This is a genomic window from Kribbella jiaozuonensis (genome assembly GCF_005233875.1).
Classification (GTDB): Bacteria; Actinomycetota; Actinomycetes; order Propionibacteriales; family Kribbellaceae; genus Kribbella; species Kribbella jiaozuonensis.
In genome coordinates, this window is record NZ_SZPZ01000002.1 from 1,241,741 (window position 1) to 1,671,714 (window position 429,974).

409 protein-coding genes and 2 pseudogenes are annotated in these 429,974 nt (G+C 68.2%); 212 read left to right on the forward strand and 199 right to left on the reverse strand.

Annotation, left to right across the window (positions count from 1 at the left end):
- Positions 1–7 precede the first annotated feature (7 nt).
- Positions 8–469, forward strand: coding sequence for a YybH family protein (locus tag FDA38_RS17540; RefSeq protein WP_202877705.1), 462 nt, complete (start codon positions 8–10; stop codon positions 467–469).
- A gap of 43 nt (positions 470–512) precedes the next feature.
- Here the strand turns inward: FDA38_RS17540 and FDA38_RS17545 are convergent, their stop codons facing one another.
- Positions 513–1,325 (reverse strand): LLM class flavin-dependent oxidoreductase, encoded by an 813-nt coding sequence (locus tag FDA38_RS17545; protein ID WP_137255078.1) that lies wholly within the window; start codon positions 1,323–1,325, stop codon positions 513–515.
- Positions 1,326–1,565: 240 nt separating this feature from the next.
- Here FDA38_RS17545 and FDA38_RS17550 point away from each other — a divergent pair, with 240 nt between their 5' ends.
- The 4 genes from FDA38_RS17550 (at position 1,566) to FDA38_RS17565 (ending at position 5,526) form a co-directional block, all read left to right on the forward strand.
- On the forward strand, positions 1,566–2,531 hold the full coding sequence (locus FDA38_RS17550) for a ring-cleaving dioxygenase (protein WP_137255079.1): 966 nt from the start codon (positions 1,566–1,568) through the stop codon (positions 2,529–2,531).
- Positions 2,531–3,163 carry an alpha/beta hydrolase gene (locus FDA38_RS17555; protein ID WP_137255080.1) on the forward strand — a complete coding sequence of 211 codons (633 nt, stop codon included), beginning with the start codon at positions 2,531–2,533 and terminating at the stop codon, positions 3,161–3,163. The genes FDA38_RS17550 and FDA38_RS17555 overlap by 1 nt, the downstream gene beginning before the upstream one ends.
- Positions 3,164–3,239: 76 nt before the next feature.
- A complete protein-coding gene (locus FDA38_RS17560) occupies positions 3,240–4,139 on the forward strand; it encodes a LysR family transcriptional regulator (RefSeq protein ID WP_170989763.1) in 900 nt (299 codons plus the stop codon).
- A 130-nt stretch (positions 4,140–4,269) separates the two neighbouring features.
- On the forward strand, positions 4,270–5,526 hold the full coding sequence (locus tag FDA38_RS17565; protein WP_202877706.1) for an MFS transporter: 1,257 nt from the start codon (positions 4,270–4,272) through the stop codon (positions 5,524–5,526).
- A gap of 5 nt (positions 5,527–5,531) precedes the next feature.
- Here the strand turns inward: FDA38_RS17565 and FDA38_RS17570 are convergent, their stop codons facing one another.
- A complete protein-coding gene (locus tag FDA38_RS17570; protein ID WP_137255082.1) occupies positions 5,532–6,488 on the reverse strand; it encodes a GlxA family transcriptional regulator in 957 nt (318 codons plus the stop codon).
- 107 nt (positions 6,489–6,595) lie between these two features.
- On the opposite strand from FDA38_RS17570, the gene FDA38_RS17575 reads away from it, so the two are divergent.
- From FDA38_RS17575 to nicT, 7 genes are all read left to right on the forward strand, one after another.
- Positions 6,596–9,373, forward strand: a complete 2,778-nt coding sequence (locus FDA38_RS17575) for a helix-turn-helix transcriptional regulator (protein ID WP_137255083.1) — start codon at positions 6,596–6,598, stop codon at positions 9,371–9,373.
- A gap of 118 nt (positions 9,374–9,491) precedes the next feature.
- The gene (locus tag FDA38_RS17580; protein WP_137255084.1) at positions 9,492–10,538 is read left to right on the forward strand and encodes an alpha/beta fold hydrolase; all 1,047 of its coding nucleotides are present in this window, start codon (positions 9,492–9,494) and stop codon (positions 10,536–10,538) included.
- A gap of 39 nt (positions 10,539–10,577) precedes the next feature.
- Complete coding sequence (locus FDA38_RS17585) at positions 10,578–11,426, forward strand: alpha/beta fold hydrolase (RefSeq protein WP_137255085.1); 849 nt, start codon at positions 10,578–10,580, stop codon at positions 11,424–11,426.
- Positions 11,426–12,304, forward strand: coding sequence for an alpha/beta fold hydrolase (locus FDA38_RS17590; RefSeq protein WP_137255086.1), 879 nt, complete (start codon positions 11,426–11,428; stop codon positions 12,302–12,304). Before FDA38_RS17585 ends, FDA38_RS17590 begins: the two co-directional genes overlap by 1 nt.
- Positions 12,305–12,317: 13 nt before the next feature.
- On the forward strand, positions 12,318–12,866 hold the full coding sequence (locus FDA38_RS17595; RefSeq protein WP_137255087.1) for a hypothetical protein: 549 nt from the start codon (positions 12,318–12,320) through the stop codon (positions 12,864–12,866).
- Positions 12,867–12,873: 7 nt separating this feature from the next.
- Positions 12,874–13,956 (forward strand): DUF4331 family protein, encoded by a 1,083-nt coding sequence (locus tag FDA38_RS17600; RefSeq protein ID WP_137255088.1) that lies wholly within the window; start codon positions 12,874–12,876, stop codon positions 13,954–13,956.
- A 2-nt stretch (positions 13,957–13,958) separates the two neighbouring features.
- Positions 13,959–15,083: a Nickel transporter NicT gene (gene nicT, locus FDA38_RS17605; protein WP_233714770.1), complete on the forward strand. Its 1,125-nt coding sequence runs from the start codon at positions 13,959–13,961 to the stop codon at positions 15,081–15,083.
- Here the strand turns inward: nicT and FDA38_RS17610 are convergent.
- From FDA38_RS17610 to FDA38_RS17620, 3 genes are all read right to left on the reverse strand, one after another.
- Positions 15,070–15,669, reverse strand: coding sequence for a TetR/AcrR family transcriptional regulator C-terminal domain-containing protein (locus tag FDA38_RS17610; RefSeq protein WP_137255089.1), 600 nt, complete (start codon positions 15,667–15,669; stop codon positions 15,070–15,072). The genes nicT and FDA38_RS17610 overlap by 14 nt on opposite strands.
- Positions 15,670–15,691: 22 nt before the next feature.
- Positions 15,692–16,501, reverse strand: a complete 810-nt coding sequence (locus FDA38_RS17615; protein WP_137255090.1) for an SDR family NAD(P)-dependent oxidoreductase — start codon at positions 16,499–16,501, stop codon at positions 15,692–15,694.
- Between the two features lie 75 nt (positions 16,502–16,576).
- The gene (locus tag FDA38_RS17620) at positions 16,577–17,368 is read right to left on the reverse strand and encodes an alpha/beta fold hydrolase (RefSeq protein ID WP_170989764.1); all 792 of its coding nucleotides are present in this window, start codon (positions 17,366–17,368) and stop codon (positions 16,577–16,579) included.
- Between the two features lie 85 nt (positions 17,369–17,453).
- Between FDA38_RS17620 and FDA38_RS17625 the strand changes: the two genes are divergently transcribed.
- Positions 17,454–18,344 carry an alpha/beta fold hydrolase gene (locus FDA38_RS17625; protein ID WP_137255092.1) on the forward strand — a complete coding sequence of 297 codons (891 nt, stop codon included), beginning with the start codon at positions 17,454–17,456 and terminating at the stop codon, positions 18,342–18,344.
- Here the strand turns inward: FDA38_RS17625 and FDA38_RS17630 are convergent.
- The gene (locus FDA38_RS17630; protein WP_137255093.1) at positions 18,328–19,287 is read right to left on the reverse strand and encodes an ArsR/SmtB family transcription factor; all 960 of its coding nucleotides are present in this window, start codon (positions 19,285–19,287) and stop codon (positions 18,328–18,330) included. The two genes, FDA38_RS17625 and FDA38_RS17630, sit on opposite strands and share 17 nt — an antisense overlap.
- A gap of 56 nt (positions 19,288–19,343) precedes the next feature.
- Here FDA38_RS17630 and FDA38_RS17635 point away from each other — a divergent pair, with 56 nt between their 5' ends.
- On the forward strand, positions 19,344–20,567 hold the full coding sequence (locus FDA38_RS17635; RefSeq protein WP_202877707.1) for an MFS transporter: 1,224 nt from the start codon (positions 19,344–19,346) through the stop codon (positions 20,565–20,567).
- On the opposite strand, the gene FDA38_RS17640 is transcribed toward FDA38_RS17635, so the two are convergent.
- Genes FDA38_RS17640 through FDA38_RS17650 form a run of 3 tightly spaced genes read right to left on the reverse strand, consistent with a single transcriptional unit; the run spans position 20,550 to position 23,486 of the window.
- Positions 20,550–20,828, reverse strand: coding sequence for an STAS domain-containing protein (locus FDA38_RS17640; protein WP_233714771.1), 279 nt, complete (start codon positions 20,826–20,828; stop codon positions 20,550–20,552). The two genes, FDA38_RS17635 and FDA38_RS17640, sit on opposite strands and share 18 nt — an antisense overlap.
- Before the next feature lie 47 nt (positions 20,829–20,875).
- Complete coding sequence (locus FDA38_RS17645) at positions 20,876–23,032, reverse strand: SpoIIE family protein phosphatase (RefSeq protein WP_137255095.1); 2,157 nt, start codon at positions 23,030–23,032, stop codon at positions 20,876–20,878.
- Positions 23,033–23,063: 31 nt separating this feature from the next.
- Positions 23,064–23,486, reverse strand: a complete 423-nt coding sequence (locus FDA38_RS17650) for a winged helix-turn-helix transcriptional regulator (RefSeq protein WP_137255096.1) — start codon at positions 23,484–23,486, stop codon at positions 23,064–23,066.
- Between the two features lie 76 nt (positions 23,487–23,562).
- Between FDA38_RS17650 and FDA38_RS17655 the strand changes: the two genes are divergently transcribed.
- From FDA38_RS17655 to FDA38_RS17680, 6 genes are all read left to right on the forward strand, one after another.
- Positions 23,563–24,147, forward strand: a complete 585-nt coding sequence (locus FDA38_RS17655; protein ID WP_137255097.1) for a dihydrofolate reductase family protein — start codon at positions 23,563–23,565, stop codon at positions 24,145–24,147.
- Complete coding sequence (locus FDA38_RS17660; RefSeq protein ID WP_137255098.1) at positions 24,147–24,953, forward strand: MBL fold metallo-hydrolase; 807 nt, start codon at positions 24,147–24,149, stop codon at positions 24,951–24,953. Before FDA38_RS17655 ends, FDA38_RS17660 begins: the two co-directional genes overlap by 1 nt.
- A gap of 46 nt (positions 24,954–24,999) precedes the next feature.
- Positions 25,000–26,922 (forward strand): glycoside hydrolase family 15 protein, encoded by a 1,923-nt coding sequence (locus FDA38_RS17665; RefSeq protein ID WP_137255099.1) that lies wholly within the window; start codon positions 25,000–25,002, stop codon positions 26,920–26,922.
- An 87-nt stretch (positions 26,923–27,009) separates the two neighbouring features.
- Positions 27,010–27,783: an SDR family NAD(P)-dependent oxidoreductase gene (locus tag FDA38_RS17670; RefSeq protein WP_137255100.1), complete on the forward strand. Its 774-nt coding sequence runs from the start codon at positions 27,010–27,012 to the stop codon at positions 27,781–27,783.
- The gene (locus FDA38_RS17675; RefSeq protein ID WP_137255101.1) at positions 27,783–28,079 is read left to right on the forward strand and encodes a hypothetical protein; all 297 of its coding nucleotides are present in this window, start codon (positions 27,783–27,785) and stop codon (positions 28,077–28,079) included. Before FDA38_RS17670 ends, FDA38_RS17675 begins: the two co-directional genes overlap by 1 nt.
- 2 nt (positions 28,080–28,081) lie before the next feature.
- A complete protein-coding gene (locus FDA38_RS17680; RefSeq protein ID WP_202877708.1) occupies positions 28,082–28,393 on the forward strand; it encodes a hypothetical protein in 312 nt (103 codons plus the stop codon).
- Here the strand turns inward: FDA38_RS17680 and FDA38_RS17685 are convergent.
- A complete protein-coding gene (locus FDA38_RS17685; protein ID WP_170989766.1) occupies positions 28,390–31,092 on the reverse strand; it encodes a helix-turn-helix transcriptional regulator in 2,703 nt (900 codons plus the stop codon). The two genes, FDA38_RS17680 and FDA38_RS17685, sit on opposite strands and share 4 nt — an antisense overlap.
- A 194-nt stretch (positions 31,093–31,286) precedes the next feature.
- Here FDA38_RS17685 and FDA38_RS17690 point away from each other — a divergent pair, with 194 nt between their 5' ends.
- The 5 genes from FDA38_RS17690 to FDA38_RS17710 all read left to right on the forward strand — a co-directional run bounded on the left by FDA38_RS17690 (position 31,287) and on the right by FDA38_RS17710 (position 38,806).
- Entirely contained in the window at positions 31,287–34,016 is a 2,730-nt protein-coding gene (locus FDA38_RS17690) for an ATP-binding protein (RefSeq protein ID WP_202877709.1), read from the forward strand.
- An 81-nt stretch (positions 34,017–34,097) separates the two neighbouring features.
- Positions 34,098–35,537: a dihydrolipoyl dehydrogenase family protein gene (locus FDA38_RS17695; RefSeq protein WP_137255105.1), complete on the forward strand. Its 1,440-nt coding sequence runs from the start codon at positions 34,098–34,100 to the stop codon at positions 35,535–35,537.
- A gap of 21 nt (positions 35,538–35,558) precedes the next feature.
- Positions 35,559–36,326: a ferredoxin reductase gene (locus tag FDA38_RS17700; RefSeq protein WP_137255106.1), complete on the forward strand. Its 768-nt coding sequence runs from the start codon at positions 35,559–35,561 to the stop codon at positions 36,324–36,326.
- 65 nt (positions 36,327–36,391) lie between these two features.
- Entirely contained in the window at positions 36,392–38,257 is a 1,866-nt protein-coding gene (locus tag FDA38_RS17705) for a glycoside hydrolase family 15 protein (protein ID WP_137255107.1), read from the forward strand.
- 69 nt (positions 38,258–38,326) lie between these two features.
- Positions 38,327–38,806, forward strand: a complete 480-nt coding sequence (locus FDA38_RS17710) for a DUF7144 family membrane protein (RefSeq protein WP_137255108.1) — start codon at positions 38,327–38,329, stop codon at positions 38,804–38,806.
- Positions 38,807–38,851: 45 nt separating this feature from the next.
- Here the strand turns inward: FDA38_RS17710 and FDA38_RS17715 are convergent, their stop codons facing one another.
- On the reverse strand, positions 38,852–41,206 hold the full coding sequence (locus FDA38_RS17715) for an arylsulfatase (RefSeq protein ID WP_137255109.1): 2,355 nt from the start codon (positions 41,204–41,206) through the stop codon (positions 38,852–38,854).
- Between the two features lie 135 nt (positions 41,207–41,341).
- On the opposite strand from FDA38_RS17715, the gene FDA38_RS17720 reads away from it, so the two are divergent.
- The 5 genes from FDA38_RS17720 (at position 41,342) to FDA38_RS17740 (ending at position 44,315) form a co-directional block, all read left to right on the forward strand.
- Complete coding sequence (locus FDA38_RS17720; RefSeq protein ID WP_137255110.1) at positions 41,342–41,830, forward strand: hypothetical protein; 489 nt, start codon at positions 41,342–41,344, stop codon at positions 41,828–41,830.
- 104 nt (positions 41,831–41,934) lie between these two features.
- Positions 41,935–42,345 carry a DUF7144 family membrane protein gene (locus tag FDA38_RS17725; RefSeq protein WP_137255111.1) on the forward strand — a complete coding sequence of 137 codons (411 nt, stop codon included), beginning with the start codon at positions 41,935–41,937 and terminating at the stop codon, positions 42,343–42,345.
- A gap of 35 nt (positions 42,346–42,380) precedes the next feature.
- Entirely contained in the window at positions 42,381–43,250 is an 870-nt protein-coding gene (locus tag FDA38_RS17730) for a YhjD/YihY/BrkB family envelope integrity protein (RefSeq protein WP_137255112.1), read from the forward strand.
- A gap of 34 nt (positions 43,251–43,284) precedes the next feature.
- The gene (locus FDA38_RS17735) at positions 43,285–43,851 is read left to right on the forward strand and encodes a hypothetical protein (RefSeq protein ID WP_137255113.1); all 567 of its coding nucleotides are present in this window, start codon (positions 43,285–43,287) and stop codon (positions 43,849–43,851) included.
- A 14-nt stretch (positions 43,852–43,865) separates the two neighbouring features.
- Complete coding sequence (locus FDA38_RS17740; protein WP_202877710.1) at positions 43,866–44,315, forward strand: RDD family protein; 450 nt, start codon at positions 43,866–43,868, stop codon at positions 44,313–44,315.
- On the opposite strand, the gene FDA38_RS17745 is transcribed toward FDA38_RS17740, so the two are convergent.
- The gene (locus FDA38_RS17745) at positions 44,316–46,784 is read right to left on the reverse strand and encodes a helix-turn-helix transcriptional regulator (RefSeq protein WP_170989767.1); all 2,469 of its coding nucleotides are present in this window, start codon (positions 46,782–46,784) and stop codon (positions 44,316–44,318) included.
- 376 nt (positions 46,785–47,160) lie between these two features.
- Between FDA38_RS17745 and FDA38_RS17750 the strand changes: the two genes are divergently transcribed.
- Together FDA38_RS17750 and FDA38_RS17755 are read left to right on the forward strand one after the other, a co-directional pair.
- Positions 47,161–47,445: a hypothetical protein gene (locus FDA38_RS17750; RefSeq protein WP_137255115.1), complete on the forward strand. Its 285-nt coding sequence runs from the start codon at positions 47,161–47,163 to the stop codon at positions 47,443–47,445.
- Positions 47,432–47,683: a hypothetical protein gene (locus FDA38_RS17755; RefSeq protein ID WP_137255116.1), complete on the forward strand. Its 252-nt coding sequence runs from the start codon at positions 47,432–47,434 to the stop codon at positions 47,681–47,683. Before FDA38_RS17750 ends, FDA38_RS17755 begins: the two co-directional genes overlap by 14 nt.
- On the opposite strand, the gene FDA38_RS17760 is transcribed toward FDA38_RS17755, so the two are convergent.
- A complete protein-coding gene (locus FDA38_RS17760; RefSeq protein ID WP_137255117.1) occupies positions 47,680–49,011 on the reverse strand; it encodes a hypothetical protein in 1,332 nt (443 codons plus the stop codon). The genes FDA38_RS17755 and FDA38_RS17760 overlap by 4 nt on opposite strands.
- Positions 49,012–49,040: 29 nt before the next feature.
- Entirely contained in the window at positions 49,041–49,424 is a 384-nt protein-coding gene (locus FDA38_RS17765; protein WP_137255118.1) for an SHOCT domain-containing protein, read from the reverse strand.
- 199 nt (positions 49,425–49,623) lie between these two features.
- Between FDA38_RS17765 and FDA38_RS17770 the strand changes: the two genes are divergently transcribed.
- From FDA38_RS17770 to FDA38_RS17825, 12 genes are all read left to right on the forward strand, one after another.
- Positions 49,624–52,350 (forward strand): helix-turn-helix transcriptional regulator, encoded by a 2,727-nt coding sequence (locus tag FDA38_RS17770; protein WP_233714772.1) that lies wholly within the window; start codon positions 49,624–49,626, stop codon positions 52,348–52,350.
- A gap of 86 nt (positions 52,351–52,436) precedes the next feature.
- Complete coding sequence (locus FDA38_RS17775) at positions 52,437–53,480, forward strand: thioredoxin family protein (RefSeq protein ID WP_170989768.1); 1,044 nt, start codon at positions 52,437–52,439, stop codon at positions 53,478–53,480.
- A 48-nt stretch (positions 53,481–53,528) separates the two neighbouring features.
- Positions 53,529–55,259 carry a GMC oxidoreductase gene (locus FDA38_RS17780; RefSeq protein ID WP_137255120.1) on the forward strand — a complete coding sequence of 577 codons (1,731 nt, stop codon included), beginning with the start codon at positions 53,529–53,531 and terminating at the stop codon, positions 55,257–55,259.
- Positions 55,260–55,272: 13 nt separating this feature from the next.
- Positions 55,273–55,611 carry a Rieske (2Fe-2S) protein gene (locus FDA38_RS17785; RefSeq protein WP_137255121.1) on the forward strand — a complete coding sequence of 113 codons (339 nt, stop codon included), beginning with the start codon at positions 55,273–55,275 and terminating at the stop codon, positions 55,609–55,611.
- Positions 55,611–56,123, forward strand: coding sequence for a DUF1440 domain-containing protein (locus FDA38_RS17790; RefSeq protein WP_170989769.1), 513 nt, complete (start codon positions 55,611–55,613; stop codon positions 56,121–56,123). Before FDA38_RS17785 ends, FDA38_RS17790 begins: the two co-directional genes overlap by 1 nt.
- Positions 56,116–56,391 carry a hypothetical protein gene (locus FDA38_RS17795; RefSeq protein WP_137255123.1) on the forward strand — a complete coding sequence of 92 codons (276 nt, stop codon included), beginning with the start codon at positions 56,116–56,118 and terminating at the stop codon, positions 56,389–56,391. Before FDA38_RS17790 ends, FDA38_RS17795 begins: the two co-directional genes overlap by 8 nt.
- Positions 56,392–56,407: 16 nt before the next feature.
- A complete protein-coding gene (locus FDA38_RS17800) occupies positions 56,408–57,739 on the forward strand; it encodes an anaerobic C4-dicarboxylate transporter family protein (protein WP_137255124.1) in 1,332 nt (443 codons plus the stop codon).
- A gap of 12 nt (positions 57,740–57,751) precedes the next feature.
- Entirely contained in the window at positions 57,752–59,113 is a 1,362-nt protein-coding gene (locus tag FDA38_RS17805) for a M20/M25/M40 family metallo-hydrolase (RefSeq protein ID WP_137255125.1), read from the forward strand.
- Entirely contained in the window at positions 59,110–59,685 is a 576-nt protein-coding gene (locus tag FDA38_RS17810) for an HdeD family acid-resistance protein (protein WP_137255126.1), read from the forward strand. Before FDA38_RS17805 ends, FDA38_RS17810 begins: the two co-directional genes overlap by 4 nt.
- A 23-nt stretch (positions 59,686–59,708) precedes the next feature.
- Complete coding sequence (locus tag FDA38_RS17815) at positions 59,709–60,146, forward strand: hypothetical protein (protein WP_137255127.1); 438 nt, start codon at positions 59,709–59,711, stop codon at positions 60,144–60,146.
- A gap of 338 nt (positions 60,147–60,484) precedes the next feature.
- Positions 60,485–61,654: an HIRAN domain-containing protein gene (locus FDA38_RS17820; protein WP_137255128.1), complete on the forward strand. Its 1,170-nt coding sequence runs from the start codon at positions 60,485–60,487 to the stop codon at positions 61,652–61,654.
- A gap of 55 nt (positions 61,655–61,709) precedes the next feature.
- Positions 61,710–62,336 carry a DUF2461 family protein gene (locus FDA38_RS17825; protein WP_233714773.1) on the forward strand — a complete coding sequence of 209 codons (627 nt, stop codon included), beginning with the start codon at positions 61,710–61,712 and terminating at the stop codon, positions 62,334–62,336.
- A 51-nt stretch (positions 62,337–62,387) separates the two neighbouring features.
- On the opposite strand, the gene FDA38_RS17830 is transcribed toward FDA38_RS17825, so the two are convergent.
- Positions 62,388–62,972: an HdeD family acid-resistance protein gene (locus tag FDA38_RS17830; RefSeq protein ID WP_137255129.1), complete on the reverse strand. Its 585-nt coding sequence runs from the start codon at positions 62,970–62,972 to the stop codon at positions 62,388–62,390.
- Between the two features lie 148 nt (positions 62,973–63,120).
- Here FDA38_RS17830 and FDA38_RS17835 point away from each other — a divergent pair, with 148 nt between their 5' ends.
- The gene (locus tag FDA38_RS17835) at positions 63,121–63,597 is read left to right on the forward strand and encodes a ribonuclease H family protein (RefSeq protein ID WP_233714774.1); all 477 of its coding nucleotides are present in this window, start codon (positions 63,121–63,123) and stop codon (positions 63,595–63,597) included.
- On the opposite strand, the gene FDA38_RS17840 is transcribed toward FDA38_RS17835, so the two are convergent.
- From FDA38_RS17840 to FDA38_RS17855, 4 genes are all read right to left on the reverse strand, one after another.
- The gene (locus FDA38_RS17840; protein ID WP_137255130.1) at positions 63,582–66,920 is read right to left on the reverse strand and encodes a beta-N-acetylglucosaminidase domain-containing protein; all 3,339 of its coding nucleotides are present in this window, start codon (positions 66,918–66,920) and stop codon (positions 63,582–63,584) included. The genes FDA38_RS17835 and FDA38_RS17840 overlap by 16 nt on opposite strands.
- A gap of 92 nt (positions 66,921–67,012) precedes the next feature.
- A complete protein-coding gene (locus FDA38_RS17845) occupies positions 67,013–68,269 on the reverse strand; it encodes a nitric oxide synthase oxygenase (protein WP_137255131.1) in 1,257 nt (418 codons plus the stop codon).
- Positions 68,266–68,787 carry a DivIVA domain-containing protein gene (locus tag FDA38_RS17850; protein ID WP_137255132.1) on the reverse strand — a complete coding sequence of 174 codons (522 nt, stop codon included), beginning with the start codon at positions 68,785–68,787 and terminating at the stop codon, positions 68,266–68,268. Before FDA38_RS17850 ends, FDA38_RS17845 begins: the two co-directional genes overlap by 4 nt.
- Positions 68,735–70,039 (reverse strand): globin domain-containing protein, encoded by a 1,305-nt coding sequence (locus FDA38_RS17855; RefSeq protein WP_137255133.1) that lies wholly within the window; start codon positions 70,037–70,039, stop codon positions 68,735–68,737. Before FDA38_RS17855 ends, FDA38_RS17850 begins: the two co-directional genes overlap by 53 nt.
- A 438-nt stretch (positions 70,040–70,477) precedes the next feature.
- On the opposite strand from FDA38_RS17855, the gene FDA38_RS17860 reads away from it, so the two are divergent.
- From FDA38_RS17860 to FDA38_RS17870, 3 genes are read left to right on the forward strand one after another with little or no spacing between them, the layout of a single operon-like run.
- Positions 70,478–70,876 (forward strand): RNHCP domain-containing protein, encoded by a 399-nt coding sequence (locus FDA38_RS17860; protein WP_137255134.1) that lies wholly within the window; start codon positions 70,478–70,480, stop codon positions 70,874–70,876.
- 41 nt (positions 70,877–70,917) lie between these two features.
- Positions 70,918–71,724, forward strand: a complete 807-nt coding sequence (locus FDA38_RS17865; RefSeq protein ID WP_137255135.1) for a deoxyribonuclease IV — start codon at positions 70,918–70,920, stop codon at positions 71,722–71,724.
- Between the two features lie 3 nt (positions 71,725–71,727).
- Entirely contained in the window at positions 71,728–72,534 is an 807-nt protein-coding gene (locus FDA38_RS17870; protein ID WP_137255136.1) for a nuclear transport factor 2 family protein, read from the forward strand.
- On the opposite strand, the gene FDA38_RS17875 is transcribed toward FDA38_RS17870, so the two are convergent.
- On the reverse strand, positions 72,524–73,102 hold the full coding sequence (locus tag FDA38_RS17875) for a redoxin domain-containing protein (RefSeq protein WP_137255137.1): 579 nt from the start codon (positions 73,100–73,102) through the stop codon (positions 72,524–72,526). The two genes, FDA38_RS17870 and FDA38_RS17875, sit on opposite strands and share 11 nt — an antisense overlap.
- A gap of 5 nt (positions 73,103–73,107) precedes the next feature.
- Positions 73,108–74,175 carry a sensor histidine kinase gene (locus tag FDA38_RS17880; RefSeq protein ID WP_137255138.1) on the reverse strand — a complete coding sequence of 356 codons (1,068 nt, stop codon included), beginning with the start codon at positions 74,173–74,175 and terminating at the stop codon, positions 73,108–73,110.
- 281 nt (positions 74,176–74,456) lie between these two features.
- Here FDA38_RS17880 and FDA38_RS43110 point away from each other — a divergent pair.
- Positions 74,457–74,750: pseudogene (locus FDA38_RS43110) on the forward strand (VanZ family protein); the annotation flags it as partial.
- A 9-nt stretch (positions 74,751–74,759) separates the two neighbouring features.
- Here the strand turns inward: FDA38_RS43110 and FDA38_RS43115 are convergent.
- The 3 genes from FDA38_RS43115 to FDA38_RS17900 are packed head-to-tail and all read right to left on the reverse strand — an operon-like array spanning position 74,760 to position 77,181.
- A complete protein-coding gene (locus tag FDA38_RS43115) occupies positions 74,760–75,764 on the reverse strand; it encodes a Gfo/Idh/MocA family protein (RefSeq protein WP_137255139.1) in 1,005 nt (334 codons plus the stop codon).
- Positions 75,764–76,522: an SDR family NAD(P)-dependent oxidoreductase gene (locus FDA38_RS17895; RefSeq protein ID WP_233714775.1), complete on the reverse strand. Its 759-nt coding sequence runs from the start codon at positions 76,520–76,522 to the stop codon at positions 75,764–75,766. The genes FDA38_RS43115 and FDA38_RS17895 overlap by 1 nt, the downstream gene beginning before the upstream one ends.
- A 29-nt stretch (positions 76,523–76,551) precedes the next feature.
- Positions 76,552–77,181, reverse strand: coding sequence for a TetR/AcrR family transcriptional regulator (locus FDA38_RS17900; protein WP_137255141.1), 630 nt, complete (start codon positions 77,179–77,181; stop codon positions 76,552–76,554).
- 64 nt (positions 77,182–77,245) lie between these two features.
- Between FDA38_RS17900 and FDA38_RS17905 the strand changes: the two genes are divergently transcribed.
- A complete protein-coding gene (locus FDA38_RS17905; RefSeq protein WP_137255142.1) occupies positions 77,246–78,637 on the forward strand; it encodes an FAD-dependent monooxygenase in 1,392 nt (463 codons plus the stop codon).
- Here FDA38_RS17905 and FDA38_RS43120 read toward each other — a convergent pair.
- The 4 genes from FDA38_RS43120 to FDA38_RS17920 are packed head-to-tail and all read right to left on the reverse strand — an operon-like array spanning position 78,624 to position 81,556.
- A complete protein-coding gene (locus FDA38_RS43120) occupies positions 78,624–79,361 on the reverse strand; it encodes a VOC family protein (RefSeq protein WP_137255143.1) in 738 nt (245 codons plus the stop codon). The genes FDA38_RS17905 and FDA38_RS43120 overlap by 14 nt on opposite strands.
- 10 nt (positions 79,362–79,371) lie before the next feature.
- Positions 79,372–79,518 carry a hypothetical protein gene (locus FDA38_RS42275; RefSeq protein WP_170989771.1) on the reverse strand — a complete coding sequence of 49 codons (147 nt, stop codon included), beginning with the start codon at positions 79,516–79,518 and terminating at the stop codon, positions 79,372–79,374.
- Positions 79,515–80,546 carry a D-alanine--(R)-lactate ligase gene (vanA, locus tag FDA38_RS17915; RefSeq protein ID WP_137255144.1) on the reverse strand — a complete coding sequence of 344 codons (1,032 nt, stop codon included), beginning with the start codon at positions 80,544–80,546 and terminating at the stop codon, positions 79,515–79,517. Before vanA ends, FDA38_RS42275 begins: the two co-directional genes overlap by 4 nt.
- Entirely contained in the window at positions 80,543–81,556 is a 1,014-nt protein-coding gene (locus tag FDA38_RS17920; RefSeq protein WP_137255145.1) for a D-isomer specific 2-hydroxyacid dehydrogenase family protein, read from the reverse strand. The genes vanA and FDA38_RS17920 overlap by 4 nt, the downstream gene beginning before the upstream one ends.
- An 86-nt stretch (positions 81,557–81,642) precedes the next feature.
- Here FDA38_RS17920 and FDA38_RS17925 point away from each other — a divergent pair, with 86 nt between their 5' ends.
- Positions 81,643–82,989, forward strand: a complete 1,347-nt coding sequence (locus FDA38_RS17925; RefSeq protein WP_137255146.1) for a UDP-N-acetylmuramoyl-tripeptide--D-alanyl-D-alanine ligase — start codon at positions 81,643–81,645, stop codon at positions 82,987–82,989.
- On the opposite strand, the gene FDA38_RS17930 is transcribed toward FDA38_RS17925, so the two are convergent.
- The 3 genes from FDA38_RS17930 to FDA38_RS17940 are packed head-to-tail and all read right to left on the reverse strand — an operon-like array spanning position 82,978 to position 84,955.
- A complete protein-coding gene (locus FDA38_RS17930) occupies positions 82,978–83,418 on the reverse strand; it encodes a GNAT family N-acetyltransferase (protein ID WP_137255147.1) in 441 nt (146 codons plus the stop codon). The genes FDA38_RS17925 and FDA38_RS17930 overlap by 12 nt on opposite strands.
- Entirely contained in the window at positions 83,415–84,491 is a 1,077-nt protein-coding gene (locus FDA38_RS17935; protein ID WP_137255148.1) for a lipid II:glycine glycyltransferase FemX, read from the reverse strand. Before FDA38_RS17935 ends, FDA38_RS17930 begins: the two co-directional genes overlap by 4 nt.
- Positions 84,488–84,955, reverse strand: coding sequence for a M15 family metallopeptidase (locus tag FDA38_RS17940; protein WP_137255149.1), 468 nt, complete (start codon positions 84,953–84,955; stop codon positions 84,488–84,490). Before FDA38_RS17940 ends, FDA38_RS17935 begins: the two co-directional genes overlap by 4 nt.
- A gap of 88 nt (positions 84,956–85,043) precedes the next feature.
- Between FDA38_RS17940 and FDA38_RS17945 the strand changes: the two genes are divergently transcribed.
- From FDA38_RS17945 to FDA38_RS17965, 5 genes are all read left to right on the forward strand, one after another.
- On the forward strand, positions 85,044–85,724 hold the full coding sequence (locus FDA38_RS17945) for a response regulator transcription factor (RefSeq protein WP_137255150.1): 681 nt from the start codon (positions 85,044–85,046) through the stop codon (positions 85,722–85,724).
- A gap of 10 nt (positions 85,725–85,734) precedes the next feature.
- Complete coding sequence (locus FDA38_RS17950) at positions 85,735–86,811, forward strand: sensor histidine kinase (RefSeq protein ID WP_325053088.1); 1,077 nt, start codon at positions 85,735–85,737, stop codon at positions 86,809–86,811.
- A 93-nt stretch (positions 86,812–86,904) separates the two neighbouring features.
- On the forward strand, positions 86,905–87,822 hold the full coding sequence (locus tag FDA38_RS17955) for a metal ABC transporter solute-binding protein, Zn/Mn family (protein WP_202877712.1): 918 nt from the start codon (positions 86,905–86,907) through the stop codon (positions 87,820–87,822).
- The gene (locus tag FDA38_RS17960; RefSeq protein ID WP_137255153.1) at positions 87,822–88,613 is read left to right on the forward strand and encodes a metal ABC transporter ATP-binding protein; all 792 of its coding nucleotides are present in this window, start codon (positions 87,822–87,824) and stop codon (positions 88,611–88,613) included. The genes FDA38_RS17955 and FDA38_RS17960 overlap by 1 nt, the downstream gene beginning before the upstream one ends.
- 5 nt (positions 88,614–88,618) lie before the next feature.
- Entirely contained in the window at positions 88,619–89,470 is an 852-nt protein-coding gene (locus FDA38_RS17965; RefSeq protein WP_137255154.1) for a metal ABC transporter permease, read from the forward strand.
- On the opposite strand, the gene FDA38_RS17970 is transcribed toward FDA38_RS17965, so the two are convergent.
- From FDA38_RS17970 to FDA38_RS17990, 5 genes are all read right to left on the reverse strand, one after another.
- Positions 89,419–91,260: an APC family permease gene (locus FDA38_RS17970; protein WP_202877713.1), complete on the reverse strand. Its 1,842-nt coding sequence runs from the start codon at positions 91,258–91,260 to the stop codon at positions 89,419–89,421. The genes FDA38_RS17965 and FDA38_RS17970 overlap by 52 nt on opposite strands.
- Positions 91,261–91,332: 72 nt before the next feature.
- The gene (locus FDA38_RS17975; RefSeq protein ID WP_137255155.1) at positions 91,333–93,468 is read right to left on the reverse strand and encodes an MMPL family transporter; all 2,136 of its coding nucleotides are present in this window, start codon (positions 93,466–93,468) and stop codon (positions 91,333–91,335) included.
- Between the two features lie 101 nt (positions 93,469–93,569).
- Positions 93,570–94,331 carry an ABC transporter permease gene (locus FDA38_RS17980; protein WP_137255156.1) on the reverse strand — a complete coding sequence of 254 codons (762 nt, stop codon included), beginning with the start codon at positions 94,329–94,331 and terminating at the stop codon, positions 93,570–93,572.
- 10 nt (positions 94,332–94,341) lie between these two features.
- A complete protein-coding gene (locus tag FDA38_RS17985; RefSeq protein WP_137255157.1) occupies positions 94,342–95,088 on the reverse strand; it encodes an ABC transporter ATP-binding protein in 747 nt (248 codons plus the stop codon).
- Positions 95,085–95,417 carry a PadR family transcriptional regulator gene (locus FDA38_RS17990; protein WP_137255158.1) on the reverse strand — a complete coding sequence of 111 codons (333 nt, stop codon included), beginning with the start codon at positions 95,415–95,417 and terminating at the stop codon, positions 95,085–95,087. The genes FDA38_RS17985 and FDA38_RS17990 overlap by 4 nt, the downstream gene beginning before the upstream one ends.
- A gap of 100 nt (positions 95,418–95,517) precedes the next feature.
- Here FDA38_RS17990 and FDA38_RS17995 point away from each other — a divergent pair, with 100 nt between their 5' ends.
- Positions 95,518–97,185: a SulP family inorganic anion transporter gene (locus FDA38_RS17995; protein ID WP_202877714.1), complete on the forward strand. Its 1,668-nt coding sequence runs from the start codon at positions 95,518–95,520 to the stop codon at positions 97,183–97,185.
- 43 nt (positions 97,186–97,228) lie between these two features.
- Positions 97,229–97,408, forward strand: a complete 180-nt coding sequence (locus FDA38_RS18000; protein ID WP_137255160.1) for a hypothetical protein — start codon at positions 97,229–97,231, stop codon at positions 97,406–97,408.
- On the opposite strand, the gene FDA38_RS18005 is transcribed toward FDA38_RS18000, so the two are convergent.
- Positions 97,405–98,319, reverse strand: coding sequence for an alpha/beta fold hydrolase (locus tag FDA38_RS18005; protein WP_137255161.1), 915 nt, complete (start codon positions 98,317–98,319; stop codon positions 97,405–97,407). The genes FDA38_RS18000 and FDA38_RS18005 overlap by 4 nt on opposite strands.
- 103 nt (positions 98,320–98,422) lie before the next feature.
- Between FDA38_RS18005 and FDA38_RS18010 the strand changes: the two genes are divergently transcribed.
- The 5 genes from FDA38_RS18010 to dhaK all read left to right on the forward strand — a co-directional run bounded on the left by FDA38_RS18010 (position 98,423) and on the right by dhaK (position 102,325).
- Positions 98,423–98,983 (forward strand): DJ-1/PfpI family protein, encoded by a 561-nt coding sequence (locus FDA38_RS18010; RefSeq protein ID WP_137255162.1) that lies wholly within the window; start codon positions 98,423–98,425, stop codon positions 98,981–98,983.
- 66 nt (positions 98,984–99,049) lie between these two features.
- Entirely contained in the window at positions 99,050–99,907 is an 858-nt protein-coding gene (locus FDA38_RS18015) for a class II fructose-bisphosphate aldolase (RefSeq protein ID WP_137255163.1), read from the forward strand.
- The gene (locus FDA38_RS18020) at positions 99,904–100,692 is read left to right on the forward strand and encodes an HAD-IA family hydrolase (RefSeq protein ID WP_137255164.1); all 789 of its coding nucleotides are present in this window, start codon (positions 99,904–99,906) and stop codon (positions 100,690–100,692) included. Before FDA38_RS18015 ends, FDA38_RS18020 begins: the two co-directional genes overlap by 4 nt.
- Positions 100,689–101,333, forward strand: a complete 645-nt coding sequence (gene dhaL / locus FDA38_RS18025) for a dihydroxyacetone kinase subunit DhaL (RefSeq protein ID WP_137255165.1) — start codon at positions 100,689–100,691, stop codon at positions 101,331–101,333. The genes FDA38_RS18020 and dhaL overlap by 4 nt, the downstream gene beginning before the upstream one ends.
- Positions 101,330–102,325: a dihydroxyacetone kinase subunit DhaK gene (gene dhaK / locus FDA38_RS18030; RefSeq protein WP_137255166.1), complete on the forward strand. Its 996-nt coding sequence runs from the start codon at positions 101,330–101,332 to the stop codon at positions 102,323–102,325. The genes dhaL and dhaK overlap by 4 nt, the downstream gene beginning before the upstream one ends.
- On the opposite strand, the gene FDA38_RS18035 is transcribed toward dhaK, so the two are convergent.
- Positions 102,290–103,552: a helix-turn-helix domain-containing protein gene (locus FDA38_RS18035; protein WP_202877715.1), complete on the reverse strand. Its 1,263-nt coding sequence runs from the start codon at positions 103,550–103,552 to the stop codon at positions 102,290–102,292. The genes dhaK and FDA38_RS18035 overlap by 36 nt on opposite strands.
- 432 nt (positions 103,553–103,984) lie before the next feature.
- Between FDA38_RS18035 and FDA38_RS18040 the strand changes: the two genes are divergently transcribed.
- Positions 103,985–104,833 (forward strand): heavy-metal-associated domain-containing protein, encoded by an 849-nt coding sequence (locus FDA38_RS18040; RefSeq protein WP_202877716.1) that lies wholly within the window; start codon positions 103,985–103,987, stop codon positions 104,831–104,833.
- A gap of 4 nt (positions 104,834–104,837) precedes the next feature.
- Here the strand turns inward: FDA38_RS18040 and FDA38_RS18045 are convergent, their stop codons facing one another.
- Positions 104,838–106,973, reverse strand: coding sequence for a heavy metal translocating P-type ATPase (locus FDA38_RS18045; RefSeq protein ID WP_137255526.1), 2,136 nt, complete (start codon positions 106,971–106,973; stop codon positions 104,838–104,840).
- 47 nt (positions 106,974–107,020) lie between these two features.
- Positions 107,021–109,006, reverse strand: a complete 1,986-nt coding sequence (locus FDA38_RS18050) for a cytochrome c oxidase assembly protein (RefSeq protein WP_137255168.1) — start codon at positions 109,004–109,006, stop codon at positions 107,021–107,023.
- Between the two features lie 113 nt (positions 109,007–109,119).
- Here FDA38_RS18050 and FDA38_RS18055 point away from each other — a divergent pair, with 113 nt between their 5' ends.
- Positions 109,120–109,632, forward strand: coding sequence for a DUF5134 domain-containing protein (locus tag FDA38_RS18055; protein WP_137255169.1), 513 nt, complete (start codon positions 109,120–109,122; stop codon positions 109,630–109,632).
- Between the two features lie 6 nt (positions 109,633–109,638).
- Here FDA38_RS18055 and FDA38_RS18060 read toward each other — a convergent pair whose 3' ends face one another.
- Complete coding sequence (locus FDA38_RS18060; RefSeq protein ID WP_137255170.1) at positions 109,639–110,973, reverse strand: dihydrolipoyl dehydrogenase family protein; 1,335 nt, start codon at positions 110,971–110,973, stop codon at positions 109,639–109,641.
- Positions 110,974–111,132: 159 nt separating this feature from the next.
- Here FDA38_RS18060 and FDA38_RS18065 point away from each other — a divergent pair, with 159 nt between their 5' ends.
- A complete protein-coding gene (locus tag FDA38_RS18065; protein ID WP_137255171.1) occupies positions 111,133–112,602 on the forward strand; it encodes an MFS transporter in 1,470 nt (489 codons plus the stop codon).
- Between the two features lie 11 nt (positions 112,603–112,613).
- On the forward strand, positions 112,614–113,348 hold the full coding sequence (locus tag FDA38_RS18070; RefSeq protein ID WP_137255172.1) for an SDR family oxidoreductase: 735 nt from the start codon (positions 112,614–112,616) through the stop codon (positions 113,346–113,348).
- Here the strand turns inward: FDA38_RS18070 and FDA38_RS18075 are convergent.
- The 9 genes from FDA38_RS18075 to FDA38_RS18115 all read right to left on the reverse strand — a co-directional run bounded on the left by FDA38_RS18075 (position 113,345) and on the right by FDA38_RS18115 (position 122,874).
- On the reverse strand, positions 113,345–116,113 hold the full coding sequence (locus FDA38_RS18075; protein ID WP_137255173.1) for an ATP-binding protein: 2,769 nt from the start codon (positions 116,111–116,113) through the stop codon (positions 113,345–113,347). The two genes, FDA38_RS18070 and FDA38_RS18075, sit on opposite strands and share 4 nt — an antisense overlap.
- Before the next feature lie 99 nt (positions 116,114–116,212).
- Entirely contained in the window at positions 116,213–116,884 is a 672-nt protein-coding gene (locus FDA38_RS18080; protein WP_137255174.1) for an urease accessory protein UreD, read from the reverse strand.
- Entirely contained in the window at positions 116,868–117,584 is a 717-nt protein-coding gene (gene ureG / locus FDA38_RS18085) for an urease accessory protein UreG (RefSeq protein ID WP_137255175.1), read from the reverse strand. Before ureG ends, FDA38_RS18080 begins: the two co-directional genes overlap by 17 nt.
- Positions 117,577–118,329 (reverse strand): urease accessory protein UreF, encoded by a 753-nt coding sequence (locus FDA38_RS18090; RefSeq protein WP_137255176.1) that lies wholly within the window; start codon positions 118,327–118,329, stop codon positions 117,577–117,579. The genes ureG and FDA38_RS18090 overlap by 8 nt, the downstream gene beginning before the upstream one ends.
- A complete protein-coding gene (locus FDA38_RS18095) occupies positions 118,329–120,032 on the reverse strand; it encodes an urease subunit alpha (protein ID WP_137255177.1) in 1,704 nt (567 codons plus the stop codon). Before FDA38_RS18095 ends, FDA38_RS18090 begins: the two co-directional genes overlap by 1 nt.
- The gene (gene ureB / locus FDA38_RS18100; protein WP_137255178.1) at positions 120,025–120,429 is read right to left on the reverse strand and encodes an urease subunit beta; all 405 of its coding nucleotides are present in this window, start codon (positions 120,427–120,429) and stop codon (positions 120,025–120,027) included. The genes FDA38_RS18095 and ureB overlap by 8 nt, the downstream gene beginning before the upstream one ends.
- An 11-nt stretch (positions 120,430–120,440) precedes the next feature.
- Complete coding sequence (locus tag FDA38_RS18105; RefSeq protein ID WP_137255179.1) at positions 120,441–120,743, reverse strand: urease subunit gamma; 303 nt, start codon at positions 120,741–120,743, stop codon at positions 120,441–120,443.
- The gene (locus FDA38_RS18110; protein WP_137255180.1) at positions 120,740–122,377 is read right to left on the reverse strand and encodes a purine-cytosine permease family protein; all 1,638 of its coding nucleotides are present in this window, start codon (positions 122,375–122,377) and stop codon (positions 120,740–120,742) included. Before FDA38_RS18110 ends, FDA38_RS18105 begins: the two co-directional genes overlap by 4 nt.
- 101 nt (positions 122,378–122,478) lie before the next feature.
- Positions 122,479–122,874 (reverse strand): MarR family winged helix-turn-helix transcriptional regulator, encoded by a 396-nt coding sequence (locus tag FDA38_RS18115; RefSeq protein ID WP_137255181.1) that lies wholly within the window; start codon positions 122,872–122,874, stop codon positions 122,479–122,481.
- A 108-nt stretch (positions 122,875–122,982) separates the two neighbouring features.
- Here FDA38_RS18115 and FDA38_RS18120 point away from each other — a divergent pair, with 108 nt between their 5' ends.
- The 3 genes from FDA38_RS18120 to FDA38_RS18130 are packed head-to-tail and all read left to right on the forward strand — an operon-like array spanning position 122,983 to position 126,129.
- Positions 122,983–124,029, forward strand: coding sequence for a substrate-binding domain-containing protein (locus FDA38_RS18120; RefSeq protein WP_137255182.1), 1,047 nt, complete (start codon positions 122,983–122,985; stop codon positions 124,027–124,029).
- A gap of 36 nt (positions 124,030–124,065) precedes the next feature.
- Positions 124,066–125,262, forward strand: coding sequence for an L-2-hydroxyglutarate oxidase (lhgO, locus tag FDA38_RS18125; protein WP_233714776.1), 1,197 nt, complete (start codon positions 124,066–124,068; stop codon positions 125,260–125,262).
- A 51-nt stretch (positions 125,263–125,313) separates the two neighbouring features.
- Complete coding sequence (locus tag FDA38_RS18130; protein ID WP_137255184.1) at positions 125,314–126,129, forward strand: ACT domain-containing protein; 816 nt, start codon at positions 125,314–125,316, stop codon at positions 126,127–126,129.
- A gap of 3 nt (positions 126,130–126,132) precedes the next feature.
- Here FDA38_RS18130 and FDA38_RS18135 read toward each other — a convergent pair whose 3' ends face one another.
- Positions 126,133–128,298 (reverse strand): S8 family serine peptidase, encoded by a 2,166-nt coding sequence (locus FDA38_RS18135; RefSeq protein ID WP_137255185.1) that lies wholly within the window; start codon positions 128,296–128,298, stop codon positions 126,133–126,135.
- Complete coding sequence (locus FDA38_RS18140) at positions 128,295–129,971, reverse strand: copper resistance CopC/CopD family protein (RefSeq protein ID WP_170989773.1); 1,677 nt, start codon at positions 129,969–129,971, stop codon at positions 128,295–128,297. Before FDA38_RS18140 ends, FDA38_RS18135 begins: the two co-directional genes overlap by 4 nt.
- A 189-nt stretch (positions 129,972–130,160) precedes the next feature.
- On the opposite strand from FDA38_RS18140, the gene FDA38_RS18145 reads away from it, so the two are divergent.
- Genes FDA38_RS18145 through FDA38_RS18165 form a run of 5 tightly spaced genes read left to right on the forward strand, consistent with a single transcriptional unit; the run spans position 130,161 to position 140,097 of the window.
- Positions 130,161–135,335, forward strand: coding sequence for a hypothetical protein (locus FDA38_RS18145; protein ID WP_170989774.1), 5,175 nt, complete (start codon positions 130,161–130,163; stop codon positions 135,333–135,335).
- Positions 135,336–135,364: 29 nt separating this feature from the next.
- On the forward strand, positions 135,365–136,636 hold the full coding sequence (locus FDA38_RS18150) for a multicopper oxidase domain-containing protein (RefSeq protein WP_170989775.1): 1,272 nt from the start codon (positions 135,365–135,367) through the stop codon (positions 136,634–136,636).
- Between the two features lie 13 nt (positions 136,637–136,649).
- Positions 136,650–138,635: a multicopper oxidase domain-containing protein gene (locus tag FDA38_RS18155; protein ID WP_170989776.1), complete on the forward strand. Its 1,986-nt coding sequence runs from the start codon at positions 136,650–136,652 to the stop codon at positions 138,633–138,635.
- Positions 138,636–138,667: 32 nt separating this feature from the next.
- Positions 138,668–139,630: a multicopper oxidase domain-containing protein gene (locus FDA38_RS18160; RefSeq protein WP_170989777.1), complete on the forward strand. Its 963-nt coding sequence runs from the start codon at positions 138,668–138,670 to the stop codon at positions 139,628–139,630.
- The gene (locus FDA38_RS18165) at positions 139,627–140,097 is read left to right on the forward strand and encodes a hypothetical protein (protein WP_137255191.1); all 471 of its coding nucleotides are present in this window, start codon (positions 139,627–139,629) and stop codon (positions 140,095–140,097) included. Before FDA38_RS18160 ends, FDA38_RS18165 begins: the two co-directional genes overlap by 4 nt.
- Positions 140,098–140,100: 3 nt before the next feature.
- Here the strand turns inward: FDA38_RS18165 and FDA38_RS18170 are convergent, their stop codons facing one another.
- From FDA38_RS18170 to FDA38_RS18190, 5 genes are all read right to left on the reverse strand, one after another.
- Positions 140,101–141,195, reverse strand: coding sequence for a sensor histidine kinase (locus FDA38_RS18170; protein WP_137255192.1), 1,095 nt, complete (start codon positions 141,193–141,195; stop codon positions 140,101–140,103).
- Positions 141,167–141,841 carry a response regulator transcription factor gene (locus FDA38_RS18175; RefSeq protein WP_137255193.1) on the reverse strand — a complete coding sequence of 225 codons (675 nt, stop codon included), beginning with the start codon at positions 141,839–141,841 and terminating at the stop codon, positions 141,167–141,169. Before FDA38_RS18175 ends, FDA38_RS18170 begins: the two co-directional genes overlap by 29 nt.
- Before the next feature lie 223 nt (positions 141,842–142,064).
- Positions 142,065–143,249 carry an acetate/propionate family kinase gene (locus FDA38_RS18180; protein WP_137255194.1) on the reverse strand — a complete coding sequence of 395 codons (1,185 nt, stop codon included), beginning with the start codon at positions 143,247–143,249 and terminating at the stop codon, positions 142,065–142,067.
- Complete coding sequence (pta, locus tag FDA38_RS18185) at positions 143,246–145,321, reverse strand: phosphate acetyltransferase (protein WP_137255195.1); 2,076 nt, start codon at positions 145,319–145,321, stop codon at positions 143,246–143,248. The genes FDA38_RS18180 and pta overlap by 4 nt, the downstream gene beginning before the upstream one ends.
- A 13-nt stretch (positions 145,322–145,334) precedes the next feature.
- Positions 145,335–145,940, reverse strand: coding sequence for a TetR/AcrR family transcriptional regulator (locus tag FDA38_RS18190; protein ID WP_233714777.1), 606 nt, complete (start codon positions 145,938–145,940; stop codon positions 145,335–145,337).
- A 90-nt stretch (positions 145,941–146,030) separates the two neighbouring features.
- Here FDA38_RS18190 and FDA38_RS18195 point away from each other — a divergent pair, with 90 nt between their 5' ends.
- Positions 146,031–146,780 (forward strand): SDR family NAD(P)-dependent oxidoreductase, encoded by a 750-nt coding sequence (locus FDA38_RS18195; protein ID WP_137255196.1) that lies wholly within the window; start codon positions 146,031–146,033, stop codon positions 146,778–146,780.
- Between the two features lie 88 nt (positions 146,781–146,868).
- On the opposite strand, the gene FDA38_RS18200 is transcribed toward FDA38_RS18195, so the two are convergent.
- The 3 genes from FDA38_RS18200 to FDA38_RS18210 form a co-directional block, all read right to left on the reverse strand.
- A complete protein-coding gene (locus FDA38_RS18200; protein WP_137255197.1) occupies positions 146,869–147,261 on the reverse strand; it encodes a VOC family protein in 393 nt (130 codons plus the stop codon).
- Positions 147,262–147,322: 61 nt separating this feature from the next.
- Positions 147,323–148,057, reverse strand: a complete 735-nt coding sequence (locus tag FDA38_RS18205; protein ID WP_137255198.1) for a helix-turn-helix transcriptional regulator — start codon at positions 148,055–148,057, stop codon at positions 147,323–147,325.
- Between the two features lie 38 nt (positions 148,058–148,095).
- On the reverse strand, positions 148,096–148,719 hold the full coding sequence (locus FDA38_RS18210; RefSeq protein ID WP_137255199.1) for a VOC family protein: 624 nt from the start codon (positions 148,717–148,719) through the stop codon (positions 148,096–148,098).
- 123 nt (positions 148,720–148,842) lie between these two features.
- On the opposite strand from FDA38_RS18210, the gene FDA38_RS18215 reads away from it, so the two are divergent.
- Positions 148,843–150,558: a cation:proton antiporter gene (locus FDA38_RS18215; protein WP_137255200.1), complete on the forward strand. Its 1,716-nt coding sequence runs from the start codon at positions 148,843–148,845 to the stop codon at positions 150,556–150,558.
- A gap of 3 nt (positions 150,559–150,561) precedes the next feature.
- On the opposite strand, the gene FDA38_RS18220 is transcribed toward FDA38_RS18215, so the two are convergent.
- The 5 genes from FDA38_RS18220 to FDA38_RS18240 form a co-directional block, all read right to left on the reverse strand.
- Positions 150,562–151,131 carry a GNAT family N-acetyltransferase gene (locus FDA38_RS18220; RefSeq protein WP_137255201.1) on the reverse strand — a complete coding sequence of 190 codons (570 nt, stop codon included), beginning with the start codon at positions 151,129–151,131 and terminating at the stop codon, positions 150,562–150,564.
- Positions 151,128–152,726, reverse strand: a complete 1,599-nt coding sequence (locus FDA38_RS18225; RefSeq protein WP_202877717.1) for a RecQ family ATP-dependent DNA helicase — start codon at positions 152,724–152,726, stop codon at positions 151,128–151,130. Before FDA38_RS18225 ends, FDA38_RS18220 begins: the two co-directional genes overlap by 4 nt.
- A 7-nt stretch (positions 152,727–152,733) precedes the next feature.
- A complete protein-coding gene (locus FDA38_RS18230) occupies positions 152,734–153,381 on the reverse strand; it encodes a DNA-3-methyladenine glycosylase family protein (RefSeq protein WP_137255203.1) in 648 nt (215 codons plus the stop codon).
- 21 nt (positions 153,382–153,402) lie between these two features.
- On the reverse strand, positions 153,403–153,978 hold the full coding sequence (locus FDA38_RS18235; protein WP_137255204.1) for a dihydrofolate reductase family protein: 576 nt from the start codon (positions 153,976–153,978) through the stop codon (positions 153,403–153,405).
- A 66-nt stretch (positions 153,979–154,044) separates the two neighbouring features.
- A complete protein-coding gene (locus FDA38_RS18240) occupies positions 154,045–154,770 on the reverse strand; it encodes a class I SAM-dependent methyltransferase (protein WP_137255205.1) in 726 nt (241 codons plus the stop codon).
- Positions 154,771–154,820: 50 nt separating this feature from the next.
- On the opposite strand from FDA38_RS18240, the gene FDA38_RS18245 reads away from it, so the two are divergent.
- Positions 154,821–155,363, forward strand: coding sequence for an HD domain-containing protein (locus tag FDA38_RS18245; RefSeq protein ID WP_137255206.1), 543 nt, complete (start codon positions 154,821–154,823; stop codon positions 155,361–155,363).
- Here the strand turns inward: FDA38_RS18245 and FDA38_RS18250 are convergent.
- On the reverse strand, positions 155,360–156,007 hold the full coding sequence (locus FDA38_RS18250) for a VOC family protein (RefSeq protein WP_137255207.1): 648 nt from the start codon (positions 156,005–156,007) through the stop codon (positions 155,360–155,362). The two genes, FDA38_RS18245 and FDA38_RS18250, sit on opposite strands and share 4 nt — an antisense overlap.
- A gap of 83 nt (positions 156,008–156,090) precedes the next feature.
- Between FDA38_RS18250 and FDA38_RS18255 the strand changes: the two genes are divergently transcribed.
- Entirely contained in the window at positions 156,091–157,026 is a 936-nt protein-coding gene (locus tag FDA38_RS18255; protein ID WP_137255208.1) for a helix-turn-helix domain-containing protein, read from the forward strand.
- Here the strand turns inward: FDA38_RS18255 and FDA38_RS18260 are convergent.
- On the reverse strand, positions 157,023–157,724 hold the full coding sequence (locus tag FDA38_RS18260) for a GAF and ANTAR domain-containing protein (RefSeq protein ID WP_137255209.1): 702 nt from the start codon (positions 157,722–157,724) through the stop codon (positions 157,023–157,025). The genes FDA38_RS18255 and FDA38_RS18260 overlap by 4 nt on opposite strands.
- A gap of 179 nt (positions 157,725–157,903) precedes the next feature.
- On the opposite strand from FDA38_RS18260, the gene FDA38_RS18265 reads away from it, so the two are divergent.
- Both FDA38_RS18265 and FDA38_RS18270 read left to right on the forward strand, forming a co-directional pair.
- Positions 157,904–158,560: a transglycosylase SLT domain-containing protein gene (locus FDA38_RS18265; protein ID WP_202877718.1), complete on the forward strand. Its 657-nt coding sequence runs from the start codon at positions 157,904–157,906 to the stop codon at positions 158,558–158,560.
- 11 nt (positions 158,561–158,571) lie between these two features.
- Positions 158,572–159,186 carry a DUF1684 domain-containing protein gene (locus tag FDA38_RS18270; protein ID WP_202877719.1) on the forward strand — a complete coding sequence of 205 codons (615 nt, stop codon included), beginning with the start codon at positions 158,572–158,574 and terminating at the stop codon, positions 159,184–159,186.
- Position 159,187: 1 nt separating this feature from the next.
- Here FDA38_RS18270 and FDA38_RS18275 read toward each other — a convergent pair whose 3' ends face one another.
- The 3 genes from FDA38_RS18275 to FDA38_RS18285 form a co-directional block, all read right to left on the reverse strand.
- The gene (locus tag FDA38_RS18275; protein ID WP_233714778.1) at positions 159,188–161,356 is read right to left on the reverse strand and encodes a DEAD/DEAH box helicase; all 2,169 of its coding nucleotides are present in this window, start codon (positions 161,354–161,356) and stop codon (positions 159,188–159,190) included.
- A gap of 202 nt (positions 161,357–161,558) precedes the next feature.
- Positions 161,559–162,536 carry a TIGR03557 family F420-dependent LLM class oxidoreductase gene (locus FDA38_RS18280; protein ID WP_137255210.1) on the reverse strand — a complete coding sequence of 326 codons (978 nt, stop codon included), beginning with the start codon at positions 162,534–162,536 and terminating at the stop codon, positions 161,559–161,561.
- Positions 162,537–162,545: 9 nt separating this feature from the next.
- Positions 162,546–163,538, reverse strand: a complete 993-nt coding sequence (locus FDA38_RS18285; RefSeq protein WP_137255211.1) for an SDR family oxidoreductase — start codon at positions 163,536–163,538, stop codon at positions 162,546–162,548.
- Between the two features lie 481 nt (positions 163,539–164,019).
- On the opposite strand from FDA38_RS18285, the gene FDA38_RS18290 reads away from it, so the two are divergent.
- Both FDA38_RS18290 and FDA38_RS18295 read left to right on the forward strand, forming a co-directional pair.
- Positions 164,020–164,343: a plasmid stabilization protein gene (locus FDA38_RS18290; protein ID WP_137255212.1), complete on the forward strand. Its 324-nt coding sequence runs from the start codon at positions 164,020–164,022 to the stop codon at positions 164,341–164,343.
- Between the two features lie 15 nt (positions 164,344–164,358).
- Positions 164,359–166,728, forward strand: coding sequence for a phosphoketolase family protein (locus FDA38_RS18295; RefSeq protein WP_137255213.1), 2,370 nt, complete (start codon positions 164,359–164,361; stop codon positions 166,726–166,728).
- Here FDA38_RS18295 and FDA38_RS18300 read toward each other — a convergent pair.
- From FDA38_RS18300 to FDA38_RS18310, 3 genes are read right to left on the reverse strand one after another with little or no spacing between them, the layout of a single operon-like run.
- A complete protein-coding gene (locus FDA38_RS18300) occupies positions 166,725–167,342 on the reverse strand; it encodes a UdgX family uracil-DNA binding protein (protein ID WP_137255214.1) in 618 nt (205 codons plus the stop codon). The genes FDA38_RS18295 and FDA38_RS18300 overlap by 4 nt on opposite strands.
- 29 nt (positions 167,343–167,371) lie before the next feature.
- The gene (locus FDA38_RS18305; protein ID WP_233714779.1) at positions 167,372–167,842 is read right to left on the reverse strand and encodes a vitamin K epoxide reductase family protein; all 471 of its coding nucleotides are present in this window, start codon (positions 167,840–167,842) and stop codon (positions 167,372–167,374) included.
- Between the two features lie 2 nt (positions 167,843–167,844).
- Complete coding sequence (locus tag FDA38_RS18310; protein WP_137255215.1) at positions 167,845–168,753, reverse strand: DUF929 family protein; 909 nt, start codon at positions 168,751–168,753, stop codon at positions 167,845–167,847.
- A 135-nt stretch (positions 168,754–168,888) separates the two neighbouring features.
- Between FDA38_RS18310 and FDA38_RS18315 the strand changes: the two genes are divergently transcribed.
- From FDA38_RS18315 to FDA38_RS18325, 3 genes are all read left to right on the forward strand, one after another.
- Positions 168,889–169,503 carry a class I SAM-dependent methyltransferase gene (locus FDA38_RS18315; protein ID WP_137255216.1) on the forward strand — a complete coding sequence of 205 codons (615 nt, stop codon included), beginning with the start codon at positions 168,889–168,891 and terminating at the stop codon, positions 169,501–169,503.
- Positions 169,504–169,573: 70 nt separating this feature from the next.
- Positions 169,574–170,440 carry an AurF N-oxygenase family protein gene (locus FDA38_RS18320; RefSeq protein ID WP_137255217.1) on the forward strand — a complete coding sequence of 289 codons (867 nt, stop codon included), beginning with the start codon at positions 169,574–169,576 and terminating at the stop codon, positions 170,438–170,440.
- A gap of 47 nt (positions 170,441–170,487) precedes the next feature.
- Entirely contained in the window at positions 170,488–171,675 is a 1,188-nt protein-coding gene (locus FDA38_RS18325; RefSeq protein WP_325053092.1) for an FAD-dependent oxidoreductase, read from the forward strand.
- On the opposite strand, the gene sigJ is transcribed toward FDA38_RS18325, so the two are convergent.
- The gene (sigJ, locus tag FDA38_RS18330; RefSeq protein ID WP_137255218.1) at positions 171,638–172,537 is read right to left on the reverse strand and encodes an RNA polymerase sigma factor SigJ; all 900 of its coding nucleotides are present in this window, start codon (positions 172,535–172,537) and stop codon (positions 171,638–171,640) included. The genes FDA38_RS18325 and sigJ overlap by 38 nt on opposite strands.
- A gap of 92 nt (positions 172,538–172,629) precedes the next feature.
- Here sigJ and FDA38_RS18335 point away from each other — a divergent pair, with 92 nt between their 5' ends.
- Entirely contained in the window at positions 172,630–173,079 is a 450-nt protein-coding gene (locus FDA38_RS18335; RefSeq protein ID WP_137255219.1) for a YybH family protein, read from the forward strand.
- On the opposite strand, the gene FDA38_RS18340 is transcribed toward FDA38_RS18335, so the two are convergent.
- Both FDA38_RS18340 and FDA38_RS18345 read right to left on the reverse strand, forming a co-directional pair.
- The gene (locus tag FDA38_RS18340; protein WP_137255220.1) at positions 173,069–173,872 is read right to left on the reverse strand and encodes a protein kinase domain-containing protein; all 804 of its coding nucleotides are present in this window, start codon (positions 173,870–173,872) and stop codon (positions 173,069–173,071) included. The two genes, FDA38_RS18335 and FDA38_RS18340, sit on opposite strands and share 11 nt — an antisense overlap.
- 163 nt (positions 173,873–174,035) lie before the next feature.
- Complete coding sequence (locus FDA38_RS18345; RefSeq protein ID WP_170989779.1) at positions 174,036–175,745, reverse strand: ABC transporter ATP-binding protein; 1,710 nt, start codon at positions 175,743–175,745, stop codon at positions 174,036–174,038.
- A gap of 159 nt (positions 175,746–175,904) precedes the next feature.
- Between FDA38_RS18345 and FDA38_RS18350 the strand changes: the two genes are divergently transcribed.
- Genes FDA38_RS18350 through FDA38_RS18360 form a run of 3 tightly spaced genes read left to right on the forward strand, consistent with a single transcriptional unit; the run spans position 175,905 to position 178,391 of the window.
- Complete coding sequence (locus tag FDA38_RS18350; protein WP_170989780.1) at positions 175,905–177,170, forward strand: sensor histidine kinase; 1,266 nt, start codon at positions 175,905–175,907, stop codon at positions 177,168–177,170.
- A complete protein-coding gene (locus tag FDA38_RS18355) occupies positions 177,167–177,790 on the forward strand; it encodes a response regulator (RefSeq protein WP_134104046.1) in 624 nt (207 codons plus the stop codon). Before FDA38_RS18350 ends, FDA38_RS18355 begins: the two co-directional genes overlap by 4 nt.
- A gap of 55 nt (positions 177,791–177,845) precedes the next feature.
- Positions 177,846–178,391: a hypothetical protein gene (locus FDA38_RS18360; protein WP_137255223.1), complete on the forward strand. Its 546-nt coding sequence runs from the start codon at positions 177,846–177,848 to the stop codon at positions 178,389–178,391.
- Here FDA38_RS18360 and FDA38_RS18365 read toward each other — a convergent pair.
- Positions 178,365–179,006, reverse strand: coding sequence for a class I SAM-dependent methyltransferase (locus tag FDA38_RS18365; RefSeq protein WP_170989781.1), 642 nt, complete (start codon positions 179,004–179,006; stop codon positions 178,365–178,367). The genes FDA38_RS18360 and FDA38_RS18365 overlap by 27 nt on opposite strands.
- Before the next feature lie 79 nt (positions 179,007–179,085).
- On the opposite strand from FDA38_RS18365, the gene FDA38_RS18370 reads away from it, so the two are divergent.
- From FDA38_RS18370 to FDA38_RS18385, 4 genes are read left to right on the forward strand one after another with little or no spacing between them, the layout of a single operon-like run.
- Positions 179,086–179,433: a YciI family protein gene (locus FDA38_RS18370; RefSeq protein WP_137255225.1), complete on the forward strand. Its 348-nt coding sequence runs from the start codon at positions 179,086–179,088 to the stop codon at positions 179,431–179,433.
- An 8-nt stretch (positions 179,434–179,441) separates the two neighbouring features.
- Complete coding sequence (locus tag FDA38_RS18375; protein WP_202877720.1) at positions 179,442–180,632, forward strand: RNA polymerase sigma factor; 1,191 nt, start codon at positions 179,442–179,444, stop codon at positions 180,630–180,632.
- A 17-nt stretch (positions 180,633–180,649) separates the two neighbouring features.
- A complete protein-coding gene (locus FDA38_RS18380) occupies positions 180,650–181,813 on the forward strand; it encodes an acyltransferase family protein (protein WP_137255227.1) in 1,164 nt (387 codons plus the stop codon).
- A 16-nt stretch (positions 181,814–181,829) separates the two neighbouring features.
- Positions 181,830–182,267, forward strand: a complete 438-nt coding sequence (locus tag FDA38_RS18385; RefSeq protein WP_137255228.1) for an SRPBCC family protein — start codon at positions 181,830–181,832, stop codon at positions 182,265–182,267.
- Here FDA38_RS18385 and lexA read toward each other — a convergent pair.
- Positions 182,264–182,917: a transcriptional repressor LexA gene (lexA, locus tag FDA38_RS18390; RefSeq protein ID WP_137255229.1), complete on the reverse strand. Its 654-nt coding sequence runs from the start codon at positions 182,915–182,917 to the stop codon at positions 182,264–182,266. The genes FDA38_RS18385 and lexA overlap by 4 nt on opposite strands.
- A gap of 70 nt (positions 182,918–182,987) precedes the next feature.
- On the opposite strand from lexA, the gene FDA38_RS18395 reads away from it, so the two are divergent.
- Positions 182,988–183,785, forward strand: coding sequence for a TIGR02569 family protein (locus tag FDA38_RS18395; protein ID WP_137255230.1), 798 nt, complete (start codon positions 182,988–182,990; stop codon positions 183,783–183,785).
- Here FDA38_RS18395 and FDA38_RS18400 read toward each other — a convergent pair.
- Both FDA38_RS18400 and FDA38_RS18405 read right to left on the reverse strand, forming a co-directional pair.
- Positions 183,743–184,945 (reverse strand): Cmx/CmrA family chloramphenicol efflux MFS transporter, encoded by a 1,203-nt coding sequence (locus FDA38_RS18400; RefSeq protein ID WP_137255231.1) that lies wholly within the window; start codon positions 184,943–184,945, stop codon positions 183,743–183,745. The genes FDA38_RS18395 and FDA38_RS18400 overlap by 43 nt on opposite strands.
- Before the next feature lie 52 nt (positions 184,946–184,997).
- Entirely contained in the window at positions 184,998–185,573 is a 576-nt protein-coding gene (locus FDA38_RS18405; RefSeq protein ID WP_137255232.1) for a TetR/AcrR family transcriptional regulator, read from the reverse strand.
- A 174-nt stretch (positions 185,574–185,747) separates the two neighbouring features.
- On the opposite strand from FDA38_RS18405, the gene FDA38_RS18410 reads away from it, so the two are divergent.
- Entirely contained in the window at positions 185,748–187,763 is a 2,016-nt protein-coding gene (locus FDA38_RS18410) for a DUF1906 domain-containing protein (protein WP_233714780.1), read from the forward strand.
- Here the strand turns inward: FDA38_RS18410 and FDA38_RS18415 are convergent.
- Entirely contained in the window at positions 187,756–188,631 is an 876-nt protein-coding gene (locus FDA38_RS18415) for a LysR family transcriptional regulator (RefSeq protein ID WP_137255234.1), read from the reverse strand. The genes FDA38_RS18410 and FDA38_RS18415 overlap by 8 nt on opposite strands.
- Before the next feature lie 85 nt (positions 188,632–188,716).
- On the opposite strand from FDA38_RS18415, the gene FDA38_RS18420 reads away from it, so the two are divergent.
- The 3 genes from FDA38_RS18420 to ctaD all read left to right on the forward strand — a co-directional run bounded on the left by FDA38_RS18420 (position 188,717) and on the right by ctaD (position 192,114).
- On the forward strand, positions 188,717–189,517 hold the full coding sequence (locus FDA38_RS18420) for an alpha/beta fold hydrolase (protein ID WP_137255235.1): 801 nt from the start codon (positions 188,717–188,719) through the stop codon (positions 189,515–189,517).
- On the forward strand, positions 189,514–190,314 hold the full coding sequence (locus FDA38_RS18425; RefSeq protein ID WP_137255236.1) for an LLM class flavin-dependent oxidoreductase: 801 nt from the start codon (positions 189,514–189,516) through the stop codon (positions 190,312–190,314). The genes FDA38_RS18420 and FDA38_RS18425 overlap by 4 nt, the downstream gene beginning before the upstream one ends.
- A 123-nt stretch (positions 190,315–190,437) precedes the next feature.
- The gene (gene ctaD, locus FDA38_RS18430) at positions 190,438–192,114 is read left to right on the forward strand and encodes an aa3-type cytochrome oxidase subunit I (RefSeq protein WP_233714809.1); all 1,677 of its coding nucleotides are present in this window, start codon (positions 190,438–190,440) and stop codon (positions 192,112–192,114) included.
- Here ctaD and FDA38_RS18435 read toward each other — a convergent pair.
- From FDA38_RS18435 to FDA38_RS18445, 3 genes are all read right to left on the reverse strand, one after another.
- Positions 192,111–192,980: a helix-turn-helix domain-containing protein gene (locus tag FDA38_RS18435; protein WP_233714781.1), complete on the reverse strand. Its 870-nt coding sequence runs from the start codon at positions 192,978–192,980 to the stop codon at positions 192,111–192,113. The two genes, ctaD and FDA38_RS18435, sit on opposite strands and share 4 nt — an antisense overlap.
- A gap of 168 nt (positions 192,981–193,148) precedes the next feature.
- A complete protein-coding gene (locus FDA38_RS18440) occupies positions 193,149–193,823 on the reverse strand; it encodes a class I SAM-dependent methyltransferase (RefSeq protein WP_137255238.1) in 675 nt (224 codons plus the stop codon).
- A complete protein-coding gene (locus tag FDA38_RS18445; RefSeq protein ID WP_137255239.1) occupies positions 193,816–195,366 on the reverse strand; it encodes an ATP-dependent DNA ligase in 1,551 nt (516 codons plus the stop codon). Before FDA38_RS18445 ends, FDA38_RS18440 begins: the two co-directional genes overlap by 8 nt.
- Positions 195,367–195,472: 106 nt before the next feature.
- Between FDA38_RS18445 and FDA38_RS18450 the strand changes: the two genes are divergently transcribed.
- Entirely contained in the window at positions 195,473–196,384 is a 912-nt protein-coding gene (locus FDA38_RS18450; protein ID WP_233714782.1) for a hypothetical protein, read from the forward strand.
- Between the two features lie 3 nt (positions 196,385–196,387).
- On the opposite strand, the gene FDA38_RS18455 is transcribed toward FDA38_RS18450, so the two are convergent.
- Complete coding sequence (locus FDA38_RS18455; RefSeq protein WP_137255240.1) at positions 196,388–197,350, reverse strand: Dyp-type peroxidase; 963 nt, start codon at positions 197,348–197,350, stop codon at positions 196,388–196,390.
- A gap of 47 nt (positions 197,351–197,397) precedes the next feature.
- Between FDA38_RS18455 and FDA38_RS18460 the strand changes: the two genes are divergently transcribed.
- Positions 197,398–198,546: a CPBP family intramembrane glutamic endopeptidase gene (locus FDA38_RS18460; protein ID WP_137255241.1), complete on the forward strand. Its 1,149-nt coding sequence runs from the start codon at positions 197,398–197,400 to the stop codon at positions 198,544–198,546.
- Positions 198,547–198,590: 44 nt separating this feature from the next.
- Positions 198,591–199,295 (forward strand): HAD family hydrolase, encoded by a 705-nt coding sequence (locus tag FDA38_RS18465; protein WP_137255242.1) that lies wholly within the window; start codon positions 198,591–198,593, stop codon positions 199,293–199,295.
- Positions 199,296–199,365: 70 nt separating this feature from the next.
- Here the strand turns inward: FDA38_RS18465 and FDA38_RS18470 are convergent, their stop codons facing one another.
- The 5 genes and pseudogenes from FDA38_RS18470 to FDA38_RS18490 all read right to left on the reverse strand — a co-directional run bounded on the left by FDA38_RS18470 (position 199,366) and on the right by FDA38_RS18490 (position 204,554).
- Complete coding sequence (locus FDA38_RS18470) at positions 199,366–200,325, reverse strand: sigma-70 family RNA polymerase sigma factor (RefSeq protein ID WP_137255243.1); 960 nt, start codon at positions 200,323–200,325, stop codon at positions 199,366–199,368.
- Positions 200,326–200,583: 258 nt separating this feature from the next.
- Positions 200,584–202,665, reverse strand: coding sequence for a S9 family peptidase (locus tag FDA38_RS18475; protein ID WP_137255244.1), 2,082 nt, complete (start codon positions 202,663–202,665; stop codon positions 200,584–200,586).
- Positions 202,666–202,688: 23 nt separating this feature from the next.
- A complete protein-coding gene (locus FDA38_RS18480; protein WP_137255245.1) occupies positions 202,689–203,492 on the reverse strand; it encodes an exodeoxyribonuclease III in 804 nt (267 codons plus the stop codon).
- Positions 203,493–203,598: 106 nt separating this feature from the next.
- Positions 203,599–203,964: pseudogene (locus FDA38_RS43695) on the reverse strand (DUF2269 family protein); the annotation flags it as partial.
- Between the two features lie 5 nt (positions 203,965–203,969).
- The gene (locus tag FDA38_RS18490; protein WP_137255246.1) at positions 203,970–204,554 is read right to left on the reverse strand and encodes a TetR/AcrR family transcriptional regulator; all 585 of its coding nucleotides are present in this window, start codon (positions 204,552–204,554) and stop codon (positions 203,970–203,972) included.
- Positions 204,555–204,627: 73 nt separating this feature from the next.
- Between FDA38_RS18490 and FDA38_RS18495 the strand changes: the two genes are divergently transcribed.
- From FDA38_RS18495 to FDA38_RS18515, 5 genes are read left to right on the forward strand one after another with little or no spacing between them, the layout of a single operon-like run.
- Positions 204,628–205,521 carry an SDR family oxidoreductase gene (locus tag FDA38_RS18495; RefSeq protein ID WP_137255247.1) on the forward strand — a complete coding sequence of 298 codons (894 nt, stop codon included), beginning with the start codon at positions 204,628–204,630 and terminating at the stop codon, positions 205,519–205,521.
- Complete coding sequence (locus FDA38_RS18500; RefSeq protein WP_137255248.1) at positions 205,518–206,654, forward strand: saccharopine dehydrogenase family protein; 1,137 nt, start codon at positions 205,518–205,520, stop codon at positions 206,652–206,654. Before FDA38_RS18495 ends, FDA38_RS18500 begins: the two co-directional genes overlap by 4 nt.
- Complete coding sequence (locus FDA38_RS18505; protein WP_137255249.1) at positions 206,626–207,480, forward strand: alpha/beta fold hydrolase; 855 nt, start codon at positions 206,626–206,628, stop codon at positions 207,478–207,480. Before FDA38_RS18500 ends, FDA38_RS18505 begins: the two co-directional genes overlap by 29 nt.
- Entirely contained in the window at positions 207,477–207,869 is a 393-nt protein-coding gene (locus FDA38_RS18510; RefSeq protein ID WP_137255250.1) for a YccF domain-containing protein, read from the forward strand. Before FDA38_RS18505 ends, FDA38_RS18510 begins: the two co-directional genes overlap by 4 nt.
- A complete protein-coding gene (locus FDA38_RS18515) occupies positions 207,866–208,588 on the forward strand; it encodes an MBL fold metallo-hydrolase (protein WP_137255251.1) in 723 nt (240 codons plus the stop codon). Before FDA38_RS18510 ends, FDA38_RS18515 begins: the two co-directional genes overlap by 4 nt.
- Before the next feature lie 6 nt (positions 208,589–208,594).
- Here the strand turns inward: FDA38_RS18515 and FDA38_RS18520 are convergent, their stop codons facing one another.
- Entirely contained in the window at positions 208,595–209,110 is a 516-nt protein-coding gene (locus FDA38_RS18520; protein WP_137255252.1) for a hemerythrin domain-containing protein, read from the reverse strand.
- Between the two features lie 52 nt (positions 209,111–209,162).
- Between FDA38_RS18520 and ddaH the strand changes: the two genes are divergently transcribed.
- On the forward strand, positions 209,163–209,924 hold the full coding sequence (ddaH, locus tag FDA38_RS18525) for a dimethylargininase (protein WP_137255253.1): 762 nt from the start codon (positions 209,163–209,165) through the stop codon (positions 209,922–209,924).
- Here the strand turns inward: ddaH and FDA38_RS18530 are convergent.
- Positions 209,893–210,828: a tetratricopeptide repeat protein gene (locus FDA38_RS18530; protein WP_137255254.1), complete on the reverse strand. Its 936-nt coding sequence runs from the start codon at positions 210,826–210,828 to the stop codon at positions 209,893–209,895. The genes ddaH and FDA38_RS18530 overlap by 32 nt on opposite strands.
- Complete coding sequence (locus FDA38_RS18535) at positions 210,821–212,176, reverse strand: DNA polymerase IV (RefSeq protein WP_137255255.1); 1,356 nt, start codon at positions 212,174–212,176, stop codon at positions 210,821–210,823. Before FDA38_RS18535 ends, FDA38_RS18530 begins: the two co-directional genes overlap by 8 nt.
- A gap of 37 nt (positions 212,177–212,213) precedes the next feature.
- Between FDA38_RS18535 and FDA38_RS18540 the strand changes: the two genes are divergently transcribed.
- The 10 genes from FDA38_RS18540 to FDA38_RS18585 all read left to right on the forward strand — a co-directional run bounded on the left by FDA38_RS18540 (position 212,214) and on the right by FDA38_RS18585 (position 221,614).
- Entirely contained in the window at positions 212,214–212,975 is a 762-nt protein-coding gene (locus FDA38_RS18540) for an MBL fold metallo-hydrolase (RefSeq protein ID WP_137255256.1), read from the forward strand.
- A gap of 77 nt (positions 212,976–213,052) precedes the next feature.
- On the forward strand, positions 213,053–214,531 hold the full coding sequence (locus tag FDA38_RS18545; RefSeq protein WP_137255257.1) for a glutamate--cysteine ligase family protein: 1,479 nt from the start codon (positions 213,053–213,055) through the stop codon (positions 214,529–214,531).
- 345 nt (positions 214,532–214,876) lie between these two features.
- Positions 214,877–215,305 (forward strand): universal stress protein, encoded by a 429-nt coding sequence (locus tag FDA38_RS18550; protein ID WP_137255258.1) that lies wholly within the window; start codon positions 214,877–214,879, stop codon positions 215,303–215,305.
- A 1-nt stretch (position 215,306) separates the two neighbouring features.
- A complete protein-coding gene (locus tag FDA38_RS18555; RefSeq protein WP_137255259.1) occupies positions 215,307–215,927 on the forward strand; it encodes an HhH-GPD-type base excision DNA repair protein in 621 nt (206 codons plus the stop codon).
- A 285-nt stretch (positions 215,928–216,212) separates the two neighbouring features.
- On the forward strand, positions 216,213–217,529 hold the full coding sequence (locus FDA38_RS18560; protein ID WP_134116434.1) for an RNA polymerase sigma factor: 1,317 nt from the start codon (positions 216,213–216,215) through the stop codon (positions 217,527–217,529).
- Between the two features lie 4 nt (positions 217,530–217,533).
- Positions 217,534–217,788 (forward strand): DUF6412 domain-containing protein, encoded by a 255-nt coding sequence (locus FDA38_RS18565; protein WP_137255260.1) that lies wholly within the window; start codon positions 217,534–217,536, stop codon positions 217,786–217,788.
- Positions 217,789–217,833: 45 nt separating this feature from the next.
- Positions 217,834–218,511, forward strand: a complete 678-nt coding sequence (locus FDA38_RS18570; protein ID WP_137255261.1) for a YidC/Oxa1 family membrane protein insertase — start codon at positions 217,834–217,836, stop codon at positions 218,509–218,511.
- Positions 218,512–218,584: 73 nt separating this feature from the next.
- Positions 218,585–219,718, forward strand: a complete 1,134-nt coding sequence (locus FDA38_RS18575; RefSeq protein ID WP_137255262.1) for an ROK family transcriptional regulator — start codon at positions 218,585–218,587, stop codon at positions 219,716–219,718.
- Positions 219,715–220,557, forward strand: a complete 843-nt coding sequence (locus tag FDA38_RS18580; protein ID WP_137255263.1) for a sugar phosphate isomerase/epimerase family protein — start codon at positions 219,715–219,717, stop codon at positions 220,555–220,557. The genes FDA38_RS18575 and FDA38_RS18580 overlap by 4 nt, the downstream gene beginning before the upstream one ends.
- A gap of 1 nt (position 220,558) precedes the next feature.
- Positions 220,559–221,614, forward strand: coding sequence for a Gfo/Idh/MocA family protein (locus tag FDA38_RS18585; protein ID WP_137255264.1), 1,056 nt, complete (start codon positions 220,559–220,561; stop codon positions 221,612–221,614).
- Between the two features lie 67 nt (positions 221,615–221,681).
- On the opposite strand, the gene FDA38_RS18590 is transcribed toward FDA38_RS18585, so the two are convergent.
- Entirely contained in the window at positions 221,682–222,491 is an 810-nt protein-coding gene (locus tag FDA38_RS18590; protein WP_137255265.1) for a phosphotransferase, read from the reverse strand.
- A gap of 69 nt (positions 222,492–222,560) precedes the next feature.
- On the opposite strand from FDA38_RS18590, the gene FDA38_RS18595 reads away from it, so the two are divergent.
- Positions 222,561–223,187, forward strand: coding sequence for an SAM-dependent methyltransferase (locus FDA38_RS18595; RefSeq protein ID WP_137255266.1), 627 nt, complete (start codon positions 222,561–222,563; stop codon positions 223,185–223,187).
- A gap of 42 nt (positions 223,188–223,229) precedes the next feature.
- A complete protein-coding gene (gene ppk2, locus FDA38_RS18600; protein ID WP_137255267.1) occupies positions 223,230–224,138 on the forward strand; it encodes a polyphosphate kinase 2 in 909 nt (302 codons plus the stop codon).
- A 1-nt stretch (position 224,139) separates the two neighbouring features.
- Here the strand turns inward: ppk2 and FDA38_RS18605 are convergent, their stop codons facing one another.
- Both FDA38_RS18605 and FDA38_RS18615 read right to left on the reverse strand, forming a co-directional pair.
- Complete coding sequence (locus FDA38_RS18605; protein WP_137255268.1) at positions 224,140–225,564, reverse strand: FAD-dependent monooxygenase; 1,425 nt, start codon at positions 225,562–225,564, stop codon at positions 224,140–224,142.
- An 878-nt stretch (positions 225,565–226,442) separates the two neighbouring features.
- Positions 226,443–228,236, reverse strand: a complete 1,794-nt coding sequence (locus tag FDA38_RS18615) for an HNH endonuclease (protein WP_137255269.1) — start codon at positions 228,234–228,236, stop codon at positions 226,443–226,445.
- 114 nt (positions 228,237–228,350) lie between these two features.
- On the opposite strand from FDA38_RS18615, the gene FDA38_RS43425 reads away from it, so the two are divergent.
- A complete protein-coding gene (locus tag FDA38_RS43425; RefSeq protein ID WP_267901754.1) occupies positions 228,351–228,482 on the forward strand; it encodes a hypothetical protein in 132 nt (43 codons plus the stop codon).
- A 65-nt stretch (positions 228,483–228,547) separates the two neighbouring features.
- Here FDA38_RS43425 and FDA38_RS18620 read toward each other — a convergent pair whose 3' ends face one another.
- The 4 genes from FDA38_RS18620 to FDA38_RS18635 all read right to left on the reverse strand — a co-directional run bounded on the left by FDA38_RS18620 (position 228,548) and on the right by FDA38_RS18635 (position 231,966).
- Positions 228,548–230,044 (reverse strand): sensor histidine kinase, encoded by a 1,497-nt coding sequence (locus tag FDA38_RS18620; RefSeq protein ID WP_137255270.1) that lies wholly within the window; start codon positions 230,042–230,044, stop codon positions 228,548–228,550.
- Entirely contained in the window at positions 230,044–230,745 is a 702-nt protein-coding gene (locus tag FDA38_RS18625; RefSeq protein ID WP_130385800.1) for a response regulator transcription factor, read from the reverse strand. Before FDA38_RS18625 ends, FDA38_RS18620 begins: the two co-directional genes overlap by 1 nt.
- A 76-nt stretch (positions 230,746–230,821) precedes the next feature.
- On the reverse strand, positions 230,822–231,346 hold the full coding sequence (locus FDA38_RS18630) for a hypothetical protein (protein ID WP_137255271.1): 525 nt from the start codon (positions 231,344–231,346) through the stop codon (positions 230,822–230,824).
- 134 nt (positions 231,347–231,480) lie between these two features.
- Entirely contained in the window at positions 231,481–231,966 is a 486-nt protein-coding gene (locus FDA38_RS18635) for a DUF456 domain-containing protein (protein WP_137255272.1), read from the reverse strand.
- 41 nt (positions 231,967–232,007) lie between these two features.
- Between FDA38_RS18635 and FDA38_RS18640 the strand changes: the two genes are divergently transcribed.
- The gene (locus FDA38_RS18640) at positions 232,008–234,020 is read left to right on the forward strand and encodes an amylo-alpha-1,6-glucosidase (RefSeq protein WP_137255273.1); all 2,013 of its coding nucleotides are present in this window, start codon (positions 232,008–232,010) and stop codon (positions 234,018–234,020) included.
- Here the strand turns inward: FDA38_RS18640 and FDA38_RS18645 are convergent.
- Positions 233,978–234,601, reverse strand: coding sequence for a LysE family translocator (locus FDA38_RS18645; protein WP_137255274.1), 624 nt, complete (start codon positions 234,599–234,601; stop codon positions 233,978–233,980). The two genes, FDA38_RS18640 and FDA38_RS18645, sit on opposite strands and share 43 nt — an antisense overlap.
- Positions 234,602–234,676: 75 nt before the next feature.
- Between FDA38_RS18645 and FDA38_RS18650 the strand changes: the two genes are divergently transcribed.
- Positions 234,677–236,131, forward strand: a complete 1,455-nt coding sequence (locus FDA38_RS18650) for an aminotransferase-like domain-containing protein (protein WP_233714783.1) — start codon at positions 234,677–234,679, stop codon at positions 236,129–236,131.
- 94 nt (positions 236,132–236,225) lie between these two features.
- On the opposite strand, the gene FDA38_RS18655 is transcribed toward FDA38_RS18650, so the two are convergent.
- Positions 236,226–236,456 (reverse strand): DUF7455 domain-containing protein, encoded by a 231-nt coding sequence (locus FDA38_RS18655; protein WP_134100067.1) that lies wholly within the window; start codon positions 236,454–236,456, stop codon positions 236,226–236,228.
- A gap of 391 nt (positions 236,457–236,847) precedes the next feature.
- Here FDA38_RS18655 and FDA38_RS18660 point away from each other — a divergent pair, with 391 nt between their 5' ends.
- The 5 genes from FDA38_RS18660 to FDA38_RS18680 are packed head-to-tail and all read left to right on the forward strand — an operon-like array spanning position 236,848 to position 242,245.
- Complete coding sequence (locus tag FDA38_RS18660) at positions 236,848–238,932, forward strand: DNA gyrase/topoisomerase IV subunit B (protein WP_137255276.1); 2,085 nt, start codon at positions 236,848–236,850, stop codon at positions 238,930–238,932.
- 30 nt (positions 238,933–238,962) lie between these two features.
- Positions 238,963–239,889 (forward strand): RNA polymerase sigma factor, encoded by a 927-nt coding sequence (locus FDA38_RS18665; RefSeq protein WP_202877721.1) that lies wholly within the window; start codon positions 238,963–238,965, stop codon positions 239,887–239,889.
- A 55-nt stretch (positions 239,890–239,944) separates the two neighbouring features.
- Complete coding sequence (locus FDA38_RS18670; RefSeq protein WP_137255277.1) at positions 239,945–240,802, forward strand: alpha/beta fold hydrolase; 858 nt, start codon at positions 239,945–239,947, stop codon at positions 240,800–240,802.
- A complete protein-coding gene (locus FDA38_RS18675) occupies positions 240,799–241,605 on the forward strand; it encodes a GNAT family N-acetyltransferase (protein WP_137255278.1) in 807 nt (268 codons plus the stop codon). The genes FDA38_RS18670 and FDA38_RS18675 overlap by 4 nt, the downstream gene beginning before the upstream one ends.
- A gap of 10 nt (positions 241,606–241,615) precedes the next feature.
- Positions 241,616–242,245, forward strand: a complete 630-nt coding sequence (locus tag FDA38_RS18680; protein ID WP_137255279.1) for an HAD family hydrolase — start codon at positions 241,616–241,618, stop codon at positions 242,243–242,245.
- On the opposite strand, the gene FDA38_RS18685 is transcribed toward FDA38_RS18680, so the two are convergent.
- Together FDA38_RS18685 and FDA38_RS18690 are read right to left on the reverse strand one after the other, a co-directional pair.
- The gene (locus tag FDA38_RS18685; protein ID WP_137255280.1) at positions 242,238–244,343 is read right to left on the reverse strand and encodes a Xaa-Pro dipeptidyl-peptidase; all 2,106 of its coding nucleotides are present in this window, start codon (positions 244,341–244,343) and stop codon (positions 242,238–242,240) included. The genes FDA38_RS18680 and FDA38_RS18685 overlap by 8 nt on opposite strands.
- A gap of 45 nt (positions 244,344–244,388) precedes the next feature.
- Entirely contained in the window at positions 244,389–246,374 is a 1,986-nt protein-coding gene (locus FDA38_RS18690; protein WP_137255281.1) for an MGH1-like glycoside hydrolase domain-containing protein, read from the reverse strand.
- A 282-nt stretch (positions 246,375–246,656) separates the two neighbouring features.
- Here FDA38_RS18690 and FDA38_RS18695 point away from each other — a divergent pair, with 282 nt between their 5' ends.
- The 6 genes from FDA38_RS18695 (at position 246,657) to FDA38_RS18720 (ending at position 255,580) form a co-directional block, all read left to right on the forward strand.
- The gene (locus FDA38_RS18695; protein WP_137255282.1) at positions 246,657–247,775 is read left to right on the forward strand and encodes a LacI family DNA-binding transcriptional regulator; all 1,119 of its coding nucleotides are present in this window, start codon (positions 246,657–246,659) and stop codon (positions 247,773–247,775) included.
- Between the two features lie 114 nt (positions 247,776–247,889).
- Positions 247,890–250,976 carry an endo-1,4-beta-xylanase gene (locus FDA38_RS18700; RefSeq protein WP_233714784.1) on the forward strand — a complete coding sequence of 1,029 codons (3,087 nt, stop codon included), beginning with the start codon at positions 247,890–247,892 and terminating at the stop codon, positions 250,974–250,976.
- A gap of 24 nt (positions 250,977–251,000) precedes the next feature.
- A complete protein-coding gene (locus FDA38_RS18705; RefSeq protein ID WP_170989783.1) occupies positions 251,001–252,464 on the forward strand; it encodes an ABC transporter substrate-binding protein in 1,464 nt (487 codons plus the stop codon).
- Between the two features lie 5 nt (positions 252,465–252,469).
- Positions 252,470–253,447, forward strand: coding sequence for a carbohydrate ABC transporter permease (locus FDA38_RS18710; RefSeq protein ID WP_233714785.1), 978 nt, complete (start codon positions 252,470–252,472; stop codon positions 253,445–253,447).
- Positions 253,444–254,274 (forward strand): carbohydrate ABC transporter permease, encoded by an 831-nt coding sequence (locus tag FDA38_RS18715; protein ID WP_137255284.1) that lies wholly within the window; start codon positions 253,444–253,446, stop codon positions 254,272–254,274. The genes FDA38_RS18710 and FDA38_RS18715 overlap by 4 nt, the downstream gene beginning before the upstream one ends.
- Before the next feature lie 10 nt (positions 254,275–254,284).
- On the forward strand, positions 254,285–255,580 hold the full coding sequence (locus FDA38_RS18720) for a Gfo/Idh/MocA family oxidoreductase (RefSeq protein ID WP_137255285.1): 1,296 nt from the start codon (positions 254,285–254,287) through the stop codon (positions 255,578–255,580).
- A gap of 49 nt (positions 255,581–255,629) precedes the next feature.
- Here the strand turns inward: FDA38_RS18720 and FDA38_RS18725 are convergent, their stop codons facing one another.
- Complete coding sequence (locus FDA38_RS18725) at positions 255,630–256,952, reverse strand: C15 family peptidase (protein ID WP_137255286.1); 1,323 nt, start codon at positions 256,950–256,952, stop codon at positions 255,630–255,632.
- A 133-nt stretch (positions 256,953–257,085) separates the two neighbouring features.
- Between FDA38_RS18725 and FDA38_RS18730 the strand changes: the two genes are divergently transcribed.
- Positions 257,086–257,856 carry a carbonic anhydrase gene (locus FDA38_RS18730; protein WP_233714786.1) on the forward strand — a complete coding sequence of 257 codons (771 nt, stop codon included), beginning with the start codon at positions 257,086–257,088 and terminating at the stop codon, positions 257,854–257,856.
- Here the strand turns inward: FDA38_RS18730 and FDA38_RS18735 are convergent.
- Both FDA38_RS18735 and FDA38_RS18740 read right to left on the reverse strand, forming a co-directional pair.
- Entirely contained in the window at positions 257,850–258,698 is an 849-nt protein-coding gene (locus FDA38_RS18735) for an alpha/beta fold hydrolase (RefSeq protein WP_137255287.1), read from the reverse strand. The genes FDA38_RS18730 and FDA38_RS18735 overlap by 7 nt on opposite strands.
- Complete coding sequence (locus FDA38_RS18740; protein WP_137255288.1) at positions 258,695–259,267, reverse strand: GNAT family N-acetyltransferase; 573 nt, start codon at positions 259,265–259,267, stop codon at positions 258,695–258,697. Before FDA38_RS18740 ends, FDA38_RS18735 begins: the two co-directional genes overlap by 4 nt.
- A gap of 81 nt (positions 259,268–259,348) precedes the next feature.
- Here FDA38_RS18740 and FDA38_RS18745 point away from each other — a divergent pair, with 81 nt between their 5' ends.
- The gene (locus FDA38_RS18745) at positions 259,349–260,248 is read left to right on the forward strand and encodes a TetR/AcrR family transcriptional regulator C-terminal domain-containing protein (protein WP_137255289.1); all 900 of its coding nucleotides are present in this window, start codon (positions 259,349–259,351) and stop codon (positions 260,246–260,248) included.
- Here FDA38_RS18745 and FDA38_RS18750 read toward each other — a convergent pair.
- From FDA38_RS18750 to FDA38_RS18780, 7 genes are all read right to left on the reverse strand, one after another.
- Complete coding sequence (locus FDA38_RS18750; protein ID WP_137255290.1) at positions 260,232–260,729, reverse strand: beta-class carbonic anhydrase; 498 nt, start codon at positions 260,727–260,729, stop codon at positions 260,232–260,234. The two genes, FDA38_RS18745 and FDA38_RS18750, sit on opposite strands and share 17 nt — an antisense overlap.
- Positions 260,726–261,667 (reverse strand): sucrase ferredoxin, encoded by a 942-nt coding sequence (locus FDA38_RS18755; protein ID WP_137255291.1) that lies wholly within the window; start codon positions 261,665–261,667, stop codon positions 260,726–260,728. The genes FDA38_RS18750 and FDA38_RS18755 overlap by 4 nt, the downstream gene beginning before the upstream one ends.
- 46 nt (positions 261,668–261,713) lie before the next feature.
- Positions 261,714–263,381 (reverse strand): MFS transporter, encoded by a 1,668-nt coding sequence (locus tag FDA38_RS18760; RefSeq protein WP_137255292.1) that lies wholly within the window; start codon positions 263,379–263,381, stop codon positions 261,714–261,716.
- A complete protein-coding gene (locus FDA38_RS18765; RefSeq protein WP_137255293.1) occupies positions 263,378–264,085 on the reverse strand; it encodes an LppX_LprAFG lipoprotein in 708 nt (235 codons plus the stop codon). Before FDA38_RS18765 ends, FDA38_RS18760 begins: the two co-directional genes overlap by 4 nt.
- Before the next feature lie 4 nt (positions 264,086–264,089).
- Positions 264,090–266,537 (reverse strand): DNA gyrase/topoisomerase IV subunit A, encoded by a 2,448-nt coding sequence (locus tag FDA38_RS18770; RefSeq protein WP_137255294.1) that lies wholly within the window; start codon positions 266,535–266,537, stop codon positions 264,090–264,092.
- A gap of 132 nt (positions 266,538–266,669) precedes the next feature.
- On the reverse strand, positions 266,670–268,604 hold the full coding sequence (locus FDA38_RS18775) for an FtsX-like permease family protein (protein WP_137255295.1): 1,935 nt from the start codon (positions 268,602–268,604) through the stop codon (positions 266,670–266,672).
- Positions 268,604–269,371, reverse strand: coding sequence for an ABC transporter ATP-binding protein (locus FDA38_RS18780; protein ID WP_137255296.1), 768 nt, complete (start codon positions 269,369–269,371; stop codon positions 268,604–268,606). The genes FDA38_RS18775 and FDA38_RS18780 overlap by 1 nt, the downstream gene beginning before the upstream one ends.
- Positions 269,372–269,479: 108 nt before the next feature.
- On the opposite strand from FDA38_RS18780, the gene FDA38_RS18785 reads away from it, so the two are divergent.
- From FDA38_RS18785 to FDA38_RS18800, 4 genes are read left to right on the forward strand one after another with little or no spacing between them, the layout of a single operon-like run.
- Positions 269,480–270,751: a sensor histidine kinase gene (locus FDA38_RS18785; protein ID WP_137255297.1), complete on the forward strand. Its 1,272-nt coding sequence runs from the start codon at positions 269,480–269,482 to the stop codon at positions 270,749–270,751.
- Positions 270,733–271,386 carry a response regulator transcription factor gene (locus FDA38_RS18790; RefSeq protein ID WP_137255298.1) on the forward strand — a complete coding sequence of 218 codons (654 nt, stop codon included), beginning with the start codon at positions 270,733–270,735 and terminating at the stop codon, positions 271,384–271,386. Before FDA38_RS18785 ends, FDA38_RS18790 begins: the two co-directional genes overlap by 19 nt.
- A 2-nt stretch (positions 271,387–271,388) precedes the next feature.
- Positions 271,389–271,793: a CoA-binding protein gene (locus FDA38_RS18795; protein WP_170989784.1), complete on the forward strand. Its 405-nt coding sequence runs from the start codon at positions 271,389–271,391 to the stop codon at positions 271,791–271,793.
- Between the two features lie 9 nt (positions 271,794–271,802).
- Positions 271,803–272,225, forward strand: coding sequence for a TIGR03667 family PPOX class F420-dependent oxidoreductase (locus FDA38_RS18800; protein ID WP_137255300.1), 423 nt, complete (start codon positions 271,803–271,805; stop codon positions 272,223–272,225).
- On the opposite strand, the gene FDA38_RS18805 is transcribed toward FDA38_RS18800, so the two are convergent.
- The 3 genes from FDA38_RS18805 to FDA38_RS18815 are packed head-to-tail and all read right to left on the reverse strand — an operon-like array spanning position 272,222 to position 275,242.
- On the reverse strand, positions 272,222–272,470 hold the full coding sequence (locus FDA38_RS18805) for a DUF2630 family protein (protein WP_137255301.1): 249 nt from the start codon (positions 272,468–272,470) through the stop codon (positions 272,222–272,224). The two genes, FDA38_RS18800 and FDA38_RS18805, sit on opposite strands and share 4 nt — an antisense overlap.
- 17 nt (positions 272,471–272,487) lie before the next feature.
- Positions 272,488–274,185, reverse strand: a complete 1,698-nt coding sequence (locus FDA38_RS18810; protein WP_137255302.1) for an AMP-binding protein — start codon at positions 274,183–274,185, stop codon at positions 272,488–272,490.
- Positions 274,186–274,195: 10 nt separating this feature from the next.
- Positions 274,196–275,242: an ArsB/NhaD family transporter gene (locus FDA38_RS18815; RefSeq protein ID WP_233714787.1), complete on the reverse strand. Its 1,047-nt coding sequence runs from the start codon at positions 275,240–275,242 to the stop codon at positions 274,196–274,198.
- Positions 275,243–275,284: 42 nt separating this feature from the next.
- Between FDA38_RS18815 and FDA38_RS18820 the strand changes: the two genes are divergently transcribed.
- Entirely contained in the window at positions 275,285–277,981 is a 2,697-nt protein-coding gene (locus tag FDA38_RS18820; RefSeq protein ID WP_170989785.1) for a bifunctional acetate--CoA ligase family protein/GNAT family N-acetyltransferase, read from the forward strand.
- A gap of 9 nt (positions 277,982–277,990) precedes the next feature.
- Here FDA38_RS18820 and FDA38_RS18825 read toward each other — a convergent pair whose 3' ends face one another.
- The gene (locus FDA38_RS18825; protein WP_137255305.1) at positions 277,991–278,503 is read right to left on the reverse strand and encodes a DUF2087 domain-containing protein; all 513 of its coding nucleotides are present in this window, start codon (positions 278,501–278,503) and stop codon (positions 277,991–277,993) included.
- Between the two features lie 45 nt (positions 278,504–278,548).
- Between FDA38_RS18825 and FDA38_RS18830 the strand changes: the two genes are divergently transcribed.
- The 5 genes from FDA38_RS18830 (at position 278,549) to FDA38_RS18850 (ending at position 283,886) form a co-directional block, all read left to right on the forward strand.
- Positions 278,549–279,601: a P1 family peptidase gene (locus FDA38_RS18830; RefSeq protein WP_137255306.1), complete on the forward strand. Its 1,053-nt coding sequence runs from the start codon at positions 278,549–278,551 to the stop codon at positions 279,599–279,601.
- A 108-nt stretch (positions 279,602–279,709) separates the two neighbouring features.
- Positions 279,710–280,447 carry an ABC transporter ATP-binding protein gene (locus tag FDA38_RS18835; RefSeq protein WP_170989786.1) on the forward strand — a complete coding sequence of 246 codons (738 nt, stop codon included), beginning with the start codon at positions 279,710–279,712 and terminating at the stop codon, positions 280,445–280,447.
- Positions 280,444–282,093: an FtsX-like permease family protein gene (locus FDA38_RS18840; RefSeq protein ID WP_137255307.1), complete on the forward strand. Its 1,650-nt coding sequence runs from the start codon at positions 280,444–280,446 to the stop codon at positions 282,091–282,093. Before FDA38_RS18835 ends, FDA38_RS18840 begins: the two co-directional genes overlap by 4 nt.
- 58 nt (positions 282,094–282,151) lie before the next feature.
- Positions 282,152–282,763, forward strand: coding sequence for a DUF5998 family protein (locus FDA38_RS18845; protein ID WP_137255308.1), 612 nt, complete (start codon positions 282,152–282,154; stop codon positions 282,761–282,763).
- Positions 282,764–282,767: 4 nt separating this feature from the next.
- On the forward strand, positions 282,768–283,886 hold the full coding sequence (locus FDA38_RS18850; RefSeq protein WP_137255309.1) for an alkaline phosphatase family protein: 1,119 nt from the start codon (positions 282,768–282,770) through the stop codon (positions 283,884–283,886).
- Here the strand turns inward: FDA38_RS18850 and FDA38_RS18855 are convergent.
- Positions 283,883–285,544 carry a S8 family peptidase gene (locus FDA38_RS18855; RefSeq protein ID WP_137255310.1) on the reverse strand — a complete coding sequence of 554 codons (1,662 nt, stop codon included), beginning with the start codon at positions 285,542–285,544 and terminating at the stop codon, positions 283,883–283,885. The two genes, FDA38_RS18850 and FDA38_RS18855, sit on opposite strands and share 4 nt — an antisense overlap.
- An 80-nt stretch (positions 285,545–285,624) precedes the next feature.
- Here FDA38_RS18855 and FDA38_RS18860 point away from each other — a divergent pair, with 80 nt between their 5' ends.
- Together FDA38_RS18860 and FDA38_RS18865 are read left to right on the forward strand one after the other, a co-directional pair.
- Positions 285,625–286,278, forward strand: coding sequence for a thymidine kinase (locus FDA38_RS18860; protein WP_137255311.1), 654 nt, complete (start codon positions 285,625–285,627; stop codon positions 286,276–286,278).
- Positions 286,275–287,141, forward strand: a complete 867-nt coding sequence (locus FDA38_RS18865; RefSeq protein ID WP_137255312.1) for a sulfurtransferase — start codon at positions 286,275–286,277, stop codon at positions 287,139–287,141. The genes FDA38_RS18860 and FDA38_RS18865 overlap by 4 nt, the downstream gene beginning before the upstream one ends.
- On the opposite strand, the gene FDA38_RS18870 is transcribed toward FDA38_RS18865, so the two are convergent.
- Positions 287,130–288,050, reverse strand: a complete 921-nt coding sequence (locus FDA38_RS18870) for a quinone oxidoreductase family protein (RefSeq protein ID WP_137255313.1) — start codon at positions 288,048–288,050, stop codon at positions 287,130–287,132. The genes FDA38_RS18865 and FDA38_RS18870 overlap by 12 nt on opposite strands.
- An 85-nt stretch (positions 288,051–288,135) precedes the next feature.
- Between FDA38_RS18870 and FDA38_RS18875 the strand changes: the two genes are divergently transcribed.
- The 9 genes from FDA38_RS18875 (at position 288,136) to FDA38_RS18915 (ending at position 297,002) form a co-directional block, all read left to right on the forward strand.
- Positions 288,136–288,534 (forward strand): MarR family winged helix-turn-helix transcriptional regulator, encoded by a 399-nt coding sequence (locus FDA38_RS18875; protein ID WP_137255314.1) that lies wholly within the window; start codon positions 288,136–288,138, stop codon positions 288,532–288,534.
- 63 nt (positions 288,535–288,597) lie between these two features.
- Positions 288,598–289,653: a DUF4185 domain-containing protein gene (locus tag FDA38_RS18880; RefSeq protein ID WP_202877722.1), complete on the forward strand. Its 1,056-nt coding sequence runs from the start codon at positions 288,598–288,600 to the stop codon at positions 289,651–289,653.
- A gap of 156 nt (positions 289,654–289,809) precedes the next feature.
- A complete protein-coding gene (locus tag FDA38_RS18885; RefSeq protein ID WP_233714788.1) occupies positions 289,810–291,201 on the forward strand; it encodes an ABC transporter substrate-binding protein in 1,392 nt (463 codons plus the stop codon).
- A 4-nt stretch (positions 291,202–291,205) separates the two neighbouring features.
- On the forward strand, positions 291,206–292,120 hold the full coding sequence (locus tag FDA38_RS18890; protein ID WP_137255315.1) for a carbohydrate ABC transporter permease: 915 nt from the start codon (positions 291,206–291,208) through the stop codon (positions 292,118–292,120).
- Positions 292,117–293,001 carry a carbohydrate ABC transporter permease gene (locus FDA38_RS18895; protein WP_137255316.1) on the forward strand — a complete coding sequence of 295 codons (885 nt, stop codon included), beginning with the start codon at positions 292,117–292,119 and terminating at the stop codon, positions 292,999–293,001. The genes FDA38_RS18890 and FDA38_RS18895 overlap by 4 nt, the downstream gene beginning before the upstream one ends.
- Positions 293,002–293,008: 7 nt before the next feature.
- Entirely contained in the window at positions 293,009–293,884 is an 876-nt protein-coding gene (locus FDA38_RS18900) for an NAD-dependent epimerase/dehydratase family protein (RefSeq protein ID WP_170989787.1), read from the forward strand.
- Positions 293,885–295,138 (forward strand): enolase C-terminal domain-like protein, encoded by a 1,254-nt coding sequence (locus FDA38_RS18905; protein ID WP_137255317.1) that lies wholly within the window; start codon positions 293,885–293,887, stop codon positions 295,136–295,138.
- 56 nt (positions 295,139–295,194) lie between these two features.
- Positions 295,195–296,448 (forward strand): ROK family transcriptional regulator, encoded by a 1,254-nt coding sequence (locus FDA38_RS18910; RefSeq protein WP_137255318.1) that lies wholly within the window; start codon positions 295,195–295,197, stop codon positions 296,446–296,448.
- Positions 296,445–297,002 (forward strand): GNAT family N-acetyltransferase, encoded by a 558-nt coding sequence (locus FDA38_RS18915; RefSeq protein ID WP_137255319.1) that lies wholly within the window; start codon positions 296,445–296,447, stop codon positions 297,000–297,002. Before FDA38_RS18910 ends, FDA38_RS18915 begins: the two co-directional genes overlap by 4 nt.
- A 25-nt stretch (positions 297,003–297,027) precedes the next feature.
- Here FDA38_RS18915 and FDA38_RS18920 read toward each other — a convergent pair whose 3' ends face one another.
- The 3 genes from FDA38_RS18920 to FDA38_RS18930 form a co-directional block, all read right to left on the reverse strand.
- Positions 297,028–298,116 carry a Gfo/Idh/MocA family protein gene (locus FDA38_RS18920; RefSeq protein ID WP_137255320.1) on the reverse strand — a complete coding sequence of 363 codons (1,089 nt, stop codon included), beginning with the start codon at positions 298,114–298,116 and terminating at the stop codon, positions 297,028–297,030.
- 7 nt (positions 298,117–298,123) lie between these two features.
- Complete coding sequence (locus FDA38_RS18925; RefSeq protein ID WP_137255321.1) at positions 298,124–301,924, reverse strand: discoidin domain-containing protein; 3,801 nt, start codon at positions 301,922–301,924, stop codon at positions 298,124–298,126.
- Positions 301,925–302,000: 76 nt separating this feature from the next.
- Positions 302,001–303,371 carry an MDR family MFS transporter gene (locus FDA38_RS18930; protein ID WP_137255322.1) on the reverse strand — a complete coding sequence of 457 codons (1,371 nt, stop codon included), beginning with the start codon at positions 303,369–303,371 and terminating at the stop codon, positions 302,001–302,003.
- A 96-nt stretch (positions 303,372–303,467) separates the two neighbouring features.
- On the opposite strand from FDA38_RS18930, the gene FDA38_RS18935 reads away from it, so the two are divergent.
- On the forward strand, positions 303,468–304,034 hold the full coding sequence (locus tag FDA38_RS18935; RefSeq protein WP_137255323.1) for a TetR/AcrR family transcriptional regulator: 567 nt from the start codon (positions 303,468–303,470) through the stop codon (positions 304,032–304,034).
- On the opposite strand, the gene FDA38_RS18940 is transcribed toward FDA38_RS18935, so the two are convergent.
- The gene (locus FDA38_RS18940; protein WP_137255324.1) at positions 304,006–304,803 is read right to left on the reverse strand and encodes an NAD(P)H-binding protein; all 798 of its coding nucleotides are present in this window, start codon (positions 304,801–304,803) and stop codon (positions 304,006–304,008) included. The two genes, FDA38_RS18935 and FDA38_RS18940, sit on opposite strands and share 29 nt — an antisense overlap.
- Before the next feature lie 56 nt (positions 304,804–304,859).
- On the opposite strand from FDA38_RS18940, the gene FDA38_RS18945 reads away from it, so the two are divergent.
- Positions 304,860–305,243 carry a winged helix-turn-helix transcriptional regulator gene (locus FDA38_RS18945; protein ID WP_137255325.1) on the forward strand — a complete coding sequence of 128 codons (384 nt, stop codon included), beginning with the start codon at positions 304,860–304,862 and terminating at the stop codon, positions 305,241–305,243.
- A 3-nt stretch (positions 305,244–305,246) separates the two neighbouring features.
- On the opposite strand, the gene FDA38_RS18950 is transcribed toward FDA38_RS18945, so the two are convergent.
- The 3 genes from FDA38_RS18950 to pepN all read right to left on the reverse strand — a co-directional run bounded on the left by FDA38_RS18950 (position 305,247) and on the right by pepN (position 309,878).
- Complete coding sequence (locus FDA38_RS18950) at positions 305,247–305,654, reverse strand: hypothetical protein (RefSeq protein WP_137255326.1); 408 nt, start codon at positions 305,652–305,654, stop codon at positions 305,247–305,249.
- A gap of 194 nt (positions 305,655–305,848) precedes the next feature.
- A complete protein-coding gene (sepH, locus tag FDA38_RS18955; protein ID WP_137255327.1) occupies positions 305,849–307,234 on the reverse strand; it encodes a septation protein SepH in 1,386 nt (461 codons plus the stop codon).
- Positions 307,235–307,421: 187 nt separating this feature from the next.
- Positions 307,422–309,878 (reverse strand): aminopeptidase N, encoded by a 2,457-nt coding sequence (pepN, locus tag FDA38_RS18960; RefSeq protein ID WP_137255328.1) that lies wholly within the window; start codon positions 309,876–309,878, stop codon positions 307,422–307,424.
- Positions 309,879–309,912: 34 nt separating this feature from the next.
- On the opposite strand from pepN, the gene FDA38_RS18965 reads away from it, so the two are divergent.
- The 3 genes from FDA38_RS18965 (at position 309,913) to FDA38_RS18975 (ending at position 312,353) form a co-directional block, all read left to right on the forward strand.
- Positions 309,913–310,857 (forward strand): aldo/keto reductase, encoded by a 945-nt coding sequence (locus FDA38_RS18965; RefSeq protein WP_202877723.1) that lies wholly within the window; start codon positions 309,913–309,915, stop codon positions 310,855–310,857.
- A complete protein-coding gene (locus tag FDA38_RS18970) occupies positions 310,854–311,615 on the forward strand; it encodes a YaaA family protein (RefSeq protein WP_137255329.1) in 762 nt (253 codons plus the stop codon). The genes FDA38_RS18965 and FDA38_RS18970 overlap by 4 nt, the downstream gene beginning before the upstream one ends.
- A 108-nt stretch (positions 311,616–311,723) precedes the next feature.
- On the forward strand, positions 311,724–312,353 hold the full coding sequence (locus tag FDA38_RS18975) for an HNH endonuclease family protein (RefSeq protein WP_137255330.1): 630 nt from the start codon (positions 311,724–311,726) through the stop codon (positions 312,351–312,353).
- Here FDA38_RS18975 and FDA38_RS18980 read toward each other — a convergent pair.
- Positions 312,350–313,297 (reverse strand): LuxR C-terminal-related transcriptional regulator, encoded by a 948-nt coding sequence (locus FDA38_RS18980; protein WP_137255331.1) that lies wholly within the window; start codon positions 313,295–313,297, stop codon positions 312,350–312,352. The genes FDA38_RS18975 and FDA38_RS18980 overlap by 4 nt on opposite strands.
- Positions 313,298–313,541: 244 nt before the next feature.
- On the opposite strand from FDA38_RS18980, the gene FDA38_RS18985 reads away from it, so the two are divergent.
- Positions 313,542–314,957, forward strand: coding sequence for an APC family permease (locus tag FDA38_RS18985; RefSeq protein WP_137255332.1), 1,416 nt, complete (start codon positions 313,542–313,544; stop codon positions 314,955–314,957).
- Here the strand turns inward: FDA38_RS18985 and FDA38_RS18990 are convergent.
- Entirely contained in the window at positions 314,899–316,098 is a 1,200-nt protein-coding gene (locus FDA38_RS18990; protein WP_137255333.1) for a Cmx/CmrA family chloramphenicol efflux MFS transporter, read from the reverse strand. The genes FDA38_RS18985 and FDA38_RS18990 overlap by 59 nt on opposite strands.
- Before the next feature lie 109 nt (positions 316,099–316,207).
- Between FDA38_RS18990 and FDA38_RS18995 the strand changes: the two genes are divergently transcribed.
- Positions 316,208–316,813 carry a rhomboid family intramembrane serine protease gene (locus FDA38_RS18995; RefSeq protein WP_137255334.1) on the forward strand — a complete coding sequence of 202 codons (606 nt, stop codon included), beginning with the start codon at positions 316,208–316,210 and terminating at the stop codon, positions 316,811–316,813.
- On the opposite strand, the gene FDA38_RS19000 is transcribed toward FDA38_RS18995, so the two are convergent.
- Entirely contained in the window at positions 316,806–317,726 is a 921-nt protein-coding gene (locus FDA38_RS19000; protein WP_137255335.1) for a threonine/serine dehydratase, read from the reverse strand. The genes FDA38_RS18995 and FDA38_RS19000 overlap by 8 nt on opposite strands.
- Before the next feature lie 17 nt (positions 317,727–317,743).
- On the opposite strand from FDA38_RS19000, the gene FDA38_RS19005 reads away from it, so the two are divergent.
- Entirely contained in the window at positions 317,744–319,660 is a 1,917-nt protein-coding gene (locus FDA38_RS19005) for a propionyl-CoA synthetase (RefSeq protein WP_137255336.1), read from the forward strand.
- On the opposite strand, the gene FDA38_RS19010 is transcribed toward FDA38_RS19005, so the two are convergent.
- Positions 319,628–320,407, reverse strand: coding sequence for an alpha/beta fold hydrolase (locus FDA38_RS19010; RefSeq protein WP_137255337.1), 780 nt, complete (start codon positions 320,405–320,407; stop codon positions 319,628–319,630). The genes FDA38_RS19005 and FDA38_RS19010 overlap by 33 nt on opposite strands.
- 17 nt (positions 320,408–320,424) lie before the next feature.
- Here FDA38_RS19010 and FDA38_RS19015 point away from each other — a divergent pair, with 17 nt between their 5' ends.
- The 3 genes from FDA38_RS19015 to FDA38_RS19025 all read left to right on the forward strand — a co-directional run bounded on the left by FDA38_RS19015 (position 320,425) and on the right by FDA38_RS19025 (position 322,052).
- Positions 320,425–321,075 (forward strand): SDR family oxidoreductase, encoded by a 651-nt coding sequence (locus tag FDA38_RS19015; RefSeq protein WP_137255338.1) that lies wholly within the window; start codon positions 320,425–320,427, stop codon positions 321,073–321,075.
- Between the two features lie 30 nt (positions 321,076–321,105).
- Entirely contained in the window at positions 321,106–321,534 is a 429-nt protein-coding gene (locus FDA38_RS19020; protein WP_137255339.1) for an OsmC family protein, read from the forward strand.
- 68 nt (positions 321,535–321,602) lie between these two features.
- Positions 321,603–322,052: a MarR family transcriptional regulator gene (locus tag FDA38_RS19025; RefSeq protein ID WP_137255340.1), complete on the forward strand. Its 450-nt coding sequence runs from the start codon at positions 321,603–321,605 to the stop codon at positions 322,050–322,052.
- On the opposite strand, the gene FDA38_RS19030 is transcribed toward FDA38_RS19025, so the two are convergent.
- The 3 genes from FDA38_RS19030 to FDA38_RS19040 are packed head-to-tail and all read right to left on the reverse strand — an operon-like array spanning position 322,041 to position 324,133.
- Positions 322,041–322,817: an SDR family oxidoreductase gene (locus FDA38_RS19030; protein ID WP_137255341.1), complete on the reverse strand. Its 777-nt coding sequence runs from the start codon at positions 322,815–322,817 to the stop codon at positions 322,041–322,043. The genes FDA38_RS19025 and FDA38_RS19030 overlap by 12 nt on opposite strands.
- The gene (locus tag FDA38_RS19035) at positions 322,814–323,653 is read right to left on the reverse strand and encodes a hypothetical protein (RefSeq protein WP_233714789.1); all 840 of its coding nucleotides are present in this window, start codon (positions 323,651–323,653) and stop codon (positions 322,814–322,816) included. Before FDA38_RS19035 ends, FDA38_RS19030 begins: the two co-directional genes overlap by 4 nt.
- Before the next feature lie 12 nt (positions 323,654–323,665).
- Positions 323,666–324,133: an Lrp/AsnC family transcriptional regulator gene (locus FDA38_RS19040; protein ID WP_137255342.1), complete on the reverse strand. Its 468-nt coding sequence runs from the start codon at positions 324,131–324,133 to the stop codon at positions 323,666–323,668.
- A 93-nt stretch (positions 324,134–324,226) separates the two neighbouring features.
- On the opposite strand from FDA38_RS19040, the gene FDA38_RS19045 reads away from it, so the two are divergent.
- Both FDA38_RS19045 and FDA38_RS19050 read left to right on the forward strand, forming a co-directional pair.
- Positions 324,227–325,060, forward strand: a complete 834-nt coding sequence (locus FDA38_RS19045) for an LLM class flavin-dependent oxidoreductase (RefSeq protein ID WP_137255343.1) — start codon at positions 324,227–324,229, stop codon at positions 325,058–325,060.
- Positions 325,050–325,475 carry a nucleoside deaminase gene (locus FDA38_RS19050; protein WP_137255344.1) on the forward strand — a complete coding sequence of 142 codons (426 nt, stop codon included), beginning with the start codon at positions 325,050–325,052 and terminating at the stop codon, positions 325,473–325,475. The genes FDA38_RS19045 and FDA38_RS19050 overlap by 11 nt, the downstream gene beginning before the upstream one ends.
- A 4-nt stretch (positions 325,476–325,479) precedes the next feature.
- Here the strand turns inward: FDA38_RS19050 and FDA38_RS19055 are convergent, their stop codons facing one another.
- The gene (locus tag FDA38_RS19055) at positions 325,480–326,394 is read right to left on the reverse strand and encodes an LppU/SCO3897 family protein (protein ID WP_137255345.1); all 915 of its coding nucleotides are present in this window, start codon (positions 326,392–326,394) and stop codon (positions 325,480–325,482) included.
- Between the two features lie 95 nt (positions 326,395–326,489).
- On the opposite strand from FDA38_RS19055, the gene FDA38_RS19060 reads away from it, so the two are divergent.
- A complete protein-coding gene (locus FDA38_RS19060; RefSeq protein ID WP_137255346.1) occupies positions 326,490–326,924 on the forward strand; it encodes a GNAT family N-acetyltransferase in 435 nt (144 codons plus the stop codon).
- Here FDA38_RS19060 and FDA38_RS19065 read toward each other — a convergent pair.
- A complete protein-coding gene (locus tag FDA38_RS19065; protein WP_137255347.1) occupies positions 326,906–327,853 on the reverse strand; it encodes a helix-turn-helix transcriptional regulator in 948 nt (315 codons plus the stop codon). The two genes, FDA38_RS19060 and FDA38_RS19065, sit on opposite strands and share 19 nt — an antisense overlap.
- A 108-nt stretch (positions 327,854–327,961) precedes the next feature.
- Here FDA38_RS19065 and FDA38_RS19070 point away from each other — a divergent pair, with 108 nt between their 5' ends.
- Genes FDA38_RS19070 through FDA38_RS19080 form a run of 3 tightly spaced genes read left to right on the forward strand, consistent with a single transcriptional unit; the run spans position 327,962 to position 329,810 of the window.
- Positions 327,962–328,912: a helix-turn-helix transcriptional regulator gene (locus tag FDA38_RS19070; protein WP_137255348.1), complete on the forward strand. Its 951-nt coding sequence runs from the start codon at positions 327,962–327,964 to the stop codon at positions 328,910–328,912.
- Positions 328,912–329,202, forward strand: coding sequence for a DUF1905 domain-containing protein (locus FDA38_RS19075; protein ID WP_137255349.1), 291 nt, complete (start codon positions 328,912–328,914; stop codon positions 329,200–329,202). Before FDA38_RS19070 ends, FDA38_RS19075 begins: the two co-directional genes overlap by 1 nt.
- Before the next feature lie 59 nt (positions 329,203–329,261).
- Positions 329,262–329,810 carry an isochorismatase family protein gene (locus FDA38_RS19080; RefSeq protein ID WP_137255350.1) on the forward strand — a complete coding sequence of 183 codons (549 nt, stop codon included), beginning with the start codon at positions 329,262–329,264 and terminating at the stop codon, positions 329,808–329,810.
- Positions 329,811–329,816: 6 nt separating this feature from the next.
- Here FDA38_RS19080 and FDA38_RS19085 read toward each other — a convergent pair whose 3' ends face one another.
- Positions 329,817–330,749: an aldo/keto reductase gene (locus tag FDA38_RS19085; RefSeq protein WP_137255351.1), complete on the reverse strand. Its 933-nt coding sequence runs from the start codon at positions 330,747–330,749 to the stop codon at positions 329,817–329,819.
- Between the two features lie 70 nt (positions 330,750–330,819).
- Here FDA38_RS19085 and FDA38_RS19090 point away from each other — a divergent pair, with 70 nt between their 5' ends.
- Complete coding sequence (locus tag FDA38_RS19090; RefSeq protein WP_137255352.1) at positions 330,820–331,647, forward strand: phosphotransferase; 828 nt, start codon at positions 330,820–330,822, stop codon at positions 331,645–331,647.
- Here FDA38_RS19090 and FDA38_RS19095 read toward each other — a convergent pair.
- Genes FDA38_RS19095 through FDA38_RS19105 form a run of 3 tightly spaced genes read right to left on the reverse strand, consistent with a single transcriptional unit; the run spans position 331,644 to position 334,320 of the window.
- Positions 331,644–332,201, reverse strand: coding sequence for a cysteine hydrolase family protein (locus tag FDA38_RS19095; RefSeq protein ID WP_137255353.1), 558 nt, complete (start codon positions 332,199–332,201; stop codon positions 331,644–331,646). The genes FDA38_RS19090 and FDA38_RS19095 overlap by 4 nt on opposite strands.
- A 14-nt stretch (positions 332,202–332,215) precedes the next feature.
- Entirely contained in the window at positions 332,216–333,892 is a 1,677-nt protein-coding gene (locus tag FDA38_RS19100) for an MFS transporter (protein WP_233714790.1), read from the reverse strand.
- Entirely contained in the window at positions 333,889–334,320 is a 432-nt protein-coding gene (locus tag FDA38_RS19105) for a MarR family winged helix-turn-helix transcriptional regulator (RefSeq protein ID WP_137255354.1), read from the reverse strand. The genes FDA38_RS19100 and FDA38_RS19105 overlap by 4 nt, the downstream gene beginning before the upstream one ends.
- Positions 334,321–334,410: 90 nt before the next feature.
- Between FDA38_RS19105 and FDA38_RS19110 the strand changes: the two genes are divergently transcribed.
- A complete protein-coding gene (locus FDA38_RS19110) occupies positions 334,411–335,157 on the forward strand; it encodes an SAM-dependent methyltransferase (protein ID WP_137255355.1) in 747 nt (248 codons plus the stop codon).
- Here the strand turns inward: FDA38_RS19110 and FDA38_RS19115 are convergent.
- Positions 335,122–335,589: an NUDIX domain-containing protein gene (locus tag FDA38_RS19115; RefSeq protein ID WP_170989788.1), complete on the reverse strand. Its 468-nt coding sequence runs from the start codon at positions 335,587–335,589 to the stop codon at positions 335,122–335,124. The genes FDA38_RS19110 and FDA38_RS19115 overlap by 36 nt on opposite strands.
- A gap of 58 nt (positions 335,590–335,647) precedes the next feature.
- Here FDA38_RS19115 and FDA38_RS19120 point away from each other — a divergent pair, with 58 nt between their 5' ends.
- Positions 335,648–336,031, forward strand: a complete 384-nt coding sequence (locus FDA38_RS19120; RefSeq protein ID WP_202877726.1) for a tautomerase family protein — start codon at positions 335,648–335,650, stop codon at positions 336,029–336,031.
- A 215-nt stretch (positions 336,032–336,246) separates the two neighbouring features.
- On the opposite strand, the gene FDA38_RS19125 is transcribed toward FDA38_RS19120, so the two are convergent.
- The 3 genes from FDA38_RS19125 to FDA38_RS19135 are packed head-to-tail and all read right to left on the reverse strand — an operon-like array spanning position 336,247 to position 338,193.
- A complete protein-coding gene (locus tag FDA38_RS19125) occupies positions 336,247–337,491 on the reverse strand; it encodes an RNA polymerase sigma factor (RefSeq protein WP_137255358.1) in 1,245 nt (414 codons plus the stop codon).
- Positions 337,488–337,811 carry a YciI family protein gene (locus FDA38_RS19130; protein WP_137255359.1) on the reverse strand — a complete coding sequence of 108 codons (324 nt, stop codon included), beginning with the start codon at positions 337,809–337,811 and terminating at the stop codon, positions 337,488–337,490. Before FDA38_RS19130 ends, FDA38_RS19125 begins: the two co-directional genes overlap by 4 nt.
- 52 nt (positions 337,812–337,863) lie before the next feature.
- A complete protein-coding gene (locus FDA38_RS19135) occupies positions 337,864–338,193 on the reverse strand; it encodes a YciI family protein (RefSeq protein ID WP_137255360.1) in 330 nt (109 codons plus the stop codon).
- Between the two features lie 131 nt (positions 338,194–338,324).
- On the opposite strand from FDA38_RS19135, the gene FDA38_RS19140 reads away from it, so the two are divergent.
- Positions 338,325–338,825 carry a GNAT family N-acetyltransferase gene (locus FDA38_RS19140; RefSeq protein WP_137255361.1) on the forward strand — a complete coding sequence of 167 codons (501 nt, stop codon included), beginning with the start codon at positions 338,325–338,327 and terminating at the stop codon, positions 338,823–338,825.
- A gap of 50 nt (positions 338,826–338,875) precedes the next feature.
- Here the strand turns inward: FDA38_RS19140 and FDA38_RS19145 are convergent, their stop codons facing one another.
- The 3 genes from FDA38_RS19145 to FDA38_RS19155 all read right to left on the reverse strand — a co-directional run bounded on the left by FDA38_RS19145 (position 338,876) and on the right by FDA38_RS19155 (position 344,121).
- The gene (locus FDA38_RS19145; protein WP_137255362.1) at positions 338,876–339,247 is read right to left on the reverse strand and encodes a VOC family protein; all 372 of its coding nucleotides are present in this window, start codon (positions 339,245–339,247) and stop codon (positions 338,876–338,878) included.
- A 178-nt stretch (positions 339,248–339,425) separates the two neighbouring features.
- Positions 339,426–343,184 (reverse strand): S8 family serine peptidase, encoded by a 3,759-nt coding sequence (locus tag FDA38_RS19150; protein WP_137255363.1) that lies wholly within the window; start codon positions 343,182–343,184, stop codon positions 339,426–339,428.
- Between the two features lie 151 nt (positions 343,185–343,335).
- Positions 343,336–344,121 (reverse strand): helix-turn-helix domain-containing protein, encoded by a 786-nt coding sequence (locus FDA38_RS19155; protein ID WP_170989789.1) that lies wholly within the window; start codon positions 344,119–344,121, stop codon positions 343,336–343,338.
- Between the two features lie 90 nt (positions 344,122–344,211).
- Between FDA38_RS19155 and FDA38_RS19160 the strand changes: the two genes are divergently transcribed.
- Positions 344,212–344,622, forward strand: coding sequence for an Ohr family peroxiredoxin (locus FDA38_RS19160; RefSeq protein ID WP_137255365.1), 411 nt, complete (start codon positions 344,212–344,214; stop codon positions 344,620–344,622).
- Here the strand turns inward: FDA38_RS19160 and FDA38_RS19165 are convergent.
- The 12 genes from FDA38_RS19165 to FDA38_RS19215 form a co-directional block, all read right to left on the reverse strand.
- Positions 344,609–345,229 (reverse strand): HAD family hydrolase, encoded by a 621-nt coding sequence (locus tag FDA38_RS19165; protein WP_170989790.1) that lies wholly within the window; start codon positions 345,227–345,229, stop codon positions 344,609–344,611. The genes FDA38_RS19160 and FDA38_RS19165 overlap by 14 nt on opposite strands.
- The gene (locus FDA38_RS19170) at positions 345,222–345,617 is read right to left on the reverse strand and encodes a VOC family protein (protein WP_137255366.1); all 396 of its coding nucleotides are present in this window, start codon (positions 345,615–345,617) and stop codon (positions 345,222–345,224) included. The genes FDA38_RS19165 and FDA38_RS19170 overlap by 8 nt, the downstream gene beginning before the upstream one ends.
- A 10-nt stretch (positions 345,618–345,627) precedes the next feature.
- Positions 345,628–345,753 (reverse strand): hypothetical protein, encoded by a 126-nt coding sequence (locus tag FDA38_RS43430; protein WP_267901755.1) that lies wholly within the window; start codon positions 345,751–345,753, stop codon positions 345,628–345,630.
- 14 nt (positions 345,754–345,767) lie between these two features.
- The gene (locus FDA38_RS19175; RefSeq protein WP_137255367.1) at positions 345,768–346,112 is read right to left on the reverse strand and encodes a VOC family protein; all 345 of its coding nucleotides are present in this window, start codon (positions 346,110–346,112) and stop codon (positions 345,768–345,770) included.
- Between the two features lie 84 nt (positions 346,113–346,196).
- Positions 346,197–348,557, reverse strand: coding sequence for an ATP-binding cassette domain-containing protein (locus FDA38_RS19180; RefSeq protein WP_137255368.1), 2,361 nt, complete (start codon positions 348,555–348,557; stop codon positions 346,197–346,199).
- A gap of 22 nt (positions 348,558–348,579) precedes the next feature.
- On the reverse strand, positions 348,580–348,990 hold the full coding sequence (locus FDA38_RS19185) for a VOC family protein (protein WP_137255369.1): 411 nt from the start codon (positions 348,988–348,990) through the stop codon (positions 348,580–348,582).
- Between the two features lie 9 nt (positions 348,991–348,999).
- Positions 349,000–349,443 carry a helix-turn-helix transcriptional regulator gene (locus tag FDA38_RS19190; RefSeq protein WP_137255370.1) on the reverse strand — a complete coding sequence of 148 codons (444 nt, stop codon included), beginning with the start codon at positions 349,441–349,443 and terminating at the stop codon, positions 349,000–349,002.
- Positions 349,444–349,487: 44 nt separating this feature from the next.
- Positions 349,488–350,285, reverse strand: coding sequence for a hypothetical protein (locus FDA38_RS19195; protein ID WP_137255371.1), 798 nt, complete (start codon positions 350,283–350,285; stop codon positions 349,488–349,490).
- Between the two features lie 54 nt (positions 350,286–350,339).
- Positions 350,340–350,786, reverse strand: a complete 447-nt coding sequence (locus FDA38_RS19200; RefSeq protein WP_137255372.1) for a DinB family protein — start codon at positions 350,784–350,786, stop codon at positions 350,340–350,342.
- The gene (locus FDA38_RS19205) at positions 350,783–351,718 is read right to left on the reverse strand and encodes an endonuclease/exonuclease/phosphatase family protein (protein ID WP_137255373.1); all 936 of its coding nucleotides are present in this window, start codon (positions 351,716–351,718) and stop codon (positions 350,783–350,785) included. The genes FDA38_RS19200 and FDA38_RS19205 overlap by 4 nt, the downstream gene beginning before the upstream one ends.
- Before the next feature lie 72 nt (positions 351,719–351,790).
- Complete coding sequence (locus tag FDA38_RS19210; RefSeq protein ID WP_137255374.1) at positions 351,791–353,362, reverse strand: hypothetical protein; 1,572 nt, start codon at positions 353,360–353,362, stop codon at positions 351,791–351,793.
- A gap of 67 nt (positions 353,363–353,429) precedes the next feature.
- Positions 353,430–354,413 (reverse strand): saccharopine dehydrogenase family protein, encoded by a 984-nt coding sequence (locus tag FDA38_RS19215; RefSeq protein WP_137255375.1) that lies wholly within the window; start codon positions 354,411–354,413, stop codon positions 353,430–353,432.
- 71 nt (positions 354,414–354,484) lie between these two features.
- On the opposite strand from FDA38_RS19215, the gene FDA38_RS19220 reads away from it, so the two are divergent.
- The 3 genes from FDA38_RS19220 (at position 354,485) to FDA38_RS19230 (ending at position 357,147) form a co-directional block, all read left to right on the forward strand.
- Entirely contained in the window at positions 354,485–355,420 is a 936-nt protein-coding gene (locus FDA38_RS19220) for a helix-turn-helix domain-containing protein (RefSeq protein ID WP_137255376.1), read from the forward strand.
- A 10-nt stretch (positions 355,421–355,430) separates the two neighbouring features.
- Positions 355,431–356,315, forward strand: coding sequence for an AraC family transcriptional regulator (locus FDA38_RS19225; protein WP_137255377.1), 885 nt, complete (start codon positions 355,431–355,433; stop codon positions 356,313–356,315).
- A gap of 70 nt (positions 356,316–356,385) precedes the next feature.
- Entirely contained in the window at positions 356,386–357,147 is a 762-nt protein-coding gene (locus FDA38_RS19230; protein ID WP_137255378.1) for an SDR family NAD(P)-dependent oxidoreductase, read from the forward strand.
- On the opposite strand, the gene FDA38_RS19235 is transcribed toward FDA38_RS19230, so the two are convergent.
- The 3 genes from FDA38_RS19235 to FDA38_RS19245 form a co-directional block, all read right to left on the reverse strand.
- On the reverse strand, positions 357,135–358,067 hold the full coding sequence (locus FDA38_RS19235) for a small ribosomal subunit Rsm22 family protein (protein ID WP_202877727.1): 933 nt from the start codon (positions 358,065–358,067) through the stop codon (positions 357,135–357,137). The two genes, FDA38_RS19230 and FDA38_RS19235, sit on opposite strands and share 13 nt — an antisense overlap.
- A 228-nt stretch (positions 358,068–358,295) precedes the next feature.
- A complete protein-coding gene (locus tag FDA38_RS19240; protein WP_137255547.1) occupies positions 358,296–358,880 on the reverse strand; it encodes a VOC family protein in 585 nt (194 codons plus the stop codon).
- Positions 358,881–358,885: 5 nt separating this feature from the next.
- A complete protein-coding gene (locus FDA38_RS19245; RefSeq protein ID WP_233714791.1) occupies positions 358,886–359,623 on the reverse strand; it encodes a DinB family protein in 738 nt (245 codons plus the stop codon).
- Between the two features lie 106 nt (positions 359,624–359,729).
- On the opposite strand from FDA38_RS19245, the gene pyrH reads away from it, so the two are divergent.
- Together pyrH and FDA38_RS19255 are read left to right on the forward strand one after the other, a co-directional pair.
- Complete coding sequence (gene pyrH / locus FDA38_RS19250) at positions 359,730–360,437, forward strand: UMP kinase (protein WP_137255381.1); 708 nt, start codon at positions 359,730–359,732, stop codon at positions 360,435–360,437.
- 160 nt (positions 360,438–360,597) lie between these two features.
- On the forward strand, positions 360,598–362,550 hold the full coding sequence (locus tag FDA38_RS19255; protein WP_137255382.1) for an elongation factor G: 1,953 nt from the start codon (positions 360,598–360,600) through the stop codon (positions 362,548–362,550).
- Here FDA38_RS19255 and FDA38_RS19260 read toward each other — a convergent pair.
- From FDA38_RS19260 to FDA38_RS19270, 3 genes are read right to left on the reverse strand one after another with little or no spacing between them, the layout of a single operon-like run.
- Entirely contained in the window at positions 362,535–363,299 is a 765-nt protein-coding gene (locus tag FDA38_RS19260; protein ID WP_137255383.1) for a putative protein N(5)-glutamine methyltransferase, read from the reverse strand. The genes FDA38_RS19255 and FDA38_RS19260 overlap by 16 nt on opposite strands.
- A 9-nt stretch (positions 363,300–363,308) precedes the next feature.
- Complete coding sequence (locus FDA38_RS19265; RefSeq protein ID WP_137255384.1) at positions 363,309–364,259, reverse strand: SDR family NAD(P)-dependent oxidoreductase; 951 nt, start codon at positions 364,257–364,259, stop codon at positions 363,309–363,311.
- A 34-nt stretch (positions 364,260–364,293) separates the two neighbouring features.
- On the reverse strand, positions 364,294–365,184 hold the full coding sequence (locus FDA38_RS19270) for a LysR family transcriptional regulator (protein WP_137255385.1): 891 nt from the start codon (positions 365,182–365,184) through the stop codon (positions 364,294–364,296).
- Positions 365,185–365,254: 70 nt separating this feature from the next.
- On the opposite strand from FDA38_RS19270, the gene FDA38_RS43435 reads away from it, so the two are divergent.
- The 8 genes from FDA38_RS43435 to FDA38_RS19310 all read left to right on the forward strand — a co-directional run bounded on the left by FDA38_RS43435 (position 365,255) and on the right by FDA38_RS19310 (position 372,232).
- Entirely contained in the window at positions 365,255–366,280 is a 1,026-nt protein-coding gene (locus FDA38_RS43435) for a hydroxyacid dehydrogenase (protein ID WP_137255386.1), read from the forward strand.
- Between the two features lie 11 nt (positions 366,281–366,291).
- Positions 366,292–367,434 (forward strand): mandelate racemase/muconate lactonizing enzyme family protein, encoded by a 1,143-nt coding sequence (locus FDA38_RS19280; protein WP_137255387.1) that lies wholly within the window; start codon positions 366,292–366,294, stop codon positions 367,432–367,434.
- An 8-nt stretch (positions 367,435–367,442) separates the two neighbouring features.
- Positions 367,443–368,765, forward strand: a complete 1,323-nt coding sequence (locus tag FDA38_RS19285; RefSeq protein WP_137255388.1) for an ABC transporter substrate-binding protein — start codon at positions 367,443–367,445, stop codon at positions 368,763–368,765.
- 5 nt (positions 368,766–368,770) lie between these two features.
- Complete coding sequence (locus FDA38_RS19290) at positions 368,771–369,715, forward strand: carbohydrate ABC transporter permease (protein ID WP_137255389.1); 945 nt, start codon at positions 368,771–368,773, stop codon at positions 369,713–369,715.
- The gene (locus FDA38_RS19295) at positions 369,705–370,529 is read left to right on the forward strand and encodes a carbohydrate ABC transporter permease (protein WP_137255390.1); all 825 of its coding nucleotides are present in this window, start codon (positions 369,705–369,707) and stop codon (positions 370,527–370,529) included. The genes FDA38_RS19290 and FDA38_RS19295 overlap by 11 nt, the downstream gene beginning before the upstream one ends.
- Before the next feature lie 3 nt (positions 370,530–370,532).
- A complete protein-coding gene (locus tag FDA38_RS19300; protein WP_137255391.1) occupies positions 370,533–371,315 on the forward strand; it encodes a sugar phosphate isomerase/epimerase family protein in 783 nt (260 codons plus the stop codon).
- A gap of 38 nt (positions 371,316–371,353) precedes the next feature.
- Positions 371,354–371,809 (forward strand): carboxymuconolactone decarboxylase family protein, encoded by a 456-nt coding sequence (locus FDA38_RS19305; RefSeq protein WP_137255392.1) that lies wholly within the window; start codon positions 371,354–371,356, stop codon positions 371,807–371,809.
- 72 nt (positions 371,810–371,881) lie between these two features.
- Positions 371,882–372,232 (forward strand): YciI family protein, encoded by a 351-nt coding sequence (locus tag FDA38_RS19310; RefSeq protein ID WP_137255393.1) that lies wholly within the window; start codon positions 371,882–371,884, stop codon positions 372,230–372,232.
- 586 nt (positions 372,233–372,818) lie between these two features.
- On the opposite strand, the gene FDA38_RS19315 is transcribed toward FDA38_RS19310, so the two are convergent.
- The 5 genes from FDA38_RS19315 to FDA38_RS19335 all read right to left on the reverse strand — a co-directional run bounded on the left by FDA38_RS19315 (position 372,819) and on the right by FDA38_RS19335 (position 377,823).
- Positions 372,819–373,700 (reverse strand): carbohydrate ABC transporter permease, encoded by an 882-nt coding sequence (locus tag FDA38_RS19315; protein WP_137255394.1) that lies wholly within the window; start codon positions 373,698–373,700, stop codon positions 372,819–372,821.
- Entirely contained in the window at positions 373,697–374,635 is a 939-nt protein-coding gene (locus tag FDA38_RS19320) for a carbohydrate ABC transporter permease (RefSeq protein ID WP_137255395.1), read from the reverse strand. Before FDA38_RS19320 ends, FDA38_RS19315 begins: the two co-directional genes overlap by 4 nt.
- A gap of 14 nt (positions 374,636–374,649) precedes the next feature.
- On the reverse strand, positions 374,650–375,939 hold the full coding sequence (locus tag FDA38_RS19325; RefSeq protein WP_137255396.1) for an extracellular solute-binding protein: 1,290 nt from the start codon (positions 375,937–375,939) through the stop codon (positions 374,650–374,652).
- An 89-nt stretch (positions 375,940–376,028) separates the two neighbouring features.
- Positions 376,029–377,078 (reverse strand): LacI family DNA-binding transcriptional regulator, encoded by a 1,050-nt coding sequence (locus tag FDA38_RS19330; protein WP_137255397.1) that lies wholly within the window; start codon positions 377,076–377,078, stop codon positions 376,029–376,031.
- A gap of 37 nt (positions 377,079–377,115) precedes the next feature.
- A complete protein-coding gene (locus FDA38_RS19335) occupies positions 377,116–377,823 on the reverse strand; it encodes an SDR family NAD(P)-dependent oxidoreductase (protein WP_137255398.1) in 708 nt (235 codons plus the stop codon).
- A gap of 45 nt (positions 377,824–377,868) precedes the next feature.
- Between FDA38_RS19335 and FDA38_RS19340 the strand changes: the two genes are divergently transcribed.
- Positions 377,869–378,405, forward strand: a complete 537-nt coding sequence (locus tag FDA38_RS19340) for a MarR family winged helix-turn-helix transcriptional regulator (RefSeq protein WP_137255399.1) — start codon at positions 377,869–377,871, stop codon at positions 378,403–378,405.
- A gap of 30 nt (positions 378,406–378,435) precedes the next feature.
- Here the strand turns inward: FDA38_RS19340 and FDA38_RS19345 are convergent, their stop codons facing one another.
- From FDA38_RS19345 to FDA38_RS19395, 11 genes are all read right to left on the reverse strand, one after another.
- Positions 378,436–379,251, reverse strand: a complete 816-nt coding sequence (locus tag FDA38_RS19345; RefSeq protein ID WP_137255400.1) for an SRPBCC family protein — start codon at positions 379,249–379,251, stop codon at positions 378,436–378,438.
- 32 nt (positions 379,252–379,283) lie between these two features.
- Positions 379,284–380,273 (reverse strand): winged helix DNA-binding domain-containing protein, encoded by a 990-nt coding sequence (locus tag FDA38_RS19350; protein WP_137255401.1) that lies wholly within the window; start codon positions 380,271–380,273, stop codon positions 379,284–379,286.
- Positions 380,274–380,377: 104 nt separating this feature from the next.
- Positions 380,378–381,163, reverse strand: a complete 786-nt coding sequence (locus tag FDA38_RS19355; protein ID WP_137255402.1) for an SGNH/GDSL hydrolase family protein — start codon at positions 381,161–381,163, stop codon at positions 380,378–380,380.
- Between the two features lie 125 nt (positions 381,164–381,288).
- Complete coding sequence (locus FDA38_RS19360; protein ID WP_137255403.1) at positions 381,289–382,335, reverse strand: mandelate racemase/muconate lactonizing enzyme family protein; 1,047 nt, start codon at positions 382,333–382,335, stop codon at positions 381,289–381,291.
- 4 nt (positions 382,336–382,339) lie between these two features.
- Positions 382,340–383,659 (reverse strand): ABC transporter substrate-binding protein, encoded by a 1,320-nt coding sequence (locus FDA38_RS19365; protein WP_137255404.1) that lies wholly within the window; start codon positions 383,657–383,659, stop codon positions 382,340–382,342.
- A 21-nt stretch (positions 383,660–383,680) separates the two neighbouring features.
- Positions 383,681–384,763 (reverse strand): mandelate racemase/muconate lactonizing enzyme family protein, encoded by a 1,083-nt coding sequence (locus tag FDA38_RS19370; protein ID WP_137255405.1) that lies wholly within the window; start codon positions 384,761–384,763, stop codon positions 383,681–383,683.
- Positions 384,764–384,765: 2 nt separating this feature from the next.
- Positions 384,766–385,620: a carbohydrate ABC transporter permease gene (locus FDA38_RS19375; RefSeq protein ID WP_137255406.1), complete on the reverse strand. Its 855-nt coding sequence runs from the start codon at positions 385,618–385,620 to the stop codon at positions 384,766–384,768.
- Positions 385,610–386,557 (reverse strand): carbohydrate ABC transporter permease, encoded by a 948-nt coding sequence (locus FDA38_RS19380; protein ID WP_137255407.1) that lies wholly within the window; start codon positions 386,555–386,557, stop codon positions 385,610–385,612. Before FDA38_RS19380 ends, FDA38_RS19375 begins: the two co-directional genes overlap by 11 nt.
- A gap of 3 nt (positions 386,558–386,560) precedes the next feature.
- Positions 386,561–387,988 (reverse strand): NAD-dependent succinate-semialdehyde dehydrogenase, encoded by a 1,428-nt coding sequence (locus tag FDA38_RS19385; protein WP_202877729.1) that lies wholly within the window; start codon positions 387,986–387,988, stop codon positions 386,561–386,563.
- Positions 387,989–388,004: 16 nt separating this feature from the next.
- Positions 388,005–389,234, reverse strand: a complete 1,230-nt coding sequence (locus FDA38_RS19390; RefSeq protein ID WP_137255409.1) for an iron-containing alcohol dehydrogenase — start codon at positions 389,232–389,234, stop codon at positions 388,005–388,007.
- A 33-nt stretch (positions 389,235–389,267) separates the two neighbouring features.
- Positions 389,268–390,323 carry an Ldh family oxidoreductase gene (locus FDA38_RS19395; RefSeq protein WP_202877730.1) on the reverse strand — a complete coding sequence of 352 codons (1,056 nt, stop codon included), beginning with the start codon at positions 390,321–390,323 and terminating at the stop codon, positions 389,268–389,270.
- A gap of 152 nt (positions 390,324–390,475) precedes the next feature.
- On the opposite strand from FDA38_RS19395, the gene FDA38_RS19400 reads away from it, so the two are divergent.
- Positions 390,476–391,156: a GntR family transcriptional regulator gene (locus FDA38_RS19400; protein ID WP_170989791.1), complete on the forward strand. Its 681-nt coding sequence runs from the start codon at positions 390,476–390,478 to the stop codon at positions 391,154–391,156.
- Here the strand turns inward: FDA38_RS19400 and FDA38_RS19405 are convergent.
- Genes FDA38_RS19405 through FDA38_RS19420 form a run of 4 tightly spaced genes read right to left on the reverse strand, consistent with a single transcriptional unit; the run spans position 391,114 to position 395,059 of the window.
- Positions 391,114–391,884: an energy-coupling factor ABC transporter ATP-binding protein gene (locus FDA38_RS19405; RefSeq protein ID WP_137255411.1), complete on the reverse strand. Its 771-nt coding sequence runs from the start codon at positions 391,882–391,884 to the stop codon at positions 391,114–391,116. The genes FDA38_RS19400 and FDA38_RS19405 overlap by 43 nt on opposite strands.
- Positions 391,881–392,639: a cobalt ECF transporter T component CbiQ gene (gene cbiQ, locus FDA38_RS19410; RefSeq protein WP_233714792.1), complete on the reverse strand. Its 759-nt coding sequence runs from the start codon at positions 392,637–392,639 to the stop codon at positions 391,881–391,883. The genes FDA38_RS19405 and cbiQ overlap by 4 nt, the downstream gene beginning before the upstream one ends.
- Positions 392,636–393,655, reverse strand: coding sequence for an energy-coupling factor ABC transporter permease (locus tag FDA38_RS19415; protein ID WP_137255413.1), 1,020 nt, complete (start codon positions 393,653–393,655; stop codon positions 392,636–392,638). The genes cbiQ and FDA38_RS19415 overlap by 4 nt, the downstream gene beginning before the upstream one ends.
- A 45-nt stretch (positions 393,656–393,700) precedes the next feature.
- Positions 393,701–395,059 carry a dihydrolipoyl dehydrogenase family protein gene (locus FDA38_RS19420; protein ID WP_137255414.1) on the reverse strand — a complete coding sequence of 453 codons (1,359 nt, stop codon included), beginning with the start codon at positions 395,057–395,059 and terminating at the stop codon, positions 393,701–393,703.
- Positions 395,060–395,178: 119 nt separating this feature from the next.
- On the opposite strand from FDA38_RS19420, the gene FDA38_RS19425 reads away from it, so the two are divergent.
- Genes FDA38_RS19425 through tsaA form a run of 3 tightly spaced genes read left to right on the forward strand, consistent with a single transcriptional unit; the run spans position 395,179 to position 398,710 of the window.
- Positions 395,179–396,684 (forward strand): PstS family phosphate ABC transporter substrate-binding protein, encoded by a 1,506-nt coding sequence (locus tag FDA38_RS19425; RefSeq protein WP_137255415.1) that lies wholly within the window; start codon positions 395,179–395,181, stop codon positions 396,682–396,684.
- A 39-nt stretch (positions 396,685–396,723) separates the two neighbouring features.
- A complete protein-coding gene (locus FDA38_RS19430; RefSeq protein WP_137255416.1) occupies positions 396,724–397,482 on the forward strand; it encodes a metallophosphoesterase in 759 nt (252 codons plus the stop codon).
- 16 nt (positions 397,483–397,498) lie between these two features.
- Positions 397,499–398,710, forward strand: coding sequence for a tRNA (N6-threonylcarbamoyladenosine(37)-N6)-methyltransferase TrmO (gene tsaA / locus FDA38_RS42680; protein ID WP_202877731.1), 1,212 nt, complete (start codon positions 397,499–397,501; stop codon positions 398,708–398,710).
- 4 nt (positions 398,711–398,714) lie between these two features.
- Here the strand turns inward: tsaA and FDA38_RS19445 are convergent, their stop codons facing one another.
- Both FDA38_RS19445 and lpdA read right to left on the reverse strand, forming a co-directional pair.
- Complete coding sequence (locus tag FDA38_RS19445; protein WP_137255417.1) at positions 398,715–399,116, reverse strand: hypothetical protein; 402 nt, start codon at positions 399,114–399,116, stop codon at positions 398,715–398,717.
- An 84-nt stretch (positions 399,117–399,200) separates the two neighbouring features.
- On the reverse strand, positions 399,201–400,598 hold the full coding sequence (gene lpdA, locus FDA38_RS19450) for a dihydrolipoyl dehydrogenase (RefSeq protein ID WP_137255418.1): 1,398 nt from the start codon (positions 400,596–400,598) through the stop codon (positions 399,201–399,203).
- Between the two features lie 87 nt (positions 400,599–400,685).
- Between lpdA and FDA38_RS19455 the strand changes: the two genes are divergently transcribed.
- Positions 400,686–402,809, forward strand: a complete 2,124-nt coding sequence (locus tag FDA38_RS19455) for a peptidoglycan DD-metalloendopeptidase family protein (RefSeq protein WP_137255419.1) — start codon at positions 400,686–400,688, stop codon at positions 402,807–402,809.
- 20 nt (positions 402,810–402,829) lie between these two features.
- Positions 402,830–403,288, forward strand: a complete 459-nt coding sequence (locus FDA38_RS19460) for a PGPGW domain-containing protein (RefSeq protein WP_137255420.1) — start codon at positions 402,830–402,832, stop codon at positions 403,286–403,288.
- On the opposite strand, the gene FDA38_RS19465 is transcribed toward FDA38_RS19460, so the two are convergent.
- Positions 403,256–404,443: an FAD-dependent monooxygenase gene (locus FDA38_RS19465; protein WP_137255421.1), complete on the reverse strand. Its 1,188-nt coding sequence runs from the start codon at positions 404,441–404,443 to the stop codon at positions 403,256–403,258. The genes FDA38_RS19460 and FDA38_RS19465 overlap by 33 nt on opposite strands.
- Positions 404,444–404,538: 95 nt before the next feature.
- Between FDA38_RS19465 and FDA38_RS19470 the strand changes: the two genes are divergently transcribed.
- Positions 404,539–405,243, forward strand: a complete 705-nt coding sequence (locus tag FDA38_RS19470) for a TetR/AcrR family transcriptional regulator (protein ID WP_137255422.1) — start codon at positions 404,539–404,541, stop codon at positions 405,241–405,243.
- Here FDA38_RS19470 and FDA38_RS19475 read toward each other — a convergent pair.
- Positions 405,209–406,105, reverse strand: coding sequence for an AraC family transcriptional regulator (locus FDA38_RS19475; protein ID WP_137255423.1), 897 nt, complete (start codon positions 406,103–406,105; stop codon positions 405,209–405,211). The two genes, FDA38_RS19470 and FDA38_RS19475, sit on opposite strands and share 35 nt — an antisense overlap.
- A 192-nt stretch (positions 406,106–406,297) precedes the next feature.
- On the opposite strand from FDA38_RS19475, the gene FDA38_RS19480 reads away from it, so the two are divergent.
- From FDA38_RS19480 to FDA38_RS19495, 4 genes are all read left to right on the forward strand, one after another.
- Positions 406,298–409,072, forward strand: a complete 2,775-nt coding sequence (locus FDA38_RS19480; RefSeq protein WP_137255424.1) for an alpha-L-rhamnosidase — start codon at positions 406,298–406,300, stop codon at positions 409,070–409,072.
- Between the two features lie 80 nt (positions 409,073–409,152).
- Positions 409,153–410,481: an ABC transporter substrate-binding protein gene (locus FDA38_RS19485; RefSeq protein ID WP_137255425.1), complete on the forward strand. Its 1,329-nt coding sequence runs from the start codon at positions 409,153–409,155 to the stop codon at positions 410,479–410,481.
- Positions 410,482–410,486: 5 nt separating this feature from the next.
- A complete protein-coding gene (locus FDA38_RS19490) occupies positions 410,487–411,413 on the forward strand; it encodes a carbohydrate ABC transporter permease (protein ID WP_233714793.1) in 927 nt (308 codons plus the stop codon).
- On the forward strand, positions 411,410–412,261 hold the full coding sequence (locus FDA38_RS19495) for a carbohydrate ABC transporter permease (RefSeq protein ID WP_137255427.1): 852 nt from the start codon (positions 411,410–411,412) through the stop codon (positions 412,259–412,261). The genes FDA38_RS19490 and FDA38_RS19495 overlap by 4 nt, the downstream gene beginning before the upstream one ends.
- Here the strand turns inward: FDA38_RS19495 and FDA38_RS19500 are convergent.
- Both FDA38_RS19500 and FDA38_RS19505 read right to left on the reverse strand, forming a co-directional pair.
- Positions 412,251–412,880 carry a class I SAM-dependent methyltransferase gene (locus FDA38_RS19500; RefSeq protein ID WP_137255428.1) on the reverse strand — a complete coding sequence of 210 codons (630 nt, stop codon included), beginning with the start codon at positions 412,878–412,880 and terminating at the stop codon, positions 412,251–412,253. The two genes, FDA38_RS19495 and FDA38_RS19500, sit on opposite strands and share 11 nt — an antisense overlap.
- A complete protein-coding gene (locus FDA38_RS19505) occupies positions 412,877–414,010 on the reverse strand; it encodes an aminotransferase class V-fold PLP-dependent enzyme (protein WP_233714794.1) in 1,134 nt (377 codons plus the stop codon). Before FDA38_RS19505 ends, FDA38_RS19500 begins: the two co-directional genes overlap by 4 nt.
- Before the next feature lie 26 nt (positions 414,011–414,036).
- Here FDA38_RS19505 and FDA38_RS19510 point away from each other — a divergent pair, with 26 nt between their 5' ends.
- Positions 414,037–414,789 carry a glycerophosphodiester phosphodiesterase gene (locus tag FDA38_RS19510; protein ID WP_202877732.1) on the forward strand — a complete coding sequence of 251 codons (753 nt, stop codon included), beginning with the start codon at positions 414,037–414,039 and terminating at the stop codon, positions 414,787–414,789.
- Between the two features lie 54 nt (positions 414,790–414,843).
- Positions 414,844–416,217, forward strand: coding sequence for an MFS transporter (locus tag FDA38_RS19515; RefSeq protein WP_137255430.1), 1,374 nt, complete (start codon positions 414,844–414,846; stop codon positions 416,215–416,217).
- Here the strand turns inward: FDA38_RS19515 and FDA38_RS19520 are convergent.
- Entirely contained in the window at positions 416,214–416,786 is a 573-nt protein-coding gene (locus FDA38_RS19520; protein ID WP_137255431.1) for a TetR/AcrR family transcriptional regulator, read from the reverse strand. The two genes, FDA38_RS19515 and FDA38_RS19520, sit on opposite strands and share 4 nt — an antisense overlap.
- A 47-nt stretch (positions 416,787–416,833) precedes the next feature.
- Between FDA38_RS19520 and FDA38_RS19525 the strand changes: the two genes are divergently transcribed.
- Positions 416,834–417,718, forward strand: coding sequence for a class I SAM-dependent methyltransferase (locus tag FDA38_RS19525; RefSeq protein WP_202877733.1), 885 nt, complete (start codon positions 416,834–416,836; stop codon positions 417,716–417,718).
- A gap of 48 nt (positions 417,719–417,766) precedes the next feature.
- On the opposite strand, the gene FDA38_RS19530 is transcribed toward FDA38_RS19525, so the two are convergent.
- From FDA38_RS19530 to FDA38_RS19545, 4 genes are read right to left on the reverse strand one after another with little or no spacing between them, the layout of a single operon-like run.
- Positions 417,767–418,327: a hypothetical protein gene (locus FDA38_RS19530; RefSeq protein WP_137255432.1), complete on the reverse strand. Its 561-nt coding sequence runs from the start codon at positions 418,325–418,327 to the stop codon at positions 417,767–417,769.
- A gap of 12 nt (positions 418,328–418,339) precedes the next feature.
- On the reverse strand, positions 418,340–419,572 hold the full coding sequence (locus FDA38_RS19535) for an ABC transporter permease (RefSeq protein ID WP_137255433.1): 1,233 nt from the start codon (positions 419,570–419,572) through the stop codon (positions 418,340–418,342).
- Entirely contained in the window at positions 419,572–420,264 is a 693-nt protein-coding gene (locus FDA38_RS19540) for an ABC transporter ATP-binding protein (RefSeq protein ID WP_137255434.1), read from the reverse strand. Before FDA38_RS19540 ends, FDA38_RS19535 begins: the two co-directional genes overlap by 1 nt.
- A complete protein-coding gene (locus FDA38_RS19545; RefSeq protein WP_137255435.1) occupies positions 420,254–421,651 on the reverse strand; it encodes an efflux RND transporter periplasmic adaptor subunit in 1,398 nt (465 codons plus the stop codon). The genes FDA38_RS19540 and FDA38_RS19545 overlap by 11 nt, the downstream gene beginning before the upstream one ends.
- A gap of 256 nt (positions 421,652–421,907) precedes the next feature.
- Here FDA38_RS19545 and FDA38_RS19550 point away from each other — a divergent pair, with 256 nt between their 5' ends.
- From FDA38_RS19550 to FDA38_RS19560, 3 genes are all read left to right on the forward strand, one after another.
- Entirely contained in the window at positions 421,908–422,279 is a 372-nt protein-coding gene (locus FDA38_RS19550; protein WP_130448290.1) for an RNA polymerase-binding protein RbpA, read from the forward strand.
- A gap of 91 nt (positions 422,280–422,370) precedes the next feature.
- Positions 422,371–422,937, forward strand: coding sequence for a TetR/AcrR family transcriptional regulator (locus FDA38_RS19555; protein WP_137255436.1), 567 nt, complete (start codon positions 422,371–422,373; stop codon positions 422,935–422,937).
- A 1-nt stretch (position 422,938) separates the two neighbouring features.
- Positions 422,939–424,087, forward strand: a complete 1,149-nt coding sequence (locus tag FDA38_RS19560; protein ID WP_137255437.1) for a GDSL-type esterase/lipase family protein — start codon at positions 422,939–422,941, stop codon at positions 424,085–424,087.
- On the opposite strand, the gene FDA38_RS19565 is transcribed toward FDA38_RS19560, so the two are convergent.
- Complete coding sequence (locus FDA38_RS19565) at positions 424,077–424,892, reverse strand: class I SAM-dependent methyltransferase (protein WP_137255438.1); 816 nt, start codon at positions 424,890–424,892, stop codon at positions 424,077–424,079. The genes FDA38_RS19560 and FDA38_RS19565 overlap by 11 nt on opposite strands.
- A complete protein-coding gene (locus FDA38_RS19570) occupies positions 424,889–425,902 on the reverse strand; it encodes an alpha/beta fold hydrolase (RefSeq protein ID WP_137255439.1) in 1,014 nt (337 codons plus the stop codon). The genes FDA38_RS19565 and FDA38_RS19570 overlap by 4 nt, the downstream gene beginning before the upstream one ends.
- 79 nt (positions 425,903–425,981) lie before the next feature.
- Between FDA38_RS19570 and FDA38_RS19575 the strand changes: the two genes are divergently transcribed.
- Positions 425,982–426,626: a TetR/AcrR family transcriptional regulator gene (locus FDA38_RS19575; protein WP_137255440.1), complete on the forward strand. Its 645-nt coding sequence runs from the start codon at positions 425,982–425,984 to the stop codon at positions 426,624–426,626.
- Here FDA38_RS19575 and FDA38_RS19580 read toward each other — a convergent pair.
- Positions 426,616–428,736, reverse strand: a complete 2,121-nt coding sequence (locus FDA38_RS19580) for an FUSC family protein (protein WP_202877734.1) — start codon at positions 428,734–428,736, stop codon at positions 426,616–426,618. The genes FDA38_RS19575 and FDA38_RS19580 overlap by 11 nt on opposite strands.
- A gap of 243 nt (positions 428,737–428,979) precedes the next feature.
- On the opposite strand from FDA38_RS19580, the gene FDA38_RS19585 reads away from it, so the two are divergent.
- A complete protein-coding gene (locus tag FDA38_RS19585) occupies positions 428,980–429,546 on the forward strand; it encodes a Uma2 family endonuclease (RefSeq protein WP_137255442.1) in 567 nt (188 codons plus the stop codon).
- Positions 429,547–429,974: the final 428 nt, after the last annotated feature.

Here is a 429,974-nt window from a genome sequence, read left to right on the forward strand (position 1 = left end):
TCCGGACATGACGGACGACCAGGTCCACGCCGCTTTGGCCGAGCTCACCCGGATGGCGCAGGAGTCGGCTGAGGCGTACTTCGCTGGCGATCTTGACGCGTACGAAGGCGTGCTGCATCACGCGGATGACTTCACGCTGATGCCGCCGTTCGGTGGGCCGACCAGGTCGGGCTTCGTGTTGGACGATGAAGCGCGCCAGGCCACCAGGGCCACCTTCCGTGGTGGCGAGGTGGAGGTTGAGGTCGACGCGTCGTACGTGACTGACGAGCTGGCCGTGCTCGCGGTGGTGGAGCGACAGCGCGGCTTGGTGGGAGAACTGCCGGAGCAGGACTGGTCCCTGCGCGTCACGCTCGCGTTCCGACGCGACGGTGGACAATGGCGGCTCGTCCACCGGCATGCGGACGCACTGGTCCACACCATCGGCTGGAGCACGCTCTCACAGCTCGCCCGCGGCGAACTGACGGACTGAAAGCCGCGCCTGTCGAAGCGGCAGGGTTTGTTGGGTGGGGAGGTTATTGGCCGGTCAGGGTGGCAACGGTTGGGGCGAGGGTTGCGGCGGAGTTGGCGCCGATTACGAAGTAGGTGAAGCCGATTTCTTCGCGGCGGCGGTGGATTTCTTCGGTGGCTGCGGAGGGGTCGCTTGGGAGGATGACTAGTGAGTCGGCGGCGCGGAGTGCTGCGGTGTCGAGGTTGGGGGCTGCCATGAACGGGGCGACGGCGTCACCTACGGCGGCGACGTGTTGGGCCAGTTCGATGTCCCGGTGGCCGGTGAAGTCGCGTACCCGGTTTGTGGTTTCGGCTCGGTCGTCGTCCGTGGCGAGTACGAACGTGGCTGCGTCGGCGACCTCGAGTGCCAGTGCCTGCGACTTTGGTCCGCTTACCGCCATGACGACCGGTGTGTGCAGGTCGGGGCCGTCGAACTTGCGCAGGGCGGCCACGGTGTCGCGCATTCTGGTACGGCGCTCGGCTGGGGAGACGGCGGGCAGGCCCAGCTCGACTTCGATGCCGGGGCGGCCGGCGCCGATGCCCATTTCGAAGCGGCCGTCGGTGAGGACTGAGAGTGAATGAGCCTCCCATGCTGTGCTCCATGGTTCGCGCAGGGCGGCGGCGTACACCCACGAGCCGATCCGGAGATCGGTGAGCGCGGCCGCGGTTGCCAGCGTGGGGCCGAGCGCTGGCTGCCAGGTGGGGACGTCGGGCATCAGCAAGGTTGAGTACCCGCTGTCGGCGATGCGTCGCACGCTGTCCCGCCACGTCGGCAGGTCAGACGTGATCGGCGCAACGACGCCAAATCGGAAGGGCCTGGGCTTGGCCTGGTCGGGCATCGTGGTTCTCCTTGGGTGTGGGGCCTTGTTCTGTCCTGTTGTCCTCTCCACGAACCGGCCATGCAGGATTCGACATCGCTGCACCAGAACCTTCGCGTCCCGGGGCCGGCTGGGGTGGAGTACGTCGGCGTCGTACACCTGCCAGATTTTCGGCGTCGGTCCGTGGTGGGGAAGGGCGGGCGGTCGTAGTGTCGGGAGCGGCGGCGGGTGACGTCGTCGCGCGTTGGGAGGGGAAGAACGATGGTTGATTCGGTCGCGCCGCACGGGCTTCACCATGTGACTGCTATCGCGGAGGATCCGCAGCGTAACGTCGACTTCTACACCACGGTGCTGGGGCTGCGTCTGGTCAAGCGGACCGTCAACTTCGACGCTCCGGATACCTATCACTTGTACTACGGAGATGCCTCGGGCCGGCCGTCGACGCTGTTGACGTTCTTTCCGTGGCCCGGAGCGCCGAACGGCAAGCAGGGCACCGGTCTCACGACGGCCACCGCGTTCAGCGTCCCGCCGGAGTCCCTCGGGTGGTGGCAACAGAGACTGGACGACCTCGGGGTCGACGCGGACGCGCCGGTCGCCGGCTCCGACCAGGAGGTCCTGCGGCTGCGCGATCCCGACGGGCTGGTGATCGAGCTGGTCGCGTCCGACGGTGACAGCCGATCCGGTTGGGACGGCGTCGCCGCCATACCGTTCGACAACGCGATCCGGGGCCTCTTCTCGGTGACGATGACCGAGCAGCAGCTCGACCCGACGGCGGAGATGCTCGCGGGCATGCTGGGGATGCGGCACGGCCAGGACACCAGCGACGGGTCGCGGTTCGTGATGTCCGGGGGAGCGGAGGGTACGGCGGTGGACGTCCGACCGAGCCAGGCCGCTCGCGGTGTCCAGGCCGCCGGAACCGTCCACCACATCGCGTTCCGGGCACCTGACGGCGAGACCCAGGCGAAATGGCGGATGGAGCTGATCGAGGCCGGCGTACAGGTCACCGAGATCCTCGACCGGCAGTACTTCACGTCGATCTACTTCCGTGAACCGGGCGGAGTCCTGCTCGAGATCGCGACCGACCAGCCGGGCTTCACAGTGGACGAGCCGCTGCTGGAACTCGGCCAGCACCTGAAGCTTCCGCCCTGGCTCGAGCCGGACCGCGAGCAGATCCAGGCCTCGTTGCCCCAGCTGCGTGTACCACCGCAGCCGCACGAAGCCGGCTGATGAGCGAGGACCCGCTCCGGCGGCCGCACGTCTGGCTTCCGGGCTCGTCCGACCCACCGCTGCTGTTGCTGCATGGCACGGGTGGCGACGAGCACGATCTCCTCGTACTGCGGGAGCACCTCGCACCCGACGCGGCCGTGCTGTCGCCGCGGGGGACCGTGTCCGAGCAGGGAATGGCACGGTTCTTCCGCAGGCTCAGGGAGGGCGTGTTCGACGAGGACGACCTTCGGCTGCGCGCCGACGAACTCGCCGCCTTTCTGACCGCCGCCGAGCAGAAGTACGACGTGCCTGCTGGTTCGTGGATGGCGGTTGGCTTCTCCAACGGCGCCAACATCGCCTCCGCGCTGCTCCTACGCCATCCCGAGTCGCTCGCCGGCGCCGTACTGCTGGCGGCAATGGTGCCCTTCGCGGCGGATGGGCCGGAGGACCACGCACTCGCCGGCAAGCGAGTGCTGATCGTCAACGGTGACAGGGACCCGATGGCGACGCCGCAGCAGACCAGCAGGCTGGCCGAGCAACTCCGACGCCGAGACGCCGATGTTGGACTGCTGTCGTTCGCCGGCGGCCACACCATCGACGCCGGCGTACTGCCCGACATCAAGGCGTTCATCGAGGTGGGTCGCGCGAACTGAGAAACGCCCATACCTCGGACAGTCAATGGGTGATCGGCGGATACTCTCGGTCCGGTCGGCAGATGGAGGTCGGGGTATGGAGTTGCGCCAGCTGCGTCATTTCATTGCGCTTGCGGAGGAGCGGAGTGTGACCGGCGCGGCCCGTCGGGAGTTGATCGTGCAGTCGGGACTGTCGAACTCCCTGCAGTCGTTGGAGCGCGAGCTGGGCACCGAGCTGTACCTGCGCGGTACGCGGCCGGTGCGGCTCACCGCCACAGGGGAGGCCCTGGTGGCGCCGGCGCGCGAGGCGTTGCGTGCCGCGGAGACCGCTCGTCGCGCGGTGCAGGAGACCCGGGACGTGCTCGTCGGTCGGCTCCGACTCGGGATCGCCCTCTCCGCGCAGTACCTCGTTCCGTTCGCGGGCTACCTCGGCGCGTTCCTGCGTGACCACCCCGGCGTCGACGTGCGGATGCGTGGCACCGCCGCACTGGACATGCTGGACATGGTGGAGAACGGCGAACTCGACTGCGCGATCGGACCGGCGCTGGAGCAACGCGGCCGGTTGCGCCTGACCTCGCTGGCCAGCGAGCCGCTGGCGTTGACCTGCCGCACCGATCATGAGCTTGCAGGCCGAGACAGCGTGACGGTCGCCGACCTCGCCGGCGAGCGCTTCGTCGACGTACCGCCGGGCTGGACCGCGCGGCTGCTCTGCGATGCCCTGTTCGCCGGAGCCGGACTTACCCGGCGGATCGTCGCGGAGGCCGGCGACTGGGAGGTGCTGCTGGAGATGATTGCCGCCGGCGCCGGTATCGGGTTCACCCCGGTGGGCCTGCAGTACAAGGTCCTGACCGCTCCCGACAGCCCGCTGCGTCACGTTCGAGTGGAAGGCGCCCAGATGGATCGCCACCTCTACCTGATCCTGCCGCCGCGCGCCGAGACGAGCCCTGCGGCCGCAGCGTTCGCAGCGGGCATGTTGGCCCTGCACGGCGCCGACTGAGGGGGTCCGGCCTCGGCATCTCCAGGAGAGATGGAAGGCATCTCATCCAGGCCCACGAAGTCCGGCATCGGCCTTCGCAGGCAGGAGGTTCTCACGAGTGGAAGCACCATTCGCTCGCGAGAGGTTGGAAATGAGTACAGCTACACGTTCGTCCCGCGTCGCAGTCGCCAGCACCAGCAGGCATCTGGCCGGTTTCTGGTTCGTGGGCGCCGCGTTCCTGACGTTGATGGCCTTCGGCACCGTTCCCACTCCGCTGTGGCCGATCTACCAGGTCCGGGATCACTTCGGTCCGACGACGGTGACGATCGCCTTCGCCGTGCTGGTCATCGGCACCGGCGCCAGTTTCCGGCTGCTGGGCCACTTGTCCGATCGGCTGGGCCGCCGCCGGGTGATCGTGCCCGGGCTCCTGGTCGCGATCCTCGCCGACGCAGTGCTGGCCTTCTGGCCCGACCTGCCCGGCCTGATCGTCGGCCGGGTGTTGACCGGGGTGGCGATCGGCCTGATGGCATCGACCGCGACGGCCTATCTCAGCGATCTGTACCACCAGGCGCGGCCCGGGCGCGACGGATCGGCGGTCCCCGCACTGGTCGCCACCGCTGTCAATCTGGGTGGTCTCGCACTCGGCCCGCTGGCAGCGGGAATCCTGGCCCAATGGGCGCCGTCGCCCTTGCGTACGCCGTACATCATCTTCGGAGCGCTCATGGCCGGGCTGCTCGTACTCGTGCTGGCCAGTCCGGAGACCATCGACACCGCGGCCGCGGACCAGGACCGGCCGGTGCGGTTCGCTCTGCGTCCAGGACAGCGCGCGGCCTTCGGGGCGGCAGCAGCCGTCGGGTTCTTCGCGTTCGCCGTGATGGGGCTGTTCTCCTCGCTCGGCGCGATCATCGTGCGCGGCGAGCTCGGCATCACGTCGTACTTCGTTGCCGGCCTTGCACCGTTCGCCGCCTTCGCCGCATCAGCCGTCGCGCAGCTCGCGCTCGGCAAGCTCGCCCACTCGACGGTCCTCCTGATCGGCGGGCTGCTGTTCCCGATCGGCCTGGCGCTGACCGCCGTCTCGCTCTACCAGCCGACGCTCTGGCTGGCGCTCACGTCCGCGGCCCTGGCCGGCGCCGGCGCGGGTCTGCTCATCAAGAGCGGCGTGACCGAGGCCGCGATCGCCGCCGTACCCGCTTCACGCGCCGGCGTACTCGCCATGTTCTTCATCATCGCCTACGTCGGCATGGGCCTGCCCTCGATCGCGTTCAGCCTGGTCATCCAGCACGTCGCCCTCCGACCATCGATGATCGGATTCGCCACCGTACTGTCCGCCGGCGCCTTCATCTCCATCATCATCGCCCGACGATCGACCGCCGCCTCCACCCACCTGAGTCCGCAAGCCGCGAGGTAACGGTGTCAGACGCTGCGGAGGGATGTGGTGGTCTTGCCGGTCCGTTGGCGTAGCAGCGTGCGGAGGGTGTTGGGCTGTTCGTAGCCGACCCTGCGGGCGATCGTCTCCAGGGACTGGTCGGTGGTGCGTAGGAGATGGATGGCGCGTTCGATTCTCAGGTCCTGGATGAAGCGGACAGGGGAGGTGCCCATGGTCCGCTGGACGGTTCGCTGGAGGGTGCGCTCGCTGACTCCGAGGCGCCGCGCGGCTTCGGGGATGCTGATCGCCTCGCCGAGGTGGTCGCGGGCCCAGCGTTCGAACGCGGCGACGACGGGGTCGAACTGGGCCAGCGCGCTGGGCATGATGTACGGCGCCTGCGACGGGCGCTCGTCGACGACGAGATACTGAGCGACGAGGTCGGCGACGGTGGGGCTGCCGGCGCGGACGAGTGCGAGCGCCAGGTCGAGATGGCCGAACGCGGCTCCGGCGGTGGTGACCTGGTCCTCGTGGACCACCATGCTGTTCTGATCGAGATGGATCTGCGGGTAGCGAGCGCGGAAGGCCGGTGCCAGCCACCAGGTGGTCGTCGCCCGCAGTCCGTCCAGGACGCCGGCCTCGGCGAGCAGGAAGGTACCGGCGCAGGCGGAGGCGATCGCCGCGCCCCGTCCATGGGTCTTGGCGATCAGCTCCCGTGCGGGCAACGATTTCTCGCCACCGACGAGTTCGACCAGGGCATCAGGCTGCCGCTCGTTGATGGCCGGTACGACGAGGAGATCCGCCGGATCGGCCCGGGTGACGGGCTCGCAATCCACGCTCAGCCCGGCCGACGTACGCACCCGGGACTCGAACCCGATGGTCGTGACGTTCCAGCGGGGAGCTTCGGCCAGTTGTTCCGCCATGGCGTTCGCGGTGTCCAGTACGTCGAGGATCGCCGTCAGACCGGAGTCGAACACGTCCTCGTTGACCAGAACCGCAATCTCCACGTCGGAAACCCTATCAATCGTGTCGTTTCCGCCCCTGACGTGACGACGGACCACCGACGTACGTTGTGGCGAGCGCTGGAATGTCCCGGCGCTTTCCCGGAGGTCTGATGCGTCGCCAGCGTGAGGGCAGCGCTGCACTGCACGGCAGGCGCAGCGAGTGCGTGATCCTCGAAGATCTGGTCGCCGGCGCAAGGGCGGGCCGGAGTCAGGTGCTGGTGCTGCGCGGCGCGGCCGGGATCGGCAAGACCTCGTTGCTGGACTACCTGGAGACGTATGCCACCGGATTCCGGGTCGCACGGTCGGCCGGCGTCGAGGCCGAGATGGAGCTTCCGTACGCCGGACTCCATCAGCTCTGCGGTCCGTTCGCGAATCGACTCGACCGCCTACCCGATCCGCAACGCATCGCCCTCGGGACAGCCTTCGGCGTGACGGTCGGGGCGGCGCCGGACCGCTTCCTGGTCGGACTCGCGGCCCTGGATCTCCTGGCCGACCGGGCAGAGCAGCAACCGCTGCTCTGCCTCGTCGACGACGCGCAATGGCTCGATCACGTCTCCGCCCAGACGATCGCATTCGTCGCCCGTCGGCTCCTGGCCGAGCGCATCGTACTGGTCATCGCGATCCGGGAGCCGAGCGACGGGCTCGACTTCGCCGGCCTCCCCGAGCTCACCGTCGACGGTCTTGCCGAGACGGACGCCGGACGGTTGCTGGACTCGGTGATCAAGGGGCCGATCGACCCGCGTGTCCGGGACCGGATCATCGCCGAGACCAGGGGGAACCCGCTCGCGTTGCTCGAGTTGCCACGCGCGTGGACAGCGGCGGAGCTCGCCGACGGGTTCGAGGAATCGGACCTGGTCCCGCCGTCGAGCCGCATCGACCAGATCTTTCTTCGTCGCATCGCTACGCTCCCGGACGACACCCGGCAGTTGCTCGTCACCGCGGCAGCTGAACCGCTCGGCGACGCAGAACTCCTGTGGCGGGCGGCGGGTGTGCTGGGGCTGAGCGCCAACGCGGGCCAGGCGGCCGAGACCGCGGGATTGATCAAGTTCGGTTCCCGGGTCGGCTTCCGGCATCCGTTGGTGCGTGCGGCCGCGTACCGGTCCGCGGCCCCCGAACAGCGTCAGGAGATCCACCGTGCGTTGGCCGAGGCCACCGACGCCGAGGTTGATCCCGACCGACGGGCCTGGCACCGGGCGCAGGCAGCGCCGGCGCCGGACGAAGAGATCGCGGCCGAGCTGGAGCGCTCGGCCACCCGAGCGCAATCCCGTGGCGGCCTGCTTGCTGCCGCTGCTCTGCTGGAACGGGCGGCGCGCCTCACGCCGGACCCGGCCCGGCGTGCCCAACGCCAACTCGCGGCCGCCTGGCGCAAGCGCGATGGCGGCGCCCTCGACGCGGCTCTCACACTGCTGGCCGAGGTCGCCTCGGGCCCGGCCGATGCGTTCCGGGCCGCGGAGGTCACACACCTGCGCGGGCAGATCGCGTTCGACCAGAGACGCTCGACCGAAGCCGCCCGACTGCTACTCGATGCCGCCCCGCACCTCGAGCCGCTCGACTGCCAGTTGGCCCGCGAGACGTATCTGGATGCGCTGGCCGCCGCGATCTGGGCGAGTGGGACAGACGAGCCCGATACGACGTACGTCGTTGCGTCGGCCGCGCGTTGCTCGCCCGCGGCCGACGAGGTGCCACGTGTCATCGACCGTGTCCTCGACGCCTTGGCCCGCAGATTCACCGACGGCCACGACGCGGCGGTGGCTCCGCTCGCCCGAGCTCTGGCGGCCGTGCGGGGCATCGATGGCGGCGCCAAGGACGTCGGCCGGCTGCTGTGGTTGGGCGGCAACCGGGTCACGGCCATCCTCGCCACCGAACTGTGGGATTTCGGGGCCGGACGTGCGGTGGCCGAGCTCCAGGTCCGGCGAGCCCGGGACGCCGGTGCGCTGGTCCAGTTGCAGTTCGCCCTGAACGTGCTCGCGGCGAACGAGTTGCTCGCCGGGCAGTTGACCCATGCCGCCGAGTTGGTCGAGGAGGACCGGATGATCGCCGGCATCACCGGCAACCGTCCGGTTGGCTACGCGGCGACGCTTCTGGCTGCGCTGCGCGGTCCCGACGACGCGGCGCCGCGGTTGATCACGACGGTCCGGGACGAAGCAGCGGCACTGGGTCAGGGCAGGATCGTCACCTTCTCCGACTACGCCAGTTCCGTGCTGAACAACGGGCTCGGGCGCCACGACCTCGCGGCCCCGGCTGCGCGCAGCGTCTTCGACCGCGATGTCGTGGGCGGGTATCAGATCATGGCGGTCTCCGAGCTGGCCGAGGCGGCCTCACGCACGGGCGACACGAAGCTGATCGCGGTGGCCCTCGAGCGGATGTCCGAGCGGGCCCGAGTCACACCGACCGACTGGGCGCTGGGGATCGAAGCCCGGCTGCGTGCGCTGCAAGGCGGCGAGCAGGCGGACGCGTCGTACCGACTGTCCATCGAGCACCTGGATCGCGCGGGGCTTCGGCTGGAGCTGGCCCGCGGTCATCTCTTGTACGGCGAGTGGCTGCGACGCGAGGGTCTGCGGATCAAGGCCAAGGAGCATCTGCTCGCAGCGCACGGCATGCTGTCCGAGATGGGGGCCGCGGTGTTCGCCGAACGAGCCCGGGGAGAGCTCGTACCGCTCGGCGTCAAGGCGCCCAGGCGAAGTGTCGAGACCACCGAGGAGCTCACCACCCAGGAGTTCCACATCGCGCGGCTCGCCCGCGACGGCCTGTCGAACGCCGAGATCGGCACCCGGCTCTTCCTCAGCCCGCGCACCGTCGAATGGCATCTCGGCAAGGTCTTCAGCAAGCTCGGCGTCAACTCGCGCCGGGAACTGCGTACCGCCGTACCTGATTTCGCGCCTGAGTAGCGGTCCCCGTAGGTGACCCGGGCCGGACCGGGCTTCGCCCCGGGTGCGGGACGGCGTCCCGGCCCGCGACGGTGGGTGGAGAGGTCACCCGAGACCGTGAGCGAAGGAGATCCGTGCCATGGACCGCAACGAGCAGAGCGGCGGATTCACCCCCGATCGGCGTCAGTTCCTCGGCGTCGCCGGGGCCGCGACCCTGGCGGCCGTCGGCGCGTCACAGCTCGGAACCACGCCGAAGGCCGCGGCCACATCGCTCACCGGTACGTCGTTCGGCACGGTGCGGCAGATCGATGCCGGCGTACTGAACGTCGGGTACGTCGAGGCCGGTCCGGCCGACGGTACGCCGGTGATCCTGATGCACGGATTCCCGTACGACATCCACAGCTATGTCGAGGTGGCGCCGTTACTGGCCGCGGCCGGCTATCGGGTGATCGTGCCGTACTTCCGCGGCTACGGGACGACGACGTTCCGGTCGCGAACCACGCGGCGGGATGTCGATCAGGCCGCGTTCGCGCTGGACATCCTCGCGCTGATGGATGTGCTAAAGATCGACAAGCCCATCCTGGCCGGCTACGACTGGGGTTCGCGGACCGGCGACATCATTGCCGCTCTCTGGCCGCACCGCTGTCGCGCCCTGGTCTCCACCAGCGGCTACCTGATCACGAACCTGGCGGCGAACAAACTGCCGCTGCCGGCGAAGTCCGAGTGGGCCTGGTGGTACCAGTACTACTTCTCCACCGAGCGCGGTGAACTCGGCCTGACCCAGTACCGCCACGACCTCGGCGAGTTGATCTGGAAGTTCAACTCGCCGACCTGGAACTTCTCCGACGCGACGTACGACCGGACCGCGGCCGCCTTCGAGAACCCCGACTACGTCTCGATCGTGATCGGCAACTACCGCTGGCGGCTCGGTCTGGCCCCGGCCGAACCCCGGTACGCCGGGATCGAGAAGCGGCTCCAGAAGGGTCCCGTCATCGGCGTACCCACGATCACCATTGACGGGGCCGACGATCCGTTCACCGCGGCCGGTGACGGCTCTGCCTATCGGGCCAAGTTCACCGGCCCTTATGAACACCAGACCCTGCAAGTCGGTCACAACGTCCCCCAGGAAGCGCCGCAGGCATTTGCCGATGCGGTCATCCGGGTCGACGGCCTCAAGCAGCGCTAGCCGCTCGCGGCCCCATCCAAGTACCGGACAGGAGATTTCATGCCACGCATCACCGTCGGAACCGAGAACAGCGCTCCGATCGAGATTCACTACGAGGACCACGGGTCCGGGCAACCGGTGGTGTTGATCCACGGGTATCCGCTCAGCGGCGCGTCGTGGGAGAAGCAGGAGCGCGTGTTGCTGCAGGCCGGATACCGGGTCGTCACCTACGACCGGCGCGGGTTCGGGAAGTCCGGCCAGCCCACGATCGGCTACGACTACGACACGTTCGCCGCCGACCTCAATGCCCTGCTCGAGTACCTCGACCTGACCGAGGTCGCCCTGGTCGGCTTCTCGATGGGCACCGGCGAGGTGACCCGCTACCTCGGTACCTACGGCTCGGGACGGGTCACCAAGGCGGTGCTGATGGGGGCGATCCCGCCCTTCCTGCTGAAGACCGGCGACAACCCCGAAGGCGTCGACGGGGCGGTGTTCGACGAGATCAAGGCGGCCATCGTGAAGGACCGGCCGGCGTACTTCAAGGACTTCCTCGACAACTTCTACAACGTCGACGTGCTCGGCGGTACCCGGATCAGCGAGCAGGCGTGGCAGGACAGCTTCACGGTCGCCATCGGCGCTTCGGCGTACGCCGCGCATGCCTGCGTGGACACGTGGCTCACCGACTTCCGCGACGACCTGCCGAAGATCGACGTACCGACGCTGCTGATCCACGGCGACGCCGACCGCATCCTTCCGTACGCCGCCACCGCCGCGCGGCTGCCCGGTCTGATCAAGGACCTCCGGTTCGTCACCGTCGAAGGCGGCCCGCACAACATCGCCTGGACCTTCCCCGAAGAGGTCAACCAAGCCCTCCTCACCTTCCTCAGCGCCACAGGAGAGGAGAAGTAATGCCGCTGCTCCCCGCGTCGAAGATCCCTGCGGGGTTCGTCGAGAAGACCAGGCAGGTCAATGGAATCGCGGTCAACTATGCCGTCGGCGGCACCGGCCCTACGGTTCTTCTGATCCACGGGTATCCGCAGACCTGGTACTCCTGGCGGAAGATCATGCCGGTGCTCGCGGAGCACTACACCGTGATCGCGCCCGACCTGCGCGGATCCGGCGGCTCGGACGCTCCCGAGAGCGGATACGACAAGGCCGCCCTTGCCGACGACGTACACGAGTTGCTGGTCGGGCTCGGGCTCGACGAACAGGTCAACGTCGTCGGACACGACATCGGGACGATGGTCGCCTACGCGTACGCAGCCGCACATCGCAGCTCGACACGACGCCTGGTACTGCTGGAGGCACCTCAGGTCGACGAGACGGCGTACGAGCTACCCGCGTGGACCAAGGCCGGGCCGGGCTTGTGGAACTTCGGCTTCTTCACCTTGGACAACGGTCTGCAGGAGAAGATCGTTGCCGGACGCGAAGACATCTGGGTCGACGGTTTCATCGGCTGGATGGAACAGGTCGAAGGCGGAGTGGACGATCAGGCTCTCGCCGAGTACGCGCAGTCGCTGCGGCGGCCTGGTTACCTGCGTGCGTCGTACGAGTACTTCAAGACGTTCCCTCAGGACGTCCTGGACACGATCCGGAACCGCAGTACGACGCTGACGATGCCGGTGCTGGCGGTAGGCGCCGAAGGCGCGCTCGGCGAACTTGTGCCGGAGCAGGCCCGGAAGTACGCCGACGATCTGACCGGCGCTGTGGTCCCGTGCGGCCACTGGATCGCGGAGGAGGCTCCCGAGCTTCTGCTCGGCCACCTGCTCCCGTTCCTCAACAGGTAGGAAAGGAATGTCAGTGAACATCAGTAGAAGGGGCGTGCTCGGCGGACTCGCCGCGGCGCCGGTCCTTTACGGCATCGGCTCGGCCGCCACCGCCGTCGCCACGACATCGCGGCCGGGTGCAGGCGACGGTCTGGAGCGGGGAGCAGAGCGGCGGTTCAACGCCCCGCTGCTCACCCCGGGAACCCGGCTGGTGCTACCGGCAGGCGTCAAGGCTGTGCCGATCCGGGATTACTACCGCCGTCCGCGTCTCGCCTCGGCGGTGTCTGTCTGGCCGCGGATGACGGCAACCGACGGCACCACGGTCGACGCGTCGGTCGTGCCCGAGCGCGGCGCTCCCACCCGGATCGCGATGCTGAGCGGGTTCACGGAGGGCTGGTACGAGCTCGTCCATGCGAGCGGACGGGCAGACCGGGTGACGTGGGACGCCGGCAAGCTTCCGTTCCTCTGGTTCTACGGCGAGTTCGGTGCCACCACGGTCGAGCCGTACCACGACGTGTTCTACACGGTCGCGTTGCAGCCGTTCTCCCGCATCCCATATCCACGCAACAGCTTGGCCGGCTAGGAGCCTCATGTCTCACCACTTCGATTACCCGACAGACGAAACACTCGACATCACCGACGCCTTCTGCTTCGCCGGCGCCGGCGACCTCATCGACGATGTCCTGGCCCCGCGCACGGTCTTCGGGATGAACACCTCGCCGCTCGAGGGCCAGCCCTGGAACCCGGACGGCTACTACGAGCTGAAGATCGACACCAATCATGACTACGTCGAGGACATCACGTTCCGGGCGACGTTCCCGATCGGCGCCGACGGCTTGCAGTACGTGCAGGTAGAGCAGCTCACCGGCCGCGCGGCGACCGACCGCACTGCCAGGGGCACGATCATCACGCCCCGCCACGCTCCCGTCGGGGAGGTCGTCGAGTGCCGCGGCGGTATCAAACTCTTCGCCGGAACACGCCTCGATCCGTTCTACAACTTCATCCCGTTCCCGGTCGCGACGGCGGAAGCGCTTGCCGCCGGCACCTTTCCGGACTTCGACGCGCTGCGGCCGGCCACCGACTCGTTCGCGAACTCGACCGTCAGGTCTTTCGTCCTCGAGGTGCCGGTCAAACTCACGGGCCGCCGTCCGGTGAACTTCTGGGGGACTACGGCGTACTTCGACAAGGGGCACCGGACCTGGGTCCAGCTCCAGCGCGCGGCCGCGCCCAACATGACGACGTTCTTCGACTTCGCCGGTGGCTCGGCAAAGGTTGCCAACTACAACAGCACCGCCCCGACGATCGACCTCGTGGGCCGGCCCCGGCACCCTGCGACCGACCCCGCCAAGGGAATCTGGGGTCAGGTGCGGGACAACATCGCAGCGGTCGTCGAGGCCGGTGGAACGTACGGCGATCCGCCGCACAAGTTCCCCACCGCGCTGGCCTACGGTGCCTGGGCGGCAGACAAGCTGCTCCCGAACGTGATCACGTTCACTCCTGGCACCGTCGCGCTCTGGGATCCCTGGTTCGACAGCGAGAACGGCAAGGGCATCGTCGAGGACATTGCGTCCAACGTCATCAAGATGATCGTGAACCAGGATTTCTCCTCGGGACTCAAGCCCGCGCCGATCCTCGACTACTTCCCCTACCTCGCCACGCCACCGGCCGGCTGATCTTGACGTCCACGCGATTCGGCCTCGACCGGCGCGACTGGCGCTCGCTCGGCGCGATGACGGTCTTCATCGTGCTTCTGCACGTGATCGGGTTCGGCGTTCTGTTCGGGTTCGTGATGCCGCAGCACTACCACCTCGGCGGCGACCGACCGGTGTTCACCATCGGCGTCGGACTGCTCGCGTACACGTTCGGACTCCGGCACGCCTTCGACGCCGACCACATCGCGGCAGTGGACAACACGACCCGCAAACTGCTTGCCGACAACGCCGACCGGCGGGCTTCCGGCGTACCGGAGGAGGAGATTCGCAAACCGCTCTCGGTCGGGTTCTGGTTCTCGCTCGGCCATTCGACCATCGTCTTCGCGCTGGCTCTCGTGCTGTCGCTCGGCGTGAAGGCGTTGGCCGGGCCGGTCGAGAACGGCAACTCGATGCTGCATTCGGTCACCGGAGTCATCGGTGCGTCCGTCTCCGGCGTCTTTCTCTGGGTGCTCGGAATCCTCAACCTCGGTGTGCTCGTGGGCATCGTCAAGGTGTTCCGGCAGATGCGTTCCGGCGTGTACGACGAGCAGCAGCTCGAGGAGCAACTGAACAAGCGCGGCTTGATGAATCGCGTCCTCGGCAGTCTGACGACATCTGTCCGCAAGGCCCGGCACATCTACCCGATCGGCGTCCTGTTCGGTCTCGGCTTCGACACCGCGACCGAAGTCGGTCTTCTCGTCCTTGCCGGGGGCGTCGCTGCGTTCCACCTGCCGTTCTACTCGATCCTCGTCCTGCCCGTCCTCTTCGCCGCAGGCATGTGTCTGATGGACAGCGCCGACGGCGTGTTCATGAACGCCGCGTACAGCTGGGCCTTCGCAAAGCCGGTCCGGAAGGTGTTCTACAACATCACCATCACCGGGATCTCCGTCGCGGTCGCCCTGGCAATCGGCACGATCGAACTGATCGGCGTCGTCGCCGACCGGGCCCACCTCACCAGTGGGCCGTTGGCCGCGATCGCCCGCATCCCACTCGACTACGCCGGCTACGGCATCGCCGGACTGTTCCTCGCGGCCTGGGTGGTGGCACTCGCAGTCTGGAAGTACGGCCACATCGAAGAGAAGTGGGCAACTGCCCTCAGGGACGGCTGAGGAGTCTGGTGAGGCCGTATTCGAAGCGGGTGTCGAAGGGGTCGTCGAGGAGGAGGGCGGTGCCGACCTTGGTGAGGGCCGGATAGGCGCCCGAGGAGAGCAGGTCGTCCGCGTTCCCGTGCAGGTTGTCGGACGGCGTCTGCTCCTCCTGCGTCAGGCCGATCGTGAAGTAGACGATTGCCCAGCACAGCCGGGCCGCGTCGGCCTCGGCGTACCCGGCTTCGAGCAGGCTGCCGACGATGACTTCGGCAACCCGCAGCGTCTTGCCGGTGCCGGTGAACGTGCCCGCGACGAGGCGGCCGCCGTCGCGGTGGGCGAGCATTGCGGCCCGGTAGCGGCGCGCGACGACCGCGACGCGTTCGACCGGATCAGTCCCGCCGGCCACGAGGTCGTCGACCGCGACCTCTCCGACGATCGTGTCCGCCATCGTCTCGATCAGCGCGAACTTCGTCTTCACCTGCCAGCTCACCGAGTTGAGGTGCGCGTCGAGCCGGCGCGCGACTCCGCGGAGCGAGAGCCGCTCGAGGCCCTCCTCCTCCAGCACCGCGAACGCGGCCTCGATCACGTCGCTCTGGGTCATCCGCATGACGCCATCGTACAAATCCGGGTCATGCGCCGAACGCCTCCTGCGACACGCCGTCCCACGCTTCCCACTCGGCGATCCGTCGCGCGTACTCCGCCTTGATCACCGGCAACGGCCCGGGCCCGAAGAAGATCCGCAGCGGCGGCTCCGCCGCGTCGACAACCTGCAGGATCGCGGCCCGGGTCGCGGCCGGGTCGCCGCGCTTCCCGGCCGGTCGCGCCATCGCCGACCGGAAGGCGTCGTACTGCGGAAGGTGCTCGGCGTGGACGGCGGACGGCCCGGCCCAGTCGGTCGCGTATCCGGCCGGCTCGACCAGCGTGACCGAGATCCCGAACTCCTTGACCTCCGCGGCCAGACTGTCGGTGAAACCCTCCAGCCCGAACTTCGACGCGTGGTACAGCCCGAGCCCCGGCAGCGCGAACACACCGGCGATCGACGACACCTGAATCACATGACCGTTGCCCTGGGCCCGCATCTGCGGCAGGACCGCCTGGGTCACCCACAACGGCCCGAGCAGGTTGACGTCGAGCTGCGCCCGCGCCTGCTCCTCGTCCACCTCTTCGACCATCCCGAACAACCCGTACCCGGCGTTGTTCACCACGACATCGATGCGCCCGAACCGATCGACCACCTCCCGTACGGCGTCCGCGACGGCGGCGCGGTCCGTGACATCCAGCGTCAACGGCAGTACGGCGTCGCCGTACTTGTTCACGAGTTCGTCGAACGCGCCCGTCGACCGGCTCGACACCGCGACGCGGTCACCGCGCTCCAGCGCCGCCTCGGCCCACTCGCGCCCGAACCCCTTGGACGCACCTGTGATGAACCAGATCTTCATCGCAAAACACTCCCTCTCTTGTGCACTGACCAAGAAACCATAACTTGGTCACTGCACAAGAATCAAGGAGTCAGGTCAGCGGTGGTGGTTGAGGAAGGTCGTGAGTTCTGCGAGGTACTGCGGGCGGTTGTCGCGGTGGACTGAGTGGCCCGCGTCGGGGAGGTGTACCGACCGGAACTCGCCGGCCGCTGCTTCGGCGCAGCGCTTGGCGTAGTCGTCGGAGATCAGTGAGCCGCGTTCGGTGTCGCCGTGGATTAGGAGGACTGGGCAAGTGATCGCAGTCAGCAGGTCGGTCAGAGGGTTGGCCTTCAGGAAGGGTTGGTCGAACAGGTGCGGGTCGACCTGCGCCTTCGAGGTGGCCCACGGCTCGAGCTCGTCTTCCGGCCAGTCGGGGTTGTCGGCTCGGCCTCGTGCGATCCGTGAGGGGAGGTCGAGCGCGCGGAGGTCCGCGAGCCAGGGCGGCATGGACACCGGTTCGTCCGGTTCGGCGGCAGGTCCCCCTCCGGGCGGCGGGTCCTCCAGGACAACGGCACGGACCAGGTCCGGTCTCGCGGCGGTCAGATAGGCGGCCGTCATCGCGCCCATCGAGTGGCCGACGACGACGATCCCGCCCTCGCGGGGCTGGTCCGACAGGACGAGGGCGGCGTCGTCGCGCAGTTGGGGGTAGTTGACGGGGCCGGGTGGGAGGGCGGAGTTGCCGTGGCCGCGGGCGTCTATGGCTAGGGCTTGGATGTCGGGAAGGTTGGCGAGGAGGGGTTCCCAGCATTGGGCGGAGTCGGAGAAGCCGTGGAGGAAGGTGACGTCGGCGGGCGACTCGTTGGTGCGGCACCAGGCCAGATGGGCTGTTTTACCTCGCACGGTGAACATGGTTGGGGACGATAGCGCAGGGTGCTCGAGACCACTGCCGATTCTGCGCGGCGGTTGTGTCGGAGGTCGGTGCGACGATGAGGGCATGAGTTTCAGCGTCCAGGGCAGTGCGACCACGCCTGTGCTCGAGATCGGGTACGAGGCTGCGGGGGAGCCGGGCGGTGACCCGGTGATTCTGCTGCACGGTTTCCCGTACGACGTGCGCGCGTACGACGAAGTCGCAGCGGAGCTCGCGGCGAGCGGGCGGTATGTGCTGGCGCCCTACCTGCGTGGCTACGGCCCGACGAGGTTTCGCGACGCGGGGACGCTGCGGTCCGGGCAGCAGGCGGCGATCGGCCAGGATCTGGTCGACTTCATGGACGCGCTGGGGATCGAACGGGCCGTGGTCGCGGGGTACGACTGGGGTGGGCGAGCTGCGTGTATTGCCGCAGCGCTATGGCCGGAGCGGATCGCGGGGTTGGTTACCTGCGGGGGATACGCGATCCAGGACATCGCGAGGTCCGGTGAGCCCGCGGCGGCCGAGGACGAGGCGAAGTACTGGTATCAGTACTACTTCCACTCCGAACGTGGCCGGCGTGGCCTGACTCTGAACCGGGATGAGCTGTGCGCGCTGCTGTGGCGCGACTGGTCGCCGAAGTGGGCCGACTCCGCGGCTGCTTATCCGGCCACGGCGCCTAGCCTGCACAACCCGGACTTCGTGGACGTGGTGATTCACTCCTACCGGCACCGTTACGGCCTGGTCGAAGGCGATCCGCGCTACGAAGCGGTGGAGGAGGCGCTGGCCGCGCTGCCGAAGATTGCCGTGCCGACGGTGATTCTGGTGAGTGAGGCTGATGGTGTGACCGGGCCGGCCGGGCTCGACGACGGGCCGCATTTCAGCGGGCCCTGCGAGATCCGCTCGCTGCCGGACATTGGTCATAACGTACCGCAGGAGGCGCCGGTTGCCTTTGCCGAGGCGGTCAAAGCCCTCGGGTGAGGCGGTCGCCCAGGTCGGAGCGGCGGTAGAGGACCGAGCGGCCGTGGCGCGCGGAGATCAGGAGGCCGGCGGCGCGGAGGGCGCGTAGGTGCTGGTTGACGGCGGTCGGGGTGACGTTCAGGCGTACGGCGAGTTCGGTCGTCGAGGTTGGTGTTTCGAGCAGGGCTAGCAGGCCGGCCCGGACGCGGCCGATCAGGTCCGCGAGGGCGGTTGGCGGCGTAGTTGTTGAGGTTTGCCAGAGCGTGCCGAGACCGCGAGCTGGGTAGATGAGGTGGGGCGGCTCATCGGGGGAGATGGGGGTAGCGCCGCGGCGGCTGAAGAGGGACGGAGTGAGGGTGAGGCCGCGGCCGGCGGTTGAGGTTCGGTACGAGAGGTCGCTGCGGAGGCGGATGCGCAGGACGGTGCCGTCGAGGCGGACGTGTGGATCGACGTCGGCGAACATCGCGGCGAGACCGGCGTTTGCCATGACGCGGCCGCGGTAGACGATGTCGGCCTCGAGGACGGTTCGCATCCGGGTCCAGTACGGCTCGAAGCAGGCGTCCCAATAGTCCTGCAGCACGGCCAATATGCGTCGGAGGACGGTGGCTGGGCGACCCTGAAGAGCCGTCGGCAGCCCCAAAGGATGGACGGCGGCGAGGTCCGCGCGTACGACGGCGGCCGAGGTGCTGGTCAGTGCCGAGAGTTCGTCCTCGATGCGACCGAGCGGGCTGTAGGGCCTAGGCGTGAGGAAGTCCGGCGTCCACAACGCTTCGTTGGTCAGGGCGCGGAGCAGATCGAGGTCGAGGCCGGAACGCGCCGACTCGATGGCGCGGAGCCAGGGGAGTTGCAGCGGGAACCGGCCGGGGTCGCGCAGGGTCCGTAGGGACAGGACCAGCTCGTGCAGCGGTGAGATCGCGAACCGCACCTCGCCGAGATCGTTCCCGGCGAGTTCGTACTCAATCATGAAGCAGAACACTACATCGTTGGTCCCGGACACCGTCCGGATGCGACAACTGTCGGGTGCTTCTCCGTGATCCCGTCGAACGCGCCCTCGCCTCCGCCGTGGCCGCCCTGTCGCTGTCCCGCGGCATGTTCTTCGCCGTCAGCGCGCTCTACTTCACCCGCGGGGTCGGCCTGTCGGCGGCGACCGTCGGGATCGGGCTCACCATTGCGGGAGCGGTCGGCGTGCTGGCGTCGTACGTCGGTGGTCGGCTGAGCGAGCGGTATGGCGCAGACCGCCTGCAGCAATGGACGCTGGCCGCGAACGGAGCCTCCCTGCTCGCGTACGCCCTGGCGGACAACGTCGTCAGCTTCATCCTGATCGCGGCCTGCGTCTCGGCCACACGCGGTCTGCAGAGCACGGCCCAGGTGACCTTGCTGGCCCGCTGGTACGTCGGCCCCGAGCGGGTCACGGTTCGCGCCAGGCTACGCGTGGTGATGAACGTCTTCATCGGCGGCGGCAGTCTGCTCGCGGGACTCGCGCTGATGGTGGACACGACGTCGGCGTACCGGCTGACGGTGGTGCTCGTCGGGGCAGTCACGATGCTCGGCACAGCCCCGCTGATCGGTCTGCGCAAGCGGGTGGAGGGTCTGGCCGAGCGGATGGAAGCCGCCAACACGGCTGCGACCTCCGCCGATGGACGCTCCCCGCTGCGCGATCGGACGTACGTCGCGTCGACGGTCCTCAACGCCATCCTCGCGATCCAGTTCGGGCTGACGTCGGTCGCGATACCGCTCTGGGTCGCGGACCACACGGATGCCCCGACGGTCCTCGTGTCAGCGCTCCTGCTCGTCAACACCGCGTACGTTGCTCTGTTCCAGGTCCGCGCGTCCCGAGGTGCTCAGACATTGCGCACCGCCGGGCAGTCGGTACGGCGAGCAGGCCTCTTCTTGCTGATCGCGTGTCTGCTCTTCGCGACAGCGGGGTACCTCGGTGCCGTTGCGGCAACAGTCGTGCTGCTGCTGGCCGCGCTCGCAGCCTCCGCGGCCGAGACGCAGGGCGAGGCCGGCGGCTGGACCATGGCCTTCGAGCTCGCCGACCCCGCTCGCGCCGGCGCCTACCAAGGCCTCAGCCAGACCGGCTACGCAGTCGCCCAGATGTTCAGCCCGGCCGTCGTCACCACCAGCGCGATCGACCACGGTACGCCGGGCTGGATCGCCCTCGGTCTGGTCTTCGCCACCACCGGCACCGCAACCGCGCTGCTGGCGAACCACGCGGCCGAACGCTCACTCGAGCGTGTGTAGGACCGGGATGGTCTGCGGTAGGTCTGTCAGTTCGAGCGCGGCTCGGAGCGGGGAGTCCGGCGGGACGACGACGCGGAGCTCCTGGCGGCTCTGGGCGAGGCGTTCAGCGAGGCGGAAGAGCATCGCGATCCCGGAGCTGTCGAGATAGGCCGTCTCGGTCAGGTCGACGACGATGACGCCCGCGTCGACTGAGGCGACCTGGCTGATGGCATCCCGCACAACGACGGCGTTGGTGAGGTCCACTTCGCCAGAGACCCGCACAACCTGGACGCTATTGCTCATCCAGGCGTCCACTTCGGCGTACGCCGTCATGTCTCACCCACGACGTTGCGGCGCATGAGGACCGTCGTACCTTCTGGATCGCTGTCGATGTCGACCGAGTCCGACAGCCCGTGGATCAGCGTGAGGCCCAAGCCGCCGCCACGGTCGGCCGGACGCCGCCACCGGCCGTGGTCGCGCACTGTCAGCTCGACAGAGCCGTCCACAAGTCGCGCCTCGATGTGCATGTCGCCCGGCGAGGCGCCGTACGCGTGGCGTACGACGTTGCTGCACGCCTCTCCGCAGGCGATCGCGATCTCGCCGGCGTCCCGCGCAGTGACACCTGACTCGCGGAGCCAGCGCCGTAACGCGTGCCGGACCTGGTAGAGCATGCGCGCGTCGGCAGGGACGTCGAGCGAGAGCGGCATACCGGCCAGCGCCAACGGCCGGAGCGCCACCAGGGCGATGTCGTCGGCAACCTTGCCAGGCTCCGGCAGGCTCGAGAGGAGATGGTCGCAGAGCGCATCGAGATCGGGCCATTCGGCGTCACCCGCTTCGGTGAGCAACCGATCGAGGCCGTCCTGGATCGACAGCGTGCGCTTCTCGACCAGCCCGTCGGTGTACAGCAGCAGGGTCGCCCCGGGCCGCAGTCGACGCGTCGCTTCGGCATAGTCCCAGTGCGCGAGTACGCCGAGTGGTGGGGCCAGCCCGCCGTCGAGGTACTGCGTGCTCTCGTCGTCGATCAAGAGGGCCGGCGGATGTCCGGCGTTCGCGAACCGCACGGTGCCGGTGTCCGGGTCGTACAGGACGTAGAGCAGGGTCACCATCTCGGCCATCGGCAGCTCGCGCGCCAATCCGTGCAATCTGGTCATCACCGCTACCGGTGACGGATCGTGGATGGCGTAGGCCCGCACCGCCATCCTCAGCTGCGTCATGGCTGCCGCGGCCTGGAGACCGTGGCCGGCAACATCACCGATGACGAGACCGATCAGGCCGTCGCGCAGCTCGATCACGTCGTACCAGTCACCGCCGACATGCAGGTCCGCGGTCGCAGGGACGTATCGGGCGGCCACGACGAGGCCGGGGATGTCGGGCATCTGGTCCGGAAGCAGGCTGCGTTGGAGCGTTTCCGCGATCTGGTGCTCGCGCCGGGTCCTGGCCTCTTCCCGGGTCAGCTGCTGCTGGGTCTCCTGCCGCTGGTCGATCTCGCGACGCAGACGGTCGTTGGCTGCCTTCAGCTCCGCGGTACGGTCCCTGACGCGTACTTCGAGGTCGGCAGCCGCGGCCATCAGCGCGCGCGTGAACCCGATCCGCTCGGTCACGAGCGCGGCGAGGAAGAACGAGGTCAGCGCGACGGTGGCGTTGAAGGCCTGAAGGGTCAGCATCTGCGCAAGCAGCGACTTGCCCGCGAACGGGCCGAGTCCGCGGGTCGCCGACCAGGTGGCGATCAGGGACGCGATCAGCGCGGCGGGCGCGGCGCCGCGCAACTGCAGACGCCACGAGGCCCAGCCCAGCAACGGCAGCACCAGGAACAACAAGCCGACATCGGTGTGAGTCGTCCAGAACACGAGGACGATGGTCAGCGCGAGGATGACCCCGGCTTCGACCCATCGCGCGGCCGTCCACGGCTCGAGCTCGCGGAACAGCGGGATACACAGGAGGAACGGTGCGACGGCGAGAACGCCCATCGCGTCACCGGTCCACCACACCGCCCACGCGCCGGCCAGTCCACCGGTGCCCTTCGAGGTCGTGAGCGTGACGGCGCCGATGGTCGCGCTGATCGTCATGCTCGCCAGTGCACCCAAGAAGACGATTGCCAGCGCATCACGCAAGCGGTCCAGTTGGCGGTGGAACCCTACGCGCTCGAGCACGATCGCCGCGACCAGTGGTGCAAGCGTGTTGCCCATCGCGGTCAGCAGCGCGGGCACCGGACCGGTGCTGATCGGCAGATTCACGGCCAGAGCCGCAAGTGCGACGCCCGGCCAGATCCTCCTCCCCAGAATCAGGAAGGCTGCCAGTGCGATGCCGCTGGGCGGCCAGAGCGGCGTCACGTTCCGCTCGACCAGCGACAGGCTCAGGCCCAGACGCGCGCCGAGGTAGTAGGCCGCGCCGACCAGCACAGCCGCTGCGGCGGTGCGGCCGAGGTCCGCCGGTACGCGCAGCCTGATCGCCCTCGAGGCCCAAGAAGCTCCCGTGCGCCCGCCCATGGCTCATGGGACGCTGCAGAACCGGAGTACGTCAAGCACGGTGCGGGTTCAGATGGCGGGTCCGGAGGTCGTCCATCAGGGCCTCGATGTAAGCCGGCCCCTCGTCGCGCAGGAGTTGCTGGCGGGCGTGGAGGTCGTTGGTGGCGGGGCGCCAGGTGAGGGACCAGTTCCCCAGGGCGGCGAGGATGGGAAGGGTCTGGATGCCTGCCTCGGTGAGGCTGTACTGGGCGCGTTGGCCGCGGGCGGCGGTGCCTCGGGTGAGGAGGCCGGCTTCGACCAGGCGGACGAGGCGGTCGGCGAGGATGTTCGAGGCGATGCCTTCAGGGGAGGCGGTGAGCAGGCCGCGGAAGTAGCGGCGGTCGCTGAAGATGACGTCGCGCAGTACGAGCAGCGACCAGCGATCTCCCAGCACCTCGACCGCGGCGTTGATCGGACAGTCCGACCGTGGTTCCACGACTCCTCCTTGACAGCTATCGGTGTCGCCATAATAGTGATTGCAGATTGCAAGCACTAGTCGGAAGAGGGGGAAGATGGGTCAGTTCGTGTACGCGATGAACGTGTCCCTCGACCTGCGGATCGAGCAGGTCCCGGGCGACAACGGCGCGGGCGAGTGGCTGCGCATCGACGAGGAGCTGCACCGCGACGCCAACGCGCGGACGCGGGACCTCGCGATGATCGTCCACGGCCGCGTCATGTACGAGGTGATGGAGGAGTACTGGCCGCGGGCGCCCGGCGACGCGTCCCTACCCGGCTTCATGCGTGAGTACGGCGAGATCTGGCTCGCGAAGCCCAAGGTGCTCGTCTCGCGGACCCGCCAGAGCGCCGACTACAACACTCGCATCATCGGCGGAGACGATGCGATCGAGCAGCTCGCCGTACTCCGTGCCGAGACCGAAGGCACGATCGCGGTCGGCGGCGCCGCGCTCGCCACCCAACTGCTCCGCGCGGGCCTGCTGGACGAGCTGCAGCTGACCACCCATCCCTCGATCCTCGGCTTCGGCCGGCCGTTGTTCGACGACTACGACCTGCCGATCGACCTCGAACTGCTCGACCAGCAAACGTTCAAGTCGGGCGTGACGCTGCACCGCTATGAGATCCGGAAGGAGGCCGACTGATGTTGAGGCAGGTTGCGGACGGCGTGCTGGTCCATCAGAGCGAGTTGCTGCAGAACAACACGGTCGTGGTGCAGGGCGATTCCGGCGTACTGCTCATCGATCCCGGGTTGACCCGTGCCGAGATGGCCTGTCTCGCGAAGGATCTCGACGGGGAGCCTGTCGTGGCAGGCTTCGCGACGCACCCTGACTGGGATCATGCGCTCTGGTACGCCGACCTCGGATCGGCGCCGCGTTATGGAACGGAGCGGTGCGCGGCTGAGCTTCGAGAGCTGCGGTCGACTCCCGGCTGGGAGACGAGCATTGTCGAGTGGATGCCGCCCGAGATCGTCGACGACGTACCGCTGGACCTGCTCGGCCTCATCACTGCTCTGCCCGCGGGAGCCACTCGTCTGGATTGGGACGGTCCGCAGGTCCGCGTCATCGAGCACCGGGCACATGCTGCGGGTCATGCGGCGCTGCTGATCGAGGAGCGCGGCGTTCTCGTCGCGGGCGACATGCTGTCGGACCTGTTCATTCCGATGCTCGACATCGGCGGCGAGGCAGATCCGATCGAGGAGTACTTCACAGCGCTGCAGCTGTTCGACGACGTGGCGGACGGTGTCGAGGTCGTCGTACCGGGCCATGGTTCTGCCGGTGGAGCGGACGAGCTGCGCACACGGATCGACCAGGATCGGGCTTATGTGGAGGCCTTGCGGGACGGCCGTGAGGTCGTCGACCCGCGGATCGGCCCGTCGGCCAAGACCGGCTGGGAATGGGTGAGCGACCTACACGCAGGCCAACTCCTACGCCTCGCCCAAAGAAGCTAGCTGGACGTACTGTCGGGAGAAGCGCGTCTCGGGGAGGGGATGAGCGATGGCCGAATCGGTTCCGGGGCGAAGCGCACACCCGCCGATCGCGGACTACGCCTTCCTGTCGGACTGTGAGTCGAACTGCCTGATCGCGCCGAGCGGTGCGGTCGAGTGGATGTGCCTGCCGCGACATGACTCGCCGAGTGTGTTCGGGGCGATTCTCGATCGCGCCGCGGGGAGCTTCCGGCTCGGTCCGTACGGCGTCCAGGTGCCGGCCGCCCGTCGGTACCTGCCGGGCAGCCTGATGCTCGAGACGACGTGGAAGACACCGACCGGCTGGCTGCTCGTCCGTGATTCGCTGGTCATGGGCCCGTGGCACAACATCTCCGAGCGCTCGTCGACGCACCGCCGTACTCCGACCGACTACGACGCCGAGCACTGTTTGCTGCGGACCGTGAAATGCGTGAGCGGCACGGTGGACGTCTCGATGGTCTGCGAGCCGATGTTCGAGTACGGCCGCTGGGCAGCGAGCTGGCAGTACGAGGGGCCTGCCTACGGCGAGGCGGTCGCGACCCGCGCGGACCTGGACGGCGACGTCACCCTGAAGCTCACCACCGATCTTCGCCTCGGTCTGGAAGGTCCGACGGCCCAGGCCCGGACGCGCATGTCGCACGGCGATACGGCGTTCGTGGCGCTCTCGTGGTCGCGCCTACCGGCGCCACGGAGTTGGGCGGAAGCGCTCGAAGCGACGGGCCGTACGGCGGAGTACTGGCGGCAATGGATCAACGTCGGCGTGTTCCCGGATCACCGGTGGAGTCACCACCTGGCGCGCAGCGCTCTGACCTTGAAAGGACTCACCTACGCTCCCACCGGAGCATTGCTCGCCGCGGCGACGACGTCCCTTCCGGAGACGCCGAGGGGTGAGCGGAACTGGGACTACCGCTATTCGTGGATCCGCGACTCCACGTTCGCGCTCTGGGGTCTCTACACGATCGGGCTCGATCGCGAGGCGAACGACTTCTTCTCGTTCCTGACCGAGCTGTGCGGCGGCGATCAGGACATCCAGATCATGTACGGCATCGGCGGCGAACGTGAACTGCCTGAGCGGACATTGGACCACCTGAGCGGATACGAAGGGGCGAGACCGATCCGCGTCGGCAACGCGGCGTACCTTCAAGGTCAGCACGACGTGTGGGGAGCGATCCTCGACTCGCTGTACCTGCACGCCACCTCGCGTGACCAGGTGACCGAAAGCCTCTGGCCGTTCCTCAAGCGGCAGGTCGAGGCGGCGGCGAAGCATTGGCGCGAGCCCGACCAGGGGATGTGGGAATCGCGCGGTGAACCGCAGCACTTCACCTCGTCCAAGCTGATGTGCTGGGTGGCGATGAGTCGCGGCGCGAGGCTGGCCCGGCTCCACGACGAGCCCGGATTCGCCGAGGACTGGGAGGCGGTCGCCGACGAGATCCGCAACGACATCTGTGCCAACGGCGTCGACGACCGGGGAGTGTTCGTCCAGCGGTACGGCGCGACCACGCTCGACGCCTCGCTGTTGCTCCTGCCGCTGCTCCGGTTCCTGCCCGCTGACGATCCGCGGGTTCGCGCCACCGTGCGAGCGATCGCCGACGAGCTGACAGAGGACGGCCTGGTACTCCGCTATCGCGTCTCGGAGACCGATGACGGTATGCACGGCCGTGAGGGGACATTCGCGATCTGCTCGTTCTGGCTGGTGTCCGCGCTCGTCGAGATCGGGGAACTGGCCGAGGCCACCGCTCTGTGCGAGAAGCTCCTGTCCTACGCGAGCCCACTCGGTCTGTACGCCGAGGAGATTGACCCGGTGAGCGGACGCCATCTCGGCAACTTCCCGCAAGCGTTCACCCACCTCGCGCTGATCAACGCGATCACGCACATCATTCGCGCGGAGGAAGCAGACGGCAGCAAAGCCTTCGGCGCAATGAGCGACCCGGGGTTCGGCTCGGTGAATCACTGAGGCGATCCGTTGGCCCGTGGCATGACGGTTGCCGTGTGAGCCGAGACGCGGCTCCTGGACCGGACTGCCGGGTGGATGGAGAGTTTGATGAGCGACGCGTTCGACGGGCGGAAGCTGGTCGTTGTCGGGGGAAGCAGTGGGATGGGGCGGCAGACGGCCGCCGACGTCGTGGCCGGCGGTGGCAGCGCGGTGATCATCGGCCGCGACGAGAGCAAGGTCGACCGGACAGTGATGGAGCTGGCCGCGAATGGTCGGGCCTGGGGGATCACGGCCGATCTGGCCGACCGTGAACAGGTCGCCGACGTGCAGAAACAACTGGCGGCCGAGCACTCCGACGCGACGTTGCTGGTCAACGCGGCCGGGATCTTCAGCCCGAACCCGTTCCTCCAGCACGACGGCGCCTTCTACGACTCGTACCAGGAGATCAATCGCGCGATCTTCTTCCTGACCCAGACTGTCGTACGCGGCATGGTCGACGCCGGCCAGGGCGGCGCGATCGTGAACGTCGGCAGCATGTGGGCGCATCAAGCGCTGGCGGCCACTCCGGCGAGCGCGTACTCGATGGCCAAGGCTGGTCTGCATGCGTTGACCCACAACCTGGCGATCGAGCTGGCCGAGCACGGGATCCGGGTCAACGCGGTTGCTCCGGCGGTGGTCGCGACGCCGATCTTCGAAGCCTTCATCCCGCCGGAGAAGGTGGCCGAGACCCTCGAGAGCTTCGCCGGGCTGCACCCGCTCGGCCGGGTCGGGACGGCCGAGGATCTGGCGTCGGCGATCACGTTCCTGCTGTCCGGTCAGGCGAGCTGGATCACCGGCGCGATCCTGAACGTGGACGGCGGCGTCATGGCAGGTCGCAACTGATGCCTGCGCCGGCGTGGGACCGGGTGACGGCTGCCGAGGTGGAGCGCGCGCTCGCGGAGTACGACCGGCTCGGGGCCAAGGCTTTCTTCGCCGAGCACGGCTTCGCGCCGACGACGACGTACGAACTCGTCTGGGAGGAACGCACCTATCCGCCGAAGGCGGTGCTGGGGACGGCCTACGAGTTCGCGACCGGGCAGCGACTGGCCTCGGCCGATTTCGAGGGCGGCAGGTCGGGCGCCGTCAAGGTGCTCGGCGCACTGGGATTCACCGTCCGCCCGATCAGCAAAGGACAATGAACATGCCTGGAGCCGGCAACGGTGATTCGGTCGCTCGCGAGGACATCGCGGCGGCCGTCACCGCGGGTCGCCTGGAGTATGCGGACGGGGCGACCCAGGTCTTCGAACGCAACGGGGCCACCACCTACACCGAGGACGGGCGGGTCACGCGGGGCGAGTGGTACGTCGACGATCGCGGCCGGTTCTGCTCGTTCTGGCCGCCGTCGTACCGGGCGTGCTACCTCTTGCACTGGCTGGTCGCGGACGACGTGATCGTGGGGCTGACGTTCGTGGACCCGAGCGGGCGATCACGGTTCGAAGGGCGCTACCGCTAGCCGCGCTCACCGGCCAGGTCGGGTGCCAGTTTGCGGAGCAGGGCGCGTCGGGAAGAGATGCCGAACTTCTCGAAGACCTTGTGCAGGTGGTACTCGACGGTACGCGGACTGAGGAACAGACGTTCTCCGATCTCGGGATTCGTCAGGCCCTGCCCGGCCAGCGCGGCGATGCTCGTCTCCTGCGGGGTGAGCTGGGCCCGGTGATCCACGATGCGACGCCGGGCCCGGTCGCCGGTGGCGAGGTACTCGCGGTGCGCCCGCTCGGTGAAGGCAGTGGCACCGGCGGCGGCGAGCCGATCGCGTGCCGCCTTGAGCTGGACTCTTGCGTCGACGCGTCGGCCCTCGCGCCGCAGCCATTCGCCGTACACGAGGCGGGTTCGGGCCAGGTGGACGACGACACGGGTGCGGGCCAGGTGATCGATGGCTTGCTGGTACAGGCGCTCTGCCTCGGGACCGTCGGTCAGTAAGGCGCGGGAGCGTGCTTCGAGACCGAGCGCCCAGTCGGTGCCGACCGCACGCGCTCGTTCGGCCAACGTCTCCAGCGCGGATTCCGCGGCCCTGGACTGCCCGCTCCGCGCGGCGGCCTCAATGAGCTCGGTCAGGCCCCAGCCGTACAGGACGAGCTCGTCCTCCGCCACCACGTCGCGCGCGGCCGCAAGCGCTACGTCGTACCGTCCCAAGCCGTTGGCCAGCACTGCGGCCGAAAGGGCGGCCGTCGTGAACACGATGCCTTCGCCTCGCTCCATCGCATCCTGGCGAGCAGCCTCGATCTGCGGGAGTGCGACCTCCTCGGCGCCACGCCATCCGGCCAGCAGGAGTGCGCCGCACGGGAAGCTGGGAGCACGGCTCGACGTGGTCAGTGCGTCGATGCGATCGACCAGGTGCTGCGCGGTGTCGAAGTTGCCGAAGTGGAGCTCGGCCAGGCAGCGGTCGGTCAGTGCGTACGGCAGCCTCATCAGCGCGCCGGTCTCCCGCGCGAGATCCACCGCGCGCGAGGTCAGCTCGTCCCACAGGTCGTCGTCCCACAGATCCGCAGCGATCCGGGCGCCGATCCCGAGCCACCGCTTACTCGGGTGCTGGTCGGCAACGGCGCCTACCACCGGTCTCAGCAGGTGATGGCTCGCCGCGAACCCGGTGGCGAAGCGGGCCGTGAGACCGACGAGAAGATCCCGGTTCGTTCCGTCGCACGTCCAGTCGGTGGGGATTCTGCGGGCGAAGGCGCCGGTACCCGGCCCGAGCCGTCCCGCGTAGGTCGATGCGACCAGGGTCTCCAGAAATCCTTCGCAGGCCAGCGGCTCGTTCGCCCGGCGCCGCTCTTCGGCGGCCTGCAGCATCTGCTCGACGGCCGGGCCGTTGCGCTTGTCGACGAACGCCAACCGAGCTTGCTGCTGGTCGAGACAGCGGCGGACCCGTCCGTCCAGCCGACCAAGTCCGGCGGCGGCAAGCAGTTGTACGGCGGCCGGGGCCGAGCCGATGTCGAACTTCGCCGCCGCAGCGGCCAGCAGTCGCGCCGAGCGTACGTCGGCATCGCGCGTCAGCAGAGCAGACCGCTCGAGGAAGGCCGCCTCACCGGCCCGGCCGCACCTCCGACGGGCGTGAGCCGCGCAGTGTTCGAGTTCTGTCGCCAGCTGGTCGTCCGGGCCTGTCGTCGCCAGGGCGAGGTGCCATGCGCGGCGGTCGGGGGCGACGATCGTGTCCGTCGCGGTCGCCAGAGCAGCGTGGACCTCGTCGCGCTCCGAGCTCGTGGCGAGGCAATACACCGCGGGCCGGAGCGCAGGGTCCACGAACAGGACTCTCGTCTCATGCCGAAGCCAGCCCTGATCCTGAAGAGTCCTTGCCACCTGATGGCCGAGACCGAGGACGTCCGCCGCCCTCCACTGGAGTGCCGGGTCGCCGGTCGGGTCAGCTGCCGCCAGGATCAGCGCCAGGCGCTCGGCACTCGTGAGGTTCGCCATCCGCTCGTCGAGACCCCCGGTGTCCGCGCCGGCGCAGACGACGCCGTAGCCGCCGGCGAAGTCCGGCGACATCACCCCGTCGACGGCCGCGAGGATGTCGCGTGGGTTGCCGCGAGCTTCGGCGACGATCCGGCTGAGCACGGCCTCGTCGACACCGCCGTACGTCGCCGTCCGCAGCAGGGCACGTCCGTCGGCATCGCTCAGCCCGGTCAGTCGCAGGGTCGGGAACTGTGCGAAGTCGTCGTCCTCGGCAGGGGTGGCGAGGACGACCGCGATCGGGTGGGCGTCGATCCGTCGGAATGCGAAGGCGAGTGCCTGCGAGGTTGCGGCGTCGAGCCAGTGCGCGTCGTCGATCAGGATCAGCGCCGGACGCTCCTTGGCGACCGCGATCAGCAGTGCCAGTGTGGCAAGTCCGATGAGATACGGGTCGGACCGTCCTTCGGCGACTCCGAAGGCGGCCTCGATGGCGGCGCGCTGGGGGGAGTCGAGCGACGTCAGGTCGGCGTGCAACGTCGTACAGAGCTGTTGGAGACCGGCGAACGGCATGGCTCGCTCGGACTCCACACCGCGGGTCCGGACGAGTTCCATTCCCCGAGCGCCGGCCGCGAGGTCGAGCACTGCGCTGCGGCCGATTCCTGGCTCACCACGCACGACCACGACCCGGCCCTGTCCGGACCGGGCGCTGCGGAATTCGTCCTCCAGGCGCCGCTGCACAACCGACCGTCCGATGAGAGATGGGCTCACCATCGCAGCATGTCCTCAGCGGTCGGCACGCGGACCCGTGGTGGCCACGGGTTCCGCCACGGGACGCTAGCCGGACTGGCTGGTCCCGACCTGCAACTGGCTGGTCTGTGCCTTCAGCGGGGGCAACTCGTGCCTACAATTTCGGCGATCGCGGAGTACTGAGCGGGGTACTGAGTGGATGGCGGCGCGTTCTGGTGTTGCAGGGTCGGCGCGACGAGAGTGAGCTGCTCGGTCGTCTCATCGAGGCGATCCGGGCAGGTCAGGGCCGCAGCCTGGTGCTGACGGGCGAGCCAGGGGTGGGTAAGACGGCGCTGCTCGACCGCCTCGCCGCACGGGCGACGGACTGCCAGGTCGTGCGGATGACCGCGATCCAGTCCGAGATGGAGCTCGCGTTCGCGGGTCTGCATCAGTTGTGCAGCCCGATGCTGGGTCACCTCGACGCGCTCGCGGAGCCCCAGCGCAAGGCTCTGAGCACGATCTTCGGCCTGCGGTTCGGCGATCCGCCGGACCGGTTCCTGGTCGGCCTGGCGACGCTCAACCTGCTGGCGGACGTGGCGCGTGACCAGCCGCTGGTGTGCGTGATCGACGACGCGCATTGGCTCGACCACGCGTCGTTGCAGGCGCTGACCTTCGCCGCTCGACGCATGGTTGCCGAGCCGATCGCGGTCGTGTTCGCAGTACGGAAGGGACAGCTGACCGGCGACTTCGACGGCATCGCGACCCTGCAGATCGACGGGCTCGGGGACCACGATGCCCGCGTCCTGCTGAAGTCGGTTCTGCCGGGGCCGGTGGACGAGCGCGTCGTCGACCGGATCGTCGCCGAGGCCGGCGGCATCCCGCTCGCCCTGCTCGAGTTGCCGTCGGGACTGACGTCGGCACAGCTGGCATCGGGGTTCGGGCCGCAAGGCGGCGGGACGGCGCCGGCCACGATCGAGGACTCGTACGCCCGCAGCTTCGCCGAGCTGCCGGCGGACGCCCGGCGGCTGCTCGTTCTGGCGGCGGCGGAGCCGATCGGTGACCCGGTCCTGCTGTGGCGGGCGGCCTCGACCCTGGGTATCGACGTCATGGTGGCGAGGAGCGCCGAGGCTTCGGGCCTGGTGCAGTTCGGAACCAGGATTCAGTTCCGGCATCCGCTGGTGCGGTCCGCGATCTACCGGTCCGCGCCGGCCGAAGACCTCCGCGTCGTCCATGCCGCGCTGGCGGCGGCGACCGATCCGGCCGTCGATCCGGACCGCCGGGCCTGGCACCGATCCCAGGCCGTCTCGGGACCCGATGAGAAGGTCGCGATTGAGCTCGAGCGATCGGCCGAGCGTGCGCAGGCCCGCGGCGGTCTCGCTGCTGCGGCTGCGTTCCTGGACCGGGCTGTCGAGCTTTCCGCCGACGCCGATCAGCGCACCGAGCGTGCGATCGCCGCTGCTCGTGCCCATCACCAGGCGGGGGAGCCGGACCAGGCCATGCGATTGCTGTCGGCAGCCGAGACGGGACCGCTCGACGATGCCGAGGGCGCGCAACTGGACCTGCTCAGGGCTCAGATCGCGTTCACGCTGCACCGCGACGGCGAAGCTCCCCGGCTGCTGCTGCGAGCGGCGCAGCGGTTGACGGCGACCGACGTCCGGCTGGCGCGGGAGACCTACTTGGACGCGATCCTGGCGGCGATGTTCGCCGGAGACTTCGCCGGCCGCGGCTGCCTGCGAGACGCGGCCGAGGCGGCGAAGGGCGCGCCCGCGCCCGACGTTCCCGGGCTGCCGAACGACGTACTGCTCGATGCCTTGGCGGTCCGTTTCACCGACGGATATGTGCCCGCGGTGCCATTGCTGCGGCAGGCGCTGGCGGCGTACGGGGACACCGAGCTCACTCCCGAGTCGTTGCGCTGGTTCTGGCTGGCTCGCATCACCGCCGGACATCTGTGGGACGAACAGACGATCGACAACGGCCGGCACCTGGAACTCGCTCGGGCACTCGGCGCAGTGGAGACATTGCCGCTGGCGTTGAGTGTCCGCATCGGCGGGCTGGTACTCAGCGGCGAGCTCGGCGATGCGGCGGATCTGGTCGACGAGCTGCAGACCGTACTGGCTGCGACCGGGCTGCCGGCGGCGCCGTACGGCGATCTGCTCCTGGCGGCCTGGCAAGGAGACGAGCAGCGGGCCCGGGAGCTGATCAAGCATGCCGAGGCGGAGGCGCGGTACCGCGGTGAGGGCTTCCTGCTGATCATCGCCGGAATGGCATCTGCCGTGCTCAACAACGGACTCGGCCAGTACGCCGAAGCGTACGAGGCGGCGAGCCGGGCCGCTGAGCAACCTCCGCTGATGGCCGTCGAACCCTGGGCGGTCCTGGCCGAACTCGTCGAGGCCGCGACCCGGATCGACGAGGACAAGGCCGCGGAGGCGGCGCTGGCCCGGCTGGCCGAGACGACCCAGGCCACCCGGTCGGCGTGGGGACTCGGCGTCGAAGCCCGGTGTCGTGCGCTGGTGTCGAAGGACGACGCGGCCGACGAGCTGTATCGCGTTGCCATCGAGCGCCTGGCCGCGACCAGAATCCGCGGTGAACTCGCCCGGGCCCATCTGTTGTACGGCGAGTGGCTGCGCCGGCAGGGCCGTCGCGGCGACGCACGCGATCAGTTGCGGACCGCCCACGAGTTGTTCGTCGCGATGGGAATGCGCGCATTCGCCAGCCGGGCCTCGGCCGAGCTCCGCGCGACGGGCGAGCTGGTGCGTACGGCGTACCCGGAGCCTCCGAGCGTGCTGACCCGCCAGGAGACGCAGATCGCGCGGCTGGTCGCGGAGGGACTGTCCAATGCCGACATCGCAGCCCGCCTGTTCCTCAGCCCGCGGACGGTCGAATGGCATCTGAGCAAGGTGTTCGCCAAGCTGCAGCTGACGTCGCGCCGTCAGCTGCGTACCGTGCAGCTGCCGACGCCTGACTGACCGGTCCGGGGGTGTGTCCCGGGGTTGGACCGGGGGTTCCTACTGAACCGGAGTACGCCGGACCGGCAGCAGACTGCAGCCATGGCAAGCAACGTGCGTGAATTCGATGTGATCGTGATTGGTTCGGGACCGATCGGGCAGACGCTCGCGGACAAGGTCCGCGCCGGCGGTCTGACCGTGGCGGTGGTGGAGCGCGAACTCGTCGGCGGCGAATGCTCCTACTGGGCCTGCATCCCGAGCAAGGCGATGCTCCGGCCGGTCGTCGCGGTCACCGAAGCGCAACACGTCGACGGAGCGCGCGAAGCGGTGACCGGGCCGATCGACGCGGAGGGCGTGTTCGCCCGACGGGACCGCTACGTGACGAGCCTCGACGACACCGGCCAGGCCAACTGGGTGAAGAGCATCGGGGCGACGCTGGTCCGCGGTCACGGCCGGCTCGAAGGACCACGTCGCGTCGCAGTGACCACCCCGGGCGACGAGGTGGTGGTGCTGACCGCACGGCAGGCGGTGGCGATCTGCACCGGAAGCGTCGCCGCGATGCCGGACGTGCCGGGCATCGCCGAGGCCCGCCCGTGGACGAACCGTCGGGGGACCGACAGCAGTAGCGTGCCCGCCCGCCTGGCGGTTGTCGGCGGCGGTCCGGTCGGGGTCGAGCTGGCGACTGCGTGGAACGGACTTGGGTCGACGGTGACGCTGTTCGATCGCGAGCAGCGACTGCTGCCGCGGATGGAGCCGTTCGCCGGTGAACTGGTCGCTGAAGGGCTGACTGAAGCGGGCGTGACGGTGCGGACGGAGGTCACCCTCGAATCCCTTCGGCGTCCGGTCGCCGATGGTCCGGTGACGGTGACACTCGACGACGGCAGCAAGCACGTGGTCGACGAGGTGTTGTTCGCGATCGGCCGTACGCCGTTGACCGCAGACATCGGGCTGGAGACCGTGGATCTGCCCGCTGGGTCGTGGCTGGATGTGGACGACACCTGCCGGGTGCGGGGTGCCGACGGCTGGTTGTTCGCGCTCGGCGATGTCAATCACCGGGCGTTGCTGACGCACCAGGGCAAGTACCAGGCTCGCATCGCCGCACAGGTGATCCTCGACCAGGCAGCGGGCCAGTCGGTGGACGAGGCCACGCCGTGGGGAGCCCACGTGGCGAGCGCGGATCGATCAGCTGTTCCGCAGGTCGTCTTCACCTCGCCGGAGGCCGCGGCCGTCGGTAGGACCGCGGAGGACGCAGAGGCCGAGGGGTTCCGGTTCAAGGTCGTCGATGTCGACCTGGGCGCGACGGTGGCGGGCGCGAATCTCTATGCGGACGGCTATCGCGGCCGGGCCCGGATGGTCGTGGACGAGGACACCCGGTGCCTGCTCGGGGTGACATTCGTCGGCCCTGGTGTCACCGAGCTCCTGCACTCGGCGACGATCGCGATCGTCGGTCAGATCCCGATCGAGCGGCTGTGGCACGCCGTACCGTCCTTCCCGACGATCAGCGAGACCTGGCTCCGCCTGCTCGAGGCGTACCAGAACTGACGATCCGCCTCGGGGGTACGCATGGCGAGAACAGCGATACCTGGGCGACTGACCTGGCGGCCGGCCACCGTGGTGGAGACGACGTTCGAGACGCCGCAGGTGAAGAACATCGCCTTGACCGTGCCAGGGTGGACCGGACATCGGGCGGGCCAGCATGTCGACGTACGGCTGACCGCACCGGACGGATACCAGGCGGAGCGGTGCTACTCGATCGCGTCGTCTCCCGAGGACGGCTACGTCGTACTCAGCGTCGAGCGACTCGACGACGGCGTGGTCTCGCCGTTCCTGGTCCACGAGCTCCGGGTGGACGATGAGATCGAACTCCGCGGTCCGGTCGGCGGGTACTTCGTTTGGGACGAGCCGCTCGGCGGACCGCTCTTCCTCGTGGCCGACGGCTCCGGGCTGGCTCCGCTGCGGGCGATGATGCGGCATCATCGCGCGACCCGCAGCGAGGTTCCGGTCCGGGCGTTGTGCTCGGCCGACTCGCTGGAGGCGCTGCTCTATCGCGACGAGCTGATGGAGCTTGCGGCATGCGACCCGTTCGACATCTCGATCACTCTGACCCGGGAGCAACCGAGCGCCTGGCGTGGCTATCACCGCCGGATCGACAGCGACCTGCTGGCCGAGGTCGCGTGGCCGCCGGAGGATCGCTCGCTGGCGTACATCTGCGGACCGACGGCGTTCGTCGAGACCGCCGCGGCCGGGCTCGTCGCCCTCGGCCACGATCCGGCCCGAATCAGGACGGAACGCTTCGGCGGACCGCGGCAGGTACTGCTTCGGGAGACTTAGTCCGCCCGGGGTGAGGTTTGCCGACCAGGCCGGAGGGAGGGTACGGGTAGCCGGGAGGAGGGGCCATGAAGGACTATCCGTTGATCGCGAACCACGGCCTGATCGGGGACCTGCAGACGGCGGCGCTCGTCAGTACGGACGGGTCGGTCGACTGGTTCTGTACGCCGCGGTTCGACTCGCCGAGTGTCTTCGGGGCGTTGCTGGACCACGAGCGAGGCGGTCACTTCCGGATTCGCCCGGCGGGCGGCACGGTCGACACCAAGCAGCTCTACTTCCCGGGTACGGCGATCCTCATCACCAGGTTCATGACCGAGGCGGGCGTCGGTGAGGTGATCGACTTCATGCCGACGACGAGCAGCACGACCGCGACCGACAATCATCGGATCGTGCGGCTGCTTCGCTGCGTTCGCGGCCGGGCGACGTTCGAGCTCGACATCGCGCCGCGGTTCGACTACGGCCGCAAGGCTCATCAGTGGCACATGACCGAACACGGCGGTGTCTGTACCAGCGGCGGCTCGACGTTGACCTTCCACGTCGTACGGGAGCCGAACGACGTCCACCTGGTGCAGCCGCGCGTGGACGACGCCGGCGACGTACAGGTCTCGTTCACCCTCGAGGCCGGGCAACTGCGCGGCCTGATGCTCGAGACCGCGGCCGACGGGCCGCCACGAGAGGTCCGGGTCGCCGAGGCGCAGCAAATGCTCGACGAGACAGCCAAGTTCTGGCGGACCTGGCTGACTCAGTCGACGTACACGGGTCGCTGGCGCGAGATGCTCGAACGCTCGGCGATCACGCTGAAGCTGATGACCTACGCGCCGAGCGGCGGCCTGGTGGCGGCGCCTACGGCCGCGTTGCCGGAGCAGATCGGCGGTGAGCGGAACTGGGACTACCGCTACACCTGGATCCGCGACGCGTCGTTCTCCATCCATGCGCTGCTTCGGCTGGGATTCACCGAGGAGGCGACCGCGTTCGCAGGCTGGATGCGGGATCGCCTGCAGGAGAAGGCGGGCGGTGCCAGTGGTCCGCTGAACATCATGTACCGCGTGGACGGCTCCTCCGATCTCACCGAAGAGCAACTGGACCACTGGGAGGGCTACCGCGGTTCCCGGCCGGTACACATCGGCAACGGCGCCGCCGGTCAACTCCAGCTGGACATCTACGGCGAAGCGCTCGACAGCCTGTACCTCGGCGACCAGCGCGGCCTCACCGTCGGCCACCCGGGCTGGGTCGCGGTCAGGGACCTGCTCGACTGGCTCATCGACAACTGGGACCAACCCGAGGAAGGAATCTGGGAGACGAGGGGCGGCCGGAAGGACTTCACCTACGGCCGGGTGATGTGCTGGACCGCGTTCGACCGGGCGATCCGGCTCGCGACCAAGCGATCGCGGCCGGCGCCGCTGGACCGCTGGGTCCAGGCCCGCGACGCGATCTACGACCAGGTGATGGCGCGCGGATGGGACCCGGAACGCGGTGCCTTCGTGCAGCAGTACGGCAGCAAGGTGCTCGACTCGTCCTTGTTGCGCATGCCGACGGTCGACTTCGTCGCGCCCGAAGACCCGCTGTGGCTCTCGACGTTGCGGGCGATGGACTCCGAGTTGGTCACCGACAGCCTGGTGTACCGCTACAACCCCGAGGCGTCACCGGACGGCCTCCGCGGGTCCGAGGGCACCTTCTCGCTGTGCACGTTCATGTACGTCGACGCGCTCGCCAAGGCCGGCCGAATCGAAGAGGCCCGGCTCACGTTCGAGAAGATGCTCACCTACGCCAACCACCTGGGCCTGTACTCCGAGGAGATCGCCCTGAGCGGCGAGCAGATCGGCAACTTCCCGCAGGCCTTCACCCATCTCGCGCTGATCGACGCGGCCATGACCCTGGACGCCCAGCTCGACCGGCGGGGTTCATCCCTGCGGGGTGAGGCGCGGCTGCGCTGACGCGGGCCAGCATGCAGGCACGATCCGCCGCGGATTCCGGCGGCGGCCGGTGCGAGAGGAGACGTCACGATGGCTGCGAAGGCTCACGGGACGACGATGGCCGGCTTCGTCGTGTTCGCCGGCACGATGCTGATGGTGATCGCCTTGATCAACATCTTCGAGGGATTGCTCGCCATCTTCTCCGACGAGGAGTTGGTGCTGACGCGGAACAACCTGATCGTCGTGGACGTGACCGGCTGGGGCTGGACGCTGGTGATCTCCGGGCTGATCCTGTTCGCCGTCGGCGCCGGCCTGCTGCTGATGCAGACCTGGGCCAGGATCGTGGGCATCGTGGTGGTCGGCCTGCACCTCGTCTCGCAGATCGCGTGGCTCGGTGCGTACCCGGTCTGGTCGCTGCTGATGATCGCGCTCGACGTCGCCGTACTGTTCGCGCTCACGGTCAAGTGGTCCGACGTACGCGGACGGATCGGCGGGGATCGAGGCACCACCGCCGACCGCGAGCGGGCCCGGGTGGCAGCAGCCGAGCAACGCATGCCACCCCTGGTGTGAAGTGCTGAACCGCACCCCAGCCGAAGGCCCGCAGCCTGCGAGGTCCTACTCGCGCATCAGCATCAGCGCGGCTTCGCGTTCCAGGTCCAGGTAGGGCTCGCCGCTGACGTCGACGGCGACGCGGTTGATCGTGCCGCCGGTGAAATGGTGTGGTGACTCGCCCGGGTAGTCGTCGGTGATCGGTTCACCGTTCTGCCGGCCGACGTACAGGCTCGAACCGGCGATGGCGAAGGCTCCGAGCTGGGTCTTGATCTGGCCCTCGCCGACCTTCTCCTCGCCGTGGTAGAGCGAGAGCGTCCCGGTCGCACAGTCGGGATGCATACCTTCCTTCTCGAACGACGCCGACAGGATCAGGTTCTCGCCCGTCGGGACGTCCTTCGAACCGACGACCTGCTGCTCCACCGCGCCGACGAAGCTGTTCACGTAGTGCAGCCGGTTGTCCTTCACGTACAGCGCATGGCCGCCGAACCTGGCACCCATCGCGAACAGCACACCTTCGGCTCCCGGTGCCGGGATGTCGACGGCCGCGCCGATGGTGAAGGAGCGGTTGCGGGTGTTGACCGCCTGCCATTCCGGGACCGGGGCGGTGTCCGGGTAGTACGTGTACCGGTCCGTCGAAGCGCTCAGCTGGGGTCGTGGGGTGCCGAGGATCTCCAGCGGTGAGCGATCGTCGAGCGGGAAGGCGTCGTTCGCGCCGGCCTCCGCGAACCAGATGTTCACCAGCTCGCGAAGCTTGTCCGGCTGCTCGGCCGCGAGGTTGTGAACCTCTGACCGGTCGACGTCGACGTGGTACAGCTCCCACTCGTCGGCGTTGAAATGCGCCCAGCCCGATACGGTCGGGTGGGTGGTGACGGCCTTCCAGCCCTCGTGGTAGATCGACCGGGATCCGAGCATCGAGTAGAACTGCGTACGGCGACCGGAGTCGGCGGACGCGTCGTCGACGCTGCCGCGCATGCTGATCCCGTCGAACGCGCTCTGCGTGTGGCCCTTGATCGTCTCGGGCGCCTCGACGCCGAGTACGTCGAGGATCGTCGGGACGATATCGATCGCGTGGTGGTACTGGTGCCGGAGCTCGCCCCGAGCGCGAGCCCCTTTCGGCCACGAGATGATGCACGGGTCCGCCGTACCGCCGTTGAACTCGTATCGCTTCCACATCTTGAACGGCGTGTTGAACGCCATCGCCCAGCCGTTGGGGTAGTGGTTGTACGTCCTCGTACCGCCCAGCTCGTCGAGCTTGGCGAGGTTCTCCGCGAGGTCGTCCTCGATCCCGTTGGCGAACTTCATCTCGTTGACCGAGCCGTTCGGGCCGCCCTCGCCGCTGGCGCCGTTGTCCGAGACGACCACGACCATGGTGTTGTCGAGTTGATCGGTCCGCTCCAGGTACGCGAGCAGCCGGCCGATGTTGTGGTCGGCGTGCGCGAGGAATCCGGCGTACACCTCGGCCATCCGGGCGAACAGCCGCCGCTCGTCGGCGTTCAGCGTGTCCCACGGACGGGTCGAGTCCAGCGTCGGGAACGGCAGGTGGTCCGGGCCGGTGCGTGTCTCGGACGTGCCGATCGGGTTCACAGGGGGCAGCTCGGTGTCCTCCGGGACGAGCCCGAGCTTCTTCTGTCGTGCGAGGGTCTCCTCGCGCATCGCTTCGTACCCCTGGTCGAAGTGGCCGGCGAACTTGTCGATCCACTCCTTCGGCGCCTGGTGCGGCGCATGGCAGGCGCCGGGCGCGTAGTACAGCAGGAACGGCTTGTCCGGAGCGATCGCCTTGGCGTCCTTGATGAACTCGATCGCCTTGTCGGTGATGTCGTCGGTCAGGTGGTAGCCCTCGGCGGGGGAGCGCGGCTGGTCGACCGGGTGGTTGTCGTAGACGAGGTCCGGGTACCACTGGTTCGTCTCGGCGCCGAGGAATCCGTACCAGCGCTGGAATCCTCGACCGGTCGGCCAGTTACGCCGGGTCGATGCGAGGTTCATCTCGTCGGTCGGGCACAGGTGCCACTTGCCGACCATGTACGTGTTCCAGCCGCGCTCGCCGAGGATCTCCGGCAGCATCCCGTTCTCCGGCGGGATCGTGCCGCTCGCGTTCGGGAATCCGATCGCGGCCTCGGTGATGCACGCCATGCTGTTGCGGGTGTGGTTGCGGCCGGTCAGCAGCGCCGAGCGGGTCGGCGAGCACAACGCGGTCGTGTGCCACTGGGTGAAACGCACGCCGCGTCCGGCGATCGCGTCGATGGTCGGCGTCTGGATCGGGCCGCCGTAGCAGCTCATCGCCGAGAACCCGACGTCGTCGAGGACGATGTAGACGACGTTCGGCGCACCCTCGGGTGCCTTCGCGGGCTCGAACGGCGTCCAGTCCGGTTCGGAATCGCGGATGTCGACGTTGATCTTCCCCCGGAACGGCACAGGCATGGTCTTCCCCTCCTCGTTGGTTCCTGTCAGCCTCGTCCGGCCCCGAACCCGAGTCGCCATCCGCGCGGGATGAACCGCGCAGATCATCCCGGCTGTGGGATGCCTCGCGGCCGGAGGCGACCCAGGATTGTCCGCATGAGCCGGGAGCGGCAGCCGTCGTCCGACTACGCGGGCGCGATCTACGGATCGCTGTTGGCGGCGTCGGTCGTCGCGGGCACCGGGCCCGGGCAAGAACCTCCACACCCCGCCCAGCTGACCATTCTGCTGCTCGCGACCGGAGTGGTGTTCTGGCTGTCCCATGTCTATGCCCATCTGGTCGGGGAGCGCTCGGCACGTGCGCTGGTTTCGGCGCACGCGTTCCGCGCCGCGGCCCGGCGGGACTGGCCGATCGTGCAGGCCGCCGTACCCCCCGCAGCGGCGGTCGCCATCGGTGCGGCCGTCGGGATGTCGGACGCGGGCGCGGCCTGGCTGGCGCTCGCCGTCGCCGTCGGGTCCCAGGTCGGATGGGCGTCGTACGTCGCCGCCGTCGGGGGAGCGACGAGGGGACGCCTGGTCATCGTCGCCGCCGTCAACCTCGTCCTCGGCCTGCTGATCGTGCTGCTCAAGGCGGCGTTGACGCACTGAGCCCCGTACGTCGTCCGCCAGGGGTGACGCGCCGCCGGTTCGAGCGGTCCTACTGTCGACGAACAGTCGACGACCGTCGAGGACCCAGCAGGAGGGGGACGCAGATGTCCCACAACCGCGGTGTCGAGCCCCAGGCCGAATCGGGCTGGGCGATGAGCGGAGTCGCCTTCGCCGCGACGATGCTGCTGATGATCGGCGCCTTCCAGGTGATCGCCGGTTTCGCCGCGATCCTGAACGACGACTACTTCGTGCTCGTCAGGGGCTATGCGTTCGATCTGGACATCACCACGTGGGGCTGGATCCACCTGGTCCTCGGCATCGCGCTCATCGTGGCCGGCATCGGCCTGTTCTCGAGAGCGGTGTGGGCGGGCGTGACGGCCCTCTTCCTGGCCGTACTGAGCGCGATCGACAACTTCTTCTTCATCCCGTACCAGCCGTTCTGGGCGATCCTGCTGATCGCTCTCGACGTCTGGGTCATCTGGGCACTGACCCGGCCGCGCGCACTTCGTAGCTAGTGCCGGAAAGCGACACTCGACCGAGGGGTGTCAGGATGGCCGACCACACTGCCGGGCCCTGGTTCCGGCGGTTGGAGGAGACGTTCGTGGGCCGGTGTGCCGCCTCGTTCGTGGAACTGCGCGGCATCGACCGGGCGATGGTCATCGCCTCGCAGGCACTGACGGCGCTCGTGCCGCTGGTTCTCGTGGTCTCCACGCTCGCTCCGGCGGACCGTCGTGACGTCGTCGCCCAGGGATTCATCCGGCGGTTCGAGCTGAAGGGCAACGCCGCCGAGGCAGTCAGAGAGGTCTTCGCGCGGCCGGTCGGCGCGTCGAGTGTCGGGGTGCTGAGCCTGGTGATCCTGGTCTTCTCCGGGGTGTCACTGGCCCGCCGGCTGCAGCGGCTGTATCAGGACGCCTGGCGGCTCGGGCCTGTCGCCGGCGTACGCGGTGCGCTGACGACGTTTGCCGGTCTGGCCGCCGTGGTCCTGCAGATCGCATTGCTCGCCTTGGCCCGGTCTGCGCTGAGCGCGCTCCCGATGGACTGGTTGTTCAGCGTGATCGCCTCGATCCTGACCGGTGTCCTGCTCTGGGTCTGCGTGCCGTGGCTGTTGCTCGACGGCCGGCTGCCGTGGCGACGCCTGGTGCCGTCAGGAGTACTGGCGAGCGTCGGCGGCGCCGCGTACACCGCCGTGTCCACCATCTACATGCCCCGGATGATGGAGACCAACAGCGAGCGGTACGGCCTCTTCGGCGTCACGCTCGCCCTGGTCGGCTGGTTGCTGGCCGTCTCACTTCTCCTGGTCGTGGCGACCGTGGTCGGTGCCGAGTTCGATCGCAGCGACGGCTGGTTCGCCCGCCGGGTCCGTTCGTGGCTCGGAACGGATCCTGAGCCCCGGACAGGAGTTTTCCTCCACCAAGGATGAGGTGGTCGCAGGCTGCCGGACGGAGCATGGTCGCGTGGTTACTTCAGAGCAGTCCGATATCCCGTCGGACGCGCCGCCGCCGGATCCGGAAGCGATCCCGCTGTTCGATGCGGCCGTCGGCGCTTCCGTGCTGGCAGCGCTCGCCGCGCAGACGGTCGGGCGCCGGGTCGGCGGCGTTCTCAGTCCGGTCAGCCGGCGGGTCGGGGGAGTTCTCAGCCCGGTCGCCGTGGTGATCTTGCGGCCCCCGATGCTGGCGGAGCGGTACCAGGCAGCCACCTGGCTGGCAGGCCTCGCCCGGCACGGTGGCCGAGGACGTGCGGAGCTGGAGCGTCAACTGTCCGTCGTGCTGGACCGGATGGTTCCCGCGGTGGCGGCGGAGGTCGTGAAGCGACTCGATGTGGCCGGGATGGCCGAGGGGGTCATCGCCGAGGTCGATCTGGCCGAGATCATCCGGCAGTCCACCGGATCGGTTGCCTCCGACACCGTCCGCGGCGTACGCATGCAGGGCATCTCCGGCGATGAGGCCGTCGGCCGCGTCGTCGGCCGGTTGCGGGTCCGGCTGGGCCGGAAGGAGCCTGAGACGACTCCCGCGCAGCCGTGACAACGGACGAGCCCGTGTCGATCGTCCCGCGGGAGGCGCAGCCGTACCAGGGGCGTCGGGCGGGACTCATCACCCGGTCCGTTGCCGGAGTCATCGATGCGGTCGTGGTGGTGGTCGTTGTGCTGGCCGGCTATGTCGGCGTCAACGGGCTGATGTTCCTGCTCGATCCGCGCGGCTTCCAGTTCAGTGAGGCGTCGCCTGTGCCAGGCGTGGCGACCGCGTCGCTGGTCGCCGTCGTCTACCTCTGCGTGGCGTGGTCGATGACAGGACGAACGTACGGCTGTCATGTCATGGGTCTGCGGGTGGTCGGCCGTCGTGGTGAACGGGTGCGGCCGCTCGTCGCGCTGCTGCGGGCGGTGTTCTACGTCGTGTTCCCGCTCGGACTGTTGTTGTGTGCGGGAGGCCGTCGGCACGCCTCTGTGCAGGACCTCGTGCTGCGTACGTCGGTGATCTACGACTGGTGACTAGGGCTCCGGGCGTGAGGGCAGCAGCCCGAGCTCCCAGGCACGCCGTACGGCCTCGTTCCGGCGGGATGCACTCAGCTTGCGCAGGATGCTCCGTACGTGGCTCCTGACGGTGTTGACGGAGACGTACATGGTGCTGGCGATCTCCTCGGTGGTGAGCAGCTCGGCGAGGTACTCCAGTACCTCGTGTTCCTTGCTGGTCAACGACGCGGTGACCAGCAGGTCCGGCGCCGGGACGCCCCACCGACCTGCGGCGCGGGTCCGACCGTCCGGCCCTGGTGCACTGAGCCACGGGTGCTGCCGCATCACATCGCCGGCCGGCTGGAGCAGCTTGCGGAGCGCCGGCGGTGCCTCGGCGAACGGGCGTCGTAGCCGCTCGGGGGCAGCCAGTCGGAGCGCACGCTCCAGGCAGCGCCCGCTGCGGCCGGTGTCGCCGGCACTGATCGACTCCGCGGCCTGGACGAGCCAGTTGTCCACCTGGGTCTCGAGCGGGACGATGCGATCCGTGACCGGAGTCAGGCGGGTGACCGGGCGCTCGCCGGCCTCGGCAGCAGCTCGGTGCAGGACCAGCAGCGATCCGGCCTGGTCGCGACCCTCGGACTCCTCGATCACCGTCGCGGCCTGCTCCGGCCGGTGCTGTGCCAGCAGCAGCTTCGCCTCGTCGACGACGAGGGCCTGCCCGAGCCAGTCGTCCTGTGCGCCGTAGCTGTTGCTCGCGGCCCGGAGTTCTGCGGCGGCGAGGTCGATGTCGCCATCGGCACGCAACAGCCTGGCCCGAACCAGAGCGAGCGCGGCAACGACAACCCGTGAGTCGTGGGTGGGTGCGGCCTCCGCGGCGCGCTGCACGAGGTCCTCGGCGCCCGGTCGGTCGCCCTGGTCGGTGTGCACCCAGGCCTGGGCGACGATCGCTGATTGGGGCAGGTACGGCGCCTCCCGGCCGGCCGCCGCGGTGGCCTCGGCAGCCACCTCAACAGCTCGGCGTAGATGCCCCCAGATTGCTTCCACGAGCGCGGCCATCCCGAGGAACTCGGCGAGAGCCTCATGGTCACCGGCATCCGCGGCGATGGCTGCGCCTTCGGTGAGCGTCGCCAGGGCCGCTGCGAAGTCCCCGCGCTGGAGTAGCACGCGTCCCTTGCAACCGGCGACCAGCAGTCTCGGACCCGGGTGCTCGGCGGCTGATTCCGGCGATCCCGCTCTCAGTTCCGCCTCCGCGCTGAGGACCGCGCTCAACGATGCCTCGACATCCTCGCCGAGGCTCGTGCAGATCGCCTGCAGCACGCCGACCGCAGACCCGACCGCGTGCCGTCCACCGGGAAGCTGCCGGACCAGCTGATCGCGGACCGCGCCGAGTTCCGCCGTACAGCGGCCGACATCGAACGCGACCAGCGCACGGGCAGCTCTGACGACCGCGGCCTCGGGGCTGTCCACCTCGTCGGGGAGACCGGCGAACAACGCCGACAGCTGCCTCCGCCGGCACCCGACGAGTAGTTCGGCGAAAGAGAGATCGCCCAGCAAATACTGCGCTGCCTGCGACCAGTCACCGGCCGCGATGGCATGGTGGATCGCTTCCAGCGGCAGGCCGTTCTGCGCGAACCACGCGGCCGCCGTACGGTGCAGGGCCGGGGCGACTGTGGGCCGCTCGAACAACAGCTGGGCGCGGAGGAACTCGCGGAACAGCGGCTGGTAGCCGTAGCCGTCCGCGGTCCCTGGAACGGGCTGGATGAACGAGTTTCCCTGGGAAAGGAACTGCAGCGATCGAAGGTCGCAGACGCGCCCGGTGAGCGCCTCGGCCAGTGCGGGCCGGACCTCGTCGACGATGCAGGTCCGGAGCAGGAATTCACGCAGTTGTGCCGGCTGTGCGTCGAGAACCTCGGTCATCAGGTACGCCGCGACGTTGCCGGAATCTCCGCGGAAGTCCCGGATGACCTGCTCGGGGTCGGTCTTGTCGGCCAGGTTCATGGCCGCGAACATCAACCCGGCTGGCCACCCGCCGGTGCGGTCCCGGAGTTCGGCGACCTGCGCCTCCGAAAGCTCGAGGCTGTGCCGACGCATCAGCGCCGCGGCCTCGTCCGTCGTGAAAGCCAGCTCGGCCGCCCGGATCTCGACCACGGACCCGGCCAACCGGTAGAGGTGCAGGGGGAGCGGCGGGTCGGACCGCGTCACCAGGACGATGTGGATGCGGCCGGCGTTGTCGCGGAGGAGGCGATGCAGGCTCTGTCCGAACTCGGGGGTGATCGTGACGTCACCGCAGTCGACCACGAGAACCAGTACTTCGTGGTCGCGGCCGTACACGCTGTCGGGCAGGGATCGCAGCACGGCCGATGGTTGCTGGCCGTCCGCATCCAGCGTGACGTGCCTGACCGCGGCCGAACCCGGGTAGAGCGCTGCCCACGAATCCAGCAGCATCGTCTTGCCGAAGCCTGCCGGCGCGCTGACCAAGGTCAGCGGCCGCTGAACCCCTCGGCTCACCCGCTCGACAAGACGCGGCCGACGGACCGTACCGGGCGGAACACCCGAGGTCCTTGCGATCGATCTGAGCGGGCCCTCGAATGGTGCGTCCGGTGAAATGCTGCGTTCGTTCCTCACCCCTGCGCTCGGCATGTCCCCTCCTCGCGACGTGCGACATCACGCAACGCTGGTGGGGCGGTGCGCGGCGAGTCGCACCATTCGACGGAATCACGGAATTTCCTTTAAAACCAGCGTTTTCCGTCCGATTGCCGAACTTTCCGAAACGGTGCGGTGTTGATTCGCGACCGCGCCGGACAGTTCACCCCGCAGGGATGAAGCCGCGGCGTCCGGCCTTTGCAAGCGTCGAATGCAGACGTTGGGGAACGAGGTGGGTTCGATGGGCGACGCGACGTACGAGATCCGCGTGGCGGGCGCCGTACCCGACCAGGATCTCCTTGATATGGGGGCGGTGCCGCTGGCGGTCGACCAGGTGAACACGGTCGTCTACAGCATCCCCGACCAGTCCGCGCTGTACGGACTGCTGGCCAGATTACGGGCCCTAGGCATCGAAGTGGTCGAGGTACGCCGGATCCTCGACTCGGTAGCGGAATCGGCATCGGCAGCGGAATCGGCAGAACGGATCGACGACGATCCGGGCAGGGGAGACGATGAACGCAGGTGAGCACCGGTACCCGTCGTACCAGGTCGTCGTTCAGGGGGAGTTGAGGTCGGCCGTGCTCGCCTTCTGCGCGGGTCCGGCGGCCAGGTGCACAACCTCCGGGACCTTCCGGATGCGGGTCCACGACGACCGCGGAATCGCCGATCTGGTCGCAATGCTCGGCGCCGCCGGCCTGACGATCCTCAGTATTCGTCAGCTCACTGCCAGGGACGACATCGTCTCCTTGACCCTGGCCGTCTAGGCGGGTGCGCTGGGCGGGTCGCCGCCGGCCGTGACCGGCGGACGCCCGATGAATTCGATCAGGGCGACGACGAACAGGACCACTACGGCGGTGACGACCACGACGGTGACGGTCGGCCGGGACCACAGCGTCAGCACGAGCGCGCCGCCGACCACGCTGGCGATCAGCAGCAGACGCTTGTGGGCGAAGGTCCATCCGCCGACCCGCCCGGTGTTCAGCCCGGCGGCCTCGGCGCGGCCGCGCAGCGACCCGATGCCGCCGGCGAGCTTCGCACGCGCTTGTACTGCGGCGTTGGACGGACCGGTGAAATAGGCAGCGAGCGCAACGATGAGCGCGAGGACGCCGACCGCGCGCAGGCCGTACCGCAGGAACCGGACGATCGTGTCGAAGACGACGCCGCCGGCATCCCTCGACAGCACTTCGGACGGCAGGGCGTTCAGGTAGAAGACGCGCGCGAGGGTCAGCGCGACGCCCAGGACCAGCATCGCGCCGGCGAACCCGAGCGAGCCCTTCAGGAGCGCACGGCGACGGTCCCGGGCGACGAACACGCCGCTGACGAGCAGGACCAGGGCGATGACCGGTAGCCAGGTTCCGAGCGTGTTGAGCAGCCGGTAGAGACCTTGGGCCTTGGTCACCCCGTCGGACTGCACGAGCACGATCGACTTGTTCACCACCGGGATCTTGTCGGCGAGACCGAAACCGCCGGCCACCATTCGCTGTTTGACCTCCGCGATGATCGGCGCCAGGTTGAGCGTGACGGTGTCGTTCTGCGCGCTGAGTGCGCCACCCTGGTTGCCGTCGAGCAGGTTGACCAATGATGCGTGCGCGGTCTCGTTCGCCTGCCTCCAGACAGCGGCGAACTGCGGGCTGGCGACCAGTTTGTCGACCTGGCTGCGGACGAAGTTCTCGATTCCGTTGACGAGCGGTCCGCTGAGGGCGTGGAGGTTGGCGGCGACCCGCGGCGGCACGCCCTGTTGCGCGACGGCATCCAGGGTCTCGGTCGCGATCGACTGGAAGTCGACCGCGTCGAGGATCGCGTTGCTGACCGCGTCGGAGATGGTCCGCTGAACCGCTGGATCGTCGGCCAGCGGCGCGACCGTCTCGAGGTACCGGTCGGTGTCGGAGACCTGTCTGCTCGCCCAGACGGCGGTGACAGACAAAGGCGCGAGCAGGCAGGCGAACGTGATCAGGAGCGCAGACACCACAGCGCGCCAACTGAACCGTCGGCGCGCCAGCTCGCCGGTCACCTGTTGCCGGCGAGCGGCCAGTTCCGTCTCGAGCTCACTCACCCGCTCGCGCAGGCGCCGTACCTCGTCGGGCTCGGTCATCGCGGGTTCCTCCCCGTCGCGGTTACCGCTCAGACCGCCAGCGCCTTGGCCTTCAGAGTGTCGAACTCGGACTGCGAGATGGTGCCCTTCTCGAGCAGCGCGCTCGCCTGGGCGATCTGGTCGGTCGGAGTAGCCGACGACCCCGCGACCTGTTTGATGTAGTCGTCCTGCTGCCGCTGGACGGCGGCCCGGCCGGCCAGGTTCCGCTCGGCCATACCCCTGCCGCGGACGATGACGTACACGAGCGCGGTGAGCACGGGGAAGAACACCAGCGCGATGAGCCAGACGGCCTTGGCCAGCCCCGAGGTTTCCGGGTCACGGAACAGGTCGGCCACGATCGAGAACAGCATCATCAGGTACGCGGTGAACGCGAACGCGATGATGATGAACCACACAACGTCCCAGAAACTCATTGCAGCGTCCTTTCTTCGAGCGCCAACCGCCTGTGACCAACGCTGGCCTCCGGCTAGCGCAGCGTCATCACCTCTACCGGATGATCTTCGGGAGGTCCGCGGGCGGGTTTAGAGTGAGTTCCTCGCTTGGATCTTGGGGCTGCCGATGGAAAGACCAGGTAGGCGGCGTTCCTTCAGTCGACCGCATCGCTCGGTGGAGATGCGGGACCGGCAGGCGGAGCGCCAGATGATGGCGGAGTTCCTGGGGTCGGTCCGTGCTGGCGACGGACGGGCGGTTGTCGTGCGTGGCGAGCCGGGGGTCGGCAAGTCGGCGCTCCTCGACTATCTGGTGGAGAGCGCGTCCGGGTGCCGGTTGGCGCGCGCCGCGGGGGTCGAGTCCGAGATGGAGCTGGCGTACGCCGGTCTGCACCAGCTGCTGGCCTCGATGGTGCACCGCCTGGACGGGCTGCCCGGACCGCAGCGCGACGCGTTACAGACCGCATTCGGGCTCAGCGACGGCCCGGCGCCGGACCGGTTCCTGGTCGGGCTGGCGACGCTGAGCCTGCTGGCCGAGGTCGCCGAGGACCATCCGCTGGTCTGCGTGGTGGACGACGAGCAGTGGCTGGATCGTGCCTCGTCCCAGGTGCTCGGGTTCGTCGCCCGACGACTAGTCGCCGAGCCGGTCGGCGTGGTGTTCGCGACCCGGGCTGCGACCGACGACCTGGCCGGGCTGCCGGAGGTCGTGATGGAAGGGCTGGAGGATGCCGACGCCCGCGACCTTCTCCAGGCCTCGCTCTCCGGGCCGCTTGATGCGCAGGTGGCCAATCGCCTGATCGCCGATGCCGCCGGCAACCCCCTGGCCCTGCTCGAGCTACCGCGCGGGTTGACACCGGCGGAGCTGGCAGGCGGGTTCGCGCTGCCGAACGCGATGCCGCTGCCCAGCCGGATCGAGGCGAGTTTCCGGAGACGACTGGACGACCTGCCCGAGGAAACCCGGCGGCTGCTGCTGGTCGCCGCAGCCGAACCGATCGGGGACCCGGTCCTGGTCTGGCGGGCCGCCGAGCGTCTGGGGCTTCCCGCTGACGCCGCAGCGCCGGCGGCTGAAGCCGGTCTGCTCGAGGTCGGTGCGCACGTCTGGTTCCGGCACCCGCTGGTGCGATCGGCGGCGTACCGCTCGACCTCGGTCCAGAGTCGTCAGGAAGCGCATCGTGCGCTGGCCGACGTCACCGATCCGGTCGCCGACCCCGATCGTCGGGCCTGGCACCTTGCGCACGCGGCGAGCGGCCCGGACGAGAGCGTTGCCGCCGAGCTGGAGCGATCGGCGGACCGGGCGCGGGCTCGTGGAGGTATGGCGGCAGCCGCGGCGTTCCTCGATCGTGCGGTCAGGCTGACGAGTGATCCGATCCAGCGCGCGGAGCGGGCGCTGGCCGCGGCACAAGCGAGCTTCCAGGCGGGCGCGTTCGACGCCGCGCTGGGTCTGCTGACCGTGGCCGAGGCCGGCCGGCTCGACGACTTCGAGCGAGCCCGGGTCGAGCTGCTCCGCGGTCACATCGCGTTCGCCGCGGGCCGGTTCAGCGACGCCCCGGGCCTGTTGCTGGCAGCGGCCGAACAACTGGAGAACTACGACCTACAACTCGCACGCGAGACGTATCTCCACGCCTGGGCGGCCGCGGTCGGAGCCGGGCACCTGGCCGCGGACGGCATTCTGCTGTCTATCTGTCATGCCGTGCGAACCCTGCCGCCCGACTCCGATACCGGCGATCCACAACCGCTCGTCGTTCTGCTCGAGGGTCTCGCGACGCTGATTGCCGAAGGCCGGGCGGCGTCCACGCCTGCGCTGCTGCTGGCCGCGAGGATGTTCGCGAGCGGGGATCGGTCGGTCGAGGAGATGCTGCGGTGGGGCTGGCTGGCCGCGGCGGTGAGCATCGCGGTCTGGGACGACGACGGCCGGCTCGCGATCGCCGAGCAGACGGTCCGGACGGTCCGCGAGTCCGGCGCACTCGCGCAGCTTCCGGTCATCCTGACCGTTCTTGGGACGGCCGCATTGCTGAGCGGTGACTTCTCCCGCGCGGCCGCGGCGATTGCCGAGGGCGACACCATTGCGGCGGCCACCGGGAGCATGGTCGTGCCCCATGTCGCCCTGCGGTTGCTGGCTCTGCAGGGCAAGGAGGCCGAGGCGTCGGCGATGATCGCGGCCACGATCGAGCAGGCCGGCGAGCAGTCCATCACCGCCGCCAACGCGTACTGGGCTGCCGCGCTGCTGCACAACGGTTGCGGGCGGTACGCCGAAGCGGCGGCCGCTGCGCAGCAGGCGTCGTCCAACACGTTCGAACCGTGGATCTCGACCTGGGCGCTGCCGGACCTGGTCGAGGCAGCGGTCCGCGCCGGAGACATCGCCCTCGCGCAGGACGCATTCGAACGGCTCACCGAGACCACCCAGCCGAGCGGGACCGATTGGGCGCTCGGCATCGAGGCACGATCCCGGGCATTGCTGAGCGACGGCGCCGTGGCCGACAAGCTGTACCAGGAGTCAATCGAGCGTTTGAGCCGCACGGAGCTGCGACCCGAGCTCGCCCGAAGCCAGTTGGTGTACGGCGAATGGCTCCGCCGCGCAGGCCGCCGTACCGATGCCCGCGACCAGCTCCGCTCCGCCCACGAGCTGTTCGAAGCGATCGGGATGGACGCGTTCGCCGAACGGGCCCGGCGCGAGCTGGCGGCGACCGGCGAACGTCTCGGCCGGCGCGATGAGACCACCTCCGGCGAGCTGACCGCGCAGGAAGCCCTGATCGCCCAGCTCGCCCGGGACGGGCTGTCCAATCCGGAGATCGGCGCGCGACTGTTCCTCAGCGCGCGGACGGTCAAGTACCACCTCGCGAAGGTGTTCACCAAGCTCGGCATCACCTCCCGTGCGCAGCTCGACCAGGTCCTGCCTGGCCCAGGCCAGTAGCGGTCCGCCCGGACGACTGTCCACTGGCCGATGCGAGCCGGTGGGCCACCCGGGCAGTGTGTTCATGGGTCCCAGGGAGGGGTGCCATGAACCATTCACATCCTTGGCGGACCGTGTTGTCCCGGTTCAGTCCGTTCGCGAGTGGCTCGAGCTCAGTCGATCCGGACGAGCAGGACAGCGGCCCGCTGGCGGCGCTCGGGCTGGCCACGAGCTGGCTCAACTCGCCACCGCTGACGGCGGCTGCACTGCACGGTCGCGTCGTACTCGTCGATTTCTGGACCTACACCTGTGTCAACTGGCTCCGGACGCTGCCGTACCGCGAGGCGTGGGCGGAGAAGTACGGGCGGTACGGCCTGGCGCTCGTCGGTGTTCACACACCCGAGTTCGACTTCGAGCACGAGCTCGGGAACGTGCAGCGCGCCGTCGACGATCTCGCGATCGACCATCCGGTTGCGATCGACAACGACTACGCCATCTGGACGTCGTTCGACAACCACTACTGGCCGGCCCTGTACTTCGTCGACGCGCTCGGCATCGTCCGGCACCACCATTTCGGTGAGGGTGAGTACGAGCAGTCGGAGGCGATGATCCAGGCGCTGCTGACCGAGGCCGGTGCGACCGGCTTCGACCGGGAGCCCGTGCGGGTCGACGCGATCGGGGTCGAGGCGGCGGCCGGATGGGCCGACCTGTGGTCACCCGAGAACTACCTCGGCTACGAGCGAACCGAGAACTTCGCCTCGCCCAACGGCGCCGTGCTCGGAACCGGGCACGACTATGTCGCGCCCGCGGAGCTGGCCCTCAACCACTGGGCGCTGGCGGGGGACTGGAACATCGACCGGGGTGCAGTCCTGCTCAACCGCGCGAACGGGACGATCAGCTACCGCTTCCACGCGCGCGATGTGAACCTCGTGCTCGCCCCGGGCGGCGGCCTCGTCCCCTTCCAGGTACGGATCGACGGCCGGCCGCCGGCCGGCGACCACGGTGCCGATGTAGATGCTGACGGCAACGGTCTGCTCGATCGGCCGCGGCTCTACCAGCTCGTCCGACAGACCGGCCGGATCACCGACCGGACCTTCGAGATCGTCTTTCAGCAGGCCGGCGTACTGGCCTATGCCTTCACGTTCGGCTGACCGGAGCGAGAGGACCAACGACATGACAACCGTGCAGGACGCCGACCGATGAGCGGCTTCGACTACGACGTACTGATCGTCGGTTCGGGGTTCGGTGGCAGCGTCTCGGCGCTGCGGGCCGCGGAGAAGGGCTACCGGGTAGCGGTCATGGAGGCCGGCAAGCGCTGGAACGACGCGGACATCCCGAAGAGCCAGTGGCATCTGCCGGGGTTCCTCTGGTTCCCGGCGGCGGAGCTTTACGGCATTCAGAGGGTCGAGTATCTGGACGACGTCCTGGTCCTGTGTGGCGCGGGTGTGGGTGGCGGGTCGCAGGTGTATGCGAACACGCTGTACGTGCCGCCGAAGCAGTTCTTCGAGGCGCGGGAGTGGGCGAGCATCACCGACTGGGCGGATGAGTTGGCGCCGTACTACGACCAGGCGACGCGGATGCTTGGGGCGGTGCGATATCCGTACCTGCCGACCGATGTCGACCGGGTGATGCTGCAGGTGGCGACCGAGATGGGTCGGGGCGAGACGTTCAACAAGGCACCGGTCGGGGTGTACTTCGGGAGTCCTGGCGTTGAGGCCGACGATCCGTATTTCGGCGGGGTGGGGCCTCGGCGTACGGGGTGTATCTCGTGTGGGAAGTGCAATATCGGGTGTGGTCACAATGCGAAGAACAAGCTGACGACGAACTATTTGTATCTGGCCGAGCAGGCCGGTGTGCATGTGTATGACTTGCATGAGGTGTACGACCTGCGGCCGCTCGACGGCGGCGGGTTCGAAGTACGCACGCGGCATCCTGGGTGGGCCCAGCGGGCGGCTCGGGTTCCGCATCGGACCTATACCGCCGAGCAGGTGATTGTTTCGGCGCATGCTTATGGGTCGGCGAAGTTGTTGCTGCACATGCAGCACGAGGGCCGGTTGCGGGGTGTGTCGACCGAGCTCGGCCGGCGGGCGCGGACGAATTCGGAGCAGTTGCTGGCGATCACCCGGACCCACAAGGAGTGGCTGGAGGATCCGGACGAGATCTGGCTGACGCCGGGGTCGGTGTCGATCACGTCGGGGGTCTGGCCGGATCCCGAGACCAGCATCGAGCCGGTGTACTGGGGTGTCGGGAACGATTTGTTCGCGTTCCTGGTCACCTACCACCAGCACGGCGCGCAGAAGCATCCGACGGCGGCCTGGTTGCAGCAGTTGCTCAAGCATCCGGGCGCCGTACTCAGCTTCGACGACGCCCGGAACTGGGCCGAGCGGACCGTCATCATGCTCTGCTCGCAGACGACCGACACCTCGATCGAGCTGTACTGGGACGACGGCGTCCTGCGCAGTCGTCATACCGGTACGCCGCCGTCGGTCCACATCCCGATCGTCGAACAGTTCGTCGACCGGATGGCGACGCGGATGAACGGGCACGAAGGCGCGTTGCCGTTCGAGGTCATCAACCGGACGGCGTCGGCGCACTTCACCGGCGGCATCCCGATCGCTGACAGCGCTGCTAACGGCGCAGTCGACCCGTACCAGCGGGTCTTCGGTCAGCCGGGGTTGCACGTGATCGACGGCAGTGTGATGCCGGCCAACACCGGGGTGAACCCGTCGCTGTCGATCACCGCGCTCGCCGAACGCGCGCTGTCGCTGTGGCCGAACAAGGGCGACGCCGATCCCCGGCCGCCATTGGGATCCGGCTACGAGCGGGTGGCTCCGGTCATGCCGCATCGTCCGATGGTTCCGGCCGGCGCTCCGGGGGAGTTGCGGCTGGACGCGAAGAAGTCCGACGTCATCCCCGACTACCCCTATTAGGAAGGACGCTCCGATGACCGAGCTCTCGATCCTCGGCGTCGTGCAGATGGACGCGATTGCCGACGGCATGGTCGTCCCGCACTATGTTGCCGACCGCAAGCTTCGCATCGCCCTCGCGCGGGTGGACGGCAAGGTCTACGCGTTCGACGACCTCTGCACCTGCAGTGACGAGCGGTGCCCGCTCTCCAGCGGTCTGCTCGTTGGTCGCACCATCATGTGCCAGTGCCACGGCTCGCGGTTCGCCCTCGGCACCGGCGCCGTACTGCAAGGGTCGGCGGCGCCGCTGCGTGTCTACGAGGTGCGCGAGGCCGACGGAACTCTCCAAGTTCGTCTTCCTGAAGGAGGCCAATGATGGTCACGCCGCTGGGTGCTGTTGTGCGCGGACTGATTGCAGGCACGGTCGGAACCGTGGCGATGGACACGCTGCTGTACGCCGAATACCGCCGTGGTGGCGGCAAGAGCGGCGTCCGCCGGTGGGAGTTCTCCGAAGACATCAAGACCTGGGACGACGCCCCGGCTCCTGCGCAGGTGGGCAGGCGGTTGTTCGAGGGCATGTTCCGTCACGAGCTCCCCAACAGCCGGGCCGCCCTGGTCAACAACCTCACCCACTGGGCGTTCGGGATCCTGAACGGCGCGGCGTACGGCGTGGTGGTCGGCTCGGTGCCGAAGGCCCGCATCTGGTACGGCGTCCCGTTCGCCGCGACCGTCTGGGGCACGGGGTACGTCGTACTGCCGGCAGCGGGTCTGTACAGCCCGATCTGGGACTACAGCATCAAGGTCCTGGCGAAGGACCTCACGGCTCATCTCGTGTACGGGCTGACGACTGCGACGGCGTACAAGGTCCTGGGGAGTCGTGATGACTGAGCACCTGTCGAGCCACCATCGCGCCGTACTGCGGAAGATCTTCCAGCATCCGGTGAGCCACAACATCGAGTGGCACGACGTGCTCTCGCTGCTCGAGGCCATCGGAACGGTCGAGCGCCGTCACGACGACAAGGTCGAGGTCACGGTCGGGTCGGAGACCGGGTTCTTCGACATACCCGCGCAGAAGGACACCGAACTCGAGGCGGTCGTCGGCATCCGTCGGCTGCTCGAGGCAGCCGGCTACTCCGAAGCCGGCGCGCCGGATTGATCAGGAGGTCGAGCTCATGTCACCGACATGGCAAGCAGTGCTGGAGGGGCTGGTTGTCCTCCTCGCCATCTTCCTCGGGGTCCGGACCGGCGGGATCGGCCTCGGCCTGTGGGGTGCGACCGGTACGGCGGTCCTGATCTTCGTGTTCGGCGCCGACCCCGGCTCGCCGCCGATCGACGCGTTCTTCATCATCATCGCGGTGATCACGGCCTCGGCGGTGATGCAGGCCGCCGGCGGGATCGACTGGTTGGTGTCGATCGCGTCGCGGATCATCCGGCGCAATCCGCGCAGGATCACGCTGGTCGCTCCGCTGGTGGCGTTCGCGTTCACGCTGGGCGCCGGTACGTCGAACATCTTCTTCGCGCTGATCCCGGTCATCTACGAGACGTCGTACCGCAACGGGGTCCGGCCGGAGCGGCCGTTGGCGGCCTCGACGGTGACCTCGGCGCTCGGGATCACGGCGAGTCCGGTGTCGGCGGCGATGGCGGCGTACCTGACTCTGCTTCCCGACGACTTCACGCTGGCGGACATCCTCACGATCACGATTCCGGCTTCGATCGTGGCGTGTGTCGTGACGTCCCTTGTGCAGAACCGGATCGGTAAGAACCTGGCCGATGACCAGGAGTACCAGGCCCGGCTCCGGGCGGGCCAGGTCCCGTCACCGGCCGAGGTGGGCGCCGACCAGCATGCGGCGCTCCCGAAGACGGCTGCTCGCAGCGCCTATGTCTTCCTGGCCGCGGTCGTGGTGATCGTGGTCCTGGGCCTGTTCGACGAACTCCGGCCGACCGTGACCGTGGACAAGGTGTCCGGGCCGCTCAGCATGACCATCGTGATCGAGGTGGTGATGTTCACGGCCGCGCTCGTGAACCTGCTGTGGAACCGGGTGCCGCCGGGCGATGTGGTCAAGGAGCCGCTGATGGAGTCCGGCCTGGTCGCGGCGATCGCGCTGTTCGGTATCGCGTGGATGGCGGATACGTACCTGGTGAACAACCAGGAGACCGTGGTCAACCCGCTGGCCGACATCGTCAAGGACCACTCCTGGTTCCTCGCTGTGGCGATCTTCCTGGTGGCGGGCCTGACGACCAGTCAGTCGGCCACAACCCGCACGATCATCCCGATCGCGCTGGCGTCGTTGTCGCCGGCAACGATCACGGCGATGTGGCCTTCGCTGGTCGGCGTCTGGCTGTTCCCCGCGAACGGATCCCAGATCGCCGCGGTGAACATCGACAAGACCGGTACGACGCGATTGTCGAAGGTGCCGATCTGGCACTCGTTCACGATCCCGATGCTGGTGTCCTGGGTCTCGGTCGTGCTCGTCGGACTATTGATCGCAAGCCTTGCGTTCTAAGGAGAAACAGCTATGAACCGCGACGATGTGCGGAGCAAGGTCGCCGGGATGATGCCGGAACTGCTCGCCGACCTGGAGGGATTCACCAAGCTGGCGTCGATCGCGTTCCCCGGCTACCCGGCGGAACCGGTCCATCAAATGGCGGCGAAGACGGTCGAGGTCATGCGTGCGGCAGGGTTCCGCAATGCGGCGCTGCAGGAGGTGCCTGACGGGTATCCGCCGGTCTACGCGACGGTCGACGGTCCGGCGGGTTCGCCGACGGTGATGCTGTACGCGCATTACGACGTACAGCCTGCACCTCCTGAACAGAACTGGTCGTCGGATCCGTGGACGCCGACGCGGAAGGACGACGGTCGGCTGTACGGACGAGGGATCTCGGACGACAAGAGTGGGTTGGTGATCCACGCCGGCACGCTGAAGGCGTTCGACGGTACGCCGCCTTGTCACGTGAAGCTGATCGTGGAGGGCATGGAGGAGACGAACTCGAATCTGGAGGCGTTCGTCGCGGCGCACCCGGATCTGTTCCAGTGTGACGTCTTCGTGGTTGCCGACATGGGGAATCTGAAGGTGGGGGAGCCGACACTGACGACGACGCTTCGTGGCGACGTGGCCTGCGTGGTGACGGTGCAGACGCTCGAGCATTCCCTTCATTCGGGGGTGTTCGGCGGTCCGGTGCCGGACGCGATGATGGCGCTGGCTCAGCTGCTGGCGACGTTGCATGATGCCGACGGCAACGTTGCGGTCGAGGGTGTGTCCGGGTTCGACTGGGACGGGCTCGACTTCTCGGAGGCGGACCTCCGGGCTGGCGCCGATCTTGTGGACGGCGTGGGCATGATCGGGACCGGCACGATCGGGTCCCGCTTGTGGTCGAGGCCGTCGATCAACGTGATCGGGCTCGACATGACCTCGGTCGACGGTTCGTCCAACGTGCTGATTCCCGAAGTACGGGCGAAGTTGTCGATGCGGATCGTCCCCGGCTCGTCTCCTAAGTCGGAGCTCGACGCGCTGGTGCGGCACCTGGAGTCGCACGCGCCGTGGGGTGCCAAGGTGACGGTGGAACGCACCAAGGAGGCAGCGCCGTTCCGCGCCGCGACCGACGGACCGGGGTACGCCGCCGCCCGTCAGGCGTTGGCCGATGCCTACGGTTCGCCGGCGGGGGAGGCGGGATCCGGCGGCTCGATCCCGCTGCTCCAGACCCTCCAACAGGCCGCTCCGCACGCGGAGTTCATCCTCTGGGGCGCAGAAGACACAGCCCAGGCCCGCATCCACGCCTCCGACGAAAGCGTCGACCCATCCGAGATCGAAGCGATGACACTCGCCCAGGTCTTCCTTCTCCAGGATCTGGCGGAAATGAAGCAAGGAGGTCAATCATGAACACAACGAAAGAGAGTCTGATCGGGGCAGTCTCCAAGACGCTCGTCTGGCGCGGACTGCTGGCGATCGCGATCGGCGTCGTCTCGGTCGTCTGGCCGAACATCACCGTCGGCGCATTCGTGATCCTGTTCGCCGTGTACGCCTTCATCGCGGCGGGGATGGACGCCGTACGGGCGTTCACCAGCGGCCGGGCCGGGGCCGTCATCGGGAATCTGCTGCTCTCGCTGCTGTCCCTGGCGGCCGGCGTCGTCGCGCTGGTCTGGCCGGGGCCCACGGCAACGGTCCTGACGCTGATCGTCGGCTGGTGGGCGTTGTTCACCGGTCTGGTGGAGCTCGCGATGGTGTTCACCAGCGGGCGCCGGGCCGGGGAGCGCGCGTGGCTGATCCTGAGCGGCCTGATCTCGATCGCGTTCGCAGTCGCGTTGTTCATCCGGCCTGATCTCGGTGCGCTATCGCTGGCGACCGTCTTCGGCCTCTACAGCATCTTCTTCGGCATCAGCTCGCTCGTCGTGGCCCGCGAAGGGCACGAACTCCGGCACTCGACCGGGCGCCCCGCCGAAGCCGTTTCCTGAACATTTGAGAGAGGACCAGAATCATGAACTACACCGAGAAACTGGAAGAACTGGAGCAGCGCGTCGACGGTGCCGTCAAGGAGGTCCGGCAGGCCGCGACCGAGGACCACGAGCAGCTCGAGGCGCGCATCGACAAGCACCAGCAGAACGTGCAGTCGGCCGTCGACAAAGGACAGCAGCGGATGGGCCAGGCCGCCGACCAGCTCGACAGCAAATGGACGCAGGTCAAGACCGATGCGTCCGCGAAGGTCGCGGACCTGAAAGCCAAAATGGCCCAACGCCGCCGCGAACACGACGCCGAAGCAGCCACCACCGACGCCGACTGGGCCGAATCCGACGCCGCAGCCGCCATCGACCTGGCCTCCTGGGCCACCGACAACGCCCGCCTGGCAATCCTCGACGCCCTCGACGCCCGAGCCTACGCCAACGACCTAACCGCCCGAGCCCACCAGTCGAACTGAATACCCCCGCACGGGCTGGATAACTGAGCAAGTACCCCGCCCCCGCACGCTATGCAGGCGCTCCACCTCGTCGCTCCGCTCCTCGGACGCGCCTGCTACGCGTGCACCCACCCACCCCCCCGGGCTTATCGCCCGGTACCTCCCTTGCCGGCTGCCGCCGGCGAGTTGCGGGCTGCCGCCCGCGGTGCCCTCGCTCCGCTCGGAGTCGACGGCCCCGCGGCAAGCCGACCGGGATGAACGAGCGACGCCTGTCGTCGTGTCCTGAACACCGGCCGCATATTCGGTAACGGAGTACCCAACTATCTCGATGTCCCCTCGGGATGAGGGGGAATTACACGATGCGTTTGATTGATCGGCTTCGTGGCCGAATTGCAAGTCAGAGACCGAAGCCTGCTCACGCTGCTGCTGCGCCGACAATTCAAATGCTCGGCGGCCATGAAGATCTGGAGGTGGTCGGCGAGAGCAACTATCAGCCGGCTCTGTGGGAGATCTGCGGTAGACAGTTGGGCCAAAGGGTGCGCCACCCCATCGTCGGTGTGCTCGTCCCTGAGCCTCAGAATCCCTATGACTCGAACGCGATCGCAGTATTCGTGGAAGGGCATATCGTCGGATATCTCGATCGGCAGACAGCATCGCTCTACATCCAGGGACTGCATGAGCTGATGGCATCGTCCGGTGCCTACATCGCGCTGGACGGTGTCGTCGTCGGAGGCGGCCACCGGACGGATGGTCCAGGACGTCTCGGTATCTGGCTGGAGCACGACCCGAGGGACTTCGGGTTGCAGCGGACGTTTCCGATGCCAGGTGGCCGGCCCGTGCCCGAGACGGGAGCGATGCGCACCGGGTTCAGCGAGGCATGGCTGACTGACGCGGAGGACGATTCCTACGATCTGTCCTGGTTCGACGAGCTGCCCGAGGCCGATCGGCCCGCGATCGCCATGTTGCGCGGACTACTGGCGACCGATCCGGATCCGATCGACCGGCACTTCCAGTTCGCCGAGCTGGAGGCACGGCTTTACCGGTGCCGGGACCTCTATGACTCAGCGCTCGACGAGTTCGATGGTGCCTGCAAGCAACATGATGCCGAGATGGAGACGATCTGCGAGGCGTTCATGGTCAAGTGGAGCAAGGTGCCATTGCTCGAGACCTATCGTCAGATGGCGATTCGCCAGCAGAAGAAGAAGGACTGGAATGCCTGCCTCTGGTGGGCGGAGCGTGGCCTCGCCTTGTACGGCGACGCTGCAGCGCGAGAAGACGCTGTCGAAGATCTGCTCAAGCGCCGAAACCGAGCCCGTCAGAAGCTGGAGGCTGTGCCGCTGGCGAAGTCCAAATCACCTGTGGTGCCTGTCGGGTCTGCATCGTCGGTGGTTGTCGTGGCGGCCCGGGCGTCCGCGCCGGCGGATCTCGAGATCCTCGTGTGTGGGCGATGCAACGGCGAGTTCGAGCGCCTGCGTGTGCGCGGCCGCAAACCTCAATTGTGCCCGTCATGCCGGGCTGCTTCGGCATAGGACCTCGACCACCGGCTGCAGTTGAAGATGTCCTCCAGGGCCTAGGCTGCCTGTCGTGACTGCGGGGTTCGACGGGTGGCCTACGGGTGCGTTCGATGTGTTGTTGCGGCTGGAAGGGGAGCCTTCGGCTGACGTCCGGCGGGAGTGTCGGCGGGAGCGGGAGGAGTTGGTTCGGCGGCCGATGGTTGGGTTGTTGAATGCGGTGGCGGATGCGGATCCGGCGTACGAGGATTTTGCGGTGTGGGGGTGCGGCGACGTACTGCTGGATGCGTGGCAGCGGCAGCGGGCGATTGTGCGGCTGGGGCGGAGTGTCGAGTTGGGGGTTCGGTTCGATCTCGATGGGCTCGAGGTGGGGCTGGCTTGGTGGTACGCGCCGTCTGAGCAGATCGAGCGGTACCGGGGTGCGGTGGCGGATGACGGGTCGGGGCAGCGGCTGGTTGGGATTCTGCGGAAGCTTGAGCGGGACGGGTTTGTGATTTCGGGGGAGCTGTTGAAGCGGCCGCTGCGGGGTTATCCGGTTGATCATCCGCGGGCGGAGTTGTTGCGGCGCAAGTCGGTTGTCGCGAGTCGGGGGCTCGGGTGTGAGGAGTGGATTCATACCTCGGCGGCTGCGGATCGGGTGCTCGCGGCGTTTCAGCAGCTGCGTCCGATGGCGCGGTGGTTGGTCACGAACGTGTTGTAGAGGCCGTCGTCTGGGACGACGGCCTCTGCGGTCGGACGGTGCTGCGGCGGCTCAAGAGACCGCGTGGGCGAAGCGCTGGATGTTCTTCTCGACGCTGCGGCCTTCGCTGCGGACGACGAGTGCCGTGATGCCGTAGAAGATGCTGTAGAGGCCGAAGACGATGGCCAGCGAGACGGCGCCGAGGTCGGGGCGGATGAACAGCGCGACCGCGAAGACGACCGAGACCAGGCCGCCCAGGATGAACCAGGCGCGTTGGCCGGCGCGCTGACCGCTCCTGAACGCCATCGCGATTTCGACCAGGCCGGTGAACAGCGCCCACCACCCGATGATCAGCGTCAGTACGAGGGCCGTCGGGCCTGGGTAGATCAGCGCGACCACACCGGCTGCCAGTGAGATCACCGACAGCAGCAGGTGGCCGACGACCGACCAGCCACCGTCACTGCTGAATGCGCGGGCTGCGTCAGCCACGGCGGCGACGAAGGCGTAGACGGCGAAGAGGATGACGAAGGCGCCGACCGTGATGTTCGGCCAGATGACGGCAACCGCTCCAACAGCAATCGCCAGCAAACCACGCCACAACAGACCGTTGGAGATCCTGGTCGTCACCTTCGAGTCGGTGCTTGTGGTGGTACTCATGATGCACTCCTTACTCTCGATCTGGATGCGGTATCACTCGATCCCGCTACCTCGAGACTCGCAGCCCCCACCCACCCATCGAGCCAGTGAAAACCCCTGGCCCCGTGCCTAGCGACGCCGCCGCAGACCCTGGGGGTAGGGTGCTCGGATGCCTGTTGTTCGTGCTCGTCGGCCCCGGCCGGCTGATATGGCGGTGCCCGTTGGGGCTCGGTCTGTGTTCACCGATGGGGCTTGTTCCGGGAACCCGGGGCCGGGCGGGTGGGCCTGGGCGTTGTCGACGACGGAGTACGCCGCTGGGCACGAGGCTGTCTCGACGAATCAGCGGATGGAGATTCGGGCGGCGCTCGAGGCCGTGCGGACGAATGACGGGCCGCTGCTGGTGGTGTCGGACTCGACGTACGTCGTGAACTGTTTCCGGGACCGGTGGTACGCAGGCTGGCTCGAGCGCGGGTGGCTCACCTCGGCGAAGAAGCCGGTCGCCAACAAGGATCTCTGGGAGCCGCTGGTCGCCTTGGTGATGGACCGCGGGGATGTCGCCTTCCGTTGGGTGAAAGGGCATTCCGGCCACGAGATGAACGACTTCGTGGACCGGTTGGGCGTCGCTGCCAGTCAGACCGCCGGGTAGACCTCGGCCTCGTAGAGGGAATAGCCGTACTGCGTCGCTCGATGGACGCCCTGGAGACGGACATAGCGCGCGGTCGTGTCCAGCCAGAGCGTGTCGGTGCCGCCGTCGCCATCGGTCACCGCCGTGGCTGTCGTCCACGTGGTGGCGTCGTCGGAGACCTGGATCTCGTAGCCGGAGCCGTACGCCGCTTCCCAGCGGAGCACGAGCTTGCCGAGACGAGTCGGGGAGCCGAGGTCGAGCTGGAGCCAGGACGCGTCGTCGTACGCCGAGGCCCAGCGCGTGGCGGGATCGCCGTCCACGGCCAGGTCAGCGGTGAAGCTCGTCCCAGGTTCGATGCTTGAGGCAACGACCGGGCGGTGGAGGGCAACGTTGACCGACGAGGTAGGCGGTCGGACCGCGACGTGCAGGACCGTCGCGGCGGTGTCGAAGGACACGGGGATATCGACGTCGGTCAACGGTGCACTAGCCGGTGGCGTCAGGCGGATGCTGACGGTCTGCGCGAGCCCACGCTTGAGCCTGATCGGCATGGAAGGCGCGCTCCAACCCGGCGGCATCGCGAGGCGCAGCGTGCCGGCGACATCACGCCCGGCTTCGAGAGTGACGGCGAAGCTCGTAGAAACGCCGCGTACCACATCGACGCGCTCAGCACTGGTGCTCAGGGCAACCAATGGAGTGTCGGTCCAACGCGGCACGAGCTCCGCGACGGCCGGACTGCCACCTGTCCACACCAACCGCACAGCATCCGCCAGGAGATCGCCGACGCGAACTTCGGCATACGGGGAGGACACGGACCCGACCCGCTTCCACACGCCGGCGACCCGGACCTCGACATCGGCGGAGCCCACCGACGACTGCAGGACCGTCAGCCGGGACAGCGAGCGCGGCGCCGAGAACGTGGCGACCAACGCATCACCGGCACTCGGCGCGGTAGCAGGCACATAAGCGGTGTCCACGGAGCCGTCCACCGCACGCTGGTACGACGAACCCGCCGCAGGTACCGGCGTACCACTCGCAGTCAGCGTCGTCACGTTCCCGCCGATGGTCTGGACCGAGAACTCCTGCACCACCAACCAGAAGTCGCTCGCCGTCAACGACCGGTACCGGACGTAGCGCGCAACAGTCCCAGCCGGAGCGGTGAACCGTACTTCGGCCGTCGTCGCTCGCGTGAACTCCGTCCACTGCGTCCCGTCCACCGAGTACTCCAACGCACCCGAGTGGATGTAGTCGTCCGGGCTACCCGCCTTGCCCATCAGCAAGGCGATATCCCCGACCTGCACCGACGACCCGAGATCGACCCGTACCTCCGAACCCGGACCCGGCGCACCGTTGCTCCAGAAGAACGTGCTCTCGTCACCGTCGACCATCCGACCCGGCACGTTGTCCTGATACGTGCCCAGATTGGTCGTCGCCGTCTTACCAGGTGTCACACCCAACCAGCGGTCGTGCACCCGCCCGACCTCCGCGATGAACTCGTCGACAACCCGTTCACCGATCCGCGGATAAGTTCCGTCATGCGGCGCCCGGCTGTCCCGGATGGCCTTCGCCTCCGTGACGAGCGCGCTCATCTGCTGCCGCGCGGTCCAGGCCGCCGAACCGTTCCCCGCCTCGAGCGCAGACAGCAGATCGAGTCCGCGGCTCATCGCCTGGCCCCAGAGTTCCGTTGCCTTGAGCCACGATTCCGCCTCAGCCGTGAACGCCGGATCGGCCACACCCGCCCGGATCGTCCCCGGCGCCGCGACGACCGCCGACACACGCGGCCGCAGCGAAGCAAGGGCCTGCACACGGTCCCCACCCCGCCACCGCTGCCAGAACGAGTCGACAGCCGCCCCGAAGACCGGCGCGCTCTCCGGATGCAGGGTCCCGTCGTACGTGTTGAGGTCGGCGAACACCCGCAACGCATCCGCCGTACGTCGATCGCCGCCGGCCCGCTCCGCGATCGCGCGCAGCCAGACCGGCGTCGCGTCGTACCGCGCGGGGTTCCACCCGAACTCGGCGAACGAGTACAGCGCGAGCTTGCTCACCGCCGCCTGGTTCATCGGGTTCGAGATCACGCCGACCACGCTGGAGGCGATCCCCGGCTCCCGACCGGTGTACGGCGCCAGCAGCAGCCGCCCGGCCGCGTAGTCGTTGACCGGGTAGTTGTCCCAGATCAGGATGTCGTGGCCGAACACAGCCTTCGCCTGAGCCGCCTGCGCCGCAGTGATCGTCTGCGGGACCACCCCGACCCCGGTCCAGTGCACGACCACGGCTGAGTCGAGCTGCTCCCGCAGTACCTTCTTGTAAGGCGTTTCGCTGACGTTGTAGTACTCCGTCGGCACCATCTGGAGCGGCGCGACGTCGGGCTTGGACTCGACCCACTCGCGCTGCACCCGGTTGAGCAGGTCGCTCTGCGCCCGACCGGCCGCCTCGCCGCCGGTGCCGTACTTCGCGCGGTCCGCGTCGCAGTGCCAGGTGTTGTAGTCGATATCGTCGAGCGGCACGTTGAACGACCGCGCGCCGAGGTCGTACAAGGCCTCGAACTTCGCGATCAACGCCTGGAAGTCGGTCTCGGACGTGTAGCAGATCGACAGACCGGGCGAGAGCGCGAAGGTGAAGTCGACCTTGTTCTGCCGCGCACGGGTCACCAGCTCACCGAGTTGCGCGAGCCTGTCCGGCGGGTAGGCATCGCGCCATTGCTCGCGGTGGTACGGGTCGTCCTTCGGCGCGTACTCATAGGTGTTCATCCGGTGTGCGCCGAGGTAGTCGAGGTGATCCAGCCGCTCGGTCTGCGACCACGGCGTTCCGTAGAAGCCTTCGATCGAACCGCGGTACCGCATCGTCGGCCAGTCCCGGATCGCCACCCCGGGCATCGACTTCCGCTGCAGCAACTGCGTGAGGGACTGCGCGGCGTAGAACGTGCCGTCGGCGTCGACCCCGTCGACCACGATCTGACCGTGGTGCTTCCGATCGCGTCCAGCGGCGAGGACGTACCCCTCGGCGGGCAGTCCGGTGCTGTCCTGGACCTTAAGCGCCGACAGCACCGACGACGAACGGCCGAGCCAGATCGTCGTCGGTGTGCCGGGATCGCTGCCGTCCGTGGTGCGGACCGTCTTCACCCCGGCGCTGGCCAGCGCCTGCCGTACGACGCGTTCCGCGTCCGCGTCGGATCGCGACGTACGAACCAGCCCGACCACCGGCGTGATCGGGAACCCGTCGCCACGTGGGACAAGCTGCTGCGGCGCGGGACTGACAGTCGGGGGAGCGGGCGGTGCAGCGGTTGCGCTGGGCGCGGCCGCTACGAGCGGAGAGGTGAGGGCAAGCACGGCGGACAGGAGAAGGCGCATCGAGTCTCCTCAGGCGGGGCGGTTCCAGCTAGTTAGCCATTGCGCAGAACTGCTCGTCAAGGCGTGGAGCCGGGCATTTCCAGGCAGAACCGTCAGATGAACGCCGGGGGAGCGCCGTACAGGGAGCGGTGGGTGGCTTCGGGGTCGTTGAAGAAGTTGGGGAGTTGGGTCTCGGCGTTGTAGTAGCGGTGGAAGACCGGCGTGAGGGAGCCGGACATCGGCGGGACGATCCAGGTCCAGTCGGCCGGGCAGCGGCGGCCGGCTTTCTCTTCCCGTTCCAGGTGGATGAGGAACCTGCGCGATTCGGTGTGGTGGTCGGTGATCGTGACGCCGCTCTGGTTGTACGAGTGCAGTACGGCGCGGTTGATCTCCACCAACGCACGGTCCCGCCAGAGACTCGTCTCGTCGGTCGTGTCCAGGCCCATCCGTTCCGCGACCTCGGGGACCAACGCGTAGCGGTCGTTGTCGCCGAAGTTGCGGGCGCCGATCTCGGTGCCCATGTACCAGCCGTTGAAGGGCGCGGCGGGGTACGAGACGCCACCGATGTCGAGGCGGTTGTTGCTGATCACGGGTACGGCGTGCCAGCGCATCCCGAGGTCGGCGAACCACGCCAGCTCGGGATGGGCCAACGGGACTTCGTGTACGGCGTCGACCGGCAACTCGAACATCCGCGGTCCCTCGTCGACGGTCTCGACGACGAGCGGGAGTACGTCGAAGGCGCCGGTGCGATCGGGCTGCCGCCAGCCGCGCCGGATGAGCTCGCTGGTGAAGGCTCGGTAGCGAGGATCGCCGAGTACGCGTCCGTCCGGCTGCTCGTACCCGGCGTACCTGATGAGTTGTTCGTTCCAGATCCTGGGGGCCGGACGCGACGGCGCCTCGGGAGCGAACACGCTGATCATCGGGCGGATCTTGCCGCCGTTGTGGGCCGCGCGCAGATGGTCGAAGCAGTGCCCGGCGACGCCGCGGGCGTCGGAGACCGTCCGCAGGTCGCGGACCTGCAGGCTGCGCCAGTACAACCGGCCGATGCAGCGGGCGTTGTTGCGCCAGGCGACCCGGGCGCCGAAGGCCAGCTCCTCGGGGGTGTGCCAGTAGGTCCCGGTGAGATCGATCTCGCGCATCACCGCGGCGAGCCGCGGCCCCATCCAACCGGCCTTCGGGTGCTCGGCGTGGAAGAGCTCGAGGAAGTCGCGGGCTGCTGCCCGGACCAGCTCGGTGTCAGTGACCTGCGGACTTCGCGCGGTATCGGGCCGGCCGATCGCGTGCGCGGCCCTCGCCCGGATCCGCCCGGGACCCGGTGATCCCCTTCTGCCGGTACGCGGAGCTTTCCCCCACGATCTCTCGGCGCTCATGGCGTGCCTGGACGGCGGGTCTGCCAGTCGCCGGAGTTGTCGAAGAAAGGATCGTGCTGGACCACCGGCTCGCCGGGGACAGACTTGTTCCCCAGTTGGTCGACCTCGGTCGCGAACGAGTCCACGATCGACTGCATGTGCGCCTGGGCGGTCTTGGCGTACGAACGGACCTGCTCGCCGGCCGTGTCCATGGCCTCCGCGACGATCCGGCGTTCGTGTGCGCGCGCCTGCCCGATCCTCTCCCGGGCGTCCCTGCTGACGTCCTGGACCATCTCCTCGACCACGAGCTGGGCCTGGCTGAACATCTGGACGACCTGCTCATTCACGCGGTCGCCGGCCTGCTCGTACTGGTCCAGCTCGGCCTGGACGCGCTGCAGCTCGGCCTGCCCGCGCTGGAGCTCGATCTGGAGACGTTCGTTCTTGGCGCGGGTCTCGCCGAGTTCGCGTTCGGTTTTCTGGACCTGGTCAGCCAGCTGAGCGAGGTATCCGTAGACCATGTCGGCGTCGAGACCCCGCATCCGGCGCCGGAACCTCTCCTCCCGGATCAAGCGGGGTGTCTGATAACGCGGCGAGCCTTGGCGGTGGCTGTTGTGCGTCACGTGATGTCTCCTGACCTGTCGGCGCTGGTGCCGCGGTGTGCTCGCCCGCGGCCGCGTAATAGAAGTGCTCGTACTTGATGTCCTCGGGCCGCATGCCCGCGCCGGCCAACTGCTCCAGCGTGTGCGCGACCATCTGCGGGCCGCCGCACACCATCGCCGTCCGTCCGTACAGGATCTGGCGGGCCGCGACCGTACCGACCTTTCCGCGGGTGCCCGGGTAGGACGCGTCGTCCGACACGACCTCCGTGTAGTCGAACCAGGCCCGGTCCTGGGCCAGCGCCCGCAGCCGCGGGCGGTCGTACAGGTGCCAGGGCAGGCGGACGCCGTGCAGCAGATGCACCAGCGGTCCGTTGCCCGAGCGCTTCCACTCGTTGTCGACCTGCTCGAGTACGGCGAGGAGCGGCGCGAGACCGGTGCCGCCCGCGACCATCAGCAGCTCGCGCTCGTCACCGTCCCGCCGGGTCAGCCGCTCACCGATCGGCGCTCCGAGCTTCACCGTGTCGCCGGCCTTGAGCGACCGGACCACGGCCGGGCTCACCTGGCCGCCGTCGATCTGCTGCACGTGCAGATCGATCGAGCCGTCCGCGCGCGGGGCGTTGGCCGGGCTGAAGTACCGCCACTGCCGCGGCCGCTGCGGGATCTCCATCGACACCGACTGGCCGGGGCGGAACCGGAACCCCTGCCGCGGCTGGACCTTCAGCAGGGTGAGGTCCATGGTCCGCCGTTCGACCGAGAGCACGTCCGCGTCCCACCAGTCCGGAGTGGACTCCTCCGATGTCTCGGCAGCCTCGACCATGATCCGCGCGACCACCTGGTACGCCGCTGTCCAGTGCGCGGCCAGGTCCTCGTCCCACACGGGCCCGAGGAAGTGCTTCAGCGTCGCGCAGAGCGAGGCGCCGACCGCGTTGTAGTGCTCCGCGACGACGGCGTACTTGCGATGGTCACGGCCGAGGTGCTGCAGGAAGTTCGCATCGTTCTCGAGCTGGTCGGCATGACTGACGATTCGGCCGAGTGCGCTGACGAACTTGTCCCGCTGGTTCGACATCGAGAGCGGGAACATCGACCGTACCTCGGGGTGAGATACGAAGATGTGCGAGTAGAAGTACAGGGCTACCTGATCCCCGTACGCCGACACCTGGTCCCAGCTGCGTTGTAGGGCGTATGCATCCATGGGGCTGGTCTTATCCGGCTCGGAACGGCAGCTCCACGGACGAAACAGACATGTCCTCCCGGTCGTCGGCATAACGCGCCGACGGGTACTGCGTTGACAAGAGTGTCCTCCTACTGTGCGTCCCCGAGCCTGTCCACTTCCGTGATCTTCCCGATCTACCCCCGGGTTCGCGGCTTGAAACGGCGTGTCGGACTGGATCGTCTCGAAAATCTTGACCTGAGGTAGAGGGTCAATCGCTTGATCTACAAGGCGATCCGCCGGTCCTGCAAGTTGCTTAGGGCAACTAACTGTGGAAGACCGGCTCAGTTAATCGATTGACGGTCCCGGGCGCGCCCTGATCTGCTGGGAGTTCGTGCGCCGGACCGGCCGGTGCGGACCGGAAGGAGGAGAGCCGATGTCTGTTCTGTCCTGCAGCTTTGCTCTGAAAGGTTCAATGGTTTGGCTTTCGCACGTTCGTTCAGTTGTGAACACTGCGGCGTAGAGGTCTCCCTCGACGCCCCTGGCACCACCCATCGAAATCACTGCCCGAGTTGCCTGTGGTCGCGTCATCTCGACCGCAACGTGCCGGGCGACCGCAAGGCGGACTGCTCCGGCGGCATGGAGCCGATCGCGGTCACGGTCCGCGGCGAGGGCCGCTGGGTCCTCATCCACAGATGCACCAACTGCGGCCGCCTCCGCCTCAACAAGACCGCCGGTGACGACAACGTCCTGCTCCTGATGCGGCTGGCAGCCCTGCCGCTGACCATGCCGTTCATCCCGTTCGCGGCCGAGCCCGAAACCGAGCCCATCGGCAACGGCACCACCCGCAAGCCGAGGGCCCGGAAGGCGAAGGCGTAACCTCGGGCCGGGTCGTCGCGCAGGAAGGCGGCCCGGAGGGGATGAGAGTGCGGATCGGGTCACATGTCGCCGTCGCCGGCGGGCTGGTCAAGGTCGGGCTGGCAGAGGCGACGGAGGTCGGCGCCGAGATCATCCAACTGTTTGCGGGCAATCCGCGCAGTTGGGTGCCGGCGGCCGTCGATCCGGCTGCAGACGAGGCGTTCCGTACGGCGTGCGCCGAGCGGGACCTGCCCGTCGTCGTCCACGCGCCGCACCTGATCAACCTCTGCTCGCCCTCGGACGCGGTGCTGACCCGCTCGACGGCCGCGCTCGAGCTCACCATGCAGCGTGCCACGTCGCTCGGCGCGACCACGGTCGTCGTCCACGCGGGGTCGTTGGTCGCGAAGGGTCGGCGCGCCGAAGTACTCCGCGGCCTGCACGATCTCGTCGTACCGATCGCCCACCGCTGGCCCGACGTACGACTGCTGATCGAGCCAACGGCCGGAGCCGGGGAGGCTGCGGCGTCGACCATCGAGAGCAGCATCGAGTACTTGGACGCTCTCAACGACCCGGAGATCGGCCTGTGCCTGGACACGTGTCACCTGCACGCGGCCGGCGAGGATCTGAGGGCCATCGTGCAAGTAGCCGACCGTGTTGGGCTGGTTCACGTGAACGACAGCCGCGATCCTGCCGGCTCACGTCGTGATCGCCACGAGTCGCTCGGGCGTGGCATGGTCGGGCGCGCCGAGCTAGAAGACGTGCTCGCGTCGCTTCACGGCATTCCGATGCTGGTGGAGACGCCGACGCATGCCCGGGACGTCGGCTTGCTGAAGGACTTGCGGGATCGGCTTGGTGTTGCCGTACCGTGAAGCATGCCGTGGTTCCCGGAGTTCTCCACCGCGATCGAGTTGGCACGTCGTGATGCCCGGGCGCGGGAGCAGGCGGATCCGGTCGCGCAGTACCTGAAGGCGCTGTACGACGGGGCGCCCGGCGCGCTGGAGAAGACCTGGCCGGGGGATGTGGTCGTGCATGATCCGCGGGCCGGCGAGATCCGCGGGCATCATGACCTGCGGACGTTCATCCACAGCAACCGGGAGTGGATGGCCGCGCACCACGCCCAGCTGAAGGTGGTCGGTTCGATCACGGTCGGCGGGCGCGCGGCGGTGGAGCTGCTGGTCCACGTCCTGCACGAGGGCGACGAGGTGGCCTGGCCGGTCGCGGTGGTCGCCGAGTCGCTGGACGAGCGGTCCGTCGAGTTCCGCACGTACTGCAGCCAGTGGCCGGTCGACGGCCTGCGCCACCTCCGCCCGCCGATCCTCGACGCCGGCGCCGTCGAGACGCCGTACGCCGTCGCGCGCCACCTCGACGGGCTCGCGGGCGGCGATGCCGAGTCGGTCGTGAAGGGCTTCGATCCGGACGGCTACGTGCAGGAACCGATCGGCCCCGACAACATCCACCGCGGGGCTACCGGGCTCCGGGACTTCTACGCCAGGTTGCTCAGCGTCGGCGGGATCGACGTACAGCCGTGTGCGGGCACGGATGACGGCATCGGCTTCGCGCTGGAGTACAACCTGATCGGCCGGGGGAGTGAGCCACCTCAGGCCGGACTCGCGATCTTCGACCGCGGCACCGACGGTCACCTCGCGGCGGTCCGCCTGTACGACGACATCACTCGCTAGGGCGCTTGTTCCATCCGTGGAAGGCGCTGTGGTCGCCGTTCTCCCACGCCTCACGCAGGCCCGGCTTGCTGAGATCCCAGTCGGGACGTATTTCGGCGCTCGCCGCCCGCAGGTCCTGCCACAGCTCGGAGATCGTCGGCCGGCCCCAGAACCAGTAGCCGTTGTAGATGCTGTGCACGACCAGGCCGGGCTTGAGCACGAGCGTGTACGGGATCATCGGGTCGTTGTCGGGATCGGTGTACTCCTGGATGTCGAGGTCTCGCTGCACGATCCGTCCCGGATCGGACAGGAACGGCCACTGCGCGCCGACCGACGCCCGGAACTCCTGCAGCGTGTGGTGCTCGTCGGTCGCGATCGTCACGATCTGGGTGTAGCTGACCGCGATCTTCGGGTAGAACGCCGCAAGCTCGAGGTGCTGCTGATGCTCCTTGGGGCAGTAGTGCCCCCGCGCGAGCGTGAGGATCATCGGATCCTCACCCTGAAGGTCACTCAGCTTCCGCGGTACATCTTCGTGGTCGGGAAGCTCGTAGTCGGGGAACACGGCGCCGGGCACGATGTCAGCTCGCATGATCGTCACTGTAGAGGTAGTACGACGGTGACGTGGAGGCCGCCGCCGAGGCGGGGCATCAGGGTCAGGGTGCCGTTGTGGGCCTCGGTGATGCTCTTGACGATGGCCAGGCCGAGGCCGACGCCCGGCTGATGGGTGCGGGCGCCGCGCTGGAACGGCTCGGTCAGGGTGGAGACCAGCTTCCGGCTGAGGAGCTCGCCGGTGTTCTCGACGGTCAGTACGACGGTGTTGAAGCGCGTCGCGGTGGTGACGGAGATGGTGCCGTGCTCGGGGAGGTTGTGGACGATCGCATTGTGGATGAGGTTCGTCGCGAGTTGGAGCAGGAGCGTGTGCGAGCCGGTGGTCGGCGTGAGCTCGCCGGTGGTCTCGATGGTGATGCCGCGTTTCTCCGCGAACGGGAGCAGAGTCTCCATCGCCTCTTCCACGATCAGCGAGAGGTCGACCCGCTCCCCGGTGAAGGAGCGCTGATCGGCGCGGCTCAGCAGTAGCAGCGCCTCGGTGAGGTTGATCGCCCGGGTGTTGATCGCGCGCAGGCGCTCGTCGAGATCGCCGCTGTCACGGTCCGGGTCGTTGATCGCGACGTCGAGGAGCGTTTGCGTGATCGCGAGCGGAGTACGCAGTTCGTGGGAGGCGTTGGCGGCGAATCGCTTCTGTTCGGCGACATGAGCTTCGAGCTGCGCGAGCATCCGGTCGAAGCCGTCGGCGAGTTCGCGAAACTCGTCCGTCGGACCTTTGAGCTCGATCCGGTGGGACAGCGAACCGTTCTCGGCCAGGCGAGCGGCGTTGGTGATGCGGGTCAGCGGCGCGAGCATCCGGCCCGCGAGGATCCATCCGCCCAGCAGCCCGAACACCAGCAGCAAGAAGAACACCCCGGCCGCCCGCGGAGCGAACACGTCCAGCAGACGCGACCGGACCGGGAAGACGCTGCTGTCGCCCGTGCCGTTGGGGACGACGAGGACCGCACGCTCGGGGACGTACCGCAACAGGAACAGCCACACGGCCGCGAGCAGCAAGGTGCCCGCGAGCATGAGGAAGGCTGCGTAGCTGAGGGTGAGCTTGAGCCGGACGCTCATCCATCCGACGCTACCCGGCGGGGCATATCGTTCGCATATCCAAAACCGCATACGTTCCGGCAACACCACGCTGTCTTCACTGGAAGGCCGGTACAGACGGAGGTAGCGCGATCATCAGAGGGTGGCACGGCTGGCTCGGCACGTTCACGGGCGTGGCCGTCATGACGGTGCTCGCGCTGCCGGTGGCCGCGCTGGCGGTGTGCATTCTGGCCCGCCGCCGTTCATGGCGTACGGCGCTGGCCGAGGTCGGCATCGTCTACGGGACCGTGCCGTGGGTGTGGATGACTCTCCTGCCGGGCAGCGGTGCCGGCGTCGTCCCGGCCCGCGTGAGTCTCGTGCCGCTGCACGACCTGCTGACGATGTCGGCCGACCAGATCGTCGGCAATCTGCTCATCTTCGCCGCGCTCGGGTTCTTCGTCCCGCTGCGGTTCGCGAGGCTGGCGTCCGTACCCCGGGTCCTCGCGCTGGCGGCGGGCTGCTCGATCCTGATCGAGGTCTCGCAGTACGTCTTCCAGTTGGACCGGGTGTCGTCCGTGGACGACGTACTGCTCAACACCGCCGGCGCCGGACTGGCCGCCCTCGCCTCACGCCGTTGGAAGCTGCACCGTCCGGCCCGAGGCGATCGACTCCTCGATCGCGCAGATGAGCTCAGTGACCAGTACGCCGTGGTCGATGCCCGGCCCGAGGTCGCCGCCGTCGACGAGCCCGGCCGCGAAGTCCTGGACCATCCAGACCGCCGGCCCGACCTGTGACCGCCCGATCCTTCCCGCGACGGGCCACGTCGACCGGTACTTGTCGCTGACAACCGTCAGCCCCTGATGCGACAGGTCCGCGGTCACCGACCCCTCGGTCCCGACCACCTGGAACCGGAAGTCGACGATCCCGTCACCGGCATCCGGCAGCGTCCACGCCGACGACAGCGTCGCGGTCGATCCGTCCTCGAAGCTGACCAGCGCGTGTACGACGTCCCACGTGTCGATGCCGCGCTTGGCGAGCACACCACGAGAGCCGACTGCGCTGACCGACACCGCCCGTCGGCCGGTGAGGAACAGGATGAGGTCGACGGTGTGCGGCATGAGGAACCACGCCGGTGACGACTTCGCCGCCCACGACAGCATCGTCGTCGGCACGAAGTACGAGTTGCTCAGGGTGGCCGAGGCCGTGATCGGATCGCCGACGGAGTCCATCGCCGCCTTGGCCTGCACCACGTGCGGATTCCACCGGTTCTCGAATCCGACCAGGCATCGCACCCCCGCGCGATGCACCGCCTCCGCGATGGCATGTGCGTCGTCGAGGTTCGTGGCGACCGGCTTCTCGATCAGCAGATGCTTGCCCGCTCCAGCCACGTCGACAGCGACCTCGCGATGGGCGAAGTCCGGGGTGGCCACGATGACGGCGTCCGGGTCGAGCTTCTCGAGCAACTCGACGTGTGATGAGACGACGGGCAGGCCGGTGGCCGCGCGTGCTTGCGAGGCCACCGTCTCCGCCGGCTCGGCCAGACCGACCACAGTGACGTCCGGCTGGGTATGGAGTGCCTCGGCGAACAGTCTCCCGCGGAGACCGGCGCCGACGATGCCTATGGTGACCATCAGAACAGTGTGAAGCCGCCGTCGACCTTGACGATAGAGCCGGTCATGAAACTGGACGCCTCGCTCGCCAGGAAGATTGCCACCGGCCCCAACTCCGGCGGCAGCCCATACCGCTTCATGGCCGCCGGGTCCACGCACCACTCCTTGAACTCCGGCTGGTCGACCGGCGACATCTCGGTCAGGAAGTACCCCGGCGCCATCGCGTTCACCCGGATCCCGTGCGGCGCCCACTCGGCCGCCAGCGCCTTGGTCAGCTGATGTACGGCGGCCTTCGACGAGAGGTACGACGCCTGCCAGCGCGGCTGGTTCACGATCTCCGCCGACATCGAACCGACGTTCACGATCGTCCCGCCGCCGCGCGCGGCCATCCGCTTGGCCACCGCACGACTGCAGTACCAGAGGCCGTCGACGTTCACCGAGAACACCTCGTGCCACGCGGTATCAGGCGTCTCGAACGCACGACCGGCGACCCCGATGCCGGCGTTGTTCAGCAACACGTCGATCTCGCCGAACTCGCTGCTCACCTGCCCGACCGCGCGTTCGACGTCCTCGACATCGGACACCTCGAGCTGTACGCCGTACGCACGGATGCCGAGCGCGGTGAGCTCAGCGGCGGCAGCTTCGGCAGCAGCGAGGGTCCGCGCGGTGACCGCGACCGCGGCACCGGCATCGCCGAGCGCCTCGGCCATCGCGCGTCCGAGACCCCGGCTGCCACCGGTGACGAGAGCAACCTTGCCCTCGAGGGAGAACTTCTGCATCGCGTTCATGGTGACCCTTCTGTGGTGCCTCAAGTGGATGGCCAGAGCGGAGCCAGGCCGGAGGAGAGGAGGGCAAAGCCGAGGTTCGCGGCTTTCACTGCGGTGGGAAGAACTTTCGGGGCGGGGGTGCCGGACGCGCAGCGGTCGAAGTTCGACATCGCCAGGGTCCAGTGGACCGAGGTGATCTGGGCCGCGGCCAGGCGGGCGGTGAGTTCGGGAGTGCCGGCGGTCTCGTGCAGAGCCGAGGCGAGTTCGCTTTCGGAGGTCTCGTTGAACTGCAGCATCCGCGCCATCAGCGCCGGCGTACTGCGGAGCAGGCGGTAGAGGTCGACGACCTGCGGAAGGTCGGTGAGGCCGGTGAACGGGTCGTGAGCGCGGAGTCGCTCGATGAAGTGGGTGTGGAGTGCGACCAGCGGTGACTGGTCGGCGGGGCGAGCGCGGACGACACGGGCCGGCTCGTCTTCATGGTCGGCGAAGCGGTGGACGACGAGATCTTCCTTGGTCGGGAAGTACGCGAAGAGCGTACGCCGGGACACCTCCGCGGCCTCCGCGACCTGGGTGATCGACACCTGGTCGAACCCGTGCTCGATGAACAGCTCGATGGCTGCCGTCGAGATCGCCTCCCGGGTCAGCAGCTTCTTCCGTTCCCGCAACGCCATGGCGGGATCGTAGCACTGAGTGCTAATCTGCACTTAGTCTACTTTTGCACTGAGGAGAGTTTCCATGGACGTACTGATCGCGGGCGGCGGGCCGACCGGGTTGATGCTGGCGTACGAGCTGGCGCTGGCCGGCGTCGACGTGACAGTCCTCGAACGGCTCGAGACGCGGATCGAACAGACGAAGGGCGGCGCGTTGCAGGCCCGCACCGCCGAGGTGCTCGACCTGCGCGGGTTGCTCGGGCCGATCCAGGCGCGCGAACTGCCGCGTGAGGCGGTCGGCGGCCACTTCGCCGGGCTCCCGGTGCCGCTCGACGCGTCGCCGTGGCACACCCGGCATCCGTACCCGATCTCGGTGCCGCAGTGGATCGTCGAGGAGGAGCTCGAGTACGTCGCTGTCGCGCGTGGAGCCGTCGTACGTCGTGGTGTCGAGGTCAGCGCGGTCTCACAGGACTCCGAGGGCGTGACCGTGACGGCCGGTTCTGACGTGTTGCGAGCGCGCTATCTGGTGGCGTGCGACGGCGCGCACAGTACGGTCCGCAAGCTGCTCGACGTACCTTTCCCCGGTCGGGCGGGGACGTTCCGCGCGGTGCTGACCGACGTACGGCTGTCGTCGGTGTCGGACGAGGTGCCGACGACGCTTGGTCACTTCAGCACGATGACCAAGCAGGCAGGCGAGTACTGGGGCATGCTCGTGCCGGTCGGCAACGGCAAGTATCGCTTCACGTTCGGCCGGGCGGGAGTCACCACGGCGGACGAGACCGAGGCTGCGCTCACGGCCTTGTACGGCGAGGAGACCCGGCTCGCGGAGGTGCTGAACTCGTCGGAGTTCGGTGATGCGACCCGGCAGTTGGAGTCGTACCGGTACGGGCGGATCCTCTTCGCGGGGGATGCCGCGCACATCCACCCGCCGTTCGGTGGGCAGGGGCTCAATCTCGGCGTACAGGACGCGTTCAACCTGGGCTGGAAGCTCGCGGCCGCGGTGCGCGGTACGGCGGACCTCCTCGACACGTATCAGACCGAGCGGCATCCGATGGCGGCGCGCGTACTGCGTCATACCGCAGCGCAGCGGGTCTTCGCCCTCCCGAGGCCGAGCGAAGACGTCATCGAACTGCGGGAGATCTTCACCGACCTGATGCGCTTGCCCGACGCCAACCGCTACCTCGCCGGCATGATGTCGGGGCTCGACGCGCCAGACCGGATCCCCGACTTCGAACTGGTCACCGGTGACGGGCCGGTCTGGTTGTCGACGCTTCTGCACTCCGGCCGCGGTCTGCTGCTCGACTTCGGTGACCGGACCTGGCCGGATGGCTGGGCCGATCGCGTCGACGTACTTCGGGTGAAGCCGGACGGCGAGCATGAAGCGCTGCTGATCCGCCCGGACGGTCTGCTGTGCTGGTCAGGCGGCGCGGATGTCGCCGATGCGTTGACGCAGTGGTTCGGTGTCAGAGCGGGGTGAGCAGGCAGAACTCGTTGCCTTCGGGGTCGGCCAGGACCGCCCAGTCGACATCGCCCTGGCCGATGTCGAGGTGCGTGGCACCCAGGGCCTCGAGCCGGGCAACCTCGGCCGCGTGGTCGTCACCTGGGTACGGGCGGAGGTCGAGGTGGAGGCGGTCAAGCCCGACCTTCGGGTCGTTTGAGCGGAGGAACTCGAGGTACGGGCCGACGCCCTTCGCCGAGCGCAGTGAGACGAAGTCATCGGTCTCTTCGTGCACAGTCCAGTCCATAGCCTCGCCCCAGAACCGGGCCATGGCGCGCGGGTCCACGCAGTCGATGGCGACTGCGGCGATCGGGCCGGTGTCGCTGTAGATCGCGCGTGGCTCGAGTACGCAGAACTCGTTGCCCTCCGGGTCGGCGAGGACCGTGAACGGGACGTCGCCCTGGCCGATGTCGGCGGGGGTTGCCCCGAGGCCTTGGAGGCGAGCGACCAGCTCGGCCTGATGCGCCGCGGACGTCGTGGCGAGGTCGATGTGTACCCGGTTCTTCACCGTCTTCGGTTGTGCACCCGGGATGAGGTCGACGACGACGGCGCTGGGGTCGGGGTACATGACACCCTCAGGCTCGAGGTTGGTCTCCTCGGGTTTGTCGCCGGTGACGTTCCAACCGAGGGCATCCGCCCAGAATCGCCCGAGCGCAGAGTTGTCCCGAGCCTTGATCACCACCTGCACAAGCCGCGTCGCCATGGCCCAGATCCTAAGGGGTCGGTGATGCGATCGGGGAGACCAACGGCGGCGCGAGCGGCGACATCGAGGGCGCGGGCGAGTGGTACTTGAGGATGCCGATCAACGCCAAGCTGGCAACCAGGATCACGGCGAGCACCGTCGGCCGTACGTCGTTCACCGGGTCTTGGTCGCCAAGGCCAGCGACACCATCCGGTCGATCACCTCGGTGCGTGACAGGCCGGTGGCGTCCATCATCCGCGGATACCGGCTGTACGACGTCATGCCGGGCAGTGTGTTGACCTCGTTGAGTACGACGGTGCCGTCCGGCTTGAGGAACATGTCCACGCGGGACAGGCCACGGCATCCCAGCGCGCGGTAGATGGCCTTCGCCGTCTCCTGAACGAGTGCGCGCGACTCGGCGGGGATGTCTGCGGGCACGATCACTGTCGAGTTGTCGGAGCCGGTTTCCGGCGTACTCTCCTGGTGGATCTTGAAGAAGCCGTGCGACAGGGCGATCTGATCGACCTCGCCGGCGAACAGGTCGGGATCGTTGCCCAGGATCGCGCACCCGATCTCGCTGCCGACGACCGCCTCTTCGATCAGCACCTTCGAGTCGAACTCCCGCGCGGCTTCGACCGCGGCCTGTAGCTCTTCTTTGCCGGCGACCTTGCTGACGCCGAACGACGAGCCGGATCGGGCCGGCTTCACGAAGATCGGGTAGGTGAACTGGTCGGGATCGATGGTCTGAGTCAGCGTGAACGTCCAGAAGTTCGGTGTCGCGATCCCGGCGCTGGCGGCGACTGTGTAGGCGAGCGACTTGTCCATGCAGAGGACCGAGCTCTGGATGTCGCAGCCGACGTACGGAAGGCCGGAGAGTTCGAGCAGCCCCTGGATCGCGCCGTCCTCGCCTTGTTTACCGTGCAGGACCGGGAAGAGTACGTCCAGGCTGATCGTTTCGTACTTCCCGTCGTCCAGGACGAGCAACCCGGGCGCGGTGCTGTCCGGTGACAACATGGCCGGGCGGCAGGGGCCGTTCTCCCAGTCCGTGGCGGGGTTGTCGCAGAGTTTCCAGGCGCCGTCCTTGGTGATGCCGATGTAGAACGGTTCGTACTTCGCCGTGTCGAGGTTCTCCGCGACCTGTTGTGCGGATTTGACCGAGATGGGGTGTTCCTCGGAACGACCTCCGAAGATGATGCCGATCTTCATATCCACTGCTGCTTCCTGTTCTCGAATTTCCGGCAGTTGATGATCGAGTTCTCGACCGTGTCGCTGAGCGCGTGATCGGTGTAGTACGCGGTGTGCGGGCTGACGATCACGTTCGGCAGTTCCTGCAGTCGCAGCAGTTGTTTGCTTTCGATTTGTTCGTTGCTGCAGTCGGCGTAGAAGATTCCTTCTTCACCCTCGATGACATCGAGGGCGGCGCCGCCGAGGCGTCCGTCCTCCAACGCTGTGAGGAGTGCCTCGGTGTCGAGGAGCGGGCCGCGACCGGTGTTGACGACGAACGCGCCGGGCTTCAACTGCTCGATCCGTCGGCGGTCGAGGAGATGGCGGGTATCTGCGGTGAGCGGCGTGTGGAGTGTGACGAGGTCGCTCAGCCGGAGCAGTTCATCGAGCGGGACGTAGTCGGCCGAGGTCGCCGGACGGTTGTCATAGGCAACTGTGCGGCAGCCGAAGCCGCGCAGGCGGTCGATCACGGCCGCGCCGATGCGGCCCGTACCGACGACGCCGACGGTGAGATCGCGCAGTTCCTTCCCGCGTACGTCGTCCAGCCGGTAGTCGTGGATGTCGGTACGGCGGATCATGGATTTCGCGTTGCGTAGCGCCATCAACATCAGCATCAGCGTGTAGTCGGCGACGCTGTCGGGGGAGTAGGCAACGTTCTCGACGGTGATGCCGAGACTGTCCGCGTAGTCCACGTCGAGGTGGTTGTAGCCGATGCTCCTCGTGGAGATGTACGTGACGCCGGCTCTCGCCAGGGCGAGAAGCGTTTGGTTGGTGATGTGGGTCTTGTGGCCGACGCTGATACATCTTTTGCCGAGGGCAAGTTCGATGGTGGCCTCGGAGACAGGTGCCTCGGTGATGGTCGGTACGACGCCGAGGCGCGGAGCCAGCCCGCGGAACAGGGCGGCCTCGTCCGGGCCGCATCCGTAAATCGCCAGTGCGACGTCGGGAGGGGTCGCGGACGACAACCAGGACGCCAGCGATTTGTAGGTCATGGGTCCAGTGAAGGAAGTGCGGTGTTGCCGCCGTGTATGAGATTTTCGATACGCGGACGAAACACTGCGCTTCCTTTACTGGGGGAATGATTGCGCTCAGTCTCGATGAGATCGCTGTGGTCGTCGGCGGAACGGTGGCCGGCGACGGCGCGGTGAAGGTGACGGCGCCCGCCGTACTCGACGGTCGGGAGGCTGAGCCCGGGGGCCTGTTCGTGGCCTTCGCGGGCGAGCACGCCGACGGTCACGACTACGCCGGCCAGGCTGGGCAAGCCGGTGCGGTGGCGGTGCTCGGCTCACGGCCTACAGCGCTTCCGACGGTTGTCGTGGAGGATGCGCAGGCGGCTTTGCAGCTCCTTGCCGCGCATGTCGGCGCGCACCTACGCGGCGGGCTGACCGTCGTCGGCCTGACCGGCTCGCAGGGCAAGACCAGCACCAAGGACCTACTGACCGGTGCGCTGTCCAAGGTGGGGCCTACGGTCGCGACGATTGGTTCGCTCAACAACGAGCTCGGGGTACCGCTGACGATTCTGCGTGCCGATGCAAGTACTCGGTTCCTCGTCATCGAGATGGGCGCTCGGCGGATGGGTGACATCGCTCATCTCGCCGGGCTGATCCCGCCGGACGTTTCGGTGGTGCTCAATGTGGGGCAGGCGCATCTCGGTGAGTTCGGGTCGCGCGGGGCGATCGCGAAGGCGAAGGGTGAGCTGGTGCAGGGGTTGGCTGCGGGTGGTACCGCCGTACTCAACGCCGACAATCCGCGGGTTGCCGCGATGCGTGCGCTCACGGATGGTCGAGTGCTGACCTTTGGTCGGGCGGAGCATGCCGACGTGCGGGTGCGCGACCTGACGCTCGATCGCCTCGGCCGGCCGTCGTTCACGCTGTGCACAGCCGACGCCACGGCTTCCGTCGTACTGCCGCTCGTGGGTGCACACCAGGCGTTCAACGCGGCAGCTGCTGCGGCGGCGGCCTGGGCGATCGGAGTACCCCTCGAGCTGACGGCCGCTGCGTTGACCACCGCGTCGATCTCCAAGTGGCGCATGGAGCTGTCCGAGCTCCCCGGCGGCATCACACTGCTGAACGACTCCTTCAACGCCAACCCCGACTCAGCCCGCGCCGCCCTCGACGCGCTCGCGGTCATCGAGGGCCGCGGCATCGCCGTGCTGGGCGAGATGCTCGAACTGGGCGAGGAAAGCGAGACCGAACACCACGCGATAGGCGAGTACGCCGCCACCCGCGCGGATGTGGTCGTCGCAGTAGGCGAAGGCGCACGCGCAATCGCCGACGGCGCAGGCTCCCGGGCGGAGGCCTTGCCTGACAACACCACAGCAATCGACTGGCTCCGCCGCACACTGGCACCCGGCGATGTGGTCCTGGTCAAAGCCTCCCGCGAATCCCACCTGGACGAGGTCGCCGCCGCGTTGTCACCCGAGTAGGGAGCGGAGGAAGCGCGTGGAGGTGCTGGTCTGGTCGGCGTAGCCGTGCTGTTGATAGAAGGCGTGCGCGTCCTGCCGGTGATTCGCGCTGTTCAGGTCGATGCGGACGCAGCCGTGCGCGGTGGCGAAGGATTCCGCGGCCGATATCAGCCGGCCGGCGATGCCTCGGCGTCGGGCGCGATCGGAGACCACCAGGGCGACGATGCGCGCCCACGAGCCGTCGCGTTCGAAGAACGGGGCGACGTGGACGGCGACGACGCCTAGTACCTCGCCGTCCGACTCCGCGACGTACGCCGCGAGCGTGGGATCGTCCGCCCAGGTCTGGATCCGGGCGGCGGTCGTTGCCTCGTCAGCTTGTGGGTAGCCCAGCTGCCCCAACAGCTCGCTGACGGCACAAGCATCGGCGCGGACCGCGGGGCGGATGTTCATCGGCGCCGCCGTTTCATGTAGAGGTCGAAGGCGCGGTACACCATCGGCCGCAGCGGCAGGTCCCACTCGCCGACGTACCGGACCGCCTGCCCACCGGTGCCGACCTTGAACTGGATCAAGCCGACGTGCGGGTCCTCCACATCAAGCGTCGGCGTGATGCCGCGCAAGTCGTACACGTCGCACCCGGCCGCCAGCGAATCCCGGATCATCGCCCACTGGCACGCGTTCGACCCGCGGACCTCTCGCTTCGACGTGGACGAGGCGCCGTACAGGTACCACGCATGAGCACCGACCCGGACCAGGATCGTCGCGGCGACGAGCGACCCCTGGTGGTGCGCGAGATACAACCGCGCTGAGCTCATCGACGCGAACAGGTTCTCGAAGTACTGCAGCGGCCGGGGGGTGAACCGATCGCGCTCAGCGGTGTGCACATAGAGGTCATGGAACGCCTTCACCTCCGACCCCACCGAGACCTCGACACCCTCCTTCAAAGCCTTCTTGATGTTCCGCCGCCACTGCTGATTCATCCCACGCAGTACGTCGTCCTCGGTCAGCCCGGCCAGTGGAAGCTCATAGATGTACTGCGGTTGCCCGTCGCCGAACCCGTCCTCCGGACTCTGCGGCAGCCACCCGGCCCCCTCGAGCCACCGCGTCACCCGATCCTCACCCCGCCTGATGAGCCGCTCGACCTCCGGATCCGCAATCCCCGACTTGACCTCAGCAGCGCTCCAGACGTCCGTACGCACCGGCGGCCCGAGCCGGATCGCGAACGCACCCTGCGCCTTCAGGTACTCCGCCAGCGGATCGATCCACTCCTCGAGCGACCCGGTCCAGTCGATCACCGGCCCCTGCGGCAGGTACGCCAGCGTGTACCGCTCCAGCCGCGGCACCGGCCGATGCAGCACGAGTCCCGCCCCGACGAGCCGCCGCCCGTCGTACCAACCGAGCGACTCGCTACGCCACTCCGTCTTCACGGCGCCCCACTCGGGGATCTGCAAGAAGCTGACCGACCGCTGTGCCTCCACAAACGCCTGATGCTCCACAGAGCTGATAGCAGAGACGGTCAGAGTCACCGCTGCATCCTCGGATCGTGCGTGGGATCCGGGTACATCCCCGTCCACCCGTCCGGCCGCAGTTCGTAGTGCCACGGCTCGTTGCGATAGATCTGGCACAGCCCGTACTCCGCGCCGTGCTCGGCCAGCCAGGTCTTCGCCTCGGAGTGCCCGATGTCGACCGCCGCTCCGCGCACATGCTGCGATGTCTCAGGCGTAGCGACCCACCGAGCCGCCTCCTCCTCCGAGCCGTACTTCGCCACCGCGTCCCGCAGCAGCTCACTCTGGTACGCCGGAGAACGCCAGCCGCTGTTCACGTAGAACGTGACCCCGTCCTCCAACGCATCCGAAGCGGCCTTGCGCAGCGCCGTGACCAGCGCCGGATCGAGATTGGCGACGGCCGGGTAATCGTCGTCGAACACCGTCACCCCGGCCGGGACGGCGCCGTCATCCTTGCTGGGCGCACCAATTGCTGCTCGAGTCATGCCGAACAGTCAAGGCAGCCGGGTGTTGTCGGTACGTATGGGGAATTCGATATACGGACGATACGGAGGACCTCGTAGCATCGGGAGTATGCGGGTGTTGCTGGTCGAGGACGAGCCGGAGATGGCGAGCGCGATCCGCGACGGCCTGCGCCTGGAGGCGATCGCGGCCGATATCGCCGGCGACGGCGACACCGCGCTCGAACTGCTGAGCATCAACGCCTACGACATCGCGGTCCTGGACCGCGACATTCCCGGCCCGTCGGGTGACGAGATCGCCAAGCGGATCGTTGCCTCCGGCAGCGGTATGCCGATCCTCATGCTGACCGCGGCCGACCGGCTCGACGACAAGGCGTCCGGGTTCGAGCTCGGCGCCGACGACTATCTCACCAAACCCTTCGCGCTCCAGGAGCTGGTACTGCGGCTGCGCGCGCTGGACCGTCGCCGCGGCCACAACCGGCCGCCGGTGCGAGAGATCGCGGGTCTGCGGGTGGACCCGTTCCGCCGCGAGGTGTACCGCGACGGCCGGTACGTGGCGCTGACCCGCAAGCAGTTCGCCGTACTCGAGGTTCTGGTCGGCGCGGAAGGTGGTGTGGTCAGCGCCGAGGAACTCCTGGAGCGGGCGTGGGACGAGAACGCTGACCCGTTCACCAACGCAGTGCGTATCACTGTCTCCGCGCTACGCAAACGCCTCGGCGAACCTTGGATCATCGCCACCGTCGCGGGTGTCGGCTACCGCATCGATGCCCCGGAGGAAGGCGAGCGTGGGTAGGGAGCCGGGGATGAGCGTTCGCCTGAAGCTCACCCTCAGCTATGCGGCGGTCATCATGCTCGCGGGAGGCGGGCTGCTCGCGGTCGTCTGGGTGTTCCTGCTGCGCTATGTCCCCACCCGACTCGCTCCTCGCGCGCCGATGAGCGGACCGGACCGCGCCGCCCTGCTGGACGCCTTCGCCCCGAAGGCCACCCTCATGCTGGCGTTGTTGCTGATCACCAGCCTTGTCGGCGGCTGGATCCTGGCCGGCAGCATGCTCGCGCCGCTGACCCGCATCACGAACGCCGCCCGCCTGGCGACGAGCGGATCGCTGTCGCACCGGATCCAGCTCGAAGGCCGCCAGGACGAGTTCCGCGAGCTCGCCGACGCGTTCGACACGATGCTCGAGCGGCTGGAAGCACACGACGCCGAGCAACAGCGGTTCGCCGCCAACGCCTCTCACGAACTGCGTACGCCGCTCGCGATCACGCAGACCCTGCTCGACGTGGCCCGCAAGGATCCGAACCGCGACCCCGCCGAACTCGTCGACCGCCTGGACTTCGTCAACAGCCGGGCGATCGACCTCACCGAGGCCCTGCTCACGCTCAGCCGCGCCAACCAGCGGACCTTCACCCGCGGCGACGTCGACCTGTCGCTCGTCGCAGAAGAGGCGGTCGAGACTCTTCTTCCGCTCGCGGAAAAACGCGGTCTGACGGTCGAAATCTCCGGTGATGTGGCCCCGACCGTCGGCTCGCGCACCCTCCTGCTGCAGCTGACCACGAACCTCGTGCACAACGCGATCGTCCACAACCTCCCCTCCGACGGCGCCGTGTGGATCACCACCACCGTCCATCCCAGGACTGTCGTGCTCACGGTCGAGAACACCGGCGAGAACCTCCCCGCACCAGTGGTTTCCACGCTGATCGAGCCGTTCCAGCGCGGCGGCGGACGCGTCCGCACCGATCACGCCGGCGTCGGGCTCGGCCTCGCGATCGTCAACAGCATCACCCAGGCCCACGACGGAATCCTCATCCTCGCCGCCCGCCCGTCCGGCGGCCTCCGCGTCACGGTCCAGCTCCCCGCCGTACGCCGTCCTGCGTCCAGCTGATCCACTCCTGACTTGCCGCTCCGCCGGGGGACAGTGTTACCTTGTATCCGGAATGGTTTTCATTATCACTTGGTGATGAGAGACGGGTGCGCTGTGAGGCTGCGTAGTTCTATCGGGTTCCTGGCTGGTGCCGCGGCGGTGGCGCTGCTGGCCGCGTGCAGTTCGTCGGCGGCCGACGAAACTGCCACGTCGACATCCAAAGCAGGGGTCCAGGTCGTGGCGTCGACCAATGTGTACGGCGACATCGTGAAGCAGATCGCGGGGGACAAGGCCGAGGTGACGTCGATCATCTCCGACCCTGACCAGGACCCGCATTCGTACGAGGCGAACACGCAGACCCAACTGTCGTTGTCGAAGGCAAAGGTCGTGATCGAGAACGGCGGCGGTTACGACGATTTCATGGACACGATGCTGAAATCGGCGGGCAACACGTCGGCAAAGGTGCTGAACGTGGTCGATATCTCCGGTCACAAGGCGCCCTCCGGCGGCGAGCTCAACGAGCACGTCTGGTACGACTTCCCGACCGTCGAGAAGCTGGCCGCCCAGCTGGCGAGCACGCTGTCCGAGGTCGATTCCGCCAACAGTTCGACGTACGCCGCGAACGCCGCGACCTTCACCGGCAAGGTGAAGGCGTTGGAGGCGACCGAGGCGTCGATCAAGGCGGCTCATAACGGCGCCGGTGCGGCGATTACCGAACCGGTGCCGGTGTATCTCCTGGCGGCCTGCGGGTTGGTGAACAAGACGCCGGGCGAGTTCAGCGAGGCGATCGAGGAGGGGACGGACGTTCCCGCGGCGGTGCTGCAGCAGACGCTGACGCTGTTCAGCGCCAAGCAGGTCAAGTTGCTGGCGTACAACGAGCAGACGTCGGGCCCGGAGACCGAGAAGGTGCTCGCGGCGGCCAAGGCGAACGGCGTCGCCGTCGTACCCGTGACTGAGACGCTGCCGGCCGGCAAGGACTACCTGGGCTGGATGACCGCCAACCTGGACGCGATCCGCTCGGCCCTGGCCTGATGAACGTCCTGCAATTCGACAAGGCGTCGTTCGGATACGGACGGCGGCGGTTGTGGGGCGGCCTGACGATGAGCCTGCAGGCCGGGGAGTTCCTGGCGATCCTCGGTGCCAACGGATCCGGGAAGACCAGCCTGCTGAAGGCCGTCCTCGGGCTGCACCCGCTGTCGGGGACTGTCCAGGTCGCTGGCGCGCCACCGCATCGGGGGAGCACGGAGATCGGTTACGTGCCGCAGCATCGGCGCATCGACACGCTTACGCCGCTCCGGGCCCGGGATGTGGTCGGTCAAGGCCTGGACGGCCACCGCTGGGGGATCGGCCGCCCCGACCCGAAGCGGAGCAGGCGGATCGAGGAGATGCTCGAGTCGGTCGGCGCCGAGAGCTTCGCGGATCGGCCGATCGGGCAGCTGTCCGGGGGAGAGCAGCAACGGGTCCGGATCGCGCAGGCACTGGTCTCCGACCCGAAGCTCCTGCTCTGCGACGAGCCGCTGTTGTCGCTGGACCTGAACAGCCAGCGCACGATCTCCGGCCTGGTCGATCGACGACGCCGCACGCACGACACCGCGATCGTCTTCGTCACCCATGACATCAACCCGGTGCTGCCGTACGTCGACCGCGTGCTCTACCTGGCCAACGGACGCATCCGGACCGGGACGGTCGACGAGGTGATGACGTCGACCACCCTGAGCGACCTGTACCGCTCGCCGGTCGAGGTGGTCCGTTCCGGCGGCCGGGTGCTGGTGGCGGGGGTGCCCGAGGACACGCATCACACCTCGGTCCTGCGGGCCGGGTGAGGTCGATGCATACGGCAACCGTCTGGCACGACATCTTCAACTTCACCAACTACGGCGAACTGTTGGCCCTGGTCCACAACTCGATCCTGGCCGGCGTGGCACTCGGTATCGTCGGCGGGCTGATCGGGGTGTTCGTGATGATGCGCGACCTGCCGTTCGCCGTCCACGGCATCAGCGAGCTCTCGTTCGCGGGCGCTTCGGGTGCGTTGCTGCTGGGCGTGAACGTGGTCGCCGGCTCGCTGACCGGTTCGATCATCGCGGCGATGCTGATCGGCGTACTCGGAAGCCGGGCTCGTGATCGCAACTCGATCATCGGGGTGCTGATGCCGTTCGGGCTCGGGCTCGGCGTACTGTTCCTTGCCTTGTACAAGGGTCGGGCGGCGAACAAGTTCGGTCTGCTGACCGGGCAGATCGTGGCAGTGGACACCCCGCAGCTGTCCTGGCTGATCGTCACCGGTGTCGTCGTACTGCTCGGGCTTGTGATCGTCTGGCGGCCGTTGATGTTCGCCAGCTCGGACCCGGAGCAGGCCGCGGCGCGGGGTGTGCCGGTTCGGGTCCTGTCGTTGGTGTTCATGCTGCTGCTCGGCCTGGCCGTCGCCATCTCGGTCCAGATCGTCGGCGCGCTGCTCGTGCTGAGCATCGTGGTCACGCCCGCAGCCGCCGCCCTCCGAGTCGCTGCCTCCCCATGGCTCGTCCCGGTGCTCAGCGTGGTTTTCGCGACCGTTTCCCTCGTCGGCGGCATCCTCCTCGCCTTGGGCGGCAGCCTGCCGATCAGTCCCTACGTGACCACGATCTCGTTCCTCATCTACCTCGTCTGCCGGGCCAGCTCCGGCCGGCGCGTGGCGGCCGGCGCGTAGGTGTTCGACGGCTGAACGATCCGGAACCGCATCCGGCAGACGACAGCGTTGGTACGTCGACGGAGCGCGTGCGCGAGGATGGCGCCCCGCTGATTCTGCAGGAGCCGCTGCCACAGGTGATCAGGCTCGACCTCGGGGATCAGCACAAACACCGTGTCGAGCTCGCAGCGGTTCACGTACTGCACGACCGGAGCGGTGAGCGTACGGCGTTGGTCGTACAGCGCGATCAGCGGAACACCAGGCTGCCAACGCTGCCAGTCGTCGAGGAGCCGGACGAACGCCTTGGTGTCCTCGGCATCAGCGGTGTTCACCGCGTGGACGGCGACGACGTCATGACCGAGTCCACGCGCGACCGACAAAGCCTCGGCGGTCAGCCTGCTCACGCCATGCACGGGTACGACGACGCGCGATCGCCGGGACGTCAACCGATCGGGGACCTGGCCGAGCCCGAGCCGCTGACCGATCCGCTGGTAGTTGCGGTTCACCGACTCCATCGCGAGGACCAGCACGGGCAGCGCGATCGCGATCAGCCACGCGCCGTCGGTGAACTTCGACGCGGTCACCACGATCGCCGCAACGCCGGTCAGGAGCGCGCCGAACCCGTTCAGCGCGAGCTTGCCTTGCCAGTGCGGTGGGCGGCGGTGCCACCAGTGCCGCACCATGCCGGCCTGGGAGAGCGTGAAGCCGACGAAGACGCCGATCGCGAAGAGCGGTACGAGCGTGTTCATGTCACCGCGGGCCGCGATCAGCAGGACCGCTGACACCCCGGCGAGGAACAGGATGCCGTACCGGTAGACCTGGCGTTGCCCGCGCAGTTGGAACACGTGCGGCAGGTAGTTGTCCTTGGCAAGCAGTTGGCTGAGGACGGGCAGTCCGCCGAAGGACGTGTTCGCGGCCAGCGCCAGCAGCACCACGGTTGCGAACTGTACGACGTAGTACCCGAATCCGTGGCCGAGCGCGCCGTCGGTGAGTTGTGACAGCACGGTCACGCCGTCGACCGGCCGGATGTCGAACTTCTCGATCAGGATCGCGAGGCCGATCAGCATCACGCCGAGCAGCCCGCCGAGGGCCAGCTCCGCTCGCTGCGCCCGTACGACGCCAGGTTTCCGGAACGACGGCACGGCGTTCGCGATCGCCTCGACCCCGGTCAGGGCCGCGCACCCGTTGGCGAACGCCTTGAGGATCAGCAGGATGCCGATCGCGTGAACCTGACCGGCCTGCTCCGCGTTCCCGGTGGCAACGGCCACCGGTCCTTCGCGGAACAGACCGGCCAGGATCACGGTCAGAATCGACAGTACGAAGATCGCGGTCGGGACGATGAACAGCCGCGCACTCGTCGCGACACCGCGCAGATTCACCGCGGTGACGAGGAACAGTACGGCGAGTGCGAGCTCGACGCGATACCCGTACAACCCGGGCACGGCCGACGTCAGCGCTGCGACGCCGGCCGCGACCGAGACGGCCACGTTCAGGATGTAGTCGATCACCAGCGACGCTGCGGCGACGAGACTCGCCCGCCGGCCGAGATGCGCCTTGGCGACGCCGTACGAACCGCCGCCGTCCGGGAAGGCGGCGATCACCTGCCGGTACGACAACACCAGCACGAGCAGCAATACGGCGATCGCGATCGTGATCGGGAGCGTCAGCCCCAGCGCCGCCGACCCGCCCAGGGCGAGCACCAGCACGATCGCCTCCGGACCATAGGCAACGGAGGCCATCGCGTCCAGCGACAATGCCGCCAGACCTCCCACGACGCCGAGCCGATGCCTATCGTCCGAAGATGTGGTCACCGCACTACCTTCCGGTGCAGCAACCAGTCAGTCAGCTTTTCTCACAGAAGCCAAACGCAACTCTCATACGGATCACACAGAGGTGAGCTGCTCCTCCCGCTCGGGCTGCTCCGGCTCGCGCTGTGCGTCGGCGTGGCCCGGCCACCAGGCGCGGTGACCGATCAGGGCCGTGAGCGCCGGGGTGAAGAACATCGCCATCACGAACGCCGCGATCGCAATACCCGCCGAGATCGCGAAGCCCATCTGCGACAGGACGGCGTTACCCGCCAGCATCATCGACGCGAACGTGCCGGCCAGGATCAGACCGGCGGCGGCAATGGTCGGGCCGGTGTGGTGCAGGGCCAGCGCCGCGGCCCGCTTCGGGTCGTGCCCCTCCCGTGCCTCTTCGCGCAATCGGGCCACCATCAGGATGTTGTAGTCGGTGCCGAGAGCAACCACGAACAAGTACATGATCACCGGCAGCGTGAAGATCAGCCCGGAGTTGTGCTGCAGATGCTGGAACACCAGCACCGACGCACCGAGCGTGGCCCCGAAGCCCAGGAACACCGAAGCCATCAGGTACCACGGCGCGACCAGGCTGCGTAGCAGCAGCGCGAGCACGATCATGATCAGGATCGCCGCGACCGGGAACACGATCCGGTAGTCGTGGTTCATCGCGTCCTGGAAGTCGACGAATACCGAGGTCAGACCGCCGACCACCGCCGTCGTCCCGGCCGGTGCGGCTGAGTGTGCCGCGTCGCGCAGCGGTCCCCGGACCGTGGCGATCGCCTGGTCGGATTCGGGCGCGGACTTCAGCGTGACCTTGAAGTCGGCGACCGTACTGTCCGGAGACAGCGTGGGCTGCGAGACGTCACCGACACCGTCCACCTTGGTCAACGCGGTGCGATAGGTGTCGAGCTGGTCCTTGCTCAGCGGGTTCGAGGACTGCAGCAGGACGTCGGACGGCTGGGTGACGCCCGCAGGCAGGCTCTTGAGCAGTTCCTTGCTGTAGACCGTCGACTCGGAGGTGTCGGACGTCGAGCCCGAGGTCAGATCGAACGTCGGGTTGAAGCTGATCGCGAACGCGCTCAACACGATCAGCAGCCCGCCAGCAGCGACCGCGAAGACCGCCGGACGCCGTCCGAGTCCTCGACCCAGGGCCGCGAACTTCGCGCCCTTCGGCTCGACCTTCCACGCCTTCGACGGCCAGAACACCTTGGTCCCGAGCAGCGAAACGATCGCCGGTACGAGCGTCAGCCCGGCCAACAGCGCCACCGCGACCGAGATCGCGAGCGCGGGCCCCATCGCGCGGAACATGCCCAGCGTCGACAACGTCAGCGCCATGAAGGCGATGATCACCGCTCCGGCCGCGGAGGCGATCGCCTCGCCGACCCGGGTGACGGCGCTGACCATCGCGGTCTTCGCGTCCTCGCCGGCCCGCAGCCGCTCCCGGTACCGGAACATCAGGAACAGGATGTAGTCGGTGCCGACGCCGAAGAGCACCACCAGCAGGATCGAGGTGATCGAACTGTCGATCTTCAGGTCGAACGCCTTGCTGACGATCGCGATCAAACCGTTGACCACGGTGGATACCGCGCCGATCACCACGATCGGCAGCAGTGCGATCACCGGGCTGCGGAAGATCAGGAGTAGGAGCAGCAGGATCAGTCCGACTGTGGCGATTCCGATGATCGCGAGACCCTTGGAGGACGACTCCTGCGCGTCGAGCGCCTGCGCTGCCGAACCGGTGACGCCGGCCTTCAGCGACGTACCGTGCAGCTTGTCCTGCAGCGCCGTACGGAGTGCCTTGACGGCGTCGTTCTGCCGCGTGTCGCTCGGGTTGGTGATCTTGGTCAGCTCCACCGGGGCGATCTGGATCAGCCGGTTGCCCGTCGGCGGGACCGCCTGGATCCCGGTGACGTCCTTGAGCTTGGCCTGGTCGAGCTGTCCGGCGATCGTTTCGACCGTCGCGGCGTCGGCGGCGCCGATCGGAGCGCCGTCGGTGCGTTCGAACACCACGATGGCCGCGGGCGCGGTGGCGTTGGGGAAGGCCTTCTCCTGCAGTTGTGCTGCCTGGATCGACTCGTAGTGCGACGGCAGGAACGCGGATTGGTCCGTGGTCGCGGTCAGTTTCGGGGCCGTCGCGGCCACCGCGGCGATGATCAGCACCCAGGCGCCGATCGTCCACCACGGCCGCCGTACGACCAGCGACCCCAGTCGTGCGAACATGACAGGTCCTTTCAGAAAGTTTTCGTTGCCTGGACAGTCGCCGACCGGGCTGACACCGGGCTGACACGGCACCGTCACCAGCACCGTCACCAGCGGCGCGGCTAGCTGATCTTGCGGCGGTAGAGGGCGTTCGCACCGGCGTACGCGAGGACGAGCAGACCGACGCACCAGGCGAGCGCGACCCAGATGTCGTTACCGATCGGCTGCTGGGCGAACAGGTCGCGGATCGTGTTGACGATCGACGTCACCGGCTGGTTCTCGGCGAACGCGCGGACCACGGTCGGCATGGTCTCGGTCGGCACGAACGCCGAGCTGAGGAACGGCAGGAAGATCAGCGGGTACGAGAACGCGCTCGCGCCGTCCACGGACTTCGCGCTCAGGCCGGCGATCACGGCGAGCCAGGTGACCGCGAGGGTGAACAGGATCAGCATGCCGGCGACCGCGAGCCAGGCGCCGAGACCCGCGCCGGTGCGGAAGCCCATGATGAATGCGACACCGACGACGATCACCAGTGAGATCAGGTTCGCGACCAGCGATGTCAGGACGTGGCCCCACAGCACGCCGGAGCGCGCGATCGGCAGGGACTGGAACCGCTCGAAGATCCCGCTCTTCAGATCCATGAACAGCCGGAACGACGTGTACGCGACGCCGGACGCGATCGTGATCAGCAGGATGCCGGGCAGCAGATAGTTCACGTACTTGACCGAGCCGGTGTCGATCGCGCCGCCGAACACGTAGACGAACAGCAGCATCATCGCGATCGGCATGATCGCGGTCGTGATGATCGTGTCCGGGCTGCGGAGGATGTGCCGCAGCGAGCGCCCGGTGAGGGTGGCGGTGTCGCCGAGAAGATGTGTGGCCATGATCGATCCCCTACTTGTCCGTGACGAGCGTCAGGAAGACGTCCTCGAGCGTGGGCTGCTTCTCGACGTACTCGACCTTGGCGGGCGGGAGCAGCCGCCGGAGCTCCTCGAGCGTGCCGTTGACGATGATCCGGCCCTCGTGCAGGATCGCGATCCGGTCGGCGAGCTTCTCGGCCTCGTCCAGGTACTGCGTGGTGAGCAGCACCGTCGTACCGTGCTCGGCGAGTTCCTTGACGCTGTTCCAGACCTCGATCCGCGCCTGCGGGTCGAGCCCGGTCGTCGGCTCGTCGAGGAAGACGACCGGCGGACTCCCGATCAGGCTCATCGCGATGTCGAGCCGGCGCCGCATCCCTCCGGAGTACGTCGCCACCCGGCGGCCGCCCGCGTCCGTCAAGGAGAAGCGGGCGAGCAGGTCGTCCGCGACCTTGCCCGGGTCGTCGATGTGCCGCAGCTTCGCGATCAGCACCAGGTTCTCGCGGCCGGTGAGGATCTCGTCGACCGCCGCGAACTGGCCGGTCAGGCTGATCGATTCGCGGACCTTCGCGGAGTCCTTGAAGACGTCGAAACCCTGCACGCTCGCCGTCCCCGCGTCGGCCTTCAGCAGCGTCGACAGGATGCGTACGACGGTGGTCTTGCCCGCGCCGTTCGAGCCGAGCAGGGCGAAGATGCTGCCGCGCTCGACCTCGAAGTCCACGCCCCGCAGAACCTGCAGGTCCTTGTACGACTTCTGCAGACCCTGCACCTGTATGACTGTCATCCCTTGTCTCCTTCGCGGAGCTGTTCGAGGCGTTCTGCGAGGAAGCTCCAGGTCCCCCAGAATTCGTCGAGGTCTTCGCGGCCGTGAGCGTTGAGCGAGTACACCTTGCGCGGCGGTCCCTTCTCGGACGGGACCTTCTGCACGTCGACCAGGCCCCGCTTCTCGATCCGGACCAGCAGCGCGTAGACGGTGCCTTCGGCGATATCGGTGAAGCCCTGCTCCCGCAGCCACGCGGTGATCTCGTAGCCGTACGCGGACCGTCCGGACAGGATCGCGAGCACGATCCCCTCGAGCGTGCCCTTGAGCAGCTCGGTCAGCTGCTTGGTCACGAGACACCTCCCTAGCTATTCAGTGTCACTGAGTACCAGTAGATAGTATCACTGACTACCGGCCTGGCAAGCGACACTGTGGGGATCGAAAGGGGGCAGGGTGCCGATTCCCGGAGTTGAGACGCTGCGGCAGTACCAGCGGAGCTGGCTGCGGCCGGACGTCGTCGCGGGCATGACGGTCGCGGCGTACTTCGTCCCGCAGGTGATGGCGTACGCCGAACTCGCCGGCCTGCCTGCCGTCGTCGGGCTGTGGGTCGCACTCGGTCCGCTCGTGCTGTACTTCCTGCTCGGCACGTCGCGGTTGATGTCGCTCGGCCCGGAGTCGACGACCGCGCTGCTGACCGCGACCGCGATCGGTCCGTTGGCCGCCGGTGATCCGGCCCGCTACGCGACGCTGGCCGCAGTACTGGCGTTGCTGGTCGGTGTGATCTGCGTGGTCGGGTGGGCGGCGCGGCTGGGATTTCTGGCCGACCTGCTGTCGAAGCCGGTGCTGATCGGCTATTTGACCGGGATCGCGGTGATCATGATGACCGGGCAGTTAGGTCGGCTAACGGGTGCTCCGGTCGAAGGCGACTCACCGCCGGCCGAGGTGCTGTCCGCGATCCGGCTGATCGGTCAGTGGAAAATCGCACCGGTGCTGTTGTCGGTCGTCGCGCTAGTGCTGCTGTTCGCGCTGGCTCGGTGGACGCCGCGTCTTCCGGGGCCGCTGGTCGTGGTGGCGCTCGCGGCGTTCGTGACCTGGGCGGCGGACCTGGGCGACAGGGGAGTGGAGCTCGTCGGGGCTGTGCCGAGCGGCCTGCCGACACCGCACTTGCCGTCGATGTCCCTTCACGATGTCGGTCTACTCGCGTTGCCTGCGGTGGGGGTGGCGTTGGTCGGGTACACGGACACGGTTCTGACCGGCCGTGCCTTCGCGGGTCGCGGCGGTGGGCAGACCGAGCCGGGCCGGGAGCTGCTGGTGCTCGGGCTGGCCAACCTGTCCGCGGGTCTGGTGCGTGGCTTCCCGATCAGCAGCAGCGGCAGCCGGACCGCCCTGGCGGCGGCGTCCGGCGCGAAGAGCCAGGTGTACTCGCTGGTCGCCGCGGTGGCGATCGTCGCCACGCTGCTGTTCGCCGGCCCGCTCCTCGCCACCTTCCCGATCCCGGCGCTCGGCGCACTGGTCGTGTACGCCGCCATCCGGCTGATCGAACTCGGCGAGTTCCGCCGCATCGCCGCCTTCCGGCGCAGTGAGTTTTTGTTGGCCTTGGCAACAACAGTCGGCGTGATCGCCCTCGACGTCCTGTACGGCGTACTCCTGGCCGTTGCGTTGTCGGTCCTCGACGTACTGCGACGCGTCGCCCGGCCGCACGACGGCATCCTCGGATACGTACCGGGTATCGCCGGCATGCACGACATCGACGACTACCCGGACGCGCGGCCGGTCCCAGGGCTCGTTGTCTACCGGTACGACTCGCCGCTGTTCTTCGCGAACGCCGAGGACTTCCACCGTCGCGCGCTGGCCGCCGTCGACGACGCACCGACGCCGGCGCGCTGGCTCCTGCTCAACACCGAGGCGAACATCCAGATCGACGTCACCGCGATCGACGCGTTGGACGCGCTGCGCGAGGAGCTGGCGTCACGCGGCATCGTGCTGGCGCTGGCGAGAGTCAAGCAGGAGCTCCGGGACGACCTCGAGTCCGCCGGGTTCCTCGATCGTTTAGGACCTGGCCGTGTGTTCTACACCCTCCCGACCGCTGTCGAAGCCTTCCGTGCAGAACAACCCGGCTAGCCTGGTCCGTGGACGCCCGACCTGGGAGGCAGAGATGGCTGTCATGACGAAAGCTGAGGCCCTGGCGATCATTCGTCGCGCGTACGGTCCGGACGTTGCCGAATCCGTCGCGGACCGGTTGCCGGAGCAGATCGACCCTGATGACGATGCGGATGCGGAGCTGTTGGCGTCCCTCGGGCTGACCCGCGACGGGCTGGCGAACGCGCTCGGCGGCGAACTCTAGAGCAGGTCGCCGCAGAACGCCTCGATGGCGCGGTTGACGACGACCGGGCGTTCCCACGGCATGAAATGACCGGCGCCCTTCACCCAGAACGGCCCGACGCCGGCCGGGAAGGCAAGCGCGCAGCGTTCCTCGGCGTGCTCTCCGACGGTGACCTGGTCCGCACCGATCAGCACCAGAGCGCGCTGCTGCACGGGTCGATCGATCAGCTCCGGAGCTGACAGCGGGCGGGTGCCCATCAGTACTTCGTAGTCGGCGAACGACGCGCGCAGGCGGGTGGCGTCGCCGTACGGCTCGGTCAGGAACGCCAGGTCGTCTTCGTCGAAGGCGTCGGGTGGACACCAGAGGCGGTGCCCGAAGAACTCGCCGATGTAGCGCCGCCGTCGTTCCGGCGTATCGAGCTCGGCAACCAGTTCGTCCGCGTGCTGCCCCTGCCGGCGCTGGTAGTCGTAGACGGCGGGCTTGGGCCGACCAGGCGGGATGCCGGCCGCCGCGAACGCCTCGGGCAGATCGGGCATCGAGTCGTCCAGGATCACCAGCCGGTCCACCCGCTCGGGATGCCGGTTCGCCAGATCGATGGAGATCATCGCGCCCAGGTCGTGTCCGGCGACGACCGCTCGCTCCCAGCCGAGTACGTCGAACAGCCCGGTGAGGTCGGTGTTGAACGCGTTGAAGTCGTAGAAGTCGTCCGGCGCGAAATCGGAATCGCCGTACCCGCGCAGATCCGGCGCGACGACGTCGAACCCTGCTTCGGCCAGCGGGATCAGGTTGTGCGACCAGATCCGGCTCGTGCACGGGAACCCGTGGACCAGGAGCAGCGGTACGCCGCCCTCACCACGTCGCCGGACGGCGAGCCGGTGCCCCGGGCGTACCTCGATCCGCTCGGGCGCAACGACTTCGGCAGGAAGAACCATGCCTTCGGTCTACACGATCACCCGGTCAGACGGGCCTTGACCGCCGTTGGTTGCGGGCAGAGGCTGGCAGATGGACGGTGTGTCTTCGAGAGGGAGTGGCCTGATGGCGAAGGTACTGATTCTGACCGGTGACGCCGCGGAGGACCTGGAGGTGTTCTACCCCTATCAGCGGTTGCTGGAGGAGGGGTACGACGTCGACATCGCCGCGCCAGAGGTGAAGAAACTGCAGTTCGTGGTGCACGACTTCGTGGACGGTTTCGACACGTACACCGAGAAGCTCGGCCACACCTGGCAGGCGGATGTCGCATTCGCGAACGTGGATCCCGCGGACTACGTCGCGGTCGTGATCCCGGGCGGCCGCGCCCCGGAGTACATCCGGAACGACGCTGACGTCCAGCGGATCGTGAAGCACTTCTACGGCGAGTCGAAGCCCGTCGCGCAGCTGTGCCACGGACCGCTGATCCCGGCCGCCGCCGGCGTGCTGAACGGCCGGAAGACATCGGCGTACCCGGCGCTCGCACCGGACATCACCGCCGGGGGAGCCGAGTGGGTCGACGGTGACGCGGTCGTCGACGGCAACGTGGTCTCGGGTCGCGCGTGGCCGGACCACCCGACCTGGATGCGCGCGTTCATGGCGATCCTGAAGGAGCACGCGCCGGCGTAGCGCGGTTGCAGCCTTTCTGCAGCGTTCGGAGAGGCAGGCTGGACGGAGCCACCGGGAGGAGTGAGCATGCCGGTTGCACCGTTGAAGGAACTCGTCGACGAGGCCTTGGCCAAGGGGTACGCCGTTCCCGCGATCAACGTCGTCGACGAGTTGAGCCTGCGAGCCGTCGTCGACGCGGCCGTGGAGCTGCGCTCGCCGTTGATCGTGCAGACGTCGGTGAAGACCGTGAAATCGGTCGGGCGCGACGTACTGAAGGCGATGTTCGACGCGACCGTCGCGCCCGAGCCGGTGCCGGTCGCGTTGCACCTGGATCATTGCCCGGACCGCGAGGTGATCAGCTCCTGCCTCGCGGCCGGCTGGAACTCGGTGCTGTTCGACGCCTCCGCGCTCCCGGTCGAGGAGAACCAGCGGCAGACCGTCGAGGTGGTCGCCGAGGCCCGCAAGTACGGCGCGCACGTGGAAGGCGAGATCGAAGGCATCACGGGGGTCGAGGACGGAGTCGGATCCGACACCGAGTCGGAACGTCAATCCTTGGCGGTTGCCACTCGCTTCGTGGAGACGACCGGGGTCGACGTGTTCGCCCCCGCGATCGGCAACGCCCACGGCATCTACCGGTCGACACCGGAGCTGGATTCGCAGCGGATCACCGACCTCGTGGCCGCGACCGGGATCCCGATGGCGCTGCACGGCGGATCCGGGCTGACGCCGGAGCAGTTCCGGGATCTGATCGGCCGGGGCTGCGCGAAGGTGAACATCTCGACGGCGCTCAAGGTCGCGTACATGAAGTCGTCGCTCGAGCATCTCGAGGAGGCGCGGGCGAAGGACAAATGGGACCCGCCAACGTTGTTCCGGAACATCCATGCCGCGGTCAAGGCGATGGCCGTCGAGTACATCGAGATCTTCGGTAGCGGCGGTCACGCATGACCGCACTCATCTTCGACTGTGACGGTGTGCTCGGCGACACCGAACGCGACGGTCATCTGCCGGCGTTCAACGCGACGTTCGAGCACTTCGGCCTGCCGGTGCGTTGGTCGGTCGAGGACTACGGTCAGCTGCTGAAGATCGGCGGCGGCAAGGAACGTCTGGCCACGTTGCTCGACGATCCCGACGTCGTGAAAGCGGCCGGTTCGCCGTCGACGGACGAGGAACGTGCGCAGGTCATCGCGGCCTGGCATCAGTACAAGACCAAGACCTTCACGGACCTCATCGCGGCCGGAGTCGTTCCGCCGCGTCCCGGCGTACGGCGGATCATCACCGAGGCGCTGCGAGCGGGCTGGACGGTTGCCGTCGCGTCGACCTCGGCCGAGCCTTCGGTACGTGCCGTGCTGACCGGAGCGGTCGGGGCGGAGGTCGCGGCGCGGGTGCCGGTGTTCGCGGGGGACGTCGTACCGCGGAAGAAGCCGGACCCGGCGGTGTATGAGCTGGCCGTCCACCAGCTCGCCCTGGTGCCGGATCACACGCTTGTCATCGAGGACTCGAGCAACGGTCTGCTCGCCGCGACCGGTGCCGGGCTGTCCACGGTCGTGACCGTGTCGGGCTACACCCGCGACGAGGACTTCACCGGAGCGGCACTGGTCGTCTCCAGCCTGGGCGATCCCGGCGGCGAGCAGCTCGAGGTACTGGCGGACCCCTGGAACATCGGACCCGTCGGCGCGCTCACGCTGACCGAGCTCGCTGAACTGGCCGGTCGCAAAGGAGGGCATACATGAGTGACAGCTGGAGCGATGTCGACCTGGTCATGACCACGATCATCGAGACCTGTCTCGCCAACGAGAAGTACTTCGGTGACCTCGACTCGGTCGTCGGCGACGGCGACTTCGGGTACTCGCTGGCTCGCGGTTTCGAGAAACTCCAGGCCCAGTACGGCGAGCTGGACCGCACCGACATCGGAACGTTCTTCAAGAAGGTCGGGATGCTCGTGACGTCCCGGATCGGCGGCACGTCCGGACCGATCTGGGGCACGGGATTCCTGCGTGCCGGGATGACGGCCGGCGCGACCACGACCCTCGACGGTGCCGCCGTCGTCGCGATGCTGCGGGCGGCGATCGCCGGGATCATGGCCCGCGGCGGCGCGTCGCTCGGCGAGAAGACCCTGCTCGATGCGCTGGTCCCGATGACGGATGCCATCGAGGAGGCGCTCGCGGCCGGGGTGAGCAGCGACGAGGTCGTGGATCGGGCCGCCGTCGCGGCCCGGACGGCCGCGGATGCGACGGTCGACCTGGTCGCCAAGCGTGGCCGGGCCGCCTACACCGGCGAACGCAGCCGGGGATCGGTCGACGCCGGGGCCACGGCGGTCGCCGTACTGATGGAGCAGATCGCACAGAACTGGAAGGGGAGGGAGTCCGGATGAAGAAGTTCGTCAACGATCCCAAGAACTACGTGCCGGAGATGCTGCAGGGCATCGCACTGGCGAACCCCGAGACCTTAAAGTACGTCCCGGAGTACAACCTGATCATGCGCACGGACGCGCCGCGGGACGACAAGGTCTCGATCATCCAGGGCTCCGGCTCCGGGCACGAGCCGGCGCACGTGATGACGGTGGGCAAGGGCATGCTCGACGCGGCCTGTCCCGGTGACGTCTTTGCCGCGCCGCCGATGGACTACGTGTACGAGACCACCAAGCTGCTCGCGTCGCAGAAGGGTGTGTTGCTCCTGGTGAACAACTACACCGGCGACCGGATGGCGTTCGACATGTCGCAGGAGCTCAGCGCCGCGGACGGGCTGAACGTGAAGACGCTGATCATCGACGACGACGTCGCGGTGAAGGACTCGACGTACACGGTCGGCCGGCGTGGTGTCGCGGGCAACTTCTTCGTGATGAAGGCGGTCGGTGCGGCCTCCGAACAGGGTGCGGACCTGGACGAACTGGTCCGGATCGGCGAGAAGGTCAACTCGGTCACCCGCACGATGGGGATGGCGCTGACCGCGTGTACGCCGCCGGCCAAGGGCTCCCCGCTGTTCGACCTCGGGCCGGACGAGATGGAGATGGGCGTCGGTATCCACGGCGAGCCGGGCCGCAGCCGCGAGCCGCTCGCCTCGGCGAACGAGATCATCGACCAGATGCTCGAGGCGGTCCGCTCCGACCTGCCGTACGAGTCCGGTGACAACGTCGCGCTGATGATCAACGGGCTCGGCGGTACGCCGATCAGCGAGCTGTACCTGCTCTACGGTCGCGCGCACAAGGTGCTCACCGACCAGGGCATCAACGTGCGGCGCAACTACGTCGGCGAGTACTGCACGTCGCTGGACATGGCCGGGGCGTCGGTGACGCTGGTCAAGCTCGACGACGAGATCGACGGCCTGTTGTCAGCGCCCGCGGAGATCGCGATTCGCGTGTTCTGAGAGCCCGTAGTCCGCGCGCAACCGGCGTACTTCGGACTGGGTCGACGGCCACAGCGGGGAGGTCGGCGAGAGCAGGGTCAGCTGGTGCTCCCAGGCGCTGAGGTCGTTCACACCGGCGTACGAGCGGGTCCAGGCGACGACGAGGTCGACGTCGTGGGTCCGCAGTACGTCGGCGCGCATGCGGTTCTCGAGCCGGTTCCGTACGGCGACGACTGCCGGCGCGTCGGACTGCGGGAGGAGCGGGCCGGCGTAGCGACGGAGTGCCGCTGAGAGCAGGTGGGAGTCGAGGTCGTCGGCTGTCTCGAGCCAGTCGGCGGCGATGTCGCGTCGGAACCTGTAGGGCCGGGAGTCGAGGACGTCTGCGCCGAGGAGGGCGCGGAGGCGGGTCATCTCGCCGCGGAGCGAGGAGCGGTGGTCGGCCTCGCCGTAGAGGGCGTCGGACAGCTCTTCGGCGGTGAGTCCCTCGGGGTGCTCGGCCAGCAGTACGACGATGTCGCTGTGGCGGCGGCTCAGGCGTAGGTCGCGGTCGTCGACGCGGATCTCGGCGTCCGGGCGGCCGAGCGCTGAGATCCGGACGCGGTGGCCGGTGTCACCGGTCAGTTTGCGGAGAATGGTGAGGCGGCCGAGCTCCGCCTCGGCCATCCGGGCGGCGGCTCGGACGAGAGCTAGTGATTGGGGTGAGCTGGCGTCGGCGCCGCCGGTGATGTCGACGACACCGAGGACCCGCTGCGTGTCCGGGTCGTAGATCGGGGCCGCCGCGCAGGACCACGGCTGGACGAGGACGGTGAAGTGTTCGGCGGAGCGGATCTGGACGGGGGCGGTCACCTCGAGCGACGTACCGAGAGCGTTGGTGCCGACCTGTTGCTCGGCCCACCAGGCACCTTCGCTGAAGTGGATGCCGTCGGCGGCACGCAGTACGTCGGGTCGGCCGCAGACCCAGAGCAGGCGTCCGCCGCTGTCGCCGACCGCCATCACGCAGTCGCTGTCGACGGCTGCTCGGCCCAGGACGTCATACAGCATCGGGAAGACCGCGGAGAGCGGGTGCTCGGCGCGGTAGCTGGCCAGTTCGTTGGCTTGGAAGGCAAATGGTGCCGCTGTGTCGGCGCGGAGGCCGGCGGCGACCGAGCGGTCCCAAGAGGCCGCGACGAGCCCGCGTACGGGCTGTTTCTCCCCATCTTCGACGAACTCTTCGTGTCGTCGGTGCAGCCATCGATCGATGGATTCCACCTTTCCTAGACAACTGCCCAGGGCGGCGAAAGTCCAGACCCGCAGCGACCGCGGTCCGACACGCGGTGTAACCGCGTGGGCCGGGGTTGGTTCCTAAACTGGGAACGCGTGGGTGACGGGTCGCCGGGGAGGTCGCGGATGGCGGGACTGCCGGGTGGCCGTTATGACCGCGCGGCCGCGGCTCGGGTGCTGGGAGCCGCGGGTGCTGCGGCGTTCTCACAGGTGAGTCTTGGTGGGGCGCGGCGGCTTTCGGTCGAGGTTGAGTTGCTTGACGGTCGGCCGACTGCGCCGCAGTTGGAGTATGTGGAGCGTCGGATGCGGCCGTGTCCGCCTGCGCTCGTGGTGAGTGCTGGCGCGAAGGTCAGTTGGCGGGACAGTGGCGGGGTCGCGAATGTGGCTCACTGTGGTCCGCTCGGGCCTATTGTGCCCGTGGTGGCCCGGGAGGCGACGCTGGTCATGTGGCGGGCGCTCGCGGCTCGAGATGGTGTGGCGTTGAGCGACGACGAGCGTGCGGTGATGGATGCGACGACGACGGACAAGGATCCGGTCGAGATTCTGCGGGTCGGGATCGATACGACGTCGCGGGCGCTCGTGCAGCACGCTTACCTTGCCGATCAGACGCCGTACCGGGGCGCGGGGGAGTTTGCGCGGGGGTTGCGGGACTCGGGCCTCTTCTCGGTGGTGGCGAACACGTGGTTCTGGGGGCTGCAGTCCTCGACGTTCCGGCGCGGGATGATCCCGGTGCGGCTGGTGACGGTAGGCGACGGGACCGTGCGGTACGCGGCAGAGACGGTCGACGTACTGCGGGAGATGAAGCAGACCGCGATCGCGGACGCGCACGAGACGTTGCGCCGGGCAACGGTCGAGGAGGGGCTGACGGTCGAGGAGGCGTTGCGGAAGTACGACGTACTGCTCGGGGAGATCTCGCGGCAGTACGCATTGTTGCCGGCGGGGGAGCAGCCGCGGTGCCTGGCCAACATGTCCGTGGACGGGGTCCGGTTGCTGCCGGGGGTGGTGGACATCTTCGTGGAGACGTTCGTTCAGTTGCTCGAGTTGGTGGAGATTGAGGAGACCGGTGTGAACGAGGTTTTCGAGGTTCCGGATATGACGTGCTCGCACTGTACGAACACGATCACCGGGGTGCTGGAGGCGCTCGGGGTTCGGGTCGCGGGGATCGACCTGGACACGAAGGAGGTCGTCGCGGCGTTCCCGTCGGAGGAGGTTCGCGCGCAGAGCTTCGAGGCGATCCGGGGGCGCGGGTACACCGTCGTACCGCGGTGACGTCCTAGTCGGCGTCGGGTTCGGTGCCGAAGTCGCGGAGGCGGAGGCTGTTGTAGGTGACGAACAGCGACGAGAGACTCATCGCCGCGGCGGCGATCACCGGGTTGAGCAGCCCGGCGGCGGCGATCGGCACGGCGGCGACGTTGTAGCCGAACGCCCAGATCAGGTTGCGGTGGATCGTCTGCCGGGTCCGCCGAGCGAGGGCAATCGCGTCCGGGATCACCGAAAGGTCCTCCCGCACGAGGATGATGTCCGCGGACTTGAGCGCGATATCGGTCCCGCTGACAACCGCCAGCCCAAGATCGGCCGTCGCCAGCGCCGCAGCATCATTGATCCCATCCCCAACCATCGCCACCCGCCGCCCCTCACCCCGCAGCTGCTCAATCACCGCCGCCTTGTCCGCCGGCAACACCCCCGCCCGAACATCCTCAATCCCCAACTCACCCGCCACCGCCCGAGCAACCACCTCGCCATCCCCGGTGAGAAGAACAGTCCGAAGCCCCTGCCCACGGAGCGCCTCAACCGCCGCCCCCGCCGTCGACCGCAACCGATCCGCCACCCTGAACGACCCCGCCACCCGCCCATCAATCCCCACATAAACAACCGACCCCGCCGCACCCGCGACGCTTGGGGTGGGTTCGGCTGGGGTGGTGATGCCCTCTGCTGCTAGGAGGGTCGCGTTTCCTACGACTATGCGGTGGCCGGCTACTACGCCGACTGCGCCTTGCCCGGGGCGGACCTCGAAGTTGTTTACGGGGTGGGGTTTGATGCCGTCGGATTCGGCTCGGCGTTCTACGGCTCGGGCTATGGGGTGTTCGGAGTTTTGTTCGACGGAGACGACGTAGCGGAGTAGGTCGGGGTCGATGTCCTCGACCACGAGCTCGCCGGTGGTGAGGGTTCCGGTTTTGTCCAGGACGATCGTGTCGATGACGCCGCTGGCCTCGAGGGCGTCCTGGCCTTTGATCAGGATGCCTAGGGTGGCGCCGCGGCCGATGCCGACCATGAGCGCCGTCGGCGTGGCCAGCCCGAGGGCGCACGGGCAGGCGATGACAAGCACCGCGATCCCCGTCCCGATCGCCTGCTGGAACGGCGCACCGGACACGATCCACCCGACCGTGACAGCGATCGCCAGCGCGATCACCGCCGGAACGAACCACACGATGATCCGATCGACCGTGTGCTGAATACGCGCCTTCCGCTCCTGCGCCTGCTCAGCCACCGCCGCCATCTGCGCAAGCTGCGTATGCGCACCGACAGCCGTCGCGGTCACCACCAACCGCCCATCCGTACTGATCGTCCCGCCGACAACCGAATCACCGACCCGAACGCTCCGCGGCAACGGCTCACCAGTCACAACGCTCGTGTCGACAGCCGCCGCCCCCTCCAGCACAGTCCCATCCACCGGCACGATCTCACCGGCCTTGACGATGACCACCTCGCCCTTGACGACCTCCCCAGTCGGTACGTCGACCTCCGCGCCCTCCCGCAACACCCGAGCCGTCGGCGTAGCCAACCGACTCAGCGCCCCGAACACATCAGCAGCCCGCCGCCGCGACCGCGTCTCGAAGTACCGCCCGGCGAGCTGGAACACAGTCATCCCCGCCGCGACATCGAGATACAACGCCCCGGTATTCGAGGCCCCACGCAACAACACCGACACCGCCGCCCACCCGAACGACACCGCAATACCCAGCGACACCAGCGTGTCCATGCTCACCGCACGATGCCGCAGGTTCCGGATCGTCGCCCGATGGAACGGGTACGCCGCCCACGTCACAACCGGCAGCGCGACGAGCAGCGAGACGATCTCCCACCCAGGAAACCGAAGCGACGGCACCGCCGCCAGCACGATCGTCGCGTCCATCAACGGAATCGCCAGCAGGATGGCCACGATCAACCGACGCCGCAGCGCCGTCACACGCTTGATCGTCAACTGCTCCGCAAGCTCGTCCGCGGACTCGGGATCGCGCACGGTCGCGTCGTAACCGGCCTTGTCGACCGCACTGGCCGCACGATCGGCGAGATCAGGTCCGGTCCCGGTGATGATCGCGCGTTCGGTGGCGTAGTTGACGCTCGCCGTGACCCCGTCGAGCTTGTTCAGAGCCCGCTCGACCCGGTTGGCGCAGGCAGCACACGTCATCCCGCCGACCAGCAGTTCGACGGAGTTGGTCTCGGTCGAGGTGAGCGTCACCGGGTCTCCTTGGTGCGGTCCGCCGTTCGTTCGGAGAGGCGTTCGAGCATCGCGTTGTAGGCGTCGTACGAGTCGTCGAGACCGCTGTCGAGGTGGCGATCGATGCGCTTGGCAAGCTTTCCGTCCTGGACGGCCCACTGCAGCGCCAGTACGACGACAACGATCAGCAGCGGGATCTCACCGCCGGCCCACGCGATGCCACCGGCTGTGTGCTGGGTGGCGGCGAGATCGACCTTCCACGGCAGCTCGAGGTGCTGGTAGAACGAGTCGCCGATGATCGCGCCGTCGGACATCAGGATGACCCCGAAGAACGCATGGAACGGCATCGCCGCGAACAGGAACCCGAGCTTCGCCAGCGACGGGAGCCTCCGCGGTGTCTGGTCGACTCCGATCACCAGACCGAAGTACAGACAGCCCACCAACAGGAAATGTGCGTTCATCAGTTGGTGCGCCCAATGGAACCTCATCAGCGTGCCGAAGGCGTTGGTGAGGTACAGGCCGTAGTACGAGCCGATGTAGATGCCGAAGACAAGCAACGGGTGATAGAGCGCCTTGAGCGGCCGGGAGTGCAGTACGGCGACGATCCACTCGTGCGGGCCGGGCTGAGCGTCCTTTGCGGCGGCGGGCAGGGCCTTGAGCGCGAGCGTGAGCGGTCCGCCGAGGACGAGCGGGATCGGAATCAGCATGCTCAGCGCCATGTGCATCGCCATGTGGACGGCGAAGCTCGGGCCGGAGTACTTCCCGAGGCCGGAGCTGGTCACCACGACGATCAGAAGCCAGCCGATGGTCCAGGCGATCGTGCGACCGAGCGGCCACGGTTCGCCGCGGCGACGGAGCCTGATGACGCCGGCGAGATAGGCGGTGATGGCTGCGACGGCGGCGGTCACGAACAGGAGGTTGGGACGCCACTGGCTCACCAGCGTCGCGAACGCGGGCGGCTTGTTGAGGTCGAAGCCGAAGAAGATCTGGCTGATCGACGTCGGCACGAAGAACTGCGGCGGTGGAATCCGGGTCATCGCGATGCCGCAGGCAACGAAGGCCGCCGTCCCGGTGGTGAGGAGAACCGCACCGAGGGGGAGTTTGCTGCGGGCAACGGAGTACAGGCCGATGGCAACCAGTCCCAGTGCCACCAACCGGGCGAGCGTGAGCCATCCGGTGGCCGAGTCGAACGGCGAGGAGCCGGCCATCTTGAACCAGAGCAGAACCGCCTCGGTCACGATGAGGACCGCGGCCCCGATGACGGCAATGCCCCGCCAATGAGTGCGGTCGAGGACACGGTTGCGGCGGCCGGTCGCGAGCCTTAGGGTCTGGACGACGGCCAAACCGAGGAGGAGCTGCGCGGCGACGGTCTGATAGACCGCCGAGTCGCCGGCGAAGTCGTGGCGCGGACCGACCAGGACCTGGCCGACGACAACCGGGGCGAGTGAGCCGGCCAGGGCCGCCCAGAGTGCGATCAGGTACGCGACCCAGCGCACGGTCGTCAGGCTCGTGACGAGCACCACGATCGCGGCCAGGCAGGTGATCATCCAGGCGCGCCCGAAATCACCGGAGAACATCGCGAACCAGAGCGCGTTCGGGCTGGCGATCTTGCCGAGCGACAAGCCGTTCGAGTCGGCCGAGTCGAACGCGATCAGCAGGCCGGAGCTGATCACCCAGACGGCGGCAGCTCGCCGTACGACGATCGGCTCGAACCACTCGGCGATCTCCAATTGCCGCCGCGAACCCGACTCCCGTACTGGCCGCGCCTTACCCGCGACGAGCGCCGACGCGAGCGCACCGACGGTCACGAGCGAGGAGAGGTCGGCCACCGCGCGGACGAAGGTGGTGATGAGCCCGGTCGCCTGGCCGGGGTAGTCCCGCGCGATCGGCAGGTAGCTCGCCGAGCCCATGCGTGCGGTGGTGACCAGCGCTGCTGCGATCACGAGTACGCCCAGCAGGACGACGTACCCGATCAGCCACCGCCGGTGGCGCGTCGTACCCACGTCACTCCTGATCGATTGGTTGCCACGACCCCCAACTGGTGAATACGAGCGAGTTGTGGGAACAGTTCCCAGGAGTGGAACTTCTTTGCGACGACTGGAGTTAGAGGGGCGTGGTGACTGGAGCCTGGACGATTGTCCTGACCGCGGTCTTCGCTGCGACAGGTCTGTACGGCGTTTGGCGGCTGAGCACGCGGCGCTGGCAGGGGATCGAGACCGTCGTCGATGTCAGCCATGCCCTGATGAGCCCGGCCATGCTGGTGATGCTGTGGTGGCCGATGGCCGCAACCGGGCAATGGGCGCAGATGGCGGTCTTCAGCGGGCTGGCGGTCGTGTTCTTCTACCAGCTGTCCGGCCTGGACTCCATCGCCGAGCGCGCCGGCGCGATGGCTCACGCCGGCATGAATCTCGGCATGGTCTGGATGCTCGCCGCGATGCCTCGCCTCATGTCCGGCGACGCGTGGACCACGATGCTCAGCTGGTCAGCCGTAGGGCTCCTGGTCATCACCGCCGGCTGGTGGCTGATCCACGCGGCCCGCACTCCCGGCCACCGAGCCCTCTGCGGCTGCCACGGCCTCTCCTGCGCCGGCATGGCCACGATGCTCGCCCTGATGACCCCGGCGCTCTGAGCTCCCTCACTCGTTGGCCAGCTCGCGGAGGGCTTGGAGGAGGGCTTCCGAGAAGGTGGGGAAGGGCTGGATGACGTCGAGCAGGACGGGGATGGGGATCCGGGCGCGGATGGCGAGGGTTGCTTGCTGGAGCCATTCGCCGGCCTCGGGCCCGACCGCGTAGGCGCCGGTGATGACGGTTCCGTCCGAGACGAGGGTGAGGAAGCCGGGCTGGGTGTCGTACGAGCGCAGGTACGTCGCCGTGCGCGGTACGCCGGACAGCTGGATCGTCGCGGTGTACGGTCCCTCGGCGTCACCCACCGACGCGGCCTGCGGGTAGCTGTACACCACGCGCGGCACCGCCCGGTAGTCCGCAGTACGCGGCTTGCCGAGAATGTTGCTCGCGGCAACCCGGCCCTGGTACTCGCCGACGTGGGTCAGCTGCCACAGGCCCGTGACGTCGCCGATCGCCCACAGGTTCGTCCCGGCCGACAGCTTGTCGTCGACCGCGATGCCTCGCGGATTCGCAACGATGCCGACGGTCTCCAGCCCGATGTTATCCACCCGCGGCCGGCGACCGGTCGCGACCAGGACGCGGTCGCCCTCGACCTGCGTCCCGTCGCCGAGTTCGATCACGTACGTCGACCCGTCGAGGCGAACCCGCTCCGCGGACGTGCCCGTGCGTACGTCGACCTTGTCGGCCGTCAGCGCCACCGCGATCGCCTCGCCGACCGCCCGCGGTTCACGAGGCATCAGGTGATCGTCGCGCTCGATGAGCGTCACGGTCGACCCCATCCGCGCCAGCGCCTGACTCATCTCGACCCCGGTCGCCCCGCCGCCGAGAACGAGCAGCCTGTCCGGTACGTCGACCAGCCCGGTCACGTCCCGGTTCGTCCACACGCCGGGCAGCTCACGCAGTCCCGGAACGGGTGGAATCACGGGATCTGCGCCGCACGCGATCACGATGTTTTCGGCGGTATGCGTCCGGTCGTCCACCGCGACGGTGTGCGGACCCGCGAGACGGCCGTGACCCCGCAGTACCTCGAGGCCGACGCTCTTGGCCCACGAGACCGCGCCGGCGTCGTCGTAGTTCGACACCATGAAGTCGCGCCAGCCCAGGGCAGCGCGGGTGTCGAGCGCACCGGTCACCGCCTCCCGCGCGCCGGGCGCGTCGAGAGCCTCGGCCAGCGCCTCGCCGGGTCGCAGCAGGGTCTTGGACGGGATGCAGGCCCAGTAGGAGCACTCGCCGCCGAGCAGTTCGCGCTCGACGATGGCGACCTTCGCGCCGCCCTTGGTCAGCGCCGCCGCACAGTGTTCCCCCGGAGCACCGGCTCCGAGGACGATCACGTCGTACTCACTCATCAGCTTCGGGCTCCCTTCGAACCGGCGGATCCAGACTCGCGCGGACCATGCGTCGCCCGGGCCAGGGAGTGTCCCTGGTCTCGCGCGACCAGGGACCACCACGGTGGCGCAACCCGGTCCGCCGGCCGGATCGTGGAGCAGACACGCCTGGGAGGTCGAATGAGTGAGCCTGCAGTGACCGGCGCGGGGCTGGTCGCGTTGCGGGGGAGGGCCGGCGCTCTGCTGGTCACCGCCACGGTGCTGGCGTCGATGGTCGGGTTCATCGACGCGTACATGATCAACGTCGCGATCCCGGCGATCGGCCGCGACCTGGAGATCGGTGTGAGCGAGCTCCAGTGGGTGCTGACCGGGTACCTCGTCACCGTCGCGTCGATGCTCCTGCTCGCCGGTGCGCTGGCGGACCACTTCGGCTGGCGCCGCATCCTCGTCGCCGGTCTCGTCGTCATGCTGGTCGCATCGCTGTGCTGCGCGGCGGCGCCGAACGGCGGCGCGCTGATCGCGGCGCGGGTCGTACAAGGCGCCGGCGGCGCACTCGTCGTACCGAGCAGTCTTGCGTTGCTCAACGGGACCCTGCAGTCGGCGGATCGGGCCAAGGGGATCGGTGTCTGGGCCGGCATCTCGACTCTCGGTACGACGCTCGGCCCGTACGGCGGCGGCTGGTTGATCGACCACGGTTCGTGGCGGTACGTGTTCCTCTTGAACGTCCCGCTGATCGCGGCCGCGTTGTGGGTCCTGCACGGCGTACCAGAGGTCGAGCGTGAACGGCGTCCCCTGTCGGTCGACCTCGTGGGCGCGATTCTCGCCGTACTCGGGCTGGGCGGCGTCATCTACGCGCTGACCGCCGGATCCGCGTCAGGCTGGGCCAGCGCACCGGTCCTGGTGTCGGGTCTCGTCGGCGTGGTCTGCCTGGCCGCGCTGATCCCGGTCGAGCAGCGGCAGCCGGCGCCGATGCTGCGTACGGCGCTGTTCCGGATTCGCCAGTTCGTTGCGATCAACGCCGCGACCATCCTGTTCTACGGCGCGTTGTCGGCAGCCAGCTATCTGGTCGTACTGCAGTGCCAGCTGCGGCTGGGCTACAGCGCCACCGAGGCAGGCGCGGCGCTGATTCCGGAGTCGGCTGTGTTCCTGCTGGTCTCGCCGTTCGTCGGCGGTCTGGTTGCGCGGGTCGGCACTCGCTGGCCGATGGCGATCGGCATTCTGATCGTGGCCGCGGGGTTCGCCTGGTTGTCCGCGGCCGAGCCCGGCCAGAGTTATGCACAGGCGATCCTGCCTGGCGCACTCTTGTGGGGTCTCGGCATCGGGTTGACGGTCGCGCCGCTGACGGCCGGCGTACTGGCTGCTGTCGACGATGCGGATCTCGGTGAGGCGTCGGCGATCAACGATGCCGCGTCGCGGGTCGGGGGCGTGGTGCTGATCGCGCTCGTGCCGTTGTTGCTGGGTGTCGGCGGTTCGAATGAGCTCGCCGGGCCATTGGCGAACAGGTATCAGACGGCGATGCTCGTGATGGCAGCTCTGAGTGTTGTCGCCGCGGTGATCACGCTGGTGTTCGTCGCATCGGGTCGCCCGGCGACCACTCGGCTTCCGGCGACACCTCGCGTGCACGGTTGCGCCGTACCGGTATCGAGCTGAAGGAGGAGCAGATGACTGAGTCAACAACGAGTCTCGCCGGGCAGGTCGTGGTCGTGCTGGGCGGGAGTGCCGGGATCGGGCTGGAGACCGCGCGACTGGCACGCGCGGACGGCGCGCGGGTCGTCATCACCGGGCGGGATCGCGAGCGGCTCGAGAAGGCGGCCGTCGAGGTCGGCGCCGAGAGCGCGTTGACGGTGAACCTGGACGATTCTGCGGACGTCGAGCGCATGTTCGGCGAACTACCCGTCGAGCTCGACCACATCTTGGTGGGCGGGAGCGGTCCGTTCTACGCGCCGCTGGCCGACCTCGATCTGGAGCAGGCGGAACAGTTCATCAACCAGCATCTGGTCGGCTCGCTGCGGATCGCGCGGCTGTGCATCGGCCGAGTTCGTGCGGGCGGTTCGCTGACGTTCATCAGCGGTACGGGCGCGCGGCGGCCGGGAGTCGGGTTGATGGTCGCTGCGATCGCAACGGCCGCTCAGTCGGCGATCGTCGCGAACGCGGCCGTCGAACTCGCCCCGATCCGGGTCAACACGGTCGCTGCCGGCTTCGTCGACACGCCGCTGTCCGCACGGCTGCTCGGGGATCAGCTCGAGGAGCGCCGCGCGGAGCTGCGTGCCACACTGCCGATCGGGCGGGTCGTCGGGCCGGAGGACGTGGCGGCGCTGGTTGTCCACCTGATGACGAACACGGCGCTGACCGGGGCGACGTACGACGTCGATGGAGGGCAGCAGTTGGTGCGCTAGCCAACCTCGGGGAGTGCGTCCCGGAGTTGGCGGCGGGAGCTGATCGAGAGCTTGTCGAAGATCTTCCGGAGGTGCCACTCGACGGTGCGCGGGCTGAGGAACAGGCGCGTGCCGACCTCGGGGTTGGAGAGGCCGTCGCGGACGAGGAGAGCGATCTGGCGTTCCTGCGGGGTGAGCTCGTCGCCGGCGGTTGTCGCGGTCGCGCGGCGGCGGACGGTTTCGCCGGTCGCCTGGAGTTCGCGGCGTGCCCGGTCGGCGAACGCGGTCATGCCGATCTCGGAGAACATCTCGTAGGCGGTGCGCAGCTCGGTCCGGGCGTCGCCGCGGCGGGTTTGGCGGCGCAGCCATTCGCCGTACAGGAGGTGGGAGCGGGCCAGGTCGGGGCGGAGTCTGGTGCCGTTGAGCTGCTCGATCGCTTCGAGGAACGCCTTCTCTGCGGCGGCGCCCTTGTGCACGAGGCCGCGGGCGCGTGCCTCGAGGCCGAGGCCCCAGGGTTCGTCGGTGCCGCGTGTCTTCTCTTGGAGGCGGGTGAGTGCTTCGGCTGCTACGTCTAGGTGGCCGCTGTGTGCGGCGGCTTCGATCTGCTCGCTCAGTGCCCAGGAGGAGACGAACAGTTCGGGTGTGTCCTCGGCGGCGAGAGTTGCCCAGGGCAACGCTTCGTCGTGGTGGCCGAGTCCGTTGAGTACGACGGACTTCGCCCAGCGGGCGTACTGCGCCGCCGTTCCCTGACCCTCGGCTGTCGTCTTCGCGATGGTGTCGTCGATCAGTGGGAACGCGTCGTCGGGGCGTCCTTGGAGCGCGGACAGCACGAGCGCGCCGTACGGGCCGATGTGGGTGCCGGTCGCCTCTCGTACGGCGTCGGCCTCGGCGCGGAGCGAGGTCGCCTCGGCGAAGTCACCTGCCATCGCGAACACCTGCCCAAGCACGTTGACCCCAACCGCGAGCACGGCGAGCGCGCCGGCGCGTCGCGCTGTCTCCACTTGGCGGATGGAGGCGGCCAGGCAAGCCTCAAAGTCCCACGCGGTCGCAGCCGCCGCCGTGGCCAGCCACCCCCAGCGCAGGATCTCCTCAGCCGAAACCTCGCCATCTCCAAAAGCCGTCGCAGCCTGCTTGAGCAAGGGCACACCCCGCTCCCGCCCCTCCGCAAACAACAACGCAAACCCATCCAGCATCACATCAGAACTCCGCACAGCTGTGTCAGGACGTGGTGCTGCTATCGCGGCTTGGGATACCTCGCGGAGGCCGGTGCCTGCTGCTAGTTGGCCGGCGAAGAGGGCGGCGCTCCAGGCGTCCAGGTAGGTGTCTCGGGCCAGGCGGGGGTCCAGGGGCTCGAGGGTTTGAGCGGCGCGGAGGAGGAGGCCGGGGGCGTCTCGGCCGCGTTGCTGGGCGAAGGCTGCTTCGGCTCGGAGCAGGTCGATTCGGGCGCGGCCGAGGTCGTCGAGTTGGCCCGCCTCGGCCGTCGCCAGCAGCTCCCACGCGGTTCGGAACGCACCCGCCTGCACGCTCGCCTGTGCTCCCGCGAGCGCGCGCTCAGTACGGCGTACCGGCTCCCGCGTCAGCGCAACCGCCCGCTGCAGGAACGCCGCGGCCGCCGCGAACCCACCCCGCGCCTGCGCCCGATCCGCAGACCGCTCCAGCTCCACAGCAACAGCCTCATCCGGCCCGGTCGCGGCCGCCGCCAGATGCCAAGCCCGCCGATCAGGATCGATCGCCGAGTCCGTCGCCCCAGCCAACGCCAGATGTACGGCGCGACGCTCCGTCGCAGACGCCGACCCGTACAGAGCCGACCGCACCAGCGGATGCCGGAACGTCACCCGCTCGCCCAGGCTCAGCAGCCCGTCGATCTCGGCGAACGCGGCATCGATCCCGAGCTGATCGGCCGCCCGCCGTACCAGCACCGGATCGCCCACCGGCTCGGCCGCAGCGACCAGCAGGAGCTGCCGCGTCGGCGGCGGCAACGCATCCGCCTCCCGCAGGAAACTCTGCTCGATCCGCCCCGGCAACCCCTGCCCGCCCAGCAACCCGAACCCAGCCGCCAACTGCGTCGCCGTCAGCCCCCGCGGCAACTGCAGCAACGCCAGCGGATTCCCACCGGTCTCGGCCACAATCCGATCCCGGATCGGAGCGTCCAACAGGAACTCGACCGCCGACCCCAGCAACGCCCGCGCCTCGTCATCCGGCAGCCCGTCGACCTCCAGCTCGGCGAGACCGTTCAGCTCGACACCGACCTCGCGCGCACCGAACAGCAGACCAACCGCCTCGTTCCCGATCCGGCGCGCGACGAACCCGAGCGTCTGCGCGGTCGCGGTGTCCAGCCACTGCGCGTCATCGACGACCACCAGCACCGGCTGCTCAGCGGCGAGATCCGAGATCAGACTGAGTACGGCGAGCCCGACCATGAACCGATCCGGCGCGGGCCCGGGAGCGAGCCCGAACACCGTCGCGAGCGCCCGCCGCTGCGGCTCGGGAATTCGCTTCATCCGGTCGAGCAGCGGCATACACAGCTGATGCAGAGCCGCGAAGACCAGCTCCATCTCCGACTCGACCCCGACCGCACGCAGCAGCTGCAGATCATGCGCGGACTCGGTGGCGTAGTTCAGCAGCGCAGTCTTCCCGACGCCGGCCTCCCCGCGTACGACGAGCACCTGGCTGCCGCCGTTGCGGACATCGCCGAGTAGCTGGTCGAGTACGGCGCGTTCGGACCGGCGCCCGAGCAGCGCCGTGGAGTGTGTTCGTCCCGCCTCTGCTCCGCCTCCGTGCTCCACCGTCCTCCCGCCCCCTCCAGCGGTGAGACCACGGCGAACTTCCGGAACGCCGCAGTTGCCGAACCGATCCAGATTAAGACGATCCAGCCCCGCTGACCATCACACAGGCGTACGGATGAGATCGCTCTCGTGCTGTTTCTGGACAAGTTGCCGGGCGACCGAGCCGGGTCCCTCGAGTTGGAGCGTGTGCGGCGTGTCGGGGAGGCGGAAGCCCAGGGTGGTGACGGTGTCGAGGCAGCGGGCCGCGCCGAGGATCGCCCAGCCGGAGCGGGTCTCGGGGGAGAGGTCGAGATCCTCGGCGAGGAGGAGGTCGTCGTCGATCCACGCCCGGGTCGCCGTACGGAGCGTGCCGCCGACCTCGCCGTACCGTCCGAGGACGAGGGACTCGCGCAGTTGGGCGGTGCAGCCGCGCGCCAGGTGTGCCGTGGTGGTCCGGGTGACGTCGGCGCCGGCGGAGACGACGAACGGTTCGGCGTACCAGTGGAGGCTGGCGCCGTCGGTCAGGCGGATGTCAACGTCCCAGCGGGCGGCGCCGCCGCGCATCGCGTACGCGACGGTGCCGGCGGTCTCGACGATCTCGACCCGCACGGGTCCTTCGGCAACGACCTCGATGCGTACTTCGTCACCGGCGAGCAGGAGCGCACCCGCGGCGACAAGCGCGACGCGCACGACGCCGGGCGAGCTGGGCAGCCGGCGGGGCGACAGGTGGTCGGTCGTCAGTAGGCAGCGGTCGCGGACCGGGTCGGCGGTGACGTCAATGCGTGTGGACATGCGTGATCACGGTGCCGTCCTCACCGACATGGGAGTGCGGCGCCATCGGGCCGGGGTCGATGGGCGTGTGGTCGCCGGTGCGGACGACGTTCGTCATACTCCGGACCCACTCTTTGAGGCGACCGATCGAGGCGGGATCTTTCCGGGAGAGCGCCAGTACCGGCTTGCCGTCGCGGGCCGCCTCGGCGTCCTTCACCATCCGGTCGACGTCCACCTCGACGTACGGCGCGAGGTCGGTCTTGTTGACGACGAGCAGATCAGCCCGGGCGATCCCCGGACCGCCCTTGCGCGCGACGTCCCCGCCGCCGGCGACGTCGAGGACGAAGATCTGCGCGTCGACGAGGGCGGGGGAGAAGGTCGCGGTCAGGTTGTCGCCGCCGGATTCGACGAGTACGACGTCCAGCGGGGCGAAGTCGCGCTCGAGGTCCTCGACGGCGATCAGGTTCGGGGTGACGTCGTCGCGGATCGCGGTGTGCGGGCAGGCGCCGGTCTCGACGGCGCGGATCCTGGCTGGATCGAGTACGCCGGCCGAGCGCAGCAGGCGGGCGTCCTCGTCGGTGTAGATGTCATTGGTGATCACGCCGAGGCGGAGTTCGCCGGCGAGTTCGCGGCAGATGGTCGCGATCAGCGAGCTCTTACCGGTGCCGACCGGGCCGGCGACACCCAGCCGGAAGGAGCGGGTCTCAGGCGTGTCAGGCATGGAACAACCTCATTCTCTCGGTCGCGTGATTCTGCGCGTGGATGTCGATGAGCGGTGCGGCGTTGGCGGGGATCTTGTCGACGTCGGTGAGCGGCGCTACGTCGGCGACGACCTCCTCGATGTCGTCGTGCAGGGCGGCCAGCCAGGTGGCGGCGTCGGCCGGGTCGACGGGGAGCAGCTTCAGCGAGGCGGAGACGACCGTCTGAACGTCGTCATATACAACAACCCGCGCCAACTGCTCCGCAGTCAGCCCGGTAACCGCCGCGACCACACCCAGCACGATCGGTCGGGGGATCTCACCGTCGCGCGGCAGATGCTGAAGCACCTCAGGCCAAACCCGCCCGGCCAGCCGCAGATACGCGCGCCCCTGCCGCCGCGAGACAGCCCGCAACACCTGACTACTGCTGCGAGCCGCCCAACTCCGCTCAACCAGCCGCAGCCCCGGGCCCAGCCGCCCCGCCTCGGCGGGCGGCGAGCCCACCCTGGACGACTCCGCTCGACTCGGCGCGCCTGTGGGCGACGGGGCGGCGAGGACGGCGTGCCGGGTGACGACTGCGACGGCGGCTTCGACTCGGGTGACGGTGTGTAGGCGATCTCGGGCGTAGGTGGTTACCTCGTGGAGTTGCTTGCCATCGGCACCTAAGCCGGCGCGGACGGCCGGCTCGAGGCCGGCGGACTGGGTGTGGCCGCCGGTCGGCAGGCGCCCGTCGGCGAGCATCAGCGCGACCAACTCCGCCGTACCCATCAGAACATCGCGTACAACTGGGCCAGCGGAAGCACCTCCGCCGGCGACGGCTCGACCAGCTCCCCGTCGACCTGGATCGCGAACGTCTCCGGGTCGATGTCGATGCTCGGCAGCGCATTGTTGTTCTTCATGTCGGCCTTACCGATCTCACGCGTCGGCCGTACGCCGAGAAGCCGCCGCCGCAACCGCAGCCGGTCGGCTAGCCCGTCCTCCAGCGCCGCGGGGGAGACGAACGTGAACGAGAGATCCGCCCCGATCGCATCCCCGAACGCCGGCCGCATCAGCACCGGCTGCGGCGTCGGGATCGACGCGTTCGGGTCGCCGAGCGCGGCCCACGCGATCGCGCCGCCCTTGATCACCAGGCTCGGGCGGACACCGAAGTACCGCGGATCCCACAGCGTCAGGTCCGCGAGCTTGCCGGGCTCCACCGAGCCGACCTCGTGATCGATGCCGTGGGCAACCGCTGGGTTGATCGTGTACTTCGCGACGTAGCGGCGTACCCGCTCGTTGTCGGCCGGCAGGCCGCCGGTGAGCGGGCCGCGGCGGTTCTTCATCACGTGCGCGACCTGCCAGGTCCGGGTGATGACCTCGCCGATCCGGCCCATCGCCTGCGCGTCGGACGAGGTGATCGAGAGCGCGCCGAGATCGTGCAGGATGTCCTCGGCGGCGATCGTGGTGGCACGGATCCGCGACTCCGCGAACGCGAGATCCTCCGGCACCTCGGGGCTGAGGTGGTGGCAGACCATCAACATGTCGAGGTGCTCGGCGACGGTGTTCACGGTGTGCGGCAGGGTCGGGTTCGTCGAGCCGGGGATCACGTGTGGGTACGCCGCGATCGAGAGGATGTCCGGGGCATGGCCACCGCCCGCACCTTCGACGTGGAACGCGTGGATCGACCGGCCGGCGATCGCGCCGAGCGTCGACTCGACGTACCCGGCCTCGTTGAGGCTATCCGCGTGCAGCGCGACCTGGAGGCCCCACTCGTCCGCGGCACGCAACGCGGCGTCGATCGCGGCGGGTGTCGAGCCCCAGTCCTCGTGCACCTTGTAGCCGGCCGCACCCGCGAGCGCCTGCTCGGCGAGTGCTTCGGCGCTGACGGTGTTTCCCTTGCCGAGCAGGAGAATGTTGAGCGGTACGGCGTCGAGGGCCCGGTGCATCTGCTCCAGGTGCCATGCGCCGGGGGTGACCGTGGTCGCCTTGGAGCCCTCGCTCGGCCCGGTCCCGCCGCCGACGATCGTGGTGATCCCGGTCGCCAGGGCCTCGTGCAGTTGCGACGGAGAGAGCAGGTGGACGTGTGAGTCGATCGCGCCGGCGGTGAGGATGCGGCCCTCGCCCGCGATGACGTCGGTCGACGGTCCGATGCGGAGGTCGGGGTGTACGCCGTCCGCGATGTCCGGATTCCCGGCCCGACCGAGCGCGACGATCCGCCCGTCCCGGATCCCGACGTCGGCCCGCACGATGCCCCACCAGTCCACCACCAGCACGTTGCTGATGACGGTGTCCGGGGCACCTTCCGCGCGCGTCGCCGTCCCTTGCGCCATCGACTCCCGAATCGACTTCCCGCCGCCGAACACAACCTCCTCACCCCCCACGGTGAGGTCCTCCTCCACCTCCACCCACAAGTCCGTATCAGCCAACCGCACCTGATCCCCGACGGTTGGCCCGTAGAGCGCGGCATAAGCCGCCCGCGAAATCTCAACCACGATCCACCTCGGAGGACGGGCCGGCGTCGGCCGGCGGCCTTGGCTTCAGCTGGATCCCGGGGACCCGCCGATTTCCTCTCAACGCGACCAGGTCCACCTCGCGGGAGGCTCCCGGCTCGAACCTCTGCGAGGTCCCCGACGGGATGTCCAACCGGAAACCCTCCGCCGCCTCACGGTCGAACGCCAGCGCCGAGTTCGCATCCGGCAGATGCAGATGCGACCCGATCTGGATCGGCCGGTCCCCGGTGTTCACGACCACCAGCCGCAACCGCTCGTCGTCCGACCGATCGGCGTTGAGGCGGATCGTGCCCGGTGCGACGCGAACTGCACCAGGGGCGACCGGGCGGGCAGCGTCCGCCCCCTGTCCTTCCGTGCTAAGTCTATCGGCGTCAGCCATGGAGTCTGCCTTCAGATGATCGGGTTGTGGATAGTCACGAGCTTGCGCCCGTCCGGGAAGGTCGCCTCGACCTGCACGTCGTGCAGCAACTCGGCGACGCCAGGCATGACCTGTTCCCGGGTGAGCACGGTCCGCCCGCTCTCCATCAGCTCGGCGACTCGAGCTCCCTCGCGCGCCCGTTCGATCACCCAGGTGCTGAGGAGCGCGACGGCTTCCGGGTGATTGAGCAGCACCCCCCGCGCCAGCCGGTCGCGGGCGACCATGCCGGCGACGGAGAGCAGCAGCTTCTCAACGTCTGCGGGAGTGAAGTTCACGACGGCAACGGTAGAACGTGGTCGCTGACCTTGTCTGTGCTCAGGCAGAGTGAGCAGACGGCCGCGTCGTGGGTCGCGCACGCGGTCATGTCGGGCCGTTCGTAATCCTGCCGACAGACATGGCAGGTGAGTACGGCGCCCGACGGGTTGCCGTGCTCGTCGTACATCGGAAGATCCAGCCCGTCATCCGGCCTGCGCAAGTAGTACTTGCCCCGGGTGATGATGGCGAGGATCGGCGGCAGCACCAGCGCGAGGCCGATCGCGACCAGCGGTGAGTACGGCTTGATCGCGCCGCCGAGACCGCCGAAGAAGACCAGGATCGAGACGCCCGCGGCCGCGGCCATCGAGACGAAGCCGACCGGGTTGACGGCGTACAACATGCCGCGGCGGAATTCCGGTGCCTTGGGCGACAACTTCAGCAGGTACTTGTTGAAGACGATGTCGGAGGCAACGACCACGATCCACGCCATCCCGCAGTTCGCGTAGAAGCCGAGGATGGTGTTGAGGAAGTCGAACATGTTCGCCTCCATCAGCACCAGCGCGATCACCAGGTTGAACCCGAGGAACACCAGGCGGCCGGGGTAGTGCCGGGTCAGCCGCGTGTACGAGTTCGTCCAGGCGAGCGAGCCGGAGTACGCGTTGGTCACGTTGATCTTCACCTGGCTGATGACGACGAGTACGACGGCCAGCGTCATCGCCAGCCACCCGGGCAGGAACCCGCGGTAGATCTCCAGGAACTGGTGCACCGGCTGGTTCGCGATCGAGGTGCCGCTGTCGACCTGAGCGATGATGTACACCGCCAGGAACAGACCGATCACCTGCTTGAGCGCACCGAAGATCACCCAGCCCGGTCCGGCCAGCAGCACCGCGGTCCACCAGCGGCGGGAGTTCTCCGGCGTCTTCGGCGGCATGAACCGCAGGTAGTCGATCTGCTCGGCGATCTGCGCGATCAACGACAGGCAGACGCCGGCGGCGAGCAGCATCGAGCCGAAGTCGGCGTCGGGACCGTAGTCGAAGAACGTCGACACCGACGACGGGTGCGAGATGAGCAGGTAGCAGAACGGCAGCACCATCAGGATCAGCCACAACGGTGTCGTCCACACCTGCAGCGTCGACAACACCTTCATCCCGTAGATCACCAGCGGGAAGATCACCAGCGTGGACACGGCGTACCCGGCCCAGAGCGGCACGTGCAGCCCGAGTTGCAGGCCCTGCGCCATGATCGAGCCTTCGAGCGCGAAGAAGATGAACGTGAACGATGCGAAGATCACGTTGGTCACGACCGAGCCGTAGTACCCGAAGCCGCTGCCGCGGGTGATCAGGTCGAGGTCGATGTTGTACCGCGCGGCGTAGTACGCCAGCGGCAGCCCGGTCGCGAAGATGACCACCGCGAAGATCGCGATACCCCACAGTGCATTGGTCGTCCCGTACGAGATGCCGATGTTCGCGCCGATCGCGAAGTCGGCGAGGTACGCGATGCCGCCGAGGGCCGAGACGGCGACCACGCCGGTGGACCACTTGCGGTAGCTGCGCGGCGCGAACCGGAGGGTGTAGTCCTCCAGCGTCTCGCGCGTCGCGGTGTTCTGACTCGGGGGAGCGGTACTGCGGTGATCGAGCGAGGGTTCAACAGTCATGGCGGAACTCCTGCGGCACCTTCGGGCGAGCGGTGCTCCGGCGTACCGGCGACGCTGCCGGCGGGGATGCACCCGAATGGAAGGAACCTAGGAACGCCGTGTTACCTGCGTGTTGCCGAACCGCTACGTTCGTGTATTTCCATCTGGAAGTAATCCGCGAGGTCGGCCTCGAGCGTGTGCTGGGCGGTGCCGAGGCGGTCGGCGACGGTGGCGCCGACGGGGGAGAGGGCGGTGACGATCCGCCGCTTGTCGTCCGCGTGGACGCGGCGCAGCACGAGTCCGCGCTCGACCAGCTTGTCCACGTGCCGGGTCAGGCTGGCGGCCGGCAGTACGGCGGACTCCGCGAGCAGCGACATCGGCTGACCGGGCTCGTCGTGCAGCGCGGCCATGATCCGCCACTGCTCGATCGTCAGCCCGAACTCGTCGAGCAACGGCTGCAGACCGAGCTCGATCTCCCGCTCGACCCGCTTCAGCAGCAGGAGCAGGCTCGACGCCATCCGCACCCCTCCTCCGATCCGGCGCTGTTCAGGTGCTGGGAAATATAGCTGTTCGCTCGAAGTTGCGCCTCCGATTCGTCCACACTGGGTGGCGACCAGGAGGTGATCGTGCGGGGTTCCGACGTACTGCCGATCGCTTTCGTGGTGCCGCTGCAGGGGCCGACCGGGATCTACGGGCCGTCCTGTCTCGCCTGCGGTCAGCTGGCCGTCGAGCAGCTCAACGCGCGCAACGGCATCGCCGGACGACCGGTCGAGCTTGTGCAGGTCGACGCGGGGCGTCCACCCGAGGTGGTCGCCGAGGAGGTCGGGCGGCTGGTCGACGCCGGACGGGTCGAGGCGGTGGCGGGGTGGCACATCTCCGCGGTACGCGTGGCGCTGACGCGGCGGATCGGCGGACGGGTCGTGTACGCGTTCGCCGCGATGCACGAGGGCGGCGACGACACGCCCGGGGTGTTCATGCTCGGTGAGCGTCCGGTGAACCAGCTGCTTCCGGCCGCGCGCTGGCTCCGTGAACATCACGGGGCTCGCCGTTGGGTTGTCGTCGGCAACGACTACGTGTATCCGCGGGTGACGGGATCCGTTGCGGAGGAGGCGCTGGACATCGTCGAGTCGGCTTATGTTGCCCTCGGCACCTCCGACTTCAGCGAGGTGATCAACGGGCTCAAGGCAACCAAAGCCGACGGGGTGATCATGCTGCTGATGGGCCAGGACGCGGTGCACTTCAACCGTCAGTTCGCCCGCGCCGGACTCAGCGAAGACCTCCTCCGCCTCAGCACGGCGATCGAGGAGAACACCCTGCTCGGCGCCGGGCCCGCCGCGAACCACGGCGTCTACGCGGCCGCGGCGTACTTCGACGGCCTGTCGACCGTGGAGAGCAACGAGTTCGCCCAGCAGTACTACGCCCGCTTCGGCCCCTTCGCCCCGGCCCTGAACGCGGTCGGCGAGTCGTGCTACGAGGCGATCCGCTTCCTGGCACGCCTGGGCGAGATCACCGGATCCATCGCCACCACGGCTGCCCTCCCGACCGGCCACTTCTACGACAGCCCCCGTGGTCTGCTCCGCCTCGACGGCAACCTCGTCGACCAGGACGTCTACCTCGCGGCGGCCGACGGCCTCGAATTCCGCATCGAAGAACAGATCGCCCGCACGAACTGACTGTATTTCTGACGGCTGGAGGGACCTCTCTACATCGTGACGAGATCAGCGGTGGTGGTGGGCGGCGGGATTGTCGGCCTCGCGGTGGCGCGTGCCCTGCAGAAGCAGGACCCGGGTACGCCGGTCGTCGTGCTCGAGAAGGAACCGTCCGTCGCCGCGCATCAGACCGGCAACAACTCGGGTGTCGTGCACTCCGGCCTGTACTACCGGCCCGGCTCGCTCAAGGCGCGGTTCGCCGTGTCCGGCGGGGCCGCGCTGAAGGAGTACTGCGAGGAGAAAGGCATCCCGCTCGACGTACCAGGCAAGCTGGTCGTGGCCACGACCGAGGCCGAGCTGCCGCAGCTCGATCGGCTGTTCGGCATCGGCCAGGAGAACGGCGTACCGGTCCGGCGGCTGACCCTCGAAGAGGTCGCCGAGCGTGAACCGCACCTGCGCGTGAAGGGTGCCCTGGCCGTGGACTCCACCGGCCGCGTGGACTTCAAGCTGGTCGCCGCAGCCCTGGCCGAGGACATCAAGGCCGCCGGCGGCGAGATCCGTACCGGGATCTCCGTGACCTCGGTCGAGAACGCAGGCTCTGTGGTCCGGGTGCACACGACCGATGAGGTGATCGAGGCAGATCGCGTCGCGGTCTGCGCCGGACTGCACAGCGACCGTCTTGCCCGCGCCTCCGGGCTCGAGCCCGGCGTTCGGATCCTCCCGTTCCGCGGCGAGTTCAGCGAGATCGTTCCCGAGCGCGACTTCCTGGTGAAGGGCCTGGTCTACCCGGTGCCCGACCCCGACCTGCCGTTCCTCGGCGTACACCTGACCCGCGGCATCGACGGCGGCGTCCACGTCGGCCCGAACGCCGTACCCGCGCTGTCCCGCGAGGGCTACAAGTGGTCGAAGATCGCCCCGAAGGACGTGTGGGAGGCCGCGACGTACCGAGGAACGTGGCGCCTGGCCCGCCGGTACGCGCGGACCGGTGCGAAGGAGATCGTCCGCTCGCTCACCGGCCGCGCCCTGGTCCGCGAGGCCCGCCGCATGCTCCCGGAGCTCGAGGTCAAGGACGTACGCCGCTCCGGCGCCGGCGTCCGCGCCCAGGCCGTCACCCGCGACGGCAAACTGGTCGACGACTTCCTGTTCCTCCGCGACGGGCGCGCCCTCCACATCCTCAACGCGCCGTCACCCGCAGCGACCGCCTGCCTAGTCATCGGCAACCGGATCGCCGAGGAGCTCTCCGCCGACCGAGCCTGAACGTCACAGCGGGGCAACGACGGGGCAATGTCCGTCGGTCACGCTGTGAACATGGATTCGTTGCGTACGACGCTCACCGGCGGCACAGCCTGTGACGTATGTGGGCGGCTGCCTCATCCCCGGCGGCTGCGCTTGACCCTGGCGAAGCTCGTGGCCGTGGCACCCGTCGAGCTGGCTCTGCACGCGGCGGTGCTGGCCGCTCATCCGCCGTACCTCGTGTCGGTTGCGGTGCTGGCGACTGTGACGACCGCGCTGGTGATCTGGGTGATCGAGCCCTCCGCGATGCGGCTGCTCCGGTCGTGGTTGCATGCGCCGAAGGTCCGGCCCCGGCAGGGGATCGGCACGTTGTGGCGGATCCGGGTCACGCTCGACGATCGCGCGGGCTCGCTGGAGAACATCACCCGCCGCCTCGCAGACCTGGACGCCAACATCCTCGGCCTGCATGTCCACCCGATCGACGACGGCGTACGCGACGAACTGGTCGTCTCGACACCCGACGACATCACCGCACCCGACCTGGAGGCGGCGATCAAGGCAGGCGACGGTCGCCACACCCACGTCTGGCCGACGACCGCACTGGCCCTGGTCGACGGCCAGACGAAGGCGTTGAGCCTGTCCGCGCGGGTGGTCGCGGATCCGGCGGAGCTCCCGCACGCGATCGCCGAGCTGCTCGGCGCACAGCTCGTGACCGACCGCGCAACGTTGGCGGGAGAGCTCCGAGGCGACGTCCTGAAGGTGCCGTCGCCGTGGACCGGCCTGTTCGCATTCACCAGGCCGGGCGAACCCTTCACACCGGCCGAGTCAGCCCGGGCGCATCGGCTGGCCGAACTGGCGGAAGCAGCACAGACCCTCGGGGCGCCCTGCTGAGTCTCAGCGCACAACCAAGGTTGCCGTCAGCTGGTGGGTCAGTGTCCCGCTGGTGGCGGTGATCTTGAGGGTGGAGGTCCCGCGGGCTGTCCCGGAGGTGGTCCGGATCTTCAGCACCGCGTTGCCAGAGGTGGTCACCGGGTTACCCGTCCACGTCGGTGTGGCGTTCGATGGCTGTCCGGACACCTTGAGCGTCACAGATCCCGTGAATCCGCCCGTGGGCGAGACGTTCACCGTGTACGTCGCAGTCTGCCCACGAGTCACCGTGCTCGAGGCCGGGCTGACTGCGATTCCGAAGTCCGGCCGGTTGACGACCAGCGTCAGGGTGACCTGATGGCTGAGTGACCCGCTGGAACCCGAGACCGTGAAGGTATAGGTGCCGGCGGGAGCTGATCCTGACGTCACCACATTGACCTGCGCGCTGCCGCTGCCGTGCAGGACGGCAGGAGTGACGGCGACCGTGCCGACGGCGGACGAAAGACCGCCGGCGGCCAGCGACACATCGCCGGCGAAGCCGTTCGCCGGGCTGACCGCGATCGTGTACGCCGTCGACGCGCCTGCCGCAACAGTGCGGGTGAGCGGCGTCGAGGAGAGACCGAAGTCCGGCGGCGGCACGACAGTCAGCGTCGCGGTCGCGCTATGGCTGATCGCGCCGCTCGAACCTGTCACAACCAGCGCGGTCGAACCCGCGGTCCCGGGAGCGACCACGGTCAGCGTCGACGTCCCCGCAGCTGCCACCACCTGCGGATCGAAGCTCCCCGGCAGGCCACTGACCGACAGCGCGACGTCGCCGCTGAAGCCGCCACTCGCACTGACCGTCACGTTGTACGTCGCCGTTCCGCCGGGAAGCACATTGACCGTGGCAGGCGACACGACCACCCCGAAGTCCGGCGTACTACGGAGCCAGTTGTACGACGCCAGCACGTCGAGGCGACCGTAGCCGTAGTCGTTGTCGGCTCCGGCCGGCCCGAGATCCGCCGCACCGGCCTGCAGCGCGGACTGCTGCCTATCGGCGGACACACCCGGCGACGCCTGCAGCAGCAACGCGAGCGCACCGGCGACGTGCGGAGCGGCCAGCGACGTGCCCGAGACGTCGAGGTAGCCGCCGTACAGGTCAGTAGTCCGGATGTCCGTGCCTGGGGCAACCAGTTGCGGGTACGCCGACTGGGTGCAGGCCGACGGGCCGCGGCTGGAGTACGGATCGATCAGGCCGGTGTCGTCAACCGAACCGACCGCCAATGCCTCCGGGTTGTTCGCCGGACTGGCCGAGCTACCGGCCACCGGACCGTAGTTGCCAGCAGCAAAGACCGGCAGGATCCCTGCCGCGCGGAGGTTGCGTAGGTCGGGCTGGAACTCCAGGCTGCAAGTTCCGGCGCTCATCGTCCAGGAGTTGTTCACCACGTTCGGCGCGTCCGCTGTCGCCGGGTTCCCGTCCGGGTCGAGCAGCCACTGGTACCCGAGATGGATCGCGGTCGACGACGCCTGTCCGCGATCGTTGAACATCTTGACGGCGATCCACCGCGCGTCCGGCGCGATGCCGATCGACGAGCCGCCGCCGTCACCGCCGACCATCACCCCCATCGTCTGCGTTCCGTGACCGGTCAGATCGACCGGTGCCGACGGGTGCTGACCGTTCGGGTCGTACCAACTGTTGGTCCCACCACGCCACCGGGAAGCCAACTCGGGGTGGCTGATATCCACGCCGGTGTCCATCGATGCGACGACCATGCCCTGGCCGCGATACCCGAGATCCCACATCGCCGGTGCGTTCACCTGGGCCACGTTCGGCTCGACGGCGCTTGCAACCTCTGCAGTCGGAGCCTGGATCGTCGTACTCGGCCGCACCTCGCGCACCTCGGGCCGCCGCGCCAGTTCCGCGGCGACACTCGAGCGGACCCGGGCACCGATCGCGTTGGTGATCCACAGCGGCACCACAGACGTCACGAGGCCCTGCTTCCGCCGTACGGCGAGCAGATCCCGGGCACCGCGCTGTGTGGCATCGGCGTGGTCCCGCAACGCCCTCTCGAGCCGGCCGGGTGCGGCGGCCGCAGGCGTCACCTGCGACTTCAGCACGACGATGACGTCGACGAAGGGATCGGCCGGTGGCGCGGCGACTGCCGATCCGGGCACCACGAGCGCAAGAACCACGCTGAACGCAAAGGACCTCATCGTCGACCTCCCGGACCGCGAATCAACCACCACGCACCCACCCCGACACCCAGCTCCAACAGCAACAGCGCCGCCCCATCGACGTACGGCGCGAGCCTCAGCCCCGGCGCGAGTGAGACAGCAGGCGATGAGACATTCCAATCAAGCGGTACGGCGTACTCGCGCCCGCCGCGATGCAGTACGGCGACCATCCGCACCGCGCCCGCCGACGCGGCCCGGTACGTCGCGAAGTACCGGGTGTCGGTCAGACGCTGCAGCGGGACGGCCTGATCGCCGATCCGCAGGTCCACGCCGCCGAGTGGCGCCGGCGCCGGTCGCCGGCTGCTGTCGGCGATCACTGTCAACCAGTTCACCCCGGGCTGGTTGGGTGTCGCCGACACAGTGACCACCAGGTCCGCCACGAACCCGCTGCGTGCCAGGGCGGGAGGGACGTCGGCCCTGGCACCCGCCGGAGGAGACTGTCCGACAAGCGCAGCAACCGCGACCAGCAACAGTGCACCGACCGTGGCTTCGGCCGCGATGGTGTGACGAGGTACGGACCGCCGGCGCAGCCGCCATGCGTTGAGCAGGCCCAGGAGGCCGATCACGCCAAGCAAGGCAGTCTTGAGCAGCAGCAGGCGTCCATAAGTGGAGGCAATGAGCCAGCGCGGGGTGGCGACCTGGAGACCCGCGCTGTAGAGTCCGGACACGAGGACAAGTAGCACGCTGCCGGCAGCCACGACCGAGAACGGCCGTCGCAGACTACGTGCCAGTTCGGTCCGCGGGCCGTGCCAGAACACCAACAACAGCGCCGGCACCGCACCGAGCCACAGCAGACCGGCGAACGCATGGACCGCATCGGCCAGGAGCGCGGCGAAGTGTCCCGATGACAGCGCGGCAGCATGACTTCCGGTTGCCTCCAGCCACATCAATCCGCCGATCGGCACCAGCAGTACGACAGACGCCACGCGCTCGGTCAGCACAAGCCCCACCAGCGCGCACAAGACCACCAGACACACCAGTCGAAGGCCGGTGCGATGTATGCCGATGGCAACGACCGCGGAGCACGCCGCGGCGATCAGCAATCGCTGCCGTGCAGCCAAGGCGATCGGGTCGGACGGCACGCGTAGAACGAAGACGACGAGCGCGAGGGGACCGACAATGCCCGCCAGTGCGAGCAACCAGACCCACCGCACCAGCACGCCACCCGAAGTACTCGGTCGATGGACAGACAAGGCCCCGGAGTGCCCGACCGAGAAGGTGACCGTCCCGCTCGTCGTGTGGCTGTCCCGAGCGGCGACTGCTTCCCACAACAATCCGTACGTCCCGTCAGCCAGCCGCGGAAGCTGTACTGCGATCACCCGCGGATCGCCCGACCCGGCCACCACGCCGGCCCCCAGAACCATGACACCGTGCTCGTCGACCAGTCGCGCCGTACTGCGCGAGGCGGTGATGTCACCGCTGAACCACAGCCGGGCGAGGCCGGGGGACTCCGCGAGGACTGCGCCGTCGGCCGGGTCCGCCCGGACCAGCTCGGTGTGGGCAACCGCGACCGACGGCAGCGCGCACAGCAGGAGCACGCCGGCCAGCAGGAGCAGACAGCGGTGCCGCACGGGCTCCCCCTCCCGTCGACGCCGGGACACCGCGCCGACAGCTCGACGATAGGAACCGCCGCGGCGTACTGCTCGCTTCATGACACGACCGTCATCAGATGACCCGACCGTCATCTGTCACACCACGGCGGATGACCGCCGGATGACGTGGGGATGACAGAGCCGTCATGCACCGCGCCGGGACACGTGAGTCGCCGGATGATCACTCACAGATGTCCAGGCACCAGGCGGCGGCCTGTTCAGGTCGTGCCGCCGGGGAGGGTGGGACCGATGTCTGCTGCAACGAGTTCGTTCCGGCTCGTCCGCCGTACCCGAGCGGCGGTGGCCCGGGTCGCCGTACTCGGACTGATCGCGGCGAGCCTGGCCGGGGTGGCGATGACCAGATCCGCGCCCGAGGCGCAGGCGGCTACAGCCTGTCCGGCGGCAGGCTGCTCGGTCACCGTCGACGCGCGTGACTTCCCGACCGGGAACCCGCTGGCCGACTTCACGTACATCGTCAACCAGGACAACACCAAGCTGCCGAACGATCCGAAGGCGCTCAGCACCGAGAGCAACAGCCCGATCGTCCGCGAAGGCGACCAGACCCGGAAGACCGTGACCCTGCCGGCCGGGCGGTACCTGATCTCGGTCCGCTCGCTCGATCACAAGATGTGGGGCAAGTACATCAACCTGCCCGCCGACGCCGCCGCGGACGGTTCTCTGACCGCGCGCGTCGACCTGACCGTGCAAAGCGCCGAGCATCCGCTGCCACTCGGGAAGATCCGCGTGTTCGTGTTCGAGGACAACGCCTGGGCGAACGGTGCGCCCGACACCGAGGAGGCCGGCTTGTCCGGTTTCCAGGTCGGGCTCGAGGAACAGACGCACAGTGCCGTGACGGTCGACTACAACAACCACCCGCTGTGCGGCGGTCTGTGCCTGACCAATGGAGACGGCTTCAACCAGATCGACAACCTCGGCCCGGCGACGTACCTCATCGACGTCCACCCGCCGGACCGGCCCTGCAACAGCGACCCCAACAGCCGCTGGTACCAGACGACCACGATCGACGGCGGACTGCAGCTGCTGGCGCCGACCGAAGAAGGTGCCGACGGCACCGGTGCGCCCGGCGAGCAGTTGTGGGAGCCGCCGACGGCCCGGACCGCGTACTGGTTCGGCTTCGTCTGCGCCCCGCAGCCGTTCGCGGCCGCCGGCACCGGCGAGGTCACCGGTACGGCGCGCAACTGGCAGGGCTGGCCGCCGTTCGACCAGTTGACACTGGGCGAGCCGGTCGAGAACCCGTTCGTCGCATTGAGCGACAGCAGCACCGACCGGACCGTGTACATCGGCCAGGGCGATGCCAGCGGCAACTTCGACATCCAGAACGTCCCGGCGGGCAGCTACAACCTGTCGATCTGGGACGAGCAACTCAGCTACATCATGCGAATCCTGCCGGTTGATGTCGCCGCAGGCGGCACGGTCACGGTCGAGGACCCTGATCCGGTCCATCCCGACGAGCATGGTGTGGGGGTGTCGCGCTGGTTCGGCTGGCTGGACGGTCACGTCTACAAGGACCTGAACGGCAACCAGCTCCGCGATCCCGGTGAGCCCGGTATCGGGAACACCGACATGGACCAGCGCTGGCGCGACGGCTCGATCAAGGAAGCGACCACCACCGACCCGACCGGGTACTACCAGTACCCGACCGCCGAGGGCGGCCCGCTCGGTCGCTGGATCGTCAACGAGCAAGGCTTCGCGCGCTTCGGCGTCAGCGGTGCGTCCCAGCACGACGAGTTCGACCCGGGCGTCGTGACGCCGATCCCGACCGATCAGGGCGGCGCGCTGCTCACCAACCAGTTGCTGACCGAAGGCCACCGGGCCACGGTCGACTGGGGCAAGACCGACTACCCGGCCGGTACGCCGGGACAGATCGTCGGCATCACGTACTTCTCGACCACCCGCAACGAGTTCGACGCGCGCATGCAGGCGCACGAGGACTACGAGCCGGCCATCCCGGACGTGACGGTGTACCTGGAGACTCTCGGTCCCGACGGGCAGCCGAACACGGCCGACGACGTGATCGTGAACAAGTACGTGACCGATCACTGGGTCCAGCCCAGTGGAACCCCGCCCGCGGACCCGGCGACGTACGCTCCGGGCTGTGCCGTCCGCGACGCGACCGGCGCGGACATCAGCTCGCAGCTCAACCCGGGCATCGGGCCGAACTGTCTCGAGGTTCCGATCACCGGTCAGCAGACCAAGGACGGCGCCTTCGACGGTGGCTACGCGTTCGCCGACTACTGCCCGAGCGGGTACGACCTGACGACAGACAACGGCACCTGCAGCGGCAACACGCAGCCGGTCGCACTCACCGCCGGCACCTACATCACCCACGTCGTGATGCCGACCGACAGCACCGACAGCCGCCTGTGCAACCCGGCAGATGCTTCCCAGCGGGTCAGCCACCCGAAGGGGACCACGATCCCGGGTGACGGCACCGGCTGTCTCTACCGCCCGGTCCGCGAGGAGGACGTGAACGTTGACCTAGGCAACAAGTTCACGCCGGCCATCCCGCCGCCGCCGTGCACCGGTGACGACCACCTGATCGACAAGTCGTCGCTGACCCCGCGGAGCAACTACTTCAACGTCGCGGGCGCCCACGCGCCGCTGTGCGACAAGCGGCTGGTGGTTCTGCAGAACAGCCAGAACGCCAACGCGGACTTCAACCTGATGACGAACTTCCGTACCGACCCGAACGGCGAGGACCCGGCCGACACGCGCACCGGTGACGTCGCCGAGCCAGGCCGCCTCGTCGGCCAGGTGTTCAACGACATCTACTTCGAGCGCGACCCGAACTCGCCCTGGTACGGCGAACCGCGCCCGATCGGCAACGTTCCGGTCGGCATCTACGCCCGCGTCGACACGGCCGGGCCTGGCGGCAACGTGAACCTGCCGTACGACGCGAACAACTGGCGCCTGCTGACGACCGTGACGACCAGCCCGGACGGTTCGTTCGAGGCCCTGGTCCCGTCGACCGAGACGCTGAACTGTCCCATCCCGCAAGGCCCGTGCCCCGGCATGTACCTGGTGAAGGTCGATGACCCCGGCTCCAAGACGGCGCCGAACCCCACCTACAACCCGAATTTGCTGACAGCAACGACTCCGGCCGAAGCGTGGCCGGGCCTGACCACTCAGCTCGACCTGCCGCTGGACCCGATCTCGGGGACCGGCTGCGAGGATCCCGCCGTACCGGCGCGGCCCGAACTGCTGCAGGTCGACACCCCGGTCCGGACCGCCGGCCAGGTGATGACGATCCAGGCAGACTTCATCGGCGCACAGGGAACCGCCACCGGCGCGGCCGGCGTACGGGCAACCCTGACCGACGACCGCACCGGAACGAGCGTCACGCTCACCCGGGCCAACGGCGGGATCGTGAGCTGGACGCCCGGCACGTCCGGGACCACCGGCGTACCCGACCGGGTGCAGATCCGGATCCCTGCCTTCGGTACGACGTTCCGCCCCGGACCGAAGCAGCTGACGCTGATCACGTCCGACGCCAGTGGGGGAGTGCCGACCGTGAACGGCATCACCGTTCAGGTCACCGGATCGTCCGGCGGCATCAACTACAACCCGAACGTCGTGAACGTCGCCGCTCCGACGCTGACCGGCCACCAGTTGCAGGCCGCCATCGACGCCGCTCCGGCACGCAGCCTGCTGGTGCTGAAGCCCGGTACGTACAACGAGAACGTGGTGGTCTGGAAGCCGCTGAAGATCCAGGGTGTCGGCCCGGGCGGCATCATCGGCGCCCATGAGGCCCAGGCCCGTGACCCGGAGGACCCGCGCTTCCACGTCCTCGGCTCGGTCATCGACGGCCGCTACTTCCAGCAGAACGCAACCGCGTACGACGCCACGATCGCCGCTCACGGCCCGTACGTCGACTCCGCACATCCGGTACTGCGTGGCGCCGACGTCACCGTGGTCGCGCAGACGGCGGCGGCGTATGACCTGACCGGTACGACGACCGCGGTCAACCAGACGCAGTTCAACCGCTCCCGGGTCGACGGTGTCGCACTGATGACCGGCGGCTCCGGTGAGGGCGCGGGCGGCATCCAGCTCCAGGCCTCGATCAACAACGAGCAACTCACCAACAACGTGCTCGAGAACAACGCCGGCGTCGTCGCCGGCGGGATCGGCATCGGTCAGCCCTACGACCACGCCAGCCACAACTACACCGTCAAGGTCGCGAACAACCGGCTGCTCGGCAACGGCGGCCTCACGCAGGCGGGCGGCCTCGGGATCTTCTACGGCTCGAACGACTACGAGGTCACCGGCAACATCGCCTGCTCGAACTTCAGCGTCAACTACGGCGCCGGCATCTCCCACATCGGGCTCAGCCCGGGCGGGAACATCCACGACAACCAGATCTACTACAACGACTCGGTCGACTCCGGCGCGGGCGTCGCGATCGAGTCCGAGCTGCCGGTCGGCGGCGGGACACTCGGTGACGGCACTGGTGCGGTCTCGCTGGACAAGAACCTGATCCAGAGCAACTACTCCGGTGACGACGGCGGCGGCCTGTTCGTGCTCGACGCGCTGAACGCGGTGGTGAACATCCGCGACAACCAGATCGTCGACAACGGCTCGGCCGACATCGGCGGCGCGATGATGCTCGACGACTCGTCCAATGTGCGGATCGTCAACAACACCGTGGCCAACAACGTGTCCACCGCGTCGTCGGAGAACTCGGCGATCGGCGTACCGCACTCGGCCGGACTCGCTGCCGAGGGCAACGATCCGCTGTGGCAGAGCGATCCGCGGTACGTCGCCCAGTACCCGAACGCGGCGACCCGGCCGGACTTCGCCCGTCCGGTGGCGCAGTTCAACGACATCTTCTGGAACAACACGGCGTTCACGCTGGACAGCTTCGGCCCGGGTGCGGCGCTGGTGAACCAGGGCGTGATCGACTTCGAGGTGCACGGTACGACGAACAACGCCGACACGTTCATCCCGCGGTACTCCGATCTGAGCAACGGGCAGATCCTCGGTCCGAACGGCGTCCAGCACGCGGTACCGGCGGGCCAGGGCAACATCATCGGCTCGAATCCCACGTTCGTCACGCCGTTCACGCTGGAGCTGACGGTGTCCGGGTCGCGGCTGGATCCGCAGACCGCGGCCGTGACGATCACCGGCGCCGATCCGCCGGTGGGGCTGACCGGGAACTATCACCTGCAGACGACGAGTCCGGTCGTGGACCGTGGGGTCCGCTGTTCGAACACGCCGGCGCCGATCCCGAACCTTGCCGCATGCTCCGCGGCCGCGGTCCCGGCCCCGACCGGAAGCCCGGCGGTGAACGGCGGTCTCGGCGATTACGACAGCCAGTTCCGCCCACAGCTGCGGACGCTCCGGGTCCTCACGCCGTGGGACCTGGGTGCGGACGAGCTGCCCGGCATCCCGGTTCCGTTGCCATGAACATCTACCAGTCCAGTCAGGGGGACGCGATGAGCTCGCAGCCGACCGGCGTCGGACGCCGGGACTTCCTGAAGGCCACCGGCCTGGGTGCCCTGGGCACCCTCGCCCTCGGCGGTCTCGGCGCGGGCCTCGTCCGCGGGACCGGCGCCGCCGCGGCGGCCACGACCACGCTCGCCCTGGCCGCGACCGACGGATACATCACCGTGCCGGGGCGGGAGGACGACCCGTTGTACATCTTCGGGTTCATCCCGGTCAGCACGACCGCGACGGTCGACCAACTGGTCACGCAGTACAAGGGCCATGCCCGGACGAGTGCGCCGACGCTGGACGTGAAGCAGGGCGACGACGTCCGGATCACGTTGACCAACCTCGGTCTCGTCCAGCGTCCCGACCTGACCGATTCGCACACCGTCCACTGGCACGGTTTCGACATCCCGTCGCCGCTCAACGACGGCGTACCCGAAGTGTCGGTGGCAGTGCCGATCGGGAAGCAGCTGACGTACTTCTACCGCCCGCACCGTGAGGGCACGTACATGTACCACTGCCACTTCGAGGACGTGGAGCACGTCCAGATGGGGATGACCGGGATCGTCTTCGTCCGCCCCACCCAGGACGGTACGACGATCGCCGGCTTCTCGAGGTTCGCCTACAACGACGGGGACGGCTCGACCGGCTACCACCGGCACTTCGCGATCCTGCTGAACGAGTACTGGCGCGAGTTCCACGACGGCGACCGGGACATCCAGGAGTCGATCGCGACCGACTACGACCCGGAGTGGTTCGTGCTGAACGGGCGTTGCTACCCGCAGACGACGCTGCCGAACGACGACCCGTCGCTGGCGGCCCCGCTGCGGATCGCCACACCGAACCCGAACTACGACGACGCACCCGACTACAGCCTGCCCAACTCTGCACTCGTCCAGGTGAACCCCGGCGAACGGGTTCTGCTGCGGCTGGCGAACCTGGGCTACCAGCAGCACGCGATGCAACTGCCCGGGATCCCGATGCATGTGATCGGGCAGGATGCGTCGCTGCTGCGCACCACGTCGTACTGGACGAACACGCTGTACATCGGTCCCGGCGAGGCCCGGGACGTGCTGTTCGACGCACCGGCGTACTCGGCACTCAAGCCGTCGGGGAGCGACGGCCGGGGCAGCTACAACGTCTACTACTTCAAGAACCGGGACTGGCGGCGGTTGTCCAGCCTCGGCGCACCCGGCCCGAGCGGAATGATGACCGAGGTACGGGTGTACCAGAACCCGCTGCCCGCGCAGTCCGTCGTGAGCCAGACCTATGTCTGAGCAGGAGGCGACGATGACAAGCAACAGCTCGCGGATCCGCCGGTCGCTGGCCGGCCTGGTGCTGGCCGCCGGTCTCCTCGTCCCGGTCGCCTCGCCCAGCGCCGACGCGCAGTCCGAGGCCGTCCCACCGGTAGGCATGATCTGTACGGCGGGCACGTTGGCCGGCTCGATCCGGACGTTCGACCTGGTGGCGTCCGCGGGCACGATCGACACCCCGGACGGCAACAGCGTCTTCATGTGGAGCTACTCGCCGGCCGGCGGGCACTTCCAGAGTCCCGGCCCGGTGCTGTGTGCGAACCAGGGCGAGTCCGTGGTCGTGCACCTGCAGAACAATTTGCCTGAGGCAACATCTATCGTCTTCCCCGGTCAGGACGCGACGGTCGCCGCGACCGGTGGCGCACCCGGCCTGCTGACCACCGAGGCGGCCGCCGGGGGCAGCGTCACGTACTCGTTCACTGCCGGTCAGCCCGGCACCTACCTGTACGAGAGCGGGACGGACATCGCCAAGCAGATCGAGATGGGCCTCGCCGGTGCCCTGGTGGTCCGGCCGACGCTCGGCGCGGACTTCGCGTACGCCGACGCAAGTACCCGGTTCGCACCTGCCCGGGAGTACCTGCTGCTGCTCAGCGACATCGACTCCGACCTCCACCACGCGGTCGAGACCGGTGCGCCGTACGACCTGAACGCGCTGCGGAACCGGTACTTCTCCATCAACGGACGGGAGTTCCCGGACACGATCCAGGACAACGGCTCGGCCCTGCTGCCGAACCAGCCGTACGGCGCCCTGGTCCGCCTGCAACCGAATTCGCCGACCGACAACAGGCCGGCGCTGATCCGGATGATCAACGTCGGCGCGGTGAACCACCCGTTCCACCCGCACGGCAACCACACCACGGAGATCGCGCAGGACGGCCGGCTGATCGCGTCCACCGAGCACTTCGGCGAGACGATCGGCTCCGGGCAGACCGAGGACTTCCTGCTTCGCTGGGACGACACGGACAACTGGAACCCCACCACGAACCCGCTGCCGGTGGCGCAGCCGAACTACCGCAACCTGTTCTTCAAGGACGGCAACACCTGGTACAGCGGGTCGCCGTACCTCGGTTACAAGGGCACGCTGCCGGTCGGTACCACCTCGCAGAACGCCTGCGGCGAGTGGTACTTCCCGCTGCACAGCCACGCGTTGAACGAGTTCACCAACTACGACCAAGGCTTCGGCGGCATGGGCACTCTGCTCCGCGTCGACCCGGCGGGTGGTTGCTTCGGCTCGGCCACCTCGACCTCGATCCTCGGCGGCACGCTGAAGTCCGGCTCGGTCGCCGCGCTCGGCCAGGCCGACGGCACCTACTACCAGGTCAACCCGAAGACCACCACGCGCCCGACCGCGACCACCGCCGCACAGACGTCCATCACAGTCGCCTCGGCCGCCGGATTCCCCATCACCGGTTCGTACTTCGTTCGCATCGACAACGAGGTCCTGCAGGTGACCGGCGGCCAGGGCACCACCACCTGGACGGTCTCCCGCGGCCAGCTCGGGACAGCGGCCGCCAGCCACGTCAGTGGTTCGGTGGTCACGGGACTGGCGACGGACTGGTACGGCTCGTTCGGCGGCGTTCCGGCCGGCAGCTCGAACCTCAAGGTCGTCTACCAGGGCCGCAACTGCACCGGCACGACCGGGACCGCCTGTGCGGCACTGACCACGAACCTGCCACAGCAGACCGTCAAGATCTGCAACTGGACGGTGCCCGCCGGCTGCAGTACGGCGACATCCGCCGGCTGGACCACCTTGCCGGCCCCACCGGCCCAGCCGCAGAGCGTCGGCTCCACCGACATCAGCTCGACCTGGACATTGCCCGGTCCGTCGAGCGCGTACGTCGGCACCGGCTCGTACGCCGGACAGGTCCGGGTACTCGTCCACACCCAACGGTGGACAGCCTCCGCGCCGGTGGCGTTCTCGACCTGGGGCGACCTGATGAAGATCGTGTACGACGCGCCATGACCGAGTCGATCGAGTCGCAGAGGAGACCTGTGATGCGTACATCCGTTCACCGCGGGACGCGGGTCCTGCTGGTGCTCGCGCTGGCCGTGTTCGGCCTGACCTGTGTGGTCAGCTCCGCCACCGCGGCCACGGTATCGATCGAGCTGTGCGCCGTACCGGGGACCGCACCGCTGCCGGGCGGCGGCCTGGTGCCGATCTGGGGGTTCGGCAAGCCGACGACGCCCGGCGATTGCGCCACGGCGAGCGCGGGTCTGCCGGGTCCGCAGCTCGAGGCGGTGCAGGGGGACCTGGTCACGATCACCGTACGGAACGCCTTGCCTGCCGGGCATGTGGTGTCGTTCGAGATTCCCGGAGTGGCGTTCGACCCCGGGCCGACCGACGCCGCACCGGGTGCGGCCGTGTCCCGGTCGTTCACGGCACAGGCCGGCACCTACCTGTACCAGAGTGGCGGCGACGCCGGGCGCCAGGAGGCGATGGGACTGTCCGGAGCCTTGCTGGTGCGCTCACTCCCCCCGAACCAGGCCTACGCGTCCGCGACCACGGCGTACGACATCGAATCGGTGCTGGTGCTGACAGCGGTGGACCCGGCGTTCAACGCCGCGCCGGAGACGTACGACGTGCACAGCTACAAGGCGACGTACTGGCTGATCAACGGGAAGTCGTACCCGGACGTGCCGGCGATTACTACGGCCGCAGGGCAGCGGGTGCTGCTGCGGTACCTCAATGCCGGCTACGACAACACCTCGCTGACGTTGCTCGGCACGCACCAGCAGGTCGTCGCTCGTGATGCCCGGCTGCTGACCAATCCGTTCAGCGCGAGCACGGAGACGATTCCGGCCGGCGGCACCGAGGACACGATCGTCGTCGTACCCGCGGGCGCACCGCCGAGCACGCACGGCTTCCCGCTGTTCAACCGTCAGCTCCACCTGACCAGTGGGCCGCAGACCGGCACGTCGCCGATCGGCAACGGCATGCTGGTCTTCATCCAGCCATGAAGCTCAGGATTCTGGGCATCCTCACCGGGATTGCTCTGGTCGCCGCCGCATTGACGGCCTGGGTTCTGATTCGTCAGGACCCGACCGCGGCGGCGCCGGCGCCGGTCGCGCAGATCGCCTGGGGGCGTACGACGGTCGACGCCGACGGCCTCGCGGCGCGCAGCGGCGTACGCCTCACCCAGGTCGCAGTCACCGGGGGAGGAGGCCTGCTCGACCTGCGGTTCCAGGTGCTCGATCCCAACCGCGCGAACAGCCTGCACGACGCCTCGACGCCGCCGGCCGTGATCGACGAGACCAGTGGACTCGTCGTCCGCGACCTGCTGATGAGCCACGCGCACACCGGCAAGTTCACCACCGGCGAGACGTACTACCTGGTCTTCGAGAATCCCGGCAACTGGATCCGGCGCGGGTCGAACGTGACCGTGCTTCTGGGACAGGCACAGGTCGAGCACGTCGTCGTTCGCTGACGATCAGCCGCTCCGCGGAATCGTCAGCACGAACCGAGCGCCGCCCTCGTCGCTGTGGGCCGCGACCAGCGTGCCGCCATGCGCCTCGGCAACGGCACGCGCCATCGACAGCCCGAGACCGCTGCCCATCGGTCCGTGCTCCGGCCGCCGGTGCCAGAACCGGTCGAACACGAACGGCAGGTCGTCGGGCTCGATCCCCGGCCCCGAGTCGTCGACGATGATCGCGATCCGGCCGGGCGACGCCGTACAGCCGATCCTTATCGTGTCGCCAGACGAGGTGAAGTGCACCGCGTTCTCGACCAGGGCGTCGAGCGCGAGCTCCATCCAGTCGTGGTCGATCCGCGCGCGGCCGGCCGGCCCGCAACCGATAAGCCAGACCCGATCGGTGTTCGCGGTCCAGTTGCGGCCGATCTCGGCGACCAGCGCGGCAACGTCGGTCGGCCGCCGGTCCAGCGCCTCACCCGCATCCAGCCGGGCCAGCGCGAGCAACCGGTCGGACAACGCGGACATCCGATCGAGCTGCCGCAACGCAACCTCGACGTGCGGGTGTACGGCGTGCAGCGCCGTCGCGTCACCTGCCAACTCGAGATGGCCACGCGCGATCGTGATCGGTGTGCGGATCGCGTGTGAGGTGTCCCGGAAGAACCCGCGCTCCCGCTCCAGGCTGGCGCGGCGCTCATCGGCCATCCGTTCGACCTGCTGCTGCGCGGCGGCCCGGCGGCGGGCGTGCCACATCATCGCGACGAACAGCGCGGGCATCAACGGCACCTCGGCGAGCTCCGCGTTGTCGATGACGCCGTCGACGACGCGGCCGAGCAGGACCGCACCGGTCGCACCGGTTACGGCCAGGGCCACGAGCAGGGTCGGCAGCAGCGGCCAGACCCGGAAGCCGTAGACGATCGTGAGGCTCAGGAACAGGAAGTGGTACGGAATCGTCTCCTCGCCCGGCAACCGGATCATCAGCCCGAGCATCGCCAGCATGAATGCGGCGAGCAGGCTGTCGATGACCAGGCCCCGGTTCAGGCCCAGGCGGCGGACAGCCGGCTCGGTCCGGACGCCGGTCGCGCTCTCACGCGGTTTGTAGCTGATAACCGACATTGCGCACCGTCCGGATGACGTCGTTGCGGAGCTTGGACCGGAGTCGGCCGATACACACGTCGACGAGGTTGGTGCTCGGATCGAAGTCGTAACCCCACACCTCGGACAGCAGCTCCTGCCGGGAACAGACGGTGTCCGGATTGCGCATCAGGTGCTGCAGCAACAGGAACTCGCGCTGCGGCAGCTCCGCGGTCCGTTCACCCACCTGGAGCCGGCGCGTCCGGGTGTCGAGGACGATCTCGCCGACCCGCAGTACCTCGGGCAGCCAGGCTGCGCCCGCCGGCGCGGGCGCCAGCAGCCGCGAACGCACCCGGGCCAGCAGCTCCCGGACCACGAACGGTTTCGCCAGGAAGTCGACCGCGCCCTGCTCCAGGCAGGCGACCCGCACCTGCCGGTCCTCGGTCGCGGACAGCACCAGGATCCGGGTCGACCGGTCGTGCGTCAGCAGTGCGGTCAGCACCGCCTGGCCGTCCAGACCGGGCATCAACAGGTCCAGGATCACCAGATCGGGCTTGGTGGTCAGGGCGAGCCGGAGTCCCTCGGTCCCGTCCGTGGCCGTGATCACGTGGAAGCCTTCCGCCTCCAGCGCGCTGCGGACGAAGCCGAGCAGGTCGGGTTCGTCGTCGACAACGAGAATCCTGGTCATCGAACCCCCTTCAGGCCTTGACGGCCTACCCCCGGGGCACGGGTGTCCGGCTGCTGCACCCCACAGCCTCCGGACCGGGACCCCACCGGCGCGCACCCCAACGACATTGTCGGACGACCGGGTGTCCGGCGGAAGAGGTGAGCGCTCTCCGCCGAACCGTCCCAGAGCGCTGATCAGATGACAGTCCTGTCATGTTCGCGGCGTCCACAGCCTCAGGCTCCGTCTAGCTGCGGACTACTTCCAGCGCTTCCCGGGCGATCTGCCATTCCTCGTTGGTGGGGATGACGAGGACGGCGACCGGGCTGTCGTCGGTGGAGGCGAAGGTTTCGGAGCCGGCGTTGCGGTCGGGGTCGAGGTGGATGCCGAGGGAGTCCAGGCCGTGGAGGGCGGCAGCGCGTACTTCGGCGGAGTGCTGGCCGACGCCGGCGGTGAAGACGATCGCGTCGACGGTTCCGAGGACGGCGTAGTACGCGCCGATGTACTTCTTGATCCGCTGGCAGTAGATGTCGAACGCCAGCTGCGCCCGCTCGTCACCGGCCGCGCGCCGTCGCGAAACCTCGCGGAAGTCGTTGGCGCCGGTGAGGCCCTTCAGGCCCGACTCCGAGTTCAACGTGCGGTCGGTCTCCTCGGCGGTTCGTCCCGCGACCCGGGCGAGGAGCCCGTGGATCGCCGGATCGAGGTCGCCCGAGCGGGTGCCCATCACGAGACCTTCCAGTGGCGTGAGGCCCATCGACGTGTCGACCGACTCCCCGCCGCGGATCGCCGCCGCCGAGCAGCCGTTGCCCAGGTGCAGCACGATCATGTTCACCTCGCTCGGCGAACGACCGAGCAGCCGGGCGGCCTCGGCCGAGACGAACGAGTGCGACGTACCGTGAAACCCGTACCGGCGGACGCCGTACTTCTCCTGCCATTCGTAAGGCACCGCGTAGGTATAGGCGTACGGCGGCAGCGTCTGGTGGAACGCGGTGTCGAACACGGCGACGTGCGGCAGATCCGGCAGCAGCCGCCGCGCAACCTCGATGCCCTCCAGGTTGGCCGGATTGTGCAGCGGAGCAAGCGGCACCAGATCCGTCACGGCCGCGATCAGCTCATCGTCAACCAGCGCCGGTGCCGCGAACCGATCGCCACCGTGCACGACCCGATGCCCGACCGCCACGATGTCCACGTCGGCAAGCGCAGGCCCTTGCGTTTCGAATGCGTGTACGGCGGCCTCGAGCGCGGCCTCGTGGTTGGCGATCGGTTGATCCTCGTTCCAATCGCCCTTCGGCCCGTGGTGCACGTGATGGCTGGTGTCCTCGCCGATCTGCTCGACGAGTCCCGTCGCCGTGGCCTCACCCGACGCGGCGTCGACGAGGCTGTACTTGAGGGACGACGATCCCGCGTTGATGACCAACACATGCTCTGTCATCGCGCGCCGCCCTGCTGAGCCTGGATCGCGGTGATCGCGACCGTGTTGATGATGTCCCGCACCGTTGCCCCTCGCGACAGGTCGTTGACCGGTTTGCGCAAGCCCTGCAGGACCGGGCCGACCGCGACCGCGTTGGCCGAGCGCTGCACCGCTTTGTACGTGTTGTTGCCGGTGTTGAGGTCCGGGAAGATGAAGACCGTCGCGCGGCCGGCGACGGGGGAGTCCGGCAGCTTGGTCCGGGCCACGGCGCTGTCGATCGCGGCGTCGTACTGGATCGGTCCCTCGACCGGCAGTTGCGGCATCCGTTCGCGGACGAGATTGGTTGCCTTTGACACCTTTTCGACGTCGGTCCCGGTGCCGGAGCTGCCGGTGGAGTACGACAGCATCGCGACCCGCGCGTCGACCCCGAACGCGACCGCGGTCTCGGCGGACGAGATCGCGATGTCCGCGAGCTGCTCGGCGTTCGGATCCGGGTTCACCGCGCAGTCGCCGTACACGAGGACGCGGTCCTGCAGACACATGAAGAACACCGACGAGACGACGGACATGTCCGGCACGGTCTTGACCACCTCGAGTGCCGGCCGGATCGTGTGCGCGGTGGTGTGGACGGCGCCCGACACCATCCCGTCCGCGAGGCCGAGCTGGACCATCATCGTGCCGAAGTACGAAACGTCCCGGACCAGTTCGCGGGCCCGGTCGAGGTCGACGCCGCGATGCTGCCGCAGCCGGTGGTACTCCGCCGCGAACCGCTCGGTCAGCTCGCTGTGCTCCGGATGTACGACGGTCGCCGCGGACACGTCCACGCCGAGGGACGCGGCCTTCGCGCTGATCGTGGTCGGATCGCCGAGCAGGGTCAGGTCGGCGACACCGCGCCGGAGGAGTACGTCGGCGGCCCGGAGGATCCGCTCCTCCTCGCCCTCCGGCAGCACGATGTGCCGACGGTCGGAGACTGCCCGGTCGACCAGTTGGTGCTCGAACATCAGCGGCGTCACCGCATTGCTCCGCGCGAGGGCGAGCTGGTCGAGCAGCGCCGGCCCGTCGACGTACTGATCGAAGAGAGCGAGTGCCGTGTCGATCTTGCGCGGCGCGTCCTTGGTGAGGCGGCCGCGGACCGCGGTGAGCTTGGTCGAGACAGCCTGTGTACCGAGGTCGGTCTCGATGATGGGCAGCGTGACGCCGAGTCCCTCGATCAGTCGTTGCACCTGCGGCGGCAGCTCGAATCCGCCGTTGAGCACGATCGTCGAGATCTGCGGGAAGTTGCGGGACGCGTGCGCATTCAGTACGCCGAGAACCACCTCCGGCCGGTCGCCCGCCGTCACGACCGCGGCGCCTTCGAACAGCCGGTCCAGCACGTTCGGCATGGTCATGCCGGCGATCATCAATCCGGTGACCTCGCGGTTCAGCAGTTGCGGATCACCGCTCACCAGCCGGCCGTCGATCGGGGCCAGCAGGTCGGCGACCAGCGGCTGGTTGAGCAGCGGCTCCTCGGGGATCGCGAACGCCGGCGCGCCGATGCCATCCAGCGCGGCGACGAGCGGCGCGCCGTCGCTGACCCGGTTGACGATCACTGCGAACAGCGAGCCGTGGTTGGCGGCGAGTTCGGCGGCGGCCATGTCGGCGATCGCTCGTACGTCGTGCGGCGTACGGGCGAAGCCGTTCAGTACCAGCAGGACCGGTGCGCCGAGGTTGGCGGCGATCTTGGCGTTGAACGAGAACTCGGTCGGCGTGCCGACGTCCGTGTAGTCGCTGCCGACGACAACGACCGCATCGGCGTGCTCGGCGACCGCGTGGTAGCGCTGCACGATCGTGTCGAGCGCTGCGTCCGGGTCGTTGTGCACCTCGTCGTACCTGACGCCGACGCCTTCGTCGTACGAGTGCGTGACCGCATCCTGCGAGATCAGCAGATCGAGCACGTAGTCCCGACCGCCGTGGGTCGCGGTGTCCGCACGAACGATCGGCCGGAACACCGCCACCCGTCCGACCCGCCGCGACAACTGATGAAGAACCCCGAGAGCGACTGTCGACTTCCCAGTAGTCCCCTCAACCGAGGCGACGTACACGCTGCTACCCATGGGGTGAACCCTACTAACGGGTCAATGCGTGCAGGTGCTCGATCATCGTGTCGACGGCGATCCGCAGCGGCGCGGGATCACGGCGTACCTGGCTGAGGAGCAGACCACCCTGTACGGCGGCGAGCATCGCGACGGCGAGGTCGGCCGGGTCCGCGGCTGCGGCCAGTTCCCCGCGCTCCTGCATCTGGACCAGGCCGTCGCGGATCAGCCCCTCCCACTGCTCGAAGGCGCCGGCGAGCTGAACCCGCGCGACCGGGTCGCTCTCGGACAGGTCGCTGGCCAGCGAGCCGAGCGGGCAGCCGCCGGCGCACTGCATCTCGGTCAGGATGCCGACCATCAGATCCCGCCATTTCGTCAGCGAGTCGATGGTGTCGAGGCTGCCCAGACCGATGTGCTGGATCTCGAGCACCTGGGCGGTCTGCTGATCGATGACCGCCGACACCAGCGCGTCCTTGCCCGGGAAGTAGTGGTAAAGCTGCGACGGGCTCACGCCGGCGGCCGCCTGGATGTCCTCGATCGTGGTGCGGGCGACGCCCTGCTCGATCATCAACCGTGCCGCCGCCGCGACGATCCGGTCCCGGGTCGCCTCGCCCTTCCTGGTCAGTCGCTGAGTGGTCACACCTCCACGGTAGCGATTTTGGAGTTGATACTCCAATTTCTCCGGCGAACTATTGGAGCAATCACTCCAACAAGTGGATGGGGAATCGATATGACGCAGGACTTCGCCGGCCGGACCGCGCTCGTGACCGGCGGCAACAGCGGGATCGGGCGGGCCGTGGCCGAGCAGCTCGCGCGGCGTGGCGCGCACGTCGTGATCAGCGGCCGGGACGCTGCGCGCGGGAACAAGGCGGTCGAGGAGATCCGGGCCGACGGCGGTACGGCGGACTTCGTCCAGGCCGAGCTGGCTGATCTGGACGAAGTCCGTGCGCTGGCCAAGCAGGCGATCGAGCTCGGCGGCGGGCACGTCGACGTACTCGTCAACAACGCGGGGATCTTCCCGTTCGGGCCGACGGCCGAGGTGGCCGGCAGCGACTTCGACGCGGTGTTCGCCGTGAACGTGCGGGCGCCGTTCTACCTGGTCGCCGAGCTGGCTCCGCTGATGGCGGCTCGCGGATCGGGCGCGATCGTCAACGTGACGACGATGGTCGCGTACTTCGGGATGAGCGGCATGGCGGCGTACGGGTCGAGCAAGGCGGCGGTGGAGCTGCTGACCAGGTCCTGGGCGGCGGAGTTCGGGCCGGCCGGCGTGCGGGTGAACGCGGTCAGCCCGGGGCCGACGCGGACCGAGGGTACGGCGGTGATGGGCGAAGGACTGGACGGCCTGGCCGGGACGACGCCGCTGCAACGGGTCGGCCGCCCGGAAGAGGTTGCCGCCGGCATCGTCTTCCTCGCCTCCGACGAGGCCTCCCTGATCCACGGCGCCACCCTCCCGATCGACGGCGGCCGCCTGGCCGTCTGACGCGCGTCACGATCGTTCCCGCGGGAGTTACGCCGTACGGGTAACAGCCCTTGACCGCCCACGACCGCCGGACCTGGCTCCTTTCGAGTTAAGCAGCGGCCGGCGGGGTGAAGACGCCGAACTGGTTGCCGGACGGGTCGCGGAGGTAGGCGAAAGGTGGGGTGCCGGGGCCGGGGTCGACGTTCTTGTTGATGACCGTGCCGCCCAGTTTCTCGGCCTCGGCACAGGTCGCCTCGAGGTCGTTGACGAGGATGTAGAAGACGGCGTGGTTGGGCAGTTCCCCGTTCGTGCCGAAGATGCCGCCCATCGGCCGCTGCCCGCCGGAGGCGGTGATGTTGCGGTAGTCCAGGCCGCCCGAGGTGAGGCTGCCGGACGACTCGAACGTCCAGTCGAACAGGCTGCCGTAGAACTTCTGTGCAGCCTCCGGGTCGTCGCTCGCGACCTCGAACCAGGCCAGTGTGCCGGCGGCGGGAATCGTCATGGGATCTCTCCTTCATCGAATGAATCGGTAGAACCCACGGTTTCAGCGGTTGGCGACAGCCCTATGTCGGTGTTGGAAAAAGTTCCTCGGGACGCAGTGCGGCAGCCGGCAGCTTGGTCTCGAAGCCGTCGACGTGTACGTCGCCGGTCGCGGCCGGCCGGTGCGGCGCTGTCGGGGTGCGCTCGGCCTTCGTGATGCGGTCCATCCGGAAGACCCGCTCCTCCTGACGCAGCTGGCACCAGGCTGTCAGGTACGAGCCGTTCGGCCCGACGACGACGTGTTGCGGCTCGACCTCCCGGACGCTTTCGACGCCGTCGCCATTGGTGTAGAAGATCCGCAGTACGTGGTTGTCGCGTACGGCGCGCCAGATCTGCTCGGCGACTTCGCCGTCCGGATCAGGCGTCGGCCGGACCAGCAACCGGACCTTCGCGGCCGCCGTCCGTGCCTCGTCGAGGGCCTGTTTCGGCATCGCGGCGACGATCTTCTGCAGCGCCGTACGAGAGTCGCGGGAGAACAGCACGTGCTCGCTGCCGCTGAGGGCGACCGCAACTGCCATCGCCTCCCGGGCGGTGAAGTTCAGCGGCGGCAGACTCATCGACCGGTCCACGCTGTAGCCGCCCGTGCGGCCCTGTTTCGTTGCCAGTGGCACCCCAGCCTGACCGAGCGCGCTCAGATCGCGCTCGATCGTCCGGACACTGACCTCGAAACGGGCCGCCAACTGTCGCGCCGTACGTCCCCTCGGCCCAGCTGCCCGTAGTTCCTCGGCGAGGGCGTACAGCCGATCGATCCGGTTCATACGGGCAGGCTAGGTGTCTCCATCGACAGTTTCTGCGACTACTGCGGAAGCTCGGTCCCGGTGCGCTCGGCGACCATGTAGGCGGCGTACCAGGCAGGCCAGTTCGCGTCCGCCTCGCCGGTGCGCGCCTCGTGCTCACCGTGGGCCGCGGCGGCGCGCTTCAGCGCCTCCTCGAGGTCCTCGACCGACTTGTACGTCGAGTCGGTGACCCGCCCGGGTAGCCGCGTCGTGACCTCCTGCAGCAGCCAGGTGTTGCCGTCGGGGTCGCTGAACGTCGCGAACGAGCTGTAGCTGGACCGGTCGTCCGCCGTACCGTCCACGCGCCCGCTGGTGTCGCCGGCCTCGAACTGCGCGCCGGGCGCAGTCGGGTGGAAGACCTCGGTCACCTTCGCGCCGTGCGCGAGCAGCTCGGACCGTGCCGCCTCGACATCGGTGACGACCAGGTACAGCCCCTGCGCGCTGCCAGGCGTGGCCGACGTGATGTTCGTGCCGAACTGGACCGAGGCAAGGGAACCCGGCGGCGTGAACTGGACGACGCGGAACCCGTTGTCGAACGCGAAGTCCGCATCCAGTCGCCAGCCGAGCCCGTTGTAGAACTCCTTCGCCCGGTCGGCGTCTGCCACCGGAATGACGACCGCTTCGAACTTCAGGTCGGTGCTCATAACTTCCTCCAGGGATCAATTCGTTCTGTCGATGACCAATCTGCCGCCTGGAGGCGGCAATGACACCAGTGGGAGTCCCTGGTCCTCCCACTGGGCGCGATGAAAACGCTTTAAGGTCGTCGGGTGGATCATCAGTTCGTTCTGATTGCCGGTGTTGGGCTTGCGATCATGATTGCCGCGTCGGTGTTCGCGCGGCGGACGGGTGTCGCGGCGCCGTTGTTGCTGGTTGCGTTGGGGATCGGGGCGAGCTACCTGCCGGGTACGCCGGTGATCCACATCGAGCCCGAGATCATTCTCGCGGGCGTGCTGCCGCCGCTGCTGTACGCGTCCGCGGTCCAGTTGCCGGTTCTCGACGTACGGCGGAACTTCGGGCTGATCTCGTGGTTGTCGGTCGTCATGGTGATCGTGTCGGCGCTGGTGATCGGGGCGCTCGTACACGCGCTGTTCCCGAGCATCTCGTTCGCGCTGGCAACCGCGCTCGGCGCTGTGGTCAGCCCGACAGACGCGGTCGCGGCAACCGCGATCGGGCACCGGGTCGGGCTGCCGCCACGGCTGATGACCGTGCTGGAGGGTGAGAGCCTCGTCAACGATGCGTCGGCCCTCGTCGTGCTCCGTACGGCGGTCGCCGCGCTCGCCGTCACCACCCACTTCAGCCTCGGCGACACCGTCCTCGACTTCGCCTGGGCCGTCGTCGGCGCGATCTTGATCGGGCTGGTCGTCGGCGTACTCACGGCGCGGCTCCGGCACCGCCTCGACGATCCGGTGCTGAACACGACGATCTCGTTCGCCGTACCGTTCCTCGCCTACTTCCCGGCCGAGGAGCTGCACGCGTCCGGCGTACTCGCGGTCGTCATCGCCGGCCTGCTCACCGGCGCACTCGGCAGCCGGAAGTTCAGTGCCCGCGACCGACAGACCCAGGCCACCACCTGGACCACGATCAGCTTCATCCTGGAGAGCGGCGTCTTCCTCGCGATGGGCTACGAGCTGCCGCAGCTCGTCGACGACGCCCGCGCCGAGACCACCGCCGGCGAGATCGCGGGGCTCGTCTTGCTCGTGGTCGGCCTGCTGGTCGTACTGCGGTTCATCGGGCTCGCCTGGCCGGCGCTGATCGGCCGGATCGGCTCCGGCGAGCGGAGTGACCAGCTCCGGGCCAGGCTGAGCCAGATGGAGGAACATCTCGACTCGATGGAGCCGTCGGGGGAGCGCGAGGAGACCCGTCTCGCCTGGGCTCGGAAGCGGCTCGCGCGCAGCCAGGCGGACGTGGACTTCGAGGAGCGGGAGCCGATCACCGGCCGCGGTCTGGTGGTGCTGGCCTGGGCCGGGATGCGTGGTGTCGTCACGGTTGCGGCCGCCCAGACCATCCCGGCCGGTACGCCGCACCGCGCGACCGTCGTACTCGCCGCGTTCGTCGTCGCGCTGATCACGCTCGTGCTGTTCGGACTCTCGCTGCCCGCGGTGATCGCGCGGATGCGGTTCAGTTCGGAGAGCGCCGAGGACAAGCGCGACTCGGTCCAGGCGCTGATGCGGCAGATCGGCGAGGCGGCGATCGACGCCGTCGGCCCGCTCGATCAGCAGACCGTCGACGGCGAGGCACTCGATCCGGTCGTGGTCAGCACGCTGAAGGACCGGATCGTGCCCCGCCTGGTCTCCGGCAGCCGGCAACTCCTGGAAACCAAGCCGGACCACCGCGACCAGATGACGATCATCCAGAACCGCTACCTGGACGCGATGCGCGATGCTCTCGGGACCGAACGCAGCATCGGCGTCTACAGCTCCGACACCTACCGCGAGGTCGAAGGCTTCCTCGACACCGTCGAGCAGCGCTTCAGCTCGGCATAGGGCTCAGCGGAGGTCGAGGCGCATCAGGATGCGGGGATGGCCTGCCAAGGTCGAGGTGGTGTCGGCGGACTTGGTGAAGCCGGCCTGTTCGAAGTTCTTGCGGAGGCCGGCGTACGCCATCGTGAGGTCGACCTTGGTGTCACCGTTGTCGAGGGGATAGGCCTCGACGACCGGGGCGTTGTTCGTACGGGCGAAGTCGACGGCGGCGGCGATGAGCGCGTGGGAGATGCCCTGACCGCGATGCCCGGGGCGAACTCGGATGCACCACAGGGACCACACCGGGAGGTCGTCGACGTGCGGGATCTTCCGGTTGCGGGCGAACGTCGTCGCTGCGCGCGGGGCGATCGCGGCCCAGCCGACGGGCGTGTCCCCGTCGTACGCGAGGACTCCAGGCGCGGGCTTCTCCTTGCAGAGCTTCTCGACGTACTCGCTACGCTCCGGGCCGCGGAGCGTGTTGTTCAGCTTGGACGGGATGCGGTAGCTCAAGCAGAAGCAGACCGTGGAGGTGGGTTTCTTGGGCCCGATGACCGCGCGGACGTCCTCGAAGACAGTGGCCGGACGTACGTCGATCACTCGGCCTCCAGCAGCTGGTTGTGGATCATGAACGCTGTACGGAGTTCCTTGTAGCCAACGCGATCGAACAGGACGGTCATCGTCGTACCGTCGTAGTGCTCGACCAGTCCGCCGCCGAACGTGCGGTGCTTGACCCGGCTGCCGATCGGGAACGGCTCCTCCTCCGGCGGCGCCGCCGTGCGGCCGGCGAGGTCGTTGTCGCAGTTGCCGCACGGCCCTTCGTAGTGCTCGCCGAAGTAGCTCAGCAACCACTCGCGTCGGCAACCGCCGTACTCCGCGTACGTTGACATCATCTCGACCCGCGACCGAGCGACCTCACGCCGATCGTGCTCGACCGCCGACGCAGCGGCGACAGCCTTGTCGACGTCGACCCGCCGGGCCAGGTGGAACTGGTGGCCGATGGCAACGACCCGCGCGTCGGTCAGCCGGCCGAGCGCACGTTCGACGCGGGCCGCGCTCAGGTTGGTCGCAGTGGTCAGGTCGGCGATGTTGGCCGGCCGGTGCTCGGCGATGGCACTCGCGACGGCGAGGAGATCCTCGTCGGTGACACCGCCGGAGGCGAAGAAGCGGTTCAGGCCGAGGTCGGCATGCCGGAAGAACAGCTCGATGTCGGCCGGTTCGCCGTCGCGACCCGCGCGGCCGATCTCCTGGTAGTACGCGTCGATCGAGCCCGGCACCTCGGCATGACTGACCCAGCGGATGTCGGGCTTGTCGATCCCCATCCCGAACGCGATCGTCGCCACGACCACCCGGCAGTCTCCGGCCAGGAACGTGTCCTGGACCTCGCGACGCTGCTTGGCCGACAGGCCGGCGTGGTAGGCCTGCGCGGATACGCCGGCGGTGTTGAGGTCGGAGGCGAGATCCTCGGCGTGCCGGTGCGTGGCGACGTACACGATGCCCGGGCCGCGGGACGATCGGACGTGGCTGAGCAGCCGACGGTTCTTGGTGTCGTCGTCGGCGAAGGGAAACACAGCGAGGTTGAGATTCGGTCGGTCGAAACCGCCGACGACAACAGCGGGGTCGTCCATCTCGAGCCGGTGCACGATCTGCTTGCGCACCGGCGGAGCAGCCGTCGCGGTCAGCGCGAGCACCGGCGGACGTCCCATCGCCTGGATCGCCGCGGCCAGACGGAGGTAGTCCGGCCGGAAGTCCTCACCCCACTCACTGACCAGATGCGCCTCGTCCACCGCAAGCAACCGCGGCCGGGACTTCGCCAACAGCTCGAGTACGTCGGCATGCGTCAGCTGCTCGGGCGACATCAGCACGAACCCGGGCCGCCCGTCCGTGAGCAGCTCACGAGCCACCCGCCCGCCGGCCCGATCGGACGCGTTCAGCTCGGCAACCTCCACGCCGGCAGGATGCTTCGCCAACGCCCGCAGCTGATCCCGCTGCAATGCCACCAGCGGACTGACCACCACGGTCACCCCACCGAGAGCGAGGCCCGCGAGCTGATAGATCGCCGTCTTCCCGGTCCCGGTTGCGAGCACGGCCAACGTGTCCCGCCCGTCCAGCACCGCCCGGACGGCATCCTCCTGCCCCGGCCGCAGCGACTCGTACCCCAGCCACTCGCGAGCGAGCGCGACGATGTCCCTCACGGTCACATCATGCCTCGCCCCGCTGGACCGCCCGCCAGCGCCAGAGGTACAGCCCCGCCAGCGTCCGCTGCGGCCGCCACACCTCGCCCAGCTTCTCGACTTCGGCCGGCTTCGGGATCTCGGGCAGCCCGTACGCCGATTCGACGGTCCGCCGGATCTCGAGATCCCCGACCGCGAGCACGTCCGGCCGGAGCAGGTGGAAGATCAGGAAGATCTCCGCCGTCCACCGCCCGATCCCTTTGATCGCCGTGAGCTGGGCGACCACCTCGTCGTCCGGCAGATCCGGCAGCCGCTCCAGCTCGAGTTCGCCCGAGATCACGTGCTCCGCCAGCGACCGCAGCGAAGCGGTCTTCGCGTGCGACAACCCCACCGCGGTCCTCAGCGCGTCAGGTTCGTCCGCGAGCAGCTCCTCCGGCGCCGGCGCGTGTCCGCCGTACCGCTCGACGATCCGTCCGTAGATGGCCCGAGCGGAGATGTTCGAGATGTTCTGCCCGACGATGGCCCGCACCAGCACGCCATAATGCTCCGAGGGCAGATCGGGCACCCCGGTGTCCCGGCTCTCCGACAACGGCACGCCAACAGCCCGAACCACATCGTCGATCACGCCGCCGAGCACCGAATCAGCCCGCCGCAGGTAGTCCTCAGGCGTCCCCATGACGGAACCGTAGTACAGCGGTCAGTTGTTGACGTCGTAGACGAGTTTCTGGATGCCGTTGGGGTAGGAGGCGCTGTCCTTGAGGGTCAGGGCCAGCTTGTCGCGGTCGGTGTCGCTGAACAGGCGCTTGCCGGCGCCGAGCAGGACCGGGAAGACGAGCAGGTTGTAGCGGTCGATGAGGCCGGCGTCGGAGAGGTTGCGGTTGAGGGTGGCGCTGCCGTGGACGATGATCGGGCCGCCCTCGGTCTCCTTCAGCGCGGCGACGTCGTCGAGTGACCGCAGGATCGTGGTCTCGCCCCAGTTCGTCACCAGGTCGCTGTCCTGCAGCGTGGACGACACGACGTACTTCGGCATCGCGTTGTAGCCGGCGAATTCCTCGACCATCCCCGGCCAGACCGGCGAGAACGCCTGGTAGCTGACCCGGCCGACCATCAGCGCGGTCGCCTCGGTCTGCTCGGTGCCCTTCAGCTCGTAGGCCGCCTCGTCGAACGGGATGCCCTTGAAGGTCCAGCCCGAGTTCCGGTAGCCCGGCTCGCCGCCCGGACCCTCGATGACACCATCGAGAGAGACGAACGCGGTGGTGATGAGGGTACGCATCTGATGCTCCTTGATCGGTTGGTTATGCCTCTGCGTCGAGCCGGGCCGCCGCGATGCGACACCTCATTATGTGACCCCCGTCACAATCCAGGCGGAGGACTCGAAGTGCACACCCGAGCCGGTCTGATGTGCGGCGAGCATCTCGCGAAGGGCGGTCTGGGCCCTCTCAGCGGCGGCTGCGTCAAGCTCCGCAAGCAGCGCTTGAGGCTCGCGAAGCCTGAGGACGTTGGCGTACGCCGTCTCCGCGTCGGGACCGTAGTAGAGCAACTCATGCACGGCCGTGAACGTCGGGTCAACGAACCCCGCAGACGTGAGGATGTCCCGCGTCACGTCCTCCGAGCCGAGCGCGAACGCCGACTCGTCGCGGTACGTCCCGCCGATCACTTCCGGAATCACCCGCGCCCACTCGTTCTCTGCCCGCGGCTGCCAGACCAGCACCACCAGCCGGCCACCCGGTCGCAGCGCCCGCCGCAGATTGGTGAACGCGCCGACCAGATCGTCGAAGAACATCACCCCGAACCGGCTGATGCACAGGTCGAACGACGGCTCGAAGGCGTACGTCGCGGCGTCGGCCAGCAGGTAGTCGACATTCGGAAGCGGCTGCCGGCGAGCGTGCTCGAGCATCCGCTCGGAAACATCGACACCGAGCACGTGCGCAGCATCAGCCGCCGCATCGCGCGTCGTCTGCCCGCCGCCGCACCCGACGTCGAGCACCCGATCCCCGTCGCGGACGCCGCACGCCTCGCGGAACCGCGGGCGATAGAACCGCATCTCCGCGTCGTAGTCGAACATTGCCCAAGGCTAAGGGCGGACGTTCACCTGGCCTGCCTAGTCTGCACGGCATGTCGATCAGAACCGTCGATGACCTGATGAACCTGCTCGCGGACTGCGAGGACGCGTGGGACATGCCCGACCGCAGCGGCGATCCGGTCGACATCCTCGACCACGACCGCCAGTGCGCCGAGTTGTTGCGCCGCGACTTCCCCGACGACGAGGAGCTCCAGGTCGCCGGGCTCGTGCACGACATCGGGCACCTGCTCCGGCCGGGTGACGATGCGGGTCATGGCCGGCACGGCGCGGACGCAGTACGAGATCTGCTGGGGGAGCGGGTCGCTCGGCTCGTCGAGCTGCACGTGGTCGCCAAGCGTTATCTGGTGGCGACGGACGCGGTGCATGCGGGGCAGCTGTCGGCGTCGAGTCGCCGCACCCTCGTCGCCCAGGGCGGGGCGATGTCGGACGATGAGGTGCAGGTGTTCCGCGGCGATCCCGAGTTCGCCGCGGCGGTCGCATTACGACGGGCGGACGACGCGGGGAAGGTTGTCGGACTCGAGGTCGGACCGCTCGAGTCGTGGCGGCCGGTCCTCGAGCGGGTCGCGCGCGGTTAGGCGGCGGGCAGGAAGACCACGCGGTTGCCGTCCGGGTCCTGCGCGTCGGCGCCGGGCTCCGCGGCGGTGAGGCCGAGGTGGTCGATCGAGGACGCGGCCTGCGGTACGAGCTTGACGGCGTCCGCGCCGATCCGGAACGTGTCGTCGGCGACGCGTTCCATGCCCAGATGCGTGCCGTAGAACTCGATCGCCGCGTCGACATCCGGCGCGGCCAGGGCGACGTACGACAGCCCGTGCACCGGACCGGCCGTGATCGGCGGGACGCGGAGCTCCTCCGACCGCTGCAACAGCTCGACCCGCACGCCGTTCGGATCGGACAGGAACGCCAGGCGACCCTGACCGCTGCCGGCGACCCGCGGCGACGAGATCTCGCCGTACCCGAGCGCCATCAGCCGGGCGTAGTCGCCGTCGAGGTCGTCAGTCATGAAGCCGACATGATTCAGCCCGTACGCCGCCTGCGGGTCGGACGCCTCGTGGTGGAGCAGCTCGACCAGACCCGTGGCGACCTGGAGATGCACGCGATGAACACGCGAACTGGTCATGAACAACCGATCGACCACCTCCGCACCGAGGCCGTCGTAGAACGACAGGCTCGCATCGAGATCCCGTACCCGGCCGCCGACGTGGTTCAGCTCGTAGATCACCCGAACACCCTAGCAAGCGCTTTCCGCTGATGTGCGTCCCCGGGCGTGTGGTGAAGTGCCAGGACGGCATGCACTATGGGCCGATGGAATCGATGCTGTTCGAGAGCCGGGACCTCGCCAGGACGGAGGAGTTCCTCAACCGCGCCTACACCAAGATGCAGATCGGCGGCCGGGCGACGGACGTCCGGACCCGGATCTCGCGGGCGGCCGCGGACTCGATCAGCATCGACCGGATCGAGATCGGCTTCGAGATGAGCTACGACGCCGATCCGCTCGGGAAGATCTGTCTGTGCGAGGTGACCTCGGGCAGTATCACCGACCACGCCACGGACGGCTGGGAGGACGAGTTCCGGCCGGGCGACCTGGTCTCGTTCGCGCCGGCCGATCGCCCGTTCGCCGGGACGATCCGCCGGTCGACGTACACGATCACGATGTTCGATCCGGTGCTGCTGGCCCAGGTCACCGGAGCCGGCCGGAAGGACGACGCGACGGTCCGGTTGCTCTCGCACCGGCCGCATTCGCGCGCTGCGGCGTATCAGCTGTCCAAGACGATCGCGTACGTCGACCACGTGCTGCCGAACCCCGCCGTACGGACTTCGCCGCTGGTGCTCGCGTCCCTCTCGCAGCTGCTCGCCTCGAGCGTCCTCGCCGCGTTCCCGAACAGCGCGACGACCGACGGTGACGGTCCCGACGCCCGTCCGCCGACGGTCCGGCGGGCGATGGCGTTCATGGAGTCGAATCTCGACCAGCCCATCACGATCGCCGACATCGCAACCGCGGCCGGGGTGACCGTCCGGGCGGTGCAGACGGCCTTCCAGCGCCACCTCGGCACGACGCCGCTCGCCCAGCTGCGACTCCTGCGGCTGGCCGAGGTGCATTCGGAGCTGCAGGCCGCCGATCCGACCAGGCACACCGTCGCCGAGATCGCCGCGCGGTGGGGATTTCACCATCACGGCCGGATGGCAGCGGCGTACCTCGAGCTGTACGGCGAGCTGCCGAGCACCACGCTGGCGCGCTAGGGGAGTTTGCGGGTGTTGATGAGCTGTTCGGCGACGTCCCGCAGCTTGGTGTTGGTGTCCTGCGAGTAGCGCTTCAGTACGGCGAACGCACGGTCGGCGTCGATGTCGAAGCGTTCCATCAGGATGCCCATCGCCTGCCCGACGAGCTTCCGCGCATCGATCGCCTGCGCCATCGAGGCCTCGTGGCGGGCGGACGCGAGCGCCACGGACGCGTGCCGGGCCAGAATGTGTGCGACCGCCTCGTCATCAGCCGCGAATGCGTCCGGATCCGGGCTGTACAGGCCCATCACACCGACGCTGGGACTCCGTACGTGGCCGGTGGCCAGCGGTACGTCGAGAACGCTGCGGACCCCGAGCGTCGCGACCTTCGCCGCCCACTCCGGCCAGCGCTGGTCGGTGGTCGTGTCGCGGATCAGCACCGGTTGACGCTCCCGCATGGCTGTCACCAGTGGTCCGCTCTGATTGCCGATCTGGAGCTCGTAGACCTCGGCGACGACCGGGTCGGTCACCGCCGCGATCTCCGGGCGTGAACCGCGTACCGACAGTGCGATGCCGGCGTACGTGCAGTTGAGAGCCTGCAGGGCGAACTGGACGACCGCGTCGACGGTCTCCTCGACCCCCGGAGCGTCGTGCAACTCGACGGCGAGACGAGCGAACGCCGTGGCAGCACTGTCTTTGCTCGGATCGAGCATCGTCATTCTGGTGACTCCCTGGTGCAACGGGCACGGGGTTCCGGGTGGTCCCCCTCCGGACCACCCGGCAGCCGTGCTCACATGATGCGGCGCGAAGGCGGGATTCGGCGCGTCTCCCAGCGCAGTTGTTGCAAAAGTTGCGTTGCGCGGACGGACCGGTTTCGTCGTACGGATAAGTTGGTCAGGTGCAGGTGGCGAAGCGCTGGTCATGGGTGGCGGTCGGGGTCCTCCTGGTCGGGGTGTGGGCCGCCTGCTCGGACAAGGACGCCAAGCCCACGTCGGCGCCGAAGACCCAACCGACAGTCACCAAGCCGAAGCCCGCGCCCACCCCGACGAGCACCAAGCCGTGGTACGACGACTACGACCCGGCCCGGTTCGCTCCCGAGGTACGCCGCTACGCCAAGCAAGCGGGGATCAACCCACAGTTGCTGATGGCAATCTTGTACAACGAGGACTACAAACCGCACGACCCGAAGTTCGAACGGCAGTGGGCCGAGGTCGACTCCGACCCGGCGTTCGGGATCGCGAACATGCACCGCCCGGCGTTCGACGAGACCAAACGCGGCCGCGACTTCGCCAAGCGGAAGTGGGAGGAGCTGCCGGACAACCCCGCGCTGGCGATCGAGGCCGCCGCCTGGCACCTGCACGACCTCGCGAAACGGCTGCCCAGCAAGCGCGCGGAACTGTACACCAAGGACGAATTGCTTGCCCTCGGCTACAACGCCGGCGGCGGCAACATGCGGATCTTCGCCCGCGGTCGCAAGGCCGGCTCGCAGGCCCAGTCGTACCTGGACCGCCTGCACACCAACTGGGCCAAGTCCGCCGAAGCCCTCAAGAGCTAACGGGAGACATCGTGGAATTCGCATCGCCAGCACTGGCTGTCGCCGACTGGCGCCGGCGCGTGTTCGCGCTCTACCAATCCGTCCGCGCCGAATCCGATCCGGCGGCGGGCCACGCGCTGTGGAAGGCCGGGCGCGACGACCTGCTCAGGCACCATCCCGCCTCGCCGGTGCCGGTCGACGAGCGGGCGGCGTACGGCGGTGCTCGGATAGGGGAGTACCGGCCGGAGTTGCGCTTCGACGCGGTGATCGACACCGACGTGAAACCGGACCGGTGGGAGTTCGAGTCGGCGACCGACGGCGTGATCCCGTTCTCGCTGATCGGCGTACTGCACCTGCCGGCCGTCGGGGACCTCGACGTGTGGTGGCTCGAGTCGTACGGCGGTGGCATCTTCGTCCCGCTCAAGGACGCGCTGGCCGGCAGATCGACGTACGGCGGCGGCCGCTACCTGATCGACACCGTCAAGGGTGCCGACCTCGGCAGCGACCTGCAGGCGGGCAGGCTCGTCGTCGATCTGAACTTCGCGTACAACCCGTCGTGCGCCTACAGCCCGGAATGGACCTGCCCGCTCGCACCGGCAACCAACAAGGTGGATGTCGAGTTGCCGGTGGGCGAGCTGTCAGGCTAGATCAGGCAGCAGCTTCCAAGGCCTGCGTGAGGAGGGCGGCGAGGGCCTCGAGCTGGAAGTCGGCCGAGGCGCCTACCTCCTCGTCGGAGCCGTCCAGGGCCTTGGCCGCGAGGCCGGCCTTGGCGTCGATGAGGTCGGCGATGCGGGTGTCGATCGTCTGCGCGGCGATGATCCGCCACGCGGTGACCGGCTCGTCCTGACCGATCCGGTGGACGCGGTCGATCGCCTGCGTCTGCTCGGCGTTCGTCCACGACAGCTCGGCGAGCACGACGTTCGAGGCGACCTGCAGGTTCAGGCCGACACCTGCGGTCAGCAGCGAGCAGACCGCGATCGAGACGTCGGGATCGTTGACGAAGGCATCGATGTTCTTCTGCCGGGTCCGCGCGGTCTGGTCGCCGCGGATCGACGAGAACTGGATGCCGCGCTCGGCGAACAGCTCCTCGGCGGCGTCCATCACCTCGATGTGCCGGGCGAAGAACACCACCTTGCCGACGTTCTGCGCCAGCTGGGCCGCGTAGTCCGCAGCCAGGCCGGCCTTGGCCTGACCGATCCGGCGGAACAGGCTGAACACGTTCTCGCCGGTCTTCTTCGTCGCCATCTCGGCCCGCTCCCAGCCGGCCACCTGGCGGACCAGGTCGTGGTCGATACCGTCCACGACGATGCCGGAGCGGCGGGTCTCGAGCGCGGTGTTGTACCGCGCGACGAGGCGGTCGGCGAGCTCGCGCTCGGCGGCCCGGATCGAGCGGCCGACGGCGCCGTCCAGCTCGACCGGCAGGTCGGCGATCCGGCGGGCCGGGATGTCCGCGGCCACGTCCACCTTGCGGCGGCGGACGATACCCATGTCGATCACGCTCGCCCGCGCGGCGGCGGAGAAGCCCGGGTCGGCCGGCGTCAGGTCGGTGTCGTCGAGCTTCTCCATCAGCTCGGCGCGGGGCGCCTTCTCGTCGACCCAGCCGAGGTACTCCCAGATCGCGGTGAAGTCCTCGATCGAGTTGATCAGCGGCGTCCCGGTCAGCGCCATCAGCAGCGGACGGACCGTGCGGTTGCGGATCCGGTTCGACAGCTCGAGCACGTTGCGTGACCGCTGGGACTTCTTGTTCTTGATGAAGTGCGCCTCGTCGACCACCATGCCGCGGAAGCCGAGGTCGCCGAGCCAGCCGACGTGCCGGTCGAGCACCTCGTAGTTGACGACGACGATATCGGCGAAGCCGTCGATCGTGTCGCCGTCACCGTGGATGACGGTCGGCGTACGGCGCGGGGTCCACAGGTTGGCCTCGCGGGCCCAGTTCGTCTTGACGACGTTCGGTACGACGGCGAGCAGCGGGTAGGCCTCGGCGGCCTGGGCGGCGAGCAGGGCCTGGGCGGTCTTGCCGAGGCCGGGCTCGTCGGCGAGGAGGAAGGTCCGGTGCCCGGCGGCCGCGGCCGCGATCACACCGGCCTGGTGCGGCATCAGCTCGAGGCCGCGCAGGCGCAGCGAGTCGATCCCGCCGGCCAGCTGGAGGGAGGTCGGGTCGGGCAGCTTCATGCTCGCGGAGGCGCCGGCGTGCTCGAACGACCTCAGCAGCGGCCCGATCAGCTCCCAGCCCGCCAGGCGGCTGGCATGGACCGGGCGGGGCGGGGCGCTGGAGAAGTCCGGAGCGAGGAACGGGTTGGCGAGCTGCCGGGACACGACGGCCTGCGGCACCACGCGCCGGGTCTGGGTATCCGGGGGAGCGACCGGCTGGACCGGCTCTGGCTCCTCGGGCAGCTCCATCCCGGCGTCCTCGAGCATCTGCCGCTTGAGGGCGGCCGCGGCCTCGGAGATGACCGCGTCCTCGGCGAGCAGGCCGAGCAGGGTCGGGTCCAGCGCGGCGGTCTTCGCCAGGATCGTGGCGATGCCGTCGAGCCGCCGGAGCTGCTCGGTGCGGTACGCCTCGGTGGCCGACTCCGCGCCGTTCACCCGGGCCCGCTCCTCGCGGACCAGCAGCGCGACGACCTGGAACTTCGTCCGGGTCGACGGTTTGCTCGCGCCGCGGGTGACGGCACCCTCGACCTCGCGCACGGCCTGTGCGAGGACCTGGATCAGACCGTCTGACTCACCGTCGCGGACACGACGCCGTCGACGGGGAGCGGAACGGGTAGCGCCGGGCTGGCGCTGACCTCGTCGGGCCAACTGTTCCTCCTGTGTCATGCCACGACGGAGCCGTGGCGGAACGCCAGACCGCACAAGGACCGAACCGCCGACGAGACGCCACGCTGTGACATGCAGTGGGCCGTCCAGAGGGTCCCCCAGGAACACGGCTCAGAATTCACCGCTCCTGATTGCGCGATCGAGAACCCATCCTACCCTCTGTCAGCACCAACGACCGCTACCGGGACCCACCCCGGTCTCGTTACTCAGCGGAATGGTTCTTGCGGAGGCGGAGTTCGGGGAGGATCTCGGTGCGGTAGAGGTTCATCATGTCGACGGTGTGCGGCCCCATGTTGGCGACGTACACCTCGTCGAATCCCGCCTTCAGGTACGGCGTGAACGCGTCGACGTGGACGTCGGCCTCCGGGCCGCAGGCGACGGACTGCGCCGTGGCCTCCTTGGTCACCAGCTGGCTGGCCTGCTCGAAGTGCCGGGGTGAGGGCAGCACCTGGGCGAGCTCGCCGGGGAGGCCGGAGTTGGCCCAGATCCGGTGGGCCTGCTCGACGCCCTCGGCCTCGGTCGGCGCGTAGCTGACCTTGAAGCCGGACTGGGCGGGCTTGTCGCTGCCGCCGTGGTCGCGGAACCGCTGGAGCAGCTCCCGGTCCGGCGAGGTGGTCAGATACCCGTCCGCGATCCGCGCCGCGACGTCGGTCGCCTCGGGTCCGAACCCGGACATGTAGATCGGCAGCGGCTCCTGCGGCCGGGTGTAGATCCGGGCCGTGTCGACGGTGTAGTGCTTGCCGTGGTGGCTGACGAAGTCGTCCTCGGTCCACAGCCGGCGCATGATCTCGACCGCTTCCTCGAGCATCTCCAGCCGTACGTCGACGGTCGGCCAGACCGAGCCGAGGACGTGTTCGTTCAGCGCCTCACCGGTCCCGACGCCGAGCCGGAACCGGCCGTTCAGCAGTACGGCGCTGGTCGCGGCCGCCTGCGCGATCACGGCCGGATGGATCCGCACGGTCGGGCAGGTCACCGCCGTGGTCACTGGCAGCTCACACACCTGGGAGATCGCGCCGATCGTGGACCAGACGAACGCGCTCTGGCCCTGCTCGTCGTTCCATGGATGGAAATGGTCGCTGATCCACAACCCGTCGAACCCGGCCTCCTCGGCCATCTGTGCGTGCTCGATCAGCTCGGCGGGCGTGTACTCCTCGCTGGAGAGGAAGTATCCGATCTTCACGCAGACCTCCTAGCGCCGGCCGCGGGTCAGGAGGACGGTCGCGGCCGCGGCTGCGCCGGTGGCGAGTCCGGTGACCAGGCCGCGGTGGCGTGAGGCCCAGACCTGGTAGCTGCGGCCGGTGGAGCGGTCGTCGAAGGCGCCGTGGGAGCCGTAGTCACGGTTCTCATCGGCCGGCTCCCAGAGATTGGCCGCCTTCTCGGCGGGTTCGTCGGCCTGCTGTGATTTGTATCCGGTGCGGGCGAGGTAGCGGTCCAGCAGACCGGCGGCGAACTTGTTCGCGACGATGGTGGCGACGGTCGGCATACCGACCCAGTACTCGCGGCGGTGTGGGTGATCGGCGGCGTACACGACGGCGTCCGCGGCGACCTCCGGCTGGAAGATCGGCGGCACCGGTTGCGGATGCTTCGGCAGCCGGGACAGCACCCACGAGAACTGCGGGGTGTTGACCGCGGGCATCTGCACCATCGTGGCGTGCACGTTGGACTTGTCGTGGAGCAGTTCGCAGCGCAGCGAGTCGTGGAACCCCTGGATCGCGTGCTTCGCCCCGCAGTACGCCGATTGCAGCGGGATGCCGCGATAGGCCAGCGCCGATCCGACCTGGACGATCGTCCCGTGATCGCGCGGCTTCATCCGGTCGAGCGCGGCGCGCGTGCCGTACACGTACCCGAGGTAGGTCACGTCCGTCGTCCGCCGGAACTCGCTCGGCTCGATCTCCAGGAACGGCGCGAAAACCGAGCTGAAGGCGACGTTCACCCACACGTCGATCGGCCCGAGCTCCTTCTCGGCCGTCCCCGCCGCGGCCTCGACCTGCTCGTAGTCGGCGACGTCGACCTCGATCGGCAGCGCCGTACCGCCCGCTTCCTCGACGTCGCGGACGGCGGCCGCAAGACCGGACTCCCCCCGCGCGAGCAACGCCACCCGCGCCCCACGTCGCGCGAACGCCACCGCAGTCGCCCGCCCGATCCCGCCACTGGCTCCGGTTACCACTACGACCTGTGCCACCTGTTCCTCCTTCGGCTCACCTTCCCGGTGACCGCTGCGGCGCGGCCGAAACCCGTTCAGTGTCGCCAGAAGCCCAGACGGATCGTGGCGTGGTTGAAGGTGGCGGGCATCGGTCCGGTGAGTTTCGCGCGGGTCGTCGGGTCGACGTCGAGGTCGTAGCGGTCCGCGATGTGACTGACCGCGGTGCTGGTGGCCAGCAGTACGACGTTGCGGCCCGGGCACTCAGCGCGTCCAGTTCGTCGCGAACGACCTCGAGGATGCGGTGACCGTGCTGGTGTACTGGCTGATGACTGCCGAGCGCGTGCTCGTTCAGCTCACGCCGGGGACCGTCGCCGTAGCTGCGGCGGAACTTGCGGACCAGCGAGGCTGTCGACAGCTCAGCTGGCATGTGCTTCCGGTGTCCTCGCGCGGGACCCCCAAACGCGGGTGAATGCGGGCAGTGGGGTCGGGTACCGGGCGGAAGGGTGAAAGGAGCAACGACATGCCGGCAGGATCGAGTCCGAAGCGGGAGCGGCAGTACGAGCACATCAAGTCCGGGCTGAAGAAGCGCGGCCGCAGCGAGGACGTCGCCGAGGAGATCGCGGCGCGGACGGTGAACAAGGAACGCGCGCGGTCGGGTGAGGCGAAGGAGAAGAGCCGTACGTCGACGCACGACATCTCGTCGGGCCGGCGCGGCGGGCTCCGTTCGCACAGTGGCTCCAAGGGCCGCACCAAGGAGCAGCTCTACAATGAGGCGAAGCAGAAGAACGTCAAGGGTCGCTCGAAGATGACGAAGGCCGAGCTCGCGAAGGCGGTCGGCCGCTAGCTGGGGGAGCCAGCCGTGCAGCAGACCGACACCAGACCACTGACCGACGACGAGCTGCAGGGCATCGACGCCTACTGGCGGGCAGCGAACTACCTGTCCGTCGGGCAGATCTATCTCCTCGCCAATCCGCTTCTCCGTGAGCCGCTGCGGCCGGAGCACATCAAGCCCCGGCTGCTCGGCCACTGGGGTACGACGCCCGGCCTCAACCTGATCTACGCGCACTTCAACCGCGTGGTCAGGCAGCGCGACCGTGAGGTCCTGTTCGTCACCGGCCCCGGCCACGGCGGCCCGGCGCTCGTTGCGAACACCTGGCTCGAGGGCAGCTGGACGGCGGCGTACCCGAACACCACGCAGGACGAGGTCGGCATGGGCCGGCTGTTCAAGCAGTTCTCGTTCCCCGGCGGCGTACCGAGTCACGTGGCGGCCGACGTGCCGGGGTCGATCAACGAGGGCGGCGAGCTCGGCTACTCGCTCAGTCATGCGTACGGCGCAGCCGCGGACAACCCGGGGCTCGTCGTGGCGTGTGTCGTCGGCGACGGTGAGGCGGAGACCGGTCCGCTCGCGGCGTCCTGGCACTCGAACAAGTTCCTCGATCCGGTGCGGGACGGCGCCGTACTGCCGATCCTGCATCTGAACGGGTACAAGATCGCGAACCCGGCGGTGCTGGCGCGGATCGGCGACGAGGAGCTGTCCGCACTGCTGCAGGGGTACGGATACGAGCCGTATCTCGTCGAGGGATCGGAGCCGGCCGAGGTACACCAGGCGCTGGCCGCGACGCTCGACCGCTGCATGGACCGGATCGAGGAGATCCAGATCGAGGCACGATCCGCGCCGGAACCGCCGCCACGACCGGCGTGGCCGATGATCGTGCTGCGTACGCCGAAGGGCTGGACGGGTCCGCAGGTTGTCGACGGTGAGCCGGTCGAGAACACGTGGCGGGCCCACCAGGTCCCGCTGTCCGGCGTACGGACGAACGAGGACCATCTGCGCCAGCTGGAATCATGGATGCGCAGCTACCGACCCGAGGAATTGTTCGACGACTACGGCCGTCCGATCGCGGCGCTGGTCGAGCTCGCGCCGGGTCCGGACCTGCGGATGGGGTCGAACCCGCATGCCAACGGTGGCGCGCTGAGCCGTGATCTCGAGCTCCCGGCGGTCGACGAGTACGCCGTACCGGTGAAGATTCCCGGCGCCGAGGACGGGGAGCCGACCCGGGTCTTCGGCGAGTTCCTGCGGGATGCCTTCCGGCTGAACGCGGACAATCTGCGACTGTTCGGCCCGGACGAGACCGAGTCCAACCGGTTGACCGCGGTCTACGAGACGACCGGCAAGCAGTGGCAGGCCGACCTGCTCGACACCGACAACCACCTCGCCCGCGACGGCCGGGTGCTGGAGATCCTCAGCGAGCACACCTGCCAGGGCTGGCTCGAGGGGTACCTGCTGACCGGGCGGCACGGACTGTTCTCGTCGTACGAGGCGTTCGTCCACATCGTGGACTCGATGGTCAACCAGCACGCGAAATGGCTGAAGACGATCAACCGGCTGGAGTGGCGCCGGCCGATCCCCTCGCTGAACTACCTGCTCACGTCGCATGTCTGGCGCCAGGACCACAACGGCTTCTCGCACCAGGACCCGGGCTTCATCGACCACGTGGTGAACAAGAAGGCCGAGGTCGTCCGCGTCTACCTGCCGCCGGACACCAACACGCTGCTGTCCACGATGGACCACTGCCTGCGGACCCGGAACTACATCAACGTCGTTGTCGCAGGCAAGCAACCGCAACCCAACTGGCTGGACTGGGAGGCGGCCGCGCTGCACTGCGCGCGGGGTGTCGGCGCCTGGGAGTTCGCCAGCAACGACGAGGGTGAGCCGGATGTGGTGATGGCGTGCGCCGGCGACGTACCGACGATGGAGACGCTGGCCGCGGTCGACCTGCTCCGCGAACACCTTCCCGACCTGCGGATCCGGGTCGTCAACATCGTCGACCTGATGCGGCTGCAGTCCGAGGGCGAGCATCCGCACGGGCTGCCGGACGCCGAGTTCGACGCGCTGTTCACCACGGACAAGCCGGTGATCTTCGCGTACCACGGCTATCCGTGGCTGATCCATCGCCTCACCTACCGCCGGCACGGGCACGACAACCTGCACGTCCGCGGCTACCTCGAGGAGGGTACGACGACCACGCCGTTCGACATGGTCGTCCGCAACAACCTCGACCGGTACCACCTGGCGATGGACGTGATCGATCGCGTCCCGTCGCTCGGCAGCCGGGCGGTGTCGACGCGGCAGTACTTCGCCGACCAGCGCGCTCGTCACCACGCGTACGTCACGACGTACGGCGAGGATCTGCCGGAGGTCCGGGACTGGCGATGGACGCCGCGCTAGTCGAGTAGCGCGACGGCGGCGCGGAGGTCGTCGACGAACAGACCGAGATCGCGAGTGAAGTCCTGCGAGCGGACCACGGCAGAGGGATGGACGGTCGCGATCGCGGTGCCGCCGTCGGGGAGTTCGACCTTCTCGCCTCGGTGCTGCGTCACCTTGAAACTCGGGCCCATCAGGGTCCGTGCGGCGACGGCTCCCATGATCACGACCAGCGCGGGCTTCACGATGTCGAGTTCACGCGCCAGCCACGGGTGGCAGGCGGTGATCTGACCGGCGGACGGCGTCTTGTGGATCCGCCGCTTGCCCTCGCGCTCGAATCGGAAGTGCTTGACCGCGTTGGTCAGGTAGATGTCCGACCGCTTGATGCCCGCCTCGTCCAGCGCCCGGTCGAGCAGCCGCCCGGCGGGACCGACGAAGACATGGCCTTCCTTGTCCTCGTGGTCGCCGGGCGTCTCGCCGACCAACATCATCCGCGACCGAACCGGCCCTTCACCCGCGACGGCCTGCTCGGCGTCCTCCCACAGCTCACACCCGCGGCAGTCCCCGAGGGTGGCACGCACCTTGCGCATACCACCGTCGTGCGGCACCCATTTCTCGGCCCCGGGTTCCTTGCTCATGGCGCCCCGGTACCCCTCGTGGCGCTAATTCATGATGCCGGCGGGATGAGCGCCTGTCGGATGATCACGAGCGCGAACAGGATCAGCGTGAGGCCGTGGACGACCGTGCACCACAGGCAGATCGCGTTGATCTGGAACAGCTCCGCCCAGATCAGGTAGCAGATGAACACGACGCCGATGAGTACGGCGGCCAGTCGCAGCCGGCCCGGCCACGGTGACGACGTACGCCACAGCGGAGGCACCGACAGCGCCGTCATGCCGACGAAGAAGCCGAGTCCGAGCAGTGCGACCGGGATGCCGAAGACCTTCGAGTACTGACTGCTGGTGACCTTCGCGCAGTTGACCACGCCGGTGTCCGGGCATGCCAGCGTCGTACCCGCCGTGAAGTGCTCATAGGTCAGGTACCCGGCCACTGCCAGGCCGGCGATCGACACCACCAAGGTGGCCCATGGGATCCAGCCCAGTGATGTCTGGGAGGACCGCTGTGCTGTGTCGCTCACGCTCAGCTGTTCCCGCCGCCGAGCTTTGAGGCCGCCGCGGTGACGGCGGAGCTGGTGCACACGTTGGCGGGCTGGTTGTTGGTGATCTTGCAGATCGCGGCCGTGTAGACGTTGGCCGAGGCGATGACCGCCTTGGAGATGTCGTTCGACGGGTCCTTCAGCGCGTCCGCGACCTGCGCCTGGGTCTTACCGGCCAGCAGTTGCGGGCTGTACGTCGCACCGGACGACACGAACTTCCCGCCGATGTCGATGAACGGGATCGACCCTTCACTCGAGACGTACGGCGGCTTGTTGTACGTCTCGAACGTCTTCTCGTCGTCCGCAGCTGGGGTGTCGAGCGGCTTGTACCCGTTGCCCTGCTGCTCGTTCGTCGTCGTCTCGACGCCGGTGAAGGCGAGGTACTGACTCGTGAACGTCGCGCCGTGGAACGAGAGCGTCGGCGTGTTCGGGAACTCGTCCGCGGACGCGGAGTGCGTCGTACCGAGGTTGCTGAAGGTCCCGAACCGGGACAGGGCGACCGTCACGGGCCAGCGCTCGGCGGCGCAGAACGGGCAGAACTCGGCGCCGATGTAGAGCACCTTCGGCTTGCCGTTCGCGGTCAGCGCCGGCGCGTCGATCGCGGACGGCGCCGCCTTCACACCCTCGGTCCCGACCGTGGAGAACGTCGACTCCGGGATCGAGGAGAGGGCGGTGATCAGGGCCGCGTCGGCAGCGCCGGTCGGACCGGTCGCCGTCTTCTTGCCGCCGCCCACCAGCCGGATCGTCACCAGCCCGCCGACGATCACGATGACCAGGACGACCGCACCGACCGCGAGCAGAAGGCGCCGCCGTCGCTCCGCCGCCTGCTGCGCGGCGAGCTGCGCTGCGATCCGCTCCCGGGCCGCAGCCTTCTGTTCGACACGCCTTGCCATGACTCTCCTCTGATCGTGCACGGGCTCCGGAAAGACAACTATCCATCGGTCCCGGAAGTTCCTGTCCTTCTGTCACCGCGAGATTACAGATCGCTGAAATCCTGGCTGTCGGTGGTGCCGTTTAAGGTTCCCGCCATGGATTGGCAGCGATGGCATCAACGGTACGACGACCCCAAATCCGAGCTGTCCCGCCGGCTGGAGACAGTGCAGGAACATGTCCGCGCCGCGCTCGATCGCGCGCCGGCCGGTCCGGTGCCGGTGGTGAGCCTGTGTGCCGGCCAAGGGAGGGATCTGCTCGAGGTGCTGGCGGATCATCCGCGTCGGGCGGACGTGCAGGCGAGACTCGTCGAGCTCGATCCGGTGCTGTCCGCATCCGCACGCGAGCGCGCCGCGGAGTTCGGTCAGGTCGAGGTCGTCACCGGCGACGCGTCCCTGACCGATCAGTATGTCGGCCTGGTCCCGGCGGAGCTCGTCCTGTTGTGCGGGATCTTCGGCAACATCTCCGACGAGGACATCCGGCGGACGGTCGACGCGAGTCCGCAGTTGTGCCGTACCGGCGGAACGGTGATCTGGACCCGTCATCGGGAAGACCCGGACCTGGCGCCGTCGATCTGCGACTGGTTCGAGGCCCGTGGCTTCGAACGCATCTGGCTGTCCGATCGCGACGCCGGCTTCGGTGTCGGCGTGCACCGCTTCGCCGGCGTGCCCGAGCCGTTGATCACCGGCGAGAGTCTGTTCAGCTTCGTCTGACGCCTCTTGCGTGCGGTTTAGACAGAGACTATGTTACATAGACGATGTCATATCGCGCGGGAGGTGTCGGATGAACGAGACCGCTCAACGGTTGCTCGGGTCGGCGGACCGGTTGTCCCGGGATCCGGAGACCGAGATCGACTGGGACGCGCCGATCGGGGACGGGTACGGGATGTCGCCGGAGTGGAGCACGCTCTACGGCGCGCCGTACTGGGATGAGCTCACCGAGGCACAGCAGCGGGAGCTGACCCGGCACGAGTCCGCGTCGGTCGCGACCACCGGGATCTGGTTCGAGCTGATCCTGCAGCAGTTGGTCCTGCGGGACGTGTACGACAAGCCGGCCCGGAGCGCCGAGTTCCAGTGGGCGCTGACGGAGATCGCCGACGAGTGCCGGCACTCGATCATGTTCGCCCGGGCGACGGAGCGGATGGTCGAGCCGTCGTACCAGCCGCGGTTGCTGGCGCGCGAGCTCGGGCGGATGTTCAAGACGGTCGCCACGGGCGAGTCGGCGTACGCCGCGATCCTCGTGGCTGAAGAGGTCCTGGACGTGATGCAACGCGACTGGATGCGGGACCGGCGGGTCGAGCCGTTGGTGCGCACGGTCAACCACATCCATGTGGTGGAGGAGTCGCGGCACATGGTGTTCGCCCGCGAGGAGACCCGGGAGCGGCTGGCCGGGGCGGGTCGTGGACGGCGCTGGGTGAGTGCGCTGGTGATCGCGATCGCGGCGGACATGATCGTGTCGAGCATGGTCGGTCCGGCGGTCTATGCGAACGTCGGTCTGGACGTGGATCGGGCCGTCCGTGAGGCGCGGCGGAACGAGCATCACCGGTCGTTGCTGCGGACAAGCTGTGCGAACTTGATGGACTTCCTCGGGTCGCTCGGGCTGCTGACGCCGGCCGCGTCCCGGGTGTATCGGCGGACCGGGCTGCTGTGAGCTACGCGATCTCGGGGGAGTGCTGCTCGGACGCGAGTTGTGTCGCGGTGTGTCCGATGAACAGCATTCATCCGTCGCCGGGTGAGCCGGGGTTCGGGACCGGGGCAAGTCTGTTCATCGATCCGCGGACGTGTATCGACTGCGGGGCGTGTGCCGACATCTGTCCGGTCGACGCTGCTCAACCGGCCGATCAGGCTGCGGCTGAGGATATCGAGCGGAACGCGGCGTACTTCGCCGAGCAGGAGCCGCTGGACGCGATGGACCTCGACAGTTGGGGCGAGCCGTCGTACCAGGTCTGGGGCGGTGGACCGCGACGAGTGCTGGTCGTCGGAGCGGGGCCGGCCGGGATGTACGCGACGCGGGAGTTGTTGCTGCGGACAACGGCCGAGGTGACGCTGGTCGATCGGCTGGAGCAGGTCGGCGGCTTGGTGCGGTACGGCGTTGCGCCGGATCACCCGAGCACGAAGCAGATCATCAGCAGCTTCGAACGGATTGTCCGGCATGAGCGAGTGCGCTGGCTGCCGGGGACCGATGCAGCTGAGCTGCCGGATCAGTTCGACGCGGTGATTCATGCTGTCGGCGCTCGCCGGAGTCGGCGGTTGGGGATCGACGGCGAGGACGCTGCCTGCACTGCCGAGGATTTTGTTGCCTGGTACAACGGTCGGCCGGATGCGCAGTTGCTGGTCGAGCTGGTCGGGCCGCGGGCGGTCATCGTGGGCAACGGGAACGTCGCGCTGGATGTGACGCGGATTCTGCTGAGTGATGCGGACCGGCTGGACGTGCCCGCGGAGGTCAGGCGGACGCTCGCGGCGAGCGGGGTGAAGGAGGTTGTGCTGCTCGGGCGGCGTGGGCCGGAGGAGGCGGCGTACACGGAGTCGGCTTTGCGGGAGTTGATGGCCGCGGCTGGTGATCGGGTCGAGCTGCGGCATCATGCGCGGCCGACGGCGTGGACGTCCGAGGGGCTGACGCTGGACGACGGTACGACGATTGCTGCGGGCAACCTGTTTACCGCGATCGGGTTCGAGGGGACGCCGGTCGATGGGCTGCCGTTCGACCCGGAGCGGGGGATCGTGCCGAACGTCCGCGGCGCCGTCGTCGGCCGGCCCGGGCACTACGTGGCGGGCTGGATCAAACGCGGCGCGCGCGGCGGCATCGGCGTGAACAAGGCCTGTGCGCAGGAGACCGTGATGACGCTGGTCAGTTCGTCCAGGGCCCTAGTTTCTCCGGGTTCCTGATCGCCCAGATGTTCGTGATGTGATCGTCGTCCACGTCGAAGGCGATCACGGTCTCGATCACACCCTCGAACTGGATCACCAGACCCGGCTGGCCGTTGACCGTGCGCTCGATGAGCTCACGTCCGAGCATGAACACCGGAAGGTTGGCGAAGTACTCCGCGACGTCGGTGCCACCGTGCACCGGCTCGAGGGCCGCCGTCACGATGCCACCGCCGTCCGCGACCGCGGTGACGTCGGGGTCGAGCAGGCTGACGAGCTTGGCGATGTCGGTCGCCTCCCAGGCCTGCTTGAACTCCCGGATGAGCTCGGCCCGATGTGCCGACGGCGCGGCCGGGAGCTGTGCGTCGCGGATCCGCCGACGCGCCGAGGAGGCGAGCTGCCGGCAGGCCGCCGGAGTACGCCCGACGATCTCGGCCACCTCAGGGAACGGGTACCGGAAGACGTCGTGCAGGATGAACGCGACCCGCTCGGCCGGCGTCATCGCGTCGAGTACGACGAGGAACGCCATGTTGACCGACTCGTCCAGCGTCACCCGGTCCGCTGGATCAGCGGTACCGCCGGGCTGACCGGTGTGCCACTCGGTGCTCTCCGGGAGCGGCTCCGGGATCCACTCACCGACGTACCGCTCGCGCCTGGACCGGGCGGAGCGCAGCAGATCGAGGCAGATCCGGCTGGCGACCTTGGTCAGCCACGCGGCCGGGTTGTCGATCGCCTGCTGCTCGGCCGGCGTCATCGCGTACCAGCGCGCGTACGTCTCCTGGACCACGTCCTCCGCGTCCGCCAGCGACCCGAGCAGCCGGTAGGCGAGGTTGATCAGCTGCCGCCGCTCGCTCATGATCGCGCTCAGGCCGGGCTCGCTCATGTCAGTCCTCTCCTCGTTCATACCCGTACGACGGAACTGCCCGGCGAACTGTGAGGTCTGACAGTCCGCGCTGCTGTCTCGTCGTACCGATCATGACCACAAACAACACAAACAACGCTGTAGCCGAAGTAGATATCCGTGAGCGTATCGAGAGCCTGCTGAACGCCGTCCGGACCGGTGACGTGGAGACGCTGAGGACGATCTTCGCCCCGAACATCGTCTCGTTCGACATCGAGGCGCCGCTGCGGCACCTCGGCGCGGAGAAGAAGATGGCGAACTGGGCGCAGGTCTTCACCGTGTTCCAGCTGCCGCTCGAGTACGAGACCCGCGACCTGACCGTGCTCGTCGATGGCAGCCTCGCGGTCGTCTACAGCCTCAACCACATGAACGCGAGCATGGGCAACGGCGGCAAGATCGACTACTGGCTGCGCTGGACCTCGGCGTGGCAGAAGCTCGACGGCGAGTGGAAGATCGTGCACGACCAGGTATCGGTGCCGATCTACTTCCCGGAGGGTCGTCCGGCGATGGACCTCATGCCCTGAGCCAGGCCGGCCACGGCCGGAGCTCACCGGCGGCATCGGCCAGCGCAGTGAGTGCACGCTGGGCCGTCGGATGCGGGTCCAGGAGGAAGCGGAGGCCGTCGGGCAGCTCGCCACAGGCCTCGGCGAGGGTCCGGCCGAGGCTGTAGAGGTCCATCTCGGCGGACACCGGCTCGCACGCCTCCTGTGCGGGGGACGCGTACCCCTCGGTCCCCACCGGATGACCAGCCGGCTGCTCGCTCCCGATCCGACGGGTGCTGCCGAAGTCGATCAGTACCGGCCGACTGTCCCGCAGTACGACGTTCTCGGGCTTCACATCCAGGTGGGCCAGCTCGCGGGAGTGCAGGGCCATGAGGGCGGGGAGCAGTTGGGCGCCGAGATTCGCCGTCTCGGGGACGGTGAGGAGCCCGTTGTCCTCGAGTTCGTCGGCGAGCGATGGGCCGTCGACGTACTCGACGAGGATGTGGGGGATCGGGTCGTCGGTGCCGTCGGTGCCGTCGGTGCCGTCGGTGCCGTCGGCGAGCAGGCGTGGGAGGGCCGGGTGCAGGTTGCCGGCGAGCGCGGCGGTCTCGCGGCGGAGGGACTTGACCGCGCGGGGGTGATGGATCTGGTGTGGGCGTGCGGCCTTGAGTACGGCGGGCGCCCAGAGCCGGACCGACCAGACCAGCCAGGTCTCGCACCGGTGGCCGACGCCGAGGCGCTCGATGGCGAAGGTCCCGCCGGGCAGCTCGCAGCCTTCGGCCCAGTCCCAGACGGCCAGCCCGTCCACATCGTCAGTCGCGGTATCGACAAGCATGGTCGGTCTCCTATAAAAGAGGTGAAGCCTGCCGCCGGGATGCGCCCCGGCGGCAGGCTGGTGGGTCAGCCGCGCGAGCGGCTGCGGGAACGGCTACGGCTGCGCGAACGGGACCGGCTACGGGACCGTCCGTGGTGCATGACGGGCTTGATACGCATGGGATTCACCTCCTTCCGGCGAGGTCGTGGTCGAGAGTGACGACCCGGTCGGCGATCGCCGCCAGGTCGCGATCGTGGGTGACCATCAGCACCGTGCGGCGCGACGGTCCGGTGGTCATGGCCCGGATGGCCTGGATCACGGTGCCGGCCGAGACCGGGTCGAGCGAGGCGGTGGGCTCGTCGAGCAGCACCATCGGCGCGGGCGAGACCGCGGCCCGGGCGAGCGCGACCCGGCGGCGCTGACCGCCGGAGAGCCGTACGCCGCCTTCGCCGAGCGGAGTGTCGTAGCCGAACGGCAGCCGGTCGGCGAACTCGTCCACCAGCGCGGTCCGGCCGGCCGCGACGACGCCGGCCCGGGTCGCGTTCTGGTTGCCAAAGGCAATGTTTTCGGCGACCGTTGCGTCCAGCAACCACGGGTCCTGCGGGACGAACGCGAACCGGTCGCGCAGGCTGCGCTGGTCGCAGTCGCGGAGATCCACGCCGTCGATCAGGATCCGCCCGGCGTCGACGTCGTACAGGCGGAGGAGCAGGTGGAGCGTGGTGCTCTTGCCGATTCCGCTCGGACCGAGCAGGCACGCGGTCTCGCCGGCGGTGATGTCGAGGTCGAAGTGGTCGAGGACGGGTCGCCCGGGTTCGTAGCCGAACGACACCTGCTCGAAGCGGACGCCGGAGCGCAGCCGCGGAGCCGGGCGGGCGTCGTACCGATCCTCGACAGCCTCGTCGCAGTCGAGGACCTCGCGGACCCGGACCGCGCTGGCGCCGGCCTTGGCGAGTACGACGGACAGCCGGGTCAGGCCGCGGACGGGGGAGTAGAGGTCGCGGAGGTACGCCAGTACGACGAGGAGCTCGCCGACGGACAGGGAACCGGTCAGGACGTGGCGGCCGCCGACGACCAGGACGAGGGCGGTACCGATCGCGAGGACGATATCGGCCATCGGGGTCCAGCGGGCGTCGACGTCGATGGCACGGAGCTCGACGTCGAGGACGGCGCGGTTGCGGGTGCCGAAGATCGCGGCGGCGCGGTCGATCCGGCCGAACGCCTGCACAGCGCGGACGTTGCGGAGCAGGTCGGTCGTTGCTCCGGCCAACCGTCCGGACTCGGTCCGGGCGGCGTGCTGCGCGGCGCGGATCCTCCGGCGTTGGCGGACCGCGAGTACGGCGAGGACCGGGGCGACGGTGAGGCCGATGAGCGCGAGCTGCGGGTCGAAGGCAACGAGGAGGGCGAGTACGCCGGCCAGCATCACCGCATCGGGGAGGAAGGAGGTCGTCACCGCGACGACTGCGTCGAGCAGGCGGCCGACGTCGGTGGTTAGGCGCGATACAAGCTCACCGCTCCGCATGCGGTCGTGCCAGCGGAGCGAGCGCGTCATCGTGCGCTGGAACATGTCCGCTCGAAGCGAGGCTCCGATGCGCTCCGCCGCACCTTCGACCGTCCGCAGGCTAGCCATGTCGAGCAGCCCGACGACGGCCGACAGCAAGACGCTGGCGACAGCGGCAAGCACAAGCACCGCAACCGGGCTCGCCCAGATGCCCGAGCCCACGCCGGAGCCCGATGCGGTGGGCCGGAGGGCGTGGTCCACGGCCAGGGCGAGAGGCCACGGGCGGAGGAGAACCGCGCCGACTCGCAGGACGACCAGGCCGGACGCGGCGGCGAGAGCGGGTAGCTCCGGTCGTGCGGCGGGCCCGGCGACTGCGAGCGACAGCGGAAGTTTCATGACGACAACGCTCGCCGTCGGCTGGTCGGCTTCGGTAGTGCACCTTGGTACTAGGACCGTTGTCGGGCTGCCTTCCGGCGGTTGGCGCACCATACGATCCCAGGCATGGGCAGACTCCGACGCGCGGACCGCGGGCCAATCTCAACGGTTGGCCTGCTGGTGCGCTTCACAGCAGCCGGGTTGATCGTGCTGCTTTCGCTGGCTGCGCTGATCGCGTTCGTCGCGCGGCAGGCCGGCATCGAGCAGGCGACCGAATCCGCGCGGCAGGTGACCTACGTAACCGCCCGCGGCGTGGTCGAGCCGCGCCTGGACGCAGCCGTCATCGCCGGCCAGCCCGCAGCGCTCACAGCATTCGACCAAGCGATGCGCAAATACGTCCTGCAAGGCTCGCTCGTCCGCGTGAAGCTGTGGAACGCCGACGGCCGCATCGTGTACTCCGACGAGCCGCGCCTGATCGGTCAGCAGTTCCCGCTCGGACCCGAGGAGCAGGAAGCACTCCAGCGCCAAGGCAGCAGCGCCTCCGAGGTCAGCGACCTGAGCCGCCCCGAGAACAAGTTCGAGATCCCGTACAAGAAGCTGCTCGAGGTGTACGTCGGCGTCCGCGGCACGAACGGCGAACCGATGCTGTTCGAGGCGTACTTCGAGTACCAGGCCGTCACCGAAGCGGGACAGGCCGCCTGGCGCCGATTCGCGCCACCGTCGCTCGGCGCGTTGCTCGTGCTGGAGCTGGTGCAGATCCCGTTCGCCTGGTCGCTGGCTCGACGGGTGCAACGGCAGCAGCGGGATCGCGAGCGGTTGCTGCAGCATGCGGTGGACGCGTCGGACGCCGAGCGTCGGCGGATCGCGGGGGAGTTGCACGACGGGGTCGTACAGGAGTTGACCGGGTTGAACTACGCGCTGGACGCGATGCGGCTCGGGCATCCGACGGAAGGCCAGCGGGCGGAGTTGATCGCGGACAGCGCGAGCAGGCTGCGGGGGAGTATCGGGTCGCTGCGGTCGTTGCTGGTCGACATCTACCCGCCGAACCTTGCCGAAGAGGGCCTGACGTCGGCATTGGCCGAGTTGGCGGCCGGGCTGGAGCGCGCGGGGATCGAAGTACGGCTGGAGACCGATGGTGCGGAGGAGTTGCCGCCGGCGGTCGCGGCGTTGTTGTTCCGTACGGCGCAGGAGGTCGTGCGGAACGTCGCCGCGCACAGCGGAGCCAGCGAGGTACTCATCAAGGCCGGCCGTAGTGACGGGCATGGCGTGCTGATCGTGGACGATGACGGGCGTGGATTCGACGAGTCGCGGCTCGGGGAGCGCAGCAGCAACGGGCACCTCGGGCTACGCTCGATCGGCGACCTGCTCGCGGAGTCGGGTGGCACGCTGACGGTCCGGGCCGCGCCCGGTCAGGGGACACGGGTGGAAGCCGAGGTACCGATGTGATCCGGGTGTTGATTGCGGACGATCATGCGATCGTCCGCACCGGGCTGTCCCAGCTGCTCGGTACTGCGGATGACATCGAGCTCGTCGGCGCTGCGGGCGACGGGGCCGAGGCGGCGACGATGGCGGCGGAGTTGCGGCCGGACGTCGTACTGATGGATCTGTCGATGCCGGGCACCGACGGGATCTCGGCGACGGAGCGGATCGTGGCGGCGTCGCCGGAGGTGCATGTGCTGGTGCTGACGTCGTTCAGCGATCAGGCGCGCATTCTGGACGCGCTGCAGGCCGGCGCTGAGGGGTATCTGCTGAAGCACAGCGAGCCTGAGGTGATCCTGGCGGGTATCCGGGAGATCGTGTCGGGTGGTTCGCCGCTGGATCCGAAGGCGGCGCGGGTATTGCTGACGAACCGGCGGTCGCCGGGTCCTGAGACCAAGCTGACCGACCGCGAGCAGGAGGTGCTCGACATGGTCGGCGCCGGCCTCCCGAACAAGACGATCGCCCGACGCCTGGGGATCAGCGAGCGCACGGTCAAGGCGCACCTCACCAACGTCTACCAGCGTCTGGGCGTCACCGACCGCACCCAAGCGGCCCTCTGGGCCCAGCGCCAACAGCGCGACAACTAGGTACTAGTACCAACGTCCGATACCCCCGGCCCGCCTGCGGCGACACGATAGAGCCATGGACGACCAGGCGCGCGACGCGCAGACCACGGGTGGGGCTAGCGCCGATCACGTGGGCGACGTACGGCGGCGGCCTGTTGTGCTGCACACGGGACGTGCTGACGACGCGGCGCCGCGGCGGTCTGCTCGGTATCTCGCGTGGGCGGGTAGCGGGGTGCTCGGGCTGGTGGCTGCCGCAGGGTTGGTAGCTGGCGGTACTGCGGTGTGGTCGGCTTTCGACCCGGGGACGCCGGGGCGGTCGCCGGCTCCGTTGTGGTTTCCGCCGCCGGAGACGATCACGCCGCAGAGCGAGCGGATCACGCCGACGCCGACTGTGGACGACCACGGGGGCGACCGCACTCGTACGCCGACATCGAGCAGCACGACCGAGCCCGGGGACGACAAGGGCGGGACTCGCAGGACCACCGGGAACACCACGACCGGGAAGACCACGACCGGGAGGACCACCTCGGGGAAGTCGAGCACCGTGAAGCCGTCCTCCGGCAAGCAGGGCTCGGGTGGCTCCGGGAAGTCGGGTTCAGACGACGGGCTCAACCACAACTGACCGGGCTCGACCGAGGATGTGTGGTCGCGCCGGATTCGGCTGATCGGCCGGGAAGTCGAACCGCTCGAGCTCCTCGATCACGAACCCCGCGGCCTCGATCGCAGCCGCGGTATCGCGATGCACATGACACCCACCAGCGAACAGCGACCAGACAGTCGCATCCGCGATCTTCTGCACCGTCTCCAACCGCCCGCCGTCCGCGGCGACATGCTCGTAGAACCTGAGCTCCCCACCCGGCTTCAGCACCCGCGCCGCCTCAGCGAGCGCCACCTGCTGATCCGGCACCGAACACAGCACGAGCGACACCACAAGCACGTCAGCTGACGCATCAGCAGCCGGCAACCGATCCGCCGTACCCTCGACAACCTCAACCGGCACAGAGGCTGTCGCAGCTGACCTAGAAGCCTGAGCGCGCAGATAAGGCTCCGGCTCAACCGCGAGAACGCTCACGACCTCAGCCGGATAATGCGCGAAGTTGCCGCCATCGCCCGCGCCGATCTCGATCACCCGGCCGGCCGCCCCGGCCAGCAGCCGCCGCCGGTGCTCGGCCGCGCCTTCGCGGTCCATCGCAGGGCGGACTCGCGCGTACATCCGGGCAAAGATCGGCCGCTTCATGGGCACACGATGTCAGAGTGTCGGATTGAGCATGACCCGGATCGTCATCAGGCTGAAGCTATCTACTGGAGGTGTACGGGTGAAGTACGTGCTGATGTTCATCGAGACCGAGGACTACCTCAAGGAGCTCGACGCGATGACGCCGGGCGAGCGCGAGCAGGCGTACCAGCGGGTGTACCAGTGGTTCGACGACCACCGCGACAAGATCAGCGACCGCGGAAATAAGCTGCAGGGGGCAGAGACCGCGACCACGGTCCGTCTGGACGGCGGGGTGGCGATGACCACCGATGGGCCGTTCATCGAGGGCAAAGAGGTCGTGTCGGGGTTCACCGAGATCGACGTCGCGGACCTGGACGAGGCGCTGCGGATGGTCAGGACGTGGCCGGCCTGCCCCGTCGTCGAGATCCGTCCGGTCGCCGAAATGTGAACGCAGATGTGAGTACCGAGGACGAGCTGGCCCGCGTGGTGCGTGACCACGCGGGCCGGCTGGCCGGATCGTTGGTGTCGCTGCTCGGGGACTTCTCCGCGGCCGAGGACCTGGTCCAGGACGCGGTCGAGATCGCGCTCCGGCGCTGGCCGGTCGAGGGCATCCCGGATCGGCCGGACGCCTGGCTGTTCACGGTCGCCAAGCGGCGCGGTCTCGACGTACTGCGTCGTCAGCAGAACTACCGCGCCAAGCTGGCCGAGCTCCAGCACCAGGACGAGCAACCAGCTGCGTCGGATGATCGACTGCGGCTGATCTTCACCTGCTGCCACCCGGCCCTCGCGCGCGAGGCGCAGGTTGCCCTCACGCTGCGGGTCGTGTGCGGCCTGACGACCGCACAGATCGCGGCGGCGTTGCTGGCCAAGGAGACCGCCGTCGCGCAACGCATTACGCGGGCGAAGCGCAAGATCACCGACGCCGGCATCCCGTACCGGATCCCGCGCGACGACGAGCTGCCCGAGCGCCTCACCGAAGTACTGACCGTCATCTACCTGCTCTTCAACGAGGGCTACCTCTCGAGTACGGCGGAGCGCGCGCACTCCCGCGACCTGGTCGACGACGCCGAATGGCTGACCGCGCTACTCCACGGGCTCCTGCCCAACGAACCCGAGGCCGCCGGTCTGCTCGCTCTGATCCGCCTGCACCGAGCCCGTACGGCGGCCCGCTTCACACCCGCCGGCGAACTCGTCCTGCTCGAGGACCAGGACCGTACGCTCTGGGACCAAACCGCCATCGCCGAGGCGACAGCCCTCCTCACAAGGACGGCCCACCGTCACCACGCGCCCGGCCCGTATCAGTTGCAGGCCGCCATCGCCGCCTGCCACAGCGAGGCGCCGACCTGGGCCGAGACCGACTGGCGGCAGATCCTCGTCCTGTACGACATGCTGCTCACTCTGCAGCCGAGTCCCGTGACCTGCCTGCACCGCTCGGTCGCGCTCTCCTTCGTAGAGGGTCCGGCGGTCGCTCTCGCGGAAGTCGACCGGCTCGCACTCGACACGTATCCGTTGTTCCACGCGACCCGCGCGCAGTTCCTCCGCGACCTCGGCCGCGACGCCGAAGCACACGTCGCCGACGAGCGTGCCGCGGAGCTGACCGCCAATCCGGCGCAACTCGACCTGTTGCGCGAGCGCCTGGCCCGCTGAACCAGCATCCTTGCTCCATGGGAGCTCAGGGGCGGGGCGAACGGTTGTGGTTTCTCGACTGGTTGCGGGTGCTGGCGGTTCTCGGGGTGTTCGTGTTTCACACCCTGCGGCCGTTCGACGACGGCGACTGGCACGTGAAGAACGCGGAGACCAGCGAGGGGATCTCGATCGCGATCGCCTTCCTCGGTCTGTGGGGGCTGGCGTTCTTCTTCATGATCTCCGGATCGGCTGCCTGGCTGGCGTTACGGTGGCGGACCGCGGTGCAGTTCCTGAAGGAGCGGTCGCTCCGCTTGCTCGTACCGTTCGTGGTCGCGTACGTGCTGCTCTCACCGTTGCAGTACTTCATCGAGGAGCGCCACAAGGGCCGATCGACGCAGTCGTTCTGGACATTCTTCAGTGATCTCGCCGGAGATGCACCGCTATGGTTGCGCGACACCTACCACCTCTGGTTCCTCGTCTATCTCATCCAGTTCGCCGTCCTCGGGCTGCCGTTGTTCGTCCTGCTGCGCGGCCGGACGGACTGGATCGCGCGTCGATGTCAGCGGCGCGGTTCGATCCTGCTCCTCGCCGTACCGCTGGTGCCGGTGCATCTGCTGCTGCTCGCCGCGCCGGGGCCGGAGCACGGGTGGGGCGAGTTCGTGTTCTTCTTCGACTTCTTCGTCGTCGGGTATCTGGTGATGTCGGACGAGCGGCTGATGGCAGCGGTACGACGGGACGCCGCACCCGGGCTGATCCTCGGCCTGGGCGCCTTCCTGATCGGCGTCTTCACCGGGATCATCGACTTCCTCGACGGGTGGTGGCCGGACCCCGGGTACTCGTGGCAGTACCTGTGGTACTCACCACTGATCACGTTCGCCGTCTGGGGCTGGCTGGTCGCCGTCCTCGGTTTCGGCATGCGCGCGGCCGCCTTCCAGCGCGCAGTCCCGACCCCGCTCGCCCGCGCCGCGATGCCGTACTTCATCGTCCACCAGCCGGTCATCCTCGCGATCGCGTTCTTCGTCGTGCAGTGGGACGCCGCGATCTGGACGAAGTACGCCGTACTCCTACCGTCCGCCTTCGTCGTCTCCGCCGCACTGGCCCTGCTCGTCTCGTCCCTGCCCGGAGTCCCGGTCCTGTTCGGCGTCAAGCGTGTCGAATCCACGGCCGCGCCGATCGTCAACAGGTCGGAAGCATCCGACTGACTAGGAGACTGGGGCAATGGGAACGATCGTCACGAAGATCGAGGTCGAGCGGAAACCGGACGAGGTGTTCGCCTACGTCACCGATCCGAACCACTTCACCGAGTGGCAGGCCAACGTCACCGGCGGACACCTCGAAGGCGGGGAACCGGTCGTCGGCGCGAAGTGCCTGACGCGGCGCAAGATCGGCGGCCGGGAGCGGGACGTGACGTCGCGGCTGACCGAGTTCGACCCGCCGCGGGCGTGGGCGGTGCACGGTGACGAGGGACCGATCCGTTCCACGGTCAGGGTGTCGGTCGAGCCGATCGCCGGCCGCGACGCCAGCACGGTGACGATCGACCTCGACTTCCAGGGTCACGGCATCGGCAAGCTGATCGTGCCGCTGATGGTGATTCCGCAGTCGCGCAAGGAGATGGTGCAGAACATGGCCCGGTTGAAGACCAACCTGGAGCGCTAGACGCTGCGCAGTACCGACACGACGATGCCGAGGATCGATGCGTTGTCGCCGTCGATGACCTCGTACGCCGGGTTGCGCGGCTCGAGGTACACGTGGCCGTTGCGGCGACGGTAGACCTTGACCGTCGCCTCTTCGTCGATCATCGCGGCGACGATCTGGCCCGAGTGCGCCTCGGTCTGCTGGCGGACGACGACGATATCGCCGTCGCAGATCGCAGCGTCGATCATCGACTCACCACGGACGCGCAGCCCGAACACCGTGCCGCGTCCGGTCAGCCCGCGGGGGAGTTGCATGACGTCGTCGACGTGCTCGATTGCGGAGATCGGCGTACCGGCCGCGATGTCGCCGACCACCGGCACCGGGACGTTGTCGTCACTCGTGGCCTGCGTGCCCGACTCCTGCAGGAACATCCGGACGTCGATCGGCCGCGACACCGACGGACTCCGGCGGAGGAAGCCCTTCTCCTCGAGGCTGGCCAGGTGCTTCGACACCGAGGACGACGAGCGCAGCCCGACCGCGTCACCGAGCTGCCGGCTGCTCGGCGGGTACCCGTGCCGCGTCACCCAGTCGCGGATCACCACCAGGATCCGTTGCTGCCGCTCCGGAAGAGCCGCGGTGTCGAGGTCGCCGAACAGGTCGAGATCAGTCACCGCAGAACCCTATAGCTCCCCGACCTAAAACCTGGTGAGCCCCGCGCGCAGTTCGTGGCAGGGTGCGGGCATGGTTGGTCCTTCGGCTGAAGTCCTCGATGCGTTCGCGCTCACCGAGCCCGCGGTCCTGCTGCCGGGTGGGCAGGGGGAGACGTGGCGCTCCGGATCCGTCGTGCTGAAGCGCGCAGAGTCGGAGAGCGTGTGGCGGGCTGAGGTGTTGGCCAAGCTGCCGGAGTCCTCGCTGTTTCGCGTACCTCGGCCGGTGCAGAGTCGGAGTGGCGAATGGGTCGCGTTCGGGTGGGAGGGCTCCGAGCTGCTGGCTGGGGCGACCGATGTCCGGCGACAAGATGAGGTGTTGCGGGCGGCCGAGGCTTTCCATGCGGCTGTCGCCGACCTGCCGCGGCCCGACTTCCTCGACGGGCGGAGCGATCCATGGTCCGACGGCGATCGGGTCGCGTGGGGCGAGCAGTCGTACGACGGGAGTCCGGCGTACGTCGAATTGGCCGGGCCGCTGGTCGATGCCTGGCGACCGGTCGAGCTGGTGGACCAGGTGGTGCACGGGGATCTGCCGGGGAACGTGATGTTCGCCGACGGGCTCCCGCCAGCGATCATCGACTGGCCGGTGTACTGGCGACCGCCTTCGTGGGCGTCGGCGGTCGCCGTAGCCGACGCGCTGTGCTGGTACGACGCCGAACCGGCCCTCGCGGAACGGTGGTCGCATCTGCCGGAGTGGGGGCAGATGCTGATCCGCGCGCTCATCTATCGGATGGCGACCGACGACCTGGCCGGCGGCGCCGCGACCTGGACCGAGGCCCGGCGCTCGGGTTACGCGCCGGTGATCGAGCTCGCGCTCTCGTACGCCGGCTGATCAACAGCCGACCGCCGCGCGCGCCCGGCCGCGCAGACCGCGAGCGGAATGGTGCCGAAGGCAAGTACTCCGAGTCCGGCGCCGATCCACCCGACCGACGAATACCCGGCGCCCGCGTCCAGCGCGAGCCCGCCGAGCCACGGACCGACCGTGATCCCGACGTTGAACGCGGAGATGTTGAACGCCGCGGCCAGTGTCGGCGCGGAGCCGGCGACGCTGAACACCCGCGAGTTCACCGCTGGGTTCGTTGCGAACCCGAACGTGCCGACCGCGATAATCGCCGGTACGGCGAGCCACGGCGTACCCGTCGCGAGTGCGAGCACGACCGCCGCGACGATCACCCCGGTCAGGCTGAGGACCAGCGTGCTGAACGGACGCCGGTCCGCCGTCCGTCCGCTGACCGTGATGCCGATCAGCGCGCCGACGCCGTACAGCGCCAGGATCGCGGGGACCCAGCCGTCCGACAGTCCTGTGGTCTCGGTGAGCAGGGGAGCGAGGTAGCTGAAGATCACCAGGATCGCGCCGGTCGACAATGCCGTGGTGCCGTACGCGAGCCACAGCTGCGGATTCGCCATGCTGCGTACCTCGTGCCGCAGCTCGGGAGTGCGCTCCGCCCGGCCGCGCGGGATCGTCGCGACGATGCCGATGATGGAGAGCGCCGACAGTACGGCGACCGCCCAGAACGCGGACCGCCAGCCGAGGTGCTGGCCGAGCAACGTTCCCGCGGGCAGGCCGACGATCGTGGCGACGGTGAGTCCGCCGGCCAGGATGCTCATCGCCTTGGCCCGCGCCTCCGGGCCGGCGAGTTCGATCGCGGTCACCGATGCGACCGCCCAGAACCCGGCGTACACGAACGCGCCGGCGACGCGGGTCGCGAGGAGTACGCCGTACGACGAGGTCAGTGCGCCGGCGACGTGGGTGAGCGCGAAGATCGCCAGGAACGCGAGCATCGCCGCGCGGCGGGACCAGCGCAGGGTGGTGACGGCCAGGATCGGCGCGCCGACGAGCATGCCGACGGCGAACGCCGAGATCAGCAGGCCGGCGGCCGGGATCGACACGCCCAGGTCGGTCGAGATCTCGGGAAGCAGGCCGGCCAGCATCAGCTCGGACGTGCCCTGGGCGAAGATCGCCAGGCCGAGCAGATAGACAGCGCGAGGCATGAGGTCCCTCTCGTAGTGGATCGTTCAGTGCAAAAGTGGGCAGAAATGATGCTCAGAAGCTGCGCAGGGTCGCTTCGACGACCGCCTGCTGCTCGGCGCGGTCGGCGCCACGCCGAGCGGCGACCCGCAGGCCGCCGAGAACAGTGAAGACGTATGTCGCGAGCCCGTTCGGGTCCTGCTCCGGGTCGACCTCACCATTGGTCTGCGCCGCGCGAATCGCGTTCGTCAGGGCGGCCAGCTTGGCCTCGTGGTCCCGGTCCAGCAGGTCGACGATCTCGGCGTCCTTCGGGCCGAGCTCCACGATCGTGTTGATGACGAAGCAGCCGGTCGGGTCGTCGGGCTCCGGCTCGACGGCGGTCCACAGGATCCGCCGGACCCGTTCCCGGATCGGTACGGCGGCGTCCTCGATCACCTCGAGCTGGGCCGCGGTGAACTGGTCGACGTACCTGCGGAGGGCGCGGTCGAACAGATCGCGCTTGCTGCTGAACGTGTTGTAGATGCTGCTCCGGCCGAGGCCGGTCGCCTCGCACAGGTCCTGCGTCGAGGTCGCTTCGTAGCCGGCCGTCCAGAACACCCGCATCGCGGCGTCGACGGCGCGATCCTCGTCGAATGTCCTCGGTCTCGGCATGTCAGCCACCATAGCACGTTATGGACCGATCGATCCAAAATGGGGTGGCCAACGGGTGAACCACCTGCGCCGATAGCATCCGGGCATCGAGGCGAGTGCCGGATGCTCTTCGACAAGAGCGCAGGTGCTCGCTTTCACTTGGGGGCTCTGATCGTCGATCATCTGGGGAGCACTGTGAGGTTGTTCAGACCTGGGGGGCTGGCACTCGCCCTCGCCCTGGTGGCGGGTCTCACCGCTACCACTTCAGCTGTCGCGGACGGGACCAAGACCGTCTCGTACCGCGGCTACCAAGTAACAGTCCCGGCCAACTGGCCGGTGGTCGACCTGACCGCCGACCCGACCGCCTGCGTCCGGCTCGACCAGCCGGCCGTGTATCTCGGCCGCAGTACGTCGCAGGCCAACTGCCCGGCGCATCTCGTCGGCCGCAGTTCCGGCCTGATCCTGGAGCCGCTGACGACGAACACGCCGTCCAGCGACGGTCTGCTCCGGCGTACGGTCACCGATGCCGGCGTGCTCGCGACCGCGTACTACGCACCGGGCGCGGAGAGCGCGGCGAGCGACGTACTCGCCACCGGTCGCGTCGTGACGAAGACACCGTCTGCCCGGGTCGCGGCGCCTGCCGCGGTCACCCCATCGGTGGTTGCTACCGGCAACTTCGCGGGCAACGGGTTCGACACCTGCGCCGCGCCGGCGCAGTCGTCGATGGATGCATGGCGCTCGGTCTACCAAGGGGTCGGCATCTACATCAGTGGCGGACTGCGTGCGTGTGCGCAGCCGAACCTGACCGCCGACTGGGTCGCCACGAACGCGAGCAAGGGCTGGCAGTTCCTCCTGATCGACGTCGGCTATCAGGCGCCGTGCACGACCTACAAGAGCCGGATGTCGTCGGTCGCGTCGACCGCTCTGACCCAAGGTCGCAACGCCGCGATCAACGCGGTCGCGGCTGCGCAGGCGCTGGGATTCGCCCAGCGGAGCGCGATCTACAGCGACATCGAGGCGTACACGTCGACGGCGGCGTGCAAGGCGGCCGTGCTGTCGTACCTGAGTGGGTGGACGCAGGAGCTGAACTCACGCGGGTATGTCGGCGGTGCGTATGTCGGTGCGGCGTCTGGTGGCGCTGACCTGAACAGCGCCTACACGAGCACGGCGTACACCCGGCCGGACAACATCTGGTTCGCCCACTGGGGATCGCCGGTCGGGACCAGCCGGTTCATCAACGCGGCGTACTGGAACAACCACCAGCGCGTCCACCAGTTCGCGGGCGACGTGAGTGAGACCAACGGTGGCGTGACGATGTCGATCGACAAGAACTACCTGAACCTGACCGCCCCGCCGCCACCGGTCACCAGCTTCACCGTCACCGGTGGGGTTGCGGCGGCCACCCTGCGCTGGACGAAGCCGGCGGGTGTGACGCTTGGCCAGATCATGGTTCGTAGTGCGGTCGGCTCGACCCCGCCGCCGTTGCCGACCTCCGGTACGGCGGTTTACAACGGCGCGGCCAGCCTGTTCACCCAGATCGGGCTGTCGAACTCGGCCAGCTACGCTTACCGCGTCTGGGTGAAGGACAGCAAGGGCAAGATCGGTCCCGGCGTGGACGTGAAGCTCATCGGGTCCAAGGCCACGATCGGGGCGAGTGCGGCCTCGATCATGTACACGCAGGCGGTGACGCTGTCGACGGCGGTGAGTCGGCTGGACGGCGTGAAGCTGGCCGGCGTACCGGCGGTGCTGTACGCGAAGGCGAAGAACGCCAGCAAGTGGACGACAGTCGGCACATTCACCACCGACTCCAATGGCATCGCCTCGACGTCGCAGAAGCCGGCCGTGTCGACGTACTACATGTGGGGCTACAACGGCGGTGGCGCTGTGCTCGGGACGCGGAGTACTGCTCCGCTGGTCCAGGTACACCCGGCGCTGTCGGCGTACCTCACTCCGGGCGCGATCAAGCTCGGCGCGTCGACGCTGCTGTACGGGTACCTGAACCCGCCGCACGCCGGCACGACGGCGTACCTGCAGAAGCGTTCCGGTACGACGTGGGTCGCGGTAACGACCGGAAAGCTGACGTCGAACGGGAAGTACGCGTTCAGCATCAAGCCGACCGCACGCGGAACCTACACGTACCGCGTGGTGTGGCTGGCCGACGCCGACCACCAGGGCACGCAGACCGCGTCGAAGGTGCTGACCGTCAGCTGAAGGGGAGGTCGGCCGCCGCACTCCGCGCGAGCTCGATCGCGTGTGCCGCAAGAGGTGAGTGCGTGCGGCCGGCCTGCCACAGCAAGAAGATCTCCCGCGCCGGGAGCTCCGGCGTGAGTTCGTGCAGCGTCAGGCTCGGGTCGTCACGCAGTACGGCGAGACGCGGCGCGAGCGCTGCGCCGAGACCGGCGCGGACCATCGCGAGCAACGCCTCGTTGCCCTCGGTACGGAATACGAACTGCGGGCGGATGTCGCGAGCACGCAGGAAGGCCTCGACCACCGCTTGATGGCAGATCGCCGGATGGGCGACCAGCGGCAGTCCGTCGAGCTTCTCGAGCGGGACCGGGCCGGCCGGGAAGTCGCCAGGGCGCGCGACCAGGACGTACGGGTCGTCCAGCAGCTTGAGATCCTCGATCGTGTCGTCGGTGCTGCCGTCGAAGAACATCAGATCGAGCCCGGTGAGATCGGGATCGTCGGTCTCCTCCTCGAACAGCCGGATATCGCAGCCCGGATGCGCATCGCGCAGACCGCGGATCACCTGCGGCAGCAGCGTGTTCGACACGGTCTGGAACGTGCCGATGTCGATCCGGCTGTCGCCGGCGCGGAAACGTTCTATCCCGTCGCTCAGCTCGTCCGCGCGGCGCAGCAGGTCGCGGGCATGCTGCAGCAGGACGGCGCCGAGCGGCGTGATCCGCACCGGCTTCGGCCCGCCGGGTCGATCGAACAGCGGACCGCGGGCGGCCTTCTCGAGGACTGCGATCTGCTGGCTGACGCTCGACTGGGTGTACCCGAGCCTGCTCGCGGCGCGGCCGAACGATCCCTCGTCGGCGACGGCAGCCAGTGTCGCCAGATGACGCAACTCGTACATGGCGGCACTCTATCGCCAACGGCGATCGCCTTGATAAGAATCAATCGCTTTTCACGATCACTTGCTGCCTTCTACGGTCGTCCGTATGGAGAACTTCTACTCGGTCAACGGCATCGAAATCTGCGCGGAGACGTACGGCGATCCGGCCGACCCCGCCGTCCTGCTGATCCACGGCGCCACCGCCTCGATGCTGTGGTGGGACAGCCGGTTGTGCACCGAACTCGCAGCCCGCGGGCGGTTCGTGATCCGCTACGACCAGCGCGACACCGGCCGGTCGACCTCGTTCCCGGTCGGGAAGCCGGGCTATGCGATGAGCTCTTTGGCCGGTGACGCAGTCGGCCTGCTTGATGTCCTTGGCATCGAGCGTGCGCACGTGGTTGCGCAGTCGATGTCCGGCGGCATCGCGTTGATCCTCGGCGTCGACTACCCGTCGCGCGTCGCTTCGCTGACCTTCGTTTCGACCAGCACCGGCGACGAGGGTCTGCCGCCACCGTCGGTGTCATATGCGGATACGCCTGACCTCGGCGACCCGGCTGCGGTCGAGGAGTACGTCGTACGGTCGATCGAGGCCGAGGCAGCGGGACATTTCGACGAGGCTGCCGCCCGTGATTTGGTGCGCCGGGACATGGCCCGGGCTCGCAACTACGAGGCGTCGCTGACGAACCATTTCGCGATGACCTTCGACGGCCCGCGCAACGGCGGCTTCGGCGATCTGACCATGCCGGTGCTCGTCATGCACGGGGATGCCGATCCGTTGCTGCCGTTGCCGCACGGTGAGGCGGTGCGTGACGCGGTGCCGGGCGCTCGGCTCGTGGTGCTCGACGGGATGGGGCACGGGTTGTCGGCGCCGTACTGGAAGTCCTTCGTGGACGAGGTGGCGTCATGAAGTTTGCGATCTGGCTGCCGTTGTTCGACGAGTTGTCCGATCCGCGGGAGATCGCTGGGCTGGCAGCGGCGGCCGAGGAGGCTGGCTGGGACGGGTTCTTCCTGTGGGACCAGCTGTGGTGGCGGGAGCCGGTCCGGCTGGTGTCGGATCCGTGGATCGCGATGAGCGCGATGGCGATGACCACCGAGCGGCTGCGGATCGGCCCGATGGTCTCACCGATCGCGCGCCGGCGGCCGACCAAGTTGTTGCGCGAGACAACGACCCTGGACCGGCTCTCAGGTGGCCGGTTGACGCTCGGGGTCGGACTGGGCAGCGACCGGTTCGCGCAGGAGTACTCGAAGACCGGCGAGGAGGTGAACGACCGGGTTCGGGCTGAGCGGATGGACGAGACGCTCGACATCCTCACGGCGGGTTGGACGGGAGAGCCGGTGGCGTATCGGGGCAAGCACTATTTGGTCGACGACGTGCAGTTCCTGCCGCGTCCGGTCGCCGGTCGGGTGCCGGTGTGGATCGCCGGCTTCCCCGGTAACGCGAAGCCGATCCGGCGAGCAGCGCGGTACGACGGCTTCTTCCCGGTCAACCTCACGTCGCCGGACCAGCTCGCCGAGCCGGCCGCCGTACTCCGGGATTTGCGCGGCAATCTGGACAATTACGACATCGCGGTGGCGCTGGAACCCGACGTCGATCCGCGCCCGTACGCCGACGCCGGGGCGACCTGGTGCCTGGTGGACGTCGACCCCACGACGCTGCGCCTGGCCGACGTACGCACGGTGATCGCGGCCGGTCCGCCGCGGTAAGGGGTGTTCCTCCCGGGGCCATAGGTGTCTAATCGAACCGTGGCCAGCGTCAGCGGACAGGCTGGGATCACCGAGCGCACCGGAGCGACTGCTGTCGGACTACGACGGCGGCCCCTGGGCCAGGTGATCGGCAAACTCTTGTCGACGACCGATCACAAGGTGATCGGCCAGTTGTACCTGATCACGTCGTTCATCTTCTTCCTGATCGGCGGCGTGATGGCGCTGATCATGCGCGCCGAGCTCGCGGAGCCGGGCCTGCAGATCGTGAACGAGGAGACGTACAACCAGCTCTTCACGATGCACGGCACGATCATGCTGCTGCTGTTCGCGACGCCGCTGTTCGTCGGGTTCGCCAACGTGATCATGCCGGTGCAGATCGGCGCGCCGGACGTGGCGTTCCCGCGACTGAACATGTTCAGCTACTGGCTGTTCCTGTTCGGCGGGCTGATCACGGTCGGGGCGTTTGTCACCCCGGGCGGTGCGGCCGACTTCGGCTGGACGGCGTACTCGCCGTTGTCGAACGAGGTCCGCTCGCCGGGTATCGGCGGCGACCTGTGGATCATGGGCCTGTGGATGGCCGGTCTCGGCACGATCCTCGGCGGCGTCAACTTCGTCACCACGATCATCACCATGCGGGCGCCGGGGATGACGATGTTCCGGATGCCGATCTTCTGCTGGAACATCCTGGTCACGTCGATCCTGGTGCTGATCGCGTTCCCGATTCTCGCGGCGGCGCTGCTGGTGCTGGAGGCGGACAGATCGCTCGGGGCGCACGTGTTCGATGCGTCGAACGGTGGCGCGATCCTCTGGCAGCACCTGTTCTGGTTCTTCGGGCATCCCGAGGTCTACATCATCGCGCTGCCGTTCTTCGGCATCATCACCGAGATCCTGCCGGTGTTCAGCCGGAAGCCGGTCTTCGGGTACATCGGCCTGGTCGCGGCGACGATGGGCATCGGTGCGCTGTCGATCGCGGTGTGGGCGCACCACATGTTCGTGACCGGCGCGGTGAATCTGCCGTTCTTCTCGTTCATGACGTTCCTGATCGCCGTACCGACCGGGGTGAAGTTCTTCAACTGGATCGGGACGATGTGGGGCGGCTCGCTGTCCTTCGACACCCCGATGCTGTGGGCCGTCGGCTTCCTCACGACGTTCCTCTTCGGTGGTCTGACCGGGGTCATCCTGGCTTCGCCGGCGTTGGACTACCAGCTGTCCGACACGTACTTCGTCGTTGCGCACTTCCACTACGTGGTCTTCGGGACCGTGGTGTTCGCGATGTTCGCCGGGTTCTACTACTGGTGGCCGAAGATGACGGGGCGGATGCTCGACGAGCGCTGGGGGAAGCTGCACTTCTGGCTGCTGTTCATCGGCTTCCACACGACCTTCCTGGTGCAGCACTGGTTGGGTGTCGAGGGCATGCCGCGCCGGTACGCCGATTACAAGTCATTCGAGGGCTTCACGACGTTGCACCAGGTGTCGAGTGTCGGTGCGTTCATCCTCGGCATCTCGACGCTGCCGTTCTTCTGGAACGTGTACAAGTCGCGCCGGCACCCGCTCGTCGAGGTGGACGATCCGTGGGGCTGGGGCCGGTCGCTGGAGTGGGCGACGAGTTGCCCGCCGCCGCGGCACAACTTCGACCAGCTGCCGCGGATCCGTTCGGACTCGCCGGCCTTCGACATGCACCACCCGGACATCGCGCTCTCGGAGTACGACACGAACCGGACCGACTCCGACGGTCTGCTCGACGCGGGCGAGGACCAGGGGCGGATCGGACACCTCAAGTCGACCGACCCCGACGACTAGCGCATGCGCTCGAGCAGGCGGGTCAGCTGCTCGTCGGTCTGCTGTGGTGACGGACTGCTGGATGCCAGCAAGTCGAGGGCTTGGGTGTATGCCTCGACGTCGTCGCGCTTGTCGAGGTACAGCGCGCTGGTCAGATGCTCCAGGTAAACGATGTCGGGCAGATCCCGCTGCGGGAACCGGAGCAGCGAGAACGCCCCACCGGTCGCGGCATGACCGCTGCTGGCGAGCGGGATGATCTGAAGCGTCACGTTGGGCCGGGTGATCGCTTCGCGGAGCGAGTCCAGCTGGTTGCGCAGGACCTCGGCGCCACCGATCGGACGATGCAGCACGGACTCCTCGATCACCGCCCAGAGCTTGAGCGGCGGCTCGCGGTCCAGCACCCGTTGCCGGCGGGTGCGCAGTGCCACGATCCTCTCGATCTCGGCCTCGGTCGGCACCCCGGAGGGCGTCAGCCGGGCGACGGCACGTGCGTACTCCGCGGTCTGCAGCAGGCCCGGGATGAATTGGATCTCGTAGGTGCGGATCAGGTCGGCGGCCGCCTCGAGCCCGAGATACGCGTCGAACCAGTCAGGCGTGACATCGCCGTACCGATGCCACCAGCCCGGGTCGTTGGCCTCGCGGGCGAGCTCCAGCAGCCGGTCCCGCTCGCGCGCCTCGTTGACGCCGTACAGCGTGAGGAGGTCGGCGACGTCGCGCTCCTTGAACCCGACCCGACCGAGCTCGAGCCGGCTGATCTTGGACTCCGACGACCGGATCGCCCAGCCGGCATCCGTCCGGGAGACACCGGCGCGCTCACGCAGCTCCCGCAGATGACCGCCCAGCATCATCCGCAGAGCCGTCGGCCCCACTACGCCTCGCCCCGCCATACACCCAAGCCTACATCATTTTCGAACAGGTGTTCCCATGCAATCTCAACCCACCCGGGAGCGCTGTACGGCGTCGGCGTGTGGTGACAGCTCGCCGGTGAGGTGATCGCAGTACGGCGTCCTGGTGGGCAGGTGCGGGATGCGGGAGCGCGCGTGGGTGGGCGTCGGCTAGTCGCGTAGGTATTCGGCTCGCCAGCGGAGGATTGTCGGGTCGCTCGGGCTGGGCGCCTGGTCCAGTTGGATCAGGTGAAGATCTGGGGCGGTGAAGGACTGGATGGCCGCGCGAGTGAGGGGCCAAGGCGGACCCTGGACCTCCTCGTCCGGTTGGGTGTCCGGGCGGGCGGCGGCTATGACCAGGAGGGTGCCGCCGGGGGCTACCAGTTCCGTGACTTGCTTGATGGCGGTGGGTTGCACGTGGATCGGCAGCGCTTGGACGGTGTAGATCTCCAGGACCAGGTCGAAGGCGCGGTGCCAGTCCGCCGGCGGGGACAGGAGGTCGGCGACGATGTAGTGGGCCTTGGAGTCCGGGTGGTTGCGGTGGGCCGTCTGGATCGCGGTGGGGGAGATGTCGAACGCGGTCGTGTCGTACCCGCGGTCCGCGATCAGCTCGGCGTCCCACCCTGTCCCGGCGCCGATCACCACCGCGGTCTTCCCAGCACCATCCGGCTGCGACTCGTCGACCCAGTCGATCAGCTGCTGGTGCGCCGTCCCGCGGTCCCACGGCACCACAGCAGACCCTTCCGCCGCCGCGGCGTACAGGTGCTCGAACCAGCCCGTCGCGTCGTCGCGGTCGAGCGACTCCCGCGCGATCCGCCGAGAGGCGACGTCAGGATCCTCACTCATCACTCGCACCCTCTTCAGTGAGCCCGACATGGATCGCACGCACGGTCTGCACCGTATCAACGTCCGCAGGCCGCTTGTCCTCCCGATAACGAATCACCCGCGCGAACCGCAACGCCATCCCCGCCGGATACCGCGGCGACGTCTGCACCCCGTCGAACGCGATCTCCACCACCACCTCCGGGCGAAGGTAGACGGCCCAGTCGTCCCGCCGTACGGCGAGTTCCTGGAAGCGCTCGGTCTGCCAGCGGAGCAACTCGTCGGTCAGCCCCTTGAACGTCTTCCCGAGCATCACGAACTCGCCGGTCTCCTCATCGCGCGCACCGAGGTGCAGGTTCGACAACCAGCCCGTCCGCCGCCCGTGGCCCCACTCCGCCGCGAGCACGAGCAGATCCAGCGTATGCGTCTGCTTGACCTTCACCCACCCGGACCCGCGCCGCCCCGCCTCATAAGGCACGGTCAACGACTTCACCATCACACCCTCGTGCCCGCGCCGCACCGCATCCGCGAAGAACGCCTGCCCCGCCTCAGCGTCATCGGTCACGAGCCGCGGGACCCGCCGCTCCTCCGGCACCAGCTTCGACAGCCACTCCTGCCGCGCGGCTCCGTCGAGCCCGAGCAGATCCTGGCCGTCCTGATGCAGGATGTCGAAGAAGTACGGCGTGAGCGGCACGGACTCCGGCCCCGTCGCCGCACGCGTCGCCGTCCGCGACCCGGTCACCTGGAACGGCTCCGGCCGCCCGTCCGGCCGCAGCGCGATCAGCTCACCATCGAGCACGACCTGCTCGGCCTCCAGCTCGAGCACGGCCCGAACCACCTCCGGCACCCGCGCCGTGATGTCGTCCAGCGTCCGCGTATAAACCACGACGTCCGAGGCCTTCCGATGCACCTGGATCCGGATCCCGTCCAGCTTCCACTCGAGCGCAGCCGGCGTACCGGTCTTCGTCAACGCCTCCGCCACCGTCGTGGCCGACTGCGCGAGCATCGGCTGCACCCCACGCCCGACCTCGAGCCCGAACTGCGCCAGCCCCGCCTCGCCCTCGGTCAGTACGGCGACAGCGACCGGAGCAGCTGCTCCGCGCAGCATCGCCGCGGCCCGGATCTTGTCCAGCGGAATCCCGGTCGCCCGTGCGACCGCGTCCGCCATCACGCCGTCGAGGGCACCCTGCCGCAGCTCGCCGCCCACAAGCTGGCGGAGGAACCACTGCTCATCCGCCGTCGCCCGCGCGAACAGCCCGTCCACGGCCTCCCGCCGCCGGGCCTGCACGCCGGTGCCCGACATCTCGGCCAGCTCCGCGAACGCCTGGTCGACCTCCTCGACCGTCAGTGACGGGTCGGCGGCCGGCTCGGGCGCATCCGCGAGCGTCCGCCAGCCGACGCCCGTCCGGCGCTGCCGCAGCTCGCCGGACAGGTACGTCACGACGATCTCGATCTCGGCGGGTTCTGTGGCCTTGGACAACAATCCGGCGATGAACTCCGCCTTCTTCAGCCGCGATCTGGTCCCGGCCAGCGCGGCCGACGTCGTGACCACCTCGGAGAGCAACATGAATCCAGTCTGGCCTATGGCACCGACAGGTTGGCTTTCACAACTTTCGAAGCGACCCCGGCATCGAGGAGATTGAGTGAAACTCAATGCCTAAGGGGGAACGACTATGCGAAAGATGATTGCGGCAGCGGCAGGCCTGCTCCTGGCCGCGCCCGTCCTCACAACTGCCACGACGGCGGTGGCGGCGCCTACGGCCACCGCTTGCTCTATCCAGGCCGGCTCGGTGACCGCGGGCAAGGACCTCGTGGACAAGTACGTCAACGCGACCTCGCCGATCTCGGTCAAGCCGGTCGACACGATGGCGAAGCAGCCGTTCTCAGGAGCCGTCGCCCTGAGCAGCGAGTGGGTCTGGGACGACGACTTCGACGACAACACCGCGCTGACCGGCGACGTCGTCACCGGCGGCGTGCTGTACGACGGCGGCCTGCTCACCCAGAAGGGGACCGACGGCAAGGTCGTCAGCAACCAGATGACCCGCATCGGCGGCGGCTGGAACGACTTCCGCACCCTGACCAAGTCCTGGTCGGCGGACGGCGGCAGCAACTCGAGGACGTACGCACTGCGCAACGATGGCGTGCTCTACCGGTGGTTCGTCAGCGAGGTCAACGGCAAGCCCGTCTGGCGCTCCGCGGGTTCGTACGCCGGGTTCGCGTCGGTGAAGGCGGTCGCGCTGATCAGCCGGACGTCGACGTACGACACGCTGCTGGCGACGACTCGTGGTGGTGCCCTCTACACGATCCGCATTCCGCTGACCTCGCCGATGAAGCCGGTCGTGAAGGCGCTGCGGACCAGCACCTGGCAGGGCTTCGAGTCGCTGCTGACAACCCGCTGCGGTCAGTACGGCACGCTGCTGCTCGGCATCGACAAGGACACCGGTTCGGCGTACCTGTACGCCGTTGGTCACGCCAACGGAACCGCGACCGTCATCAACAGCCTCGGCAAGGTGCCCGGGACGTTCGACGACCCGGTGAACTACAGCTGGGCGAGCTTCGTCGACCCGCCGCTGAACGGCGAGTGACCCTCAGGGCGCCGGCGGCAGGTCGTCGAGGAAGTCCGACGTCGGCGTGAAGAAGAGGCCACCCGTGACCGCGGTCGAGAAATCGAGCAGCCGGTCATGGGTGCCCTCGGGTACGCCGATGAACATCCGGCGGAGCATCAACTCCGTCACCGCCGGGGTCCTCGCGTAGCCGATGAAGTAGGTGCCGAACTCCTGCGCGCCGATCGTGCCGAACGGCATGTTGTCGCGCAGGATCTGCAACTGGTTGCCGTCCTCGTCCTCGATCACGTTCAGCACGATGTGTGCGTTGGCCGGCTTCTTCGCGTCGGGGAACTCGATATCGTCGAGCTTGGTCCGGCCGACCGCGGCCTCCTGCTGCTCGACGGTCAACGCGTTCCACGCCTTCAGGTTGTGCAGGTACTTCTGCACGATCACATAACTGCCGCCCTGGAAGTCGGGGTCCTCGTCACCGATGAGTACGGCGGCCTGTGCGTCGGAGCCGGTCGGGTTCTCGGTCCCGTCGACGAAGCCGAGCAGGTCGCGCATCTCGAAGTACTTGAAGCCGTGTACTTCGTCGACGACCGTGGCGGCGCCGTCGAGCAGGTTCATGATCTGGCCGGCCAGCTCGAAGCACTGGTCCTGGTGGGCGGCCCGGATGTGGAAGAGCAGGTCGCCGGGTGTGGCTGGAGCGTGATGGGTCGCGCCCTTGAGCTCGATGAACGGGTGCAGCTCGGCGGGCCGAGGACCGCTGAAGAGACGGTCCCAGACCTCGGAGCCGATGCTGGTGACACAGGACAGGTTGCCGTTCGGCACGCGGAAGCCGACCGAGCGCACGAGACCGCTCAGCCGCTCCAGGAGATCGCGGGTCCGGTCCTCGCCACCTTCGTCGACCTGGACGACAAGGAAGATGGCCGAGCCGCTGAGCGGCATCAGCACGGACTGCGGCAGCGCATCCGTCGACCTGGATGTTTCCGGATCAGTAACCACCGTGTTTTTCCCTCCGTCTGCTTGGCCCGATCTTCTAGAGTCCAGTCATGGACCCGCAACAGCCCGGACCGCCACCTCAACAGCAACAGCAACCGGGCCCATACTCCCAGCCGGGGCAGTACCCACCGCCCCCGCCCCACGCCGCCCCGTACCCGGAGCAGTGGGGCGCACCGCCGCCCCACCCTCAGCAGTGGGGTGCGCCGGCGCCGTACCCGGTCCAATATGCCTACCGCGAGCCCCGAATCATCCCCGCCCCGCCGGGTACGCCGTTCCACCGGCTCGCTCGTACTCCGAAACACGCGTGGTGGCGCCCGATCGTCGGGACGCTGCTGCTCGGCGCCTTCGTCCTGTTCCTGACGACCGGCGTCGTCGTCGCCTGGACGATCGTGCACCGCGTCGTCGCCGGCCCGTTCCCGACTCCGAGCGGCTCGGACATCTTCCCGAGCGACACCGAGAACCTCGCGGTCACGCTGGTGATGCTCGGCATCCTGACCCCGTGCGTCGGGCTGGCCGCGTGGGTCGTCCAACGCCGGCCGTTCTGGAGCGTCGCCTCGGTCCTGAACAAGATCCGCTGGCGCTGGCTGCTGTTGTGCTGCGTTCCTGCCCTCGGGTACCTCGCGCTGTCGTACGCGATGGGGCTGCTGGTCGATGCGATCTTCCCGCCCGATGACGCGATCGGGAACGACGGCGGGTCGTGGATCGGGTTCGGGGCGTTCGTCGTACCGGCGCTGGTGATCCTGTTCCTGGTGCCGTTCCAGTCGGCGGCCGAAGAGTTCATCTTCCGCGGCTGGCTGATCCAGGCGGTCGGCGCGTACGGCCCGGACAACCCGAACGGTAGGGCCCGCTGGCTGCGGACGGTGTTCCGGTCGCCGTGGCCGGGCATCGTGATCGGGGGTGCGGCGTTCGTGTCGGCGCACGGCTACACCGGGTGGGCGATGGCCGACGTGTTCCTGTTCGCGATCACCGTCGGTTGGCTGACGGTCCGGACCGGGGGACTGGAGGCGGGGATCGCGCTGCACGCGCTGAACAACCTGCTCGCGTTTATGTTGCCTGCAGCAACTGGTCAGCTGTCCGGCTGGGACGAGCAGGGCGGCGCACCGTGGACGTTGCTGGTCTCGGACATCCCGTGCCTCGCGTTCTACGCGTTCGCGATCACCTGGCTCGCTCGCCGGCAGCAGGTCGCTCGGGTGAGCTGAAAACCACGCGAGAACTGTCGGTCGGCTCTGGCAGGCTTTGCCGGGTGACGAACGCGAAGATCGAGGCCGTCCTGTTCGACTGGGGCGGCACACTGGCAACCTGGCACGACATCGACCTGCACGAGACCTGGCGAGCCGTCGCCACGGTGCTCGACGAGGCGCAAGCCGACGAGCTGGCGGCCCGGCTGGTGGCGGCCGAAGGGTCGATCTGGCGGCGCTCGCGGGACGAGCATCTGAGCAGCACGCTCGAAGAGGTGTGCAAGCTGGCCGACGTGGTGATGAGCCCGGCCGCCCAGGCGGAGTACGACCGGCAGTGGGACCCGCACACGGAGCTAGATCCGGATGCGATCGACACCCTGCGGGAGCTGAGGGCGCGTGGGCTGAAGATCGGCGTACTGTCCAACACGATCTGGCCACGCCTGCGGCACGAGGAGATCTTCGCCCGCGACGGCGTGCACGAGCTGCTCGACGGCGCGGTGTACACGAGCGAGATCCCGTACACGAAGCCGCACCCGGAGACGTTCCTGGCGGCGATGCGCGCGGTCGGGGTGTCGGAGCCGTCCCGGTGCCTGTTCGTCGGCGACAGGCTATTCGACGACGTCTGGGGCGCGCAGAACGTCGGCATGCGGGCCGCTCACCTGCCACACAGCGCGATCCCGACCGAGCAGATCGGCCACACCGAAGGTACGCCGGACGCCACCATCCAGCGCCTCTCGGAGCTCCCCGCGCTGATCGATAGCTGGAACTGACCCCAGACATACCGAAGGACCCCCGAGCCGGATCGCGGCTCGGGGGTCCTGAGGGGTTTCGGAGTGGGTGTTACGCGGCCAGCGTCGGGTCTGCCATCAGGCGCAGGCGCCCCAGCGCCTCACGCTCGATCTGGCGGACTCGCTCCGCCGAGATGCCGTGCACTGCGCCGATGTCGGCCAGCTTGGCCTGGCGGCCGTCGTGCAGGCCGTACCGACGCCGGATCACGTCCGCCGACCGCGGGTCGAGCTGGTCGACCAGGCTGAACAGACCCGAACGGTCGGACGCGTCCGCGACCAGCTGGTCCGGACCCGGCGCGGTCTCGGCCGCGATCAGGTCACCCAGCGAGGTCTCGCCCTCGTCGTCGACCGGGCTGTTCAGGCTGATGTGGTCCCGGCCGATGCGGATCAGTTCAGTGACCCGCTCCTCGTCCAGTCCCAGCTCCGCCGCGATCTCGTCGATCTCCGGCTCGCGCCCGAGCTTGCGCTCCAGCGTGCGCCGCGCCGACCCGATCTGGTTCAGCTGCTCCACCACGTGCACCGGCAGCCGGACCACTCGGGCCTGCTGCGCGATACCGCGGGTGATGGCCTGCCGCACCCACCAGGTCGCGTACGTCGAGAACTTGAAACCCTTCCGGTAGTCGAACTTCTCCACCGCGCGGATCAGTCCCGTGTTGCCCTCCTGGACCAGGTCCAGCAGCGGCATCTGGGACCGCCCGTAGCGGCGGGCGATCGACACCACGAGCCGGAGGTTCGCGGTCACGAACCGTTGCTGCGCGCGCCGGCCTGCTTCGGCCAGCCACTCCAGCTCCTCCTCCGTGGCATATTTGGGCGCTCCGCCCTTCTTACGTCCAACCCGCCCCTCGGCCAGCAGTTGCTCCGCAAGGAGTCCTGCTTCGACCGTCTCAGCGAGCTCGACCTCTTCCTCAGCCGTCAGCAAAGGCGTACGCGCGATCTCTTCGAGATAGAGACCTACACTGTCCTTGCCGTCGATACCGTCGTCCGTCGACCGGACACGAGCCATGCGAGCCACCGAAACTCCCTTCGTCGTTACATGGAGAGCAACGCTCGAGTAGGGTTCAAGATTCCGGTACCAGTGTGTAAACACCCTGAAGGTTCCCTGAGAGTTCCCGGCAGTGATTCCGCCGTGGAAACCGGTGTCCCGCAGCCCCGCTGCGATATTCAGCCCGACACCCCGTGCCTAACCTGAGAATCCGTGCAGAAAACCGCCTCCGGATGTGTTGCACAACACACGTCCGGAGGCGGAAATTCCCTCTTTTCGGGTCGGTTCTCAGCTGAGGCCGAGCGTGTCCAGCTCCCAGGCCAGCGAGAACGCGACCTCACGCCAGGCGTCGTACCGCCCGCTGCGGCCGCCGTGACCGGCATCCATTTCGGTCTTCAGCAGTACGTCGGTGTCGCCGGTCGCGGTGGCGCGGAGTTTCGCCACCCACTTCGCCGGCTCGACGAAGAACACCCGGGTGTCGTTGAGGCTGGTGATCGCCAGGATGCGCGGATAGTGCTGCGCGGTGACGTTTTCGTACGGCGAGTAGGACTTCATGTACTCGTAGACGGCTTTGTCCTCGAGCGGATTACCCCATTCCTCCCACTCGATCACGGTCAGCGGCAGCGACGGGTCGAGGATCGTGGTCAGTGCGTCCACGAACGGGACCTCCGCGACGACTCCGCCGAATGCTTCCGGAGCCAGGTTCGCGATCGCGCCCATCAGCAGACCGCCGGCGCTGCCGCCCTGCGCGACGATCCGTGCCGGCCTCGTCCAGCCGGCCTGCACCAGGTGTTCCGCGGCCGCGATGAAGTCGGTGAACGTGTTCCGCTTGGTGAGCATCTTGCCGTCGTCGTACCAGTGCCGGCCGAGCTCGCCGCCGCCGCGCACGTGTGCGATCGCGAACACCACGCCGCGGTCGAGCAGCGACAGCCGCGGGATCGAGAACCACGGATCCATCGACGACTCGTACGACCCGTAGCCGTACAGCACGACCGGCGCGTTCCCGTCCTTCGCGACGTCCTTGCGCGCGACCATCGAGATCGGCACCTTCGTCCCGTCCGGCGCCGTCGCCCACTCGCGGTACTGCGTGTACGCGGTCAGGTCCACGCCGCCGAGCACGGGCTGCTGCTTCAGCAGTCGCCGCTCGCCGGTCGCGACATCCACGTCGTACGTCGAACCCGGCGTGACCAGCGACGTGTACCCGAAGCGGTACCGGGTGTCGTGCCACTCGTCGTTGCGCCCGGGGGAGACCGTGTAGATCGGCTCGTCGAACTCCAGTACTTCGGGATCGCCGAAGCTGCCGTCCGACCGGCGCATGATCGCGAGCTCGGTCAGCGCGTTGCGGCGCCGGTACAGGATCACGTGGTCGGCGAACGCGTCGGTGCCGAGCAGCCGGCTCGTCTCGTCGCCCTCGATCAGCGTGGTCCAGTCGCCGGGGGAGTCGAGCGGCGCGGAGGCCAACGAGAAGTTGGCGGCGTCCGCGTTGTGCGTGATCAGGAGCTGGTCGCCCGCGTGCTCGACGTCGTACTCGACACCCTCGCGGCGCGGCCGTACGACGACCGCCTCGCCCGTCGGGTCGCTTGCGTCGAGCAGCCAGACCTCGCTGGTGAGCTTGCTGCCGAGCGCGATCATGATCGCCTGCTCGTTGCGGGTGAGGTCGACGCCGACCCAGAACCGCTCGTCCGGCTCCTCCATCACCAGTACGTCGTCCGTGGCGCCGAGTGCGTGCCGCCAGACCTGGTACGGGCGCCAGGCGTCGTCGACCTTCGTGTAGAAGATCGTCGAGCCGTCCGCGGACCAGGCCGAGCCGTAGTGCACCTCGGGCAGCTCGTCTGGCAGCAGCTCGCCGGTGCTCAGGTCCTTGATCCGCAGCGTGAACCGCTCGTCGCCCTTGAGGTCGACGGAGTACGCGAGCAGGCGGCCGTCGGGGGAGACGTCGACAGTGCCGAGCGAGAAGAACTCGGAGTCGCCGGCCACCTCGTTCCCGTCCAGCATCACCTCTTCGCCGGCGATCTCGCCGTCGGTCGCGGGCGGCTCGTCGCCGTCCACCTTGACCCGGCAGTGCAGGGAGTACTGCTGGCCCTCGATCGTGCGCGAGTAGTACCAGTACCCGCCGCGCCGCGCCGGAACGCTCAGGTCGGTCTGCAGCGTCCGGTCCGAGATCTCCTTGAAGATTGCCTCACGCAACGATTCCAGATGCGCCGTCCGCGCCTCGGTGTACGCGTTCTCGGCACGCAGGTACCCCAGCACCTCGTCATCGGTCTTGTCCCGCAACCACTCGTACTCGTCGACGAACACATCGCCGTGATGCACCCGCTCGACCGGCTTGCGGGCAGCAACCGGCGGCGTAACAGAAGAAGTCTCGGACATGCCGCGAGACTACCCGGCGAGATTCAGATCGAGTACGTCGCGACGACTGGCGCGTGGTCGCTCCAGCGTTCGGCGTACGTCGGGGCGCGGTCGATGACGCAGCTGTTGGCCGCCGAGGCCAGCTCGGGGGAGGTGATCTGGTAGTCGATGCGCCAGCCGGCGTCGTTGTCGAAGGCCTTGCCGCGCCAGGACCACCACGAGTACGGGCCGGGTCCTTCGCCGCCGAAGCGGCGGCCGAGGTCGACCCAGCCGGCCTCGAACAGGCGGTCCATCCAGGCGCGTTCCTCTGGCAGGAAGCCGCTCTTCTTGCGGTTGGCCTTCCAGGCCTTCAGGTCCTCCTCGCGATGGGCGATGTTCAGGTCGCCGCACATCAGCACGTGCCGGCCGTCGGCGCGCAGTTCGGTCAGCCGGGCGGTGATCGCGTCGAGGAACGCGTACTTCTCCTCCTGCCGCGGCGGCGTCTCGAACTCGCCGGTGAACACGTACGTGCTCACCGCGGTCAGCGTCGAACCGTCATCCAGTACGACGTCCGCCTCGACCCACCGCCCGCATCCGGCGAACCGCTCCGGACCGATCTCGCCGCGCTCGTCCTTGATCGGCCGCCGGCTCGCGACCGCGACACCGGCGCGTCCCTTGTGCCCATCGATCGCAGGCTCGGCATGCGCGATGTTCCAGTCGCCGCCGAGCAGCTCCCGAAGTACGTCGTCCGTCGCCCGCACTTCCTGCATCAGCAACAAGTCCGGATCCGTGTCGTCCAGCCACGGCTGCATCCCGCGCCGGAAGGCGGCCCTGATCCCGTTCACATTCACCGTGGCAACCGTCAGCACGCGGGAACCTTACCCTCTGTGGTGCCCCGGCTTGACGACCATGAGCCAGCACGACCAGCCAGAGCAGCGCGAAGATCCCGGACGTCATCGACAGCAGCTTCGCCTTCGACAGCACGGCACTGCGCTCCTCGGCCGTCCCGCCTGCGGCCGCCAGCACCTTCGACTGCGCGGGCGCGACGAGGTAGGCGAGCACCAGCGCCGCGACGAGTGTCAGCACGATCGAGATGATCAGCCAGGCCTCGCCCATGACGTCCATGCTGCCCGCGAGCGCGAACCCGAAGACCGGCACAGCGAGACTGGCCCAGGCGTAGACGTTGGTGATCCGGTGCAGCACCTGCAGTCCGCCCACCTCCGGGGTCTCGGCCGTCAGCGTGCGCTTGGCGGTCGACGGGAACATGCTGGTCGCGACGGTGACCGGGCCGACGCAGAGGATCGCGGCGAGGATGTGGACCGTCAGGAAGAACTTGTTCATCACGCTCACTCGGAAGTCGTCGTGAGGATCGCGTCCAGGGACTGCTCGCACAGGTGTTCAAGAGCGTCCGGCGAAACGGTCGGGGAGTCGATCCACACCAGGAGGGTCTGTTCGACGTAACCCTGCCAGCCGTGGCAGGCGAGCTCGACGACGGGGGTGACTTCGATGCCACGCTCCGCAACCGCGCTGATCACCCACTGGCTGAACACGCGGCGGAGGTCGGAGTGCAGCGCGCGGATCTCGGGGTCGCCGGCGGCCGACATCAGCAGCGTGGCGCGATAGAGCTGCGGTGCTTCGAGTACGGCGCGGACGAACGCGCGGATGCCTGACCGGAGCTGCTCGTCAGGTGGCAGCGACGGGTCCGGGGCGGTCCGCAGCATGACCTCCGCGGCGGCCTCCTCGATCACGGCGTACTGGAACTTCTTCTTCGAGCCGAAGTAGTGGAACAGCAGAGCGGGGGAGACGCCGGCCTCCGCAGCGACCAGTTCGACCGTCAGCTCGCGATGCGGATCGGCGAGCAGCACCCGCCGCGCCGCCGCGAGGATCTGCGCCCGCCGCTCGTCTGGGCGCAGTCGCGAGGTCTGGGTCATACCCGCAGTCTATTGAGTAATCGGTCAACAAGCACTTACTGTTGAGTATCTGCTCAACAAGCTGGAGGTTCAGATGCGTCCGTTAGCCGGTCAAGTCGTCCTCATCACCGGCGCCTCGCGGGGGATCGGAGCCGCGGTGGCCCGGAAGTTGGCGAGCGAGGGTGCGAAGCTCGCACTGGTCGGTCTGGAGCCGGACGAACTGAAGAAGGTCGCCGAGGACTGCGGCCCGGACGCAGGCTGGTGGGAGGCCGACGTCACCGACACCGACTCGCTGCGGACCGCGGTCGAGGGTGTCGTCGAGCGCTACGGCCGCATCGACGTCGTGATGGCGAACGCCGGTATCGCCGCGCCGGGCTTCAGCCGCAGCATGGACCCGAATGCGTGGGAGCGGGTCGTCGACGTCGATCTGTACGGCGTCTGGCGCACGGTGCACCTCACGCTCCCGTACCTGCTCGAGAGCAAGGGCTACCTGCTGCTGGTCTCGTCCCTCGCCGCGATCGTGCACATTCCCGGACTCGCGTCGTACAACGTCTCCAAGGCCGGCGTCGAGGCGCTGGGGGACACGCTGCGGCCGGAGCTCAGGCATCTCGGCGTACGGGTCGGTGTCGCGCACATGACCTTCGTCGACACCGACATGGTGCGCGGAGCGGACGCGCATCCGGTGTTCGGCCGGGTGCGGACCGGGATGCCGCTGGCGAGTAAGACGTATCCGCTGGAGTTCGCGGTCGGCAAGTTCGCCGACGGCATCAAGAAGCGTTCACGGACCGTGCACGTACCGGGCTGGATCGGCGCGCTGAAGGTTGTCCGCTGGGCGATCCCGCACCTGATCGAGTTGGGATCGCGGTTCAGCGTGCCGAAGGCGGACGCGGCCGCGCTGGCTGATATCCAGGCGCGCGGGGCCGAGGCGTCATCAAGGCCGACTGGCGCCGGCGGCCTGGCCGACTCGGAGAAGGCTGCGCACAAATGAGCCGCGAGTACGACGTCGTCCTGCTCGGCGCGAGCGGATTCACCGGCGCGCTCACTGCGGAGTACCTGGAGAAGAACGCACCGGACGGGCTCCGCTGGGCCGTTGCCGGACGCAACAAAGCGAAGCTGGAACGGTTCGGCAAGGACATCCTGCACGCGGACGTGACCGATCCTGAGTCCCTGCGTGCCTTGGCCGAGTCGACCAAGGTCGTCGCGACGACGGTCGGGCCTTACATACAGTACGGCGAACCGCTCGTGGCCGCGTGCGCCGAGGCGGGCACGGACTACCTCGACCTCACCGGCGAGCCCGAGTTCACCGACCGCATGTACGTGCTCTACCACGAGCGCGCGAAGCAGACCGGCGCCCGGATCATCCACGCCTGCGGCTTCGACTCGATCCCGTACGACCTCGGAGTTCAGTACACCGTCGAGCAACTGCCCGAGGGCGTGCCGATCCAGGTCGACGGTCTGTTGCGGGCCGGCGGTCGACCGTCCGGCGGGACGTTCCACACCGCGATCACCGCGTTCTCCCGTCCGAAGCAGAACCTCGAGGCGCACCGGGCCCGCAGGCAGGCTGAGCCGCGACCGGAAGGGCGCCAGGCGCGGGCCGTCTCCGGGCGGATCCACCGCCAGCAGGGGTTCTGGGCGGTGCCGCTGCCGACCATCGATCCGCAGATCGTCGCCTACTCCGCGCGGCTGCTGGACCGCTACGGCCCCGACTTCCGCTACTCGCACTACGCGGCGATGGACCGTCTCCCGAAGGTTGCCGCGGGCATCGGTGGGGTCGGCTTGCTGATCGCCGGCGCGCAGATCCCGCCGGTGCGGAAGGCGATGCTGAACCGGCTGCAGCCCGGCGACGGGCCGAGCCCGGAACGCCGGGCGCGGTCGTGGTTCAACGTGCGGTTCGTCGGCCGTGGCGGTGGCAAGCAGGTGATCACCGAGGTCGCCGGCCGCGATCCCGGGTACGACGAGACCGCGAAGATGCTCGGCGAGAGCGCACTGTGCCTCGCACTCGACGACCTGCCGGAGACAGCCGGCCAGACCACGACGGCCGCCGCGATGGGACCCGCTCTCCGCGAGCGACTGGTGAAAGCGGGGATGACCTTTGCCACCCTCGAAGTCGACCACTACTAGCCGCGACGGCACCCGCATCGCCGTCTACGACTACGGCAACCCGGATGCTCCGACGCTGATCTGCGTCCACGGCTACCCGGACAACGCCTCGCTGTGGGAGCCGGTCGCCGAACGCCTCACCGCCGACTTCCACGTCGTCACGTACGACGTCCGCGGCGCCGGCACCTCCGATCAACCGTCTGCCACGTCCGCTTACACGCTTGACCGTCTGCAGGAGGACTTCGAAGCAGTCCTCGAGCACACCGCACCCAACCAACCTGTGCACGTCCTGGCCCACGACTGGGGCTCGATCCAGGCCTGGCACTTCATCACAGACCCCGAGCTCCAGGCAAAGAGCGCGTCCTTCACGTCCATCTCAGGGCCGTCACTGGATCACGCCGGCTACTTCCTCCGCCGCCGGAACCGCGCCGCCCTCCGCCAGCTCCTGCACTCCTGGTACATCTTCTACTTCCACCTCCCATGGTTACCGGAGCTCGCCTGGCGCAAGGGCTGGGCGCATCGGGCCTTCAACCGGCTCGAGCAGCAGGACGCCGAGGAGAACCGCTCGATCGGCGACTACGTGCACGGCATGAAGCTGTACCGCGCCAACGTCCTGCCACGGCTGATCCGCCCGGCACAGCGGAGTACCGACGTACCTGTGCTGGCTGTGTCTCCCGACGCCGACCCGTTCGTCACGACCCCGCTGCAGACCGAGATCGCGCGGTGGGCGCCCAATCTGACGGTGAAGGTGGTCAGGGGCGGCCACTGGATGCCCCGGAACGATCCCGGACTTGTTGCCGAGTTGGTGCGGCAACACACCCGTGAGGTGGCAGGCTTGGAAGCATGAAGACGCTTCTCAACCTGATCTGGCTGGTGCTGGCCGGATTCTGGCTGGCTGTCGGGTACGCGGTCGCCGGCATCATCTGCTGCGTGCTGATCGTGACGATCCCGTTCGGCATCGCGTCGTTCCGGATCGCCGGCTACACCCTGTGGCCGTTCGGCCGGACCGTGGTCGACAAGCCGAGCGCCGGCGCGGGCGCGCTGCTCGGCAACATCATCTGGATCATCTTCGCCGGCTGGTGGCTCGCGCTCGGCCACCTCACCACCGGGATCGCGCTCTGCCTGACGGTCATCGGCATCCCGCTCGGCATCGCAAACTTCAAGCTGATCCCGGTCTCGCTGCTGCCGCTGGGCAAGGAGATCGTGCCGAGCAATCAGCCCTTCGCCACCCGGTGAGGTCGCTGACCGTTCTCGGCTCCTGCGGCGCCTGGCCGGAAGCAGGGCGGGCGTGTGCCGGGTTCCTGGTCGAGTACGACGGCTTCCGGGTTGTGCTCGACCTCGGGTACGCCGCGTTGCCGCGCCTGCTCGAGCATTGTCCTCACGGTGAGGTGGATGCGGTGGTGGTGACTCACCAGCACCCGGATCACTGCGTGGATGTCAGCGGTCTGGCTCGAGTGAGGTACTACGAGGCTCCGGACGCTCCGCCGATTCCGCTGTACTGCACGCCGGGGACTCTGGACGTACTGCGGGCGCTCGAGCCCAACCCCGACCCGGCCGAGGTCTTCGCGGTGCGCGATCTCGCGTCGACGAAGCAGATCGGGCCGTTCGAGGTGCTGACCGTGGAACTGCCGCATTACAAGACGAATTTCGGGGTCCGGCTGAGCACGCCAGAAATGTCGGTCGCGTACACCGGTGACAGCGGCCCTTCAGCTGAGCTGACAAAGCTCGCCGAGGGGACCGACGTGTTCATCTCGGACGCGACCTACCAAGGTCAGTCGAACGACAGCTATCTGATGACAGCCGCCGAGGCCGCGAGGGGTGCGCGCGGAGCCCGGCGGCTCGTGCTGACGCACTTCTGGCCGGGCTCCGACCGCTCGATCTCGGTGCGGGAGGCTCAGGCTGAGTTCGACGGCGAGGTCATCGCCGCCGAGGAAGGTCTCGTCCTCGGCCTGTGACGCCGGCTACTTCTTCGCGGCCTCGACGATCTTGCGGACGTTCGCGATGTCGCCGCAGCCGGAGTCGATCAGCCGGGCTCGCTCTTCGGCGAACGTGTCGCCGAGGTCGCGGCGTACCTTCTCGGAGACGTCGGTGCGGGCCGGGTTCAGCACGTCGCGCTCTTCTTCGTCGAGGTGATGGGTGAGAGCCTCGGACAGCTCGTGCAGCTTGGAACTGAACTCCTCGCTGCCGGTGTCGTCGACCTCCATCAGGTCGAGCAGCGCCTCGTTGCCCTCGTCGTGCTCGTGCTCGGAGTGTTCGACCTCTTCGGCGTCGATCGCGTCCTTGCGCCGCAGCGTGGGGTAGACCTTCGACTCCTCCGCCTCGGCATGGGCGATCAGGACCGTGGCCAGATCGGCGAGCACTGCCTCGCGGTCGCTCGTGACGTCGCGCAGTTCGCGAAGCGCCTCTTCGAACCAGCGGTGATCGGCGAGGATGATCTCGACCACGTCGCCACCCGCCGCCGGAAGAATCTTCGGCATCCCGTTGTCTCCTTCGCTCGGATGCCTCCTGGTACCCGGATAACCTCCCGATATGCCGACAGCGCTCATCCGCCGCCCCAGCCCGCGTCTGGCCGAAGGCCTCGTCACCCACATCGAACGCACCCCGGTCGACCTCGATCTGGCCGCAACGCAGTGGCAGACGTACGTCGACGCCCTGCACCGCACCGGCTGGGAAACGGTCGAAGTGCCGCCGATCGACGAGTGCCCCGACAGCGTCTTCATCGAGGACACGATGGTGGTGTACGGCGACCTCGCGGTGATCGCCCGCGCCGGCGCCGACGAACGACGCCCCGAGGCCGCGGCCGCCGAGGAGACCGTTGCGAAACAGGGCTACCGGATCGCTCACATCGCCGATCCCGGCACGCTTGACGGTGGCGACGTACTCAAGATCGGCTCGACGATCTATGTCGGACACGGCGGACGGACGAACGCCAAGGGCATCGAGCAACTGCGCGACGCGTTTGCTCCACTCGGCGCCGACGTACGCGCGGTGCCGGTGCAGAAGGTGCTGCATCTGAAGTCGGCTGTCACGGCGCTGCCCGACGGGACGGTGATCGGGTACGAGCCGCTCGTCGACGACCCGTCGGCGTTCGACAGCTTCCGGCCCGTGCCCGAGGAGTCCGGCGCGCACGTCGTACTGCTGGGGGAGGACCGACTGCTGATGGCCGCATCGGCGCCCAAGTCCGCGGAGTTGTTCGCGGAGCTCGGCTACACGCCGGTTGTCGTGGACATCAGTGAGTTCGAGAAGCTCGAAGGATGCGTCACATGCTTGTCGGTGCGCCTTCGCCGGTGAGCACCCGGCGCGCCGCCTCGGCGAGTTGCACCTCACGCTTCTTCCCGCGCCCTTCGGCGATCTCGCACGCCTCCGCCAGCGCCGCGCGATAGACGGCCGTGTCCGGATGCCCGGGCGTCGCGTCGCGAACCACCTGCGTCAGCGCTTCGAGCGCCTCCGAGATGTCGCCGCACGCAAGCAACGCCCGCCCCAACGCGGCCCGGTCGCGCACCACCTGCGGATCACGGGCCAGGAGGCTGTCCTCGTCGGCGGCGACGATGTCCGCGAGCAGTTGAGCCTCCGACCGCGGCCCGCCGACCATCAGCCGCGCACCGGTCGTCGCCTCGGTCGCTGCCCGGGTCAGCTCGTGATGCGGCCCGAACACCTGTGTCAGCTGCGGCGTCAGCAACTCGAACCACGCGATCGCGCGCCCATAGTTCCGGGTAGCCAGCAACCCTTGCGCCACGCGCAGCCGGACCCGCAACGTTGCCGGGTCGTCGGCCGCCAGCACCTTCTCCCGCTCGGTCAGAGCCGATTGGTAGAACGGCAGCGCCCGGCCCGGCTCGTGGTCGTCCCAGTACACCTCGGCCTGCTGGTACCCCGGGTCCGCGTCGAGCTCCGGATGACGGGCGATCGCCGACACCGGCTCCCGCCGTACGACGGTTTGCACCGGCAGCGTGACCACCTTCCGGCCGACGTACGTGCGCCCGCCGGTCGGGATGATCCGGAACTGGCCGACCTTCGAGACCGGCAGCCACAGCACGGTGTTGTAGAGCGTCCGCACCGACGACCCGCAGTTCTCGCACACGTCGCGGTGGCCGTAGAACCGGCTCCCCATCGGCCCTGCAGTCTCGGCGGCCCAGGCCTCCGAGGACGCCGTACACGGTGCACAGAACGGGTAGACCCCCCGCCGTTCCTCATTCATTCGACACATTCTGGTCGGTTTCGGGTTCGTCGTCTGCATCCGCACCGATGATCCGCACTTTTGTCAGCGCCGGATCGTCGATCGCGAAGGTTCGGACCGGGCCCGGTGGCGTGTCGGCGGTCTCGAAGCGGACCGTGACGCGGCCGCGGCCCGATCCCCAGACCCAGCCCTGGCCGTAATCGGGGTGTGCGATGTCCTGGCCGGGGTGGAAGCCGAGCTGGTCGCGCGGCCGGGCGGGCAACTCGACGATCTCGACCGGGGCCTCGGCGTGCTCGTCCTCGGTGAACAGGTCGTCCTGGATCCAGTCGGCCAGTGACGACACGCCTACGCCGAGCAACCGGATGCCGCCGCCGACCTCGCTCTCCTCGAGCAGGCGCCGCGCGACCCGCGCGATCACCCGGGAGTCGTCGGTCGGCCCGGCCAGCGTCGACGAGCGGGTGTGGGTGGTGAAGTCGTGCATACGCGTCTTCACGGTGACAGTGCGGCCGGACAGCTGCGCCTTCTGCAGCCGCTCCGCGACGCGGAGGGACATCCGGTCGGCGATCGCGACGAGTAGCGACCGGTCGATGATGTCGGTCTCGAAGGTGTCCTCGACGCTGACCGACTTGGTCTCGCGGTCGCTCACCACCGGCCGGTCGTCGGCCGCGACGGCGAGCCGGTGCAGGCTGCTGCCGTGAGCTGATCCGACCTGCCGGATCAGCTCGTCCTCGTCGAGCTGCTGCAGATCCGCGACCGTCCGCACGCCGGCCATGCTGAGCCGCTGCGCGGTCGCCGGACCGACACCGGGGATCACGGTCACCTGCATCGGCGCGAGGAACTCCGCCTCGGTCCCGGCCGGCACGACGACCACGCCGTCGGGCTTGTCGAGGTCGCTGGCGATCTTCGCGATCAACTTCGACGTACCGGCGCCGACGGACGCGGTCAGGCCGCCGCTCACCTTCCGGATCGCGTCCTTCAGGTCCTGCGCGATCGCCTCGACGTCGTCGACGGTCAGCCCGCTGAGGCCGCTCGCCGTCAGATCGATGAACGCCTCGTCCAGCGACAACGGCTCGACCAGCGGCGACAGCGCCCGCATCTCGGCCATCACCGCGCGACTGCTCTGCCGGTACACCTCGAACCGCGGACCCAGGTACGCCGCGTGCGGGCAGCGCGATCTCGCTTCCGCGGTCGACATCGCGGACCGCACGCCGTACTTGCGGGCCTCGTACGACGCGGTCGACACGACTCCGCGGACGCCGACGCCGCCGACGACCACGGGCTTGCCCCGCAGTGACGGCTTGTCCCGCTGCTCGACGGCCGCGAAGAACGCGTCCAGATCGACATGCAGCACCGACGGATCCCCACGCACCTTCCCAGTGTCCCTGGTGTGACCAACAATTCCGGTCATGACGTTTCCCGAGCAGTGGGACGACGGCACCGATCCGTCCACTCCCGCCCACCAGATCCATTGGTACGACGACCGTACGGCGATCATCCGGCAAGCACTCCATACGAACTTCGAAGGCCCGTTCCTCTACCTGTTGCTCGGCGACGAACGAGCCCTCCTGCTCGACACCGGCACCGGTCACGCCCCGCTCCGTCCGTTGATCGACGAGCTGGCGGGGGATCGGGAGTTGGTCGTCGCGCACACCCACAGCCACGGTGACCACGTGGGCGGCGACGGCGAGTTCGATCAGGTCGTGGGCAAGACGGCCGACGACGTCGCGCAGTACTTCGGGTTCGCCGACTGGCCGAACGGCGTGGTGCAGTTCGACCTGGGCGGACGGGTGCTCGACATCGTCCCGATCCCGGGGCACCACGCCTCGCACATCGCGACGTACGACCGGAACACGCGGCTGCTGTTCAGCGGCGACTCGCTGTACCCGGGCCGGCTGTACGTCTTCGACTGGCCCTCGTTCCGGGCGAGCGTCGCGCGGCTCGCGGAGTTTGTTGCTGACGGCAATCCGGTCGAATGGATCCTCGGCGCGCACATCGAGCTGACGGACCAGCCGGGCAAGGACTTCGAGATGGGGTCCGACCAGCACCCCGGCGAGCACGAGCTGCAGCTGCGTCCCGACGTACTGACGGAGCTGGCCGAGGTGCTGGCCGAGGCCGGGGAGGAGCCGGTCCGGATCGAGCGGAAGGACTTCATCGTCTATCCGGTGTGATTCGGCGCGCCGTAGATGGGCACCTTCGGGCACACTGAGGCCATGCTGTAACCGGGGAGCCACCAGGGGAGGCGCTGATGGGTGAGGAAGTCGACCGGGTCGAGTTCACCCGGGCGGACCGGACCGCGTTCCGGGGTCAGGTCCATCGCAATCTGGACGCCTTCGCGCGGATGCTGCGCGAAGCCCGGTTCGCGCCCGACCGGCCGATGACCGGGATCGAGATCGAGCTGAACCTGGTCGACGAGAAGTGCGACCCGGCGTTCAAGAACACCGAGGTGCTGAGCGCGATCGAGGACGACGCGTTCCAGACCGAGCTCGGCCAGTTCAACATCGAGATCAACGTGCCGCCCGGGCAGATCGACGGACTCGGCCTGGACACGATGGAAGCGAGCATCCGGGACAGCCTGAACGCCGCCGAGGACAAGGCTGCCCGGACCGGCTCGTCGATGGTCGTGATCGGCATCCTGCCGACCCTGCTGACCGAGCACATCCGCCGCGACGCGCTCAGCACCAACCCGCGGTACGCGTTGCTCAACGACCAGATCTTCGCCGCCCGCGGCGAGGACGTGCACATCTCGATCGACGGCGTCGAGCGCCTGCAGGTCACCGCCGACAGCATCGTCCCGGAGGCGGCGTGCACGTCGACGCAGTTCCACCTCCAGGTGACGCCGGAGGCGTTCCCGCGGTACTGGAACGCCGCGCAGGCGATCTCCGGCGTACAGCTCGCCGTCGGTGCGAACTCGCCGTTCCTGTTCGGCAAGGAGCTGATGCGCGAGACGCGGATCGCGTTGTTCGAGCAGGCCGCCGACACGCGCACGCACGAACTGAAGACCCAGGGCGTCCGGCCGCGGGTCTGGTTCGGCGAACGATGGATCACCTCGATCTTCGACCTGTTCGAGGAGAACTCGCGCTACTACCCGGCCCTGCTGCCGGTCACCTCCGACGAGGATCCGATCGAAGTCCTCGACCGCGGCGACACTCCGGCGCTTTCGGAGTTGCGGCTGCACAACGGGACGATCTATCGCTGGAACCGCCCGGTGTACGACGTTGTCCGGGAGAAGCCGCATCTGCGCGTCGAGAATCGTGTCCTGCCGGCCGGCCCCACCGTCGTCGACACGATCGCCAACGGCGCGTTCTACTTCGGCCTGGTCCGCGCGCTCGCCGACGACGAGCGGCCGATCTGGTCGCAGATGTCGTTCAGCGCGGCCGAGGAGAACTTCCACAACGCCGCCCGGAACGGGATCGAGGCCGAGGTCTTCTGGCCGGGCGTCGGTACGGCGCGTGCGACCGAGCTCGTGCTCAGACGCCTTCTGCCGTTGGCGGTTCGCGGTCTGGACGCGTGGGGTGTCGACGTGGCGGTGCGGGATCGATTGCTCGGCATCATCGAGCAGCGCTGCCTCACCGGCCGCAACGGAGCGTCATGGCAGGCCGATGAGTTCCACCGCCTGTATACAAAGGGGTCGCACGGTCGCAAGGACGCGTTGCGCGGGATGCTCCGCCGGTACCGCGATCACATGCACGAGAACACCCCGGTGCACGAATGGCCGGTCGACTGAACCGGTTAGCCCCCGCGATCCACGCAGGACAACGTAGGACAAGGACGGACGGAACCTTGGTCCTTCTGGCGGAACCCTTCCGATCTTGCCCAGGGCAACGGGCTGGGCAGGTTCTTGGGCGAGTTCGATAACGACCCGGACTACAGGGGTGGCGCGTTGGGTGACAGCCCTGCAAAGGTGTGGCCACCGGAAGGTTAGGCGGGCCCGCCGCGGGTAGTACTCGGGCACCGGCAGCCCTCCGTCACCGCCGCGACACAACAGGTGCAAATGCAGCGGATGCCGACCGCGGTCGGGAGCAGTATCGTTCGAGACGGGTCGACACACACCCGGAGGTGAGGCAGGGCGATGACGACCATCGTCGTGGGTTATGTGCCGAAGGCGGAAGGCCGTGCGGCTCTTCGGCGAGCAGCGGAGGAAGCGACGCTGCGCGACGCGAAGTTGGTAGTGGTGAACTCGCACCGGGGCGGACGCAGCTTCGACAGCGACGAGGCTGCGGCGAGTGATGCCGCTTTGACGGAAGTACGGGAGCAGCTCGACTCGACCGGCGTGCCCTACGAGGTGCGGCAACTGGTGCGTGGCCTGGACCCGGCGGAGGACCTGGTGGCCGTCGCCGAGCAGGTGCATGCGGAGTTCATCGTGATCGGGCTCCGGCGCCGCTCACCGGTCGGCAAGCTCATCCTCGGCAGCAACGCGCAGCGGGTGCTGCTCGATGCTCCGTGTCCGGTGCTCGCCGTCAAGGCCGAGGCTGAGTTGACCGAGGGAGGGGAGGACTGAGGTGACTTCGACACGCAGCAGGAAATTGTGCCTCGCACAGCAGCCCGACGCCGACGAGATGTTGAGCAGAGATCCGTTCGCCTTACTGGTCGGCATGTTGCTGGACCAGCAGATCCCGATGGAGCGCGCGTTCGCGGGCCCGGTCGCGATCTCGAAGCGGATGATGGGACCGTTCGATCCCGCCACGGTCGCGCACTACGACCCCGACGCCTTCGTCGAGGTGGTGGCCGGTCCGCCGGCCGTGCACCGGTTCCCGACCGCGATGGCGGCCCGGATCCAGACCCTGGCCAAACACCTGGACGAGCAGTACGGCGGTAACGCCTCGGCCCTCTGGTCCGATGTCAAGTCAGGGGACGACCTGCTGGCCAGGCTGTCGGCCCTGCCGGGCTTCGGCGCGCAGAAGGCGAAGATCTTCGTCGCGCTGCTCGGGAAGCAACTCAAGGTCCGCCCGCGCGGGTGGCGCGAGGCGTCCGAGCCGTACGGCGAGGACGGCGCGTTCAAGTCCGTCGCGGATGTGATCGACGTTGCATCGCTGGTGCGGGTGCGACAGTTCAAGCAGGAGCAGCAGGTGGTCCGCCAGCGGGTGGTGGCGCGGCCGCTGCGGCAGACACGCAACGGGTGAACACAGACGTATAACGGTTCAGCAGAAGGACGACCGACGACGTACCCTTCGAGTACCGAGCAGATCAGGCCCTTGCCGGCGCGGGAACGCCCGCCCGGCAGGGGCCTGAGTGCACCGTTCCGGGGGGTCGTGCGACGCGTGGCCTTGGTTCGCGGATTACAATGGACTGTTGCCGCCGCCTGACCAGCGAGCAGCCGCACAACGTAGTACTCACAGACTCAGCAACACCCGTAGCTTCAACAGTCGTACCGCCGTACAAACCCTGCGTCAGACGAGAGGTAATTCGTGTCGTCCAGCTCGTCCGAGAATCTTCCCGCCGAGCCGGCCCGGGCCGTGGCCGCCACCGCCCGCAGCACGGCTCCGAGGACCAGCGCCCGAGTGACCGATCCCGCTGCCAAGAAGGCGGCCGTGAAGAAGGCGGCGGTGAAGCCCGCCGGCACCAAGGAGGACGGTATCCCCGCGAAGAAGGCCGCTGCCAAGAAGGCTCCGGCGAAGAAGGCAGTGTCCGAGGCGGGTCTGGCGATCGACCCGAAGACCGGCAAGCCGCGCGCGCTCGATGAGGTGGACGAGTCCGACTTCCAGCCCGAAGCGGTGAAGGGGCTGGAGAAGGAGCTCACCGAGGACCAGGGCTTCATCGTCTCCGAGGCCGACGAGACCGACGAGCCCGAGCAGCAGGTGATGGTCGCCGGTGCCACCGCGGACCCGGTCAAGGACTACCTGAAGCAGATCGGCAAGGTCCCGCTGCTGAACGCCGAGCAGGAGGTCGAGCTCGCGAAGCGGATCGAGGCCGGCCTGTTCGCCGAGGAGCAGACCGCCGACGAGGCCGCCAAGCTCAAGGAGAAGGTCCGCGACGAGTACGAGTGGATCTCCGAGGACGGCCGCCGCGCCAAGAACCACCTGCTCGAGGCCAACCTCCGCCTGGTGGTGTCGTTGGCCAAGCGCTACACCGGCCGCGGCATGCTGTTCCTGGACCTGATCCAGGAGGGCAACCTCGGTCTGATCCGCGCGGTGGAGAAGTTCGACTACACCAAGGGCTACAAGTTCTCGACGTACGCCACCTGGTGGATCCGGCAGGCGATCACCCGCGCGATGGCCGACCAGGCCCGGACGATCCGTATCCCGGTGCACATGGTCGAGGTCATCAACAAGCTGGCCCGCGTCCAGCGGCAGATGCTGCAGGACCTCGGCCGGGAGCCCACTCCGGAGGAGCTCGCCAAGGAGCTCGACATGACCCCGGAGAAGGTCATCGAGGTGCAGAAGTACGGTCGCGAGCCGATCTCCCTGCACACTCCGCTCGGTGAGGACGGCGACTCCGAGTTCGGCGACCTGATCGAGGACTCCGAGGCGATCGTGCCGGCCGAGGCGGTCTCGTTCACGCTGCTCCAGGAGCAGCTGCACGCCGTCCTCGACACGCTGTCCGAGCGCGAGGCCGGTGTGGTCTCGATGCGGTTCGGCCTCACCGACGGCCAGCCGAAGACGCTCGACGAGATCGGCAAGGTGTACGGCGTGACCCGCGAGCGGATCCGCCAGATCGAGTCGAAGACCATGTCGAAGCTGCGGCACCCGTCGCGCTCGCAGGTCCTCCGGGACTACCTGGATTGATGTCATGACGCAGTGGATCGCCGGCGTGCTCGCGCTGGTGATCCCTGTGCTCAGCACGCCCTCGCTGGCCGCCGCCGTGTTCACGGCGGCGGCCGTCGTGTTGCTGGCAGTCGTCGTCGCCTCTGCGCGACGCCCGCCTGCCTCGCCGATCCCGGCGCGCGTCAGCGCCACCCGGGCCAACGCCCGGCGTACCGCTTACCTCGCCCTCCGGGATCCCGACCTCGCCGGCCGGCCCCGACCACGAGCACCAGGGCAGTAGCGCTCCACCTCGCTACCTGTTCCTACACACTCGTGGAGTCTTGCTGTGCCTTCTTTCCTGGAGGCACCGGTCGCCGGTGCCTATCACTTGCTCACGTCCCTCGTCTCGACCCTCCAGCCGCTCACCGGCGCGTACGCCGCGGTGATCGCGATCGTGTTGTGCACCCTCGTCGTACGTCTGTGTCTTGTCCCGTTGAGCGTGCGCGCCCAGCGCGGGCTCAAGGCGCGGGCGGCGATGATGCCGCAGTTGAAGCAGTTGACCGAACGCCATCGGGGCAACCCCGAACGCCTGCAACGTGAGGTGGCGAAACTCCAGTCGGAGTCCGGTACGACGCTGTTCGCCGGGTTTCTGCCGACGCTCGCGCAGCTGCCGTTCTTCTGGTTGATGTACACGCTGTTCTCCCGCTCGGTGGTGGCGGGGGAGTCGAACCAGTTGATCAGCGGGAGCCTGCTCGGTGCGCCGCTCGGCGTGCACTGGCCGATCTTCGCCGGTACTCCGGCGTTCGTCGTGGTTGCTGTTCTGCTCGCGGTCGTCGCGTGGTTCTCGGCGCGCTACCAGGTGCGCCAGCTCGACGCCTCGGCGACGACGTTGTCGCGGCGGGTTGCGCAACTGCTGCCGTACGGCACGATCCTGACCGTCGCCTTCGTGCCGCTCGCGGCCGGTCTCTACCTACTGACGACGACCGCATGGACGGTGGTCGAACGGATGATTCTGAACCGCTGACTTTCGTTGCCACCCTTCGGCCAATTCTGCTACCGTCTTTATTAAAGCCGGTTGCATAACAGGTTTGGGGCCGATGGACACTGTGCGAGGCGCGAACCAGGCCGCCTGTCTGCGTTTCCTGGCCGACGCCGACGATGCACAGACGGTCGGCGTCATCAGCGCCGGGACCGGGCTCTCCCGCCCCACGGTGCACGCCGTACTCGACGATCTCCTCGAGGCCGGACTGGTCGAGCCGACCGAACCGTCGACTGCGGGACCAGGCCGCCCGGCGCGAGCCTTCCGGTTCGCCCGGGAGGCCGGTCTGGTGGCCGGCGTCGACCTCGGCCCGCGCGGCGTACGGGCGATCATCTGCGACCTGTCCGGTCGCCGCGTGGCCTATACCGAGCTCAAGCAGGAGCCGACGCCGGACCTGATCCAGCACGCTGTCCGGTTTGCGGCCGACGAGACTGGCGTGGACGTCGGGAGCATTCGCGCGGTCGGCGTCGCGCTGCCCGGTGTGATCGAGCCCAACGGCTATCTGCGCGCCAGCCTCGCGCTGCCCGAACTCGTCGGCCTGCAGATCGCGGACGTGGTCGGGCAGGACCTCGGCAAACCCGTTGCTGTAGACAACGACATCAAGCTCGCAGCGCTCGCCGAACAGCGCGTCGGCGCCGGCCGCGGGTACTCCGATGTCGTCTACCTGCAGATCGGTCAACGCCTGTCCGTCTCGATCGTCCTGAACGGGGTGATCCGGCAAGGACGGCACCGCCTCGCCGGTGAACTCGGTGCGCAGCGCGGCATGCGCTGGACCCGGAACGCCCAACGGGGACAGCTGATGTGGGCATCGCACCCGACCGGCGAGGAAGTGCTGACGGCTGCCGCTGAGGGCGATGCCGGCGCGCAGGCAGAGATCGAGGACTTCTGCGCGCAGATCGCGGCGCGCATCGCGACCGTGCTGCTGACCGTGGACCCCGAGGTTGTCGTCGTACGGGGCGGGCTCGCGCGGGACAGCGGCGTACTGCTTCGACCGCTGGTGGCGGCGGTCGAGAACGAACTGGTTTTCCCCGAGCGTCCGCCGTTCGTCGCCTCTGCGCTGGGGCGCGAGGCGGTGGTGCTCGGGGCGGTCGGCAACGCGTTCGACCGGTTCGGCTCGGACATCTACGGCGTCAAGGACTACCCGAGTCCCTGGCATCGCATTCCCCTGATCACTGAGAGGACCACCACGTGAAGCTCGGAGTCAGCTCGTACTGCTTCCGCTCGCTCATGACGAGCGGCGAGATGGACCTGATCGGCGTCCTGGACTGGGTGGCGGCCTCGCCGGCCGGCCACATCGAGGTCGCCGCGATGGACGGCGAGTACTACCTGGAGAACCCGGATGTCGTGAACGACACGGCCAAGCACACCGAGGAGGTCGGCGTACCGATCGTGAACTACCTCGTGAGCGGCGACCTGCGGACCGCGGACGACAAGGAGATCGATCGGCTCCGTCGGCAGCTCGACGTCGCGCACCGGTTCGGTGCCCGGATCTTCCGGCACGACGTCGCGCCGTGGTCGTGGCGCGAGCAGGACCCGGGGGAGTTCGAGACAACGTTCGCCAAGGTCGTGGAGGGATGCCGGGCGGTCGCTGACCACGCCGCCGAGCTGGGCATCACGTCGACGATCGAGAACCACGGCTTCTTCATGAACGGGAGCGACCGGCTGGCGCGGCTCGTCCACGCCGTCGATCGCCCGAACTTCCGCGTCACGCTCGACCTCGGCAACGGCCTGTGCGTCGGCGAGGTCCCCGGCAAGACCGCTGCCGGCCTGATCGACCTCGCTGCGTCCATCGGCGTGAAGGACTTCCACATCCGCCGGTCGGCGGGCGACGGCTGGCTGAAGACGCTGGCCGGCGACTACCTGCTCGGCACGATCTCGGGACACGGTGATGTGGACCTGGCCGGCCTGCTCGCACTGGTCAACACCAAGCCCGACGTGCCGGTGAGCCTCGAGTTCGAGGGCTTGGAGCGCACGCCGGACGCCATCGAACGCTCCCTCAACAACATCCTCAGCCTGGCAGGAGCCGCCTGACATGACGACCCGTATCGCAGTGATCGGGGTTGGCGCGATCGCGACCCAGCACCTGATCTCGTACCAGAAGAACCCGCAGGCCGAGCTCGTGGCCGTGTGCGACATCGACCAGGCGCGGGCCAAGGCGCGCGCCGACGAGTTCGGCGTACCGCGGGCCACGGATGTCGTCGACGAGATCCTCAACGATCCCGGCGTCGACGCGGTCAGCATCTGCGTGCCGAACCTGCTGCACGCCAAGATCGCCGAGGCCGCGCTGCGGGCCGGCAAGCACGTGCTGGTCGAGAAGCCGATGTCGGTCACGGTTGCCGAGGCCGAGGCGCTGGTGAAGGCGACCAAGGAGACCGGCAAGGCTCTGCAGATCGGCTATGTACGGCGCTTCGCCCCGAACGCGCTGGTCACGAAGCGGTTCCTGGACGAGGGCGAGTTCGGCAACATCTACGCGGCGCGGGCGACGATCATCCGTGCCGCCGGCAACCCGGGTGGCTGGTTCGGTGACGTCAACGTCTCCGGTGGCGGGCCGCTGATCGACCTCGGCGTACACATCATCGACCTGTGCTGGTACTTGATGGGTATGCCGACCCCGGTCTCGGTGTCGGGCGCGACGTTCTCGCCGCTCGGGGCCCGCGACAACATCCAGCACCTGACCCGGTACCGCGCCGCGTCCGAGACCAAGGTGAACAACGTCGAGGACTACGCGACCGCGCAGATCCGGTTCGAGGGCGGGGCGGTCCTCGACGTGGACACGTCGTACTCGCTGCACGCGCGGAACTCGACGAGCGTGAAGATCCACGGCGACAAGGGCGGCGCGGAGATCGAGCCCGAGCTGCTGATGATCACCGAGCGGCACGACACCCTGCTGCACATCCAGCCGCAGATCGACTCGCTCGGCTTCGACTTCCAGGTCGGATTCGCGAACCAGATCGACCACTTCCTGCAGATCTGCCGCGGCGAGATCCCGGCCGACGCAACCGCCGAACAGGGCCTGGAGATGGCCCGCATGCTGAGCGGAATCTACGAGTCCGCCAGGGTCGGCGCCGAGGTGACGATCACTCGCTGAGCAGGCGCCGCGGCTGAGCCTGGTCAGGGGCGGTCAGGTTCAGCCGCGGTCAGCCTTCCGGTGCGGTTCAAGCGAGGAGCGCCGTCGTGATCGTTTCGGCGTTCTTCTCGAGCCAGGTCTGGCGGTGCCTGATCTTGTCGCCGACCCCTTCGCTCCACATCCGCTGCCAGCCGCCGCCGAGGATCTCCGCGCGGTACTTCATCGTGTGCCAGGAGCGCTCATCGCGACGGATCGCGAGGTCGATCAACCGGCTGCGGTCCGGATCCTCGAGGCCGTAGGCGTCGGCGAGGAGGCGGCAGCGCCGCGGTTGGTCGAGACCTCGGAACTGCGGATCGAGATCGGCGTCCTCGCCGAAGGGCGCCCACCACAGCATCAGGTTCACGACCTCGCCGGCGCGGCTCACCGGCCGGAGCATGTCGAAGTCGATCAACGCGTACGCCCGTCCGTTGCGGAAGACAACGTTCTCGGGGGTGACGTCCTGATGGCCGATCAGCTCTGGCGGGTCGTCGAGCTCAGGCAGGCCGGGTGGTTCGATCGGCGCCGGCAGGTTCTGCGGGATGCCGAATCCTTCGACGGCGTCGTGGTACGCGCGCAGCAGCCGCGCGAGCGACAGCGCCCGCTCCTCGTCGGCGATCCACGGCGGGCGCGGACGACCGGCGACCTCGCCGTCGATGTACGTGAGTACTTCGCGGCCGGCGGAGTCGACGCCGAGGTACCGCGGTGCTCCGTCGAAGCCGACCTTCTCGAGGTGCAGCAGGACGTCGCGGACCAGTTCGTCCCGCTCGCCCGGCGGCCGCCGTACCGTGTCGCCGACTCGGACCAGTCCCTCGGTCACGTCGCCACCGACCAGCGGGATCTCTTCGCCGTCCTCGATCACTACTGCCTCCTGTTGCTGATCTGGCAAAGATGTTTGCTTGCTGGGTTGGGGTCAACGCAGCATCTTCACATGACGACCGAGGAACTGTCCGAGGATTATTGGAATTCGTTCTACGCCGAGCGCGACCAGGTCTGGAGCGGCGAGCCGAACGTGGTCCTGGTGGACGAGGTGTCCGACCTGACGCCGGGGCACGCGCTCGACCTCGGCTGCGGCGAGGGCGCGGACGCGATCTGGTTCGCGCAGCAGGGCTGGACGGTAACCGGGGTCGACATCTCGTCGGTCGCATTGGGCCGGGCGGCACAGCATGCTCAAGACGCGGGGGTCTCCGATCAAATCGACTGGGAGCAGCACGAGCTCGGGCAGTCGTTTCCGTCGGGCTCGTTCGATCTGGTGTCGGTGCAGTTCCTGCATTCGAAGACCGAGCTGCCGCGGGATGCGATCCTGCGCAGGGCGGCGGGCGTGGTCGCGGCCGGCGGCGTACTGCTGATCGAGGGGCACATGGGGTTCCCGCCGGGGGAGCACAACCCGCACCCCGACATCCATTTCCCGACTCCGGACGAGGTGATCTCGGGCCTCGACCTGGTTGAGGGCGAGTGGGAGACTCTGGTCAGCCGGGTACACGACCGGGCGCAGGTGATGCGTGACGGCGAGCTCATCAATCGGCGCGACTGCACGGTCAAACTCGGCCGCCGGTGAGCTGTTCACCTGGCGGTCACCAAGGGAGCTGACGCTGGGAGCATGAACACCCCTGACCTGGTCCAAGAGCTTGGCTTCCGCGTCCTCGACGAGGAGGACGACGACCCGGTGCTGCTGCGTGCCGACGGTACGCCGGTGGACACCTGGCGCGAGGGTTATCCGTACGGCGAACGGCTGCCGCGGGAGATCTACGACCGGGACAAGCGACTGCTCCAGATCGAGCTGCTGAAGCTGCAGTACTGGGTGAAGCGCTCGAAGCAGCGGCTGGTGATCGTGTTCGAGGGTCGCGACGCGGCCGGCAAGGGCGGGACGATCAAGCGGTTCATGGAGCACCTGAACCCGCGCGGCGCGAGCATCGTCGCCCTCGAGAAGCCGACCGACCGCGAGCAGACCCAGTGGTACTTCCAGCGGTACGTCGCGCACCTGCCGGCCGCCGGTGAGATGACGATGTTCGACCGGTCCTGGTACAACCGCGCCTGCGTCGAGCACGTGATGGGGTATTGCGACCAGGAGCAGTACGAGGAGTTCATGCGGCAGGCGCCGGAGTTCGAGCGGATGCTGGTCCGGTCGGGCATCCTGCTCGTCAAGCTGTGGTTCTCGGTGTCGCAGGCGGAACAGCAGACCCGCTTCACGATCCGCCAGATCGACCCGGTCCGCCAGTGGAAGCTGTCCCCGACCGACCTCGCGTCACTGGACAAGTGGGCGGCGTACACCGAGGCGAAGGAGGCGATGTTCCACTACACCGACACCGAACACGCCCCCTGGACGGTCGTGAAGAGCAACGACAAGAAGCGCGCCCGCCTGGAGGCGATGCGCCACGTCCTCAGCCTCTACGACTACACCGACAAGGATGTAGAACTAGTGGGCCAGCCCGACCCCAAGATCCTCGGCCCCGCCGCCCAGGTCCTGGAACACGGCGAAACCGCCAACCGAACCTTCCCGAAGCTGTAGCTCAGCTGGCGGGGCTGCCGAACCAGCGGGTGAGGTGGGTGTTCAGGTCGTGCTGGTTGTCGCCGAGCCAGGCGATGTGGCCGTCGGGGCGTAGGAGGATGCCGGGGGCATCTATTGGTGCGGAGGGATCGGCCAGGTAGTCGACCCGGTCTGACCAGCCGTCGATGGTGAGGTGTTCGGTGCGGTCGAGGAGCATGCCGCGGCCGTGGTGCAGTAGGCCGTAGAGGTCGCCTTGCTTCGTTTCGATGTCGCGTTGGTGGCGGCCGAGCAGGTCGGGGCCTTCGCCGAAGTTGTACCGGATGTCGATCGCGGTGATCTTCTCGATCAGGTGGCGGTTCACCTGGTCGAAGTTCATGAGCTCGGTGAGCAGTCGGCGTACGGCCTGTGGGCCGGGCTCGGTGGAGAGGAGTTCCAGCTGGGCGCGGGTGTTGTCTAGCACGTCCTCGGCGACCGGGTGACGTTCGGACTCGTAGGTGTCCAGGAGTGTCTCTGGTGCCCAGCCGCGGACGTGTGCGGCCAGTTTCCAGCTGAGGTTGAATGCGTCCTGAATGCCCAGATTCAGGCCCTGTCCGCCAGTCGGTGGGTGGATATGTGCTGCATCACCCGCCAGCAGCACCCGCCCGACCCGATAACGCTCGGCCAACCGAGTGGCGTCTCCGAAGCGGGACATCCATCGTGGGGAATGCACGCCGAAGTCGGTGCCTGCGATGGCGTTCAGCTGTTGCTTGAAGTCGTCGAGAGTGGGCGGCTCGGCGCTGACTCCCGCGACGGGGATGACGACGCGATAGATCCCGTCAGCGAACGGCGTGACGCTGAAGGTCTTGTATGTCTCGCGAACCTCGGTCACCTTGGCAGCGAGCTCCTCCTGCGGCACGTCCAGCTCGAGCTCGCCCATCAGCGTCTCGTTCCGCGAGGGCTCGCCGGGGAAGCCGACTCCGAGCAACTTGCGGACGGTACTGCGGGACCCGTCGCAGCCGACGAGATACCGCGACCGCAGCTGCTGCCCGTCGTCCAGCTGCACCGTCACGTCGTCGTCGCCCTGCTCGAAACCGACTACCGCAGAACCCCGCCGTACTTCCGCGCCCAGGTGGATCGCGTGGTCCTCAAGCAGCTGCACGACGACCGGCTGCGGGATGCCCAGCAAATACGCGTGGGCGGAATCCAGACCCGCCGGCGCGGGCTTGTTGATGGCGCCGAAGAAACCACCGGCCGGACGTTTCCTGCCACGTTCGAGCATGCGGTCAAGGAGGCCGCGCATTGCCATCAGCTCGAGGCTGCGAATGTGCAGACCGACGATTCGGACGAAGGACGTGGGCTCGGTTTCCTTGTCCAGAACCAGTACGCGAACGTCGTGCAGCCGCAGCTCAGCGGCCAGCATCGCGCCGGTCGGACCGCAGCCGGAGATGATGACGTCGAAGGTGTCCATAGGTGTTGCCTTTCCGGAGTGCCTGGTGGCGCTCCCGGCGACACCTACACCAATCGCCCAACCGTGACGGCAAGGGGGAGCACCCACATCGATACAGCATTCATGGATCCCACCTCCTCAAGCCTCGTCACAGTCATCAGAAAGCTACATCACCCCCGTCCACCACGGTCGAACGGCTCACCCATCGGCTGACGGACAAGCTCAATGCGCTGAACCTGCCGCCACCGATGCAGCGATCCGCTAGCCGCACCTCGCTGGTCGCACGGCTCGGCGCCGGGCCGGCTGAGGGCTCGGCCAGCCGCTCGGGTCGGTTATCTATCGGGCCATCAATCCGGAGCATCTGCCCAGGATTCAACTCGGGAGTCGCTGCGGGCGCGGACCGGCGCATCGGCCCGGGAGTCGGCCCGGGAGTCGGCTCGGGAGTCGGTGCGGGCGTGGACCGGAGCGTCGGCCCGGGAGTCGGCTCGGGAGTCGGTGCGGGCGTGGACCGGAGCGTCGGCCCGGGAATCGGCTCAGGAGTCGGTGCGGGCGCGGACCGGAGCGTCGGCCCGGGAATCGGCTCAGGAGTCGGTGCGGGCGCGGACCGGGGCATCTGCCCAGGAGTCGGTGCGGGCGCGGACCGGGGCATCTGCCCAGGATTCAACTCGGGAGTCGATGTGGGCGCGTGCCGGGGCATCGGCCCGGGAGTCGGCTTGGGAGTCGGTGTGGGCGCGTGCCGGGGCATCGGCCCGGGAGTCGGCTCGGGAGTCGGTGCGGGCGTGGACCGGAGCGTCGGCCCGGGAGTCGGCTCGGGAGTCGGTGCGGGCGTGGACCGGGGCATCTGCCCAGGATTCGGCTCGGGAGTCGGCGCGGACCGGAGCGTCGGCCCAGGAATCGGCTCAGGAGTCGGTGCGGGCGCGGACCGGGGCATCGGTCCGGGAATCGGCTCCGGGATCGGCCCAGGGGCCAGCCGCGGGATTGGTCTGCGGATCGGACCAGGGATCGGTGGGTGGAGGGGGTGGGGGATCGGGCCAGGGGTTGGGGTGGGGTGGGTGGTTCTGGGGGGCTGTGGGTGGTGTGGGGGTGGTGGGCTGCGGGTTGCCCCAGATGGCGAAGGTGGTTGTTTCGTGGAGGGATGAGGTCAGGTCTGGTGGTGTTTTCGCGTCGAGCGGTGTGGCGTGGTTGGGGCGGTCTGCCCAGGTGGGGCGGGAGACGGAGACCTTGCCGTGGGTGATGGTGATGGTCCAGTCGCCGGCGTGGAGGTCGATGTGGTGGCGGCGGCAGAGGAGCGCGAGGTTGGAGATCTTGGTCTCGCCGCCGTCGATCCAGGACACGAGGTGGTGCGCGTCGCACATGATCGGCGGGGCACCGCAGACGACGCAGCCTTTGTCGCGCGCGTTGAGGGCGCGGCGCATGGCGCGGGTTACGAGGCGTTCGGAGCGGCCGACGTCCAGTGGTTCGGAGTTCGATCCGAGGACAAGCGGGAGAATCCTCGCGTCGCAGGCGAGGCGCCGGATCGTGGCAGCGGACAGGCCGTCGCCGTACACGGTGTCGCCGATCGCGTGCGCCGCAGCAGACTTCAGATCTTCGAGATCGATGGTGACGGTGATGTTCGCCTTCGCTCCGAACCCTGGAACCAGACCGCCCGGCCCATCGGTCGGTCGCACGGCGCAGTGGGTGGCGTCACCTCCGGTCTGGCGAGATGGAATCGTCCCAGGCTGCGTCGCATCGGTGGGCACCGCTCCCATTGCCGGTGCATTGGTCGGTCGCGTGGCGCAGTCGGTGACGTTACCTCCGCTCTGGCGAGATGGAGGCATGCCCTGCTGCGTCGCATCGGTGGCCACCGCCCCCGGTGTCGGCGCATTGGTCGGTCGCGCGGGGCAGTGGGTGACGTCGCCTTCGGTCTGGTGAGCTGGTGGCGTGCCCGGCTGGGTCGGATCGGGCGTCGGGGTGGAAGGGCTGGGGGTGGTGGTGTCCATCGTGGTGGCTGCGATGGTCAGGGCGGTGGTGAGGGCGTCGGCCTGGCGCTTGTCGCGGGGGCGGGGGTCGAGGTCGCCGTCGGTTGTTTTGTGTGGGCGGGCGCCGGCGTGGATCAGGCTTCGGAGGAGTTCGGCGTTCTCGTTGGCGAGGTAGCCGCGGAACGTCACGCCGTTGGGCGCGGTGGAGAGGGTGAGCGCCTCGCGCGCGTACGCCTTGTGTTCGTCGGGCTCGGGCCCGTCGGTGTCGAGGAGATCGCGGACGCGTTGTCCGGCCTTGCGGAGCTCGGCCGGAGACAGGTGGCGAGCCAGGCCGACGAGCTCGCGTTCGGCGACGTCGATGTCCTCGATCGGCACGGTGTCCGGCACCCGCTCGAGCGCGGACACGATCGCGTCGGCCTGTGCCGGACGCAGGTACTCCGTCGCCTCGTCTTGATCGACGTCAGGCAGTCCTGCGGACACGGCTCGGTACTTCGGGAGCGCCTTCGCCAGCCGGACATCGCGGCGAGCCTCGGAACGATCCAGTCGGTAGCGAAACGCCAGCAGTTGAACGGTGTCGTGGGCACCGATCTCTTCGGCGTACCCGACCGTGTCCAGACCGGCAATCACCTCGAGGCGCTGCGTTTGCAGGCGAGCGAGCAGCGCGTCGAGCTGGTCGAGAGTCGACAGCATCTCGCTGCCACTCATCGACCAGACCGGTCGCCCAACCAACTCCATGCAGCAAACTCTAGACACGACCACCGACAGTTCTCAAACCCATAACCCCTTTAATCCAAGGGATTTCAGCTATCCACACTCGCTGATCCTGTGGATGTTGCCTTCAGCAACATAGTGCGCAGAGCGTCGGCGACGGTCGATCGGATCGTCCGCGAGGAGTACGCCGGCGAGACTGCGGTCAGCGTGGTGAATATCCGGACGGGACATACCGCGATGCCGGGGGTGGGTGGGGTGCGCGCGGAGTAGTCGTGCCGAGGAGCGTAGGGACGAGACAACTGCGTGGCATGCGGGGGACTGCCCGGGCGCGGGAGCTACTGGTTCAGGGGTAGGTAGATGGTGAAGGTGGCGCCGTGAGGGACCGTGTTGGTGGTGGTTACTCGGCCGTTGTGGGCGGCTACCAGGGCGGCGACTATGGAGAGGCCCAGGCCGGAGCCGCCGGTGGTGCGGGTTCGGGCGGTGTCGGCTCGGTAGAAGCGTTCGAAGACTCGGGCTTTTTGTTCGTCGGAGAGGCCGGGGCCGGTGTCGGTGACCTCTAGGACGGCTTCGTTGCCGCGGGTGCCTACCGACACCGTGATCGGTGCGTCGACGGGGGTGTAGTTGAGGGCGTTGCTGACCAGGTTGCCCAGGACCTGGCGGAGACGGGCTTCGTCGCCTTCGACTACGGGAGCTTCCGAGTCGGGCAGGATCGTGAGTGACAAACGCCGGTCGGGCTGGATGGCCTGGGCGTTGTGGAGTGCGTCCGCGGCGATGGGAAGCAGGTCGACGGACTCCATCCGAAGCGGCCGCTGCTGATCCAGGCGCGCGAGCAACAGCAGGTCGTCGACGAGCAGGCCCATCCGCTTCGCCTCGTCCTCGATCCGGCGCATGGTGTCCGAGTCCGTCGTGTCGCCACGCTGCCGCGACAACTCCGCAAATCCGCGGATCGACGTCAACGGCGTACGCAACTCATGCGACGCGTCCGCCACGAACCGCCGCATCCGGTCCTCCGACTGCCGCGCAGCCTCCTCCGAACGTCGGGCCGTGTCCTCGGACCGCCGTGCCGCGAACTCCGACGCCGTCCGCTGCGCAAATGCAGTCTCGATCTGACCGAGCATCTGGTTCAGCGCCAAAGACAACCGCCCGACCTCGGTCCGCGGATCCCGTTGCGGTACGCGCCGACTCAGATCCCCGCCCGCGATCGCCACCGCGGTGTGCTCGACATCCTCCAGCCCGCGCAGACTTCGCCGTACGACGTAAGTCCCGACGCCGGCCAGCAACACCAGCAGGATGACCCCCGCAGCGACCTGGATCCCGACGAGCCGCTGGATCGTGTGGTCCATCTCCTTGAGGCTCTGCGCCACCATGACCGACCCCTGACCGTCATCGGTCGGCACAGCCAACACTCGCCACTTGGCGCCACCCGAAGCGGCGTCCACGTCGAACGACTTCCCGTTCAGCGCCCGGACCTGGTTCAGGTTGAGCGTCGGCAGCTTCGGCAACGGCTCCGTCTCGGCCAGCCGCGCCCCGACCGGGCCGTTGTCGCTGGCACCCTCCGAGTCGTTGAACTGCACCACGAACTGACTCGGCAGCTGCCGCCGCGCCGGCCCGCCACCAGGCGGCAGCGGGCGCCGATCGGGCTGGACATGTGACAGCGGCATGGCGGTCTGCTGCAGCTGCTCGTCGACGCGGTCGATCAGGTATCCGCGCATGATCGTCGTCGCCAGTACGCCGGACGCGCCCAGCGCGACGACCACCAGCGCCAGCAGAACGACGACGATGGTGACGCGCAACGGGTACCGGTCGGCGAACCGCCGGTGGGTCTGTTGCATCAGTTGGGGCCTCGCGGGGTGCGCAGGACGTAGCCGACCCCGCGGACGGTGTGGAGCAGCTTCTGGTCGCCGGTGTCGACCTTGCGGCGCAGATACGACATGTACGACTCGACCACGCCCGCGTCACCGGCGAAGTCATAGTTCCACACCGCGGACAGGATCTGTCCCTTCGACATCACCCGCTCGGCGTTCTCCAGCAGGCACCGCAGCAGCTTGAACTCGGTCAGCGACAGCTGGACCGCCTGGCCGCTCTTGAACACCTCGTAACTGTCCTCGTTCAGCTCCAGGTCCGCATACCGCAGTACGGCGGCCTCGGTCGTCGTCTGCTCGCGGTGACCGGACCGACGCAGCAGCGCACGTACCCGCGCGACCAGCTCGTCCAGGCTGAACGGCTTGGTCACGTAGTCGTCGCCGCCGGTCTGGAGGCCGAGCACCTTGTCCTCGACGGCATCACGCGCGGTGAGGAACAGCACCGGCACATGCCGGTCCTCACCACGGAGCCGGCGGACCACCTCGAACCCGTCCAGGCCGGGCATCATCACGTCGAGCACGACCAGGTCGGGCTCCACGTCCCGCGCCTTGCGCAGCGCCTCGGCGCCGTGGGTCGCCGTGGTCACGTCGTACCCGGCGAAACGCAGACTTGCGGACAGGAGCTCAACGATGTTCGGCTCGTCGTCGACCACCAGCAGATGCGGACTCATGCTCACAGTGTGCAGCCGGTTCCCATGTGAACCCTGGAAGATTCCTGGCAATCACCTGTGAGTCGTCCGCACCCACTCACCGCGGGCCGTGCTTGAAACCCCATTTCTGGCCGGCCGCGTCGCGCGCCGTACCGTCGTTGATGGTGGTCGCGGTCGCGGTGTTGTCCGCCACCACGGCACTCACACTGACCGTGCTGCCGGTCTTGATCGACGAGATGCCGTCCCGGGCCGAGTTCACCAGGGTCTCGGCGGCGACCTTGTACGTCCGGCTGTAGCCGTCGTCGCTCTTCACCGTGATCGAGTCCTTGCTGACCGCGGTCACCGATCCACGCTGCGTCGCGACGGTCTGGTATCCACCGCCGTCCTTCGGTACGACGAACTCGCCGTGCAACGCGCCGCCGAATCCGAACTCACCACGCGCGCCGAAGCCCTTCCCGGGCCGATCCGGCTTCTGCTGCTGACCGGGCGTGGACGGTGACGCCGAGGGCGACGGCGTCGGATCCGCGTTGGTCGCCGCCCAGGCAACCCCGCCGGCGGTAGTCGTTGCGGCAACCGCGGCCACGGTGCCGATGAGCCGCCATCGCTTCTGCGAAAGCTTCATCCTGCTGCGCCTTCCGTACTGCGTGCCGGGCCGTCACCTGGCACTGGGTCTTTCAACACTGCACCAGGCAGCTGTGACGAAGCTCCGGTGCGCCTAAGAATCAGCTGGCAGTTCAGACATGAATCAGACGACGATCAGACGACGAACAGCACAGCGACCAGCCAGAGCGCCGCGGCCAGCGACGTACCGATGAGCTCGATCAGCATCGACACGCCGGTTTCCTTCAGCGCGTGCTTGGTGGAGGTCCACGCGGCGGCGTGTGTGCGCAGCCGCTGCAGCTCGGAGATGTAGACGCCGACCGGGAAGCCGATGAACATCCCGACCACCGGGATCACGAAGAACCCGACGATGCCGAGCAGAACCCCGACGATCATCGAGCGGCGCGGTACGCCGGCCTCGCGGAGCCGCCGCTCCGGTACGACGTACTTGACCACCTGACTGGCACCGATCAGGACCACGGTGATCGCGAACACGATCCACCCGGTCGCACTGTGCTCGAAGATCGCCCAGACCAGGATCGCCGCCAGGCTCAGGATCGCCCCGGGCAGGATCGGCACGACGATGCCCACGATCCCGACGAAGATCGCGATCCCGACCAGAACGGTCACACCAGTCTCCACACCCACACTCTGCCGTAAACCGAGGCCTTTAGGGTGGAGACATGTCCCCGCTCCACGAACTTGTCACCGCTCTGGCCGCCCCGTGGGTGGTTCTCTCGCCTCGATCCGGTCAGCTCACCGGCACCGGCGCCGAGGGGGTGTACGCGCGGGACCGGCGAATCCTGTCCCGACTGAGCGTCACAGTCGACGGCCGGGAACCGATCCCGGTGCACGTCGACGAACGCGACGCGGCCACCCATCAGTACGTCGCGATGGTCGAGGGACTCGGCGACACCCGGCACGACCCGACCGTGATGCTGTACCGCACCCGCACGGTCGACAGCGACGGCATGACCGAGCAGATCACGCTGGTGAACCGTTCCTGCTCCACGATCGAGGGCCGGCTGGATGTTGCCCTAGGCACCGATCTGGCCGGTACGGCGGCGGTCCGCAGCGGCGCGGCCGCGAGCCTGCCGCAACTCGCGGCGCTCCCGGACGGTCCCGGCCGTACGCGCTGGGAGAGCGACGACACGAGCGTCGTCGTCACCGCCGATCCCGGGCTCTCGGCGACGCCGCGGCTGGAGCCGGGGGAGGAGTTCACCCTCACCCTGCGCGTCACCGCAGACTTCCCGAAGTCGACCACCGGTTTCTCGATCGAGCCGCCCGCCGAGCGCACGCCGTACGACGTCACTGTCCACTGCGACGACAAACGGGTGGACCGCTGGATCGACCGCTCGCTCGAAGACATCAGCGCACTCCAACTGGCCGCCGCCGACGACCGGTACCTCGGCGCCGGCCCGCCCTGGTACCTCACGCTCTTCGGCCGCGACTCGTTGATCTCGTCCGGCATGCTGATCCCGGTCGATCCGGCCCTTGCCGCCGGCACCCTCCGCGCGCTGGCTGCCTGGCAGGGTACGAAGGTCGACGCCGAGTCGGCCGAGCAGCCCGGCAAGATCCCGCACGAACTGCGTGCCGAGGTCGCGGACCACGGCGGTGGCCTGGTCCTTCCCGCGGCGTACTACGGCACGCACGACGCGACCCAGCTGTGGATCACGACGCTGCACAAGGCCTGGCGCTGGGGCATGCCGGCCGACGAGGTCCGCGACCTGCTGCCGAACCTGCAGCGCGCCCTCATCTGGATGAAGGAGTACGCCGATCCGGACGGCGACGGCTTCCTCGAGTACGTCGACGAGTCCGGCCACGGCCTGGCCAACCAGGGCTGGAAGGACTCCGCGGACGCAGTCCAATGGCCCGACGGCACGCTCGCCACAGCACCGATCGCGCTGTGCGAAGTCCAGGGCTACGCGTACGCCGCCGCGGTGAAGGGCGCGGAACTGCTCGAGGCCCACGGCGAGTCCGGTGACGAGTGGCGCGAATGGGCGGTGGCGCTGCAGGAACGGTTCCGCAAGACGTTCTGGGTCGACGGCTACCCGGCGATCGCACTCGACGGCGCGAAGAACCCGGTCGCCGGCCGGGCGTCAAACATGGGCCACCTCGTCGGCACCGGCCTGCTCGATGCCGACGAGGAGCAAGTGGTCGCCGACGTCCTCGCCGGCGCCGACCTGAACAGTGGGTTCGGCCTGCGAACGTTGTCGACGGCAATGACCCGCTTCAACCCACTCGGCTACCACACCGGCAGCGTGTGGCCGCACGACACCGCGATGACGGTCCAGGGCCTGTTCGCGACCGGCCAGTCCGACGTGGCGTCGTCGTACGTCGAGGGCCTGATCCGCGCGGCCGAAGCGTTCGGCTACCGACTGCCCGAGCTGTACGGCGGGCGCGGTACGGCCGAGGAGAACACGCCGACGCCGTACCCGCTCTCGTGCCGTCCGCAGGCCTGGGCAGCCGCGTCCGCTGTTGCCGTAGTCGTCGCTGCGCTCGGCATCGAGCCGGACGTCCCAGGCGGCACCCTGGTGATCAACCCGGCGGAGTCGATGCCCTGGAACACTCTTGAAATAAGGGGTTTGCGTGTCGGCGGCGAGACGTTGTCCGTGCGCCTCGACGGCGACGAGCTGACCGTGCTCGAGGCGCCTCAGAGCGCGGTGATCAGGGCGAACGCCGACAGGCCGAGGTAGATCGCCGCGACGACGAGGTTCCGTGCCCGTCCGGTCGTGCGGACCGATCGGAAGCGTCGGCCGATCGCATCGGCACCGACGGCGTACGAGAGATCGAGGACGAGGCCGATGAGCATCGCGCCGACGCCGAGCAGCAGCATCTCGGTGCGAAGCTGGTCGGGTCCGGCGCCGCGGGTGGTGAACTGCGGGAGAAACGCGAGGAAGAACAGCGCGGCCTTCGGGTTGAGCAGATTGACCACGACGCCGTCGCGGAACACTCGCCCCAGCGGTGCCGGTGCAATGCCGTTGAGCTCGGCGCTCGATGCCCTGAGTGTCTTGATGCCGAGGTAGGCGAGATAGAGCGCGCCGGTGACCGTGATCGCGGTGAACAACGCGGGCGAGGCCTTCACCAGTGCGGCGAGACCGAGTGCAGTAACGACGATGTACACGAGCGTCCCGGTCTCGACCGCGAGCGCGGAGACTACGCCGGCACGGCGTCCCTGGGTGAGGCTTCGCAGCGAGATGTACAGGTTGTTCGGCCCCGGCATCCCGACCAGCACCACCGTCGCGCCGGCGAACCCCAGCACCTGACCGATTCCCATGCGGACTAGCCTGGCGGCGCGAGAAGCAGTCCACCCGAGCCAATTGGGGGAGAAGTGGACCGTTCTGGAGACCCCTTGGCCCTGGCTCACCTGATCGGCCACCGGCTGACAGGCCGCTCCGGTGGCCTGTACCGCCGGCTCGCCGACGAGATCGCTGCCCTGATCGGCTCGAGTGAGCTCCCGGTCGGCGCACGCCTCCCGGCAGAACGCCGGTTGGCCGAGTCGCTCGTGATCAGCCGCTCGACGGTCGTCGCGGCGTACGACGAACTCCGCGCCCGCGGCCTGGTTGAGAGCCGGCGTGGCAGCGGTACGACGGTGGCACGTGCGGCCGGGCGTGGCCGTTCACGAGCGGACAAGCACATGCCCACCGGGTACGGCGAGTCGCTGTTCCACCGGATCACGGTCGGCCCCGGCGAGGTCATCTCGCTGACGTACGCCGTCGATCCCGGCCTGCCCGAACTCTCGTCGGAGCTGATCGACCTCGCATCCACCGAGCTACCCGCACTGCTCGGGGACGTCGGCTACCACCCACGCGGCCTCCCGGTACTGCGCGACCGCATCGCCGACCACTTCACCGACGGTGGACTGCCCACGTCGCCCGACGAGATCGTAGTGACGACCGGCGCACATCAGGCGATCGCGCTGGTGACGCAGATGTACCTCCGCAACGGAGCCGCGGTCGCGATCGAGCAGCCCAGTTGGCCCGGCTGCTTCGACCTGTTCGGGGCGGTCGGCGGGCGAGTGGTCGGCGTACCACTGGATGATGCCGGGATCCGGCCCGACCTCCTGGAGGCGGCGTTCGCTGAGCATCAGCCTGCGATGTTGTTCGTGATGCCGACGTTCCACAATCCGACCGGCCGGTTGATGTCGGCGAACCGGCGCCGGCAGGTCGCCCTGCTGGCCGCGCGGTTCGGCGTCGTCGTCGTCGAGGACAACGCGTACTCGGCGTGGGACCCGTCCGGGCCGGCGATCCCTCCACCGCTGGCGGCGTACGCGCCGGACGATGCGGAGGTGCTGACGATCGGGTCGGTGTCGAAGGCCGTGTGGGGCGGTCTGCGGATCGGCTGGATCCGCGCGTCGCGACCGTTGGCGGAGCGGCTGGCCCGGCACAAGGCGTTGGCCGATCTCGGCAGTCCGTTGATCGATCAGGCATTGACCGCGCGATTGCTGCCGCGGCTGGCGGACCTCACCGCGACGCGGGCGCGGTTGGCGACGGCGCGGAAGAAGCTGATGGGGGAGTTGCTGACCGCACGTCTGCCCGAATGGGAATGGTCTACACCGGTCGGCGGGTCCGCGCTGTGGATCCGGCTGCCGGATACGGACGCGCGAGTCTTCGCCCAGGTCGCGTTGCGGCACGGTGTCGAGGTGGTGGCGGGCCAGGCGATGGATCCGTCCGGCTCGCACGACGACTACCTACGGGTGCCGTTCGCCTACTCCGAACAAGTGCTTGATGATGCGGTGACCCGGCTCGCGCGGGCCTGGCAGGAACTGCGGCGGCACGGCCCGGGTCCCGGAGTACCTGTCGTGTAAACGGAAGGATGGCGGTCACCCGTCGGGGTGAACCGCCATCGAAGCCTGTATGACTTTGGCGCCGCCGTTGGCGCGTTTGGAACAGCCTTGGGGGTTACCGCTCTTCTTCCGCGGCGACCGTCTGGGTGGCTTCGAGCCGACCGGTCTCGTCGTGGATCGTGATCGCGATGTCGCGCAGCTTCTCCGAGTGCTCGCGGCCGTGGTGGGCGCAGAAAAGTAGCTCCCCACCGCTGGTCAGGGTGACTCGGACGTAGGCCTGCGCACCGCAGCGGTCACAACGATCCGCGGCCGACAGGGCCGAACTCGGGGCGAGTGCTGTAGTCATTGAGGCCTCATCTCATCTAGTTCCGTACTCACCAGATAGCAACATCCTGACACGCGGATCGCTTCCCGGTGGGGACAACGTGTCCGTATGTGAGACGAACCACCTGTCCTCGTATGACGCTTGTTGACGGGGAATCGTTTCGTGAACGGCGGATTTTGTGGTGAGCCACGGAGGCTGGGTGCTTCTTCTCTCACTGTGCGCCATGATGTCGTCACCGTGTGCTGAGAATCGGAGTGTCGTACGCCACTTCGAATCGAGTCCGGATCGATACCTGTCGCATCACCCATCTCCTGTGCCCAGCTGCATGCTTGCACGGGCCCCGCCTGCCGCGTTTTGGGGGTGCGGCCGCATAGGCTGTCTGTGTCAGTGTGTGAACCAGTGAAGGAGCCCTGTGGCCGCCCCGACGCCTCGCAGTACCGAGATCGACCCGGCGTACAACGCCCGCCATCTGCTCGTCCTCGAGGGTCTCGAGGCCGTCCGGAAGCGGCCCGGTATGTACATCGGGTCGACCGACAGCCGCGGTCTGATGCACTGCCTGTGGGAGATCATCGACAACGCCGTCGACGAGGCCCTGGCCGGCTTCGGCGACCAGATCGACGTCGTGCTGCACAAGGACGGCTCGGTCGAGGTGAAGGACCGCGCCCGCGGCATCCCGGTCGACATCGAGCCGAAGACCAAGCTCAGCGGTGTCGAGGTGGTCTTCACCAAGCTGCACGCCGGCGGCAAGTTCGGCGGCGGTTCGTACAACGCGTCCGGTGGTCTGCACGGTGTCGGCGCCTCGGTGGTGAACGCGCTGTCCGCGCGGCTGGACGTCGAGGTGGACCGCGGCGGCACGATCTGGACGACGTCGTTCCGGCGTGGCGTCGCAGGCGAGTTCGAGGGCGAGGGTGCGAATGCCTCGTTCACCCCGGCGAAGGGGCTGCGGAAGGCCGGCCGGGCGAAGAAGGGTGTCACCGGCACCCGGATCCGGTACTGGGCGGACCGGCAGATCTTCACCAAGGACGCGGCGTTCAACTACGACGAGCTGGTGACCCGGGCGCGGCAGACGTCGTTCCTGGTGCCGGGGCTGCTGCTGGTGATCCGCGACGAGCGTGGCGACGAGGTCACCGAGGAGCACTTCAAGCACGACGGCGGGATCAGCGAGTTCACCGAGTTCCTCGCGACCGACCAGAAGGTGACCGACGTCGTCCGCCTGACCGGGACCGGCCACTTCACCGAGACCGTCCCGATGCTCGACGACGCCGGCCACATGACGCCGTCCGACGTCGAGCGCGATCTCGAGGTGGACATCGCGGTCCGCTGGGGCGACGGGTACGAGACCGAGCTGCGGTCGTTCGTGAACATCGTGGCCACGCCGAAGGGCGGCACCCACGTCAACGGTTTCGAGCGCGCGCTGTCGAAGAGTTTCACGAACGCACTTGATGGCACCCGACTGCTGAAGAGCGGCGAGGAGATCATCAAGGACGACGTGCTCGAAGGCATGACCGCGGTCGTGACCGTCCGGCTGGCCGAGCCGCAGTTCGACGGCCAGACCAAGGAAGTTCTCGGCACGCCGGCGGCGTCACGGATCGTCGCCAAGGTCGTGCAGTCGGAGCTCGAGGCGTTCCTGACGTCGACGAAGCGTGAGCACAAGGCACAGGCGCGCGCCGTACTGGAGAAGGTCGTTGCCGCGTCACGGACGCGGGTGGCCGCTCGTCAGCACCGGGAGTTGCAGCGGCGCAAGACCGCGCTGGAGTCGTCGGCGCTGCCGGCCAAGCTGGCCGACTGCCGCAGCAACGACGTCGACCGGTCCGAGCTGTTCATCGTCGAGGGTGATTCGGCCCTCGGTACGGCGAAGCTCGCGCGCAGCTCGGAGTTCCAGGCGCTGCTGCCGATCCGGGGCAAGATCCTCAACGTGCAGAAGGCGTCCGTCGGCGACATGCTGAAGAACGTCGAGTGCGCGTCGATCATCCAGGTCGTCGGCGCCGGCTCGGGCCGGACGTTCGACCTCGAGCAGGCGCGCTACGGGAAGATCATCTTCATGGCGGACGCCGACTCCGATGGCGCCCACATCCGCTGCCTGCTCGCGACGCTGTTCTTCCGGTACATGCGGCCGCTGGTGGAGGCGGGGCGGGTCTATACGGCCGTGCCGCCGCTGCACCGGTTCGAGCTGACGAACCCGAAGAAGGGCCAGGAGAAGTACCTGTACACCTACAGCGACGCGGAGTACCAGCGGAAGACGGCCGAGCTGATGAAGAAGGGCGTCCGCTGGAAGGAGCCCCCGCAGCGCTACAAGGGTCTCGGTGAGATGGACGCCGACCAGTTGGCGGAGACCACCATGGACCCGCGGCACCGCACGCTCCGCCGGATCACGGTCGACCACGCGGAGGAGGCGGCCAAGGTCTTCGACCTGCTGATGGGCAACGACGTCGCACCCCGCAAGGAGTTCCTGGTCCAGGGGGCGTACGAGCTGGACGAGAACCGCATCGACGTCTGAGGCTTGGCGGGCTCACGTAGGGTTTCCGGCGTGATTGGTCTGGTGAGCGGAGCGCCGCAGGACTCGGAGCTGCTGCGCGCCGCGAACTCTGGCGACGCGGGTGCTCTCGGTCTGCTGCTCGCCAGACACCGCGCCGGCATGCAGGCGGTCGCCGTGTCCGTCCTCGGCCACAGCCACGACGCGGAGGACGCCGTACAAGAGGCGGCGATGATCGCGTTGCGGCGGGTCGGCGATGTCCGGGATCCGGATGCTGTCGGTCCGTGGCTGAAGATGGTGGTGCGGAACGTTTGTCGCGCCCGCTTGCGGAAGATGTCCGCGGTTCCGGTGGCGGAGCCCGCGCCCCTGGATGTCGTGCCTGATCCCGCTGAGGTGCTCGACCGGCATGCGCTGCGGGACTGGGTCTGGACCGCGCTCGAGGATCTGACTCCGGGCCTGCGGTTGGTGACGTTGCTGCGGTACTTCACCGACGTGTCGTCGTACGACGAGATCGCGGCGCTCTGCGACCTGCCCGTCGGGACGGTGCGCAGCCGGCTCCATCAAGCGCGAACCAAGCTGACCGACGCGCTGCTGGCCGCCGCGGACGGGGTGTACGACGACGTCGCTGCCATGAACGCGCTGCACCGCGGGCTGGCCGACGAGTTCATGGAGTCCGGCCGACGCGGGCAGCTCGCGTCCACGATCGCCGACCGATGGTCGTCGGAGGCGCAGGTGCTGTGGCCGACCGGCAAGCGGACGGACAGCGCGTACCTGCCGGGTGCGTTCGACCGGGACGTCTCGGCCGGCGTACGCCAGGAGGTGGTGAACGTCGTGGCCAGCCGCGAGGTCGTGATCTGGGAGGCGGCACTGATCAGCCCACTCGAGGACCCGTCGCACTGTCCGCCGAGCGTCGTGTGGGTGCAGCACCTCGATCAGGACCGGGTCAGCAAGGTGCGTCTGTACCACCCGCGTGAACGCTGAGAAGAAGTTCGCGTCGCGATCGAACTTTCCCGGAACCTCACCGCATCCTGCGGGTATGAACGGAAAACACACTGTCGTCGTCGACGGCATCCGGCAGGTCTATGAGGTGGCAGGCGCCGGACCGGTGTGCCTCGTGCACTCTGGCGGCCCCGGCGTACATCCGGGCTACCTCCGGATCCGGGAGCTGGAGAGCTCGCTGACGATGGTCTACCTGCACCCGGTCGGTTCCGGCGAGAGCGATCTGCTTCCGGGCGGGGACTACTCGCTGTCCCGTTACGCGGACTTCGCGGTGGCCGTGCTCGATGATCTCGGCGCGGGAAGCGGCTACTTCCTCGGGCACTCGCACGGCGGGTTCGTCGGGCTCCAATTCGGCATCGATCACGCGGACCGGCTCCGCGGACTGATCCTGTACGACACCGCGGCCGTCTACGGGCCGGAATTGTTCCAGGTGGCGACCCAGGAGATGGCGGCGTTCGTGAAGCGCTGGCCGGATCGTCCGGAGGCCGTCGAGGCGGGGCGGTTGTGGGATGCGGCCACCGTGACGCAGACGCTCGAGATCACCGACGACGAGTCGCACCGGCAGTACCTGTCCGGGATCCTGCCCGCGTACTTCGCCGACTACCGGGCGACGATCGCACGGGTCGGCGAGTTGACGCTGCAGACGAGGCACGACCCGAACCGGCTGCCGATCGAGTGGGACGTCCGCGACCAGCTCGGCACGATCGACGTGCCTGCGCTGGTGATCGTCGGCAGCTACGACTTCATCTGCGCGCCGCGGTTCGCGTACGGGATCGACGCCGGGATGCCCGACGTGCGGCTCTGCGAGCTGCACGACAGCGGGCATTTCGGGCACCTCGAGCAGACGGACGAGTTCGCCGCCGCGGTGCTCGACTTCGTGAAGGAGACAGCATGACGGTTCCGGTCGGTCTGGCCGAGCAGACCGAGATCGCGGCGTACGTCGACTTCGTGGCCGGTGCGCCGGAGCCGTTGCGGAAGAAGCTGGGGATCAGCTCGCGGCGCGTCGGCGACGTACAGGCGCTGGTACTCCGCGAGGACCCGAGCGGCTTCTTCAACCGGGCCGGCGGATTCGAGTCGGTGAGCGTGGGGACGCTGACCGAGGTGTGCGACTTCTTCCGCGCGGGAGGGCTGTCCGCGGGTGCGTTCGCGATCGCGCCGTCGCTGCTGCCTGCGGATTGGGCGACGACTGCTGCGCAGCTGAACCTCACCGAGAGCACCCGCTTCGCGAAGCTCGCCTGCACGCTCGACACAGCTCCTGCTTCTGTCGACTCCGACCTGCGGATCGCGCGGGTCGAGGCCGAGCAGGCGGAGCAGTTCGCGACGGTGATGATGAACACCTTCGGGTTCACCACGCCGGCGATGATCGACCTGACTGCCTCCTGTGTGGGACGCGAGAACTGGCAGCAGTACGCCGCCTGGGACAACGACGAACTCGTTGCCGTCGGCAGCATCTTCGTCAACGGCGCCTGCGCCGACATGTTCGGCGGCGCAACCACCCCAGCCGCCCGCGGCCGCGGCGCGCAGTCGGCCCTTCTCGCAGCCCGCCTAAGCGGCGCCCGGGATGCCGGGTGCCGCTGGGTGGTCGCCGAGACCGGCGCAGAAGGTCCGGGCGAACACAACACGTCCCTCCACAACATGCTCCGAGCCGGCTTCACGCACCTGTACGACCGGGTCACTTGGAGGTGGACCGCTGTGTGAGGGTTGACTCATGACGCCACGGCTGGTCTGTTTCGACCTCGACAACACGTTGATCGATCGGGACGGAGCGTTCCTGGCGTGGGCACGCTGGTGGGTCGACCGCGCCGGCCTCGATCCGGCCGCGGTCGACTGGCTCGTTGCTCATGACAACGGCGGCTTCACACCTCGGGCTGGACTGTTCGCCGCCTTCGAGCAGGAGTTCGGGCCGGCGATCTCGGTCGACGACTACGACCGCGAGCATCCGTCGTTCACCCGGGTCGAGTCGGCCGTGCTCGACGGCCTGCAGTCGTTGCGTACGGCGGGGTGGCGCCTGGCCGTGGTCACGAACGGTGGCGTCGTGCAGCAGAGCCGGAAGCTCGCGCACACCGGGATCGACCGCGCGGTGGACTACTGCTGCATCTCGGAGGCCGTCGGCGTGCGGAAGCCCGATGCGCGGATCTTCGCGATCGCGGCGGAGGGGGCCGGGGCGGGGCTCGAGGGCGGGTGGATGGTTGGCGATCATCCGGCGTACGACATCGCCGGGGGGATCAACGCCGGCCTGAAGACGATCCGCATCGGCAACCACCATGCGGTGGATTCGCCGACTGCGGATCATCACTTCGATTCTGTGCTCGAGGCCTTCGCGGTGTTGGCTAGTTGAGGGCGTCGGCAAGCGCTTTGCGGCCGCCGACCACCGGGATGTCTATCGAGCTGTGGGAGAGGTCGAGGGTCAGCTGGGTGCCGGGGGTGGGGCGGATGGTGAAGTCGCGGTCGCTCGACAGGACCATCAGGGCCAGGCGGTTGCCGGCCGGTACGACGGTGTCCTTGGGCTGGAGGTCGACGTTCAGGTTGTACATCTTGCCGGGCTTGACTGGTGCATCGTTCCAGTCGGACAACCGGTTGGCCGGGTCGGTCCAGCCGCGCGTGAGGATTGTGCCGTTGCCGGTCGGCGGGTAGCTGACCAGGGCCGCGGTCACGTTCGCCTTTGACGCGCTGAAGGCGAGCTGCAGCGAGGCTGACGGCGTACCGCTGATGCGGATCGGCTTGGTGAGCGGCGGCGTTTGGTAGATCAGCCGAACGCCCGACGACGGCGCGTTCGCCGACGTGATGGCAGGGATTGATGCGTCGTCGGTAAGGGTCTCGGTGGCGGACTTGGTCGGCTTGAACGTCAGCTCGCCGCGTGTCGGGGCTCCGGGCGTGAGGTGGAGTCCTGCCTGACCAGCAGCCGGGTCCGGCCACTCGGCGTACGGCGTTGGGTTGGCGTTACTGCACTGCAGGCTGACGGTCGCGCCATCGGCCACCCTCTGACCGGCCGCGGTGGCGACGGGTGAAGCGAGGACCAGGTGAGTTGAGTCGGGGATCTTCGTGATCAGCCGGTTCGTGTTGCTGATCGTGCCGTCGGCGTTCGTCTGCGGCACGGTCAGCGAGAACCCGATCCGGAACGGTCGCGTATCCGCCACCCCGAGCGTCGCCGTGTTCGACTGCTCTCCGGCCACCGTGGTCTGACGCGGCGGACACGAGGCGGCCTCGCGAACGACCCACGATCGCGGCAACCGCTCCACCCCGTTCTGCACGCCGTACAGGTACCGGGTGAACCAGTAGTTGACGAGTACGTCGGGTGGCGCGCCGCCGTGGCCGCCCTGGTGGAAGTAGAACATGTGCGGCACGTGCTGCTTCTTCAGCGCGGCGTAGAACTGGGCCGCGTTCTTCGTCATCACGTTGAAGTCGTTATTGCCATGGGCAAGCAAGGTCGCGGCGCGGACGTTGCGCACGTCCTTCATGTAGTCGCGCTCCTGCCAGAAACTGTTGCGGTTCCCGGTGGCGCGATCGATGTGCCGCTCGATGTCGTCGATCACCGGCTGGCAGATGGTCCGCGCGCCGGTCTCGTCGAGCCGCGAGTAGACCACATCCGCCAGTACGTCGAGGTCCTCGCCCTGGAAGGCGTTGTTGTTGCCGGACGGGTTCGACGACGAGTGCGGCGCCCGGACCATGCCGTTCGCGCGGTAGTAGTCGTACCAGTCGGAGATCGCCGAGATCGGCACGATCGCCTTCAGACCGGCCACCCCGGTCGTCGCGACAGCCTCCGGCAGAGTGCCGTTGTACGACGTACCGATCATGCCAACGTTTCCGGTCGTCCAGCCGGCCACCGCCCGGGTCGAGCCGTCCTTGGTCGTGTACGCGCGAGCTCGACCGTTCAGCCAGTCGATCACCGCCTTCGCGGCCAACGTCTCATTCGTGCCGCCCGACGTCGGGCAACCGTCCGAGTGTCCGGTGCCTGGCGACTCCGCGTGTACGACGGCGAACCCGCGCGGCACCCAGGTCGACTCGTAGACGGTGCTGATCACCGGGCTGGTGTCGAACGCCGCCCAGAACGGCGCACGCGGGCGCGACGCCGGCGGCGCACCCAGCTCGTGGTCGACACCCCAGTTGCTGTACTCGTCCGCCGTACCCGCGTAGTAGGGGCTGTCCTCGAAGATGACCGGCACCTTCAGCCCCTGCGTCAGGACCTCTGACGGCGCGGTGAAGTCGGCGTGGATCCGGTCCGGCTTGCCGTCATGATCGCTGTCGAACGGCGCCTGCACCCACACCTCACCGCTGTACCAATCGGCGGGATTGGTCGAGAAGACCGCCTGGGCGAGACCGTCGACGAACGTCGGTACTGCGGAGGTCGCCTGCTGCGACGCTTGTGCGGGAGCGGCAACTGCAGCGGCGACGAGTGCGGTCGCTGCCGCAGCGCTCACCAGAAGTCGAATCCTCATGCGTGGGCCCCTCCCAGCATTCGACGGGCGGATCGAACCTCTGAATCATCCGGCGCTGCTGGCCGGACCGCAACCGCTGGCTGCGCGGCGTACTGCGACGACCGTGCCGTCCGGCTCGGGCACCTGCGCGTGGCCGTCCACCAACACCTCGAAGCCGTCGGGGCTGATCATGATGTCGATCGTGTGGCCCGAATAGCTGAGACCACGGAGCGTGAGGTTGCCTGCGGCAACAGGTTGTGGACGGATGTGGAGCGAGCCGTCCGGGTTGGGGTGGATGCCGGCCAGGCCGGTGAGGATGGCCTCGGCTCCGGTGAGGCCGGCGATGATGTTGATCCGGCGGCCGGAGGCAGGCGCACCGGGCTTGTCGGAGTAGTGGTCCTGCGGGAAGTACGGATAGTGCTCGCCCATCCAAAACAGCCGGCGCAGCACATCCCAGGCGAGCTCGGGATGGCCTTGCTGCCACAGCGTGAGCGCGAGTTGGGGTGCCTCACCGGTGTACGCACCGGCACCCGACCAGTCGATGTCGGCGGTCTCGTAGTGCAGGTCGTCCTCGGCGCTGACGCTGCTGACGCCGTACTCGCCGAGGAACGATCCGAGGTGACCGAGGAGCTTCGCCGCGGCCGGCGGCGGGCAGGCGCCGGTGCGCAGTACGTCGAACGCCTGGATCGAGTAGGCCAGCTCGGTGTGGCCGTCGGGGTAGCGGCTGCGGAACCAGCCGGCGTCGTCGTCCCAGAGCTGATCGATGATCTCGGCCCGGATCTGTTCTGCGGACTCCCGCAGTTCGGTCGTGGGTAGGGCGGCGCCTGTCAGGTCGGAGAGGTCGGCGAGGGCATCGAGCGCCCAGGCCTGTTCGGCGTTCGGGCTGGCAACGACGTGCTCCCAGCCGGCGCTCCGCATCTCCAGTAGGTTGCTTTGGTCGCCGTAGTCCCGAAGTACGCCGGTGCGGTCGTCCGGCTGGAATCGCTTGTCGAGGGCTGTGAGTACGTCGTACAGGCGGGCGATCAGGGCTGGATCCAGCTGACGTTCGGCTGCGGCCGCTTGGGTGAGGGCGACGAGGGCTGAACCGCTGTAGGCGTACGCGACGCCGAGGCCGGTGCCGTCGGGGGCGATGGCGTACCGGTCGGTGAGGTCTGCGTCGAGGAACGACTGGATGATGTCGAGAACGCTGTCTCCGAGCATGAGGCTCAGCACGGTCGGGGCGTAGCCGCCGGTGTCCCACGCGTAGGAGCAGAGGGCGCCGCCGTCGAGGCCGGACGTTGCGATGAACGGCTGCGTGACGAAGTCAGGGTGATCCCACCAGCAGACGAGCCCGCTGGCGAGCGAACGGCGGTAGTACTGCTCGAGCCCTGGAATGTCGGACGTGAGCGTCGGGAGCCGACCGAGCGCCTGGGCGATACGGGATTCCCACGCGCGACCGGCGTCGTCGGCTGTCGACGCGGTGCCGACGTGAACGCCGATGGTGAAGACCACCTCGCCCTGAGCTCCAAGAGTTGCCGTGAGACCGCTGTGCGTCAGCGTGATCTGCTCGCCTCGAGCGGCGGCAGGTGGGACCCACCCCCACTCGGAGAGGGCGACCTGGTGGGCTTCGGTCGCGGCCAGCTCCGGGCAGACGGTGATCTGGTGGGCATTGCCAGAGCGATTCCGGATCTGCAGCGCGAGCGCGTAGCCGGGGGAGCCGTGGTACGGCGTGAGAGTGGACTCGACGGCCAGCGAGGTCAGGCTGTCGGCGTATTGGTGGTAGGTGCCGCGGCGGACGATCCGGTCCGGCCGCCAGGTGCCGCCGGCCGGGAGAAGACCGCGATTGCCGGCGCCCGGGCGGGCCAGGTCGACGACCCGCTGCCCGTCGACCTCCAGCGAGATCGTCAGCCGGCTGTCAGGTGCAGCCAGCGGGGGAGCGAACCAGCCGCCGACCCCGCACACGGTCCCGGCCAGTTGGCTGACGGTCCCGGTACCGCTGCCGACCCAGATCTCGGCGGGAGGTACGGCGCGGCGCAGGTCGAAGGCGAAGTCGTCGAGGGCGTACGGCGGCATGGGCGGCCTTCCTGGAATTGGCCCGTCCGGGCTCAGGGCGTACCGGGGCTGAGGCGTGCCGGACCGGGGGCGTGCCGGACCGGTCCCGGCAGGTGATCCCGGCCTGCGTAGGACCGGTCCAACACGGTGCGACGATCGTGGCACGAAGACGGCGCCGGGCGCAATGCTTCGTACTGAAACCGATTGCAGGCTGGGTGTTGACGACGTACCGGCGCACTGTTACGTTCCGGTGCAACCAGCCGTTGGACCAGTCCAACGGACCGAAACCCGAAGGATGGCCGGATGGCGAAGCTGACGATCCGCGACATCGCCGCGCTGTCCGGGCTGTCGAAGTCCACCGTCTCGCTGGTGCTCAACAACAGCCCGAAGGTGGACCCGGCGACCAGGCGGCACGTCCTCGCGGTGATGCGCCGGCACCGGTACGTGCCGAGTTTCGCCGCGACCGCGCTGGCCAAGGGGAGCACCCGGCTGATCGGCATGGTCGTGCCCGGCCTGTCCTGGCATATGGTTGCCTCGATCAACATCGGGGTGGCCGCGGTGACCGAGCGGAGCGGGTTCGACATCATCCTCTACACGGCGACCAACGACCGCGACTACGGTTCGCTGATCGACCGGATCCTGACCTCGAGCATGGCGTCCGGCCTGCTCGTGGTCAGTCATGAACAGCCGCTCGATCCGCTGGTGCAGCTGCACGAGGAAGGCCTGCCGGTCGTTCTCGTGAACACCATCGACGCCGACGTCGCACTGCCGTCGGTCACGGCCGACAACTACGACGGCGCGTTGACGGCGATGGATCATCTGCTTCAGCTCGGGCACGAGCGGATCGCCTGTGTACAAGGGCGGATGACGTACCGCTGCTGCCAGGACCGTTACCGCGGCTACCTGGACGCGCTCCGGACGGCCGGCATCCAGCCGGATCCGGAGCTGACCAAGCCCGGCGACTTCCTGCCCGAGCAGATCCGCGCCCGGTCGCACGAGTTGTTCGCGCGGCCGGCCGACGAGCGTCCGACCGCGGTGTTCGCGCACTCCGACGTGACGGCGTACGCCGTGATGACCGCGGCCGCCGAAGCCGGGCTGCGGGTGCCGGAGGACGTGTCGGTGATCGGCTTCGACGACATCGAATCGGCGGCGCAGATCCGGCCGCCGTTGACCACCATCCAGCAACCGTTCATCGACATGGGCAAGCGCGCGGCGGAGATGCTGCTGTCCGCGATCGGCCCTGGCGACTCTGATCCGAACGACGAGGAGCTGGCTTTGGCGGAGCTCGAACCGCCGGCCGCCGACCTGCCTCGTCTCGTCATGCCCACCAGCTTGATCGTCCGGGCGAGTTGCGGGCCGGTGCCCGTGACCCGATCCCCGCGCGGACGCTCGCAGACCACCCCGCACACCACAAAGGCCTGATCCCCGGATCGAGGTCCCGCCCGACCACTGACACCACCCACGGCAGCAGCCCAGGCGCCGCACGCTCGACGCCGCCGGGCGACGCTGGCGTGCGCCCTCTGGAAGGAATCCGGAGTGTTCAGAAAACTGGCCACCGGTGCGAGTCTCGCGCTCATCGCCGCGGTAGCGATCCAGTCCCCAGCCCATGCCGACGCGACGCCGTACGAGGTCCTGCCGGCCGATGCAGTCGCCAACTTCACCGAGTTCAAGAGCCTCCCGACCGACGCGACCCAGCAGGTCGCGATCACCGGCAACCCCAACTTCAGCAAGGCGCTCGAGATCACCGTCCCGAACGGACCGCAGAGTCCCGGTCTCGACGGCGAGTACGAGATCACCCTCGGCGTACCCGCGGCCGCGACCGTCACCGAAGGCGACGCGCTGGTGGCGACCATTTGGGCTCGCGCCATCACACCGACCAGCGGCAACGCCCACCTGGTCTTCGAGACGGACGGCTCACCGTTCAAGAAGTCGCTCAACGCCGCTCTGCAGTACGGCACCGAGTGGAAGAAGTTCGAGTTCCCGTTCCGCGCCGCGACGACGTACACCGCCGGGACCACGACCGCCGCGCACCTGAACCTCTGGCTCGGATACGGCGCGCAGCAGTTCCAGATCGCCGGCGCCTCCGTGCAGGACCTCGGTCCGGGCAACCCGGCCGGCTACCCGCAGGCGACGTACGACGGCCGCGACCCGAACGCAGCCTGGCGTACGGCGGCCAACGCCCGCATCGACCAGTACCGCAAGGGGAATCTGGCCGTGTCCGTCGTCGACACCGCCGGCAATCCCGTCAGCGGCGCGACTGTCTCCGCCGTACAGCAGACGAGTGCGTTCAAGTTCGGCGCTGCGTCGGACGGCGCGCGGCTGGTCGGGGATCCGTCCGGCGGGATCAGCGGGACCGACCTGGCGCAGTACCAGTCGAAGTACTCGACGCTGTTCAACCAAGGGGCCCTGGGCAATAACCTGAAGTGGAACCACTGGGAGAACCCGACCGAGCGCGAGACCGTCACGCTGCCCGCACTGCAATGGATGCGCGAGCACGGGCTGCGGATCCGCGGGCACAACCTGATCTGGCCCTCGTGGGGTCTGATGCAGCCCGACGTCGTGAACCTGCAGAACGACCCGGCCGCGTTGCGCGCCCGGATCAACACCCACATCACCGACGAGGCGTCGACGCTGGCCGGTCTCATCGACGAGTGGGACGTGGTCAACGAGCCGTACTCCGAACACAACGTCCAGGACATCCTCGGTCAGGACGAGATCGCGAACTGGTTCCGGCTCGCGCACGCCGCCGATCCGGACGCCAAGCTCGCCCTGAACGACTACGGCCTGGTGGAGAACAACGGCTGGGAGACGCGGCACCGCGATCACGTGTACGACCTCGTGCAGTCGTTGAAGTCGTCGGGTGCGCCGATCGACACGGTCGGGTTCGAGAGCCACTTCAACGGGATGCAGCTCACCTCGCCGGACGACCTGATGACGATCGTCGACCAGTTCGCCGGGCTCGGCGTGAAGGTCGCAGTCACCGAGTTCGACGTCGACACCGACGACCAGCAACTGCAGGCCGACTACACCCGCGACTTCATGACCGCGATGTTCTCGAACCCGAACGTCAACCAGATCAGCAACTTCGGCATCTGGTCGAAGAACATCTACAACCCGCGCGTCGCGCTCTACAACGACGACTGGTCACCCAAGCCGAACGCCTTGGTCTGGCAGGACCTGATCCAGCATCAGTGGCACACCAGCGTCTCGGGTCAGTCGAGCGCCGCCGGGACGTTCGGTACACGCGGTTTCCTCGGCGACTACCTGGTGACGGTCACCGTGAACGGCATCTCGAAGCAGGTGAAGGTCGCGATGCCGACCACGGCCGGCGCCTCGGTCAAGGTCATCACCGACGGCATCGCCACCACGGTCCGCACCGACGAGCCGAACCCGATCGGCGACGGCGGGTTCGAGAGCGGCACCCGCGGCTGGACGACGCTCGGCACTGGCCCGGCAACCGCTGCGAACGCCCACAGCGGCCACACCGCGCTCTCACTGAGCCCCGGCTCTGGCGTCACGCAGAACATCACCGGCCTCACCCCAGGCACGAGCTACCTCCTGTCCGGCTGGGGACGTCTCAACGGCGGCGGCACCCAGTGCTACGTCGGAGTGCGCGGTGGTGCCACTGCTGGTACGCCGACCTTCCAGTACGAGCTTTCGTACGCCGACGAACGCGCGTACACGCAAAAGCTGGCCGCCTTCACTCCACCGACCGGGACGAAGTGGGTCCAAGCCTTCGCGTGGTCGAACCCCAGCGCGAGCTCGCCCGAATGCACACTGGACGACCTAGCCATCACTCCGACCGATGGCACGCCGCCACCCGCTCAGGGCGCGCCGGCAGTCACGCCGTCTCTGCCCACGCCGTCTGTACTGGCGAACGGTTCGCTCGAGAACCAGTCGAACACGACCGGCTGGTACTGCCTCGGGACCTGCACGCTGAAGAACGCGTCAACCACTCCGCACAACGGCGCCGGTGGCCTGTCGGCGGCTGGGCGAGAGGCTGCGTGGGCCGGTCCGGCTCAGGGTGTGTCGGTGGTGAACGGCGGGCTCTACGACTCGTCCGCCTGGGTGCGGCTGGCGTCCGGCTCGGACACGGCGATGGTCAGTCTGAAGTTGACCACGTCAACCGGATCGACGACAGTCAGGCTCGGCTCGGCGCCGGTCACCTCAACCGGGTGGACGCAGATCACAGCACTGAACACTCCGGTCTCCTGGACCGGGACGCTGACGAAGGCCGAGTGGTGGATCAGCACCACGACGGGCGCCGGCGACCTGCTGGTGGACGACGCTTCGTTCGCTCCGATGGCGAAGACGGCTGCGCGGGGGACCGGCCCGGCGGAGACCGCGTTCAACCCGGTGCAGCCGACCGCGGCGTGCGTCGTACACAACGCTGACTCCTACACGGCGTACTTCGGCTACTCGAACGCCAACAACTACTACATCCCGGTCCCGGTGGGCAGCGACAACGCGTTCAGCCCGGGACCGTCGGATCGCGGCCAGACCGTCTCGTTCCTGCCCTTCCAGCGCCCGCGTCGCGTCGCGGTGACCTGGGACGGTAGTCCGCTCACCTGGCGGCTCGGCTCCCTGTCCCAGACCGCGTCGTCGGCGTCGCCGGCCTGCTAGGTCACTCTTACTGGAGGAATTCCTATGTCATCACCCATCTCACGGCGGTCGCTGCTGCGTGGTGCGGCCGCGCTGGCCGGCGCGGGCGCACTCGCCGGCTGCTCCTCGGGCAACGACGCCTCGGGATCGAAGGCCAAGACCACCATCACCTACTGGGACTGGTACGCCAGCCAGGCCGGCTGGGTCGACAACGAGATCAAGCTGTTCCAGCAGGCCCATCCGGAGATTGCGGTCAAGAAGACCACGCAGGTCAGTGACAAGTACGCCGACCTCGTGTCGCTGGCGTACCGGAGCAACAACCCGCCGGACATCCTGATGGTGCCGAAGAGCCCGCAGCTCAGCCAGCAGGTGTCACAGGACTGGCTGATGCCGGTCGACAAGTGGGCAACGACCTCGTGGCAGTCCCGCTTCCCGTCCGACAGTTTCGTCGAGGGAGTGGACGTCTTCGGCGGCAAGGTCTACACCGCGCCGTTCGCTGCCCCGGCGCCGTCGCTGCAGCTCTACATCCACCACGGTGTCTTCAAGGACGCCGGTCTGACCAACGACGACGGCAGTGTGAAGCTGCCGAAGACCTGGGACGACGTGACGCACGCAGCCGACGCCATCGCGTCGAAGAGCGGTGGAAAGGTCGCACCGTTCGGCTTCGGCAACTCGACGAACACGACCCTGGCCTGGTGGCTGGATCTGTTCGTCCGCGGCGCCGGCTCGCCGGGTGGTGCCGCGGTCGGCGGCATCGACGGGATGGACTACCGGGTCGGGCACTGGACCTTCGGCAGCGATCGCAACTACCTCGACGTGATCAACCTGCTGATGGAGTGGAAGAACAAGAACTGGTTCTACCCGAACTCGATGAGCATCTCCGACGAGCAGGCGCGGGCGTTCTTCGAGCGCGGCCGGTTCGGGATGACGGTCGGGGGAGTGTGGAACCAGCCGGAGTGGACGCAGCACAAGTTCACCGACTACAGCCTCGTCACGTTGCCCAGTCCGAGCGAGGCTCCCAAGGCCTTGTTCTACGGGCCTCCTGGCGGGCGGTTCGTGGCGGTCTCGTCGAAGACGCCGCATGCCGACGAGGCGTGGGCTTGGTTCGACTGGCTGTACAGCGCGGACGCGGGGAAGCGGTGGGTCGAGCAGGGCCAGGGGCTATCGGTGTACGCGAAGAACAACGACCCGAAGAGCGTCACCTTCGCACCGTTCGCGCAGTACGTCGGCATGTCGGGCACGGCCGTGGTCGGTCCGCAGCCGGCGATCCGCAACCCGAAGGTGTCGGCGGTCCAGCTGTCTGCAGTGAAGCCGGACATCAACGACGTACTCGCCGGGATCTACACAGGTCAGCTCAAGGATCCGCAGGGTGCGCTGACCGAGCTCGAGGGCAAGATGAACCAGGCGCTCGGTGACGCGATCAAGAAGGCGCCAGGGGTCGCCGCGAAGGACTTCGCGTTCCCGGACTGGGATCTCACCAAGGCCTACACGACGAAGCCGGGCGCCTGATGGTGATGACCGCCGTACGGCAGGACGTGACCGCTACCGGGCCGCCACCAGCGGCGGCCCGGCGGCGGGCGCGCCGTCGTACCTATCTGTGGTCGTACGTGTATCTGGCGCCGATGATGGTGCTGCTGCTCGCGTTCGTGGTGTATCCGATCATCGCGTCGCTCGGCTACACGTTCTACAAGTGGGACGGGATCGGTGACCCGTCGGAGTTCGTTGGCCTGGCCAACTTCCGGCAGATCGTGCACGACAGCATCTTCTGGCGATCCCTCGGTCACACCTTCGTGTACGCCGCCTTCGTCGTACCCATCCAGCTCGTGCTGGCGTTGGCGCTCGCGCTGGTGCTGAACAACAAACGGCTGCGCTTCGCGTCGTTCTACCGGACGCTGTTCTTCCTGCCCGTGGTCACGTCCGCGGCGGTGATCGGTGTCGTGATCCAGTTGCTGGTGTCGAACTTCGGTGACTCGATCAACACCCTGCTGCTGAACCTGCATCTGATCCACCAGCACATCGACTGGCTGGGGGATCCGCACTTCGCGATGGCGATCATCATCCTGGTCGGGATCTGGCACACGTTCGGCTACAACCTGGTGTACTTCCTGGCCGGCCTGCAGACGATCCCGGACGAGCTCTACGAGGCCGCACGGCTCGACGGCGCCGGCCGGATCGCGATGTTCCGCTACATCACGATCCCGATGCTGCGCGCGGTCGGCGTGGTGATCGTGATCCTGGCGGTGATCGGGACCTTCCAGATCTTCGACCTGGTGCAGGTGCTGACCAGCGGCGGTCCGTTCTTCGCCACCGAGGTCGTGAACACGTACATCTACCACCTGGCGTTCGGCGGCAGTAACGCCAACGCGGTCCAGCCGGACATCGGCCTGGCCTCGGCGGCGTCGTTCATCTACGGCCTGCTCCTGATCGGCTTCTCCGTGGTCCAAGTCGTTGTACTGCGTTCACTCGCTCGTCGGAGAGGTGTCTCATCATGACCCGGCGGCGCATGGTGACCGTGATGACGCATGTGGCGTTGCTGGTCAGCGGGTTGGCCTGGCTGTATCCGCTGTTCTGGGCGCTCGGGTCTTCGCTGAAGAGCGATGACGACTTCTTCACCGACGGGCTGAACCCGATGCCCTCACACTTCCTCTGGGCGAACTACCTGAACGCCTGGCAGGAGGCATCGTTCGGCCGGTACTTCATGAACACAATTCTGATCACCGTAGGCACGGTGGTGATCACTTTAGTAGTCACTTCCTGCGCGGGATATGTACTTGCCCGTACACGGTTCCCGGGCCGCGGGTTCTGCCTCGGGCTGGTGTCGGCGACGCTGTTCCTGCCGCACGGGTACACGATCATCCCGGTCTTCGACCTGATGCAACGGGTGCATCTGCTGAACAGCCTGTGGTCGGTGATCATCGTGCAGGCGTCCGGGGGAGTGGTGTTCGGGACGTTCCTGTTCATGGGGTATTTCATGGCGATCGACAAGGAGCTCGAGGACGCCGCGATGGTGGACGGCGCGAACTTCCACCAGACGTTCGCGCGGATCATGCTGCCGCTGTCCGGGCCGATGCTCGCCACGGTCGGTCTGTTCACCGCGATCACGGCGTGGAACAGCTTCTTCATCCCACTGGTGTTCACGCTCGGCCGCCCCGAGCTGCGCACGCTCGCAATCGGCATGTACGCGTTCATCGGCGAGAACTCGACCGAGTGGACGCTGCTCTGCGCCGGCACGGTCATCACGCTCGCCCCGATCATCCTGCTCTTCGTGCTCCTGCAGCGCTTCTTCGTCAACGGCCTGGCCGGTGCGGTCAAGCAATAGGAGGTAGTCCATGCCTGTGCGGACGGCAATCGTCGGAACCGGGAACCGCGCACAACTCTTCACCGAAGGCCTGGCCAAGCGGGACGGGTACGACGTCGTCGCATTGTGCGACCCGAACTCGGTCCGAATGGCCTTCCACAACCGGATGCTGCTCGCGGCCGGTCGTCGTACTGCGCATCAATGGCCGCCGGGGCGGTTCGAGGAGATGTTGCGGGTCGAGCGGATCGAGCTGCTGATCGTGACGAGCGTCGACGCGACGCACAACCTCTACATCGAGGCGGCGCTGCGGGCCGGCGTACGCGTGATCAGCGAGAAGCCGATGACGACCGATGCCGCGAAGGCGACGAGCATCCTCGCCGCGGTTCGGGAGACGGGCGGCTCGTTGTCGGTGGCCTACAACTATCGCTTCAACCCCGTGCATCGACGAGTGCGTTCGCTGCTGGCCGAGGGTGCGATCGGGGACATCCACTCGGTCCACTTCGAGTGGCTGCTCGACGTGTCCCATGGCGCGGACTACTTTCGCCGTTGGCATCGCGACAAGGCGAACTCCGGCGGCTTGATGGTCCACAAAGCCAGCCACCACTTCGATCTCGTCAACTGGTGGTTGGGCGCGGAGCCCCAGATCGTCTATGCACAAGGACAATTGGCGTTCTACGGCCCCGGCCAGCGACACGGCTACGCGCGTCCGTATATCCGCGTGCACGGTTCCCCGGAGGCGCTCGACGACCCGTTCGCCTTGCACCTCGCCGACAACGCGACGCTGAGCGAGCTCTATCTGGAGGCTGAGGCCGAAGACGGCTACTACCGCGACCGCAACGTCTTCGCCCCCGGCGTGACGATCGAGGACGACATGGCCCTGCTCGTCTCCTACAACACCGGCGCGACGATGACGTACCACCTGACGGCGTACTCACCCTCCGAGGGCTACCGCGTGATGTTCAACGGATCGCGCGGCCGACTGGAGCTCAATGTCGAAGAGTCGACATTTACCGCCCCAAATCTGCGGGTCGAATCAGCGAAGGGCTGGGTCCACGGCGACCTCGCCGCACCAACCGCGGGACGTACGTCGATCACACTCCGGCCGCTGTGGGAGCCACCCATCGACCAGACCGTCGCCCACGACCACGCCGGCCACGGCGGCGCCGACGCCCGCGTCCTGGCGGCCCTCCTCGACGACGAACCAACCGAGGGAGCCGACATAGCCGACGCCCGCCAAGCCGCCCTGGCCCTGGTCACCGGACTAGCAGCCAACCGCTCCTTCGAAACAGGGCTGCCCGTCCAGACCGCCGACGTACTGGCCATCTGATGGACAGAATAGTGATCAAGCCGAGCGTGGCGATGATCAGTTTTCTGTACTAGCCGAGCGCTGCGCGGAGGATTGCGTGGGCGCCGGTGACGATGGACTCGCGGTTGGCTTCGTACGTGGGGTCGGTGATCGCGGTCTTGTTGGCCGGGTCGAAGGAGAGGACCGGGACGTGCAGGTGGCCGGCCGGCATCGACGGGTCGAGGAGGTCGCGTTGGAGGGTGTTGCGGTAGGCGACCTCGTTGGAGAGGTAGCCGCCGCCGGTGCCCTCCGATGCGATCGAGCCGGGCGTAGGGCCGTCGGGTCGGCGTACCGGCTCGGTCTGGCCGGCCGGGATCTCCAGGACTGACGTGTTGACGCGGGTCCGGAACGGTGTGACGTCGGCGTGCGACATGCGGGCCAGCGGAAGGCTCGAGGTGATGAACTCGGGGCCGGGCGGCATGCTGGGGGAGACGACCGGGGCGTTGATCGTGCCGCCGCCCCAGAGATTGTTGTTGTCGCCGATCGAGCTGACCGAGCGACGTCGGCCGTTGAAGACCTCGAGGTCGAAGATGCCGACGCGGCCCTGGCTCGCGGTCATGACGAGATCGGCGTGCTGCGGACCTGGGCGGTAATGCGGTGCGAGAGCGTTCTCGACCATGCTCTCGTCGAAATCGGTGTAGCGGACGGGGAAGACGACGGTCTGGATCTCGTACGTCTTGCCGTTCACGGTCCAGCGCTGACCGTCGAGCGTGAGCGCGTTCGCGCCGGACGGGTTGCCGATGCGGATGTCCGCGTCCAGCGTGAACGGGTCGAACCCGGTGACGAGGATCTTCCGTACGCCGGGTGTGAAGCGGGTGCTGGTGATGCCGCGGGAGGCGTACTCGAACGACTTGATCAGCCCGGCGCGTTCCGTCGTACCGAGGCCGAAGCGTGGTTGCCATTGGCGCAGGGCGAACGCCATCGAGATCCGCGCCCAGTACAGGCCGCGGTCGTCGGTGGCGGGGAGGGCGTCGGCTCCGCGTACGGGGTGCTGAGCCCGGTGCGTCGCCGTACGCCAGAGGGTCTCGCCCTGGGTGCGGACGAGTGCTGCTGCGGCCTGGCGGTTGGGGACCCGGCACAGGAGGCTGGCGAACAGCTGGACCTGCCGGTCGAAGCCGGACCGCCGGAGGATCTCCGCCGGGACGGACGGGCCATCGGCCACGCCTCTGTCCAGGCGCTGTTCCTCGACCGTGCCGACGATCGAGTGATCGAGGCAGCCGGTCGCCTGGTCGCCGCGGAGTGTCGGCGCGGCGTCGGGTATGGCGTGGGCGATCGGAGCACCGGACAGGACAGCTGTCAGCGCCAGAGCGCCGACGAACAGGGATCGGTGGAATGAGCTGGGGCGGAGTCTCATACGGGATGTCTATCAGATCTTCCGCCGTGGGCCGAGAGATTCGAAGACCCTGAGAGTACTGCAGACTGTATGCAATCTGCTACGGTCGATCTGACGGCACCGCCCCGGCCGTCTGTGTGTGAGGAGGACGTCGTTGAGTAAGCCGCCCGCTGTTCCGATGCCCTCACGCCGCCGCGTTCTCACCGGCGCGCTGGCTGCGGCCGCACAAGGCGCCGTCGCCACGGCAGCCCTGGCCGGCTGCACACACGACCGGGTCGAGTCCGCCGGCAGCACGCGGGTTCCGAGCGCCCCGCCGCCGGCCACCTCACCTGTGGTTGCTAACGGCAACCAGGCGCTGGAGCGGCTGATGGCGGGGAACGTGCGATTCGTCGCAGCTCAGGAGGAGGAGCTGGACGAGGGCATCGCGCGACGAGTGGCGGTGAGCAAAGGCCAGCATCCCTTCGCCACGATCCTCGGCTGCGTCGACTCCCGCGTGCCGGTCGAGCTCGTCTTCGACCAGGGGCTCGGTGATCTGGTCGTCGTACGAAGTGCCGGTGGCGCGCTCGACCAGTCGGTGACCGGCAGCATCGAGTTCGGCATCGCCGAGCTCCACACCCCACTCCTGTTGGTCCTCGGCCACCAACGCTGCGGTGCCCTGGACGCCACCATCAAGGCCCTGGACGCCACCCAGCGCACCTCCCACACAAGCGGCCTCGACTACCTCGTCGACACCCTCGCCCCAGCCGTCCGCCAGGTCACCGGCAAACCCGGCGACCGCCTCACCAACGCCGTACAAGCCAACGTCGCCCTCGTCCTCACCAAGCTCCGCCAGTCACCCGTCATCGGCCCGCTGGAGAAGTCAGGCAAGCTCAAGCTCGCCGGCGCGTACTACGAACTCGACACCGGCAAGGTCATCCTTCACTGAGCGAGCGTTGCCAGGACGTCGATGAGGTCAGGGCGAGACATCGGGCCTACATGGGGTGCAGGGATGTCGTGGACGTCGGTGGGGTTCTCGGGTGTGAGGCGGTCGGCCTCGGCGATGAAGCGGTCCTGGAGAGCGAGTGGGATCAGGCGGTCCTCGGTGAAGCGGACGTACGTGCGGGGGATCCGTCCCCAGGTGTCTGCGTGGCCTCGGGCGTCGGAGGCGGGGATGGCGACCGGCTCGTCGGGCTGGAAGTGGTTCAGCAGGTTGTGCATCGCCTCGTCGGTGAAGTCGGCGGCGAGGCACTCCTTGATACCGGCGATCAGGTCCGGGTCGGCGGTCCGCCAGTTCACCCGCGCAACGCCTAGTGCCGCGGGGTCGCCGGCGACGGCCTTGGTGACCTGATCGACCAGGCTCTCGCTGTTCTCGGGCGTGGCGAAGTAGTCCGCCATGCTCGGCAGGTCGACACAGCAATACGCCGACACATAGACGACGCGCTCGAGCAGCTCCGGTACGGCGTTGCCGACGCGGCTCAGCGTCACCCCGCCCTGGCTCGCGCCGACGAGGATCACGGGGCCGAGTTCACGCGCCCGGCGTACGACGCTGATCGTGTGGTCGACATAGTCGTCGAGGGTGAGGCTTGCGAGCGGAGACGGCTCGGTAGCGAGGCCGCGGAGGTCCTGAGGTGCCTGGTAGGAATGCGGGAAGAACCCGTTGGTGCCGTGGCCGGGCAGGTCGACCGTGACGCAGCGGTGGCCGCGCAGGGTCAGCTCGTTGACAAGGTCGGTCCAGGCTGCAGCAGACGAGTGCGTGCCGTGGACGAAAACGAAGATCGGACGGCTCATTGATGGTCTCCTGTCGTTGGTGTGCTGGGTCGCCACATCGGCCAGAGCGGTGGGCCGTCGGCGAGTTGGACTGGTGTGCCGTGGTCCTGGAAGCCGTGGCGGAGGTACAGGGCACGGCTGCGGGGTGAGCTGGCCTCCAAGTACGTGCCGAGGCCGAGCAAGTCCGCGTACTGCCGTCGGTGCCGCAGCATCGCCGACCCGAGCCCAGAACCGCGGTGGGCCGCTGCGACTCCCATGGAGAGCAGATACAGGTACGGCTGGTCGTGCGGATGCCGCTGAGCGAGCGCCTCGCCTAGCTCCTGCAACCGAGGCGTCGGAGCGGGCTGGTCGCCGTACGGCGGTTGCCCGGTGGCGAGCGGGAGCCAGATGGCTGCACCGGCGTCGGGCGAGATGAGATCGGCCTCGGCGGCCGGGTGGGTGAGGAGCGGACGGTAGTAGAGCGTCGCCTGGAGTTCGGCCCGGGATGCCGGGTCGGGGAAGAGCCAGGTGACGATCGGGTCGTCGGTGAATGCCTCTGTGAGGATCGCTATCAGAGCCTCATAGTCGGCGGGGGTGGCGCGATGGATCATGCGTACACCGTACTCAAAGGACGCTGAGAACCCTTATAGACAAGGAAAAAAGTGTCATGAGTGAACTAGTACACTGAGGTCATGTATCAACAGGTGGTGGCGGAGTTGCGCACCCTGATCCTGACCGGCGAGCTGGCGCCGGGGGAGCGGGTGCCGTCGGTCCGGGAGATCGCGCGTCGCTGGGGGATCGCGATCGCGACAGCGACGAAGGTGATGGCCGCGCTCCGTGACGCCGGCCTGGTCGAGACCAAGGTCGGCTCCGGCACGGTAGTTGCTCCACAACCTCGCCGGGCCAGGGATGGCGAGCAGCGCAGCGGCGGGCGCCCGGTGTTGACTCGAGGGCAGGTCATGCGGGCGGCAGTGCTGGTGGGGGACGGCGAGGGCATCGAGGCCGTCTCCATGCGACGCGTGGCAGTGGAGCTGGGCGTCGGGACGATGTCTCTGTATCGCCACGTGGCCAACAAGGACGAGTTGGTGACCGAGATGGTGGACGCCGTCTTCGGGGAGTACGAACTTCCGGATCCCGGACCCGACGGCTGGCGGGCCAAGCTGGAACTGATCGCCCGCCGGCAATGGGAGCTGTGCCACCGCCACCTCTGGCTGCCGGCAGCGGTGTCCTTCACCCGCCCACTGCTCGTCCCGAACCTCACGGCCCAAACCGAATGGACCCTGCGAGCCCTCGACGGCCTAGGCCTCCCGACAGAGATCTGCATCCGCGAAGCGCTCACCCTCCACGGCCTCGTCATTACCGCGGCCCGCGCGATGGCGGACGAGGTCGAGGCCGAGCAGGAGACCGGCCTGACCCTTGACCGCTGGTGGATCGACAAACGCCGCCGCGCCGAAGAACTCCTCAGCACCGGCCGCTTCCCACTGCTCGCAGCCGTTCCGGAGAACGCCGTCTCCGACCTCAACGAACTGTTCGAGTACAGCCTTGCCCGTCACCTCGACGGGTTCGAGGTGCTGCTCAGTCGATCTGGGTGAGGCGGCCGTTGTCGACGTCGTACATGAAGCCGCCGACGAGGATGTCGTCGCCGATGAGGGGGTGTTCGCGGACGGCGGCGACGTCGCGGCGGAGGGCCTCGAGCTGGTCGGGGATGACCGAGATCGGTAGGTAGCCGGCCGGCTTGCCTGCGGCCTGCTCGACCTTTGCGCGTAGGTCGTCCTCGGACATCGCGGCCATCGCGCAGCGGGTGTGCGGGATGATCATGATCCGGCGTACGCCGAGCAGTTGTACGCCGAGCACCAGTCCGGTCAGCGTGATCTCGGTGACCCGCCCGCCGGCGGAGCGCAGTACCTTCGCGTCGCCCGGCTTGAGGCCGAGCATCTCCAGCGGCGGGATCCGGGAGTCCATGCAGGTGACCAGGCCGATCCCGGCGTGCGCGATCCCGTCGAACCCGCCGTAGTGGAAGTCGGCCGCGTACTCCGCGTTCGCCGCGAGCAGATCGTCGAAGCCGCCGCTCATCGGATTGCACCTGACACTGGAGTTCCGGTTTGCAGGATCGACATTGCAAACGGTTCCTTTCCACACGAGTCCGGACGGGGAGGGTCAGCGAGCGCGCTGGTAACCGGGACGATCCACGACCGTCCGTCGAGGTGCTGGACGGTGACAGTGTCTGGCCCCTCGGCCACGACGTGCAACGCATCCAGGGAGAGCTCGCCGGTGAGCTCTCGTACGGCGACCTCGGCCGCCTGACCGCGCTTGCTCCAGGTGGACCGGCCGCGCAGCCCGGTCAGGATGGTCTCGCCACGATCGGCCGCGGCCAGCGCCTCGACCGCTGTCTCGACGGTGAGATGCCCGTGCATCGTGCCGGCCGGCAGGTACGTCGCGGTCGGCGCGAAGCGGTGTCCGCCGAGATGGTTGGCTTCCCACACGCGCCCCGGTGCCCGTTCGGCGAGCCCTGACACCAGCGGCCGGCCGAGAATCGCGCAACACTCGTCGCGCTTGCCGTTCGTACACACCAGTACGACGGGGTCGACGACCGGCAGCAGCCCGGGCAGTGAGGCGATCACCGCAGCGCGATCACCACGCGCGACCGCATCGAGATCGAGGTCGCCGAGCTCGGACGGGTCCGCGACCCGCCCACCAAGCAGCCAGCTCCGGCCCGGCGTGGTCGAGGCGACGAACACCTGGTGCGATCGCTCGACCGCGTCCGCGTGCCGGCCCGTCGACCGGACCAGCCCGAACCGGACATCAGCCTTCTTGCACTCGTCGTCGAACGCTCCGCCGAACGACGCGTCGAGATGACTCTGCGTCGGCGCCTTCGCGCCCCACGGCCCGGGCTGCTCGACGACGACCCAGCCCCTGGCCACGACCGCGGTGCCGGCCAGCGGCTCACGCAGTACCCGGCAGTACGTCGAACACAGGCCGGGCGGGCCGGTGGTTTCGGGCGCGGGGGTCACACCCTCACGGTACGCGAGGTGAGACGGCTGTCCCTCATGATGATCATCATGTGTGCGTTAGACCACGTCGACCGAGCAGGAGTGCGGCGAGGACGGCGGCCAGGAACGCGCACACGGCAGCGCCGGCGAAGATCGCGTGAACTTGTGAAACGGCCGCGTCGCGGAGCGCGTCGACGAACGGGCGGCAGTTGCCGGGGGAGGACGGGCACAGCTCGTTCGGCGATTTGATGCCGTCGGCAATGGCGTAGTACCGCCGGAGCCCGATCGCGGTCAGCGCCGACACGCCGACGAGCATGCCGACCATCCGCGCGACGACCACCAGCGCGCTGACCAGGCCGTGGGCGTCGGCAGGTGTTGCGCCGAGCATGGCCGTGTTCAGCGGCGAGAGCGCAAGTCCGAACCCGAAACCGCACACCAGCAGTACGACGGTCGCCGGCCAGTGGTCGAGCGCCGTACGGCTCCAGAACGCCATCACCACGAACATCGCGCCGGACAACCCCAGCCCGGCCCCTGCGATCAGTCCGAGCCCGTAGCGGCGCGTCAGCCACCCACCGGCAACCGCGCCGACCGGCAGCGCGATCAGGAACCGCACGAGCACCAGTGCGGCCGCCAGCTGCCCACCGCCTTGGGTCGTGCGCGCAAAGACCGGTATGTCGACCAGCGCCGCGATCAGTGCACACCCGATGAGGAAGCTGACTACCAACGAGCCCCAGGCAGGACGGGCGCCCAGCAGACCACGAGGCACGATGGCCGCCGCCGTACGACGCTGCCATAGCGCGAACGCCACTGCGAAGACAGCAGCCGCGACAAGCAGCCACGGACCGGCGGGGGACATCAACTGACGTTCGGGGTCCGCCGTTGCGAAGGCCAGCACGACACCTGCGAGCGCGAGCGCGAGCAGCAGTGCGCCAAGCAGATCGACCTGCGACAGCACGCCGCCGAGGCGGCCGCGAGCCTGCCACAACACCAACCCGAGCCAGATGACTGCCAGCACGAGAGTCGCGACACCGATGGGCGTCAGCAGCCGGGAGGTTCCGGTGAAGGGTACGAAGGGCAGGCCGAGCGTGACACCGGACGCGAGCCGGTCGGGCGCCGTGAGCGTAAGCCCGAGCGCGACACAGGCTAGTAAGCCGACAACCGCAGACAGCGGTGGCCGGCGAACACCGCGCAGCAGCAGCGCGAGGACCACCGCGACTGTCAGGTTGAGCCAGAAGATGTAGCGCCAGTCGGCCACGGCGAGTACGGCGGCGCCGAGCAGCGGACCAAGGACCGACCCCAGCTCCTGCACCGCGCCGACCACGCCGAGCGGCAGCCCACGCCGGTCGGCCGGCCAGAGATCAGCAACCAGCGCGAGCGTCGCTGGAACGAGCCCACCACCACCGACCCCCTGAAGAAACCGGCCGGTTACCACTAGCGGCAGGTCGTACGCACCGGCAGTGATCAGCGACCCGACCGCAAAGAGCAGCAGCGCACCAACCAGCACAGGCGTCCGACCGACGACATCCGCGATCCGGCCGATCAACGGCAGCACGGCGATGTACCCGAGCAGGAAGCCCGAGATGATCGGCGCCGCCCGCTGTAGCTCGTCCGCGGACAGCCCGACGCCGGCCATCATGTCCGGCAACGCGAGCACCACGACGTACGTGTCCGCCGCAGCGAACGCGACCGCGATGGACGCCAGCGTCAGTCGCGTCCTCGCCGAGCTGTCGCTCACGGCTTGGTGATCTCGACCTTCTCGCCGTATTTGTCGAGGGTGACGTCGTAGCTGCTGGTGGCGCCGGAGTAGAACGGCCCGGTGATCGTGGCCGAGACGAGTTGCTTGGCGTCCTTGTCGATCTTGAACGTGCTCGGGAAGTCCTGGTCAGCGGGCGCCTTCGGGAAGATGCCCTGCAGGTCCTTGCCCTGGACCGAGCCGGTGACCTCGGTCAGCACCTTCGCGCCCTCGCGGGTCTCGCCCTTGATCTTGGGGTCCTTCATCGTCGGCAGGACCGCGGTCAGGCCCTTCGCCGGGTCGAGCAGGATCGCCGGGTCAGGCGCACCGAGCGAGGCCAGCTGCGACGGTGGGAGCTCGATATAGCTCGGCGTGAACGACAGCTTGGCGTACACCTTGCTGCCGACCGCGACCACCTGGGCGTCGATCGGCGCACCCGCGGACCGGACCGTCAGCTTGCCCTTGAATGCAGGCGCGTGCGTCGCGACGCCGTCACCGCTGGCCAACGTCTGCGCGTTGTCCGGCAGATCGCGCCCGGTGAGCACGATGTGCACGCTGGCCGCGTCGTCGATCGTCTTCTTGACGTCGGTCAGCAGCGCGACCGCGTCCCCGCCGGACTGCCCACCCCCGCCGCCGTCGTCCTTCTTGTCGCTGCATCCGGCCAGCGCAAGTACTACGACCGCGCCGAGCGCGAGCAGTCTCTTCACGGGGTCAGCCTGCCAGATCAGCAGCGCACGCAGCGATCGGCTGCGCGACCGGTACGCCGGAACCGTCCCGGCGCGGGTCGATCGGCGGGAGATCCACCGGAGCGCCACTGCTCGCGCTGGCCTTCACCGGCGCCGCACCGATGAAGCCGAGCAGCAGCCCGTCCTCACCCTTCAGCAGCCGCTGGCAGCGCACACCACCGGTCCCGCGACCCTTGCCCGGGTACTCGCTGAACGGCGTCACCTTCACCGCGCCGACCTCCGTCCCCGGCAGCGCCGACGACGAACCCGCGATCGTGACGACCTGCGCCTCCCGGCCGGCGTCGACGGCTCCGAAGAACACCACCTTCGCCTTCGCAGCAAGCCGAACACCGGCCATACCGCCTGCGGTCCGTCCCTGCGGCCGTACTGCGGACGCGGGGAAGTGCAGCAGTTGCGCGTCGGACGTGATGAAGCACAGCTCCTCCTCACCCGTGGACAGCTCGACCGCGCCGATGACCTCGTCGCCGTCCTTGAGCCCGATGATCTCCCACGAGTCGCGGTTGCTCAGGTGGTCCGGAAGGACCCGCTTCACCACGCCGCCCGTCGTACCGAGAGCAACACCGACCGAGTCGGGATCCATCGTCGTCAGCGCCAGCGCCTTCTCACCCGGCTCCAGCGACACGAATTCCGCGATCGGCGCGCCACCCTGCAAGTTCGGCGCGGCAGCGGTCGTCGGTACGGCGGGAAGGTCCAGCGACTCGAGCCGGATCAACCGGCCCGCGCTCGTGATCAGGCCGTACTGCCCGCGCGCCGTGCTCTTCACCGCGGACACGATCGCGTCGTGCTTCGCCCGCGCGTCGCCGCCGCCGAACGGCTCGACCCCGTTCGTCCGGGCGAGCAGCCCGGTCGAGCTCATCAGGATCCAGCACGGGTCGTCGCTGACCTCGAGCGGCACCGCGGCCGTCTTGGTCGCGCCGGACGACTCCAGCAGGACGGTCCGTCGCGGGGTGCCGTACGTCTTCGCGATCTCGGCGAGCTCGTCGGACACCGTCTTCTGCAGCAGCTTCGGGTCGTCGATGATCGCGGTCAGCGCCTCGATCTCACGCTCCAGCTCGCCCTTCTCGGTCTCCAACTCGAGCTTGGAGTACTTCGTCAGCCGGCGCAGCGGCATGTCCAGGATGTAGTTCGCCTGGATCTCGGACAGGTCGTAGATCTCGATCAGCCGGGACCGCGCCGCGGCCGAGTCGTCGCTGCTGCGGATGATCTGGATGACCTCGTCGATGTCGAGGATCGCGATCAGCATGCCCTCGACGATGTGCAGCCGGTCCTGCGCCTTCTTCCGGCGGAACTCGCTGCGCCGGCGGACCACGTCGTACCGGTGGTCGAGGTAGACCTCGAGGAGCTGCTTCAGGCCGAGCGTCCGCGGCTGGCCCTCGACCAGGCAGACGTTGTTGACGTGGAACGCGTCCTCGAGCGGGGTCAGCTTGTACAGCTGCTCCAGCAGCGCCTCGGGGACGAACCCGTTCTTGACCTCGATCACCAGCTGGGTGCCGTGGGTCCGGTCGGTCAGGTCCTTGACGTCGGCGATGCCCTGCAGCTTCTTCGCCTGGACCAGCGTCTTGATCTTCTCGATCACCTTCTCCGGGCCGACGGCGTACGGCAGCTCGGTGACGACGATGCCCTTGCGGCGCGGGGTGACGTTCTCGATCCGGGCGGTGGCGCGCATCTTGAAGCTGCCGCGGCCGGTCGCGTACGCGTCCTTGATGCCCTCCAGGCCGACGATCTTGCCGCCGGTCGGCAGGTCCGGCCCGGGCACGAACCGCATCAGGTCGTCGATGTCGGCGCTGGGCGTCTTGATCAGGTGCCGGAGCGCCTGGATCACCTCGACCAGGTTGTGCGGGGCCATGTTCGTGGCCATCCCGACCGCGATCCCGGTGGCGCCGTTGACCAGCAGGTTCGGGAAGGCGGCCGGCAGCACCGACGGCTCGTTCTCCTGGCCGTCGTAGTTCGGTTTGAAGTCGACGACGTTCTCGTCCAGGCCGGCCGTCATCGCCATCGCCGGCGGCGCCATCCGGCACTCGGTGTACCGCATCGCGGCCGGGCCGTCGTCGAGCGAGCCGAAGTTGCCGTGCGGGTCGATCAGCGGCACCCGCATCGACCAGGACTGCCCGGTCCGGACCAGGGCGTCGTAGATCGCGCCGTCGCCGTGCGGGTGGTACTTACCCATGACCTCACCGACGACGCGGGCGCACTTCACGTGCGAGCGGTCGGGGCGGATGTTGTTCTCCGCCATCGAGAACAGGATCCGCCGCTGCACCGGTTTCAGCCCGTCCCGCGCATCGGGCAGCGCGCGGGCGTAGATCACCGAGTAGGCGTACTCCAGGTAGCTGGTACGCATCTCGTCGGAGACGTCGATGTCGAGGATGCGCTCCTCGAAGTCTTCGGGTTCGGCGGTGCTGGTACGGCGTGCCATGCGGGTCTACGAGCTCCTCGATCAAACCGGTACGACGCCGCGACGGTCCGGCGCCGTACCCATTGTCCCTGGTCAACGGCTGTTTGCCCGGCCACGACCCACCCTTGCGCCGATGATCTCCGCCGTACCGGTCTATTCCATTACTGCGGAGGGCTGTGACCGGCGCAGGATGTACGTGGTCGGGGCCAGAGCGGACCCTACCGCCAGGATCAGACAAAGGCCGCCGATCCCCAGCAGTACACCCCACGGAACCGTGAACGGTACGTCGGCCAGCCCCGCGTTCATCGCGTGCCGGATCAGGACCCCGACCGTCACGGTGATCGCCGTACCGAGACTCAGCGCGACCGCTCCGACCAGCGATGACTCCCACAGCACCATCCGCCGGATCTGCGCCGGCGTCGCGCCGAGCAGCCGCGAGGTGACGAACTCGTGCCGCCGCTGCAGGCTGCCCATCAGCAGCGTGTTGGCGATCGCGATCGCGCTGTACAGCCCGGCCGGACCGAGCAGCAGGATCAGCCCGAACTGGTTCCCCTTGCGTACGCCGTCCGCCTGGTCGGCCTCCCAGTCCGCCGCCAGCTGCGCATTCGGCAACTGCTTCACCAGGCTCGCGGGATCGACGCCGTCGGCCGGCAGCACGAACTGGCGCTCGGGCTCGGCCTTCGGCGCGTGCTTGCGGGCCAGGTCGAGCGGGATCAGCAGCGACGCGTTCACACCGAACGCGTCCGTCACGATCGCCACCACCCGCAGCTTCACCGGCGTCCTGTCCACGAACACCAGCGGGATCTCGTCGCCGACCTTGTACCCCTCGAACCCGGACATTTCCTTGCCAATAGCAACCGTATTCCCGGTGAGCTGACCGACATCCCCGGACAGCGCGGTCAGATCCCGCGTCTGCGTGGCGACCGCCGGATCGATGCCCTCGACGTCCTCCAGCTCCGCATCATCCCGATCGATCCGCACCATCTGCAGCGGCACGGCGGCATCCACCGCTTTCACTCCAGGCCCTGCAACTGGCGCACCTCCGGTGACGACGATCGGCGCGCGGACGCCATCCCGGATCGTCGCTCCGGCACTGTCCGCGGCAAAGCTCAGGCTCAACACCATTGAGCCGGCCACGGCCGAGATCGCGAGGATGGGTGCGGCGAGCGACGCGCTTCGGCGTGGCGCGGCGACCACGTTGCTACGGGCCAGCCGACCGGACACGCGCGTCCACGCGACCAGCGGCAGCGCCCACAGTCGCCCGACCACCGGTACGACGAGCGGCGCGAGCAGCGTCAGCGCGATCACCATCACCATCGGCGTGAACATCGCCAGCGGTACGGCGCCGTCGCCGCTAGACGGCCGGATCAGCGACAGCATCGTGATCGCGCCGCCCATGAACAACAGGCCGAAGATGATCCTGACCACCCCGATCCGCGGCGGCTCGAGCGCAGCCTCCCGCAACGCATCGATCGGCCCGACCCGCCCAGCCCGCCTCGCCGCCGACCGCGCCCCGAGCATCGCGACCAGCAGCCCGGCCACAACAGCGATCGCCAGCGGCAACCACGGTGACGCCGGATCGAGTCTCACCGGCGCAAGCTCGGTGTACGACGCCTTCGCCAACAGGAGCGGGGTCGCGAGCTGAGCCGCGACCGCGCCGGTCAATGACGCAGCCAGTGCGACGACGAGCGCCTCGCCGAGGACCATCCGGCGGATCTGACGTGGAGTCGCGCCGATCAGTCGCAGCAGACCGATCTCCTGCCGGCGAGATGCGACCGCGAAGGCGAAGGTGCTGGCGATGACGAAGATCGTGATGAACCCGCTGATCGCCCCGACCATGTTCAGGACGACCTGCAGACCGGAGACGTCGGCGTCCGAGAACGGCACCCTGATCTGCCGAGGTGCTGCGTCGTCGCCGCCGAGCGTGGTAACTGTGATCGCGGACGCGGCCGGCCCGCGGTACGCGATGGTCGCTGCCGTGGCCGTCGCAGCCAGCCCGAGCAGGAAGACTCCGACGGCGAGCGCGACGAACGACCCGGCGTACAGCGACCGGTGGCGACTGACGGTCTGTCGGCTGAGGTAGAACATCATTGCTCCAGGTCGCTCATGGCCGCGGCGATCTGGGTCGGCGTGGCGCGGTCGAGGTGTCCGGCGAGCAGTCCGTCGGACAGGAACAGCACGCGCTCGGCGTACGCCGCCGCAACCGGGTCGTGGGTGACCATGACGACGGTCTGCCCGGCACGGTCGGTTGCTTCTCGCAACAGCGTGAGGACCTGACGGCTGGTGCCGCTGTCCAGCGCACCGGTCGGCTCGTCGGCGAAGAACACCGACGGCTGGGTGATCAGTGCGCGTGCGATCGCGACCCGCTGCTGCTGACCACCGGACAGCTCCGCCGGCCGCCGCTTCGCCTTGCCGTCCAGCCCGACCTGATCCAGCACCCGGTGTACGTCGTTCCGCGACGGCCGGCGTCCGGTCAGCCGGAGCGGCAGTGCGACGTTGTCGTACACGGTCAGCGACGGCAGCAGGTTGTACGCCTGGAAGACGAAGCCCATCTCCGCCCGGCGCAGTTTGGTCAGCTCGACCTCGTTCAGCCCGTTCAGCGTCACTCCATTGAGTACGACGCTGCCCGTGGTCGGCTGGTCGAGTCCGGCGGCGCACTGGAGCAGCGTCGACTTGCCGGAGCCGGATGGGCCCATGACGGCCGTGAACGAGCCGCGGGCGAAGTGGTACGTCACTCCGCGCAGCGCGTCGACCGCGCCGGCCTTGGAGCGGTACGTCTTGGTGATGCCGTCCAGCAGCAGCGCAGGCGGCTCGACTGGCGAGACGGTCGGGTACGAAGGCGCGGTAGCGGTCATGGAACCAGGCAACCGCGGAAGCGGGCACGAAACCCTGGCCCGTGGTGGAGACCTGGAGTAGCGCGCACGCTACCGCCCTCCGGGCTGGACCACATCTAGGCTTGAGAAGTGGAGAGACCGAAGACGGCGTGGGCGGCGCTCGCGTCGCCGCGCTATCTGATCTCGTCGTGGCCGTGGCGGAGCTACGCCTATCTCTTCACGTCTATCCCGGCCGGTGCGCTGGCGATCTGCGTGCTGGTGGGGCTGGCCGCGGTCAGCGCAGTACTCAGCCCGATCCTGATCGGTGTCCTGATGCTGACCGCATTCCCGCTGATCGGCGCTGCGATCGGCTGGGCCGAGCGCTGGCGGGCCGGGCTGATGCTGGTGGACGGCATCAGCAGCCCGCACGCGAAGCTGCCGCGTGGACTCACCGTCCGGCAGCGGCTCACCTTCCGACGCCGGGAGCAGGCGTCAATGCGGGCGCTGGGTTACAGCTTCGTGCTCGGCGTCTTCCTGTGGCTCGTGGGCGGGGCTTTCGCCGCCATGAGTGCGACGATCCTGCTGACCACGCTGGCCGCGCCGATCATCGCCGACAACGACGAGATGGGGATGGGGCCGTGGACGCTGGACTCGGCCTGGGAAGGGCTCATTTTCCTGGTCCTGTTCGGGCCGGTGTTCTACGCAGTCAGCTCGTACCTGCTCGGGGTGATCGCCGGCGCCGAGGCATCGCTCGCGAAGGCGATGCTCGGTCCGCGACAGGAGGAGCTGCAGCGCAATCTGGCCGAGCTACGGCGTTCGCGGCTCGATCTGGTCGACGCGTTCGAGACCGAGCGGGCGCGGATCGAGCGGCACCTGCACGACGGCGTACAGCAGCGGCTGGTCGGGCTGACGATGACGCTCGGGCTGGCTGAGCTGGACCTGCCCGACGGCGAGGGGCGGCGGCTGGTGGTCAAGGCGCATTCCGAGGCAGAGGCCGCGTTGGCCGACCTGCGGGCTGCAGTGCGGGGGATCCATCCGCGCGTCCTGGTCGACCACGGACTGGAGGCCGCCGTACGGGAGGTGGCGGACCGGATGCCGCTGCCGGTGACGGTGCAGCTGTCCACGACGCGCTTGCCACCGCCGATCGAGGCCGCGGCGTACTTCGTCGTGTCCGAGGCGCTCGCCAATGTCGCGAAGCACGCGCAGGCGACGAAGTGCGACGTGTCCGGCTGGGTGGATCGTGACCGGCTCGTCATCGCGATCCAGGACGACGGTATCGGCGGCGCACGTCTCGGTGCGGGGACCGGACTCACCGGGCTGGTGACGCGATTGGACGCTTTGGGCGGCACACTCGACGTCGACAGCCCACCCGGTGGGCCGACCCGACTGAGAATGGAGTGCCCGTGCCGACTCGGCGACTGAGCATTGTGCTGGCTGAGGACTCGCTGCTGTTGCGGGAGGGTTTGGCCAGCATTCTGGATCGCGCCGGGCACGACGTACGGGACACGGTAGGGGATGCCGACACGCTGCTGGCCGTCGTACGCAAGGACCCGCCGGACGTCGTGATTACCGACGTCCGGATGCCGCCCGGGCACTCCGACGAAGGCCTGCGCGCGGCTGCGGCGATCCGGGCGGAGCTGCCGGCGATCGGGATCCTGGTGCTCTCGCAGTACGTCGCGGACGCGTACCTCTCGACGTTGCTGGAGACAACGACCGGCGGGATCGGGTACCTGCTGAAGGACCGCGTCGGGCACGTCGCGGAGTTCCTCGAGTCGCTGGACCGGGTCGCGAACGGCGGGACCGTGGTCGACCCGGAGGTCGTACGTCAGCTGCTCGCCCGCCGGCGCAACGACGGGCCGCTGGCCGCACTCACGCCGCGCGAACTCGAGGTGCTCGCGCTGATGGCGGAGGGCCGGGTGAACGCGTCGATCGCGGAGCAGTTGGTGGTGAGTGAGGCCGCGGTCCGCAAGCATGTGGGAAACATTTTCGCCAAACTGCGGTTGGAAGATGGGTTGGACCGGCGCGTATCCGCGGTGCTGACCTACTTGAGGGGCTGAACATGGACGAGGCGATCCGGAAGATCCTGGCCGACTGCGACACATGGGCCGTGGTCGGGTTGTCGAACAACACGAGCCGGGCGGCGTACGGCGTGGCGCGGTTCCTGCAGAGTCACGGGAAGCGGATCGTGCCGGTGCACCCGTCCGCGGAGACCGTGCACGGCGAGCAGGGGTACGCGACGCTCGCGGACATCCCGTTCCCGGTCGACTGTGTGGACGTGTTCGTCAACTCCGACCTGGCCGGCGACATCGCGGACCAGGCGGTGGGAATCAACGCCAAGGCGGTGTGGTTCCAACTGGACGTAGTTGATCAGGACGCCTACGAGCGGACGACCGCGGCCGGACTCACGATGGTGATGAACCACTGCCCGGCGATCGAGTGGGGGCGTCTCGGACCATCGCTCTGAAAGGTTCTGATGTTCACGATTGACACCTCCACCGGCTTCGGCAAGCGGATCGCCCGCCAGCTCGACGACGAACGGATCGTCTGGCTGACCTCGGTCGCCAAGTCAGGTACGCCGGCTCCGACGCCGGTGTGGTTCCTCTGGTACGACGACGAGATCCTGATCGGCAGCGAGCCGGACAAGGCCAAGCTGCGCAACATCGCCGCCCACCCGCAGGTCAGCGTCAACTTCAACGCGACGCACACCGGGGGAGACGTCGGCGTCATCAGCGGTACGGCGGTGATCGAGAGCGCACCGATCAGCGGCGACGCCCTCACGGCGTACAACGCGAAGTACGCCGACGACATCGCTGGGCTGGGGATGACTCCGGATCAGTTCCACGCGTCGTACTCGGTCCTGATCCGGATCACCCCGGAGAAACTGAGAGGTTTCTAGTTGAGGTAGCCCTCGACGGTGTCGGCCGAACGGGCCTGGGCGTCGTCCGGGTTCTCGCCGAACTCACGCCGTGCCCGCCGCTGCCGGAGCAGGTCCCAGCACTGGTCCAGCTCGACCTCGACAGCCTTCATCCGCGCGTGCTCGTCGGCGTCGCTGATCTGCCCGGCGGCGTGCTTGGCCCGGAGGTCCTTCTCCTCCGCGACCAGGTCGTCGATCCGCCCGATGATGCTCTTGTCGTCGCTCATGAGCAAAATGTACGCCGCTACTTGAAGTCGGCCTCGTCGTAGGTGTTCCCGGCGCCGCTCTCGACCTTCGCCGCCTCGTCCGCGCGGAGCTCGACCCGCCGGATCTTGCCGGAGATCGTCTTCGGCAGGTCGGCGAACTCGAGGCGGCGGATCCGCTTGTACGGCGCGAGGTGCTCGCGGCAGAACGCCAGGATCTCCCCGGCCAGCTCCCGCGACGGCTCGTGCCCGGCCGCGAGGACGACGTACGCCTTGGGCACGGCGAGGCGGACCGGGTCCGGGGACGGTACGACGGCCGCCTCGGCGACCGCGGGATGCTCGATCAGCACCGACTCGAGCTCGAACGGCGAGATCCGGTAGTCGCTCGCCTTGAAGACATCGTCCGAGCGGCCGACGTACGTGATGTACCCGTCCGCGTCCCGGCTCGCGACGTCGCCGGTGTGGTAGTACCCGTTGCGCATCACCTCGGCGGTCAGCTCGTCCGCGTCGCGGTAGCCGCGCATCAGCGGGACCGGCGCCGGCGCCAGCTCGATGCAGATCTCGCCGTCGTCACCGATCACGTCACTGGCCGGATCGATGAGCGCGATGCTGTACCCGGGCAGCGGCCGGCCCATCGAGCCGAGTTTCACCGGCTGACCGGGTGTGTTGCCGATCTGCGCGGTCGTCTCGGTCTGGCCGTACCCGTCCCGGATAGTGATGTCCCAGGCGTTGCGAACCTGCTCGATGACCTCGGGGTTCAGCGGCTCACCGGCCGAGATGCACTCGCGGATCTGTACGTCGACCGCGGACAGGTCGGCCTGGATCAGCATCCGCCACACGGTCGGCGGTGCGCAGAACGTGGTCACGCCGTACTCCTGCAGGACCTGCAGCATCCGCTCCGCGTTGAAGCGCGTGTAGTTGTAGAGGAAGACGGTGGCACCGGCGTTCCACGGCGCGAACACGTTGCTCCACGAGTGCTTGGCCCAGCCTGGTGAAGACACGTTCAGGTGTACGTCGCCGGGCTGCAGGCCGATCCAGTACATCGTCGACAGGTGGCCCAGCGGGTAGCTGACCTGCGTGTGCTCGACCAGCTTCGGCTGACTCGTCGTACCGGAGGTGAAGTACAGCAGGAGCGAGTCGTCGGCGGCCGTGTCGACCTCGGGGACAGGACCTTCGTAGCTCTCGGTGTCGGCGTACCGCAGCCAGCCGTCAGCTTCGGCGCCGACGGCGACGCGGATGCAGTGGTCCGCGATCCCGGCGTACCGGCCGGCGTCAGCGCCACTGGTCACGACTGCGCGGACGTTGCCGCGGGGGATGCGGTCGGCGAGGTCGGCGTCGGTGAGCAAGGTGGTCGCGGGGATCATCACCGCGCCGGCCCGGATGCAGCCGAGCATCGTCTCCCAGAGCTCGACCTGGTTGCCGAGCACGATCAGCACCCGATCGCCCGGCTTCAGGCCGGCCTCGGTGAGCCAGCTGGCGACCTGGCGGGACCGCTCGGCCATCTCGGCGTACGTCCGGGAGGTGACTTGCCCGTCTTCCTCGACGATCGTCAGCGCGGCCACCTCGGCCTGCTCGACCGCCAGCGCGTCGAACCAGTCCCGCGCCCAGTTGAACCGCTCGAACGCCGGCCAACTGAAGTCCCGGTACGCCGTCTCGTAGTCGTCCCGATGCGCCACGAGGAAGTCCCGCGCCTCACGGAACTCCCGGGTCACCGCCGAGGTGCTCTGCTCCGTCGCCATGTCGCGCACATTACCCATTCAGTGCCAAAACAGCTCCTGTCACGACAAGTGGCGTGAGGATGAGACCGCGCCACAGGAACGACCACCACGAGATGTCCACCCGGGCGGCGTCGCAGCGCGCCCGCCACAGCAGCGTCGCCAGCGAGCCCCACAACGTCAGCAGGCACCCGCAGTTCACGCCGATCAGCAGTGCCATCATCCGGTGCGGGCTGCTGGACGCGACCGGCTCCATCGCGATGTACGCCGGGAGGTTGTCGAACAGGTTCGCCCCGACGGACGCAGTCGCGCTCAGCCGCAGCTCGGACGTGGTCCCCGCGACGCGCCGGAGCAGATCCTCGAGCCCGTGGGCGCTGAGGAACCCGACCACCGTGAACAGCACGACGACCGTGATGACGAGCTTGTACGGGATCAGCGACCACCGCAGCACGTCGCGCCGCCGGACCGCGAACAACACGACCAGCACGATCGCCCCGATGCTCGCCGGGTACGCGACCTCGACGCCCGACACGAACGCAGGCCCCAGCAGCACACACACGCCCGCTGAGCCCCAGAACAGCACCTTGTCCTCGACCGGCGGCGTCGGCGGTACGGCGTACTTCCGGCGCAGGTCCCGGTGGAAGAGGACCGCGAGTACGACGACCGTGATCAGGATCGACGCGATCGCGGGACGCCAGCTGACCGAGATGAAGGAGGTGTCCAACTGGCGGAACTGATGGAGGGCGAGCAGGTTCGTGAGATTGGACACGGGCAGTAGCAAGGACGCCGTACCAGCCAGCCAGACCGTGGTGAACGCGAACAGCTTCGGCGGGATCTCCAGCTGGCGAGCCATCGACAGCACGACCGGCGTCAGCAGCACCGCGCAGGTGTCCAACGACAGCACGATTGTGAGCCCGGTGGCGAGCGCGACGACCAGCAGCCAGAGCCGCCAGACCCGGCCGCGGGCGAGGTGCGCGGCCTCCCGCGCCGCGACGTCGAACACCTTGGCCTGGTCGGCCAGCTCGGCGATGACGGTCACGGCGATCAGGAAGACCAGCACCGGCGCGATGCGCTCGACCAATATTCACGACCTCCGGGATGACTGTTTGAGTACGCTTGCCAGGTGCCGGACCAGTATGACCACGAGCTGCCGGACGGCTATCCGGCGGAGTACGAGGCCGATGTCGTCCTGCGGGACGGCGCGACCGCGCATCTGCGTCCGATCACGCCCTCCGACGCGGAGCTGCTGGTGGCGTTCTACGCCCGGGTGTCCGAGCAGTCGAAGTACTACCGCTTCTTTGCCCCGTACCCACAGCTATCCGATCGCGATGTGGCGAGGTTCACCACCGTCGACTACCACGACCGGCTCGCCCTGATCGTCACGGTCGGTGACGAGATGATCGGCGTCGGTCGGTACGAGCGGACCGGACGGCATACGGCAGAGGTCGCGTTCCTGATCGAGGACGCGCACCAGGGCCGCGGCCTCGGGCAGCTGTTCCTCGAGCACCTGGCCCAGGCGGCGCGCGAGAACGGCATCCACCGGTTCGTCGCCGAAGTACTGCCGGACAACCGGAAGATGATCACGGTCTTCGCCGAGGCCGGGTACAAGGTCGCGCGGGAGTTCGAGGACGGCGTGATCGTGGTCGAGTTCGACATCGCGCCGACCGACACGTCGTTCGGGGTGATGCAGGCCCGCGAGCAGCGCTCCGAGGCGCTGTCGATCGCACGACTGCTGACCCCGTCGTCGGTGGCCGTGATCGGCGCGAGCCGGCGCGAAGGCACGATCGGCAACGCGCTGCTCCGCAACCTCCGCGACGGCGGCTTCCCCGGCCGGCTGTATGCCGTGAACACCGACACCAAAGCTGACGAGATCGAGGGCGTCCCGGCGTACCCGACGATCCGTGAGGTGAGCGACACGGTCGACCTGGCGGTGGTCGCGGTCAAGGCGGAGATGGTCGCGGACGTCGTGCTGGACTGCGCGGCGAAGGGCGTGCGCGGGCTGGTCGTGGTGTCCAGCGGGTTCGCCGAGATCGGCGACGAGGGCCGGAAGCGGCAGCGGTACCTGGTCGGGCTCGCGCGCTCGTACGGCATGCGCGTGATCGGGCCGAACGCGCTCGGCGTCATCAACACCGCGGCCGGGGTCTCGCTGAACGCCACGCTGTCACCGCTGATGCCGAGCAAGGGCCGGGTCGCGTTCTTCTGCCAGTCCGGCGCGCTCGGCGTACCGATCCTGGCCGACATGGTCGGTCGTGGTCTTGGTCTGTCGACCTTCGTCTCGGCCGGGAACAGGGCCGATGTGTCGGGCAACGACCTGATGCAGTTCTGGTACTCCGACGAGGCCACCGAGGTCGTCCTGCTGTATCTCGAGTCGCTCGGCAACCCGCGCAAGTTCAGCCGGGTGTCGCGCCGGCTGGCGGGGCGGAAGCCGGTGATCGCGCTGAAGTCCGGCCGGGCCACCCAGGGCGTGCCGGTCGGCCAGATGATCCGGCGCAGTAAGTTGCCCCCAGCAACCGTCGAGTCGTTGTTCCGGCAGAGCGGCCTGATCGGCGTGGACACCACCGGCGAGCTGTTCGACGTCGCCCAACTGCTCGCGCACCAGCCGCTGCCGAAGGGCCGCCGGGTCGCAATCGTCTCGAACTCCGATGCCCTGACACTGCTCGCGCTGGACACCATGGCGGGTTGCGGGCTCGACACGGCCGGCGAGCCGCGGAACCTGAGCGCGGACGCGACCGCATCGGACTTCGGTGTGGCCCTGTCCGAGGTGTTCGCCGACGACCGGGTGCATTCGGTCGTGGTCATCTACACGCCGCCGGTCCAGTCGAACGGCGGCGAGGTCGCGCAGGTGCTCGCCGCGGCGGCAGCCGACTCGGACAAGCCGGTGGTGTCGACGTTCCTCGCCTCCCGAAGCGTGCCCGCCGAGCTGCAGGTGCCTGACGAGGACGGTGGTGCCGCGCGCGGATCGATCCCGTCGTTCCTCAACCCGCAGTACGCCGTCGGTGCGCTCGCGAAGGCAACGCAGTACGCCGAGTGGCGCCGGCGCTCAGACAGCCGGATCCCGGACCTGCCGGATGTGGACACCGCCGGGGGAGAGGACTTCGTCGCGGAGTTCCTGCAGCGGCATCCGGGCGGCGCTGATCTCGATGAGGCGGATCGGCAGCGGCTGCTGAGTTTCTACGGGATCAGTGTGCTGCCGGCGTTCCCGGTGCTGAGCGCGGACGAGGCGGTCGACCGGGCGGCGGATCTTGGGTTCGAGGTGATCCTGAAGGCGACCGCGGAGCAGTGGCGGATGCGGCCCGACCTGGCTGATATCTGGCGGCACATCCACGACGAGGACGACATGCGGGCGGCCTGGGCGGAGATGACCCAGATGTTCGGGGTCGCGTCGGATCCGGGGCGGGCGCAGTTCGTCGTACAGAAGATGGCGCCGCCCGGGGTGCCGGTGGTGATCTCGACGATCGAGGACGTGTCGTTCGGGCCGGTGGTGACCTTCGGGTTGTCCGGGGTGGCGACGGATCTTCTCGGCGACCGGTCGTACCGGATGCCGCCACTGACCACGCGGGACGCGGCCGAGATGGTCCGCGAGGTCAAGGCGTCGCCCTTGTTGTACGGCTATCGCGGCTCGGACCCGGTTGACATCTCCGCGATCGAAGACCTGCTCCACCGGGTCTCCCGGCTGACCCTCGACCTCGAGGAGGTCGTCCGCCTCGACCTGCGCTCGGTCCTGGTCTCCGCCGAGGGCGCCTGCGTCCTCGACACCACCGTCCGCATCGCCCCGAACGAGAAGCCACGTCAGGACACTCCCGCCCGTCGGCTCACCTGACCCGCGCGGTCACCCCGTGCGCGTGTAGATGCCGTTCTCTCGCGTCAGGAACCTGGTGTCCACCAACTGCCGCCGCAGCGCGGCATGGTCGGGGTGCCAACGGTTGAGGATCTCGTTGACCTCGGTCTCCGGGTAGCTGCGGCCGACCTCGAAGTTCTGCGCCAGGTACTCGAGCACGATCCGGAACTTGTCCGGGTACGTCGGGAAATGCGTCAGCCGCCCGTCCCGGATGAACGACTTCAGCACGTTGTCGCGCTCCGGATCCGGGTCCAGCGGCAGGCGCTCGGGACGGCTCTCGCGGACGGCGTCCTTGAACGCCGCCTCGTCCGCGGTGAACCCGTCGCGAGTGGCCTCGATCAGCCCGCCCTTGGTCAGCCGCTGCAGTGCCTTCACCACGACCGGCGCGGCGAGTCCGGTGCTCCCGGCAACCTGCTCGGGGGTGGAGGCGCCGAGGACGATCGCGGAGTACGTCCGCAACCTCGACGGTTCGGCCAGCAGACCACAGAGCTGATCGGCGTTCATACATTTCACGCTAACGTTCACCGCAACCGGATTATGATCCGCAGCATGCAACCTGGTCCGCACAATGCGATCACCGATGTCCCTGGAGTGCTTGTCGGTCAGGTGGAGCGCGTCGATGCGCCGTACCTCACCGGCACCACTGTCATCCACGTTCCGACCACCGCTGTCGCCGGTGTCGATGTCCGCGGTGGAGCGCCGGGCACGCGGGAGACGGACCTGCTCTCGCCGGTGAACTCGAACGGCGGTGTGAACGCGATCGTGCTGACCGGCGGAAGCGCGTTCGGACTGGACACCGCCGGCAGCGTGATGCGCTGGCTGGAGGAGCGCGGTGAGGGCGTCCGGGTCGGCCAGGGCGAGTACGACGTGGTGCCGATCGTGCCGGCTGCGGTGATCTTCGACCTCGCCCGCGGCGGCGACTTCAAGGCCCGGCCGGAGCCGTCCTGGGGAGTGGACGCGATCGCCGCCGCATCCGACGGATCGGTTGCCCTGGGCAACCACGGCGCCGGGGCTGGGGCCCGGGCCCGCTCGCTGAAGGGCGGCGTCGGCTCGGCCAGCGTCCGGCTCGACGACGGTACGACGGTCGGCGTACTGGTGATCGTCAACGCGGCCGGCTCGACCGTCGACGCCGACGGGAACCTGTACGGCGCGCGGTTCGGGATCGGTGACGAGTTCAGCCACCTGCGTACTCCGGTCGAGCCGCCGCCACCGGCCGCGCCCGGTCGCAACCTGATCCCGGGGCCGTCGATGAACACGGTGATCGCCATGGTGGCCACCGACGTACCGCTCGACAAGGCGGCGACGAAGCGGATGGCGATGGTCGCGCACGACGGGCTGGCGCGGGCGATCGATCCGATCCACACGCTTGTCGACGGTGACAGCATCTTCGCGTTGTCGACCCGGTTGCCGGACGACGACCGGCCCCGGCTGAGCGTGACCGATCCGATGGCGCTGGGGCAGCTGGAGACGCTCTACGCGGCCGGTGCGCGGACGCTGTCGCGGGCGATCGTGCACGCGATGCTCAACGCCGAGTCGGTGGAGACGCCGGGCGGCACGATCCCGAGCTATCGGGACGCGTTTCCGTCAGCGTTCCAGGCCTGACGTACGACTTGAGTCGTACGCCGGTGCGCCGAAAGGCATCGGAAGACGACGGTAAGACCGGTCTGCAGGCCGACGATCGCGGGCGGCGTACGCGGAAGGCTCTGGGCTATGAACTTCCAGAGTCCCCAGTCGCAGGTCGTGCTCTCCGGTCATGGCCTGGTCAAGCATTACGGCAGCGTGGTCGGCCTGGCCGGCGTGGACGTTGCTGTCCGGTCCGGCGAGGCGCTCGCAGTCATGGGCCCGAGCGGCAACGGCAAGACCACGCTGCTGCATGTACTGGCCGGAATCCTCACGCCGGACCAGGGGGAGGTGTGGCTCGGCGGTGAACGCGTGGACCAACTGAACGATGCCGCCCGGACAGTACTGCGTCGGCGTCGGCTCGGCTTCGTGTTCCAGGACAACCAACTACTCGCCGAGCTGCCCGCTGATGAGAACGTGGCGCTCCCGTTGATGGTGGACGGTCTGAGCCGTCGGGACGCGATCGGCCGGGCGCGGAACATGCTGGCGCAGGTGGGCCTCGCCGCTGAGGTTGGTCGGCGTCCTGGTGAGCTATCTGGTGGTCAGGCGCAACGAGTCGCGATTGCCCGTGCCCTGGTCGGCGAACCGCAGGTGGTGTTCGCCGACGAGCCAACCGGCGCTCTGGACGCAGCCACCGGCTCCCAGGTCATTGACCTGCTGGTCGGCGCCGCCACCTACCGCGGCGCCGCAGTAGTAGTCGTCACCCACGACAACGCCGTGGCAGCCCGCTGCCACCGAGTCCTCCACATCGTCGATGGCCGCGTGGGCGACGCACCGGGCGTCGGCCCGCTCCCCGGTGGTCCGCTCGGAAGCGGGGTCGTGCGATGAATCCGATGACTGATCTCGGCCTGCGCTTCGTCCGTCGGCCTGGGCCCGGTGGCCGGGCCGCCAACCTGGCAGCGCTCGGTGCGACGGCGGTCGTCGCACTCCTCGTCACCTTCCTGATCGCCGGCTCACTCGGACTCTCGCACCGGTCGGAGCGCATCGGCTGGCGGAGTGCGGACAAGGCCGACCCGGCGACCGCGATCGGTGCCTTGAACCTCGACGACGACCAGCGCGTGGACGGTCACCGCCTGAGCGTCCTCGGCCTCGCCACACTCAAGCCCAACGAACTCCCGCCACCACCCGGCCTCGACCACACCCCGAAGCCCGGCGAGGTCTTCGTCTCGCCCGAGGTCGCCAAGCACTGGCCCAGCCTCAGCACGAAGTACGGCGTTGCGCAGCCGACCGGCGTGATCAGCGCGAAGGGGCTGTCCTCGCCGGAAGAGTTCATCGTCATCCGCGGCGTCCAAACGATCCCGGCCGACGAGCACCCGCAGTACGTGAGCAGCTGGAACGAGAAGGTCTGGGACAGCCGTATGGTCGGCCTGTTGATCGCCGTGGCCTTCGGCATCACGCTGGTGCTGTTCCCGATCCTCAGCCTCGTCGGCCAAGCCGCAGGTGTCGCCGCCAAGCGCCGCGAACACAGACTGGCCGCACTGCGTCTCGCAGGCGCCACACGGACGCAGGTCCTTTGGCTGAGCGCTGTAGAGCAGGCCGTCCTAGCCCTGGCCGGCGCAGTGGTCGGACTGGTCGGCTACACCGTTCTCAGTCCACTGATCGCCCGCATCCCGCTCGGCGGCGGACGCTGGTACGTCGGTGACATCACCGTCAACTGGTGGACGGTCCTCGTCGTCCTGGTCGCCGTACCCGTTCTGTCTGTAGTGAGCGCGCTGATCGGACTCGGCCGCGTCAGCATCACCCCGCTGGGCGTTGTCCGCGGCCAGACCCGCAAGGGCGTCAGCGTCCTGCGCATCGGCTTGCTGGTCATCGGTCCGGTCATCCTGGCGTACTACGGGATGCAGGCAGCTCTCCTGCCCTTGCTGATCGGTGTCGGGTTCGCTGCGCTCGCCGTGCGCGTCATCGGCCCGTTCGCAGTACAGGTGGTCGGCAAGACGATGGCGAACCTGGCAAACGGTCCCGTGACGTTGCTGGCCGGTCGCAGGCTTGTGGACGACCCGAAGGGCGCCTTCCGTCCGGTGGCGGCGCTGGTGCTGTCCGGCTTCGTCACCGGCTTCATCTCGGTGTTCATGCCGCCCGGTGACGACGACCCGAGCTTCCACGACATGCGGATCGGTGTAGCGCTCCTGCTCTCGCTGGTGTTCCTGACGGTTGCAGCGTCGACGGCAGCCGGGGCGGTTGGTACTGCGCTGGATCAGGCGGCTCCGGCGCGAGCGCTGCGTCGGTCCGGCGTACCGCTGAAGGTGATCGAGCGGTCGGCGCGGGTTGCGGCCGTCGTACCGGTGATCGGGGTCGGGCTGCCGGTCGTCGGGTTCGGTGCGCTCTGCGGGCTGGCACTCGGCGGCGGCAAGGTCATCACGCAGGGCAACTCCGGCGTACTGCTACTGATCGGGCAGGTGGTGGCCGGTCTGGTCCTCGTCGCGGTCGCCGGCGCCGCCGGTGCGCCGGTCCTGCGGAAGGCGAGCGCGAACTGAGCGTGGTTGTCCACAAGGGTCGAACGCTCGGGGTCGCGATCGTGCAAGGATGGGCTGCATGCGTGACCTGAATGCACCGGAGCTCGCGGACGCATCCGCGGACCTGCGCGAGGCGATAGATCGGTGCGGCTACTACCCCGACGTGGTGACCGATTCGCTCGAGGTGGCGATCGCCGGCGAGCCGATCCGGGCCTACGTGCTGCAGCACGAGCCGACGTTCGACCGCGACGAGGTCCGGCGGCACATCACGATCCTGGCGCTGACCCCGAGCCGGCTGATCGTCGGCCACACCGACGAACACGCCGCCGACGAACTCATCCGCGCGCCGTACGCGTCGACCTCCACCGAGGCGATCCCGCTGCACCGGGTGAACGCCGTGGTCGTGAACCGCGTCGTCCCGAATCCGGCCGGCTACGCCTCGGGCAAGGCCGACCCGGCCGTGGCCGGCGCCGGCGAGGTCGTGCTGACGATCGGCTGGGGCATGGTCAACCGGATCGACCTCGAGCCGGCCGTCTGCGCCGACCCGAACTGCGAGGCCGACCACGGGTACACCGGCTCGGTCGCGGCCGACGACATCTCACTGCGGATCAGCGCGGCAGCCGACGGCCCGGCCGGCATCCAGCAGGTGCTCGAGTTCGCCAAGGCACTGTCCTTCGCGACCACCAGGTAGTGCCGTGATCGTCCCGGTTTCCCCGCAGTACGGCGGCGGATCGCTCGCCGACGTACTGCCGTCGGTTGCCGGTGCGCTGTCGGTGCCGGGGGAGACGAACGTCCTCGGCCTGCCCGCCGCACCGCGATACGCCGTACTGCTCCTCGACGGCCTCGGGTGGAACCTGCTCCAGCGGTACGCCGACGCCGCGCCGTACCTGTCGTCGCTGGCCGGCCGTAGCCTCACGGCCGGGGTGCCGTCAACGACCGCTGTGAGTCTGACCAGCCTCGGCACCGGGCTGCCGCCCGGCGCGCACGGCATCGTCGGCTATACCTCGATCGTTCCGGAGACCGGCGACCTGCTGAACGCGCTGGCCTGGGACGCCCCGGTCGACCCGCGGCGCTGGCAGCCGCACGGCACGGTCTTCGATCGAGTAGCGGCCGCCGGTGTGGCGACTCGCAACGTGAGCAAGGCGCGCTTCGACTCGTCGGGGCTGACGGCCGCCGCGTTCCGGGGGAGTGCACACCGCGGCGCGGACACGGTCGAGGACCGGTTGGACGCGACCCGGTTCGCGAGCCGGGAGGGGAAGTCGTCGCTCGTCTACGTGTACGACTCGCAGCTCGACTACATCGGCCACCAGCAGGGCTGCGACTCGTGGCAGTGGCAGAAGGAGCTGGCTGCGGCGGACGACTTCGCCTTGCAGGTCCGCTCCGCGTTGCCACGTGACGCCGTACTGCTCGTCGTCGCCGACCACGGCATGATCGACATCGCGCCCGAGCAGCGCGTGGACATCGACCTCGAGCCGGCGCTGACCGACGGCGTACGCGTCGTCGGCGGTGAGTCCCGCTTCCGCCACCTGTACTGCGTTCCGGGCGCCGAGCTCGACGTGCTCGCGACCTACAGCGAACGGCTGGGTGACAAGGCGCTAGTGCTCTCGCGGACGGATGCGATCGCCCGCGGGTGGTTCGGTCCGGTCGAAGATCGGGTTGCCCCGCGCCTCGGCGATGTCATTGTCGCGTCGCTGGGTCCGGTGGCACTCGTCGCGTCACGTCGGCACGCCCAAGAGGCGAACCTGATCGGTCTGCACGGCTCGCTGACCGCCGACGAGATGGAGATCCCGCTCCTCGTCGACGCCGGGAGCTAGAAGCTCCAGACGTCCCAGTAGAAAGTGGTGCGCGCGGTCTTGGCGTCGCCGTCGCGGGCGACGACAGTCACCTTGTAGCGGCCCGAGCCGGGAGTGAGTACGCCGGTGATCCAGCCGCGTTCGGTGTCGATGGACAGGCCGGGCGGGAGGCCGGCGGCCGAGTAGCTGATGTCGCCCGAGCCACCGGTGCCCTTCATGAGCAGCGGGACCGCGGGGATGCCGCCGACACCGATCTGCTCGGCGGGTTCGGTGATCGCGAGCGCGCCCTGTGGTTGTGCGCTCGCGGCGCCGACCGCCTCGGCGGCGTCGACGAGACCCTCGCCGTAGAAGGAGTTGTTGGCTGATGGACCGACGCATTCACCGGTCGCGCCGGGCGGGCAGGCGACGTCGTTGGCCTGCTGGGCAAGTCTGGCTCGCACCTCGGCGACGGACATCTTCGGATTGATGCTGCGCAGGAGGGCCGCGACACCGGCCACGTGCGGCGACGCCATCGACGTACCCTCGAGGATCTTGTACCCGCCACCCGGCACGGTCGAGTACACGTCCTCGCCCGGCGCGGCCAGGTTGATCTTGTTCACCCCGTAGTTCGAGAACTGGGACTTGAGGCCGGTCGGGTCGACCGCCGCGACCACGATCACGCTCGGCAGCTCGGTCGGCAGGCTGAGGCAGTCGTTCGTGACGGTGCGGGGCGCGGGCGTGGAGTCGTCCGGGCTCGAGTCGTCGCCGCTCTTGTTCGCCAGGTCGGTGTCCTCGTTGCCGGCCGCGGCGACGTTCACGACGCCCTTGCTGTCGGAGTACGCGACGGCCCGCCGGACCGCCTCGGCGATCGCGTCCTGGTCCTGGTCCGACGGGCACAGGTACAGCCACGGGTCGACGTAGTAGCTGTTGTTCGTGACCGAGACGCCCTTGTCGGCGGCGAACATGAACGCGCAGACCGTGTCCTCCGGGAAGAACAGCTCCTTGCCGGCCTCGGCAACCCGGATCGACGACACCTTCACCCCGGGCGCGACACCGACCATGCCGACGCCGTTCTTCGCAGCGGCGATCGTCCCGGCGACATGCGTGCCGTGCTCGCCGACCGGTCGCCACGCGCCCGGCCGGGTGTCGACCTTGCCGTACGCGCAGGACGCCGACTTCGACGCGTCGAAGTTCGCCTTCAGATCCGGGTGCTGGTCGTCCACGCCGGTGTCGAGTACGGCGACAGTCACGCTCTTCGAGCCCTGGTTCTTCTGCCAGGCCCGGTCGGCGCCGATCTGGGTCATGTCCGAGCGATCCGTCTCCGGAGCGGCCGTCGCGGTCTCGGGGACCGCGGACGGGATCGCCGGGTTCCCGACATCGGCCGGGAGGTCCGTCGTACGGGTTGCTCCGGCCTTCTGGACGCCGTCGACGCCGCGCATCTTGGTGGCGAAATCGGGAGCGGTCGAATGCGCCACGATCACGCCGATGGCGTCGTACGTTGCATAGACCGTGCCGCCGTTCTGGGTGACGGCTCCGGTGACCTTTCCGGTCTGGTTCGGCTGGGTGATCACGAAGTACGCACGGAGTCCTGCTTCGGCCCGGACCGGCGCCGCACCGGCCGGCAGGGTGGCGGTGGCGACCGTCAGACAGGTCGCGAGAAGGAGAAGCAGAGCTTTGCGCACGATCCATTCAAACCGCATGGAGGCTCAGAACCAAAGCCGCCCCGGACGACACACCCCGGCGTGCGGTACGGACCACTGACTTGGCAGGATGTTCGCCCGTGGCTGAGCTCCTCTATTTCACCGGGACCATGGACTGCGGGAAGTCGACGCTGGCCCTCCAGATGGATCACAACCACAAGGCGCGAGGACGGCTCGGCCGGATCTTCACCAGCCACGACCGCGCGGGCGAGTCGGTGCTCTCGTCCCGGCTCGGACTGTCCGCGGACGCGGTCGAGGTACGGCCGGACTTCGACTTCTGGGACTACGTCGTCAACGAGCTCACCCAGGGCGGCCGGATCGACTACGCGGTGTGCGACGAGGCGCAGTTCTACAGCCCGCTGCAGATCGAGCAGCTGGCGCGACTCGTCGACGAACTGCAGATCGACGTGTTCTGCTTCGGGATCCTGACCGACTTCCGGGCCACGTTGTTCCCGGGCTCGGCGCGGCTGGTCGAGCTTGCCGACCGGATGGAGCTGCTGCAGGTCGAGGCGTTGTGCTGGTGCGGTGAACGGGCCACACACAACGCCCGTACGATCGGTGGGGAGATGGTGACCGAGGGCGAGCAGTTGGTGGTGGGTGACATGGTGACGCGGGATCTCGAGCCCGCGTACGAGGTCCTTTGCCGCCGGCATCACCGTCGCCGGCTCACCCAGGCCCGCGCCCGGGCCACCCTGTCACCGGAAGTCCTGCCGTTCGGAGGAGCCGCTTCATGAGCCCGTTGATCACCGTTGACGAACTGCGCGCACTGTCGCCCGTGCTCGTGGACGTGACGTGGAACCTGGCAGGTCCGCCCGGCAAGGAGGCGTACGACGGGGGTCACCTGCCCGGCGCGTACTTCGTCGACCTCGACACCGAGCTTGCCGGCCCGCCCGGTCCCGGCCGCCATCCGTTGCCCGACGCAACCACCGTCACCGCGACGTTCCACCGGCTCGGCATCACGTCGGCCGACACCCCGGTCGTCGTGTACGACGCGGCGAACTCGATGTCCGCTGCGCGCGCGTGGTGGATCTTCCGCTACTTCGGCCTGACCAACGTCCGCGTCCTCGACGGCGGCCTGGCCGCGTGGAAGGCCGCCGGGGGAGAGGTAACCACCGAAGCCCCCACCGAAGCAGCCGACGCCGCGACCAGCGAGGCGACTGGCGACAGCGCGCCCGGAGGGGCCGCCGCGTTTGCGGCCACGCCCGGCCATCTGCCCGTCCTCGACGCCGAGGGCGCGGCCGAGGTGGCCGCGAAGGGGATCCTGCTGGACGCGCGCGCTCCCCAACGCTTCGCCGGCGACGTAGAACCCATGGACCCGGTAGCCGGACACATCCCCGGCGCCACCAACGCCCCGACGACCGCGAACGTCGACGAATCGGGCCGCTTCCTCCCCGCCGCCGACCTCCGCACCCGCTTCGAGAACCTGGGCGTCGCACCGGACGGCGACACCGCCGTCTACTGCGGCTCCGGCGTGACCGCCACCCACGAAGCCCTCGCCCTGGAAACAGCCGGCCTCCCGGCGACCGTCTACATCGGCAGCTGGTCCGACTGGATCACCGACCCCACCCGCCCGATAGCCACGGGATCAGGGGACTAGTACGACGCGTTCGCCGGGTGCGGCCGGCTCGGCCCACGCCTTTCCGACCTCTGCTAGCGGGACCGGCCGCGCGTTGATCGCCAGCTCGCCTGACGTGATCAGCGCGGCCAACTGAGGGAGCTCCGCGAGGATGTCGCGGCCGGAGACCGAGCCCTGGCCGCTGCCGATGACGGTCAGCGCGGCCGCCCGGAGCAGGTACGAGGGCAGCGTCAGCTCGCGCGCGGCCATCGAGCCGATCTGGATCCAGGTCAGCGGAAGCGCCCGGTCGGAGCGCGCGTGCAGGATCGCGGACATCGCCTGCTCGGTCGGCTCACCCCACAGATAATCGAGCACCACGCCGACGTCTGCAGCGACCGCGCCCACAGCATCGAGGCCGACCGCTTCATCGGCGCCCAGGCTCGGAAGCAACTTCAGCCGCTCAGGATCACGCCCCACGCCGATCACGTTCGACGCGCCAAGGTGCTTGACGATCTGTACGGCGAGCTGTCCCGCGTTCCCGGTCGCGCCGAGGACGAGCACCGACCCGCCCTGGAACTTCGCCCGCCGCCGGAGCGCGATCCACGACGACATCGCCGGATTCATCCCGGCCGCGACCGCCACCGGATCGGTGCCCTCAGGCAGTACGACGGCACGACGGCGATCGACGGCCGCCCGCTCCGCCATCGTTCCCGTCGTGTTGTCGTCGGCAACGAAGTACAGCAACTCACCCTCGGCGGTCCGCGCGACTCCGTCGATACCGGGGACCATCGGAAGGGAGCCCTCGGACGTGTAGTGCGTCCCGTTCGCCGCCGACCGGACCCGCGGATGCAGGCCCGCGGCAACGACCTCCAGGACATCGGAGCCGGTCGGCTCGGGGAACACGTCGTACGTCGGCGGTTCGTCGAACGACCGGACCACGGCTGCGTACATCAGGCACCTCACCAAGTAGTTTGTCTCGCGTACTACTGTGCGACGATAGTTTGTGCCACGTACCACGTCAACTAGACTCCGGGGCATGAACACCGTGGACGCCCTCGTGCAGCTGTCGTTCCAGGTCCAGCGCATCCTCGCCGCGGTCGGCGCCGAGCACGACCTGTCGATCATCCAGATCCGGCTGCTCGGGATCCTCCGCGACCGGCAGCCCGGCATGCTCGAGCTCGGCCAGCATCTCGGCCTCGACAAGTCCTCGATCACCGGCCTGGTCTCGCGGGCGGAGAAGCGCGGCCTGGTCCGGCGGACGCCGTCGCCGCACGACGGTCGCGGCGTACTCGTCGCCCTCACTCCGGCCGGCCGGCGTCTCGCCGAGGACGGCGAAATGCAGATCACCCGCCGCATCACGGAACTGACCAAGGCCTTGAACGCGACCCAGCGGAAGCAGTTCACCCAGCTGGCGTCGGTGTTGGTCAACCCTTGACATAGACGCGCAGCTGCAGGAGAGTCAGAAATCGATTTCCCACCCGCCCCTGGGAGGCATTCGATGATGAAGCGATCCACGTTCCTGCGCGGCGCGCTCGGCGCCGGCCTACTCGCCGCCGTACCGTCCAGAGCTCTCGCCGGCACCCAAGCCGTGCTGACGAACAAGGTGGCCGACCTGACCGGCCCGGGTCTGACCGACCGGTTCCGGATGGCTGCGACCGACCTCGGCATTCCAGCGCGTACGCCGGACGGGCGGCTGCTGTTCATGTTCGGGGACACGTTCGAGCAGCCCGCTGTCGGCGGGGGATGGTGGCGGTCGCCGGTCGCGTTGTGGTCGACGACGACGGATCTCAACAGCGGCGTGAAGTGGTCGGGGGCGGTCGGGGGAGACGCGGCGCAGCAGTTGTGGGACTACCCGCACGACAATCCGACGTTCTCGACCGTGCTGCCGTCGGACGTGATCACGATCGGCGGGTCGATGTACCTGCACGCGATGGTGAACAAGGGTCTTGGGAACGTCGTGTGGACGGAGATCTGGCGGTCGGACAACTCCGGCGCGAGCTGGTATCACACAGGTGCGAAGTTCGACCCGAACATCGACGGCGGGCTGTTCCAGCTGCTGACCTGGGGGCTGGGGAACGACGGGTACGTGTACGTCTACTCGACCGGTTTCCAGCGCGACAAGCCGATCATCCTCAAGCGCGTCCGCGCCGACCAGATCGCGAACCCGGCGGCGTACGAGCCGTGGGGGTACCGCGACGGGGTCTGGGCGTGGGGCAATCCCGCGACGCCGATCCTGACCGGGAGCTTCGGCGAGATGAGCCTGCGCCCGCTCGGCGGCAAATGGATCCTGACCTGGTTCAACGCCGGCGACTACCGCATCGACGGCATCATCATGGACACGCCGACGTCGAACCTGTACACGGCGTACCGCCAGACCTTGATCTACGGCGGCAACTGGGGCTCCGAGGACGACAACCACGTGGCCCAGCTGTACGGCGGCTACATCATCCCCGGATCCACCCTGTCCGACCTGCATCTGTCGGTCAGCCAATGGAACACCGCCAACGGCTGGCCGTACCACGTCATGCAATTCCGCATCCGCGGCTTCGGCTAGAGCGCCCAGCTCCCTCCGGCGTCGTTGCGCAAGCGTTATCGCATGGAGGGCTGTCAAGGTCTTGAGTTAGTAACACGCTTGGTTTAACTTACTCGGGACCTGGCCGGTGTGTGGCTCAGAGCACATCGGCGGCATCCGGAAACCTGAGGAGTTCCGATGACGAGAATGAGCAGGTGGGGCCGGTATGGGACTGCCCTGGGTGTGGCTGGGCTGATGCTCGCCGCCGGTTGCGCGAAGGGCACGACGCCGTCGTCGTCCGGCGGCGCGGGCGGCGACATCGACCAGAGCGCGCCGGTGACCATCACGATCGGCGACCGCCCGACCCCCGACAAGCCGAACGACCTCAAGGCGTTCAACCAGAAGATCAAAGACTTCACCGCGAAGAACCCGAACATCACGGTGAAGTCGACCGAGACCAGTTGGCAGGCGCAGACCTTCCAGGCGCAGGTGGCCGGCGGCACGCTGCCGACGGTGATGAACATCAGCTTCACCGAGCCGGCCAACATGATCCCGAACAAGCAACTGCCGGACATCACCGACGAGCTGAAGCTGGTCGACCTGACCAAGGACCTGAACCCGAACGTCCTGAAGATCGTCCAGGACGCGAACGGCCGGATCTACGGCGTACCGATCGACGTGTTCTCGGTCGGCATCGCCTACAACCGCAAGCTGTTCACGCAGGCCGGACTGGACCCGGACAAGCCGCCGACGACCTGGGACGAGGTCCGTCAGTACGCCAAGCAGATCCACGACAAGACGGGCAAGGCCGGGTACTCGCAGCTCACCACCAACAACACCGGTGGCTGGATGCTGACCACGATGACCTACAGCATGGGCGGCACGGTCGAGAGCGCGGACGGCAAGAAGAGCACGTTCAACGACGCGCCGACCAAGAAGGCGCTGCAGCTGCTGAAGGACATGCGCTGGACCGACAACTCGATGGGCAGCCGGTTCCTGTACAACCAGGAGGAGGTCCGCCAGGACTTCGCGGCCGGCAAGATCGGCATGGTCCTGCAGGCGCCGGACGCCTACGACATGAGCGTGAAGCAGTTCGGCATGAAGCCCGCCGACTTCGGTGAGGGCGCCCTGCCGCAGGACGGCGGCCCGTACGGCACGCTGACCGGTGGTTCGCTGAAGATGATCAGCCCGAAGGCGACCAAGAACGAGATCGTCGCGGCGCTGAAGTGGATCAAGTTCGACCAGTTCGACAAGTACACGACCGAGTCGGTCGCGGTCCAGGACGCCAAGAACTCGATCGCCGACAAGGGCTTCGTCGGCCGCCCGGGTATCAGCCCGCTTAGCCAGGCGACGTACGACCAGTTCAACAAGTGGCGTGAGCCGTACGTGAACGTCCCGGTCAAGCAGTTCCAGGGCTACATCGACTCGACCACGTCGCTGAAGCTGCTGCCCGAGCCGTCGAACAAGGGCCAGGAGGTCTACTCGCTGCTCGACCCGGTCGTCCAGCAGGTGCTGACCAAGAAGGACGCGGACATCGACAAGCTACTCAGCGACACCGCCTCGAAGATCGACGCACGCCTCGCGCGGTAGCCACATGTTCCAGCAAAGAACCCAGAAGTCGAGCCGGAGCGTTGCCACCTGGTACCGCTCCGGCGGGCTCAGCAGCATCTTCTTCGCGCTGCCCCTGGTACTGATCTTCCTGTACTTCTCCTGGGGCCCGATCATCCGCGGACTGGTGCTCAGCTTCCAGAAGAACAACCTGGTCACGCCGGCCGAGTGGGTCGGCTGGTCGAACTTCAGCTACGTGCTGACCGATCCGCAGCTCCCGCAGGCGGCGCTCAACACGTTGTACTTCGCCTTCCTGGCGCTGATCTTCGGCTTCCCCGTGCCGTTGTTCCTGGCCGTGTTCATCAGCGAGCTGCGCAAGACCGGCTGGCTGTACAACGTGCTCTCGTACCTGCCGGCGGTCGTTCCGCCGGTGGCCGCGATCCTGTTGTGGACGTTCTTCTACGACCCGAGCGGTGCGGGCGTCTTCAACTCGATCCTCGGCTGGTTCGGGATCGGGCCGTTCGCCTGGCTGAACTCGCAGACCCTGGCGATGCCGGCCATCGTGCTCGAGGCGACCTGGGCCGGCGCGGGCGCCACCTCGATCATCTACCTGGCGGCGCTGACCGGCGTACGCACGGAGTTGTACGAGGCGGCCGAGCTGGACGGGGCGGGGATCTGGAGCCGGGTCTGGCACGTCACGCTGCCGCAGATCCGCGGAATCATCCTGATCATGATGCTGCTGCAGCTGATCGGGACGTTCCAGGTGTTCACCGAGCCGTTCCTGTTCACCGGCGGCGGGCCGAACAACGCCACGATGACGGTCCTGCTGCTGATCTACCGGTACGCGTTCGTCAACGGAGACTTCGGCGCCGCGACCGCGCTCAGCGTCCTGCTCGCCGGGGTCCTGTGCGCACTGTCGGTCGTCTACCACTTCGTCACCCGCCGCTGGAGTACGACATGAGCACAACGGAACGCGGAATCATCTCCACAGCCGACCGGCAGCGCGGTGTGATCCGCTACGGCCTGCCGGCGATCCAGGTGCTGATCTTCATCGCGGTCGCGGTCGCCGGTGTCGGGCCGCTGCTCTGGCTGCTCAAGTCCGGTGTCTCGACCAGCCAGGACATCCTGAGCGGCCCGATGCAGATGTGGCCGTCGGGGATCCAGCTGAAGAACATCCCCGACGCCTGGAACCGCGTCCAGATCGGCGCGTACCTCGGCAACACGGCGTTCATCGCGATCGGCTCGATGATCTCGACGCTGTTCGTGTGTACGACGGGTGCCTTCGTGCTGAGCATCCTGCGGCCGAAATGGGGCCCGATCATAACCGGCGCCGTCCTCGCGACGCTGTTCCTCCCCGGTGTCATCTCGCTGGTCCCGCTCTACATGACGGTGCTGAAGATGCCGCTGCTCGGGATCAGCCTGCAGAACACGTTCTGGGCGGTCTGGCTGCCGTCGGCGGCCGGCGCGTTCAACGTGCTGGTGATGAAGCGGTACTTCGACTCGATCCCGCGCGAGCTGATCGAGGCCGCCCGGATCGACGGCGCGAGCAACCTGCGGCTGTTCACCGCGCTGATCCTGCCGCTGTCGAAGCCGATCGTCGGAGTCGTCGCACTGCTCACGGTGATCGGCTCGTGGAAGGACTACCTCTGGCCACTGCTCGTACTGCCGGACCCGACGCTGCAGCCGATCTCGGTCGCCCTCCCGCGGGTACAGAAGACCACGGAGATCTCGCTGCAGATGAGCGCCCTGTTCCTCGCGGTTCTGATACCTGTGGTGTTGTTCTTGTTGTTCCAGAAACAGTTCCTGCGCGGCGTGGGGATGGCGGGGGGAATCAAAGAGTGAGGCCAGAGTGAATGAACTGAACGGCCGGCGCGTGCTGGTCACGGGGGCCGCCGGCCGGATCGGGATGGTCACGGTCGAGCACCTGAACGCACTGGGTGCGAAGGTGACCGCCCTGTCGAACGTCGAGCACCCGGACCTGAAGGCGGACCGGGTGCTGATCGGCGACACCCGCTCGGAGACCGACGTGGCCCGCGCGCTGGAGGGCGCGGAGTACGTCGTCCACCTGGCGGCACTCGCACACCCGTCGGCCGGTACGCCGTACGACGTGTACTCGATCAACGTGGTGTCGACGTTCAACGTGCTCGCGCAGGCCGGTGCCCTCGGCATCGACCGGGCGGTGATCGCGAGCAGCATCAACGCGACCGGCGTCCCGTTCAACCCGCACGAGATCCGCCAGCCGTACTTCCCGTGGGACGAGAAGGCGCCGACCGATGTCGGCGACTGGTACTCGCTGTCCAAGCAGAACGACGAGAACACCGCGCGGATGGCCTGGCGCCGGTGGGGGATCGATGTGGTCTCCTTCCGGTTCCCGCATGTGAACTCGCCGGACGTGCTCGAGCGGATGGCGGAGAATGCTCGGGTGAAGCCGGCCGGCGGACTACGGGAGGCGTGGAGTTACCTCGACACCCGGGACTCGGCGTACGCCGTGGAGCTCGGGCTGACCGCGTCGTTGTCCGGGGCGCACACGTTCTTCGTCGCCGCGGACACCACCATCGCGCCGTACGAGACCGAGGACCTGCTCGACGCGTTCGCGCCGGACGTACCGCGGTCGCGGCGCTTCATCGGCCGCGAGGTGCCGCTCGACCTGACCGCTATTCGGACCGTGCTCGGCTTCCGGGCCAAGCACGAACTCGACCTACCGACTCTCCCTCTGGAGCTCTGAATGCCCTCGAACTTCGACCAGCCGTGGCCCGTCCGCGACGACATCCGGATCCGCGAGGTGAAGGCGATCGTCACGGCGCCGCAAGGCATCCCGCTGGTGGTCGTGAAGATCGACACCACCGAACCCGGCCTGTACGGGCTGGGCTGCGCCACGTTCACCCAGCGGTGGAAGGCGGTGCAGACGTTCGTCGACGAGCACCTGGCCCGGCTGCTCGTCGGCCGCTACCCCGGTGACATCGGCGACCTGACCCGACTGGCCGGGTACTCCGGTTACTGGCGCGGCGGACCCGTCACCAACAACGCGATCTCCGGGATCGACCAGGCGCTGTGGGACATCGCCGGCAAGCGCGCCGGGATGCCGGTGTACGAGCTGCTCGGCGGCAAGGTCCGCGCCGCGGCCGACACGTACATCCACGCCAGCGGCAAGACGATCGAGGAAACGATCGACCACGCCCAGAAGCTGATCGCGCAGGGCTGGCGCCACATCCGGCTGCAGATGTCCACGCCGGGCGGCGGCGGGTACGGCGCTCCGCGGGTGCCGACGCTGTACCCGGATTCGCCGTACCACAACGGCTGGTCGGCGCGGGACTACCTGCGGACGACGCCGGAGCTGTTCGCCGAGGCTCGGCACGCGCTGCCGGACAACATCGAGCTACTGCACGACGTCCACTCGCGGCTGACCCCGAAGGAAGCGGTGCTGCTGGCTCGTGCGCTCGAGCCGCACCGGTTGTTCTTCCTCGAGGACGTGCTGGCGCCGGAGCTGTGGGACCGGCTGCCCGAGGTGCGGGCGGCGTCGCCGGTGCCGCTGGCGGTCGGTGAGCTGACGACGTCGTTCGGCGACGCGGTCCGGCTGATCCGCGACGGCGGTGTCGACTTCATTCGATCGCATGTTTCGGACATCGGCGGTCTGACCCCGGCCCGCAAGCTCGCGGATCTGGCCGAGATCTCCGGCGTACGGACGGCGTGGCACGGGCCGGGCGACACCTCGCCGATCGGAGCCGCGGCGAACGTCGCGCTCGATGTGAGTTCGGTTGCCTTCGGCATCCAAGAAGGCCACATCTACGACGACGCGGTGCACGAGGTGTTCCCCGGGACGCTGCGGATCGAGGACGGCTGGCTGCGCCCGAACGAGGCGCCGGGCTGGGGTATCGACGTCGATCTGGAGGCGGCGGCTCGTTATCCCGCGCAACTGTCCGGGCACGACGAGTGGGCAGCCGGCGTACGACGCATCGACGGAGCGCTCGAAGCACCGTAAAGACGGACAGTGGGCAGTACGATCGCGGCTACTCGAGGTGAGACGGGGAGGTGGAGATGAACGACCTGACGGAGCTGCGCCAGGCAGGCGCGAACCAGTACGACCTGGGCTCGTTCAACGAGGCCGTGATCATCGAGACGATCCGGCTGGCCGGCATCATCAGCAGGACCGAGATCTCCCGCCGGACCGGTCTCACCCAGCAGTCGGTGTCGCGGATCCTGCGCATCCTCCTCCAGCAAGGTCTGCTGGTGGAGGAGGCGCAGGAGCGCGCCGAACGGCTCGGGAAGCCGCGCACCCCGGTGCGGATGCGGTCGAACGCGGCTCATGCGGTGGGTATCCACATCGATCCGGAGTTACTGACCGTCGCGGTCGTGGACCTGGACGGGACGATCGTCCGGCGCGAGACCGTCGATCTCGCCGACGGTCTCGAGGCGGGCAAGTTGATCGACCTGACCGCGGCGACGGTGACCGCGGCGTTGAGCATCAGCCAGGTCGATCCCGCCTCGATGCTCGGCGTCGGCGTCGCCGTACCCGGGCCGATCGACACGGACGGGTCGCTGCTCGCGCTTCCGCTGCAGCCGGCCTGGCGTGGGCTGCAGATCCGGAAGCTGCTGCAGGAGCGGTTGAACCATCCGGTGCTCGTGGAGAAGGACGGTACGGCGGCCGCCATCGGCGAGCGCTGGATCGGGCGGTCGGCGCGGGCGCGGGACTTCGCGTACCTGTACCTCGGTACGGGCGTCGGCAGCGGGTTGATCCTGAACGGGTCGATCTACCGTGGTGGTTCGGCGAACGCGGGCGAGTTCGGGCAGATCGCGGCGCTGCGGATGGGGGAGTGGGACCCGGAGGACGGGCCGCGGATGGTGCCAGAGTGCAACCCGACGGCGTCGTTGCCGGTGATCGCGGCCGAGTTCGGGTACGTCGAGACCGATCCGGGTGCGACCGATGAGGCGAAGCGGTACAAGGCGGTGTGCAAGGCGGCCGCGGATGGTGATGCGGCCGCGGTGAAGGCGGTCACGCAGGTGGCGCGAGTGGTCGGGCAGGGCGCTGTCGGGTTGGTGGATCTGCTCGATATCGATCTGGTGGTGCTGGGAGGACCGGCGTACATGAAGGAGATCTCGGAGATCTTCCTGACCGAGATCGGGCGTGCGGTGAACGCGCATCCGGTGGCTCGGGAGACGCGGCCGGTCGCCGTCGAGGAGTCGATGTTGCAGACCGACGCGGCCGCTGTCGGGGCGGCGTCGACGATCTTCCATGATGCGTTCACCCCTCGCGTGTCGGGCTCCAGCCAGGCACGTAGGCTGCCGAAGTGACTGAGGCCCGCTCGCTGACTTCCGACGTACAACTCCGGATTGCCACTCTCGATGACGCTGCCGCGTTGGCGGATGCGTACACCCGGTCGTGGGACCATCTGTCGCCGTGGGAGCCGGCGCGACCGGAGAGCTGGTTCACGGTTGCCGGTCAGCGGGAGCGGCTGACGAGCACGCTCGAGCGCTACAAGAACGGGCACGTCGTGCCGTGGGTCCTGGTCGAGGCTGACCGCGTCATCGGCGCTCTCACGCTGCAGGACGTCGTCGCCGGCCCGTTCCGCAGCGCAAGCCTCGGTTACTGGCTAGCCGGCGACGTGACTGGTCGCGGCCTCGCCACACTCGCCGTCGAGGCAGTCGCGGATCTAGCCGACACCCACTACAAACTCCACCGAATCGAAGCCAGCACCCTGAAACACAACCTCGCCTCCCAACGAGTCCTCCAACGCACAGGCTTCGAACAAATCGGCTTCGCCCCCACCTACCTCTACATCGCCGGCACCTGGCAAGACTGCAACCTCTACCAACGAACCCTGAACAACCGCGAGCCCGGCGCCTAGTCGCGACGCCGGGCTCGTCCTGGATTCAGTTGGGTGGGAGGCCTACTCCGCGGGAGACGTCTACGTCGTCGTACTTTCCTTCGAGGACGTCTTCGAATTTTACGGGGCGTTGGAGGGTGGAGGCGATGTAGATCGCCCTCACGAGCGCCAGGGCGTTGATGCCGTCCTGGACGGTGATGGCGGGTTGGTTGCCTGCGGCGATTGCCGTCAGGATGTTGTCGTACTGCGCCTTGTGCTCACCCGGATCGCCGACGTCGACCGAAGCCTCGTCCTTCGAGCCGTCGACGTTCAGCCGGCTCAGGCGATCGTCCTCCACCTCAGCACCACCCTCGGTGCCGTGGACCGACACCCGCGTCCGCCCACCCGGGTACGCCGCCGTCGTCGCGTGCAGCGTGCCGACCGCGCCGTTCTCGAACGTGATCGTCGCGACCACCGTGTCCTCGACCTCGATCGCGTGGTGTGCCGCCCGCAGCGCCTGCGCCTGGATGTTGACCGGGCGGCCCATGAACCACAGCATCAGGTCGGCGGTGTGCACGCCCTGGTTCATCAGCGCGCCACCGCCGTCCTGCGCCCAGGTCCCGCGCCAGCCGGCCGACGCGTAGTACTCGTCGCTCCGCCACCAGGCGACCGTCGCGACGCAGGACGTCAGCTGCCCGAACCGCCCGGCGTCGATCGCCTCCTTGATCACCGCGCTGCCGGCGTCGAACCGGTGCTGACTGATCACCGACAGTTGCACACCCTGACCAGCGGCCCGGGCCGCCGCCGCACCGAGGCGACGCGCCCGGCCCAGGTCGACGTCGATCGGCTTCTCGACGACGACGTGCTTCCGCTCGTTCAGCGCCTCCTCGGCCAGCTCAGCGTGCATACCGCTCGGCGTACAGACCGCGACGAGCGAGATATCCGACCCACTCAGCGCCGCGGTCAGGTCGTCGTACTGCTTCGGCTCCGGCTGACCGGCCGCGGTCAGCTGCGCCAGCACCGCCTCCCGGGCGGCGGCGTCCGGGTCGACGAGCGCGGTGACGATCGCGTCCGGCCGTTCCGCGATGGTCGCCGCGTGGCGCTTGCCGATGATGCCGCAGCCCACGATCGCGACTTGCTGTTGTGTGTCAGCCATCTCGCTCCTACTGGAAGTTCGCGGTCAGAACCTGGTCCGTGCTGACGGTGAAGGTGTACGACGGCGTTGTCGACACCACGGTCCCGTTCACGGTCCAACTCTGGAAAACGCTATCCGATGATGGCGTCGCAGTCACGGTCACCTGCGCGCCGAACTCGTACTTCCCGGGCTCGGACTCGTTCCCGGCGATCTTCACCGTGCCGTTCCCGTTGGCCTGGACCGCGACGCTGCGCTGGACGACGTTGATCACCATCACGTTGTGCAAGGTCGCCGTACCGCTGAGCGTAGCGCCGTTGTACCGGGCCAGGTTGGTCGCCTCGACGTCGCCGCTGATCACCTGGATCGTGTGGCCGTCGGTCCCGAGGTTGTCGGTGCCGAGGTTGAACGCGTCGACCTGGCCCGAGTTCACCACCAGCCCGTCGTGGAAGCCGTACGCGAACACGTCGAGCAGGGTCAGCCCACGAGCGCCGTCGACCGTGACGATCTTCGCCGTCTTGCGCATGTACTTGTCGATGACGAACTCGAAGATGCTGCCCTCGTTCATCCAGTACGGCTCCTGGTACCCGACCCGGGTGACCGCGTTCCCGTTCGACAGCACGCCCTCGACCCGGCCGTTCTTACCCGCCCTGATCGAGATCGCATGGTCGAAGAACGCGCCGGCGACCTTCCGTACGACGACGTTGTCGCCGCTGAGGTCGATGCCGTCCCAGGCGTTCGGGAAGCCGGCGTTGATCACGTAGTTGCCGCCGGCCGTACCGCGGATCGCGTAAGGATAGGGAACGACGCCCTCAGCCTTGCCCGGGTTGTTCTCCGGGTAGAACACCCGCAGCCCGCGCACACCCGCCTTGCTCTTGAGCGTGATCAGCGCGGTATCGGTATTCCGCTCGAACGCCTGCAGCACGGTCCCGCCGCTCGCACCACCCTGATCCCGGTTCGGTACGGCGGACGCGCCCCGCAACTCGACCTTCGCCGGAACCGACAGGTGCGTGCTGATCCGGTACCACCCGGCCGGCAGATACACGATGCCGCCACCGTCACGGCCGGCGCGATCGAGCACCTTCTGGACGTCCCGCGTCGCGTCGGCGGCAGGTAGGTAGCCGACTCCGTGCGGCGCGTCCACGACGTACAGCTGCTGCACCGGCTTGGGCAGCGGCTTCTGGTCGTACGTCGGTGCTGTGCCGGACATCCGGTGGACGATCCCGGAGACCGCACCGCTGACGTCGGTACCGGTGATCTTCACGTACCCGGCCGAGTTGTTGGTGATCCCGCCGTCGACGTGACCGCCGGCCAGGGTCAGGCCCCACCGGTCGTCCATCACGTCGACGAGCAGTCCGGTCCCGGTCCGGCGAACGTCGGGCTGGAGGAAGCTGCCGGTGAACTGTGCCCGCTGACCCGCGACCACGTGGATCCCGACGAGGTAGTCGCTGACGCTGATCCGGTAGAACTGGTCCCACTCGAGGTCGCCGAGGACGAGACCGGTGCCGTGCGCCCGGGTCCAGGCGTCGAGCGCCTGGCGCGACGGCGGGTTGAAGGCCTTGGGCGCCGATGCCCAGTACATGTTGCTGAAGGCAACGTTCTCCCAGGTGCCGACGTCGGCGCCGTTGTAGGCCCGGGCGCCCTCGAACAGCGCCGTACCGGTCACGTTGCGGATCGTCGTCGACTCGTGCACCTGGCCCGAGCTCGGTGCGTTGCCGTGGTCGTTCGGCATCGTGCTGACGCCGATCCCGCGGTACGAGTTGAGCATGGTGACGTCGGAGACCGTCGACATCATGTAGTTCTCGTTACCGATCCAGGCGCCGCCGGGGATCTCGAACGTGTAGCCGTACGGGACCGGCTTGGTCGCGCTCTGGTTCGGGTAGTACGTCGTGACGCCGAGGACGCCCGCGCTGCCGCCGATCCGGAACAGGCTCGGCCCGTCGTCGCCGGACGGGAGATCCGCGATGATCACGGTGCCGGTGCCGAGCTTCTGGCCGTGGTCGCCACGGAGGCTGCAGAACGCGTGCACCTCGATCGTGTCGGTCACCTTGTACTGACCGGCCGGCAGCCAGACCGTGCCGCCGCCCGCGTCCTGACAGGCGTAGATCGCCTCCTGGATGGCCTTGGTGGAGTCACGCCGGCCGGTGCGGTCGGCGCCGTACTGCGTTGCGTCGAAGTCGGCGATGACGCCGTCCTCGGTCGGGTTGCTGGTCTGCACCAGCTTCGGCTTCGGGGTGACGACCGGCGTGAGCCGGAGCTGGAGTTCCTTGACGATGAACGAGTCGGCGCCGGTCATCGCGACGCGGACGTAGCGGGCGCTCGTGGTCGCGAACCTGGTCCGGCTGACCTGGTTACCGCCCGGTGATCCGATCCGGCCGACGCTGGTGAACTTCTTGCCGTCGTTCGAGACCTGGACGGTGTAGTCGGGGGAGTAGGCCTCGGCCCATTCGACGCGTACGTCGTTCACCGGTCGCGGCTTGCCCAGATCGATTTGCAGCCACGAGTCGGCGCCGCCGGTCCAGGACGTGCTGTCGTCCCGGTCGTTGACGGTTGCGGCCGGTCCGTTGCTGGCCGTCGCCGTACCGCTCGGGGCGAAGTTGGTGTCGACGATCGACGCGGTGAAGGCGTCGAGCTTGGCCTGCAGAGTCGTGAGCGCGGCCTTCACCTGTACGTCGGTGACGCCCGAAGTGGATGCGACCGCCTGAGCGTCGTCGATCGCAGACTGCAGGGCGGCGCGGCTGCCGACCGGGTACTGGCCGTCGCGGGTGCCTTCGCGGGCTGCCTTCTGGGCGCGCGTCGCCTGACCGATCAGGTCGACGAGGCCTTCGGTGACGTCGAGCGTGGTCGCGACCTTGGCGACGCGGACCGCGGCGACCTTGAGGTCGACCGATCCGTCGCCGTTGTGGATGCGGAAGTCGCCGCCGTTCGAGCGGTTCGTCATCACCGCGTCGGGCAGCGCGAACGTGTACGTCTTCCAGGTCTTGGTGTCGCCGTAGCGGATCACCTCGGAGTTCTTGAACTTCTCCGGGATCGTTTCGCCGGGGGAGTCGTAGTGCAGGCCGAACTGGCCGTTGCCCTCGTCGAAGTAGTCGATGCTGACCAGCGCCAGGCTGTGGTTGTCGTACAGGTAGGTGTCGGCGACGTTCATGTAGAAGAAGTTCGTCCCCGGCGACGGCGCGGTGTGGTCGGTCTGCCAGTACGCGCGACCGTCCTGTACGCCGGTGATCAGGTGCGACGCGTCGTCGCCGGCGCGCGGGCTGATGCCGTTCTGCACCGGCGTCGCGCCGAGCTGGACCGATGCGCCCGCCGTACTGATCCGCAGGCTCGCGATCGTGATGTCGGCGCCGGCTCCGAAGACGCGGACGTCGGCGTCGCCGAGGCGGTTCGTGAAGCCGATGTCGGTGAGCGAGAAGACGCCGGTCTTCCAGGTGCCGGTATTGGTCAGCTGGATGTCGGTCGCGTCCTGCTGCGGGTTGGTCTTGGCGTCGTACTGCAGGTCGAGGGTGCCGGAGCCGCTGTCGAGATAGGTCACCGTCACCAGGACGTCGTCGGTGCCGATCTCGTCCACGTAATCGTGGTCGACGTCGAACTCGAGGTAGCCGGTGCCGGCAGCCTGGTTCGTCTGCCAGTAGGTGCGGCCCTGTTCGGTGCCGGTGCGGAGTCCGGCCGGGTCGTCGCCGGCAGCGGGCTGTACGCCGAGGGTGGTCGGGGTCGGACCGAGATCGGTGCCGACCCCGCTGGGATACATGGTGGCGGCGTGCGCTGCCGGTGCGGCGATCACGCTCGCCAGCAGAACAGCAGGAAGTACCCGCGCAAGCAGGCGTCTGGGCATGTGGAAACCTCCAGGTGGCGGACCGGAGTACACAGGAGAGAGCAGCTGCGCGGATAAGTTAAACCAAGCGTGTTACTTATTCAAGAGCCCGGCGCCGGGGCAGGAAGAGTGCCGGTACGGCGGCGATCACGGTGAACCCGATGGCCCACGCGAAGCTGTGGGCGTACGCCGTCGACGCGGGGTGCCCGGATAACTGCTTCTGCAGGACCACGGCCAGCGTCGCGGCACCGAAAGCGCCGCCGAGTTGCTGCATGATCCGCGTCGTACTGCTCGCGTGCGGGATCTGGGCCGGCTCGAGGTCGCGGAACGCGCCGACCATCACGGCGAGCATGACCGCACTCAGCCCGGCGCCACGGACGACCAGGGCGACGGCCAACAGCCAGCACGCCGTACCGGTGAAGGCGAACGGGATCGTCCCGAGCGTCGTGAGCACGATGCCGACGAGGATGACCGAGCGAGGACCATAGCGGTCGGTGAGTCCGCCGGCCGTGCGGGCGATCAGGCTGCCGATGCCCTGGGGCACGAGAAGCAGCCCGGCAGCCGTGACGGTCTCGCCGCGCGCCTGCTGGTAGAAGAGCGGGAGGAGCAGCATCGCGCCGTACAGACCGAAGCCGGTGAGGAACAGGAGCGCGGTCGATGCGGTGAAGGACTTGGTGCGGAAGAGCGAGAGATCGATGAGCGGGTCCTTGACCCGTCGGAGGGCGAAGGCGGCCAGGAGTGCGATCCCGGCGACGAGTGGGATGAGGACGCGGGCGTTGCCGAAGCCGTGATCGCCGACCTGGCTGAGGCCGTAGATGATGCCCGCCAAAGCGGGCGAGATCAGGAGCAGACCTGGTACGTCGAGGGCCGCGGCGGTCGGCTCGGGATCCGGTTTGAGCTCGCGGACGGCGAAGACGATCGCGGCGATGCAGATCGGGACGTTGACGTAGAAGATCCAGCGCCAGTCGAGGTGACCGACGAGAACGCCGCCGATCACCGGGCCGAGGATCGGGCCGATCAAGGCGGGCAGCGTGACGACGGCCATCAGGCGACCGATGCGATCACGGCCGGCGGCGCGCAGCAGCAGGGTCTGCAGGATCGGGAGCATCAGCCCGCCGCCGACGCCTTGGACCACGCGGAACGCGATCAGCGAGCCGATGTTCCAAGCGATGCCGCAGAGCATCGAGCCGATCAGGAACAGCGCGAGCGCGATGATCCACATCCGCTTGGCGCCGAACCGGTTCGCGGCCCAGCCGGTGATCGGGACCGCCATCGCGAGCGCCAGCAGGTACGCCGTACTGACCCATTGGACCGTGGACACCGAGGTGTGCAGCTCGATGCCGAGCGTGTGGATCGCGACGGTGACGATCGTGCTGTCGAGTAGTGGGGCCAGAGCGCCGAGCACCAGCACGGCGGCGAGTTTGAGGACCGCCCGGTCGAGGCGGTCCGTGGTGGGTGCGGTTGTCATCCGAGAAACTCCTTAGAGACGGTGCGTCTCTTACCGCTTGTAGAGTAGGCTCGGCTGTATAAGAGACGCAAGGTCTCTTTTCGAGGAGTTGGTGTCGTGGAGCGTCGGAGGGGTGCGGAGCTCGAGGCCGTCCTGCTCGACGCGGCCTGGGACGAGCTGATGGAGTCCGGGTACGCGCGGCTGACGATGGAGGCCGTCGCGGCCCGGGCGCACACCGGGAAGCAGGTGCTGTACCGGCGGTGGCGCAACCGGGCCGAGCTGGTGGTCGCGGCGATGCGGCACCGCACCGGCTCGATCGTCGAGAACGTGCCGGACACCGGGAGCCTGCGCGACGACGTACTCGGCGTACTGCGCCTGATGGCCGATCGGTTCGCGACGCTCGGGCCGGATGTCGTCCACGGGTTGCTGGCGGAGGCTCCGGACTTGGATCCGGAGGTCTACACCCGGATGTCGAGCGTGATGGCGACGATCGTGAAGCGTGCGGCGGAGCGCGGTGAGATCCCGACGGCGGACGTGCCCGACCGGGTGCTCACCGCTCCCACCAACCTGCTGCGTCACGAGATGCTGTTCGCCCGCGAACCGCTACCGCCGTCCGCGCTCACATCACTTGTCGATGACGTGTTCCTGCCGCTGGTCAGCGGAAGGCCTGGACGTTCCGACTGACCCAGTCGGCGAAGGTCCGCGGTGCTCTCCCGAGCACGGCGTGGACGTCAGGACTGACCTGCTGCTCACCCGCGGACGGCGAACCGAGGACGTCGAGAGTCGCCTCGACCACCGGCTCGGGCATGAAGTTCAGCATGCCCGCCCGCGCCTGGTCCCGGCTGAGTTCGGTGAACTGCACCGGCTCGCCGACAGCACTCGCGATCACCGCGGCCTGCTCGCGGGGAGAGATGGCGACCGGACCGGTGAGCGTGTAGATCGCCCCCGCGTGGCTCGCGTCGGTGAGTGCCGCCGCTGCAACCTCGGCGATGTCAGCCGGGTCGACGGTCGGTAGTGCGACGTCCGCAAATGGCGCGGCCATGGCGCGCTGCGTACGGACGGAGTCGGCCCACTGGAATGCGTTGCTGGCGAAATTGCCCGGTCGCAGGATCGTCCACTCGAGACCGGACCCGGTGACGGCGTCCTCGTGGATCGACGGATGGCGCTTGGTGCCGACGCCTTGGGAGGACAGCAGGACGACGCGCGGCACGCCGGCCGCCTTGATCACGTCGACGACGTCCTGGAGGTTGCCGCCGGCAAGGAAGTCGGCGGAGGTGAGGAGGAAGACGGCCTTCGCGCCGTCGAGGGCGGGCTTCAGGGTTTCGGGTTCGGTCAGGTCGACCTGGTGGCCTTCGCCGCGCCGCGAGACGGGGACGACGTCCTCGCCGGCGGCGATCAGGGACTGGACGAGTGGGCGGCCTACGTTGCCGGTTGCTCCGGTGATCACGATCATGAGGAGGACGCTACTGGCCTCGGGATACTAGGTACCTACAGGATAGTATTGGGATTGTGAACGAGACCACAGCAGTTGAGCCGGTCCAGGCCTGTCCGATCGCACCGGTCGTCGACCTGGTCTTCAGCCGGTGGACGACCCCGATCCTGTGGACCCTGAACGAGTACGGCCGGCAGCGGTTCGTCGAGCTCGAGCGCCGGATCGGCGTCATCACCCCGAAAGTGCTGACGCAGCGCCTGCGTCAGCTGGAACGTGACGGGCTGGTGGTCCGCGAGTACCACGCCGAGGTCCCGCCGCGAGTCGAGTATGAGATCAGCCCGCTCGGCCGCAGCCTCGCTCCGCTCTTCCACGCCCTCGCCGACTGGTCACCCAACCTCACCGAGGTCGAGAAGGCCCGGCAGGAGTTCGACACGACTCAACCCGCCCACCGCCGTCCCTGAGTCTCAGGCGACGCCGATCAGTTCGCGGTTGCGCAGGACGTCGACCAGAGCGAAAAGGTGCGGGAGGGTGTCGGCCAGACGGAGGTCGCCGGCTTCGTGGTGCTGCCAGCCGAACTCGAGCTCGCCATCGATGACGTGCTCTTCGAGCGGTACGGCGTACCGGCTGAGCGTCACGCGGGCCGGGCCGGTCTGCGGGTGGTGGTCGCCGCAGCCGCATTCGGCCGGGATGGTGATCGTGGTCAGTGCGTCGGGGGAGTAGCTGCGCATGCGGAGCGTCGTACCGCGGGCGGAGAACCGGGCGATCGTTGCGTCAGGCAACTGTACGAGCAGCTCGACCGGGACGGCGTACGAACCGGGGAGCAGTCGGAGACCACGAGACGCGAGCAGATCGGCAAGAGCCGGGAGATTCATGCGAAGTTCCTGTGAGTGCTGTGTCGGCGGGCGGGCCACGGAAAGGGGCAGGGCCTCGTGCGCCGGACTCGGCGCGCGTCAGTGACAACACTGACAACAGCAACAACACAGCATCTGCATGCGGATGATCATTGCAGGACCGCGGGTCCACCGGCAAACATCGTCCGCAATCTGGGACGACGGTCCGTGATGTGTCAGTCGGCTTTCTTGCCGAACATGATCTCGTCCCAGCTCGGCACGCTCGCGCGCTTGCCCCGACGGGCCGCCTTCTTCTTCGGCTCCGCCTGGGACTCTTCCGTCGCGGCAGGCTCGGTGGCGTCGGCTTCCGCGGGCTGCGGGACCTCCACCACCGGGTCGGGCTCGACGTGCGGCGACGGCGCGGCCTTGGCGGCAGGCTCCGGACGGCGGGCTTCGGCCGGGCGGGACGCCTCGGTCGGCTCGCTGGTGGGCTCGGCGCGGCGAGGGTCCGCGGGGCGAGGCTGCTGCGGACGTGACTGACGAGCCTCGGCCGGGGTCTCCTCGGGTGCGGGGGAGGCGAACGCCGGCGGATCGGCGGGACGCTCGACCGCGCGGACTGCCGGTCGCGGCGCCGGCGGCTGGTCGACAGGTACGTCGATCAGCGTCGGCTCCTCGTCCGGGTTCGGCACCGAGTGCACGCGCCGCGGACCACGGTCGGGGTCATGGGATCGACCGGCGTCGCGGGAAACCTCACGCGGGTAGTCACGCCCGCCCTCGCGTGGGTAGTCACGCGTGTCCCGGTTGAGCTCTCGCGCCTCGCGGACGAAGTCGCGTGTCTCGCGCGGAGGCTCTGCACCCTCGCGGGAAACCGGGTGGTTTCGGCGGCGCAGGCCGACCGTGTCCTCGAAGCCGGCCTCGTAGCTGTCGGCACCATGGTCCGGCGCGATCAGCGGGTCGATGTCCGCAACGGCAGCCAGCCGACGCTCACCCGGCTGCGGCTGGACCGGCGTCGGCATGACCTGCGCCTGCTCGCCGACCAGCCACCGCGCCTCGTCGTCATCCGGTACCGCGTACCGCCCGGGAGCGTCGTACGCGAACATGGCGATCTTCTCGTCCTTCTTCTCCGCCTCGTCCTCGGACTCGACGAAGTACGAGACGCGGACCGCCCAGCGGCCGTCCTCGCGCCGCCACGCGTCCCACTCGGCCGAGGCCGGGTCGACGTGACGGGTCCGCAGCCGGTCGGTCACCCACGCACCGAGGTTCCGGGTCGGGGCGTCACCGCCGCCACGACGACGGACCGACGCACGCTGCGCGAGGCTGGCGATGTGATCCCGCTCGGCCAGGACCGGGCCGGCGAACGCCATCACGCGTTCCATCGGCATCTGGGCGATGGCGGCAACCGCCTCGGGACTTTCGCCGGCGCGGATACGAGCCTGGATGTCTCGTGGGCGCAGCGCGCTCTCCATTTGAATCTCCAGCTGGCCGAGTCGGGCACGGTCTCCGCGGAGGGCCGCACGCAACCGGTCGTCGACCGGTACGGCGAACTCCTCACCCGTCTCTGCCAGCGCCAGGATGAGTTGTGTTCCATCCTGGCTCAGACCGACGAGCCTCGCCTCGCGCATTGACCTTGTTCTCCTGTGCGGTTCTAGACAGTCTCTCCCGGACGCTGGGCCTGACCAAGACCGGCGCGCCGTGCCGCCCGGTCATTGTGGAGGTTACGTCACGAAATCACATCTTGCCTGGTCACCAGGGTCCTCCTGGTCACACCAGTCACATTAGTCACAACACGGTGTGACGGCTAACCACAGGTCAGTCGGCGAAGGCGGATCGCACCGCAAGCGCACGCTTCAGGTCGTCGGCGCTGTCGGCCACGGACCGCCGGATGCCGGCCGCGATCGACTCGTCGGCGATCAGGTCGGCGGCCCGGTCGACCACCCGCTGCTCGATCGTGTAGCGCGGGAACGCGAGCTTCGCGCTGGTCGCGACGACCCAGCCCGACCGCAGCTTCTCGGTGCCGGCGATCTCGGCGAAGTACCGGTCGACGTACGACGCGGTCAGCTCAGCCTGCGTCGGGTGCCAGAACCCTTCGGCCGCCGCGTACAGCTCGTAGTTCGGCAGGTCGGCGTCGGTGATGATCTGCGTCCATGCCCGCTCCTTCGCGGCCGCCGTCGGCAGCGCGGCCCGGCAGCGGGTCGCGTGCACGACGCCTTCGGACGATGGGTCGCGCTCGAGCTCGGCGTCGATCTCGGCCTCGCCGATCGCGCCGAGCCTGGCGAGCTGGAGCGTGACGATCCAGCGCAGGTCCGCGTCCATCGTCACGCCGTCCGGTACGCCTTCACCTGCCAGCCAGCCGTTCAACCGGTCGACATCATCGGTGAAGCGCGCGAATCCGCGGGCCACCGAGAGCTGCACGCTGCTTCCGGCTTCGACGGTCTCGAGCCGCGCCCGCAGTACGTCGGCCAGCCGGCTGCGGTACGGCTCGTACGGCAGGTAGACGCCGAGGACCAGCCCGTTCGCCCAGTTGAGCATCGTGCCGACCGCGATGTCGCTGGTCTCGGTCGGCAGCAGGCCGAGGACGACGTCGAACCCGACCTTCGGGTCGAGCTCCGCGTCGGCGACCGCGTCCCGGATGCTGTTCAGTACGACGGCCCGCGTCACGCCGTTCTCGATCTTCGGCAGCACCGCCGCCAGGTTCGCCAGGCTGTCGGCGTCGAGCCGGATCTTCGCCCAGCTGTCGTCACCCGCGTCCGGGATGATGACCGCGATCGACGGGTCGAGGTCGACGTCCACCTCGTCGCCGTCGATCAGTACCTCGACCGTCGTACCGCGGCCGTCGGCGTCGTACCCACCGACGGTCAGCTTGTGCGGTCGTGAAGCCGGGTACGCCTCCGGCGCCTTGCGCCGCAGCTTGATACCGGTCTCGGTCCGCGTCGCGGTGATCGTGTCGACGCCGGGCGTCCGCAGCCAGGCCTGCGCCCAGTCGTCGAGGCCGACCGCGCCGGCCTCGGTCCACTTCCCGAGCAGGTCGGCGAAGGTCGCGTTGCTGAACTCGTGCGCTGCGATGTGCGCGTTGACGCCGGCCAGGAACACGTCGTCACCGAGGTACGCCGCGAGCTGCTTGAGGACCGCCGCGCCCTTCGCGTAGGAGATGCCGTCGAAGTCGTCGAGCGAGGCGAGCGCGTCCTTGACCGCGTCGGCGGCGACCGGGTGCGTCGAGGAACGCTGGTCGGCCTGCAGACCCCACCACTTGCGGATGTAGGCGAAGTCGATCCAGTTGTCGGTGTACCGGGTGGCCGCGGTCGAGACCCGGTGCGCCATGTACTCGGCGAACGACTCGTTCAGCCAGAGGTCGTTCCACCACTTCATCGTCACGGTGTCGCCGAACCACTGGTGCGCCATCTCGTGCACGATGGTCCGGGCGCGCTGGCTGCGCTCGCCGTCGGTGACCGCGGACCGGAACACCATCGAGTCGCGGAAGGTCACGCAGCCCGGGTTCTCCATCGCGCCCGCGTTGAACTCCGGCACGAACGCCTGGTGGTATTCGCCCAACGGGTACCGGTAGCCGAACATCCGGTGGTACTCGTCGAACGACTGCTTGGTCACCTCGAAGATGTCGGCCGCCTCGCGATCCAGCGCTTCCTTCAGCGACTGCCGCGACACCACGCTCAGATTGATCCCGTCGTGCTCGTCGGTGAGCTGGTGGTACGGCCCGGCCACGACGGTGACGAAGTACGTCGAGAGCGGCTTGGTCTCGGCGAGCTCCCAGCGACCGGGGGACATCTGGGTCGCGGCGCCGTTGCCGAGCACGAGCCACTCCTCGGGGGCCGTGACCTTGAGACGGTACGGCGCCTTCAGGTCGGGCTGGTCGAAGCACGCGAAGATCCGCGGGGCCGCGTCGAGGAACGACATCGCGTACGTGTAGGCGAGACCGTCGGCGGCGTCGACCGCGCGGTGCAGGCCCTCGCCGTCGTGCGAGTACAGCATCGAGGCGACGACGACCAGCTCGTTGTCCGGCTGCAGGTCGGTCAGGTCGAGCCGTCCGTCGTTGAGACCGGCCACGTCGACGGCCGTGCCGTTGAGCGTGACCGAGGTCAGCTCGTCCGGCCTCACGTCGAGCCAGGTCGACGGACCCGTCGCCCGGAACCTGATCGTGGTGGTGGACCCGAACGTCCGCTCGCCCCGGGTGAGGTCGAGATCGACGTCGTACGACTGGACGGAAAGCGCGGCGGCCCGAGTGCGGGCGCCGTCGACGGTGAGACTCGGCATGAGGGCCACTGTATGCCGAGATTAGGCTGAGCACATGAGCGATATGGAGTACCGGCAGCTCGGTGACTCGGGTCTGACTGTGAGCGTCGTTGGACTGGGGTGCAACAACTTCGGCAGGCGGCTGGATGCCGGCCGTACCGACGCGGTGGTGAACGCCGCGGTCGACGCGGGGATCACGTTGTTCGACACCGCGGACATCTACCGCGGCGAGCACGGGTTCAGCGAGGAACTGCTCGGGAAGGCGCTCGGTGCGCGCCGCGACGAGGTCGTGATCGCGACCAAGTTCGGCGGTGACCTGGGCGGCGTGAACGGCCCGGACTGGGGTGTCCGCGGCTCCCGCCGGTACATCCGCAAGGCGGTGGAGTCGAGCCTGCAGCGGCTCGGCACCGACTGGATCGATCTCTACCAGCTGCACTTCCCGGACCCGGTCACGCCGATCGAGGAGACCTTGGCGGCGCTGTCCGAGTTGGTTGCCGAGGGCAAGGTCCGGTACATCGGCAGCTCGCAGTTCGCCGGCTGGCAGGTGATCGACGCCGACTGGACCGCGCGGTCGAACGGGCTCGAGCACTTCATCAGCGCCCAGAACCAGTACTCGCTGCTCGACCGGGACGTCGAGGACGAATTGGTGCCGGCCTGCGAGCACGTCGGGGTCGGCATCCTGCCGTTCTTCCCGCTCGCCTCCGGTCTGCTCACCGGCAAGTACAAGCGCGGCGCGACTGCGCCGGACGGCAGTCGCCTCGCGACCCAGCCCGAGCGGCTGGCGCGGGCCGATTTCGACAAGATAGAGGCGCTGGAGACGTTCGCGGCCGAGCGCGACCTGACGATGATCGACGTCGCGATCGGCGGTCTGGCCGCCCAGCCCGCGGTCGCCTCGGTCATCGCCGGCGCCACCAAGCCCGAGCAGATCGCGCAGAACGTCGCCGCCGGCACCTGGGACCCGACTGCCGAGGACCTGGCCGCGTTGGACGAGCTGACGTGACACTGATCCTCCTGCCGCCGTCCGAAGGCAAGACCGGACGGTCGCGCGGCCGTGCCGTCGACTTCGGCACGCTGTCGTTTCCGGAGCTCAACCCGGTCCGCGAGCAGGTGCTCGAGACACTGGCGAAGGTGTCGGCGTCGGCGGACGCGTTCGACGTACTGGATGTCGGCGCCTCGCTGCAGCACGAGGTCGACCGCAACACCCGCTGGCGCACCGAGCCGTCCGTGCCTGTCTCCGAGCTGTACTCCGGTGTCCTGTACGACGCCCTCGGCTACTCCACCTTGTCCGCGGGCACCAAGCGCCGCGCAGCCAATCGGCTGCTGGTCATCTCGGCCGCGTGGGGCGCACTGCGACCAGCCGACCGCGTCCCGCCGTACCGGCTGTCGATGGGTACGACGCTGCCGGGCCACGGGCCGCTCGCGTCGGTGTGGCGGGATCCGCTGAGTGTCGCGCTGGCCGACGTCGATGGCGTGATCGTGGACTGCCGCTCGTCGACGTACGTCGCGGCGTGGCGCCCGACCGGCGACCAGGCCGACAAGTGGGTGTCGGTGAACGTCGTCCGCGAGCGCGACGGCGTACGCACGGTCGTCTCGCACATGGCCAAGCACACCCGCGGTCTGGTCGCCCGGCACCTGCTCGAGTCCGGCAAGGACCCCGGTACGCCGAAGTCGCTGCACAAGCTGATCGCCGAACGCTGGAACGCCGAGCTGGACCGCGCGTCGTCGGGGTGGACGCTGACCGTCGTCGAACACGACTGACGTTCACTGGACTGTAACTGGTGAGTGGTTTCCTACAGCGCGTGATCGGGGAAGGCTGAGGGCAGCAACGTCAGGGGGGATCCGCCCTAACCCTCGGAGGCCTGACCGATGCGACGTTCGATCACTGCTGCCGTCACAGCACTAGCTGCGACCGCCGCCTTTACCCTCAGCGCCGGTCCGGCGCTGGCGTCACCGCCGACCCCGCCGTCGGCGAGCACTGCGGCCACCGAGTTGGCCGGCCTGACCGTGAAGACCGAAGGTTCGACGACCGGTTACAGCCGCGACAAGTTCCCGCACTGGATCACGCAGTCGGGTAGCTGTGACACCCGCGAAGAGGTGCTGAAGCGCGACGGGACCGGCGTGAAGGTCGACAGCAGCTGCCAGCCGACCGCCGGCAGCTGGTACAGCGTGTACGACAAGACGACGTTCACCGACTCGTCGGACGTCGACATCGACCACATCGTGCCGCTGGCCGAGGCGTGGAAGTCGGGTGCCAGCGGCTGGACGCAGGCCAAGCGACAGGAGTTCGCGAACAACCTGACGATCTCCCAGCTGATCGCGGTGTCCGCGTCGAGCAACCGCTCGAAGGGCGACCGGGACCCGTCCGAGTGGCAGCCGACGAACACCGCGGTGCACTGCATCTACGCGCGGTACTGGATCTGGGTGAAGTACACCTACAACCTGTCGCTGCAGTCGGCCGAGAAGACCGCTCTCCAGCAGATGCTCGGTACTTGCTAGTCCTCCAGTAGATGGCGGCGCTGGGCGTGGATACCGGCCTGGAACCGGGTCCGCGCGCCCAGCGTCTCCATCAGCTCGGCGACGCGCCGTCCGACGGTCCGGCTGCTCAACGCGAGCTGCCGCGCGATCGCGTCGTCCTTGAACCCGGCCGCCAGCAGAGTCATCAGCCGGGCATCGGTCGGGTCGGCCTTCGCTGACGGGACAACCGGCACGGCCTGGTCCCACAGCAGCCAGAACATCTCGATCAACGCGTCGAGCAACGCACACGGATGTACGACGAGCGCGCTGTCGACCAGCTGGTCCACAGCCAGCGGCAGCAGCGCGATCTTTCCGTCGAACACGGCCAGCTTCATCGGCACCTGCGGATGCACCCGGGACGTCTCACCCGCGTCGGCCGCGCTGAAGGCTTCGTCGACGCCACCCGGGATGTCCAGCGAGTCGGGGGAGTAGATGCCGTGGACAACGACTCCGTCGCCGAGCAGTCCGCGCACCTTCGGATCGGAGTCGCCGGGCTGCGAGGCGTACGGCGGCCGGTCGAGGACGAGGAGCTGGTTCCCGGTTCCGTTCAGCAGCTGGGAGAACCGGGCCGCGATCGCTTCCTGACCGACGATCACCTCGACCAGGTTCTCCGGGCGGTGCTGCTCCTGCGCGCGTAGCTCGGTCATCATGACGCGGGCCTCGGCACGGACCCGGTCGAGCTCAGCCCGTCGTACGGCGACCAACGCGTCGACCGCGACATCGGGACGCGTCGGCAGCAGGCGGACCGGGTCGTCGGAGGTGGTGGTCAGCAGGCCGAGCTTCTCGAGCCGGCCGACGGTCTCGGTGAGCTCGTGCTCGTCGCGGCCGAGTTGTTGGGCCAGCTCGCGGACATCGCAGCCGGGCGCCGACAGCAGCGCCCGATAGGCCTCCTCATCAGGCGGTTCCACCCCGACCGTCTCCAGCATCCGATCAGGCTATCTCGTCCACTGGACCAGCTCGACCGGTTTGGCGACTTCGCGACATGTCCGGGATACGTCAGGGCCCGGCCGGGTGCGGATACCCCCGCGGTGGGGTATGTCTGACGTGCTGGGCGCGCGCGGATCGGACAGGGGACGTCTGGTCAAGCCTCAACGCGCCCGCCCGCCCTTCTCAGTTGCCTCTCAGCTGCGATCATGGAACTTCCTGACGCACTGATGTGAGGGAGGCACGATGAGTGAGAAAGCTGCCGCCGCCGCACCGGGTACAGGGGAGCGCCCGGAGCTGAAGCGGGTGATGGGACCGGGGCTGCTACTGCTGTTCGTCGTCGGGGACATTCTCGGCACCGGCGTCTATGCACTGACCGGCAAGGTGGCCGGCGAGGTCGGCGGAGCGGTCTGGCTGCCGTTCCTGTGCGCGTTCATCGTCGCGATGCTGACCGCGACGAGTTACCTCGAGCTGGTCACGAAGTACCCGAAGGCCGGCGGTGCCGCGGTCTATACGCACAAGGCGTTCGGGATCCACTTCCTGACGTTCCTGCTGACGTTCGCCGTCATGTGTTCCGGCCTGACCTCGGCGTCGAGCGCGTCGAAGGCGTTCGCGGCGAACTTCTTCTCCGCCGCCCACATCGACCCGGACCGCGGGTCGGTGCTGATGATCACCGCGCTCGCCTTCATGACGCTGATCGCGCTGGTCAACCTGCGCGGCGTCGGCGAGAGCGTGAAGGCGAACGTCGTACTGACCTGTGTCGAGCTGAGCGGTCTGCTGATCGTGATCGGGATCGGCGCCTGGGCACTGATCGGCGGCGACGGCGATACCTCCCGGCTGACCGACTTCCACGTACCGGAGGGCGAGTCGCCGTTCAGTGCGGTGACCGCGGCGACCGCGCTGGCGTTCTTCGCGATGGTCGGGTTCGAGGACTCGGTGAACATGGCCGAGGAGACCAAGGACCCGGTCAAGATCTTCCCGAAGATCATGCTGATCGGCCTGTGCATCACCGGCGTCATCTACGTACTGGTCGCGATCTCCGCGGTCGCGCTGGTCTCGCCGGACGAGCTGAACAAGGGCGCGACGCCGCTGCTGAAGGTCGTGCAGGCCGGTGCGCCCGGGTTCCCGCTCGAGCTGTTCGCCTGGATCACGATGTTCGCGGTGGCCAACTCCGCGCTGATCAACATGCTGATGGCGAGCCGCCTGCTGTACGGGATGTCGCACGAGCAGGTGCTGCCCGGGCCGCTCGGCCGGGTCCTGCGCAAGCGGCGTACGCCGTACATCGCGATCCTGTTCACCACGCTGCTCGCGTTCGTCCTGATCGGGTACGCCGACCTCGCGGCGCTCGGCGGTACGACGGCGTTCCTGCTGCTGTGCGTGTTCGCGATCGTGAACGTCGCGGTGCTGGTGTTGAGACGGGACACGGTCGAGCACAAACACTTCCGGGCCCCGACCGCGCTGCCGGTGCTCGGCGTGGTCCTGTGCGTGTACCTCGCGAGCCCGTTGTCCGGGCGGGCGTCGGCCGACTACAAGATCGCCGGGTGGCTGATGCTCGTCGGGGTCGGGCTGTGGGCGCTCACCTGGCTGCTGAACAAGTACGTGTTCAAGCGGCACGCGGATTTCGATCCGTCGCATCTCGATCCGCAAGGTCCGGTGAACTGACGGGAAGAAAGGCCGCGAGCAGGACTGTCGCGAGGGCCGTGAGCCCGGTGGCGACGGCGATCCAGCCGAGTGCGGGGTAGCCCGCGCCGGCGTCGATCGCCAGGCCGCCGAGCCACGGCCCGACGGTGATGCCGACGTTGAAGGCGGAGAAGTTCGTCGCGGTGGCGAGCGTCGGTGCGTTGCCGGCGAGACTGAACACGCGGGCGTTCAGCGCGGGGTTGGCGGCGAAGCCGAAGCCGCCCAGCAGCGCGATGACTGCGATGGCCAGCGCCGGGTTGGACGCCGTGATGGCCAGTAGACCTGACAGGACTACCAGCCCGGTGATGCTGATGAACAAGGTATGGAACGGCAGCGCGTCGGCGAATCGGCCGCCGACCGTGATCCCGATGAACGACCCAAGACCGTAGAGAGCGAGTACGCCGGGCAGCACGCTCGCGGGGAGGCCGGTGGTCTGGGTGAGGAGCGGTGCCAGGTAGCTGAAGACCACCAAGATGGTCGCGGTGACCAGTGCTGTGGTGTCGAACGCGAGCCATAGGCGTGCGTTGATCAGCACTCGCAGCTCGTCGGCCAGGCGCGGTGCGGTCGCGGGATCCGGCCGGTCGCCGGGCACGGTGGCGAGTACGCCTGCCATCGCGAGTACACACAGCCCGGCGACGGTCCAGAAAGCGGAGCGCCAGCCGAGGTGTTGGCCCAGAACCGTTCCCAGTGGCAGTCCGACGATGGTTGCGATGGTGAGGCCGCCGGTGACCACGCTCATCGCCCGGGCTCGCATGGTGGACGGCACGAGCGCGACGACGGTCACGGCGGCAACCGACCAGAACCCGGCGTACACGAACGCGCCGACGACCCGGGTGATGAGGAGGACGGTGTAGTTCGGGGTGAGGGCGCCCGCGACATGCGTCAGCGCGAAGGCGGCCAGGAAGAGGAGCAACGCCGTACGGCGGGACCAGGTGAGCGTGACGACGGCGAGGACCGGTGCGCCGACCAGCATGCCGAGCGCGAACGCGGAGATCAGCAGTCCGGCCTGGGGGATCGAGACCTGCAGGCCGGTGGCGAGCTCGGGGAGCAGTCCGGCGAGCATCAGCTCGGACGTACCTTGCGCGAAAATGCTCAGGCCAAGGACATAGACAGCTATCGGCATCGTTCCCCCTCACTCGACGAGTGCCACTCGGAGTATCTCAGAGATCACTGTCCGCTGTCGCCGCGCCTGTCACGGGCTGAGACTTGGGCGAATACGGCATGGTTGAGACATGAGCTCGCAGACTCCGGCGAAACGCTCCGGACGGAGCGTGGACACTGCCAAGATCGGTGGCGGGCTGAAGCTGCTCGCCCTGCTGGTGGGGCTGATGTGGCTCAGCGAGGTCATCGACACCGCGACCCACGGGTCGCTCGATCAGTACGGGATCATCTCCCGCGAACCACGCGGTCTGATCGGCATCCTGACCGCGCCGTTCCTGCACCTCGGCTTCGGCCACCTGATCTCGAACACGCTGCCGCTGGTCACCCTCGGCGCGATCATCGCGATCAGCGGCGCGGCCCGGTTGTTCGCCGTGACCGCGATCGTGGTGGTGATCGGCGGCTTCGGGACCTGGCTGATCTCACCGCCGAACACGATCACGATCGGCGCGAGCGGGCTGGTCTTCGGCTATGCCTCGTACCTGATCCTGCGCGGGCTGTTCAACCGGCGGCTCGGTCAGGTGCTGATCGGGATCGTCGTGATCATGGTGTGGGGCAGCGCCCTGTTCGGCGGCCTGCTGCCACAGGACGGGATCTCGTGGCAGGGGCACCTGTTCGGCGGTATCGCCGGCGTGATTGCCGCCTGGGTGCTGTCGGACGACAAGAAGCGCGCTAAATAAGCGTGCTCGGGTCTGTGTTCGAGCCGCAGACCACGACGACGACCCGCTCGCCGGCAGCTGCTTTATAGGCGCCGGAGAGCAAGGCCGCGTACGCCGTTGCGCCACCGTGCTCGGTGGCCAGGTGATGGTCCTGCCAGAGCTGCTTGCGCGCGGCCGCGATCGCTTCGTCTTCGACGAGGACCGATTGCACACGATGGCTCTGCACTGCGCTGAAGGCGAGGTCACCCAGTCGGCGGGCGCCGAGGGAGTCGGCTGCAACGCCGGCGACTGGCCCGTCGGTGGGTTGGCCGGCTTGGAGGGCGCGGTGCATGGCGGAGGCGAGGACGGGCTCTACGCCGACTACCTGGGCGTTGTCTCCGATCGCGGTGGCGATGCCCGCGATCAGGCCGCCTCCGCCGACGGCGACGAGGACGGTGTCGAACATCCCTGCCTGTTCGAGGAGCTCGAGGCCGACCGTGCCCTGGCCTGCGACCACCTCCGGCTGGTCGTAGGCGTGGACGAGCAGCGCACCCGACTCGGTCTGTGCCGCGAGCGCCGCCTGGTACGCCTCGGCGTACTCGCTCCCGACCTGTACTACGTCCGCGTCGAGCGTCCGCAGCTTGTTGAGCTTCGCCGCCGGGGTCGTCTCCGGGACGAAGATCCGCGCCGGTACGCCGAGCTCCCGGGCCGCGTACGCCGCCGCGAGGCCGTGGTTGCCGCCCGACGCGGCGACGATGCCCTGACCGGTCAGTTCGCCGCTGTCCTTGGCGCTGAGCAGCCGGTTGAACGCGCCGCGCGGCTTGAACGAGCCGGTGTGCTGGAGCAGTTCGAGCTTGAACGTGAGGCCGGGCGCGACCTCGATCACCGGAGTACGGCGAACCCGCCCTGCGATCCGCTCTGCCGCCTGCCGCACGTCCTCGAGGCTTACCGTCATGGCTCAACCCTGCCACGATGGAGAACAGCCGACCGACGGAGGCCATCCACATGGGCGCGTACGACGAGAGCTACCGGCGGAGCCTGGACGACCCGCACGGGTTCTGGCTGGAGGCGGCCGAGGCGATCTCCTGGACGCGTCCACCGACCCGGGCGATCGACGCGACCGATGCCCCGATCTACCGCTGGTATCCCGACGGTGTGCTGAACACGTCGTACAACGCCCTGGACCGACACGTAGAAGCAGGCGACGGCGATCGCATCGCGCTGATCTACGACTCCCCGGTCACCGGCACGGGTCGCACGTACACCTACACGCAGCTCCGGGACGAGGTAGCCACCTTCGCGGGTGCTTTGCGCTCGCTCGGGGTCGAGAAGGGCGACCGGGTCATCGTCTACATGCCGATGGTCCCGGAAGCAGTAGTCGCGATGCTCGCCTGCGCCCGCCTCGGCGCGATCCACTCGGTGGTCTTCGGCGGCTTCGCCCCACGCGAACTGGCCGCCCGCATCGACGACGCCGAGCCGAAGGTGATCGTGGCGGCGTCCTGCGGGATCGAGCCGACCCGGATCGTCGAGTACAAGCCGATCATCGACGAGGCGCTGACAATCGCGCAGCACCAGCCCGAGCACACGATCGTCCTCCAACGCCCGCAGGCCCTCGCCCAGCTCGGGGACGACGATCTCGACTGGACCGAGCTGACAGCGAAGGCCGAGCCGGCCGACCCGATCCAGCTGGCCGCGACCGATCCGCTCTACATCCTCTACACCTCCGGTACGACGGGTAAGCCGAAGGGAGTCGTCCGCGACAACGGAGGCCATGCCGTTGCGCTCGCCTGGACCATGCGCAATGTGTACGACATCGGCCCGGGCGACGTCTGGTGGACCGCCTCCGACGTCGGCTGGGTCGTCGGCCACTCCTACATCGTCTACGCCCCGCTCCTCGTCGGCGCGACCACCGTGCTGTACGAAGGCAAGCCCGTCGGTACGCCGGATGCGGGCGCCTTCTGGCGGGTCATCTCCGAGCACGGCGTCAAGGCTCTCTTCACCGCGCCGACCGCGATCCGTGCGATCAAGAAGGTCGATCCGGAGGCGACCGAGCTGGCGAAGTACTCGCTGGGCACGTTCCGGACGTTGTTCCTGGCGGGGGAGCGGCTCGACCCGGAGACGTACCACTGGGCGCACGAGCATCTCGGCGTACCGGTCGTGGACCACTGGTGGCAGACCGAGACCGGCTGGGCGATCGCGGCCAATCCCCGCGGGCTCGAGCCGCTGCCGACCAAGCCGGGGTCGGCGACCGTGCCGATGCCGGGGTGGAACGTGCGGATCCTCGACGCGTACGGCAAGGAACTGCTGCCGCAGCAGGAAGGCGCGATCACGATCAAGCTGCCGTTGCCGCCCGGAGCGTTGCCGACGCTGTGGGGTGACGACCAGCGGTACATCGACAGCTACCTGAAGGAGTACGACGGGTACTACCTGACCGGCGACGGCGGGTTCATCGACGAGGACGGGTACATCTTCGTGATGGGCCGCACCGACGACGTGATCAACGTGGCCGGGCACCGGTTGTCGACCGGCTCGATCGAGGCCGTCGTCGCGGCGAACGCGGCCGTCGCGGAGTGCGCGGTGATCGGCGTACACGATCCGTTGAAGGGGCAGTTGCCGCGGGCGCTCGTCGTACTGAAGGCCGGCGCGACGGTGAGCGAGGAGACGCTGCGGGACGAACTGGTGGCCGCGGTACGGCGGGAGATCGGGCCGGTGGCGGCGTTCCGGGACGTGTCGATCGTGGACGCGCTGCCGAAAACCCGCTCGGGCAAGATCCTGCGCCGGACGATGCGCGGGATCGCGGACGGGCGGGACGAGCCGGTGCCGTCGACGATCGAGGATCCCGCCGTACTGGACGCTCTACGCCCGGTCCTCCGTGCGCAGGAAGGATAGGACAGCAGGGCTGGCCACTGACCGGAACTCGTGGAAGTAGGCGTGCCGAGCGCCCGCGATCAGCTCGGCACGCGCTCCGGGAATGCGGTCGGCCAGCAGTTGCGCGTTGGCGGCCGGGCTGAAGATGTCATCCGATCCGTGCAGGATCAAGGTCGGCGCCGTGATCTTTGGAAGGCCGTCCCACGCGTCGTGCTTGTTGCTGGCCACCAGATGCCTGCCCTTGGCGTACGACGGCATGCTCGTATCGCCCAGCACGTAATACGGGCCGGGGTTCTGCGCGATCCACGCCGGGGTGTACATCAGCTCGAGCAGCACCCGATCGGTCCGCGCCGGATCAGCCAGCGCCTTGCGGATCTCCTGACTGCGCTCGTAACCATGTGCCGCGCCCGGCGAGGTGCAGCCGAGGACGAGTGCGTTGACGCGCTCGGGGTGGTTGATCGCCAGCCACTGCGCGACCCGTCCGCCCATCGACGTCCCGTAGACGTGGGCGCTGTCGAGGCCCAGGTCATCGAGCACCGCGACTACATCGTCGGCGAAGCCGCGCGTGCTGTAGACCTCGTCGGGCTTGTCACTCTCGCCTGTCCCTCTCCAGTCCAGGGTGATCAGACGGTAGCCCTCGAAATCGGACAGGATCGGATCCCACCAGGTGTGATTGTTCGACTGCCCGGCGAGCAGCACAAGTGGTTGCCCCTCGCCCCGAACTTGGTAGGCGATCCGGGTCCCGTCAATGGTTGATGCGTGTGGCACAGAGATAGTCTGCGGGTATGCGAGTCGTCATTGCAGGTGGACACGGACAGATCGCGCTGCGGCTGACGAAGCTGCTGAGCGGTGACGGTCACGAGGTGGTCGGGCTGGTCCGCAACCCGGACCACGAGGCCGATATCGCGGCCGCCGGCGGGCAGGCCGCCGTACTCGACCTCGAGCAGGCCGATGCAAGTGCCGTCGCCAAGGTACTGGCCGGTGCGGACGTCGCGATCTTCTCGGCCGGTGCCGGGCCGGGCAGCGGGAACGCACGTAAGGACACGGTCGACCGCGGTGCGGCCGCCCTGTTCGCGGAGGCGGCCCAGCAGGCCGGCGTACGGCGTCATATCCAGGTCGGCTCTATGGGCGCGGACCGGGCCAACTCGCTGACCGACGACGAGACCTTCACGATCTACCTGAAGGCCAAGTGGGCGGCCGAGGAAGACCTGCGGTCCCGGGACCTGGACTGGACCGTCCTGCGGCCGGGCGGTCTGACCAACGACCCCGGCACCGGGAAGGTCTATCTCGCCGACAAGACCGGGAACGGCCGGGTCACCCGCGACGATGTCGCGCTGGTGCTGGCCGGCCTGTGTGACACCCCGGCCGCGATCGGCCGGACCCTGGAGCTCATCGCCGGAGAGACCCCGGTGAGTGAGGCACTCAACTCCCTCTGAAGTTGCCACAAGCAACAGAATGTGACGGATATGGCAGACACACTGCGCCAGGTGACCTTCGAGCGCGTCGCGAACAGCAGCTACGAGGTGCGTAACGCCCGGGGCGGCACGATCCGGGTCGGCTCCGGCGGCGCGGAAACCGACTTCACCCCGGTGGAGCTCCTGCTGGCCGCGATCGGGACCTGCTCGGCGATCGACGTCGACGTCGTCGTCAGCCGCCGCGCCGAGCCGACCGAGTTCAGCGCGGTCGTGCGCGGGGACAAGGTCCGGGACCCCGAGGAGGGCAACCGGATGGAGAACCTCGCGGTCGAGTTCGTCGTGCACTTCCCCGAGGGCGAGGACGGCGACAAGGCGCGCGAGGCGCTGCCGCGCGCGGTGAAGATGTCACACGACCGGCTCTGCACGGTCAGCCGTACGGTCGAGCTCGGTTCGCCGATCACCACGACCGTGAACGACTGAGGAGCTCGCGGAACGCCTGGTCAGATACATCTGTCGAGATGTATCTGAGTTGATGTAGGTTCCTGGCCGTGAACGGTGTGGAGCTCTTCCTGCTCGGGCGGGCGCTGATGAAGATCGGCGAGGACGCGTTGCCGGAGCCGCCGGACGGTGCCGCGAAGTACGCCGGGAGCGCGCGGATGGTGCTGATCGTCGCGAGCGATATCGCCGGGCACCCGGAGAGCGCGGTGGGGGAGATCGCCGCGCGCACCGGCCTGCCGCAGAGCCAGGTGTCGACGGCGATCGCGCGGCTGAAGGAAGCCGGGTCGGTCATCACCACCACTGACACGGCCGATCGCCGCCGCGCCTTGGTGAGTCAGGCGCCGGACGCCTCGGACCGGCTGGCCCAGGTCCGCGCGACCACGATCGAGCCCGCACTTGCCTCAGCCCTCGGCACGGAAGATCCCGCCCGCGTCGCCGAGGTCTCGCAGGCCCTGGAGCAACTCGCCCGCGAACTCCTCCCCAATCGGTCAGGCGGCTAGGAACTCGCTGGCTGGGCGGATGCGGGTCGTGAGCACGGCCTGGGTCTGGCGGCTGTCCAGCTGGATCTCCGACGGTTCACCGGGGATCGACGGGAGCGCTTCCGGGTTGAGGCCGTCGCGGATCGCGATGAGCTGGCCGAGCTCGAGCCGGCTGAGGGCCTCCGGACCGGCGACATGCGTGATGCCGTTGACGTCCGACACCAGCAGCTCGAGCAGCGCCGACGCGAGGTCGGCGACGTGGATCGGGCAGCGGATGTTGCCGGTGTAGAACGCACCGGGCTCGCCGGCGGTCAGCCGTCGTACCCGCTGCTCCTCTTCGGACCGGCCGTCCGAGCCGACGATGATCGACGTACGCGCGATGACCGCACCCGGCTTGATCGCGCTGATCGCCGTCTCCGCGGCCGCCTTCGCCGCGCCGTACGGCGTGATCGGGCACGGCCGCTCGTGCTCGTGGTACGCCGTCTTGCGCGGACCGAAGACCGCATCGCTCGACACGAACACCAGCCGCGCCTCATCCGCAGCCAGCGCGACGTTGACCGCGCCGATCGCCGTCGTCGCCCAGTCGTCCTGCCGGTAGGCGGTGTGGATGATGCCGTCCGGGCGGACGCTGCGGATCACGTCCCGCACCTGGTCCCGCCGCCGTACGTCGAGCTGCACTCCGCCCGGCACCCGCTCCGAGTGGTACGTCGGCACGACGTCATGCTCGGCAGAGCGCAGGAGTTGTCGCCCCAGGAGACCAGTGGCCCCAGTGACGAGCAACCTCACCCCACAACTCTATGCCGCTCCAGCCGCCACCCGGCAGTCCGCGTGGCGCGTTTAACCTCCCCGACAGACCGGATCTTCCTCGGCGTCATCCATGACTGCGACGGCTTGTGCAACATCCACCCGTCGCCGACGGTCAGCGCCGCGTGCTGGACCCGCAACGCCGTGTCGCGCCAGACGAACACAGTGCCGGGTACGTCGTCGCGCCCGCCGCGCTCGGTGTGATTCGCAAGCCAGTCCTCGAACGGCTCCCGCAGCATCCACACGTTCTCCGCGCCCTCGACCCCGGACGCGGCCATCACCGTCCCGAAGCAGTTCGGTCCGCTCCCATCCGGAAACGTGCCCGCCAACTCCCGCACTCGCTCAAACTGCCGCGGCCAGGTGCGGACCTCCGCATGCCGACTCGGTCCAAGGTCCTCACTCACGATCTCCAGGAGAACCGCCTTCGGATCGGTGAGCAGCGACTTCCACCAGACGAAACGGTGCCCGTCAGCCTGCTGCTTGAGCTCCGGCCCGAGGATCGGCGACCACCGCCGCACGCTGGGGACTGCGCCTCGCCCGTAGGTGAACTGCGCACGCACCAGCCGCGCACGATCCGCCCGAGGCAACTCCTGGAACTGCCCGGCGCCCAACCAGGCGGTTCGAGCCGCCTGGCGGTCGACGTTGTAGATCAGGTAGGTGTCACGGTCCTGCGGCGTCGGCTCGCGATCGTCCGGGTCGAGCTTCCATTCGGTCGCCTGCTTCTTCGTGACGAAGAACGGCTGCTCGTCGGGTGCGAGCCAGTCGACCCATCGCTCCAGCAGGTCGGGGGAGACGTCGATGCCCAGGACGGTCAGCACCGGGCCACGGTCTCATTCGCGGAGGGCGTCGGTCACCGGCTTTTCCGGTCCGCGGTAGCGCTGCGTCTGCGAATAGACCAGGTTGGTCGTCGTACTCCCGAAGTCGGTCAGCTCGTTGACAAGCTCCTCCAGGTGCGGCATCGAGGCCGCCGCGACCTTCAACGTGTAGCAGTCGTCGCCGGTGGTGCGCAGGCATTCGAGGATCTCGCGCCGATCGGCCAGCAGCCGGTGCAGTGGCTCGTGCTTGTTGCCCGGGTACTTCAGCCGGACGACCGCCAGCACCGGGTAGCCGACCTTGGTCAGGTCGACCTCGGCGCGGTAGCCGGTGATGACACCGATCGACTCCAGGCGGCGTACCCGCTCGGTGGTCGCCGATGCGCTCAGACTGACCCGCCGGCCGAGCTCGGTCAGCGAGATCCTCGCGTCCTCCTGCAGTTCGCTGAGGATCGCCCAGTCGGTCGAATCGAGAGTCTCGGTCACACGCCAAATCTACCGGCGATTCCCCGGCGAGATGCGTCGTACGCCGGGAGAAATCTCTTCAGAACCGACCAGCTGCCTGGATAGCCTGAGGGCGTGGAACTTGGAGTGAACGTGCCGAACTTCGGCCCGGGGACGAATCCGGCGCGCTTGCGGGACTGGGCGCGCGTGGTCGAAGGGCTCGGGTACGACCTGCTGATGGTGTCCGACCATGTGGTGATAACGCCGGATGTGGCTGAGCAGTACCCGGCGCCGTTCTACGAGCCGTTCACCACGCTGAGCTGGCTGGCCGGCATCACCGAGCGGGTCCGGCTCGGCACGACGGTGCTGATCGCGCCGTACCGGCATCCGTTGCTGGTGGCAAGGATGGCGGCGAACCTCAACGAGTTCAGCGGCGGCCGGCTGGTGCTCGGCGTCGGGGCCGGCTGGGCGCGGCAGGAGTTCGAGGCGCTCGGCGCTGAGCATGGTCGGCGTGGACGCGACACGGACGAACTGCTGGCCGAGCTCCGGCGCGCCTGGGCCGACACGGACGACTACGGCGCCGGCAACATCCCGATCTGGATCGGCGGCGCTAGCCCCGCGGCCCTCCGCCGTACCATACGGTTTGGTACGGCGTGGCATCCGCTGCGGCAACGCATCGATCAGATGCGCGACGGGCTCGATCGGCTGCGGACGATGGCGGCGTCGCTCGACCAGCCGGTTCCCGGGTTTGCACCGCGGATACTGCTCCGGCTGACGGACAAGCCCCTACCTGACGACGATCGCGTCGCAGGTGAAGGCACGGTGGAGCAGGTGGTCGAGGACCTCGACGTACTGCGGGAGCTCGGCGCGCAAAGCGTCGTACTCGATCCGTTCGAAGGTGACCCCGCCGAGACGGCCTGGCAGGCGCTCGCGACAACGAGAGAGTTTTGGAGACGACGTGACACCTGAAGCAGAAGGATTCCTGCGCCGCGCGATCGCATTGGCCGCGGCCGCGCGCGAGGGCGGCGACCCGCCGTTCGGCTCGCTGCTCGTCGGGGCGGACGGGACCGTGCTGGCCGAGGACCACAACACGACGATCACCGAAGGCAACATCAGCTTCCACCCGGAGCTGAAGCTCGCGGTCTGGGCCGCGCAGCACCTGTCGCCCGAGGACGCGGCCGGCACGACCATGTACACCAGCTGCCAGCCGTGCGGGATGTGCGCCGGTGCGCTCGCCCGCTCCGGGCTCGGCCGGGTGGTCTACGCGCTCTCCGGCGAGCAGCTCGACGGGCTGAAGTCCACCGGCAGCTTCCCCGCCGTACCGCAGGAAGGACCTGCGCTGTACGACGAGGCGCGCGCGCCGGTGGACGGGTACTACGTCTGAGCGACTACTTCACCGGGGTGAGGCAGAGCGTGTACTTCGTCGACCCCTGCTCGTAGACGTACGACGCCTCGGCGCCCTCGAACTGGTCGCACTGGCTGTCGTCGGTCGAGTCGTCGATCTTGCCGACGATCTTGTACTCGGCGTCGGACGAGGTGCAGTCGACGACCTTCACGTCCGGGCTGCTCGAGGTGCCGTTGTTGACCACGCACGCGCCGACGTTGGCCTTCGCCTCGGTCGAGTTCAGGTTCGCGAACACGATCAGCCCGATCACGACGACCGGCACCAGCAGCATCAGGATCGCCGGACGCTGGAACAGCGGCTTGCCCGGGTCCATCGGCCGGCCCGGACCCGGCTGCGGCTCCGGCAGGCTCTTGAACTTCTGCATCGGGCCGATGTTCAGCAGCATCGTGATCGGGTTGATGATCGACGAGCCGACACCCCACCAGCCCTGCCACAGGCTCTTCGAGGTCATGTCGCGCACCGACGCGATCCCGCAGGTCCGGCAGAACGGGCCTTGCAGCTTCAGGAACCGCATCAGGATGATCAGGCCCTGGTGACCGCGCACGGTCGCCTCGACCGCCGGGTAGCCACCACAGAACCGGCAGGTCATCTGGCCCTGCGGCGCGAACGACTGCTGAGCGCCCTGCTGCGGGAACGACTGGCCGAACTGCGGCTGCTGCTGGCCCGGGTACTGGCCCTGCGGGTACTGCCCCTGCTGCGGCGCCTGCTGGTAGGGCTGGCCGTGGAACTGCTGCTGCTGGCCTGGATACTGCTGCTGGCCCGGGTACTGACCAGACTGCTGCTGGGGCTGCTGCTGGTCGGGCTGCGTGTACTGCGGGAACTGCTGCGGCGGCGGACCGTAGCCGGCCGGCTGACCTGGGTACGGGTTCTGCGGCGGCTGGGGAGGGGATGTGGTCACGAATCGTTCCTGAGGCTTGGTCGGGACACGCTGAACCATGGCACCTTACTCACACCGATGGTCCATCCAGCCGTTCATATGCCACCATGCGCCGCATGCTCACCATCGGCCCGCTGACCTCTACCGACCGTGACACCTGGCAGGAACTGTTCGCCGGCTACAACGAGTTCTACGGGCGAACCATGCCGGACGAATTCTTCGACCAGGCGTGGACCAGATTCCAGCAGGACACCGAGATCCACGCGCTCGGCGCCCGGCTGGACGGACAGCTCGTCGGGATCACGCACTTCCTCACGCACGCGAGTACGACGGCACCGGACTCGTGCTACCTGCAAGACCTGTTCACCGCCCCCGAGGCACGCGGCAAGGGCGCGGCGCGGGCGCTGATCGCGGCAGTCACGGACTGGGCCCGCGAGCAAGGCTGCGGCCGGGTCTACTGGTCGACGCACGAGAGCAACGCGACCGCACGCCGGCTCTACGACCAGGTCGCCGAGAACCGCGGCTTCATCCTCTACCTGATCCCGCTGTAGCGGTCGGTCAGCTCGCGCCCGAGCCGCGCCAGTTCGGCCTGCACTGACGGCGGGTCGAGTACCTCGATCGACCCGCCCCAACCCGCTAGCTCCTGGGCGATCATCGGGGGAGTGGGCGCCGTGATCTTCAATCGGACCCGCTCGCCGTCCGTCCCGTCGACCGTGCAGTTGCGGCCGAGGCGGTCCTGCATAACCCAGACGTGCCGTTGGTCCATCAGAACGGTTGCCGTCAGCCCCGATCGCCGTTCCTCCATCCGCTCGACGATGTCGCCCCAGGCGGTCGACAGGTCGAAGCCGTCCGGTCGTTCGAACGTCTCGTCCGTCGTCTGGGCCGCCACCACGCGATCGATCCGGAACGTGCGCTGGCCCCGATCGGTCCAGGCGATCAGGTACCAGACGTCGTCCTTGTCGACGAGCCCGAGCGGATCGACGATGCGCTCGGACGGCTCGTGCCCGCGGCCCGAGTAGACGAGTCGCACCCGGTTCCGGCGTACGACGGCATCTTGGAGGCTGCTGACCAACTCCGGGCGCTCCTTCACGTGCGCGCCCCAGCGGGCCGGGTCGATCACGACTGCCTCGGCCGCGGCCTGGGCGTGCTCGCGGAAGGTGTCGGGCAGCGCGCGTACCAGCTTGCGCAGCGCCGCCTTCGCCTCCGGCGCGATCGACGCCGCAGGACCGACGAGCAGGAACAGCGCTTGTGCTTCCGTTGCCGTCAGTCCGCTCAGATCGGTCCGGGCACCGCCGACCAGTTGCCAGCCGCCGTTGCGGCCGGGCTGTGGATAAACCGGGATGCCGGCCGTCGACAACGCTTCTAGATCGCGTCGCGCGGTCGCGACCGAGATCTCCAGCTCCTGCGCGACGTCGGCCGCCGTCACGCGGCCGCGGGCCTGCATGAGCAACAACGCCGCCACCAACCGATCTGCCCGCACGGTTCGATCGTCGCAGACAAACTGCTCATCTCGTGAGCACTACTGTCTTTTTGTCGGCGGCGCCCGCTAGCCTCGGTTCCGGACGGACACCTTCCGGAATGGTGAGCGATGGCGTACGACGTGAGCCCGACAGCCCGGACCTTGATGGTCCTGGAGCTGATCCAGAACAGCCCCGGCATCACCGCCGACCAGCTCGGCGACAAGCTCGGCGTCTCCGAACGAGCCGCCCGCCGGTACGTCGCGATCCTGCGCGAGGCCGACATCCCGATCGAGTCCGTCCGCGGCCCGTACGGCGGTTACCGCGTCGGCCGCGGACTGCGCCTGCCGCCGCTGATGTTCAGCACGACCGAGGCGCTCGGCCTGGTGATGGCGGTGCTGGAAGGACCCCGCGGCACCGCGGACCCGGTCGAGAACGCGCTCGGCAAGATCATCCGCGTGCTGCCGGAGCAGATCGCCCGCTCGACGGACGCCGTCCGCCGGGTCAGCGCCCGCGGTCCCGATCCAGGCGTCCGTACGCCGGAGCCCGAGATCACGGCCGCGCTCGTGTCGTACAGCACGGAGTGCCGCCAGGTCCGGATCCTCTACCGCCGTCACCACGACGAATGGCCGATGGAGGTCGATCCCTGGGCAGTCGTCGTACGCCGAGGCCGCTGGTACCTGCTGTGCTGGTCGCACGCCAAGGACTCCCAACGCGTCCTCCGGGTGGACAAGGTCACCAAGGTCGAGCCGCTGACCCAGGACTTCACGCCACCACCCGACCTGGATCCGCTGGCCGCCGTCGAGGAGCACCTGGCGATGGGCTGGAAGTACCCCATCGAGGTCCTGATCGACGCCCCTCGCGCCGACGCCGCGTGCTGGATCCCACGCTCGATGGGCCGCCTGGAGCCGATCGACGAAACCCACACCCGCCTCCTGGCCAGCACCGACGAACCTGACTGGTACGCCGCCCACCTCACCGCGATCCAGGCCCCGTACCGCATCCTCGGCAGCCCCGAAATCCAGGCCGCCTCCCACGCCCTCGGTCAACGCCTGATCGCAGCAAGCACGCTGGAGGCCTGATGACCGAGGTCGAGTTCGCCGGGGAGATTTGGTACTGGCGGGGGCCGGCGCCGTGGTACTTCATCACGGTGCCGGACGAGGAGTGTGCGTACTTCGAGGCCGAGTCGAGCTTCGTCAGCTACGGGTGGGGAATGATCCCGGTCGTCGCGGAGATCGGCGGGACGGCGTGGGACACGTCGATGTTTCCGAAGGACGGGCGGTACCTGCTGCCGGTGAAGGCGTCGGTGCGGCGGGCCGAGGATCTCGACGACGGTGACGTGCCGACGGTGCGGTTGCGGCTGCGGACCTGAAACTGTCGGCGGGTGGGTCTAGCGTTTCGCCGTACATCCACGATGGGGAGGTAGGGCGCATGTCAACGCTGGCTGATCGGCCGAACACGGCCTTGTTGGTGGTCGACGTACAGAACGGTGTCGTCGCCGAGGCGCACGAGCGCGACCAGGTCGTCGCGAACATCAACACGCTCGTCGGCAAGGCCCGCGCGGGCGGGGTGCCGGTCGTGTGGGTCCAGCACTCGAGCGACAACCTCGTCAAGGACAGCGACCAGTGGCAGTTCGTCCCGGAGCTGTCCCGTGACGGCTCGGAGGCTCTTGTCCACAAGACGTTCCCCGATTCCTTCGAGGCCACCGACCTCGAAGACGTCCTGGCGCGCGCCGGCATCGGCCACCTGATCGTGAGCGGCGCCCAGACCGACGAGTGCATCCGCTCCACCATCCACGGCGCCATCACCCGCGGCTACGACGTCACGCTGGTAGGCGACGCCCACACCACCGAGAACCTCTCCGAGTACGGCGCTCCGACCCCTGACAAGGTCATCGCCCACACCAACCTCTACTGGCAGTACCACCGAGCCCCCGGCCGCACCGCCGCCGTACAGAACACCGACGAGGTCAGCTTCTGAGGTTGCTCAGTCGGTGATCGCGTCGAGGGTGGTGAGATCTTCGGGGGAGAGGGTGAGGTCGGCGGCCATCAGGTTCTCCTCGAGGTGTTGGCGACTTGAGGTGCCGGGGATGGTGAGGACGTGATGGCCCCGGCTGAGGGTCCACGCCAGGCGGATCTGTGCGGGCGTCGCGCCGTGGTGCGTCGCGATCTCCTGCACGGCCGCGGACGCGGGCACCCCGCCGGCCTCGCGTGACTCCGCCGTCAGGGTGAAGAACGGTACGAACGCGATCCCCAGCTCGCCGCACACCCCCAGGATCTCGTCATTCACCCGCCCGAATCCGACGCTGTACCTGTTCTGCACCGCAACCACCGGCGCAATCCCACGCGCCTCATGAAGCTGCTCCACCCGCACATTCGACACACCCAGCTGCCGAATCATCCCCTTCGCCTGCAGTTCAGCGAGTACGCCGAAATGCTCCGCGATCGACTTCACCCCGTGCAGCCGAAGATTGACGAGATCCAGCGTGTCCACCCCGAGCGCGCGCAGATCGCGCTCCACCAGCGCCGGCAACTCGTCCGGCCGCGCCAACCTGTCCTTCGTGGGTCCGACCTTCGTCGCGAGCACGAACTCCTCCGGGTACGGCGCGAGCGCGCGGCGGATCACGTCGTTCGCCCAGTCCAGGCTCTCGAACGACGTCTGTCCCACACCGCCGTGGCTCGGATAGAACGCCGCGGTGTCGATGTGGTTCACGCCCAGCTCGACCGCATGCCGCAGCAACGCCGCGGCCTGCTCCCGGACATCCGCTCCATCGCGGCCGGGTCCCGCGAGCCGCTTCGCGCCGAACCCGATCCGCCCTACCGAAACCTCCCCGAGCTGCCAGAATTCGGCGGACTTGCTTTCCGCAATTCCTGATGATACGTTTAATGGTAGAGACGTATTTACCTGTGAATTCTGCATTCGGCCAGGATAAATCCTCGAAGGACATTCGTCCACTATTCTCCGCACTTTTCTGCGTTATTCTGCGCGCGTGGGACTCACGGACAGACAACAAGTTCTCCTCGACACCTGGCTACCGTCGGCCGAGCTGGTTAAGGACCACAGCTGGGGTCTGATCGGCACCCTCGTGCTCGAGCTCACGCAGAACGGTGAGCGCTACATCGCGAAGGCCGGCGACGCGGCCGACCACCACCTCGCGCGCGAGATACGGGCCCACCGCAACTGGTTGACGCCGTGGACCTCGCGGGGGAGGGCGCCCCAGCTCGTCAACGCCGACGACGACGCGAAGCTTCTGCTGACGCGGTTCCTGCCAGGGGAGCTGGTCGAGGGCTCGCCTGCCGAATGGGCGCCCGCGACGTACCGCGAGGCCGGTGAATTGCTGGCGCAGTTCCACCAGCAATCCGCCGTACCGGATGACACCTACGAATCGCGCGAGAACCAGCGCACGCTCACCTACCTGGGCAAGCCGCACCGGATCGCGTCCGAGTTGGCGGAGCGTCTGCAGGCAGAGATCGCCGGTTGGCCGACGGCGCCGGCGATCCTCGTGCCGACGCACGGCGACTGGCAGCCGCGCAACTGGCTCACCGACAACGGCACCATCCGCGTCATCGACTTCGGCCGGGCCGACCTCCGCCCGGCGTACACGGATCTCGCCCGGCTCGCCGCGCAGCAGTTCCGATCGAACCCGGAACTGGAGACTGCCTTCCTGAACGGCTACGGCGAGGACCCGCGCGAGCCGGACGTCTGGCACCGAGCCCAGCTCCGCGAAGCCGTCAACACCTGCGTCTGGGCCTACCAGGTCGGCGATGAGCCGTTCGAGCAACAGGGCCACCGCATGATCGCGGAGGCCATCGGCTAGACGACTTTCGTGATCCACTCGTCGATGGACACGACGTCGGCCTGCCGCGGGAACACCTTCTCGGTGAGCACGCGGTGGACCTCCGGATCGGAGTCGCCACAACCGTCTTCGAGAACGGTCAGCCGGAAGTCCAGGTCGGCGGCCTGGCGCAGCGTGGACAGTACGACGCCGCTGGTGGCCAGCCCGGTGAGGACGAGGCTGTCGATATCGCCGGACCTGAGCACGACGTCCAGATCGCTGCCCGTGAAGGCACTGACCCGCTTCTTCGTGACCACGATGTCGCCGGCCAGCGGGGCGACGTCCGGGTGGATCGCGACGTTCGGATCATCCTGCGCCATCCCGAGGCCGCTGGAGATCGCGCTGAATGACTTGTTGCGGGCGCTGATCTCCGGATGGCCGGCCCGGAAACCCACGACCACGTAAATCACCGGGAGCTGCGCTGCGTGTGCGGCGTCGATCGCTCGCCGGAGACGGACCAGGTAGTCGGTCCCGCCGGCGATGCGGTCCACGATCACCTGCTGTACGTCCATTACGAGAAGAGCTGTGTTCGCCATATTTGCAGTTCCTTTCAGGCTTTGTGGTGGCGGCCGCGCAGGGCCGAGGCGGTAGCGGCGACGAGGGTCATCACCGTGGCTGCTGCGAAGACGGTGACGAGCCCGTGGTGGAACGGCCCGGACACCAGCTCGGGGAAGAAGCGCGTACCGGTCAGGACCTGCACGTTGTGAGCCGGCAGTACGTCGAGTACGCCGCTCGGCCCGAGCAGGTGGCTGATCGGGTTCTTGCCGAGGAACGTCGCGAACAGCGTGCTCACCGGCGGCAGGCCTGCGACCTGCGCGGCGATGCCCTCGGGTACGCCTTGGGCTCGTAGTCCGCCGCTCAGCGCGTCCGGGAGCGATCCGGCCAGGCCGGAGATCATCAGCGAGAAGAACAGCCCGATCGACAGCGCCGTACCAGAGTTCTGGAATGTCGAGCGCATGCCGGAGGCAACGCCGCGCTGGTCGGGCGGCACGCTGCCCATGATCGATGAGGTGTTCGGGGCGGAGAACATGCCCTGACCGAGGCCGCTGACCAGCAGCAGCGCGGCGAAGGCGGGGTACGAGAAGTTGACCGGCAATGCCAGGAGTCCGACGAACGCGCCGGCGACCAAGACCAGCCCGGTTGTCGAGAACAGTCGGGCACCGAAGCGGTCGGACAGGTAGCCGGAGGTCGGGCCGCCGATCAGGAAGCCGACGGTCAGCGGCAGCATGAAGATGCCGGCCCACAGCGGCGTACGTTCGAAGTCGTAGCCGTGCAGGGGCAGCCAGATCCCTTGCAGCCAGATGATGAGCATGAACTGCAGGCCGCCGCGGGAGATCGCGGTCAGCAGCGAGGCGAGATTCCCGGCGGCGAACGCGCGGATCCGGAACAGGCGGAGTTGGAACATCGGCTCAGTCACCCGGGTCTCGGCAATGCAGAACGCGACGAGCAGCAGTACTCCGCCGCCGAGTCCGCCGAGGACCCACGGATTGGTCCAGCCGGTCGAATGTCCGCCGTACGGCTGGATTCCGTAGGTGATCGCGGCCAGGAGGGCACCGGCGCCGGCGCTGAACGTGAGGTTGCCGATCCAGTCGATGCGGCCCGGGCGGCGAGCGCCGATCTCGCGCAGACTCCGGTACGACCAGATCGTGCCGGCCACGCCGATCGGGACGCTGACCCAGAACACCGCCCGCCAGTCGATCGTGGCGAGTACTCCGCCGGCGAGCAGGCCGAGGAACTGGCCGGCCAGCGCGCAGATCTGATTGATGCCGAGGGCCATGCCGCGTTGCCCGGCCGGGAATGCGTCGGTGAGGATCGCCGCCGAGTTCGCGGTCAGCATCGAGCCGCCGACGGCTTGGACGACGCGGAAGCCGATCAGCCACAGCGCTCCGGCGCCGCCTGTGAGCGGTTCGAGTGAGAGGGCGAGCGAGGCGCACGCGAAGATCGCGAAGCCGAGGTTGTACATCCGGACCCGGCCGAACATGTCGCCGAGCCGGCCGAGCGCGACGACCAGTACGGCGGAGACGAGGATGTAACCGAGCATCATCCAGAGCAGGTAGCCGATGTTGCCGGGGGCAAGCGGATCGAGACCGATACCGCGGAAGATCGCCGGCAGCGAGATGATCACGATCGAGGCGTCCATCGTCGCGATCAGGACGCCCATCGTGGTGTTGGAGAGCGCGACCCATTTGTAGCGGGTGTCCGTGCTGATGTCCTGCTGGGTGGTCACAGCCGCTCCGACAGCCGGTCGAGCAGCGTCAGCAACTGGTGCAGCTCGCGGCGTTCGGCTTGGTTGAACTCTTCCTTGATGGCCGTCGCCAGGCGTTGACCGGAGACGGAACGGCGATCGGCCGCCATCTTGCGTCCCGCCGCCGTCATCGCGATCACCGCGCGTCGGCGGTCTTCCGCATGCGGCTCGCGGCTCACCAGTCCGCGTTCCTCGAGGGCGGCGAGGGTGACTGCCATGGCCTGCGGGCGTACGCCTTCCTGCTCGGCGAGTGCCGTGGGGGAGGCGGTGCCGTCGCTCTCCAGCCGGGCGAGCACGGAGGATTCAGAAAGAGCCAGGTCGCCGACGACGTTCTTCGCGGCGCGGAGCTTGCGGGCGATGCGGCCCACGATCAGCCGGAGCGCAGCCGCGTCCTCAGCAGGTGTGGTCACAGGTGCTAACGGTACATTAATTAATTCTTCGTAACTACCTAGGTCGAAACTCCGTTGTCGAGGGTGCGGGTCGATGGCATCGTCGCCCTCATGCCGTCAGCACTCGAAGCGCTTGTGGTCGACCGCTATCCGCGCTCGAGCACGTACGACCCGCAGTGGATCGTTGACAACCTCATGGGCCCGCATCCGCTGTGGAGCGCTGAGGGCCTGATGCAGGCGATGACACTGGAGCCGGGGATGCGAGTGCTCGACCTCGGCTGCGGTACGGCGTTGACGTCGATCTTCTTCGCCCGCGAGTACGACGTGGAGGTCTGGGCGACCGACCTCTGGGTCGACCCGACCGAGAACTGGCACCGGATCCAGCAGGCCGGCGCCGCGGACCGCGTCCACCCGATCCAGTCCGACGCGCACAAACTCCCGTTCGCCCACGACTTCTTCGACGCGATCGTCAGCATCGGCGCCTTCAACTACTTCGGCACCGGCGCCGACTACCTCGCCTACCTCACCCAGTTCCTCCACCCCGGCGGCACGTTAGGCGTGATCGCCCCCGGCATCCGCACGGCGCCCGCCGCCGCGCTCCCGCCGTACCTCGAGAATCGCTGGGGGCCCGACCTGTGCACCTGGCTCCCACCCGACTGGTGGCACCAACTCTGGCACCGCACGAACCTGGTCACCATCCAAACCGCCGACTTCCTCCCGAACGGCTGGTCCGACTGGCTCCTCTGGCTGAAAACCTGCGCCAAGGTAGGCCGCGGCTACAAACCCGACGAACAAATGCTAGAAACCGACCAGGGAAACCTACTAGGCCTGACCCGACTGGTTGCCCAGCTCAATTAACCGGCTTTGTAGATCTGCCGGATAAATGTCATCCAGGTCTCGTGGATCGACCCAGCGCAATTCGAAATGATTGGTCGGACAATGCTCGACTGCCTCATCGCCAGAAAGCCGCGGTACACCGCTCACCTCGGCCGCGAGGAAGTAGTACGCCGGCCGACCGTTGTGCGTGCCCGTCCACAGCAACCGATCGACGGTCGCGGTGAGCGTCGTCTCCTCCTCGAGCTCGCGAATGGCAGCAGCTGCGGCAGACTCACCCGGCTCCACGTGCCCACCCGGCAGTACGGCGTACCGATGGCCGTCACACTGCGGCCCGGGAGCGTCGGAGTACTCGCACATCACGCACTCGGCAGAGCTCTCGAGGCGCAGGTAGCGCTTCACGACCAGGACCTTGCCGCCCTCAAGAACGACCGCTGCACCTCGTGGGATCTTCATGGGGTAGCAGTGTGGTCGTGACCACCGACAGATTGAAGGATCCTGCATGCCAAGCACCATGATCGAAGTACGTCGCCACTACTCCGAGGCGGAAGAGGTTGCGCTGATCGACGCCGTGCATGACGCGGTGGTCACTGGCTTCCAGATTCCGCCGCAGGACAAGGATGTGCGCCTCGTCGTCCACGCCCCGCACCGTTTTGCCTGCTCGCCGCGCTTGAGCCAGCCGGAGTACTTCACCCTCATCACCATCGACTGCTTCGCCGGCCGGTCGATCGACGCCAAGCGCACCCTCTACACCCAAACCATCACCAACCTGAAGCCCTTCAACATCCCCGCCGACCACATAACAATCCTCATCCGAGACCACCCCACCCAAAACTGGGGCCTCCGAGGCGGCCACCCAGCCTCCGACCTGGACCTGGGCTTCAACATCAACGTCTGAACCCTGATGATCACCTTGCAATTCCATCGCATGGGGAGCGGATGGTTATTGAGTCGATGGCGGTGGATGGGTTTATCGGTCGCAGTTTGTTACTGGGTTTCTAATGGGGGATGGTCGAGCTGGCGCGTTCGCTGGGGGCTGAGTTGACGCCGGAGTTGCTAGGGTCTGCCGTCCGCACGCATCCCGCGCAAGCAATCAAACGGCTCTGGCATTGTCTAGCTCGGTTCGGGCGGGTTGGTGGCTAGTTGGTCTCGGCGGCGGGTTAGGTAGGCAGTCTCGGCAGTGTTGCCGGCCAGCTCGATCGCTCTGTCGTACGCCGCGCGCGCCTCCCGGCTCTGCCCCGTCCGGCGCAACAGATCCGCCCGCGTCGCGTGGAAGGCGTGATAGCCGTCCAGCTTCTCGGTTAGCTTGTCGACCGTCGCCAGCCCGACCTCCGGGCCGTCGAGCTCGGCTACGGCGATTGCGCGATTCAGCTCGACGATCGGGGATGGGTCGATGCGGATCAGCTGGCCGTACAGCGCGACGACCTGCGACCAATCCGTGTCGCGCACATCCCGTGCAGACGTGTGTACGGCGTTGATCGCCGCGAGGATCTGATACCGCCCCGGCGCCACCCCGGCTGCCAACCGTTCGCGGACCAGCCGATGCCCCTCAGCCACCATCGTCGCGTCCCACGAGCCGCGATCCTGCTCGTCCAGCGACACCAGCTCGCCGCTCGCGGACACCCGCGCCGTACGACGGGCCTCGGTCAGCAGCATCAACGCGAGCAACCCCGCCACCTCACCGTCATCAGGCATCAGCGCACGTATGAGCCGCGTCAACCGGATCGCCTCGGACGTCAGCTCATGCCGCACCGGATCCGTATCAGCACTGGTCGCCAGATACCCCTCGTTGAACACGATGAACAACACAGTGAGTACGCCGGACACACGCCGGGGGAGATCCTCCGAATCGGGCACCCGGTAGGGGATCCGTGCCGCTTTGATCTTGGACTTCGCGCGGGTGATCCGCTGCCCCATCGCGGTCTCCTGCACCAGGAACGCGCGCGCGATCTCGGGCACGGTCAACCCGCCGACCATGCGCAGCGTCAGCGCGACCCGGGTCTCCATCGAGAGCGCCGGGTGGCAGCAGGTGAAGATCAGCCGGAGCCGTTCGTCGTCGATGACACCGAGAGGCTCGGGTGGTTCGTCGTACACCATCTGAGCCTCCTTGTGTTTGTCGTCGCGCTTGTTCTCGCGACGGAGCCGGTCGATGGCCTTGCGGTTGGCGGTGGTGGTCAGCCAGGCGCCGGGGTTCGGGGGTACGCCGTCGTCCGGCCACCGCTCGACGGCGGTCGCGAACGCCTCGGCGGCGGCCTCCTCGGCGACGTCCAGGTCGCCGAAACGTTTGGTCAGGGACGCGACCACCCGCGCCCACTCCTCGTGGTGGACGCGCGTGATCGCTTCCTGGACGTCGCTCACAGGAACGGCCGCACCTCGAGCCTGCGGTTGCACGCCTTCGACGCCTCGGTCACGAGCTCGCGGGCCGCGTCGAGGTCGGCAGCTTCCATGATCCAGAGGCCGGCGATGTACTCCTTCGACTCCAGGTACGGCCCGTCGGTGAAGATCGCCTCGGCGCCGCGGTTGTCGACGACGGTGGCCGCGCTGGGGGCCGCGAGCCCGCCGGCGAAGACCCAGTTGCCGTCGGCGATGATCCGTTCGTTGAACGCCGTGATGGCGGTCATCTCGTCGTCGGTCGCCGAATTGGTCTTGTCGTCGAGCACAGAAACCAGGAACTGCATCACGCATCATCTCCCGTGGTGAATTCTTCGGAAACCGTATCCGGTCCGCGATTCATTCGTCGGCGAACGGCCGTACTTCGAGTTTGCGGTTGCAGACCAGCGACGCTTCCGCGGCAAGTTTGAGCGCGACGTCGAGGTCCGCGGCCTCGATGATCCAGAGCCCGCCGAGATGCTCCTTCGACTCCAGATAAGGCCCGTCGGTGAAGATCGCCGCGTCGCCGCGGTTGTCGACAACGGTGGCTGTGGCGGGGGAGTCGAGACCGCCCACGAACACCAGGTACCCCTCGGCCCCGATCCGCTCGTTGAAGGCCTCGACGGCACCCGAACCGTCCTCGTCGTACCCAGTGCTCTCGTCATCGATGACAGACATCAGATACTTCATTCAGAACCATCTCCTTCGCTGTGGCGGCGTTCACCAGATCCACGAACGCCCGCCCACCGATCCGACAACCCTGTCCGAAGAAACTTTCGGAGCCGCCGGGGGAGAGCCACACCCTTGGTACGTTGCCCGCCATGCCCGACCCCATCAAGACCGAGCGCCTCGTACTGCGTGAACCCGAGGCCCGCGACCGTACGCCGGTCATCGAACTGTTCACGTCACCGGAAGTCGGCACCTACATCGGCGGCCCGCGCCCGCGTGACGAACTCGAGGCCGCCATCCCCGATGCTCCGAAGCGACGCCCTGGATTGTTCGTGGTGGAGCTCGACGGCGCGATGATCGGTTTCGTCACGCTCGACAAGCGGGACGCAGAACGCCCGCACGGCGGACAGGCTGAGCTCGGCTACATGTTCCTGCCGGATTCCTGGGGTCACGGGTATGCCGCTGAAGCATGTGCTGCAGCACTCGACTGGTTCGCCGACGTGCGTCCTGGCGAATCCGTCGTACTGACGACACAAACCGCGAACGCACGTTCGATGCGCGTCGCCGAGAAACTCGGCTTCACCGAACTCGACCGCTTCGAGGAGTACGGCGCCGAACAGTGGCTAGGGAAGTGGTCTCCAGCCGCTAGTTGACATAATGTCCATTATCGGCGCTTAAAGCACGGGGGCGGAACTGAGCTGGCCTATCCCGCCGTACCTGAGGTCTTCGGCGGAACGAAGACGCAGAATTCGTTTCCTTCTGGGTCAGCGAGAACGACCCAACGGAAGCCGTGTTCAGTGAGTTCGTTGGAGAGCCGCCGCGCGCCCAGCTGCTCCAGTTTTTCTAGCTCGGCCGGTAAGTCTTCCACCCGGAGGTCGAGGTGCATTCGATTTTTGCCCTGCTTGACTTCCGGGACTGCCTGCAGCAGCAGGGTCGGTGCTGAGCTGGGCGTGGTCAGGCTGAGATACGGCGGTGCGTCGAAGGCTCGTCGATACCCCAGTGGTCTAAGCACGTCCAGCCAGAATCCTGCTTGAGCTTCGGTGTCGATGCAGTCGAGTGTCACGACGATTTCCATCTCGGAACCGTACGCAACAGGGCCTGCCCCCGCGACAGACTTTCTGTTGCCCGCGCACTCGTCCGCGACTCGGCGGTCGGCTGGCACAGGCCCCGGGTGCTACTCCGGGCTCATCAACTGCCGTTCCTGCCAGTTACGGAAGGGCTACTTGTGTGAGGCAAGTAGCCCTTCCGTTGCGTTATCTGAGGCCGAAGGCCCGGATGATTGTCTGGCTGATGCCGCCGCCGTTGCGTTGCTTGGCGGTGACTCGTACCGAGACCTGGCTGGCGCGCGGTGGCGCCTGCAGGCGCGTGTCCCAGCTGCCGTTGTTCTCCTTCAGCTGCAGCCGTTGCCAGGTCGCGCCGTCGTCGTACGAGACCTCCAGATCGACCGAGACCACCGCGTCCTGCCGGGCGGTGCTGCCCAGCACCACCGGCTTGACGGTGAAGACCGAGTTCCGCTTCGCCCGTCCGGCCGCGTCGACGTCCACGCCGTAGTCGAGCTGGGCCAGCGGCAGCGGCTGGTTCTCCGCCTCGCCGGACGTGAAGCTCCACTCGGTGTGCGTGCTCGTCGAGTACGGCGTCAGCTCGGCGTTCCCGACGGTGTCGGCCACCAGCCGGTACGGCCGCTTCTCCGGCGCCAGGTCGCCGACGCCGAAGTCCGGCCGCGGGCCGTTGCCGACCAGCTTCTCGTCGCCCTGGTACAGCGCGAAGCTGCGCGTCATCAGCGAGTCGCCGCTGTGCGCGGACCCGCCGTCACCGAACCCGGCGATCATGCCGCCCATCGCGTTGCCGACCCGGTGCGGGAGCTCGAACTCGAGCATCCGCGGCCGCACGATCGGGCCGAACCAGCGCTGGCTCTGCACGCTGCGCGGCTGGTAGCTCGTGATGTCGGTGAATGTCGCCCAGCCGTTGATCGCGGCGTACTGCTGCCACTTGACGCCCGCCGACACCCAGTCCGTCCGGTGCCCCACCGCGGGCTTCGCCGGGAACCGCGGTACCCGGATCGACCCGAAGACGGCGTACGGGAACGCGGCCGGAAAGTACTCGTACGCCGGGCTGTCCTCGCGGCTCTCCAGGACCTGCTGCCCGTTCGTGGGAGCGAAGTCGTTCTCGATGCGGGCGAGGCTGCCGGGGTCCGTGGCCGCGGACGGGTCGTCCGGAACCTTGCCCTGGTGGTAGTCGACCAGGTCGTACAGGTACGACGGCACCGGGTTCGCCGCGACCGTCAGCTCGGTCCGGCGCGCGCTGAGCTTCTTGATCAGGACCTCGCCGTCGTCGACGGTGAGCGACGCCGTCGGGATCAGGCCGAGGGACTGGCCGTCCTCTCCCCCGTACCAGTCGTTGTAACGGCCGATACCGTCGTTGACCACGAGCAGCATGGCCGCGCCCGCGGCGTGCGCCGCGGCAGCCCGGTCCGCGGGCGGTACGTCGATGCTGTTGCGTACGACGACCGCCTTGCCGCGCGCGTCCAGACCGGCGTACTCGGCGGGCGTGCCGGTGCCGGCGAAGACAGCCGTGGCGCGCGTCGTGCCGGCGCGGAACGCCGGTGAGCCGGGCTGGACGAGCAGCGAGTCGTCGAGGCTGCGGCCGTCGTAGCTGATCGTCAACGGTGTCTGCTCGGCCCGGAACCGGGTGGTCAGCACGAAGCTGCCGGTGCGGACCTTGCTCTTCGTCGGCAGCGCCCAGAAGCTGTCGTAGTCCGGCGGCGGCATGAAGATCTCGTGCAGCGCCGACCTGTCGTCCGGGGTCGGCTGCGCCGAGGTGAACGACCGGAAGAGGTCGAACCTGCTCGTGGTGACGGTCGTCGGCTTGGGCGTGTCGACCTTGATCGGACGGCTCCGCGACGCGTCCAGGACGACGGTCCGGTCCGCGGTCAGGTCGACCTCGGGCGCGGTCAGGAAAGCCAGGCCGAGCGAGTGCGGGCCGTTGCTGCCGGGCACGTCCAGGGTCGAGACGATCGTGTACGAACCGGGCGCCCAGCGGCTGCTGAGCTTGCCGTCGGTTGCCCACAGTACGGTGGACTTCCCGTCCGCGCCGGTGACCTCGACCTCACCGCTGACCGGCTTGCCGGCCTGGTCCTTCAGCTGGACGGTGAGGTTGTACTTCTTCGGCTCGACGGCCAGGCCGACGGCCGTGTGCACGGTGCCGGTCGGAGAACTGGCGATGACCTGGGCGGCGTACTGGCCGGGAGCCAGTCCGTTCGGGTCCGCCGTGAAGCCGACCGTGGCGACGCTGAGCGCAGGCACTGTCACCTGCGTTGCTGCGAGGTGGAAGATCCCGGCGTGGTCGGTGGACAGCTGCAGGGTGATCGGCTGGTCCGTGGTGTTGCGGTAGCTGATCTGCCGCTCGACTGGTGTCCGGGCCGGCTTCGGTGACCACGGGACGAGCCCGGCGTCGACCGATCCGGTGGCGATGACCTGACCGTGCAGCGAGGCCGCCGCCACGTCGACGCGTCCGGTCCCCGCCTGGTACGGCGTGTACGCGGGCGTCAGCTTGCTGGTGCTCATCAGCGCGTCCTTGAGCTGCTGCCCGGTCCAGTCCGGGTGCTGCGCGGCGAGCAGGACGGCCGCCCCGGCGACGTGCGGAGCCGCCATCGACGTACCGCTGTCCGTCCGGTAGTAGCCCTCGCCGCCGTCGTTGATGTACTGCGATCGCGCGGCCAGCACGTCGACGCCGGGCGCGGTCAGGTCGGGCTTGAGGCCGTCGTCCATCAGCCGCGGGCCGACGCTGGAGAAGTCGGCCAGCTGGTCCGAACCGTCCACAGCCCCGACGGTCAGGGCGGCGTCCGCGGTCCCCGGTGAGCTGACGCTGTACGGGCTGCTCCCCGAGTTGCCCGCGGCAATCACGAACAAGGCACCAGTCTCGGCGCTCAGCTCGTTCACGGCCTGACTCAGCGGATCGTCCTGGGTGTGCCAGGCCGCCGTTCCCAGACTCATGTTGATCACCTTGGCGTGCTCGGTCCGCGCCGCCCACTCCATCCCGGCGATGATCCCGGAGATCGGGCCGGAGCCGCTGTCGCCGAGGACCTTGCCCACGATGAGATCCGCGTCCGGTGCGACGCCACGCTCCTTGCCGTCCGAGGCCGCGCCGGTACCGGCGACGGTCGACGCGGTGTGCGTGCCGTGACCGTTGCGGTCGACGACGTCCTGACCGGCTACGAAGCTCTTGGTCGCCACGATCCGCGGTGCCAGATCCGGGTGCCCCAGGTCGACACCGGAGTCCAGTACCGCGACCCGCACGCCCTTGCCGGTTACGCCGGCCGCCCACGCCGCGGGTGCGCCGATCTGAGTGGTGGTGTCGGCGAGCATCGTCTGCGCCTTGGTGTCGAGCCAGACCTTGCCGATCCCCGCCGCGAACGAGGGCGCCGCGGCGGCGGTCGCCTTCGCCTGCGGGCCGGTCTGCCCGGTCAGCGTCGACCAGAGCGCAGGCGCTTCCGCCTTCTCGGCCTTGACGGCCGCGCCGCCGACCGACGGCAGCTCGAGCGTGGTGGTCGTGCCCGGCAGCGCCGAGCGGCGCGCGGACTTGGCGGCCACGCCGGGCGAGCCAGTGACGACCAGCGGGAGGTTCTTGCTGCGGGCGTTGTCGTACCCCTGGGCCACCAGCTCGCTGACGTTGAACAGCTGCTTGTCGAGCTGCCCGGTCGCCAGGTACGGCATCGCGGCGCCGGGGTAGACGAACGTGTCGCCGCTCTCGACGCTGACCCGTACCGGTCCGGTCGACCGCGGGGCGCGTTCGACGGCCTGCACCGACACGGCGCGGCCGGGACCGGGCGCGACGGTGACCTTGTCGCCGGTGATCAGCGTGAGTTCGAGGGGTGTCTCCCCTGCCGCTGCGGCGCCGCCGGCGGTCGGGAGAGGTGGTGGAGGTTCGGCGCCGGCCGCCGTCGGAGTGGCAAGACCGGCGACCAGGAGAAGCGCAGCAGCCGGCACGAGCAGCCGACGGGCAGAAGAGAGCATGTGTCCTCCGGTGGTCTGGGTGACCGAAATCTGATCAGCACCGGAGACAGGAGTAAACGAATTGCCCGTTTTCGCCAGCACCACCACGATTTGGCAAAAATGGGCACACACTCAGGTCTGCTACACCGGCCGCTCCTTCTGCAGAAGCTGACTAGCTCATGAGCTGTTGTAGGCGGTCGGCGCTGGTGGTGTTGGCTGGGAGGAAGGTTTCGATTGCGAGGCTGGCGGCTGTTACTTCCAGTGGGGCGCCGATGGTGGCGATCAGGGTGAAGAGGCGGACCGGGCCGAGGCGGGTCTTGAGGTCGAGGGTGACCATCGGCTGCTGGGCCGCGGCTGTCGGCGGGGCGTCCGGCAGGTACGGCTCGACCTCGTCCAGGAGCTCGGCCAGAGCGTCGTCGGCGGTGTCGCGGCTCCGGCGTTTCAGTTGGTGGATGAGCGGGAGACTGCACGCGGCCGTCATCGACGAGATGCTCGGCAGGCCGCCGGGGTGCACCGACAGGCGCAGCATGTTCATCGGCGGCTTCAGCAAGTCAGGCGCCACGCCGGCCCACAGCAGCGACGCCGCAGCGTTCGCGTCGATCAGGTTCCACAGGCCGTCGACGATCAGCGCCGGGTTGGGCAGGTGAGCGTCGAGCAGCCGCCGGAGCGATTCGCGCAACGGCAGCATCGCCTCCGAGTTGTACGGCTGATCGAGATAGAGCGGCGCGAACCCGCCCGCCAGCAGCAGCCGGTTACGTTCACCGATCGGCAGGTCGAGATGGTTCGAAAGATGAACCAGCAGCTGACGACTCGGCTGCGCACGACCGGTCTCCACGAAGCTCAGATGCTTCGTCGAAACCTCGGCCTCGAGCGCCAACTCCAGCTGACTGAGTCGCCGAAGGACGCGCCAGAACCGCAGCAGTTCACCAACGGTCTGCGGCTCATCCAGGACTGTCATAACAACCTCAGGGTACGGCGCGAGGTGGCAACCAGCCATTAACAAGGAGGTAATTGAACCTCTCCCCCGGCGCCCCGGATCGTTGACGACATGAACCCCACATACACAGCAGTAGCAACCTCATCCGGCCGCGAGTCCCGCGCCGTCACCGCCGACGGGCAGCTCGACGTACACCTCGCCTTCCCCAAGGAAATGGGCGGAACCGGCGACGGTCTCAACCCCGAACAGCTCTTCGCCGCCGGCTGGGCGGCCTGTTTCTCCACGACGCTCGGCCTCATCGCCAAGGACCGCGGCCTGGATGCCAAGGACGTCGCCGTCACCGCGGAGGTCAGCCTGGTACCCGCGCCCGGCAGATTCGACCTGGCCGCCGTACTGCGGGTCGAGCTACCGGATCATCTCCACGGTGAACCCGGCAAGAAGTTGCTTGAGGCAACGCATGCCACCTGCCCCTACTCGCGGGCCGTCCAGGGCAACATCTCGGTAGACGTTATCGCCGAGTGACTCCTTGACCGGTCAGGATCTCGTGCAGGAGGTCGTGGCCCTGGGTGAAGTCCCACAGCTCGGCGTGGAGGCCGGCGGTGCGGGCGCCGGTGATGTTCCGGGAGGTGTCGTCGATGAACAGGATCGTCGACGGGTCGGCGCCGATGCGTTCCGCGGCGCGGGTGAAGAAGGCCGGATCCGGCTTGGCCACGCCGAGGTCGTACGAGTAGCAGCTGACGTCGAAGAGATCGTCGTACCCGAGGACCGTCCGCATGTGCTCGCCGCGGTAGCACTCCTGGTTGGTGCCGAGATGTACGCCGTACCCGCTGCTCTTCAACGCTCGTACGATCTCCAGCGACTCCTCGATCAGCACGATGTTCTTCCACACCGCGTCGTACACCTCGGTGGCCGGCGTGCTCACCCCGTACCGCACCAACGACGCCTCGAGCACCGGCATGTAGTCACCACGACCTGCGAGCATCGGCAGTTCGTCGGACCACGTCTCATGCAGGAAGTCCCGAGCCCGTTCCCCGACATACGGCTCCATCGCCGCATACCAACCACCGGGCAGATCCTGCAGCACCCCATCCGCATCGAACAACACATGCCGCACCACGGATTCAGCCATGCGAGCGATTCTGCACGAGTTTCACCTGGTGAGCATCGGGGTCTCGCAACCAAGCAAAGCGCAGCCGATTGTCCGTCGAATCAACCGGCGGTACGACGGACGTACCGCCGGCCGCCACTGCGTGGTCGTAGAAGGTGTCGACGTCGTCGCACCAGAAGACGATCTCGGTGGACGGCGTACCTGAGGGGGCCACGCCGAGGTCGACGAGCCCGTTCGCGACCTCGGCCGAGGTGAGGCCGATGCGGATGCCGGCGGCCTCGACCTCGACGTGCTGGATCGGGCCGGATGCCGGTGCCCGGAACGCTTCGGTCAGACCGAGGCGCTCGTAGAACGCCAAGCAGGCATCCACATCGGCGCAGAACAGATTGACCTGGACCTGAGCGATCATGCGGACGAGCTTAGGCGGGAACCAGCTCTGCTTCCTCTGTCGGCTGAGGTGCTTCCTCCACCGGGGCACCCGCTTCGGAAGCGGCGTCCTGTTGCTCGGGGTCGCCGTAGATGGCGGTGAGGTAGATCCTCGGCATCAGGCACATGGTGATCAGGACGGGTCCTGCAGGATGCCGAGGATGTTGCCGTCGGGGTCGGTCAAGGTCGCGACCAGGCGGCCGCCGCCGACGTCCTTCGGAGCGTCCTTCAGGGTGCCGCCGGCGGCGGTGATCTCGGCGATCTTCGCCTCGATGTCGGTGACGTGCCAGTACGCCGTCGGCGAGGTCATGTCGCTGTTCGGGACCAGGCCGATCTGCTGGCCCTCGGCCTCGAAGCCGACGTAGTACGGCGAGTCGGCCATCGGCTCGACACCGAGCAGCGCGGCGTACACCGGCTTGGCCTTCTCGAGGTCGGTGACCGGGTGCAGGATCGTCTTGACGCCTTGCGTGGAAGTCATTTCAGCATCTCCAAACTCGGGTTTCGCTTACTGACTGTCACGTTAGTCGGGCCGACTCGCCGGTGCTTCTCGATTCCTGACCGGTTAGCTCACGTACTCCGCGAGATGCTTCCCGGTCAGCGTCTTCGGCTTCTTGATCAGCTCCGCCGGAGTGCCCTCGAAGACGATCTTGCCGCCGTCGTGGCCGGCGCCCGGGCCGAGGTCGATGATCCAGTCGGCGTGCGCCATGACGGCCTGGTGGTGCTCGATGACGATGACGGATTTGCCGCCGTCAACGAGGCGATCCAGCAGCCCGAGCAGCTGCTCGACGTCAGCCAGGTGGAGACCGGTGGTGGGCTCGTCGAGGACGTAGATCCCGCCCTTCTCCCCCATGTGCGTCGCCAGCTTCAGCCGCTGCCGCTCACCGCCGGACAGCGTGGTCAACGGCTGGCCGAGCGAGACGTACCCGAGCCCGACGTCCGCGAGCCGCGCCAGGATCGCCGAAGCGGCCGGAGTCCGAGCGTCACCCTCGGTGAAGAACGGCAACGCCTCCGCCACCGGCATCGCGAGCACCTCCGCGATGTTCTTCCCGCCGAACGTGTACTCCAGTACGGCGGCCTGGAACCGCTTCCCCTCGCACTCCTCGCACGGCGACTCGACCGTCGCCATCACGCCGAGCTCGGTGTAGATGACGCCCGCGCCCTTACACGCCGGGCACGCGCCCTCGGAGTTCGCGCTGAACAGCGCCGGCTTCACCCCGTTCGCCTTCGCGAACGCCTTCCGGATCGGGTCGAGCAGCCCGGTGTACGTCGCCGGGTTGCTCCGCCGGGACCCACGAATCGCACCCTGATCGATCGCGACCACACCGTCACGATCGGCGATCGACCCGCGGATCAGCGAACTCTTCCCCGACCCCGCCACGCCGGTCACCACAACCAGCACGCCGAGCGGTACGTCGACATCCACGTCCTGCAGGTTGTTCGTCGAAGCCCCACGCACTTCGAGCGCGCCGGCCGCCGACCGGAACGACTCCTTCAACGAAGCGCGGTCGTCCAGATGCCGACCGGTCAGCGTCCCGCTGGTACGAAGCTTGTCGAGCGTCCCCTCGAACACCACCTCACCACCACCGGACCCGGCACCCGGGCCCAGGTCGATGACGTGGTCTGCGATCGCGATCGTCTCCGGCTTGTGCTCCACGACCAGCACCGTGTTGCCCTTGTCCCGCAACTGCAGCAGCAGGTCGTTCATCCGCTGGATGTCGTGCGGGTGCAGACCGATCGTCGGCTCGTCGAAGACGTACGTCACGTCGGTCAGCGACGACCCGAGGTGGCGGATCATCTTCGTCCGCTGCGCCTCACCGCCAGACAGCGTGCCCGCGGGCCGCTCCAGCGACAGGTACCCGAGCCCGATGTTCACGAACGAGTCGAGCGCCTCGCCGAGTGCCTTCAGCAACGGCGCGACCGACGGCTCCTTCACGTCCCGGATCCACGCGGCCAGGTCGGTGATCTGCATCGCGCACAGGTCCGCGATGTTCTTGCCCTTGATCTTCGAGGACCGGGCCTCGGCGCCGAGCCTGGTCCCGCCGCAGTCCGGGCAGGTCGTGAACGTCACCGCACGCTCGACGAACGCGCGGATATGCGGCTGCATCGCGTCGACGTCCTTGGACAGGAACGACCGCTGGATCGCCGGGATGATGCCGTTGTAGGTGAGGTTGATGCCCTCGACCTTGATCTTGGTCGGCTCCCGATGGAGCAGGTCGTGCAGTTCCTTCTTGGTGTACTTCTTGATCGGCTTGTCCATGTTGAAGAAGCCAGAGCCGCGGAAGATCCGCCCGTACCAGCCATCCATGCTGTAGCCCGGGATCGTCAGCGCACCCTCGGCCAGCGACTTGTTCTCGTCGTACAGCGCGGTCAGGTCGAAGTCGGTGACCGAGCCCATACCCTCACACCGCGGGCACATGCCGCCGGCGTACACCTGCTCGCGGACGACCTTCTTCTCGCCGGCGCCCTTGTCCGCGGTCATCGAGCCGGTCGCGGTCCGCTTCGGCACGTTGAACGAGTACGCCGTCGGCGGGCCGACATGCGGTTTCGCGATCCGGCTGAACAGGATCCGGAGCATCGCGTTCGCGTCGGTCGCCGTACCGACGGTGGAGCGCGGGTTCGCGCCCATCCGCTCCTGGTCGACGAGGATCGCGGTGGTCAGACCGTCGAGTACGTCGACCTCGGGGCGGCCCAGCGTCGGCATGAAGCCCTGCACGAACGCGCTGTACGTCTCGTTGATCAGCCGCTGCGACTCGGCCGCGATCGTGCCGAACACCAGCGAGCTCTTACCCGAGCCGGACACGCCGGTGAACGCGGTCAGCCGGCGCTTCGGGATCTCGACGCTGACGTCCTTCAGGTTGTTCACCCGTGCGCCGGTGACCCGGATCATGTCGTGGCTGTCGGCAACGTGTTCGTCGCGGCTCATGGCTGTTCTCCCCAGGGTCGGTTCAGGAGGCTTGGTTGATACGGACGTGGTTCCCGGCCGGGTCCCGGAACGCGCAGTCGCGGACGCCGTACGGCTGGTCCATCGGCTCCTGGATGACCTCGGCGTCGGTGGCCTGCAGCCGCTCGAACAGACCGTCGAGGTCGTCGGACTGCAGTACGACGGTGGCGTACGTGCCCTTCGCCATCATCTCGGCGATGGTACGGCGCTCGTCCTCGGTGAGCCCGGGATCGACGGCCGGCGGCGTGAGCACGATCGAGGTGTCCGGCTGCCCGGGCGGCCCGACCGTGATCCAGCGCATGCCCTCGTACCCGACGTCCAGCCGGACCTCGAAGCCGAGGAGGTCACGGTAGAAGCGGACGGACGCCTCGGGATCGGTGTGCGGCAGGAAGCTGGCGTGAATCTTGATCTCCATGGCGTCAAACTACGTGCCGGACGTGGGAGATGCTTCTCGATTCCTGATCGGTCGGGTCACCTGTTTCGCGACACACGACGGGATGCCGAGGGTGGCGTCGCCGGCGCGGTCCTTGTAGAGGCTCGGCGGCATCCCGACCAGCTCGGCGAAGCGGGTGCTGAACGTGCCCAGCGACTGACAGCCGACCGCGAAGCAGACGTCGGTGACGCTCATCCCGCCGCGCCGCAGCAGCATCATCGCCCGCTCGATCCGCCGCGTCATCAGATACCCGTACGGCGACTCTCCGTAAGCACGCTTGAACTCGCGGCTCAGATGCCCCGAGGACATGTGGGCACCACGGGCCAGCGCGTCGACGTCCAGCGGCTGCGCGTAATCCCGGTCGATCCGGTCCTTGACCCGCCGCAGCCGCGCCAGATCCGCGAGGCGCTGCTCATCCGTCGTACCACTACTCACGGTGTAGATCCTGCCAGGTCAGGCAACCGAAGTCACCCGCCGCGCTAGCGCGTCAACGGCGCGGCGCCGGTCTCCTTCACCGCAGACGCAGACGCAGCCGCAGCCGCGCCACCGCTCGCCGCCCGGGCGCCCGCGCCGTCGGTCCGCTCGCCCGCCGCCGCCACCCGCGGCGCAGCCTGAGCCCCGAGGGCTTGCTCGACAGTCCGCGCGAGCTCCTTGTCCGGGCGTGCCGCGATGCCCGCGTTCACCGCTTTCACACCGGCGTCGGCCGTCGCGTAGCCGAGGCGGTAGGCGAAGTTCTCGTCGGCGACGGCTTCGCTGCCGGCTACCTGGCCATCGGCGTACCGACCGTCGAGCAGTTGCCGGCTCATCGCGTTGCGTACGTCGCTGACCAGGTCGGGGTCGGGGTGATGCCAGCGTTCGCCGTGCTCACCAGGATCGGCGGAGGTGACGATCGAGGTGGCCGCTGTCTCGAGCGTCCGGTCGATGTCCCCGCGCGCCATGTGCATCCGGACGTTCGGCAGGAACTCGGTGTTGTCGATGTGGTAGCCCATGCGGCCGTTCTCGATGTACTCCTCGGCGAGCCGCTGGGCGAAACCGTCGGAGAGGTTGCCGAGCGGGCCTGACGGCAGGTTGGCCCAGCGCTCGTTGTTGTTCCCGCGCAGTCCCATGGCCGCCGCGGCGCTCGCGTTCATCACGGCATCGGACCAGTTGACCTCGCGACCGTCCTGCTCGAAGGCACGAAGCTGCATCGTGGCTCCGGTGGCATCGAGGGCCCGGCGCCACCAGGCGTCGTCGGACGGATTGCGGTACGAGCCTGGCTCGACGTACTGCTGTGACATCGGCGTCCTTCACGTAGTTCCAGATCGGCGACGACAAGATGTCACAGCAGTGGGTCAGCGGCCGGTGGTCCCGTCCACCTGTTCGCGGATGATGTCGGCATGGCCCGCGTGACGGGCGGTTTCGTTGATGACGGCGAGGACGGCCCAGCGGAGATTGTGGGTCTTCCCGTTGCGCGTGACCGGTGCCTCCGGGTCGCCGAGTTTGGCGATGATCTCGTTGGAGGTGGCGCAGGCGGCCTTGTAGTCGGCGCGGAGTGTCTTGAGCGATATCTCGGGATCGACCTGCATGGAGCGCTTGCCCCGGGAGGCCTTGCCGCCGGCGGCGATCTCTTCGATCCACAGCGACTCGACGAACGTCAGGTGCTGAACGAGCCCGGCCACGTTCGTCCCGGAGTCGACCGTACTGCGGCGCGCGTCCGCCTCGCTCAGGCCGGCCAGCTTCTTCAGTACGCCGGCCCGCAGCCCGTCGAGGGTCTCCACCAACTGTTCGAGTTCAGTCATGTCTTACATGGTCCGATCGTCGCGACCAGACCATGATGATCCGACATCGGCACCTTGAACCAGCCCGTGTCGTCCGAGCACCACCCGGGCTTGACGAACAGGTGGTCGATCCGGACGAACAGCGCCGCCCACCGACCGATCTGCGACGGCCGTCCCCATCCGTTCAGCATCGCGTCCGTCATCGGGTCGGCCAGCGCGCGGTAGTCGCGACCGCGGTCGGTCGTGTTCATATCGCCGGAGATCACCACCGGGTGGTCGTCGCGCGTCGCGCGCAGAGCGATCTGCTCGATCAGCCGGTGATGATTCGCGACCGTCGTCTCGTACGGAACCGTGTCCGCAGGCGCGTCCCACGAAGAACCGCCGGCCGTGTACCAGGGCTTCGGTACATGGACAGCGATCAGATCGAAGTCACCCGACGGCGCATGGACCCGCAGCATGTACCCCGGCAGATCCGGCCCAGGCTGCTCCAGCACCGTCAACGGCCAGCGGCTGAAGACACCGACCGCCGGACCGTTCCAGTACGCCACGTGCTCCGGGTACGCCTCGGACAACCGCTCGGTCAGCGGCTGTCCGATCTCCGAGATCACGAGTACGTCGGCCTTCTGCGCGATCAGGTTGTCCGCGCCTTCGAGCTCCCCGGCGCCGATGTTCGCCGCGGCGAACCGCACACCGCGGCTCGGGTCGACCGTCCCCGAACCGTGCGGGACCCACGGACCGACCGTACCCACGATCCCGACCAGCAGCGTCGACACGGCAAAAGCCACTGCGGCTCGGTGCCGTCGCCCGAGCACACCGACCACCAGCGCCACGATCAGCGCGAGCATCGGCAGCAGGATCGCCAGCACATCGGTCACCACGCCGAGCCGGTCCCGGAGCAAGAACCATGCCCACGGCAACAATCCGGCGATGACAATTCCGGTATAGCGCCCCATCCGAGACGGAGCACTCCCCACCCCTACCTCAGTCCCCTCCACCTGATCAGGCTATGTCACCGCACCTGAGAATCAGCTGGCCCAGTTCAGGTAGGCGACATTCGCAAGGAGCCAGCCGAAGCCGATGGCCTGCTGACCGTCGCGTTCCGGAGTCGGCTGGTAGCGGTTGTAGAGGGCGAGGCACTGGGCGTGGACCTGCGGGTCCCACGCGTTCGCCTGCATCCAGCGCGGCGCCTGCTGCGCGACCGACGGCGCGCCGACCGTGGTCCCGGCGACGGTGGTGTGGATGACCGGCAGCCCGTCGGCGTCCGTGGTCACCACGTTCTGGGTGAACGTCCGGGCGATCCGCGCCATGTCCTGCGCCGTGAACGCGAGCCGCGCCCGGTACGCCCGTACGGCGAACTCGACGTCGATCGCCCCGTGACTGATGTCCTCGAACTGGCGGGCCGGCCCAGCGGACGGCGTGAAGATCGAAACATCGGTCTCGGGATCGCCGGTCTTCACGAACCCGTCGTAGATGCGACCGCCGGTCGGCCAGTAGTGCCAGAGGTAGGCATCACCTGCGTCGACCGTGACCTGACCGGCTAGCATCCGGCCCATCGCGGCGACCTTCCGCCGGTATTCGCGGTCGTGGGTGGCCAGGGCGAGCTCGACCAGCGTCTGACCGAGACCGACCGATTGGTTGATCGGCTGCTCGCACCCGTCGTACGCGAGCGGCTGGCTCTTGGGCCAGATCAGGTACCCGCCGTCGCGGTACTCCCAGTCGTGGACCGCGACCGCCTCGCGGCAGGCGACGAGGTACTCGAGCGCCTTCCGCAGATACCGCCGGCGGAGGACCGGCGAGCTCAGCACGATCCGCGCGAAGCTCGCGATCGGGTACGTAATCATGCCGGTGTGGACGGCGAAGATCACCGGCTCGCAGCGCATCGTGTACGAACCGGGCTGGGGCACGTCGCCTGCTCGCGGAACTGCTCGCCGGTCGATCGCTGTCAGCTGCAGCGGTCCGGGCGCGGCCGCGTAGATCCGGCTGACCGCGTAGTCGGGGCTGGCCGAGTCGAGCGACAGGTCGGTGTGTGTGACCGTGCGGTTGTTGAAGGTGTTGACGAGCTGGACCGAGAACATGTCCGGTCGCGTCCCGGCGGTGACGGTGATCGTCGTGTCCTCCGCGTACGACAGGGCTTCGCGCAGATCGAGCAGCGGCTGACCGTTGCTGTCGGCAAGGGTTGCGTAGCCGGTGGTGTACGGGTGGTCCGCGCGCCAGGCGGGTAGTGACAGGCCGCGGTAGTCCTTGACGCCGCGTTTGTTGTCGCGGACCGCGAGGACCTGGTCGATGTTGTCGATCAGCCGGTCGAGGTAGTGCGTGTCGCGGTACTTCTCGTACATCCGGATCAGCCCGAGCAGCACGTATGACTGGCTCCAGGCCAGCATCCCCGAGCGGCCGTCGCGGTTGCTGTTGTCGTTCGGCTGGTCGGGCTGGCCGGGACCGCCCTGCTGGAAGAGCCGATCCCAGTCGTCGAAGGTCTTCCGGGCGGTGTAGTCGATCTCATCGGCGTACGCCGGGATCGCGGTGAGGCCGGAGGCGGCGACAGCACCGGCTGCGGTCAGGCGGAGAACGGCACGACGGGACGGGCGGATGTCGGGCATGGCGGGCGGCCTCCAGCTGATGATGGGCGGTCAGCAGGGGACCTACATTCTCCCGCAGGGAATCGATTTACGGCAGGTCGAGCGCGAGTGGTAAATCGTTGAGGAACTCGACCGCGTCGAACATCGCACCGGCCGACGCGACCCCTGCCGATCGCGTGTCACCCGCAAGAATCCGCCGTACGGCGTTGACCGCCAGCGGCGCCGAGATCGCGTAGATGTCCTGCCCGCGCGCTGTCGCCCGACGCTCCTCGCCGCCGGTCCGGACCCGGACGTCCACGACGAACGTCTGGTCCGATCGGCCCGTGTCGTCGACCGCAACCGGCGCCGGAGTATTCGCGTCCATCAGATCGCCGGCCGCCTCGACCGTCATGTAGGTGCGAACCTCGGGTACGGCGAGGTGGCTCGGGATCGTGACGACATCGGCCATCGTGAACTCCGGGATCACCCGACGCCGGCCGAGCGGCTCCGGGAAGATCCATTCCTCCTGCACCGGCTTGTCGTCGTGGAACTGCAGGACGCCACCGGTGAAACGCAGCCGGCGGCCGTTGCGCCGGTCATGCGAGACCTGGCCGGCGGCGCGCGTACCGGGCGTCGGGTGCCAGCTCGTCAGTCCGTAGGCGACGTGCACCTCGTCGGCGCTCGTCCGCTCCCCCAGCGCCGCGGTCGTCAGCAAGTCGCCGAGGCCGCCGTAGAACGCCATCGCCGGCACGACCGGGGTATCGCTGTGCCTGGCGTACGTCGACACGTTGGCCTCGATCTCGGCCGCCACATCGACGTACGGGATCCCCGCGCGGATGGCTGCGTCGATCACCGGATCCGCGGTGGCGGCGAACGGACCGGCGCAATTGATCACCGCGGCGGCGTTCTTCAGCGCCTGATCGAGGGCTTGCGGATCGTCGACCGAGGCCGGGCGGATCTCCAGGTCCCAGAGCGCTTCGAGCGCGCTGGAATTCCGGCCGGAGGCGATGACCGGCAGACCTTGGCGTAGCAGTTCCTCGACGACGAATCGGCCGGTGTGACCGGTTGCTCCATAGACAACGACAGCGTTCATACGTCGAGTCTCGCCGGACCGGATCGGCCATCGTGAGAGTCCGGAACGACACTGTTCGTACACTTTCGGACATGCACACTGTCGCGCTGGCCACCGCCGGGCATCTGTTGCACTTCGAGCTCGGCATCGCGTACGAGATCTTCGGCAACCCGCCACTCGGCGCCGACGAGTGGTACGACGTACGCCTGTGCGGCCCGAGATCGGTCCGGGTCGGCCCGTTCACCGTCGAACCCGACGACGGCCTGGACTACCTCGCCCAAGCAGACACCGTGATCGTCCCGGCCCTCGCGGACGTGGACGAGCCGCTATCACCCGAGCTGGTCGCCGCCGTCCTGGCGGCCTACGAGTCCGGGGCAAGAATCGCTTCGCTCTGCACGGGCGCCTTCGTCCTCGGCGCGGCCGGTCTGCTGGACGGCCGGCGAGCGACGACCCACTGGGGGCATGCGGACGCCCTCGCCGCCCGATATCCACAGGCGACGGTCGACCCCGACGTCCTCTACACCGACAACGGCAACATCCTCACCGCGGCCGGCAAAGCGGCCGCGGTCGACCTGTGCCTTCATCTCGTCCACCTCGATCACGGCGCGACGGTCGCGAACACGGTCGCCCGGCGTCTCGTCGTACCGCCGCATCGCGCCGGTGGACAGGCCCAGTTCGTGTCAACGCCGGTCCCGGTCAGCGGCGATCACACCCTCGCGGAGCTGCTCGCCTGGGTGCAGGAGCGGTTGGACCAGCCGTTGACGGTCACAGACCTGGCCCGACGCGCGAACACCAGCCCCCGCCACCTCGGCCGGCAGTTCCGCGCGGTGACCGGGCAGACGCCGCTGCAATGGCTCCTCACCCAACGAGTCCGCCGCGCCCAGCAGTTGCTCGAGGCCACCAACCACAGCATCGAATCGGTAGCCACCGCGACCGGCCTGGGCACCGCCACCACCCTCCGCCGCCAATTCAAACGCGTCGTCGGCATCCCGCCGAACACCTACAGAAGCTCGTTCCGCAGCCCGTAAGGTGATCGCCATGGAGGGGAACCGGCAGCTCGCGGAGCTGCGGGAGCTGATCGTCGGTGCGGCTGGGCACGAGAGAGCGATCGACGGGTTGTTGGTGTCGGTTGTCGACGCGCCGACACCGCCAACGGCCGGGCTCGCGTCGCCGACCTTCGCGCTGGTCGCGCAGGGGCGGAAGCGGCTGGCGCTCGGCGAGCAGGTGTTTGAGTACGGCGCCGGCGACTACGTGATCGTCTCCGTGGACCTGCCGGTCACAGGACACTTCGTCGAGGCCTCGAAGGAAGCGCCCTGCCTCGGCGTCGGGCTTGAGCTGCGACCTGAGCAGATCGCCTCGCTGCTCCTCGACGCGACCGAGAAGCCCGGCGCGGCCGTCCGCGGACTCACCATCGACCATGCGCCGGCCGAGCTGGTCGACGCGATGATCCGCCTGCTCCGACTGGTCCACCAACCCGACGATGCGCCCGTACTCGCGCCGCTCGTCCAACGCGAGATCCTCTGGCGGCTCCTCCGCAGCCCACAAGGCGCGGCCGTCCGCGAGATCGGGCTCGCCGACAGCAGCCTGTCGCACGTCGCCCGGGTCATCGGGTGGATCCGCAAGCACTACACCGAGCCGTTCCGGATCGAGGATCTGGCGTCGATGGCCGGCATGAGCACGTCGGCGTTCCACCGGCACTTCCGTACCGTCACCGAGCTGACCCCGATCCAGTTCCAGAAGAAGATCCGGCTGCACGAGGCACGGCTGCGGGTGGTCGGTCTCGGCGAGGACGTGACGAGCGCCGGGTACGCCGTGGGTTACGACAGCCCGTCCCAGTTCAGCCGCGAGTACCGCCGCGAGTTCGGTACGCCGCCATCTCGCGATCGAGCAGGATCGTGCAAGCCGGCGGGACAATTGATCTAACGGCATCGCCGTCCCAGCACGTCTACTGGAGTCGTACCTGTTACTGACCTAGTAGGAGTTGTGCACGATTATGCAAGTAGCTGTCATCACCGGCGGAAGCTCCGGCATCGGCCAGGGCGCGGCCTTCGAGATCGCCAAACGCGGTACGGCCGTCGTCGTCACCTACCACGGCGGCCGCGAACGGGGTCTCGACACGGTCGAGCGGATCGAGAAGGACGGCGGTACGGCGGTTGCGCTGCCGCTGGACGTGTCGCGGCCGGAGACGTTCGCGGAGTTCCGGGCCGCGCTGACCGGCGTACTGCAGGAATGGGACCGGACGACGTTCGACTTCCTCGTCAGCAACGCCGGCGTCGGGCAGCCTCCGGTGATGTTCGAGGAGACGACCGAGGAGCTGTTCGACCAGATGGTCAATGTCCATCTGAAGGGCCCGTACTTCCTCACCCAGACGCTCCTCCCGCTGATCGCCGACAACGGTTCGATCGTCTACACGACCAGCTCGTCCGCGCTCCAGTCGTCGCGGCCGTCACCCGGGTACTCCGTCTATGCGAGCGTGAAGGGTGCGCAGATCGTGCTCACCCGGTACCTCGCGAAGGAGCTGAGCGTCCGCGGGATCCGGGCCAACGCCGTCGCTCCTGGCGTGACCCGGACCCGCCTCGGCGGCGACGCGTTCTCCGAGCATCCCGAGTGGATTCCCCCGATCGCGGAACGGACCGCGCTCGGCCGGATCGGCGAGTCGGAGGATCTCGGCAAGGTCATCGCGTTCCTCGGCTCACCCGACTCGGGCTGGATCACCGCGCAGACCGTCGAGGCCTCGGGCGGTTACGAGCTCTGAGTCCAGGCGTCTCCCCAGCTCGTGCCGCGGGCGGCGCGATATGAGTCGGAGGACTTCGGCACGACCAGTTGCCGGGCGGCGCCGGCCGACGTACAGAGCTCTAGTACGACCTGTCCTTTCGGTCTGCCCGGTCTGCGGATCACCCGCGCCGGCGCAGGCCGGACCGGGGCGCGTGTCGCGACGAGGTAGCTGAATCTCTCTTCCTCGTAGTTGCGGGTGCCGTCCTTCAGCACGCGGTGCAGCTCGGTGCGGGGCAGGCGGGCGGCGAAGTGGCACCAATCCGTTGGGCACTCGCCTTGATGCGGGCACGGAGCCGCGATCGTGAAGCCGTGGTCGATCAACAGATCACGAGCTTGCAGCGTACGGCGGTGGCCGTGCGGCGTGCCTGGTTCGACGATGACGAGCGTGACCGCCGATGCTGCTGCGGACTCGACCAAGGCGTGACGGGCGCCGTCGGTCAGCTCGTTCAGCACATAGCCGATGGTGATGAGATCGGCGGACCCGCTCCAGTGGCGGAGGTCGGCGGAGGTCCACCGCCAGCTGTTGCCTGTGGCAAGTTGTTTGCCGAGAGCGATGGCGGCCGGATGGCGTTCGACGATCTCGGTGGCGATGGTCGGCCAGAGGGACGTGGAGGCCCATGCGGCGGCGCCGGTTCCACCGCCGAGGTCGAGGTGGGTGGTGAACGATGCGTCGACGTGTCGCTCAGCGGCCGACAGTGCGGCGTACAGCGCGCGGAAGGTCGCCGGCATGCGGATGACGGCGTACGCGAGCGCATCGAGGTGATCGCGCATCCCGGGAGCAGCGTCGTCGACCTGCTCGGTGCGGTAGCGGTGTGAGAGTGCGGCGACTCGGCGGTGTAGTTGGTGGTGCGGCACGCCGTCGACTGCGCGTGCGAGGGCAGCATGAAGTTGTGTGTCCATGGCGGACATGCGGAAGCTCCGGTTCGGTCGGCACGGAGTACGCGCTGGTATCAGCGCACACGTGATCCGCGGCCAGACGCCGCGACGCACCAACCGGTCCGGAGAAGAAGAGCTGTCAGAAGGCAGCAGAGGAGGGGATGGCGCGGAACCGGATAACCTTGCAAGCCATCATGCACCTCCTCGGATTGAGCCTGACGGTAGCAGAGCTGGTCCGAGCGCGCGGCCTATTTATCGGCCGTCCGACGTGCACAGACACACCTTGTTGCCCTGCGGGTCCGCGAGCACGATGAAGGCCGGCGCCTCGTCGTCGTACGCGATCTTGCCGCCGGCGGCGAGGCCGGCCTTGATGCGATCTGGGACGACCTCGGCCGGCAGCCAAAGATCCAGGTGGAACCGTTGCCGTGGAGTCGCGTGCGGAGAGGTCCCCTGGAACCAGATATTCGGAATCCGGCCGGTCGGGTCGAGGATGTCGTTGCCCTGGAACGAGTCTGTCGTGCCGGTGAGCACCGCCGCCCAGAACGGACCGATCTCGGGGAGGTCGGCCGTGTCCAGCGCGATCTCCAGCTGCGCCACGGCTGTCGGGTCGGCCGTCAGTCCATGCTCGGCCGCGATCGCGCTGATCTGCTGCGCGACCGCATCGTCGCGGCTGGACACGTCCACGAACGTCGCGCCGAGCCGCAACTCCGGCACCACCTCGGCCGACGAGCACGCCTCGCCGACGGCCTGCACGAACCGCGCTCCTTCGGCCAACGAGGAAGTCACGAACCTCGCCTGCTGCGCTTGAACCATCTTCCGCCAGTCCGCAAGCACCATGTTGTTCACCCACGCAGTATGGCGAGATCGCGCTCGGCGTACATCCGGTGATGCCACTCCTCACCCAGAATGCAGCCGAGGCACCGGCTGACCTCGAAGCTCTCCGACTCGGGATAGCCCGGCTCGGTCACCGGCACGGTCATCTCGCCCAGCTGCTCATCGGTCAACCCGGCGAACACCTCCCGCACGGTCCCCATCCGATCGGCCCGCAACGCAAGCACCTCGTCGAGCGACGGCCGTACGGCGCGATCGCGCGGAACCCCCGGTACGTCGGACATCTCGTCGTGCGGCAGATCCAGCGGGTCCCACGGAGCCGGATCGCCCAGCACAGCACGCCGTACCCAGGCATCCGTCGCGAAGACCAGGTGCCGCTGCGTCTCGATGAACGACCACTCGCCGTCGACGGACTCGTGCAGCAGCTCCTCCGGCATCGCCCGGGCACGCTCGACGGTCTCGGCCCACAACCGCTCGAGCAGCTCCCACGCCTCCCGGTACCCGTCGGCGTCGGCCGGGCTCATCTTCGCCCGATCCGGGTGCCGGCGGTTGAGCTCGGCATCGATCAGCGGTACGACGTCCACGCCCCACACGCGCAGGTTGTCGATATCTCCGTCGATCGACACATCCACCACCCGGGCCGCACGGATCGTCACCCCGGTCAGGTCGACCTTGTCGAACACCGCGTCGCGAAGCCGCACGTCCTCGAACCGTGCCCCGCTCAGATCCTGCTCCTTGAACTCAGCCACCCGTCCACCTTCCCGCGAGCGCGGCACGGACGACAAGACGTCCGATGTGACCAGGTCCGTGATAGACCTGCTGGCGATCACCGCCTTCTGATCGGAACGGAGCGGCATGTACCGCAGGCTCGTGCTCAAGTTGTCCGGGCAGGCGATCGCCGGCCCCGACGAGTTCGGATTCAACAGCGATCGGCTCACGCATCTCGCGAACGAGGTGATCGCGTTGCGTGCCACCGGCGTACAAGTCGCGGTGGTGGTCGGCGGCGGGAACGTGTTCCGCGGGAACCGGGCCGACGACTGGGGTATCGACCGGGTCGAGGCGGACAACATCGGCATGCTCGGCACCGTGATCAACGCGGTACTGCTCCGCGGGCGACTGGCTGCGCTCGGCGCACACGGCGTACGGCTGATGACGGCGATCCCAATTGACAACCTCGCCGAGCCGTACATCCGGCTCCGCGCACTCCGGCACCTGGAGAAGGGCTCGATCGTCCTGCTTGCGTGCGGCAACGGGCAGCCGTTCACCACCACCGACTACCCCTCGGTCCAGCGGGCCGTGGAACTGGAAGCCGACGCGCTGCTCGTCGCGAAGAACGGCACGGACGGCGTGTACGACGCCGACCCGAACAAGAACCCCGACGCGAAGCGCTTCGACCACCTCACCTACACCGAGGTCATCGACCGCGGGCTGGGCGTGATGGACCAGTCCGCCTTCATCCTCGCCCGCGACCACCACCTCCCCCTCCACGTCTTCGACATCGACCGCACCGGCGCCGCCTCCGCCATCGTCAACGGCACCCCGGTCGGGACAACCATCATCTGACGGAGGTTGTAGCAGTGCGCTAAATGGTTTGTCGCGGCCCGGCCTGAATTGGTGTACTCGAACGCGTACGAGCAGGTGCCTAGTAAGGAGTCCGTCATGCGACCTCGCTTCATGTCTGTTGCTGATCGGACTGTCACCTGTTCAAAGGACATGAAGCTGCGTGGAAGTACTGAATCTTGGGATCCTGGCGCATGTTGACGCCGGAAAGACCAGCCTGACCGAGCGGCTGCTGTACACCGCCGGAGTCATCGACGAGGTCGGTAGCGTCGACGACGGCAACACCCAGACCGACTCACTCGCGCTCGAACGCCAGCGCGGGATCACGATCAAGTCCGCTGTCGTCTCGTTCGCGATCGGCGACGTGACCGTCAACCTGATCGACACCCCGGGCCACCCGGACTTCATCGCGGAGGTGGAGCGCGCGCTGAGCGTGCTCGACGGCGCGGTCCTGGTGATCTCGGCCGTCGAGGGCGTCCAGGCGCAGACCCGCGTCCTGATGCGGACGCTCCAGCGGCTGCGCATCCCGACGCTGATCTTCGTCAACAAGCTCGACCGACCGGGTGCGCAGTACGACGGCGTGCTGCGTCAGATCGCGACGAAGCTGACCCCGGCGATCGTCCCGATGGGCGAGGCGACCCACCTCGGCACGCCCGAGGCGGCGTTCAAGCCGATCGTGCAGGAGGACGCCCTCCTCGAGGTCCTCACCGAGCAGGACGACGACCTGCTGGAGCGGTACGTCGACGGCGAGCCGCTCGCGCTGCACGAGGCGTTCACCGCCCAGACCCACCAAGCGCGAGTGCACCCGGTGTACTTCGGGTCGGCGATCACCGGCGCGGGTACGGAAGCCCTCACCGACGGCATCCGCGACCTACTCCCCCGCGCCCGCACGGACGGCAGCCAGCTCGACGGGTCCGTCTTCAAGGTCGAGCGCGGACCGGCAGGCGAGAAGATCGCGTACGTCCGGATGTTCTCGGGTACGGCGCACGTCCGCGACCGGATCCGCTTCGGCGAGAGCGACGCGAAGATCACCGCACTGCACGTGATCGGTGAAGGCCAGGCGAACGCCGTACCGGCAGGTCGGATCGGCAAGTTCTGGGGTCTGGCCGACGTCCAGATCGGTGACCGCATCACCGCAACCGACGACCCCGAGCCGCGGACGACCACGGCCTTCTTCGCGCCGCCGACCCTGGAGACCGTGATCTCGGCGCGGAAGCCGTCCGACAAGGGCAACCTGCGCGTCGCGCTCACCCAGCTCGCCGAGCAGGACCCGTTGATCAACCTGCGCCAGGACGACCTCCGCCAGGAGACCTACGTATCGCTGTACGGCGAGGTGCAGAAGGAGGTCATCGAGACGACACTGGCGACCGAGTTCGGGCTCGAGGTCGACTTCCGCGAGACGACCACGATCTGCATCGAGCGACTCGTCGGTACCGGCGCGGCGGTCGAGTTCAACAAGAAGGACGCGAACCCGTTCCTCGCCACCATCGGGTTGCGCGTCGAACCGGCACCGGTCAACGCCGGCGTCAGCTTCGAACTCCAGGTCGAGCTCGGCTCGATGCCGTACGCGTTCATCAAGGCCGTCGAGGAGACGGTCCGCGAGACGCTGCACCAGGGCGTCCACGGCTGGCAGATCCCTGACGCGCACGTCGTGATGACGCACTCGGGGTACTCCGCCCGCCAGAGCCACGCGCATGCGGTGTTCGACAAGAGCATGTCCAGCACGGCCGGCGACTTCCGCAACCTCACCCCGCTGGTCCTGATGACGGCGCTCCAGGAAGCAGGCACGACGGTGCACGAGCCGATGCACCACTTCCAGCTGGAGCTCCCGACCGACACCACGCGCGCCGTCCTCGCGGCCCTCGCACGTCTCCGGGCGATCCCGCAGGTCCCGGCGCTCGCCGCGGAAACCTCAACCCTGGAAGGAGAAATCCCCGCGGCCGCCGTGTACGAGCTCGAGCAGCAACTTCCTGCCCTCACCCGCGGCGAAGGAGTCCTGGAGTCGGCGTTCGAGCGGTACCACCCCGTCACCGGCCCGATCCCGGAACGCCCGCGCACCGACCACGACCCGCTCCACCGCCGCGAGTACCTGCTGCACATTCAGCGCCGGGTATAGGTGCCGTGCACAACGGTCGCGCCGAGATCGTCGTCCTCGACGATCTCGGCGTCCAGACCGTGCCCGACCATCACGTCGAGCGCGACCGGCGCCTGACGTTCACTCGTCTCGACGAAGAAGTGACCGCCCGGCGCCAGCCAATCCGTCGCCTCACTCGCCACCCGCCGGAAGACCGCGAGCCCGTCCGAACCGCCGTCCAACGTGACATGCGGTTCGTACAACCGAGCCTCGGCCGGCAGCAGACGGATCTCGTCCGTCGGCACATACGGGACGTTGGACAGCAGTACGTCGACCCGCCCACGCAACCGCTCCGGCAACGCGGCGTACAGATCACCCTGATACACCGTCCCGCCGAACGGCAGCAGGTTGCGCCGCGCGCACTCGACCGCAGCCGGCTCGATGTCCGCGGCGTACAAACTCACCTCACGCTGAGCCGCGACCGCCGCGCCGAGAGCGCCCGTGCCACAGGCCAGATCCACCACGACCGCTCCCGCCGCGGTGACCCGCAACGCCTCCGCCACCAAGAACTCCGTACGGCGGCGCGGGATGAACACCCCGTTGTCGACCGCGATCCGCAACCCACAGAACGACGCCCAGCCCACGACGTACTCCAACGGCAGCCCGGCGACCCGCTGGTCGACCATGGATGCCAACTCGGCCTCGTCCCGGGCGGACTCCGCGATCAGTGCCGCCTCGTCCTCGGCGAACACAGATCCCGACGCACGCAGTCGCTCAACAACAGTGGTCACAGGACAGTTCTATCCGAAAGCGTTCACCCCCGTGAGCTCGGCCGAGACCGTCCACAGCCGCGCCGCCGACACCGGGTCGATCGCATACGGCCGTACGCCGGGAGCGTCGTCGGTCGACACCTCCGCGATCTCACAGTCCTCGCAGAACACGCCACCGAGCCCGTCGAGCTGCGGCGACGTCGCGGCCCACACCTGTGTCGCGGCGCCCTGCGCCGGACTCTTGAACGCCGTGCTGAGCGGATTGCCGTCCTCGTCGATCCAGCCGAAGTCGACCATCTCTTGCTTCTCGAGGTGCCGCTGCAACGGCGTCAGGATCCCGCCCGGGTGCAGCGCGAACGCCCGCACGCCGGAATCCTTGCCGAGGGCATCGAGCTGGACCGCGAACAGCACGTTGGCCGTCTTCGCCTGCCCGTACGCCTGCCACTTGTCGTACCCCTGCCGGAACTCCAGGTCGTCCCAGCGGATGTCCGACCGGCGATGCCCGGTCGACGACACCGACACGACCCGCGCGCCGCCGTCGGCCACGAGCGCCGGCCACAACCGGTTCACCAGCGCGAAGTGACCCAGGTGGTTGGTCGCGAACTGCGCCTCCCAGCCCGGACCGACCCGTGTCTCCGGGGCGGCCATGATCGCGGCGTTGTCGATCATGATGTCGACCGACCGCCCAGATGCGAGGAACCGGTCCGCGAACGCCTTCACGCTGTCCAGGTCGCCAAGATCCAGCTCGTCGATCTCGACATCATCGACCCCGGCCAGCGCCTCCCGCGCCGCATCCGGACGACGGGCCGGTACGACGACGTGTGCGCCGGCCTTGGTCAGCGCCTTGGTGGTCTCCAGACCGAGACCGGAGTATCCGCCGGTGACGATCGCCAGCTTGCCGGTCAGGTCGATCCCGGCGAGGACCTCGTCCGCGGTGCTGTCGTGCCCGAAACCCGAGCCGATCTTGTGTTGTTCACCCATGGTGAGCAGCCTATGAATTAGAGTGCGCTCAAAGTCAAGCCCCGAGGTGCGGATCCTGCCGCAACGACTCCGCCAACCGCTGCAGCGCCGGGTTCGGATTGTCCGGGCTCCAGCACGCGTGCAGCGTCACCGAGTGCGCATCGGCCGCATCCAGTTCGCGGTACCGGACGCCCTCGACGCCCATCGCCATGATCGACCGCGGGATCAAGGCACATCCGAGACCGGCCCGCACCAGCGCGAGCATCGTCGGCACCTGCGAGGCGAGCTGACTCACGGCGTACCGATCCATCCCGATCATCGCCGCACAGATGTCATGCAAGTACTGCGAACCCTCCGGGCTGTACCCGATGTAGTCGTCGGTCGCATCCACCAGGGCGACCGGCCCGTCCCCGTCGGCCAGCGGATGCGATGCCGGTACGGCGAGCACCAGGTCCTCCGAATGCACGAGCATCGACTCGAACTGTGCCGGGATCGGCGGCCGGACGAGACCGAGGTCGATCTCCAGGTTCGCCAGCGCCTCGAACTGCGCCGGGCTGACGAGCTCGGTCAGCTCGGCCGTCACCCCGGGCGTGCGCTTGCCGACCATGGTCAGGAAGTCCGCGAGTACGGCGTACGCCCCGATCGCGGTGAACGCGAGCCGCAGCGTCCCGGTCGTCCCGTCGGCCGCGCGGCGGGTTGCCTCCGGAGCGACCTCGAGCAGCGCGAGGACCCGGCGGGCGTGCTCGAGGAACACGTCGCCGGCCGCGGTCAGCCGTACGCCGCGGCCGGTGCGGTCGAACAGCCGGACGTCGAGGCTGCGTTCGAGGCCCTGGATCTGGCGGGTCAGCGGCGGCTGGGTCAGGTTGAGCCGCTGGGCAGCTCGGCCGTAGTGCAGTTCCTCGGCGACTGCGACGAATCCGCGGAGTTGCTGGAGCGACATGTCCATGCGTGCACGGTATCGGTTCATGCGCAATCGGGCTTGGACCTGCATAACGGAATGCGCTTACCGTCATGCCATGCCGAAACTCGCCGCACTCTTCTCACCCGAACGTGCCGCCGATGTCGTCGACGCGAACACTCGACAGCTGCTCGAGGACCGTTTCGAGGTGCTCTGGGCAACGTCGGAGCACGCCGCCGGCCCCGGATCCGCCGCGAAACCGCCGGCCCTCGATCCGGCCGCCGTACCTGAGCTGGCCGCCGGCGCCGACGTCCTGCTCACCAGCTGGGGTACGCCGCACCTCGGCAAGGAGCTGTGGTCGGACGGCAACGGTCCGAAGGTCGTCGCGCACGCGGCCGGCACCGTCAAGAACCTGATCGACCCGGTGATCCTCGACCAAGGTGTCGCGGTCTTCTCGGCAGGTCCGCGGATCGCTTGGTCGGTCGGTGAGTACTGCCTCGCGTCGATGCTCACGCTGGCGCGGCGGCTGCCCCGGTTCGACGGCGCGGTCCGCGCGGGCGGGTGGAAGCAGACGGAGTACCGCGGTCATGAACTGGCCGGCGCGAAGGTCGGCATCATCGGCGCGAGCAGCACCGCGCGGGCGTTGATCACGCTGCTGAAGCCGTTCGGCTGCGACCTGGCCGTCTACGACCCGTACCTGACGGCCGAGCGCGCCGGCGAACTCGGCGTACGGACGACGACGCTCGAGGACGCGGCCAGCGGGCCGTTCCTCAGCATCCACGTTCCGAACGTGCCGGAGACGAAGGGCATGATCACCCGCGCCCTGATCGAGAACCTGCCGAACGGCGCGGTCGTCGTGAACTCTTCCCGCGGACCGGCCATCGATCAACAAGCGTTGCTCGAGCACGCGCTCGACGGGCGGATCTACGCGGCGCTCGACGTCTACGACCCCGAACCACCGCAGTTCGACGCGAAGACGCTCGCGGCCTCGAATCTCCTGCTCACGCCCCATATCGCTGGTGACACCGCGGAGGGGCACCTCGCGCTCGCTGGCTACGTGCTCAAGGACGCACTGCAGTGGCTCGACAACGGCACTCGCGGACCGAGCTTCGTCGATCCCGCGTCGTGGTCGATCGCGGCGTGAGAGGAACGGCCATGTCACGCATTACCCAGGTTGAGGTCTTCCCGGTCGCGGTGCCGTTCGCGCGCCGGTTCGTACTCGGCAGCGGCGCGGTCGGCTCCCCCGATGCGGCGCCCGATCAGGCGGGCGCGGTGATCTTCGTGAAGCTGACCACCGAGGACGGCGTTGTCGGCTGGGGTGAGCAGCGCGCGCTGCCGAGCTGGAGCTACGAGACGGCCGAGACGATGGCGGTCGTGATCCGGCGGCATCTCACGCCGATCCTGCTCGAGCTCACGCCGTTCGATGTCGAGCTGTTCCATCAGCGCGCAGCCAAGCGGCTCAGCCCGGCGGTGTCGAACGGGTTCCCGTTCGCCCGGGCGGCGATCGATGTCGCGATGCACGACGCGGCGGGCAAGCTGGCCGGCGTACCTGTGCATGCGCTGCTCGGCGGGAAGATCCACGACGAGATCCCGCTCTGCTCGGCGATCGGGGTCGGGGACCAGGACGCCGTACGTGAGCATGCGATCCAGTCGTCGGACTATGCGGCGTACAAGGTCAAGATCGGCGGCGATCTGGATGCGGACACCGCCGCGATCGAGACCGTTGCAGAGGTTGCCGACGGCAAGCCACTCTGGCTCGACGCGAACCAGTCCTATCGGCCCAGCGCGCTCAGGCAGCTGCGCGACCGGACCGCGGGCATCCGTACGATTCATTGCATCGAGCAACCGGTGCCGAGTACCGACACGCTGGCCATGGCGCGGCTGCGCGAGCTGATCGACCTGCCGATCGCGATCGACGAAGGCAGCTTCTCCGCGCAGGACCTGGCGCGCGCGATCCGGCTCAACGCCGCCGACCTGGTCGTCGTCAAGGTCTGCAAGTCCGGCGGACTGCGCAACGCACTGAAGACCGCCCAGACCGCGCTCGCCGGCGGTCTCGAGATTCTCGCCAGCGGCCTGACCGACTGCGGAGTCGCGTTCGCCGCCGCACTGCACGTGTTCAGTCAGCTCGAGCTCGCCCTGCCCGCCGAGCTCAACGGGCCGGAGCTGCTGACCGATCTGTACGTCGAGGGGCTGAGCATCACCAAGGCCGTCGCCACGGTCCCCACCGCCCCTGGATTGGGCGTCGAGGTCGACGAGGAACGCATCCGCGCGGAGTCGATCGACCTGCTCTACCGGTGAGGAGAACCATGCAAACAAAGCTGTCCCGCCGCGGCTTCCTCGGGATGACCGGCTTCGCCGGACTCGGGATCGCCGCGGCCGGAACCCTGGCCGGGTGCTCGTCCGGGCCGCCGTCCGGTGCCGCCACCTGGTCGATGTGGTCCAGCAGTGCCGCCGAGAAGAAGGTCTGGGACGACTTCGGCAAGTACGTCGAGCAGCAGCTCAAGGTCAAGTCGGTCGCCAGCCTCACGCCGTCCCCCAGCTACCCGACCAAGCTCGACCTCCAACTCGTCAGCGGTACGGCGAGCCTGGTGACCGCGCTCAACGGCACGCTGATCCCGACGTACGCCGCCCGTGGCGCGCACCGGCCGCTCGACGACCTGATCGCCAACGACCCGGATTTCACGCTGGACGACTTCTACCAGACCAGCAGAAGCATCAGCAGCTTCAACGGCAAGACCTACGCGATCGGCTTCGACGTCGCGCCGACGGTCATGTACTACAACAAGGACCTGCTGAAGAAGCAGGGCATCCCGTTGCCGTCGCCGACCGAGCCGATGTCCTGGGCAACGTTCCGGGATCTCTGCAAGCAGCTCACCAAACCCGGCCAGCAGTACGGCTTCACCTGCGCGCCCGCCATCGACGACCTGGTGTCCTGGATCTACTGCGCGGGCGGCAACGTGATGAGCGACGACGGCAGCCGCAGCACGCTGGGTGATCCGGAAGCGATGGAGGCACTGCAGTACGTCATCGACCTCTTCGTCAAGGACAAGGTCACGCCGCCGATCAAGAACCTCGTCACCGAGAGCTCGCTGTCGAACTTCATGCAGGGCAATGTCGCGTTCATGCAGAACGGCCCGTGGCAGGTCGTCAACGCTCGCAAGGCAAAGTTCGACTGGGACATCATTCCGTTCCCGGCCGGGGCTGCCGGGAGCAAGCCGCGGGTCTCGGGATCCAGCTTCGCGATTCCATCGGGGGTGCGCGATGGTGCCGAGCTCGACCTCGCGTGGAAGCTGATGAAGACCCTGACCAGCACCGGCGCACTCGACATCTACGCCAAGGCCGGCCGCAACAACCCGGCCAGGCTCAGCGCCGGCAGCGCGTTCCAGCCGCCGCCGGACAACCTCGGCATCGTCCAGCAGATCCTGGCCGGCAAGCTCGCCGGCGGTCACGCCTTCGACGTCACCACGAACTGGAACCAGGTCAAGCAGTTGCTCGGTCAGGATCTGCCCCGGACCTTCCTCGGCCAGGTCAGCGTCCCGGACGCGATCAACGGGCTCACCCCGCGCCTCGACATCCTGATGCGCCAGCACCTCGACACCGTCCGCCAAGCCACCGCCAGGAAGGGGTGAACCCCATGGCCGTCGATACCGCACCTGCGGTCACCGCCCTGCCACCAACCCCTCAGCCGTCCAAACCCACTCCCCGATGGCGCAGCCGCGAAGCGCTGACCGCCTGGCTGTTCATCCTGCCCAGCCTGATCGGCTTCCTGATCTTCACCGCCGGACCGGTCGTTGCCGCGGGCGTCATCTCGCTGCTCAACTGGAACCTGTTCAGCGCACCGACCTGGGCCGGCCTGCACAACTTCGCCCGCCTCGGCCCCGACCCGACGTTCTGGTCCGCCCTCGGCAACACCGCGTACTTCACCTTGGTCAGCGTGCCGCTCACGATCGTCGTCAGCCTCGCCCTCGCGCTCCTGCTCAACCAGGGCGTACGCCGGGTCGCCGTCTTCCGGTCGCTGCTGCTGTTGCCGTACGCAACCATCACGGTGGCGGTGGCGTTCGTCTGGATCTGGCTCTACATCCCGCACGACGGCCTGGTGAACGCCGTGCTCGGCTGGTTCGGCATCAACGGACCGGCATGGCTGATCTCGGACAACTGGGCGATGCCCGCCCTGATCCTGATGAGCGTCTGGAAGAGCTTCGGCTTCGGCATGGTCGTCTTCCTCGCCGGCCTCCAGGCGATCCCGCAACAGCTCTACGAAGCCGGCCGCGTGGACGGTACGTCGCCCTGGAACAGCTTCCGCCACATCACACTGCCCATGCTCTCCCCCGCTTTGTTCTTCGTCATCGTCACGTCGGTGATCGGATCGTTCCAGGTCTTCGACCAGGCACTGATCATGACGAACGGCGGACCGGGTACCCGCACCACCACGCTGGTCATGTACATCTACCGGACCGGCTTCGAGAACTACGACCAGGGGTACGCCGCGGCGCAGTCGCTGGTGCTGTTCGCGTTCATCGTCGTCATCACCACCGGCCAGTTCCTCTTCCAGCGCAAGTTGGTGCACTATGACAACTGATGCCCGCCGCAAGCTGATCGTCTTCGCGTGCTTCCTGGTCACCGCGCTCACGCTGATCCCGGTCGTGATGATGGTGCTGGTCGCGTTCCAGTCCGACGCCGAATCGATGGCGGCCAAGCCGTCGTTCTGGCCGAGCAGCTGGCACCCCGAGAACCTCACCCGCGCGTTCGACCTCGTCCCGCTCGGCAAGTACCTGCTCAACACGATCTACTTCGCCGGCGGTACGACGATCCTCGAAACGGTCACCGCTGCGCTCGCGGCATACGCGTTCGCACGGCTGAACTTCCCAGGCCGGAGCTGGCTGTTCGGGATCTACCTGGCCACGCTGATGATCCCGTCGCAGGTGACGCTGATCCCGCAGTTCGTGCTGGTCGCGAAGCTGCACGGCATCGACACCTGGCCCGGGATGATCCTGCCGCACGCGTTCACCGCGATCGGGGTGTTCCTGCTGCGGCAGTTCTTCCTCGGCATCCCGCGCGACTACGAGGAGGCAGCCCGGCTGGACGGTGCGAACCGTTGGCAGGCATTCGTCCGGGTCATCGTGCCGCTCGCAGTACCAGCGATCGCGACGCTCGCCGTGTTCAAGTTCATCGGCCAGTGGAACAACCTGCTCTGGCCGCTCGTCATCTCCAACAGCGACGCGACCCGCACGGCGGCCGTCGGCCTGCAGGTCTTCCAGGACACCAACGGCACCCAGTGGAACTTGTTGCTGATGGCAGCGACCGTCACCACGATCCCGCTGATCGTCCTGTTCTTCCTCACCCAACGCTGGTTCGTCCGAGGTATCACCATGAGTGGTCTAGGAGGTCGCTGAACAATGACCTATCTGTGGTCCGTCTTCACCAAGCCCTGGTCCGGCCTTCCCGGCGACGAGCTCGGCCGGCTCGTCGCAGGCATCGGCTTCAGCGGCGCCGAGATCCCGGTCCGCGACACGGCGTACGTCACGCCGGCGAACGCCAGTGTCGAGCTGCCGAAGTTCACCGCGCAGTTGCGGGCCGAGGGCATCGAACCGATCAGCGTCGCGAGCGACCTGTCCGAGCAGGTGTTCGCAGCCTGCGCGGAGGCCGGTGTGCCGATGATCCGGATCATGGCCGAGCTCGGCCCCGACGGGTACGCCGCTTCCGTGCAGCGCAACCGCGCTCTCCTTGAGCAGGCGGTCCCACTGACCGAGCGGTACGACGTGCAGGTCGGCGTACAGCCGCATCATGGAAGGTTCGTGTCGTCGACGCTCGGCGTACTGCAACTGCTCGAAGGACTGCCCGATCGATACAGGCTCGTGTGGGACGCGGCGCACGATGCGCTGGCCGGTGATCATCCCGCGGTGACGCTCGAGCTCGGCGCGGAGCGCCTCGGGATCGTGAACCTGAAGAACGTGCACTACCTGCGGACGGACGCCGGCTGGAAGACGAACTTCGTGGAGGCCGAGGACGGTCTCGCCGACTGGCCGGCCGCCTTCGCCGCACTGGAGAAGGTCGGGTACGCGGGCCCGATCTGCCTGACAGGTCAGTACTCCGATCCCGACGTGCCGGTGGAAGAGCGGCTGAAAAGAGACCTGCGCTTCGCTGTCACATCGGCCGCGCAGCATCCGTCAAGGGAGTGAATGGCAACTAAACCACGAACCCTGATGGAGAACCTCCCATGCAAGCACGGATGACGAACCCCGCGGAGATCCTGCCGGACGCCACCAAGGGCATTCAGAACATCTACAAGGCGATCGGCCAGTCCGGTACGGACGGCAAGATCCTCGAGCTCGTGCACCTGCGGGCCAGCCAGATCAACGGTTGCTCGCCCTGTGTGTTCGGCGGGATCAAGTCGGCGCTGAAGAACGGCGAGACCGACGAGCGGCTGCACCAGGTCGCCGCCTGGCGGGAGTCCGACCTGTTCACCGACGGCGAGCGGGCCGCACTCGAGATGGCGGAGGCCGCGACCCGGCTGGCCGACAACCCGACCGCGGTCAGTGACGAGATCTGGGCCGAGGCGGAAAAGCACTTCGGCGAGAAGGAACTGTCGGCGATCGTGCTGATGATCGCGCTCACCAACATGTTCAACCGGATCAACACCACCGTGCGTCAGCCGGCCGGCGCCACCTGGTAGTTCGATAGCGTGAGCCCCGGATGTCGAGAAGACGTCCGGGGCTCCGACGTACCGGGTGAATGGAGGCACGCGATGAAATACATGCTGCTGATCTACGGAAACGAAGAAACCTGGGACACCCTGCACGCCGAGGGAATCGAGCAAGTGCTTGACCAGCACCGCGCCCTCTCCGAGGAGCTCGAGGCAAAAGGCGAGCTCGTCGACGGAATGGGCCTCACCACCGCGAACGCCCGGGTGATCAGGGTCCACGACGGCGTCCCCGCCGTCACCGACGGCCCCTTCACCGAAGCCAAGGAAGTCCTGGCCGGCTACTACATCCTCAACTGCACCCTCGACCGCGCCACCGAGATCGCCGCCCGCCTGCCCGAGGCGCCGTACTCCCCGATCGAGATCCGCGAGTTCTCGGATCCGATGGAATCGTAGGGACTTGCCGGCCTCAGCTGGGCGTCGACACCTGAGACCGGCGAGTCACTGACTCAGACCGTTGACGTCCGGACAAGCTCGCGCGAAGCGAGGATGACCCCACCTGAGGCAGGCTGGTCACCCATGCCCCGGCCACCTTGGACGAAAACAGTGCTACCAGGCGCAGGCAGCGTGACACCCTCGCCAAGTCGCAGCGTGGTCGTCATTCCATTGCTCAACCTGAGCATCGCCACGCGTCGCGGACGCACCGGGCTGATCGACGAGCTCACCTCGTGGATGCCGGTACAAACCGCCGGTTGGATCGCAGCTCGTCCGAGCCCCGCATTGCCGTGACTCCTCACATCACGGCACTGCTCGGCGAGCCTTCTCATCGCTGACACACTTCCCCCTTCTCATCGTGAACTGCCCCCGAGTGGCGGTGGACGCGGTCGCACGACCGCACACTCCCCGTCCTTCCCGCACCCGGAAACGACGCGGAAGTGATCAAGCAACCCTTGCTGAGAGTGACGACGTTTTCAAGGGATCGTGATCGGAATCCCGAGTTCCGGAACTGCTGTCCACGAAAACCTCCGAGACCTACTGACAACTACTGACCACCGAAGCCGGTGGTCGCAATCCCCTTGATGATCTGGCGCTGGAAGAACAGGAAGACGACAACCAGCGGCAGCGCGGCGAGAATCGCGGACGCCATGTTCTGCGCGTATTGCAGCCCATAAGCACTCTTCACCGTCTGCAGTCCGACCGGCAACGTCATCAGGTGCGCGTCGGTCGTCACGATGAACGGCCACAAGAAGTTGTTCCACGCACCGATGAACACGAAGATCGCTACCGCGGCAAGGATCGGCCGCGACAACGGCAGCACGATCGACCAGAACACCCGCAGCCGGCCGGCGCCGTCGACCCGGGCCGCCTCTTCCAGCTCGACCGGGATCTGGTCGAAGAAACGCTTGAGAATCAGCACCATCGCAGGCGCGAACGACTGCGGCAGGATGATGCCCCAGTACGTGTCGACCAGGTTGAACGCGAGCATCTGCCGGAACAACGGCACGATCAGCAACTGCGGCGGGATGATGATCGCCGCGATGATCGCGGCGTACAACCAACGTTTGCCCTTGAAGTTCACCCGCGAGAACGCGTACCCGGCCAGCGCGGACGTGGCAACCGTGATCGCTGTGATCGCCACCGACGTGAGCAGGCTGTTCCAGGCCCAGGCCGGGATGTCACCGGCTGACAACACCTTGCGGTAGGCATCGAAGCTGAACCCGTCCGGCGGGTTCAGCGTGATCCCTGCGGCGCCGGCGTCGGATTCGCTCTTCAGCGATGTCAGGACGGACCACGCGAACGGCACCAGCCAGGTTGCGGCCAGGACCGCAAGTACCAGCAGCGCGACCATTCTGGACACGCTCCACGGGTTCTCACCCGGCTTGTGCGTTCGTTTGATCCCGCGGCTCAACGTGTACGTGCTCATGCGGCGCTCCTGCGGTTGATCAGTTTGTACTGCGCCAGGGCCACCAGGACGATCAGCACGAAGAACAGGTACGAGATGGCCGACGAGTAGCCGAACCGGTAGCCGGTGAAGCCCGACTCGTAGATGTACTGCACGATCGACCGCGTCTTCCCGGCCGGACCGCCGTTCGTCAGCATGTAGATCTGGTCGAAGACCTTCAGCGACGCGAGGACCTGCAGCGTCGCGATCAGCGCCGTCGTCGGCGTCAGTTGCGGGATCACGATCGAGAACAGCTGCCGCCACTTGCCGGCGCCGTCGATCGCGGCCGCCTCGAACTGCTGCTCGGGAATGTTCTGCAACGCCGCCAGGTAGAGCAGGAAGTTGAACCCGATCGTCCACCACAGCGTGGTGATCACGACCGAGATCATCGCCACCTTCGGATCCTGCAGCCACGCCACGGGCGCCGTACCGAACTTCGCCAGTACGCCGTTGATCAGCCCGAGCGTCGGGTTGTACATCCAGCTCCAGAACATCACCACGACGGTCGATGCGAGCAGGTACGGCAGGAAGAACGACAGGCGCCACAACCAGCGGCCCGGAAGGCCGAGGTTCACGAGCAGCGCGAGAGCGAGCGACAGGACGACGAGCGGGATCGTGCTGAGCAGTGTGAACCACAGCGTGTTGCCCAACGACTTCCACATGTCCGGGTCACGCAACGCGTCGGCATAGTTGGCGAAACCAACCAACCCGCTGCCGGCACCGGTCAACGTCTCGCCGGTGAAACTCAGGTACAGGCCGTACAAGGCCGGCACGACGAGGAACAGCCCGAACAGTACGGCGAACGGCGCCGCGAACGCCCAGCCGGTGAGGGTCTCCCCACGCTTCGCCCGCGCCTTGCCTTGGGCGCTGACCTCCTGGGCCGCAGCTTCGGCCGGAGTGTCGATGGCAGTTGTCATCAGTCTGTCTCCTCTCACACCGGCTGCGGACGGTCGAGCAGCTTGTTCAGCCGGGCGACGAACCCGTCGAACCCGGCCGCCGGGTCACCACTGCCGAGGAACACGTTCTGCACGTTCTCGGCGAAGTAGTTCTGGAAGTCGCTGCCCGCGCCGGTGAACCACGCGTCCGGGTCGTAGTTCACGTACGCCGGGATGCCCGCGTAGTTCGACTGCGGCTTCAGCGCCTGGTACTCCGCGCTCTTCGCCACCGGCTGGTACGCCGGGATATGGCCGCCGCCGGCCCACTTCACCGAGCGCTTCAGGATCTCCGCGACCATCGTGTACACGTGCTTACGGCGCTCCGGCGACACCTTCGACTGCCGCGGCAGCACGAACGTGTGCGAGTCCGCGTACGCCGCCTGCGTCCCGAACAACGTTGGAATGGGGAGCGCGTCGACGGGCATCTTGGCGTCCTTGAGCACCGGCAGCTCCCACACACCGCCGAAGAACATCCCGCTCTCGCCGTGCAGGAACTCACTGGTCGCCGTACCGCCGTCACCGCTGCGCGAGGCGATCGTGTCGTTGAGCAACGACTGGATGAAGGTCAGCGTCTTGACCGCGGCGTCCTTGTCCACCTGCGCCGGCTGGCCCGGCACGAGCTGCATGTCCGCGCCGGTCTGCCGGTAGAACGTGTAGAACAGCCGCCACATCTGCGAGCCGTCGCCGAGGTAGCCGTAGGACAGACCGTGCTTGCCGGTCACCTTCTGCAGCTTGGTCGCCACCTCGGTGAACTCCTCCGGGCTCTTCATGCTCCGCAGGGCGTCCGTGACACCGGCCTTCTCGGCGTGCTCGGTGTTGTAGTAGAGCACGAACGGGTGGGTGTCGAGGGCGATCGCGTACAGCTTCCCGTCGTACTGACACTTCTCCCAGACGCGGGCCGGGAAGTCGCTCTCGTGCAGGCCGACCTCGGCCAGCAGGTCAAGGTCCCACGGCTCGAGCAGCCCGCCGGGGGCGTAGCCGGCGATCCGGGACGCGTGCATGACCGCGACATCCGGAGCCCGGCCGCCGGCCGAGGCCATCGCCAGTTTCGTGTAGTACGGCGCTCCCCAGGCGAGCACCGTCTGGGTTGCGTGGAAGCCGAGGTTCGCGGCATTGACGGCGTCCACCAGGCCCGCCATCACAGTGCCGTCACCGCCGGTCAGAAGGTGCCAGTAGCTCAGGTCGGTCGTCTTCCGCGACGCGCCGGGCGCGCAGCCGACGAGCAACCCGCCACCGGCGAGCGCGGCCGCTGCTTTGAGCACGCCGCGCCTGGATAGGTCAGTCATTCGGTCTCCTTCGAGAGGCGAACCGAAAATTACATCGTTAGAATGCGCGAGACAAGACTCCGATGTGGGATTTTGTGGAAACGTATCCGTTAGCGTTCGGTACTGGCACGCTCGACGATGCGGTGCGGGATCATCACCCTGCGTGGCGGCGCGTCCTTGTCCGCCATCCGCTCGCCGAGCAGATCCAGCGCGGCCGCGACGAACTCGCGCCGGTCGAAATCGATCGTGGTCAGCGGCGGGATCATGAACTGACTCTCGAGGATGTTGTCGAACCCGGCGACCAGCGTCTGCTGCGGTACGGCGATGCCCGCGCCCCACAGCGCGGCCAGTGCGCCCGCGGCCAGCGAGTCGGTGAAGCAGAAGAACGCGTCGGGAAGCTCATGGTCGGCGAGGTACTTGCCGACGACGGTCGCCGCGCCCTCAGGCCGCCAACGGTCGAGGGCGATCTCGAGCAACGGATCGATAGGTACGCCGGCTTCCTCGAGCGCCTGGTGGTAGCCGGTGGTCCTGAGCCGCGAGGCCGCCGTACCGGGACCTTCGGCAGAGCCCGCGAGGACGCCGGCGCCGCTCGAGCCGCGCGGGATCTCCGGCGTACCGACGACCGCGATCCGGCGGCAACCGCGGGACAGGAGGTGTTTGGTCATGTCGCGCGCGGCGGCGACGTTGTCGATCGCGACCTGGCTGACGACGTCCTGGTCGACGTCACCGATCAGGACGACCGGTGGGAGCGGTCCGGCCGAGGTCACGGCGCTGTCGTCGAGGTTCACCGGGTTCAGGATCAGGCCGTCGACGAGGTACGCGCGAGCCTTCGAGAGCAGCTCGAACTCACGCTTTGGCTCGGCCGCGGTCTGCTCGATCTGCACGCCCCAGCCGCGCTCGTGGGCGAGCTCGACGACCAGGTGGACGATCTCGGCGGAGTACGGCCGGAGCAGGTCGGGCAGGGCCAGCGCGATCATGCCGGAGCGGCCGTTGCGGAGCCCGCGGGCGCTCATGTTCGGCACGTAGTCGAGCTCGGCCAGGGCGCTCTCCACCCGGGCGCGGGTCTCGGGGCGCACGAAGACGATTCCGTTGATCACGTTCGACACCGTCTTCGGCGACACCCCGGCCAGCTTGGCGACATCTTTGACGGTGGGACGCATGTCGCCCATTGTCACACCTGGCCCACGTTGTCACGTGTCAGCGTGTAATCAAGGCTCCACCGTTGACGTGCAGGACCTGGGCGGTGAGGTGGCGGGCGGCGGGTGAGGCGAGGAAGTGGATCGTGCCGGCGATGTCGCCGACCTGGCCCTCGCGCTTGGTCAACGTTGCCTGGAGCAACGTCTCGCGGCGCTGGTCGGTGAGTCGGCCCTGGAAGAACTCGGTCTCCGCGGTGAAGCCGGGGGCGACGACGTTCGAGGTGATTCCGCGCGGGCCGAGTTCGGCGGCGATGTCGGCGTTCCACAGCGCGAGGGCGGCCTTGGAGGCGCCGTACGAACCTGGTCCACGGGCGCCGGCGATCGAGCCGAGGTGGATGACCGCGGTGGTCAGTCGTGGGGCGAGGGCGGTTGTGGTGAGGACCGCGCTGATCAGGTTGGCCTCGAGGTTGGCGAGCCAGTTGGCCTTGAGTTGCTCGAGATCCCCGTCCGGGCGGCCGAAGTCGGTGTTGCCGCCTGCGTTGTTGACGAGTACGTCGACCTGGTCCGGCAGCGTCTCGACCAGTTGCTCGATCTGCTTGGGGTCCGTGGCGTCGCAGACCACTCCCCTGGCTCCCAGGTCGGCCGCTGTCTTGGCGAGTACGTCGGGGCGGCGGCCGGTGATCACGACCTCGTCGCCGTCCGCGCGAAACAATTCGGCGGTCGCTCGCCCGATCCCGGTCGCGCCGCCGGTCACCACGATCGTTCTCATGTCGCACCTCACGTTTAGGTCTAAATGTTTAGACCTAAACGTACCATGGTCCCCGTGGCCGACAACTACCCGCTCGATTCCCCGAGTCCGTACCCCGCGGCGGAGATCGCCCGCGCCTGGCAACGAGAACGCCCCGGCACACCGACCGACTCGATCGAGATCGTCACTCCGCTGTGGAGGCTGGCCAAGCTCTTCGCCGACGACCGCCGCCGGGTGCTCGCCGCCGCCGGTGTGGATCCCGCGACGCTGGACCTGCTCAGCGTGTTGCGGCGCGCGGGTTCGCCGTACGAACTCACAACTCGCGAACTCTCCCGCCGCACCCTCGTCACCGCCGGCGCAATCTCCCAACGCATCACCCGCGCCGAATCCAGCGGCCTGGTCACCCGCCGCGGCGCCGACGACGGCACCCGCGCCGTCCTGGTCGCCCTAACCCCCGCCGGCCACGCCCTCATCGAACGCACCGTAGACCAGGTCCTCACCCGAGAATCCGAGCTGGTCGCCTCCCTCTCCCCCACAGCCCGCACCCACCTAGCCAACCAACTACAAACCCTCCTCAACGAGGTAACCAAGGCAACCAGCTAACCCGCTCTTACGCGGCCGCTTCGCCCCGAGTCAGTTGGACAGGTCTGCGGCCAGGGCTTCTATGTGGGCGTGCCACGCGGACTGGTGGACGGGGGCTGGGGTGGATTGGGAGAGGTGTAGGCGGGCGCCGCCGTTGCCGTCTCGGAGGGTCCAGGTTATGGGGCCGGTGGCGGAGGTGTAGGTGAGGTGGGTGGGGGGTTCGAGGTCGGTGACGGGACCGGGGTCGATGCCTTTGGCAACGAAGCCTGCGGGGGGTGGGTCGCCCTTGATGGGGGTTTGGGGGCCGGTCAGGTGGGTCCAGACTGCTTCTTTTGGTTGGACCAGCTGGCGTTCGAAGTGGAGGGTGCCGTCCTCGGTGACCGTGCCTTGGTCGAGGCCGAAGGCTTTGATGAAGTGTTCGTGGAGTTCGCGGTAGTCGCGTTCCGGGACGGCGTTGCCCAGGACCCGGTCGAGGGCGTCGAGGCAGAGGGTCCAGCCGCCGGCGAAGCTTGCCGAGCCCGGGCGGTCGTCGTAGGTGGCGGTCAGGTGCAGGGTGCAACCGTCGGCGGTCGGCTGCAGCTCCCAGCGCAGGACCTCTACGCCCCACGTGTACTCGATGAGGTGGGGCGGTTCGTACGCGCGGATCACCCCGCTGCTCTGCTCGTCGACCGGAGCCCCGGGGTCCTCTTCGAACGTGAACTTGACCAGGCCGTCCAGCCGGAGGTCCAGCTCGACCGCAGCGGGGAACCACCCGGCCAGCTGGCTCGGCTCGGTAATTGCTCGCCAGACCTTCTCCGCCGGATGCCGCAGGTCTCGCCGCATCCGCAGTACGGTCCGGCCGTTCTCAGAACTCAGCGTCTCGGTCATGGATCTATATATACTGGATCCGGCATATACGATCAACCGGCGAAGCGGGCCAGATCCGTCAGTTCGGCGGAGAGGTCAGGCCTGCCGTCGAACACATCGACCGACAAGTCGGCGTGCGTCCACGAGCCGATTGCCCGGCCGGCCTCGATGACCGCCGGCCGCAGCATGCCGCCGCCCGGGAAGATCGCAATGGGCAGTTCTTGGAAGCGGTTCTGATAGCCGAGGAGATACGCGTCGAACTCCCCCAGCATCCGCAGATCTCGACAGCCAGGCAGATCGTCAACTGCAACGACGGAAACCCCGTCCACCTCGAAGGACTCCGTCGCGACCGCCTCGACGGCCCGGCGGGCGGTGGGGACAGACAGGGCGGACCAGGTCGCGAAGTCCCGCGCGGTCGCGGGACCGTAGGCGTGCAAGTACCGGCGGGCCAGATCCTCCACGTCGCCCGAGAGCTCAAGCGGCTTGCCAAGCCAGGAGCTGACGGCGACCCAGGTCTCCCCCGGCCCGTAGCAAACGCGGCCGAGCAACCCGGCGTACCGGATCAGCGCATAGACCGCCTGCCCCTTCGGCTCAGCAATCAGTCCAGCCGCAACCAGTACGTCGGCCAGCTGAGCCCGGTTGGACGGCCCGTGGGCCAGCAAATACTCCTCGAGTACGTCGGCCGCCCGCGCGCGCACATCCGCAGGCAGACCCAGCTCGCCGAACCGACGCTCCGTGTCCTTGATCAGCTTCGGCCCGAGCAGCCCCAACAGCGGACCGGCATCCTCCACCGCGACCAGCTGCAGCGTGCCGCGCATGAACCAGCCACGGACCACCGAGCGGTCAACCGACTGAGCATGCGCAACGTCAGCCAACACAGTCGAAGTAGAGCGAGCGCGCACGGCGTACGCGGCGCCGCGCCAGGTCTGCGCCTGCAGGCCCCCCGTCCGGCGCACGACGTCGGCCACCCCTCCGGGGCCGGCCTCGTTCACCGGACGCGCCAAACAGTTCGCCTGCATCCTGGCCGCCAGTAACCAGTCCACAGACCTCCGCGCCACCCCAGCATGACACCACGATCCGGGCGTGTCCGCATCCCGAAATACGAAACCGCCCCGGCTCGCACCGGGGCGGCACCGCAAAAAGGCCGTTACAGCGCCGGCTGGACCAGGTCGGCGAGGGCCGCCTGACCGGTGACATTCGGGTGGTACGACTCGCTGACCGGGTTCGACAGCCCGTTGATCCACTCCGGGCTGCCGCACACCGAGTGACCGATGAACTTCGTCGTCGGGTTCACGAACGTGAACCCGGCCGCGCTCGCCGACGCCGCGATCTTGGAGTTGAGCAGGTCGGCGGTCGCGTTCAGCCGGGTCATCTCGTCGGGGCTGAAGAACGTGCCGGCGTTGCAGTCGGTGCCGTTGAACAGTCGCGGGTACCCGACGACCACGACCGTCGCCGACGCGGCGCGGCTCCGGATCGACGAGTACAGCGTGTTCAGCCGGCCGGGCAGGGTGTTGTTGATGATCGTCTGGGCGCCGGCCACCGCGCCGGTGCAGTCGCCGAGCCACGACGGCTTCGCGCACTCGGTGATGACCGACGAGAAGCCGGCGTCGTTACCGCCGACCTGGACCGAGACGATGTTGGTCGAACTCGTCACCGACGGCAACTGGTTCGCAGTGACGTCGGCGACCTTCGCGCCGGAGCAGGCGACGAACGTCAGGTTCGCGCCGATCCGGGCCGCATCGATGTACGAGTACGCCTTGGTGGACCGCTGGCAGGACCCGCTACCGGAGATGTAGGTGCGGGTCCCGACACCGGAGGCGTACGAGTCACCGAGTGCGACGTAGTTCGGGGCCGCGGCGTGCGCGACGCCCGGGCTGAGGAGCATCGCGGCGCCGAGGGCCGCAGCGGACAGCAGACTGGCGATGGACTTCATGGGCGGACCGCCTTTGTAAGCGAGGGGTGGCGACTGAAGTACTCAACGTCACCTTCGCTGACTGGCGAGTAACACACAAGGTCCTAGTAACAAATTAACCGTGGATTCCCGGTGCCAGTCACCGACTAGCCGTTCCAGGACGACAACCCCGGCCCCGGCGGCAGCGGATAGCAGCCGTCGACGAGCTCGACCCTCCCGTCTTCAGGCAGCAGACCGCTCTCCACGTAGATCGTGTTCGGCAACGCGGCGAGCACGTGGATATGCGCTCCCCCGCCGTGCGACGCGTACGGCACCCCGAACCCGGCCGCCATCAACCCGATCTCCAGACAGTCGGTCAACCCACCGGCCCGCCGCAGATCCGGCTGTACGACGCCGACGCCACCCCGCGCGATCAAGTCCCGGAAGGCAGCCTGCCCGTACCGGTTCTCCCCCGTTGCGATCGGGATGTCGAGCTTCTCGGCGAGCCGTACATGAGCGTCGGTGTCCGCGGCCGGCAGCGGCTCCTCGAACCACCGGCAGTCGAGCTCCTCGTACACCCGGCCGCGCCGCAGCGCCTCGGAGTACCCGAAGGCCTGGTTCGCGTCGACCATCAGCGGCGCGTCCGGCCCGATGATGTTGCGGACCGCCTTGATCCGCTGCACGTCCTCGGTGAGCGGACCGCCGCCGACCTTCATCTTCACGCCGCGGAAGCCCTGCTCCATCGCCTTCGCCGACACGCTCTCCAGACCCGCGACGTCCAGCTCGAGCCAGCCGACCATCGCGTACGTCGGGATCGCCGTCCGCTGCGCCCCGAGCAGCTTCCACACCGGGACGTCGAGCGACTTGCCGAGCAGGTCCCACAACGCCAGGTCGATCGCCGAGATGCCGTACGACGACAACCCGGCGGTCCCCTGGTAGTCGGTCAGCGTCTGGAGCCGTTGCCGGATCCCGCGGATCAGCGCCGGATCCTCGCCGATGATCGCCGGCGCCAGCTGGTCGGTGATCAGGTGGGCGAGCACTGCGGGCGAGCTCTCGACGCGACCGAAGTACGTCGTACTGACGCCGCTCACGCCCTCGTCGGTGTCGATCTGTACGCGCGTGTGGCCGTTGCGGTCGAGCAGCTGGATCGCGTCGCGGACCGCGTGCGCTTTCGGTTCGGAGGTGACTTCGACGCTGATATCGGTGATCTTCATCCGGTCATCCCTTGCCTGCGAGTACGTCTTCGACCTTCTGCTTGACGCTACCCAGCGCCGCTTCGGCAGTCTTCTTACCGCTCCAGACGTCGTCGAGCACCGGCCGGTAGATGGTCCGGGCACGTTCGATGTAGCGGCTGAAGTTCTCGTTCACCGCGTTGTCGAGCGCCTGCGTCACCAGCGCAAGGTTCGACGGCGACTTGTCGTCCGGAACGAACAACGCCGACGAGCTCTTCGCGACCGGCATGAAGCCGCGGGACTGCGCGAGCAGCTTCGCCGCGTCCGCGCCGGCGCAGTACTTCAGGAAGTCCCAGGCGGCGTCCGGGTCCTTCGAGGCCTTCGGTACTGCGAGGACGGTCAGCGTGTTGACGGTCGTCCGCCGTACCTTCATCGGCGTCGGGAAGATGTCCCACTTCACCTTGGCGTTGGTGCGCAGGTACGGGATGCCGCTGGTCAGCGAGAGCAGCATCGCGGCCTTGCCGGTGCCGAGCTGGGCCAGTGCCCAGTTCGGGGTCTGGCGGCCGGCGGTGACGGTCGCGAAGTCCGGGTGGACCTTGTGCACGAGTGACAGGTCGGCGACCCACTGGATCGCCTCGGCGCCCTGCGGTTCGGCCAGCGTGAACCGGGTCGCGTCCTTGGAGTAGATGCCGTCGCCGCCGTTGCTGACCGGGAAGACGGTCTCGAGCGAGGTGTCGGGGAAGACCAGCGCGCCCCAGCGCTCGCCGTTCGGCTTGGTCAGCTTCTTGGCCGCGTCGACGAAGTCGTCCCAGGTCCAGCCGCTCTTCGCCCAGTCCTTCGGCGGCAGCTCGACGCCGGCCTCGGCGAACGCGTCGGTGTTGCAGTACAGGACGCCGGGGTTGGTCATGATCGGCCAGGCGGCGTGCGCGCCGTCGGGCTGCTTGGCGAAGTTGTAGGCGACCGGGAAGTAGTCGTCCGGCTTGATCCCGTCCTTCTCCAGGTACGGGCGCAGGTCGAGCAGCGAACCCTCCGCGTAGTACCCGCGGACGTAGTCGTCGTTGATCCGGATCGCGGTCGGCGCGGCGCCCGACGACAGCACCGTGCGGAGCTTGGTGTCGTAGTCGTCACCGGGGATCGACTGGATGTCGAGTGTCTTGCCGGCCTGCTTGGCCCAGTTCTGGGCCACCGTGTACATCGGGCTACCACTCTCGGTGTCCCAGGTCATCCAGGAGGCGTTACCGCCGCCTCCTCCGCCACCGCTGCCGTTGCTGCCGCAGGCGGCGAGTGGGATTCCGGCGGCGAGTGCGCCGCCGCCGATGCCGAGGGCCCGGAGGATGGACCGACGGGAGATCTCTGATGCGGGCATGGTCGTTCCTGTTCTCTGAAGTTAATTGGTCCGCAGTTTGGCGACCGCGTCGTCGTCCAGCTCGATGCCCAGACCGGGCAGGTCCCACGGCGTGATCTCGCCGTTGACCGGGACGAGCGGGTTCTTCCAGATCGGTACGTCGTCGAGGATCGGGTTGTGCTCGATGTTGTACTCCTGCGGGTAGACGCAGGACGGCGTACTGACCCACAGATGCGCGTGTGCCGACGTACCGATCGTCTGTTGCGTGTTGTGCACCGTGATCGGTTTGGTGAACGTGTCGGCGAGCACCGCGATCTTCTTGAACTCGGTGATCCCGCCGCACTTGATGACATCGGGCTGCAGGATGTCGACCTTGCCGTCGAGGATCAGGTCGCGGAACTGCCAGGTGGTGTACTCCTGCTCCCCCGCCGCGATCGGGATGTCGACCGCATCGGCCAGCCGTCCGTACGCCGCGTAGTCGTGGGCGGCGAGCGGTTCCTCGAAGTGCCACACGCCGAGGTCCTCCAGCGCGTGGGCCAGCTTGATCGCGGTGTGTTCGTAGTACGCGTTGTTGACGTCGACCAGGATCGGGAAGTCGTCCCCGACGAGCTTGCGCACCGCGGTCACGGTGGCGATGGTCTGGTCGAAGCCGTCGTCGTGCATCCACGGCGTCGACGAGTGGATCTTGTAACCGTGGAAGCCCTTCTCCTGGAAGGACTGGGCGCGCTCGGCCTCCTGCTCCGGTGTCATGCTGCGCGACATCGAGCTGGCGTAGACCTTCGCGCTCTGCCGGTACTTGCCGCCGAGGAGCTGGTACGTCGGCAGCCCGGCCGCCTTGCCGAGCAGATCCCACAACGCGATGTCGATACCCGCGATCGCGTTCAGCTGCGCGCCGCCGGGGCCGAGCTTGTACGGCTTGGTGTAGAGCCGGCGCCAGAGCCGCTCGATGTCGGTCGCCTCCTCGCCGATGAGCAGCGGCGCCAGCGCCTGTTCCACGACGCTGTGCGAGACGTGGGCGTTCATCGGGCTGACCTCGCCGACACCGACCAGGCCCTCGTCGGTGTGCACCTTCACGATGTGCAGCTTGTCGAGCAGGATGATCGACTCGATGTTCGTGATCCGCATACTTATCCTTTCAGGCCGGACATCGTGATGCCCTGGACGAAGTACTTCTGGGCCAGCAGGAACAGCAGCAGCGGCGGCAGGATCGTCAGCGTCGCGGCGGCCATCATGAGGTTGGTCTGGGTGAAGTACTCACCCTTGAACAGCGCGAGCGCGATCGGCATGGTCTGCAATCGCGTCGAGTTGAGGAAGATCAGCGGGCCGAAGAGGTCGTTCCACGAGCCCATGAAGGTCAGCGCGCCGACCGCGGCGAGCGCCGGTTTCACCTGTGGCAGCATGATCCGCCAGAACGTTCCGAAGATCGACGCGCCGTCGAGCTTGGCGGCCTCCTCCAGCTCGATCGGTACGCCGCGGAACGCCTGCCGGAGCAGGAACGTGCCGAACACCGGCGTCAGCACGTTCGGGACCCAGAGCGGGTAGTGGGTGTCGATCCACCCCATCTGCCGGAACAGCATGTACTGCGGAACCAGGTAGACGATGCCCGGGATCATTGCCGTCGACAACAACAGGGCGAAGGCGAGGTTCTTGAAGGCGAAGTTCAGCCGGGCGAAGCCGTAGCCGGCCAGCGACGCGAACAGCAACAGGAAGCCGACGTTGAGCGCGGCCAGCTTGCAGCTGTTCAGGAAGAACGGCAGCAGGCCGTGGCCGGCTTGCGAGTAGTTGCCCCACTGGAACTCCGACGGGATGAACGTCGGCGGTGTCTGCAGTACTTCGTTCTCCGGCTTCAGCGACGCGCTGATCATCCAGAGCAGCGGCATCGCGAACACCACGGCGAAGAACAGCAGGACGACGATCAGTACGACGCGGCGCGGGATGTGCCGGGGCGGCCGGTTGAAGACTCTGATGGCCTCAGTTGTCATAGTGCACCCACCGTTTCTCCATCCGCCACTGGATCGCGGTGACGACGCCGACGATGACGAACAGCACCCAGCCCATCGCGGAGGCATAGCCCAGCCGGCCGTGCCCGAAGGCCGCCTCGTAGATCTGGAAGATGAACACCGAGGTGGCGTTGTTCGGCCCGCCGGACGTCATCACGTAGATGATCCCGAACACCTGGAACGAGGTGATGAACTGCGTGATCGTGAGGAAGAACAGGCTCGGCGTCAGCAGCGGGAAGACGACCGACCAGAACCGCCGCCAGGCCGACGCGCCGTCCACCGTCGCCGCTTCGATCAGCGACTGGTCGATGCTCTGCAACCCGGCCAGCAGGATCACCATCGGGTAGCCGACTCCCTGCCAGAGCGCGACGATCATCACCGCGATCAACGCGGTCTTGGTGTCAGACAACCAGGCCGGTCCGTGGATGCCGATCGTCTTCAGTGTCGAGTTGAACAGGCCGCTGTCCGGGTTGTACAGCCAGAACCAGACGAAGCCGATCGCGACGACGTTGGTGACCGCGGGCGAGTAGTACAGCGTCCGGAAGAATCCGATGCCCTTGATCTTCTGGTTGCACAGGACGGCGAGGCCGAGCCCGATGAAGATCGTCAGGACGACGACGACCACGCTGAAGATCACGGTGTTCTTCAGCGACGGCCAGAACGTGTCGTCGGCGGTGAACAGCTCCTTGTAGTTGCCCAGGCCAAGGAACTTCGGCGAGTTCAGCCCGGTCCAGTTGGTCAGCGACACCACCAGAGAAGCCGCGACCGGGGCGAGCTGGAAGAACAGGACCCCGAAGATCACCGGGCCGACGAACAGCCAGCCGGCCAGGTTCTGCCGCTTCGGTTTGACCTTCGCCCGCTTGCGGGCCGGTGGCCCGCCCTCGACGTCCGGTGGTTTCAGGAGGACTGCGTTGGCCATCGGTCACACCTCGATTCCGATGTACTTCTCCTCGAGGAACTCGAGGATCCCCTCGGAGCTGCCTTCGCGGCCGAGCCCGGACTGCTTGGTCCCGCCGAACGGCGCCGCCGGGTCGCTGAGCACGCCGCGGTTGACCGCGACCATCCCGGAGTCGATCCGTTGGGCTACGGCGAGCGCCTGCGCGGGATCGCCGTACACGTAGGAGATCAGTCCGTAGATCGTGTCGTTGGCCATCTCGACGGCTTCGTCGACGTCGCTGAACCCGACGATCGCGGTGACCGGTCCGAAGATCTCGGTCTGGTTGATCTCGCTGCCGTGCTTCACATCGGTGAGGACCGTCGGCGGGTAGAACGCACCACCTTGCGCGGCATCGCCGCCCAGGGTCAGATTGGCGCCTTCGGCAACGGCCCGGTCGACGAGGCCGGCGACCTTGTCACGCTCCTCCGGCGAGACCAACGCGCCGAGCTCGTTCGCGTGGTCGGCGCCCGGGCCCATCGTGATCGCCTTCATCGCCGCGGTCATCCGGGTGCTGAACTCGTCCAGCAGCGAGTCGTGGACGTAGAACCGGTTGGCCGCAGTACAGGCTGAGCCGCCGTTGCGCATCTTCGCGACCATCGCGCCTTCGACCGCGGCGTCGACATCGGCGCCGGGCAGGACCACGAACGGCGCGTTCCCGCCCAGCTCCATCGACGAGCTGACAACCTGGTCGGCGGCCTCGTGCAGCAGGACCCGTCCGACCTCGGTCGAGCCGGTGAAGGACAGCTTGCGTACGGCGGGATGGTGCAGCATCGCGCTCACCGCCGGGCCGGCCGGCACCGGCGTCACCAGGTTGACGACACCAGGCGGTACGCCGACCCGTCGCAGCACGTCGACGACGTACGCCGCGGTGAGCGGGGTCTGACTGGCCGGCTTCAGTACGACGGAGCAGCCGGCCGCCAGCGCGGGCGCGATCTTGCGGGTGGCCATCGCGGCCGGGAAGTTCCAGGGCGTGACCAGGATCGAGACGCCGATCGGATCGCGGCGTACGACGATGGTCTTGTCGCCGGACGGTGAGAGCCGGAAGTCGCCGCCGATCCGGACCGCCTCCTCGGCGAACCAGCGGAAGAACTCGGTCGCGTACGTCGCCTCGCCGATCGCGTCGGCGTACGCCTTGCCGTTCTCGGCGGTGATGAGCGCGGCGAGTTGCTCGCGTTCCTCGGTCAGTACTTCGAAGGTCGCGCGGAGCAGCTCGGAGCGCTGCCTCGGCGGGGTCGCGGACCAGCCGGCGAGCGCGTCGGCCGCCGCGTCGACGGCCGCGAGGCAGTCCGCCTCGGTGGCCGCGGCGAACTGGGCCAGCTCGGACCCGTCGGCGGGGTCGTGGACGGCGAAGCGCCGGCCGTCGGAGGCAGGGCGCCACTGTCCGTCGATGAACAGATCGTGCGGAGAAGTCATCAGGTGGCTCCGGGTGTCAGAACGGGTCGGTTCGGTCGCCGGCGTACGCGGCGCGAGTGATCTCGAGCAGCGCGTCGACATCGAGCGGGCGGGGGTTGTTGTCGATCAGCCGGGCCGACTGCAGGCCCTTTTCGGCGACGTACTCGAGCTGGTCCTCGGCGAGGCCGAGCTCCTTCAAGGTCGGCGGGATGCCGATCCGGTCCAGCAGCGCGTCCACGGCCTCGATCCCGGCCAGTGCTTGCTGCTGCGTGTTACCTGCTGTCGGTACGCCGAAGAGCTTGGCGATCTCGGCGAACTCCTGGACGCGAGCGGGAGCGTTGTAGCGCATGACGTACGGCAGGAGTACGCCGACGCCGACGCCGTGCGGGGTATGAGTCAAGGCTCCGAGTGGGTACTGCAACGCGTGGGCGGCCGCGGTGCCCGCGACGCCGAGCGCGTACCCGCCGGCGTTCGCGGCGAGCATGACCGCGGAGCGGGCGTCCTGGTCGTCCGGGTGCTCGAAGGCGATCGGGAGTGCGGTCGCGAGGAGCCCGAGACCCCAGCGAGCGTAGGAGTCGCTGATGACGTTCTTGCCGATGAACACGCGTCCCTCGGCGAGTGCCGACGGCGGGCGCTGGATGGCGGTGAACGACTCGACCAGGTGCGAGACCGCATCGGCCCCGGCGCTCGCGGTCAGGCTGGGCGGGCAGGAGTACGTCAGCTCCGGGTCGCAGATCGCCACCGACGGGACCAGGTACGGCGAGGAGATACCGGCCTTGAGCTCGCGACGGCTGTCACTCAGGACGCAGACCGGCGTGACTTCGGAGCCGGTGCCGCCGGTGGTCGGTACGGCGATGATCGGGAGGACCGGTGCGGGTACGGCGTTCTCCCCGTAGTACTGATCGATCGGGCCGCCGTGGGTGAGCATCAGCGCGACGGCCTTCGCCAGGTCGAGGCAGCTGCCGCCGCCGATCCCGATGACCACGTCGATACCGGCGTACTCCATCGCGTCGAAGCAGGCGTCGATGTCGGACATCGGCAGCTCCGGCGAGGTGTCGCTCCAGACGTGGACCTCGAGACCGTTGTCCTCGAGATCGGTGAGCAGCTGGGCGAACTCGGGCGATGCGGCCAGCCGCTGGTCGGTGCAGACGAGGGCTGAGCTGCCGTACTCCGCGGCGTGGCGACCGAGCAGAGCGCGCTGGCCGGCGCCGAAGACAACCGTGCGGGGTGCCCGTTGCACGCCGAAGGCAGGGGCGGTGATCGTCATATCGTTGTCCTTGTCTGGTCGTTAGGGGCGGGATCAGTCGGCCAGAACGGCTTCACGCCGGGCTGCGTCCGGGCGAGCTGCGTCCAGCCGGGTCAGCTCGCGCCACAGGTCGTCGGCGATCTCGATGCCATCGGCAACCGATTCCTGGTACCGGGCGCGGGCGCCGTCACCAGGTACCGAGACCGGCGTGGCCGGGTCGGCGCGGCGGCTGCGGCGTACCTCGTCGAGGTATTCCGTCGCCGAGTGGCGGCCGCCGCTCAGCAGGATGAACAGGTCGCCCTTGTTGCTCAGGTGGTCGTCGTCGAGCGTGCCGCCGACGGCCGTGCCGTACGCCGCGCCGGTGAGGAAGGTGACCATCGCGCCCAGGCCGAGCCCGAGGCCGTACCCCTTCGCTCCCCCGAACGGCGCGATCGATCCGTCCTTGGCCGCCACCGGGTCGACGGTCTCGTTGCCGCCGGCATCCAAGGCCCAGCCCGGCTCCAGCGGTACGCCGCGCAGTGCGTGGTCGTGCACCTTGCCCATCGAGATCTGCGAGGTGGCCATGTCCAGCACGAGCGGCGGCCGGGCCGGGACTGCGAGCGCCAGCGGGTTCGTCCCGAGCATTGCCTCGGTGCCGCCCCACGGGTGCACCAGCGCCTCGCTGGTCGTGATGCCGAGGCAGACCAGGCCGCGGTCGGCCATCCGGCCGGCGTAGTACCCGAGCATGCCGAGGTGGTTGTTGTTCGTGATCGAGCAGACCGCGACGCCGTACTGCTCGGCTGCCGGGACGATTGCTTCCAGTGCGCGGACCGCGACCACGGGGCCGAGACCTTGCTGACCGTCGACAGACAGGTAGCAGGGGCTCATCCACGTGTGGCAGCCGGAACTGGTCGGGCTCGCGGTTCCGTTCGCCAACCGCCGCAGCAGTCGCGGCAGCCGGAGCAGACCGTGTGACGGCATCCCCTTCGCCTCGGCGACCACCAGGAGCTCGGCCTGCTGTGCCGCCGCAAGAGCCGGCACACCGGCGGTGATCAGGAGTCGTTCGGCCAGTGCTTGGGCCGTGAGCAGATCTGTGTGCACGTCGACCATCCCAGGGTGGAGTCGCTGCATTCGTATTCATCGCTCGATTTCTTGGGAGGCTAGATCAGATCGGATACGATTCGCAATGGTCTGTGAATACGAATCCATGTTTTCTGCCGACGGACGGACAACAGATGAGCCAACGCACCGCAGTGACTACCGGGCGTCCCGGACGGCCCCGGATGAGTGACGTCGTCTACGAGCGACTGCAGGAGTTCCTGCTGGACGGCCAGATCCAGCCGGGTGAGCGGATCCGGGTCGACGAGCTCAGCCGCCGGCTCGGGGTCTCCCAGACACCGGTCCGGGAGTCGCTGAACCGGCTCGAGGCCGAGGACCTCGTGACCAAAACGCATCTGATCGGATATTCCGCTACGCCCAAGCTGACGCCGCAGCGGTTCGAGGATCTCTTCGAGGCCCGGTTCCTGATCGAGCCGTACTGCTCGGGCCTCGCGGCCGGCCGGCACCGCGGCGACGAGGTCGAGCAACTCGCGCAGATCGCCGCCGAGATGCGCGCCCGCTACCAGGCCGGCACGATGTCGTACGGCGCCTTCGCCCGTGCGGACGCCGAGTTCCACGAGGCCGTGATCGGGGCGACCGGGAACAGCTACTTCGGCGAGATCTTCGCCAAGCTCCACTGCCACCTGCAGCTCTTCCGCCTGCTGCGCGACTCTCGCGTCACCGAGGACGCGCTGGACGAGCACGACCTGATCGTCACGGCCATCCGCGAGCGCGACACCCAATCAGCCGATCGGGCGATGCACGCCCACCTGACCGCCTCCCGCACCCGTCTTCGGACGGCTTTCGAGGCGGCCCCGGCCGATCAGCGTTCGGGACCGGAGACCGAGAGCGGATCGAAGCCGTAGGGCAGCTCCAGGCGATGGGCCTGCATCAGGTCGGCATCGCCGAGGAGGTCGCGGGTCTTGCCGTCCGCGACGATCCGGCCGCCGTCCATCAGCAGGCTGCGCTCGCACAGCTGCAGCGCGTACGGCAGGTCGTGCGTGATCATCAGCAGCGTGACGTCCAGCCCGGCCAGAATGTCCGCCAGCTCGCGGCGGGCGGCCGGGTCGAGGTTGCTCGACGGCTCGTCGAGCACCAGGACCTCAGGCCGCATCGCCAGCACGGTTGCCACGGCGACGCGACGGCGCTGGCCGAAGGACAGGTGATGCGGAGCCAGGTCTGCATGGTCCTGCATCCCGACCTGGACCAGCGCCTCGTGCACGCGGTCGTCTAGCTCGGAGCCGCGCAGGCCGAGGTTCGCGGGACCGAAGGCGACGTCGTCGCGCACGGTCGGCATGAAGAGCTGGTCGTCCGGGTCCTGGAAGACCAGACCGACCTTTCGCCGGATCTCGCCGAGGTGCTCACGGTGCAGACCCGTCCCGCCGATCTGGATGCGACCGCTTCCGGTGCCGCCGGCAACCGAGCCGAGAATGCCGTTCAGGTGCAGGACCAGCGTCGTCTTACCGGCGCCGTTCGGCCCGAGCAGCGCGACCCGCTCGCCGCGCTCGACCGTGAAGTCGACACCGAACAGCGCCTGCCGCCCGTCCGGGTAGGCGAACACCAACCGCTCGACCTGAATCGCAGGACCACTCACAAGCCGACCACCCTCGCCGCCACGGCAACCACGACCGCTATCACTGAGATCGTCAGCCCTTCCATCCACTGTCCGCGCGACGCACCCTGCGTACTCAGCAACGGCATCCGTCCGGTATATCCACGCGACCGCATCGCCAGATGCACCCGCTCCCCACGCTCGAAGCTCCGCACGAACAAGGCCCCCACTCCCCCGGCCACGGCCTTCAGATGGCCGACCCGGCCGCCCATGTACCCGCGGGATTCCCGGGCGACCCGCATCCGGTGCAGGTCATCTGACACCACACTCAAGTAGCGGACCATGAACGACAAGATCGCCACGAGCGTCGCAGGCAACCGCAGCCGCTCCAGCCCGGCCAGCAGTTCCCGCGGCGCGGTCGTTGCCGACAGCAAGATCGCCGCGATCACTCCGAGCGTGCCCTTCGCCAGCACGTTCCACGCGCCAAGCACACCCGACTGGGACAGCTGCAGACCAAGGACGGAGACCTGTGGACCGGTCGCCACGAACGGCAGCAGCAAGGCGAACACGATGAACGGCGTCTCCACCGCGAGTCTGCGCGACACCACCGGCGCCGGCAACTTGGCCGCGACGACAGCTGCCACAAGCATCGCGGCGTACACACCGAAGGCCCAGAAAATGCCGGCCGGTGTCGACACGACCGCGAGCACGAAGACGAACAGCCCGACCAGCTTCACCTGCGCCGGGATGCGGTGGACCGGACTGTCCACCGCGACGAGAAGGCCGTCGCCGGTCACGATGCCTTGTTCGCGCGCAGCGACGCGAGCTTCGCGATCGCCAGGCCGACCACGATCGTCACCAGTACGCCGATGATTCCCGCGAGCGCGCCGGACACCTGCGCGTTGCCGATCCCGTGGACGCCGTAGTCGGCGAGCGGGCTACTCGCCACAGCCGAGTCCTTCGCCGCGCCGTCGAACCCGAGCTTGGCGCCCACGAACTCCAGCCCGTCCGGATGCGCACTCGCGAACAGGCTCAGACCACCGGCGACCACCAGCGTGACCGCGACGCCGATCCCGAGCGACCGCCCGGTCGGCTTCGCCGCGATCGGCCTGTCCGGTGACACCGTCGAAGTGTTGCCATCGGCATCGACCAGGACGAGGTCCTGCTGCAGATGCCGAGCGGCGTACACGAGGTCAGGTCGGGTCGCGACGACCGCGCTCAGCACGGCCGCGGTGATCACCGCCTCGCCGATGCCGACCAGGATGTGCCAGCCGACCATCGCCGTCGCGAGCTTCGCGAGCGGGATGTCGACCGCGCCACCGATCGCGTACAGCCCCGTGAACGCCAGCGCCGCGACCGGAACCGACACGAGCGCACCAACAGTCGCAGCCGGTACGACGCTGCCCGCCCGCCGCGGCATGACCTTCAACAGCACCCGCGTCAGGAAGTACCCGACCAGGACCGTGATCAGCCCCATCAGCGTGATGTTCGTGCCCAGCGCCGTCAGACCGCCGTCGGCGAACAGCAGCCCCTGGACCAGCAGCACCGTGGCCATCACCAGTACAGCGGTCCACGGCCCGACCAGCGCGGCCGCGAGCGCACCGCCGAGCAGGTGGCCGCTCGTCCCGGCCCCGACCGGGAAGTTCACCATCTGCACCGCGAACACGAACGCCGCGGTCAGACCGGCCAGCGCCGGACCGGTCTCGCGGAGCTCCCGGTTCGCCCGCTGCAGGCTGAAGCCGACCGCCCCGGCCGCGATCAGGCCGGTGGCGACGGAGGTCGGCGCGTCGAAGAAGCCATCAGGAACATGCACAGCAACATTCTTGATCTACTTGCGACTGATTCGCAACAAGCGATCTCACAAAGCTTTGAGTGCTTCCCCGATCGCACGGTGGAACGTCGGGTATGCGTAAATCATCTGTCGCAGCGAGTGAACGGGTACGGCGGCGTGCACGGCGACCGCGAGCGCGCTCAGCACCTCGCCACCGGTCGGCCCCGCACTGGTCGCGCCGACGAGTACGCCACGGTCGGCGTCCTCGATCACCTTGATGAAGCCCTCGTTGCCGGCCTTGTGGATCCACCCGCGTGTCGAGGCCGGGATCGGGGTCGAGCCGGTCCGTACGTTCAGCCCGGCGTCACGCGCCTGCTTCTCGGTCATCCCGACCGCGCCGATCTCCGGGTCGGTGAACGTCACCCGCGGCATCGCGTGGTAGCTCGCGGTCGGCGCGTCCGGCTCCTGCAGGATGTCCCGGACCGCGATGTCGGCCTGGTACATGGCGTTGTGCGTGAACACACCGACGCCGGTGACATCGCCGATCGCCCAGACCCTGTCGGCGGCCCGGACGTGCTCATCGACCTCGATCCGGCGGGCCTTCGGGTCCAGACCAAGCTTCTCCAGCCCGAGGTCGGCCGTCGCGATCCGGCGCCCTGTTGCCACCAGCAACTTCTCGCCGCTGGCCGACGACCCGTTCTCGAGCCGGACGGTGAACGTGTCCCCGGCGTACTCGACCTGCTTGGCGTGGGCGCCGAGCTTGAACGTCACGCCGTCGCGCTCCAGCGCCTCACGCGCCAGCACCCCGGACTCGGGCTCCTCCATCGCCAGCACCTCGTCGGCGCCCTCGATCACGGTCACCTTCACCCCGAAGCGGGCGAACACCTGCGCGAGCTCCATCCCGATCGCGCCGCCGCCGAGAACCAGCAGCGACGCAGGCAGCACCTCGACCTCGATCGCCTCGCGGTTCGTCCAGTACGGCGTACCGGCCAGGCCATCGATCGGCGGGACGGACGGGATCGTGCCGGTCGCGATCACGATGCCGCGGGTCGCCTCGAACTCGCGGTCGCCGGCCTTGACGGTGCTCGGCCCGGTGACCGTCGCGCGGTCCTTGATCACGGTCGCGCCCTTGTTCACCAGACGGTCGACCGCGACCTGGTCGTTCCAGGTGTCGGTGGCTTCCTCGCGGATGCGCTTGGCGACCGGGGCCCAGTCCGGCTGCACCGTCGACGTACCGGCCATGCCTTCGACCCGCCTGGTCTCGGCGATCAGGTTCGCGGCGCGGATCATCATCTTGCTCGGGATGCACCCGTAGTACGGGCATTCACCGCCCACCAGCCGCGACTCGATCCCGATCACCCTCAGACCGGCCTGCGCCAACCGCCCGGCGGTCTCCTCGCCGCCGACCCCGAGCCCCACCACGACGACATCAACCTGTTCACCCATGCGGACAATCTTCCAGAGCGACCCGACCCGGCCAAGTCTCCCCCCGGCGCGTCATCACTCCGTAAGCGGCCGTTCACCGCCGGGCACTAGCGTCCTGTACTCGTAGACGGAGGACAAGGTTGTTCGATTTCTCTGGGTTCGGCAGCATCAACATCGAGACGGTCATCGCCCTCGTCACACTGATCGGTACTGCGATCGTGTGGCTGCTCGACCGGTACGTCTGGCGCCGCAAGCGGCTCGTCTACCGGGTCCAGGTGGACGCGCAGATCGGGGTGCATCCCCGGCAGAACCGCGCCAAGGAAATGGTCGACATCGAGGTCGTCCACCAGGGCAAGGCGGTGCACGACCCGAGCATCGTGTTGCTCCGGGTGGACAACACCGGCACCGACATCGAGGCCAAGGACATGCAGGGCGCGGTGAAGTTCACCTTCCCGGGCCGCAAGATCGTCCGGATGAAGGTGGTCGAGTCACACCCGCCGGACATCGGTGACCTGCTCGAGGCGGACATGAAGCCGGCCGACTATGTCGACACCGACGCGATCACGGTGCCGAAGCTCGCGATCAACCGCGGTGACCACTTCAAGTTCCTGCTCGTGCTGTCGGGCAAGGGCAAGGACGTCACGCACTCCGGCTACCTGGCCGGCGGGGCGAACGGCGGCGTGTACCACGAACCGCGGCCGCGCGGCCCGGGCCGGCGTACGTTGATCTTCGGCGCGACGACGCTGGTGCTGGTCGGCGCTCTTGTCGCGTTCTTCCTGGTCGACGTGCTGCAGCCGCCGCGCAACTGCGCGTCGGGCGAGCTGCGAGTGATTGGATCCACGGCGGTCGAGCCGACGATGACCGAGCTGCGCAGCGCGTACATCGCCGAGTGCTCGAACGCGGACATCACGATCGCCGCCAACGGCAGCCGCAGCGGCGTCAGCGATCTGAGCGCCCTGGGCGCCAAGGACGGCAACGCGGCGAGCAAGGTGATCGCAATGTCGGACGGCCCGGCGGTTGACGCGCCCGGTCTCAGCGGCGAGGCGGTCGCCGTTGTCGTGTTCGCGGTCGTCGTCAACCGGGCCGCGGACGTGACCGGCCTGACCAGTGCCCAGCTGCGGGACATCTACAACGGCAAGATCACCAACTGGGAGCAGGTCGGCGGCCGCAACCTGCCGATCCGGATGGTTAGCCGGGTCGGCCCGGCGTCCGGTTCACGGCTGGTGTTCCGCGAGAAGGTGCTCGGCGGCGACCAGGAACTCGGCATCACCTCGGACGACTGCCGGCGCGACGACGACGCCGCGACAACGAAGTACCACCGCTGTGAGGTCGGTACGACGGAGGAGCTGCTGACGCGGGTCAACGAGATCGACGGCGCGATCGGGTACGCCGAGCTCGGCGGCGCCCGCAAGTATCCGCAGCTCACGCCGGTGACGATCGACAGCGTCGTACCGGACACGTCGAAGGTGGCGGACCGGTCGTACAAGTTCTGGGAGGTCGAGCACGCGTACACGTACAAGGCACCGGCGGCGAAGTCGCTGACCGCGGCCTTCCTCGACTACGTGCGGTCGACGCAGGCCCGTCCGATCCTCGATCGTGGCGACCTGGTTCCGTGCAGCGATCTGCCCGCGGGGTTCTGTGGATAATGCCAGCGGGCTTCGGCGATTCTCCGGATAATTCCGGTTATGTATGTAATCGCGCACCTCAGTGACCCCCATCTCGACGGCTCCGACGAGGCTCGGAACAGGCTGCGGAAGCTCACGTCGTACCTGCGCGAGTTCCGGCGACCGGTCGACGTCGTGCTGGTCAGCGGCGACCTCGCAGACCACGGTCTCGAGTCCGAGTACGCCGAGCTCGCCGCCGAGCTGAAGCTGGATATGCCCGTGCTGGTGTTGCCGGGTAACCACGACGTCAGCGCGCCCTTGCGTGCCGGGCTCGCGGACTTCGTCGACTCGGCCGGTGAAGGGCATCCGGTGCACCAGGTGCAGGACGTCGGCGGCGCGCGGTTCGTGCTGCTCGACACCTCGGTCCCGGGTGAGGATCACGGGCTGCTGTCCGCGGAGTCGCTCGCGTGGCTCGACGGCATACTGGCCGAACCGGTCGACGGGCCGTTGTTCGTGGCCTTCCACCACCCGCCGTTCGAGCTGAACCACCCTGTCCTCGACCAGTGGCTGCTCCGCTCCGGCCCGGAGCTCGAGGCGGTGCTGAGGGGCAAACCGATCACGGCCATCCTCGCCGGGCACGTACACAACGGGCTGGCGACGACCTTCGCCGGGCTGCCGTTCCTGGTCGCACCAGGCGTCCGCTCGACCCCGCCGCTCCCCTTCGAACCGCCGGCTCCCGGCGGTGGCCTCGTCGACGACACCACCGCCCACCCGGGTCTGGCGCTCCACATCTACAAGCCGGGCGTCCCGCTCCAGACCCTCTTCCGGCACCCGGCCTGACCAGTACTGTGCTGACATGTACGTGATCGCGCACCTCAGTGACCCGCATCTCGACGGCTCGGAGGAGGCGCGATCACGGCTGCGGAAGATCACGTCGTACGTCCGGGCGTCGTCGGTGGACGTCGTACTCGTCACCGGCGACCTCGCCGACCACGGGCTGGAGACGGAGTACGCCGAACTCGCCGGCGAGCTGGCCTTGGACGTCCCGGTGCTGGTGCTGCCGGGCAACCACGACGCCAGCTCGCCGCTCAGGGCCGGGCTGAAGTCGTTCGTGGACTCACCCGGCGACGGTCATCCTGTACATCAGGTCCGCGACGTGGGTGCGGCGCGCTTCGTCCTCGTCGACAGCACCGTGCCGGAGCAGAACCACGGCCTGCTCTCCGACGAGTCCCTCGCCTGGCTGGACGGCGTACTGCGCGAGCCGTTCGACGGACCGGTCTTCGTCGCGATGCATCACCCACCGCTCGACCTGCATCACCCCGTGATGGATCAGTGGATGCTGCAGGACCGCGATGCGGTGGCGGCCGTGCTGACCGGCAAGCCGATCACAGCCATCCTCACCGGCCATGTGCACAACGCCATCGTCACCACGTTCGCCGGCCATCCCGTCCGTGGTGCGCCCGGCATCCGGTCGACCGTCCCCGTCCCCTTCGAGCCCTCCACCGGCACCGGCAGCGTTGTGGATCCGTCCGCCCACCCCGGCCTCGCCTTCCACATCCACACCCCCGGCGAGCCGATGCAGACCATCTACAGGTACCCCGCGGTGACCGCCCACGAGCAATCCCCGGCCCCGGCCCGCGCCGACCAGGTGCGGGAGCCGGATCGGATGCAACTGCATCCCGTGGCCCGGGTCGAGTCGAGTCTGCGCGACCTCGCCGACGCTCCCCGTCAGGGCGACGAGGGTGCGCCTGACGCCTGGGTCGTCTTCGACGAGTCAGTGCGTGCTGCGCTCGCCGACGTCAAGGCCGGCGACGAGCTCATCCTCATCACCTGGTTCGACCGCGCTGACCGCGACGTACAGAAGGTCCATCCGCGGAGCGACACGAGCCGCCCGCCCACAGGCGTCTTCAGCACCCGCTCCCCCGATCGCCCGAACCCGCTCGGCCTGCACCGAGTCACGGTCCTAGCCGTCGACGACCTCCGCCTGCACGTCAACAACCTTGAAGCCCTCGACGGCACCCCGATCGTCGACGTCAAGCCGGTCATCGGCGACATCTCTGACCGGTGACGATCTACTGCCAGAATTTCCAGCCCTCGGGAGCCTGCGGAAACGCGGCCGGCGGAGTCCACCCCCGCGGCGGCCGCCATCCCAGCTCGACGGCCGGCCAGTTGGGCGGAGGCTGGAAGCGATAGCGCCGATCCCGCGCCTGCCAGAACAACGACCACCCCGCGGCAACCACAGCCGCGACGAGGAACCCCACGCCGACCGCCCCGAACGTCGTGGGTTCGGGCCCGCACCCGACCCCGTCCGGGGCGCACGGATCGGACGGCGCGCCCATCATGAACAGGCCCAGAAATCCGAGCAGCACGAACCCGCCCGACAGGCACCACCCGACCGTCACGAGGATCGAGTGGGACGGCGCGTCGGAGTACCCGTGAAACACACGCGGGTCCGGGGGCGCTGACCAACTCACGTGGTCATTACAGCCGCGCGCTCCCGGACCCGGATGAGGTTGTGCCGCGTTGGCACCCAACCGTGACCTTGATCGAACCTGATCTCAGAAGTTGATCATGTGCCCTTCGAGGCCGTGGAAGGCCTCCTGCAACGCCTCGCTCAGCGTCGGGTGAGCGTGAACGTTGCGGGCCAGTTCCTTGGTGGTGAGGTCCCACTTCTGGGCCAGCGTCAGCTCCGGCAGGAGCTCGGTGACCTCGGGGCCGATCAGGTGCGCGCCGAGCAGTTCGCCGTACTTGGCGTCGCTGATGACCTTGACGAAACCGGTCGGGTCGCCGAGGCCGTGGGCCTTGCCGTTCGCGGTGAACGGGAACTTGGCGACCTTGACGTCGAAGCCCTCCAGCCGGGCCTCTTCCTCGGTCCACCCGAAGCTGGCGATCTGCGGCTGGCAGAACGTCGCCCGCGGGATCATCTTGTAGTCGAGCTCCATCGTCTCGTGCCCGGCGATGGTCTCGGCCGCGATCACACCCATCGCCTCGGCGGCGTGCGCGAGCATCAGCTTCGCGGTCACGTCACCGATCGCGAAGATGTTCGGCACGTTGGTCCGGCAGAACCCGTCGATGCCGATCGCGCCGCGCTCGGTCAGCTGGACGCCGATCTTGTCCAGGCCGTAGCCGTCGACCCGCGGCTGGAAGCCGATCGCCTGCATGACCTTGTCGGCCTCCAGGGTCTTCTGGGCGCCGTCCTTGCCGGTGACGGTGACCTTCACCTTGTCGCCGGAGTCGTCGATCGAATCGACCCGGGTGCCGGTGAGTACGTCGACGCCGAGCTTCTTGTACGCCTTCGCGAGCTCCTTGGAGACCTCGATGTCCTCCAGCGGGACGACCCGGTCGAGGAACTCGACGATCGTCACCTGCACGCCGTAGTTCGCCAGCACGTACGCGAACTCGACGCCGATCGCGCCGGCGCCGGCGATCACGATCGAGCCCGGCAGCTCCTCGGTGAGGATCTGCTCCTCGTACGTCACCACGCGCTCGCTCAGCTGGGTGCCCGGCAGCAGCTTGGTGGTCGCGCCGGTGGCCAGGATGCAGTTGTCGAACGTGACGGTCTCCGACGAGCCGTCGTTCAGCGTCACGTCCAGGGTGTTGGCGTCGGTGAACGAACCCCAGCCGTCGAACTCGGTGATGTTGTTCTTCTTCATCAGGAAGTGGACGCCCTTGACCCGGCCGTCCGCGACCTTGCGGCTGCGCTGCACAGCGGTCGGGAAGTCGAAGGTCACCTCGCCGCTGATACCGAAGGTCTTCGCCTCCGTGCGGAAGATGTGCGACAGCTCGGCGTTCCGCAGCAGCGCCTTGGACGGGATACAGCCCACGTTCAGGCAGACACCGCCCCAGTACTTCTTCTCGATGATTGCGGTCTTGAGGCCGAGCTGGGCTGCGCGGATCGCCGCGACGTACCCACCCGGACCCGCGCCGAGGACAACAACGTCAAAGTGCGAGGCCATGTACTGAACTTTAATAGGTCACCCCAGCACGGTCCGTCTCCCGGGGTAGGCTGGGTGGGCGCGTGAGGCGAAATTCATGGGGGACCGATGGATCTGGGGAGACGTCGGGGGCTGCGACTGGCAGCTTTCGGCACGCTGCTGGCAGTCGTCGCACTGCCTGCGTACGCCGACGACCCCACGCCCCCGCCACCCGCCTCCGTGACCGATGTCAACCGGTCCCTCGAGCAGCTCCAGGCCGAGGCCGCCGCCGTCCAGGCCGATTTCGCCAAGGCGACGATCGCCTACACCAAAGCACTCAAGGACGCGCAGACCGCCGAGGCCGCCGCGAAGAAGGCGGAAGCCACCGCAACGGTCTCCAAGGGCAAGGCCGACGAGGAGCGCCGCCAGCTCGGCCTCCTGACCGCTCAGGCCTACCAGCTCGGCATCCCGACCGTGATGGGCACCGAGTCGATGCTCTGGTCGCTCGCCCCGGTCGCCGAGAACCTCCAGGAGATCGCCGACCGGCAGACCGCGATCACGCAGCTCGGCAGCACTCAGGTCTCGCAGTACCGGATGGCGATGGAGGCCGAGAACGAGTCGAACCGGCTCAAGTCCGAAGCGACGACGAAGCGGCAGGCCGCGAACGACGCTGCTGCCAAGGCGCAGGACCTCAGCAAGCAGGTGCAGCAGAAGGCCGCCGACGCCTCAGCGGCCATGGCCGACCAGACCGCTGACCTGGACGTCGCCTCCGCTCTGTCCAAGCAGCTGCAGCTCGTCCGCAACCAGCAGGCGCTCGCACGTTGGCAGACGTACCTGACCGAGCTGACGTCCGCGAAGATCACTCCCCCGGCAGCCGCCGTACTCAAGAACCCTGCCAAGCTCCCCACCGGGCTGGCGCCGCTGACCCGCCGCGGTACGCCGGTCCCGGGTGTCGCGTCTGCCGCCGTCGCCGGCCGCACGGTACGAGTGATGTCGGCCGAGACGATCCGTGCGGTCAACCAAGCCTTCAGCCTGGTCGGCAAGCCGTACGGCGTCGCCGCGACCGGACCGGACAAGTACGGATGCCTCGGCGCCGCCCGCGTCGCGTGGCAGCCCTACACCACCCTCCCGAACCTGGTCAGCAAGGTGTACCCGGACTACCAGGCAGTCCCGAACGCCTGGATCCAGCCGGGCGACCTGCTCGTGATGGGCAGCAAGTCCCTCGGCCTCGTCCACATCGGCATCGCGCTCGACAACGGCGAGATGATCGCCGCCGACGAGGCGAAGGGCTCGGTCGTCGTCACCACCGTCCCCGACAACCTGTACGCCGCCCTCCGCCCGACCCTCGGCGCACCGGCCAAGCCGCAGGTCGCCCCGGTCGGGACGTCGGACGCGTACGCGTTCCGCTGCGGCAATACCGCAACGTCGTACAACGTCGGCTCCGGCGCCTGGACCTGGCCGCTGCCGGACGGGACCTACGAGATCGGTACTCCGTTCGGTCAGTCCGGGTCGATGTGGGAGACCGGATTCCACACCGGCCAGGACTTCCCCGCACCTGTTGGTACTACGGTCCGCGCGGTGACGTCCGGTGTCGTCCGGGTGGAGCACCCGGCGTGGGCCGGCAACCTGGTCCGCATCGACCACGGCAACGGGCTGGAAACGCTCTACGCGCACCTGAGCCGCATCGACGTGACCGACGGGCAGCAGGTGAAGGCAGGTCAGCAGATCGGTGCTGTCGGCACCGAAGGCAACTCCACCGGTCCGCACCTGCACTTCGAGGTCCGTCTCGGCGGCGATCCGGTCAACCCGATGCCGTTCCTGGCGACCGGTTCGGCCAGCACCGGCTGGGGTGGTTACACCAACGGCATGATCCCGGCCAGCAAGCTGTGCGGGATCGGCGGCGGGCACATGCTCCGCTGCGACGCGGCTGCGGCGTACCTGCAGCTCTCGAGCGCCTACCGGGCCCAGTTCGGCAAGTCGCTGTGCATCACCGACTCGTACCGCTCGTACGCCTCCCAGGTGGACCTGTACGCGCGCAAGCCGTCGCTGGCTGCCCTTCCGGGCACCTCCAACCACGGCTGGGGCGTGGCCGTCGACCTCTGCGGCGGGATCGACAAGTACAACACCACCCAATACCAGTGGATGAAGTCGCACGCCCCGACGTACGGCTGGGTCCACCCGGCCTGGGCCGAGCAGGGCGGCAGCCGCGAGGAACCGTGGCACTGGGAGTTCGGTAACCCGGCCAGTTCGTAGCTGCCCGGTAGGCTGACGGTGTGGCCGAGCATGAGAGTCCCGACCGCACCGATCACAACATCACGTTGGATGCTGCGGACGACCGGTGGGAGTGGCGGCGGCGGATTCGCGAGAATCCGCGCAAGCTGCTGTTCTACCGGATCGGCGTGGGCGTCCTCGGCGGCCTGCTGATCATCGCCGCCCCACTCACCGGCTGGCTGCCGGGACCGGGCGGGATCCCGCTGTTCATCGCCGGTCTGGCCGTGCTGGCCAGCGAGTTCGAGTGGGCCCAGCGGCTGCTGTACCGGGTCAAGGACTGGGTGAAGGCACTCACCACCTGGACCGGCAAGCAGCCCGCCTGGCTGAAGGCGCTCGGCACCCTCGCGCTGTTCCTCTGCGTGCTCGTCGCGATCTGGCTCTACATGGCCGTGCTCGGAGTCCCGGGCTGGTTCCCTGACTCGTGGGAGTCATTCCTGCACGAACTTCCCCTCCTTCACTGAGTAGTCGGGCAGCTCGATCAGTTCGCTCATCTTCTGCGCCATCTTGATCATCTGGTTGTTGAAGAACGGGATGTCCAGGATCCGGTTCCGCGCCGTCAGCCCGAACCGGGTGGCCGGCGCCAGGAACGACCCTGCGCGACTCCCGTCCTGGGTCGTCGACACCGCCTTCCGCAGCAGCGCCTCGTACCGGTCGAAGGCAGCCCGGAAATCGCCGCCCGCCTGGGCCAACTCCCCCGCCAGCACATAGGCACCGACGACCGCCGTACCCGTCCCGAGCGCTCCGAACGTGGCGCCGTACCCCGCGTCGCCGAGCAGCACGATCCGGTTGGTGGACCAACGATCAACGCTCACCCGGCTGATCGAGTCGAAGTACAACTCTGTTGCCGCCGGCAACCCTTTCAGCAGCTCCGGCACGTGCCAGCCGAGACCGTCGAAGTGCGCGCGCAGGATCGCCTTCTGCTGGTCGAGATCGCGCCGGTTGTAGGTCAGCTCCTCCGACTTGAACACGAACAGCGTCTGCGCCAGCCCCGGGTCGCGACGGTCCGCGCTGACGCTCGCCAGCTTGCCCGGCACGTTGTACATCAGCGAGTCGCCGCTGATCCCCAGCGTGTTCGGAACCTCCCAGCCGCCCACGTAGTAGTTCAGGTGGCGCTCGACCACCCGCTCCTTCGGCCACGCCAGCCGCCGCACGACGGAGTGCATGCCGTCCGCGCCGATGACCAGGTCGTAGGTGTCCTCCAGCCCGCTCTCGAACCGCACATCCACACGATCCGCATGCTCGGTCAGACTCGCGATCGAGTCCCCGAAGCGGTACGTCGCCTGCTCGTGACTGTGCTCGTACAAGACCCGCGACAGGTCTGCCCGCAGTACCTCCAGGTCCCCGCCGGCGAACTCGGCCGGCAACCGCATCAGCTGGCGACCCGACGCGTCGACGAACCGCATCGCGTTGCCGCCGGTCTGCAGCGACCGCAGGTCCGACAGCACGCCCATCCGGTCCAGAACCGTCGTGAACACCTCGCCGCGGAAGTCCACCGCGTACCCGCCCTGCCGCAGCGCCGGGGCGATCTCGACCACCGTCACGTCGTGCCCCGCCCGACCGAGCCAGAGCGCCACCGACGGCCCCGCCACGCTCGCACCCGATACCAGAACCTTCATCGTGATCCTCCTCAGAAGTAATTGTGTCTGTCGGACACAGTAAAGTGTATGGTAGACACAGTTCAAGTCGGTTTCAGTTCGAAAAGGATCGAAGGATGTCTGACCTGCTCTGGAGCAAGCCCTCGCTGCCGAGCCGCGGCCCGAAGCCGGCGGTGACGCTGACCGGGATCGCCGAGGCGGGCATCCGGATCGCCGACGCGGAGGGCCTCGACGCGGTGTCGATGCAGCGGATCGCCGGCGAGCTGCCGGTGACGAAGATGGCGCTCTACCGGTACGTCCCCGGCAAGACCGAACTCATCGCCGTGATGAGCGACCTGGCGATGGGTGCCCCGCCGGACCGCCCCGACCTACCGTGGCGCGAGGCGCTCCACACCTGGTCCATCGATCTGTACGACGGATTCACGCGCCACCCGTGGCTGCTCCTGTCGACCGTCGGCCGCCGCCTGCTCGGGCCGAACGAGCTCATGTGGATGGAGCGCGGCATCGCGGCGCTGACCGACACCGGGCTGACCGGCGGCGAGCAGATGGACTCGATTCTGGTCATCACCAGCCACGTCCGGAACATTGCCCAGCAGTCCACGACATTCCCCGGCCACACCACCGGCCTATCCGAAGAGGACATGCAGGAATCGCTCACCCAGATCCTCAGCACCGAAGCCGAGCGGTTCCCGCACCTGACCACCGCGATGCGTACCGCGGCCGGCAGCGAGAACCAGGGCCTGGAATTCGGCCTGCAGCGGATCCTGGACGGCCTCGAGCTCCTGATCAACGGTAGGAAAGTGTCGACTTCACGGCATTGAAACGTTGCCGATAGGCCGACGCGGACAGGCCGTAGTGCGACTTGAACCGGCGGGCGAAGTAGTTCTGGTCCGGCCAGCCGACGGACTCCCCGATCCGGCTGATCGGCAGGTCCGTGTGCAGCAGCCGGTCGGCCGCGAGCTCGACGCGATGACGCGACAGGTACGCCATCGGCGGCAGCCCGGTCACCGACTTGAACAACCGGACCAGATACCCCGGCGCGAGGTGCAGCTCGCCGGCCAGGTCGGTCAACGTCCAGTGCCGCGCCGGGTCGGCCTCCATCAACCGCATCGCGTCGAGTACGGCGGGATGCGTGTGCTCACGTCGATCGTCGCGATCGGCCACGGTCCGGGCGACGCAACTCAGGTACAGCGACAGCCAGCCGATGATCTCGCCGCGGTTGCGACTGAGCGGCTGGTCGCGCAGCTGGCGCAAGCCGTCGAGGTGCCCGACCGCCTCCTTCATCGTGTCCGGATCGAGGTGCGTCGCGAGCATGCCCCGGCGCTGCGCGGAGAACGGCCCGGTCCACAACAGGTAACCCAGTAAGGGATCCTCGCGTGCCCAGGCCAGTTCGCGGCGGACCAGATCGGCCGAGAAACAGCAGTTGTAGACCTCGAGCGCGGTGCAGTCGACGTACTCGTGCCAGACGCCCGGACGGAGCAGGATCGCGTCGCCGGCCTGGAGTTTCTGCCGGCCGGCGAGGCTGTGGTGGATGCCTTCACCGCCGGTGACGAGCAGCAGTTCGAAGAAGCTGTGCGTGTGCAGCGGATGGGACTTTTCGTGCAGGTGTGGGCCGGCGTGCACGACCGTCCCTTCGACGAAGTGCAGCACCGTCCCGCGGGTCCTCACCGGCTCGTCGGCCATACGTCACGATATGGCCCGAGGTGCAGATCGTGCTAGACCGAGTGCACTTCGGGCTACTCGCCGGCGACTGCCGGGCACAGGATCGGGGAACAGGCGAAACGTCCCCCGAATGACACCGCCGCCAATCAACCGAGATCACGACGTTTTGTCAGCGCACCCAATGAATCGTTTCACTCGCTGAGTTGGAGCCTCATGTCGAACCTCGCCGCACCCACCGCCCTTCGCTTCGAGCATCGACCCGCGCCCGCTGCCGGGATCGGCACTGCGACGCCCCGGATCTCCTGGCAGGTCCCGGCCGCTGACGCCGGCTACGCGCAGACGGCGTACGAGCTCGAGATCACGACCGGCACGACGCAGGCGTTCACGGTCCAGTCGCCCGACCAGGTGCTGGTGCCCTGGCCGGCTGACCCGCTCGGCTCCCGGGAGACCGCGCAGGTCCGGGTCCGGGTGCGCGGCAACGACGACTGGAGCGAGTGGAGTGAGCCCGCGACCGTCGAGGCCGGCCTGCTCGCGTCCGACGACTGGACCGCGCGGTTCGTCAGCCCGCGGGAGAACCCGCACGGCTCCCCCGCTCCCCTGATCGCGGGCGTCGCGGATCTCCCGGAAGGCATCGTCAAAGCCCGGCTCTACGCGACGGCGTACGGGATCTACATCCCCGAGCTCAACGGGCAGCGCGTCGGCACCGAGGAGCTCGCGCCCGGCTGGACGGCGTACCAGTACCGGCTGCGCTACCAGACGTACGACGTGACCGAGCTTGTCCAACCTGGTGAGAACAAGCTCGAGTTCCTCGTCGGCAACGCCTGGTACCGCGGCCGGATCGGCTTCCAGGACCAGAAGCAGCTGTACGGCGATCGCCTCGCCGTACTCGCGCAGCTCGAGGTCACCACCGAGGACGGCCAGGTCCACACGTTCGGCAGCGACGGCACCTGGACCTCCCGGGAGAGCAACGTCCTGGCCGACGACCTGTACGACGGCCAGACCACCGACCTCCGCAAGCAGCCCGGCGAGCCCACGCCGGTCGACGTACTCGACGCCGACCTGAACCTGCTCGTCGCCCCCGACGGCCCGCCGGTCCGGATCACCGACGTCCTTCCCGCGCTCGAGATCACCACCTCGCCGTCCGGCAAGACGCTCGTCGACTTCGGGCAGAACCTGGTCGGTCGCGTCCGGCTCAAGGTCCGCGGTGGCGCTGAGGGCGACGAGATCGTCGTACGCCATGCCGAGGTCCTCGAGAACGGCGAGCTCGGCGTTCGTCCGCTCCGCACCGCCAAGGCAACCGACACCTACTTCCTCGCCGGACCCGACGAGGTCGTGCTCGACTCCCCGCTCACCTTCCACGGCTTCCGGTACGCCGAGGTCACCGGCGTGGACGCGCTCGCGAAGCAGGACCTCGAAGCCATCGTCATCGGGTCCGACCTGCAGCGCACCGGTTGGTTCGAGTCGTCGAACGAGCTGCTCAACCAGTTCCACCAGAACGTGGTGTGGGGCATGCGCGGCAACTTCGTCGACGTACCGACCGACTGCCCGCAGCGTGACGAGCGGCTCGGGTGGACCGGCGACATCCAGGTCTTCTCCCCGAGCGCCAGCTTCCTGTTCGACACGGCCGGCTTCCTGACCAACTGGCTGGCCGACCTGTCGGCCGAGCAGCAGAAGGACGGCTCGGTGCCGTACGTCGTACCGGACGTACTGCGGAACGAGTCCCCGGCCACCGCCGCATGGGGTGACGCGGCAACGATCGTCCCCTGGGTGATCTACGAACGCAGCGGCGACGCCGGACTGCTCGCTCGGCAACTGCCGAGCATGCGGGCCTGGGTCGACAAGATGGCCGATCTGGCCGGCAGCGACCTGCTCTGGTCCGGCGGCTTCCAGTTCGGCGACTGGCTCGACCCGACTGCTCCGCCGGAGAACGCGTTCGCCGCCAAGGCGGACCCGGACGTGGTCGCAACCGCGCATCTGGCCCGCTCGGCCGAGGTGGTCGGGAAGGCCGCGAAGATCCTCGGCCACGCCGATCTGGCCCAGGAGTACACCGACCTGGCAGCGCGCGTCCGGCAGGCGTTCGCGACCGAGTACGCGACCGACGGCGGCCGGGTATTGAGCGACGCGGCAACTACTTACGCACTCGCGCTCCAGTGGGCCTTGCTGCCGACCGAGACCCAGCGGCAGCGGGCCGGCGAACGGCTCGCCGACCTGGTCCGTACGGCGGGCTTCCGGATCAGTACCGGATTCGTCGGAACGCCGCTGATGGCCGACGCTCTGGCCGATTCCGGACATCCTGACCTGGCCTACCGCCTTCTGCTACAGACAGGCTGCCCCTCTTGGCTGTACGCAGTGACGATGGGAGCCACGACGGTCTGGGAACGCTGGGACAGCATGCTGCCCGACGGCAGCATCAACCCCGGCCAGATGACGTCGTTCAACCACTACGCCCTCGGTGCGGTCGCCGACTGGATGCACCGCCGGGTCGCCGGCCTCGCGGCGGCCGAGCCCGGGTACCGCACGATCGACGTACGGCCGCTCCTGACCGGGCAGCTGACGAAGGCATCCGCCAAGCACCTCACGCCGTACGGCGAGGCGTCGGTCGCGTGGACTCGCGCCGACGGGCAGGTCACGCTGTCGGTGACCGTTCCGGTCGGGTCCCGCGCGAAGGTCGACGTACCCGGACAGGGCGTCGTCGAGGTTGAGCACGGTACGCACGAATGGACCGTCGACGACCCGCACGCCGAGCTCCCCGAGCTGGCCGCGGACGCGACGATCCGGCAACTGATGGACCACGAACCCACCTGGACCGAACTCGCGACCGCGGCCGCCGAGAGCGGGGTCGTCACCGACGACGCCGAGCTCGCCGCCCGCCTCGAGCGGTACCTCGACCAGCCGGCCGCCGGACTGGTCGACGCGATCAGCCCGCGTGGATTCACCCCGAGCGCCGAGGCCCTGAAGGCCAAGCTCGAAGCCCTGCTCAACCACTGAGTTCAGTAACTGAGTTCAACCACTGATTCCAATCCCCGACACCGCCCCGCTGCTTTGAACAACATCCTTTGGAGGTCAAGATGAGGTTCCGCCCAGGAGCTAGCGGACTGGCGCTTCTCGCCGTCAGTTCGCTGGTGCTCACCGCGTGCAGCGCGGGCAGTCTCGGATCCAGCAGTGACTCCGGCAGCAACTCGGTCGAGATCACGTACCTGATCGGCAACCAGGATCAGGACGTGAAGGAGGCCAACCAGCTGATCAAGGACTTCACCGCGAAGAACCCCGGGATCACGATCAAGACGGAGACCCGCCCGGCCGGTACGGAGGGCGACAACATCGTCAAGACCCGGCTGTCCACCGGCGACATGCCCGATGTCTTCGGCTACAACACCGGGTCGCTGTTCCAGGCGATCGCCCCGCAGAAGAACCTGGTGTCGATCAGCGACCAGCCGTACATCGGCAACCTGGACGACAACTTCAAGAAGACCGTGACCGCCGACGGCCAGGTGTACGGCGTACCCGTCGGCGGTTTCATGGGCGGCGCGGTGCTGTACAGCATCCCCGTCTACACCAAGCTCGGGCTGAAGATCCCGAAGACCTGGGCCGAGTTCATGGCCAACAACGCCAAGATCAAGGCGCAGGACCCCGGCGTCGCCCCGGTGATCCAGACGTACGGCGAGACCTGGACGTCGCAGCTGTTCGTCCTCGGCGACTTCCACAACGTCGCCGCATCCGAGCCGACGTTCGCCGACGACTACACCGCGAACAAAGCGAAGTACGCCACCTCGCCGGCCGCGCTCAAGGGGTTCGAGCACACCGAAGCGGTCCACGACGCCGGCTACGAGAACAAGGACTTCGCCTCGGCGAAGCTGCCGGACGGCCTGAAGATGCTTGCCACCGGCAAGGGTGCGCACTACCCGATCCTGTCCGGCGTGGTCGCGAACATGGTCGCCACCTACCCGGACGCCGCCAAGACCGTCGGCCTGTTCGCGTTGCCTGGTGACGACGCGAGCAAGAACGGTCTGACGCTGTGGACCCCGGGTGGTCTGTACATCCCGAAGACCACGACCGGCGACAAGCTGGACGCGGCGAAGAAGTTCCTCGCCTTCGTCGCCAGCCCGGACGGCTGTGCCTCGCAGAACACCGCCGGCGCACCGACCGGTCCGTACGCCGTCAAGGGCTGCACGCTCGGCGACGACGTACCGCAGGCGATCAAGGACATGCAGCCGTACCTCGACAAGCCGGACGGATCGAGCCTCGCGCTGGAGTTCCTGTCGCCGGTCAAGGGCCCGTCGCTCGAGCAGATCACGGTCGAGGTGGGCTCCGGTATCCGCAAGGCGAAGGACGGCGCCGCGCGGTACGACGAAGACGTGAAGAAGCAGGCCCAGCAGCTCGGCCTGGCAGGTTGGTGAGGTCCGTGGCGATCACCTCGGTGAAACCACGTGAGCGTAGTAAGACGCGACCGGCCGCTTCGGCGGCCGGGAGCAAGGTCTACCGTCCGTACTCGAACTGGTTCTACCTGCCGACCGCCATCATCTACGGCGTGCTGTTCCTGGTCCCGACGTTCGCCTCGCTCTACTTCAGCCTGACCCGGTGGAGTCTGTTCGAGTCGAAGTTCATCGGGCTGGACAACTTCAAGCTGTTCTTCCAGGAGCCGGCGCTGGTCAAGGGCTTCACCAACACGCTGATCTACGCCGTCGTCACGTCAGGGTCGAAGGTGGTCCTCGGACTGCTGCTCGCGGTCCTGCTGACGTCGCAGATCGTTGCCCGCGGCTACCTTCGGTCGGTGGTGTTCTTCCCGGTGCTGGTCTCCACGATCGGCGTCGGGCTGACCTTCACCGTGCTGATGAACCCGGAGAAGGGCCTGATCAACGAGTCGCTCGGGCTGCTCGGGATCAACGGTCCCGGCTGGCTGACCGATCCGAAATGGGCGCTGCTCTCGGTGGCCGCGGTCGACGTGTGGAAGGGCGTCGGGCTCGCGACGCTGATCTACATCGCGGGGATCGTCTCGATCCCCCGTGAGTACATCGAGGCCGCCCGGGTCGACGGCGCCGGGTCGTGGCAGCAGTTCCGGCGGATCGTGCTGCCGCTGTCCCGGCCGGCCACCGTCACCGTCATCATCTTGTCGCTGATCGGCGGACTGCGGTCCTTCGACCTGATCTGGGCGATGACGCGCGGCGGGCCCGGGTTCACCTCGGACGTGATCGCGTCGGTGATCTACAAGCAGTACCAGGCCGGGTTCTACGGCCTGTCGACCGCGGGCAACGTCGTACTGTTCATCACCGTCACCGCGATCATCCTGCCGTTGTCCTGGTTCCTGAACCGCAAGGAGGTGGACCTGTGAGTACGGCGGAACTCGTCAACCACCGCCCCGGCCGGAAGTGGGTCCTGAGCGCGGTCGCGATCTTCGTGTCGATCGTGGTGTTCGTGATCCCGTTCGCGTTCATCCTGCTGACCGCGGTGAAGGACCGGACCCAGTCGGCCGACCTGAGCTTCTCCTGGCCGCACCAGTTCCGCTTCGTACAGAACTTCATCGAAGTGGTCGAGGCCCGCGACTACATGCTGGTGATCGCGTTCATCAACAGCACGATCCTGACCGTGGCCAGCGTCACCGGGATGGTGGTGCTCGCGGCCATGGCCGGGTTCGTGCTGCAGCGCCGGAAGAGCCGCTGGAACGGGTTCATCAACTTCCTGGTGCTGGCCGGGCTGATCATCCCGCCGGCCGTCGTACCGACGATCTGGGTGCTGCAGAAGCTCGGCATGTTCAAGACGATGCCCGGGCTGATACTGATCGAGATCGCCTACGGGTTGTCGTTCTGCATCCTGTTGTTCCGCGCGTTCGTGGCGACGATCCCGCGGGAGCTGGACGAGGCCGCGATCATCGACGGCGCGGGGCCGTTGCGGTTGTTCTTCCAGGTCGTGTTCCCGTTGCTCAGATCCGTGATCGTGACGGTCGTGGTGGTGCAGTCGGTCAACGTGTTCAACGACTTCGTGAACCCGTTGTACTTCCTGCCCGGTGACCAGAACGCGACCGTGCAGCTGACCTTGTACAACTTCTCCAGTCAGTTCACGACGCAGTACAACCTGCTGTTCATGGACATCCTGCTGATCACGATCCCGCCGCTGATCATGTTCCTGTTCTTCAACCGCCAGATCGTCGCCGGCCTGACGTCCGGAGCGATCAAGGGGTAGCGGGCTTGCGGACGAGGTGCGCCGCCTGCGCCTTGTCCTTCTCGCCGGGTATCGCCGCGCGCGTCAGGGTCGCCACCTCGGCGAACCCGGCGCCGGCGAGCAGCCCGGCGACGTCCGCGGGGTCGTAGCTGTAGACCTCGAGGTCGAGGTCGTGGCCGTAGGCGTTGCTCAGGTGCCGGCTGCCGCCGCCGACCTTGAAGCCGTGCACGAGGTAGCCGCCGGGCCGGAGCACGCGGTACAGCTCGGCGAACACCGCCGGCAGGTCCTCGCGCGGGGTGTGGACGAGCGAGTACCACGCGAGCGCTCCGGCGAGCTCGCCGTCCTTCAGGTCCAGGTCGAACAGCGACCCGACCTCGAACCGCAGCTCGGGATACTCCCGGCGCGCCACCTCGATCATCCCCGGCGTCAGGTCGATCCCGAACACGTCCAGGCCACGACCGGCCAGGTACGACGTGATCCGCCCGGTCCCGCAGCCGAGGTCGCCGACAGGCCCGTCCGTGACCAGCGCGGCGAAGTAGTCCAACGCGCCGATCTCGAACGGATCCCGGCGGTGATAGTCCTTCAGGATCGCGTGGTAGTCGGCGGCGGCAATGTTGTAAGACCCTTTGATGTCGTTCACCCGAGGACTGTACGAAGCCCCTCCGACAGTTTCTGGTACTCCGCCAGCGAGTTGTACGCATGCGCCGACAACCGGATGAACTTGCGCTCCTCGAACCCGGTGAACGTGATCTCGGCCTTCAGCTCGCGCGAGATCCGCATCTTCAGCGCGTCGCCGCCGGACAGGTCGACAGAGGACGGCAGCTCGACCAGCCGCATCGTCGTCGGCGGGTGGACGACCTCGGCGACGCCGGTGCCCAGTGACTTGGCCAGGATCCGGGCGCCCTCCTCGACGAGCGCGGTCAGCTGCGGGCGCCGGGTCGGCCAGTCCAGCTCGGCCAGGACCTTCAGCGACTCGGGCGCGGCGATCCACGGGACGTAGTCGTACGTGCCCTGCATGTCGAAGCGCTCCGGCATCCGCTCGTCGTACTCCGACCAGGAGACGATCAGCGGCATCGTTGCCGTGCGCCACTGTTCCGCGACCACCAGCCCGGCGGTCGCCCGCGGCGCGGCCGGCCACTTGTGGAAGTTCCCGGTCCAGAAGTCGGCGCCTGCGGGGGCCGGGGCGTCGATCAGCGCCGGGGCATGCGCGCCGTCGATCACGATCGGTACGCCGTGCGCGTGCGCGGCCTCGACCAGGGCCTCCACCGGCAGCACCTTCGCCGTACCGGAGGTGATCTGGTCGACGATCAGCACGGAGGCGTTGTCGAGCCGCTCCGAGATCAGCGAGACCACGGTCTCGTCGTCGGCCTCGAGCGGGATGTGCACGATCGCGATCTCGGCCTGGTGTGCCCTGGCGAACCGCTCGGCGGCGTACCGGACCGCGCCGTACGTGTGGTCGGTCAGCACGATCCGGCTGCCCGCCGGGATCGGCAGCGTGGCCAGCGCGACGGTGACGCCGGCGCTCGCGTTCGGGACCAGGGCGAACCCGGCCGGGTCGGTCTCCAGGAACGACGCCAGCGCGAGGCGGCTGGTGGTCAGCCGGTCGGCGACGGTCCGGAACCAGACCATCGGGTTGGCGTCCATCTCGGTGCGGAGCCCGGCCATCACCTCCTGGGTGCGGCGCGGCACGGCGCCGTACGAGCCGTGGTTGAGGTGGAGGACGCCTGGGTCGAGGGTCCACAGGTCGGGGCGGGGGCTGAGTACCGTCACCACCCAAACGGTACATACTTCCTGTCGTGTACCCCTACCTCGACCACGACGGGCCGATCGCGATGGCTCATCGAGGCGGCGCGAAACACCCCGACAACATCGGCTACGAGAACTCGCTGCACGCGTTCCAGCACGCGGTCGACCTCGGCTACACCTACCTCGAGACCGACCTGCACGCGACCAGTGACGGCGTCGTGATCGCGTTCCACGACGACAAGCTCGACCGGGTCACCGACCGGACCGGCGTGATCGCCGAGCTGCCGTGGTCCGAGGTCAGCAAGGCCAGGATCAACGGTCACGAGCCGATCCCCCGGCTCGACGAGCTGCTCGAGCACTTCCCGGACATCCGGTTCAACCTCGACATCAAGGCCGAGGGCGGCCTGGAGCCGGCGGCCTCCGTGCTCAAGGGGGCGAACGCGATCGACCGGATCTGCGTGTCGTCGTTCTCCCAGTCGCGGGTACGCCGGATCCGCAAACTGCTCGGTCCGCGGCTGTGCACCGGGTACGGCGAGTTCGAGACCGTGCTGATCCGGTTCCTTCCCGTCGCGCTGCCGTCGGCCGGGGCGTGTCTGCAGATCCCGCAGGCGTACGGGCCGCTGAAGGTGCTGACGCCGGGGCTGATCAAACGAGCGCATGCCAGGGGCAAGCAAGTGCACGTCTGGACGATCGACGATCCGGCGCAGATGCGGGAGCTGCTCGACGCCGGGGTCGACGGCATCATCACCGACCGCACCGACCTGCTGCGCGACGTACTGATCGAGCGGGGGCAGTGGAGTTGAAGTGTTATCCGGAGGTACGCCGCAACGTCCCCGGAACCTGACACACTTCCGCGCATGGGACTTCTCTCCGCCCCGGCCGGTGTGGACAAGCGTGAGTACTGGGGGTTCAGCCTCTACGACTGGGCGAACTCCGGCTATGTCACCACGGTCGGCACCGTCCTGTTCGCGCCGTACCTGACATCGGTCGCGGAGCAGGCCGCCTGCGGGTACTCCGGGACGACGGACCACCCGTGCCGCACCAACCTCGACGTACTCGGGCTGGGCATCTCCCCCGGGTCGCTGGCGTTCTACGTCGTGACCGTGGCGACGCTGGTGTCGGCGCTGTTCCTGCCGGTGGTCGGCGCGATCGCGGACCGGATGGCGCGGAAGAAGCTCCTGATGTGCGCGTTCGCCTGGGCGGGTGCGCTGGCGGCCTGCGCCATGGTGTTCGTCGGCGGCGGCCGCTGGGCGCTCGGTGCGCTGCTGCTGTTCATCGGCAACCTGTGCCTGGGCTCGTCGCTCGTGGTCTACGACTCGATCCTGATCGACATCGCGCCACCGGATCAGCGCGACGCGGTGTCGTCGCGTGCCTGGGCGTTCGGGTACGCCGGTGGCTTCATCCTGCTGCTGATCAACCTCGCCGTCGTCACCGCGCACGACGCGCTGGGGATGAGTCAGGGCACGGCAGTTCGACTCAGTCTGTTGAGCGCCGGGCTGTGGTGGGGGATCTTCACGTTCTTCCCGTTCCTCCGGCTGCGGGACCGGCCGCCGACGAGCGTCGTACCGGTCCGGAGCGGCAACCTGGTGCGGCAGAGCTTCGGTCAGCTGGGTGCGACGCTCAGGCACCTGCGCAGCTACCCGATGACGATGCTGTTCCTGATCGCGTACCTGTTCTTCAACGACGGGATCCAGACGGTCATCTCGGTGTCGTCGACGTACGGCGAGAAGCAGCTCGGGTTCGAGACGCAGGTGTTGATCGCGACGATCCTGATGGTGCAGTTCGTGGCGTTCTTCGGCGCGATCGTGTTCGGCCGGGTGGCCGCGCGGTACGGCGCTCATCGCACGATCACCGGCGGGCTGGTGATCTGGATGCTGATCGTGATCGCCGGGTTCCTGCTGCCGGCGCACCAGATCGTGCCGTTCCTGGCGATGGGCGCGGCGATCGGGATCGTGCTCGGCGGTACGCAGGCGCTGTCGCGGTCCGCGTTCAGCCAGCTGATCCCGAAGGGGCGCGAGGCGGAGTACTTCTCGCTGTATCAGGCGGGCGAACGCGGTACGTCGTGGCTGGGCACGCTGGTGTTCGGGCTGGTGCACCAGATCACCGGGTCGTATCGGCCGGCGATCGTGGCGCTCGGGCTGTTCTTCGTCGTCGGGCTCGTGCTGCTGGTCCGCGTCGACATGCGCCGCGGCATCGAGGAAGCCGGCAACGCGCAGCCGAGCATCGTCTAGACGACGGAGGCGACGAAGGCGCGTACTTCGTCGGTGGTGGGGCGGACGCCGGTGCGGTCGGCGAACAGCAGGTGGGTGGAGCCGATCAAGGTCAGCCCGAGCGTGTTCAGGTCTGCATCCGCCGGGATGCGTCCGTAGGTCTGTTCCGCCTTCAGGTAGTCCATGACCACCCGGCCGGCTTCGCTCAGGATGGGCACACCGGTCGGCACGGCCTCCCGCAGTCGCGCGCGAAGACCGTCCCGCGAGATCGTCAGGCTGACGATCGCAACCGCCACCGAACCGAACAGGTCGGTGAGCATGGTCGTCAGGTTGTCGACAACGGACCCCTGCCCAGCGGCCTTCAACAAGACCTCCGCCTGGTCGTCGAGCCGCCGGATCCGGTCCATCACCAGCTCGGCCAGAAACCCGTCGAAGTCCGTGAAGTGCTTGTGCAGCAGACCCTTCGCACACCCGGCCTCGGTCGTCACCGCCCGACTGGTCAACGCCTCAGGCCCGTCCCGCAACAACACCCGCTCCGCCGCATCAAACAGCTGCTCCCGAGCATCCCGCATCGCCACCCCGGTCGGCACAAACCCTCCCTTGACAAAAATGGGCACCCGCCCACTACCGTGGGCACATGCCCACTCTACCGCCAGGACCCCCCAACCCACGCGACCCCGCGCAGAGGCTGGCCCGTGGGACCACTCCCGCGCAGACCGCTCCCGGCGGGAGCGGTGCCGGCGAGCCGCATCGGCGGCGGGACATGGCCGAGTCGTTCGGTGCGGACGCCGAGCTGTACGACCGGGCGCGCCCCCGCTACCCCACCGACCTGATCGAGGCGATCGCCGCCTCGGCGCCCGGGGTGGCGGTGCTTGATGTTGGGTGTGGGACTGGGATTGTGGCGCGGCAGTTTCAGGCTGTTGGGGGTCGGGTGCTGGGTGTGGAGGTGGACGAGCGGATGGCGGCGTTCGCTCGTGCGACCGGGGTTGAGGTTGAGGTTTCGGCGTTCGAGTCGTGGGAGCCGGCTGGGCGCACCTTTGACGTGCTTGTTGCCGGGATGACCTGGCACTGGATCGACCCGAGCGTCGGCGCGGCGAAGGCTGCCGAGGTGCTCGGGCCGGGCGGGCGGTTTGCTGTGTTTTGGTATGTGTTGCAGCCGCCGCCCGAGCTGGGTGCGGCCTTCGCGGCGGTTCATCGGGAGGTGCTTCCGGACAGCCCGGTCAACTCCCAGGTCGCCGCCTCACCGCTGGGCGCCTACGAGCACTTCCTCGACCGAGCCGCCGACAGCCTCACCGCGACCGGGGCGTTCACCGACCTCGAGCGCCCGACGTACCCGTGGACCTGCCACTACACCCGCGACGAATGGCTCGACCAGCTCCGCACCAGCGGCCTGGCCAAACCCCTCGCCGACGCCGGCAAACTCGACAAGATGCTCAAGCTGACCGGAGCCGCCATCGACGCGGCCGGCGGCAGCTTCACGCTCGACTCGACAGCCGTCGCCCTCACCGCCACCCGCACCTGACAAACGGACGTGCGCCCGGCCGGGGTGCTGGCCGGGCGCACGGTCTGATCAGCGCGACGAAGGCGTCGCGCTCGGGTTCCGGAACCCACCACCCCCGAGCCCACCCTGACGAACGGTCTGCGCGGTCACAGTCCCGTTCGCACTCTGACCGGTGACCACCACCTGCTCACCCGACTTCAGATCGGCAGCTGTGCCCTTAGCGGTGATCTCGTACGTCGTATCGCCGGTCAGCTTCACCGTCACGTTGCCGGACTGCGTCTTCACGACCAGCTCAGAGCTGTTCGCCGAAACGACCGTGCCGATCGTCCCACCCCCACCCGGGAACTGCCGCTGCCCCTGTCCGTTCTGCCCCGCCCCTCCCCCGCCATTCTGCCCCCGGAACCCGCCGTATCCACCGGCCCGCCCGGCCTGCGGCTGGTTCGACGTACTGTCCGAAGCGAACGCCGCATGCAGCCCGGCCCCACCGGCAAGCCCGACGGCGAGTACGACGACCCCGGCCAGGATCGCCGTCGCGAGCGGCAGGTTGAGAGTCTTCTTCGGCTTGAGCGCCGCGTCGACCTCGTCGTCGGACCCGATCTGCGCGAACTCGTCGGGCGTCTGGTTGCTCATCTGAAGTGCCTCTCACTCATGTCGTAGTGCATCGATGGGACGGAGTCCGGCGGCTCGGTGCGCCGGCATGCTGCCGAAGAACAGGCCGACCGCCGCGGACACGCCGAGCGCGAGTCCGATCGACGACGGCACCAGCGCCGGCGTCACGCCGGCCAACTGGAAGCGGGTGACGATCAACGCGACCCCGACACCGACCGCGCCGCCGATCAGGCTGAGCAGCGTCGCCTCGATCAGGAACTGCCCGAGGATCGTCCGCCGCCGCGCCCCGAGCGCCTTGCGGATGCCGATCTCGCGGGTCCGCTCGGTGACCGTGACCAGCATGATGTTGGTGACGCCGATCCCGCCCACGACCAGGCTGATCGCGGCGACCGTCGCCAGCAGCGCGGTGAAGGTCGCGGCCGTGTCCTGACTCGTCTGCAGGATCTGCGCCGAGTTCGTGATCCGGAACGGCGACGTCTGATCCGCCGGCACCTGGTGACGAGCGGTCAGCAACTGCGTGACCTCGGCCTGCGCGGTGTCGACCCGGTCGGTGGCCTTGGCCTGAACGACGATCTGGCTGAGTGCGCCGTACCCGGCCTGTGTCGCGCGGAGCGTGCTGATCGGCACGATCGCGGTCGCGTTCGGGTCGTTGAACCCGGTGCTGTCCTTACTGGCCAGCACCCCGCGGACGACGAAGTCCACCGCACCCAGCTTGATCGTCTGGCCGACCGCGCTCGCGGGCCGGGTGAACAACTCGGTCGCGGTCGTCTGCCCGAGCAGGATGACCCGCTGCGAGGTGTCGACGTCCCCCTGGGTGAACGACGCCCCGGTCCCGACCGGCGTGTTCGTGGCCGGCATGTACTGCGGCGTCGTACCGATCACCTGGTTCACGGTGTAGCTGGTGTCGCCGTTGGTTGCCGTCGCACCGCTGCTCGTCATCACCGGTGCGACAGAGGAGACGTCGGGCGCGAGTCGCGCGTCGGCCAGCGCGGCCGCGTCGTCGAGGGTCAGGCTGTACTGCTGGGACGCCGGTCCGGCCTGGCCGCGCTGGAAGCCGCCACCGCCGCCGGTCGTGGAGACCGTCAGCAGGTTCGTACCCATCGCCTCCAGCCGGGCCTGCACGGCCTTGCCGGAGCCGTTGCCGACAGCAACCAGGACGATGACCGCACCGACCCCGATCGACACGCCGAGGACGGTGAGCAGGGATCTGAGCTTGTTCGCCGTCAGGCCGCGGAGCGCGGCCCCCATCAGGTCGCGAGGTGACATCAGCGCGTCACCTCGTCGGAGACGATTCGGCCGTCGGCGACCTGTACAAGCCGCCGGGCGCGAGCGGCGACGTCGTGCTCGTGGGTGATCACGATGATCGTTCGCCCGTCGTCGTGCAGGCCGTCGAACATGCCCAGCACCTCTTCGGTCGAGTGCGCGTCAAGGTTGCCGGTCGGTTCATCGGCGAGCAGGATCCGCGGGCCGGTCGCGAGCGCACGGGCGATTGCGACCCGCTGCTGCTGACCGCCGGACAGTTGGTTCGGCCGGTGGCCGGTGCGGTCTGCGAGACCGACAAGCTCCAGCGCACGGTTCGCCCGCCGGCGGCGCTCGGCCCGGCGCAGGTGCGCGTAGGTCAGCGGCAGTTCGACGTTCGCGAGCGCGGTGGTCCGCGGGATCAGGTTGAACGACTGGAAGATGAACCCGATCTTGCGGCCGCGAACGAGCGCCTGCTGGTCCTCGCTGAGCCGGGCCACGTTGCTGCCGTCCAACCAGTACTCGCCGCGCGACGGTACGTCGAGACAGCCGAGGATGTTCATCAGCGTGGACTTGCCGGATCCGGACGAGCCCATCACCGCGACGTACTCCCCGGCGTCGACCCGCAACGACACACCCTGCAGAGCGTGTACCGCGGTCTCGCCGTGGCCGTACGTCTTGGTGACGTCCCGGATGTCGATCAGGGCGTCAGCGGCCACGGAAGCCACCGCCACCAGCGCCGCCGGCACCCGCACCAGCGCCGCCGCCGCCGAAGCCGGCCGGGAACTGACCGGTGCCACCCTGCCCCTGCCGACCTGTGCCGTTCTGGGTGCCGGTGCTGCCGATCGCGCCCTGCAGCAGCTCGATCTGGTCGCCCTCGTTCAGGCCGGACGTGATCTGCGTGAAGCTGCCGCCGCGTACGCCGACCTTCACCTCCCGCGTCCCGCTCCCGTCAGCCATCGTCACGGTGTACGTCGTACCGCTCGTCGCGATCGCCGTACTCGGGACGTAGAGGGCGTTGGCGGCCTTCGCGGTCTGGACCGTGACGTTCGCGGTCTGACCCATCCGGGCATTCGTGGGGAGCTTGGCGAGGCTGAACGTCGCCGAGTACGAGACGACGCCGTTGGTCGTGGTCGGGGTCGGGGAGACGGACGCGAGCGAGGCGGTGAGCGTCGTACCGGGCTCAGCGTTCAGGGTCACGGTCGCGGACTGGCCGGCCTTGATCTTGATCGCATCCGCCTCGGCGAACGCGGCCACGACCTGCAGCGACTTGAGGTCCGCCATGTCGACGAAGCCGGTGCCGGAGGTGGACGACGTACTCGAGCTGGAGGTTGAACCTTGACCTGAGGTTGAGCCTTGTCCGCCGGTGCTGCCGGAGCCGCTGCCTGAACCCGAGCTCGATCCCCCGGCCACCGAGCCGATGGCGCCGTTGATGGCGGTGATGGTGCCGGCGATCGGCGCCTTCAGCGTGGTCGCGTCGACCGTGGCCTGGGCCGCCTCGACGTTCTGGTCGGCCTGTTCCTTGTCCGCCTTGGCCTTCGCCAGGCTGGCCTCGGCGTTGCTGACGGCAACTTGCGGACTCTGACCCTGACTCTGACTCTGACCTTGAGACTGGGACTGCTGCTCCTGCTGTTGACCGTTCGTGCCGGTCGGGGTCGGCGACGGGGAGGCGGATGCCTCCTCGGCAGCTTCGAGGGCGTCCTGGGCGTCGCTCAGCGTCTCGTCGGCCGCGCTCACCGAGTTCTCGGCGGCGATCTGGTTCTGCTGGGCGATCACGAGTTGACGGTTGGCGTCGGACGGGTCGATCTTCGCGATCGCCGCACCCTTGGCCACCACCTGGCCGACCTTCACCAGGATCTGGGTCACCGTGCCGGAGGTCTCGAACTGCGGAGACGCCGTCTGCGAGCTCTGCAGGGTGCCACTGGAGCTGACGCTCGCGGTCACGTCACCGCGCTGGACCGCCACCGTCGGCCGGGTCGCACTGGCGGCCGGCGGATCCTTCTTGAAGAACAGGAAGTAGGCCGTGAGGGCGATGACGAGCACGATGGCGACCAGCGCCACGTTCACGAAACTGAGGCCACGGATCTTGTGGCGGGGTAGCACCATGGAAGCAGACGGTAGGGAGAGATGCTGAGGAGGAGATCCTCGATTCCTGGCAACAGCCTGTGAACCAGATATCGATTCGGTGCGTCGTACGTCGGGCGGTTCGCGACACACCGTGATCTGTGAACACCCGACGACACCCGGTCACGACAGCGTTAACCGGGGCCGTCAGGTGCGTACATATGGCTCGGACATGCCAAAATGGGAATGATCCGGGCCGGCCGACCGTTGGCACGGATGACGATCTCGGAGGTTTGACATGTCTAATCGCGTACTGCGTGGTTCGGGGCTGGGTGGGGTCAGCTTCGAGGATGACCGTGGTGTTGAGTTCGCTCCCCGCCAGATGATCACGTACGACTGCCCCCGCGGCCACGTGGTCGAGGTCACCATGGCGCACGACGCCGAGGTGCCCGCGGTCTGGGAGTGCCCCCACTGCGGCAGCGAGGCCGCCCGGTCCACCGGTGAGAAGCCGGAGCCGAAGCAGGAGAAGCCGGCCCGTACGCACTGGGACATGCTGCGCGAGCGCCGGAGCATCTCGGAACTCGAGGAGCTGCTGGCCGAGCGGGTCGAGTTGCTCCGCAAGGGCGAGATCGGCCCGGCGCACCTGCACCGGACCAAGCGCACGGCCTGACCCCATGTGAGAACCCTCACCGCAACGGCGCGGTGGGGGTTTCTTTCTGCCTCGATTTGCCTAAAGCCTTTAGGTAATTTCATAATGAGTTATGGCAAGAGCGGGGTTGACCGGCGAGCGGCTGGCACGGGCGGGCGCCGAGCTGGCCGACGAGGTCGGCTTCGAGCAGGTCACCGTGTCCGCGCTCGCGCGGCAGTTCGGCGTACAGGTCGCCAGCCTGTACTCGCACGTCCGCAGCTCGGCCGACCTCAAGACGCGGATCGCGACGCTGGCCCTCGCGGAGCTCGCGGACAAAGCCGCCGACGCAGTGGCTGGGCGCGCTGGATGCGACGCCCTGCTCGCCTTGGCTGACGTCTACCGCTCCTACGCCCGCCAGCACCCTGGCCGCTACACCGCCACCCGATTCCTGCCTGGGACCGCCACTCCTGAGCTTGTCGAAGCCGGCCGAAGGCACTCGGAGCTCGTACGAGCGGTCCTCCGCGGATACGAGTTGGATGAGCCCGCCCAGACGGACGCCGTACGCCTGATCGGCAGCACGATCCACGGCTACATCGCGCTCGAGTCCGCCGGTTCTTTCGCCTTCAGCGAGCCCAGCTCCGACGACAGTTGGCCGCGCATCATCAACGCCCTCGACACCCTCCTCCGCAGTTGGAGCTGACATGATCACCACCCCCATCACCATCGACCTGCTCCGCGGCGCGCTCGAGGCCGAGCCCACCGAGCGTGGCGTCGTGCCACATCGCCTGCCCGCCTGGGCGCGAGCGCAGTACGACGACGCCCAGACGTCGATGGTCGAGTCCCAACCGTCCGGGGTCCGCCTCGTCTTCTCGACCCGTGCGACAGTCATCGAGCTCGACACGCTCCCGACCAAGCGCGACTACACCGGCGCTCCCCCGCGCCCGGACGGCGTGTACGACGTGCTCGTCGACGGCCAGCTGTTCACCCAGCTGACCGCGCCGGCCGGCAACGTCATCACCATCGACCTGATGACCGGTGCCGGCGAGACCCGTCAAGGCGAGCCGCAGACCCTGCAGATCACCGGGCTGCCGGCCGCGACCAAGACTGTCGAGATCTGGCTGCCGCACGACGAGACGACCGAACTCGTTGCCCTGCGCACCGATGCCCCGGTCGAACCGGTGCCGACCTCGCGCCGCGTCTGGATCCACCACGGCAGCTCGATCAGCCACGGCTCGAACGCGACCCATCCCACCGGCACCTGGCCGGCGCTCGCCGCGGCCCAGGCCGGGGTCGAGCTGGTCAACCTGGGCTTCGGCGGCAGCGCGTACCTCCAGCCGTTCTTCGCCCGCACGATCCGCGACACGCCCGCCGACCTGATCAGCGTCAAGCTCGGCATCAACGTCGTGAACTCGGACGGTCTGCGGCTGCGCTCGTTCACACCCGCCGTCCACGGCTTCCTGGACACGATCCGCGACGGCCACCCGGACACACCGCTCCTGGTCGTCTCCCCCATCCTCTGCCCGATCCACGAGGACACGCCCGGGCCCACCGGGTGGGATCTGTCCGCCCTGGCCGCCGGCGAACTCCGCTTCGTTGCCACCGGCAACCCCGAGGAGATCCCCGCCGGCAAACTCACGCTGTCGGTGATCCGCGCCGAACTCGCCCGCATCGTCGCCCAGCGCGCCGCGTCCGACCCCAACCTGCACTACCTCGACGGTCGCGAGTTGTACGGCGAGGCCGACAACGCGACCCATCCGCTCGCCGACGATCTGCACCCCGGGCCGGAGAGCCACGAGGTGATGGCCGCGCGATTCACCGAGGAGGTCTTCAAGGGCGTCTTCAGCGGCTAACGACCTGAGCGATGGCCTGGATTGCGCGGACGCGGCCGTCGGTGAGTGCCTCCGTCAGGTGCTTCACCCGCTCGCGGAACGTCGGGACGAAGGCGTGGAGTCCGAGCGGGTTCGGTGGTTGAGACTGGATCGTCCGCATCATGGCACCGACCTGGTCGGTCAGATCCGCCCAGTGCGTGACGGTGAAGCCGGCAGCCTCGATCTCGGTCCGGATGACACTCGGCGGGGCGAGGTAGCTGTCCTCGGGTCCGTCCGCCCAAGGCAGCGGGTAGTCGAGCTCGCCGCCATCACCAGCCATGATGTCCCAGAGCGCGAGCCGCCCACCGTCCCGCAGTACCCGCCTCGCCTCTTGGTAGAGCCGGTCCTTCCGCGCCACATTCATCTGCACGTGCTGGCTGAACACGACGTCGACCGACGCATCATCCAGCGGCAGCGAGGTCACGTCTCCCTGCCGTACGACGATCTTGTCGTCCAGCCCGACGAGCCCGTTGAGCCACCGCGCGGTCTCGCAGTACTCATCGGACAGATCCACGGCCGTCACCGCACACCCGAACCGATCCGCCAGGTATCGCGCCGTACCGCCGATCCCCGAACCGTCGTCGAGCACCTCGACCTCCGGCGTCAACTCGAGCAGATCGACAAGCTGCACCGTCGCCAGCCGCCCGCCGGTGTGATAGTCCTCGACCAGCGCCAGATCCGCCGGCTTCAACCCGTCCAAATCCTTGCCCGCAGCAACAAGAGCCGCAGTGATCCCGTCGCGCACCCTCCCGGTCACATACTGCGCGGGAACGCTTGACTCGCTCATACCAATGCCTCCTTGACACCGTGGCGGGTGGCGACACGGGTGATTGCGTTCGCCAACAGAGCCGGTTGTTCGGTCGTGGTCAGGTGGCCGCCTGGGAAAGTGATGATGTCGGCCTCGGGGACGCGTTCTCGGGTTGCGTCTACCTGGCGGTGCTCGTAGGGGTCCTCGGTGCTGCCGCCGACGGTGAGGGCGACGGAGCCGTTCAGTTCGCGGGCGATGGCAGCCAGATCCCAGCGGCCCGCGTTGCGGCGGTGTTCCTTCACGAAGCCGGCGCCCTCGTGGAGGAACTTGGCGCCGTCTCGCCGCGCCAGCGCAGACCACGTCTCGGCGATCTCGGCGTCGCTCGGTTCGTTGCCGCGCGAGTACATCTGCGCTTGCTTGAACCCCTGCGCGAACACGACCGGCGACTTCTGCGCCCCCTTCGCCACCAGGACTCCGAGCGGCGATCCCAGCAGCGGCGTTCCTCGCCACGGATGCGAATGCGAGTCCGCGAACAAGCCGCCGTTCACCATCAACGCCGCAGTGATCACAGGCCCACCTGGCCGTTCCAACTGCCGGCGCAACAACTCGAGCAACGCCAGCGAGGTGTAGTCGAACGTGACCACGACGGTACGACGTACGTCGTGGTGCCGCCACCACGCACCGATCAGATCGGCACGCTCCACCGTCGAGTACGCATACCCGTTCGGCTTGTCCGAGTCGCCTTGGCCGACCGGCTCGACGTACAACCGCGGCCCGAGACCGGCGGGCAGCAGCCGATCGACCTGCGCCCAGCCGTACGAGCCCTCCGGGAATCCCGGCAGCATCGTCAACCACACCGCGTCCGGACTTGCCACACCGGTCGTACGGCCGAAGACCTTGATCAGCCCGGCCCTCGCCTCCCCTTGCTCATCAGACAAAAGCCGAGCCGACGCCGGGTCGTACCAGCGACGCTTGCCACCCCCGAACCACTCCTCCGCCGTCACCAATGCCCTGTCCTGTCGTGGTTTCGCGACTGTCTTCCCGTCCATCGGACGCCTCCCTGATTTAGTGGACACTGTCCACATTAGCTGTCTTGGTGGACAGTGTCCACATTGCTATCCTGAGCCGGTGACCACAGCCGATCCAGCACCGGAAGCTCCGCCCCGACGACGCCGTCCCCGCGGCGACGTCCGCGCCGGCCTGGTCGCGGCCGGGGTCGAGCTGGCCCGCGCCGGCGGCCCCGATGCCGTCGTACTCCGAGAGGCGACGCGCGCGGTCGGCGTCGTACCGAACGCCGCGTACCGGCATTTCGCCGACCGCGACGAGCTACTCGCCGAGGTCTGTTCGGCCGCCATGCTCGAGCTGGCCGACCGGATGACCGCCGAGATCGCCAAGGTCCGTGGCAAGCGCGGCAACCCGACGGCGGCGCAGCGGCGCCTGGGCGCGATCGGCACCGCCTACATGCGCTTCGCCCACGAGGAGCCCGGCCTGTTCGCGGCGGCGTACGCCCTTCCGCAGCAGCACGCGTACGGCGCCGCTGACGGGCCGGACCGTACTCCGCTGGGCCTCCTCCGCGCCGCCCTGGACGAGCTGGTTGAAGCCGGCGTTCTGACTCCGGAACGACGCGAGGGCATCGAGTACCCGATCTGGTCGACGGTCCACGGCACGGCGACCCTCACGACTCACGGACCTCTCCGCGACCTGACCGAGTCGCAGCTCCGTCAGGTCGAGGCCCGGACCCTGGCCTTCATCAGCAACAGCCTCACGCAGTAGCAGTAACCGTCTCGTCGGCCGCGGTCGTGAGCCCCGGCTGTAGTCGCCGTACGACCTCCAGGTGGTCGGCCGTCCAGAGCATGCGGATCGCGGTCGGCGTCGCGCGACCGTCGGCGTCGTACAGGTCGCGGCGAACCGCCTCGACCAGGCGGTGCTTGGTCTCGTGGTCATACGCCAGCGGCTCGGGGATCCGGTCTTGTACTTCGAGGGCAGCGGCCAGGGTCGTGTACCACTCGAGCAGGCGGTCCGCCAACGCGAACAGGGCCGATTGCGCGGCGGCCCGGTCGTCGGTCGGCGGCTGGCCGTCGGCGTACCGGTCCCACAGCTCGAGTACGGCGTCCCCGGCCAGGCGGACCGCTACGACGCCGGACACGAGCGCTGTCATCTCGCTGAGCGGGATCGGCTTCGGGCCGCGCTCGGCGAGGTACGTGCGGAACGCGTCGTCGAGCCGGCGGGCTGCGGCGGCGGCGCGACGGCTGTCCTGTGGCGTGGTGGGACGGGATCCCGGGACGCAGCAGGAGACGGCGTACCCGACGGCGCCGACGAGGTAGTTCGCGCTGTCGACGTACGCCTCGGCGAGCGCCTTGCCGACTGCCGCGGACGCGCCTCGTGGCCAGAACAACAGTCCGACGAGGACGCTGACGGCACAGCCGAGCGCGATGTCCTCGATGCGGAACAGGATCAGCGACCAACCTTCCGGCGCGGCGATGTTGAACAGGATCACCAGCGTCACGGTGAACGCCGCCTGCCCGGCTGCGAACGAGACCGCGGCCGGGACGATGCCGGCGAACAGCACCGCGATCGGCAGCAGGATCCACAACGCGATCCTGTTCTCGCCGATCAGGGCGAGAAGGCCGGCGCCGAGGACCGAGCCGACGACTGTGCCGCCGATCGCGCGGTAGGCGTTCTGGCCGGTGTTCAGGGCGTTAGAACGGAGTACGGACAAGGCGCCGAGGATGACCCAGAAGCCGTGCGCGACGCCGGTGAAGTTGGCGACGCCGACCGCGATCGCGAGGCCGACGGCGCCGCGGATGCTGTTGTGGAGCCAGACCGAATGCGGCTCGAGGTGTGCGGCGGCGCGCTCGGCGGCGCTCGCGACGGGGGCGGTGAGTGACTTCGGCTCGCGGCCGAGCAGGCGATCGGTCCAGCCGCGCTGGTCGGCGACGCGGGCGGTCTCGACGTTCTGGCCGATCAGCAGTACGCCGAACGCCAGCTCCTGCGCCCGGAACGACACGTTGAGCGCAGTGAAGAAGCTCGCCATCGGCGTACTCGCAGTCGCTGGCAGTCGAGCGACGGCACCCTTCTCGAGCGCGGTGACGGCCTCCCTGAGCTCCGCTGCCGCGGCGGACAGTTTGTCCGGGGCGAGGGTCGGGTCCTCCAGCAGCTCGGCGCTGAGCTCGAGTACGGTCGCGGCGGCGAAGTGGACTGCTGACGAGTCGGGGTCGTCGGCAGCTCCTCGGGCGGCGACCGGGCCGGATTCGTTGAGGATCGTGGTCAGCCAGGTGAGTTCATCGACGAGACGGACGAGTGCTCTGGAGCCGGTGGAGAGACCGGTTGGGCGGTACGGCGTCGCGGTGAAGGTACGGCGGAGTTCCTGGATGAGGGTTGCCGTCTGCTCGGTCCGCATCGTGCAGACCTCGACGGTGTCGCTGGCTTCCGCACGAAGCTGCATCGCGGCCGCTCGGCATACGCGCGCTGTCGGTGCGCCGAGGGGGTCGACCGCGGCTCGCGGCCAGAGGAGCGAGACGGCGAGGACGCTCGCCAAGCCTGCGATCGCGACGCCGGCGAGTCGGTCCGGCAGCATCGACACCGGCGTTGGTGTGGCCACCGACAGGATGAAGGCCAGCAGCAACGAAGTACTCGCCCCCGCCAGCACTGAGCTGACGACACCGAGGAACAGTACGGCGAAACCGACAACGACCGTGCCGACGATCGCGGACCAAACCGACTGCCCCGCCAGCGTGCCGAGCGAGACAAGCACAAGCCACGCGATCGCAAGCTGAACCTGTGCGCGCAAACGCTGAATGGTGCTCCCGGTGAAGTCGACGAGCAACAACATCGCAAACGCCCCGAACGCCGCAAACGTCGCGACCACCGGCGCCCGAAGCACCTCCGCACAAAACGCAAACAACGTAGGCATAACCAACGCCGTCCGCCCCGCCCGCCGAGTAGCAGCCAGCCCGCCATCCCTCCGGCGCAACCACCCCACCACTCGCCCACCGACCCTCGTCACCCCGACAGTGTGCTCCAGGCGAGCGCCCGGGGTCACGCTGGGATCCACATCTGCGATGACGGCTCCGGCTACGCTCACAGCCATGGCGCTGTGCCGTCGTAGCTTCGAGGGAGGCATGCCGTGACCGCTGACATGGTCGTCCCGGCGTGGATGCACGCACAGATCTCGGCCGAGCAGTACGAGTCGTGGTCAGCCGAGCAGTGTGCTCGTATCGAGATCGTGGACGGCATGGTCGTCGTGACCCCGACGGCCTCCAAGCGTCACAATCGACTCGCGCGCATTCTCGCGAACGCGCTGGACCTCGCAGCGGGTCCTGAGTGGAATGCCGACACGGATTTCGATGTCCGGCTGCAAGACGTGCCACTGACGAATCGCCGGCCCGACGTCGTGGTCTACCGAGCAGACACGATCGACCTCTCCCCCACGCGCCCCGAGCATGTGCTTCTCATCGTCGAGGTCGTGTCTCCCGGTTCGGAGACGACCGACCGAGTAGTGAAGGTGGACCAGTACGCGAAGTCCGGGATCGCGTTCTACTGGCGGGTCGAACAGGCGGCCACCGGGATCCCGCTCGTGTACACCTACGTCCTGGACCCGGCGACCCGTGCCTACCGCTACACAGAGGTCTTCACCGGGCAGGTCAGGGCCACCGCGCCGTTCCCGGTCACGGTGGATCTCGGCGCGCTCTGACCGCCTGCCCCTCGCACCCTCCGCACGCGTGCGACAGCCGCAACAGCCGGAAGGGGATGCCCGGTGCTCGGCCTGGGGTGGGTGGGAGCGCGCGGAGCAGGCGCGCTGAGGAGCGGAGCGACGAAGAGAGCGGCTGCGTGGCCCGCGGGGGTGCTTTCACCCGCGAGCAGCGCGAGCGCACCCCGGGCGGCAGCCCGCAACTCCCGGCGATAGCCGGCACGTCCGGCGACAGCCGGAAACCCCCGGCGAAAGCCGGCACGGTCCGGCGATAGCCGGAAGGGGATGCACGGCGATGAGCCGTGGTGGGCTGTGTCAAGGATTGTGGACGGTTGGTTGGGGTTGTTGGTTAGGCGGCGGTGGGGGTTTGGTGGTTGGTGAGGGCTTCGTGTGGGGTGCGGTAGCCGAGGGTGGAGTGGAGTCGTTGGCGG

Bases quoted from the DNA above. Each gene is read 5' to 3' on its own strand.
- FDA38_RS17540 (WP_202877705.1), top strand. From the start codon at position 8: ATGACGGACGACCAGGTCCACGCCGCTTTGGCCGAGCTCACCCGGATG.
- FDA38_RS17545 (WP_137255078.1), bottom strand. From the start codon at position 1,325: ATGCCCGACCAGGCCAAGCCCAGGCCCTTCCGATTTGGCGTCGTTGCG.
- FDA38_RS17550 (WP_137255079.1), top strand. From the start codon at position 1,566: ATGGTTGATTCGGTCGCGCCGCACGGGCTTCACCATGTGACTGCTATC.
- FDA38_RS17555 (WP_137255080.1), top strand. From the start codon at position 2,531: ATGAGCGAGGACCCGCTCCGGCGGCCGCACGTCTGGCTTCCGGGCTCG.
- FDA38_RS17560 (WP_170989763.1), top strand. From the start codon at position 3,240: ATGGAGTTGCGCCAGCTGCGTCATTTCATTGCGCTTGCGGAGGAGCGG.
- FDA38_RS17565 (WP_202877706.1), top strand. From the start codon at position 4,270: ATGAGTACAGCTACACGTTCGTCCCGCGTCGCAGTCGCCAGCACCAGC.
- FDA38_RS17575 (WP_137255083.1), top strand. From the start codon at position 6,596: ATGCGTCGCCAGCGTGAGGGCAGCGCTGCACTGCACGGCAGGCGCAGC.
- FDA38_RS17580 (WP_137255084.1), top strand. From the start codon at position 9,492: ATGGACCGCAACGAGCAGAGCGGCGGATTCACCCCCGATCGGCGTCAG.
- FDA38_RS17585 (WP_137255085.1), top strand. From the start codon at position 10,578: ATGCCACGCATCACCGTCGGAACCGAGAACAGCGCTCCGATCGAGATT.
- FDA38_RS17590 (WP_137255086.1), top strand. From the start codon at position 11,426: ATGCCGCTGCTCCCCGCGTCGAAGATCCCTGCGGGGTTCGTCGAGAAG.
- FDA38_RS17600 (WP_137255088.1), top strand. From the start codon at position 12,874: ATGTCTCACCACTTCGATTACCCGACAGACGAAACACTCGACATCACC.
- FDA38_RS17610 (WP_137255089.1), bottom strand. From the start codon at position 15,669: ATGCGGATGACCCAGAGCGACGTGATCGAGGCCGCGTTCGCGGTGCTG.
- FDA38_RS17615 (WP_137255090.1), bottom strand. From the start codon at position 16,501: ATGAAGATCTGGTTCATCACAGGTGCGTCCAAGGGGTTCGGGCGCGAG.
- FDA38_RS17620 (WP_170989764.1), bottom strand. From the start codon at position 17,368: ATGTTCACCGTGCGAGGTAAAACAGCCCATCTGGCCTGGTGCCGCACC.
- FDA38_RS17625 (WP_137255092.1), top strand. From the start codon at position 17,454: ATGAGTTTCAGCGTCCAGGGCAGTGCGACCACGCCTGTGCTCGAGATC.
- FDA38_RS17630 (WP_137255093.1), bottom strand. From the start codon at position 19,287: ATGATTGAGTACGAACTCGCCGGGAACGATCTCGGCGAGGTGCGGTTC.
- FDA38_RS17645 (WP_137255095.1), bottom strand. From the start codon at position 23,032: ATGGGCGGGCGCACGGGAGCTTCTTGGGCCTCGAGGGCGATCAGGCTG.
- FDA38_RS17655 (WP_137255097.1), top strand. From the start codon at position 23,563: ATGGGTCAGTTCGTGTACGCGATGAACGTGTCCCTCGACCTGCGGATC.
- FDA38_RS17660 (WP_137255098.1), top strand. From the start codon at position 24,147: ATGTTGAGGCAGGTTGCGGACGGCGTGCTGGTCCATCAGAGCGAGTTG.
- FDA38_RS17665 (WP_137255099.1), top strand. From the start codon at position 25,000: ATGGCCGAATCGGTTCCGGGGCGAAGCGCACACCCGCCGATCGCGGAC.
- FDA38_RS17670 (WP_137255100.1), top strand. From the start codon at position 27,010: ATGAGCGACGCGTTCGACGGGCGGAAGCTGGTCGTTGTCGGGGGAAGC.
- FDA38_RS17675 (WP_137255101.1), top strand. From the start codon at position 27,783: ATGCCTGCGCCGGCGTGGGACCGGGTGACGGCTGCCGAGGTGGAGCGC.
- FDA38_RS17680 (WP_202877708.1), top strand. From the start codon at position 28,082: ATGCCTGGAGCCGGCAACGGTGATTCGGTCGCTCGCGAGGACATCGCG.
- FDA38_RS17695 (WP_137255105.1), top strand. From the start codon at position 34,098: ATGGCAAGCAACGTGCGTGAATTCGATGTGATCGTGATTGGTTCGGGA.
- FDA38_RS17700 (WP_137255106.1), top strand. From the start codon at position 35,559: ATGGCGAGAACAGCGATACCTGGGCGACTGACCTGGCGGCCGGCCACC.
- FDA38_RS17705 (WP_137255107.1), top strand. From the start codon at position 36,392: ATGAAGGACTATCCGTTGATCGCGAACCACGGCCTGATCGGGGACCTG.
- FDA38_RS17710 (WP_137255108.1), top strand. From the start codon at position 38,327: ATGGCTGCGAAGGCTCACGGGACGACGATGGCCGGCTTCGTCGTGTTC.
- FDA38_RS17715 (WP_137255109.1), bottom strand. From the start codon at position 41,206: ATGCCTGTGCCGTTCCGGGGGAAGATCAACGTCGACATCCGCGATTCC.
- FDA38_RS17720 (WP_137255110.1), top strand. From the start codon at position 41,342: ATGAGCCGGGAGCGGCAGCCGTCGTCCGACTACGCGGGCGCGATCTAC.
- FDA38_RS17725 (WP_137255111.1), top strand. From the start codon at position 41,935: ATGTCCCACAACCGCGGTGTCGAGCCCCAGGCCGAATCGGGCTGGGCG.
- FDA38_RS17730 (WP_137255112.1), top strand. From the start codon at position 42,381: ATGGCCGACCACACTGCCGGGCCCTGGTTCCGGCGGTTGGAGGAGACG.
- FDA38_RS17750 (WP_137255115.1), top strand. From the start codon at position 47,161: ATGGGCGACGCGACGTACGAGATCCGCGTGGCGGGCGCCGTACCCGAC.
- FDA38_RS17755 (WP_137255116.1), top strand. From the start codon at position 47,432: ATGAACGCAGGTGAGCACCGGTACCCGTCGTACCAGGTCGTCGTTCAG.
- FDA38_RS17760 (WP_137255117.1), bottom strand. From the start codon at position 49,011: ATGACCGAGCCCGACGAGGTACGGCGCCTGCGCGAGCGGGTGAGTGAG.
- FDA38_RS17765 (WP_137255118.1), bottom strand. From the start codon at position 49,424: ATGAGTTTCTGGGACGTTGTGTGGTTCATCATCATCGCGTTCGCGTTC.
- FDA38_RS17770 (WP_233714772.1), top strand. From the start codon at position 49,624: ATGCGGGACCGGCAGGCGGAGCGCCAGATGATGGCGGAGTTCCTGGGG.
- FDA38_RS17775 (WP_170989768.1), top strand. From the start codon at position 52,437: ATGAACCATTCACATCCTTGGCGGACCGTGTTGTCCCGGTTCAGTCCG.
- FDA38_RS17780 (WP_137255120.1), top strand. From the start codon at position 53,529: ATGAGCGGCTTCGACTACGACGTACTGATCGTCGGTTCGGGGTTCGGT.
- FDA38_RS17785 (WP_137255121.1), top strand. From the start codon at position 55,273: ATGACCGAGCTCTCGATCCTCGGCGTCGTGCAGATGGACGCGATTGCC.
- FDA38_RS17790 (WP_170989769.1), top strand. From the start codon at position 55,611: ATGGTCACGCCGCTGGGTGCTGTTGTGCGCGGACTGATTGCAGGCACG.
- FDA38_RS17795 (WP_137255123.1), top strand. From the start codon at position 56,116: ATGACTGAGCACCTGTCGAGCCACCATCGCGCCGTACTGCGGAAGATC.
- FDA38_RS17800 (WP_137255124.1), top strand. From the start codon at position 56,408: ATGTCACCGACATGGCAAGCAGTGCTGGAGGGGCTGGTTGTCCTCCTC.
- FDA38_RS17805 (WP_137255125.1), top strand. From the start codon at position 57,752: ATGAACCGCGACGATGTGCGGAGCAAGGTCGCCGGGATGATGCCGGAA.
- FDA38_RS17810 (WP_137255126.1), top strand. From the start codon at position 59,110: ATGAACACAACGAAAGAGAGTCTGATCGGGGCAGTCTCCAAGACGCTC.
- FDA38_RS17815 (WP_137255127.1), top strand. From the start codon at position 59,709: ATGAACTACACCGAGAAACTGGAAGAACTGGAGCAGCGCGTCGACGGT.
- FDA38_RS17820 (WP_137255128.1), top strand. From the start codon at position 60,485: ATGCGTTTGATTGATCGGCTTCGTGGCCGAATTGCAAGTCAGAGACCG.
- FDA38_RS17830 (WP_137255129.1), bottom strand. From the start codon at position 62,972: ATGAGTACCACCACAAGCACCGACTCGAAGGTGACGACCAGGATCTCC.
- FDA38_RS17835 (WP_233714774.1), top strand. From the start codon at position 63,121: ATGCCTGTTGTTCGTGCTCGTCGGCCCCGGCCGGCTGATATGGCGGTG.
- FDA38_RS17840 (WP_137255130.1), bottom strand. From the start codon at position 66,920: ATGCGCCTTCTCCTGTCCGCCGTGCTTGCCCTCACCTCTCCGCTCGTA.
- FDA38_RS17845 (WP_137255131.1), bottom strand. From the start codon at position 68,269: ATGAGCGCCGAGAGATCGTGGGGGAAAGCTCCGCGTACCGGCAGAAGG.
- FDA38_RS17850 (WP_137255132.1), bottom strand. From the start codon at position 68,787: ATGCGGGGTCTCGACGCCGACATGGTCTACGGATACCTCGCTCAGCTG.
- FDA38_RS17855 (WP_137255133.1), bottom strand. From the start codon at position 70,039: ATGGATGCATACGCCCTACAACGCAGCTGGGACCAGGTGTCGGCGTAC.
- FDA38_RS17865 (WP_137255135.1), top strand. From the start codon at position 70,918: ATGAGAGTGCGGATCGGGTCACATGTCGCCGTCGCCGGCGGGCTGGTC.
- FDA38_RS17870 (WP_137255136.1), top strand. From the start codon at position 71,728: ATGCCGTGGTTCCCGGAGTTCTCCACCGCGATCGAGTTGGCACGTCGT.
- FDA38_RS17875 (WP_137255137.1), bottom strand. From the start codon at position 73,102: ATGCGAGCTGACATCGTGCCCGGCGCCGTGTTCCCCGACTACGAGCTT.
- FDA38_RS17880 (WP_137255138.1), bottom strand. From the start codon at position 74,175: ATGAGCGTCCGGCTCAAGCTCACCCTCAGCTACGCAGCCTTCCTCATG.
- FDA38_RS43115 (WP_137255139.1), bottom strand. From the start codon at position 75,764: ATGGTCACCATAGGCATCGTCGGCGCCGGTCTCCGCGGGAGACTGTTC.
- FDA38_RS17895 (WP_233714775.1), bottom strand. From the start codon at position 76,522: ATGCAGAAGTTCTCCCTCGAGGGCAAGGTTGCTCTCGTCACCGGTGGC.
- FDA38_RS17900 (WP_137255141.1), bottom strand. From the start codon at position 77,181: ATGGCGTTGCGGGAACGGAAGAAGCTGCTGACCCGGGAGGCGATCTCG.
- FDA38_RS17905 (WP_137255142.1), top strand. From the start codon at position 77,246: ATGGACGTACTGATCGCGGGCGGCGGGCCGACCGGGTTGATGCTGGCG.
- FDA38_RS43120 (WP_137255143.1), bottom strand. From the start codon at position 79,361: ATGGCGACGCGGCTTGTGCAGGTGGTGATCAAGGCTCGGGACAACTCT.
- vanA (WP_137255144.1), bottom strand. From the start codon at position 80,546: ATGAAGATCGGCATCATCTTCGGAGGTCGTTCCGAGGAACACCCCATC.
- FDA38_RS17920 (WP_137255145.1), bottom strand. From the start codon at position 81,556: ATGACCTACAAATCGCTGGCGTCCTGGTTGTCGTCCGCGACCCCTCCC.
- FDA38_RS17925 (WP_137255146.1), top strand. From the start codon at position 81,643: ATGATTGCGCTCAGTCTCGATGAGATCGCTGTGGTCGTCGGCGGAACG.
- FDA38_RS17930 (WP_137255147.1), bottom strand. From the start codon at position 83,418: ATGAACATCCGCCCCGCGGTCCGCGCCGATGCTTGTGCCGTCAGCGAG.
- FDA38_RS17940 (WP_137255149.1), bottom strand. From the start codon at position 84,955: ATGACTCGAGCAGCAATTGGTGCGCCCAGCAAGGATGACGGCGCCGTC.
- FDA38_RS17945 (WP_137255150.1), top strand. From the start codon at position 85,044: ATGCGGGTGTTGCTGGTCGAGGACGAGCCGGAGATGGCGAGCGCGATC.
- FDA38_RS17950 (WP_325053088.1), top strand. From the start codon at position 85,735: ATGAGCGTTCGCCTGAAGCTCACCCTCAGCTATGCGGCGGTCATCATG.
- FDA38_RS17960 (WP_137255153.1), top strand. From the start codon at position 87,822: ATGAACGTCCTGCAATTCGACAAGGCGTCGTTCGGATACGGACGGCGG.
- FDA38_RS17965 (WP_137255154.1), top strand. From the start codon at position 88,619: ATGCATACGGCAACCGTCTGGCACGACATCTTCAACTTCACCAACTAC.
- FDA38_RS17975 (WP_137255155.1), bottom strand. From the start codon at position 93,468: ATGTTCGCACGACTGGGGTCGCTGGTCGTACGGCGGCCGTGGTGGACG.
- FDA38_RS17980 (WP_137255156.1), bottom strand. From the start codon at position 94,331: ATGGCCACACATCTTCTCGGCGACACCGCCACCCTCACCGGGCGCTCG.
- FDA38_RS17985 (WP_137255157.1), bottom strand. From the start codon at position 95,088: ATGACAGTCATACAGGTGCAGGGTCTGCAGAAGTCGTACAAGGACCTG.
- FDA38_RS18000 (WP_137255160.1), top strand. From the start codon at position 97,229: ATGACGAAAGCTGAGGCCCTGGCGATCATTCGTCGCGCGTACGGTCCG.
- FDA38_RS18005 (WP_137255161.1), bottom strand. From the start codon at position 98,319: ATGGTTCTTCCTGCCGAAGTCGTTGCGCCCGAGCGGATCGAGGTACGC.
- FDA38_RS18010 (WP_137255162.1), top strand. From the start codon at position 98,423: ATGGCGAAGGTACTGATTCTGACCGGTGACGCCGCGGAGGACCTGGAG.
- FDA38_RS18015 (WP_137255163.1), top strand. From the start codon at position 99,050: ATGCCGGTTGCACCGTTGAAGGAACTCGTCGACGAGGCCTTGGCCAAG.
- FDA38_RS18020 (WP_137255164.1), top strand. From the start codon at position 99,904: ATGACCGCACTCATCTTCGACTGTGACGGTGTGCTCGGCGACACCGAA.
- dhaL (WP_137255165.1), top strand. From the start codon at position 100,689: ATGAGTGACAGCTGGAGCGATGTCGACCTGGTCATGACCACGATCATC.
- dhaK (WP_137255166.1), top strand. From the start codon at position 101,330: ATGAAGAAGTTCGTCAACGATCCCAAGAACTACGTGCCGGAGATGCTG.
- FDA38_RS18045 (WP_137255526.1), bottom strand. From the start codon at position 106,973: ATGACGTGTGCTGCCTGCGCCAACCGGGTCGAGCGGGCTCTGAACAAG.
- FDA38_RS18060 (WP_137255170.1), bottom strand. From the start codon at position 110,973: ATGAGTGAGTACGACGTGATCGTCCTCGGAGCCGGTGCTCCGGGGGAA.
- FDA38_RS18065 (WP_137255171.1), top strand. From the start codon at position 111,133: ATGAGTGAGCCTGCAGTGACCGGCGCGGGGCTGGTCGCGTTGCGGGGG.
- FDA38_RS18070 (WP_137255172.1), top strand. From the start codon at position 112,614: ATGACTGAGTCAACAACGAGTCTCGCCGGGCAGGTCGTGGTCGTGCTG.
- FDA38_RS18080 (WP_137255174.1), bottom strand. From the start codon at position 116,884: ATGTCCACACGCATTGACGTCACCGCCGACCCGGTCCGCGACCGCTGC.
- ureG (WP_137255175.1), bottom strand. From the start codon at position 117,584: ATGCCTGACACGCCTGAGACCCGCTCCTTCCGGCTGGGTGTCGCCGGC.
- FDA38_RS18090 (WP_137255176.1), bottom strand. From the start codon at position 118,329: ATGGGTACGGCGGAGTTGGTCGCGCTGATGCTCGCCGACGGGCGCCTG.
- ureB (WP_137255178.1), bottom strand. From the start codon at position 120,429: ATGGCTGACGCCGATAGACTTAGCACGGAAGGACAGGGGGCGGACGCT.
- FDA38_RS18110 (WP_137255180.1), bottom strand. From the start codon at position 122,377: ATGACTGTTGAACCCTCGCTCGATCACCGCAGTACCGCTCCCCCGAGT.
- FDA38_RS18115 (WP_137255181.1), bottom strand. From the start codon at position 122,874: ATGGCGTCGAGCCTGCTCCTGCTGCTGAAGCGGGTCGAGCGGGAGATC.
- FDA38_RS18130 (WP_137255184.1), top strand. From the start codon at position 125,314: ATGGATTCGTTGCGTACGACGCTCACCGGCGGCACAGCCTGTGACGTA.
- FDA38_RS18135 (WP_137255185.1), bottom strand. From the start codon at position 128,298: ATGAGGTCCTTTGCGTTCAGCGTGGTTCTTGCGCTCGTGGTGCCCGGA.
- FDA38_RS18140 (WP_170989773.1), bottom strand. From the start codon at position 129,971: ATGAAGCGAGCAGTACGCCGCGGCGGTTCCTATCGTCGAGCTGTCGGC.
- FDA38_RS18145 (WP_170989774.1), top strand. From the start codon at position 130,161: ATGTCTGCTGCAACGAGTTCGTTCCGGCTCGTCCGCCGTACCCGAGCG.
- FDA38_RS18150 (WP_170989775.1), top strand. From the start codon at position 135,365: ATGAGCTCGCAGCCGACCGGCGTCGGACGCCGGGACTTCCTGAAGGCC.
- FDA38_RS18155 (WP_170989776.1), top strand. From the start codon at position 136,650: ATGACAAGCAACAGCTCGCGGATCCGCCGGTCGCTGGCCGGCCTGGTG.
- FDA38_RS18160 (WP_170989777.1), top strand. From the start codon at position 138,668: ATGCGTACATCCGTTCACCGCGGGACGCGGGTCCTGCTGGTGCTCGCG.
- FDA38_RS18165 (WP_137255191.1), top strand. From the start codon at position 139,627: ATGAAGCTCAGGATTCTGGGCATCCTCACCGGGATTGCTCTGGTCGCC.
- FDA38_RS18170 (WP_137255192.1), bottom strand. From the start codon at position 141,195: ATGTCGGTTATCAGCTACAAACCGCGTGAGAGCGCGACCGGCGTCCGG.
- FDA38_RS18175 (WP_137255193.1), bottom strand. From the start codon at position 141,841: ATGACCAGGATTCTCGTTGTCGACGACGAACCCGACCTGCTCGGCTTC.
- FDA38_RS18180 (WP_137255194.1), bottom strand. From the start codon at position 143,249: ATGACAGAGCATGTGTTGGTCATCAACGCGGGATCGTCGTCCCTCAAG.
- pta (WP_137255195.1), bottom strand. From the start codon at position 145,321: ATGGGTAGCAGCGTGTACGTCGCCTCGGTTGAGGGGACTACTGGGAAG.
- FDA38_RS18195 (WP_137255196.1), top strand. From the start codon at position 146,031: ATGACGCAGGACTTCGCCGGCCGGACCGCGCTCGTGACCGGCGGCAAC.
- FDA38_RS18200 (WP_137255197.1), bottom strand. From the start codon at position 147,261: ATGACGATTCCCGCCGCCGGCACACTGGCCTGGTTCGAGGTCGCGAGC.
- FDA38_RS18205 (WP_137255198.1), bottom strand. From the start codon at position 148,057: ATGAACCGGATCGATCGGCTGTACGCCCTCGCCGAGGAACTACGGGCA.
- FDA38_RS18210 (WP_137255199.1), bottom strand. From the start codon at position 148,719: ATGAGCACCGACCTGAAGTTCGAAGCGGTCGTCATTCCGGTGGCAGAC.
- FDA38_RS18230 (WP_137255203.1), bottom strand. From the start codon at position 153,381: ATGGGGACGCCTGAGGACTACCTGCGGCGGGCTGATTCGGTGCTCGGC.
- FDA38_RS18235 (WP_137255204.1), bottom strand. From the start codon at position 153,978: ATGCGTACCCTCATCACCACCGCGTTCGTCTCTCTCGATGGTGTCATC.
- FDA38_RS18240 (WP_137255205.1), bottom strand. From the start codon at position 154,770: ATGTTCGACTACGACGCGGAGATGCGGTTCTATCGCCCGCGGTTCCGC.
- FDA38_RS18245 (WP_137255206.1), top strand. From the start codon at position 154,821: ATGTCGATCAGAACCGTCGATGACCTGATGAACCTGCTCGCGGACTGC.
- FDA38_RS18255 (WP_137255208.1), top strand. From the start codon at position 156,091: ATGGAATCGATGCTGTTCGAGAGCCGGGACCTCGCCAGGACGGAGGAG.
- FDA38_RS18260 (WP_137255209.1), bottom strand. From the start codon at position 157,724: ATGACGATGCTCGATCCGAGCAAAGACAGTGCTGCCACGGCGTTCGCT.
- FDA38_RS18275 (WP_233714778.1), bottom strand. From the start codon at position 161,356: ATGACACAGGAGGAACAGTTGGCCCGACGAGGTCAGCGCCAGCCCGGC.
- FDA38_RS18290 (WP_137255212.1), top strand. From the start codon at position 164,020: ATGCCGGCAGGATCGAGTCCGAAGCGGGAGCGGCAGTACGAGCACATC.
- FDA38_RS18300 (WP_137255214.1), bottom strand. From the start codon at position 167,342: ATGAGCAAGGAACCCGGGGCCGAGAAATGGGTGCCGCACGACGGTGGT.
- FDA38_RS18310 (WP_137255215.1), bottom strand. From the start codon at position 168,753: ATGGCAAGGCGTGTCGAACAGAAGGCTGCGGCCCGGGAGCGGATCGCA.
- FDA38_RS18315 (WP_137255216.1), top strand. From the start codon at position 168,889: ATGGATTGGCAGCGATGGCATCAACGGTACGACGACCCCAAATCCGAG.
- FDA38_RS18320 (WP_137255217.1), top strand. From the start codon at position 169,574: ATGAACGAGACCGCTCAACGGTTGCTCGGGTCGGCGGACCGGTTGTCC.
- sigJ (WP_137255218.1), bottom strand. From the start codon at position 172,537: ATGAGCGAGCCCGGCCTGAGCGCGATCATGAGCGAGCGGCGGCAGCTG.
- FDA38_RS18335 (WP_137255219.1), top strand. From the start codon at position 172,630: ATGACCACAAACAACACAAACAACGCTGTAGCCGAAGTAGATATCCGT.
- FDA38_RS18340 (WP_137255220.1), bottom strand. From the start codon at position 173,872: ATGCTTGTCGATACCGCGACTGACGATGTGGACGGGCTGGCCGTCTGG.
- FDA38_RS18345 (WP_170989779.1), bottom strand. From the start codon at position 175,745: ATGAAACTTCCGCTGTCGCTCGCAGTCGCCGGGCCCGCCGCACGACCG.
- FDA38_RS18360 (WP_137255223.1), top strand. From the start codon at position 177,846: ATGGACGACCAGGCGCGCGACGCGCAGACCACGGGTGGGGCTAGCGCC.
- FDA38_RS18365 (WP_170989781.1), bottom strand. From the start codon at position 179,006: ATGAAGCGGCCGATCTTTGCCCGGATGTACGCGCGAGTCCGCCCTGCG.
- FDA38_RS18380 (WP_137255227.1), top strand. From the start codon at position 180,650: ATGGGAGCTCAGGGGCGGGGCGAACGGTTGTGGTTTCTCGACTGGTTG.
- FDA38_RS18385 (WP_137255228.1), top strand. From the start codon at position 181,830: ATGGGAACGATCGTCACGAAGATCGAGGTCGAGCGGAAACCGGACGAG.
- FDA38_RS18395 (WP_137255230.1), top strand. From the start codon at position 182,988: ATGGTTGGTCCTTCGGCTGAAGTCCTCGATGCGTTCGCGCTCACCGAG.
- FDA38_RS18400 (WP_137255231.1), bottom strand. From the start codon at position 184,945: ATGCCTCGCGCTGTCTATCTGCTCGGCCTGGCGATCTTCGCCCAGGGC.
- FDA38_RS18405 (WP_137255232.1), bottom strand. From the start codon at position 185,573: ATGCCGAGACCGAGGACATTCGACGAGGATCGCGCCGTCGACGCCGCG.
- FDA38_RS18415 (WP_137255234.1), bottom strand. From the start codon at position 188,631: ATGTACGAGTTGCGTCATCTGGCGACACTGGCTGCCGTCGCCGACGAG.
- FDA38_RS18420 (WP_137255235.1), top strand. From the start codon at position 188,717: ATGGAGAACTTCTACTCGGTCAACGGCATCGAAATCTGCGCGGAGACG.
- FDA38_RS18425 (WP_137255236.1), top strand. From the start codon at position 189,514: ATGAAGTTTGCGATCTGGCTGCCGTTGTTCGACGAGTTGTCCGATCCG.
- FDA38_RS18435 (WP_233714781.1), bottom strand. From the start codon at position 192,980: ATGGCGGGGCGAGGCGTAGTGGGGCCGACGGCTCTGCGGATGATGCTG.
- FDA38_RS18440 (WP_137255238.1), bottom strand. From the start codon at position 193,823: ATGAGTGAGGATCCTGACGTCGCCTCTCGGCGGATCGCGCGGGAGTCG.
- FDA38_RS18445 (WP_137255239.1), bottom strand. From the start codon at position 195,366: ATGTTGCTCTCCGAGGTGGTCACGACGTCGGCCGCGCTGGCCGGGACC.
- FDA38_RS18450 (WP_233714782.1), top strand. From the start codon at position 195,473: ATGCGAAAGATGATTGCGGCAGCGGCAGGCCTGCTCCTGGCCGCGCCC.
- FDA38_RS18460 (WP_137255241.1), top strand. From the start codon at position 197,398: ATGGACCCGCAACAGCCCGGACCGCCACCTCAACAGCAACAGCAACCG.
- FDA38_RS18475 (WP_137255244.1), bottom strand. From the start codon at position 202,665: ATGTCCGAGACTTCTTCTGTTACGCCGCCGGTTGCTGCCCGCAAGCCG.
- FDA38_RS18490 (WP_137255246.1), bottom strand. From the start codon at position 204,554: ATGACCCAGACCTCGCGACTGCGCCCAGACGAGCGGCGGGCGCAGATC.
- FDA38_RS18495 (WP_137255247.1), top strand. From the start codon at position 204,628: ATGCGTCCGTTAGCCGGTCAAGTCGTCCTCATCACCGGCGCCTCGCGG.
- FDA38_RS18500 (WP_137255248.1), top strand. From the start codon at position 205,518: ATGAGCCGCGAGTACGACGTCGTCCTGCTCGGCGCGAGCGGATTCACC.
- FDA38_RS18510 (WP_137255250.1), top strand. From the start codon at position 207,477: ATGAAGACGCTTCTCAACCTGATCTGGCTGGTGCTGGCCGGATTCTGG.
- FDA38_RS18520 (WP_137255252.1), bottom strand. From the start codon at position 209,110: ATGCCGAAGATTCTTCCGGCGGCGGGTGGCGACGTGGTCGAGATCATC.
- ddaH (WP_137255253.1), top strand. From the start codon at position 209,163: ATGCCGACAGCGCTCATCCGCCGCCCCAGCCCGCGTCTGGCCGAAGGC.
- FDA38_RS18530 (WP_137255254.1), bottom strand. From the start codon at position 210,828: ATGAATGAGGAACGGCGGGGGGTCTACCCGTTCTGTGCACCGTGTACG.
- FDA38_RS18540 (WP_137255256.1), top strand. From the start codon at position 212,214: ATGACGTTTCCCGAGCAGTGGGACGACGGCACCGATCCGTCCACTCCC.
- FDA38_RS18545 (WP_137255257.1), top strand. From the start codon at position 213,053: ATGGGTGAGGAAGTCGACCGGGTCGAGTTCACCCGGGCGGACCGGACC.
- FDA38_RS18550 (WP_137255258.1), top strand. From the start codon at position 214,877: ATGACGACCATCGTCGTGGGTTATGTGCCGAAGGCGGAAGGCCGTGCG.
- FDA38_RS18565 (WP_137255260.1), top strand. From the start codon at position 217,534: ATGACGCAGTGGATCGCCGGCGTGCTCGCGCTGGTGATCCCTGTGCTC.
- FDA38_RS18575 (WP_137255262.1), top strand. From the start codon at position 218,585: ATGGACACTGTGCGAGGCGCGAACCAGGCCGCCTGTCTGCGTTTCCTG.
- FDA38_RS18585 (WP_137255264.1), top strand. From the start codon at position 220,559: ATGACGACCCGTATCGCAGTGATCGGGGTTGGCGCGATCGCGACCCAG.
- FDA38_RS18595 (WP_137255266.1), top strand. From the start codon at position 222,561: ATGACGACCGAGGAACTGTCCGAGGATTATTGGAATTCGTTCTACGCC.
- ppk2 (WP_137255267.1), top strand. From the start codon at position 223,230: ATGAACACCCCTGACCTGGTCCAAGAGCTTGGCTTCCGCGTCCTCGAC.
- FDA38_RS18605 (WP_137255268.1), bottom strand. From the start codon at position 225,564: ATGGACACCTTCGACGTCATCATCTCCGGCTGCGGTCCGACCGGCGCG.
- FDA38_RS18615 (WP_137255269.1), bottom strand. From the start codon at position 228,236: ATGGAGTTGGTTGGGCGACCGGTCTGGTCGATGAGTGGCAGCGAGATG.
- FDA38_RS18620 (WP_137255270.1), bottom strand. From the start codon at position 230,044: ATGCAACAGACCCACCGGCGGTTCGCCGACCGGTACCCGTTGCGCGTC.
- FDA38_RS18625 (WP_130385800.1), bottom strand. From the start codon at position 230,745: ATGAGTCCGCATCTGCTGGTGGTCGACGACGAGCCGAACATCGTTGAG.
- FDA38_RS18630 (WP_137255271.1), bottom strand. From the start codon at position 231,346: ATGAAGCTTTCGCAGAAGCGATGGCGGCTCATCGGCACCGTGGCCGCG.
- FDA38_RS18640 (WP_137255273.1), top strand. From the start codon at position 232,008: ATGTCCCCGCTCCACGAACTTGTCACCGCTCTGGCCGCCCCGTGGGTG.
- FDA38_RS18645 (WP_137255274.1), bottom strand. From the start codon at position 234,601: ATGGGAATCGGTCAGGTGCTGGGGTTCGCCGGCGCGACGGTGGTGCTG.
- FDA38_RS18655 (WP_134100067.1), bottom strand. From the start codon at position 236,456: ATGACTACAGCACTCGCCCCGAGTTCGGCCCTGTCGGCCGCGGATCGT.
- FDA38_RS18670 (WP_137255277.1), top strand. From the start codon at position 239,945: ATGAACGGAAAACACACTGTCGTCGTCGACGGCATCCGGCAGGTCTAT.
- FDA38_RS18675 (WP_137255278.1), top strand. From the start codon at position 240,799: ATGACGGTTCCGGTCGGTCTGGCCGAGCAGACCGAGATCGCGGCGTAC.
- FDA38_RS18680 (WP_137255279.1), top strand. From the start codon at position 241,616: ATGACGCCACGGCTGGTCTGTTTCGACCTCGACAACACGTTGATCGAT.
- FDA38_RS18685 (WP_137255280.1), bottom strand. From the start codon at position 244,343: ATGAGGATTCGACTTCTGGTGAGCGCTGCGGCAGCGACCGCACTCGTC.
- FDA38_RS18690 (WP_137255281.1), bottom strand. From the start codon at position 246,374: ATGCCGCCGTACGCCCTCGACGACTTCGCCTTCGACCTGCGCCGCGCC.
- FDA38_RS18695 (WP_137255282.1), top strand. From the start codon at position 246,657: ATGGCGAAGCTGACGATCCGCGACATCGCCGCGCTGTCCGGGCTGTCG.
- FDA38_RS18705 (WP_170989783.1), top strand. From the start codon at position 251,001: ATGTCATCACCCATCTCACGGCGGTCGCTGCTGCGTGGTGCGGCCGCG.
- FDA38_RS18710 (WP_233714785.1), top strand. From the start codon at position 252,470: ATGACCGCCGTACGGCAGGACGTGACCGCTACCGGGCCGCCACCAGCG.
- FDA38_RS18715 (WP_137255284.1), top strand. From the start codon at position 253,444: ATGACCCGGCGGCGCATGGTGACCGTGATGACGCATGTGGCGTTGCTG.
- FDA38_RS18720 (WP_137255285.1), top strand. From the start codon at position 254,285: ATGCCTGTGCGGACGGCAATCGTCGGAACCGGGAACCGCGCACAACTC.
- FDA38_RS18725 (WP_137255286.1), bottom strand. From the start codon at position 256,952: ATGAGACTCCGCCCCAGCTCATTCCACCGATCCCTGTTCGTCGGCGCT.
- FDA38_RS18735 (WP_137255287.1), bottom strand. From the start codon at position 258,698: ATGAGCCGTCCGATCTTCGTTTTCGTCCACGGCACGCACTCGTCTGCT.
- FDA38_RS18740 (WP_137255288.1), bottom strand. From the start codon at position 259,267: ATGATCCATCGCGCCACCCCCGCCGACTATGAGGCTCTGATAGCGATC.
- FDA38_RS18745 (WP_137255289.1), top strand. From the start codon at position 259,349: ATGTATCAACAGGTGGTGGCGGAGTTGCGCACCCTGATCCTGACCGGC.
- FDA38_RS18750 (WP_137255290.1), bottom strand. From the start codon at position 260,729: ATGAGCGGCGGCTTCGACGATCTGCTCGCGGCGAACGCGGAGTACGCG.
- FDA38_RS18770 (WP_137255294.1), bottom strand. From the start codon at position 266,537: ATGGCACGCCGTACCAGCACCGCCGAACCCGAAGACTTCGAGGAGCGC.
- FDA38_RS18775 (WP_137255295.1), bottom strand. From the start codon at position 268,604: ATGTTCTACCTCAGCCGACAGACCGTCAGTCGCCACCGGTCGCTGTAC.
- FDA38_RS18780 (WP_137255296.1), bottom strand. From the start codon at position 269,371: ATGACCGCTACCGCGCCTTCGTACCCGACCGTCTCGCCAGTCGAGCCG.
- FDA38_RS18795 (WP_170989784.1), top strand. From the start codon at position 271,389: ATGGACGAGGCGATCCGGAAGATCCTGGCCGACTGCGACACATGGGCC.
- FDA38_RS18800 (WP_137255300.1), top strand. From the start codon at position 271,803: ATGTTCACGATTGACACCTCCACCGGCTTCGGCAAGCGGATCGCCCGC.
- FDA38_RS18805 (WP_137255301.1), bottom strand. From the start codon at position 272,470: ATGAGCGACGACAAGAGCATCATCGGGCGGATCGACGACCTGGTCGCG.
- FDA38_RS18810 (WP_137255302.1), bottom strand. From the start codon at position 274,185: ATGGCGACGGAGCAGAGCACCTCGGCGGTGACCCGGGAGTTCCGTGAG.
- FDA38_RS18825 (WP_137255305.1), bottom strand. From the start codon at position 278,503: ATGAACGCCGATCAGCTCTGTGGTCTGCTGGCCGAACCGTCGAGGTTG.
- FDA38_RS18830 (WP_137255306.1), top strand. From the start codon at position 278,549: ATGCAACCTGGTCCGCACAATGCGATCACCGATGTCCCTGGAGTGCTT.
- FDA38_RS18835 (WP_170989786.1), top strand. From the start codon at position 279,710: ATGAACTTCCAGAGTCCCCAGTCGCAGGTCGTGCTCTCCGGTCATGGC.
- FDA38_RS18840 (WP_137255307.1), top strand. From the start codon at position 280,444: ATGAATCCGATGACTGATCTCGGCCTGCGCTTCGTCCGTCGGCCTGGG.
- FDA38_RS18845 (WP_137255308.1), top strand. From the start codon at position 282,152: ATGCGTGACCTGAATGCACCGGAGCTCGCGGACGCATCCGCGGACCTG.
- FDA38_RS18855 (WP_137255310.1), bottom strand. From the start codon at position 285,544: ATGCGGTTTGAATGGATCGTGCGCAAAGCTCTGCTTCTCCTTCTCGCG.
- FDA38_RS18865 (WP_137255312.1), top strand. From the start codon at position 286,275: ATGAGCCCGTTGATCACCGTTGACGAACTGCGCGCACTGTCGCCCGTG.
- FDA38_RS18870 (WP_137255313.1), bottom strand. From the start codon at position 288,050: ATGTACGCAGCCGTGGTCCGGTCGTTCGACGAACCGCCGACGTACGAC.
- FDA38_RS18875 (WP_137255314.1), top strand. From the start codon at position 288,136: ATGAACACCGTGGACGCCCTCGTGCAGCTGTCGTTCCAGGTCCAGCGC.
- FDA38_RS18880 (WP_202877722.1), top strand. From the start codon at position 288,598: ATGATGAAGCGATCCACGTTCCTGCGCGGCGCGCTCGGCGCCGGCCTA.
- FDA38_RS18885 (WP_233714788.1), top strand. From the start codon at position 289,810: ATGACGAGAATGAGCAGGTGGGGCCGGTATGGGACTGCCCTGGGTGTG.
- FDA38_RS18890 (WP_137255315.1), top strand. From the start codon at position 291,206: ATGTTCCAGCAAAGAACCCAGAAGTCGAGCCGGAGCGTTGCCACCTGG.
- FDA38_RS18895 (WP_137255316.1), top strand. From the start codon at position 292,117: ATGAGCACAACGGAACGCGGAATCATCTCCACAGCCGACCGGCAGCGC.
- FDA38_RS18905 (WP_137255317.1), top strand. From the start codon at position 293,885: ATGCCCTCGAACTTCGACCAGCCGTGGCCCGTCCGCGACGACATCCGG.
- FDA38_RS18910 (WP_137255318.1), top strand. From the start codon at position 295,195: ATGAACGACCTGACGGAGCTGCGCCAGGCAGGCGCGAACCAGTACGAC.
- FDA38_RS18920 (WP_137255320.1), bottom strand. From the start codon at position 298,116: ATGGCTGACACACAACAGCAAGTCGCGATCGTGGGCTGCGGCATCATC.
- FDA38_RS18925 (WP_137255321.1), bottom strand. From the start codon at position 301,924: ATGCCCAGACGCCTGCTTGCGCGGGTACTTCCTGCTGTTCTGCTGGCG.
- FDA38_RS18930 (WP_137255322.1), bottom strand. From the start codon at position 303,371: ATGACAACCGCACCCACCACGGACCGCCTCGACCGGGCGGTCCTCAAA.
- FDA38_RS18940 (WP_137255324.1), bottom strand. From the start codon at position 304,803: ATGATCGTGATCACCGGAGCAACCGGCAACGTAGGCCGCCCACTCGTC.
- FDA38_RS18950 (WP_137255326.1), bottom strand. From the start codon at position 305,654: ATGAATCTCCCGGCTCTTGCCGATCTGCTCGCGTCTCGTGGTCTCCGA.
- sepH (WP_137255327.1), bottom strand. From the start codon at position 307,234: ATGCGCGAGGCGAGGCTCGTCGGTCTGAGCCAGGATGGAACACAACTC.
- pepN (WP_137255328.1), bottom strand. From the start codon at position 309,878: ATGCCGAGTCTCACCGTCGACGGCGCCCGCACTCGGGCCGCCGCGCTT.
- FDA38_RS18965 (WP_202877723.1), top strand. From the start codon at position 309,913: ATGAGCGATATGGAGTACCGGCAGCTCGGTGACTCGGGTCTGACTGTG.
- FDA38_RS18975 (WP_137255330.1), top strand. From the start codon at position 311,724: ATGCGACGTTCGATCACTGCTGCCGTCACAGCACTAGCTGCGACCGCC.
- FDA38_RS18980 (WP_137255331.1), bottom strand. From the start codon at position 313,297: ATGCTGGAGACGGTCGGGGTGGAACCGCCTGATGAGGAGGCCTATCGG.
- FDA38_RS18985 (WP_137255332.1), top strand. From the start codon at position 313,542: ATGAGTGAGAAAGCTGCCGCCGCCGCACCGGGTACAGGGGAGCGCCCG.
- FDA38_RS18990 (WP_137255333.1), bottom strand. From the start codon at position 316,098: ATGCCGATAGCTGTCTATGTCCTTGGCCTGAGCATTTTCGCGCAAGGT.
- FDA38_RS18995 (WP_137255334.1), top strand. From the start codon at position 316,208: ATGAGCTCGCAGACTCCGGCGAAACGCTCCGGACGGAGCGTGGACACT.
- FDA38_RS19000 (WP_137255335.1), bottom strand. From the start codon at position 317,726: ATGACGGTAAGCCTCGAGGACGTGCGGCAGGCGGCAGAGCGGATCGCA.
- FDA38_RS19005 (WP_137255336.1), top strand. From the start codon at position 317,744: ATGGAGAACAGCCGACCGACGGAGGCCATCCACATGGGCGCGTACGAC.
- FDA38_RS19015 (WP_137255338.1), top strand. From the start codon at position 320,425: ATGCGAGTCGTCATTGCAGGTGGACACGGACAGATCGCGCTGCGGCTG.
- FDA38_RS19020 (WP_137255339.1), top strand. From the start codon at position 321,106: ATGGCAGACACACTGCGCCAGGTGACCTTCGAGCGCGTCGCGAACAGC.
- FDA38_RS19060 (WP_137255346.1), top strand. From the start codon at position 326,490: ATGCTCACCATCGGCCCGCTGACCTCTACCGACCGTGACACCTGGCAG.
- FDA38_RS19070 (WP_137255348.1), top strand. From the start codon at position 327,962: ATGGCGTACGACGTGAGCCCGACAGCCCGGACCTTGATGGTCCTGGAG.
- FDA38_RS19075 (WP_137255349.1), top strand. From the start codon at position 328,912: ATGACCGAGGTCGAGTTCGCCGGGGAGATTTGGTACTGGCGGGGGCCG.
- FDA38_RS19080 (WP_137255350.1), top strand. From the start codon at position 329,262: ATGTCAACGCTGGCTGATCGGCCGAACACGGCCTTGTTGGTGGTCGAC.
- FDA38_RS19085 (WP_137255351.1), bottom strand. From the start codon at position 330,749: ATGCAGAATTCACAGGTAAATACGTCTCTACCATTAAACGTATCATCA.
- FDA38_RS19095 (WP_137255353.1), bottom strand. From the start codon at position 332,201: ATGGCGAACACAGCTCTTCTCGTAATGGACGTACAGCAGGTGATCGTG.
- FDA38_RS19110 (WP_137255355.1), top strand. From the start codon at position 334,411: ATGCCGTCAGCACTCGAAGCGCTTGTGGTCGACCGCTATCCGCGCTCG.
- FDA38_RS19115 (WP_170989788.1), bottom strand. From the start codon at position 335,589: ATGAAGATCCCACGAGGTGCAGCGGTCGTTCTTGAGGGCGGCAAGGTC.
- FDA38_RS19120 (WP_202877726.1), top strand. From the start codon at position 335,648: ATGATCGAAGTACGTCGCCACTACTCCGAGGCGGAAGAGGTTGCGCTG.
- FDA38_RS19130 (WP_137255359.1), bottom strand. From the start codon at position 337,811: ATGCAGTTCCTGGTTTCTGTGCTCGACGACAAGACCAATTCGGCGACC.
- FDA38_RS19135 (WP_137255360.1), bottom strand. From the start codon at position 338,193: ATGAAGTATCTGATGTCTGTCATCGATGACGAGAGCACTGGGTACGAC.
- FDA38_RS19140 (WP_137255361.1), top strand. From the start codon at position 338,325: ATGCCCGACCCCATCAAGACCGAGCGCCTCGTACTGCGTGAACCCGAG.
- FDA38_RS19145 (WP_137255362.1), bottom strand. From the start codon at position 339,247: ATGGAAATCGTCGTGACACTCGACTGCATCGACACCGAAGCTCAAGCA.
- FDA38_RS19150 (WP_137255363.1), bottom strand. From the start codon at position 343,184: ATGCTCTCTTCTGCCCGTCGGCTGCTCGTGCCGGCTGCTGCGCTTCTC.
- FDA38_RS19155 (WP_170989789.1), bottom strand. From the start codon at position 344,121: ATGACAGTCCTGGATGAGCCGCAGACCGTTGGTGAACTGCTGCGGTTC.
- FDA38_RS19160 (WP_137255365.1), top strand. From the start codon at position 344,212: ATGAACCCCACATACACAGCAGTAGCAACCTCATCCGGCCGCGAGTCC.
- FDA38_RS19165 (WP_170989790.1), bottom strand. From the start codon at position 345,229: ATGGCTGAATCCGTGGTGCGGCATGTGTTGTTCGATGCGGATGGGGTG.
- FDA38_RS19170 (WP_137255366.1), bottom strand. From the start codon at position 345,617: ATGATCGCTCAGGTCCAGGTCAATCTGTTCTGCGCCGATGTGGATGCC.
- FDA38_RS43430 (WP_267901755.1), bottom strand. From the start codon at position 345,753: ATGCCGAGGATCTACCTCACCGCCATCTACGGCGACCCCGAGCAACAG.
- FDA38_RS19175 (WP_137255367.1), bottom strand. From the start codon at position 346,112: ATGACTTCCACGCAAGGCGTCAAGACGATCCTGCACCCGGTCACCGAC.
- FDA38_RS19180 (WP_137255368.1), bottom strand. From the start codon at position 348,557: ATGAGCCGCGACGAACACGTTGCCGACAGCCACGACATGATCCGGGTC.
- FDA38_RS19185 (WP_137255369.1), bottom strand. From the start codon at position 348,990: ATGGAGATCAAGATTCACGCCAGCTTCCTGCCGCACACCGATCCCGAG.
- FDA38_RS19195 (WP_137255371.1), bottom strand. From the start codon at position 350,285: ATGTCACAGCAGTACGTCGAGCCAGGCTCGTACCGCAATCCGTCCGAC.
- FDA38_RS19200 (WP_137255372.1), bottom strand. From the start codon at position 350,786: ATGACTGAACTCGAACAGTTGGTGGAGACCCTCGACGGGCTGCGGGCC.
- FDA38_RS19205 (WP_137255373.1), bottom strand. From the start codon at position 351,718: ATGGGGCGCTATACCGGAATTGTCATCGCCGGATTGTTGCCGTGGGCA.
- FDA38_RS19210 (WP_137255374.1), bottom strand. From the start codon at position 353,362: ATGCCCGACATCCGCCCGTCCCGTCGTGCCGTTCTCCGCCTGACCGCA.
- FDA38_RS19215 (WP_137255375.1), bottom strand. From the start codon at position 354,413: ATGAACGCTGTCGTTGTCTATGGAGCAACCGGTCACACCGGCCGATTC.
- FDA38_RS19220 (WP_137255376.1), top strand. From the start codon at position 354,485: ATGCACACTGTCGCGCTGGCCACCGCCGGGCATCTGTTGCACTTCGAG.
- FDA38_RS19225 (WP_137255377.1), top strand. From the start codon at position 355,431: ATGGAGGGGAACCGGCAGCTCGCGGAGCTGCGGGAGCTGATCGTCGGT.
- FDA38_RS19230 (WP_137255378.1), top strand. From the start codon at position 356,386: ATGCAAGTAGCTGTCATCACCGGCGGAAGCTCCGGCATCGGCCAGGGC.
- FDA38_RS19235 (WP_202877727.1), bottom strand. From the start codon at position 358,067: ATGGACACACAACTTCATGCTGCCCTCGCACGCGCAGTCGACGGCGTG.
- FDA38_RS19240 (WP_137255547.1), bottom strand. From the start codon at position 358,880: ATGGTGCTTGCGGACTGGCGGAAGATGGTTCAAGCGCAGCAGGCGAGG.
- pyrH (WP_137255381.1), top strand. From the start codon at position 359,730: ATGTACCGCAGGCTCGTGCTCAAGTTGTCCGGGCAGGCGATCGCCGGC.
- FDA38_RS19265 (WP_137255384.1), bottom strand. From the start codon at position 364,259: ATGGGTGAACAACACAAGATCGGCTCGGGTTTCGGGCACGACAGCACC.
- FDA38_RS19270 (WP_137255385.1), bottom strand. From the start codon at position 365,184: ATGGACATGTCGCTCCAGCAACTCCGCGGATTCGTCGCAGTCGCCGAG.
- FDA38_RS43435 (WP_137255386.1), top strand. From the start codon at position 365,255: ATGCCGAAACTCGCCGCACTCTTCTCACCCGAACGTGCCGCCGATGTC.
- FDA38_RS19280 (WP_137255387.1), top strand. From the start codon at position 366,292: ATGTCACGCATTACCCAGGTTGAGGTCTTCCCGGTCGCGGTGCCGTTC.
- FDA38_RS19285 (WP_137255388.1), top strand. From the start codon at position 367,443: ATGCAAACAAAGCTGTCCCGCCGCGGCTTCCTCGGGATGACCGGCTTC.
- FDA38_RS19290 (WP_137255389.1), top strand. From the start codon at position 368,771: ATGGCCGTCGATACCGCACCTGCGGTCACCGCCCTGCCACCAACCCCT.
- FDA38_RS19295 (WP_137255390.1), top strand. From the start codon at position 369,705: ATGACAACTGATGCCCGCCGCAAGCTGATCGTCTTCGCGTGCTTCCTG.
- FDA38_RS19300 (WP_137255391.1), top strand. From the start codon at position 370,533: ATGACCTATCTGTGGTCCGTCTTCACCAAGCCCTGGTCCGGCCTTCCC.
- FDA38_RS19305 (WP_137255392.1), top strand. From the start codon at position 371,354: ATGCAAGCACGGATGACGAACCCCGCGGAGATCCTGCCGGACGCCACC.
- FDA38_RS19310 (WP_137255393.1), top strand. From the start codon at position 371,882: ATGAAATACATGCTGCTGATCTACGGAAACGAAGAAACCTGGGACACC.
- FDA38_RS19315 (WP_137255394.1), bottom strand. From the start codon at position 373,700: ATGAGCACGTACACGTTGAGCCGCGGGATCAAACGAACGCACAAGCCG.
- FDA38_RS19320 (WP_137255395.1), bottom strand. From the start codon at position 374,635: ATGACAACTGCCATCGACACTCCGGCCGAAGCTGCGGCCCAGGAGGTC.
- FDA38_RS19325 (WP_137255396.1), bottom strand. From the start codon at position 375,939: ATGACTGACCTATCCAGGCGCGGCGTGCTCAAAGCAGCGGCCGCGCTC.
- FDA38_RS19330 (WP_137255397.1), bottom strand. From the start codon at position 377,078: ATGCGTCCCACCGTCAAAGATGTCGCCAAGCTGGCCGGGGTGTCGCCG.
- FDA38_RS19335 (WP_137255398.1), bottom strand. From the start codon at position 377,823: ATGAGAACGATCGTGGTGACCGGCGGCGCGACCGGGATCGGGCGAGCG.
- FDA38_RS19340 (WP_137255399.1), top strand. From the start codon at position 377,869: ATGGTCCCCGTGGCCGACAACTACCCGCTCGATTCCCCGAGTCCGTAC.
- FDA38_RS19345 (WP_137255400.1), bottom strand. From the start codon at position 379,251: ATGACCGAGACGCTGAGTTCTGAGAACGGCCGGACCGTACTGCGGATG.
- FDA38_RS19355 (WP_137255402.1), bottom strand. From the start codon at position 381,163: ATGAAGTCCATCGCCAGTCTGCTGTCCGCTGCGGCCCTCGGCGCCGCG.
- FDA38_RS19360 (WP_137255403.1), bottom strand. From the start codon at position 382,335: ATGAAGATCACCGATATCAGCGTCGAAGTCACCTCCGAACCGAAAGCG.
- FDA38_RS19365 (WP_137255404.1), bottom strand. From the start codon at position 383,659: ATGCCCGCATCAGAGATCTCCCGTCGGTCCATCCTCCGGGCCCTCGGC.
- FDA38_RS19370 (WP_137255405.1), bottom strand. From the start codon at position 384,763: ATGCGGATCACGAACATCGAGTCGATCATCCTGCTCGACAAGCTGCAC.
- FDA38_RS19375 (WP_137255406.1), bottom strand. From the start codon at position 385,620: ATGACAACTGAGGCCATCAGAGTCTTCAACCGGCCGCCCCGGCACATC.
- FDA38_RS19380 (WP_137255407.1), bottom strand. From the start codon at position 386,557: ATGGCCAACGCAGTCCTCCTGAAACCACCGGACGTCGAGGGCGGGCCA.
- FDA38_RS19385 (WP_202877729.1), bottom strand. From the start codon at position 387,988: ATGACTTCTCCGCACGATCTGTTCATCGACGGACAGTGGCGCCCTGCC.
- FDA38_RS19390 (WP_137255409.1), bottom strand. From the start codon at position 389,234: ATGACGATCACCGCCCCTGCCTTCGGCGTGCAACGGGCACCCCGCACG.
- FDA38_RS19395 (WP_202877730.1), bottom strand. From the start codon at position 390,323: ATGCAGCGACTCCACCCTGGGATGGTCGACGTGCACACAGATCTGCTC.
- FDA38_RS19400 (WP_170989791.1), top strand. From the start codon at position 390,476: ATGAGTGACGTCGTCTACGAGCGACTGCAGGAGTTCCTGCTGGACGGC.
- FDA38_RS19420 (WP_137255414.1), bottom strand. From the start codon at position 395,059: ATGGGTGAACAGGTTGATGTCGTCGTGGTGGGGCTCGGGGTCGGCGGC.
- FDA38_RS19430 (WP_137255416.1), top strand. From the start codon at position 396,724: ATGTATGTAATCGCGCACCTCAGTGACCCCCATCTCGACGGCTCCGAC.
- tsaA (WP_202877731.1), top strand. From the start codon at position 397,499: ATGTACGTGATCGCGCACCTCAGTGACCCGCATCTCGACGGCTCGGAG.
- lpdA (WP_137255418.1), bottom strand. From the start codon at position 400,598: ATGGCCTCGCACTTTGACGTTGTTGTCCTCGGCGCGGGTCCGGGTGGG.
- FDA38_RS19455 (WP_137255419.1), top strand. From the start codon at position 400,686: ATGGATCTGGGGAGACGTCGGGGGCTGCGACTGGCAGCTTTCGGCACG.
- FDA38_RS19465 (WP_137255421.1), bottom strand. From the start codon at position 404,443: ATGAAGGTTCTGGTATCGGGTGCGAGCGTGGCGGGGCCGTCGGTGGCG.
- FDA38_RS19470 (WP_137255422.1), top strand. From the start codon at position 404,539: ATGTCTGACCTGCTCTGGAGCAAGCCCTCGCTGCCGAGCCGCGGCCCG.
- FDA38_RS19475 (WP_137255423.1), bottom strand. From the start codon at position 406,105: ATGGCCGACGAGCCGGTGAGGACCCGCGGGACGGTGCTGCACTTCGTC.
- FDA38_RS19480 (WP_137255424.1), top strand. From the start codon at position 406,298: ATGTCGAACCTCGCCGCACCCACCGCCCTTCGCTTCGAGCATCGACCC.
- FDA38_RS19485 (WP_137255425.1), top strand. From the start codon at position 409,153: ATGAGGTTCCGCCCAGGAGCTAGCGGACTGGCGCTTCTCGCCGTCAGT.
- FDA38_RS19515 (WP_137255430.1), top strand. From the start codon at position 414,844: ATGGGACTTCTCTCCGCCCCGGCCGGTGTGGACAAGCGTGAGTACTGG.
- FDA38_RS19525 (WP_202877733.1), top strand. From the start codon at position 416,834: ATGCCCACTCTACCGCCAGGACCCCCCAACCCACGCGACCCCGCGCAG.
- FDA38_RS19530 (WP_137255432.1), bottom strand. From the start codon at position 418,327: ATGAGCAACCAGACGCCCGACGAGTTCGCGCAGATCGGGTCCGACGAC.
- FDA38_RS19535 (WP_137255433.1), bottom strand. From the start codon at position 419,572: ATGTCACCTCGCGACCTGATGGGGGCCGCGCTCCGCGGCCTGACGGCG.
- FDA38_RS19545 (WP_137255435.1), bottom strand. From the start codon at position 421,651: ATGGTGCTACCCCGCCACAAGATCCGTGGCCTCAGTTTCGTGAACGTG.
- FDA38_RS19550 (WP_130448290.1), top strand. From the start codon at position 421,908: ATGTCTAATCGCGTACTGCGTGGTTCGGGGCTGGGTGGGGTCAGCTTC.
- FDA38_RS19555 (WP_137255436.1), top strand. From the start codon at position 422,371: ATGGCAAGAGCGGGGTTGACCGGCGAGCGGCTGGCACGGGCGGGCGCC.
- FDA38_RS19560 (WP_137255437.1), top strand. From the start codon at position 422,939: ATGATCACCACCCCCATCACCATCGACCTGCTCCGCGGCGCGCTCGAG.
- FDA38_RS19565 (WP_137255438.1), bottom strand. From the start codon at position 424,892: ATGAGCGAGTCAAGCGTTCCCGCGCAGTATGTGACCGGGAGGGTGCGC.
- FDA38_RS19570 (WP_137255439.1), bottom strand. From the start codon at position 425,902: ATGGACGGGAAGACAGTCGCGAAACCACGACAGGACAGGGCATTGGTG.